The sequence below is a fragment of the Shewanella sp. SNU WT4 genome, from assembly GCF_006494715.1.
In the GTDB taxonomy this organism is placed as follows: domain Bacteria; phylum Pseudomonadota; class Gammaproteobacteria; order Enterobacterales; family Shewanellaceae; genus Shewanella.
Window position 1 is genome coordinate 3,575,634 of record NZ_CP041151.1, and the last position, 461,373, is coordinate 4,037,006.

The following is a 461,373-nucleotide window of genomic DNA, read 5'->3' on the forward strand; positions in this document are numbered from 1 at the left end:
CACTTCAGAACCTGTGGCAATCAAGATCAGCTCAGGTGTGCCAGCGCAATCTTTAAGGATGTAACCACCTTTGGCGATATTGGCTAACTGCTGCGCATCACGAGTTTGCTGCGCTAAATTCTGGCGCGAGAAAATCAGTGAAGTTGGGCCATCTTTACGCTCGATAGCAAACTTCCAAGCCACGGCTGATTCAACCTGATCACATGGGCGCCAAGTGCTCATGTTTGGCGTCAAACGCAGTGAAGCAATTTGCTCAACCGGCTGATGGGTAGGACCATCTTCACCCAGACCAATAGAGTCATGGGTATAGACCTGAATATTTTGAATCTTCATCAGGGCTGCCATACGCATAGCATTGCGGGCATATTCCATAAACATCAAGAAAGTCGCGCCATACGGTACAAAGCCGCCATGCAGAGCGATACCGTTGATGATGGCGGTCATACCAAATTCACGCACACCATAATGGATATAGTTGCCAGACGCATCATCATGAGTCAGCGCTTTTGAGCCAGACCACATAGTCAGGTTAGATGGCGCTAAGTCAGCGCTGCCGCCCATAAATTCTGGTAACAACTTACCATAATGCTCTAACGCATTTTGTGATGCTTTACGTGACGCTATGCTAGCTGGATTGGCTTGCAGCTCAGCAATATAAGCATCGGCTTTCTCAGCAAAGTCAGCGGGCAGTTCACCGTTTACGCGGCGTAAATACTCAGCAGCTAACTCAGGATGCGCTGCGCTATAGGCCGCAAACTTCTCATCCCACGCCGCTTCTTTGGCAGCGCCTGCTGATTTTGCATCCCAAGACGCATAAATTTCTGCAGGGATTTCAAATGGACCATGAGTCCAACCTAGGAATTCACGAGTCGCTGCAATTTCAGCAGCACCTAATGGTGCGCCGTGGCAGTCATGAGAACCTGACTTATTTGGTGAGCCGTAACCAATAATGGTTTTGCAGCAAATTAAGCTTGGGCGTGGGTCAGCTTTAGCGGCAACGATGGCAGCATTGATAGCAGCGCTATCGTGACCGTCAACACCAGCGACTACATGCCAGCCGTATGCTTCAAAGCGCTTAGGGGTATCATCACTAAACCAGCCTTCAACATGACCGTCGATAGAAATACCGTTGTCATCCCAAAACGCGACTAACTTGCCTAAGCCTAAGGTGCCAGCTAATGAACAGGCTTCGTGAGAAATACCTTCCATTAAACAACCGTCACCCAAGAAAGTATAAGTATGGTGATCTACAATCTCGTGGCCATCACGGTTGAACTGGGCAGCTAATGCACGCTCAGCCAGCGCCATACCTACAGCGTTAGTGATACCTTGACCTAATGGACCAGTAGTTGTTTCAATCCCTGGCGCATAACCATATTCAGGATGACCTGGAGTACGTGAATGCAATTGGCGGAATTGTTTTAAATCTTCGATGGTTAAGTCATAACCACTGAGGTGAAGCAGCGAGTAATGCAGCATAGAACCATGACCGTTTGACAATACAAAACGATCGCGATCAGCCCAGGTAGGATTGTGTGGGTTATGGTTTAAATGGTCGCGCCATAAAACTTCGGCGATATCTGCCATGCCCATAGGTGCACCAGGATGCCCTGAGTTTGCTTTTTGAACTGCGTCCATACTTAACGCACGGATAGCGTTGGCGAGTACTTTACGGGAAGACATGCTCTCTCCTGCTTATTATTGAGACTTGCGTGCAACAACCAATGATGGAGCCACATTTTCCCTTACATACGAGGTTGAAGCAAATGAAAATGTCGCATTTTCACGCATCAGTTTGGGGCTATTTTTAGGGTGAAAAAACTCAACTAGCTCACAAAGTACATGAATTTTTGCTCACTGAGGGTGATCATAGGGCAAATTTCATCTAGAATAGCCGTCTAGATGTAGATGCTTCTACATAATTAACTTATTTAACGAGATTTTGTGAATATGGCAAATCACCTGTTTACTTCTGAGTCAGTATCAGAAGGTCATCCCGATAAAATCGCCGATCAGATCTCTGATGCGGTATTAGATGCAATCCTAGAGCAAGATCCTAAGGCACGGGTTGCCTGTGAAACTTATGTCAAAACTGGCATGGTTCTGGTCGGTGGTGAAGTAACCACTTCTGCGTGGGTTGATATTGAAGAACTGACTCGTAAAACAGTTCGTGAAATTGGTTATACCAACTCAGACATGGGCTTTGATGCCGATTCATGTGCAATTCTGAATGCTATCGGTAAGCAATCACCTGATATTAACCAAGGTGTTGATAGAGCCGATCCTAAAGAGCAAGGCGCTGGTGACCAAGGCTTGATGTTTGGTTACGCCAACAATGAAACTGACGTGCTGATGCCAGCACCTATCACTTACGCTCACGCACTGGTTAAGCGCCAGTCTGAAGTGCGTAAGAGTGGTCTGTTACCTTGGTTGCGTCCAGATGCTAAGAGCCAAGTAACTTTCGCTTATGATGACAACAAGATTGTAGGCATTGATGCCATCGTGTTGTCGACTCAACATTGCGACAGCGTTAGCCAGAAAGATTTAATCGAAGGCGTGATGGAAACTATCATCAAGCCAGTACTGCCTGAGCAGTGGTTAAATGCCAATACTAAGTACTTCATTAACCCAACTGGTCGCTTTGTGATTGGTGGCCCTATGGGTGATTGTGGTTTGACTGGCCGTAAAATCATCGTAGATACCTACGGCGGTATGGCTCGTCACGGTGGTGGTGCTTTCTCTGGTAAAGATCCATCAAAAGTAGACCGTAGCGCGGCTTATGCAGCTCGTTATGTTGCTAAGAATATCGTGGCAGCAGGCTTAGCCGATCGCTGTGAAATTCAAGTGTCTTACGCGATTGGTGTGGCTGAGCCGACCTCTATCAGCGTGGAAACTTTCGGTACTGGCAAGCTGTCTGAAGACAAGCTGATCCAACTGGTACGTCAGCACTTCGACCTGCGCCCATACGGCTTAACTGAAATGTTAGATTTGGCTCGTCCTATCTATCAAGCGACTGCCGCTTACGGCCACTTTGGTCGTGAAGAGTTCCCATGGGAGCGTACTGACAAGGCTGATGATCTGCGCACTGACGCCGGTTTATAAGTTTGTTGTTAGTCAAAAAGCGAACCTAGGTTCGCTTTTTTTGTGCCTAAAAAACGCTGAGCTAACGTTAGATATGATCAAAATGATTGTATTGCATCATTAGCATAGGCAAGTGGCTTAAGGGTAAGGCGGCCATAGTCACAGCCGTTAATGTCGTAAGCTCTGGCATAGACTCATTTTCAAGCGCCGTTAAATTCGATTGCAAACTGCGCTCATCACCGCAATCAAAGCAGCCATCATCAGACTCAATTACAAGCCGAGTAGTTTGTCCTTGTACTTGGCGCCATACCTTAACGGTTAAACCTTCGCTGGACCACAGCGACAATAAACACTGAGCCAAATGCTGACTTGATAGCACTAACTTGGAGGCGATAAATTGCTCGGATGTCATCTATGCCTCATTAAATATCACGGTTGAGCAAATAATAATCTTGCCCTTGGCTTGAGAAGTAACTTGCGACTGTCATCATGCCCTCGCGGCTATGGGCCTGAAACGATGCCTCATTATCTTCTGCCACTATGGCCTGGATCGAGCGGTATTGTTGTTCTAAATGCGTTAAGGCGAAAGCAAACAACTGCCCGCATAAGCCATGGCCACGCTCAGAAGGACTGACCCATACAGGCCCCCAATGACACCAAGGCGCCGCTTTTTGTTGTTGCTTAACCAGATCAAAGCCTTTTTTATACAAAGGCATAGACACCATAGTTTGCCAATCAGCGGCTATGCCATAAGCAATCGTTTTGGATTCTTCAGTGGCGAATACCACCAGATGTTTTTCCAGCAGAAGACTCAGCAGTTGCCGAGGTAAGGCCTCACTTTGCCAATGGCCGCGACTTTCTTGCCGAGCGTGACAGGACTCAAGCTGACACAAGATATCGAGATCACTTAAGTTCGCAATTCGTAGCTGATACATAAGGCACTCCTCTTTAAAAAGGCATTATACGCCTGATAGCACTTGCTATTAATATCAAAATCTGGATTTTTAATTTACAAATTTCAGCATCTGCCCCACACTGATTAAATAACAGCCATGCAAGGACGCAACAGATGTTAACCAGCGAGTTCGACCCGTCACAAAGTATTTTAGAAAATGAACATAATACGATTAACCTCGTTCGTTGGTTTCAACAATGTGAATTGCTAAACGACTATTATAAATCATCTAAAATCATAATTTTACAGAGAACCAATGCAGGTTATGAGGTTATTACTTGCGCAGGCGATCATCTATTGCATCCAGGCCTAGTGATAGAATTAGCCAATCCTCTTATCGAGCAATTTCTAAAAGCGCCATGGCAAGGCTTACAAATCAAACTGTCAGAAACGCAGCTATCCCTGCCTGAGCAAGTTGGCCAACTGGAATATATTATTTCGCGGCCAATCCGCTGGCCTGACAGTAGTGACTTTGGTTGCTTAATTGTCTTATCTGAAAGTGACCCATTAACTGCTCATGCCTCATTGGCTATGCTGGAACCAGTTCAAGTCTTACTGCAACAAGACTTAGCCTTAATGTGTCAAAATCAGCGCATAAGCTCACTCTCTATGCGTGACCGCCTGACAGGCATGCTCAATCAATATGGCTTCTTAATGATGGCACCAAGGCAATTAGCCTTAGGTCGCCGTTTTGGATCTCATGCGGGTATTTTATTTTTTGAATTAATGAATAACTCCAGTTATGGCGAAATCACAGAGAAAGATCAGCAAGTGTTAGGCCGCGTGATCCAAGATACGATTCGCACCGCAGATACTGTCTCTTGATCAGATCTCATAGCGTTTCTCCGGCTTCAAATAGGGCTTTGGCTAAGCGATACCCCTTTACCTGAGCCTGAAGATCATCCCATCCCTCCCAAATCGTGGACCAGCTGGCCATTCCCGTGCGCTTGCTATCATTAAAGCCTCCTAGTTTGGCCAAGGATTGATAAGCCCACTTCATATTTGGGGCTTCTTTGCCTTTATGTCCCCTTGGCTTGTAGAGCTGCATCAGTACTCGCCATTCATCATTCTCTAAGACATTGCTGCAGCTTTGATTTTCCATGCTTTGCGCTGCTTCGATTTGCCCTCTTTTTCTCAGATAAATTGGCAGGCTCATCACTTCCCGAAGTTGCAGTAGCCGCACACCAATAAAGCAAAGTATCGAGGCCGCTCGCTCAAGGTTGTCTGGCGATGTCATGCGTAACCTTTCAACCCCCGCGCCGGTTTTCCACGCCTTATGAAAGTCCTCAATGCGCCATCTAGTGGTATAAATATCAATCACATGAAGTTGCTGCGCCAACGTGTCAATCGGCTCACTGGTCAGTAGCATCCAAGATAGTCCATCTTCACCTTGGGGAGGATTGAGCTCTTGTGCGTACACCACATTAATCGCATGCTGCTGACGATTATGTTTGATGTTAACCGCACTGGCTTTGAGGGTGAGTTTGGCTGTTCGCGAGGGACGATTCTTGCTTTTCCCACTGGCTTCCTTTATGCCTTTTTGTGGGATGGCGATGGTGTATCCGCCGGTAACGGGATGACTATCCATGTGCTCAAACAGCTTAGCCTCGTATTCTACTAGGTTTCTTGCATGTTTTGCCCGCACCACAAACCGTTCACTATGTGATTGTTTATCCGATAAATAATGCATGATATCCGCTTCTCTATCACACACTGAGATCACTCGCGACATGTGAGCCTGCAAGCGTTGCCGCGTAAAATAGGATGCATCGGCCCATTTACCGCTCTCTTTTTCATCGGCCTCGTTGGGATTATCAGGTCGACACCACCAATCTTGGTGGATCAAGCCCAAGGTCCGAGAAGTATGGCTATCCAGTAGCAAGACAGAATGAACCCACCAACCACGAGACTTATCGGTAGGTTTGCCTAATTTCCCTAATTCAGACGCCACACTGTGCTTATAACTCAGGGCTGTCGTGTCTTCGAGAGCAAGTATTTCATTTATATTTTCAATCGCTTGGGCGGTGCGAGCAAAACCGGCGGCTCTGATCATAGATGGGCTAACATTATCATTGCGGATCAATCGATAGGCTCCTTCGAGTTTGGCATCTTCACCATTACAAGATCTGGCAACCGATTTACCGCTGCCAACCGCCATGTGTTCAGCGACGACGGTTAACCTTGCCGCTCGTCGTTTATCACCTAGCTCAGCATGATGAAAGTGATCATATGCCCATTTGTTCGGGTTAAAAATTGACATTAAAAATGATGAAGTGAGTGAATTTGCATGATCTGATCATCGCCAGTCAAGAAAGTTCCATTTTTTGCTAATAATTTGTGTAGAAGAGACAGCCGCAGATATTGCCGCAAGATACACTGATAAGGACTTTGTGGTGTTAGTGTTCCTTGATTCAGATAGGGATTTACAGCACATTATTCGCCGCGCCGAAAAATCACTGCAGCAGCAGGCCGCTCATCTTGTCCTTGATGCTAACGCGTGCTTCTTTAGCCCAGATTCATCGTCTAAGCTTGCGCCTATGATCCAAATCACCCGAGCAGGCCTTAAATCTCAGCAAACTGAGCCAAGTGTTACTAGTGATTCTCAGATGCGAGTGTAATTAATCGACAATTGTCGCTTTCTTTTTTGCTATCAAGCGATACTTAGATACACTAAGGCCTTAGTACACTTTATTGGGGATGTATTCATGTTTAAACGCGTACTCGCAATCACCACTTTGGCTCTCACTTTAGGTGGTTGCCAAGCTACTACGCCAAGCAGTGACTTAGATCTGATTGGTCAATGGAAAATTGAAACCATCATGGGTCAACCTACGGTTGATTACAGCCCAGCAGAACTGATTTTCAGCGCCGATGGCACCTTAACCGGTAACAACAGCTGTAATCAATTCTTTGGCAAATATGAGTTTGCCAATAACCAATTAACCTTGATGCCAGCCGGCACGACCATGAAGGCTTGTGTTGATGCTTTGATGGCTCAAGAGCAATTAGTGAATCAAGCTATGCCTGTTGTAGCCAGCACTCAATATGCCAATGGCCAATTGAGCCTGCTAGATGGCGAAGGTCAAGTATTGCTGGTGTTAACTAAGCAGTAATTTGATAGCAAAAAACCGCCCGAGGGCGGTTTTTTAATGGCTACAACTCATAACCTTGCGGTTGTCTTTATTGACTCATGCTTGCTTCTGCTCAGCTTCATTCGCCATACGTACGCTGTCTTGAATATCGGCATTATAATGTTCTTCATCAAGCGCATTTTCAGACTTGGCAATCACAGTCGTCGCAACCAAATCGCCTGATACATTGACAACAGTTCGCGCCATATCAAGCAACCTATCAATTCCTGCAATCAAAGCTACACCTTCAAGGGGTAAACCGACGGTAGTTAATATCAAGGTCAACATGACTAAGCCTGCGCCCGGCACACCCGCGGTTCCAATCGATGCTAAGGTTGCGGTTAACACTATCGTCAGGTAATCCACCCAAGTCAAATCTATACCAAAGGCTTGTGCCACAAACAATGCAGTTACGCCTTGATATAAAGCAGTACCATCCATATTAATGGTAGTGCCAAGGGGCAACACAAAGCTTGAAATCTTCTTATTAACACCAAGATATTCACTGGCGCACTTCATGCTTGCAGGCAAAGTACCAGCAGTACTTGAGGTGGTAAAAGCGACAGCCATGGCGTTACTAATTCCTTTAAAAAATTGCAGCGGGCTTAATCCTGCCATCAGTTTTAATACTAGGGAATAAAAGCCAAGAATATGCAGCGCGCAGCCAAGATATACGGCAAAAATCACTTTAATTAGGGGCAGTAACATAGCGGCGCCATACTCACCGGCCACCCATGCCATTAAGCCGAATACGCCATAAGGAGCGAGCTTCATCACCATATCGGTAAGCTTATACATGGCTTCCGCCAAGCTTGTAAATAACGCGATAGCAGGCTTGCCTTGTTCGCCAATCAGCACTAGCGCAATACCTAGAGCCACTGCAAAAACAATTACTTGTAATATTTGACCATTAGCGAGTGCAGCGATGGGGTTAGTCGGAACAATATTGATTAAGGTATCCATGAGTGATGGCGCGGCAACAATAACATCAGAGGTCACAGTACTGGTTAATCCTAAGCCAGCACCAGGTTCAATCAATACGCCGATAGCCAGACCAATACTGATAGCTATGGTTGTGGTCACCAAATAAAAAGCAAAGGATTTAAAGCCGACACGGCGCATGCTCACTGTATCTTGCATTGAGGTGACCCCGACTATCAGGGAGCAAAACACCAAAGGCACAATCAACATTTTAATGGTATTAACGAACAAGGTTCCTATGGGTTTTAACGCCACCGCATCAGGACCTAAGATGATACCTGCAAGAATACCTAGGACCATACCAATCAAGATTTGGCTCCATAGAGGCAAAGATAACCAGCGCGCCCAAGTCGTCGGTCGCGGGTGTGAATTAGCAGTTTTTGTCATGGTAGGCAAACCTTGTTATGCAGTAAATTGACGTCCATCCATGGTGTTGAGCGTCAGCCCAAAAAAGGGGGTCAAAGTCTACCACAGTCACAAAATTGACACGGGTGATCTGCATCACATTTAACGGTGCGCCGCCCTGCGGTTATGCGCTAAATTCAGATTTAGCGGGATTTGCATCAAACTGCTGTGGATGCAGGGATGATGGCGGTTGCTCCCTTAAGATTAAGTGCTGCCAATAAGCCTCATCAAATGCCGAAAACAAATGAAATTGTCGCCCTTCGGCCTTGAGCACAAGTATCCACCATACCAGCCCCCACAAACCTAAGGTAATAATGGTTAACACAAAATGAACCACTAACATTCGAGTGGAAAATAACGGCGCGGGAACTGCTGGATACTGATAGGGTTTATCTTGCACTTTACTCATTGCCACACCTAATTAATGACCATGCATAAGAGTTAGTGTAGCAAGCTTACGACTTTAGTCTAATGCTAGACTTAGACAACTCAGCTCCGTAATTCCCCCGATAAGATATGAACTCGCAGCCTAATTAGCGACATAAATTTTAGGCAAAAAAAACCACAATCAACGATTGTGGTTCTTAAGCAAAGGCTTGCGATTAAGTCATTATAAGTTAATGACGTTAATGGCTAAACCGCCTTGGCTAGTTTCACGGTACTTAGGCAGCATGTCCTTACCGGTTTCATACATGGTAGCAATCACTTTATCTAAGCTCACGGTTGGCTCAGAGCTGCGACGCATCGCCATACGAGTTGAGTTAATCGCTTTCATTGAAGCAATCGCGTTACGCTCGATACATGGCACCTGTACTTGACCAGCAACTGGATCGCACGTTAAGCCCAAGTTATGCTCCATGCCGATTTCAGCAGCGATACATACTTGTACTGGGCTTGCACCCATCAATTCAGCCAGACCTGCAGCAGCCATAGAACAAGCTACACCGACTTCACCCTGACAGCCAACTTCAGCGCCAGAGATAGAAGCGTTACGCTTGTATAAAGAACCAATAGCGGCAGCAGCTAAGTAGAACTTAGTAGATTCTTTCTGACCCACGCTTTGAATGAACTTGTCATAGTAAGCGATTACCGCAGGAATGATACCAGCAGCGCCGTTGGTTGGGGCAGTTACTACTCGGCCACCGGCAGCGTTTTCTTCGCTCACGGCTAAGGCAAACATGTTAACCCAATCAATAATAACCATAGGATCGGCAGATATACGCTCACCTGTGACCAATTGACGATATAAAGCAGGGGCACGACGAGGAACGCGCAGTGGGCCGGCTAAAATGCCTTCAGTATGACAACCGCGCTCGATACCTTCACGCATCACATTCCATACGCGACCAAAGCCAGCATAGACTTCTTCTTCAGTGCGGAATGACATTTCATTAGCCATCATGATGGCGCTGATGCTCATACCGGTTTCTTTACAAATCGCCAGTAATTCTTCAGCGTTAGCAAAAGGATGAGCCACAGTAATATCAGTCGCTGCAGTTTTGCCGAAGTTTTCTTCGTCAACCACAAAACCACCACCGATAGAGTAGTAAGTCTTGCTGTACTCAAGCTTGTCACCCACCCATGCGTGGATCTTCATGCCGTTTTCATGCAAAGCCAAAGCTTCAGTATGGAAAACCATGGCATCACTTGGGAAATCAACAGTATGGCAATGCAGACCAACAGCTAAACGACCAGTTTGCTCAACACGCTGAATGAACTCAGGAATAGCTTCAATATCAACATTTTCAGGGCTGTTACCAGCTAAACCCATGATGATAGCGATATCGGTATGGTGACCTTTACCGGTTAATGACAGTGAACCGTACACATCCACAGTAATTTTGGTAATGTCACGTAAGCTTCCTTTCGAACGTAAATCATCAATAAATTCTTTAGCCGCTTTCATAGGGCCAACAGTATGTGAACTCGAAGGGCCCACACCAATTTTAAAAATATCAAATGCGCTAAACATAACTATATAACCTCAAAAACGCAGAAATCGGGCCAAATGGCCCGATCCTTGGGAACACTGTTTAGACTGACTTGGGATTAGCCAAGTAAACCGAACAGGATAGCGGTCATAGACAACAGACCAGCAATAATAACGAAGATATTGCTTACACGACCACGGTATTGCTTGAGAGCTGGAACCTTGTACACAGCGTACATAGGCATCAGGTACAAGATAGCCGCGATGATTGGACCACCCAGAGCTTCAATCATGCCCAAAATGCTTGGGTTAATGATGGCAACGCCCCAGATAGTGATGAACATGAAGCCAAGAATAAACTTGTTAACACCGGCTTCATTCACTTCTTTACCAGCACTTTCGTACTGCTTAACGATCAGACCACGCATACCTTCGCTGGCACCTAAATAGTGACCGAAGAAAGAAGATACGATGGCGATAAAGGCAATCAGCGGCGCAAAGTAAGTTACAAATGCACTGTCATGAGCGTTGGCCAAGTATGACAGGATAGGTAAGTTTTGTGCTTTAGCTTCAGCTAATTGCGCTGGAGTCAGAGACAATACACATGAGAATACGAACAACATCACGAAGCCAACCAACATCAGTGAAGTGTTACGTAAAATGACGTCCGCTTTACGAGAAGCATTCACACCATGGTCACGCTTTTGCGATACCGCAAACTGTGAAATCGCAGGTGAATGGTTGAAAGCGAAAATCAGTACTGGAATAGTTAACCAGATAGTACCTAAGAAATCACCGGCCGCTGGGATTTGCTCTAATGCAGAGGTATTCCAGTTAGGGATTAAGTACAGAGACATAAATGCCAGGATAGCCACTAATGGGTAAACCAGGAACTGAGTTACTTTCAACATCAGTTTCTCACCTGCGATCATCACAGACATCATGCCTAAGATCAGAACGCCAGATAATATCCAACGTGGCAGAGATTCCATGCCTAATTGGTTTACCATGAAGCTATCAACAACGTTGGTGATACCAACACCGTAAATTAATACGATAGGATAGATAGCGAAGAAATACAGTAAAGTGATGGCTTTACCAGCGCCTTTCCCAAAATGCTCTTCAACTACTTGAGTAATGTCGCTGCCTTCAATTTTTGAAGAACACACGAAACGAGATAAGCCACGGTGAGCCAGATAAGTCATAGGACCAATCAAGATAGCCATCACAACTAGCGGCCAAAAACCGCCCATACCAGCATTGATAGGTAAGAACAAAATACCAGCACCAACTGCAGTGCCGAACAAGCTCAGCATCCACGTGGTATCTTGACGGGTCCAAGGCAGTTTAACGGCCTTGGTCTCGGTTGGTGCTTGAGCACCGGTCGCATTTTTTTGCATATAATTACCTTTGCACTGTAAACAGCTAATATTTATTTTATTTGCGCAAAGGATAGCGTTTTATGCTGCAAAAAACATGTGGAATCGCTAATTTAAGTCATGAAATTTCAGATTAAACCGATATTGAGATCTAGATCGCCAATTTGACGTCATTTTATTTCAAAGGCGCAGCGTTAAATCCACAAAAACAACGATCAACAGCAACATCAGGATTACCTAAATGACTTGCGAGCAATCTTACTCAAAAAAATCGCCCCTAGCAAAAACCTTTGCGGATCACAAATACAGTCATTTTGTGACGAGCACCAAAGAGGTGTTTAACTAGTGAGATCTGCATCACTATCGAAACTGTTAATATTTAACAACTAACCTCACATTTTACAACCCTGCTAACTCCAAAAAAAATTAAATCATTAAATTACAATCACTTAATAAGATATAAATGTCAAATGCCGCAGTCTAGACTGCGGCATTTGCTCAACCACTCGCAACCTATTATTTGTTAGTTAACGTCATGCTAGAAATTAGGTTGGCTTCAATCTCCGCTGGGGTGAATAACAGCGGTCTTAAGCCTTCACCGCGACTATAACGCTCAGTCTGATCGGCAAATTCCGCGCGCTGAATGTTACTCGACTGCGAATAAGTCAAAATCCCACGAGCCTCAGGCCCCTCATCGGTAAAGTTAACCAAGAAAATCCAACTCGAACCATAACGAATGGGATAACCTTCAGCGGTTAGACCAGAGGCAAGAGGCTTTTTGGTTAACGCATCCACTGAACTTGGATAGGTATGCTGAGGTATTAAGGTGTCATCCCCACTTAAGCGGGTAGAGAACACGTTAAAGCCGCCTTCTACATGATGACTGCCAGGCCATGGTAAACGCTGCCCGCTAGGCAAACCATTAGGCAATGAGCGCTCAACAAATTGTACATCCCCAAGAGGCGCTGCCACAGTAAAGCCTGCCGCTTCCAAATTCAAACTTGCGCGCGCTAAGGTTACTAACGCGCTGCCATCCTTGCTTAAGGTGTTTGGCGTAGTCACAGGATTAGTGGCATCAAACACGCTGGTTAAGTGCTTTGTTTGATCAAACAAATGCGCAAACTCACGAATAAGTGCGCCGCCTATGCTGTCGGTATCTTGGCGACCATTCCACTGCGTAAGCGCCGCACATGCCGCGCTAATATCCACTTGTTGAGTGGCGGATACGGCAACGGGCGTACTGCCTTGCGCTTGGCAATGAGCAATCAAATCGCTACCAACTAAGTCCATCAAATAGATGTGATTACCTAGCATGGCTTGTTCAAGTTCATCTAAATTAAATTTGCCATCACTGCCGCCACCCGTTTGCAGCAAGCTCAGTCCCATGCGAGTACGCAGCGATAACGCCTTATTAAGATTGCCATACATAGGTGAGAAATAGACTAATGGCTCACTCGGGTTAGTCATCCAAAAAGAGTCGTTAGAGTTCTGCACAAAGTCACTGCGCAGCATTTTCGGCGCATATTGATAAGCTGTTGGCCCATCGAAGGCAAACATAGAAGTGTTACCCGGCAAAATGGTAAAGCCCGCCTTGGCTTTTGCTGCATTGATATCAGGTGAGGTTTTTAACAGCACAACGGCGGCCTCAGACAAACCAGGCACTGCAGAGTCATCAATATAGAAGGCATTACCTTCTTTATCGGCATACATAGTATTATTGAAAATTAAGCCATCATAGTCTTTCATGGCTTGGGTAAATTCATCCAAGTTAGTGGCCATATTCATGGCGAACCATTGATCTAACGGATCGCTATTGCCTGAGTTAACATCTTGAACCATAAAGGCTTGAGTATCAGTCCAACCAAATGGCGCGACTGATGCTGGCGCTTCTAGCATAGGTCCTTTGGCGGTGAGATAAATATCCTTCTCAGCCACTAAAATCCCCGCACGCCCAGCATTAACCTTAATGCTGACCGTTTCTTTGCTGATAGGTTTTAATGCGCCATCAAAGAGATAGCTCATGCGATCGCCAGATTTAAGCTCCAAGTTATACACCACAAAATGCTCAGACGTTGAGAAGGTATGAGTCCAGGCTAAATCTTTATTAAAACCAATGTTAATAAGCCCAGGCATACCGACTAATGAGCCGCCCATCATGTCTAAATGGCCAGGAATAGTGGTATGAGATTGCCAAAAACGTAAATTACCTGTGTGCGGAAAATGCGGATTACCAAGCACCATGCCGCGGCCACTTTCAGTTTTATCGCGGCCAAGGCCCCAACCGTTAGAGCCTAAATCTCTTGGATTTTTTTCAGGTAAGGTGATGTTATTGCCATGGGCTAGCAGTTTGCCCTCGAGCTCAGTGGTAAATTGCTGGCGCGCAGTAGCTAACTGTTCATTAGCCGGCGCAGGTCCAGCAATACGCGGTAAGTATTCATCACCATCGCCAGGGTTGGCGTAAAAAATTAAATCTAAGAAGTTAGCCGCGCCCGGTAATGCGGTGATCGAGAATATATAAGTGAGGAAATCGACTTCACTAATGGGCTTAACCCAAGGTTTGCCAGCGCAAAATGGTTCTGGCTGACTTTCTTTACCGGAAGTGATATCCGCCAAATATTGGTTATAGCCAGACACAAAGCCCATGATTAACGCTTTAGACTTATCAGTCATGGTTGGCCATTTAGCTTCGGCCATTGATCGGACTTTTAAAGCTTTATAACCAAAGTCAGAAATCAAGTTGCCGTTATCTTCACTCGTTGGCATACCTGTGGTGAAATCAAGTGAGGCGTGCGGACCAAAATAGAGTGAACGCTCAGAGTTAGCTTTAATAAAACCATCGGCCAAGATACACAAGTTATCTTGCGCCTGCACATAAGCACTGCCATAAGCCAAACTTTGCAAATTATCGGCTTGAATATGGGGCACACCGTAAGTTGTGCGCTTTATGCTGGCGCTGAGCTTACCGTCTGGCGCAAAAATTGGCACCTCGGCGACTTCAGGTCCGACAGCATCATTGCTATCGCTATTACAGCCAGCCAATAAGAGTGAGCTAGTCACTCCCATCATGGCGAGTATGAGTCTGTTGAATTTCATTATTATTATCCTTATTTGGTTACCCGTGCGACCTAATGGCGACAGGGCGCACTCCATTGACAGTGAGCTTTGTTAGCATAAATGCTGCCGTTTACTCAGCGTGCTGGCGCTTAGCAACTGAGCTGCACTCGCGACTCTTTGGGGCTAAGTCTAAGTTAGGCTTGGCCTTGATGAGCACTTGGGGATAGCTAAGCGCTATGGCACAATGTCATAAGCAAGATACCTAAAGCGCAACAATATTCAAACAAAGCATTAAACAATCGCATAAAAAATAATGTAAGGTAACTTTTTAGATGGCAAGTCAACTTATCTCCATCACAGTGGGCTCACTGAATCCGGTGAAAATTGCCGCAGCGCAGCAAGCTTTCAGTGAGCTATTTCCAGATGTTCACATTGAATGCCAGGGACTTTATGCCCCATCCGGGGTTAATGACCAACCTATGACGGCCAGTGAAACGCGCCTCGGAGCCCTTAATCGCGTCAAATTTTGTCAAGCTCATGCCAAGGCAGATTATTTTCTTGCCATGGAAGGCGGCGTCGATATGTTTGAAGATGGACCGGCCACCTTTGCTTATATAGTGATAGCCCACCAAGATACCTTCAGCGTCAATCGTAGCGCTAGCCTGCCCTTGCCAACACAAGTCTATGACGCCTTAGTTGCAGGTGAGGAGCTAGGTGATGTCATGGATGCCATGTTTAATACCGTCAATGTTAAGCAAGCAGGCGGCGCTATAGGGCTACTCACCAATGGGGTAGCGAGCCGTCAAAGCAATTACGTGCAAGCCATTATTTTAGCCATGGCGCCGTTATTACATCCTGCGAGATACTAATTTATGACAGCCACAGAACAAGGAATGTTAACCACTGTGATGCAACTGCAAGATAGCCTCGCTCAACTCACGCAAATAGAGCCCCATGCGCTTAACTGGTTACAGTTTCAATATCTCAAACAGCTTAACCAGCAAGCCCTTGGCGTCAGTGCTTTAGCCCAACTATTTAAGGTGGATAAATCTAATGCCAGTCGCCAACTCAAGCTGCTAGCGCAGCACGGCTGGCTTAACATGCTAGATTCTAGCCGTGATGGCCGCGCGCGCATGGCCGTGATAACTCCAGCAGGAAGGCTGCAATATTTAGATTATCAAAGCCAAGTGGATAAGCGCTTCGCCTTAATTCAAGCTCAGTTCACAGCGCAGCAATGGCAGCAGCAACAAGAACATATAACGCGCTTACATAAAGCTATTCGTCAAAGCCAATTACAACAAGGGTTTGAATTACGAGAGATTGAACCTAAAGATAATCAGGCCATTGCTAGTATCATTCGCCAAGTATCCGCTGAATATGGCTTAGGCGCCGACCAAGGCTTTGCCGTAGCGGATGTCACTTTGGATAGCTTGGCAGCTGTGTATCAAGCCAGTGGCAGTGGGTATTGGGTCATAAGTTATCAGGGCAAGTTACTCGGCGGTGGCGGCATAGCGCCGCTAGCAGGTAGCAATCCCACTGATAAAATATGTGAGCTGCAAAAAATGTACTTTTTACCCAGTCTGCGCGGGCGCGGCTTGGCGCGGCGTTTAGCCCAGCACGCCTTACAATTTGCAAAGGATGCGGGTTATCAGCAATGTTACCTTGAAACCACCGCCCGCTTAACGGAAGCCATAGCCCTGTATCAATCCCTTGGGTTTGAATCTTTATGCGCCGCGAAAGGCAATACTGGCCATAACTCCTGTGAATTGGCTATGTTAAAGCAACTCTAATGAATTCGCTTTGACTGGTCATAACGACAGCTGTTTAAGTTTTAGGCATATAAACAGGCAAGACTAGGCAGATGTGTCTTGTCCTGTTAGCCTGAAATTCACAGAGATCATTTAGTTAAAGGTGTGCCAATGGAATATTATCGCCTGCCCCATTCTTCTCTTAATGTCAGCAAACTTTGCCTTGGAACTATGACCTGGGGCGAACAAAACACTCAAGCCGAAGCCTACTCACAACTGGACTTTGCCATAGGTAAAGGCATCAATTTTATCGATACCGCAGAAATGTATCCGGTGCCGCCTAAGCACGAAACACAAGGTGAAACCGAGCGTATTTTAGGGCGTTATCTCAAGGAGCGAGGTAACCGCGATCAGTTGATTATTGCCACTAAAATTTCAGCCCCAGGTGGCAAGAGTGACTATATCCGGCCGAACATGGCGCTAGATTGGAATAATATCCAGCAAGCGGTTGATGGCTCATTACAGCGCTTAGGCATTGATTGCATTGATCTCTATCAGCTACATTGGCCCGATCGCAATACTAACTTCTTTGGCCAATTACATTATGAGGCGCAGGAAAACGAGCACTTTACTCCCATCCTTGAGACCCTTGAAGCCTTAGCAGAAATGATCCGCCTCGGTAAAATTCGCTATATCGGGGTGTCAAATGAGACACCTTGGGGCTTGATGAAATTTCTGCAATTGGCTGAAAAGCATAGCTTGCCGCGCATTGTTTCAGTGCAAAATCCTTATAACTTACTCAATCGCAGCTTTGAAATTGGTATGAGCGAAATTTGTCATCGTGAATCCTTGCCACTGCTAGCTTACTCGCCCATGGCATTTGGTGCCTTAAGCGGCAAATATTGCCATAACCAATGGCCTGAAGGCGCACGCATGACTGTGTTTAAGCGCTTTAATCGCTATTCAAACAATCAGCAAGCCCTCGATGCCACTCAAGCTTATGTTGATTTAGCCCATCAGCATCAACTGAGCCCAGCGCAACTTGCCCTTGCCTTTGTCAATCAGCAGTCCTTTGTGGGCAGTAATATTATTGGCGCCACCAATTTAGCCCAGCTCAGTGAAAACATAGATAGTCTATCGCTCGCCTTAAGCCCTGAAATCAAGCTCGCCCTCAATGAGCTTGCCAAGCAATATCCCGTGCCTTGCCCATAAATCCCTGCTTGCAATAGGCCTCGAGATCCTTGAAGATCCCGAGGCCCTTTTCATGCTCTTGGTTTCTAACAATTATGCCGACACGACTTGAGTCAGACTTTAGCTGGCAAAGCGATCTTCGCAGTCAATTTCCCCTGCTAAATAACCAACCTATTTGTTATTTAGATACTGCAGCTACCAGTCAAAAGCCGCGCAATGTCATTCGCTTAATGGATAATTACTACAGTCAGCATAATGCCAATGTGCATCGCGCTGCCCATCAATTATCCGCGAGCGCCACTCAAGATTTTGAAAGCGTAAGAGATAAAGCCAAAGTCTTTATTAATGCTAAGCGCCGTGAAGAAATTATCTTTACCTCAGGCACGACTATGGGCGCCAATATGCTGGCCTTTGGTTTAACTGATTTACTGACGGCCGCTGATACCATATTAATTGATAGCGCTAACCATCACGCCAACATTGTGCCTTGGCAACAATTGGCCAAACGCACTGGCGCAAAGTTAATCGCCATAGGCTTAGATGCTAACCTGCGTGTTGATAACGCCGCCTATGCGCAGCTATTAACTGAGCATCAAGTCAAAATCGTAGTGCTAAGCCATGTCTCTAACGTATTGGGTACAGTAAGTCCCATTCAAAACCTCTGCCAGCAAGCCAAAGCGCATGGCGCCTTAACGGTTGTCGATGGCGCGCAGGCCATTGCCCATATGCCTGTCGATGTTACAGCTATCGATTGTGATTTTTACTTATTCTCCGGCCATAAAATGTATGGCCCGACTGGCGTTGGCATTCTGTATGGCCGCTATCAAGCACTGGATACGCTCGCGCCCATGATGACTGGCGGCGAGATGATAGCCTCAGTGAGTTTTGAGCACAGTGAATTTGCCGCGCTCCCCCATAGGCTAGAAGCCGGCACACCGCCGATTGCCGAAGTCATTGGCCTTGGCGGCGCCATAGATTTTATCAAGGCTCTGCCAAATAACTGGCAAGCCTGTGAACAGGCACTATTGCACAGGCTACAGACAGGTCTTAGCGCCTTCCCCAACATCACCTTATATGGTGCTCATAGCGATAACCTAGCCGTCGTCGCATTTAATATCAATAATGAGCATCATCAAGATGTTGGTATGTTATTAGATCAAATGAATATTGCTATTCGCTGCGGCCATCACTGCGCCGAACCCTTAATTCGCAGCTTAGGCTTAAGTGGATGCTGCCGCGTATCTATTGGCATTTACACCACAGAAGCTGACATTCAGCAATTTTTAGACGCCATGGCGCAAGTATTGGAGATATTGGGATGATAATGCCAGCCCCTGGGCTATTTCAATGGAATACCGCCGCACTTGGGCAAGCCGTGAGCCAATTAGCTTTGCACCAACAGTGGCAAGATAAATACCGCTTATTGATGCAACTCGGTAAGCAATTACCTAGCCTTGATGGCCAATGGCGAGTTGACAGCGCCCAAGTTCAAGGCTGCGAAAGCCAAGTGTGGCTCTATCACCTTGCTATCGAACAACAGCATTACTTCTTAATCGACAGCGACGCTCGCATCATTAAAGGATTAATCGCACTAGTGCTAAACGGCGTACAAGGCAAAACAGCGGCGCAAATTGCGGCCTTTGATGCCAGCGCCTGTTTTGAACAATTGGGGTTAAGTCAGCAACTAAGTCCATCAAGAACCAATGGCTTAGTCGCAGTTGTTAATAAAATCAAAAGCTTGAGTGACCACTAATGGGCAACCTAAGCTATAGCCTCACAATAATGAACCGCAGATGGCTTAGGCTTAATTTATGCCTGCACCTAACTTGATCTAGATCACGCTTTGTAAACTAGTTAAGCGTAGCCTTAAGCCATAGGTTATTTAAGGATTGTTATTATGAGTAAGCATGACCACAAGCAAGGCACGCATCAGCAAACTAACCATGGCGTTCAACACACTGCTGAATTTGAGCATGAAAAGATGGAGCGCCGTTATGGTGATGGCCTGCAACATCAACATGATAAAGATCATCATGACTATCGTGAGCACGAGCAAAGCCATCCACACACTCAACATGGCGGCGACGCTGTAGGACACAAGCATCCCGAGCAAACTCATCCGCATCGTCATGAGCATGAGCATGAGCATGATGAACATAAGCATCACAAGACCAAGATGCATGATCACAAAGAGCCAAGCAGAGAGCACCATAAAACTGCTCACAGCCAAGATTAATGCGAGTGCGATTTTAGCCATAAAAAACGCGACGTTAAGTCGCGTTTTTTTATGATTTAGTTAGTCAAAACTCAAGCGCTTAAAGTACAAAATTAGCTATGGTGCGCTGAATTTCAACCACATCAGTGCCGCGCTTTAACTCTTTAATTAATGGCTCTTTTTGCCCAGAAATCCACAATTTTAGTTCAGAGTCCAAATCAAATCGGCCTGCGGTTTCCACCTCAAAAAAGGTAATCGACTTATAAGGGATAGATTGATAACTCACCTTTTTACCGGTAACGCCTTGTTTATCAATTAAGATTAAACGCTTGTTCGTAAAGATAAACAAGTCGCGCACCATCTTATAAGCCAGTGCTATTGTTTCACTATCGGCCAGAATTGGCCTAAGTTCAGTGTCTAATTCCACTAAATCTACGGCACTGGCATTGCCCATTAAGGCATTTAATAAACTCATACTCACTCCCTTTGGCCAAACATTAACACCTAAGTGCTATTAAGCTACAAAACCTAAGCTTGTGCCAATAAAAAACCCACCAATAAGGTGGGTAATGGCGAGCTTAGTTAATCATTAACTGGGTAGACTCAATCAGGAGCCTAGCCAATATTTAAATTAGAGACAGTTTTAGAGACATTATCAGCGCCGCGTTTAATTTCATCCATTACCGCCACAACTTCGCTAATTTGCTGCTTACCGCTTTCAGCCGTATGCGCCACTTTATTCATTAATTCATTCGCGCTTGCCGTTAATGCACGGTTTTCACTCACAACTGCAGCAATTTGATCGGTCGATTGACTGGTACGCGCGGCTAATTGCCGCACCTCATCAGCCACCACAGCAAAGCCGCGACCTTGATCGCCCGCCCGCGCCGCTTCAATCGCCGCATTTAATGCCAATAAATTGGTTTGCTCAGCAATGGCGCTAATGGTGGAGACTATCGCTTCAATGCTTTTTGATTGCTCATTGAGTTGATTGATAGACACTGTGGTTTTATTCACTTGAGCAACAATCACATTGGAGGTTTCAACCGTAGCTTTTAACAAGCTTGCGCCTTGCAACGCAATTCTGGCAGTTTCTTCCGAGGAGGTATAAGCAATGCCTGCGGCATCACGCACTGCGTTATCCTGATTGATCTTATTGGTGATATCTGAGGCAAATTTAATGACTTTACAGACTTTACCAAACTTATCAACAACCGGATTGTAAGTGGCTTCTAACCAGATACTTTGGCCAGATGCTAATTTGCGTTCAAATTGACCTGTCTTAAATTGACCATTTTTTAGTTCATTCCAAAAATTGGGATTATCCTGATAAAACTTATCAAAACAGAACATCTTATGATGTTGCCCAATAATTTGCTCGCGGCTATAACCCATAGCAGTTAAAAAATTATTGTTAGCCGCCAATGTCTTACCTTCAGGAGTAAATTCAATCACAGCTTGCGAGCGGTTTAACGCATCAAACACTGCTGCTTGCGATGCCGCCTGCTGATGTTTAACCGTCACATCGGAAGCGATTTTCATGATTTTGTGAACAATGCCGTTAACTCGGATAGGAAAATAGGTGGCCTCTAACCAAACATCATCGCCTTTTTTATTCAAACGCTGGAAGGTTCCCGATTGTGGACGACCAGAGGCTAAATCCGTCCAAAATTGGCGATACTGAGGGCTGTTGCGATATTGAAGAGTACAAAATATTTGATGATGCTTACCCCGAACTTCATCCAAGGTATAACCTGCGACGCCTAAAAAATGAGAGTTTGCATCTAAAATTGTGCCATCTTGGGTAAATTCGATACAAGCGACACTGTCTTTAATGGCCTGAATTAACGACTCCGTCTCTTGCAACCTGATTTCTGCGTCCGCGAGCTGCGCTTTTAATGCTTTATTAAACATTATGTTTCATCCCTGATTTGATATTCAAGATTATCAACGAGTGCGAATCTGAAGAACATCAATGGCTATTAGTAAATAGAGCATAGCAGTTGTGGCAATTCTTACTATGAATTGTGTGAATTCAACCTAAATCAATGACACCATCTTGTTATCAGGTCTAACGGCTAAACTCTAAGGTCAAAGACACTGAATCTGCAAACCTAAGAGCATGGGGTTTATCTATCGTTACGCGCGCAAATGTCACTTGCGCAGGCTCACAGCAAAGCTGCAAGACATCGGCAGTCAGTCTTTCTAGCAACTTAAACTTACCCATTTCAACGTGTTGAATAATCTTTTTAGTAATGACTTTATAGTTAAGCGCGTGGCTAACATCATCGCTAATAAAGGATTCACCGACGGGATAATGAATTTCAATATTAATAATCACATCTTGCTGCTTATCCATTTCATCGGGATTAAAGCCAATGTAAGTGCGAAGGCGCAGGTTAGTGATCTTAATAATTGCTTGATGAATTGGTAGTGATGTCTGTTGATTCATACACTTAATACTCCATAAATAATGTTCTTTTACCCTAAACGCAATGACGCTAACTTATTACTTAAACAATGTTTAGGCTTTTGCACACAAAAAAAAAGCGCCCGTAGGCGCTTTAGTAAAGCGAATCTATTACTTTACGAACTCAACACCTAATACGATATCAGCTTTTAAAGTATCTAACATGGCATCACGAGCCTGAGCTTCATAGCTACTGACTTCGCCATAAGGCAGTATTTTTTCAATGCCGTGTTTGCCAAGTAAAATTGGCTGAGCAAAAAACTGTGCATGCTCACTTCCGCCATCGACGTAAGCGCATTCAATCACATTCGCTTCGCCATTTAAGCCTTTGACTAAAGACTGGCAGAAACGGAATGCGGCTTGCCCCATAGACAAAGTCGCGCTGCCGCCACCGGCCTTAGCTTCAACCACTTCAGTACCAGCGTTTTGAATGCGTTGTGTCATGCTAGCAATTTCAGCATCGCTAAATTTCACACCTTCAATTTGCGACAATAACGGCAGAATAGTCACGCCGCTATGACCGCCAATCACATTAACTTTAACGTCAGCGACATTAAGACCTTTAGCTTCAGCCACGAAGGTTTCGGCGCGAATAACATCAAGGGTGGTAATACCAAACAGACGTTTCTTATCATACACGCCCGCTTTTTTCAGCACTTCAGCGGCAATGGCAACGGTAGTGTTAACTGGGTTAGTGATGATGCCAATCAAGGCTGTTGGTGCAGTAATCGCCACTTTTTCAATGAGATTACGCACTATGCCAGCATTGATATTAAATAAATCCGATCTATCCATGCCAGGCTTACGCGCCACACCAGCAGAGATTAATACGATATCAGCGCCCACTAAGGCTGGCGTTGGATCTTCACCAGCAAAACCTTTGACCGTGACTGCTGTTGGGATATGACTTAAATCCACGGCAACACCTGGGGTCACAGGAGCAATATCATATAAAGAGAGGGAAGAACCTGCGGGCAACTGAGTTTTTAACAGTAAAGCTAGGGCTTGACCAATACCACCGGCGGCACCAAGAACAGCTACTTTCATAATAATCTCCGTATCTTTAAGATATTTGTGACATACATCCAATTCCTTGTTGCGCCAACATTACTTCATCGTCAACAGAATAGCAATTATCCGTTAGTCGGAGGTTGTAAGTTGATAACAAATTGAATTTGTCGAATAAAACAAAAATATAAACAGGAATTTCACAGTGAATTTTTATTCACAAAAATCGCAATTATGTTGACTCATAGCCGCCTTATATTCAAAATGGAATAGTTTTCATGAATATAATAGAGCCTATATGTCGACCTCAAAGCATCAAGATGATTTAGTTCGTACTTTCAAAGCCGTCTTAAAAGAAGAAAGATTTGGTTCACAAAGCGAAATTGTACATGCCTTGCAAGCTGAAGGTTTTACCAACATAAACCAGTCTAAAGTATCGCGTATGCTCAGCAAGTTTGGCGCTGTTCGTACTCGCAATGCTAAGCAAGAAATGGTGTATTGCTTGCCTGCTGAGCTTGGCGTGCCAACCGCAGGTAGCCCACTTAAAAACTTAGTGCTAGATGTTGATCATAATCAAGCCATGATAGTGGTGAAAACTAGCCCTGGCGCGGCGCAATTAATTGCGCGACTGCTGGACTCCATGGGCAAGTCTGAAGGTATCCTCGGCACTATTGCAGGGGATGACACCATCTTTATTAGTCCATCCAATATCAAGCACATTGATGCTACGTTAGAAACTGTGCGTTCTTTGTTTAACTATTGCGAATAATAACTGCGAATAACACCTGCATCCTTAGATAAAAAACGCACCTAATGGTGCGTTTTTGTCTCTAAAACATCAGCCTAGGTTCAATCAAGATCTCTTAGCATGAAATCTAATGACGGCGCGAAGAACGCTGAACCTGTGACTGCACGGGTAAAGTGCAGTAAGTGATCGTGATGGCCATGACCGTCACCATGGATCATGCTACGCAGCATCAATTCAAAGTGACTTGGATTACAGCACACAGAAATAAACATCAAACCTTGGTTAGTCATTGAGCCATAAGGCATGCTTTGGCGTAAAATTTCTAAACTATTACCGTCAGCATCTTTCAGATTAACCCGTTTAATATGGCTAGTTAATGGCTTATCGGCACTGGCATATTCAATGTTGTCTTGCTTAGTGCGACCAATAATATCTTCTTGTTTTTTAATCGCTAAGCGCTGCCATTTAGGCAACATATGCGCATATTTTTGCACATGGATATAACTGCCACCTTTAAACTCACTATCAGCAGCGCCCACTAAAGCCACTTGCTGTCTGTGTTGACCTTTAGGGTTTTCGGTGCCATCGACAAAGCCGGTTAAGTCACGGCTATCTTGATATCTAAAGCCGCGCTCTTCATCACTAATGTCCACTAGCCCATCTAACATTTGGCAGCATTCGTTAGCAATTTGATGCAGTACATCGTAGCGATCGCAGCGTAAATGCACGAACAAATCATATTCAACCGCAGGCGCTTCAATATGAGTGGCGCTCATCGCTGGAAATGGTGCTAATTGGGCAGGACGAGCTAAGGGATACAAGCTATCCCAGTAATTGGCTCCTATTGCAACAAAGCCATTAAAGGCACAATCACTATGAGTATCTGAACTTTCAAACAGATGCTGAGCCACTGTAGCTAAGCTTGCTTTTAACGCGGGCTCAGCGCCCTCTTTGGCATTAAGCATCAAATAGATGCTATGCAGATTACCTTCGGCACAAATCCCAAGCTGCTCACGAGGCATAAGCTGGTTATCCATGGTCATTGCATTCCTATCAAAGTTACTTTTTTATTATTATCAATAACTTTGACTATGCACGCAGTATAAAGATCAAACTAGCCGAGAAAAGTGTGAACTCTGGCACACACCATCATTAACCCTTGATCATCCTTTAGGCGTTCACACTGAGATGAGCCTGACCCTTTCCGACTCAGCGCTGCCTATCAGTTCAAACTAACATCTGCGATGCAATAACTGCAAGTGCCTAAAAAATGACAAGTTGATCTGTTTTACACTAGCGCACTTTCAAAAATCACTAATGGATGAACTAATACGCTGATATCGACCTGCTCTCCACATTGAAATTCTTGCTGACTGCGCGCAATCAGTAACTCGCTATTCCAGTGCAAACGGTATTCACAGCCATAGCCTAAAAACTGGCGCGATACTATGTGCGCGGCGCCATTGGGGTTGGGCTGCAAACCTATATATTCAGGGCGCAATAATAAACGCCCCTCAAACCCAATAGCCTGAGTTAAGGCTTCTGGGCTTGAAACCTTACCTAAGGCTGTCATCACCTCATGAGTCGATATGACCTTAGCATCGAGATAATTGGCCGCGCCCAAATAATCCGCCACGTATTGACTAGCAGGCCGCGCATACAGGGTCTCAGCTTTGCCTTGCTGCAAAATTTTACCTGAGGTTAAAATCGCTAATTGGTCAGCAAAAACAAAGGCTTCTTCTTTACTGTGGGTCACGAAAATGGCACTGACTTGCCGCGCTTTTAAAATATCGCGCATTTCCATCATCAGTGAGTGGCGCACCTGCGCATCAATATTCGAAAACGGCTCATCAAGTAATAACAAGCTTGGCTCATACGCTAAGGCGCGAGCAATGGCGACTCTTTGCTGCTGCCCGCCCGATAATTGATGCGGAAATCTATGGCCTAAACCGTCAAGCCTGACTAAAGCAAGCATCTCTTCAGTCACTTGCCTTTGCTCGTGAGCGGATTTGCCCTTTAGCCCAAAGACTATATTTTGCGCCACAGTTAAGTGCGGGAATAAGGCATAATCTTGAAATATCATGCCCATGCCGCGTTTTTCAGCGGGCACAAAGACATCGCTACTACACAAGGTTTTGCCCGCTAACACTAAAGTGCCAGCGCTTATCGGTTGCAGTCCGGCAATGGCGCGCAGCAAGGTGGTTTTACCGCAGCCACTTGGGCCCAATAACGCGAGGATTTGCCCACGTTCTAAGCTGAGCCCTAATTGATTTAATACCTTATGGTCTTGATATGCGCAGCTTAAGTCACTGACTGTCAGCGCTAACTCTTCTTTAAGAGGAAAATGCAGTGGCGGCGGCAAGCTGGTCATTGTTGCTCCATGGAACGATTCAATAAAAATAACGGCAATAAACCTACTAACACAATCACGACGGCCCCTAAGGCTGCATGCTCTAACTGTTCATCAGAGACATATTGAAACACATACGTGGCTAAATTCTCATAACCTATGGGTCGCAGCAATAAGGCGGCAGGCAACTCTTTCATGCTTTCAATAAAGACTAATAACATAGCCACCACAGCGCCTTTTTTCAGCAAAGGCAAGTGTACTTGGGCAAATAAGCGCCAAGGTTGGCTACCCATAGTTAACGCCGCCATATCCAAGCTTGGACTAATGCGCTTATAACTGCCCTCTATACTCCCAATGGCGATGGCCGCAAAACGAATGCAAAACGCCAGTACTAAGGCGACTAACGAGCCAGTTAACAGTAAACCAGGTTCAGGCAACCCCAAAAAATGCATACCATCGTTGATAGCAAAATCAAGCCAAGTCAACGGGATTAACACAGCAATGGCCAGCACAGTGCCAGGTAAGGCGTAACCCAGTGTGCATAAACGCGCTGGCATAGCATCAAGCTTACGCGGGCTTACCCGTGAGACAAACTGTAAGCACAAGGCGAACAACAAACACAACACACTCACCACAGCCGCTAACCCTAAGCTGTTTAAGCTGTATTGCCAAAAATTGCTATGCCAACTAACAGCGAAATAGTGAATGCTGTAGGAAATGAGTACCGCCATGGGGATAGCAAATGCCAGCAGCAATAATAGCAAGCAGTAAGCTGTAACTAGCCAAGCTTGCCAGCGTGCTAAGGGCAACAATTCAATGGCAGCAACCTGCCCTGATTTTTGAAATAACTGCTGTTTTCGCCGAGCAAAGCGCTCACTGCCTACTAACAGCAGCACTAACATGAGGATCATCAAGGACAAACGCGCCGCGGTTGTCATGCTGCCATAGCCAAGCCAAGCATCATACACACCTGTGGTTAAGGTCGGGACGGCAAAGTAGCTCACAGTGGCAAAGTCAGCCGCGGTTTCCATGGCAACCAATGCCACGCCGACCGCTAAAGCGGGGCGAGCAAGCGGCAAGGAGATTCGCCAAAACACTTGCCATGAACTCGCGCCCATCACTTTGGCCGCCTGCGGCAAATGCACCGATTGCTCCATAAAGGCCGCGCGCCCGAGCAAGTAAATATACGGGAATAACACCAATGCCAGCATAACCGCGGCGCCGCTTAACGAGCGCACTTGCCAAAAGGAATAATCATGACTGGTTTGCCAACCAAATACGGATCGTAAAGTGCGCTGCACTGGGCCTGCGTAATCCAGCAAGTCAGTGTAAACATAAGCCACTATGTAGGCGGGCATAGATAAAGGCAGCAATAACGCCCACTGCAACCATGAACGCCCAGGGAAATCACAGCGAGCAACCCAAAAGGCAGCCGGCAAAGCCAATAGCAAGGCGCCAACCGCCACTAGGCCGACTAAGAGTAAGGTATTAACTATGTATTGAGATAAGACGGTATCGCGCAAATGAGTAAACACATCAGCGCTTGGCAGTAAGGCTTGGAACACCAAAGCTGCCAAGGGCGATGCAATAATAACAACTATCAATAAGGCGCTGAATGACCAGCGCCGTGACAAGGTAAGGATCATGAATCTTCCGAATACAACTGCAAAATCAGACGATTAAGCATTTTCAGCAATTTACAAATCAAACTTCACTTCATCAAGCAGCTTAACCGCGGCGCTATGGTTATCGGCCAGCGCTTGAATAGGTAAATGATCTTCTTTGAATTTACCCCACGAGGCGACCATAGCTGATGCTGGTACTTGTGGATTGACTGGGTACTCGAAATTGACCTCGGCATATTTAGTTTGAGCTTCATTAGAGGCTAAATATTCCATCAATTTAAGAGTCGATGCTTGATGAGGCGCATGCTTAGTCATGGCCATGCCAGAGACATTAATATGAGCGCCGCGAGAAGATTGGTTAGGGAAGTTAATCACCACAGATTCAGCCCAAGCTTGCTGCTCAGGGTCCATCATCATGCTGCCTAAGTAGTAACTGTTACCTATGGCAATATCACATAAACCTTCTTTCACCGCTTTTACTTGCGCTCTATCGTTACCTTGTGGGCGCTGCGCTAAGTTCGCTTTAAAGCCTTCTAACCATGCGCGAGTTTCAGCCTCACCATGATGGGACAACATAGAGGCAACTAAGGCAATGTTGTAAGGGTGCTTGCCACTGCGGGTACAGATTTTGCCTTTAAATTGCGGTGAGGCTAAGTCTTCATAAGAAACATCAATGGCGCCAAGGCGCTCTTTCGATGAATAAATGTTGCGTACGCGCTTAGTGAGGGAAAACCATAAGTCATCGCGAGAGCGAAATTGCTCAGGAATGGCAGCGCTCAGGCTATCACTCGCGACGGGTTGCACTAAATCTAATTCAACCAATTCCATTAAACGTGAGAAATCAGCCGTTAACACTAGATCGGCAGGAGATAATCGGCCTTCGCGCTTAATGCGTTCTGCGATACCATCTTTGGCAAATACCACATCAACCTTAATCCCTGTTTTAGCAGTAAAGTCTTTCAAAATAGGTTCAATTAAAAACGGCTGACGATAGGAATAGACTGTCACGCTATCAGGTGCTGCCATCAGGGGCGCAGAGATAGTCGCCATAGCCAACACGAGTCCAGATAGTAATCTCATTATGTACAACTCCTTGTGCAAGATGGTAAGTGTTAATGCGCACGCTAATGATAATGGTTATCAATATCGCAAATACTAAACCAAAGTATAACAAGTTGCAATCACATAGCATGGGGATTAATAAGGGATTTTTAACATCCACTAATCACTCGATTACCACCCTATAGATCGTCGTGATCAGGCATAACAGCTAACCACCCAAATAGGGATATTCCTTGTGTGAGCAGATATTAGCTTACACCAGAGTGATATCAGCGAGCGCTAAAGGGCAGACTAGCGCTCGCTACACAGTTAACTTGGGCGTGAGCTTAAAAATACTGCAGAATCCATCAGCCCTTGGTGCCACTTAGCTACCGCCGGCACTACCTTGTACCAAGCTAAGTTACTGTGGCGAAAATCCAGATAATCAAGCAAACACACCAAAGCAATCCGCTCCGCATTGAGGGAATTGCTAGCAATAATGCCTGAGCTTTCGATTTCCCGCAGGCCGCGCAATAAGCTTTGCTCATAGCGCCCACGCCAGAAATCAGACGACAGGCCTTCAGCCGCGCGCATTTGCTCTTGCCTTAACGCCACCGCCGCATCAAGTAATCCTTTCACTAACGAGAACTGACATTGACGCTGCCAATCGTGACCCGGCTCAGGGAATAAACTTGCGTGCGGGGAAAGGCTATCTAAATATCTGGCAATCACTTCGCTATCAAATAACGAGCTGCCGTCACTTAATAGTAAGCACGGGATCTTACCCAGTGGATTGGCTTCTAATAAACGTTGGCTATTATCAAACGGATTAACCATCTCGGTTTGGATAGCAGTAAGCTCTAAGACTTCGACCATGACTCTGACCATGCGAGCGTAGGGTGATGCTTGAGAATAAAGTAAAGTAATCATGATCCTACCAATATTTTTCTAAGGTGATATTGCCTGGCGCACGCCGTAAATTTTTGGTTAACCCCAAAGACTGCAAATAGATATCAGCCTCTTTTACCATCTCGGGATTACCGCATAACATGACTTGTGAATCTGCAGCATTCAATGTCAGCCCGGCTTGAGCTTCAATCTCGCCAGCGATTAACCCTTGGGGAATACGGCAAGATAGACCGCCAACAAAGGGTTCACGGGTCACGCTAATCACTAACCTAAACTGCTGCGGATACGCCTGCTCTAGTGCCCTAAGCTCAGCTAAATAAGCGAGATCGTCCACTTGGCGCACCCCATAAACTAGCACCACCTTGTCAAATCGCTGCCAAGGCTCAGCTGTTAACATCATAGAGATAAAAGGGCCGACCGCAGTACCTGTGGCAATTAACCATAAATGCTTAAAGCCGTTAGGCACTTCGTTTAAGGTCATAAAGCCGGCGGCACTGACCGTCATCTCTATCTCATCTCCCGCAACTAATGCTTGCAGATGCGTCGATAATTCGCCGCCATTAACGGCAACCGCGAGGATTTCACAGTAATCTCGCCCGGGCGGATTGACCAGCGAATAAGCCCGAGCAATACGTTTATCATCTCGCATTATGCTGAGCTTAATAAATTGCCCAGCGATAAAATCCGTTACTCCTGCGCTTAATTTCAGAGAAAATAGCCGGCGATTCCAGTCTCGCCGTTCAAGCACTTTCGCCTTGACCCACATATCAGCCCCTATAAGCCTATGATGATTCAGCATAAGGCAAGAATGACTCAGCTAACAAGCGCATAATTTAAGCAGAAGACTAAAACTTACTCATTTGCTATCTAGCGGCTTTTTAATAAACGCATCTCACAGGCTTAGCTCGCAACTGCCGCCAACTACCCATAAATAAATACATTGCCGCCGCACGCAAAAAACACGAACCCAACCAAGACGATCAACTATCGCAACTACAGCAAACACTAATTGCAACACAGTAAAAACATAAGCAAAACAATCAGGATTAATTATCACGTTAAGACGTTTTTGATTTGTATTTGTACGGAAATGTTTATATCATCCCAAAAAAGTGTGCACCTCATCACAACCAAAAGCACTTTTGCGAGCAAGATTAGATTAGCAAACCATTAATAAGCGCAGAGCCTCATGAACATAGAACCAATGATATCTGTCAATAAAATCGCCAGCGTAAGCTGTAGAAATTGCAGTCGCCTTACTGAGCTTGAAGGTCAAATGCTGTGTTTTAGACAAGGGAAGATTTTTCATCTCACCCCAGTCAAAACCAATGCCAATGCGCTTATCTGTGATGGTTGGCAACAAGGCACTATTAAGCACTCTTAGCGGTAAGCACTCTTAGCAATTAACCCTTAGCGCTTAAATTTCAGTCTTTAGCATTCATCGCTATAAAAAATAAGCGCCACAGGCAGCCATTAATCTTGATGCTGGTGCTGAATCGTCCACAGCCGCGCGTAATGCCCCTTAAGCGCTAACAATTGTTGATGATGTCCTTGCTCTACAATCCGCCCATCATGCATCACTAAAATTCTATCAGCATCGACTATGGTCGATAACCTATGCGCTACCACTAAGGATGTACGCTTACGCGCCACCGCATTAATTGCCTGCAAAATCGCTTGCTCAGCGCCACTGTCTAATGACGATGTTGCCTCATCAAACACTAAAATCGGCGCCCCCTTTAAAATCGCCCGCGCGATAGCAACCCGCTGCTTCTCGCCGCCCGATAATTTCATGCCGCGCTCACCGACCTTAGTCGCCATCCCTTGCGGAATACTATTGATAAAGTGAGTCAAGTACGCCATATCGGCCGCATCTTTGACCTCATCATCACTTGCGTCCGGTCTGCCATAGCGTATGTTTTCTAAAATAGTGTCATTAAATAGCACGGTATCTTGCGGCACTATCGCTAATTGCTGCCTTAAACTGAGCTGACTTAATTCCCGAATATCCACACCACCGAGTAAAATTGCGCCGGCAGAAACATCATAAAAACGAAACAAGAGTTTAATCAGGGTTGACTTGCCTGCGCCCGAATCGCCAACCACGGCGACTTTAGTGCCTAGCGCTAATTCAAAACTGACATCATCTAATAAGCGCTTATCACCATAGCTAAAACTTACACGGTCAAACTTGAGATGAGCCGCGCCAGAAGTGGCGGTAATAGCATTCTCTTTATCAACAATTTTTGGCGTTAAGGCTAATAAACCAAACATGCGCTCAATATTGGCTAAAGCGCCGCGAATTTCGCGATACACAAAGCCTAAAAAGTTTAATGGTAAAAACAGTTGCAACATGAAGGCGTTCACTAGCACAAAATCACCAATGTTCATCTTGCCAAGGGTGACGGCTTTGGCCGCCATAAACATCATAATCGTCATAGCCGCCGCAATGATCAGCGCCTGGCCACCGTTTAACACTAGCAGCGACAAGCGGTTATTTCTCTTAGCTATTTCCCACTGAGCTAGGGATTTATCGTATTGATTAGATTCATAGTGCTCATTGTTAAAATACTTAACCGTTTCATAGTTGAGTAAGCTGTCTATGGCGCGAGTATTGGTATTGGAATCAGCCACCGCGGCGTCGCGCACATAATCCGTGCGCCATTCTGTCACTACCACAGAAAAGACCCCGTAACCTGCCACAGCCAAGAGAATTACCAGCGCGAAATCAACGCCATATTTACTCCAGAAAATACCGATAACCACCACAATTTCAAACAAGGTTGGCACTATATTAAAAATCATAAAACGCAGTAAAAATGAGACGCCGCTGGTGCCCCGCTCAATATCGCGTGACAAACCGCCGGTTTGCCTATCGAGATGAAAACTTAAATCCAGCTGATGCAAATGATCAAATACTTTGCGGCCAAGGCGCCGAATAGCGCGCTCTGTCACTCGCCCAAACAAGGTGTCACGGATTTCACCTATGATGACTGACATAAACCGCAGCGCGCCATAACTCAACACTAAGGCCAGCGGCACCAGTAATAGGCCTTGTTCAGGAGTGAGACTTAAGGCATTCACTAAGTCTTTGAGCACAAAGGGCATGGCTATGGTGGCAAGTTTCGCCACCACTAAGCACGCCAACGCCAATAACACCCGACCTTTAAACTCTAATAAATATGGCCAAAGCAAACGTATTACTGACCAATGTAATTTATCTGGACGCGGATCTGTGGAAGTCACCGAGCGCATAAATATCCTTATCATAAAAGTTTAAAAATCGCGCAAACAAGGGAGCAACAGAGGTTATTAACTCGTTTTTGATTTCACAATCACAGTTAATTTGATACGATTTGCCTACCTAGCGTATACCAATTTAATACAAAAATAATGCTAGTGAGTACAAACAACAAAATAGAGTGAAGGAAAGTTATGTTAGACACAGCAAAAATTATGTATCCACCACTACCTCTGATTAAAACGTGGATTTGGATGATGCTAGAATCAGGTAATCCTGAAATTGAAGATAAAGGACGCAACAATTTAATCGCTTCATTCGGCAGCCTCGCAGAAGCTAACCGCTATTTAAGCGAGCAACAGCAGTAAACTCCCCAAGCATTTACCCTCAGGGAGTGAGGGTATGCTGATTACCCCCGCCCTGCGACTCGGCGAAATTGAATTCCATGAGCCAAAGATTTGATCACTTGTTCAGTTTCCTGCCAGCCGATACAAGCATCGGTAATACTCTGCCCATAGGTTAATTGATCAGGCGATTTAAGCTGCTGATTACCCGCGACTAAATTGCTTTCAATCATTACCCCTATGATGGCATCCTCACCTGCTGCCAACTGCGACACTATGTCATCAACCACCACTAATTGGCGCTTATAGTCTTTTTGACTATTAGCATGGCTGCAATCAATCATCACCTTAGGTGCTAATCCGGCGTCAATGAGTTCAGCTTTTACGCGGCTAACATCGGCGCGGCTGTAATTTGGCTCACGGCCACCACGCAAAATGATATGGCAATCAGGATTGCCCTTGGTGGAGACTATGGCGGAATGGCCAAACTTAGTCACAGACAAGAAGTGATGGGGCGCAGCAGCGGCGCCAATGGCATCTATGGCAATCTTAATCGTACCATCTGTGCCATTTTTAAAGCCCACGGGACAAGACAAGCCCGAGGCTAATTCGCGGTGAACTTGCGACTCAGTGGTGCGAGCGCCAATAGCGCCCCAACACATTAAATCAGCCACATATTGCGGAGTGATCATATCGAGATACTCACCCGCAGTGGGCATGCCACAGTCATTTAATTGCGCTAGTAATTGGCGCGCGGCGCGCAGGCCATCATTGAGCTGAAAACTATTGTCGAGATAAGGATCGTTAATTAGCCCCTTCCACCCCACAGTGGTGCGCGGTTTTTCAAAATATACCCGCATCACAATGTTCAAATCATCTTGATAACGCTGCCTTAATGCCAGTAATTTTTGGCCATATTCTAGGGCAGCCTTGGGGTCGTGAATTGAACAAGGGCCTATGACCACCAGCAGACGGTCATCATTACCGTTAAGAATTTCAGCAATGGCATGGCGCGTGGAATACACAGACGCAGATGCAGCTTCAGTGGCAGGAAATCGCTCAAGCACGGCAATCGGTGGCAGTAACTCTTTAACCTCATTGATGCGTACATCATCATTCTTAAAGTGCATGGCAAAACTCCGTTACGTGCAGCGACTAAACAACTATTGGCGCGCAGCAAATAACCACGCCAGTCTAGCAATCTAACCAGCAGACAATAACATTGCAACCCAGATATCTGACATCAATAGTTTTTTTCAAACCCCTTAGGCTTAATGCTTAGATTGCATATGACCAGAATTGGTCTACAAGTCAGTTGATTTAGTGCTCAATCAACATGAGTTAACGAGTCTAATTTAGCGCGATAGCGCTGCCGCTCTTTATCGTTAAGGCTCAATTGCAACGCCTTTTGAAGATAGTTTTGTGCTTGCTGTACTTGCCCTTGGCGAAAGTAACTTTTAGCAAGACCATGATAAAACTCAGGACGATAATCTGCCTTGCCTAACGCTCTTTGATACCAGTCTATCGCGCTATTGTAGTCGCCATCGCGATAGGCCTGCTCTGCCATATCAAAGTAATAAAAAGGGTTAGCAATTCTTGATAGCTCTATCTTTTGATGGATTTGCGCCCATTCATCGAGCCTGCCTTGAGATGACAATAATATCGCCAGATTATGCAGCAAGCTCATATCATCGGGTTCGAGTAAGCGACCATAGTGATAGGCAGTTTCCGCCTCTTTATCTAACCCTTGGTGGCGATAAATAAGCGCTAAGGTATTGATAGCAATAGCCAATGGATCGTGAGTCAAACTGAGTTTAATTAAGCGGTAAGCCTTAAGCGCATCATTATTAATTAAGGCTTCGGCGGCTAAATTATTATAAAACAAGGCCAATACCGTATTTTCCTGCACTTGATAATCCCGGTATTGGCGCATTGTGGCCTCAGGCAAAAAGTCTAACTGGATATCATCACTAAAATTAAGCCGATTAACGTCTTGCGGCGCGCTAAGGCGAATATTGATATGGCCATTGAGTAAATGAAATTGACCTTGTCTATCCCAATGGGGGCTGACTTCCACCACTTGATAAGTCACCGGAATATCGAGCACTTTTGCCATGCTCGATGCCAGAACCACCAGCGACATACAATTTCCTTGGCGACTTGCAAAGGTTTGCTCGGCGGTTTGAGTCACATAGCCATCGTAAGAAAAACGCCCCTTGCTAGTATCAAGCTCAGAGGCTAACCATTGATGCGCTTGAAAACGACTGCCCTTGCTAAGCTGCGCCTGACGCATGGCCTTAAGTAACGATTGTTGCGCGGCCTCGCTTAAGGCAAACACTTGTTCTGGAGTTGGTATTGGGGTTTCAATCGCTGTTGCCGCAGAACTTGCATGAGAAGCATCTGGCGCCGCAACAATTAAGGCATCATCAATCAGTAACGTGCGCCACGATGGCACAATTGGCTCACTCGCGCATCCCACCAAAACGCCAACCATAAGCCAGTGAATTAACCATAAGCGCGAGAAGTATTGCATGACTCATTCCTCCATAGCCCTCTTTTGACTATAGAAGAAAACCCGCTTAAGGGGCGGTAACCTCAGGCGCTGGAATACCGATATAAAGCTCTTTGCCTTGATATTGATAAGGGCGATAAAATTGCTGACCGCATTGGTAATCCCTGTTGGCACTATTGTGGCTGCTGGCTCTTGGCTCAGGTCGGCGCGGCGCGACTAACACGCAATTGATAGGTAAGTCCTGCAAAATTTTTAACTGCCGCTCAAAGGCAAGCGTCTGTTGCCACTGCTTTTCTTCTCGCAGGGCATTTCTTACGGCAAAGGCATCAAAAGGCTCAGTCGCATCATGCACTACCACTTTGCCTGCATAGGCAGTGCTACTTGCCAGCGCTGCCATGGCCACTAACACAATAACCGCTAATACCATGAAAGCCGCTTGCCGCATAAATGCAGCACCACCAACCACTAACGGCTTATGCTTGGGCGCACTAAATTTACACTTAAGCGTATGGTTAAACATACCTTTCCTTGGCATAAGTTAACTCCTAACTGTTTATGGGCTAATCACTTATGACTAATCAAAAACAAGGCAACCATTAGGGTTGCCTTAGTGATAAAAGCCTTACTATTAACAGTTTAGCTTAATGGCCATTTTTTATAGAAATGAACTCAGGGTAAGCATCTACGCCGCAATCCGAGGCATCCATGCCATGGTATTCCTCTTCTTCTGACACGCGAATGCCCATGGTTTGCTTTAACAGCCACCACACCAATAATGAGCTTGAAAACACCCAAGTAAAAATCACTAAGGCGCCCAGTAATTGCTTCACCACAGTGGCATCAGTATTAGATAAAGGCACTAACATTAAGCCTAAAAATCCTGCGACTCCATGCACTGAAATCGCGCCCACAGGGTCATCGATTTTAAATCTATCTAGCATCACGATAGAGAATACCACTACGCCGCCGGCGACTATGCCGATACATGCCGCCAATAATACTGAAGGCGATAGAGGATCGGCTGTAATCGCCACTAATCCTGCTAACGCGCCGTTTAAAATCATGGTGAGATCAGCTTTGCCCCAAATAAGCTTGCACACTATTAAGGCCGCAATCGAGCCAAAGGCTGCCGCTGAGTTAGTATTGACAAAAATCTTAGCCACAGCGCTGGCGTTACTGGCATCACTGATTGCCAGCTGCGAGCCACCATTAAAGCCAAACCAGCCCATCCATAGAATAAAGGTGCCTAACGTAGCTAAAGGCAAGTTAGAACCAGGAATAGGATTCACTTGACCATTGGCGCCGTATTTACCTTTACGAGCGCCCAGTAATAACACCCCAGCTAAGGCTGCTGATGCGCCAGCCATGTGCACTATGCCGCTGCCCGCAAAATCCACAAACCCCATGGCAGACACAAAGCCTTTACCCCAAGTCCAGTAACCTTCTACCGGGTAAATGACTGCTGTCATAAATACGCAAAAGATTAAAAAGGCCCATAACTTCATGCGCTCAGCCACAGCGCCAGACACGATTGAGGTCGCCGTTGCCACAAACACCACTTGAAAGAAAAAATCCGATTCAAGCGCATGACCAAGCTCACCACTCTCTTCACCAATCAAGCTGCCAAAACTCGGTAACCAACCGCCCGCTTGGTTATCGACATACATAATGTTGTAACCCACCAGCAAGAAGGTGATACAAGCAATTGAATATAAACACAGGTTTTTAGTTAAAATTTCAGTGGTGTTTTTAGAGCGCACTAAGCCTGCTTCGAGCATGGCAAAACCGGCCGCCATCCACATAACTAACGCGCCCGATATCAATAAGTAAAAGGTATCTAACGCATATTTTACTTGGGTCAGGCTTAAGCCCAATTCGGTTAATTGTTCCATGATCATTCCCCTTACAAAGCGTCGCAGTCGGTTTCACTGGTGCGGATACGGATCACTTGCTCAAGTGAGGTGACAAATATTTTGCCATCGCCAATCTTGCCGGTGTGCGCCGCCGCTATGATGGCCTCAATTAAATGATCAACATTTTCAGTGCGAGTGGCTATTTCAAGTTTCACCTTAGGCAGAAAATCCACTTGGTATTCGGCGCCGCGATAAAGCTCAGTATGTCCTTTCTGCCGACCAAATCCTTTAACTTCAGTGACCGTCATGCCTTCAATGCCAAGGCTAGCAATGGCTTCGCGTACATCATCTAATTTGAAAGGTTTAATAATTGCAGTAACTAGCTTCATCGTTATCTCCACTATCATGGATTGATTGCTGATAACTATGCACTTCAAACCTTAGGCCAAGTATGCAACGCCATGTTTTATAATGAGTTAGTCGTTTTTAGTCGGTAAATAATGCCAACTTACGCACTAAATGTGTGCGTTTATTAAACACTTGCACCCATTTCGAGCAAGGTGCACACTCAGGTAAATTCATTGTGGGAGTAACACTATGTTGCAGTTAGATAAATGCGTATTGGCCTTAATCGATGTGCAAGGCAAATTGGCGCAAAGCGTGCGGCACTCCAAAGAGTTGCATCACAAATTACAACAGGCTATCAGTGCTTGGTCTGTGTTCGACCGCCCCTTATTATGGGTCGAACAACTACCCGATAAGCTTGGCCATACCAGTGAGGTGCTGCAGCCATTATTGAGCCACTATGCGCCTGTGATAGCCAAGCAGCATTTCAGCGCTATGGCCAATGCGGAATTTGTTGAGCGCTTACAGGCAAGTGCTTGCAAGCAAGTCGTATTGGCTGGCATTGAAACCCATATTTGCGTCTATCAGACGTGTCGCGATTTAATTCATGCGGGGTTTGAAGTGTTTATTTTGGTTGATGCCATGTCATCGCGTAACAAACAAGATTATCTGGTCGGCATTCAAATGATGCAGGCCTTAGGCGCTAAGCTGCATACGGTTGAATCTATGGTGTTTGAGTTGCAGCATGAAGCCACAGGCGAGAGATTTAAGCAGCTACTTAAAATCATTAAGTAGTGGCTAAACGCTTTACATCAGGCATAAAAAACGCCCAGCACAGCTGGGCGTTTTACTTTATTAGTCAATATTATTTGTAAGTTGCTTCACGCGCTTTGGCTTCAGCATCCCACTTAGGCAGGATTTGTTGCTTGAACAGCTCTTTCTCTGCCTTCATCGCTTCCATATCCATCCCCAGAGCCGCTTGTGCATTGGCTTTGGTAGAGATGTCTGGCATAGCTACTGGTTGCTTCACGCCTTTAGTCGCTAACAGTTGCGCTAACTTAACGCGAGCATCAGCCGCTTTATCTACTGCTGAGCCTAATACGCTTAAGGCTTCTTCAGGAGCGTGCGCTGCAACGCCGTGTGAGGCGATAGCATAATCCCAGCGCCACTGAGCGTGACGGATATCTTTAAGGATTGGCGCCATTTCTGCATCAGTCGCACCCGCTTTCCAAGCCGCCGCCGCTTCAAAGTGAGCTTGAACTAATTGCTTCTCAGCTTTCAGTTGTAACTCTTTCACTTTGGTTTGACGCTCTTTAGTCAGGTTTTCCATGAAGGCCTTGTCTTGAGTATGACAAGTACCACAGGTTTCCTCGAAGCGATCAAATGGGTTACCCACTTTATGGTCGGTAAACTTACGGCCATTTTCAGCAGTCACTTTTGGCATATGACAAGCAGTACAGCTGACATTGTTTTTACCGTGAACACCAGCTTTCCAAGTTTCATACTCTGGGTGCTGCGCTTTTAACATTGGCGCCTTAGATAAGGCGTGAGTCCAATCGCTAAATTCGATGGCATCGTAATAAGCTTCCATGTCAGCAACGGTTGTGCCTTTATCCCATGGGAATTTAACAAAGCCTTTGTTATCGCCTTTCGCTTCGAAATAGTATTCAACGTGACACTGACCACACACCATAGATTGCTTGTCAGCACGAGAGGCTTCTGCAAATGGGGTATCTAGAGCTTCAAGGGCGCGCTCAGCAAATGGACGAGCGACACGTAATTTTGGTGAGCCTTTTTCATGGCAATCGCTACAACCGATAGTATTAGCGATTTCAGCGCCGCCACTACCTAATTTACCTTTGAAATAACCGTCTTCACCTTGCTCTTCAATCATGCGCGGCACGTCTGGACTCTTACAGCTCCAACAAGCCATCGGCATAGGGCCATCGGTATCTGTCATAGGTCCGCCGATACGCAAAGAATTACGAACATCGGTAATGGCATAGACGTGACCACGAGCCTTGTTATAGTCTTTGGCAAAACCATAACCTGCCCATAAGATCACTAAATTAGGGTCTTGCGCCAGTGCATCGACAATTTCAACGCTTTCACTGGTCTGGTGCCAAGTTTCATATTGATTCTTGAACTTGTCTTTATAAACTTCATTACGCGGTTCAGTCTTATCGCTGGCCATGGCCCCTGCCGCCATGAAACAGCCGGCAACTACAGCGCTTAACGCAAATAATTTACCTTTGCTCATCATCTTCTCTCCCATCTTATTGTATTCCACCTTAAAGGTGTCTTCTAAAGGCAAAAGTAGATGAATAACCAAACTAAAAATATACTCATAAGGGAGTATACTAAAAGAAGTATGCGCTAGATCAAAAAGCCAATGTGTCGCCGATCACAATTTTCACAAACAGTTAACTTCTTAAGTGATTGCTAATATTTAAAACACGCATTTTTTGTACGCTTTTCATTTTCGCCAGACTCGTGGTCACTCAACTTGATGTAGCTCTAAAGTATGCATATCCTAGAGCCCTGTTTTCGTCATCTGACTTTTCATGAAACAACATAGTCTCACGTCCACCATTTTAAACTTGATGATGGTCTGCATTTTACTGTCGAGCGCTCTGGCCTGTTTTGCCTTAGTAAACTTAAGCTATAGCCTAGGTGATGCTAAAGCCATTAACGCTTCAGGCTCGTTAAGAATGCAAAGCTACCGCTTACTTTTTTTTGCCAATGCCGGCAGTGATAAACTGCAAGCCAATATCGATGAATTTGAGAAAACCTTACATTCAGAGGAATTACGGCAATTAATTGATTGGTCTTCTACCCAAGCCTTGGCAGACCAATACAATCTGGTTATCTCTAAATGGCAGCAAATGCGCCACTTTGCTGCCAATGAGAATTCCAGAGCTTATAGCCAGTCGCTGCAAAACTTTGTGGCAAGCATAGATTTACTGGTGCGAGAAATGGAGCAGCACGCCGAATTTAAGCTCAAGCTCCTAGCCATTACCCAAGTGATTGGGCTCGGTATTATGTTGCTATTAACGTTACTCGCCGTACGCTATACCCGTAAAAAAGTGGTGGGGCCGTTACAAGCCATGATGGATGCCGCTAACGCTATTTCTAAAGGTCAATTTAAGGCACCTATGCCGCAATCTGACTTTATTGAACTGAGTTCACTAGGTGACGCACTATCGAGCACTGCTGACAAATTATACAAGCTATATCAAGGACTTGAACATCAAGTCACTGAAAAGACCATTGCCTTAAGTAAGGCCAATAATGAACTTAGTTTTCTATACGATACCTTGTGGATTTTGCATACCCATAAGTTTGATTTTAATGCGATTAAGCAAGCTATTACTCAGTTGAAGACGCAGGAAGACTTTATTGGCGTGCAGTTAGTCATTTATGATGGCAAGCAGAACATTACCTTAGGGGATAGTAATCTGAGCTTATACGCTCAACGTCATGATTTCCCATTAGATTTTGAAGGGGTGCAACTTGGCAGCTTACATGTTTATTGCGAGCATGAACCCAATCAAGCCTTATTGACTAACTTTGCGATGATGTTGGCTCGCACCTTAATCATTAAACAATTAGATGATAAACAGCAGCAACTGGCGTTATTAGAAGAGCGCGGCATTATCGCGCGCGAATTGCATGATTCTTTAGGCCAAGTCTTGGCCTTTTTGAAAATCCAAATTAGCCTCCTCAGTAAATCACTCAAAAAAGAAGTGCACAGCGATTTAATCGATAGCCAGCTGCAAGAAATCAATGATGGCATTAATACCGCTTATGGCCAATTACGCGAACTGCTATCAACCTTCAGGCTCACCATCAGCGACCCCAATTTAGGTAATGCAATTGATGCAGTCATTAAGCAATTGCAAAGCCAAACCACGGCAAAAATAACAGTGGATTATCAACTCACCACTCAGCAAATTAACAGTAATCAGCATATTCATATCATTCAAATTACTCGTGAAGCTGTGCTAAATGCGATTAAGCATGCCAAGGCTGACAACATAACAGTGAGGGCTAACATGACTGAGGATGAGATCTACATCCAAATTGATGATGATGGCATAGGAATTGATCACGTTCGCGAGCGGGATCACCATTTTGGCCTTAGTATTATGCAAGAGCGCGCCGCAAAGTTAAGTGGTGTGGTAGAATTTCGGACTAACAATTCTGGCGGAACCTGCGTCAGTTTGCGCTTTCCCTCTCAGGAGTTTGCTTCATGAGTAAGCCTTATTCAGTCTTGGTGGTCGATGACCACCCCCTTTTACGTCGCGGTATTTGTCAGCTGATCGCCTCAGATGATGATTTCACCTTATTTGGTGAAGCGAGCGGTGGCTTGGAAGCCCTGAATCTTTTGCAAACCCAAGAGCCGGAAATTATCTTGCTCGACTTAAACATGAAAGGCATGACCGGCCTAGATACCCTTAACGCCCTGCGTCAAGAAGGTATTACTGCGCGGATTGTCATCTTGACCGTCTCTGACGCTAAATCTGATGTGTTAAAACTGCTGCGCGCTGGCGCTGATGGCTATTTGCTGAAAGACACTGAGTCTGATTTACTCCTGGAACAACTCAAGCAAGCCATGCAAGGCCATAGGGTCATCAGTGAAGCGATTCGTGATTATCAATATGAACCACTGCTGCCAAGTGAAGAAGACTGGATTGCACAGCTTACGCCAAGAGAGTTGCAGATTTTGCAGGAACTTGCTGAAGGCCAGAGCAATCGCGATATTTCAGAAAGACTGCATATCAGCGAAGGCACGGTTAAAGTTCACGTTAAAAATTTACTGCGTAAAGCCAATGCTAAATCTCGCACTGAGATGGCAGTGCGCTACCTCAATAATTAGCCTGCGCGCTAATTATCAGTAATGGCTTAACTGCGTAACAGTAACCAAGGTTGTTGCCTTGGTTACTCTTATTGCAATGCCAGCCAAACAATTAATTGTTTTTATTCAGTAAATTTAAGCTACTCACTTCGTAATTGACGCCGCAATACTTTACCGACCGTACTTTTAGGTAATTGCTCAACAAAGTCGATGATTTTAGGCAATTTATAGGCGGTTAACTGCTGAGCGCAAAAGTCTTTAATCTCACGCTTTAACTCATCGCAAGCAGCCGTTTCTGGCGTTAAGACAATCACAGCGCGCACCGCTTCACCGCTTTTATTATCATGAACGCCAACCACAGCGCACTCAAGTACCTTGGGATGCGAAGATAAAATCCCTTCCACTTCATTAGGGTAAACATTAAAGCCCGATACGATAATAATGTCTTTAATGCGATCAACTATGGTGTGCATGCCATTAGCATCAGCAATGGCGATATCCCCAGTTCTAAAAAAACCATCTACCGTCATAACATCTGCGGTTTCTTTAGGGCGCTGCCAATAGCCTTGCATCACTTGTGGTCCTTTGACGGCAAGCTCCCCCGCTTCCCCTAAAGCGACTTCAATACCCTCGCCATTAAGAATACGAACTTCGGTTCCAAGTACTGGCCGACCAATAGTGCCAAGTACTTCTTTGCCTGGGCAATTGAGCGACACTACCGGGGATGTCTCAGATAAACCATAACCTTCACTAATCGAGCATCCCGTCGTGGCTTGCCACAGTTTGGCTGCAATTGGCGTTAATGCTGCGCCGCCAGAAATAGTGAGTTTAAGCTGGCTAAAATCTAAGCTTTTAAAGCTTGGGTGATGGCATAAACCGACGAACAAGGTATTGATGCCAGCAAAGCCAGTGAACCTGTATTTAGCCATAGTGGCAATTAACGCTGGAATATCGCGCGGATTAGGAATTAATACCGAGCAACCGCCTTGCTCAAAATACAGGACTAGATTCACCAAAAAGGCGTAGATATGATAAATCGGCAAAGGAGCAATAAAAATCTCTTCACCCGCAATAATGCGCCCGCCCAAGCGCGAATGACACTGCCAAGCATTAGCCAGCAAATTACCATGACTTAGTATGGCGCCTTTAGAGATACCCGTGGTTCCGCCGGTATATTGCAGCGCCGCGATATCACTGCTTTGACTATCCACAGCTTGATATTCCAGAGTGGCACCAATGGATAGCATCTTCAGCAATTCAATATTTTTAATCCCAGTTTTGGGCTGCACCTGTGGGCTAATCAAATCCAGTGCGTGCGTCGAAATGACATACTCAATTGCCGTGTTATTAACGACTTTAGCTAAGGTCGGCAGCAAGTCCGACAACACGACTAAGGCCTTAGCCCCTGAGTCATTAAATTGATGAGTCAATTCACGCTCTGTGTATAAAGGATTAGTGTTGACTAAGATTAAGCCAGCTCGCAACGCGCCAAAGGCTGCAATCACAAACTGAGTGATATTGGGTAATTGAATGGCAATTCTGTCACCCGGTTTGAGCTGAGTGTTATGTTGCAGATAAGCCGCAAAATGTCGAGAGTCACGCTCAATATCACTGAAGGTGAAGGTTTTACCTAAGCAGGCAAACGCTGTGTGCTCGGCATAGCGTTGACATGATATTTCTATCATATCGACCAAAGACTTATATCGTTCTTGCACTAACTGATGGCAAATATCAAATTCCATAAGGCTATCCGAACCAAGGTGATTTTGAGTACAGCATAGGGGGATAATTAAGCAGAGGTCAATGAATTTTCAAGGGTTTATCCCCGATTGACATACACGTCAGTCAATCGGGGAAATTAAGATTGACTGCGCCAGCAAGTCAACCAAGCTCCTTGCAGAGCAAGGGTGGTTTCTAAGCGCTGAAGTTTAAGGAGAAATCGCAACATCGTCAGGCAAATCAAATTAATTCGCAGCTTCCATCAGTTAACTTTATCTCACTGCAGTCATCCTTGACTGCCATCAGCGCATGTCAAAACCATCTACGGGAACTTCAAAGTCTACACACATAAAATAACATGTGCATAACCTTGTGGAAAAATATGTACAAAAGTTGTACCGACTGTAAATAACTATCGGCAAACCTGTGAATTTATGAAGTTAAAGCAAGATGATGACAAGAATATGACAGGCTAAAACTTACCCACAAGTAGTACTTATGTGCCACTTGTGGATAATTCATCAGTTAAATATCGAAATGCAAACCACACTCACGGCCGAGGCCATTGAAACGAGTATCTTCCTCAGCCATACCGGCGCTAAGGGGTTGGCTTGAATGCCAATCGCCAACTGACACATAGCCTTGCTCCCACAAAGGGTGATACGGCAAATCATGCAAAGTTAAATATTCATGCACTTGCTTATTGCTCCAATCAATCACAGGCAAACACTTAAAGCGCCCCGCTTGAATGGCTAACACGTCTAAATGACCACGGGTACTGGATTGAGTACGGCGTAAACCCGCGTACCAAGTTTGCACTTGATGTTCCTTTAAGGCGCGCTCCATAGGCTCCACCTTATTAAGGCGGTTATATTGAGTTAACCCCGCTTTGCCTTGCTGCCATAACTGACCAAAACGCGCTTCTTGCCACGCTGGTGATAACTCAGCGCGCACTACGTGCAAGTTAAGCTGAAGCCGAGCTTTTAAGGTATCGATAAAACGGTAAGTCTCAGCAAACAAATATCCGGTATCTGTCAGTAATACGGCAATATCAGGCTGAGTGCGGGTTAATAAATGCAGCATTAACGCCGATTGAATACCAAAGCTTGATGATAACGCCTGGGTTTGTGGCAAATACTGCTGCGCCCACGCAAGACGCGAACTCACGTCCATGCGCGCCAGCTCTTGATTGATAACCGCCAAATGCTGCGCTTGTACTTCAGTCTCTTGACTAAGAAGCCAAGAGACTTGCTCGGGGTCGTGCCAATGAATGTGATTAACCATGAAAATCCCTCGCAGCATCAACAACGGCGCTCACGACTTGAGTGCGCACACAAAAATCACCAAAGCCTTCGTTTGTTTCGGCATTGCTTCGATACGCAGCAAACAAATCATTTAAAGTCGCAAGTATTTGCGCTTCATCAATGTTCTCTTGATGAAGCTTATTAAGGCGCGTGCCAGTAAAATTGGCGCCCAGATATAAGTTGTAACGCCCAGGGGCCTTACCCACTAAGCCAATTTCAGCAGCAAATGGGCGCGCGCAGCCATTAGGGCAACCTGTCATACGCACTACAATCGGCAATTGCCCTAAGCCATTGGCCAGTTGCAACTCATCAATCCTATCCATAAATTCTGGGAAATAGCGTTCAGCTTCCGCCATCGCCAGCGGGCAAGTTGGCAGCGCCACGCACGAAATCGAACGCGCGCGGCTTAAACTCAATTCATCACGCCACAAGCCATGCACTCTAGCAAGCTGCTCAATCACAGCTTTATCTTTACGAGCCACCCCAGCAATGATGATGTTTTGATTCGCCGTCATTCTAAAGTCGCCTTGATGAATAGTGGCGATGGCGCGCATACCTGTCATTAAGCGAGCGCTCGGGGTATCGATGATCCGCCCGCCTTCAATAAATAAAGTTAAGTGCCATTTATCATCAAGCCCTTGCACCCAACCATATCTGTCACCGCGATCGCCAATAATCACTTGGCGCGAGGGCGCAAAGGCTTTGCCAGCACGGCGCTCAACTTCGGCCTTAAAGGCCTCAAAGCCATGTTTATCTATGGTGTATTTTAAGCGCGATAATTTTCTATCTTCCCGATTGCCCCAGTCGCGCTGCACTGTCATGACAGCTTTAGCAAAGTCGAGGGTATCTTCGGCGTTAATAAAACCAAAGTCAGACGCTAGCCTTGGATAAGTGCGGTTATCGCCATGAGTAGTACCCATGCCGCCGCCCGCCACCAAGTTAAAGCCAATCAGCTTGTCGTTATCGGCAACCGCAATAAAACCCAAATCATTGGTATACACATCCACATCATTATCGGGCGGCACGGCTACGGCCATTTTAAATTTACGCGGTAAATAAGTGCTGCCATACACGGGTTCCACTGTCGTGTCTTCGCTCGATACTAGCATGTCTTGATCTAGCCAAATCTCAGCGTAAGCCTTGGTATGGGGCAGTAATTCATCGGATAAACGCTTAGCCCAGTAATAGGCTTGCTGATGCAAACTCGATTGCTGCGGATTAGGGTTACACATAACGTTGCGGTTAACATCGCCGCAAGCGGCAATCGAATCTAGGGCTTGTCTATCTAAGTCTTTAATTAAGGTTTTTAAATTACGTTTAGGAATGCCATGGTACTGAAACGTCTGGCGAGTCGTTAAACGTATGCTGCCAGATTCAGTAAGATCTGAGGCAATCTTATCCACGGCCAACCACTGTTCTGGGCTACAAATGCCACCAGCCACTCGCGCGCGCAGCATAAAGCTATATAAAGGTTCTAATTTCTGCGCCTTACGTTCTTGGCGCAAATCGCGGTCATCTTGCTGATAAAAGCCGTGAAACTTAATCAACTGTTGGTCGGCATCACTAAAGGCGCCGGTCAGTTGACTGGCCAAGCCTTGCTTAATCGTGCCGCGCAGATAGTCACTGTCAGCCTTTAGATATTCATTAATTGCTAATTTTTTCTCGCTCATCACAGACTTCCTTAACCTTAATAAACATCTTTTTGATAACGTTTTTGACTACGCAAATTATCGACATACTGCAACGCTTGCTCGCTCGATAATCCGCCGTGTTCTGCCACTAAGCTAAGTAAGGCTTGATGCACATCTTTGGCCATACGTTTTTCATCACCGCACACGTAAAAGTGCGCGCCCTCTTGTAACCATTGCCACACCTGCGCCCCTTGAGCTAACAATCTGTGTTGGACATACACTTTCTCTGCCTGATCGCGCGAGAAGGCCACATTTAAGCGGGACAATACGCCAGATTTAAGGTATTGCTGCCATTCGATTTGATATAAAAAATCTTGCTCAAAATGCGGATTACCAAAGAATAACCAGGCGCTGCCTTGCACTCCGCTGACGGCGCGCTCTTGCAAGAAGGCTCTAAAAGGCGCTACTCCGGTTCCTGGCCCCACCATAATGATTTTAGTGTCAGGGTTTGGCGGCAAACGAAAGTTATGATTGGCTTCCACATAAATCTTAATGGCTTGCTCGCCGGCGCTTTGGGCTAGAAAGTGCGAGGCGCCGCCAAATCTTGCCTTACCGTTACGATCATCTTGCACCACAGCCACAGTTAAATGCACTTCACTCCCGACTTCCAACTGGCTCGACGCTATGGAGTAAAGCCTTGGCGTCAGCGCGCGCAGGTTATCCACTAACGCCTGCGCGCTGATGGCGGCGGGATACTCAGTCATAATGTCAGCAAGTTGATGAGTGGCTAAATAAGTGCGCAGCTGATTTTTATCATCACTTAATGCAGTTAAGGTTTTTGACTCACTTAACTGCGCCCACCAAGCAATAGTGGCAGGCGTAAGCTGGGTGAGTTCTTTCTGAGTCAACAAGGCTTGCTGCACACTCACAGTGCTATCGCCCACTTGCACCAAAGCGCTGCCATCTAACTTGCCAAGCGCAACAATTTCAGACACTAATTCCAGATCATTACTAAACCACACCCCAAGGGCATCACCTGGCTGATAACTAATCTCAGACTCTCCTAAATCAATTTCAATATGGCGAATATCTTTGCTGGAATGTCGCCCGGTGATTTTCTGATTTAACAGTAATTGCCCTTGATAAGGCTGCGCCTTAGAAAATGCAGTCGCGCTTAGCGCTGAGGTTACGGCCACGCTCACAGCACTCGGCTTAGCGCCAGCTAATTCAGTTAATAAAGACAGTAATTGCTGCTGCCACTGATTAACCTCGGCTTGATAATCGACGTCGCAATCAAGCCTAGGCAACATTGCGCTGGCGCCTAGCTTTTGTAAACGCTCATCAAAGTCTTTACCGGTTTGGCAAAAGAATTCATAACTCGAATCACCAAGGGCTATCACCCCATAACGTAAGCCATCGAGTTTGGGCGCGCGGTTAGAGCCTAAAAACTGATGCAACTCAATGGCATCATCCGGCGCTTCACCTTCACCATGAGTGCTCACGACAACAACTAACCACTGCTCATTTTTTAATTGGCGCACTGAATAGTCAGCCATAGATAATAAAGTGACCGCTATGCCTTGGGCTGTAATGACTTTGGCCATGTCTGTGGCTATAGCGCGGCTATTACCCGTTTGACTGCCATACAGCAAGGTCAATTTAGCGGATGCAGCACTTGCGCCCGCGGCATAAGTTAAGGTGTCTACGCTTGCTTGCTGGCAACTGGCCGCAAGATAACCGCTAAGCCAGGCTTGCTGTAATGGCGACAACTGAGTCGTCAACTGACTCACCAGTTGCTTTTGACTGTCGGATAATAAGGGCGAGTCTTGATGATTAAGTGTTAACAGCATAAGCAGGCTCGTAACATGAATGATTGGCCTAGCTTAGCGACTCATTAAAAAAGCAAAAAGAATAAAAGCTGCAATATTATTCTATTTGGCTATATGAATTGTTCATGATTTACGCTACAAAAGTGTGACTTAGAGCAAACCTTTTGTATGAGCGCAGGATAAAAACTCAAGTTCATTCAAATTATTCTTGCTCTAAAAGCTAGGCTTGCCACAATAAGTGAATTTTTGTGATGACACACACAAACCAAATAGAGGTGGTCCTTTGATTATTGGAATAGTGAGAGAAACTCTCGCCGGTGAGCGGCGAGTGGCGATGATCCCTGCGCAGGTAGCACAACTTGTTAAGAAACAGCATCAAGTTGTAGTTACTCAAGGTGCTGGTGAAGCCGCGGGTTTCAGTGATGCTGATTATCAAGCCGCCGGAGCCAGTGTACTGGCAAATAATTTAAGTGTTAGCCAACAGGCTGACATAGTTGCCGCCGTCAATGTGCAAGATGATGACTTAAGTCGCTTATGCGCTGAAGCTAAGCCATCACAAATCATCATAGGCATGATGGACCCGTTAATGAATGCCAAGGCGCTTAATGATGCCGCCGCTTCTGGAGTAACCACTATGGCGCTGGAATTAATTCCACGCATCACCCGCGCGCAAAGCATGGATGTTTTATCATCCATGGCAACCATTGCTGGTTACAAGGCCGTGATTTTAGCTGCCCATAAAGCGCCGCGCTTATTTCCTATGTTAATGACAGCCGCTGGTACCTTAAAGCCAAGTCGAGTGTTTGTGATGGGTGCAGGGGTTGCCGGTTTACAAGCATGCGCCACGGCCAAGCGTCTTGGCGGCGTCGTGGAAGCTTATGATATTCGCCCAGCGGCGCGTGAGCAGATTTTATCTGTGGGCGCGAAACCAGTAGAGCTTGACCTAGAAGCTGAAAACACTGAAACCGCCGGCGGTTACGCTAAAGAGCAAAGCGCTGAGTTTATAGCTAAGCAGCAACAAGCCATGAGCAAAGTATTATCAGTGCAAGATGTGGTAATCACTACCGCAGCGATTCCTGGTCGTAAGGCGCCTATCTTAGTGACTAAGGCTATGGTTGAAGCCATGAAACCTGGCACTGTGATTATCGACTTAGCGGCAGAAACCGGTGGCAACTGTGAGCTCACTCAATTAGGCCAAGAAGTGCAGCACAATGGCGTGCTGATTTTGGGCCCTAGCAATATCGCCTCATCTGCGGCTAACCATGCCAGCCAGATGTACGGCACTAACCTGTCAAATCTATTGAATTTATTGATAGATAAGCAAGGCGTGCTGCAGTTAAACCTTGAAGATGAAATCATTCGCGATACCTTAGTGACTCATCAAGGTGCGTTAGTTAACGAACGCCTGAAAGGCTTATTATCCTCAGTAGGAGCACAATAATATGGAACTGCTACTTCTTATCACCCTCTTTGTGGTGGCGGTATTTCTTGGTGTAGAACTTATCACTAAGGTGCCCCCGACTCTGCACACGCCATTAATGTCAGGCTCTAACGCTATTTCAGGGATTGCCATTGTCGGCGCACTGTTATCTGCCGGCAGCGAGCAAGGTATTTGGGTTAACATTTTTGGCTTTGTCGCCGTTACTTTAGCCACCATCAACGTGGTCGGTGGCTATATGGTCACCAACCGCATGCTGGCCATGTTCAAAAGGAAATAAGCCCAGATGAATATCACTATTATTTACCTCGCCTATTTGGTGGCGTCATGTTTATTCATTTTAGGTATCAAAGGATTAACTAAGCCAAGAACCGCAGTACGCGGCAATCAGTTATCAGCCTTAGGTATGTTAATCGCTGTAGTTGTGACCTTAGTTGATAAGAGCATCGTTGATTATCAATGGATTATTGCAGGCCTTGTGGTCGGTAGTGCTATTGGCCTCTTCATGGCTAAACGCATTCAGGTAACCTCAATGCCGCAAATGGTGGCCTTACTCAATGGTTTTGGTGGCGGCGCCTCGTTATTTGTCGCCTTAGCTAACTTTGTTGACCCGACGGCAGCCACCCACTTAGTGGCCTTAATTTCCATTGCGGCAACTGTAGTGATTGGCGGTGTGACCTTATCCGGCTCATTAATTGCCTTTGGTAAACTGCAAGAATTACTGTCTGGTAATCCTATTCGCATTCCAGGTAACAGCCTGATTAACGCCGCATTGTTAGTGGCAAGCTTAGTCTTGTCTGTGATGCTAGTGTTAGACCCAAGCAACCACGCATTGGTTTATAGCTTGATGGTTGTCGCTATTTTGCTCGGTATCTTCTTAGTACTGCCTATTGGCGGCGCGGACATGCCAGTAGTTATTGCCTTACTGAACTCATATTCAGGTATTGCAGCAGCCACTACTGGTTTCATCACAGGTAACACAGTACTGATAGTTTCTGGCGCGTTAGTGGGCGCATCTGGCATTATCCTGACGCAAATCATGTGTAAAGCCATGAACCGCAGCTTGTTTAACGTGTTGTTTGGCGTGATGGCTGAAGCGGGTGAAGTCGCCGATGCTGATGAAGTCTATGCCGGTAAAGTTAAATCTACCTCAGCGGAAGAAGTAGCCATGATGCTGGAAACAGCCACTAAGGTTATTATCGTGCCAGGTTACGGTTTAGCGCAGGCGCAGGCGCAGCACGCAGTGCGTGAATTAGCCTCAGTATTGCAAAAGCGCGGCACTGAAGTGACTTACGCCATTCACCCAGTGGCAGGTCGTATGCCAGGACACATGAACGTACTGTTAGCAGAAGCTGAAGTGCCATACGATCAACTGCTGGAAATGGATGAAGCGAACCCACAGTTTGAGCAAACCGATGTTGCCATTGTGATTGGTGCCAACGATGTGACCAACCCTATGGCGCGTGAAGACAAGGGCAGCCCAATTTATGGCATGCCAATTCTGAATGTCGATAAAGCGCGTAACGTCATTGTGGTTAAGCGCTCACTGAGCCCAGGCTTTGCTGGCTTACCTAACCCGCTGTTTGCCATGGATAACACCTTGATGTTATTCGGCGATGGTAAAAAGGCTATCGTGGAAGTGACCCAAAGCTTGAATGAAGCCGATTAATGGTGAATTCGCTTACGTTTGAGTTTAAAACCTAAGCAAACAAGCACAGACATGAATAATATCAAGCCGCTGTATTCAGCGGCTTTTTTTATGCCTGACACCTTCGCCAATAAAGACTAGTGAATAAATTCTTTAAACTCTTGCTGCCACTGTTGCAGTTCATCTGCCGACAAAAAATGCGCAAAGGTTGGCGCGAGTAAACGCCAAGCTTGCTCGCGCCGCCACCATAAATATTGGCTCAAGACTGGGCCCTTGTGCGGTGCAAAACTTTGAGATATTAAACTTTGCAGTTCACTTAATTCAGCCCTAGGTGGTAATCGCCAGTTAGAAGCTTCACTGTCAATAAAGCGCATAAAGCCGATAAAGGATGGATTTTGCCACGCTGACAGCGGCACCTCAGTTAATAAGCCATACAGCACAGGCACGCTCCAGTGCGATGCATTAGCCCTTGAATTTAATAAAGCTAAATTACGCCTATGGTATTGCTGCCAACCTAAACGTAAATCTCCAACATGCTGCACGCTGCGCCAAATGCTATAGATATCGGCCAAGGTCTCATGCTGAGTAGCCTCATGTTGAGCAATCTCATGCTGAACGGCTTCTTGCTGGCTTAGACTGGCGTGAGGCGCAAATGCCAAGGCTTCGGGCAACAGCCCCTCGTTTTGCATTTTTTCCACCAGCAAATGGCCAATTTCATGCCACTCACTCATTAGCGCTTGCTCGGTTAACGGCAATTGCCAATAGCGACCACGGCAATAAGTAGAGACTTCAGTGGGAATATTGTGTGGCGCTAATATGATCAAGCCAACATCTTGCTGAAACTTACTGCCGCCTTGTGTTGATGGCGGCAAACTCACACTGATACTCATGGCGCCATGCCATCCAAAACTTGCCAGCATCTCATCAACGCTCGGCAAGGCTTGCTGCCAAGGGCGTGGCAACTGCGCTAAACACAAGCTGAGCTCTTTAGCGGCGCATACTTTTACTTGCTGCGCGAGCCAAGTGTCGATATCCGCCTTATCTGAAGCAACAGACGCATTCGCTCCATCTCCAGCATGGGCGCATAAAAAAGGCGCCACAGCAACAGCGGGCGCCCATAGAAATAGTAATAGCGATATCAAGGCGCGTTGGCGCCTAGCTTGATAAGGGCTGCGAACAAACGCGCTTATCAAGCCAATACCATTATTGACGCGCCATAATGCGCTCAATGATCTTGGTGGTGGAAACCCCTTCTTCAAAGCACAAAACTTGCACTTGTCCACCTGCGGCTATCACTTCGGCGCCGCCAGCGATTTCATTCACTTTATAATCGCCGCCTTTGACTAATAAGTCTGGCAGTAAGCGCGCAATTAAACGCTGCGGCGTATCTTCAGTAAACGGCACGACCCAATCGACTGACGCTAAGCCTGCTAATACCGCCATGCGTCTATCGGTTGGATTAACAGGGCGTCCTTCGCCTTTTAAACGCTTAACCGAAGCATCATCATTTACTGCCACGATTAAGCGATCGCCAAGGGCGCGCGCTTGCTGCAAGTAGCTGACGTGGCCTGCATGCAAAATATCAAAGCAGCCGTTGGTTAATACTACTTTTTCACCGCGTAAACGCGCTTGCTCAAGGGCGTACATCAGCTGATCTTCACTGATAACTCCAAGACCAGATTCTTGCACTACAGCTAAGGCATTGATTAATTCAATGCGAGTAACGCTTGATGTTCCAAGCTTACCTACCACTATGCCAGCCGCAGTATTGGCTAAGGCGCAGGCTTTAGCTAAATCACTGCCCGCCGCTAACGCGCAGGCCAAGGTGGAAATTACTGTATCCCCTGCGCCTGTCACGTCATAGACTTCTTTAGCGACTGTGGGAATATGTAATTCCTGCGCGTCACGGGTAATTAAGGTCATGCCTTTTTCCGAGCGCGTCACTAATAATGCGGTAATATCAAAGGCAGCCAATAAGCCTTGCGCTTTGGCGACTAAGTCAGCTTCGTTAGTGACTTTACCAACCACAGCTTCAAATTCTGACATATTAGGAGTCAGTAAATACGCGCCGCGGTAACGCCCAAAATCACTGCCTTTAGGGTCGACTAACACTTTAACGCCCTTAGCATTGGCACTGGCAATCAGCTCAACCGGGTTATCAATAGCGCCCTTGGCGTAATCTGATAACAGCATCACCTGACAGGAATCAAGCTTAGCTTCGGCGCTCGCAGACAAGCATTGGCTATCGGCTTGACTGAACTTTTGCTCAAAGTCTAAACGGATAAGCTGCTGATTTCTTGATAAAATTCTAAGCTTGGTGATGGTGGGTTTGTCAGCAACCGTATGCCAATGGCTATCGACACCCACAGCATCTAAGGCGCGGGAGAGAATAGTGGCGTTATCATCATTACCGGTAAGGCCGCACAAAATGGCTTGGCCACCTAAGGTTGCAATATTGAGCGCCACGTTCGCCGCGCCGCCCGGTCTATCTTCAATTTGTTCAACCTGAACGACAGGGACGGGAGCCTCTGGAGAAATACGACCCGTCGGTCCCACCCAATATCTATCTAACATCACATCACCCACAACTAGCACGCGGGCTTGCTCAAAGGCTGGTAAGGAATGCTTCATAAGACTCTATATATAATTCAGAAATTAAACGTAATTGTACCTAATTTTCTAACAAAAATGCGTTAGTATAACGGCTAATTTTTGCCTAATTTGAGAGAATGCTGTGGTTGAACAAGCTAAATTCTCCGCCAAACTCCTGCATCCGCGCTTTTGGTTAGTGTGGTTTGGAGTGGGGATCGCGAGATTACTCCTACTATTACCCCTACGCTGGCAGATGAAAATCGGCGCCGCGATTGGGCGTCTTGCTATGAAATTCGTTAAAAGTCGCGTCAATATTGCCAAACGCAATATTGAGCTCTGTTTCCCCCAGTTAAGTCCATCAGAGCAAACAGCCCTGCTCACCCGTAATTTTGAAGAAACGGGCAAGGCCATCTTTGATACTGTGAGTGCTTGGTGGTGGCCAGACAGTAAAATTCATCGTCATATGCAGATTAACGGCCAAGAGTTTGTGGAAGAGGCGCGTGCCCAAGGCCATGGCGTTATTCTATTTGCTGTGCACTGCCTGCCGCTTGAGATGGGCGCACGTATTTTTGGGCAATTTCAACCTGGGGTTGGCGTCTATCGTCCCCATAACAACCCTGTGATTGAATACCTACAAGTCAAAGGGCGACTGCGTTCCAATAAGGCGCTAGTGCCTAAACGCGATATGCGCCAAATGGTGCGCAGCCTTAGAGCCACAGATGTTATCTGGTACACGGCAGATCAAGATTTTGGCCGTTCGAGCGCCATTTTTATTCCCTTTTTTGCGGTTAAAGACGCGGCGACCATCACAGGTGCTACGACCTTAGCCAAATTAGGTAAGGCCAAAGTATTACCTTTCTTTGTAGAGCGCAATCATGATGATAGTGGCTATAACATAGAAATAATGGCACCATTGACCGACTTTCCTGGTGAAAATGAAGTCGTGGATGCAACGCGCGGTAATCGTATCGTTGAGCAAATCATCAGTCGTAATCCGGCGCAATATATGTGGCTTCATCGCCGCTTTAAAACCCGCCCAGATATCGATACCCCTTCACTTTACCATTAACCCACTCGAGAGGATTAATTGCTACCTATGTTTAAACATCTAAGTGCCATCGGCTGTTGGTGGCTTGCTATGTTCAGCGCTCAGGCGCTAGCTGTCGACTATGCGTTGCCAAGTAATGGTAGCAGTCTTGTGGGTGAAAACATCTATTACACTGTTCCTGAGGGTAAGTTATCCCTTGAAAGTATTGCGGCCGAATTTCAACTGGGTTTAACCAATCTTATCGAGGCCAACCCTGGGGTTGACCCGTATTTGCCGCGCCCAGGTAGCACCTTAATCATTCCGCAGCAGCTGATTTTGCCTGCCACTAAACGTGAAGGTTTGGTGATTAATACCGCCGAAATGCGCATCTACTATTACCCTAAGGGTAAAAACATAGTGCAAGTGTTACCTATTGGCATAGGCCAAATTGGTCGTGACACTCCTGAAAACTGGGTCACTAAGGTGTACCGTAAGCGCGCCAATCCAACTTGGACGCCAACCACTAGAATGCGCAAAGAATATGCCGCCAGAGGCGAGATTTTACCGGACGTTTGGCCGGCAGGCCCTGATAACCCGATGGGATTATTCGCCTTATATGTGGGCGATCTCTATGCCATTCACGGCACTAACGCCGATTTCGGTATTGGTTTGCGCGTAAGCCAAGGCTGCGTGCGTCTGCGTAATGATGATATTGCTGAATTATTCGCACAAGTGCCCGTGGGCACCCGCGTAGAATTTATCAATGTGCCAATTAAGGCCAGTGTTGAGCCTAATGGTAATCGCTATGTTGAAGTGCATCAGCCATTATCGCGCTCAGAGCAAGAGTTTGAATCAGACGCTGTGGTGCCGTTAGATATTCCTAAAAATATCACCGCCATTATTGCCCATAAAGATACTGACTCATTTGCCTTAAAGCGCGCATTAGAAGATAGATCTGGCATACCTACCCGTATTAGCCAGTAACCTACCCGTACTAGCCTGTAATAGTCACGCTGTTCAATGCCGCAAACGCCTAAGCCCTGCTTAGGCGTTTTACTTTGTGAGGGAGTTTTTTAATAAATCATAAAGCAATCATATTGTTAGTTAGTCAAATTAATCACAGCCAAACGCGTTAAATTATTAGCATTAACAAACACAACAATTTAACATTGAGCGCAATTATGTGGCCGCATGATGAACTAAAGGTTCGATATCAAGCGCTTGGCCGCTAACAAGCTCAATAATGGAGTGCGATGATGCGAAAAAGTTTAGTTACCTGCGCCCTGCTGTCACTGCTAACCGCCTGCAGTCAAGTTCCCCGCAGTTCACAAAGTACGGCCAATCACTTAGCTGAAACTTTATCGCTTAATTATCAAGTGGTCACCACTAATGGCGAGCATCAAGACCCAAGCTGTCAGCGCCTTGGCGCCGAATGGGGCAATTGCCATATCATCAAGCTTAACTTGCATGCCTGCGACACTATCGACCCAACAACAGATTGGAGCCTGTATTTTCATAGCGTCCGGCGCGTATTAGCCGTTAATAATCCAGATTTTCGCGTCACTCGCATCACAGGCGATTTACATAAGCTCGAACCGACCAAGAGCTTTACAGGCTTTAGTCGCGGCGCCACTATCAGCATTCCGTTAGTGGCTGAATTTTGGTCGCTGTTTGAATCTGACTTTATGCCAAGGGCGTATATCATCACGGGTGATAGTGAGCCTAAGCTGCTAAGCGCCACAGATACTGAAGACTTAAGCGCCTTAGTGAGCCCCATTGCTGCTAATGCTCAGTTACGCACTCCAGATGACAACAATATAATCGCCACCGCCCACAGCCGTTTTGATAAAAATAGTGACATAAGCTTATTAAGCACAAGCCAACTGCGAGGCCAAATCTTACCAACCCCCTTAGCGCAAACATTGGGCAGCGAAGATGTCATGCTTACAGCTGGCATGCACTTTACTCATCAGGGGTTAAGCCCTGCTATGTTAGAGGCAATATCCCAGCAAGCTCGCACTTTAGGCATTGAGCAAGGTAAGTTAGCCGTTAATATTCGCCTTGATAGTGCAAGCTTTGAGGCCAAGTTACAGCAACCCGGCGCTTATCAACTCAAAGTTACGCCAGCAGGCGTAGAAGTCATTGGTTTTGATGCCATAGGCGCGTTTTATGGGGTGCAGTCTTTTTTCAATGCCATTGAATTTAATCCGATCACACTTAAGCCGATGCAAATTGCTTCGATGCAAGTGATGGATGCACCGCGCTATCAATACCGCGGCTTGATGGTGGATGTCGCTCGCAACTTTAGAAGCCAAGCAGCAATACTGCGCACTTTGGAACAAATGGCGGCAGTTAAACTCAATAAGCTTCATTTACATTTAAGTGATGATGAGGGCTGGCGTCTTGCCATTACTGATTTACCTGAATTAACCACTATCGGTGCTAAGCGCTGCCATGACCTCAGTGAGCGCACTTGCTTGTTGCCGCAATTAGGTTCTGGGCCTGCAACTAACAATCAAGGCAGCGGCTTTTATAGTCGCGACGAGTATATTGAAATAGTCCGCTTTGCCGCCGCTCGCGGTATTGAAGTCATTCCTGAATTTGATATGCCAGGGCATTCTCGCGCCGCCGTAGTTTCTATGGAAGCGAGATATCAGCGCTTAATAGCGCAAGGCAACACACAAGCGGCCAATGAATATCGCTTAATCGACCCCTTAGATACCTCCAATGTTATGACAGTGCAGTTTTATGATAAAACCAGCTTTATCAATCCTTGTCTGGCCTCATCGACTCGCTTTGCCAGTAAAATCATCAGCGAAGTTAACGCCATGCATCTTGAGGCTGGCGCGCCCTTAACCACTTGGCACTTTGGTGGTGATGAAGCTAAAAACATTCAACTTGGTCAAGGCTTTCAAGATCCTAATGCCGCTGCGCCCGAAGCGTGGCGCGGCACCATTGATTTGAGCGCACAAGATAAACCTTTTGCTAAATCGCCTGTGTGTCAGCAGCTGATTGCCAGTGGCGCCGTCACAGATGCCGCGCACTTGCCAAGCTATTTTGCTAAACAAGTGTCCGCCATCGCCAGCAATCAAGGCATAGGTCATTTCCAAGCTTGGCAAGATGGACTCAAATACGCGAAAGACGCGGCCGCCTTTGACAGCGATATCATTCGGGTCAATATCTGGGAAACCTTATATTCAGATGGCGCCAAAGCGGCCTACGAATGGGCTAATAAAGGGTATCAAGTAGTGATCTCAAACCCTGATTATGTCTATGTCGACATGCCCTATGAAGTTGACCCTAAAGAGCGCGGCTATTACTGGGCGACGCGCGCTACCGATGAGCGCAAAATGTTTGGTTTTGCCCCGGCCAACTTGCCACAAAATGCCGAGACCTCAGTAGATAGAGACGGTCACAGCTTTAACGCCCAAGGCGTAACAAATGCCCCGCCATTTCATGGACTATCAGTGCAGTTATGGAGTGAAACCGTTAGAACCGATGAACAATACGAATACATGGTGTTTCCGCGCCTGCTAGCGGCCGCCGAGCGTGCTTGGCATCAAGCCAGCTGGGAATTGCCTTATCAGGTGGGTATTGAATTTAATCAAGCAACGACACGGGTCGATGACGAGGCGCAGCTGAGCGACTGGAGCCGCTTTGCTAATATGTTAGGTCAGCGGCAATTGCTTACGTTAGATAAACATCAAGTGCAATATCGCGTGCCGGTGCCTGGTGCCAAGATTATTGAGGGTAAGCTTAATATCAACCTCAGCCTGCCGGGATTACCACTGCAATATTCTCTCAATAACAGTGACTGGCTAGACTATAGTGCCAAGGCGCCGCCAGAGATTAATGGCAAGGTATGGGTGCGAGCTTTAAGTGCCGATGGCAAACGCATTGGCCGCGCTATTAGTGTGCCTTCTATCAGCCAATAGACTGACAGCGAGCCAGCAGCAAGAAGTCATTAATATCGCTAATCTATCGGCTGGCTTGATACTGGCTAGAATATGTTAACGATTACTAGGCAGCGTTAACATATCAACTAGCCACGCCAGAAATGTCGTTTAGGGGGAGTTATTGGCGACAATAACCCCCTTAGGTGAAACCCATATCTTTTGTTGAAAATCACTGACTTAACCAACAGCACACATTGATCATCACTAAATTACCCACGCCTAAAATAGCTTTCCCCCAGCCACAACATGCCAACCACCACAGCGAAAACCAACGCAAGCTACTCAAAAAATGAGCGATTTATCGCAACTTAACTCCCGTGAATGTGACACAGATCCCAAATTAATAGCTAATTAATAATGACTTGTGTAAAATCCGCGGCATTCTCGGACATCATTTAAAAAAAAGAATACAATTGAGACAACTAACAACCTGTTTAACAAAGAAAATGTCAACTTTTATTAACACTTTTATTCATGCGTCAGTGAACATTGGATTATTTTATGATGTCAAATAAATATAAAACTGATGAAAGCGCTAAATCTTTTTATCGTGCCGCCGACTGGCTGTATTTGCCATTGTTGTTTGTGGTCACTATCACCAGCGCTATTTTGATGTATCGACAAATTAACGTGCCAATCTCGTCGGCAGACAGCCTATTGCAATGGGTGCTGCATGATGCATTCGCGTTATTCTTAGTAGGTTTCAGCTTAGTATTATTGATTTGGCAAGTGAGCTTTGCCGTGCGTTATAAGGCTTTTCCAAGCGTAGCGAACGAACAGTTACCGACTATGACTGTGGTCATTCCGGCCTATAACGAAGGTTCACAAATTCTAGATACTGTCCGCAGCGTTATGGCCAGTGACTACCCCAAAGATCGCTTACAAGTGATTTGTGTGGATGACGGTTCTAAAGATGACACTTGGAAGTGGATAAATGCTGCGCATCAAGAATTTAGTGGCATTACCATCATTAAACAGCCGTTTAACCAAGGCAAGCGCTGCGCCTTATTAGTAGGTTTCGCTAAGGCGACTGGCGATGTCATAGTCACTATTGATTCGGATTCTGAAGTATTAACAGATACCTTGGCTAATATTGCCAGTCCGTTTGTACTCGATAAACGGGTGGCATCGGTTGCCGGGCACGTGCGAGTATTGAATTTAGATCAAGGCTTTATTCCTAAAATTCTTGAAGTCTCTTTTACCAGTGCCTTTGATTTTATTCGCGCTGGCCAAAGCGTTTATGGCGGTGTGTTTTGCACCCCAGGCGCATTATCAGCCTATCGCGGTAGCGCTTTGATGCCACTGTTAGATGAGTGGTCAAAGCAAACCTTTATGGGCAAACATGCCACTATCGGTGAAGATCGCGCGCTAACCAATTTAGTCTTAGCCAATGGTCATCGCGTGGTATATCAGCGCAATTCTGTAGTACTCACCAAAGCGCCATCTAATTTTGGTTCACTGCGCCGCATGTTAACTCGCTGGTCTCGCAGCAGTGTGCGCGAAAGTTTAGTGATGTTTAGCTTTGTGTTTAAAAACTTCAGAAAGAGTGGCGAAGGAGCCAATTGGATTCGCTTTTTCAGCGTAACCCAAGTATTCCGCTTAACCGTATTTGAAGCGATGAAATGCGCCTTAGTGGTGGCTATTATCATGAATACTGCCAGCGCACTACAGGCCATTTTGTACGCCAGCCTATTTGCAACCATCATTCCTGGTACTGTGTACTATTTACGTCACCGCACCACCTTTGGTTACCGCTGGGCATTGCCTTATACCTTATATTGGTTGTTCTGTTTATCTTGGATCCCATTATGGGGCATGTTTACCGCCAGCAATTCTGGTTGGTTAACCCGCACCCTGCCAGATGCAAACTCACCACTTGAAAGCAAAGACGAAGAAATCGCTAAAAAGGCCTAATAGACATAACTAGACATAACTAGACATAACTAGACATAAAATAGAGAGGCGGCGTGAGCTAGGTTTCTAGTGACTGAGATACCTGAATGCGCCGCCTCAATATTGATCTAAGTTAAGACTCTAACAGCTGTCTCTTCTACACAAATTATTAGCAAAAAATGGAACTTTCTTGACTGGCGATGATCAGATCATGCAAATTCACTCACTTCATCATTTTTAATGTCAATTTTTAACCCGAACAAATGGGCATATGATCACTTTCATCATGCTGAGCTAGGTGATAAACGACGAGCGGCAAGGTTAACCGTCGTCGCTGAACACATGGCGGTTGGCAGCGGTAAATCGGTTGCCAGATCTTGTAATGGTGAAGATGCCAAACTCGAAGGAGCCTATCGATTGATCCGCAATGATAATGTTAGCCCATCTATGATCAGAGCCGCCGGTTTTGCTCGCACCGCCCAAGCGATTGAAAATATAAATGAAATACTTGCTCTCGAAGACACGACAGCCCTGAGTTATAAGCACAGTGTGGCGTCTGAATTAGGGAAATTAGGCAAACCTACCGATAAGTCTCGTGGTTGGTGGGTTCATTCCGTCTTGCTACTGGATAGCCATACTTCTCGGACCTTGGGCTTGATCCACCAAGATTGGTGGTGTCGACCTGATAATCCCAACGAGGCCGATGAAAAAGAGAGCGGTAAATGGGCCGATGCATCCTATTTTACGCGGCAACGCTTGCAGGCTCACATGTCGCGAGTGATCTCAGTGTGTGATAGAGAAGCGGATATCATGCATTATTTATCTGATAAACAATCACATAGTGAACGGTTTGTGGTGCGGGCAAAACATGCAAGAAACCTAGTAGAATACGAGGCTAAGCTCTGAAGGATCCCCTCATAAATCGGCCATAGCATAGCCATATTTGAGTAACTGATTGGCGAATAATACCCACGCCGCCAGCAATTCTTTCTCCGTGATTTGATAATCAGGCCGCCTGAGTACCTCCAATCCCAAGCGAATCGTTGAGAGTACCGTTCGATGCCCAATGGTATTGGCCTGAAAATGCTTATCCCAGCCCTGTTGCTGTGCATGTAAACCAACTAGCCACAACAGGCATTGAACCATTAACGCAATCAGTAGGATGATGTCGAATCGCTCTGGACTGTTGGTACGACTTTGGCGTAAGCCAAAGCCGTATGCCGGGCTTTTGAGGTCACGAAAGGTTTCCTCTATTTGCATACGTTTGGCGTACAGGTTTACCAGCTGTTTTGGGCTGCGAGATTCTGGTGGTAAGTTGCTGGCTAACACCCAAGGTCCTCTCGCCGCTGTTGAGTACGTTTTTGCTGATGGATGGTGGCAATTCGTCCTCGTTGAACGCTGATTTGTACGGCCCTTAGGTTTGCTACGATAAAGCGTGAGATGGCAATTGATAGGGTTAGTTTTGGTTAAGATCTTACACCCTAGGCTCTTCGCTCGACTGTTGGCCAAGTCATGTGTACTGCGCACTGCACGCCAATTTTCGGCACCAATATCTGCAAATTGAACTGTACCGCGAATACGGCTTAGCCAAAACCAACCATGCGCCACAACCTCTTTGTACCAAGGCACTTTGAACCCCGCGTCAGTCACGATGAGAGGGGTAACATGCAAAGGTAAAATCTTGGCTAAGTCCGCTAAAAAACCGTTGTGGGCGGCCTTAGAGCATTGTTCAGGGGATAGGATTTCTCATATAGGGTAATAGAGCGGCCATTGAAGGCTATTGAGGCGCGCAGAGCCATGATGCGTTTATGCTCTCGGATGTCTGACCAATCGACGAGCACAATCGGCATAGGGTTACCTGAACAGATGAGGCTGGCATGCCATTGGTAGACAGCTAACCGCTCTTGATGCAGATGCATGTTGCCGAGCAAACGATCAATGCGCTTGATGTTGTGCTTGGTTCGGGCCGTGGTTGGTAAATTTCGACCTAACTCGGTCAAGGTCAGTGTCTTACATTCAATCAGTGCCTTAGAGGCCAGCATCAAACTGTTTAATCGTTTTAGGTGAAGTTCTGGGCAGTATTGGTGTAAAGAATGTTGTAGGATATTGGCTTCGCGCATCTTGTTGTCCAAGTGTAGTTTTTGACGAAACCATTTGATCATGCAACAAGATGCGCTTCCACCCTAATTTGATGATTTATTTGTAAATTATCAGGGGATTCCTCAGTGCTCAGCGATAAGCTTTATCTCAATCAAGTGATGACAGATATTCAAGCGCAAGGCATTACCATTGCCATGGACGATTTTGGCTCGGGTTACGCCTCATTCCCGCACTTACTTAAATACCCGTTTGATAAAGTAAAAATCGATAGATCTTTACTACTTGATGCCAGCAGTCGCAAGGGCGAGGAAGTCTATCGATTAGTGGCGCAGCTAGGCCAAATAGCTCATTGCAAAATTGTGGCTGAAGGCATTGAAACTCAAGAGCAATTTGATTTTATTAAGACCTGTGGCGTCGATTTAGTGCAAGGCTATTATTTTGCCAAACCTATGCCGTTAGAGCGTTTAAGTCGCAGTTAACTTAAGTGACGACTGGCTAAAATAAGGCGCAATTCAATCGCCTGCCATTAAAGCGCAAAAATCAAGCGGACTCTCATGGTAGACTAATCCAAAACCTTACATTGGATGCTAACCATGAATAAACATTTTATCGTTGCCGGATTATCTTTGTTATTAGTGGCCTGCTCAGATAATGAAGTGGGTGATGTCTCTTTAGGCATGTTCACTTTAAAAGACATTAAACTCAATTCGCTCATTGACCCAGAAGTGCCAGGGGTGACTTGTCATATCGCCTCAATCGAAGCGGATTTTAGTTTGGCTGATCCAAGTGATAGCTCAATCTCATGTCGGCAAACCGGTGAAATTACCCAAGCTATGATTAATGCCATAGATAAGAGTAAATCGGGCGCTGTGGTGTTTTCTCAGTCCAAAAGTATCTTTTTTAAATCGATGAAAATCAGACGTATTTTTGATGCTGAGCATCAATCACTGCTGTATTTATCTTATTCCACCAAAGAAACTTCAGGCAGCTTTAAACACAGCTTATCTACTGTGCCATTATGGGGCACGGCAGCCTATATTCAGCCTCAAGTGCAACCGCGCTAATGCCTTGAAGCTTATTGTTTAATTAAACATAACGCCGCCACTGGGCGTTATGTTTATGAGCCTCACTTCCAACCAATAAGAGTTACTCCAGCGACTGTTTATCTAGCTCATGCAGCCTTGCCATAAAGCCTTCCATCGCAGTGACATCAGGATATTCCAGTTCATATTTATGATGGAAAAATAGCGTGAGTTTAGCCCGGCCATCGGTGAGCTTAATGGTGTAGCCGTCAATATCGGTTTCTAAGGTGATAGTTCCTAAGCGATATTCAAGGGTGGGATCATCTGAGTTACTAATAAGAGTGCCTTGATCGCGAATTTTACCAGCCACTGATAATGCCCAGCGTATATCTAGTTCATTGTGCATACGTCATCCTTGTGTCGACTATTTGTACTCATATTAACTATTTTTCACGCAAATAAATGCCAACCAAGATCACAGCGCTGATCTTTTGTTAATCGAGTTGCAACCTATTTAGTTATAGCTTGTTAATTTTTTTATTTTTATTCATGGCTTTGTTAGGCAAAATAGGCGCAATTTAGCAAGGAGCTGTCATGCCAGATATAGTTATCGCATTTTTCGCGTTAGGTTTGCTCGCTGGTTGGGTTAAGTCCGATCTCAAAGTGCCTCAGTCCATTTACGAGACCTTATCGATTCTATTGATGCTGACCTTAGGCGTGAAAGGTGGCATGGCGCTGCATGGCCATAGCGCTAGCATCAACCTAGGAGCACTGGCCTTGATTGCCAGCCTTGGGGTGCTAACACCGCTCGCCTTATACCCGCTGCTCACTCAAGTTATCAAGCTAAAACAGGCCGATGCCATCAGTATTGCCGCTCATTATGGCTCGGTTAGTGCGGGAACCTTTGCCGTCGTCATAGCTATGGCCGATCACCTAGGTTGGCAATTAGCGCCTGAAACTACGCTTTATCTCGTGCTATTAGAATTGCCTGCGATCATTATCATGCTGTGGCTGCACCGATGGCTATTGGCCAGAGCAGCCAATGATCGCAAACAAGGGGATAGCAAACAATATAAAGACACAGCACAGATCAGCAATGGCAGTATTTGGCATGAGGCGCTCACCAGTCGCGGCGTAGTGTTATTGCTTGGGGGCGTTATCATAGGCTGGGCTTATGGGCCGCAAGGGTTAGCGGATATTACCCCTGTTTTACTGGGCGGCTTTAAAACCTTATTAGCTTTGTTCTTATTGGAAATGGGGTTATCGACCGCCAAAGTATGCCGTCCTTTACCTTGGCAGCACTGGCGCCTCATGCTGTTTGCGGCGATCGCGCCCTTTGTACTCTCTTGGCTAGGTATTGGCGTAGGTCTGTTATTAGGCTTACCCGCAGGCAGTATTCTGGTATTGGCCACCCTTAGCGCTAGCGGCTCTTATATTGCGGCGCCAGCAGCCATCAAGGCTGCGATCCCAGAGGCCAATATTGGCTTAGCCATGTTAGCCGCCCTTGGGATCACTTTTCCAATCAATGTGCTGATTGGTTTACCCTTGTATCACAGTTGGATCCAAGCCTTGATCCATGGCTGAGTTAGCCACAATCAACTGATAAATAGTCGCAATATGCTCGGCGTGGTCAGCTATCTCTATGATAGGTAATTGAGTTGGTAAGCCCAGCAAAGTAAGCCTATGACTCTCATCGCGCAGCAAACAATAGGCCGAGGTTAATTGCTCGGCGGTGGCTTGCGGCAATAACGACAACTGAGCCAACAACTCAAATACTCTGACGTTATCAGGCCAAGTGGCTAATTCTGGATATTGATGGCCATGCAGCAGCACGAGATATTGCGCGATAAACTCGATATCGGTAATGCCGCCCACGCCTTGCTTTAAATCAAACTCACCGCTTACTGCATGCAATAAATGCTGACGCATCTTAAGGCGCATTTGGTGAACATCTTTTGCCAAGCCTAGCGGCTCACGCGGTTTAGCTATCACTTGCGCGCGAATGCTATCAAAGCGTTGCCGCAAACTGGCATCGCCAAAGATACAGCGAGTACGCACTAACGCTTGATGCTCCCAAGTCCAAGCTTCTTGGCATTGATACTCACCAAAGCGCTCAATCTCGCTCACCATAAGCCCTGAGGCGCCAGAAGGGCGAAGGCGCATATCGACCTCATACAGCTCACCAGAATTGGTGCGGGTCGAGAACAAATGCAAAATACGCTGCGCCAATTTTAAATAAAAATGACCGCATTCAATGGCCTTGTCACCTGTGGTCATGGCTTGCAAATCAGCGTTATGTAAAAATACTAGATCCAGATCTGATCCATAACCAAGCTCAAGCCCACCAAGTTTGCCATAAGCTATGACCGCAAAGCCCATATCGCCATCACTAAGCCCGGGCGGCTTACCATAACGTAACGTCATTTGCTGCCACGCTTGGCGCGCGACTTGGGCAACTATGGCTTCGGCCAAATAGGTAAGATGATCGCTCACCTTCATCACAGGCAAGACGCCAGTAACATCCGCCGCCGCAATCTTTAGTTGCTGCGCCAGCTTAAACTGACGCAAGTATTCCATTTGCTGCTCCATATCATCATCGGCCACTCGTAACAGGCTTTGATGCAGCAAGGCGCCATATTCAGTTAAGGGGCAAATATCATATAGATGACTGGGTTCAATTAATTCATCCAGCAACATAGGAAAGCGCGATAATTGCTTGGCAATCCAAGGACTCGCGCTGCACAAGGTCACAAGTTGTGAGCGTGCGCCTGGGTTTTCACACAACAGCTCTAAATAAGTCGTGCGAGTTAATATGCTATCAAGCACCTTACTCATGCTTTTAAATACAGTGGCTGGGCTTGATATTTGTAGCACTTCATCCAAAAGCTTAGGCATTAATTTATCTAAGGTTTCTTGGCCTCTTGGCCCCATAGATTTTTGCATGGCTTGCTGGCGCCAAGCCGTTAAGCCCACTAAAAACTCATCATCAATTTGGCCGTGTTGATGCAGCATTTCTTGCACTACGGCTATGTCTTGCTCAAGCCATAAGGCGCTAGTCCAATGCTCAGTATCATCAGAGCCTTCACCGCCCACAGTGTCACGAAAATGCTGATGAATTTTATTCATAGCGGCTTCTAAATGGGTGCGAAAATCCATCACGTTGACGCGATGTAATACCCAGCACAAACGCTGCCAGTCTAAGGTGTTAGTGGGCAGCGTTTGGGTTTGCTCATCATTAAAGGCTTGCAGGATGTTTTCTACCCGCCGCAGCATAATGTAGCTAGTTTTTAGCTCATCATAATTGGCAAAACTTAATTGATCGCATTGATATAACGCAGATAATGCGGCAAATATACTTTGCTGACGCAAACTTGGCTCGCGCCCGCCGCGGATTAATTGCAGGCTTTGCACCACAAATTCCACTTCACGAATGCCGCCCGCTCCAAGCTTAATATTATCGGTAAGCTGGCGCCGTCTTACTTCCCGCGCAATCATGGCTTTCATTTTACGCAGCGCATCTATGGCAGAAAAATCAATATAACGGCGATAAACAAAGGGGCGCAGCAACTGATGCAGCTCATCACTATGGCTACTCCAAGGCCCTAACGCGCGAGCTTTGACCATGGCATATCGCTCCCAATCGCGCCCCTGCTCCTGATAATAATCTTCAAGGGCGCTATAACTCACCACCAGCGGGCCGCTATCACCATAAGGGCGCAGGCGCATATCCACTCGATAGACAAAGCCATCCATAGTAGTGTCATGGAGCAAATCAACTAAGCGCTGCCCCATGCGAATAAAAAATTGCTGATTATCTAAGGGACGCCGGCCACCTTGGGTTTCACCGTGTTCAGGAAAGGTAAAAATCAAATCAATATCAGATGAGAAATTAAGCTCGCGCCCGCCAAGTTTACCCATGCCTAAAATCATTAACGGCTGCACCTTGCCATTACTATCCATAGGCGTGCCATATTGCTGGCATAACTGGGAAAACAACCAATCGCGGCCAGCAATGATTAAAGATTCAGCCAGCACACTTAAATCTAATAGCTGCTCATCAATAGTGAGCTCGCCGCAAAAATCTAACCAAGCAAGGCGCACCATTTGCCGATTGCGATATTGGCGCAAGACTCTTTTGGCACTGGCATCATCATGGGCATCGCCCATTAACAAGGCTATTTGCTCGGCATAGCATTGGCGCGCCATGGCGCCAAGCCCCCCCTGATGCAGCCACAACAGCCACTCAGGGTGGCGCTGAATTTGGGTATCAATAAAATCACTGAGCGCCAACATTACTCGGGTTTGCGCTTGGGCTTGAGTATCAAGCTGCGCCACTATATCTGGTTGCTGTCGCTGTAACTGTTGCCATCTATCGTCAGCGAGTTGAGATAAGGCTTGGGGCAGAGAATCGATGCTAAAATTTCGGTCAGCCATAATAATCCCTGTTATGGTGTAATAACTTAGCTGTAGACGCTGAATAAAAGTGGCGCTTGGCAGCAACAAATAAAGTTATGGTACTTATATTTTATGCACTTGTATTTATGCTGCTTAGATTTAATGCCGACTTTTGCGGCCATGGCCTAAATCCGGGGCGCAAATCCCGACTAAAGTTACTCTAGATGTGATAGGCAAACCATGAGGCGAACATTCTATGTTGACTAGGTTTTACCAGCACAATTTACCGCCTAAGCCATTGTTTTATGAATTGGTTGCTGGATGGTTTAATGCATTATTTGCTGACTTATTTAAGCTAAGGCAGAGCTTGTTAGCGCGCTTGCCATTACTCGCCGCGGCACTCTTGCTGCTACAAGCGTGCTCAGATAATCAAGCTGCACAAATCGCTAAATATGAGCAACTGGCAAGCGAGCAAGTCACTGAATTAGGCCGACTGCTTGATAGCAATCAAGTGCGCAATGCCGGCATTTTGAGCCAATACGCCCAGCTTTTAGCGCAAAAAGACCCGCAATATCAACCCTTACTGCAACAGCTAAGCTTAGATGCCACTCCCCAAGGCGCCTCATATCAAGCGTTAATGCGCCGCCTTAGCGCCGCAAAATCAGCCACTAATTTTGCGGCGCCAGAAGATCAATTACAGGAACTTAAAAACATCTACGAAGCGGCCAACCCAGCCATCTTTAACGACTTATTATCAGACCCTATCAATGTGATTGCCGATTTATCCCAAGGCCAATTGCCACGGGTGAATGCCATGAGTAAAGAAGCTGAAATGCTCGCCAATCAAGCCGATGACTTTGGCCCTGGTAGCCAACTTGTGGGTAATCCCAGTTATGGCGAATGGCAAACTGCCAGTAATGGCAGCTCTTTTTGGGCCTGGTATGGCATGTATGCCATGCTATCGAATGTTATTCGCCCTATCAGTTATGATTCTTGGTCTGGGCGGCGCGGGTATAGTTATTACAACGACGTTGGCCGCTATCGCTATTCATCCCCTGAACAAATTCGCCGCCAAGATAATTTTAGTGCCCAAAGACAAAAGCAATTTTCATCACAAGGAAAACCCTTTGTTAGCCCTTACGCCAAAAATCGCAGCGGCTCGGCATCTTTATCTACTGCCAGTCGCCAAGCCCCAAGCAGCCCTGCGCAATTTCGCTCTAACTACAGTAAAAGCAGCAGTATGCGCACTTCAAGCTCGCGCACCAAGCTCAGCCTGAGACGAGGAAAATAATGGAAAGCATAATGAATTTTTTAAATGAATACGGCCTAAGCCAAGACTTACTGATTTTCTTAGGCATAGATTTAGCCATAGCTATCTTGCTGCTGGTGTTCATGCGTTATTTGTCGGGCTGGAGCATAGATGTTAACAGTACCTCGGAGCTTGCGGTGCGCGATAACTTTGCCTTTGGTATTAGTACGGCAGGCTCAATCACAGCCATGGGAATAGTGCTCACAGGGGCTATTACTGGCGCGGCGGGCTCATCTTACTTAGTTGAAGTCATAGGCATGACAGCCTACGGCTTAACGGGATTATTACTCATACGCACAGGGCGCTATATCCATGACAAATTTGCGCTCACTGAAGTGGATAAAAACGCTGAAATTCGAGCAGGTAATGTGTCAGTCGCGTTAGTGGATGCCAGCGCCACTATTGCTACCGCGTTAATTATTCGCTCTGTGCTGTTGTGGGCCGAAGGACTCACCCTTGATACCTTAATCGCCGTTATCAGCGTATTTGTTATCGCGCAGTTTTTATTTGTGCTGTTAACACGCATCCGCGAATATCGCTATCGGCGCGGTAACCAAGGCGATTCAATGCAAGAAGCATTAGCGCAAGACAGCTTAGCCCTCGCCATTCGCCACAGCGGCTATTTAATCTCTCTGGGCTTAACCTTTAAAGCGGCCAGCTATTTTCTGCTTTATGATCCCAAAGCCTATGCCATGAATATTTTTGGCTGGCTGACGTTCTCCATCATAATGCTAGTCATACTTAACCTCTTACTCTGGCTCGTAAAACGCTTAGTACTTGCCAATATTAATACTGATACTGAGGTTGAGCAGCAGCATAACGTCGGCATAGCCACAGTTGAAATGGCCGTTAGCATAGTGGTTGCTTTACTGCTTACGTCGTTGATGAGTTAACCATTAATGAGCCGTCCTGCTAAGCTGGCCGTGATTGATGATGCCATTTTATTGCTGATCATGGCGGCATTAGCTGGCTGCGGCTTAATTTACGAGTATTTACTGTCTCATTACGCGGGCCGCATTCTAGGCGCCATGGAAGCGGCCATCTATACCATGATTGGCCTGATGATAGTGTTCATGGGCTTAGGCGCCTTAGCCGCGCGCACCATTCACGACCCTTTTAGCCGCTTTGCCCAATTAGAGCTCGGACTTGCCTTTATTGGCGCCTCAGCGGTCATTATGATTGCCGCCGTTATTGGCTTTACTCAGTATTTACCTATCTATTTAGCCAATATCTTATTGCTGCCAAGTGACATGCTGCCACTTGGCTCTCCCATTGCCCAATTGCAAGCCCTTAGCAGTTATCTGCCTTATGTGTTTGGCGCAGTGTTAGGTTTTATGATTGGTATGGAAATTCCACTCATAGCTAGGGTGCGCCAATCTTTGAGCGAGCAGCATTTGCTCCACAATGCTGGCACTATTTATGGCGCGGATTACATTGGCGCCGGTATAGGCGCCGCTATTTGGGTCAGCCTAATGCTGTCGATGGAAATTCAGCGCGCCGCCGCTTTAACCGCTTGCATCAATCTAGCGGCAGGTCTCTTATTCTTAATTCGCTATTGGCAGCAAATTAACCGCCCTAAGTTACTGCTGTTTGGCCATGGCATGATAGCCATACTAGTGGTCATGCTATTTAAGCTTGGCCCAGGATGGCAGCAAGATTTTAATAACCTGATTTATCGCGACCAAGTAGTGTTTAATCAAGCGAGCCGCTTTGCCCAGCACACCATTACTGAGCGCCTGCGCGGCGGCGGTTTAGCGCCGGTATATAGCTTGTATCTTAATGGCCGGCTGCAATTTTCTGGTGATGATGAGCATATTTATCACAGCTTTTTAGTGGAACCTGCCATGCATGCCAGCGCGCGCCAGCAGCAAGTATTAATTATTGGCGGCGGTGATGGCCTAGCACTTAGGGATGTTCTTAAATGGCACCCCACACAAGTCACCTTAATAGATTTAGACCAGCAGTTAGTGCAGCTGTTTAAGCAGCCTAAGCTGATTAACGATTTACCGCCGCGGGTAGCGAATGCCATCAGCGCCCTCAATCAAGATGCTTTTAACGACCCTAGGCTTGAGCTTATTTTTGATGATGCCTTTAATGGCGTTGATAATCTTCTGGCAGAGCAGCGCCACTTTGACGTGATTATTGTTGATTTACCCGATCCTAATCATCCCGACCTTAACAAGCTCTACAGCGATGTGTTTTATCGCAAATTGGCGCAACTTCTTAACGCCGATGGCGCCATGACAGTGCAATCCACGTCGCCATTTCATGCCCGTAAAGCCTTTATCGCCATAGGAAAAACCTTAGCCGCGGCGGGATTTAAGGTAGATCAATATCAATACAATGTGCCAAGTTTTGGTCAATGGGGCTGGAGCCTTGCCACTTTAAGTGGTGCGAGTGGCCGCGAGCGCCTTAAGGCATTAACCGCGCTCAATCATGCCCAAACTTGGTTTTCACTTGAATTGATGCAAGCAAGTTTTGCCGCGCCAAGCAATCTGTATTTAGATAGCGAGCAGATAAAAGTCAATACCTTAGATTCGATGATGCTCTATCAATATCACCAAGAAGCCTGGAGTGAAGAAACTCGAGGTTTAGGGTTATTTTAACGCAGCTGATTAAATAACGAGCATTACCTTGACATAATATGTCGAGGTGATATCTTTTTTAGAGACATATTATGTCAACGAGGACAGTAATGAATCTGCATGCCATAGCAAATAAACTGAACGCCTTGTCTGCCGAGCAAGCGCTCTCAATGCAATTTGATTGTTACCCCATAGCGGGTGACGTTGAAGTGTTACAGGTCAATATTTTAGGCCGCGAAGAACTGCCTATTTTCCTGTCGGTCACTGACAATCAAATCTTGTGTATCACCTACCTGTGGGGTAAAGACGAAGTCATTGCCGATAAGCAGTTTGAAATGATGTCGGCCATGTTAGAACTCAACATACCTATGCCATTGTCAGCGTTTGCCAGCATAGACAACAAATATGTGCTGTATGGCGCCTTGTCGACTCAGGCCGATATCCAGCAAATCGCACAAGAACTCACAGTACTCTCTGACAATTGTCTAGAAGTCATAGACGAGATGGCAGACTACCTCATTTAAGGAGACGCTCATGGGCATTCTCAACAAAATTCTGACCGCGTTTCGTGGCGGCGCCACTGAAGTCGGCCAATCCATAGTCGATGCCAATTCTACTCGGATTTTTGAGCAAGAAATTCGCGATGCCGAGCGTCATCTCAATAAGGCCAAGCGCGACTTAACTGAAGTTATGGCTAAAGAAATGCAGGCTGGCCGAGAAATTGACAGCTTAAAGCGCAGCATAGCTGAGCATGAAGGCTATGCCACCCAAGCGTTAGCCCAAAATAATGAGGGATTGGCCTTAGAAGTCGCCGCTAAAATTGCCGAGCTAGAACAAGCCCTTGGCGAGCAGCAAGGCGCGAACGACAGTTTTAGCGCGAACGCCACCCGCCTTAAAAATTTAGTAAAACAAACTGAAAGGCAGCTCGCTGATTATCAAAGACAATTGTCCATGGTGAAAACCACCGACAGTGTGCAAAAGGCAACCGCTTCTATCTCTAGCTCATTTGCCGATAGCAACTCTAAGCTGATGAATGCCAAAGAATCACTCGAGCGCATTAAGGCCCGCCAGCAAGCGTTTGATGACAAGCTTAAAGCCGCAGAAACCTTAGAAGCTGATAATAGCGATAACTCACTGCAAGCTAAGCTTCAAGCCGCTGGCATAGGCGAAACTAAGCAGTCAGCGCAATCAGTACTCGATAGGCTCAAAGCTAAGAATTAACTTAATTGAACGCCGGACTTTTATGAGTTCGGCGTCTGTTAAACTCTAGTGTTAACCGCTTTTGAGTCATCTTTGGAGTCACTATGGGATTTTTCAGCAAATGGTTTGGCGCAGATAAATCTAGCAATAGCTCTGATAGTGCTAATCATCCTGTAAACACCGCCGCCATTGAGCGCCTCAATCAACTAAACCGCCAAGATATGATCACCTTAGATAACGGCTTTGGCTTACCGCCCATGGTGCGCGGCCAAACGTTAATGCTAGAAGATGTCTATTGCGATGAATATCAATACCGCTTAGAGGCGGTATATTGGTTTAAAACCAAGCAAGATCAAACCCTAAGACTAGTAGAGCACAAGGATAAACTGCTATTGTGCTTACCATTAACGCGCGCCCAAGTTGAACAAATATTTGATCTGGATGAATTTAGTTATCTGTTTGATATAGATAGCCATGCAGCACTGACCCCGTTAACCACTGCATTTGCCAGCGATGTAAGTGCTTGGCTTGGACAGCAATACCATCGAGTACGCTTTGCCGAATTTGGTTATCGCCATCAGCAGGATTATCGGCAGCGAACGCCACCGCAATCGGATGATCGCCAAGGTGGCCAAGCCTTTGAAAGTTATTATCTTGAAACCAGTGACGAGCAGCACGCATTATTGATACAAGTAATGACATCGGGAGACACTGATGTATATCTAGCAATGGCGCGCCCCATGACAGATATCCATGAATTTTGGCCAAGAGGTAATCCATGAGCCGAGACAAAAATGCCCTGCCGCCAAGCTGGCAACAGAACCAACAAGCCGCGCGGGCATCGCAAATCGCTTTTGATTTAGATGAGCAATTTCAATACGCCATTCGTAAGGCCGCGTTAGAGGCCGGAGTGAGTCCATCGGATCAAATTCGCTCAATTTTAGGGCTCGCGGGCCCTAAACGCCCCAAGAGACCGAGACTGACAGTCTCCCTTAGCGCCAACGATTATCAAGCCTTAGCCTTAAAGTACGGCATTGACGATCAACTCGAAATTAAAAAAAGAGTGCTCGATGATTTAATTGACTATGTTCATCTAGCCGCAAAATAAATGCAGTGTTTGCTTAAATAAATGCACCTTTTGATCAAGAGTTACTACTCACTAAGCCAAAAGAATAAGAATAAAAATAAGAGTCATAGGAAAAGTCATGTCCAATACGCCAAATAGCGGCGGCGCTACAGAAAATCGTCCCAGTAAAATACGCGCCATAGTCACGCCAACCCCGTTTGAGTTAGCCATGATGGTAATGTCACTGGTATCAGTATTGCTAGTGCTGAGCCTCACCTTTGCCAATCTTGCGCCGCAGACCCATCAATTACTGTTAATGATAGATACCGGCATCTGCTTTATTTTCTTAGCTAACTTCTTTTACGGCTTATTTCGCGCCCGCGATAAAGTGTTTTATGTTAAGCATCATTGGATAGATTTCGTAGCGAGCATCCCCACCATAGAAGCCTTAAGGATGATGCGCTTATTTCAAGTGCTACGGGTTATCCGCCTCATTCGCACTACGCGCCATATTCTTATTCCACTGTTAAAACAAAGAAAACAAACTACGCTCGTCAGCCTAATGTTTGCCATGTTTACCATCTTGGCCTTGTCATCATTAATGATTTTATTAATGGAAAGTGGTGAGCCTGGCGCCAATATAACTACCGCGCAAGAAGCCTTATGGTGGTCATTAGTGACTGTCTCAACCGTAGGGTATGGCGATTTTTATCCCGTCACTACCGCAGGCCATGTTATCGGCGCCATAGTTATTATTTGCGGGGTCAGTTTTTTCGGGGTGATTTCAGGCTATATGGCATCTGTCTTTGTTAATTCTAATGACAGTGAAAACGATGAACACCAAGCGCAAATGCGCCAAGAGTTATACGCTACGATTGCAAGATTAGAGCAGAACCAACACCAATTAATGGCGCAAATGACAGCGCTTAACGAAAAGTTAGCGGCAAATGACAATAATCAAAATAACGCGGTAAATACACAAGATAAAAAAGATAATATGCCGCAGTAGTGTACCGCGATGATAAAAATTTGCTGATGAAACTTACTCCCCACAGCGTAAACATACCGCGCTGCGGGCAAATAACCACCAAGGGTTAAGTCGCTTTTCTTAAGTTGATTAAGCGTCATTAGGTTCATTAAGGCTTGAACTCTTAAACCTTGGCATTATTTTTTATGAGTTAACTTGCCCTTGCAGTTTAGCCTTCACTCTTTGCCGCTACCAGCCAATAGCAAACCTAATAAATTAAGCTGCAATTGCCCCATCACAAGATTGTGCTGTAACTGCTTAAGTTGCTCTAGCCAATTAAATTGCAGCAATTCTTGAGTCTGCTCTGGCCTTTGTTCTGAGGTAATTTGCGGCCAAGCGTTTGGCGCTTCTGAAGCGTTAGCAAGCGTATTAAGTAATTCAATCACTTGAGATAAACAATCTTTAACCTTAGTAAACTCCAAGTTAACTGCAGCAAGTTTTTCCGGCTCAATCTTGGATGAAATTGTGACCACAGCCCCTTGCAATAATTCCAGCACGCTAATTAACTGACTCCAAGCGTCAATAATGGCGCTTAAATTCGCGCCGTTCATTAACGGCGTTAACACAGCTAAATTTTCAAGTAATAATGGCCAAGCATCCAGCCCATATTCAAGTACTGCGAGGGCACCACTCCCTTGAGATAACTCACTAATATCCGCAATGGCTTTAAGTTTAGGCAGAGCGCCAAGACCTGCGATACGGTAACCGCGCTGCGCCTTACTCGCTCGCGCAATCGCCACCGGAACCTTGGCCGCTAAGTCTTGAGCTAACGTTAATAGCGCCGCAGGCTTACCGCTTAATAATTCAAACTCAAGTTCACAAATGGGCTCACTAACAGAACTCATTGCAGCCTCGCCCTTAGCGTTATCTGAGCTAATACTGCCTAAATCTAATGCTACTTCAACTAAGCTCTCACCCAGCTGAATATGCCAGCAGCGCCGCTCAAAATCCGTATTAAACAAGCAATATAATTGCGACTGTAAGCTTGCAGCAGACTCAGAGGATGGCCATATGTGGGGCGGAAATAACGCTAATTCAGGAAAGTTACCACTAATATCAACATTATATTCTGGGCGACTATGAATACCGCCCACTACCTTACCTGAGGTTTTAATGGTTTGTTCATTTACATTTATGCCGCTGCGAATTCTAAGCCCCATGTCGAGCGCGCGTAAATCCAACTGCGGCGTATCAAAATAAGCATTAGCTAAATGTATCGGCTCTTGGCTAATTGCAGCCTCTAAGCGACTAAAGTGAGTTATAATATCGCTTCGAACTTGTAGTGGGAAAAATAGCTTTAATTCAATTTCTGCAGGCATAGGTTCGTCTTATTGTAATAATATATTCATAAAATATTCACCTTATGAATATATTGTAATATTGTTGTCATAAAGCGACCTTAGGATGCGTCCCAAGAGTGCTTTAGAGCTCGAAAACGGTAAAACTGTGTTCAAGAGAGAAAAACACAGTTTCAATGCGCGGTCGCTTGGGTTAATATGCGCCCGCTTTTTCCAAAGATGGAATAACCAAAATAGGTAACGGCTATGCCAGTAAACTCTATTTTAGGCGTGTTTGCAAAATCGCCAATTAAACCTCTGCTAGATCACATTGACAAAGTACATGACTGCGCGTCATTACTAGTCCCATTTTTCGAAGCTTCGATGTCGGGTGACTGGGATCAAGCAGTTGAGTTGAGAAAACAAATTAGCCAATTAGAAAGAGAAGGCGATCTCCTTAAAAGAGAAATTCGTTTAACTCTGCCTAGCGGCTTATTTATGCCTGTAGAACGCACCGATTTGCTGGAGCTTTTAACTCAGCAAGACAAAATCGCCAATAAAGCCAAAGATATTTCTGGTCGTGTTATCGGCCGTCAATTACAAGTGCCTGCCAGTATGCAAGCGCCATTTTTAGCTTATTTAGCGCGCTGTATCGATGCGACTGCTTTGGCAAAAAGTGCCATCAATGAGTTAGATGATTTATTAGAAACAGGTTTTCGCGGACGCGAAGTAGACTTAGTGGCTAAAATGATTGCTGAACTCGATGTCATCGAAGAAGATACCGACGACTTACAGATCCAAGTGCGTCGTCAACTGTTTGCCATGGAAGCCGAGCTGAACCCTATCGATGTCATGTTCCTTTATAAAATTATTGAATGGGTTGGCGATCTGTCAGATTTGTCAGAACGTGTCGGTTCCCGTTTAGAGCTGTTGTTGGCTCGTGTCTAATAACTTGATTTTCAAGGTAATAACATGGTTGAAGTATTAGTAACCAATGGACCGATGCTGATTGGTCTCGCGGCACTGTTTGGTTTTTTAATGGCTTGGGGTATTGGTGCCAACGACGTGGCTAACGCCATGGGTACTTCAGTAGGTTCCAACGCCATCACGATTAAACAAGCGATTATCATTGCGATGATCTTCGAATTTGCCGGTGCCTATTTAGCCGGTGGTGAAGTAACTAGTACCATACGCAATGGTATTATTGATTCCTCCTATTTTACGGCTCAGCCTGAACTATTAGTTTACGGTATGATTTCAGCCTTACTGGCTGCGGGTATTTGGTTAGTTGTAGCCTCGGCATTAGGCTGGCCAGTATCTACTACTCACTCTATTGTTGGCGCCATCATAGGTTTCGCCTCAGTCGGCGTGGGTATGGATGCAGTATCTTGGGGCAAAGTAGGCGGTATTGTTGGCTCATGGGTGGTTACGCCGGCGATCTCCGGTTTCCTCGCATTCTTGATTTTCCAAAGCGTACAGAAGTTAATTTTCAACACTGATGATCCTCTGGCGAATGCCAAGCGTTATGTGCCATTTTACATGGCATTCGCAGGCTTCATCATGTCGTTAGTGACTATCACTAAAGGTTTGACCCATATTGGCTTGAACTTATCTAATACCGAAGCTTATTCACTGGCATTAGCAATTGCTATCGTCGTGGGTTTAATAGGTAAGATAATGATTTCACGCTTAAAAATGGATTCAAACAGCACTCGTGCAACCTTGTATGCCAACGTTGAAAAAGTATTCGCTATCCTAATGGTAGTTACTGCTTGTTCTATGGCATTTGCTCACGGTTCGAACGATGTTGCTAATGCTATTGGTCCTTTGGCTGCCGTTGTATCTGTGGTTGAAAGCGGCGGCGTTATTTCATCAACATCTACTCTGGTGTGGTGGATTTTACCACTGGGCGCCTTTGGTATTGTGTTGGGTCTGGCTATCTTTGGTCAGCGCGTAATGCAAACCATTGGTAAGAACATTACTCACTTAACCCCAAGCCGTGGTTTTGCTGCTGAAATGGCTGCTGCTACCACAGTAGTTATTGCATCTGGTACTGGTTTACCTATCTCTACCACTCAAACCTTAGTAGGTGCAGTGTTAGGTGTGGGCATGGCTCGTGGTATTGCTGCGATTAACTTAGGTGTAGTGCGTAATATCGTAGTGTCTTGGGTTGTTACCCTGCCTGCGGGTGCTGGCTTGGCCATCATCTTCTTCTACATCATTAAGGGTATTTTTGGCTCCTAACGTCTGTTAGGCCACAAAAACTCACTTACAAGAGGGAAGTCTAACGACTTCCCTCTTGCATTGGTGCCTGACAATCCCTAGCATGTATGCAACTTTATGACTGTGAGACAAAAAAGTGTTTAGAGTGCTTTCTTTGATATGTGTATTTTTGGCCAGCCCAATGGCATTGGCTAATCCGCAAACCAGCTACGTTTCAGAAGATATTTTCACTTACATCCATGGTGGTCCAGGCAAAGAGTTTCGTATTCTAGGCAGCGTTGAAGCCGGCCAACAAGTGAAAAAGCTCGGTGAAGTCAGCGGTGCTTACACTAAAATCATTGACCACAAAGGTCGTGAAGGTTGGATTAAGAGCGCAGAACTCAATAGTCAACCAAGCTTTAGAGTCCGTGTGCCTGAGCTTGAAAAGCAACTGGCAGCGAGCCAAGCACAAGTTAAGCAATTGATTGAAGATAAAGCGTCAACCTCTTCTGACAATAGTCAGATGTCGGCGCAACTGGCTGAGCTTAATCAAACACTCACGACTACCACGCAAGAGCGCGATAGTCTGGCGTCTGAGTTAAAGCAAATCAAAGACAGCCAAGAATATAAGCTGTGGCAAGAAGGCGCTTTGATTGCGTTTGTTGGCTTAGTCTTAGGGATATTCTTAGTCTACCTGCCAAAACCTCAGCGTCGTAAAAAAAATCGCTGGATGTAAGTTAGTCGCGTCAAATTGCCAAATTTAACACTTAAGCCGCAGTTCCTACTGCGGCTTTTTTATGCCTGATTGCCACTCATCACAAACAACAGCGTCAACAAAAACATCCGTCATACCAAGCGTAAAACAGCGCAAAATCACACGTAACACTCAAGTGTCCAAGCTCACATTCTCAGGTTATAATCGCCGCAAGCTTATACATTTTAGATACAAAACAAAACAACTAACCACACAAAATGTCCCTATCGACTTACAGGCCAAAGGATCATGACCATGTTCAATGCGAGTACTGTACTGGCAGGGCAATATGCCCAAGCCCCTCTCGATGAGCTATTTAACGCTATCAGTAATAACTATATCGTCGATGAAGAATCATACCTTAAACAACTCATCACACTGCTTCCTAGTGATGCCAACGACATAGAAGCTATCACTCGCAATGCGAGTCATTTAGTGACTAAAGTTCGGCAGTTTGAAAAGAAAGGCATGATGATAGGCGTCGATGCCTTTTTGCAGCAATATACCCTGGAAACCGATGAAGGCATTATCTTGATGTGCCTTGCCGAAGCTTTACTGCGTATCCCTGATGCCGCAACGGCTGATGCATTAATTGCAGATAAGTTATCTGGCGCCAAATGGGATAAACACATCAAGCAAAGTGACTCTGTGTTAGTCAATGCCTCAACCTGGGGCTTACTGCTGACGGGCAAAATAGTGGCTATGGACAAGCAAGTCGATGGCACTCCAAGTCACTTACTTAATCGCCTAATCAATCGTTTGGGTGAACCCGTTATTCGCAAAGCCATGTATGCCGCCATGAAAATCATGGGCAAACAGTTTGTACTTGGTCGCACTGTCACTGAGGCGATTAGCAACAGCCAAGATACTCGTAAACTGGGATATACCCATTCTTACGATATGCTTGGGGAAGCGGCCTTAACCGCCGCCGATGCGCGTAAATATTTTAACGATTATGCCGAAGCCATTCGCACCCTTGGCCGTCATGAATATAACGAGCAAGAGTCGCCGCGCCCCACCATTTCTATCAAGTTATCGGCGCTGCACCCAAGGTATGAAGTCGCCAATCAAGAACGAGTTCTCACTGAACTTTATGCCACCGTGATGCAACTTATCACCATAGCTCGCAGCGTGAATGTCGGTATTTCGATAGATGCCGAAGAAGTCGATAGATTAGAGTTGTCGTTACGCTTATTCCAAAAACTGTTTGAATCCAGCGCTGTGCGTGGCTGGGGCTTATTAGGCTTAGTGGTACAAGCCTATTCCAAACGTGCGCTGCCAGTATTGTGCTGGATTACCCGCTTAGCCAAAGAGCATGGCGACATCATCCCGGTGCGTTTAGTCAAAGGTGCCTATTGGGACAGTGAAATCAAGTGGGCACAAGTCGCAGGCGAAGGCGGCTACCCGCTATTTACCCGTAAAGCCTCAACCGATGTATCCTATTTAGCCTGCGCTCGCTACTTATTAAGCGAGCACACACTTGGCGCCATTTATCCGCAATTTGCCACTCACAACGCCCAATCTGTCGCCTCAATTTTGCACATGTATGATGGCGCGCGCCCGCTTGAATTCCAGCGCCTGCATGGCATGGGGCAAGAATTGTATGACACTATGCTCAGCCAAAAGTTAATCAAAACAGTACGCATTTATGCCCCAGTTGGTGCTCATAAAGATCTACTACCCTACTTGGTCAGACGCTTATTAGAAAATGGTGCTAATACCTCGTTCGTGCATAAACTGGTGGACCCAAAAACCCCGATAGAGACCTTAGTCGCCCACCCACTCATCACACTTAACGGATTTGCCAGTTTAGCTAATACTAAGATTGCCCTGCCAACCCATATTTTTGGCGAGGAGCGACGTAATTCAAAAGGACTTAACATGAACATTCAATCCCAAGCCACGCCATTTTTCAGCGCTATTGAAGAGTTTAAGCAACATCAATGGCAAGCAGGTCCCGTGGTCAATGGCGAAGTGTTATCAGGCGCGCGTCACCCGGTGTTAAGCCCCTTTGATACTCGCCAACAAGTAGGCACCATCGATTTTGCCGACAAACAAGCCGTAGAAATGGCTCTGGCGAGCGCTAATACCGCCTTTGCCAGCTGGCGCGATACTCCAGTTGAGCAGCGCGCCCAAGCCTTACAAAAATTGGCCGATGCACTGGAAGAAAATCGCGATGAGTTAATTGCGTTATGTGTGCGCGAAGCTGGCAAGAGCTTACAAGACAGTATTGATGAAGTGCGTGAAGCCGTGGATTTTTGCCGCTATTACGCCCTTAACGCCAAAAAGATGATGGCTAAACCTGAATTATTAGCAGGCCCAACGGGCGAGCTTAATCAATTATTTTTGCTTGGGCGCGGCACCTTTGTGTGTATTAGCCCATGGAACTTTCCACTCGCTATCTTCTTAGGCCAAGTATCTGCCGCCTTAGCCACAGGAAACTGCGTTATAGCTAAACCTGCTGAGCAAACCAGTATCATCGCCTATCGCGCGGTGCAACTGGCGCACGCCTCCGGTATTCCAAGCAATGTATTGCAATTTATACCCGGCACCGGTGCCGACGTTGGCGCGCAGTTAACCTCTGATGCCCGCATTGCTGGCGTGTGTTTTACCGGTTCCACCCAAACTGCTAAGCGCATCAATATGACGTTAGCGGAGCGCCCAGGCGCCATTTTACCTTTGATTGCAGAAACCGGTGGTCAAAATGCCATGATAGTGGACTCCACCGCCCTGCCTGAGCAAGTGGTGAACGATGTTGTATCATCATCATTTACCAGTGCGGGCCAGCGCTGCTCAGCCCTTAGAGTGCTCTATCTGCAGGAAGAAATTGCCGAGCGAGTACTTGAGTTACTGCAAGGCGCTATGGATGAATTGGTGATAGGTAATCCGAGTGACTATCAAACCGATGTTGGCCCTGTAATTGATGCTACCGCTAAAGCGAATTTGAATGCGCACATCAATCACATCCAACAAGTTGGTCGCACCATTAAACAGCTAGCGCTGCCAAGTGTCTGTGAGCATGGTCATTTTGTCAGCCCTTATGCCGTTGAAATTAGTTCGATTAAAATGCTAGAGAAAGAGCATTTTGGCCCAATTTTGCATGTCATTCGTTATCAAGCCGACAAGATGGATACCGTGATTAACGAAATCAACAGCACAGGTTATGGCCTAACCTTGGGCATACATAGCCGCAACGAAGGTCACGCCCTTAATTTAGCCAGCCGCCTTAATGTGGGTAACGTCTATATTAACCGTAACCAAATTGGCGCGGTGGTTGGCGTGCAACCCTTTGGTGGCCAAGGTTTATCGGGCACAGGCCCCAAAGCTGGCGGCCCACATTACTTAAGCCGCTTTGTGACTGAAAAGACCCGCACTAACAACATCACGGCCATTGGCGGTAACACTACCTTGCTGTCATTGGGGGATAGTTAATCGCTCTCCATCAAGCGTTAACGGCCATGCTGCTAATAATGTTTGATAGATAGTAGTGATTATACCTAAGCAGCCTACGGGCTGCTTTTTTGCTAACAACCAGCCTCATAATCCTCAGCAAAAGTGGCAAAATTTTACCAGCCATGTATGTTATCCTCTCGCAATTTGCCGTTAATAATGAGTAAGCATGATCATTCAAGCTGTGGCCGTAAATGTGATTACCGGATTTTTGGGAGCAGGTAAAACTAGCCTAATTCAGCAGCTCTTGGCTGAAAAACCTGACCATGAAACCTGGGCGGTACTGGTCAATGAATTTGGCCAAGTGGGCTTAGATGCAGCATTACTTTCATCCAAACACCAAGTGCATATTAAGCAAGTCTCTGGCGGCTGTATGTGCTGCGCCAGTGGCGTGCCGACCCATATCGCCATTAATCAGATTTTGCGCCAAGTGCGTCCCGACCGCTTGTTGATTGAACCCTCTGGTCTTGGTCATCCCCGACAAATCCTTAAATTATTGCAATCAGAGCATTTTGCCAACGTACTTAAACTGCAAACCAGCCTGTGTTTAGTCGATGCCACTAAGCTTAGCGATGAGCGCTACCTGCAATCTGCGCACTTTTTAGAACAGCTATCTATCAGTGACTTAATCATTGCCACCAAAGCCGATAGCTATCAAGCGGATGAATTGACGGCGCTGCAACAATTAACCACAGAGCTAGCACTTAAGGCGCCGATTTTAGCCCATGGTTATCAGCAGTCCGCCATTGCCAATATTCTGCAAACACTGGCGCAAGCAACCACGGTGAACCTCAAAAGTTCAAAAGCGGCCAGCGCGAATTTATTACGCCCAGCCATTGCTGAAAATAGCGCCACCGAGCTGCCAACATTTAACCCTCAAGGCATAGCCAGTTATCAGCAGCAGCTTGATGGCCATTTCAGCTCTGGCTGGATGTTTAATAGTCAGTGGCAATTTGATTTACGCGGCTTATTAGCCACTATCGATGGCATTACCAGCCTAAGACTCAAGGCGGTATTTATTACCCCAGATGGCATTGCGGCTTTTAATCGCTTAGAGAGTGATTTAACTATTACAGAATTAGACGATGCCATGGATTCGCGCATTGAAATCATTAGCGACCAAGCCATTAACAGCCAAGAGATACTGTCAGCCTTGATTGCGCTTAAGTGCTAACTCTTAAGTGCCAACTATTAAGCGCTAACAATTAAGCACTAGCTCTAAACCTTACATACCAAAAGTCACAATAAATAAACGCCAGCTAAGCTGGCGTTTATTATTAGGCATGTCGTTTTAAGTCTAACGTTTAGCTCTGTTTATCCATAGCGGCATCATCCAGCATAAACACGCCCGCTGACAGTGGATTTTTGCTACGCATTCGCTGATAAATAACAAATGGAATAATCAAGGTCACCACTAACATGGCCATAAACTTTGCTGGCGCGTGAATTACTACAAGGTCATAAAAAACACTACTAGGATGGGCACAGCCAAACTCAAAATAAAGCCGCTGACAATGGCAATAGGCACAAACTGATTACCGCCCGCTTGCTGAATAACTGGTAAGGTAAAATCCATAGCCGTGGCCCCCGCGTAACCCACAGTAGTGTAAGGGTAGCGCTGAATGAGTGCAGGGATTAGTAGCAAGGCCACCAGTTCGCGCATGAGTTCATTTAAAAACGCGCCAGTGCCAATCACAGGCCCTAAGTGATCGCTCACTAAAATCCCAGTTAACGAATACCAGCCAAAGCCAGACGCTAAGGCCAAGCCTTGATTCCAGCTAAAGCCTAATATCCAAGCGGCAATTAAACCGCCCGGCAAAGATGACAAGATAACGGCGCCAGCTAAAATCATCGCCTTGGGATTGACCAAAATTTGCTTAAGTGACATGCCTGAATTACGCAGCCCAATGCCAATAAGCAGCAGTAAAAACAATAAAATTAGCTCACTACCGCGCTCGACCCAAAACAAGCCATTAGCCACCACACTCACTACGACTAAACCAACCAGAAGCCCTACTATCACAGAGCCAATCAGTTTGCCGGAATCCTTAAGCATAGATTTAAACGGTAACGGCACTTTATGGGCATCGACTTTAGGGTGCCATAAGCGGTCAAGTAACGGTAATACCAGCAAGTTACCCACGCTGATACACACAAATAAGGTGCCCGCTATGGTGACAATTTGCGTCAGGTTTTGCCCCAATTGATCTAATTTGGCAAGGCTCATGCCCATCAAAAACAAAATCACTATCACCAAGTAACCGCAGACACTATTAATAAGCTCAAGCCATTTAGCGCGCTTTAACACCACTAAATAGCCAAGTAACAGAGGGACTAATACAAATAACAAACCTGACAACATAGCACCGCCTAACAAAAACCGATGCGCTACTTTACCGAGTGTTTTCAAACAAGTAAAACCTTAGCATGGCGAAATGGGCGCAAGCTAAGTGAGCTCAGCATTCTTTGACTATACTTGCCACAGGCCTAGTTTTTGGATAAATCGCAGGTCTTAGCCCCACAGGATCACAGAGGAAATGGAATCATGAGTGACAAGTTACTGACATTGGAAGAAGTGTGTAAAATTTTGGATAAATCCCCAGCGACCATCAAACGTTATGCTCGTGAAAATTTACTCAGTAGTGTTAGCGAAGGGAATGAAATACGTTTTCCTGAAGCTGAAGTGATGCGTTATCTAGATTTTGCCAAACGCCTAGGCTAGTTTAATATTTTGACGCTGACCTGCCCGCTAGCGCGGGCAAACCCACCAAAACACACAAACGTATCAAAATGATACCCTAATCTTACAATTTGATGAACTCAGCTTCATTCGCTAGATAATGGCATTATCAAAGAGTAAGATTATGCCAATTTCAATTAGCCAAGAGCATTTATCATGAAGCGCAGCCTTTATATTTTACCTTTAGTCGCGGGTTTATCAGCTTGTGGTGGTTCAGGTAGTGATGACACTATTGTAACGCCACCAACACCAACCCCATTAGCTAAGGTGATCTCTGGTGAATTGACAAATAAAACGGCGACCACGCTCTCCATCAATAACCAAAAGCCTATCGATATATCAGGTGCGAGCGTTAACCCTATTGTGAGTCGCACTCAGTCACAATTGGATTTAGATAAGTTAAAACTTGGCATGCAAATCACCATATCAACAAATGGTGAAGTCGGAAAATCAATCATTTTTGATAGCTTGATGACTGCGAAAGTAGAAGAAATCAATGCCAATGAAAGCCTGATGATTGCCGGCATGACAGTGCTGACCAAAAATGCAAGAATTGAAGATGGCTTGAAAGCAAAAGACTTAAACAAGAAATTTGTTGAAATCAGTGGTTACCCTATCGATGGTAATACTATTCAAGCAACCTATATTGAAATCGAAGAAGATGATAATGGCAATGTCACTGAACTTGAAGGCTTGGTAACTGATATTCAGAGCAATAGCTTCAAATTAGGCAAAGTGACTGTGGAAGCATTAGGTCAATTACCAAGCAACATCAAGCAAGGTGATTGGGTAGAAGTTGAAGGTATTCTGGCTGTAAATGAAATTGGTAAATCTTACACTCTTAGCGCTAAAGCAAGTGATATTGAAATCGATAATCCAAGCTATGATGGCTTGTTAGGTGATGACGATGATTTAGAAGTTGAAGGCATTATCAGCTGGGTTAGTCCTCAGATGGATCATTTAGTTATCAATCAAAATCAATCAGTTGCTATTTTAAACTCTACAAAATTCGAAAAAGGTAACAAAAATAACCTTAAAGTTGGTGCCAATATTGAGGTTGAAGGTACTTGGGATTTAGCTGCTGCGAATATCAAGGCAAGTGAAATTGAATTTGACAATAAAGGTGATGCGACAGATATCGAAAATGCCGAATTTGAAGTTCCTGGCACGCCCGTGTTTAATAGCGAACTAAACACGCTTACTATGAATGACATTAGCTTCACGCTGACCCGATACACAGAATTTGAAAATGTCGTAAAAAACGATTTAACCGGTAAGACTTGGGTTGAAATGTCAGGCTATGAGCAAAATGGCCAATATATAGTATTGGAAGTTGAGTCAGATAATGACAATGAACAATACGAAATCGAAGGTATCGTAACAACAATCAACGAAGTCAAATCTTTGTTTGGTTATATAGCTAATGACAATAGCTTAAATAATTATAATGTTGGCCAACGCGTTGAATGTAATTTAGTTAACCGCGAACTTTCAGAATGTAAATTAGAAAATGAAGATGACAACGATTAATTTCGTTTCTCACTAACCACATAGCAAAAGGCTGCCACGGCAGCCTTTTTTGTTATTCTGCAATTATTAGCGCCGCGCAGTAAAATCCACCTTGTAAATGCTCGATAAGCTTCATTTTCAGAGCCGTAAAATGAGAAGGTAGCCACAGACCTTAAGCCTTATCTTGGGCAAAATAACCGCTCTGTTATTGCTCCCTGCTGCCAATTGGCTATCACTGCCCAAGCTGCAACATTTACCGAGGTAACCATGCTAGCAATCCCCATCAGCCGCAATCATATGGCCACTCACTTTACTAAGGCTAAAACTATTGCTCTTTATGATGCCAATGGCGCCATTAGCGAATTTGATAACCCAGCGGTAGCCGCCGATGCTAAAAACGGCTGCGCGGCCAAAAAAGCTATGCTCAACCTGATTAAGCGCCAAGGCGCCAAAGCCATCATAGTGCAGAATATTGGTGAGCGTATGCTCGGCAAATTACACAGCGCAGGCATTAAGGTGTATCAAGGCGATTACCGCCAAGGCATAGATAATTTACGCTCGCAATATATGGCGGGTGAATTAGCCCTGATAGCTATGTCTGATGCGCGGCCATCACTTAATCATGCCAAAAAAGGTGGCGGCGGTTGTGGTTGCGGCGGTCATGAAACAGCGCCAAGCCTGATAACAGCGCCAACGTCACTGCCAGAGCCTATGAGGCAGTTATCCTTTAACAAGTTTACCCGCAGCCACTAATTCAAATTAGTCGCCGAATTTTAGCGATAAAAAAAGTGAGTGCGACTAATGCCACACTCACTTTCTCTTAATGCTTAAGACTTAATATTTAGTGCATAGGCTTAGGCTTAGTGCAGGCTAGCGACCATAGCTCAAGACGATTCCATCCCTAGTTCTAACCCGCTAAATCCAACAAACTAAAACCAACAAGCTAAAGCATTCGAACCGAATCCTACGCGCGAATCCCAGCGAGCTAAAACATGAGAATGAAGCGCCCCCATTAAACCAAGGCGCATAATTCACACTGCACAACTGGTTAAATACGTTGATATAAGCTCTGATAATATTCATTGCTTGCAAGTAAACTCGTATGATCGCCGCTTGCGCTTATCACGCCATCATCCAGCAAATGAATTTCATCCATATGCGCCATGGCCGTTAAACGATGACTAATCATCAGCAAGGTTTTATCTTTAGCAAATTCAAATAGTAGTGCCAGAATTTCACGCTCTGTGCGCTTATCTAAGCCCTCTGTTGGTTCATCCAGCAGTAATAACGGCGCATCACGCAATAGCAAACGCGCAATACCTATGCGCCGGCGCTCACCGCCCGATAATTGTCTGCCACCATCCCCTAGCCATTCAGCTAACGGATCATCGCCTTGGGTTAATACTTCAAGACCGACTCGCTCAAGCACGGCAATCAGTTCAGCGTCGGTGACTTGTTGCTGTGGCATAAGCGCAAGCTTAAGGTTATCGCGCACGGTTGCACTTAACAGCACCACACGCTGACTCATGACCGACATGCCAAGGCGCAGATTATGCTCGCTGTAATCTTGAAGCTCTGTGCCATCAATGCTGATAGTGCCAATGGACGCCAACCAATCACGGGTTAATAAGGCTAGCAGGCTTGATTTACCAGACCCTGTTTGCCCAAGTAGCGCGACTTTACTGCCAGCTTTTACGGTGAGATTAATGCCCTTAAGCACAGGAGTATTGGCAAGATAGCCAAAGCTGAGATTAGCAAGCTCAATCTCACCGCGACTAATAAGCTTATCGCTATCACCAAAAGTGACCGCAGGGGTTTGCGATGTCAGCTCATCTAAACGCTGCGCCGCCAAAACGCATGAAGATAAATGCTGAAACGCGCCCGCTAACGGCATCAACATCTCTAAGCAAGCCATGGCGGCAAACACCATTAAGGCAAACATTGGGCCAGGCGCGGCATTGTCACCCACGCCATCGGCTGCCAACACCAACATCAGTAAAATAGTGGTGCCACTGGCAATAACTAAGGCGGCTTGACTCCAAGCCGTGACAGTTGCCATTTTCACTTGGCTACTTAACAAGGCCTGCTCCGCCTTATCTAAGCGCTGGCGATAACGTTTATCGGCGCCAAACAAGGTTAGCTCTGCTTGACCTTGAATAAATTCAAGTAGTTGAATGCGATATTGGCGCTTAGTATCAACTAAGGCGCGGCCATGATCTTTGCCTAACCAATAAAATAATGCGGGTAATAGCCCCCATGCCAATAGCAACGATGACACCATCACTAAGGCTAAGCTCGCATCTATCCATGACATCAAACCATACAAGCAAGCAATCATCACTAATGCTGCCACTAATGGCGTCAGCAAGCGTAAATAGAGATGATCTAAGGTATCAATGTCCGCCACTAGGCGATTCAACATATCGCCTTGGCGCAAGCCTTTAAGGTTGGCCGCGCTTAATGGCAGAATTTTTTGCCAGACAAAAACCCTAAGCTCAGTCAGTAATCTAAAAGTGGCTTCGTGGGTGACTAAACGCTCGCCATAACGGCTTGCAGTGCGCGATATCGATAAAAAACGCACCCCAGCCGCTGGGGTAAAAAAGTTAAACGCCTGCGCTGTAGCAACCGTTAATCCCGCCACTGCCGTTGCTGATAAAAACCAGCCCGATAACGACAACAAGCCTAAGCCTGTGGCCAACGTCGTGAAGCTCAGTAAAATACCTAAACTCATCAATAATGATTGGCGCGAGAACAATTTAATTAGCGGCAATAATACGCGCATTAGTTATTCTCCTTGCTTGGAGCCACGCTCGTCATTAACTGCGAGCTTAGCGACAACTCACTTAACATATCGTTAAATACCCCAGGAGTTTGCGCGAGCTCAGCATAACTGCCCTGCTGCACTAACAAGCCTTTATCTAGCACTAAAATATCGCTTTGCTGTTTCAGCAAATCTAATCTGTGGCTGATCATTATGCAGGAGCGCGCCGCCGTCGCCTCATTTAGCGCCGCCACTACATGTTGCTCACTATGAAAATCTAAACTGGCGGTAGGTTCGTCGAGTAAATACAACTGCGGCGATTGCGCCAAGGCGCGCGCTAAGGCAATGCGCTGGGCTTGCCCCACAGAAATGCCGCCACTGTGCTCATCGATGATGCAATCGAGCTTGTCGCTAAATTCGCTAATATGCGCCGCCGTTAATAACTTGCGGCACTCATCAGCACTTAGTTCAGTTTGCCCCATGGCAATATTGTCGCGCACTGAGCCAAAAAATAGCTGCGGCTCTTGCCCGAGCCAAGCAAGCTTAGCGCGCCATGCCGCCATATCTAATTGATTAAGCTCACCCCCATTAATAACAAGTGACCCTTGATAAGGTAAAAAACCAAGCAATGCATTGATTAAGCTAGTTTTACCCGCGCCACTTGGCCCAACTAACGCCATAGATTGATTAGCTGCCAGCTCAAAACTAATCGGCCCCAGCAAAGTTTGACCTTCATGGCTATACACCACTAAGTCTTTGGCGCTAATAGCAATCGGCCCATCTACGCTTGCAGTGCCAGAATTAAGGCTTTCATCGTGGGATAACAATTCAAGTAAAGATTCAGCGGCGCCCACCGCTTGCGCTTTAGCATGATAATGCGTGCCCATATCACGCAGCGGCTGATAAAACTCAGGCGCTAAAATCAGCACAAATAGCCCGATAAACAAGGTAATGGGCTCGCCATAATGACCAAAATTCAAATGGCCTAAATAGCTAAAACCAAAATACACAGCCAATACCGCAATGGAAACCGCCGCAAAGAATTCAAGCACAGCCGAGCTTAAAAAGGCCAGCTTTAGCACTGACATAGTGCGGCTTCTAAATTCTTCACTGGCATTGGAAATGGCTTGTAACTCACTGTCACCGCGATAGAACAACTTAAGGCTAGCTAAGGCGGCAAGCCTATCCATGAAGTGGCCACTTAAGCGCGCTAAGGCTTGAAAGTTTTGACGATTCGCTTCCGCTGCGCCCCAGCCCACTAAGATCATAAACAGTGGTATAAGCGGCGCTGTCAGCAATAAAATCGCGCCAGCCACCCAATTTAACGGAAAAACCACCGCCAGAATTATCACAGGGATGAATGCCGCTAGGCTCATTTGCGGTAAATATCTGGCATAAAAATCTTGCAAGTCTTCTACTTGCTCAAGCACCACACTGGCCCAGCTGCCGGCGGGTCGCCCTTTAATGTAGGCAGGGCCTAAACGCGCCAGCTTATCGAGCACAGCCGCGCGCAATGTTTGCCGAAGGCGCATTCCTGCCATAAAGCTTAAACGCTCACGCCCGTAGGCTAAGGCGGCGCGCACTAATAATAAGGCGACAAAGGCGAGATAATACTCGCTAAAATCAGCGGCGCTACGGCCTGCCATCACCACACCATCTAAGACCTTTGCTAATAAATACGCCTGAGCCACTAAGGCCACACCGTTTACTAACCCCAGTAGTACCGTTAACTGCACAAAACGACCACAAGCCTTTTGTTGCTGCTTGAGCCATTGGATCAGCTGTTTTTCCCGCGACTTATCCATGAAACCTTACTTACTACTTTAACTACTTATGTATTGCCGCCAGTATCGCAGGCCACAGGCCAGAGATAAACCATCACGCTGACTTTTGTTAGCCGACTCACATAAATTGATGTAGATCAAAAAAACACAGTAAATGCAGCCATTAAGCTTGGAAGTACCGCTGTTTATGGCCACAGCTAAGGCCAAGACTGTTTAATTGATAGCCATTAAGCCCAAGATCGGGTAAGCTGCCCGACCTTCAGGCCGCATTGCTAATTTAATGCTGCCGCCGTATTTGGCGTAGGGGCTTATTAGCACTACGCAACAAGAGATTAATGCATGAGCTTTGCCTCCCTGGGTCTGTCGGCCCCGATTTTAAAAGCGGTAGCTGAACAAGGTTACCAAACTCCTTCCCCAATCCAAGCACAAGCCATCCCAGCCGTATTAACTGGCCGTGATATTATGGCGGCTGCGCAAACGGGGACAGGCAAGACTGCAGGTTTTACCCTGCCAATGTTACAGTTATTAAGCAGTGGCGAGCGAACTCGCGGCGTGAGTATCCGTGCCTTAGTGCTGACTCCAACTCGTGAGTTAGCAGCACAGATTAGCGAAAACGTTAAGCAATACAGCGCGTATTTACCGTTAAAAAGCACAGTCGTATTCGGCGGCGTGTCTATCAATCCACAAATCGCTGAATTGCGTCGTGGCGTTGATGTACTGGTTGCCACCCCAGGCCGTTTACTGGACTTGCAACAGCAAGGCGCTGTGAAATTCGATAAACTCGAAATTCTGGTATTAGATGAAGCCGACCGCATGCTGGACATGGGCTTTATTCACGATATTCGCCGCATCTTAAAAATGTTGCCGCCTAAGCGTCAGAACTTAATGTTCTCGGCCACCTTTAGCGATGACATTCGTGAACTGGCTAAAGGCTTAGTGAACGATCCGGTTGAAATTTCTGTGACCCCAAGAAACAGCACAGCAACGACTGTGACGCAGTGGATCACTACCGTTGATAAGAGCCGCAAAGCTGCCTTATTAACTGAACTGTTTGCTGTGTATGACTGGACCCAAGTATTAGTGTTCTCGCGCACTAAGCATGGCGCTAATCGTCTGGCACGTTATTTAGATGACCACGGTATTTCTGCCGCGGCCATTCATGGCAACAAGAGCCAGAATGCTCGTACTCAAGCCTTAGCTGACTTTAAAGCCGGTAAAGTAAAAGCCTTAGTGGCAACCGATATCGCCGCCCGCGGTTTAGATATCGAGCAATTACCGCAAGTAGTTAACTTTGACTTACCACAAGTGGCTGAAGACTATGTGCACCGTATTGGCCGTACTGGCCGCGCAGGCGCCACTGGTCATGCCGTATCTTTGGTGAGCAGCGAAGAAACTAAAATGCTGCGCGACATTGAGAAGCTAATTCGTCAAACCTTAACCCGTAAGGTGTTTGAAGGTTATGAGCCGACTCAAGAAGTACCAACTGGCCCAGGCGCCACTAGCACTTCAACCAAGCCTAAGCAAAGCCAAGGCCGCGGCCCAGCTAAACCAAGAGCTAATGCTGAAGGTCAGCGTCGCTCAAGCAATGCTAATGCCGGTAATGGCAATAGCCGCACCAGTGCGGCTAGCAAGAGCCAAGCGCCGCGCCCAGCACGAGCTAAAAGCGAAGGTGAAAACCCATACGCTAACAGCAAGCCGCAGCGTCAAGCTGAAGGCAGCCGCTCTGATGCTAAGCCTGCGCCTAAAGCCAACAAAGGTAACTTTCAAGGCCAGCGTCGCTCGCACTCTGCCTAAATAGCCTTAAGGCTGTCATGGGGGATTACTGCTTAAATCAGTAACCCCCCGATGAACGCCCATAAAAAAACGCCGATAACTCAGTTATCGGCGTTTTTTTATGAGCTGGATTAATTCAGGCGCTAGTGACTAATGTCTAGAAGCTTGCACTAGAAGCCAAGCGCTAGCGTTAATCAAGTTAACGCTAGCAAAGCCAATACTAGTCGCGATTTTGCATTAAGGTCGCGCGGAAGTTTTTACCCTTAAGCTTACCTTTGGCCAGAATCGCTAACGCAATACGGGCTGAAGGACGCTTGATAGCCACAAAGCTGCGGATATCAGTAATCATAATTTTACCAATATCATCACCGGTTAACTGCTTGTCGGCGGTTAATGCGCCAAGCACATCACCTGGGCGTAACTTATCTTTCTTACCGCCATCAATCAGCACAGTAATCATTTGTGGCTCAGCCGGCATACGGCTTAACACGCTATCACTTGGCAAATGATCATATTGAATGCTGATATCTAAAGCTTCTTCCAGCAAGGCAATCTTGTAGTCATCATTGCTGCGGCAAAAGCTAAAGGCTTTACCTTGGGCGCCAGCACGGCCAGTACGACCAATGCGGTGAATGTGCAATTCAGGCTCATGGGCTAACTCAAAGTTAAATACCGCATCAAGATTATCGATATCTAAACCACGGGCGGCTACGTCGGTAGCTACCAGCACGTTGATGCTCTTGTTAGCAAACTGCACTAAGGTGCGGTCACGATCGCGCTGATCTAAATCACCATTAAGTGATAAGGCGCTAAAACCCCAGTTTTGCAAGCTAGTGGCCACTTGCTCACACTCACTTTTGGTATTACAAAATACCACGGCAGATTCTGGTTGATCGGCCAGTAACAATAAGCGCAAGGCGTCTAAACGCTCGCTGCGATCTAACTGATAAAAATGCTGGGCAATGGCTAAATTGTCATGGCCACCGGCCACTTCGACCATTTCAGGCTTAGTCATGAAACGCGCTGACATGGCCTTAATCTTTTCAGGATAGGTCGCGCTAAACAGCATGGTTTGACGATAATGCGGCGTGCTATCCACAATCGCTTGCAGCGGCTTTTCAAAGCCCATTTCTAACATGCGATCGGCTTCATCTAATACCAGAGTGGTCAGATGGCTTAAATCTAAACGGCCGCGATCTAAATGATCTAATACGCGACCTGGGGTGCCAACAATAATGTGGGCGCCATGTTCTAATGAACCAATTTGTGGGCCAACAGCCATGCCACCACATAAGGTCAGCACTTTAATGTTGTGAATACCGCGCGCGAGGTTTCTGATTTCCTGCGCTACTTGATCGGCTAATTCGCGCGTTGGGCATAACACCAGAGTTTGAATGCGAAAACGCTGCACATCCAATTTATTGAGTAAGCACAAACCAAAGGCAGCCGTTTTACCACTACCAGTTTTGGCTTTAGCAATCAGATCTTTACCATTCAATGTCAAAGGTAAAGAGGCGGCTTGGATTGGCGTCATTTGGGTGTAACCCAAGGTCGTCAGGTTAGTCAGCAACTCAGTGCGCAGTGGCAAAGTAGCAAATAAACAGGTATCAGAAACTGGAGCGGTCAAGGGTAAACCTCTAGCCCGAAGGCGAGTTATAAACATAAAAACGGCGCCGACAAGGCGCCGCACACGGTCGCAATCATAGCAAATTGGCACCCTATCAGCCATGACTAACTGGCTTATCCCGATAAATTCCTCGAAGGCGCTACGAGCTTATTGCCGCAATTGCACTGTCACCATCACGACCCCATGATCTGTGCTGTGACTATCTAAGGCATAATCTGGGCGCAATAGGTGGCAGTCAAACACTTCATAGCCCTCAACACAAGCCAGTTGCCAGCAATAGCTAGGCGCAAAATCTTGGCTTAACAATATATAATCAAGCACTTGGCCATGGCCGCCATAATAGTGGGTTGGGATCGCCGCTAACGTTTGGCCGGTTTCTTGTTCAAACAGATGAAAGCTATCAAAGAGTTGTAAGGCCGCGCCCTGAGATTGCGCTTGCGGCTGTGATGACGTTTGCGCTGTTGATTGCGCTTGGGTTTGAGCGTGCGGCGCATTGGCTTTAGTTACCCTATTGGGGCTGACTAACCCCTGCAATAAGTCACTGGTGAGCGCATCATTAAAATCCCCCATCAATATCATAGGTAAGCCGCATTCACGATAACGGCTACGCAAGGCGCTGCGCACTAAGCTAGCTTCCGCTAAGCGCTGAATACTGGCAGCGGCATCACCAAAATCTGCATTGATATTGCCGTTTTCACACTCATTAAATTGCGATCGCTTTGATTTAAAATGCACCACGTAGCAATCGCACAAGCCAAGCCCTGGGATATTAACTTGTGCCCATAAGGGCTTGCGACTAAAGCTAAAATCAGCGCTCAGCCAAAGTTGCGCGCGTGCTTGCGGCGCTACCTTAAGGGCATCAGAATTTACTATGGGATAACGACTAGCAAGCGCTGTAACTGGTTGCTGATAGATATAGGCATCGATTAGCTCTGGATTATCGATTACAGCAAAATAGGGGTAACCCGCTTGCAGCAGTAATTGCTGCAACTCAACAACACTAAACACTTCTTGAAAGCCTATGATATCGGGCTGATGCTCAGCCAAATAACGGCTTATCCAGTGGCACTTTTGCTGCCACTGCGGCTCAGAATAGATATTAAATTGCTCGTAATAAGCCAAGGGCGGCGCAATAAAATTAAATAAATTAAGGGTCGCAATTCTAATGGGCGCAGAGAGCGCATCAACAGCAGTCATTAGCCAATATGTCCTTTGATTATTTCACTTAGCACTTGGCGGAGGCAATAAAGGCATCTATATCGCCACTGCAAACTAGCGGCATCTGCGCTTGCAACTTTGCTAATGGCCAATCCCACCATTTAAGCGCTAATAAGGCTGTTATTTGTGATTCACTAAAGCGATAGCGTAATAGTCGATTTTGCCCAACCACTATGGCATAAGGCGGCACATCTTTAGTAATAACAGCACGGGCACCGATGACAGCGCCATCGCCAATATGCACGCCCGGCATGATCATAGCTTCAGTGCCAATCCACACATCATTACCAATGACAGTATCACCTGAGCGCTCAAAGCCGCTTTTGACTTGCTCACCAAATTGCTTAGCATCAAAAGGAAAAGTCGATATCCAATCGAGACGATGGCCTTGGTTACCAGCCAGCATAAAGGTGGCGCCAGAGGCAATGGAGCAGAACTTACCTATAATAAGTTTATCAACTTCCCCATAAATTCCCGCTTCCCAAACATCTTGGGTGACGCTATCGCCAAGTAAATAGCGCACACAAATGTCTTCAAAAGATTTGCCATGATAATAGCCAGAATAATAACTGTATTCACCTACTTGAATATTAGGATGAGTGACATGCTCGGCTAAGGCTTGGCCGCTCAGCCAACTAGCAAAAACATTGGCAGATGTTTGCGTCATGGGACTTCCTTGATGGTAATAAATAGCGCAATGGTTAGCTCATGCTGAGTGTTATGGGGCATTAAATCCACATGCCCCAGATAAGTCGCGGCCAAAGCGTGTTGCTCAAAAGAAAAATCACGACTTAAGTGAGTTACGGCTTAAATGAATCACGACTTTAGCGAGCACAACCTAAAGCCCATCATTATAAAAAGGTCGCTAACTGCGCCAAGCTTTTTTTCTGGAGTGCATGCTCTGGCACAGTCGCATCTGGGGCTGGATAGCCTGCCACTATCAAGATAAAGGGCCGCTCATTGTCGGCATCGCGGCCGCAAATCTCAGTTAAAAAGCTCATAGGCTTAGGGGTATGAGTCAAGGTTGCCAATCCAGCATGATGCAGCGCCTGAATCAAAAAGCCTGTGGCTATGCCTACAGATTCATGCACATAGTAGTTTTGGCTGTGGCCATCTTGCTGCGCGCCGCCGCGCTTTTGACTAAATACCGCAATTAACCACGGCGCTTCGCTTAAATAAGGTTTACTGGCATTGGTGCCTAAAGGTTTTAGCGCCGTTAGCCATTCCTCGCCGCCGCGCCCCTCATAAAAGGCGCGCTCAATGGCTTCAGCTTCAGCGCGGATTTTGGCTTTCACATCAGCGCTTTGAATCGCCACAAAATGCCACGGCTGATGATTAGCGCCATTAGGCGCCGTGCCTGCTGCCAATAAGCATTGCTCGATAATGGCGGCAGCCACCGGGCGCGAGCTAAATTTACGAATGGAATGGCGCCGCTTAATGTCTTGATAGTTTTGCTCGGCGCGCATCAGCATCTCTGCTGCTGAGTACTCAATAAAATCGACTAACGCTTGGTGCTCACTCATTACGACTCCATGTGACAGGTTACTTTTATAGCGATAACACCACACTAAGCCAAGGCGCGGGCAACATCAATATGGAACTTATCTATGTCAGCATCGACCATGAACGCAAATCTCCAGCAAAACCTTGCAGCGCAAATACACAGAAATAGAACTTAAGTGATTCTGAATGTTATTTAAAATCAATTAAAAACAATGCGTTAAAAAGTTAATTGAACTTTACGAGCAACTTATTCATTTTTTACATTGACCTCAGCGTTTAAATCCATAAAATGCGCGAAATTTGCCTAAAAATTTGTGACAACAAAAAAATAAGAGGTGGGAAAATGAGCAGTGATAATAATTTCAGTTTGGGTCAGGTGCCGCAACACGCACGGCAAAGTACACTGTCCTTAACTATGGTGATGTTAGGACTGACGTTTTTCTCAGCAAGTATGTGGACCGGCGGCACTTTAGGCACAGGTCTTAATCTCAATGACTTTCTACTAGCCGTGATCATAGGCAACTTAATCTTAGGTATTTACACTTCTTGTTTAGGCTATATCGGCGCATCGACTGGCTTATCTACGCACTTACTGGCGCGCTACTCATTCGGCGAAAAAGGCTCGTGGTTACCCTCATTGCTGCTTGGCGGCACTCAAGTCGGTTGGTTTGGTGTTGGCGTCGCCATGTTTGCCATTCCCGTACACAAGGCCACAGGCATAGATACCCAAGTGCTGATCTTAGTCTCTGGCGCCTTAATGACAGCCACTGTTTACTTTGGCATTAAAGCCCTAATGATCTTATCGGCCATAGCTGTGCCTGCCATCGCTATGCTCGGCGGTTATAGTGTGATTGAAGCCATTGCCAGCATGGGCGGCATATCAGCGTTACAAGAACTCGCCCCAAGTGAGCCAATGAGCTTAACCTTAGCCATCGCCATGGTAGTGGGGTCATTTATTTCTGCTGGCACCTTAACGGCCGATTTTGTCCGTTTCGGACGTAATGCTAAAACAGCGGTTGTGGTCACTATGGTGGCCTTTTTTATGGGCAATACCTTGATGTTTATCTTTGGCGCCGCGGGCGCTGCCGCCACTGGGCATGCGGATATTTCAGAAGTGATGATAGCCCAAGGCCTACTTATCCCCGCCATTATCGTGTTAGGGCTAAATATCTGGACCACTAACGATAATGCTCTCTACGCTTCTGGCCTAGGTTTTGCCAACATCACTGGTCTTTCAAGCAAATACTTATCCATAGTCAATGGCGTAATCGGCACCTTTTGCGCTTTGTGGCTGTATAATAATTTCGTCGGTTGGTTAACCTTTTTATCCGCAGCTATTCCGCCTATCGGTGGTATTTTGATTGCTGATTTTATTAAGAACCGCAAGCGCTATAGCGACATTGCCAACACGTTACACCAACAAGTGATGGTTAATTGGTCCGCCATTATAGGGGTTGCCATAGGTGTCGCCGCTGGCCATTTATTACCTGGCATAGTGCCACTGAATGCCGTGCTGGCTGGTGCTGGCAGTTACTTATTACTCGATACCTTGAGCCGCCATTTTCGCCAACTGCCGATTCAAGCCAAACAAGCCTAAATTTCAGGAAACGTTATGAATAACTCCTTGCTCATTACCAATGTCACAGTGCGCGGTCAGACTGGGCTTAAGAAAATTGTCATTGACAATGGTCGCTTCAGCGCCATTTATCCAGCCGACGCCCCGCTTGAGATCAATGCCACTGTGATTGATGGTGAAGGCGGCATGGCCATGGCGCCTTTTTGTGAACCACATATTCACTTAGATACCACTCAAACCGCTGGTGAACCTAACTGGAATATTTCAGGCACTTTATTTGAAGGCATTGAGCGCTGGGCTGAGCGCAAGGCATTACTGTCCATTGAAGATGTTAAAGCGCGCGCTAAGCAAACCTTGTCATGGCAGATTGCTAACGGTATTCAACATGTGCGTACCCATGTGGATGTATCAGATCCAAGCTTGACGGCGCTGCGCGCTATGTTAGAAGTTAAAGCTGAGATGAAAGACGTAGTTGACTTGCAAATCGTCGCATTTCCGCAAGAAGGTATCTTGTCATACCCAAATGGCAAGGCCTTGATGGAAGAAGCCTTAGAGCTGGGCGCCGATGTAATTGGCGCGATTCCGCACTTTGAATTCACCCGTGAATACGGCATTGAATCTCTGCACTATATTTTTGAATTAGCGCAAAAATATGACCGTTTAATCGACGTGCACTGCGATGAAATTGATGATGAGCAATCGCGCTTTATCGAAACCTTAGCAGCCCTGGCCCACAAATATGACATAGGCCACAAGGTCACGGCTAGCCACACCACCGCCATGCATTCTTATAACGGTGCCTATGCTTCACGCTTGTTCCGTTTACTTAAGATGGCGGGCATTAGTTTTGTGGCTAACCCGCTAGTTAACATTCACTTGCAAGGCCGCTTTGATGATTATCCAAAACGCCGCGGTGTAACCCGAGTTAAAGAGATGCTGGCCAGCAATATCAATGTGTGTTTAGGCCATGATGATGTGTTTGACCCTTGGTATCCACTGGGCACTGCCAACATGCTGCAAGTACTGCACATGGGGCTGCATGTGTGTCAAATCATGGGCTATGAGCAATTAGATAAGTCTTTGGATTTAATCAGTACCCACAGTGCCAAAGCCTTAGCTTTAGGTGAGCAATACGGTATTGAAATTGGCCGTCCAGGCAACTTAATCATACTACCGGCTGATAGTGATTTTGATGCCCTGCGCCGCCAAGTGCCTGTGCGTTACTCCATTAGAGGCGGCAAACTAATTGCCAGCACACAACCTGCAGTGAGTCATATTTACCATGATGGTGAGCAGCGTATCGATTTTCGCCGTTAATGACTCATGTCTTTGGCCTCACAATCAAGGGCAAGATTAAATATTGTCAGGAAACTTAAGCCGACTTAGTTTTTAACCTATACTGGCAAAAAAACTATGATGCGACTGGCAATTGAAACACTTTAAGCATTTGATAAAAAAGGCCATAAACTTCTGGATCGCCATACGCCACAACTTAGTGGCGTTAGCGGTTCTGCTCAATGGTTTATTAATCTTTAAAACCGTCTACGGCACCTCAAGCAATATCATTGAACTGCTGCATATCGCTAACTTCTCCGAAGCCAGCATTACGGCATTAACTAATGCACCTTGGTTTATGCTGGGTGTGTTTTTAGTCTTAAATTCCATTGGCTTAGTCTTTAGGGCACGTATCGCTTGGGTCATGAGCTTAGTGCTACTAGTCACTACCTTACTGTTTACTTTCCATTTCATACCCGATCAGCAGCACAGTATTAATCTGTGTATTTTTACCTTAGGGTTATTGTTATTGCTGCGCAAAGATTTTACCCGCAGCAGCGCCACCGCAGGCGGCATATTCTCGTTAATTACCTTCGTTATTTTAGTGGCTTACGCTACTTATGGCAGCCTGTATTTCGGTGATGGTTTTGCGCCTAAAATCGATAATATTATGACGGCCTTTTACTTTTCCATGGTTACTATGACAACCGTTGGTTATGGCGATATCTTACCTGTAAGCGAGGCTGCGAGACTCTTTACTATTTCGGTCATCATTTCAGGTATTACTGTATTTGCCACCTCAGTGACGACTATTTTTGGGCCGCTTATTCGCGGTGGACTTGATAAGCTGGTTAAAGGAAACAAGACCCTAATGAAACGTGAAGACCATTTTATTGTCTGTGGCACCTCTATGATGGCCATGAATACCATTAACCAACTGCATCAGCGCGGCCTGGATGTCACCATAATCACTGTGCGCCCCGAAGATGAATTTGCCATGATAGAACAAAGTCTTGAAGGTAAATTCGATATTATTTCAGGGGATAGTAGCGACAGCGCGGTACTCAAAAAGGCTGGGCTTGAAAACTGCCGTGCCATTTTAGCCCTCGCTGAAAACGATGCCGACAACGCCTTTATCTTATTATCGGCAAGAGACTTATCTGCCGATGTAAAAACTGTCGTAATAGTGAACGATAGTAAAAATATCAATAAGATAAAGATGGTGCAGCCGGATATTATCTTATCGCCACAACTGTTTGGCAGCGAAGTGCTAGCAAGAATGCTCAATGGTGAAGAAATCGATAATAAGGTTTTGATTTCTATGCTATTAAATTCTGGTCATGGCATTTTTGATAAAAAAGTGACGCCAGAGCCCTCTAAGAGCTAAGCCCTCTATGCTTGAGGTGGCAGCTTGATCATGACTCAAACGCGCAGGCGCGCTAATATAGCCAGCATTATTGATTGACCACCTCACAAACACCCATGAATAAAGAAAAAATCGGTCTAATTATACTTGCCATAGTGGCTATTGGCTTTGGCATTTACGCTATCGATGGCAGTCGTCAGGTATTAGCGCAATTTGGCATTAATTCACCTTGGCCTGTCATTGGCGTATTTAGTGGCTTAATTGCCTTAACTTGGTGTGCTAATCGCTGGTTTTGGCCAACCTTAGTGGCCGCAGCACTCATCCCCCTTGGCATCATAGTCTTTGGCTAAAGCGCCCATTCCCCCTTTTAAGCGGTGTTGAACTCACCAAGATTTAATACCGAGTTCAACACTTAGCGCACCATCACTTCCTCATACACTGGCCTATACTCATTACCGCCAAATAATCATTGAGGAAACAATATGTCAGTATCAACAATCTTAGCCATGCTAGTCATAGGCGCCATTGCCGGTTGGTTAGCAGGAAAAATCATGCAAGGCCAAGGCTTTGGCCTGCTTGGTAATATTGCTGTCGGAATTGTGGGTTCTCTTCTTGGAGGCTTAGTATTTGGCATGCTGGGATTTGCGTCCATCGGCATTATTGGCTCGATTATTAGTGCTACTGTGGGCGCAGTATTACTGCTATATATCATCCAGAAAGTGAAAAGCTAACAGTGACACTCACTGCATTAGCCTAATAGCTCACGCACTTATATAACTATGCCCATGATAATCCTGCCCATAATAACCATGCCCATGATTCCTGCACAGGGATGTGCATAAGTCTTTGCCCCTTCTTGTCCCTCAATATGTTTTTATAACTTTTCACATACCAAAAAGTGACTAAAAATAGTCAGCCCGCCGCATTAAATCCCAAATATTCACGATAAACAGCAAGCTTATGCTTTTACAAATATTTTTTGCTAAAAGCTTGGAGAATTGCTGCCCGCATCCTTGCGAAGGAATTGTTGTCTGACCAATATGGTGGCATTCAATCAAGCCACATGAGAAATAACCATAATGAAAATTAGAATTATCAGTGCATTAGCCTTAACTGCTTTATTTACTGGCGCCGTCAACGCCGCCAACTATAATGCCGAACTTGCCGCTAGCTATTATGAGCATTTTGCGCCAATACAAGGCGCTGCTGCCGGTAAAAATCTCGGATTAATGAGCCCTGAAGCATTTGTAAACAGCATTAAGGCTGGTAATAAACTGGTTGCCGTAGATATAAGAACCCCAGCTGAAATGGATATCTTTGGTTTGGCTTTGCCTGGAAGCCTTGCAATGTCAGCTGAAACTGTATTCTTGCCAGAGAACTTAGCTAAGCTGCCAACCGACAAACCTGTAGTAATTATTTGTAAATCAGGCGCGCGAGCTACTGCTATTGGCACCGCGCTGCGCCACGCTGGTTTTGATAATGTGAAGATTCTAAAGGGTGGCTTTAAAGGCTTAAGTGCGTATTTAGGACCAGTTGAAGCGAATCAAGGCTAACAGCATGATTGCCACTATTTATGATCCTTGGCATACCCTGTTTAGCATATCAATAGTGGCTTATGAATAGTGGCTAGCGGCCGAGTTAACGACTATGTTAAGTGATAGAAATTACTGTTGATGAATCTGGCACATTGCTTAATCAGCCACACATTCAGAGAACTTAACAATGAAAACTCTACATCCACATCCCATTGGCGAAATTGATCACCTCATCCAACCCAACCATTTTGACGATATTAATCTAACTTCAGCGGCGCGCGAGATTTTAGTCGATTTCCACCACAGTCCGCCGAGCATCATTGATGCCGATACCCAAGTGGTGTCAGCGCTTGAAATGATGCTGCACGAACACTGCCAAATTAAAATGGTGATAGATATCAATCAAGAATTAATCGGTATTATTACTCAAGATGCCCTATCACCGCAGGCAATTACCATTCATCAAAACAAATTCACGCCCAAGCGGGAGATCACAGTTGAAGACTTGATGATACCTCGTGAGCAGTTACTCGCCTTAGACTATGAGCAAGTATTAGCGGCCAACGTGGGCGACATACTTAACACCCTTAAGCAGAGCGGCGTTCATCATTGCTTAGTGGTGGATGCTAGTAATCATCAAATTCGCGGCTTACTCAATTCAGCCGATATAGCGGCGCGCTTACATATTGCGCCGCCAACAGCCGAAGAAAAACCCTCATTCTTTAGCATCTTTAAGCACTTAAGTCAGCGCTTAGCGCAGCTAAAACAAACGCATCAGACTTTATAAGCAGCCAATACTTACTCCTGCTTAGAGATAATAATCTTTAAGCGGGGGAAAGCCATTAAAGCAAACGGCCGAATAAGTCGTGGTATAAGCGCCTGTCGTTAACCAATACATACGATCGCCTATGGCTAAATCTTGCGGCAAACCATAACGGTAATGCTCATACATAATATCAGCGCTATCGCAGGTAGGCCCGGCGATTACACAAGCGCCTAATGGCCCTTGTTTATCGGTAACAATCGGGAATTTAATCGCTTCATCTAAGGTTTCAATTAACCCTGAGAATTTACCTACATCGGCAAATACCCAACGCTCATTGGCAGCATTAGATTTATGAGAAATAAGCACAACTTCTGACACTAATACGCCAGCATTAGAAATCAGCGAACGCCCAGGCTCTAATATGATTTCAGGCAATTTATTGGGGAAGGCTTGATGTAAATAACTAATAATCTCATCAGCATAACGAGCAAGCGCTTGAGTCTTATCTAAGTAATTCGCAGGAAAACCGCCGCCCATATTAATCATGGCTAACTCAATGCCTGCATCTGCTTTTAAGCGCGCAAATAAGTTAGCCACTTGGTTAATCGCAATTTGCCAAGCGCCGATGTCGCGTTGCTGTGAGCCCACATGAAAAGAGATACCGTAAGGCGTTAACCCTAAAGATTGTGCCAATACCAATAGATCGTAAGCCATTTCTGCCTGACAACCGAATTTACGTGACAATGGCCAATCGGCCGTATCATTATCGGCCGTTAAAATTCGCACATAGACGCGACTACCCGGGGCAGCCTCTGCCAACATGCGGATATCGGCTTCTGAATCAGATGCAAATAGGCGCACGCCACGCTCATAAAAAGCTTCAACATCTTTACGCTTCTTGATGGTATTACCAAAACTAACGCGATCGCAACTAACCCCATGGGCCAAAACGGCGTCAAGCTCATAAATAGAGGCAATATCAAAGTTGGCTTGTTTTTGCTGCAGCAATTGCAGAATTGGCGCTCCCGGATTGGCTTTTACAGCATAATAAATATGAGCAAAAGGGAAATATTTAGTCATTTCGTCATATTGTTCAGCAACGATTGCTGTATCTATCACCACAAATGGGGTTGGCTTATTGGCGGCAAACTGCTTTATACGCTCAAACCTTGACTGTTCATAGTAATCAGCAACCTCAATTGTCTTAAAATGACTCATAAAAACGATATCTCCTAGGGTTAGTAATAGTGAATGTTCGCGCAGTAGACGATATTTCACTGAAACAATCAACGACTACTTATTCATTAAAATTAATTTATTATTGAATTTGGTATGACATTAGTTTCATTCGATTTAACTTTCTATCCGATGACCTATCCCGTTAAAATCATCACAGCCAATTATCAATGCACAGGATAAGCTATGTTAATTTCATGCCCCAATTGCGCAGGACTCAATCGTGTCGCAGACACAGCTATGTCGCAGCAACCTAAGTGTGGTCACTGCCAAGCACCACTGCTAAGCGGTCAAGTCGTCACCTTAACGGCGCAAAACTTTACCCGCCATGCTAATCAGTCACAACTGCCTTTAGTTATCGATTTTTGGGCGGATTGGTGTGGCCCTTGTAAGAGCTTTGCGCCAACATTTAGCGCCATAGCACAAACCATGGCAGGGCGTTTTCGCTTTGGTAAGCTTGATACCCAAACCCAAGTGGAAATTGCCAGTCAATTTGGGATCCGCTCAATTCCGACACTCATGATCATTAAGGAAGGTCAAATTGTGGTGCAGCAAGCTGGTGCCATGTCAGGCCAAGATTTTCAACATTGGTTAAATGCACACGCTTAAGCTCAAACTTGTGACCATAGCGGGTTAATTGACAGTAATGGGTGAGAATCCACTTGATCAAACATGATAGGCTTGCTAATTTCAGGGGATAAGGATAAAAATTCGCCAGCCAAAGTAACCTACAGGACGAGATTTATGAGTACACGCTCACCCGCTAACAATCACTTCGAGCCTAAAGCCTCTAAGCTTAATTACGAGCAAATGGCCGATGATTTTGTGACTATGTTTACCGCTATTGCCAAACAGCGTCATGGACAAGTGGTCGAACAACAACATGATGTTGAGATGAGTGTTACGCCTAAGCTTAAGTGACGATAACTCAAATTTCAGGTACAAAAAAGGTCGCTCGAGGCGACCTTTTTAACTTCTTATTGCCGGCTAATTACAGCGCAACAACGTTAGAAGCTTGAGGACCCTTAGGACCTTGTTCCAGAGCGAAAGACACTTTTTGGCCTTCAGCTAAGGTTTTGAAGCCTTCAGAAACGATTGAACGGAAATGTACGAATACATCTGGACCGCCGTTATCTTGAGCAATGAAACCGAAACCTTTCTCTTCGTTAAACCATTTTACTGAACCAGTGCTAGACATGTGATGTCCCTTTAATTATAAAACAACTAAAAAATTATTTGTCGAAGTAATTCTGTAATTACAGAGCAACAACGTTAGCAGCTTGAGGACCCTTAGGACCTTGCTCAAGCATGAAAGAAACCTTCTGACCTTCAGATAAAGTCTTGAAGCCTTCAGAAGCAATAGCGCGGAAATGTACGAATACATCTGGGCCGCCATTGTCTTGAGCGATAAAACCAAAACCTTTATCTTCGTTAAACCATTTTACTGAACCAGTGTTTGAATTAGACATTTGATGTCCCTTATAAATAAATAATTAAATTAATTTCCAAAAAATTTGGAATGCTAAAGCTCGAATTATTAATATTTACGAAGAAGCGAAAGAAACACTGAGGACAAAAACGAAACGAGAATGCGTCTTAGGGTTTTGCTTGAACTTATGCTTATTTTAATAACTCTACTCTCAAGTAGCGCCAGAATAATAGCAGTGTGGCCTTCGCAAAGTAAAGCAGTATTTTGTTTATTTTTTGATAGCCTTCTAGCTGTCTAATCTTCAGGTTTCATCAGGCTTTGCGCCAAGGCGCCCATCAGTGCAACTAAGCCGTTAATATCTAAAAGGTCGGCCTATGCCATCTTGATAGCCTATGATGCTTTCAGGCGTACCTGAGGAGATAAGACGAGCTTGAATAGCAAGCGGTACTTGCAAGTAAGTTGTCAGTACGCGCCAATACTTTAGCAAAAAATATCATGTTTTAGGCATTAAAAAACCCAGAAATTTCTTAATGCCGATCGTTTTAAGTAGTTGAACGATCTTTCAAGGGCTTCATAATCAGCCGCAACCTAAGTTGCAGCTGATTTTTTTATGTCTGAATTTTCTAAAGAGCTACTCGTTACCGCTGAATTTTTCCAAGCGCAAGATATTGATGTATTCGCCAAACATGTTCCCATGGATTGGGTGGCTGAGGCTGTGCAACAAACTGGCAGGGCCTCGCTTCGAACCCGCCGTTTCCCTGCAGAGCAAGCTGTTTGGTTGGTTCTAGGCATTGGTTTGATGCGTAACCGCTCGATTCAGCAAGTCTGTGATACGCTCTCACTGGCATTTCCCGACTCCAAGGGGGAGCTCCCGCCACTGGCGACCAGTAGTATCATCAAAGCCAAAGAAAAGTTGGGTTCAGAGCCCATGCGTTATCTGTTCAAAACAACCGCTGCACAGTGGGAAACACAGTGCGAATTTGATGAGATAGCGGGATTGAAATTGCTCAGTGTTGATGGGACGTATTTTAAGACGCATAACACTGAAGAAAACCATCACTTTGGCTTTGCACAAAGCACGGCTTCTTTTCCCTCTGTGCTGGCGGTCACCTTAATGTCTACTCGTAGCCACTTACTTTCTGATGCGGCTTTCGGGCCTGTTACCCACAGTGAAATTCACTATGCACAGCAATTGGTTGGCTCAGCTCCCGAGAATTCGCTCACGTTGTTTGACCGTGGGTTTATGTCTGCCGAATTGCTCATCAGCTGGCAAGAAAGCGGTGCAAACACCCATTGGTTAACCCCGATAAAGTCTAAGACCCGCTATCAAATTATCGAGTCATTCTCAGAGTATGACCATCTGGTTGAGATGCCGGTATCACCCCAAGCTAAACAGCAAGCGCCTTATCTGGGGGAGAGCTGGCAAGCCCGCCTTATTCTTATTCCGTCACCCAAAGGTGATATCAAAGGGTTTATCACGTCCTGCCTATGCCCCAACAGCTATCCAGTGAACGATTTACTCAAGGTGTATTGGCAGCGATGGGAGATAGAGAGGGGTTATAGTGAGCTAAAGCAATATCAACTGGAAAATAAACCAGTCCTGCGCAGTAAGAAGAAGGATGGGGTGTATCAAGAATTATGGGGGATCTTAACGACCTACAATATTGTTCGGCTAGAGATGGCCGCAATGGCAGTGCAGCATAAAGTTGAGCCACAGAGGATAAGTTTCATTAATGCCCTGTTTTTAATACAGGATGAGTTTGGTTGGAGTGACAGAGGGAGTCCGGGAGCGATCCCACAGCACTTAAAACGACTGAGGGAAAATGGCAAAAGGTTGATTTTACCCCCAAAGAGGAAGCGGCCCAGCTACCCGCGTGTGGTGCTAAAGAAAACAGTGAAATATCCAAGTAAAAATGCCACTCGCTCTTAAGCGAGTGGCATTAAGAAATTTCTGGGCTTTTTATGAGTCGCGCTTAGCTAATCAAAAATGAGAAATGATTAAGCTTGTGGACGCATAGCTGGGAATAAAATCACGTCACGTATGGTGTGAGTGTTAGTGAACAACATCACTAAACGATCGATACCAATACCTTGACCAGCCGTTGGTGGTAAACCGTGCTCTAACGCTGTGATATAGTCAGCGTCATAGAACATAGCTTCATCATCACCCGCGTCTTTAGCATCAACCTGAGCCTTAAAGCGTGCATCTTGGTCTTCAGCATCGTTTAACTCGCTGAAACCGTTAGCCACTTCACGGCCACCAATGAAGAACTCGAAACGGTCAGTAATGAAATCATTACCATCGCTACGACGAGCTAAAGGTGAAATATCAGCTGGGTAGCCAGTGATAAAGGTTGGCTGCATTAACTTAGGCTCAGCGGTCTCACCGAAGATTTCTTCTAACAGTTGACCACAGCTCCAGAAAGTCTCAACGCCAATGTGTAAGCTCTTGGCCAGAGTGCGCATGAAATCTAAATCTTTCACTTGCTCATAAGTCATGGCTTGAATAGTGGCATTGTCAGGATTGTAATGCTGAATCGCTTCCAGCATGCTCATTCTGGCGTAAGGGCCACCGAAATCTACTGTATGCTCGCCGTATGGCAGCTTAGTATCGCCACATAAATCTTTAGCGATTGAGCTCAGCATTTCTTCAGTTAAATCAATCAGATCATTATAATCAGCATACGCCATATAGAATTCCATCATAGTGAATTCTGGGTTATGGCGTGGCGACAAACCTTCGTTACGGAAGTTACGGTTAATTTCGAACACACGCTCAAAACCACCAACAACTAAACGCTTCAGGTATAACTCAGGCGCAATACGCAGATACATGGACATATCTAAAGCATTGTGATGAGTAATAAAAGGACGGGCAGAAGCACCACCTGGGATGACGTGCATCATAGGGGTTTCAACTTCCATGAACTCTTTTTTAACCATGAAGTTACGGATTGCCGCAACCACTTTAGAGCGCATCACGAAAGCTTGACGAGAATCTTCGTTCACAATCAGGTCAACATAACGTTGACGATAACGAGTTTCTTGGTCAGTCAGGCCGTGGAATTTTTCTGGCAGAGGACGCAGCGCTTTAGTCAGCAACTGATACTCTTCCATGTTGACGTATAAATCGCCTTTACCTGACAAATGCAGTTGACCGGTTACACCTATGATGTCACCAATATCTAAACCTTGGAAACGCTCTTTAATATCAGCCTGAACGCCTTTTTCGGCATAGGCTTGAATGCGACCAGACACATCTTGGATCACCAAGAATGGACCACGCTTAGCCATGATACGGCCAGCAATGCTGGTCTTAAAGCCTAATGCTTCCAGTTCTTCTTTAGTGTTGTGACCGTACTCAGCCTGCAGTTCAGCCGCTTTATGGGTGCGACGGAAAGTATTAGGGTGAGCGTTAGCAGGACACTGCTGACGGACATGTTCAAGCTTAGCGCGACGCTCGGCGATCAGCTTGTTCTCATCTTGGATTACTTGCACTTGTTCAGTCATATCTTTCTCTCTGTGCCAACATTGGCCGGCGAACCGACCACCTGGTCAATCTGAATAGCCCTTACAGGCCGGACTTCAGGCTGGCCTCAATAAATTTATCTAGGTCACCATCTAATACCGCTTGGGTATTACGGGTTTCAACCCCAGTACGCAAATCCTTAATACGTGAATCATCGAGCACGTATGAACGAATTTGACTGCCCCAACCGATATCTGACTTGGCATCTTCGGCTGCTTGCTTTTCAGCATTCTGCTTCTGGATTTCCAGTTCATACAGCTTAGCTTTCAATTGCTTCATGGCTGTATCACGGTTTTTATGCTGCGAGCGGTCGTTTTGACACTGCACCACAGTATTGGTTGGAACGTGGGTAATACGAATCGCCGATTCAGTACGGTTAACGTGCTGACCACCCGCACCTGAGGCGCGGTAAGTATCAACCCGTAAATCGGCAGGGTTGATATCAATCTCAATATCATCATCAATTTCTGGATAGACGAACACTGAGCAGAATGACGTATGGCGACGTCCACCTGAGTCAAAAGGTGACTTACGTACTAAGCGGTGCACACCCGTTTCAGTGCGCAGCCAACCAAAGGCGTACTCACCAGAAAATTTAATGGTGGCGCTCTTAATGCCGGCAACATCACCGTCTGATACTTCAATCAGTTCGGGGGCAAAGTCGTGGGCATCGCCCCAACGTAAGAACATCCGCAGCACCATATTGGCCCAATCTTGCGCTTCGGTACCGCCCGAGCCAGATTGAATATCCAAATAACAGTCATTGCTGTCATGAGGGCCAGAAAACATACGGCGGAATTCCAGTTCAGCTAATCGAGCTTCAAGATCATCTAATTCCGCTTGCGCATCATTAAAAGTCTCTTGATCTTGCTCTTCAATCGCTAATTCCAGCAGACCTTCCACATCTTCAAGACCAGTGTCTAATGCGTCTATGGTTTCCACCACAGCTTCCAGACTTGAACGCTCTTTGCCTAAGGCTTGAGCACGTTCAGGTTCATTCCAAACTTCAGAGCTTTCTAACTCGCGGCTAACTTCTTCTAGACGCTCTTTTTTGGCGTCATAGTCAAAGATACCCCCTAAGAAGCTGTGTGCGCTCGGCCAGCTCCTTAATCTTAAATTTCACAGGATTGACTTCAAACATGATGATTTACTTTTGAGTTGGAGTTAAAAGGCGATAAAGACGGCATTTTACCTCAATTAACTCGCAAATCCCAGTTGAATAGCCATCAAAAATACTCAACTTTATGGAGCTAACTCGCTAGCATCCCACGGGTTTATCTTGGCTTAAAAAAACACTGAAAAGTGTGACGTCTGCACCTGATTAATAATAAATCATCATTTATTCATAACCTTGTAAACTTAAGTCCAAAAAAATATTTAAAAAATTATGGTGCTGGACGAGTAGCTTGTTAAGCAGTGGCTATACTCAACTACATGGAAAATATAAAAACATGTTGTTACAAGGAAGATATAGGACATGAGTGCCACGCGCCTGCGCTGGCATCCGGCTTATGTTTTTGGCACGACGCCAAACAAGTCAAAGACGGTCCCGATATTGTCCACCAACTCGAAGAGCACGCTCGCAGCGGCGGCATGCTTAGAGGCATTCATTTACGTCACGCCCAGCTCAAGGGTATAGATCTCGTTCATCATCACAGCAAAACTGGCTATGACATGAGTCATGCTGATTTATATCGCGCTAACTTGCATGGGGCGCATTTATTTAACCTCAATCTTGAACATGCCAACGTCATGAAGGCTGACTTACGCGATGCCAATTTGCATCTCACTCGCTTGCATCAAGCCAATTTATTAGGTGCCAAGTGGACTGGCGCTAAAATTGAAAACGTTCATATCGGCCCGCATATTATTCAAGAACAACAAGCCTACCGCGCTGCAACTGTCGGTGAACAAGAAATCGCCCAAGACTATTTTGAGCAAGCCGAAGAGATTTATCGCGATCTGCGCCGCGCCGCTGAGCATGAAGGGCTATTTTCCATGGCGGGCGAATACATACAAAAAGAGCTAGTCATGCGCCGCATGCAAATGCCCAAATATAGCAAGAGACGGATGATATCTAAGCTTATTGATATTTTTTGTGGTTACGGTGAAGCGCCGCTGCGGGTAATTTTCTTTTCAATGGCATTAATCTTGGGCTGCGCCTGTGTGTATTTTTTCACTGGCCTAATGTTTGGCGGCCAATTACATGTGGCTACCGACACTATGCAATGGGGTGAGTATCTATCACTCTTTCTTAACTGCGTTTATTACTCAGTCGTCACCTTTACCACCTTAGGCTATGGCGATTTCACGCCCATAGGTTACTCCAAGGCTGTCGCCGCCTTTGAGGCATTTACAGGCAGCTTTACCATAGCCTTATTCGTGGTAGTGTTTGTGAATAAAATGACCCGTTAACCCAAAAAATCATGTCAAATGGCTATTTATAGCTATTAGTCTTCAATAACCACACTCATTTACAGCATCTGGCTTCGCCATCAAACAACTTATCTTATTTTAAAGTCAGTTTTTGCAGTCACATTTTGCAATAACTACCCACCCCGCAGATTACGCACCAGTTCACACAATCAATAGCTAACATAAAACCCTAAGCACACTATGACGCAAAGCGTGAAGCACACCACCTTTTCACCACAAAGATGCACTGGCATGACCAAAGTGCCGACCTCACCTAGGTATACTGAAACCAATTTATGCATCATCAGCCAGACATCAACGACTTATCGTCTTCTTATCGCGCTGTTTTATAAAAGATTAAGGCCCAAACAATGGTTACTCTCATTATTGATGGTCAGACTATTCAGGCACACGCCTCTGACACCATACTGCAAGCCAGCCTCAAGGCCGGTATAGATATTCCCCATTTATGCGCCAATCCAGGAGCCGACAAGTCCCCGCAAGAATGTCACTTATGTACTGTGGCCTTGCATTTTGATGATGGCATTCAATATCGCCAAGCCTGCTCGACCCAAGTGATGGCCGATTTAACTATCACTACTCAATCGCAAGCCTTAAGTGCTATGCGCCAAAAGGCATTGCAACTGATATTGAGCGATCACTTTGCTGACTGTGAAGCCCCGTGTCAGCAGGCCTGTCCCGCTGGGGTTGATGTGCAATCGTATCTGTATCACATGGCCCAAGGAAATCATCAGCAAGCGGTTAAGGTGATTAAGCAAACCTTACCTATGCCTTTATCCATTGGCCGCGTGTGCCCCGCCTTTTGTGAGACTGAATGTCGCCGCAACTTAGTCGATGACTCGTTAGCGATTCGCCAATTAAAGCGCCACGCCGCCGATATCGACCTTGAAAGTGAAGATCCTTGGATGCCAATGCGCGCCGCTGACACAGGTAAAAAAATCGCGATTATTGGCGCAGGACCTGCTGGCTTAAGCGCGGGTTATTTCTTATCTAACCAAGGTCATGACGTCACTATTTTTGATGCCATGCCCAAAGCTGGCGGCTGGTTACGCTATGGCATACCAGAATATCGCTTACCTAAGGCGATTTTAGATAAAGAAATCGAGCTTATGTGCCGTAACGGCCTAAAAATCGAGACCAATTGCCGCTTGGGTGAGCACATTCAATTACCGGATTTAGTGGCTAATTTCGACGCTGTTTGCTTAGCTATTGGCGCGCAAAAAGCGGTAGCCATGGATTACCCCGGCAGCGAACTAGCTGGCTGCTATTTAGGCGTGGATTACCTTAAAGATTTTTGCACTGAGCGCCATCTCATCACAGGTAACAAGGTCGCGGTTATTGGTGGCGGCAATACTGCCATTGATTGCGCGCGCACCGCAGTGCGCACTGGCGCCGATGTCACCTTGATTTATCGCCGTACCCGCGCCGATATGCCGGCCGAGCCTTATGAAATTCATGAAGCGGAAGTGGAAGGTGTTAAGTTTCACTTTCTAACGAACCCACTTGAAAATCATAGTGATGAACATGGCCGCGTCAGCGCCATCACGTTAAGCAAAATGGCCTTAACTGCGCCGGATGCCTCAGGGCGACGCTCCCCCAAAGCTACAGGTGAAAGCTTTACCGAAGCCTTTGATACCGTGATAGCCGCAGTATCGCAAATGCCAGACATGGACTTTTTACAGCAACCACAAAGCCAATTAGCCAATGGCCAGTTAGCATTAACGCGCTGGAATACCTTTGCGGGCTGCGAGCATACTATGTCGGCCGGTATTGAGAAGTTATTTGTGATTGGTGATTCGCGCCGCGGCCCTGCCACTGCAGTTGCCGCCATTGGTGATGGTCGGCGCGCCAGTGAAGCCATACATAAGCAGCTCACCACAGGCTTAGTGTGCGAGCTAGTACCGCACCCATTTAATGCCAGTAAAGGGCCGCTTAAGAGTCAGCAGCTTGATGCTGACTTGTACGCCAACGTCGTTAATCAACCGCGCAAAAAAATTACTGAATTATCAGGCTTAGAGCGCCAATTAAACTTTAGCGAAGTTGAGCGCGGCTTTAGTGAAGATGATGCCTTAACTGAGGCGACGCGCTGTTTAGAATGTGCCTGCCAAGCCAACACTCAATGTTCACTTCGCGACTATGCCACTGAATATAAAGTGGATAGCGCCAATTTAACCAGTGAAGCAAGTCAGCGCTTTACGGTAGATAAAAGTGCCCCTTTCATTCAATTTGATGCCAATCGCTGCATTAGCTGCGGCGCCTGCGTCGATATGTGTCAGCGCCAAAGTGGTCACAATGCCATTTGTTTTGAGCCTAATAATTTCTCAGCCGTGCCAGATGCAAATCCCCCCCTCATGCGCCGCGCGCCAAGGGCTGGCTTTAGCGCAACCATGGCAGATAGCGACTGCGTGCAATGCGGTAACTGCGTGCAAGTGTGCCCAACCGGCGCCTTAACCGATGCCCGCGATAAATCCCAAGCGCGCATCACTAAGCTTGAAACCGTATCAAGCGTCTGCACTTATTGCGGCGTCGGTTGCCGTTTAGTCATGCATGTCGATAAAGCCAACAATGTGATTAAACATGTCTCAGGTGATGTGGAATCTCAAGTCAATGAAGGCATGCTGTGCGTTAAAGGCCGCTTTGGCTTTGACTTTATCGGTAGCGACTTGCGCTTAACTACGCCGCTCATTCGGCGCAATGGCAAGTTAGAACCCGCCAGTTGGGATGACGCCATTAGCTTGATAGCTAAGCGCTTTAGCGACATAAAAGCTGTGCATGGCGCCAAAGCGATAGCGGCGTTATCGTCAGCTAAAGCCACTAACGAAGAAAACTATTTACTGCAGAAATTTGTGCGCGCCGTGCTTGGCAGCAACAACATAGATCACTGTGCTCGTCTTTGTCATTCATCAACCGTTAGCGCCCTCAATGCCAACTTAGGTAGCGGCGCCATGACCAATGATATCCAAGGTATTAAGCAGGCAGATTTAATCTTTATTTTGGGTTCTGACACTGAATCGGCGCACCCCATCATAGCGTCCAGAATTAAAGAAGCAGTGAATTATCACAAGGCGCGCTTAGTGGTCGCTGACCCTAAAAAAGTGTCGATTGCCGATAAAGCTGAGTTTTATATCAGCCATAAGCCGGGCACAGATGTCATGCTCCTTAATGCCCTGATGCAGCAAATCTTAATCAATCACTGGCATGACCTTGATTATATTAATGAGCGCACTGAAGGCTTTGAGGCGCTTCACACTGAATTGATGAAGCCAGATTACAATTTAGAGACGGCGGCTAAAATTACCGGCGTATCCCAAGCTAATCTCGCAAAATTAGCCCGTATGCTCGGCACTGCCAGCAAAACCGCCGTCTTCTATGCCATGGGCATTACCCAGCATACTTCTGGACATGACAATGTTACCGCCATTGCTAACCTGCAATTATTGCTAGGCAATATTGGCATAGAAGGCGCGGGGATTAATCCCCTGCGCGGTCAAAGCAATGTGCAAGGCGCTTGTGATATGGGCGCCCTGCCCGACTATTTACCTGGGTATCGCCGTTATCATGACAGTGACAATCTCGCGCGCTTATCTGAGTTATGGCAAGCGCCATTAAGCACAGATGAAGGCATTGCCGCGACATTCATGATGAAAGCCTTAAGTTCAGGCGAGCTTAAAGCCATGTACATCATGGGGGAAAACCCAGTATTGAGCGACCCAGATCAAGCCCACGTACTGCAAGGTTTAGCGAGCGCAGAATTTATTGTGGTGCAAGATATCTTCTTAACCGAAACCGCAGCTTACGCCGATGTGGTATTGCCAGCGGCAGCGTTTGCCGAAAAACGTGGGCATTTCACTAATACTGAGCGCCGCGTGCAGCAATTGCAGCAAGCGGTAAATCCGCCGGGGCAAGCCCTCGCGGATTGGCGCATTATTCAGGCAATTGCCAATGCCATGGGCGCTAACTGGCGCTATGACTCAGAAGAAACCATCTGGACTGAAGCCATTATTGCTACGCCGCAGTACCGCGGTATGTCTTGGGACAGATTACGCCCCATCACACTCACGGGTAAACAAGGCCTGCAGTGGCCATGCCCAGATACTAGCCATGCTGGCACTAAAGTGCTGCATCAAGGCAGTTTTATCCGCGGTAAAGCTAAGCTTGAGGCGGTAAGTTATCGCCTGCCCGCTGAAATGCCTTGTGATGATTATCCGCTAATTTTATCAACCGGCCGCTTACTTGAGCAGTTCCATACTGGCACGCTTACCCGTAAGACCCCGGGGCTTGATTTACTGGGTAGCCCTAAGGTGATGATGTCTGTGTATGACGCCGAGCACTATGGCATTAATAATGGCGATACTTTAGAGCTCAGCACTCGCCGCGGCACTATTACCATTGATGCCTTTGTGAGTAAACGCGCTCAGGTAGGAGTGCTGTTTTTACCGTTCCACTTTGCTGAAGCTGCGGCCAACAAGCTCACTAACAATGCGCTCGACCCTGTGGCTAAAATCCCAGAATATAAAATCTGCGCGGTTAAGCTTAGAAAAGTTACTGAGCCAGTAAGCGCTTAACATCGCTAACTATCAGTATCAGGTGTGCCTGATACTGATAGTTAAGCCTTAAACCGTCAAACCGTTAAATCTGTATACAGTTAAATCATGGCCAGCGCAGCGCCTGTCACCACAAAGCTTGCTATTAGCAGTAAAATCGATGGCCTAAACCAGCGCAATAAAGCCAAGCCCGTTAGCACTAAGGCCATATCCAAAGAATCCGTCACTGCGCTAGTAAATACTGGGTCATACAAGGTGCTAAGCAGTACCCCCACCACAGCGGCATTTAATCCAGCCACAGCAGCCATGACTTGGGGTTTGCGGCAAAGCGCTTGCCACGCACCAATCAATGCCAATAACAGTAAAAATCCCGGTAAAAAAATGGCCACCGTAGCCACCAAGGCTGCCATAAGTGGCGCTTGTGGCCACATTTGCGCGCCAAAGAAACTCGCCACACTAAACATGGGGCCAGGGACTGCTTGCGCTAAGGCATAACCACTTAAAAAAGTGTCAGAACTTAAGCTTCGGCCAACACTGTTTTCAAGTAATGGCAGTACCACATGGCCGCCACCAAACACTAAGCTACCGGCTTGATAAAACTGTGCAAATATCGACATTAAGCCATTACTAGCCAGCGTTAATTGCCACAGACTGAGCGTTAACAGCAAGGCAAACGCCAATAACCACCACCAGTTGATACCAGTCATGCCATGCCCACTAAGGCTCGATGAATCATGACCCTTAGGTGAATGTTTATCGCTGGATAACCAGCGCCAGCCCGCCAATGCCGCGAGCGCGAGCACTAGCATTTGCGCGGCTGTGCCAGGCACTAGCAGTAAAGCCACTGTGGCAGTTAACATGATCAGACGCGCTGCGAGCTTATGGCAAAACTGCGTAAATAACGCCATCACGGCATCAGCAACTATCACTACGGCGAGCAGCTTTAGCCCATGAATTGCGCCTTGCACGGCATCTAGATGCAAAAATTGACTGCTAGTGATGGCAAATAAATATAAGAGTAGAAATGATGGCAGGGTAAAACCGATAAAAGCGGCGATAGCGCCGCTAAGCCCAGCTTTATGATGACCTATGGCAAAGCCTAATTGCGACGAACCAGGGCCAGGTAAAAACTGGCTAACGGCCACTAAGTTGGCAAATTCACGCTCATCGAGCCAGCGCAATTGCTCAACAAAGGTATAGCGAAAATAACCAATGTGGGCGGCAGGCCCGCCAAAGCACACCCAGCCTAAGGTAAAAAATCGCACCAATACTTGCCACGTCATATTGCATCCCCGCCATTATAGAAGGGCTAGCATATGACACTTTGATGACAATTCAATGACCTAACTGATGTTTAAATTCGCTCCAGCAGCGCCATCACTTCAAAGTGATGGGTATGGGGAAACATGTCGAATAATTGCACCCGAGTCACCTTGTAACCACGGATATGCTGTAAATCTTGCGCCATGGTTTTAGCATTGCAGCTTGAATAAATAATATGAGCGGGCGCAAATTCACTTAACGACTCACATAAGGCGGCGCCTATGCCCCGTCTTGGCGGGTTCACTATGATGATATCAGGTACTTCGCTAGCCTCTTTGCCGGCTGCAACTTGGGTCGAATCTAACGCGCTAAAACTGACATTACTCAGACCCAACTCTTGGGCCGACATTGACGCACAGGCAATCGCTTCGGCTTCAATTTCAATACCGGTCACAGCCACAGTTTGACTCGCGCAGTGCAAGCCAAAGCCGCCAACACCGCAGAATAAATCCCACACAGATTTAGGTGCTGAATCAACGGCCATTAATTCTGCCACCCAATCGCGGGCGGTAGCGTATAGGCGCTCAGCCACTTGCGGGTTAGTTTGAAAAAAGCTTTTCGGGCGAATGTATAAAGGCACCTGATTAAACACTTCCGCTAAACGGGTTTGTTCAGTGAGAAATATCTCTTCATCGCCTTCTAAGCGCGCCATATGCACAGGCTGCAAATTAACTGACACCACTTTAATTTGCGGATATTCACTTAATAACTTAGGTAATTCGCGCTCAATTCTGGCTATGGCTTGCTCACTTCTCAGCACAAAGCGCAGCAGATATTCGCCATTGACTTGGCTGCGGGTTAACAGCACAAACTTAAGCTCGCCTTTGGCTTTATCTACTCGATAAGGCGGAATGCCCGCTTGTTGCACAAACACTTGTAGGCGCGCTAATAACTCTTGCATATCGGTAGGATATAACGGGCAATCACATAAGCTTATGCTCTGACCTTGCGGGCTCACTATGCCTAACAGCGGCTGATGAGCCGCGCCTAAGGCCACCATTTTGGCTTTATTGCGAAACGCCAATTCAGGACCTGTTACGGGCGCTAAAAATACGTTTGGGTCTACTTGCGGTAACAGGCTCTTGAGCTCTGTCATTTTGGTGTGTAATTGCAACACCATAGGCTGGTCGAGAAGGGGGCAAGATAGACATTCGGCGGCGGCAAAATGACGACAAACAGGCATAGCTTAGACTCATAATAAAAGTTGCGGCGTACTTTACCGTTTTTATATTTAAGGCTCAAGTCTTGGGTATCGAGTTTGATACTTAAGCTTTATCCCTTAAGTTTTAAGGTGTTAGCCTTGTGATCCGAGTTTTAAAAATGAGTTTTAAGGGGATAGTTAAGAATGAGTTTGACGATTGAATTAAATGATTAAGCGAGTCGGCTAAAAATGCTCTAGGCAATGTTTAGCCGACCACTATGGCTATAAACGCCCTTGATTAAACTCTTGCTTAAATTGCAGTACTTTTTGCAAATAGCGCCGCGCTTCATCCTTAGGGTGGCGCGTCGTTAACGCCCAGTACAACTGCTCAGGTTTTAAGCGATTAATATCATCAACCGCGCGCACTCTGTCGTTATTAAAGGTAGTAAGCACGCCGCCCGCGCCGCCGTTGTAAGCGGAAATCATGCTGTATTGCAAATTAGTCGGATGGGTCACCCCTTTTAAATACCTAAGCTTAAGTATTTGAAAGTAAGCCACGCCGGTATCTATGTTATTGGCTGGATTAAACAAATAAGCACGGCTTGGCACGCCGCTGCGATTTTTCACTAACCTAAACACATCCGCGCCCGCAGTATTGGGCATGACTTGCATCAAACCATAGGCGCCAGAGCGACTCACAGCATAAGGGTTAAAGCTACTTTCGGTTTTGATAATCGCATAAATCAAATCTTCAGCAATGCCGTAACGCTTAGCCGCTGCGGTAATTAAGGGCGCATATTGGCGTTCGCGCTGCAATAAGTGATCGTTCACCATATCAATCACTATGTAGTGCACCTTGATATCGCCTTGCTGTTGATGACTTAACTTATTGGCCAGCAAGTAATCGGCAAAACGCTCAGCCCGCCACTCCCACTCAATCAGCTGACCATCTTGATCTACCACTTGCCCCAGTAAAAACGGCTTTTGGCTCACAGCGACTTTAGAATCTGTGTATAAATCCACCTCGCTAGGATCGCCGCTCATCAGCAAGGTTTCAATTATCGCGTGGCGTAAACTCGCTTGAGTTTTTTTATTATCAACTGTGCCTATATAGATTTTGCCTTTATTAAAATCGATATGGGCACGGGTACGGTAGCCATCAATATATTTGACATAGTGATGACGACTGGCCTCAAGATAATTGTCATCGCCCCACTCTTTTTTAACGCCCTTGGCAAAGGATGCCATTAGCACATCAACCCCAGGGTCAAGCGGGCTTCCACCGCCTTTAATGGGCGGCTTAATCGCATCGGGCGTTTGGCTACAGGCGGTAAGCCAGAGCGCAGCAATCACAAATAATAATTTCTTCATCGTATTTAGCTATATCCACCGAGAGTCGAGATAATAACACCAAGCACTAATTTACGGGTATCCCACTAAGATAACGGCTTGAATTACCGTTATATTAACCAACAAACCATTAAAAACTCGTTAAAGATACTACGTTTTGGCAACAAGTAACATGCGCGTCTCCCTCGCGACCACTGAGCGCTAGGCTTGTCAGGATCTTTGGCCGCAGATTTGCTATCATGACCCAGTCAACATCGACATCCTCCAGCTAAAGAGCCATTCTCCATGTCCATTACTCAGGCACTGCAACAAGCTTTGCAGCAACGCCAGGCCTTTTTTTCACTATCCCAGCAACAAGATACCGATTGTTATCGAGTATTCCATGGCACAGTCGAAGGCTGTAATGGTCTTAATATTGACCGCTATGGTGATGCTTGGCTGGTGCAAAGTTTTCACGATCCGCTCGATGCAGCAGGTGTTGATGAGATAAGCGCATGTTTGACCGCTCATTTAGATTTGCCGGTGATCTATAACGATCGCTCACGGGGAAATTCGCGCATTAACAACGATCTCAGCCCGCAGCATGATGCTTTAGCTCATGATGAGCAGATCATGCGTGAAAATGGCATTAAGTTTACTAGCCGTTTACGCCACGAAGGCCAAGATCCGCTGCTGTTTTTAGATATGCGTATTGGCCGCGAATACATGCAGCGCCACGCCCAAGATAAAAGCGTATTAAACCTATTCTCTTATACTTGCGGCATAGGCACAGCCGCGGCCGTTGGCGGCGCCAAGCAAGTCATCAACGTTGATTTTTCATCGTTTGCACTGGCGGCAGGACAGCGTAATGCGGCGCTTAATCAAGTGTCTGATGTGTGTGAGTTTGTGCAAAGTGATGTGTTCCCTGCCATACGTCAGTTAGCAGGATTAGCAGTGGGCGGACGTCGCCAGCAGAAATTGCCAAGCTATCCCAAGCTTAAGCAGCAACAGTTTGATTTAGTGTTTCTTGACCCGCCAAGATATGCCAAAAGCCCGTTTGGCATAGTCGATTTAATCAATGACTATCAAAGCTTGTTTAAACCTGCGCTACTTGCCACTAAAAAAGGTGGCACTATCGTCTGTTGTAATAACGTCGCTAAAGTCGATAAAACCGCGTGGTTTGATAGCTTAGTGCGCTGCGTTAACAAGCAAGGCTTAAGTGTGAGCAAGGTAGAGTGGCTTGATTGTCATCCAGATTTCCCAGCCTTTGATGATAACCACCCACTTAAGATCGTCGCCCTGACGATTGTTGATAACCTGGAATAATCTGTCTAAGTCACATGAATTAACCTCCCAATGCGTTGCGAGGGAGGTTAACAAGCCAGCTTAACCCTAATGGTTAACTAAGGTGTTGGCATATTGACTCGGGGTGACGCCAAACTGCTGTTTAAAGCGCGCGCTGAAGCGACTATCCGACAGATAACCACAGGCTTTAGCGACATCATCTAAAGATTGCTGTTGCTGCAATAAACCTAAGGCGTGATTCATCCGAATTTGCGCTAATAAATCACTAAAATGCTCGCCTTCTTGCGCTAACTTGCGGGTTAGGGTGGCGCGGCTCATGCCTAACTGCTGCCCCGCGGACGCTAAAGTATGCTCGGCGCTCGGCTCATTCATCAGTAAGCGACAAAGCTTGTGTTTAACGCTTTGCTGCTGAAAGCTAAACAGCATAGATAAGGCGCCAACGCTAGCCAGTTCGCTATATAGCCCCAGCAAAAATGTCGCTTGGGTGTCTTCACTTAAGCTTTGTTTTTGCATCTGCCATAACACTTCAAAACACCAAGCTAAATTAGGGCTGACGCTTAGCGTAATCGACTCGGCTTGATTGCGCCAATAAATGACTGGGGGGCGGCATTAATAAACTTAAGGTGCGCGAGTAAAACTCGCCCTGATGCGGGTGATTTACGAAAGTCAAATACTGGCCAGCAGAGGTCAAGATCCACACGTCTTTAGTGAGCGGTAATTCTTGCTGTTGCCACCATAAGGCCTTACTGCCCTTTTGCACCCAAGTAATAGTGGGGGCGAACATTTGCACATTGTGCAAATGCTGCGGGTGCCGACTCTTAAAGGTTGAAAATTGACAGATTGACATCGATTGCCCCAGCTAAATTGATTTGCTCACCTATGATGCTGTTATAAGAGGCCTGTTGTACCACGGCCTCTTATACCAACAGCTTAAATACTAAGGCTATTCTTGCACATAAATGGCAGTCAAGGTGGCAGATGCGCTCGCGGTGGCGTTAAGCATAAAGCCAACTATAGCCGCCGATGGGTTTTCTGGTAAGTCTAAGCTAGCCACAGGCAATGCCCATAAGGTGAAATGGTATCTGTGCATGCCGTGGCCTGCTGGAGGGCAAGCGCCGCCATAACCTAAGCTACCGTAATCATTTCTTAACTCACGGGCGCCAGCAATGGTGCCTGAAGCGCCGCGGCCAATAGAGGTAACGCTGGCGGGAATATTCACCACTTGCCAATGCCACCAGCCTGAGCCTGTAGGAGCATCTGGGTCAAACACAGTAATGGCATAGCTTTTAGTATTAGCAGGGGCACCTTGCCAGCTTAACTGGGAGGATAAGTTTTGTTTGCCATCGCCAAAGGTAAAATCATCTCCCATGGGGCGGCCTTCAAAAATATCATCACTGCTTAACGTCATGCCAACGCTGTTTTCGCTCAATACATGTATTGCTCTCATCACGCTATCCTCTTTGATTTGATAGCCAAAGAATAGTCCTATTTTAATAGCAATGTATTACGCAAAGGCTCAATTTTAATTAAATATGAATAATTTTGAGCCTTATAGTTTTTAAAACTGACTCGCTATGATAAATCAGAGGTAAGTAAACGCTGACTGGATACATCAGCGTCTAAGGCAGGGAACTTTACACTAAAGAAGGTGCAGCGCTGCTGCTGATGGCTTGAGATTGGAGTGCTGGGCTTGGCGCAGCAGGTGTTGAATCATTGGTGTATAACCGATAGAGGGCGGCGCAAACTAAAATCACCACAGCTATTACGACTAATCGCCCAAAGCTAAACAGCCAAGTAGGCTGGCTTTCAGCGGCAACAACAGCTTGGGGTTCAATGGGCTTAGATTCAATGGGCTGAGGTTTGGTTTGCTGGCAAGCATCAATTGCGGAATTAATGGCTTTGACTTTACCGTCGGCCTGCCTATCTAACTGAAACAAAATAATATCACCAATTTCAGGTGGGCGACTTGGCTGTTTCAGCGACGAGATATGAATAAAGACTTCGCGGCCAGCATTAACGCTAACGTCAGGCTTAATGAAGCCATAACCTTGGTCATGATGCCAACGAACCAGTTTTCCTTTGAGTAAGCTGCCCAAACGTTCTCCAACAGTGGGAAGGCATTAAATGGTTAGCACCTTCTTAAATTAGAATGACAGTCTGTCAGGACACATGAAAGCTTACAAGGGGTTAGCTAGGCTTATTTTTGGCAGCAAGCAATTGCCGCCCACCCAGACTCCCCCCTTAATCCACTAAAGCATCACTTGAGTGACAGCTAAAGGCTCATCTCGCTTACTTAGCAACACCGCAAGCCATACGCGCGCCGCCACCACCTAATGGCGCTGGATGATCTGAGTGATTATCACCGCCTATGTGCACCATAATCGCCTTACCTTTAATATCGCTGGCGGTTAAGCGCGGCGCTAATACAGGTGTGGTCGCTGTGCCATCGGCATTAACGCTTAAGCTAGGTAAATCGCCTTTATGATTATCTTTAGTCCAAGGATAGCCATGCTTACCGGTATTATCTGGGTCGAAATGACCACCAGCGGCGCCGCCTAATACGGTTTTACCTTCTTTAGTGCTAGGGTCGCAGCTGCCATTGGCATGCACATGGAATCCATGCTGACCCGAGCTTAAGCCTTTAAGATTAGGCGTGAATACTAAGCCATAGTCAGTTTCGCTAATTACGATTTCACCGATTGCTTGATTGCCATCTGCGCTTAATAAAGCCATGTCGACCACGCTGACATCGGCGGCATGAGCGGCGCTAAAACCTAGGCTAGATACGAGTGTGCCAATTACCAACATCTTGTTCATTTAAAGCTCCTTTTTTTACATTAGGTATGTTTACATCAAGTGGGTTACATCAAATCGATACTTTCCAAACGGCTAGCCAGCACAGGGTTAGTTGTGCATGAGTGCCAAGCTTAAGCCCAGTTTGAGCCTAGCTTGAGCCTAGCCATCAGGGTAACTATTTTTTCCTAGCAGCATCTAACGCCTGACACAGAGAGCGAATGCCAAGTAAGGCGCGCGGCGTAGGCCTGTGCAGTAAGTCTGCATTTAACTGGGTGATATGCTTATTTTTTACCGCGGGGATCATGGGCCATTTACCCCAATCTATCCCTGACACATTACCATGATTTTCGCTTTGCAAAATCACTTGCGGCATAGCCATCACTACTTGCTCTACATTGACTTGTGGGTACTCAGACATGGAATCAGCAAAAATATTATCCCCATGACAAATGCTGATGATTTGCTGGATCCAACTGCCATTAGCGACTGTCATCAATGGCTTAGGCCATAACTGATAAAACACGCTCACAGGAGGGCTCATCTGGTATTGCTGTTCTATCATAGCCAATTGCGCTAAGTAATCAGCCGCCACCTTATCAGCCTCAGCTTGTAAGCCTGTTAACTGCCCAAGCTCGCTTAAGGTAGTAGCAACCGATGAGAGCGTCTTAGCGTCTGAATTATAAAGCGTAATGCCAAGGCTTTTTAGGCGCTCAATATCTTCTGGACGATTGCCTGTTTGCCAATACACCACGAGATCAGGCTTAAGTGACACCACTTTTTCAATGGAAATCCCATAATAACCGCCAATGCTTGGGATTTTTTTGGCGTCTACAGGAAAATCTGCATGATCTATGGTCGCCACAATGCGATCCCCCGCACCTATGGCATAAAGCAGCTCAACACTGTGGGGCGATAAGGCCACAATTGTCATGGCAGGCGAGCGCGCTGCCACAACTGGTGTATCAGCTTGGCTAGCTTCTGTGTCAACCACGGTTTCAGCAACTGCCTGCTGACTCATAAGTAACACTAATAAAAACACACAACGATTAACCAACCCTGTCATTATCTTTTCCATGATTATTCTTTTTTCAGCCACTTAACTGCGCAGCTCAACAACTGACACTTAGCAATCAATGCTTAGTCATCAATCCTTAGTAATCAATCCTTAGTAATCAAAGCCTGGCTGCGCCTTAATGCCATTATCAAAGGCATGCTTGACCGACTGCACTTCGCTCACAGTATCGGCAATCTCAATCACGGCGCGATGACAAGCACGACCAGTAATGATGACATGCTGCATCGGCGGGCGATGTTGTAGCGCCTTAATCACTCTATCAACATCAAGGTAGTGATAACTCAGCATATAAGTGAGCTCATCGAGCATTACGCAATCTATGCTTTCATCTTGCAGTAACTGCTCAGCCGCAAGCCAAGCCTCTTCTGCGGCCGCTGTATCTTTTTGCTTATCTTGAGTCTCCCAAGTAAAGCCTGTGGCCATCACATGAAAAGTCACCCCAGCGCCTTCCAGCAAATTACGCTCACCGCACTCCCACGCGCCTTTAATAAACTGCACTACCGCCGCGCGTTTACCATGGCCGACAGCGCGCGCCACAGTGCCAAAGCCCGAGCTAGATTTACCTTTGCCGTTACCTGTGAGCACCAATAAAATGCCCTTTTCATCTTGGGCGGCGGCAATCTTGGCATCAACGCCAGCTTTAAGTTTTTGCTGGCGCTGTTTATGACGTTCAGCTTTAGTGTCGGTCGTTGGCATTTCAGTCGGTTTATCCATAATGTTGTTGATTTCCAGTATCTAGGCAGAGTTGTAGCAGTGAAAAATCTAAGTGTTGCTCTAAGGTATCAGCCAAGCGATTAAGGTTATCTTCGCGCAGCTTGTCCATATCTATGGCTTGCTGGCTATTGCCAAGACCGGCCCATTGCAGCAATAAGTTAGCGGCCTCTGGGTTATCAAATAGGCCGTGCACATAAGTGCCGAGAATTTGTTTATCATCAGAAACCATACCATCAAGGCGCGCCTGGGTATCGCTTGTAGATTCAAGCGCTATGGCCTGCGCATTAGGGCGCAGTAATTGACTCACGCCGCAGTGAATTTCATAGCCGTTAACAGCGGCAGTTTGTCCATTTAATTGCAGCTCACCGCTAACATTGCGCAGTTGCTTGTGTGGCTTAAGCTCAGTCACCATAGGCAGTAAACCTAGACCATCACTGACCCCAGCCTTGCCTTCAATGCCTTGGCTATCATCAATTTCAAGCCCGAGCATTTGATAGCCGCCGCAAATACCTATGACCTTACCGCCATAACGTAAATGCCGCTTAATCGCTGTATCCCACCCTTGTTGATACAGATACGCTAAATCGTCCCGCACTTGCTTGCTACCAGGAATAATAATTAAATCCGCCGCCGGCAGCGTGCTTAGCTCACTACTGGCATGCACTAAGGTGAGGTTTACTCGCGGGTGCTGACGCAAGGCATCAATATCGGTGTGATTACTAATGCGCGGCGTTACTAACACCAGCACATTGATGCAGTCTTGCTGCTCTGTTGGCATAGGTAAATCGGCAAAACCATCTTCAGCATCAAGCTGCAGATTATCTAAATAAGGCAGCACCCCAATCACAGGTTTGCCGGTGCGCTCTTCTAGCATCTTAAGGCCTGGCTCTAACAGACTAATGTCGCCGCGAAAACGGTTAATCACAAAGCCTTTAATGCGCGCTTGCTCTGATGGTGACAACAGCATTAAGGTGCCAATCAACTGGGCAAATACGCCGCCTTTATCGATATCAGCCACTAAGATCACCGGGCAATCTACGGCTTCTGCAAAGCCCATATTGGCCATATCACCCGCACGCAAATTGATTTCCGCTGGGCTGCCTGCGCCCTCCACCAGCACCATTTCAAATTGCTGCTGCAAGTTACGGTACGAGCTTAAAATGGCTTCAAACACTTGCGCCTTGGCTTTAAGGCTATGGGGCCCAAAAAATTCTTTAGCGGCAACTGAGCTGAGCACTTGGCCTTGCACTACCACTTGCGCTTGAGTATCGCTTTGAGGCTTTAACAACAGCGGATTAAAATCGTTACGCGGCGCTTGATAACAAGCCGCCGCTTGCAAGGCTTGGGCGCGGCCAATTTCGCCGCCATCAATAGTGACAGCGCTATTAAGCGCCATATTTTGCGGTTTAAAAGGGGCAACCTTATGGCCTTGACGCGCAAAGACGCGGCATAAACCCGCAACTACTGTGGTTTTACCGGCATCGGACGTGGTGCCTTGCACCATTAAGCAGCGAGCTGCGCGCTTTTGAGAGCTTTGAGTCATAATGGGGGTCAATGCGTTCATACACAATCCTTTGTGTGTTTGGGATTTTGTTATCAGTGCCAAGGCCTTTTGGGCTCAGCGCTTACGTGTCGCTACTGTTAATATCGACACAGCTTTTATCGATAGGATGCTATCGATACGGTTTTATCACTGCTGTGCTATCACTACTGTCTTTGCGGACATAGCGTTAAGGCCTTGATTTAAGCGGCAAAGGCAGTCCTGCCACCACTAAAGTAACCTTATCAGCGCACGCGGCTATGGCCTGATTGAGCCAACCGGCTTCATCAGTAAAGCGGCGCGATAACTCGCCTAAAGGTACTATGCCAGAGCCCACTTCATTACTGACGATAACTAAGTGACCACTAAAATCTGTGATGGCCGCCAGCAGTTGCTGCTTAGCTTGGTTAAAATGCCCTATATCAGCCACTAGATGCTTAGCGTCATCACCAACATTAGCTTCATCACATAAATTAGCTTCATCACATAAATTAGCTTCATCACATAAATAGCCGCTTAACCACAAGGTTAAACAGTCCACCAGCACTAGTTGCTGGGGATGATTTAAGGCATGTAACGTCGCCGCTAATTCAGTGCCTACTTCATGGGTGTGCCACTTGATGGCGCCGCCTTGCCTGTCTTTTTGATGGCGCTCAATACGCGCGCGCATTTCATCATCCAGTGCCAAGGCAGTCGCCACATAATGGCAAGAATAGTCAGGATAAGTTTGCACTAAATCGGCGATACACTGCTCGGCAAAGCGGCTCTTACCACTGCGACAACCGCCTATGACTAAATGCTTCATATAAGTGGTATCCATGGCATTAATTGACTGCCAGTAATGGCAAGTAACAACAGATAAATCAACACTTCACTGAGCTGCTGCGCCGCGCCTAATGTATCGCCGGTATAACCGCCAATTTGGCGGCGAAACCATAAGACCAACAGTTGCCGACAACTGATAAGTCCTATGCCTAACACCATGATGGTGCTTAACGGCAGCGAGAATACCAGTACTAATGCCGTGAGTAATAATATACCTAAATCAATAGGTTGCTGCTGATTAGCCAGCGGCTTAGATTTACCTTCATCACGCACATAAGTTTCAGTGTAAATAAGACTCGCCGCTAATACGCGGCTTAAACCGTGAGCGAGCACGAGCGCCACGACCGCAGCTATTAACGAATGCTCAGCCAGTAAGGTTAAGGCTTGCCATTTCAGCAATAAAATAAGCAATATGGCGACAGCGCCATAAGTGCCAAGACGCGAATCCTTCATGATCGCAAGCTTATCGCTCACTTGCCAGCCGCCGCCAAAACCATCAGCAGTATCGGCTAAACCATCTTCATGAAAGGCGCCGGTGAGTAGCACGCTCAGCAGCATCACAATAATGACCACAACTGAAATTGGTAACCACTGGGCCAATATCACTAACGCTAGGCCGCACACGGAGCCCATTAAAATACCGACTAAGCCAAAGTAGCGACTGGCATGATTAAGCTTGTCACTATCAACCTGTATGCTGGCAGGCACAGGAATGCGGGTGAAAAAGCCGATGGCAACCAGCATTAATTGCCATTCTTTGATGAGACGCGCCATCACAGCGCGCTGTCATCGTTAGCATTGGCAGGAACCACAGCATCGACCTTAGCATCATCAAAGCTTGCCATCTGGTTATAAAAATTCACTGCGGCCTCAACCATAGGTAAACATAAGGCGGCGCCGCTACCTTCACCAAGGCGCATGCCTAAATCTAAAATCGGCTCAGCATTTAATAAGCTCAGCATCAGCTGATGACCACGCTCGGCGCTGTTATGGGCAAAAATTAAATAATCGCGGCACTCTGGGTGCATGTTCACGGCAAGGAGCGCGGCGGCGGTCACAATAAAACCATCAATAATCACCAGCATGCCTTGCTCTGCGGCCGCTAAAATGGCGCCCGTCAGCATGACAATTTCAAAGCCGCCCACGGCAGCTAAAATCGCCTTAGCATCTTTCATTTTTTTGCGGTGAGTATTTAAGGCTAATTGCACTAAACGCACTTTATGCTCAAGAGCATCATCGCTTATGCCAGTGCCGCGCCCCACACAATCTTTGGCTTCCAAATCGGTTAAGGCCGCTAAAATGGCGGCGGCCGATGAGGTATTACCTATGCCCATTTCGCCAAGCGCCAGTAAATTACAGCCTTGAGCTTGATAGTGATTCACTAAGGTGCGCGCCTGCGTTAAGCCTTGCTCCACTTGCTCTAAACTCATGGCATCACGCAAATGAAAGGCGCGAGTACCCGCCCCTAAACGGCAGCTAAAAAAATCCCCTTGATTGGTGACTTGCTCAGGTGCCGTTAACGGTTTAACTATGCCAGCATCCACTAAGCCCAGCTTAAAGCCCGTTTGCCGACAAAACACATTCACCGCGGCGCCGCCGGCTAAAAAGTTCTGCAACATCTGGCGCGTTACCGCTTGCGGCGCAATCGATACACCTTCATTGGCTATGCCATGATCGCCTGCAAACACCAACATGGTTGGTGATGAAATCGCTAACTTAGCTTGGTTTTGCACTAATGCCACTTGCAGCGCTAAGGATTCAAGCTTACCAAGCGCGCCTAACGGCTTAGTTTTTTGATTGATAACATGCTGAATGCTTGCTTGATTACTCTTATCTAATGACTTGATATTAAACATCGTGTTCCTGTTGCCGCCGCTTAAGTACAAAGAGAAAAAATACGCTACCTAGCGCGGCTGTAATAACGCCTACTGGTAACTCTTGATTAGGGATTAATAAACGCGCTAAAACATCCACCCACACCATAAAAATGCCGCCCGCAAGAGCTATCAGCAATAATGGCTGCCGCCCGGGGAGCAATAACCTAACTGTGTGTGGGATCATCAAGCCAACAAAGCCAATGCCGCCACAAGTGGCAACCAGCACAGCTGTAATTAATGAGCATAATAACAATACCTTAAGCCGTAAACTGGCGACGTTCAAGCCTAAGGTATGGGCAGTTTCATCGCCGCCTAACATGGCTAATAACTGGCGTTTCATGGCTAGCAATATGCCAAGGCTCACAAGCACCACCACGCTTGGCAGTAATAACCCTTGCCAAGTGGCAGCGCTAAAGCTGCCCAAGGTCCAAAACAGCACAGAGGCGGCAGCCATAGGATCAGAGAAATACAGCAATAAGCTCGCCAAGGCGGCAAACATAAAGGATGTGGCCACCCCAGCTAACAGCATGCGCTCCACCTGTCCATGCAAGCCCTTGCCGCTAACGCCTAACACTAAAAGCGCTGATAGACTCGCGCCAATAAAAGCGCCTATGGGCAAACTTAACCAAGACAATGCTGCGCTACCGAGCGCCGAGGTCATAACAACCACAGCCCCTAATGAGGCCCCCGATGAGATACCAAATAAATAAGGGTCGGCCAATGGATTACGAGTCACCATTTGTAATACGGCGCCCGCTATGGATAAGCCTGCGCCTGCGATAAAGGCGAGTAAAACCCGCGGCAAACGCAGTTGCCACCAAATTTGCCAGCTTAATGAATCCGGCGCGGCGCCCGAGATAAAACTCATTACATCCTTGATAATATGACTCATAGATAAAGGCACAGCCCCGAAACTACTGGCCAGCAATAAGCTCAATAATAAACTCAATAACAAGCCCAGTAACATCATCACTAAGGCAGCGCTATAACTGAGCCCACCCAGAGTGCTTGCTTTGATATGTGTCTTAAACAGCATGTTAGTTATTGACCTTGTGCTGATTAATCCCTTGGAGAGGTGATGGGCTAGATACTTGGTTAGGCGATCGATTCTGAAATTCATAACCGTAAAAATATTGAATACATGGGCGCGAATGCTGCGGATGCTTAACTAACTGACAGCACACCCCAAAGACATCGGCAATGCGCGCTTCAGTCAGCACTTCTGCGGGCGTGCCCATGGCCACTACTTGGCCGTGATTAAGCATTAATAACTGATCGCACAAGGCGCTGGCTAAATTGAGATCGTGAATCGAGGCTATGACTGTCATATCCAGCGAATGCACTAATTCCATAATTTGGATTTGATAGCGAATATCCAGATGATTGGTGGGTTCATCTAAGATGAGTAATTGCGGTTGCTGCAATAAGGCTCTGGCAATTAAGGCGCGCTGTTTCTCGCCGCCCGATAGGCCGTGATAAGGGCGCTTTGCTAATAGGGAAATACCCACGCGCTCAAGCACGGCTGCAATATTGGCTTTATCGCTGGCGGTAAGTGAAGCAAACCAACCTTTATGCGGCGTTAACCCCAGAGCCACTAGTTGCTCAACCGTCATATCCAGTTCAACAGGAGTATCTTGCTGCACCACAGCGACTTTACGGGCAAATTCCTTAGCAGAATACTGAGCAATCGGCTCGCCATTAAGCTCAATACTGGCCGCTGTTGGCGCTATATAGCGGTAAAGGCAGCGCAGCAGTGATGACTTACCCGCGCCATTGGGGCCAATAATGCCAAGCATTTGCCCTGTCTTTACAGAAAAAGCGATAGCATCGAGTAAGGCGCGATCGCCCACTTGCCAGTGTAAGCCGTTAACCTCAAGCGATGCCATGGCGCGCCCCGAGCAAATAAGCGGTGCGGCCAAACTGGGCGTCAAGAGGGGTGCGAGCCATTAAAATTGCGCTGTGATTCACTGTGTCTCTCCGGCTAGGTGACCCGCCTAGCATGATAAGTGGTTGTCAAAGGCAGGTATTCTGACTTGAGCCTAAGCTCTTACAGTTGCGGGTACAGTTCGGGCTTATGAGCTAACGCTCCCCGATTCCCTTTATCGCCAAGTTGCAGCATGCTGCCTTGGCACCTTTGACTCGATTGTGTGGCAAGCTTAGTTTGAGTTCGAGTTTGCGTTTGTATTTTTAGCGAAAGCCCAAGCCAAGCCGCGGGCAATTCTAACGTAATTTTTGCGCTCAAGTTACTGTTAAGTGTTGAGTGTTGAGTGTTAAGCGCTATCACCCTTAGGTGTTAAGCCCTGCACTGTTAGGTTGTAAACTCAGATACCACGCCCTTTTTAGCTTCAGCCAACCGCGCTTGGCCAAATCAAGCGTAAATGCCACTGGCCTTTATCTAAACAAGCCATGATTTCCACCTCAGCGCCATAGCCTAGCTGTAACTGACTATAAATACCGGCATGCTGCCCAAGCCCTAAGGCTTTAGCCATTAAGTAGCGCATTACGCCGCCATGAGTGACTAGCCACACACACGGCGTACTGTGATTATGACGATTATCAGGCGCATTCATGGCATGCGCACAAGCAGGCGCGCGCGTAAGAACACTGGTCAACACTTGCTGCCATAGACTATCAAGCCGCGCGGCAAAGGCTGCCATGGTTTCAGCATTAGGCGGCGTAAAGGCCCAAGGGTCGGCATAAAAATCTTCAACGGCGCTTGGCGTGTGCTGATAAATATCGCTAATTAACTGCCCGTCCCAATCGCCATAATTAAACTCACGTAATTGCTCAGTCACTTCAACCTTGGGCCCTGCGCCATTCGGCCAATGCTGCTGATAAAACGTCATTAGCCCTTGGCGGCAGCGCCCAAGATCTGAGCACACAATCAAATCAGGTGCGCCCAAGCGCTCATAGCTATGAGTCAGGGCTTGCTGCAATTGTTGCAGGCCAAGCGCGCTCGGCGCGACATCGCTATGACCACGAAAAATTGCGCCGCCATGACACTGCCCGTGTCGAAACAGCATAATGCGCACGTTGGTAAACTCAGTGCTATCCCCATCTGATTTTGTAGCATCAATGGTGGTGTTTGTAGCACTAGTAGTCGCTCTTGGCATTAGCCCCTCGCAGTTGCATAAAACAATCAATTAAAAACAGTGGTAGCCAAGTGCTATTGGCTAACAGCATTAGCGCCATCTCAGTGAGCTAATCTGACTAACTGATTTCGGTTAACTCATTCCGGAAAACTCACTTAAGCCAACTTAAGCTAGCCAGTCTCCACCAATTAAGCTGAGCTTGGCACTGTAATGCCCCTACTTGCATTAGCCATCAAAAAACATGATTATAGACGTCTATACGTTTAAACATCCAAAAAATTTTAGACCAGAGACACAAAACTAGGTCGGTAAGATTACCGATTAAGGCAATAACCACAACAAGATAACAACAAAAACTGGCATCTAAAGCGCGGCTCCCCCATAGTGGATTGGCCGATAACTATAAGATAAATAACAGTTAGCACGATAATAACTAGCAGGAAGATGATCATGGAACGCGAATCTCAAGCTCAACAAGGTAATTCTGTACGCGCGGCATTAACCCAAGCACTGACCGAGCGCATTTTGGTGCTCGATGGCGCCATGGGCACTATGATCCAAGGCCATCAATTACAAGAAGCCGATTACCGCGGTGAGCGCTTTAAGGATTGGCATACCGATGTTAAAGGTAACAACGACCTCTTGGTGTTATCTCAACCACAGATCATCAAACAAATTCATCGAGATTACCTGCTTGCTGGCGCCGATATTATTGAAACTAATACCTTTAACGCCACTACTATCGCTATGGCTGATTATGACATGCAGTCACTGTCGGCCGAGATTAACTTTGCAGGCGCGCGCTTAGCCCGTGAGGCCTGTGATGAAGTCACACTCGCAACCGGAGTTCGCCGCTATGTGGCGGGTGTGTTAGGCCCCACTAACCGTACTTGCTCCATCAGCCCTGATGTTAATGACCCTGGCTTTCGCAACGTCAGCTTTGATGAGTTAGTGACCGCTTACACTGAATCTACCAAAGCCCTCATCGAAGGCGGCAGCGATATTATCTTAGTTGAAACCATCTTTGATACCTTAAATGCGAAAGCCGCCTTATTTGCCATTGAAACTGTCTTTGATGAACTCTTTGGGGTGCATTCACCAAATCGCCCACCGGTAATGATATCTGGCACTATTACCGATGCCTCAGGTCGCACCTTAACCGGCCAAACCACAGAAGCCTTTTATAATTCGCTGCGCCATATCAAACCGCTATCTATTGGCCTTAACTGCGCCCTAGGTCCAAAAGAACTGCGCCCTTATGTGGAAGAGTTAGCGCGCATTAGCGAATGCTTTGTTTCGGCGCACCCGAATGCCGGCTTACCTAACGAATTTGGCGGCTATGATGAAACGCCCCACGACATGGCACGGGTAATTAAAGAATGGGCGGCCGAAGGCTTACTGAATATTATTGGCGGCTGCTGCGGCAGTACCCCAGAGCATATCCGCGTTATTCGTGACGCCGTGCTTAAACACCCGCCAAGACTGATACCAGATATTCCGGTTGCATGCCACCTAGCAGGTTTGGAACCACTGACTATCGATGCCCAAACCTTGTTTGTAAACGTCGGGGAGCGCACGAACGTCACAGGTTCAGCTAAGTTTTTACGCCTGATTAAAGAAGGAAAATTTGAAGAAGCGCTCGATGTTGCCCGCGAGCAAGTAGAAAGCGGCGCGCAAATTATTGATATCAACATGGATGAAGGCATGCTCGATGGTGCTGAAATCATGCATAAGTTTTTAAACTTAATTGCCTCTGAGCCAGATATTAGCCGCGTGCCGATTATGATCGACTCCTCTAAATGGGAGGTGATAGAAGCTGGGCTTAAATGCGTTCAAGGCAAGAGCATAGTTAACTCGATATCCTTAAAAGAAGGCGAAGCTAAGTTTATTGAGCAGGCCACCTTAGTGAAGCGCTACGGCGCCGCGGCCATCATCATGGCGTTTGATGAACAAGGCCAAGCCGATACCAAGGCGCGCAAAATTGAAATTTGTACCCGCGCTTATCGGGTGTTAGTTGATAAGGTTGGTTTTCCGCCCGAAGACATTATTTTTGACCCCAATATTTTTGCCATCGCCACAGGTATAGATGAGCACGACAACTATGCCGTCGATTTTATTGATGCCATTAAAGAAATTAAGGCCACCCTGCCCCACGCCATGATTTCTGGCGGCGTATCGAATGTGTCGTTTTCGTTTCGCGGTAATAATCCGGTGCGCGAAGCCATACATGCGGTGTTTTTATATCACGCCATTAATGTCGGCATGGACATGGGCATAGTCAACGCTGGGCAGTTAGCGATTTATGATGATATTGACCCCGAATTAAAAGCGCGGGTTGAAAATGTAGTGCTTAATTTGCCATGTAAAGTGGCGGACTCCAGCAATACCGAGCAACTGCTAGAAATCGCCGAGCAGTATCGCGGTGATGGCGCCACTGTGAGTAAAAAAGAAGATCTTGAATGGCGCACTTGGCCAGTTAAGCAACGCCTCGCCCACGCACTCGTTAAAGGCATTACCGAGTTTATCGACCAAGATACCGAAGAAGCGCGCCAACTTGCCACCCGTCCGCTCGATGTGATTGAAGGGCCATTAATGGATGGCATGAACATAGTCGGTGACCTCTTTGGCTCAGGCAAAATGTTCTTACCGCAAGTGGTTAAATCGGCGCGCGTCATGAAAAAGGCGGTGGCCTACTTAAACCCTTATATAGAACTAGAAAAAGCCGAAGGTCAGTCTAACGGCAGAATTTTAATGGTGACAGTAAAGGGCGACGTCCACGATATCGGCAAGAATATCGTCGGCGTAGTGCTCGCCTGTAACGGTTTTGAAGTGTTTGATTTAGGCGTTATGGTATCGGTTGATAAGATTCTAGAAGCGGTGAAAACCCACAAGATTGATATTATCGGCATGTCAGGCTTAATTACCCCAAGCCTTGATGAAATGGTGCATAACGTTAAAACCTTCCAGCGCGAAGGCTTAACTATACCGGCGATTATTGGCGGCGCCACTTGCTCGAAAATTCATACCGCAGTAAAAATCGCCCCCCATTATCCCCATGGCGCCATTTACATTGCCGATGCGTCCCGCGCTGTGCCTATGGTCAGTAAACTGATTAGCAATGAGACGCGCCAAGCCACCATAGATCAAACCTATGCCGAATATGCGGATATGCGCGAAAAGCGCTTAGCTCAGGCTAAACGCAAAAATATCGTCGCCATTGAAGAGGCTCGCGCTAACCGCTGCCAGCATGATTGGGCCAATTACACCCCAGTTACCCCTAAGGTACTCGGCCGCCAAGTGTTTGATGATTATCCGCTCGCCGATTTAGTGGAGCGCATCGATTGGACACCGTTTTTCCGCGCCTGGGAATTGCATGGCCATTACCCAGAAATCCTTACCGATAAAGTAGTCGGCGAAGAAGCCCAAAAACTGTTTGCCGATGGCAAGGCCATGCTTAATACCATAATCCAAGAAAAATGGCTGACCGCCAAAGGCGTTATCGGTTTATTCCCAGCCAATACAGTCAATTTTGATGATATTGAACTTTATACCGATGACAGCCGCACTGAGCTTGAGTTAACGACTCATCACCTGCGGATGCAAATCGAGCGCGTCGGCAATCATAACTTCTGCCTTGCCGATTTTGTGGCGCCAAAAGACAGCGGCATTGCTGATTACATGGGCGGTTTTGCAGTAACCACAGGCCACGGCATAGATGAGCATGTGGCGCGCTTTGAAGCCAATCACGATGACTACAATGCCATTATGCTTAAATGCTTAGCAGACCGTTTAGCCGAAGCCTTTGCTGAGCGGATGCACGAGCGCGTGCGTAAAGAATTTTGGGGTTATGCCAGTGATGAAACGCTTGATAACGAAGCCTTAATTCGCGAAAAATATAAAGGCATACGCCCGGCCCCAGGGTATCCCGCTTGCCCTGATCACACCGAAAAAGGCTTATTGTGGGACTTACTTAAGCCCGATGAAACTATCAATCTCAATATCACCGAAAGCTACGCCATGTACCCCACGGCCGCGGTTTCTGGCTGGTACTTTGCCCACCCGCAATCGCGCTACTTTGGCATCACCAATATTGGCCTCGATCAAGTGGCAGACTATGCCAAGCGCAAAGGCATGTCAGTGACAGAAACCGAGAAGTGGTTAGCACCTGTGCTTGATTATGATCCAGAGTAATAGCGAACTTTTCTAAGAGATCTAATGCTTGTGTATTTAGAGGATAATGAGACGAAGTAAGTGATTAAACCATGCGGTGATGATGGTGTGTTTTAGCCATCATCGCCTGCGGCGGGCTACCGTGTTGTCGATTTCTCGACTCACCGCGAGTACATCCTTGTAGGCTCAACTGCGGCATCCTTGCCGCAGATGGTCTCGAACTCGACAACACACTATCTATTCCAACCGTCCACTACCAAAGATTATTTTTGGCATTTCAAGACCCATTAATTTATGGACTTACAAGCTAAGCTCTAGGCATACCTTTTCACTTAGAGTGATAAATCAAAGGCAATAAACCTACACTAATAGCGAGTTTATGATTTTACTCAGTTCATCAGATAAATAGTTTTTATTGCATCCGTAAGAATATTAAGTCTTTTGCCTTCCATCGGGGGACAGTCAAGACCGCTAAAATGCCTATTTATTAAATCCTTCCAATATGTTCTTTGTTGCGGTTCTTTCAGTGAAAAAAGTGATGAGTTATGCTTGCATTCCATTCCCAGCATCACAGCTAAAACTTCATATGTGGTGGCTTGATGTACGGAAGCATCAATAACATCAGGAATATTATCGACGCCCATAAACGCACCAAGCTGCTTTGCATCTAATTCATTAGATAGTGCTGCATTGGCTAAGTTAGGCTTAATACTGACGAGTAATATACCGAGTAAGACTATTGGGTTGTAAATCGACATTTTTTTATTTGATAATCCATCGTTAGAAATGCTCTCATAGATTTCAAGGTATCTAATCAAGGTTTCGACTTCTCGCAGCGATAGTTTATTAATAGTTATAACCTGTGTTATCAGCTCAGAATATGAATAAGCGCTTAACTCTAACTCTTTAAGAATTGGACTATTCACCACACTATTTTTGTAATGTCGCGCTGAAGCTAAAATAGCTTCATGTTGATTTTGATTTGTTGTATTAGGCAGAGTGAAGGTAAATTTCAGGAATTTATCAAGATAGCGCTGCGCGTCAATACTTGTTCCATAACAATGGTTAATCGAAGCTTTTAGCTGGTCAGTATTGGTTATCAATACAAACTTAACGCCATTCACATCAAAAGTATGTTTAATAGTTTCCAGCATCAATACCGCGAAATCTGGGCGACAGCGATCCAACTCATCAATAAACAGCACGATAGGCTTTTTCTGCGCGATAGCGGCTAAAGCGTTTTTCAATGCCTTAAGGCTTTGATCAGCTTGCATATGATCCTTAAGTAGAGCTTCTACCGATGAATCTATGGCAGCATCAGCTACCTGTTTTACTTGCTCATCAAAGCCATCAATAAGGGAGTCAGTATCTTGGCGAAGAGCATGAGATACGCACGCTTTTGCAACTACTTTCAGCCCGTAACGCAGTGCTGGTATGGCCTTTTTAATAAGCCCGGCCTTATCCTCATCATTAGGTAGAACTTCTAGCACTTTTGCTAATACGGTAAGCAAAGGCTCATCAGCGTGATCGACTTTAAAGGCGTCAATGTAAATAAGATGATGAGTGTTATTTTCCTTCATTAAATTAATAAGTTTGTGGCAAAACTCGGTCTTGCCAAGTCCCCACGAACCATCAATCACTAATGGCGATACTTGGATATCAGAACTAAGTAGCTTAATAACTTTCTCAGCTATGTTTTTTCTATTGAATTCATCACGTTCTGTAAATGTGATGGGAGCTTCTTGAGGCATGATTAACCGCGGTGTTCTGATTGATTGTTCAGCCATAATATCACCAACATTCCGTAGAAATGATGATACTAATCATGCTGTAACACATTGGCATACAAGCTAAATATAACTAAACCACAAGCAATGAGGAGTAAACAAGTAACCACCAGTCTTGACGGTTGGAATAATAGTGTGTTGTCGAGTTCGAGACCATCTGAGGCAAGGATGCCTCAGTTGAGCCCACAAGGATGTGCTGGCGGCGTGTCGAGAAATCGACAACACAGTAGCCTGCTGCAGGCAATTAAGTAAACCGAGCTTACTGCAACATAAATGCTATTTAGCAGTGCAAAATCAAGGAATGCTTGGTGCTCATCGTCACCAACCACTCCTCTTAATGATTAAAGATAAAACGACCTTAATTCTGCTAATGCTTGCTGCAAATATTCTGGCTGCAATTTCTCGTTAGGAACAGGGCGATTATGATTGTCTAGCAGCTGCATTTGCCCACCGGCACCGACTTCTAAAATACGATCGGGCGTCATAATGGCATAACTGCTGTAACTGGAAGCCATCACAAATGGTCGCTCCACCACTGGGCCCAGTAAATCCGCGCCTTGGGCAAAATCTGAGACCGGATTTTGCACCCCTAAAAAGTGCTTAGCTAAGGTTGGTGCCACATCTAAATGAGTCGTTACAGTATCGGCAGGCCAAAACTTATCGGCACTGATATTAGGCGCGACCACAACAAAGGGAACATGCACTTGTACTGAGGTAAAGTTACTGTTGTGACCCCAAAAGTTTAAGCCATTGTCATTAATCTCTTGGCCATGATCGCCCGTGATAATCACTAAGGTATTCGCGAGATCGCCACTGCGCTCTAAGGTTGTTAGTACTTGCTGCACTAAGCTGTCGACATAATGAACACTATTCTTGTAGCGATTAATCAGCGGCTTAGGGTCAGAGCTGTTGTTTAACGCTAAGAAATTCACGCCACTGGCCTGCGGTTCATACACTAAGGGGTAGTCATCTGGCATATCAAAGCCATGGGGCGCATCATAAAATAAGAAGGAAAAGCTTGGACGCTTAACATCGCGCGCGCCATACCATGCTTGCCAATCTTGGGTGATGTCTTGATCTAATTCCGCAGGGCGACTGCCATCGGACTCAAGGCGTAAGTCGTTAATTTTGCTAAATACGGTTTCATTAAATTCAGGCGAGCGTAAATGGGCGGCAGCAAAAATACCGGTTTGATAACCCAATTGCTGCATTCTATCGACCAATAATGGTGACGTTTGGTTGGCTAAAAAGCTGTGCCAATAGGTGCCATGCACGCCATAAAACAAGCCAAAAATACCAGTGCGGGTAGAGTTACCGGTGGCGTAATGCTGGTTGAAATTCTGCCCTTGCTGGGCAAATTGCCACATATGCGGCGTGTTTTGCGCGTTAAAGGTATCAAAGCGCCATGAATCAACCACTATCATCATGATATTCATGGGCTGTTCTATGGGTTCAAGCAGTAATGGCGCTTTCGGGTAATTAAGATCGCCCTGACGCTTAATATTCAGCGCCTTTTGCGCAGCAATTTCATCTGCATTAACTAGTCCATACTTAGCCAGTAAGCCATTGGCAGTTAACGGATAAAACAAAGGAAAATACCGTTTTAACACAGTCACAGGTTGATAACCGTGGGCAGCGGCCCAAATGTGAATGCCATTACTAGCCAGCAAACACACAACACCTATTGCAGCTAAGATGCGAAAACGAATTTTTTGCGGTTTGGCTAATCCTTTAAGCAGCAAGACTTCAGCCACAAAAATAGCGGCTATGGTGGCGGCGGTCGCCAGATACATAACGATTGGAAAACTAACCACTTGCCCAGAGAGCACTAATTCTAAGACCACGGCATTAATATGAAAGCGATACTGAGCAAATACAAAGGTATCTATGATCAAGGCCGTCAGGAGTAAGGTCGCTAACAATGCCTGACTCAATAAGCGCGCTCGAGCGGGCAGTAATAATAACGGCAGGCCCACTAGGCTTAAGCCTGCAGTTAACACCATGAAATGGCTGATGTTGGAGCTCACCAAGAACACTTGCGCCAATAACTCTGCTGGCCACTGGGGTAAATAAGCCAAATAATGACACGCTATGACCATAGCTATTAGCGCATTCACCATCACAAAGCGCCCATAGTTACTTAATTTATCTTGCACCGCACATCCTCCAAGCCAAAATCAATATCTGCAATCTTATTAAAATCGCGCGATTATGGATTGAAATGACTGACAGGTACATTAATTTTAGGATAAGAATCAATAGTTAATTCAGGATGAGCTAGTGTTGCTATGGTGCCGTTAGCCGTAAAACTAACCGCCCAATCAAACGAAGAACAAGCGATAAACAAGCGTAACAGCAGCCTAAGCGCTGATATGCGCCTGTGCTTAAGCTGTGATAACATCTGGCGCAGTTAAGATTAACCCATTCACTATTGATAACGAGTCCGCGATGAATCCCATTATTGCCATGTTAAAAGAACACCAAGTCAGTGATAGCCAAATTCAGTCATTATTTCAAACCTTGACCGAAAACCCATTAATGGCCATGGGTGTGATCAGTCAGTTAGGCATAGCGCCTGAAAAACTGCAGCAATTAATGGCTATGGTCATGCAAAACCCAGGCTTGATTAAGCAAGCGGTGGAAGAGCTAGGATTAGATTTTGCCAAGGTTGAAGCCGCAAAAGCTCAACTGCAAAAGTAAGCTCAGCGGAAAAGCAGCGCTGCAGTAAATAGGCACGCCTAGCTAAGCCGCGCCCCATAAAACAAGCCACTCAATTGAGTGGCTTGTTGTTAATGACCAAGACCATATTTAGCGCGCTTTTGCCTGCTATTTTCCAAGCTCAGTAGGAAATGCTGGCGCTTGCTGGTGCACGACTGGCTTAGCGGTTTTTAGCTGCAAGGTTACTTCAGCTAAGGCGCTATCAAGCTGTGGATCGCGGCCTTGATTGACTGCGACAGGGTCTAACTCCACTTCGATATCCGGCGCTACCCCTTCGTTTTCAATACGCCATTCATGATCTGGGGTAAAGAAGCGGAAGTTAGGCACAGTGACTGTGCCACCATCGACAAATGGACGGTTAGCATAAATGCCAATCAAGCCGCCCCAAGTGGTTTTACCAATCAAGGTGCCAAGCTTTAAGCGTTTAAAGGCGTATGGCAAAAAGTCACCGCCAGAGCCCGCATCTTGGTCAATCAGCATCACTTTCGGGCCATACATGGCGCCCGATGGCGTAGAAAACATCATCTCATCAGAGCGATATTTCCAGCCAGATAAATACTGGCGACTCAAGACATCGGTAATATAGTTGGCCGCTTGGCCGCCGCCATTACTGCGCTCATCTAAAATCATGCCTTGCTTGTCGACTTGGGCAAAATACATGCGGTTAAAGCTACTGTAACCCGCGGTCGTGGTATTAGGTAAATACACATAACCTATCTGACCTTTAGAGGCTTCATCCACATACTGGCGGTTGGTTTCGACCCAATGCACATGGCGCAATTCGCTCTCGCTCGCTATGGGTTCAACCACTACCACTTTGCTGTTAGCAAAGCTGCCATCACGACTCACGGTAAGGCGCACTTGCTTATCGGCCTTATTGACAAAATAAGAGTAAAAACTCACGTCTGTATTTAGGTTTTTACCATCCACCGCCAAAATATAATCGCCGACGTTAACATCTAAGCCAGGCACGGCCAGCGGCGCTTTTAAATGCGGATTCCAGCGCTCACCGTTATAAATCTTAGTGAGTTGATAAAAGCCTTTGTTAATAGCGACATCCGCGCCTAATAGCCCAACCTTAACGTTCGGCTCTTGATGAATATCGCCGCCCACTATGTAGTTATGGCCTACCTGCATTTCAGAAATCATGTCGCGCATTAAGCTGTTTAAGTCTTCGCGGCGCGCCACATGCTTCACTAGCGGTTGATATTTATGGTAAACCGCTTGCCAATCTAGGCCGTGCATATTGGCATCGTAAAAATAATCCCGCTCGTTCCGCCAGGCTTCATCAAAGATTTGCTGCCATTCATGGTGTGGATCGATAAGCGCTTTAACATCGGTAGTGACTAACACTTCAGGTTTAATGGTTTCACCAACGGCAGCCGTCGACAGTGTCTTATCCTTACTGACTAACAATAACTGTTTGCCATCACCCGACACGCTTACGCTTCTAACATCCGGCGCTAAGCTTTCAACCTTGCGCTCGGTCAGATTAAAACGCTTAAGCTCTGAGCTCGCTAAACCTTGGCCATCAACTTCAATACTGGCGCCAGCCTGCACGCCTTCAATAAAGTAGAGATGATTATCATCGGCGCTGACTAAATCCCAATAATTACGCTGGGCGACAGGAAGCGCGACTATGCGCTGCGCTAAGTTGTCGGTATCGATAACCACAGGCGCTGCCGCTTCTGGAGTTTTAGGGCTAGCACTTGGCTCAGCAGTTTTGCCTGCAACCGCTGGGGTTGCAGGGGTTGCTGGTTTTTCAGTGGCATTAATGTCAGCTTCATCGCTAAGCTTAGGCAGTAATGGCGACTTGCCGTCTTGCTGCAACACTAAGGCGTATAAACCATAACGCCTTGGCTGCTCTTGGCTGGATAAATCTAAGTCAAAGGCTGACGGCCCTTGGTTAGTCGATGAGGCAAAATACAAGTACTGACCATCACGGCTAAACACAGGCTCGCTGTTATCACTCATGCCATCTGTGACTTTAAAATGCTTGGCCGACTTAATGTTATATAAATATAAGTCACTTAAATAATTAGGATTAAGCTTGGTATAGGCTAACCACTGGCTATCGGGCGAGCTAGCAACGCCAGAGGCTTTAATGCCAAAACTCTTAGCCACTAACTGGCTTTTACCTGAATTGATATTCAGTAGCCATAATCCCGCTTCGGCGTCGCCATAAACAATATGATCGCCATCATTAAGCCATTCAAACAAGAAGGCATCACCGAGATCGCCGCCAAGATTAACGGTTTTGAGCACCTTGCCAAATTGGTCACTCAATACCAGCTGATAACTGCGGCTCTTATCTGTGATGTAAGCGAGCTTATCGCCCTTAGGTGACCACAAGCCGTCGCGCTCATTGGCGGCGGCATTATTAGTTAAGTTATAAGTGCTGCCATCTTTGACTGGCACGCTATACACATCGCCGCGCGCGCTCACTAACACTCGCTTGCCAGTGGTAGACAATTGGCTGCTCGTTAACGATTTCATCGCATCTTTCCACTGCGGCCGGCGCTGGGGTAAATCTGCTTGAATATCTATGCTTATGGCTTTACTTAGGCCAGTGACAGTATCAAAGATGAACAGGGCGCCGCCCTTTTCAAACACAATTTCAGTGCCATAGGCATCAGCGTTGGCAATGTCCCAATCGGTAAATTCTGTGACTTGACTGACTTTACCCGCGCTATAGCGGTAGAGGTTTTTATGGTTATTACGATCTGAAATAAAATAAATATCATCGCCCACCCACATAGGATAGCTGTCACTAAAGTTGCCGTGAGGGATTTCGGTATAACTGTGTAGCGCTAGGTCATAAATCCAAATGGGCGGCGTAGTGCCGCCTCTGTGGTTACGCCAACCGTTTTTGCCGCCATGGGCTAAACGTTCTGGATTGTAAGCTAATTTTTTACCGTCGCTGGATAACTCACCATCAAATACCGCGGCTTGCATCACTTTGGCTGGCATGCCGCCATTAATGCTTACGGTAAATAGTTGGCCAGTGCGGTTATGGGCGATATCGCGGTGCGAGGTAAAGAGCACTTGCTTGCCATCGGGCGACCAGCCTTTCACTTCATCAATGCCGGGGTGCCATGTTAAGCGCTGCGGTTGCCCGCCAGCCGTTGGCACTATATAGACGTCTTGATTACCATCATAGCCACCGGTAAAGGCAATCCACTGACCATCGGGAGATAAATGCGGGTTAGTTTCGCTGGCAGCGTGCGACGTGACGCGTTTGACTTGCAATCCTTGCTTATCGGCCACATAAATATCACCACCATACACAAAGGCTAAGTTGCCTTTAGCCAAACTTGGCTCTTGCAATAAAAAGGTCTCAGCATGGGCGCTAGCCGCCAAACAGGCCGCCGCCACCGCACTGATAATAAAGCGCTTGTTCTTCATCATGATCCCCTAACTTCTTATCACTTAGGGCCAGTAGCCGCTAAGCTGGTATTGCAACTAATGAGTCGTTATTGATCTATGTTGGCTTTGGCTCATTAGTGGTGCTTATTCTTCAGCCCACACTTTGAATTGATAACGACAAATCGTCAAGCCAACAACTTGTTAGTAACAAGATAAATACAGTGAATTCATCATTTTCGTGATGACCGAGCTAATTAACAGACTTATGACGATTCATTGCTGCCATTAAGTGACTAGGGCTCGATAAATACACCTTAAAAAAAAGACCTCGCAAGCGAGGTCTTTTAGTTAACAATCACTGGTTAACAGTCACTAATTAACAGCGACTTACGCCGCAGCGGCAGCCGCAAGCTTGTATTTTCTATCCACTAACACTACGGCTATCAAGCAGACAATAGCGACAGCAATACCTATGGGTCGGCTTAACTCTTGGGCTAATCCAAGACCTATGCCTGCGGTCATAATGTAAGAGAAGGTAACGCTGGTACCAATCACAGCCGGTAAGCTCACTATCCAATGGAAGGCATTGCGGTCTAATAAATACTTAGTGGCCAACCACAAGACGCTGGTTGATAACAGCATGTTAGAGAACGCGAAGTAACGCCAAATTAAGGTGAAATCGATTTTAGTCATAAAGTAAGCAATGACTAAAATAGGCACTGACAACAATAAACGGTTGCGCAGATTTTGAGGAATATTAAAGGCGTCTACCATGGTTAAACGCAGCGATCTAAAGGCGGTATCACCCGAAGTAATAGGGAATACAGCCACGGCAATAATCGCCATTACGCCGCCCATTACGCCTAAATAACTCGTAGCAATCTGATTAACCACTAAACCTGGGCCACCTTGGTCAAGCACTTGCTTTAATTCAACATAACCACCAGGGAAAGCCGCAATACCAGCCAGTGCCCATACGCAAGCCACTACGCCTTCAGACATCATGGCGCCAAAATACACAGGGCGCACATATTTTTCGTTGGTTAAGCAGCGCGCCATAATTGGCGCTTGAGTTGAATGGAAACCACTGATGGCGCCACAGGTAATGGTCACAAATAACAAGGGCCATACAGGTAAGCCATTCGGGTTGGGTTGCAATAACTCTTCGTTGTAATGACTGTGATCGAAATAGGCAAGAAAATCAGCCGGCATAGGTAAGTGCGGTGCATTAAATAATAACGCCACAGCTAAAGACACTGTCATCACTATCATTAATAAACCAAAGGCTGGATATAACTTAGTAATGATTTTATCAATCGGCAGTAAGGTGGCTAAAAAGTAGTAAAGTAAAATCACTAATACCCAAAAAGTGTTGCCGCTTAAAAAGGTACCTTCAAAATAACTTAAGTTACTTAACAGACCCGCTGGGCTCATGATAAATACCACGCCCACAAAAAACAGCAGCATGGCGGTGAACACTAACATTAAGCCTTTAAAGAATACGTTAAAGTAATGCCCAGCAATTTCCGGCAAGCTTTTACCATCTTCCTTAATACTTAATACGCCAGAGAAGTAATCATGCACTGCGCCGCCAAGAATATTACCTATCACAATCCACACTAAGGCAATCGGGCCGTATAACGCGCCTAAAATAGGACCAAAGATTGGACCCACGCCAGCGACGTTCAAAAATTGAATGAGGAAGGCTTTTATCGGACTCACTTCCACATAATCGACCCCATCATTAAAGCGTTGCTGCGGGGTTTTGGCATGTTCATCCATCCCCGCTTGGCGCTCCACAAAGGGGCTATAAAACTTATACGCTACAACTAGCAAGGCAAGGCAACCAAAGAAAATCAGCATGATTATTATCCAGTGTTATTGGCTATGTATTATTTGTTCATTTTTTTTTGGATATTCACTATCGCCAGCCTTTAACTTGTCGGGGCAAGGTTGGCAAAGGTAGTCAGAAACTAGACATTAACTATTAAGGTAAGCACCACAGAGCCATTATAAAAAGTTGGCCTAGTGTTAACGACTTGCTGCATTTGGTCAATAGTTTGGCCATTAGACTAAAGTCTATATTAGCAATAACATCTAAGATATTGATGTAAAAGGCTTATGTAGCATGTGCTTATACACTATTCATCAACCAAGCTTGCATTAAATGACAGCATAGATAACCGCGATTAAATACTGCCAATTGCATTAATAACGCTTATTTATCTCGCCCAAATACTGATAAACACTGCCACTCAATTAGCCAGCGTTCATATCACAACACTAATTGCTATTAATTAACATCTTCCGCTAATGCTCGGCATTTTTCCGATAGTTTGCGGCAGAAATTCGCTAGTTTTGATGGGGGTAATCTATAAAGATGAATTCCAGCCAAAGGAATATAAGTACATGAATTCTAGTATTTAGATGGCGTTCTGCTGCATAAGAATAAATACAATGAGGACGAGCTAATGTTTACCAATTATTGGACGTTAGATGCATTTATTATTGCCAGTTTACTGCTTTGTATTTTTGTCATAGTGATTTTTGCTTACCATGAATATCACGGCAGCGGAGAATTGGCGCCCTATGTGGCCAAGGAACCAGCATGAATTTCTTACTCAATTGGCTGCTATTACTGATCACAGTCGCCATCATGTTAGGCTTATCGGTTTATAGCAATCGCGTCATGCACTCAGGCAAAGGTGAAAGTGGATTCTTATTAGCCTCAAACTGTTTAGGGCCATTTATCGGCGCCGCCACCATAGTCGCTACCGCCTTTTCTGGCTGGGGATTTATGGGCTCACCTGGGGTGGCCTATAAATACGGCATGATAGAACTCTTAGGTAATTTCTTTTTCGCGCCCGCCATAGTGCTGGCGGTATTATTATGTGCGCGCTTCTTACATCAAAAAGCGCAATCTATGGGCACCCTCACCATAGCTGAATATATTGCCAATAGTCACGATGGCCCAAGCCATATAAAACGTATTACCCAAGCGTTTGCCGCCATTATTATTATTTTATTACTACTGGTATTTCTGGTCGGGCAAATTAAAGCCTTAGGCTTATTAGGCAGCCAATGGTTAGGCATTAGTCCCACCACAGCCTCGATTATTATGGTCAGTATTATTATTTTATATACCGCCACCGGTGGATTAGCAGCGGTGGCATTTACTGATACCTTTATGGTCATAGGCATGTGTATTTCGGCGGTTATTATTGTCGCCACAGTATTTAGTGATATTGCCCCGCTAGACTTATTTAATCAGCTTAACGCCATCGACAGTGATTTACTCGCCCCCGATCATTCTGGCCCCTATGGTTCAAGCCGCTGGCACGTACTTATGGTGTTGCCCTATGCCTTTATTTATAGTGCGACCCTGCCTTATATGTCATCGCGCTTTATGGCTTTTGCCAATACCACTAAGGTGCATCACGTCGCGGCTTACATTACCCCGATGGCATTATTATTAAGTTTAGTGCCGATTGTCGGCTGCTATATCCGCCTTAAAGTACCGAATTTAGCCAATCCCGATGATGCCATGCCGGTATTTTTAACCCAGTTTTTATCACCCGGCCTAGCGGCAATCGTCACCTTATTTATTTTGTTCGCCATGAAATCTACCGCTAATTCAGTACTGCATGCCATAGCAAGCGCTGCCTCCCACGATTTGCGCCAAGCCATTTGGCCGCATAAAAAGCTTAATAGCACCCAACTGTTAGTGCTTAATCGCAGCGCTGTGGTCACCCTTGGCCTGTTAGGTTTTGTGTTAATGCTGTTTGCGCCGCCTGTCATGCTCTCTATGTTAGCGATTTTAGGTTCAGGCACCTTAATGGCCGCCTTAGTTGCCCCGACCTTATTGGCGCACTGGCTGCCAGGTAATATATACGCAGCGCTCACCTCCTTGCTTACCGGCTTTATTAGCGGCGCCATCCTATTTACTTGCTTTGATTTAGGCTGGGTTGAAGCGCCGTTATATTCATCGCTACTTGCTTGCCTAAGTTACGCCTTAGTGGTTAAAGGCTTTCAATACCAAGTCGCCACTCAATGTAAGTCGTAATTGAATTAGCCTTTACTTAAGCTGCCAATGTTCAAATCGCTATCTAATTGAGCTAAAGCTTGCATTAACTCAATTCTGCTAAAAATGAGCTAACGACAGAATTCTTATTTAGAAGGATTTGCTAGTTTTGATATACAAAAAATAATGGATGGTAAGAAGCAGAACAACCATTGAGTGTGCATTAGGAAGTATTAATACAAATAAATATATTTGATATGGTGCAAATTCACCTGATACGTATTAACATCCCAGCCATTAACGTAAATTTGATCAGATATGAACATCTCAAAGAAAATAAAGAATAGCAGTGCTATAGCATCATGGAGCGGCTTTATATACCAAGGGAAAATTGCCCTCTACCATTGTATACATTTACTCATAAGTGACAATTCTAAAGCAGATCATTTAAAAGTTGAGACTTTAGACGATTTCGTGATTTATGACTTGGCAGGGAAGGCTTTAAGTCTTCATCAAGTTAAAGCTAGGAACAATAAAAGTCGCTCTGCATATAAGGAGGCGCTTAATCAGGCCTCTGAAATATCTACAAGCAGCATAGATAAAAGTACCAAGCGTTGGTTTCATGTTTCTTGTGAGCTGGATGATTTCTCCCCCTATAGCCCGACTAATGCAACTCATAACCAAGTAGATTTCTATCGTTACAGAGATGATAATAAGTACCTTAGACTTGATCATGTTAATGTGCAATTAGAACAAATAGTCGCTGAATATTTACAAAAAGTTAAACTGAACTGCTCACCTTTACTAATCCAGTACAAGCTCGGTCTTCTATATATTCTACTTGATACAAAAGTTATTTATGCACATGCCAAAATTCATAACAATAGTGAATTAAAATTTGATGCGGCAAATAAGACACCTATATTCCTAACAGAAATTCAGCAATGCTTAAAATCGGAAGTGCTAGATGAAAGTGATGAAATTGTTGTTTTAAACCGTTTTAGGCGCAATATTTTAGATAGAACAGACGAATTGATGGAAAGCTATGAAGCGTCTGACGACATATCGCTTATAGACATATTTTCCTGTCGGAATACTATAGCTCAAATGAATTCAGAAACACTAAAAAGACTTTACTACTCCAAAAAACCAAATCTTAATTCAGTTTCCATTAATGGGTTTAACGATGATAGTGTCGACAGTTATATGAGCATTATTGCAATGTTAGAGCAACTAGTTGTTCTTAAGGATCTCCCTCATTATCACCAGCCACAATTTGGTACTTATTTACCAACAGCCATCCAATTAAAAAAAATTAATGAAAAGCTCTCTCTATCAGACATACAGAACAATGTTGAGGCGTTACGTGAAAACTCAATTGTTCAGGATGTGTTATATGAATATAACAACTTGATCGTTGATATGAAGCATTCACCTTTTCAACTTAGCGAAGCCTCAAAATTAACAGGTAAGTTTATTGATATTTCAGATGAAGACTTAAGCCAAGGCCGCCTAACCAAAATTCATAATGTGAGATTCATTTCTCCAGATGATGTTCAACGGGAACTAAATGATTAAAAAAATTATTCAGCAAGTGGTAGAAGGCTCACCTTGCCAATTCGTGCAACTTGATACTCCATTAGAAAAGCTAACATTTTATAAAGCAGCTCATTTAAACTATCAACGTTTTCTCGTTGTTTTAGAGTCAGATAAGCTAAGCACCCCTTCCGAGCTAAATGAGTATATACAAGGAAATACCCCTCAGAGTCTTCTAGAAATTCCAACCTTCGCAAAAAACACTGATTTAGTAATCCTGTTTAGGCTAGATACTCTGACTGAACTTAATAAATATGAGCACAAGATCTTTGATATAGAAGAAAACGCATACAGTCTCAAAAAACATGTTCTCTACTACACAGAGGCCGAATCAGAAAAGCTAAAGCAATACTTAGATTCAGAGGAAGGTATAGAAATATTACTTACAGAACCCGAGGCCTTTAATCACTATAAGCAAGCCCCTTTTAATGAGTCAGCCTTTAGTTTGGCTTGTCGCCTTTACGTTAAGTTTCCATTCCTAGCTGTTCCAGCAAAAGAAGAAACATTAACAAGTGCAAATGAACTTGCTGATCAATATCTAAGAGAGCAGCAGTTATTAGGTTTTTATAACTCAATAGAGACACAACTGACCGTTAGTAATGGATATAAAGAAGTCATGGAGGCATTAATTAATGAACAAATGGCGAATTAATCGACTGAAAATAAATGGCTTCAAAGCGTTTTCTTCATACGAAGAACAATATAACAGCGATCTCATTATCTATGATGGTCCAAATGGGTTTGGAAAAACATCGTTATTTGATGCTAAGCAATTATTGTTTCGTGGTCAGCTACCACGAATTGCTGCTAGGTTAAAACCTGTTACACCCAACAAGCATAGCTTTAAAAGCAATCTTTACCGTCACTATGGCTACGCTGGCGATATTCGTATCATCGCAGAACTGACAAATGGCAGTCAGACAATAAATATTATGCGCAAAGCTGATGCCAAAGATATGAAAGCGAAAATGAACAAACCAAGTGAATTTTCTATCTTTAAGTTATATCAATTAAAAGAATTTGACGATTGGTCATCAGCAACAGAAATTTTAGATGAAAATACGTTCTGGAAGCAATATTTCGGAGGTAATTTTCAAAAAAACTTTGATGTATTGAACTATCTACAACAAGATAGTAAAGCGCTGATAATTCCAGATGGTTCTTGTGAAGATACAACAAGAACTAAACAAATAGAACACCTCATCAACCTTGACGAGTTAAATACTCGGCTGGACAATATGCGAAACTTAAAAGTCGCACGAAAGCAGGCTTATGACAATGAAATAAAAGTACACGAATTTTTATATGTAGAAGTTGCACAACTTAAGCAGCAATTATCTACGCCAGGTCAATCTTTTGAATATTTTCGATTAACAACTAATGAATTAATTCCAGTTTGGGACTCTAAGACTCCATTAACAGTCGAACGTCTTAATGATTATCCCAATCAGTTAGCTTCAGTTAACTTGCTTAAAACACTTGTTGAGCACTCTGATGAGGTGACAAGACGAATACAGAACCAGAAAAAGAGTGAATTTTTAAAAACCGAAGAATTCGTGCTGACAGTTCGACTTGCTTCACATATTGACAAACTAAAATCATTAAGGGCTCTGCGCGAACAAAGAAAGCCATTAGAGAAAGTGATTATTGTTGCACAAAAGAACGCAATTGAGCTAACAGAGGTTGATTTACCTCTATTAAAGCAAGCGTTAGCGGATGGTTTTGATGATTTTTCAGAGTTAGTTAAACAAAAAGAACAACTTAAAACCTATCAAAATACGATCGGTGATACTAAAACCAAAACGTTGGTATTACGTAATCGATTAAAAACAACAATAATCGAAAATGAAAGCAGTTGCCCTCTTTGTGGTTTTGATTATACCGAGCAACAACTATTAATTGTTGCGATAGATGCGCGAACCAAGCAGATAGAGAGCGAACTGGATCTTAATGGAAATAAAATTGCTGAATGTCTAAAAAAAATAGACTTAACCTTACAATCATTATTACTCCACCTTCAAAATCAGCTTAAAAAAATCGATAAAGAATTCAATTTAAAGCTACTGCAAGATATAGAAGCTCATGAGCATCAAACCAAACGATTATTAGCTATTTCCCATCGAATACGACAGCTAAACATTTCACTTCCTGAAGAATATGCAGAAACAATAGAGCAACAAAATGAACAAGTAGAAAATATTCGTCATAAAATACTACTCACATTTGAACCTGAAAGTGATTCTCTACCAGAACAGGCTTTAGCTATATTCTATAGCGCTTTTAATGCCCCTGAAGAACTTAAAAGAATTACTCTCGAATCCATAGAAGAAAAACTTAACTATATACACAACGAATATAGAAAATTAGTTAGTGTAACTCATGGGCAGAAGCTAAATGCGCTTAATCTATCTAAAGCTAGGCTTAATGCCATTAATGGGGTAGAAGAGAAGCTAAAAAATACCGAGAAGCAACTCAACCAGGCTCGAAATACCTATATAAATCGAACGCTTGGTGAAATTGAACTGCTTTTTCATATCTACAGCGGCCGCTTATTGCAAAATATGCAAACTGGATTAGGGATATTTTTAGAGCGAGCGGATGGAACTCAAAAAGATACCCCGTTGCAGTTTAAAACCGCTAGAGGAAACGAGCATGATGCAGTACTTTCTATGAGTAGCGGGCAAATCAGTGCGCTTGCATTGTCCTTATTCTTAGCACTTAACAAAAAATATGCGGAAACTGCCTTTGTTTTTATTGATGATCCAACACAATGCATGGATGAAATTAATATTGCCTCACTAAGCGACTTGTTAAGAGTAGAACTGAGAGATCGGCAAGTTATTATGTCAACTCATGAGCAAGATATAGCCAATTATTTAATCTACCGATATAGTAAAGCTGGATTATCTCATCATAAAATCAATATGTTAAAAAAACATAGAGACATAGTGACATAGTGACATAGTGACATAGTGACATAGTGACATAGTGACATAGTGATAAACTAAATTTTGCCACTTTTTTATATTTTCCCAATACAAACGTTTAAGAGTGACTCGAAATTCGTTGCATCTAGTACTGTGAAGAAGTTTACATATTGCGTTGATCACTCTTTAATAAGGCCTTATCCATAGAAATTTTATTAGAAACTCACTCATTCGTGCTAAACGTCTCACTTGGAAATGTCCACAAATAAGCAGTGAGTGGCGATGGTATGATTAAGTCACACCATCTAAGCCAGCACTAGTGCTGGCTTAGATGGCATGACCTAGATAGCTTGGGCTAAATGATTTGCGTCGCAAGCAATAGCTTTGTCTTCTTTTTCTTTTGTTTTGTTTATTGTGCCATCAATACATCAATGGCTTAAGCCTGTTCAAAGGCCAGCACTCGTTTTTCGATGCGGCTCATGCTTAAGGTAATCACCAGATTTAGGCTTAAGTAGAGTAAACCTGCGGCGGAGAACACCACTAAAGTGTCATAGGTTTGCGAGTTAAGTCGCTGCGCCCAGCCCATGATATCCATGATGGTAATGGTGGAGGCTAACGATGAGCCTTTAAGCAATAATACCACTTCATTGGAATAGGCAGGCAGTGCGCGGCGCAGCGCATAAGGCATTAATACGCTTAAGGTTTGCTTATGGCTCATGCCTAAGCTGGCGCAACTATCCCACTGGCCTTGATTGATGCTGTTTAACGCGCCATAAAACAATAAGGTAGTGTACGCGGCGCAGTTTAATGACAAGGCGAGCGCGGCGCAGAAAAACGGTTCAGATAACCAGTACCAAAACACGCTATCGGTTAAGCCAGCAAACTGACCTGGGCCGTAATAAATCAAGAAAATCTGCACCAATAAGGGCGTACCGGTAAAGACTGTGATGTAGCCCTTAACGCTAAAGTAAATCAAGCGATTACTTGAGGTTAAGGCTAAGGTGCATAACAGGGCAAGTAAGCTGCCAATCAGCAAGGAAATCGCCGTCAGCCCTAAGGTCATGACTAGGCCATGACCTAAGACTTGCAAATATTCGAGTAAGTTAATCAGCATATTAATGATCTCCGCGCTCATAGCGAGTGACATAGCAGCTGGCGCGCTTAAGGCCGTATTGACTCACTAAGGTGATGATTAAATAAATTAGCGCGGCGCAGGCAAACCAAGTAAACGGCTGCCAAGTGGAGGACGCCACCATTTGCGCTTGCTTCATTAAGTCATTAACGCCAATCAGTGACACCAGCGCAGTATCTTTTAATAACACTAACCATTGATTACCTAAGGCGGGCAAGGCGTGGCGCCACACTTGCGGCAGTAAGATAGTAAAAAATATCGATAACCGCCCCATGCCTAAGGCAACGCCGGCTTCCCACTGCCCAGCGGGAATGGCAAGTAACGCGCCGCGCAAAATTTGCGACACGTACACAGAAAAAATGGTGCTAAGTGCTAACACGCCGCAAACAAAGGCGCTCACTTCAATAAAGACGCCAGTGGCTAAAAACAGCAAATGACTTGAGCCGAAATACACTAGCAGCACCACTAACAGCTCAGGCAAGCCCCTTAACACCATGATATACAGGCGAGTAAGTTTGCCAAGCCACACTATGGGGGTGGATTCTAGTAAGGCTAAAATAATCGCCATCACTAAGCCGAGCATGGCTGAAACCACCGCCAGCGCTATGGTAGTTAATGATGCCAAGAGTAATAACAAGAGTAAGTCATGCATAAGTAGCCACTCGCTTAAAGGTAATAACTACCCGCTTATTGAAACCAGCGCTGATAGATTTGCTGATAGGTACCATTGGCCATTATGGTGGTGAGCGCCTGATTTAATTCATCGCGCAGTGCATGATTTTGCAAGTTAACGGCTATGCCATAACCGCGGCCAAAGTATTGAGTATCATTGATAATCTCCCCTACCCCTTCATAGTTAGCGCTGCGGGTTAACCATTGTTCAACCACGGCAGTATCACCAAATACCGCATCGACGCGGCCGTTTTGCAAATCAATAAAGGCATGCTGAACACTGGTATAAGCGGAAGTCTTTTGCTTTGGGTAGTTATCGTGAATGTATCTTTGATGGGTCGAGCCGTTTTGCAGGCCAATTTTGTGCTTGGCTAAGTCCGCCATGCTGGTAAAGCGGTCTTTCGCGGCCACCACTATGGCGGCATTTTGATAATAAGGCTCAGTAAACAGCACTTGTTTTTCGCGATCGGCGGTGATATCCATGCCCGAAATTGCGGCATCGAAACGGCGAAACTTAAGGCTGGCAATTAAGCTGTCAAACGGCTGAATATGAAAGCTGCACTGCTTGTTGAGCTCAGAACACAAGGCTTTAGCTAAATCGACATCAAAGCCTATCACTTCATTTTTATCATTGGTAAATTCAAACGGCGGATAGGTGGCTTCCATGGCAAAGCGGATTTCTTGCGCCTGTAGCGGCGCCCATGACAACAGCATAGTGATTACTAGGGTTAATGAAATTTGTAGTCCTTTGTTCATGTCGTCACCTTTTTATATGTAAATCAATTAACTAATTGAGCTGCTAATAAAAAACCTAGTGGAATAAATAGCGCGTTAATGCGGGCGTCATCGGAGTGGTTAATACGCTCACCCCGCCTTGCTCGACGATGCGCCCAGCTTCCATAAACACTACCCGATTGGCCACTTTGGCCGCTAAAGCCACTTCATGGGTGACTATGATTTGGCAAATACCCACGGCACTGAGTTCAGCCACTATGTCGGCAAATTGGGCAGTCATTTGTGGGTCAAGGGCAGCGGTAGGTTCATCGTATAAAATCACTTGCGGCGACATCATCAAGGCGCGCGCTATCGCCACGCGTTGCTGTTGCCCGCCGGATAATTGCACTGGGTATCTGTGCTCTAAATCATGCAAACGTAAACGCAGCAATAACGCCATGGCCTGCTCGATGGCGGCGGCTTTATCTAACTTAAGGACCTTGCAGGGGGCTTCAATCAGATTTTCTAGCACAGTGAAATGCGGCCACAGATGATATTGCTGAAACACCATGCCGACATTGGTGCGCAGTTTACGCACCGCATCACGGCTGGGTTCGTCATTAAAATTAAAGCGGTGTTCGCCTGCTTGATAGGTGCCTGCGGTCGGTATTTCCATGAGGTTAAAGACCCGCAGCAATGAGCTTTTACCCGCGCCGCTAGCGCCTAGTAGCGCAATCACATCGCCAGATTTAGCGGTAAAATTGATATCGAACAGCGACTGGGTTTGGCCGTAAAAACAATTCACTTGTTGCAGCTGAATATTGGTCATAGTGACTCCTTAATGGCGGCGTAAAAAACATTAACCCGCAGATGCGGGTTAATGACTCACCATTAGATGGCTTTAGCAGCGGCAGCTTGCTTATTGAGATAACCCTTAATGCCATTGACCGCCATTTCACTGGTGCCGCCCAAAATAATTAAGAAGCCCCCCACAAACTGCATGGTCGATAACGGCTCGCTGAACACCACAATCCCAATCAGGGATGCCACCACACACTCCCAGTAAGAGATAGTGGCAAACTCCACCGCTAATAGATTTTTAGTGGCTATGGTGCATAAGGTTAAGGCGCCAAAACCGCACACTATGCCAATGGCAATCCACCACATCCAATCACTGGCGGTCATTTGCGCTATGGTCGGTTGACTGAAAATAAACAAGGCGCCAATGCCCACTAGCGCAAATAAGAAGTTCCAGAACGAGCGCACATCGCTTGGTACATCTTGACGATAGCGCCCTAAAAATAAGAACAAGCCGTAACCGACCCCAGAGGCCAAGGCCAGCATGTCGCCAGCAAAGGTTTTAGCATCAAAGGACAAGCCCACAGTAACCGCGCCATCGTTAAATTGCACTAAGCCCACAATCAGCATCATGCCTGCAAACACTATGCTAATGGCAAACATGGTGATCGGCTTAAAGGGCTCTTTGAGGAAGATAATCGCCAAGATAGTGGAAATGATGGGGCCGATATAAATAAAGAACACGGCATTAGCAATAGAGGTTAATTGAGTTGCGGCGATATAGGCTGATAAACAGGTGCCCATAAAAATGCCACTAAACACCATAGATGGCGAAATGCGGTAGCGAGTTAAGTCTTTAAGACGCCCCATTCCCAGTAAAATAAAGAAGAACAATACTGCGCCACACAGCATACGCGAGAAGGCAATGACATCACCCTGGGCATTAATATGACGGGCAAAAAATCCAACAAAACCCATCAGAGTCGCTGCGCCAAAGGCAGCCAATAAGCCATTTATTTTGGTTTTATTCATAATAGAATTCCTAGCATATCTAGGCCGAACTCTATGAGCGCAAAAGGCTTAGATACTCAATGAGGCAAACGCATATCGATGAGCTACACAGTCATAAAAAAGCCGCCACAAGCATGTGGCGGCGACTGCTGAGCTTACGAACCTAAAGTAGCAACCATCACAGCTTTGATGGTGTGCATGCGGTTTTCGGCTTCATCAAACACGATTGAGTGATGTGATTCAAACACGTCATCAGTCACTTCCAAGCCTTTCATGCCATAAGTTGCAGCAATTTCTTTGCCCATGGTGGTGTGCTCATCATGGAAAGCAGGTAAGCAATGCAGGAACTTAACTTCTGGGTTACCGGTTTGCTTAATCACTTTCATGTTGACTTGATAAGGAGTCATCACACGGATGCGCTCTGCCCACGCTTCTTTTGGCTCGCCCATAGACACCCATACGTCGGTGTAAATGAAGTCAACACCAGCAACGCCTTCGCTCACATCTTCGGTCAGAATGATTTTAGCGCCAGTGGTCGCGGCCACTTCCATGCACTGCTTGACTAACGCTGGCTCTGGCCAGTAAGCCTTAGGAGCCACTAAGCGAATTTCCATACCCATTTTCGCTGCGCCCACCATCAAGGAGTTACCCATGTTGAATCTGGCATCACCCATATAGGCAAACTTGATTTTATTGAGTGGCGTGCCTGGTAAGTGCTCCATCATAGTCATAAAGTCGGCCAAGATTTGGGTTGGGTGGAACTCATCGGTTAAACCATTCCATACGGGTACGCCGGCATATTTACCCAGCTCTTCCACGATTTCTTGTCCAAAACCACGGTACTCAATACCGTCATACATACGGCCTAATACGCGGGCAGTATCTTTCATGGATTCTTTATGGCCAATTTGCGAACCGCTTGGCCCTAAGTAAGTCACTAAAGCGCCTTGGTCAAAGGCCGCTACTTCAAAGGCGCAGCGAGTACGAGTTGAGGTTTTTTCAAAAATCAGCGCAATATTCTTGCCAAGTAATTTCTTTTGCTCAACGCCGGCATATTTAGCTTTCTTTAAATCAATCGACAGATTCAATAAGAACATGATTTCGGCTGGGGTATAGTCTAATAACTTTAAGAAATTACGATTTTTTAAATTAAAAGCCATGATAAATATCCTTAAATAAAATAATAAATATGAACTAATGAAATATCACTCAATGAATCGCTAGGTAGTCATCTACTACTCGCTTTAGGTTAAGCTTTTAGCAATAGGTTTAGCCGTGATCAGCGTCCCCTTAACCCCTTTTAAAATAGCGGCAGCATCTTTTAAGCAACCGATACCTACCATGCCCTTAGTGGCATTAACAAATTCACAGGCGGCGCTAATTTTTGGCCCCATGGAGCCGGCATCAAACTCCATAGTTTCTAATAATGCTGGCTGAGCATTGCGCAGCGCTTCTTGCTGATCTGTGCCCCAATTTAAATACACGGCATCGGCATCAGTTAAAATTAATAAGGCGTCAGCCTTAATTTGCTTCGCTAAATAAGCGGCTGATAAATCTTTATCGATAACAGCTTCAATACCAACCATCTTATTATTCTTACGTATGACTGGAATACCGCCGCCGCCTGCGCAAATCACTAAGCTTCCGGTCGCAATTAATTGCTTAATCGATTCTGATTCCACAATATTAAGTGGCTTAGGTGATGGCACGACTCGGCGAATATATTTACCGTCTTGCTTAAATTCCCAGCCCTTATCTAACGATAATTGATTGGCTTCGGCTTGGTCATACACAGGGCCGATATACTTAGTTGGCAATAAGAAGGCGGGATCTTTGCTATCCACTTCTACCTGAGTCAGTAAAGTGACGACATTGGTCTGTGGCAGTTCGTTTTTCAGTTCCTGCATTAACATGCAGCCAATCATGCCTTGGGTTTCGGCCACTAAAATATCTAATGGATAAGGCTTAACTGCCTTGTACGCCGCATTTTGTAAGGCCAGTAAACCGACCTGTGGGCCATTGCCGTGAACTAATACTACGTTCCAGTCTTGAGTCAAAGTAGTGATAGCCTTAGCCGCTACACCTACGTTTACCCGCTGTACATCAGCTTCTAAAGGCTCGCCTCGGCATAACAAGGCATTACCGCCTAAAGCAACTACCAGTGTTGGTTTAGTCATTTTTCAATTCCTCTAACAATACAATTTATGATTAAAAATTAAATGCCGTCGCGCTCAATTGGGCAGCTCATACAGCGAGCCCCGCCGCGTCCACGTCCTAATTGATCACCTTCAAAACTTAAAACTTCGATGCCAGCTTCCAGATATTTATCATTGGTTAAGGTGTTGCACTCGTAACCAATCACTACCCCTGGGCGAATCGTCAGTACGTTGTTAGCATCATTCCACTGCTCGCGTTCTTGACCGTAAATGTCGCCGCCTGTGGTAATCACTTTCAGATCGCTTAATTGCAGCGCGCTCATAATGGCTTGGCGATAACCTAACTCTTGCTTAATGCCTAAGCGGTTATTCACGCCTGGCGTTAACGTCCAGCAGCGGGTTGAATCATTAATCACTGCGGGGTAAGCAGAGAACACATTGATATCTAGCTGAGTCAGCACAGTATCTAAGTGCATGCAGGCTCTATCTTTGGGTAGCTCAATCACGACCACTTTCTTGGCTTGGCCGGTGTTAAATAACGACTGGGCTAAGGCTTCAATGCCTTCTGGCGAAGTGCGCTCTGACAAACCAATTAATACCGCGCCGCGACCGATAATTAAGACATCGCCGCCTTCAATGGTGGTGTTGTCGTAATTAACGCTTTCATTGCCCAAGTAGTAATTGAAATCTTGCTTAACAAATAATGGGTGCCAGCGATAAATGGCTTTTAAATTATTTGATTCACGGCGACGAACCGCTTTCGCCATGGGGTTAATAGAGACACCGTTATATATCCAGCATGAGGTATCACGGGTAAATAAATGATTGGGCAGCGGCTTTAATACAAAGTGTTCCCAATCATAGGAATCAAATAACGGCTTAAAGAATGGCTCTGGAATTTCGCTATAAGCTAAACCACCGGTTAAATAGCGCGCTATCTGCTCATGGGGTAATTCACCTAACCAGGTTTTGACACTGTGCGCTAAACTTTTGCCTAAGCGATAATCACTGAGCTGCGTATCCAATAACCACGCTTTGGCTTCTGGAATATCTAAAGTTTCACCCAATAATTTATTGAGGTATAAAACGTTAACGCCTTGCTCTTCTAAGATTGTCGCAAATTGATTATGTTCTTCAGCCGCTTTATTGACTGACAAGACATCATCAAATAATAACTCGTGGCAATTTGAGGGCGTTAAGCGCTCAAATGCCAAACTATCGTAGTGAAGTAATACACTTCGTAGTTGACCAACTTCGGAACCCACATAATGTTTAACCATGATCTATTCTCTTTTTATCGACTAAATTGAGTAATTACAAGATTAAATAGGTAGCATGAATATTTGCCCTTACCGACTCAACTCATAACCTTTTATTCATTTTGCCTGTTCTGGCGGGGGTTAATATCGAAATTACGCTGGCAATTAACGAATTTCTGCCGAGTGTAATGGTTAAATTGGAGCCATAAAAAAGGCCCCTAAAATAAGGGGCCAGATGACATGAACACTATTAACGCTTAGGCATTAACCACTATGGATTAATAGGTCCAGTGATCGATATTGTGAGCGCCTTTGAACTGGCTACCGAAGTAATCTTCACGAGTACCTTCACGATGTACGTCAGCAGTCGCACAATGTAAGCCGCCGCCGAAGGCATAAGCATCACGCAAGTTAACAGGTAACACTTCAAAGCCAAGCTTATCAAACTGTTCCATTTGCGCAGTTTCAGTGGCTTCAACACACACTGTCTTATGGTCAAGAATCAAGGTATTCATTGATAACCAAGTACTTGAGTAGCATAGTGGTGGCGGGGTATCCCACGCTGGAGCCACAGCTTCCACAATCTGCCAATCATTCTTTTCAAAGATTTCACGCTGGCCATCAAACAGTGGACGGTGTGGGTTCAACAGCATCAAACCTGGACGCAGTGGGCAGAAAGTCGCGTCGATATGGATTGGGTGGTTATCCTTAAAGCTTAAGGTATGAACGCGGTATCCTTGTGGCTCATACTTACGCTTAATCCAACGAATACCGGCTAAGTTAGTGGTTAAGCCGTGCTGAACGAAGATGTCTTTACCTAAACGCATAACGTCAGCGGCATCAAACAGAATATCAGTTTCTTTAGTTGAATATTCCTTACGGCATGAACGCGCCATAGTTTCTTCGTCTGACAGGAATTCGTAAGCTGCAACATAATCCATACGGAAGCTGTCATCAGATAGACGTGGACGTGGCGCTTGCTCAATTAAACACTCAGAGTCAGATTCAAAATATTCACGCAGTAAGTCAACATAGGCCAGATATTCAAAATAACGGCTACGGAAGCTCATTGGCGCCATTAAAATGCTCTTGCCCATAGTTAATAAGCAATCACGTGGTGGCATAACGCCAAAGCCTGAGCTGATGCTGAAATCTGGAGTAGTAATACGAGCATTCCAATCTACAGCGCCTGGACGGTCAACAATAATGCCGCGGCCTTCAAGCATTTTGGCAAAACCATTTAAACACTCATTGGCTTGGTCAATACTTTCTTGAGTACGACGACCGGCTTTACCACCACGCATTGGTGAATCAGCAGGGATTTTTTCATTACTAGCAGGGCAAGCTTCTGGAATATGCTGGTTATCCGCAATACCAACAATCACGTGCTTTAATGGATCAAAATCATTGTATGATTCAACTTTCAGCCCTTTACGGACCAATGGAACACCAGATTCTTTACGCTCTAGTGGGGCTGAAGCATTTGGGTATAGATCATTAGAAACGCTCATTGCAAACTCTCCAAAAGAAGGAAACATAGTAATAAAATAATTGATTGATATATATCATTGAATTATTCGCCATTCCTGTTTAGCAAGAAGTAATCATTTGCATATCAGCATCAAACAATGGCAACCAATAATTCGATAGCGCTATATCTCAATAAAGTAGATTGAAAGGGTAGATAATATTTTCCGTTTCAATGGCGACTATCATCATCCTAAAAAATCATGGTTAATATCGGAAAAGCGCTAACTATTACCGAAATCCTGCTAGCCATGAATTAGCGTTAATCACGATCACTTTTTTGAGCTAACCCGCGGGCTTGGTTGAGGCATTAATGACGATAAGATTAACCCAACAAACGTATAATTCGAGCGAGCAATCCAAGCTAACATCATGAATTACAAGGTAATATGATTTGCCAAATATATTTATTCCAGCAACCTAGTCGTATTTTATGGCCATGAATGTCAGCAAAAAATAATTAATTAATTTAGTTGAAATTGACTTATTCAACGCCGGTTTGTAGGGAGCGCTAATAATTAAGTAGATATTGATGTATCTCGCAAAAAATACACAATAAAGGTGCGATAACTCACACCCTGAAAGCGTAGAGCATTGCATTAGTGAAATAAGGATTTACACTCGCAAGAGTATCAAGGAGGGATATCATGACTACTAAAATCGTCGCTAACACACCTAAGTTTGTGGTATTTGATTTACAGAAGTTATCTGAAACGCAGCATCTTATTTTTGGAGCCGACTACGTTCTCATCAGGCCCATGACTAAGGGCTGTACGCTCCATTTAACCAATACCAAGTTGCGACTCAGCCAAGGCCAAGTTGTCCTTTTAGCGCCGTTTAATCCGTTTAGATTGTCTCTTGATAAGCGCACCTCGCGCGATGCCCAGGTCGATTGCGATGTATTGCATTTTAGACTCAATGGCATAGGCCTCACCTTTGTGGATAGCCCGCAATTTCGCGAAATCAAAACCATGCTCGATGATGCCAAGCTTGGTCTCTTGTATGAAGGCGATGCTATTGCTGAGATAGGTAACATCTTTGATTCAATCGAAAATTCCTTTGATTTCTGCCAGATACTTAACGTTTTAACCATACTTGAACGCCTATCTAAGCAAGCGCCTAAGCAATTGCTAGAGGCTGCGACTGATATTTGTCACGTTAAAAAGACCGAAGATAAACTCAATACCAGCTTGGAATATATACAGCAGCATTTAAATGAGCCTTTGACTGTGGCTATGGTCGCAGGGCAAATTTACATGGCCGAAAGCACTTTTTCGCGCTTCTTTAATGCCAATATGGGCATTACTTTTTGGCAATATGTGATTGAACAAAGGGTGCGCCAAGCCGCGCGCTTACTGATCAATACGGATAACAGCATTTCCTATATCAGCGCCGAAGTGGGCTTTACTTCAATTTCATCATTTAATACTAAATTCAAAGAGTTGCTTAACATTACCCCCAAGCAATATCGCAAAAACCACTTAAATATGCGCAGTGACAGCGTTAGCCCTGAAACCGTGAATCTCAAAGCCAATATGCTCAACAATCAAGGCATGCAGGCGCGAGCTGAATCTCACTAAGCCCCCGCCCTTACCATTAGTTAGATGTAGACTCAGGCCTAGCCTGAGTCTTGCTATCGTTTGCATTAAATTGATTAATTGAGCAAATTAGTTAATTGAGCGCATTTTTAGCCCAGCGATTTTTTAACGAGTAACAGGCTCAATACACTGGCCATAAATTTCAAATAAACATCTACTAAACTCGCCGCATACTAATAGCGCACCTTAAAAGCTTATTATCATCGCCAGCAGAATTTCGGCAAAACTTAGCATGATTTCGATATTCATCATGCCATTTTCCAGTAATTATAATCAACATTGAAAAGGCGAACCGTTCCAATTCAATGCTATCCATAGACATGACAAATAATGGCCAAGCTCGGCCATTATTTTATGTTTAGGTGGCCATGGCTATTTATGCCTAATGGCTTTTATTACTCATGGTTATTAACGTTTTTTAAATGATACCAATAACAGCCAGGGCAACTAATTAATATCAAATACTCGTTACTCTCGAAATGCATTAATCATTCTTGATGATAACTTATTAACGATTAATGGCTATTTCATACTGACCAATAGGAAATAATACTATGAGCGGCAATATCATTAAGTTTTCAAGAAATACCGAGCGTGCGCCACAAAGCCCGTTTTCAACCCAAACGGTCGCCTTCTCGCATTATAATAATATTTCAGCGCAATTACCCATTGACCCAGTCACAGGTAAAGTGGTGATGGGCGGAATTACCGCGCAGGCTAAACAGTGTCTCAATAATATTAAAGCCATAGTTGAGAGCATTAATCATGTGATGGACGATGTGGTTAAACTCAATATTTTTGTTAAGCATATCGAAGATGTTGAAGCAATTAATCAGGTTTATAGTTCATATTTCGAGGGGCCACTGCCAACCCGTACTACAGTTGCGGTTGCGGCATTGCCACTGCAAGAGGCCTTAGTACAAATTGATGCGCTGATTTCTAACGGCGAAGGCACGACCCCACAAGCGCCATGCCCACTGATTAAAATCTCCAGAAACACAGATAAGGCGCCGCTCGGCTTATATTCACAAACTGTGGCTTTCTCTCATTACAACAACCTTGCCTCACAGCTACCACTTAACTCTCTGACCGGCACCTTAGTGAGCGGCGGCGTAAAAGAGCAAACTCATCAGTGCTTAATCAATATCAAAGCCGTGCTGAGCAGCATAGATCACTCGATGGAAGACATAGTGAAGACCACTATTTTCGTGCGCAACATTGCCGATATTGACGTGGTTAATCAGGTTTGTAATGCCTTCTTCCCAGCTTATGTTCCAGCGCGCACCATCATTAATGTCGCCGCCTTACCTATGGATGCACTGGTGCAAATTGATACTGTGGTATCTCATGGTGATGGCACCCCGCCGCAGTTACCAGAAGATACTCGCTTCTTAGTGATTGAAGCCAATAACACGCCTAAAGTGCCAGCTCAGCCTTACTCCCACACTGTGGCTTTCTCGCATTACAACCATATTTCTGGCCAGTTACCGCTGGATGTTAAAACCGGACAATTAGTCAGTGGTGGCGTCAATGAGCAAGCAAGACAGTGCCTTAACAACATTAAGACCATTATTGAAAGTGTTGATCACGTCATGGACGATATAGTCAAAGTGAACATTCAAGTGAGAAATATCGCCGATATGGAAGCCATTAACGATGTATATACCACCTTCTTTAGTGGTGATTTACCCGCGCGCACTTGCTACGCCGTAGGTGCTATTCCTATGGGCGCCTTAGTGCAAATAGATGCGGTAGTATCTAACTGCGAAGGCACGCCGCCACAAGCGTAAATCGCATTTGGTTAAGTTACGCGCCATCAACTCCTGCACTGGTGACGCGACTTAACCATTTGCGACCTTTATCGTCCACCGTCTGTGTCATTCCACTTTCATGAACAACAAAGGAATGACACAGATTTTTTTTGCCCCGCCGCCTTAATTAGCGGCGCCATGGCGCAAAATATCGAAATGAGTGGTTTGCAGCACCAAATACTCACCCACCTGCGGATTCATATAAAAAGGCTGTTTCACCACTAAGCTTTCGCCTTTGCTGCCATCAGGCTTGCGGCTTGAAAAGCGATAACGCACTGTGTGATATTGAGGCGCAACATCAGTTAACTCAGCCGCCTTAAAGTCTGCTGCCATGGATTGATACCAAGCATACGGCATGCGAAACACTAGCGGCATGCTGCCATGAGCCGTAGTTAAATGATAACCCCCAAGATCTTGCACGCCCTCAGGACATAGACTGGCATCCCCTTTACATGGCGCGACCCAATCAGCGCCCTTGCTGCCAGGGCTAGTGCCACCAGTATCTTGAGTCGTACCAACAAGATCGCTCAGGGTAATAGTCTTAACTGGCTGCGATAATGCCGTTAAATCACCATCTTGTTCATGGATAAAATATTCCATAGTTACGCTGATAGTTTCTTGGGTTTCAGCCTTATCAGCTTTAGCAATTGGGCTGACAAAATCAGTATTGAACTTAACTGACACGCTCTGGTTATTCTGACTTAAGGCAAAAAATGGATAATAACCATGGGATGGGTGCATGGTGACACCCGTTGGCGTAGCGCCTACTGGGTAGCTATCAAAAATAGCTTTTTGCTCAGCGCCGCCTAAACCAGCGCCATCATTGGCCATAGGGTTACTTCCCCAAGACACCCAAGTATGAAAACCTGCCACTAAGCCAATCCCCACATCGCGCCCGGGAGCAAACATAAACGAATTACGATGACCTAGGCCTGCGATACCGTCCCACTCACCTTCATTCCAAATACGGGTCAAATCACCATTACGCGGTAATTGTTTCATGACCTCATAATCAGCGGTTTTATTGACCTTGCCGCCCATTAAGTTGCCACTTTCACGGCCAAAACGCGCCACCTTATAAAGCTCAGTGCTAAGACCTGCTGCTTGTCCCATTTCTGCTGAGGGATAATGCCCGCCCCCCAAATCAGACCAAGAAGACGCCTGCGCCGATATTTGCTTATAGCCCGACATATAAACGCGCTGAGCACCGAATAAGGCGCGCATAAAGTTATAATAATCGAGGGCATTTTCAGCATAAGGCTGACTAAAGACCCCAATTTTATGGCTAGTCTCCCAGCTTGGTACTTCACGAAACACGAAATCGGAACCATCAAAGTTACGGAAAATATCACTGTTATCGCTATGGCGAATGGCGAATGGCGTTATACCAAGTGATCAAATCTTCTTTTTTGGTACTGCCATTATCCTTGCCTTTGCTTGACTCCAGATTATAAGAATCTGAGGTTTCACGGGCAAAGCTTAGGCTGTCAGTCGCCACCTCTGGCAACTCAGTTAAGACAGTGTCTTTATTATAAAAAGCGCCGCCAGACGTATTGCTATCGTCATTACTAGCACTACTGCCACCACAGCCATAAAGTACTGAGCTGCACATAATGGCAGTCACTAAATTTGATAATTTCATTCTATTCCTAAGGAAGTCACAACTAAAACAGGGAGGTTCTTGCGACAAGCATGTCAAAGCTCACCCATAAATGGGCGCCATAATAACTAACTTGCTAGAAAAATCAGAGAGTAAAAGCTAATTAACCACAGATGAAAAAGCCTTAAGCGTGGTGCATAGCAGGCAGAATGAAGGGTTTAGGCACTATGGGTAAGTGATAAAATGCTCGGAAATAAAAAGTTAGCTGCCGCGGCGCTTTAGCATTAATACGCGCCGCCTTGATTTAATACTTACAGAACAATGTTCATCGAATGATATCCCTCTCACTCCAGCAAACTTTCAAGCGCTTGCAGCAATAGCTTACGGTCATGTAAACCATCCGTTGTCGATTGCACTAATGGTCGGTAGTAATAGCGGCTGTGCTCGTGTTGGCAGAGCTTTGGTTGCCAAGGCTTTGGCTGGCAGAACTCTGGCTGGCTGGCCATTGCTTGTGTGCCATGGCACAAGATTTTATCAATAGGGCGGCCATTAAGCAGATGCTCAATAAAGTCGACCTTTTGGGCGGTGCTGAGCTTATCTACCTGTGTGTGTTCAGGTTGCAAATTATCAATAAACACTAAAGTTGCGGGACTTAACGCTATGGTGTTAGCCACTTCGGTTAACAATAACGGCGGCACTAAGCTGGTAAAAAAACTGCCGGGCCCCAGCAAAATCAGCTCGGCTTGTTGCAAACGCGTCACCACTTCTGGCGTGGCGTTAGTTGGTGGGGTTAAGGCCAATTGCTTGGGTAACGATGTCATCTCATCCACGGCGACCTCACCAAAAGCGCGCCGCCCTTGGCTATCTATGGCGGTTAAATGGCAGGCTTGTTCGGCCATGGGGAGCAATTCCACGGTGACATCGAGCATTTTAGAAATAATCCGCACGGTTTCTAATGGCCGCACCGATAACTGATCTAAGGCGTACAGCATCAAGTTACCTAAGGAGTGGCCATGCAATTCGTTGGCTATGGTGAAGCGATATTCAAACAATATGGTGTTTATGGAGGGGTGCTCGCTGAGTTGCGATAGGCAGTTGCGTAAATCGCCCCACGCAATACAAGCATCGGCGGCGCGCAATTTACCGGTCGAGCCACCATTATCGGTAGTCGCCACTATGGCGCTTAAGCGTGATTGCAGCTCAGATAAAGCGCTGACTACGCGCCCGAGCCCATGGCCGCCGCCTATGGCCACTACCCGCGTCATAGCATCTAACTTACCCATCCTTGCCATAATTCCTCCTTTTCTTTCCAACTAAGCATAGATGCCAAGCCGCTTTAGTGCAGGTTACGACGCAGATCAATGCCTTGTACCCACCTTCATCATCCTTGCCATTACGCTCGATGATTTATCTAGGCTGCAATGCAAAATGCAATTGCCAGTCAGTTTGCGCTTCAACTTAGTCACTCAAAAAAGCCATGACATTGAAAAACAATGATTTTATTTGTTGGCACGATAATCGCTTATCTATAAGCAAGAAAGCAGAACCCAGCAAAACCGACAACGATGGCACTACTGATAGCGAGGCACGCATATGAACATTACACTCGACAACCAAGCAGACCAAGGTTTCAAGGTAGCAATCAGCGGCGATATGGATGCCATCGGCTGCAAAGAAATCAAAGAAGTGGTCGATCGCATAATTACTATGAATTTCAATGGTGAAATCACCATGGATCTGGAGCAAGTAAATTTCATGGATTCCTCCGGTATTGGCGCAATAGTCTATCTTTATAAAAGGTTAAAGGAAGTTGATCGGGTAATTAGTCTGCATAACGTCTCAGGCCAGCCTTTAGAGTTAATGCAATTACTTAGAATCGATAGCGCGATAGCCATACATAGCAAACATGCTAATGCTTACAGGGATTGTTTATGAAAATTTGGTTCTGTGGATGTCTATTGATATTCCTTTATGGATGCACCGCCTGGCCAGAGCACGGCCAAGGCGGAATGGCAGAGCTGTACAGCGCCGAACTTTATCCAGTCAATAACCAGCAAGATTTAGGCCCAGAGCAAGGATTACGCTTTGAATGGGAGTTAAGCGGTCGCAAGCTTGACGTGCTCGTGCTGCAAGGCGCTGAGTTATGCTTCCCTGCCACCATAGTTCAAGCTGAGCTCAATCAAAAACGCATAGTGCGGCAACTGCAAGGTGGCCTGTTATACGATGCTGCCACCGACATCATAGCCCAGCGTCAATTACTCGCGCGCCTTGAACAAAGATTAGACATTGCCACCACAGAAGGTAAATGTATTCTGCCCGACACGGGCGAATTGGCTGAGCTTGATGCCATTGATAACACTAACTTGGCAGCGAATAATGTTGCTAATGAACTCAGCAATTTACTTAATCACGACAATCAATTTGCGGTTAACTCCTATCAATTAAACCCCAAGTTTATTGGCAATTTAGCTAAAGCCGCGGCGCAGCTTACTGAACTGCCGCAGTATTCACTCCTCATTACCGGTCATGCCGATGACCAAGGCAGCTTGGAATATAACTTCCAATTAGCCAATGCGCGCGCTGAGCAAGTAAAACGCTACTTAATGATTTTTGGCCTGAATGGCGAGCAGATATCCCTAGATTCTGTGGGCGAAGATGAGCCCCTGCTAAAAGGCACCCAAGAAGAAGTGCGCCTCACCAATAGACGCGTCACTATCGCTGTGATTGATAGCGAGCTCACGCCAGCACAAGCAACCAGTGCCAAGAAGCCCGCAAAAAATACAAGAGCAAATTCCAAGTCTAATTCAACGTCAAATTCATCGTCTGGCTCAACCCAAAGCTATCCAGCGACCCCTTTACCACCTGCCGCTACGCTTAAGGAGGATAGACAATGAACCTTTGCCGCAATCTTTCTCTTAGCTTAGCTATCATGATGTTAACGCTCATTATGTTAGCCTCAAGCGCGCACGCCAATGAGTACCAAACCCAAGTCGGGGATGAGATTAAAATCTTACTGCCAGGGGAAGCTGAGCTTAATCAAAACTATCAAATAGATCGCCAAGGCCGAATTATTTTGCCGGAAGTAGGCGCAGTGCAAGTGGTCAATCAAACCGAGCAGCAGTTAGCCGAAACCGTAAGACTCGCGCTCAGCGCCATTTTTCGTGATTTAACCAACCTGCAAGTCTTCATCAATAAGCGGCAATTACTGATAAGCATTCAAGGCTATGTCAATCAGCCGGGGGAATTTACCCTGCCGGCCAATTCCACGGTGCAAACGGCGCTTCATGCCGCCAGTGGTTTAAGAGCGGGCGCGCAGCTAGATAAATTGCAATTACAGCGCAATGGCGAAACCAATATTTTCAATTACAAGGCGTTTCTTGATAGCGGCGATATGAGTTTATTGCCTGAGCTTAAACCCTTAGATGTGTTGTTTATCCCAGCATCGCCGATTATGGGCAATGTCGAGCAAACCTTTAATCCTCTCAATCTTGCCGATGGCGGCGATGCCGCCGATGATGTTGGCGCCGTCAAAGTCTTTGGCGAAGTGAACCGCCCCGGCAGTTTTTCCTATAAAGAAGGCGTGACCTTAGTGGATTTATTAATGCGCGCGGGCGGCGTAACCCGCTACGCAGGCGTTGAGCAAATCCGCGTTATCGCCGATAACGAACCCACTATTTTTAACCTTAAGGGCTATTTAGACAGTGGCAATGAAAAGCTGCTGCCCAACATACATGCCGGCACCACCATCTTTGTGCCGATTCAAGTGGAAGAAGTGAAATCGGGCGCCAATACCGTCTATATCATGGGGGAGGTCGATAAACCCGGCGCCTTTGAAAATAAAGCGGGCACCACTTTTATGGATATTTTGGCCAATGCCGGCGGTCCGACCCGTTTTGCTGAATCGCGCCAAATTCGGGTTATTAAGGCCGATGGCACCATTAAAAGCTTTGATTTAGCCGGTTACACTGAAGGCACAGTTGTGCAAGAAATGCCGACAATCGCCGCGGGAGACGCTATCTTTGTGCCCGAAAAAACCGATATGAATGAAAAGTCGTGGCTAAAAATTGCGCCCAATCGCGCCGTACGAGTGTTTGGTGAAGTGGTAGCGCCGGGGCGTATCGAATGGTCGGCGGAAATGAACTTGCTGGAATTGTTAGCTCATGTGGGCGGCCCCAATCCCAAGGCTGATACTGCCAATATTGAAATTTTAACGCCCGATGATAATGGCAATATCACTCGCACCCAATTCAACTTAGATACCTTTATGAAAGAAGGGCAGCCTGATTCCGCCCTGCCCTTTATTAAAGCGGGCTCCACCATTCGGGTATCAAACCTGCCTGATGACCCGAGCGACAATAAATCGCAGTGGGTGCGCCAAAGCAGTGATAGTTCGATTTACGTCTTTGGCCAAGTGGGCGCTCCTGGGCGCTATCGCTTTACCGAAGAACTGCATTTTCTTGATATTCTCGCCGCCGCCGATGGGCCAACGGGTAGCGCTGACTTACACAATATCCGCATCACCCACAGAAGCGATGGCCATGCCAGAGTCAGCCAATTAAACCTTAATCGCTATTTTGATACTGGCGATGAAAGCTTGCTGCCCATAGTCAAACCCGGCGACACTATATTTGTGCCAGAAAAAGACAAGCAATGGCTTGATGAACCGAGCGCCCGAACGGTTAAGGTCTTAGGCGCAGTGAATCGCCCCGGCCGTTATCGCTTTGACGATACTATGACGCTGCTGGATGTGCTTGCCGAAGCGGGCGGCACTAACTCCAACGCCTATATAGAAAAAATTACTGTGGTCAATATGAGCTGCTGCGCCGATCAAGCCACCAGCTTTAACTTACTTAAGTTTGCCAAAACCGGTAACTATCGCATGCTGCCAGTGCTGCGGGCGGGCGATACTGTGTTTGTCCCTGAAAAGAGTGAAACCTTCTTTGAGTACTTCCAAGACTCGTTGCAAGTGATCCTTGGCATTGCCGTATTAGGGGCGCTGTAATGTTATTGCCGCCGACCAACAATGAAGTCGAGCATATCTACAGCCATCTGCATCGCCTTGAAGCGCGCTCAGTGGCGGTAACTTCGGCCAACCCTGGCGAAGGTTGCACTTCTGTGGTCATAGCGCTAGCTCAGCGGCATTTGTTATCGGGTCACTCTACCTTAGTGGTGGATTTTAATTTGTTTCGCCCGACCTTAGTGGATTTAGAGCTGCAACCAAAACATGATTACCGTACCCCAGTGTTGGTCAGCCTTCGCAACGAAACATTAGCATTTCAAGGAATTACTGCGCCGCAATGCAAGGAGGCCGTCATGTCCCTGCGCCAAAGCGAATTTTTAGGTGAGTTAATCAAGCAGTGGCAGCAAGACTACAGTTTAATCATTTTTGATACCTCGCCCCTGCTGAGAAATAACGCCAATAATATCTCGGCCGATGTAGTGGCTGCGGCTTGCGATCAAACCTTGCTGGTGATGATGGCAGGTATCACTACTAAAGCTATGTTGACTGAGTCCTGCAATGCCCTTAAACAAGCCGAGGCCACCTTAGGTGGCTGCATCATCAATGACTGGCATAATCCAAGCTTAAGAACCGAAATGCTACGCGAAGCCGACCGCCTTAAAAACATATCCCCCACTTGGCAGCAACGCATAAAAAAGTGGTTGTTTAATAACAAATTTATTTCCATGGGAGTCTAACTCATGGATAAATGCCTGATTAATGATACTCGCCCCGCCAGCCTAGAAGCCGTGCGCGATATGCGCCAATTACTGCAACGGGTATTAACTCAGCAGTTGCAACATCCACAGCAATTGCAGCGCATGTTATTGTGCTTTTCGGAGCTCGCCACCAATATAGTGCGCCACAGCGCGCCCCCTGCCCGCGCCATCGGAGTGCAGTTATGGCTTAGCAATCATCAATGGCAAATTCATATCACAGATGATGGCGGCAGTTGGCAAGCCTGCGACATAGTGCCGCTTGATGAGCACGAGGTGAGCGCTACTGGCGGGCGCGGCCTGTCGTTAATTACTCATTATTGCGATAACTATCAATACATTGCTGGAAAACTAAATCTATCTAAATTGCAGTGGCCACGAGTCTTTAGCCAAAACAAACCCCATGTATTGATAGTCGAAGATGACAGCAGTCAGCAGCGATTGCTGCGCGCCTATTTAAAAGATGAATATCAGGTCGACTGCGTGTCTGATGGCGAGCAAGCTCTAGCCCTGCTAGATAGGCTGCCCATAGATTTGATTCTCTCTGATGTAAACATGCCAAAAATGAATGGCTTAACTTTACGGGAGCGGCTTAATCAAGCGGGCAATCGCCGCCTCATTCCATTTATTTTTATTACCCAAGACACTAAGCGCACTAGCATGAATTACAGCTTAGGTTTTGATGACTTACTGACTAAACCTGTGACTAAAAGTCAGCTTCTGCAAACTATCACCCGGGTATTAAGCCGATCGGCGCAAGTGTATACCAGCGTCAATGAGCATATTAATCAGCAAATTAGCCGTTCGTTACTGCCTAATCTGCCAAGTCACTTTCAAGACTGGTCGCTTGGGTATGCTAGTCGCTCGGCGGGCAGTGGCGGTGGTGATTTTGTGTTATGTCAGCGCCATGACTGCGTTAAAGATGAAGCCAAGGATGAAGCCCTAAGCGTGCTGCTGGTCGATATTATGGAGCATAACATCGAAGCTAAGTTTTTCTCCTACGCCTATGCCGGCTATATGCGCGGCTTATTGAGCCATAAGCAGCAAGCATCCCCTAGCGCCTTACTAGCGGCAATTTCTAACGCGGCTTATCAAGACAGCATGTTAAGCCAGACTTTAATGACCTGCTGCGCTTGCACTCTGTTTGCTAACCACACCTTACTTTTTAGTTGCGCCGGTCACCCGCCGCCATTATTGATTACTGAGTCTGAACTTATCCCTATCCCCAGCCAAGGCACGCTGCCTGGGCTAATTGCCGACATTCATTTTTCTGAGCATAAGTTGCAATTGCACCAAGGCCAGCGCGTGGCCTTATATACAGATGGCTTGTTTGAGTCTGGCGGCAGTATAGAGCGGCGCCAAAGCTTAGAAACCATTATCAAGAAACGCTTAGTTGATACCTTGTCTATGGATATTCAAGCGGCAGCCGAAAGTTGCATGCAAACCTTTGATCGCCATGGCGGCGTGCCAGCGCGCGACGATGCTCTATTGCTACTCATAGAGCCAAACAGCGGAGTGACCAAAAATGTCAATTAAGCTTAAAGCCTTATGCTACTTAATCGTCTTCGAAGCGCTATTTTTACTGCTGCTAACCACCTACCCCATCAGCCCTAGCGCCACCCCGCCCTTAGTGCCCAGCATAGCGGCGCAGTTTAGCCCGCAGTGGCTTAATTCTGATGGAGCATTATCAAAAACCTTACCCGAATCCTTAAGGGCGCAGTTACCCGCAAGCCCTATTACTCGCATTGAATTCACGCCGCGGGGCAGAGAGCCCATTAACCTCTATCAGGCGCCGCACTTGAATGCAAAAACCGGCTTAGGTGCCGGTGCTGTGCCTAGTTCTGGTTTTGATTCTGGTTCTGGCGCAATTTATAGCTCAAGTGCTATGTCTGGCGCAGACATAGCTGCCCCTTGGTTATATCAAGAAGACATAGCTGGCCTTGGGCGCTTAATCATTAGCTATCATCAAGCGGCATTCGCCCCATTGCCAGCGCGCCAAGCATTGGTGCTGTTTATCAGTCAATTGGCCTTTATTGTGTTAGCGACTGTACTCATCTATCTGGTAATACATAGGCGCAAACGTAAAATTATTCACGCCATCAATACCTTGTCGCGCTTTGGTGTTGGCCCGCAAATGAATATTGCCAATGCCGATGAGTTTTCCGATATCGAGCTTGCCATTAATCGCATGTCTAAGAGTTTGCAAATCGATCAAGAGATGCTGCAAGAAAACCTTGAAAAACAAAAAGACAGTTATCGCACCATTTCTGATGAAAAAATCAAACAAAGGGCCATTCTCGACGCCTCACTTGATGCCATCATATCCATCAATGAAAAGCAGCAAGTGGTTGAATATAACAAGGTTGCAGAGGAAATCTTTGGCTACACCAAAGAAGAAGTGCTCAATCAGCCCATGATGGATTTAATTCTGCCGCCCCACTATCGCGAGCCCCATAAAGCTGGGATTGAGCGCTTTATGAGTAGCGGTAAAAGCGTAGTCATAGGTCAGCGTTTGAGTCTGTGCGCCTTGCGTAAAAACGGTGAAACCTTTCCCATTGAAATCTGTATTTCATCCCTTAATACCGACAATGGTTATCTGTTTATCGCCAATATCCGCGACATTACTGAGCGCGATAAAGTTGATACTGAACTGAAATTAGCCGCTCACGCCTTTGCCAGTAGCGATGCCATGTTTATTTGCGATTTAAGTTATAAGGTCATCCGCTGTAATAACGCTTTTACTCGCATGACCGGCTTTAGCGAGGCGCAAGTGTTTAATCAGCATCTGCGCCACCTTGCCGCCAAAGGCACAGACAAAATAGTGTATCGCAGCATTTGGATTAAATTGTGGGAGAAATTGCGCTGGGAAGGCGAAGTGTTAGTTAAACGCCAAGATGGCAGCAATTTTCCGGCGTTAGTGACTATTTCGGCGGTGCAAGGCGCTAAATATAAAACCACCCATTACGTGGCACATTTCATTGATATTTCTAAGCAAAAACAATCAGAAGCGATTTTGCAGCAAGCTAAAATTGATGCCGAGCGTGCTAGCGTCAGTAAGAGCCGCTTCTTAGCCTCCATGAGCCATGAGATTCGCACTCCCATTAATGGCGTGTTGGGGCTGCTGACCATGCTTGAAGACTCGCAGCTAAATGCCGCGCAGCAAAACATAGTTAATACCGCTAAAGCCTCAGGCAAGATGCTGCTTTCTATCATTAATGACGTGCTCGATTTCTCAAAAATGGAGTCGGGTAATTTATCCTTAGTAGCGCAGCCCTTTGATATCCGCGACACCTTTAAGCAAACCTTAGAGCTACTGCTGCCCATAGCCAATCGCAAAGGCATAGCGCTGCGATTCAACTTAGATAATACCTTGCCGCCATGGGTTGAGGGCGATGCCGATAGATTGGCGCAGGTGCTGATGAATATCACCAATAACGCCATTAAATTTACTCATAAAGGTTATGTCAATGTTGAGCTCAGCTACCGCCCGCTGGGCGCCAATAGCATAGAGGCCATGTGCAAAATCACAGATACCGGCATAGGCATAGCTGAGGACTTACTGCCTAACTTATTTAATGAATTTACTATGGCAGACCAAAGCTTTGCTCGGAGCAAAGAAGGCACAGGCTTAGGGCTTGCCATTAGCGCCAGGCTTATCAATCTAATGCACGGCGAAATTCACGTGGAAAGTGAGCTCAATCATGGCAGCTGCTTTAGCTTTAGCCTGCCACTGCTATTAGGCTTTGCACCCAGTCATTATCAAGCAGTGACTCAAGCTAATGGCTCCGAAAACACATTGGAAGCCAGTAACCTCATTAACGACATTAATAGCGACCCATCATTAAAACCGCTGATCTTAGTGGTGGAAGATAACCTAGCTAACTGCATGGTAGTACAGCATCAATTAGCCAAAGCCAATTATGATTTTATGATAGCCAATAACGGCTTTAAGGCGATTGAGCTATTAAAGGATTTAATGACTCAAGGCGAGCGCAGCGAGTTATCGCGCTTACCCGCAGCCATCTTGATGGATATCTCTATGCCCGAGATGGACGGCATGGAAACCACCCGCATTATTCGCGCTATGCCAGCGCCGTTTGGGCAATTGCCAATCATCGCGCTCACTGCCCACGCCTTAAGTGGCGATAAAGAGCGCTTTATCGCCGCGGGTATGGATGATTACTTATCTAAGCCCACTAATCGCAAGCTACTTGAGCAGCATATTCAGGTATTTATTCAGCGTAGCGGCGCAAGTAGCGAGACTCCTGACATTAGCCATGATAGCCAGAGTGATGCTCTTATTGATGAAAAGGTAATAAATCAATTAATCAGCGATATTGATGCCCAAGATATGCCTGAAATTCTCACCCTCTATTTGCAAGATACCCGTCAACGCTTGCAGCAATTTACCGAAGCCTTGCAGCAAAACGATATAGCGCGCCTTGAATTTGAAGGCCACACCATAGGCAGCAGCGCCGCGGCCCACGGCAACGCTAGCTTATGTCGCATTATGCGCAGCGTCGAAGCCTTATGTCAGCAAGACGATATTGTGGGCGCCAAGTTGCAGGCCGAGCAAGCCATCTTAATTGCCACGCGCTCATTTATCGCCGTAGAAATTCGCATTAAGCGCGGATTTATCGCTGCCGCTGGCTAGCAAAATCTCTGGTATCTCTTAGACTTAACCCTAAGTACGCTAAGGTTAAGGATTACCATGAGTGCAGCTATTACTATTGTCATCATTGAAGATGCGGCGCCCATAGCGACCCAATATCGTTTCTTTTTGAAATATCTACATGCCAATATTGAGATAGCTGCCACGGGCGAAGACGCTAAACAATTGATTGAGCGCCTACGCCCTGAAATCATCCTGCTCGACCTTAAACTCCCCGACATGCAAGGCCAAGACATTTTAAAGTGGCTTAAGCAGCAACCCTTTGAATCCATAGTGATAGTCACCACAGGTCATGGCTCTGTCGATATTGCAGTGGATTTAATGCGCCTCGGCGCTGATGATTTTTTAGAAAAGCCAGTGTCAGCCGAGCGCCTGCGCACTACCATCAATACCCATTTAGACAAGGGCTTACTGAAAAAGCAGCTCAAGCAACTGACAGAGTCCGGCCATCGCGATCATTTTCATGGTTTTATCGGCAAGAGCCTTGCCATGCAAACCGTCTATCGCATCATAGAGTGCGCCGCCAATAGTCAGGCCACCATTTTTATTACCGGTGAAAGCGGCACCGGCAAGGAGGTGTGCGCCGAGGCTATACACCAACAAAGCCAACGCAAGCATCACGCCTTTGTCGCCTTAAACTGCGCCGCCATTCCTAAAGATTTAATGGAAAGTGAAATCTTTGGCCACATTAAAGGCTCGTTTACTGGCGCCATTAGCGATAGAAAAGGCGCAGCGTTACTGGCCGATGGTGGCACGCTATTTCTCGATGAAATCTGCGAAATGGACGTTGAACTACAAAAGAAATTATTACGTTTCTTGCAGACAGGGCGCTTTCAGCGCGTCGGCAGCAGCCAAGAGTTACAAGTGGACGTACGTATTTTATGCGCCACCAATCGCGACCCATTAGTAGAAGTGCAAGCTGGGCGTTTTCGTGAAGATCTCTATTATCGCCTGCATGTGGTGCCCATTCATTTGCCGCCTCTGCGCGAGCGCGGCCACGACATTATTGATATTGCTACTCATCTACTGCGCCAATATAGCCAAGAAGATGGTAAACATTTCACTCAGTTTGCCAGCGATGTTATGCAGATTTTTAAGCGCTATCAATGGCCTGGTAATGTGCGTCAATTACAAAATGTCATCCGCAACATAGTGGTACTGAATCAAGGCGACACGGTTCTTAACGATCATTTACCTGCGCCCTTAAATGCGCTGTTAGCGCAACCTTTGCCGGTTAATAGCAGCGCTATCAATCAAGAACCGTTAAGCGCTAATACTAGTGTTAGCGCTGCAAGGGAGCGCCCCAAAGCGCACCAAATTCTTGAGTTGCACCAAATCCGCCCCTTGGCTGAAATCGAGAAAGATGTGATTGAGCAAGCCATTAGCCTCTGTGATGGCAATATTCAAAAGGCGGCCAACTTGCTTGAAGTCAGTCCATCAACCATATATCGCAAAAAACAAAGCTGGGATGACATGGCCAATTCATGTGGCAATGAATCAGCCAATTAATGAGGCAGCGAATAACGCTATGGTGCGCGCCTTAAACGCCCACCAAACCTAACCCATAAATCACAGCTATCAACAGAGTCAAGCCATGACAACTCAGCAGCCCCACACAGTAGTGCTAATGCTTGATAGCCGCAGTCAAGGCGGCATAGAAACCCATGTGGTCGAACTCGCTAAAGGGCTAGTGCGCGCCAACCTTATGGTGCGGGTGTGCTTTATGCGCCGCTATGACGCTGAGCATCCCATAGCCGCAGCGCTAAAACATGCGGGAGTCACAGTGGATTACCTGCCGTCAGGCGTAAGGGCGCTTTATGCCTATCTTGCCACTATTAAGCCTTGGATACTGCATACCCATGGCTATAAGGCCGGCATTCTTGGGCGCATTATCGCCAAATGGCAAGGCATAGCGACCATCAGCACTTATCATGCCGGCGAAATCTCTCACGGCAAGCTTGGTCTCTACGATGTTATTGATAGATATAGCCATTTTTTAGCAAATGAAGTGCTGTCCGTCAGTCAAGAAATCGCCATGCGCTTACCCTTGGCTCGCGCCCACGTATTTCGCAATTTTATTGATACCGAGCATTTGCCATTAAGTTGTGGCCAGCAAGTGGCGTTCGTTGGCCGCCTTAGCCATGAAAAAGGCGGCGATAGGATAATTGAATTTGCCCGCGCCTTACCTAAGGTTGATTTTCATATTTATGGCGACGGCCCTGATGCCAATGGCCTACAAGCAGTGGCCAGCAGCAATGTCCACTTTCATGGCTTTTGCCAGATGAGTCAGCATTGGCAAAACATAGGGTTAATGGTGATGCCATCACGGCATGAAGGACTGCCCATGGCCGCCCTTGAAGCTATGGCTCGCGGCATCCCCGTGGCTGCAACTAAGGTCGGTGATTTAAGTCAGCTTATCGATAATGGCATGAGTGGCTATGTCGTGGCAGAGCCAGATTATCTGCAATTAATTCAGGCCATTGAGCACTGGCAGCAATTAACGCCAAGCCAGCGCTTATTACTTGGGCAGACAGCCAAAACCAAGATAGAGCAGGAATATTCACTCAGCGCCTTAATGCCCAGCATGCTAGCCCTGTATCACCAAGCCCATGAGCCCGTTAGCTCGAGCTAACACTACCGCTAAAGACAGATGTTTTATTTTGCAAAGCGATTTGCAGTTTAGAGCTTAATGCGAGCGAGATGAAATTAAAAGGCACATATAAACAATTAGTTAACTCTTGGCCTAAAGCTTGAATAGCATAATGAATGCAGCACTCGTTTGGACATAGGCATGAAGCATTACCATAAACATAAAATCGTTATTCTCTATATTCACTACAGTGAATCTTGGAGTTATGGCAGCGAGCAAAGCCTAGTCACTCTGATTAATCAGCTTGATAAAGACATCTATGAGCCGATTGTGTGGACTAATCAGCCAAAGTTGGTGACTCAACTGCAACTACTTGGCATATGCACCCAATTTGATGAGCACTGCCTATTTAACCCTTGGTACACCCCCAGATTAGGCCTGCGTCTTAGGTATCGGCAATATCAAGCTTGCTGTCAGTTGATTAATCAATATTTGGTCGACCTTATTCATTGCAATAGCGCAGGCCCGCTGCAATGGGCAATTTTGGCGGCGCATACCATGAATATTCCGATTATTTATCATTTACATTCGCGCTTTCCCACCCGCGGCAAATTAGCGCTCGGCGTGTATTTATGCCCAGTCATAGTTGGGGTGAATCAAGTGGTAAATGACGCGCTAATTCATGATGGCTACCCGCAATCTTGCACTGAACTTATTTATAACGGTATAGATACCAAGCAGTTACTCGCCCAGCCCGGCAAAGATATGCGCGCCGAATTTAACTTAAAGCCACAAGATATTTTACTGGCCAGTATTGCCAGCCAAAACCCACATCAAAGCATAGACAAGCTCATTACCATTACCATTACGGCGAGCTTGCGCCGCCAAGGTTATCCAGTGCAACTGCTGATCTTAGGCGCCGCCAAAATGAGCGCATTACAAGCCCACGCCCAAAGCCTTAACGTCAGTGAGCAAGTGCACTTTATTGCCGAGCCCACCCAAGTCGTAAGTTACCTTAAAGGCGGGGTCGATATTTATCTGGCTGGCCCTGATGAAGAAGTATTTGGCTTATCATTAATTGAAGCACAATTAATGGGATTAAGCGTCGTTGCCCCCAATATTGGCGGCATAGCTGAGGTCATCATTTCTGGACAAACTGGGCTAATTACCACCACAGAGTTAGAAGATGTTAGCGCCGCGATTGAGCGTTTAATTAGCCAGCCGAGCTTTAGGCGCCATTTAGGCAAGTGCGGCGCCGAGCGCGTGCTCTATCATTTTAATTCCCACTATTTTTATCAGCAGTTCAGCGATTTATACCAAAAACTTATTTTTGAACACGGTCAATTTGATAACCCTTACCTACTCCAAAAAATGCGGGCCTTGGCGAAAGCCAGCCTCAAATTTGCTGGCAGGTTGATAGTGAATAAATTGACCCGTAAAACCACTCAGCGCAGGGTATTTAAATGAGCCAAAACTATCCCAACATACTGCTAATTGATGCCATTCCGTTTCAGGGCGGCTCAAAAGTAGCCACCCGCACCTTATTGCATGAACTAACCACTGAGCATCAGTTATGTATTTTTACTCAGACCCCGCAAAGCTGGCAGGGATTAAACGCCCGTTTTTATCCCTTGTATATGCCCCGCTGGCTTATCAATAAAGACCAAGGGATTATCTACTTTATCAAGTACCTGTTAATTGCCTTGCAAGTGCTGCTACGCAAACCAAGCCTTGGCAAGATAACCCTCGCAGTAGGTGCATCAGGCCCAAGTGTCGACTTAGCCTTATACATGTTAAAGCCGCTACTGGGATTTACGCTGATGCAACTGGTGCATGGCGGCGTGGCTTGCTCTAAAACCAATGCTCGCTGTTTGCTGCGCGCCGATAGCATCCATTATTTGCCCAGTAGCCGCGCCTCTATGGTGGCCGCGCTAGCAAGATATGGCATCACTGACATGATGTTTAATGAGCCAAGATTCACGCCCATGCTTAACGGCTTAGATAAAAGTGAGTGGCCAAGTGAGGCCTTAATGCACAGCAGTGAACCTGCGCGACCTGTGATTTTTTGGGCGGCATCGCTACTTAAATGGAAAGGCTTATCCATTCTTAACCAGGCGCTGCAAGAGTTAAATGCTTCTGATGCAAACTTTTCTGAACAAGGCTTTAGCGCCAATATATGTTATATCCAGCCTAAAAATATCGCCCTTGAATATGATGAGCCTGAGGATGATAGCGCCAACATTCATTGGTTTAATCAGCCAAGCAATCTTGATGAAATGCGCCGCCAAAGCAGCATCTATGTGTCCACCAGCCAGCAAGAGCCCTTTGGTTTATCAACCTTAGAAGCCATGGCGGCCGGTTTATGCGTGGTTATTCCAAGTGATGCGAGTTATTGGGATTTAGCCTTAATTGATGGCGCTAACTGCATTAAATATCGCCCAGGGGATAGCCAAGATTTACGCCAAAAACTTGAGCATTTAATTAAGCATCCGCAATTGATGATAAGCCTTGGCCGCCACGCTATGTTTATCAGTCGCAATTATCATGCTGAGCAAGTGTACCTGCCGCAATTGCAAGTCATTGATAGCTATTTAGGCGCGGGCTCAAGCAAGGCTCAAGCATCAATAACTGGCGTTTTCTAGATGTTTGGCAGGCGATTAACATCAACCAATCCCGCCTTAAAGGCCATGGTGCTCTATGGCTTAGGGCTTGGCATTATGAAAGGCGTGTCATTATTGATGCTGCCTTGGCTCACTAAGGTATTGCCGCAAGCGGACTTTGGCCGCTTAGAATTGATTATGAGTATCGCCATGTTTAGCAGCATAGTGGCTGGCATGGGGCTACAAGAAGCCATGTGCCGCTTTATTGGCGATGCCACCGATGCCGCGCACAAGCGCACTATCGCCGCAGAATTTTATGGATTAGCCCTACTCATAGCCCTATTATCATTGCCGCTATTGCTTGGGCTGGCTTGGTTTATCAGTCAGCAGTTTCCCGCATTATTTAGCCTGTATCAATTGGGGTTAGTGCTGAGCTTACTGGCGTTTGAGTCTTGTATCAGCTTGCCGCTTACTTGGATGCGTATGGCTGATAAACCTTGGCTATTTTTCTTAGCCACCACCAGCCGCGCCTTATTAAACGTAGTGCTGATTTTAGCGTTCACTGAGGCCGGCCGCGGCCTTGATGGCATAGTGGAAGCGGGCTCAGTAGCTGCCCTTTGCCAGCTTATTATCTTAACTGGCTATCAATGTCAGGCCACAGGCGTCCGGCTAAGCCGCCGCTTTTTGCGACCATTAGCGGTTTATGGCTTGCCGATTATCGCTACCGGCTTAATGGCTTTTACTTTGAATGGTTTAGATCGCTGGATTTTGCAGGCCTTTACCTCGGCCGAAAGCGTAGCGATTTTTGCGGTAGCTGCAAAATTTGCCATTGGCTTAGTGCTATTGCAGCAACCTTTTACCTTTTGGTGGTTTCCGCGCCGCTTTGATGTGCTGTTTAATCAAGGTCAGCAAGCCGCCGTAAAAATGACCAGCCTTGGCGTGGGGATTTTATGTGTACTTGCCATTACCCTTGGCACCCTCACCCCAGCACTGATTGTAAGCGTTATGCCAAGTGCCTACGCTCCTGCCATTAATATCGCCATGATACTTATCATGGCGGCCTTGTTTAAAGAAAGTGCAGAGCTGATGAACCTGGCAAGCCTAAGCCAAGGGTCGAGTGAAAAGCAGCTTTATATTAATATCTTAGCATCCATGATTGGCGTCGCGCTTATGCTGCTACTGACCCAAAATCATGGGGTATTAGGGCTTAGCATGAGCTTAGTATTCGCCCAAGGGTTACGACTGGTGCTGCTGACTTGGCTTGGCCATAAAATGCTGCCATTGCCTTACCCAGCGCTTACGTTAATCAGCATGATTTTACTGACCTTTGGCCTATTACTGCTTGGTATGCTGGATTTAGCCTTGTGGCAACGCCTCTGCCTAGGCGTGATTGGAGTAACTACCTTAGGATTTTTGCTAGTGAGTTCCGGCCTAGTCTTTAACCAGCGTGGGCGCTGGAAACTGGCGTCAAGGTCAGTATGATTAGCCGCGACTCAATTTTAGGTAAGTGGCTAGATCCACAGGCGCCATGGCCTGTACCCTTAGGCATAGTCGTACTGTTTATACTTATCGCCGCGGCCTGGTTTTTCCTGCCTCACCCCTTATTAATGTTAGTGCTAGGCCTTATTCCTTTTGCCTTACTGCTGGTCATCAAAGAAGCATTTTTGATGGTGCTGTTATTTGTGATTTTTTCATTTTTTCGCATCCATGAAGTCATTCCGCAGCTGTATAACTTTAAAATTCCCTTGATGCTGTCAGCGGCCTCACTCATCACCTTATTTTGGCACTTAGTGATTAGTCAAAATATCAAACTCTACTGGACCAAGAGCTTAGGCTTGTTGTCGTTATTTACCTTGCTAGTCATAGTGGGATTAGTGCTCGCTGCCAATCGCCCTGTGGCCATTACCTATTTTATGGAGATTTACTGGAAGATTATCTTAATGACTTTTGCGGTGGCGTATCTTACCCGCACAGCCAATGATTTTAACCGCGCCAATCATTTAATCGCAGGAGCCGGCATCTTAGTCGCCTGCGTAGCTATTTATAATAAAATCAATGAAATCGGTCTAGTGGAAGGCACAAGGGTGACTATTGGGCGCGATATAGGCTCCATGCTTGGCGATCCTAACGATTTAGCCTTAGTGCTGATGTTCCCCGCCTCATTTTCATTAAGCTTAATCATGACTTCTAAGCTATCCATAGCGTCAAGACTCTTAGGTTTAGTGACTTTCCCGCTTATTTTCTACGCCATTATTGCCACTCAAAGCCGCGGCGGCTTGCTGGGGATTTTGACCATTATGGGGGCAATCATCTATCGGCACGTCGCCTCGAAAACCCTATTCTTTGGCGCCGCTGGCGTTGCCGCGATACTGCTCTACGCTGTGGCCGGTATTAGCGAGCGCGCATCTGGCGGCGCCCATGAAGAAGGCGTAGATGCCTCAGCCATGGGGCGCATCTATGCATGGCAAGCCGCCTTTGGCATGGCGCTGGATAACCCCCTAACTGGCGTTGGCCTTGATAATTTTTACGTGAATTACTATTTTTACTCGCCTCACTGGGATGGCTTAAATCATGCGGTGCATAGCACTTGGTTTGGGGTTTTAGCCGAAACTGGCTTTTTGGGCTTAATCATTTTTATCGCCTTTGTGACTACGGCTATGCTGAGCGCTAAATCGACCCTTGAAAAAGTGGAAGCCCATGTGAATCAACTGCCCATCAGCTTTTATTGCTCGGCGCAGGCGCTCCTTGGCGGACTTGCCGCGACTATCGTCTCTGGCACCTTTTTAACTCAAGGCTTTAACTGGCCGATTTATCTGCTATCAGGCTTAGTGATAGCCCTCACTCGCGCCACCGATGAATTTTTGGCAAAACCTAAATAGCCACGACTCGTCATTGCAAATTGCAACGCCAGCACTAGTCTTTTACCCGCAGCCTAAGCTACCACCAAGCTAACGTAATGATTTAATTAACAATCAACTAATCACCAACTAATGGCATAACACTTGCTGCATGAGCTTAAGTTCACTTTTCCGCTCAAGAAGGCAGCTATGGCCAATATCATCCCCATTGATAGCCGCAAAAAGGAAAAGGTTGCAGAAGATACTGCAGTAACTCAGCGAGTTGCGCACCCCACTTCTATAATAAAACTGACGGCAGCGGATGATTGCAGTCCATTTTCAGCGCGCACTGACATTAATTTATTTGCAAAGGATAGCGCCAACCCCATGACAGATAATGTCGAGACTCAAGCTGCAAGCTTAACTCAGCCCCCCAATAAGCTTACAAATCAGCCTTTAAGCCTGCCTTATAGCCAAGCTTTAGGCCAAGCGGGAACTCGCGCTGATTTAGTCGTCTTTGGTGAAGATTGGGGCGGCTTACCGTCGAGTACTCAGCATTTAATTGCCCGCTTAAGTCAGCATTACCGCGTATTTTGGGTTAACTCCATAGGGTTACGTCAGCCACAATGGCATAGACGCGATGGCTATCGCATCGTCCAAAAACTGCTGGCGGCCGTAAGCAAAGTGCACCCCCGCGATGATGGCAGCGGCTCAAATAAAGCAAACGCTACCAATGAAACACACGGCACAAGCAATCAGGCTTCAACACTCAATGCTGCCAATGTCGATGGCAAACATTCAGACTATTGCCCTATCATCATCAAGCCGCTGACTATTCCGGCGCCCCAAGGGCGATTGGCTCGCCTACTAGCAAACTGGCTATTGCTGCAGCAAATCAAGCCGGTATTAACGCGCTTTAAGGTTGTGAATCCTCTGGTGTGGACATCCCTGCCAACTGCCGTGGATATTTGTCAGGCGTTAAATCCAGAGCGAATTGTTTACTATTGCGGTGATGATTTTTCGGCATTAGCAGGGGTTGATCATCACACTGTCAGTGGTGATGAAGAGCGTTTAGTCGCAAAAGCTCAGCTGATTTTGGCGGCAAGCCCAGCGCTTGCTAACAAATTTCCGCACGCTAAAACCGAGCTTATGCCCCATGGGGTTGATGTTAGTTTGTTTCGCACCGCTAGCCTGCGCGCCCCTGATTTACCTAAAGATGGCAAACCCATAGCAGGCTTTTATGGCAGCCTATCTAGCTGGCTGGATTATCAATTGCTGTTTCAAGTAGCAAGTCACTTACCCGATTGGCATTTTGTATTTATCGGCAACATTGAAACCGAGGTTGGCGCCTTAATGGCGCTGCCCAATGTGCGCTTTCTTGGGGCAAGACGCCATGAAGAGCTACCCAGTTATAGCCAGCACTGGCAAGTGTCCCTACTGCCATTTCGCAATACTCCGCAAATTCAGGCCTGTAATCCGTTAAAGCTCCTTGAATATATTGCCTGCGGTCGCCCGATTGTTAGCACTGAGTTTCCGGCAGCGCAGCAATGGCCAGAGCAAGTACACCTAGTGTATAACGCCGGCGATATGATCCGCACCTTGCAGCAACTGCGCCAGTCACTAAGGGTTGCCAGCCAAGTGGACTTGAGTCAACACAGCTGGGAGGCGCGTGCCACCTCGCTCCACCACTTATTGGAGCAAATATGAAAGGCCTAAGTTATCGACTCATGGTGTTGCTATGCGGGGCGTGGCGCCAACGCTATATCATAGTGGTGCCGGCCTTATTCTTTCCGCTCGTGGGTCTTGCCATTGGTACCTTAAGCCCAAGAATTTACACTTCGCACACCAGTATGTTGCTGCAAGAAACCGCCAACATGAACCCCTTCTTAAAAGATTTGGGCATGTCGGCCATGATCAAAGAAAGGATGGATAGCTTAACCACCTTGCTCCATAGCCGCCATATTCTGGCATTAGTGGCTAAAGATATGGGCCAAATTACGGAAGAAACTTCAGATAAGGATGCCAATGAAATTATTGCGGCGCTATCGGCAGGCCTTAGCGTCCAAATGGCGGGCAAAGAGCTCATTAGCATTCAGCTAGTCTCGGGTAATCCGCAGCGCATGCGTGAAACCTTAGAGAGCGTGAGTAAACACTTCATCGAGCAAATGTTAGCGCCCGAGCGCTCATCCATGAAAGATTCCAGCAGCTTCTTATCGGAAAACTTAGATACCCGCCGTAAGGAGTTAGAACAAGCCGAACAAAAATTGGCGGAATACCGCAGCGCCAATGCCGCCGATATGCCAGAGATGCAAATGGATAAGCTCACCCGCTTAGCAAAACTCAAACAAACCTTATCAGAGCGCAAAGCTGAACTGGCTGGCGCCGAAAAAAGCTTAGGCAGCTTAGATCAGCAGTTATCGCGCACCAACCCTGTGATAGGAAAGTTAGAAGAACAAATCATAATGCTGCGCAGTGAATTAACCTTGCTGCAAGCCAAATACACGGCTAATCACAGTAAGGTTCAAGGGCTTAAACGTAACTTATCAGAATTAGAAAATGAGCGCGCCGCACTGTTAACTCAGCATCAAGTCACTTTAGATACCACCCAGCTATTTGATTTAGCGAGTGTGGCAAGCTCAGGCAAACTTGATGGTCAGCAGCCGTTACTGATATCGCAATTAGAGCACTTGCAGTTAGGGCGCTCAAAAGTGAGTAGCTTAATCGAAGAAGTGAGCAGCCTAACGGCCATGATTACAGAATTAGAGCAAGACACTAAAAGTTTAGGCTCGCGCCAACAGCAACTGGCGAAACTTGAGCGCGACTTAGTGATTAAGCGCCAAATGTATGATGACTTAATGGAGCGCTACGAGATGGCGCGCCTGACCAGCTCCTTTGGGGTGTTTGAGCAAGATAAACGTATTCGCGTCATCGACAGTCCTTACATCCCGACCAACCCATCTAATCCACATATTTTGTTATTCGTGATTGGTGGCCTTTTTGGCGGCTTCTTTATCGGTGCTGGTATTGGCACAGTCAGAGAGCTGACCGACACTAGCATTCGCCTGCGCCAAGACGTGGAAGAGTTAACTGGCGCCACTGTGCTGTGCCGCATTCCTCTTATCGTACCAAGAACCAGCGAGCTTACGTTTGGGCCTGCGCCAGTCACACGTTGCAGTCGCAATAGTGCTAACACTTAAAGTCGGTATGTATAATCACATTCACAGCATCATTAAGCTTATTGCCACGACTCAGCTTGCGATCATAAGTAGCTTGATGCTCATGGCTTTCTTGGGGGCAAGCATAAGCACTGCTAATGCCAGCAGCGCGACTCGCCTTGAACTTACGCAAGATGCTGACATTTCTGCCCATAAAATTACCTTAAGCCTGAGCCGTAGCGATAGTCAGCAAATAACTAAAGCCACAGACATAGTCATCAGCGGCATAAATCACAGCGCTAAGCCTGCCATCTTAGTGTTACGAGTCGATGATAAAGACAATCCGCCCTATAACGATCGCATTAACCTCGAGCGCGTCATTGCCCCAGGGCCATTTACTATCAGTCAGTTACTTGGCGGCCTTACCACAGCAAGTCAGCGCCAGTTAAGCCTTAACCAAATTCAGCAAATCATTATTTTTAGTGACGATAACGCCATTAGTCTTGAGCGCGCTGAGCTTATTACCCATCCGCCCTTGCCTGCTGGCAGCATAGGCTGGGACTTTGGCCCCGCAGGCAGTGCCCTGTGGCCAGGGTTTCAAGCGGTAACAATTACTGACTCTATGATAACTGGCGGGCAAATGTTGGCTATCGATAGAGGCAGTAAAATGCAGGCGAACGAAGGGCTGACGACCGATGGCATTAATGGCATCACCCAAGTGCATTTACCTTTAGCCGCAGGGCTTTGGGGTATAAGCTTATGGTTAAGAGACCCAGGTGAATGGGAATATTTACCAGCAGTGACAACGCGCAGCATTAGCGTTAATGGCACTACAGTGGATGAGCTCAAGCTAAGCAGTGAAGAGTGGTTTGACAAGGTTTATCTTGGCCGCCAATGGCCAGAAGCTTCGGGCAATGACAATAGTTATCAGCGCTTTGCCTTAAGTCCCTTCGATAGTTTGCAAGTAATAGCGGCAAGCCAAGGCCAAGGCGTCACTATCAATCTCAGTGGCAATCAACCTCAGGCCGGTTTTATTGCCGCCATTTTGGCTGAACCTATCACTCAATCATCAAGCAACCCAAGCTACTTACTGCCACAAAAAATCAGTGCCGATAAACTTAAAGTGTTAACTGGTATAGAGCAGGCGCGCGCACTGTGGTGGCAAAGCAATTGGCCGCTAGCGCCTTGGCCAGAGCCCCAGCCTAAGCTAGAACATAAGCCAGAACATAAGCTAACAAATAAAGCCGACAATAATGCGAAAGCCTTAGCCAAAGCAGATGGTGCTAACAGTATTCACAATTACAATAACGACGTAATTATGCTGAGCAAAGCGCCCAGCCTAGTGGCGCCCGGCTCTTGGTTTAATGTCAGTTATCGCCTCGATGAACACCTAGGTGACAGCGATATAATGGTGCAGGCGCCACGCCTTAATAGCACGTCACTACCCACTCAAATTCGTTATGGCCATTGGCAGTGGCAGCGCAGCGGACTTAAATCCACCTTGTTAATTGCTGATGATCAGTTGCTTAAGTCGGGCTTACCGCCAAAAGCCTCTCAATACGCGCCGCAAAATACGTATTTGGGTCAGCAGCGCGCGCAGCAAATCGCCCCGCACACGCCATCACGAATGCTGCATTTACGCATTAAAGTGCCATCAAGCGCAGCGCCCGGCCGCTACCTTGGTCAAGTGGATATAAATAAGGGCACTGCCACTATTAGCCTGCCGATTGCAGTGGAAGTCATGCCTGATGCGCTGCCCCATGTTAAGCAATCCATAGGCGTGTATCTTGAGCCACAAGTGCAATTTGGCTGGCTTAACGATACCCAAGCTATGTTAGAGCAAGGCATAAGCTGCGATCTCGCCTTTTTAAAGCAACAAGGGTTACCTTCAGTCGCGCCGCCACTAACTACCCCCACAGATAAAGCAAAAATTCAAAAATTAATCAGTGAATTGCAAGAGTTAACACAGCAAGGTTTTGCCGCCCCAGTGCTGGCCTACACCCCACTAAAACGCTTAATTGCCAGCCAAGGGGTCGAACAAGCCACTGCAACCTTGGCCGATGTGAGCCAACAGCTAAGCGCTTTGGGGTTAAGTGAACCTATTTGGGTCAGCGCCGATGAACCTTCAAATCCTGACGGCCTCAACCATCTTGAAGCTAGCTTTCGCTATATGCGGGCGTTTTCGCCAAAATCGCGCTTAGCCGGTCATTTAAATCATCAAGGCGATAGTAAATGGCTGAATTTTTTTGATTTAGTCTTACTCAATGATGGCTTTGGGATTAATCAAGCTGAGTTAAATAAGCTACCCGCCGCCCTTGAGGTATGGCTGTATAACTTAACGCCGGCGCGCCATGCCGCGGGTTTTTATCTGTGGCAATCCCAAGCCGAAGGCTTAATGCTGTGGCACGGGCGAATGCCCACTGCCGACCCCTTTAACCCAACCGATGGCCGCGAGTCTGATATTCAATTTTTATACCCAAGTGCCATGCCTTGCCCGTTAGAGCCAGATGTAAACTTGGCACTTTTTGAGCTCACCGATGGCATCACAGATTTGCAATGGTTGTTATGGCTTGAGCAGCAAGCGAGTGTCAGTAATAACCATCTTACAGGCCAAGCGGCCGCCCGCGCCTTATTAGTTAGATTACAACATCAAGTGCCCAAAGAATGGCAAGCCATGGCGGCCATACCGTCTTCGCGCTTAGATGACTGGCGCCAACAAATCATGACGCTTTATGCACAGTCTACAGGCCAAACCAAGCATGCAAACTAAGAATCGCCATTTGCAAACTGCAAGCTCAGTTGGCGAACACCTAAAGCCACACAAAAATAAACCACTAAATTACAACACCTTAAGTGTTGGCACGGCAAATGCTTTACCTAAGTATCTTAGGTTTTTTTCACTTATGTATCGTGCAATCTTGAGGTGGCGCCATGTTAAAAGTATTCCAAGTGGTACAACATCTTCGTCCCGGCGGACTTGAAAATATGGTGTTAGATATCCAGCAGTTTTCTGATTTCAATCAAAATACTTGGATAGTGAGCCTAGAAGGCGAGCTTGAAACTGCCATCGCCGCTTGGCCTAAACTTAAGCACTGCGCCGATAGGCTGATTTTTATGAATAAACAGCCTGGACTCACCGCCAGTACTTATCACAAATTGTGTCAGTTATTTACTGAGCACCAGCCTGATGTGGTTCATACCCACCATATCGGCCCCTTGTTTTATGCCAGCACGGCCGCTAAACATAGCGGCGTCAAAGTGCGCATTCATACCGAGCATGATGCTTGGCATTTAGATGATATGAAGCAAAGACTCATTCAAAAATGTGCCTTAAAAATCGCTAACCCGATACTGATTGCCGATGGCCATGCCGTGGCCGCGAGCTTAGATCGCTACCTCGGCCTTGATAAGGTAAAAACCATTCACAATGGCATAGATACCAATAAGTTTTTCCCAGGATCACAGCATAAGGCGCGCCGCAGTTTAGGCCTGCCGCTTGATGTCAAATTCATTGGTTGCAGCGGCCGCATGGAGCTAGTTAAGAATCAAGAACTGCTGATTTATGCCATGCGCTATTTACCCGAAGATGTGCACTTAGCGCTTGCAGGCCATGGCAGTTGCTTTGAGGCACTTAAATATCGCACCTTAGTTGAAGGCTTAAGCCACAGGGTTCACTTTGTCGGCTTTACCGATAACATGCCAGATTTCTACCGCGCCTTAGATTTATTTTGCCTGCCATCCCTTAACGAAGGCTTTCCATTAGCGCCGCTTGAAGCGCAGGCCTGTAATATTCGCGCCTTAGTAACAGATGTGGGCGGCGCCAAAGAAACCTTATGCCCAGAAAGTGGCAAGTTGTTACCTAGCCATCACGCTAAAGAAGCAGCCGAATTAATTAACACTATGCTCAATGGCAAAATGTCGATTTCGCCCCGCAATTTTATCACCCGCCACTTTGATGTGCGCGAGATGGCGAAAGCCTATGATGATGTTTGTCATCAAGGTTATCGCGACACCTCTACGCCGCTGGAGCACTAATCATGAACCAGGTTATTGCCGTTATCACCTTAGTGAGTATCGCGCTCATTATTTATCACCACGCCTTATTCCCAGTGTTACTTAAGTGGTTAGCGCGGCGCCGATTAGTGGCGGCTAAGGGTGATATGAGCGCAACCCCTAAGGCGCATGATGATGCCAGCACGCTTGCGAGCATTAGCCTGATAGTGCCTGCCTATAACGAAAGCGCATGGATTGCCGATAAGATTCGTAATCTTGCCAGCCTTAATTATCCCAGCGACAAACTTACCGTGCATATTGGCTTTGATGGCTGCACCGATGACAGCGCCGCCATAGCGCGTCAAACCTTACAAGAACCCTTGTGCGCGCTCCTTAATTGCCAGTTACATGAGTTCAGTGACAATCGCGGCAAAGTCGCCATGCTTAATCAACTCATAGCCCAGTGCGATAGCCAGTTGGTGGGCTTAAGTGATACCTCAGCGCTGTTATCTATCGATGCATTATTGCTCGGTGGCAGCCATTTTACTGACCCACAGGTTGGCATAGTCAACAGCCATTATTTACTGCTAACCCCCACGGATGCGGGGGAAACTAAATATTGGCAATATCAAAATACTATTAAAAATCTTGAAGCTAGCATGGGCAGCCCCATGGGCACTCATGGCGCCTTTTACTTATTTCGCCGCGAATTATTCAGCGCTTTGGCCAGTGACACTATCAATGATGACTTTATCTTGCCCATGTCGATTGTGGCGCAAGGCTATCTTGGGGTGCAGGATAATCGCATTCACGCCCTCGAGCAGGAAGGCAGCACTCAAGAGCAAAACTTTGCCAGACGCAGACGCATTGGCGCTGGCAATATGCAGCAAATCATTCGTTTAAGTCATTTGCTATGGCCTGCTAAACATGGCCGCATCAGCTTTATCTTTTGGTCAGGAAAAACCTTACGGGTCGCCTGCAGTTATTTAATGCTACTGGCACTCCTTGGCTCACTCTACTTAGCGCCATCATCCATGCTATTTGCCGGATTAGCGGCGCTGCAACTCAGTTGCTATGGCGTAGCCATACTAGGTTTGTGCGCGCCTAAATTACAAAAATACGCAGCAATCCAAGCCATGAGTTATTTGGTCTCTGGCCACTTTGCTATATTTATTGGAAGTCTCAGATACTTGTGTGGTCTTGAGCAAGGACGTTGGCAAAAGGTCAGCGCATCGACAAGGGAAAAGTCACAATGAATATTATCCATCCAGTTACAGCCAAGATAAAACGCTGCAGCGATATTTTGCTTGCCAGCATAGGTTTGCTGCTCACTTTGCCGCTACTCCCAGTCATAGCTCTGGCCATAAAACTTGATAGCAAGGGGCCGGTGTTTTATAAGCAACTGCGGATTGGCCAATCCCTTAAAGATCGCACCTTATTATTTAATATGATTAAATTTCGCACCATGCGCACAGATGCCGAAAGCATGAGCGGCGCCGTGTGGGCCAGTAAGTGCGACCCCCGCATTACTCGGGTTGGGTTATTTTTACGTAAAACTCGCCTTGATGAAATTCCGCAGTTTTTTAATGTGTTAAAAGGCGACATGTCCATGATAGGCCCGCGCCCTGAGCGCCCAGGTTTTTATCAAACCTTAGAAGATGCTATTCCCTTTTTTGCCGATCGCACCTATGGCTTGCTGCCCGGGATCACTGGACTTGCGCAAGTAAAACAAGGCTATGACACTTGCATTGATGATGTAAAAAGCAAGGTAGGTTATGACCATAGTTACTGCCTCGCCTTAACCAGCTTAAGCGGTTGGATAAAAATGGATACCTACATAGTATTTGCCACTTTAAATGTAATGTTTCGCGGCCGCGGCCAGTAGGATGCCTGCAGGATTAGAAGTAAGTTAAAGAGTCGGTTGCATCAGAAGACAAGGGCTACACTTAACGGGCGACCACGACTTAGCGGTTAAGCTTAAGCGCGTTAACATCCGCGCCCAAACAAGAGCTTAAAGCAAGCCCTTAAAGCAAGCCTTTAAACCAAGCCTTTAAAACAGTGTCGCAGTTGCTGTATTTAGTTTTAATATCAAGACCTAATACCAGCAGTCACCAACAGCTAGGCACAATAAACACTTGGAGATACATCCATGAAAAACATCGTATTGGCAGTATTAGTCATTCTGCTTATCAGTTGCAGTTCTCGGCCACTACTTAGTAATCAGCAGTGGCAAGCAGAGGTCGCAGCCAAAGTTTCGCAGTGGCAACTAGAAACCGTTGATAGCATTACCGCGTTTAGTCTCAGCAGCTGGTCATCCCTTGGCGAAAAATACTTAATCCTAAGAACTAACCCTTTCACCCCTTACTTGATTGAACTAAATGCTCGCTGCCCAGGGCTGAGCTTTGCCAACGCCATTTTAACCAATCAGTTTTCAAGCACTTCCCTTAGCGCTAAATTTGATTCCATCGCTATTCCAGGAGACGCTGGGCTTAGCTGCCAAATCAGTAAGATTTATCCGTTAACGCGCGAGCAAGATAAAGAACTTGTGGGTTTAGATAGCCCAATAGATACCGACGCTAGCCCAGATGTGGATGCTAACAGCGTGAGTAATCCCTAAGCCATGCTAACTCAGCAATAGCGCTCTACATCCTCATTCGCTATCACTTATCTTTGGGAGTGGCTACACATGCCACTCCTATGACTGCCAAGCCTTACGCCAAAAGCTAAACCAAGCATTAGACTAAACGCTAAGCTCACAAACACTTATGTGATAACCCTCAGCAAAAAAGGCGCGCCTTAAGTAAGTTGCTTGTACCCCACGCCTATTTCCCCAATACTGTGGCAGTCACGCTCACTCTTGGTTTAAGCCCATGATTAAAAAAAATAAAAATAATCGCATCACACTACAAGATGTCGCCAATCAAGTGGGCATCACTAAAATGACGGCTTCGCGTTACTTAAGAAATCCTAAGGCAGTAGCCGCCAAAACCGGCGAGAAAATAGCGCAAGCGATTGAAGAATTAGGCTATATCGAAAATAAAGCGCCAGCCATGCTGTCTAAAGCCTCAAGCCGCGCCATTGGCGTGCTCATTCCATCGTTATCTAACCAGATTTTTTCAGCGCTAGTACACGGCATAGAAGCTGTCACTAAGGCTCATGGTTACGAAACCTTATTGGCACACTTTAGTTATGATGAACATGAAGAAGAGCAAAGAATTGCCGCGCTGTTAGCCTATCAAGTAGATGGCTTGATTTTAACCGCCAGTCAGCACACGCCGCGCACCTTACAAATGATCCGTAATGCAGGTATTCCTGTGGTGGAGGCCATGGAATTACCGCCAAACCCCATTGATATGGTGGTCGGCCTTGATCATATCCAAGCCTCATTTGAAGTAGTAAATATGATGATTGCCAGCGGCAAGCGCTCCATCGCCTATTTTGGCGCGCGCCTTGATAGCCGCACTAAGCTGCGCATGACTGGCTTTGATAACGCCATGACAGCGGCGGGCTTACCTCTGATACATGTTTTAACTGGTGAACATTCAAGCTATTCCTTGGCGGCTAAATTACTCGACCAAGCATTAGCCCAGCATCCAACACTTGATGGCGTGTTTTGCACTAATGATGATATCGCCATAGGCACCTTACTGCGGGCGCAGCAACTAGGCTTAAAGGTGCCAGATGATTTGGCGGTGGTTGGCTATAATGCCCTCGATATTGGTCAAAGCGTGCTGCCAAAACTCACCAGTGTCGATACCCCACGTTTTGCCATTGGCCAAAAAAGCGCTGAGTTACTACTAGCAAAGCTTCGCGGTGAAGCGATAGAGTCCACCATTGTGGATATGGGTTATCGCATCACAGATGGCGCCAGCCATTAATGGCTCGCTAATGTGGCAAAAACAAAAAAAGGCAATGAGTTAAAGAGTTAACTCATTGCCTTTTTGATTGCCGATTCTATGCCAACAATTGTCGAATTTATGCAAACAACACGGCCAGCGCACTAACCCTGATGCTAAAAACTAGTTAGCAGACTGCGCCAAAATAGCGGCTACCGCGCGCTCTACCACAGTCTCAATATCGCAATCTATGCCTACGACTATGGTCTTAGGCTCGTCGTCTGGACGCTCTAAGGTTGCAAACTGGCTGTTGACCATCACTTCTTTCATAAAGTGACCATTGCGTGCACGTACCCGCGCCATGATCAAATCATAATCGCCATCAAGGAATAAAAAACTGACATTGCTATTGCCGGCGCGGATTTGATCGCGGTAAGACTTTTTCAAGGCCGAACACACTATCACCCCATGCTCGTTTTTACTTTCAAGGCTGTAAGCCGCATCGCCAATACGCTCCAGCCACGGCTTACGGTCGTCATCATTGAGCGGTTCGCCAGAGCTCATTTTTTGAATGTTGGCACGCGGATGCAAATCATCCCCATCAATGAATTTGCGCTTAAGACGCTCGGCCACTAATTCACCAATTGTGGTCTTGCCACTGGCACATACACCCATAACTATGACACTACTTCCCGCCATGATAACCCTGTTCCCGAATCTGCGCGTGATCTCAATTTTGACATTCACGTTGAAATATTTGTTTATCTTACGAATGTTATCGGTAACATGTTACCCGTAACCTTAAAAAATGTGAACTTGCACACAAACAGCAACCCAAGCCATGTGAACTCATGCGCAAACAATAACTATGCTAAAAGGTGTAACTATGGAGCAGTTAGTTCAACCCGCAGATCCGCTAATGCTATTAACAATCGCCGCGCTAGCGATTATCGCATTGCTGATATTAATCATTAAATTAAAAGTCCATGCCTTTGTGTCGCTCACCATAGTGAGTTTAGGCACCGCCATAGCAACAGGCGTAGCCTCAGACAAAGTAGTTCCGACTATGATGTCAGGCTTTGGCGGCACCTTAGCCTCAGTCGCGCTACTGGTTGGGCTCGGCGCCATGATAGGCAAAATTCTCGAAATCAGTGGCGGCGCCCAAGTATTAGCTGACACCCTTATCGGCCGCTTTGGTGAACAAAAAGCGCCCATGGCACTCGGTGTGGCCTCACTGATGTTTGGCTTCCCTATTTTCTTCGATGCTGGTTTAGTGGTGATGATGCCCATTATTCTTAGTGTCGCCAGCCGCTTTGGTGGCTCACCGCTTAAATACGCCCTGCCATCCGCTGGCGCCTTTGCGGTAATGCACGCTTTTGTGCCGCCGCACCCAGGCCCAGTAGCAGCCTCTGAATTTTTAGGCGCTAACCTTGGACTGCTGTTGGTGGTAGGTTTATTAGTCGCGATTCCGACTTGGTATATTGGTGCCTATCTCTTTGGTCAGTACGCCGGCAAGAAATTCAACATTCCACTCTCGAAAGCATTCTTTAATGCCGACACCATTGTTGATGCCTCAAAGCTGCCTAAATTTACGACAGTAATGAGCATCTTAGTGCTGCCCGTTATTCTTATCTGTCTTGATACTGGCCTGCATACCTTAGCGGTTGCTGGCGTGATTGATGGCAATACGCCGCTGGTCGAGTTTTTACGCATGCTAGGTAAAACGCCGGTGGCATTACTTATCACCTTATTGGTGTGCTTAGTGATTTTTGCCAAAGATTACGGCATGGCGAAACTTGAAAAACTGTGCGGTGACTCATTAGCCCCCATTTGCGGCGTAGTGCTAGTCACAGGTGCTGGCGGCATGTTTGGCGGCGTACTGCGCTCAAGCGGTATTGGTGATGCGCTCGCGGGCGTATTAACTGATACCGGCATGCCAGTCATTGTTGCAGCCTTCGTTATTGCTACCTGTTTACGTGTAGCTCAAGGTTCAGCGACCGTAGCCTTAACCACTACGGCGGCGTTAATTGCCCCAGTGGTAGCAGTTACTACTGGCCTTAGCGATTTGGATTTATGTTTTATCGTGATTGCGATTGCCAGTGGCGCCACAGTACTGTCGCACTTTAACGATTCAGGCTTCTGGCTGGTATCTCGTCTGTTAGAGATGGATGAGAAAACTACCTTAAAAACTTGGACCGTGATGGAAACTCTGCTTGGCACTATCGCCTTTATCATAGTTGCCACCTTAAGCTTTGTGCTTTAAGCCCAATTGCTAAGCTTCCCAATAAAACAGAGTGTGGCGCTGCGCCACACTCTGTTTTTCCCTCAAAGCTCAGCAAACACTTTATACCCCCCGTTAAAGCTTCCAGCTTAACCCTGCGAATAACCAAACTCGTTAGCTGTACCCCATCAGCGCAAGCACTTAATAGCATCTGTGGTCTAGAGAATAGCCAGTTAAATGATTAAAAGGCCGAAATGAGCGCAACTGCTTAGGCAGGCATGCTGGCAAGGCGAAGGCAAAACTAATGGCTTATGGCAGCTATGATTGGGACAAATACGCGAAATAAACAGCAGGGGTGTTGGTCGGCAGGCACCGACCAAATATCATGATCGCAACAGCAATAGCGGCTTACTTTTGGCTGGCGCGGTAATGATCAAAATGCTCGATATAGTCATCCATATTGGACTCCAGCATTTCTTTGTAGCGCTCGATATAGTATTCCATCATTTCTTGCTTTTTCGACTGCATTTGCTCTTTAGAATCAAAGCTAGTTGAGCCAAACCAAGCGTTGTAGCGCGCTAAGCCATACATAAATGAAGCGCTAATTTCGCCCGTTTTAAGCTTGGGATCTTGATTCTGCTGATTGGCAACTTGGATTAATTCACTGGCACGCTGGTAAAACGCTTTATCTAACTCAGACATCCTAAATTCCTGTAGCAACCGCGAGATCGCCATGATCTCACCTATGGCTAATACCCTACTCATTTTTGGGTAAAAGAGACAGTAACCAGCTTCACACTATTGATGACTATGACTTAAAAACGATGCGCTAAATCTCAATTTAAGAGAAAGGTGAATTGCGAAGTTAAGCGGAGTTAAAAAAACGCGTGTTTCACAGCCTCAAACGAGCTTGAAGCTGTGAACCTCTAGCTAGCCTATTTGCTTTTAGGAATAGCTAAAGCATCCCAAATAGCAGCAAGATTTAAGCTAAGTAGCTGCAGCAGTAATCAGTCACAGTATGAATTTTTAATTTAAAACTAGAATTAGCCGCGACTTCAAAAGATTGACCCGCCACTATGGTTTGCCACGCTTCACCGGCTAATTGAATTTCAAGCTCACCGGCTAAAATTTCCATTAACTCTTTGGCGGCAGTACTGAACTCATAATCCCCAGGCAACATAATCCCTAAGGTCTTATGGCTGCCATCGCTGAACTTAACCGTGCGACTGGTAACTTTACCGTCAAAGTAAATATTGGCGGCCTTAACGACGGTGACTTGATCAAATTGTGACATGGTAACAAGCTCCTTTAATGGTAATGGGGATTCAGTGTTGACTGCGCGCTATCAAATAACCACATGGTTATAAGCGCCTGTTTAGCAAGCCTAAGCCGCGCCATAATAGCAGGCTTAGTCACTAACTAGCAGCACTTAGCGAGCGCCATACCTTAAGTTAAGCCAACGCATTAAGCTTAAACATCTGCACCAAGATACACGTCAGACTAGCGCCTCGCGGCTTTTACGATAGAATGAATAACTAGCTATAACAATAAATTAACTCGTTACCGCTTGGAGATGCTATGGATAAGCAGGTCAGCTCACGCAGCACTAAGGATAAAGCCCTTCGCCTCAACCTCGATGAAAAAAAATACGGCACTATCGTTGAAATTGGCGCAGGCCAAGAAGTGGCGCGTAATTTTTTTGTCGCTGGCGCCGCCGCGGGCACCATAGCTAAAACCATGTCAGCCTATGACATGAACTTCTCTGATGCGATTTACGGGGTGCAGCAAGATGGCCGCTATGTCAGCAAGGCCAGAGTTATCGCCATGATGGAGCAAGAGTTTGCCCTAGTGGTTGAACGTGTAGCGAATGTGCGCTCAAAATCATCTCGCTACTTTACTTACGCGGCCACTGTGGCCGCCAAAAGCTTTAATCGCAATAATGAATGCCACGCTTGGTGCGGCGTACGCATTCAAATGTACCCAGGGGCTGAGCCCTCTAACTTAGTGGTGCATGTGCGCATGTTTGATGATAACGCCGAGGCGCAGCAGCAAGCCTTAGGCATACTTGGGGTTAACCTGATTTACGCCGCTTATTACTACTTTGAAGACCCCAAACGCATCATAGACTCCTTAAGCGACAACTTGAAATCAAACCGCATTGAGATTGATTGTATTGATTTTAAAGGGCCTTATTTTGATGACATCAATAATCAGGCGCAAAATATTCACCTCATTCGTAGCCATAAAACTCGCGCTGTGATGTTTAAGCCCGATGGCAGTGTCGCTGTGCCCGCCGAGATGCTGTATAAAAAAAATGTGCTCACTATTCGCGGCGCCTTTAAGCCGGTCACTCGCCTCAATGTCGATATGATAGAGCAAGGCCAAAAGGCCTTTGAATGCTTAGAGGATGTCAATGCCAGCAATACGGTCGTGATCACTGAGATTTCCTTAAACGATCGCCACGGCAAAGATGCCAATATTGCTGCCACCGATATTATCGAGCGCGTGCGTTTACTGAATCTGCTCGGCTACCATGTGATGATTTCTGACTATACCCGCTACTTTTCGCTGCGCGCCTATTTTCGCCAATACACTAAGCTGCAAATCGGCATAGTGATAGGCATGGTCAATATTCAACAGATTTTTGATGAGAAGTTTTACGATGGTTTAGAAGGCGGTATTTTAGAAGGCTTTGGTAAGTTGTTTCCCGACCATACCCGCTTATTTGTCTACCCTGAGCTTAATGCTCATGGGCAACTAAATGATTTATCTCAAGTCACTGTGCCCAATAACTTACGCTTTTTATACCAGCACTTGCTGGCCAATGGCTTTTTTACTGGCATAGAATCCAGTAATCCAGAGCTGCTTAATATCTATTCCCGCGAAATCTTGCAGCAACTCGCCAAAGGCTTAGGCGACTGGCAACATGCGCTACCGCCGATTGTGAGCGAAACCATAATGAGCGCTAAGTTGTTTGGCTTTCGCCGCTAAACACTAAGGCATAGCAATAACAACGGCTATTAACATTGCCTTAGCGTTTAATCATGCCAATTACAATGGCAGCTTAGTACAGTGACGCCTCGCCTTCAGGGCGAGTCTTAAAACGGCGATGCAGCCACATGTACTGGCTCGGCGCTGCCATAATGGCATCTTCTACCATGCCATTGACAAACACGGCCGCAGCTTCCACATCACCTTTAGGAAACTTATCAATTAACGGCTCGCCAAAGGTCAGCACATAACGGCCACTGTCGTGCTTACGCACCATGGAAAACGGCACCACAGCGCAATCGGTTTCATCCACTAAAATGCTGGTACCTGTGGTAGTACAGGCTTGCTTAACCGCAAATAACGGCGCAAACGTCGAGCGGCGACGGCCATAGTCATGATCAGGGGCATACCATACCCGCGCGCCTTGGCGCAGCGAATCAAGCATGAATTTAAGGTTTTTGCGATCGATTAAGGTGCGGTTGGAGCGCGAGCGACCACGATACTGAAAGTAATCAAAACATGGATTATTGTTAGGGCGATAAACCCCCATGCCCGACATATGAATACCAAAGGCGCGGGCTCCCAATTCTAAATTAAGGGAGTGAATAGCCAGCAGCATAGCGCCCTTGCCTTGAGCTTCAAGCGCTTGCAGGTGCTCAAGACCAACCACTTCCACATGGCTAGATACGCGCTTATCTGACCAATACCATGCCATGCAAGTTTCAAATAAGGCCAGCCCAGTATTGTCGATATTGAGTTTGACTAGCGCCGCGCGCTCGTGCTCGCTCATGTGCGGAAAACATAAGCTCAAATTGCGCTCAATAGTGCGTTTGCGCTTAGGCATCATGCGCATTGCCACACGGCCACACACCTTACCTAAACGAAATAATACGGCGTAAGGCAATAAGCTCATCAGATACATGACAGCCATTAAGCACAAGGTGCCCCAATAGCGTGGATGCAACAATTTGAGGGTGAATGTTGGTGCGGTATATTTACTCATAATGCCTCAGGCCCAGTGATGAGCTCACTAGTTCAATAGCAAGCGGGGCAAATCACAACAAAGGAGCGGCATTTTATGCGTCTTAGCTAAAATAACAAGGCGCTTAGCCCTTAAAGCGCGGCTCGCGCCCATTTTTTGGTCAAAGTCGCGCCTTATGGCGCAAGTTACACTAAATTAGCTAAACGTTTTAGCCCAGTTGACGGCGCCGCGGATGCAAGCCTAAGTGCTACAATGCGCGCAATCACTAGCCAGTGTTTATGCCCGTTAAGTGACCCTATTACAGCCAAGGACCAAAGCGAGTAAGGGAGCGCGATACACTAAAATCTAAGCGGCTCGATAACTCATCTATACCGACCTTTAAGCCATGGTCTCGCAATATGCCAGGCTGCTTAGCGGCAAAGACCACCCAGTTACTGCCAGAGGTGAGACACGCGTAAACGTCAGCAAAACTTGCTTGCAGTCGGGCGAGTAATTCCACATCGCGGCTATGCTCTTTCCAGCAATTAAGCACTAACAGACCATCGGCTTTTAGCAAGTTAAAGGCATTATCGATAAAAACTTGCGATAACTGCTGCTCATCTATGCCAGCATCGGTATAGATATCGGCATATATCACGTCACAGCGCTTATGATCGCCAGCAGCTAAAAACTTCATGGCATCAGCTTCAATCAATTGCAATTTTTTGCTGGGCTGCACCCGAAAATAACGCTTCGCTAACTCAATCACTTGCGGGCGCAATTCCACGGCTGTGAGCTTAATCGCGGGATCATAATGTTTAAGTGAATGCAGTAAGGCGCCGCCACCTAGCCCTAACACTATGGCTGATTTAGGTTTAATAAATAACAGACTGAGTAGCATCGCCTGCACATAAGTATGCTGCGGGATATGGGGCGCACTTTTTAATTGCTTACTTTGCTCATCGTTATCGCCAAAGGCCAACAATCGATAATCATTGTCTTCAACCACACTGATAGGACCAAACTGATCCTCTCCCTGCCACAAGCAGTGATAGTCACTCATGCGTCTTGCTCGAAAAGAAAAAAGCTATTTTGCCACAGCTTGGCTTAATCCTCGCATATTTAACGTAAGACTATTTAAGCGCAAGACATTGAAAGATTACTTTTCACACAAGTGTTAACCAAAGGCCATGGATTGATTGAATAGCGCCCACAATAGATCGCAGTCAACACTAAAACCACCAAACTAGCAAAACAAACTCAAACAAAACAACAAGGCCAACAGTTCATTTACTCGCCACTTTGATCTTGATCACAGGAAAATTTTACCAACTGATTAAAATTCGCGCTCAATTCATTAACCATTGAGACAACCAATGACTTCTACAAAAAAACTGGCCATCGGCGCCTCACTACTTATCTGTACTCAACTGGCAGGTTGCATGGGTACCATGGGTCTTAGTGGTTTAGTCACTAAGGGTAACCTGAGTGTGGTTGACAACCGTTTTGGCCGTGCTGGTGTGTATATCTTATTAGCGCCTGTGTATGCCTTTGCAGCTACCGGTGACTTGTTCATTTTCAACACTATCGAATTCTGGACTGGTACTAACCCTATTACTGGTAAATCACCAGCCTTAGTAGATATGCCTGTTGAAGCGGTATTCAAAGTAAACCAACACTTAGATAAAGACTTAACTAAAGCTCCTTTAACTGGCGTTAAGTTAACTAAAGCGACCGTGACTCCAGTGAATGCTAACAAACTGGATATGCTGCTGACTTATGAAGATGGTAGCGAGCAAATCATGTCTGGCGAGAAGACTGGCGATAACGTTAACTTCTATCTTGACGGTCAAATCGTAGCCACAGCGTCAACAGCTGAGCTGCAAGCTTATTACGCTAGCCGTCAAAGCTAAAATCTTGCTAACAGTAAGCCATGGCTAAATGCTCAAGCTTACTGCACGCAACAACAATAAGGCTGCCAATGGCAGCCTTATTGCTATCTAGTGGTTTATTCTTATGACTTGTGAGATTCCTACGACTTGTGAGTTAGTTGCTTAGCCACTTATCGCACCGAGTCATCCACTGATTAGCACAACAGATAAGGACACACTTCCCCAGCCAAGGTCTGCTGCACATTGGTTAAGGTGGTTTCAGCAATAGAGTCGAGCGCTTCGGCAGTTAAGAACGCCTGATGACCGGTAAAGACCACATTATGGCAAGCCGATAAACGCCTAAAAACATCATCTTGAATGATTTCATTAGACTTATCTTGGAAGAACAAGTCTTTTTCATTCTCGTACACATCAAGCCCTAACGAGCCAATTTTCCCAAGTTTCAAGGCTTCCATGGCATCAACGGCGTTCAATAGGCCGCCGCGACTGGTGTTAATCACCATCATCCCAGGTTTCATCTTATCAAAACTCGCTTGGCACAATAGGTGATGATTTTCAGCAGTTAATGGGCAATGCAAACTGATGATGTCGCACACTGGGAACATCTCATCTAGGCTCACATACTCAACCCCTAAGGCGATGACCGCAGGGTTTGGATAAGGATCAAAAGCTAACACCTTGCAGCCAAAGCCTTGAATAATCTTGATGGTGGCTAAACCAATTTTACCTGTGCCAATAATGCCAACGGTTTTACCAAATAAGTTAAAACCGACTAAACCATCGAGGGAGAAGTTAGCGTCGCGGGTCCGTTGATAGGCTTTATGGATTTTGCGGTTTAAGGTCAAAATCAAGGCTATGGTATGTTCAGCGACCGATTCCGGTGAGTAAGCTGGCACGTTAACTACATGTATGCCTAAGCGCTTAGCCGCCACTAAATCGACATTGTTAAACCCAGCGCAGCGCATGGCAATAATCTTAGTGCCATGCTCGGCTAATTCGGTCAGTATTTCAGCACTGAGTTCATCATTAACGAAGGCACAAATCACTTCAAAGCCATGGGCCAAAGGCACGGTTTTCGAGCTTAAGCGTAAATCAAAATATTCTATTTCAGCGCTAAATTGAGCCGCGCTCTGATTAAAGTGATGGATGTCGTAATGTTTAGCGCTAAAGAAACCAATTCTCATGTCCTACTCCTTGATGACGACTGGGCTGGCTGTTGCTACTTAGTCTAAACGAAATTGGCAGGCGATAACGCTAATGTGCTCAACTAACGGTCACGTTAACTGAAGATAATTTATGACTCATGTCCCAAATGCGGTGAAGATAAGATAAGTGACCACTAAGGCGTTATCGCCGTAAGTCAATGACAAGCAGCATTCACTAACGCCCCGCTTAGCAAAACGGGCCCCTAAGGACCCGTTGATTAACTCATACTAAGCAATTAATTTTTCTCAGCGTAAGCCGCGGCATCTGTACCAGCAATACGGCCAAAGGTGACGATATCAGAAATGGCGTTACCTCCTAAACGGTTAGCGCCATGCACGCCGCCAGTGATTTCACCAGCAGCATACAAGCCCTTGATGATTTGACCATTTTGACCTTGTACTTCACCCTTAGTATCAATTTTCACGCCGCCCATGGTGTGATGCACAGCAGGCTTCACTTCCATGGCATAGTAAGGGCCTTTATTAAGCTCTCTAGGTAAATCTGGGCGACCAAAGGCATCATCTTTACCTGCTAATACTGCCTGGTTATAGCTAGCAATACTGGCCTCTAAGTTAACTGGCGGTACGCCCATCTTCTTAGCTAAATCCGCTACAGTTTGGCCTTCTTCAACGATATGCAAATGCACATAGCCTTCAATCTTACTTAATGATTTACGCACGGCATCATCAAATACCAAGTAAGCACTGGCACCTTTTTGTGCCAAAATAGCGGCAGAGGCTTTATCGCGAGTGGTGATTTCGTTAACGAATCGCTGACCTTCACGGTTAATCAGAATAGCGCCATTACCACGCACAGCTTCTGTTACCATTACGCCGCCGACTGGCGAGTAAGTTGGATGCGCTTGAATGTATTCAAGATCGCGCGTTGCCGCGCCCGCTTGTATAGCAACATCTAAGCCATCACCAGTAGCACCTGGGTGATTGGTGGCAGCAAAGCCAGCCAGTTTCGGATCGTACTGAGCCACGCGCTCATTGTTACGGGCAAAACCGCCAGTTGCTAGCACTACGGCATCGGCCTTAATGACGTAATAACCTGTGTGCTCACCTTTAACCAGCACGCCAGTCACTTTGCCACCCGTTTCTAAAATACGCACCACGCGGCTATTTAAGCGAATGTCAGTACCGCGCTCAGTGGCGGCGTCCCATAATACTTGCGCTACTTCAGCACCCACACCAGCGCCACCCGTTGGGCGGTGAGAGCGATTAACACTGGCGCCACCCATACGGCCGACATCATTCATGTCCGCGCCCATGGCCATTAACCAATCTATAGAGTCTGATGACTCATTGGCTAACACTTTGACTAATTCAGGATCATTAAGATTGCGACCACCTTTCATGGTGTCTTCAATCATGATGGCTTTCTTATCTTCAATGCCAAGCTTAGCTTGCGGCTTAGTTTCAGCAGCATTCATACCACCGGCAGCCAGCTTAGTGTTACCGCCCGCAATAGGCTCTTTTTCCAGCACTATGACAGAGGCGCCATGGTTACGCGCAGCGACCGCAGCCGCTAAGCCTGCGCCACCTGAACCAATAACCACTACATCGGTTGATTCGCTTGGGCCTGAAGCAATGGCTTGATCTTGCGCTTTCTTATCGGCATCAACCGGAACGAACTTACGCTCCCACTTGCCTTCATAAGGCATGTTATAGTCAAAGCTATGGCAAGCATCACAGTAAGCGACTGATTTTTCATGGCCCTTATGACATGCGGTACAAGCAATATCACCAATGAGGTGTGAACTATGGGGGGAGACTATGGTTTTAGGATCGTTTAGCGCCACTTCTTTCAGCGTGCCATGACAGCTAACGCACTGACTGTTCTCATGCTTGAGATTATCATCAGTAGGGCCTTTTTCAGTGACGTGACAAGATTCACAGCCACCCATTTCAGTATGAAAATCTGCCAAGTAATCAGCGGCAGCCCACACATTGCCCGCCATAACTCCAGAAACCATCACGGCTAATACCGTTTTACGCATGATACGAATCATCTATTCCACCCATTTAGTAGTAAATACACCAACTGCAATATATTAAGGCCGCCTAATAAAAGCCTTTATTTACAGGAGTATTGCTTATTGGCGCAAATGTACCACTACCAAAAGAGGTATATATTTATGCGTATCACAGATTATCTATTGTTAATTTTAACCCGTTAAAAATCCAAGCAAGCTCACATTGTTAGCATGAATAGTCTGCCTCTAACTCAGCGCTAGTCATTTCATCCTTTTCATGGTCATCTCACAATTTTTGCTTTGGCTCACGGCAATTCTTGCGTTTTAAGCCGCTTTAACTCCATGATATCCGCCATATTGGCTTTATTTTTACCTTAGGTGTACCTGTGACTGAGACTCAATTCTGGCTGCAACGCTTGGCAAAAACTGGTCTGCGAGCCCTGCATATCGTCGGTGTGTGCGGCGCCGCGGGCGGCATTTTATTAGCTGTGCCAATGGATGCTTGGCTCACCTACTGGATTATCGCCATGGTGACGGGTTTAATCTTGATGCTGTGGGAAGTTATTCGCGATTGGCGCTGGCTTATCCAGCTAAAGGGCGTACTCACCTTAGTGAAGATTGGCTTATTACTGCTGTTCATTCCATTGGCGAGCGCGAAACCTGCGCTCATCATTGCCATCATTTTATTGTCCGTAATTGTGTCACACGGCCCATCTGGGCTTAGGCATTACTCCATCATTCATCGCCGCCGCTTAGATAGCAAAAAAGAGATTAAAGGCTAGTAGGCCTAGGCTGAACAGCTGCCAATAAAAAGCCCCCGAACATTACTGCTCGAGGGCTTTTTTCAAAATCACTAACGACTCACACTGACTTAATGCTTAGAAGCGATACGACACTTCTGCGCGATAAGCGGCGCCAATCGCAGCACCTGGGTAAGAGAAGCTGTTGTAATATGGCCAGCTGTTATGAGTTACGTCGACTTCTGGGCGTTCGTTAAGAATATTCTCACCAATTAACTGCACTGTCAGGTTGTCAGTAAATTGATAACCCACAGACATGTTAACCGTGAAATATTGCTGTAAACGGTCAACTTTAACAACATTACCCGTCACAGGGTCATAGTTGCCGGCAGGTTGCTCCCATACAGGGATACTACCCATACGATCGCCGCGAATCGCAGCTTGCCACTCTTGATAATCCCAGCTCACAGTTAAGTTCACTTTTGAGCGCGGCTCGCTGTTATCTTTATCATCACGTAATTCTTGCAGTTCGGCTTCGCTATTGGCTTGATAACGGGTATTTAAAATATGAGTCCAACCCAAGTTGAAGCCCCAATCACCGTATTGAGTATCTAAGCCATAGCTAATTTGTGTATCTATACCACGCTGCTGATATAACGCTTTGTTTTCAGGAGTAACGTTAATGGTTTCAATTTCACCCGCGCCAGGGCTACCAACAGGTACACGTTTAATTTTAGCCGTATTAGCAAGACATTCAGGGCTATTAGGTGACTTACCATTTAAGCTGTAATTACAGTCATACTCTAAATCCAGCAAGGTTTGCGCACTTTCGTCACGAATTAAGTCTTCAAGCTTAATATCGTAGAAATCGATAGTCATGCTCAAATCTTCAATCGGCTCTATGATAACGCCAAGCCCCCAGTTGGTACCCTTCTCTTCTTCTAAAGTTAAGCTGCCTGAACGACTACCTTTAAAGTTAGACGGATCGCAGGCGCTTTCTGATGGCACAAAGCTTGGGTCATCGTTAAAATCATCACGGCGACAACTGGTCCAGTCATAAGCATTGGAGAAGAAGCCTGAATTACCAGCAAACACATAATGCATATCTGGCGCGCGGAAACTTTGTCCCCAGTTACCACGGAACTTCACTTCTTCAATCGGTTGATACGTTAAACTCACTGATGGCGATAAGCGGCCACCAACATCGGTAGTATCATCATCATATTGGTCATAACGACCCGCTAAACCTAAATCTAAACCTTCAATCACAGGCACTAAGAACTCGGCGCCCACAGCATAACGACTACGATCACCGCCACCTTCAGTGCCAGTTAAGCCCTGCCACCCCATACCCGTTTGGTTTAAGGTGCGCTCATCAACCTCTAAGCTGTAACCTTGTTTGTTGTATTCAATAATGGCAGCAAAGCCCACCATACCTGCAGGTAATTCAAATAGGTCGCCATTGATATCGGCGGAGAAAGTGCGAGCATACGAATCACCTTCAATGATTTGCGTGCCAATTAACTCATTGCGAATATCTGGCGTAATTTTGTCATAAAGACCCACTTTACCGGCGCCGTTATACAGACCAAAAGAGTTATCTATGGCACCTAAGAACATTTCAGTGACTTTCTCTTCCTTCATCCAGTCACGGGCACTTTGATAGTCATAACGACTTTCAGAGTAATAAGCCTGCCAGTTGTAATCGCTAAAGACACTGCCTTTTAAACCCGCGGTAAAGTTATATACATCTTCATCAAATTCGGTATTACGCTGCCCCATTTCATCAAAGCTAAACATACGCTGATGCAAGACATAATCGCGAGTACCACCAAAAATGTTGCCAGTGCCGTTTGGAGTATTCACTAATAAGTTTTCGCTATAGAAATGGCGCGAACCATAAACCGCTGAATCAATAGTGGTATACATACCATCTGCAAAGAATTGCAGGCTGTCGCTGATATCATACGTACCAAAGACATAACCAGTGGTGTTTTTACGCTCGTTACGAATAGTGTTATCGCCTGTGGTATCAACACCGCAATAGTTACCAAATTTTTCACGAGAGGCATACTCATAACCCGAACCAGAATCGGCGCACGCCTGCGCGCCGGGGTCGCGATACTTACCCGTTCTATTGTCTAACAATAAGATACCGCGGCTTAATGGGCCCGCGCCTGCTGGGTTATCATCAACAGAATCTAAAAAGTCACGTTCACGTGAATAAATGGGCTCTTGCTTATAAAACTCTAAGGTACCGCCAATCGAGTAATTTGAACCTGTGGTGCCAGATGTCAGCGAGAAGCGCTGTTGATCGCCGCCGCCTTCATAGGTAGTACCATACATGGCATTGACAGTCGTAGCGTCGATATCTTTCTTCAAAATGATGTTAACAACACCAGCTACCGCATCAGAGCCGTAAATGGCAGATGCGCCAGCGGTGACAATTTCAATGCGATCAATGGCAGCAAACGGAATACCGGCTAAGTTAACAAAGTTACTTTGGCCATTATACGGGGTTGGGTTTTCAGCAATGCGGCGACCATTGAGCAGCACTAAGGTATAGCCAGGGCCAAAGCCACGCAAGTCAATCACGTCAGCGTTAGGGGTAAAGCCGCCTTGGGCGCCAAACTCGTTACCTTGAACGGTACCAGTATTTTGTGACAAACCTTGCAGCGCATCAAATGCCGTACTAAAGCCTTCGTTTTTCATGTCTTCAGCGGTAAGAACGACTATCGGCTGCGCCGTTTCTAAATCGGAGCGGCTAATACGGCTGCCCGTCACTTCAATGCGTTCAACTTTTTCATCTTCTTTTTTTACGTCATCAGCCGCTATGGTAACGCCCGCAAACATTAAGCTTGATGAGACAATACCTAAGTGAATTGCTTTGGCCATTTTGGAAATCTTCAACATACATCCTCCACAATCTTGCTGACTCTCTAAGAAGTCTCACAAGCAAGTAACTTGTTATTTATGATTTTTTTGTTGTTGCCACGACAGCAGCAGGTAAGACGCCACCCTATTGTTTGCATCATGTAAATAATGTTACGCTTGTGTTGCCAAGGTTTTTTTAGGGGATGAGGTTTACAATGTTGAAAAAATTGCCTAGCTGGCTTCTGCCACTCACCTTACTTGGCGCTCCCATCAGTGTTTATGCGGCATCTGACTCTGGAGTGTCTATCGATGACTTTGCTAAACACAGCATGTTTAGCAATGTTAAAATTTCCCCTTCCGGCGAATTTTTAGCAGCCACTTACCCTTATAAAGAGCATAAGCGTTTGGCCATTATTAATAATGCCAATCAAAAAATTATCTGTAATTTTGTGTTCAAATCCGATGAATCTGTGATGGAATTTTGGTGGGCTAACCCTGAGCGGATATTAATGACGATTTCCAAACAATCGGACCAATATGCCTCGCCGTTCTGGACGGGTGAGTTGTTTGCTGGCAATGCCGATTGCAGTGAGCGCATTCAATTATTTGGCGCGCGCAACAACGATGGCGCAGCCGCAAATATCGAAAGCCTACTGTCTGATGACCCTAAACATATTCTAATTTCATCCAATCTTGATAAAAAACAATATAGCAATCTCTATAAGCTCAATATCTATAACGGCAAGCGCAGTTTAGTCGAAAAGGCTGAGCACGAAAATGCAGCCATTACCTTAGATAACAAAGATGTATGGCGCGCATCGCAATCAAGTAAGACTGAACGCAAAGGACTGCAAAGCGCAGAAGCCTCAGGCGAAATGATTACCTATTTACGCGCCGATACCGCCTCCCCCTGGCAAGCGGTATCCATAGTCGATATGACACGTCAAAGTGCCAAAGGCGCCACCAGCATCATAGGTTTTAGCGCTGATAATCAATACATGTTTACCAGCGATAATACCGAGGCCAGCACTGACGGAATTTATCGAATTAAACTCGCCGATGGCAAGCGTGAACTCATGTATCGCCATGATACAGTTGATGCCTTCCCTTTTATCAATACCTATTACAGTGACGAGGGTAAGCGTATTCGTGAACCCATAGGCGCTGTTGTGTACGACGGCATTCCTAAGGTCATTTTCTTTGATGAAAATAGCGAGTTCGCTAAAGATTACCGCGCGTTAGAACAAGCCTTTGCAGGTAATTTTATCAAGATCACCTCAACGACTAGCGACAACCAAAAATGGTTGATTTCTGCCAGTTCAGATGTCAACCCGGGTAAGTTTTACTTGTTTGATAAAGCCAATAATAAGGTTTCATTCTTATCGGCATCACGCCCATGGATAGATGAAGCTAAGATGGCAAACATGCAGCCTATCAGCTTTAAAACCCGTGATGGCATAGAGCTACATGGCTACTTAACTACCCCCAAAGGCAGTGACGGTAAAAATATGCCTTTGATCGTCCATCCTCACGGCGGTCCTCACGGTCCACGCGACTATTGGGGCTTTAATGATGAAGTTCAGTTTTATGCCAGCCAAGGCTATAGCGTATTGCAAATCAACTTCCGCGGTTCTGGTGGCTATGGCCGCGAATTTGAAGATAGTGGTTATGGCCAATGGGGCGGAGCTATGCAAGATGACCTAACCGATGGCACCTTGTGGGCGATAACACAAGGCTATGCCAATAAAGATAAAATCTGTATTTCTGGCGCCAGTTATGGCGGCTATGCCTCATTAATGGGAGTCGTTAAAGAGCCAGATCTGTATAAGTGCGCTATCGGTTATGTTGGTGTGTACGATTTACCTTTGATGTTTGAAAAGGGCAATGTGGCTGAACGCTTAGGTTGGGGAAAACGCTATATGGAACAAGCCTTTGGTGGTTCAGAGTCAGAGATGAAACGCCACTCACCCGCCCATAATGCTGACAAGATAAAAGCGGGAGTCATGATAGTGCATGGCGGCCGTGACGAGCAGGCTCATTATGAAAATGCCTATGTGATGCGCGACGCCTTAAAGAAGGTCGGTAAAGATCCTGTCTGGGTGTGGAAAGAAACCGAAGGCCATGGTTTTTATGATGAAGACAACCGCAAAGATTTGTACATTCAAATGCAAAGCTTTTTGGGAAAATATCTGAATTAATTGAGCTAAGATCAAACACCGCGATGTTTATCGCGGTGTTTTTTTAAAGGCATTTAGGTAGGTTTTACCGCACGGCTGATAGGGTTTTGCAGACTGATTAAGGTTTCTGTCGATTGTATTTCATCAATGGACTGAATGCGGTTAATCAATACATGTTGCAAGCCATCAATCGACTGACACATGACTTTGACGAAAATACTGTAATGACCTGTGGTGTAATACGCTTCAACCACTTCTTCTAAGGCATTAAGCTTGGCAATCGCAGCGGGATAATCCCCGGCACTCTTTAAATTAATACCAATAAAACAGCAAACATCGTATCCCAGTGCTTTAGGATTCACTGAGATTTGCGCGCCGGTAATGATACCTGCTTGGCGCATTTTCTCGACCCGTACATGAATAGTGCCAGCGCTAACGCCAAAGCGCTTAGCTAATTCAGCAAAAGGGCTGCGCGCATCTTGCATCAAGGCTTCTAGAATTTGATTATCTAGCTGGTCGCGTTGAAATGAGTGATCAATAGTATTCATAGGGATTATTGATTTTCTTCTAATGTTTTTGTAGGGATATTACGAATTTAACAACCCTATTATTGATCAGCTTCAGCTTCCATAAAAGGGGCCGCTGCCGTAAAAGTTAGGACCTCACCTGAATAAGGGTGAGTTATCTGCAGTTCTGCCGCGTGCAATAACAACCTTGGCGCCAAGCGTTTTGCTAGCGGATCGGCATAAAAATTATCCCCAAGGATAGGGTGACCTATGGCCATCATATGCACCCGCAGTTGATGTGAGCGGCCTGTTATCGGCGTAAGCTTAACTAAGGTTGAGCGCTTGCCATAACTAATCACTTCATAATGGGTCAGGCTTGGTTTGCCTATCTTGTGATCAACCATTTGTTTAGGCCGATTTGGCCAATCACAAATCAGTGGATAATCAACGCTGCCTTGCGCTTGCTTCACGTGACCTGCCACCCGCGCATAATAGATTTTATGGGTTTCACGGTCGTGAAACTGCCGCTTTAATTCAATTTCTGCGCTCCGGCGTAGCGCTAATACTATGATGCCAGAGGTTGCCATATCGAGACGATGCACCACTTGCGCATTGGGATGTTCAGCTAACACGCGGCTATAAACACTGTCTTTATGGGCAAGCGCACGCCCAGGCACAGACAATAATCCTGACGGCTTATCGATAACTATGATGTCTTTGTCGCAGTGAACTTGAGATAACCACGGGTCGGTCGGTGGGCAATAGATAAAATCCGGCATAACTATACTCTGGCAAATAAGGCGGCGTCACGATACCCGCAGGACAAGCGAGTCGCAAGCAAAAGCTCGAAATTATCCGCTTAAGCTACACACAAGTCCCCGAGTCTAACCAATTACCAACCGCGTCCCGACATTTGCATGATGGCAAAAATCCAAATCACAAACGCCAAGGGTAAGTGCACTAAGGCATAAAAGGCCTGATCTAAGCGCTTAATTCCGGGCGAAAGCAAAATTAAGTAACCATGGCCCAGCACACTCACGGCAAAGGTGGCAAATAACGGGTACAGATACCAAGCAAAGGCCCCAGCCTCAGCCACAGATAACCATTGCCATACTGGGGTCAGTAACGCCCAAACCACCATGAATAGGCTGCACAAGGGCGGAACAGCTAGGCGGTAACTTTCAGGATAAGGATTCATAATGATGCCCATGGTTAGCAATGATGATAAATACCCCAGAGTGGAACGAAACCATTAAAAACACAACATAATTAACCATTCATTCACTTTTGTTGTTGCCCGATAATCCTCGCAAGTGTCCAGTTCTCTCCTAGAATTAAATCAAAGGAATGCAGTTGATATTAACAGGGTGAAATAACGACTATGGCGAGATTAATAAGCAAGGCGACACTAAGTAAGCGCAGCCGATTCGCCTTAGGATTATCGGCCATAATCATGACCCATAACGCCTTAACGCCTAATGCATTGGCTAATGATGCATTAGCCAATAGTGATAATGCCGCGCCCACTTATCTTGAAAGCGCCCCTGAAATATATCGCTTTTATGCCAAGCCACTCGCCAACAAAACCGCTGTGCAGACAAGTATTGCTGCCGATGTATCTACGCCGATTAAACCCTCCTATATTGTTGAGCTCACTGCCAAGCCAATGGCGATGCACGATAGCTTTAGGCAATCAAAAAGAGGTTACATCCAATCTGGCGGTATATCTTCACGCACTACCCTTCAAGTTCAGGCTCAAGCTCAAATTCAAGCAAATGCATTAGCACTGCAGCAAATTAACCAGCAACAGCAAAGTGTTATCAAGCAAATCCTTGGTAGCAAGGCGATGATTGAGCAGCAATATCACACGCTATTTAATGGCTTTAGCGCCCAATTATCAGTAAAAGAAGTCAATGCGTTACGCCAACATAGCGCTGTTAAAGCGGTTTATCCGGTGCGTTACTATCGCCAGTCCATGGATGCCGCTAATACCTTGATGAGTAGTCAATCCTTGTGGCAATTAGTCGGTGGCCAAAGCCGCGCGGCTGAAGGCATTAAGATTGCGATTATCGATAGCGGTATTACCCCTGAGCACCCGATGTTTTCTGGCACAGGGTTTAGCCCAAGTAGCCCTGCCAGCAATGATTACTGCAAAGCTAATCCTAACTTTTGTAATAACAAGATTACTGTCGCGCGCTGGTATCAACCTGACTTTAGTCTTTGCGCCGATGAACACTTAAGCCCAAGGGATTACAACGGCCATGGCACTCATGTGGCAGGCATAGCCGCCGGCAATCTAGTCAGCACCACGATTAGCGCTGACACCATTAGTTTATCTGGGGTCGCGCCTGGCGCTAGCCTCATGATTTACAAAGCCTTATTTAGCGGTGATGACTGCCAAGGTGCCATAGGTTCAGACACTATGCTGCTCGCGGCATTAGAGGATGCTGTCAATGATGGCAGTGATGTGATTAATAATTCTTGGGGCGGCGCGCCGGGAGAAGATCCTAATTCCAGCCCATATCAAAGCGTATTTCGCGCCGCGGAAGCGGCCGGTATTTTAATGGTAAGCGCTGCCGGTAACGATGGCACTATGGGCGCGAGTTCTATTAGTTGCCCAGCCTGCGTTGATGCGGGCTTAGCTGTGGCTAATACCAGCACAGGTAAAATCACCGCCCATTTACTGACGACTAACGGCAGAGAGCTTGCGGCCGTTGCTGGCGATGGCCCCATATTAAGCGCTAACCTTAATGCGCCGCTAATTCATGCCAGCGCCATCAGTGCCAATAATCGCGATGCTTGCAAGCCATTTGCGGCAGCAAGTTTTAATCAAGCCATAGTACTGGTTGAGCGCGGCACTTGTACCTTTGAGCAAAAAGCGGCCAATGTCAGTGCCGCTGGCGCGCGCATGCTATTAACTTATAACAATGTTAACAGTGCGCCCTTTACCATGTTTATGCCCCAAGCCAGTATCCCTGGTTTTATGGTATCGGCGCTTGATGGCCAATGGTTAGAGAGCAATCACACCTCAGGCAGCGCGGTCAGCATTCGCGCTAATTCGCAGCAACTTATCCAAGCAGAATTTGCTGATCAAGTGAATATTGATAGCGGTCAGGGCCCAGTCATAGGTCTTAACGCATTAAAACCAGAGCTTAGCGCGCCCGGTACGGATATTTTATCGGCCAATGAAGCGAGTGACTTTATTGAATTTACCGGTACTAGCATGGCGAGCCCACAAGTGGCTGGCGCTGGCGCCTTATTGATGGCGCGCTACCCGCAATTAAGCGTTAGCGCGATAAAAAGTATATTGGTTTCTAGCAGTAAATTTAGCGGATTAACCAGCGCCGATGGCAGCGATGTCACGCCCTTTGTTACTGGTGCAGGTCGCCTAGCTCTAGATAATGCCGCAAGCGCCCCTTTAAGTTTTGCAAGCTTAGCCATCATCAATGATGAGTGCACTTTTGACTGCGCCGCTAGCCTCACAATCTATAACCATAGCGCAACCGCGAGTAGCGTTAGTATCAGTAGCATCAGCAATCAACTGACTATCACACCTACCGCGACTAACATCACAGTTTCCCCCAATAGTAGTTATGAATTAGCGTTTAATGTCAGTACCTTAGAGGTCAGCAATAGTAACTGGCAATTTGGCCGGCTATTATTTACGCCAAATACGGGAGCAACGCAGCAATTACCACTCTTGCTTAAGTTTGGTAAAAATTCGCGCCCAGAAATACTCAGCTTTAGCAGCAATACAGCCACTCTTACCCCAGATGGCAGCGCCCGATTACGCTGGCAAGTCACTAATTTATTAGCTGCCAGCAATGTGACGTTAACGGCAGAGGCGCCCGCGAATCTTGTCTTTGATAGCCAAAGCGCGGCCATAAACTTACAAGATGGCCAAACTGACAATTTTAACGTCAGTGAGCGCTCCTTAAGTTGGCAGGGGCAATTAAGTAGTGGTGCGCTCGCTATTAGTCCTGCTGCCATGAGTTTGCCAAGTATCAGCGGCACAGTCGCGCCGCTGTCTTGCACTGGCAGTTGCGATGATGTGAGTTTCACCCTAACGACACCAAGCTTTAACTATCAAGGTGTTAACTATCAAGCCATCTCAGTATCTGATAACGGATTTGTGGTACCTGGCGATCACAACCTAAGCCATGACACCACCAACCAAGCCATACCTCAAGTGCAAACGCCCAATAATGTTATTGCCCCCTTCTGGACGGATTTTGATTTACAGGGATCTGCGGAAACCAGTGGCGGTAACATTTATAGCCGCACTATGACGTTTGCTGGCAATGATTATTTCGTGATTGAATGGGCAAATGCGGCGCTTTTTGACAATACCACTAACCAAACTTTTAGCTTTGCCCTCTGGCTTGGCTTAGGCGATCATCAACAAATTTATTTTAACTATATTAATGTCTCCAATGCGCCAAGTACGTTAACCATAGGCGCAGGAAATAGCCTCGGCACTCACGCAAGTCAGCAATATTATAATGGCGATGGCGTGTTACCCAATAATGGCGATGTGTGGGGACTCGCTTCTACCTCCCCAGGCGAACTGCAATTAAGTGTTGATGTCAGCCCCATCAATGTGGTGTTTCCAACGCCAGATACCGTCACGCTTAACGAAGATAGCTCGCTTGAATTTAATGTACTGACGAATGACAATCGCCTTGAGCAGCTACTGACAACCAAGCTTACTATTGGCAGTGATAACGCCACCGCCGTGCTGCCACTCGTTATAGTGCCAATGAGCACGTTTGAGCAAATTAGCATTAATAGTGCGCCAAGCCATGGCCAATTAAGTGTGATTAATGCAGGCACTGTGAGATACCAAGCGCAGGCCAATTACTTTGGCACCGACTCTTTTAGCTATATAGCAACCAACGCCAATAATGAGCCGAGCCAAGCCGTGACTGTGAATTTAGTGATTAACTCAGTCAATGATGCGCCAAGTGTTAACCCTGCGCCGTTAACGCAAACCGTCAATGCTGGCGCCAGTGTCACTATCAGTGCCAACGGCAGCGATATTGATGGCGATACACTCAGCTATCAATGGCAACAAGTATCAGGCTCGCAAGTGACTATTAATGTGGATGGCGCTGGCAAGCTAAGCTTTATCGCCCCAAGTTCTGGCCCGCTAAGCTTTGCGCTTAGCGCCAGTGACGGTAAGCAAAATTCGCCGCCAGTGACAGTTAGCATTAGTATCACGCCAGCGACTTCCCCACCGACTGATAATGGCGGAGGCGGAGGCGGTAGTATGGGGAGCGCCTTACTGCTGTTAGCCTGTTTATGGTTATTGAGGCAGATAAGATCGCCAGCCCTGCGCTAGTTTGATGGGTGTTAATTTGATTGATAATGGTTGGCTTCTGGAAAGCTGGGGGTAAGCTTAAAAGTATGAACTTACGGTTTTAAAAGAAGCGCTTGGCTCAGTAATAACTGAGCCAAGCGAATTAACTAAAACGATATTCGCTAAATACTAAATACATTAAGTTTATATCTTAAGCCGCATCAAATAAGCGTTGATGCAAGGTCGCGACTAATTGCGGCACATCGGCCTCTGCCACTAACACACATAAGTTATGTGGACTCGCGCCTTGGCAAACCATGCGCACATTAATGTTTTCCAGCACCTCAAAAACCAATTTGCACACCCCAGGAGTTGTCGCAATACGATTACCGACAATCGCGACTAACGCTAACCCCTGCTCAACTTGCACCCGGCAATGCTGAGCTAATTCAGTGAGTAAATGATCGCTTAGCAAGCCTTCACCACTCGAATCTGAACCGGTTTTATCTAAGGTAAGTGCCACGTTCACTTCTGAAGTAGTAATTAAATCAACGCTTATCTTATGACGCGCTAAGGTCGCAAAGGTTTCAGCTAAGAAGCCTCGAGCATGCAACATTTGTAAACTATGCAAATTTAATAAGGTTTGATCGCGCCTTACCGCAATGGCGCGATACAAAGGCGGATTATCAATGCGATTGCGTATCCAAGTGCCACCGCGCTCTGGTTCACGACTTGAACCCACAAACACTTCAATACCGCGGCGCACCGCAGGTAAAATGGTGGCAGGATGGAGTACTTTGGCGCCAAACGTCGCCATTTCCGCCGCTTCATTAAAGCTGATTTCAGCCAGCGGCTTGGCATTAGCCGCAAGCCTTGGGTCAGTGGTATAAATACCCGCAACATCGGTCCAAATTTCAACCGCGTTGGCACCTAAGGCTTCAGCTAATAACGCCGCTGAGTAATCACTGCCACCGCGACCTAAGGTAGTAGTCATGCCGTGATCATCACTGCCAATAAAGCCTTGAGTGACGACCACTTGCTTATCGAAAAGAGGCGCTAAATGTAATTGCGCCAACTGAGCTATCATATCAATTTGTGGCTCAGCGCGGCCAAAGTGACTGTCTGTGCGCAGAATTTGCCGCACATCGAAACTAATCGCATTTACGCCTAATTCTCTTAAGGTGGCGGCAAACAATTGTGATGAACACAATTCGCCGCACGCGAGCAACTCATCTTTAAGCGCTTTAGTGCTATCTATTAATAAGCGCTCGCTCAATACGGCAATGCGACTTAATAGACCATCGATAGCGGCGGCAACATCGTTGGGACGATGCAGCGCATCTAAGATTTTATATTGAATGGCGGCGATATCTTTTAATAGCTTAAAGCGCTGCTCATCATCTGTCACAGTCGTTAATTCGACTAACAGATTAGTGACTCCCGCGGCCGCGCTCACCACCACTACACGGCGACTCGCATCATTTAAAATTATCTTGGCACTGAATGTTAAGGCATCGCTATTGGCAAGGGATGTGCCGCCAAACTTAGCGACTACTAGTTTATCGATAGACATAAATCACCCTCCAACCTATGAGCGAGGATAGACAATATATTGAGATTGTTAGACATAACACACTCCGAACCCAAAAATGTTCGAAGAGCCTGGGGCGAAATGAGATCAACAGCCTGCCAAAGCAACAGAAGGAGATAATTGCCACCAGAAGCTCTCCACCTAAACTCAGGTGACAATCAGTGGGATTCAGCCCACTTGACCGCAATCAGCACTCACATTCGTGCGTCTCACTCGGCGTTGCTCCCCCTTCGCAATAATAATCAGGGAATGTGCCCTTATTATTGCGTACCTGGTCAACGCGCCTCTTCTGAATGTTCATTACAATGAACACCTGAACGTTAACAATTGTTTATACTCGAGGTCAACAAAAAACAAAGAAGGTCAAAAAATAACTTGTGTTGATGATCAATAGAAAATTAACAATGCCCAGATTAAGTGTCAGCTATAGCTAGGTAACTCATTGACTAAGGTTACGCGCTCACTAAAAGCGCCTAAATCAAGCCGAGAATTAGCATCGCTACAGCTAAATAACCCCAGACGATTACCACTCACATAATAAATGGCTAATTGTTGCCAACGCCGCCCCAAATCTAAGGCTTCAGCTAAAGGTAAAATTACCGCCCAACTCGCCTCAACATGAGATAAATCTGGGCTAGCCCCAAGAATGCGCCGATATGGCACTCTTAGCTCATCAATATCTTGTTGCAATTGCCTATCATAGAGGCGGTTTTGACCGGGTAAATGAGGTACACCTAAAGGGTTGGCCGCGGTAATAATGGCAAAATCAATACTGGGGGTTAGCGCTTGTGTTAATAAGAACACACTACTCTGATAAGCCCGCCACAGCTCAATTGTGATCTGTGTCATAGACAAAAACCTTTTAATGAACAAAAATGCATCCACAGTTTAGTCTGCTTTAGCAGCAAATTCAGAAAAACTGGCTCAAGCTCACTATGGCAACCCCTTGGTCATGGTGCTTTTGCAAACAATTTTTGCAAAAATTGATTAAGATTACGTCACTTCATGATTTTTTTAACAATTAATTTGTTAACAAATGCCTAAAACGAGTACACTATTAGGGTTGATTAGCTAACCACCATCCTAGGGCGTCAACACCGACACTCACATTTCACGAATCGGTTTAAAAGGATGGCAACTCAGTTGCAATGAAACTCACTTTTGAATTGATGATTTAATAACCTTCACAAACCTACAACTGTGAGGGAACTTATTTCGTTAATTGTTACTCGAAGTGTAAGCAACTATCGTATTTTCCCTGGGAGTTTCAAAAAACTCCATGGATATTGCAGATTTTACTAACCTTATACAGTGCTGTTTAGCCCCTTCAATTATTGATAGGGACTGGCTAGTTGTTATTGCAATTTAGCTGAGTGAAATATTGACTCGTGACTGTTTATCGTTAGCGATAATTTGATTAAATTTTTTTAGGTAAATGACATGCAAAACCCGCACATTCTGATCGTTGAAGATGAAGCAGTTACCCGCAATACGCTGAGAAGTATTTTTGAAGCAGAAGGATATGTGGTAACTGAGGCCAATGATGGCGCAGAAATGCATAAAGCCCTGCAGGAAAATAAAATCAACCTGGTGGTGATGGATATTAACTTGCCTGGTAAAAATGGTTTGCTGTTAGCGCGCGAATTGCGTGAAATCAACAACATTGGCCTGATTTTCTTAACTGGCCGTGACAATGAAGTTGATAAAATCTTAGGTTTGGAAATTGGCGCTGATGATTATATCACTAAGCCATTCAACCCAAGAGAATTGACCATTCGTGCTCGCAACCTGCTGACTCGCGTAAGCAGCACTGGCCAAGACGTTGAAGAAAAGAGTTCAGTTGAATTCTACCGCTTCAATGGCTGGTCTTTGGAAATCAACAGCCGCTCATTAGTGAGCCCGCAGGGCGAATCATACAAGCTGCCACGCAGTGAGTTCCGCGCTATGCTGCACTTTGTTGAGAACCCAGGTAAGATTCTGAGCCGCGCTGACTTACTGATGAAGATGACTGGTCGTGAGCTTAAGCCACACGATCGTACTGTTGACGTGACGATTCGTCGTATCCGTAAGCATTTCGAAAGCCAGCCTGATACTCCAGAAATCATCGCCACCATTCATGGTGAAGGCTACCGTTTTTGCGGTAACTTAGAAGATTAATCACTTAGGTGATACAAAAAGCCGCTATGATTAGCGGCTTTTTATTGGCTTACATTTAGGTTTTTGTTTAAAGCTTTTATTAATGAAGCCTTTAAGCCCTTATTAAGTCAGTCATTAAGCAAAGAATTAAGCCAGAAAACTAACTCTGAAAATAATCGCTAAAAATAATCGCCAACGATAAACGTTATTAAAGCGGCGATTAGCCGCCTTAATACTTTAAGCTAAACGCCTTAGGGCAGTTTATAACTCACGGTCAAGAAAATCCGCAATCGATAGATATAAATGACTGCGCACCGCATTGCCCTGCATTGAATGCTTTGAGCCAGGATAATCAATCATTTGGAATAACTTGCCTTGATCTTGTAAGGCCTTATAAACCCGCGTGCTATTTTCAAACAACACATTATCATCCGCCATACCGTGATACATCAATAAACCTCTGTCATATTGGCCCACATAAGGCAATACCGAGGCGCGCTGATATCCAGCTGCATTAGTCTGCGGATGCCCCATATAACGCTCAGTATAATGCGTATCATATAGACTCCAATCTGTGACTGGCGCCCCTGAAATCGCAACTTTAAAATCCTGCGGCGCTTTAAACTTACTCATTAACGCCATATAACCGCCATAGCTATGACCAAAAATAGCAATCCGATCATCGGCCACATAAGGTAAATTACGCAGATATTTAACCCCAAGCTGCTGATCGATAACTTCAAGTTCGCCTAAGTTTTGATAAATCACCTGCTCAAATCGAGTACCGCGATTAGCACTGCCGCGATTATCTAATTGAAAGACTAAATAGCCGCGCTGCAATAAATGCTGCGTAAAATAATCATGATTACTCCAGCTGTTAGTCACTAATTGTGCATGGGGGCCGCCATAAACCCGCACAACTACAGGATATTGCTTAGTTGCATCAAAATCTGCGGGCTTAAATAAGCGGTACACTAAGGCTTGACCATCAGCAGCCGCTAAGGTACCAAACTCTGGCAATTGCCATAAACCAAAATAGGGATACAAAGGATGCTGTTTATCAACCGTATTTTGCTCAACCCAAGTTAATAACTTGCCAGCGCCATCATGTAAACTCACCTGAGGCGGCTGCGCAAGGGAACTAAAGTAATCAAGATAAATAGCGCGGTTTTTAGCAAATACTGGGGCGTGCGTGCCAGCACGCACGCCAACATCTTCAATGGCACCCGAGGCTATGGCAACCCGATAAATTCGGCTTTCAATGACAGTATCTTTACGGCCAGTAAAATACACCCAACCATTGGCTTCATCGACATATTCAATCTTATCCACCGCCCACTCGCCAGAGGTTAATGGCTTTTGCAATTGACCTTTAGCGTCATACAGATATAAATGCTTATAGCCACTGCGCTCTGACGCCCAAATAAACCCTGATGGGGTTAAAAAAGTTAAATCGTCATTGAGGTTAATCCAAGCATCACTCTTTTCCGTGAGTAAGGTTACGGCGCTCAATGTCGTCAATGCTTGCGACTCTGTTGCTGCCGGTTTCAAACTGGCTAAGCGTAAATCTAACTGCTGCTGACTGCGATTTTGCCACTGAAAACTTAAACCAGAAGCATCAGGCAACCAGTCGACTCGCGCCAAATAACCATTGGTATCAGCACCTAAATCCAGCCAAGTCGTTTTTCCAGAGCCCAGAGATAACACGCCAAGCTCAATCAACACATTGGCCTTGCCCGCATAAGGGTAGCGCTGCTCAGTGAGCTTAATGCCGTCAGCATAAATCTCATTACGCGTAACTAATTCCACAGGCGATTCATCAATGCGGGTATAGGCAAGCGCGCTATCATCGGGCGCCCACCAGTAACCTGTCATGCGCCCCATTTCTTCTTGGGCCACAAATTCAGCCATGCCATTTTTAATGTGCTCGCCACCATCAAAGGTCAGTTGGCGTTCGCTGTTTGTGGCTAACTCATAAATAAACAAATTTTGATCTTTAATGTAAGACACAAATTTGCCTTGGGGCGACACTTTGGCATCGGTGGCAAACCCTGTAATTGCTAAGGGTTGTAATTGCTCTGTATTAACTTGATATAAATACAGATTGCCGGCGGAAGGTATAAGCACACTCTTGCCATCGCTCGACCAGTCATATTCCATAATGCCGGCGCCATAAATACGTTGGCGCTCACGCCGAGCTTTTTCTTCGTCAGATAACTCGTTAGCTTTAAGTAAACTGGCATCGAGTAAACGTGAATGTTTACCTGAGCTTATCTCCATCTGCCACAAATCAAAAAAATGCTGATTATCACTGCGCGGTGCTAAATAAGTTACTCGCTGACCATCAGGGGATAATTTTAGCCCGCGCGGACTATTGCCTTCTAAAGCTGGCGAGTCATGCATTCTGGCAATGGCTAAGGGGGTCGAATCTCCCATAGGCGCGGTTAATGCGGGGGTAAGCGCCTCGGCAGAGAGCGCAAAGGGCATGGCAAGCGCTGCCAGCGGGATCCATTTTTTAGTCATTATTATTCCCTGATGATTTTATCTTCGCCTGATTCTGCCTGAATTTGGGTAAAAACCAAACTCTGTCGCTGAATTTTACTTTTGTCTGCGTTATTATCCGCACCATCTCGCGTGAATGACCCTATTTTAATAATGAAAATGAGGATTTCAGATGCAAACCTTGACTCAAGTGCTAGCTTCACAGCCACTTAACGCTTCACTGACGCAAGTCATACACACTCTGGCTAACAGTGCTAAAGACATTAGCAGCGCCGTTAGACAAGGCGCACTTGCCGGCGTACTTGGTGCGACAGAGCAAGAAAACGTGCAAGGTGAAACTCAGAAAAAACTGGATATCATCACTAACGACATGCTCAAAGATGCCTTAGCCCAAGACAGCCATGTCAAAGCCTTAGCCTCTGAAGAAGAAGATGATATCGTTGCCTTAAATAGCCAAGGCAGTTATTTAGTGTGTTTCGACCCACTGGATGGCTCATCAAACATTGATATTAACTCCTTAGTTGGCACTATTTTTTCTGTACTGCCAGCGCCAGCAGGGGATGTGAGCGCTAAGAGTTTCTTGCAATCTGGCCGCGCCCAAGTGGCTGCCGGTTATGTCCTTTATGGGCCGTCAACTATGTTGGCCTTAACCACAGGTCATGGCGTGCAACTGTTCACCTTAGATCCAAGCACCAATGAATTTCTACTGACTGACGCCGCCATGAGCATCAGCCCAGACACCAGCGAATTTGCCATTAACATGTCAAACCAGCGTTTCTGGGAAGCGCCAATGCAAAGTTATATCAGTGACTTATTGCTGGGTAAAATTGGCCCGCGTGAGCGCAACTTCAATATGCGCTGGATTGCGGCTATGGTGGGCGACGTGCACCGCGTATTATGTCGCGGCGGGATTTTTACTTACCCGGCTGACAACAAAGACTCTAAAAAACCTTTTAAGCTGCGCCTTATGTATGAAGCCAACCCTATGGCATTCTTGGTAGAGCAAGCGGGCGGCGTAGCCTCAACCGGTTATGAAACCATTTTAGATATTGAGCCACAGCATATTCATGAGCGCGTAGCCGTTATTTTAGGCTCAGCCAACGAAGTGAATGCCTGCCTTGAATATCATGGCCAGCATTACGATGACCAAGAGCCCGAGTGCTAATAAATAGTGCTAATAAATAGTATGTGAACTCAATGGAAATCCGGCCAGTGCCGGATTTTTTATTGCAGCCTAAAGTGAGTTAAACCATAAATGGAACCGTGAATTGAGGCGAATTAAGCCGCTAATTTAAGCGCCCATTAAAGTGCTAATAGATAACTGCTTACCCCAATCAAACTCCCTGCGCGCTATTATGCTGTTTTTCGGTTTGCTCGACGATGGTCAACACCGCCGTATCCCCCACCACATTGCATGAGGTTAAAATCATATCAATCAAACGGTCGAGCGCAGCCACCAAGGCAAAGGCTTCAATGGGTAAGCCCATTTGATAGATAAGCACACCTATCATCACCATACCGCCGCCAGGCACGCCGCCTGCACCTACTGATAGCAAGAACACGCTAAACAACACGGTTGGTACTTGCTCCAAGGTAATTGGCATACCAAAAGCATTGGCAATAAAGAAAATGGCAACGGTAATGTAAATCGACACCCCGCCCATGTTCATAGTCGCGCCAAGCGGCACCCCAAAACCTGCCACGGCGTGGCTCACGCCAAGTTTGTCGGTTAAGGTGCGCATGGTGACTGGTATGGTGGCGTTTGAGCTGGCAGTTGATAATGAAAACAGTATCTGCTCACGGGTTTGGCGCCTAAATTCAGCGGCGCTAATGGGAGTAAATATACCAACGGCGGCGGGATACACCACAAACACCCACAACACTAACAAGCCAATATTAAGCAGCAAATATTGCAGCAAACTAGTAAATACTGCGGCATCTAACGTAGCGCCTAACTTAAACATCAAACAAAACACCCCAATAGGCGCTAGCGACATCACCACGCCAATCAGTTTCATCATTATGCTATTTAGGATTTGAAAACCGTTAACCGCACCAACTACGCTCTCGCCCATGGATTTCATCACGCCGCCAAAGAGCAGTGCCATAAAAATGATTTGCAGCATGTTGCCCGAGGTAAAGGCAGCGATAGGATTGCTCGGCACTATATTGACTATCAAGGTCATTAAACTTGGCAGCTCAGTCGAGCTTAATGTCACCTCGGCGCCACTGCGCATATCAACCCCAGAGCCTGGGTTAATCAGCATGACCACAGCAAAAGCGGCGCCTATGGAAAGCACAGTATTAATCACATAAAAACTAAAGGTTTTGGTACCTAAGCGGCCAAAACTTTGCAAATCTTGCAGCTCACACACGCCGCACACTATGGAGACAAAGACTAAGGGCACCACCAGCAGCATGATCATGTTGACGAACATAGTGCCTATGCCACCGGCCAACACCACCAAGTCATCGCCAAAGAAGCCAATATCACTTAAGAAATATTGCACTACTAAGCCTAAGCACAGACCCAAAAGTAACCCCAAAAAGATACGAACTGATAATGAACGACTAGTCATATAACCCCTTCAAACAGCAGAAGTGCCCGTTTTTATTATTATTTTTTATGTTTGTAGGTCTTGGATAGTGAAACATGCGGCCATAAATTTCAACCCAAAAAACCAACAAGCAAGCAACCAAAGCTTAAACGCAGCAATCACAAAAGAAGTAATGCTTTGATTTTAAATAAAATTATATAAGTCTAACTTTGTACTAAAAACAATCATGAGTGTCAGTGTGGGCTAAGCGCTTGCTTTAACAGTAATAACTTAACGATCAACCAGTGAAAACAACTAAAGCGAGCATCATTAAAGGTGAAATAAGCTAGCGATAGTAAATTCGCTAGTCTTGGGATGAGATTTAACGCGATTAATGAGTGCAATACACTGCTAAATTTTGTTCAATAAAAAAGCAGTCATTGACTGCTTTTTCTTAAATCGCTTAGTGCTAAAGGCCTAGATGATGGCCAAATGTAAATGGTTTACGCCATCCACAACTCCACATCGTGAATGATAAAATTACCTGTATATACAGGATGATTATCACCTATTGGCTCAAGCTCGAAAAATTGGCGATACTCATCGGCCAAGCCGTCATAGCCACAAATCACTTGATATAACCACGCTTCACTGCCCCAAGTAAGCTGCTGCGCTTGCAGATATTCAAGCGCCGATTGGCGCACACCTGAATCAATCACGGCCATGAAATATTGCTCAACCGCGAGTTTCAGCGGGTCGTCAGCCACAGTAAAATCATCATTTTCGCCAAGGGACATTAATTGCGGCTCAGCGTTCGCCTTATCAGCCAAGTTTAAATGACTAATACTTTTGATTTTAGAGACGATTTCAAGCAAATCGGTTTCATGCAGGCTGTTATGCACATCCACATGGGCTGGGGCTAAAATGGCATCGGCGCGATTAAACAAATTGGCTATCTGTTGGTGAGCCACATGATTTTCAACCCGATAATCTGGATGTAAATCCGTGTGTAACAAAAAGCCCTTGAGTAATCGCGTACGTCCCTGAATTTGACGAAAACGCCCAAGTAGCTCAAGCAAGCGCCCTTGCACGACCGACAGTTCCTGCGCGCAGTAACTCATTTGATCTTGCAGGCTAGTGACCAATAAACGCCTAAGCTCGCGAATATCACCCGCTATCGTCGCCAGCTCATCAAAATGCAGCATAGCTAAGCCATTAAGTAATTCAGTCACTTGGCTTTGGGCTAATTCATTTTCACGAATTTTGGCACTAATAGTACCGACATAACCAAACTCGTTGTTAATCCGGCTCCACAATACCCGAATGGCATAACGTAAGCCTTCGGTAAAGCTATACACATGCTCATTTAAATCATTGAGATAGGCTTCTGCGGCGCTAAAATCCAGCTGATGGCGAGCTTCTTTATAGTGCTCTGCCAAGGTCTTAATGGTAGCTAGTGCTGAGCCCGCATTGGCATCGATTTGACGATTGCGCTCATCACTTAAGCCCTCTTCCAGCAAGGCACGCAAAGTGCGCTTTAGGCGCAGTGGTTCTTGCGGCTCTGGGCGCCACAAAATCCCCGCCTTTTGCAGCTTATCTATTACAGCAGGATCATGCTGATTGTCGCTAAGGGAGCCTGCTAAATACACGTCCATGATCACATCACTGTGGCGGCCAAGCTGCTTTAGCAGTTTGACCCCAGCCTGATGCAAGTTAGTACTCATAACAAATCCCTCTGGGTAGCAGTTTCTGCTTGAGCTTCTAACTGCAAACCTTCGGTTTCATCAATAAAGCGGATCACTTCATAAAGATAATCAACCTTGCCGGTGGCCAGATAAATTTGCTTTTCTGGGTTAGGTTTAAGCAAATAGCCAAGCTCGACTAAGCGCTTAAATACTAACTTGATTTGCGCGTCCACATTGGTCGAGGTTGAGCCAAATAAGCGGTACTGACTTAACGTTGTAAGCTGCTCGCGCAGCGCAGGCGTATCTTCAATGCGAGTTTGCAATTCAGTCAAGCGTAACGCTGAGCCTTCGACTAATGAGGCATCTTGGCCTGAAGCTTCTTGCATCAGCACTAACCATTCCACCATAGGAATGAGTGCCTGACAGATTTCCTTAAACTGGGCGGAAATAACTTTGCGCTCGTGTTCACCCAGTTGCAGATAACCGCAAAAGAATACTTCGCCTTCGGCGGCGCTACATAAAGTGCGATTGATTTGATTAAGATAGTGCTCAATCTGCTCGCGGTTAGCTGGGTTTTTAAGGGCGCGCCATTGATCTTCACCGCTAGTGCGGCAAATAAACTCGCCTTTTAATAAACGCTCAACCAGCTCGCCTTGGCTCGCCATCAAAGTGACTTGTTCCATTTACACCACCTCTTGTGCGGCTAAGGCTTTTAACTTATCCGCCAGCGGATTCACCTTAGGTTTAACGACTTGTAACTTGCGGGTCTGCTTATTGATAATGTAGCGATTCGCAAACAAATTAAGCACTTCCGATTCAGGATTCGGGAAGGCGCCAAGCACACTAATGTTGTTGTTTTCACAGGCATCAAAGATTTTTTTGACGTTGTTGTGATGCAAGGTGCCGAGCTCATCTATCGGCCAATGCACAGTCACTTCGGCATCGCCGCGCAATAAGCGGGTAAAGGCCAGCAAAAACTTACATAAAATCAAATAGGCCATGCCGTGACTTGAGGATTCATTAAGCTGACGGTCAGTGCGGATAATCAAATCTGAATTACCTTCTTTAAGGCGCAGTTCAATTTCCAGCAACTTAGCTACGCCGCCCGTCAGCGCGCTGCGGCCAATAATATCTAACGCGCGGCGCATGCTGTTGACATAATCTTCAGCCGGCAGACCGCTAAAGCCATCGGCTTGCCATTGACGGAACGCCTTCACAAACTGCTCAAGCTCGGGCCAGAACTCTAATTCACTGATGCGCGAGCGAATGCGCACCGCCGATTCTGACACGCCATCTAGGAATAACTCTTCACCCACTTCGCGGGTAATGCGGGCGCTTTGACTGGCAATGCGGCGGTCAATATCGGCCAACACATCGTAATAAGCCGTTAAATCCACACCGAAAATTCGGCCTTGTTCCCGCAGCGCCGTAATAGATTGCGGCACCATAACATTAAGCAACTGCGCCAAGGCTGGCACCAATTTACGGTAATCCAGTAAGCGAATGCCCTTGTCGTTGATGAGGGTGGCCTCAGTGCGCGCGCGCTCCCAAGTTTCAGCTAAGCTTGAGCCAGATTTACTAACAATCACGCTATCAAAGTGATCAACGTACTGTTTTACCGAGCTTAATAGGCTTTCACGCTTAAGCAGTAACTCATCACCTTGGCGCAGGCGCTCGGCAATGCTACCGGCCGCTTCTTCAAGGTTTTTAGGTAACTTAATATCCGCCAGTTTTCTTAATAACGAACGCAGCTTAGTTAAGTTTTCTGACGCTTCGACTTGGCTATTATCCGATAGGCGTTTGGCAGCTTCTAATTCGCCGCGCTTATGCTTAACTTCGGCGGTTTTAGCTTTTAGCTGTTGATCTAACTGCGTATAACTGGTTTTAACTTCGGCCAATTGGGTTTGCAGTTTAGGCTTACGCTGGCGCCAACTGTGTTGATACCAATCATCAAAGCGCAATACTTGGCTGCGACCTTGCTCAGCCCCCGCCATCTTAGCTTCAATGGCTTTGATGTCGCGTTTGAGCTGCAGAATTTGGTCTTCATCGACACCGCGGGATTTAAGCTCGCTCTTATACCAGCTGTCACACGCCTTTTGCTCGCTTTTGGCGTGCTCGCGTCTATGGCTAATTTGTTGTTGTTGCTGAGTTAAGGTTAATTCCAGCGCGCCGATAATTTCTTGCCAGAACGCGGTTTTCTCCATTTTCAGCTCCATAGCATCATCATGATGCTGAGCCAACCAAGCTTGCTTGTCGCTAATCAGCTGCTTTATTTCAGCTTGCAGCAAGGTAAGCTGCTTACCGGCTTGCTGTTTACGCTCACTTAAGGCAGCGTTCACTTGCGCTTGCAGCGTGCGTTTTTCATCTAATAAGCGGCGCAGCTCTTCACGGCTATGCTGATTATTCGCCCGCGCTTGGGTGAGCTCACGACCAATAGCCTCAAGGGCTTGATTGCTTGATACCAGCATGTCTTCAGCTTGCTGCTGGGCTAATTGTGCGGCGGCGAGTGCATCTTGCGCTTGCTGCAATTGCAGGCGTAAATCTTGTTCAGAGGCGGCGTAAGCTGGTACATCTAAACTTTTTAAATCAAAGGTTAAACCAAAGATTTCTTGATTAGCTTCACTGCTACGCACAGGGCGCAAATCAGTGCGATGCAATAATTCAGGGGCGATGATTTTACCTAGGCCTAACTCCCAGCCTGGCGCTTCACGGCGCAAATACTCAAGTAAGGTATGAGATTCAGGGAATAACACATGCTTAATGTCATCAAGCTGAGACAAGCGTTCATTAACGCGCTTACTGACTAAACGCAGGCCATCATCGGCTCTATCGCGCTCACTTCTGAGCTTACGCTCCTGCGCGCTGAGACGCTCAAGCTTAGCGGCGCACACTTCTTGCTCTTCATCGGCAAGACTAATGCGCTCATCGAGCACGGCCAAGGCCATCTTTTCTTCTTCGGTATAGCTCACGCTATCAATTTTTAACTGATGAGCAGCCATGGCTAATTTGAGCTGATATTCTTGCTCGTTAAAGCGCGCGACGCCTTGCTGCTCAGCGTCGCGGTTAGCTTGGGCGAGCTTTTCCAGTTCAGCGCGCGCCAATTCTTTTTGGCTATCGCGCTGCTCACGGCTTTTATCGACTTGGCTGTGCAGCTTTTCTAATTCGCTATTTAACTGCTCACCTAATTCACTGCGACGGGCGTTGTAAGCGGCTTCTATGTCTTGATGCTGTTCGGTTTGCAGCTTATGTCTATCATTAAGGGTTTGTAAGTCTTGGCGCCACTGCGGCAACGTCGCTAACGCCGCTTTAGCCGCATCAATATCTGCATCCATAAAGCTTTGATATTGATTTTCAATGGCATCTAACTCATCTTCAAACTTGTTGATATCGCCTTTGGCCGCCGAGAGCTCAAGGTTTAATTCATCGCGGCTGTCTTTCCATTCTTCATCAAGCTGTTTCAGCGCGATATTAGTGGCTTTAGAATCGAGCTGCGCTTGATCTTGTCGCTGCACTTCCAAGCTTTCGTCGTGACGATAGCCTTTATGTAAGCTGGCTAGACGCACTTCAGTGCCTTGCAACTGCTCAAATTCATCGGCCAACTTGTCAAATTCAGGGCGAATTTGCTCAAAGCCCGCAATAAGCTGACTTTCACGGATCCAGGCTTCTACGCGCTGCGGATTTAAGCGCGAGCTTGGCGGATTAACGCCGTCTTCTTCTAAAATCGCGGCTACCATCGACTTGACGGTTTCCATCTTGCCTTCTTTGGAATGCACGGCTTTAGCGAGTTTTTCAATATGGCGCAGGGAAAATTCAGGATCGCACAAGGCAAACTGGCGAGCATAAGCACGCAGCTCTTGACGATTAGTGCCAGTACTTAACAACGCGCGATCGTTTTGAATAATGGCGCGATATTCACGGGTATTGAGTAAATTGGTGGTGGCTACCTGCAAGCGCTTGTATTGCCGCCCAAGCTCAGAGGCAGGGTAGCAAATAACTTCATTGCCTTGGCGCTGCTTAATATAATCTTCAAGCTCAAAACCTGTGGCCACAAAGCGATAGTTAACCCCTTTGCCGTCACCGGCTGAGGATAAAATCGCTTGATAGAGCTGATTATCGCTCTTGCGATATTCATAAATGATGTAGCTCGCTTCATTAGGTAAATACCAACGCTCAAAGCTGTCACGAGTTGATGGCACAACGCGGCTTGGGTATTCACCATAAAATACCGGCACTAGGCGCTGCAATGTGGTTTTACCCGAAGCATTGGTACCACAAATGTTGGTATGGCCATCAAGGGCCAGCTCTACGACACCTGGCAAATGAGTGTCTATTAAAATAATACGATTTAGGCTCGACATGGTATTCCTTGCATGGCCATCAAACTCTGGCACAAAACCTTAAATGGCGACTGAAACACCACTTTATTCCGTTGTGAACTATGACGTTAAGCGTCACTGATATTCAAAGGTGAATAAGGTAATCCAAAGCCAGTGTGCAAGCAAATTACCTCAAGGTAATTGCCGTTTTTGCGGACAAAACTGAGAGTTAAGTAGCTTATCGCGCGATCTAATAGCCAAGCGCTATAACAAACTCTAGTTGCTGAGTAAAAATGACTATGGCATAACTAAGTTTTGGCAAATAGAGAAAGGCGCATTAAATAAGGGAATGAAGACTTGCGCTTTGGCTTAAGCGCTAGCACTGTGATGGGCAAGCTCACCCATCACAGCGGCATGATGGAAAATTACTTCACCATAAAATTGGCGGTACGCAGGGCGTATTCATCACACATGGCCGCTACGCTTTCTTCTTCAAAAGGCCTTAAGCCGCTTAAGACTAAACGCTTATAGCCCTTACCTATCAAGGCGCCATTGGCATGAATGGCAAAATCAATATCCACTTGGCCGCGCTTACCTTCATGACTAAGGCGCGCATCGACTAATGTCAGTTCAATATCGTCAAAATCAAGCGTCGATAAGCTAAAACCCATGCGCTCATAAATGACTAAGGGTCGGTCGGCATTAATCATCACGCCCTGCTCACGCATTAATGGCACCATGATATGGACAAAGTTAAGCCCAGAAAATGCCACATAACGGCGAATAAACTGCTCAATTTGGCGAGTTTCTTGGGTGATATCGCCAGTTGCATCGGCTTGTAAAATCAGCTTGTCGTTAGTATCTAGTAACTGCATGCAGTCTTGCGCCGCCGGTAAGCGTAAGGTTTTATTGGCCGGCACCATATCGGCAAACCGAAAATCCATGTGCGAGCGTAAACCGTTATGCATTAATAAGATGGCGAACAGTAGATCGCCAGGCACACAAAAGCGTTTAGCATCAATATCATGAATGGGATTAAAGTCACCTGCGACCGACTTAGCAAACAAGCTCGCTTGCTCTGCATCAATATCGATAAAGCCTTGGCGCTCATTAAAAAACTTATTTAAAAACATCATGATTCTCTTATCCATCCCAGATTGGCCCACAGTGTAACCGTGAATCACGCAAACACTGAGCCGATGACTTAACCCTTAGCCACAATCAGCCCTTGATGGCTTGGCCATGAATGACGGCTAATCCTTAGCCTTAGTGAGTTGCTAACGGCTGCAATAATTTTGCATCCTTGGGGATCACTCAGTCCCGCAGCACTAGGCTAATGTAAATTGCTCAAACAACCAACAAAACAATTAACCGCGCCAGCAATTAAATCGCCAAAGCCAACCTCAACAAAAGCAACAAACAAAACAAACTGTTTACACAAGTGTAATTACACCCATAATGCGAATCATTATCGTTATCACCAACCTTAGAGTTAGCTATTAGGAGTTTTCATGTTTGCGGCAAAACCACTTCAATTGTCTGTATTAACCTCGGCATTACTGCTGAGCTTCTCATCACCCTTGCTGGCTGATGACGATATTAATGTGTCTGAACACATCACTATTTTTGGGCAACAGAACCCACTCAATAAGTCACCATCAAGTAGTCACGAGATAACCCAAGCTGAGTTAGATAAATTTAAATACACAGATATCATGCGTACCCTAGCGACTATTCCTGGCATTTATATTCAGGAAGAAGATGGTTATGGCCTGCGCCCCAATATTGGTATGCGCGGCACTGGGCAGAATCGCTCAGAAAAAATTACTGTCATGGAAGATGGCGTCTTAGCCACGCCCGCGCCTTACGCCTCACCTGAAGCTTATTATTTTCCAACGCCTGGGCGAATGGAGCGGATTGAAGCCATGAAAGGCGGCTCAACCATTAAGTACGGCCCGCGCACCACAGGCGGCGTGATTAACTTGATATCGCGCAGCATTCCCAATGAAGATATGGCCGGAAAAATTGATGTCGCCCTTGGCCAAGATGGCTTTGCCAAAGGCCATGTATATGGCGGCGGCCAAGGCGAGCAAGTGGGTGCTGTGGCTGAAGTGTTTCGCTATCAAGCCGATGGCTTTCGGGACATTAACCATGTCGGCGGTAACACCGGCTTTGAGCGTAATGATGCCTTAGCTAAAGTCAGTTTTAATAGCGACAAAAGCGCAACTTACGCCCAAGCCTTACAAATTAAACTTAAATATTCAGATGAAACCTCAAACGAAACTTATATGGGATTAACTGAGGCCGACTACAACAGCGCGCCATTTAGCCGCTATAGCGCCTCGCAAAAAGATAAGATGACCACAGATCATCAACAAATTCAGGTCAATCATGTGATTGAGTGGAGCGATACCCTTAATCTCGCCTCGGTTGCTTACTACAATAAGTTCCACCGCAACTGGTACAAAACCAACAAGGTCAATGGCAAAGGCTTAAGTAGCGGCGGCATAGACGCGGCGGCTTTGTTCGATTCAGGTCTGTCGCCATTAAGTAGCATGAAGGTTGAAGTTAAAGCCAATAATCGTGATTACTTGTCTCAAGGTCTGCAAACTCAGCTCAACTGGGACTTAGAGCAACATCAATCCGCCTTTGGCGTGCGCTACCATGAAGATCAAATGGAGCGCTTCCAGTGGGTCGATAATTATCAGTTAACCCAAGAATATCAAATGACCTTAGCGCCTAGTGATGCCGGCGTGCCGGGCACAGATTCTAACTTGCTCGATAGCGCTAAGGCTTGGGCGTTTTTCGCTGAAGATAAGATGAGCTTTGACAAGTTTGCTGTGACCGCAGGTTTACGTTATGAAGACATCACCACTCAGCGCCAAGATTGGGGTAAAGCCAACCCAGGGCGTATCGGCGCGCCAATTAAAGATATTAGTAATAGCTTTGATGCCTTACTGCCAGCCTTGGCTGTGAGTTACACCATCACAGATGAATGGCTAGTATTTACTGGGGTGCAAAAAGGCTTTGCGCCCGCAGCACCTGGCAATGAAGCTGGGGAAGTAGAAAAGAGCTGGAACTATGAGTTAGGCACGCGTTTCAGCCAAGAGGCAGTTACTGCCGAAGCCGTGGCCTTTTACAGTGATTACAGCAATATGCATGGTAACTGCACGGCCGCGCAGGGCTGCGCTGATGACAACATAGGTAATCAGTACAATGCTGGCGAAGTGGATGTTAAAGGCTTAGAAGTGAGCGCAGGCTATGAGCTTAATGCCGACGGACAAGTAAGCTTCCCAGTGAAGATTGCTTACACTTACACCCACACCGAATTTAGCAATAGCTTTACCTCTGACTTCTGGGGACAAGTGAATGCGGGTGATGAATTACCGTATTTACCTACCAATCAGTTGTATTTAGGCCTAGGCGCGCAAACCGATCACTGGCAAGTTACCCTTGCTGGGCGTTATACCAGTGATATGCGCACGGAAGCGGGGCAAGGTAGCATCGCCAGCAATGAGTTGATTGCCGCTAAAACTGTGGTCGATTTATCCGCGCGCTACTTTATTACCAAGCAGCAAGAAGTGTATCTGCAAGCTGAGAACTTATTGGATGAGACTTATATGACAACTCGCATTCATGGCTCGATTTTCTCAGGAAAACCTAGAACTGTGACTTTAGGTTATAGCTATCAGTTCTAACCGAGCTAATACCAGCACTTAATAGCAGAGCTTAATAGCAGAGCTTAATACCAAAGCTTAAAACCAAAGCTTAAAACCAAAGCTTAAAACTCTGAGCACTCATAAACATAAGGCGACCCTGTGGTCGCCTTATTTATTTGTGCTCATTTGCAGTTTACAGTGTTAGCCGCCTATCAGGTTCTGCCACCAATTAAGTGGCTCGCCGCAATTGGCCGCAGGCTGGTAACTATCAAGTAAAGCTGGCACAGCTGACACATTAGCGCAGCCCGCTTGCATAGCCACGCCGCTGTTGCGATTAAAGTAAGCGTTAATCACCCCTTGCGGCGGTTGCATCCGTAAACTTATGGGCGCATGGGCTTGTAAATACGCCTGATAAACCGCCATGGCGCCACTGCTACCATAAAGATTGGTCTTGCCGTTATCATCAAGCCCCACCCAAATAGCGGCGACATTGCGCTCATCAAAGCCTGCAAACCACGCATCGCGGCCATCATTACTGGTCCCCGTTTTACCGGCTATGGTGGCTTTTGGAAATTGCTGACCTAAACGTTTAGCCGTGCCGTTAGCGACAACTTGCGTCATAGCATATTTCACTAAGTAATCGGCGCCTTGAGGAATTGCACTTGCTGACGCTAAGCTGCTGCCTTCAATGGCCTCATTTTGCTTATTGATAACATGAGTCACTGCATGCAATTGTCGATAACGCCCGCCATCGGCTAAGGTCTGATACACCTGCGCTACCATTAACGGCGAGCCATCAACGGCGCCAAGGAAAATCGATGGATAGTTGCTGACGGGGCCATTCCAGCCAGAGCGCATTAACGTGTCTTTAACCGCATCCACCCCAAGTGCCATGCCCAAATTCACAGTCGGTACGTTCATAGATTGCACCAATGCCTGCATTAGGCTCACTTCACCACTAAAGGTTTTAGTGACGTTTTGCGGCGACCAACTTTTGCCTTGTCCATTGTTTAAGGTAATCGGCTGATCTTTAAGGGGTGACATTAAGTTATAACGCTGCCCTTGCTCAAGCGCCGTGGCGTACACAAAAGGTTTAACTAAAGATCCTATCGGGCGGCGAATATCCGCGGCGCGATCAAACCCTGCAAATTCAGGTTGTCTATCACCCACCATAGCCGCGATACCAGCGCTGTATTTATCTGTCACTACCATGCCAGCTTGGATATCTTTAGCGCGCTTATCTAACTGTTTTAAGGTGTGCGATACCGCCTTTTCTGCCGCTTGCTGGGCAATAGGATCTAAAGTGGTATACACCTTAATACCTGATTGCTTAAGTAAGGCGTCACCATAACGGCTGCTAAGTTCACGTTTTACTTGGGCGAAAAACGCCGGTAAACGCGCGCGCACAGGTTTAGATTCTTTGCGTACCCCTAATGGCGATTCAACGGCCACAGTGTATTCATTAACAGAAATCTTATTATTTTCCATCAATAACTTAAGCACCAGATCGCGCCGCTCTAACGCGCGCGCTGGCGATCGCCACGGATTGTAATAAGACGGCCCTTTAATGCTGGCGATCAAAAATGCTTGCTGAGCTAAGGTCAGTTCTGCCACCGGCCTGCCAAAATAAAACTGCGATGCTAAGCCGATACCATGCACAGATCGCGACTTATCTTGGCCCATATACACTTCGTTTAAGTAAGCTTCTAAGATCTCTTGCTTGCTGTAACGAAAATCTATGATCACTGCCATCAAGGCTTCACGAATTTTACGCTCAAGGGAGCGCTCACTGCTTAAAAAGAAGTTTTTAGCTAACTGCTGAGTAATAGTCGAGCCGCCTTGCACAGTACGACCGGCGCTAACGTTAACTAACGCCGCGCGTAAAATAGCTATGGGGTTAATGCCGTGATGATCGTAAAAACTTCTATCTTCCACCAGCAATAATGACTCAACTATGTACTTAGGCATCTCGGCCGTTGGTACAAAAATTCGGTCTTCCGCATCCGATGCAATAATTCTATCAAGCAGCACAGGCTCTAAATAAAACACCGCCAGCTCGCGTTTATCAGACATGCGCGCCACGCTAGTCACCCCTTGGCTATCAAAGGTTAACATGACTTGCTGCTCGGGCTGCTTACCGTCTGGATGCAAAAACGGGCGACGCCATAACTGTATACGGGTCGCAGAGGCAGAATACTCACCCACTTCTCTGGGATTGGCCACCTTGCGATACCCAAGCACAGCTAATTCTTGCAGCACTTGTTGATGACTAATGGCGGCGCCAGGATATAGGCTCATTGGCCGACTAAAGATTTGCGCCGGTAAATACCACTTCTGCCCTTCAAACTTGCTGGCGATGATTTGATCTAAATAAATGCAATAGCTAGCTACGACTGTGGTCACCACTAAAGCCAATTTCCAACTAATAGACCATAAGCGCTTCATCATAGTAGGTGACTGACGGGCTGACTTGGCCCTAGGCTTACGCGCTTTAGGGCTTGGTTTTTCTGAGGTATTTTTTTTAACTGTCATAAATCCTGTCTTTTACACTGATATGGCAATGGCTTAAATCGCAAGGCCACTGAACCATGGCGTTAGAGGCGATTATCCCAGAACATCCAGTAACTTGATAGTTAAGCTCTCTTGGCCTTGAAATAGGCGCCGCCAGTCACAAGGCTGTAGCTAAATTGTCATTAACTCTTTTTGGCCGCTAGCTCTTGGGTGCGCTTTTTGGTGTGTTTAGTGGGCTCACTGTCTTGGGGGTTATCTGGCCATAAATGCTTGGGGTAGCGCCCCTTCATTTCTTTTTTCACTTCCACATAAGGCCCTGCCCAAAAACTAGCAAGATCTTGAGTTAAGGCTAAAGGCCGTCTTGCTGGAGAGAGTAATTCCATAGTCACAGTAAGCTCACCATTAGCCACTTTTGGGCTAGCGGCTAACCCTAAGGCTTCTTGTAGACGCACGCTTAATAAGGCGCGGCCCGCATCATCATAACGTATGGGCGCGCGGCTGCCGGTCGCCATCTTCCATGACACAGGTAAATAGTTATCTAGGTTAGTAAGCAGCGGCCAAGGCAGAGCGCCATGCAACATAGCTAACACATCAAGCTTAGCGAGCTGCGCCACACTATTGATATTAATCAGATAAGGAGCAAGCCAAGTATCAAGACTTGCCATTAAGGCGCTATCACTAAAATCTGGCCAAGAATGATTAGTATCCTTGTGGCGCGCAATCGCAAGGCGCAGTTGTAACTGCTTCACATCATCGGTGATGGTTAAAAGATTCACCCCCTTACGGGCAATTTGCTGCAACAAGGCTTGCTGCACCATAGCGGGATCAAAGGTGGTTAAGGCTTGCTCGCGCCATAACACTTGGCCGATGCGCCACTCGTTTTTACCGCTAACCCTTTGGGTATTATCATCAAAACCTAGCAATGAATGGCGCGTCACTAAATGCGCGAGCGCATCGTTAAAATGGGCGGGATCTAAAGGGCTCGCTAAATATACCCGCCCCGCCGCTTGCCCTTGATGCAACTGAAAATCAGCCACCACTAACCAAGCTTGCTGCGACAGCGCGGCGCAGTCCACTGTTACCCCAGTGCCATTGGCCAGTAAAAAACCATCACTAGAGCGGCGTTTAGCAATGCGATCGGGAAAGGCTAAAGCCAGTAATAAACCGATATCAGAAGGATGCGCGGCCAAGGCCGCCTTGGCAAAATCACCACCAACGCCAAGCTTAGTGAGCCACTTACCCGCTTGCTGCAATAATGGCCCTGATTGCGCTACGCCTAAATAATCAAAAATATCTGCGCCTTTATTAGGTAAGCCGCGCGCCTCAATAATGCTTGCCAGCAAGCAAGCTAAGGCCAGCAAATGCGGCTGCGATTGCGCAAGCGTTACTGATGCCAGCAGCATGTGCGCAAGCCTTGGATCGCAGCCTAAACTGTGGGCTTGTCGCCCTAAGGGAGTGAGTTTGCGCTGGCTATCCACTAAGGTTAAGTCTTGCAGTAACTGCCACGCCTGCGCTTCATGCACGCTTGGCGGCGGCGTTAATAAAGGCAAATCAGTTAATTGACGCACGCCCCAGAGGCTGGCGTCCAGCGCCATAGCGGTGAGATCGGCATGCAAAATACTGGGATCTTCAGCAAGCGCTTGACGATCAAAAGTTTCAGCGGGCCATAAACGCACGCACCAACCCGCGGCGGTTCGACCGGCGCGGCCACTGCGCTGCACGGCAGACGTCTGACTAATGCGGTTAAGTCGCAATAAATTAACCCCAGATCGCGGCTGATAGCTGGCTTGCCTATGCCAGCCGCTATCAACCACCATAGTGACGCCTGGGATAGTCAAACTCGATTCGGCGACATTAGTCGCTAGCACCACTTTTACCCGCCCTTGGCTATCTTCAGCCAGCGCTAAATCTTGGGCAGCCGGAGACATGGCGCCATATAAAGGCGTAACTAAAAATTGGCGGCTATCTAAGCGATCGTTAAGGTACTGCTGTAACTTATTGATTTCACCTTTACCCGGCAAAAATGCCAACAAATTACCTGCCAGAGGCGGCGCGCTAAGTAGCTCAGTGATAGTGCTCCCCATATGGGTCAGCCAATCGGCAGCGGTTTTAGGCGCTTGATAACTAATAGAAACGGGATAACTGCGCCCTTGGGATTGTATATGGGGCGCATCTGGCATCAGCTCATTTAAAGGTAAACCTGTTAAGGTGGCTGACATCGCCAAAATTCGTAGATCTTCGCGCACACTGGCCTGCACTTCTAAGGCTAATGCGAGGGAGAGATCGGTCGTAAGATGACGTTCATGGATTTCATCGAAAATCACCACATCAACCCCAGTTAACTCGGGATCGGCTTGGATCATGCGGGTTAGCACGCCTTCAGTCACAATTTCGAGGCGAGTGTTGCGACCCACTTTAGTTTCACCACGCACCCTAAAACCGACCTCATCGCCAACGCTTTGCTTACGTTGCTTGGCAATAAAATGGGCTATCGATCGCGCCGCTACTCGCCTTGGTTCCAACATTATGATCCGGCCAGTAATTTCAGGCCAATCCAACATAGCCAAAGGCAAAGCCGTGGACTTACCCGCGCCAGTCGAGGCTTCTAGAATAACTTGAGTGGATTCGTTAAGCGCCTTGCGCAGGGCAGGCAAAAGATCATGAATAGGAAGATGTGACAAAATCGCGACTTTTTTAACTGAGATTGGCCTCAGTGTACTCATTCTCAGGCGCAGATGCTACGCGGCGAATGCTACGCGCTATTGGCGATTAGCCATAGGCTTGCTTAGGGTTGATGAGTGAGCTTAGCGGCATAGGTTTAGCAAAATGATAACCTTGGCCATAATCCACGCCAATTTCAGTCAACAGGTTACTGATATTTTGATCTTCCACAAATTCACCTATGGTTAAAAAATGCATGTCTTGGCCAAGTTGACGTATGGCGCGCACAATCGCTTGATCATCTTTACTGCTGCAAAGATGTTTTACAAACTGCCCATCGATTTTGACTACATCTAAATCCCAGCGTTTAAGATAAGCAAAGCTTGAAAAGCCAGCGCCAAAATCATCGAGGGCTAACTTACAGCCATACTGGCGCACCATAATAATAAAGTCGCTGGCAAGCTCTAACTGGCTCACGGCCGCAGTTTCTGTGATTTCAAAACAGAGCTTAGAGGCGTACTGTGGGCAAGATTGCAGCTTTAACTCCAGCCATTGTAAAAAGCCTCTATCCCCTAAGGAGGTGGCGGATAAGTTCACCGACACCATATTTAACCCATCCCAAATCTGGCTATTGTTTTCAGCCCATTGCAACAAGTGATCAACCACCCAAGTATCAACCTTGGCCGCTAAGTTATAGCGCTCGGCTGCAGGTAAAAACGTATCAGGGGATAGCATCTTGCCATCGGCCGCCGATAAACGCAGTAATATTTCTAAATGCAGGCCGGCTTCTAAGCCTTGCAACGGGATAATTGGCTGAAAAAACAACTCGAAATTATCCCGATTTAATGCTGATAGAATATCGGTACTCGCCAGCATTTCATTGTGAAGCTTGTTCATTCTGGGGTCATGATTATCATAAAAATGCCAACCATTACGGCCTAATTCTTTAGCTAGGCTACAAGCGGCATCTGCATGACTCATCACTTGGTAAATATCGGGATCAGTGCGATCAATTTTCGCCAACCCCATACTAATGCTGACGCTATGCTGCCGCCCTTGCCAGCTAAACTCATGACTTGAAACCTGCTGACAAATGCGTGACGCAATTAAACTTGCTGACTCGCTATTGGCTTGGTGCATTAAAATAGCAAACTCATCACCACCAATACGGGCAAGTATGTCGCCGCGGCGAATCAACTGCTTAAGACGCATAGCTACCTGACACAAGAGCTTATCCCCTGCCATATGGCCACTGATATTATTCACAACTTGGAACTGATCTAAATCCAAAAAAGCCACGCAAGCGGGAGCCGATCCCTCTTCACGCATCACTTGCCCTAAGGAAGTTTCAAAGTAACAGCGATTAGGTAAACCAGTTAAGGCATCATAATTGGCCTGAAACGATAATTCAGCCGCCAATCTATGTTGCTCACTAATATCTTCGGCTAACAGCACGATAGAATCTGGCCAGCTTTGCATGCGGCTGAAATTCAAGCGTTGCCAACTTTGGCGCAGTGAGGTGTGATTGGTCTTATTGATTTTGAACGCCACCTCACACCAAGACTGATGCAAGATACCATCGCGCACCATGTTAATGGCTTCAGTTAATACCGCTTTATCATCATCATGCAGCAAGCTGGTTAAGTCTTGCCCCTCAAAGACGCCTAGGCTGTGGCGCGCCACTTGATTGAGTAAAGACAAGCGATTTTGGTTATCAACCACAGCGCACGCCAGCGGTAGCTGATTAAATAGCATCTGGTATTTATGTTCGCTGGCTAGCAAGGCATTGGCAATGCGTGTCAACTCTAAGGCAGACGATATCAAGGTTTGGGTATGATTAAGTTCTTGAATGAAACTGTCAGACCATGGCCGCGCCTTGCGACTCACAGCGCCCAATGCCAGCTTAGTGCTACCAAAACTGATGGGAGATAAGACTAATAAGGATTGTACTTGCCACTTTTTAAGCAGCATCTTTTCTTGGCGGGCCAGTGCCGGCAAGAAATTAACATCAGGGATTAATACTTGTTCGCCAGCGCGAATAAGTTCTCTAAAATAATTTAATCGAGCCAATGGCCAATCACGGCCCAGCATACCTTCTGAGTGCTTAGTGTATAAATGATGAGGGCGTAATCTATGCAGGCCATTTTGATTAGGCAAACCAAGCACAAACACCCCATCGCAATCTAATTGCTCGGTAATGGCTTGCAATGCCTTGTCGACATTTTGCTGGAGTGTCGCGCTGGGGCTGTGACTAAAAATGTCTTTCAGCACCTGCTGTAATAGTTGTCCTTGCATACTTTCCATGAACAATATCTATAAAAGTCCTTTTGGATAAGCATAGTCTTTAAAAATGTATTTGCACTTTTAACCTTGGATTAAATAGGGAAAATAATCATGTAGCTATGGCATGTTTAAGCTGCAAATGTGGCTTGCAAGCCACATTGTCTCGCTCAATATTACCCAAGGCGAATGCTTCGCCTTGGGTGTATAACTGCGCCTATTGCTTAAGTAGCTCAGCCACTGTCAACACGCCATGAGCGGTAGCGCCCGCAGAATTAAGTGTCGTCGCTGAATCTTCAAAGGCCGCAGCCAAATCCATATGTAACCACTGGCAATCTGGAGAGACAAAACGCCACAAGAAACCCGCGGCATTAGAAGCGCCGCCCGCACCGCCACCTTTTATTGGCCGGCTATTAGCGGTATCAGCGTAGGCTGATGGACACATGTCCTTATGCCAAGGGGCTAATGGCAAGGGCCACACTTGCTCATCCACTTGCGCGGCTTTTTGTTGTGTCAGACTAAGTAATTCAGTGTGCGGTGAAAAGATAGCGTTATAGCTGCGACCAAGTGCCATCACGGCTGCGCCGGTTAACGTAGCGGCATCTATCACTAATTTAGCGCCAGATTCACAGGCCGCTTGTAAACCATCGGCCAGCACTAAACGGCCTTCAGCGTCAGTATTAACCACTTCTACACTCACGCCATTTTTATAGGTAAGAATATCGCCAAGCTTATAGGCGCCGCCGCTGATTAAGTTCTCGGCGCAGCATAAGTACAACTTAACTCTTTGCTTCAAACCGCGGCTAATGGCAAGGCCTAAGGCCGCAGTCACAGTCGCCGCGCCGCCCATGTCGCACTTCATGGTCAGCATGCCTTCTGATGGCTTAATGCTGTAACCGCCAGAATCAAAGGTAATGCCTTTACCCACAAGCGCCACAGCAACTGGGGCATCTTCAGCCAGCGGATTATAATCTAGCTCAAGCAAAGCGGGCGCTCTAACGCTGCCACGGCCAACGGCGTGAATCCCAATCCAGCCATGCTCTAATAAAGCCTCGCCTTCAATAATGCGATAAGTCACTTGCTTGGGAGCTAACTCAGTAAGCCAGTTAGCCGCGCTTTGCGCTAATACTAACGGCGAGAGATTCTCAGGGGTTTCATTAACCAGCTGCCGCGCAAAACCAGTGCAAGCCGCGCGCAGTTTAAGTTCACTAATGTCGCTTTCTGAACCCGTCCATGTCAGTTCATAATCATTTTTAGCGCAATAATAGCCTTGGCCAAAACGCCATTGCTGCTCGAGTGACCAAGCGCCCGCTAAGGCCACTTGATTTATCCCTAAAGTGCGCAGTTTTCGCGCCGCTTTTTGAATTTGGCGCAGTTCATCACCGCTCGCTAGATGTATGGTGGCTGTGGGCGTTTTAGCATCGGCGCCAAAGGTTACATCGGCCTTCCCCCAAGAAGACGGCACGGGATCGCGACTTAAACTGACCTGCATGGTAACTACTTGCATAACATATCCTTCGTTGTTGCTTGTGATTGTCTGGTACTCTAACTTGCTCGCGGCGCTAATGCCACCTACCCTAGCTGACATCTTTTATTGATAATTATCCCCTATGCATTTTTCTCCGCCATTGCAATCAGGCCGCCTGATTAAACGCTACAAACGCTTTTTAACTGACGTCAAACTCGATGACGGCAGTGAAATCACAATTCATTGCCCCAATACTGGCTCAATGAAAAACTGCCTATTTGAAAATGAAGTGCTGTGGTATTCGTTATCAGATAATCCCAAGCGTAAATACCCTGGCACCTTTGAAGTCATGACCACGCCTCAAGGCCACTTAATTGGCTTAAATACTACCCGCGCCAATGCGTTAGCAGAAGAAGCGATACAGCAAGGCGTGATTAGTGAACTAAGTGGCTACAGCCGCTGCCAGCGCGAAGTGAAATATGGGGATGAAAATAGCCGCATTGATTTACTGCTCACTGGCCCAGATAAAGCCGATTGCTACATTGAAGTTAAAAGCTGCACTTTATTAGAACAAGAATGGGGATACTTTCCCGATGCTGTCACCACGCGCGGCCAAAAGCATCTGCGCGAATTAATGGCCATGACACAAATAGGTCATAGAGCCGTGTTACTGTTTGTTATTCAGCACACAGGTATTAGCCAAATGCGCGCCGCAGAACATATTGACCCGCTTTACTGTCAACTGCTGCGCCAAGCCATTGCCATGGGGGTTGAGGTCATTGCTTATGGTGTCAATATTTCCGCCACGGAAATCACTCTTAGCCATAAGTGTCGATTTGAAAATTAATCAGTCACCTTTTTAGTGATAAAATTTGAAATTCCTTGAATTAAAGGACATAGTCAAATAATTGATACAAGGGAATGTAAAAAAATTGCCTCCGTGTAAAGATTCTGATATAGATAGCGGCCGTTAAAATACCGACGCCCCACGACGCAAAAGATTACAGGAGATGCGTTATGCCTGAAGGCACTAAAAAACTCGGCGTTCTCGCTATCGCAGGTGTAGAACCCTACCAGGAAAAACCTGGTGAAGAGTACATGAACTCTGCTCAACTGGGCCATTTCAGGAAGATCCTCGAAGCTTGGCGTAATCAGCTGCGCGAAGAAGTGGACCGTACTCTGAACCATATGCAGGATGAAGCCGCAAACTTCCCCGATCCCGTTGACCGAGCAGCTCAAGAAGAAGAGTTTAGCTTAGAGTTACGTGCCCGCGATCGTGAGCGTAAGCTGATCAAAAAGATTGAAAAGACACTTCAGAAAATTGAAGAAGATGATTTTGGTTTCTGTGATACCTGCGGTATCGAAATCGGAATTCGTCGTCTAGAAGCTCGTCCAACTGCCGATCAATGTATCGACTGTAAGACGCTGGCTGAAATCAAAGAAAAGCAAATGGCCGGTTAATTCTGTCCTCATTTACGGGAGCTTAAGCTCCCGTAAAATATTGAACTGTGAAAAATATTCATTATCGTGGCCGTTTCGCGCCCTCTCCTTCTGGTGCCTTACATTTTGGTTCTTTAGTCGCTGCCCTAGGCAGTTATTTGCGTGCCCGTCATTTAGGTGGCCAATGGTTAGTGCGCATTGAAGATATTGACCCCCCGCGTGAAGTACCAGGCGCCGCTGATGACATACTGCGAACCTTAGAAGCCTTTGGCTTACATTGGGATGGCGCAGTGGTTTACCAAAGCCAATGTTTAGCTAACTATCAAGCCCAAATCGATACTTGGTTAGCACAAGGCCATGCCTATTACTGCCAATGCAGTCGCCAGCAAATTCGCACCATGGGCGGCATCTATGATGGCCGCTGCCAGAGTCAACATAAGCAGCATGGCGCTATTCGATGGCACAATGACCAAGGTTGTCAGCAGTTTAATGACCAACTACAAGGCCATGTGGCTACCGACCATGCTTTTGCTCAAGAAGATTTTATTATTCGTCGCAGTGACGGCTTGTACGCCTATCAGTTAGCCGTAGTGATGGATGATATTACTGCAGGAATTACAGAAGTAGTGCGCGGCGCTGATTTACTTGAAGCCACAGTGCGGCAAATCAGTTTATACCAAGCATTAGATGCCAAAGTGCCTGACTGGCTACATTTGCCCTTAGCTTGCCAGCAGCCTGGCAGTAAGCTTTCCAAGCAAAATCATGCTACGCCAGTGGATAAACAGCATCCCCATGCCGCATTCAGTGCAGCATTAGCGTTTTTAGGTCAAACTCCAGTGACAATGACTGGTAATATAGGCGATATGCTAGCAGAAGCTGTGGCTCAATTTGATCTTGAGGCGATTCCTAAGCAAAAGGAAATTCTCCTGTGTTAGTCAGAGTGCGTGAATATACTCAAATCTTGTCAGATGTTATATCATAGCGCCTGATCTTACCCTTTACCCAGACAGTGACGAGGTGTCCCATTTTTCGCCGTATTAGTCAATTCTGTAAACAGCTATTTGCGCCTTCCAAGGTGACAATGACAGAACCAGCCCAGCCGACTTCAGTGTTGGCATCAGCGCCTGCAGGCCTAAGCAAGCAAATCGTGTCTCGCGATGGCCATACTATTTCTCGCAAACAAATCAGTGAGAATGCTCTTAAGGTGTTGTATCGCTTAAATAGATCTGGCTATCAGGCCTATCTAGTTGGCGGCGGCGTGCGTGACATTCTGCTGGGATTAGCCCCTAAAGATTTTGACGTTGTGACCAATGCGACGCCTGAGGAAATCAAAAAACTCTTTCGTAATTGTCGTTTAGTTGGCCGCCGTTTTCGTCTGGCGCACATAGTCTTCGGTCGTGATGTGATTGAAGTGGCGACCTTTCGTGGTCACCATGAAGATGGCGATGACAAAACCTCGAAAGCCAATGCTACTGGCCGACTGCTAAGAGATAACGTCTATGGCAATATCGATGAAGATGCTGAGCGCCGCGACTTTACTGTGAATGCCCTGTATTACAATATCGCCGATTACTCTATCCATAGCTATGGTGGCGGTATTGACGATCTTGAACGCGGTCAGCTGAAACTGATTGGCGATCCGCAAAAGCGCTACCGTGAAGATCCAGTGCGTATGCTAAGAGCCGTGCGTTTTGCCACTAAATTGTCTATGACTATCGACAAGCCTGCGGCCGACCCAATTCCTGAATTAGCGCATTTACTCGGCGATATTCCTGCCGCGCGCATGTATGAAGAAGTATTAAAACTCTTCTTCTCTGGCCAAGCGAAAGCCACTTATTTAATGATGCAAGAATACGGCTTATTCACGCCGTTATTCCCAGCCTTAGATAAGCTGCTGAAAGAATATCCGAAAGGCCCAGCCTGCAAGATGGTTGAGTTAGTGATGGCTAATACCGATACTCGCATACAAGAAGAAAAGAGTGTGACTCCAGCCTTCTTCTATGCAGCCTTGCTTTGGTATCCATTAGCCCAGCGCGGTGATGATATTGCCTTAGAAAGTGGCTTGCCTAAGTACGATGCTTACTTTGCCGCCATGGGCGACATTATTGAAGATCAGTGCCGCACTATTAGCATTCCGCGTCGCTTTACTGCGCCAGCCAGAGACATTTGGCAAATGCAGTTACGCTTTGAGCGCAGCCTGAATACTCGCGCCTTTAAGCTGATGGAAAATCCAAAGTTCCGCGCAGCTTATGACTTATTGTTACTGCGCGGCGCCGCCGAAGGCGGTCAAGTGGCTAAGACAGCCACTTGGTGGCAAGAATTTGTCGATAGCGATGAAGAGCAAAGATTACAACTGGCTAAAGGCGGTAATCGCGAAGGTGGCAATACTCGTAGTCGCAATACTAAGCGTCGCAAAAAGCCAAGAAAACCTAAGGCCGATAGCGAGTGAATCGAGTCTATATCGCCCTAGGCGCTAATCTTGATGAGCCACAGCAACAATTAGCCGACGCGTGCTTAGCTTTACAGCAAATAGCCGCGCCGGACAGTTTTACGGTGGCAAGTCTGTATCGCTCTAAGCCGATGGGCGATGTAGTGCAGCCTGACTATATCAATACAGTCGCAAGCTTTGATACGAGTCTTGCGCCACTGGCCTTGCTTGATGCGCTGCAACACATTGAATTACAGCAAGGTCGTCAACGCTTAGAGCGTTGGGGGCCGCGCACCTTAGATTTAGATATCTTGCTCTATGGTCAACTCACTATGGCCAGTGAGCGTCTTACCATACCCCATTACGGCATGCATCAGCGCAGCTTTGTGCTAGTCCCATTATTTGAATTAGCCCCTGAACTCATCTTGCCAAACGGCGTGAGCTTAGCCTCATTGCTCACCCCTCAATATCAATCAGAACTCGAAAAACTCGACTGACTAAGATTGCCCTAGCGTTGGCAATCGCTTATAACAACCAAACTGAGTGTGCCAACATAGGGAAATCGACAACAATGTCAAAAGTCACCACCTCCAGTCTGCAAAAATTTAAGCAAGAAGGCCGCAAATTTACGGCCCTGACCGCCTATGATGCGAGCTTTGCCGCCGCCTTTGATGCCGAAGGCGTCGATGTATTATTGGTCGGTGATTCATTAGGTATGGTGCTGCAAGGACACAGCGACACTTTACCTGTGACAGTGGCTGATATTGCCTATCACACCCGCTGCGCCGCCCGCGGTGCCAAGCGTGCATTGCTAATAGCCGACATGCCTTTCATGAGTTATGCCACAACCGAGCAAACCATGCACAATGCTGCCTTGCTGATGCAAGCGGGTGCCAACATGGTTAAGGTTGAAGGCGGCGAATGGTTATTGCCATCGGTAACCAGCCTCACTGAGCGCGGCATTCCTGTGTGTGGACATCTTGGCTTAACGCCGCAATCTGTGCATGTGTTTGGCGGCTTTAAAGTCCAAGGACGTGATGAGAATAATAGTCAGCGCATATTGCGTGAAGCCAAAGCGCTGCAAGCTGCTGGCGCGCAATTGTTAGTGCTCGAATGTATTCCCGCCAAACTTGCCAAGCAAATCACTGAAGCCCTTAGCATTCCAGTTATCGGCATAGGCGCAGGCAAAGACACTGACGGCCAAATCCTAGTGATGCATGATGTGTTAGGCATTTCTAGCGGTTATATTCCGCGTTTCTCTAAAAACTACTTACAACAAAGTGGCGATATTCGCGCTGCGGTTCGAAGCTATATTGACGAAGTAACCGCTGGCACCTTTCCTAGTGAAGAGCATACCTTTAATTAAGGCAGTACTATGATTTGCTTAGACAATATCCAGCAGTTACGTCAACAAATCCGCACTTGGCGCCAGCAAGGTTTAACCATAGCTATGGTGCCGACTATGGGCAACTTACATCAAGGTCATTTACATTTAGTGACCTCAGCGCTTGCCCGCGCCGATAAAGTGGTAGTGTCGATTTTTGTTAATCCCATGCAATTTGGCGTTAACGAAGATTTAGATGCCTACCCACGAACCTTAAGCGCAGATACTCAAGCCTTAACGGCTGTTGGCGCCGATTTACTATTTACCCCACAAGTGTCAACCATGTACCCAAGGGGGTTAGCAGCGCAAACTGTGGTTGATGTGCCAGGCATTAGTGAAGCTTGGTGCGGCGCCAGTCGCCCAGGGCATTTTCGCGGCGTTGCGACTGTGGTTGCTAAGCTATTTAACTTAGTGCAGCCCGATATAGCCTTATTTGGCAATAAGGACTATCAGCAATTACAAGTCATTAAGACCATGGTGGCCGACCTATGCTTACCCATTGAAATTGTTGGCATTAACACTCAAAGAGCAGAGTCTGGCTTAGCATTAAGCTCGCGTAATGGCTATTTGACCGCCGAGCAAATGCAACTAGCTCCACAATTAAAGCAAGGGCTAGATAAGCTAGAACAGGCGGTTATTCAAGGGCTGGATATAGATAACGCCATTGCCAACACTTTGCAGCAATGGCAAGCATTGGGCTTTAAGCCCGATTATTTGGCCGTGTGTAATGCTAGCAATTTACGCCCAGCAGAGCCTACTGATAAACACTTAGTGATTTTAGCCGCCGCTTACTTAGGTAAGACTCGGCTTATTGATAATCTCGAGTTTACTCGCGACTAAATCGAAACTAATTCAAGCCCAGCTCAAGCCTTTGGCTATGTATTCAAACACATATTTAGCCATGAGGCTTAGCCCTTACTAGGTTAAAAAGCTGGTATTACTCAATATCATCACGCATAATGTTAATCGACAGTTAAATGTTGTGATAAGCGCTCTAGTTTGACGCCTGTAATATCAGTAGCTAAAAAAGGATTTTAAGCAAAATGATCGCTCCCAGACTGAGCTTATTGACTATTGTTGCTATTGGACTAATAAGTTCATCTAGTCACGGAGCGATTTATAAATGCATTAAAGAAGGCAAAGTCATCTTTTCGCAAACCACCTGCCCGAATGATTTCCGTCAGCACGAAATTGAATTCCAACTCGGTTTTACCAAAGTCACAGACAGCGACAAACTTAAGCAACCTAAAGATCCTCTGCTGGTGCTGCTTAATCAACAAACCTTATCGAAAGATAAATTACTGCAATTAGTCGATGATGAAGTATTTAGGCTTAAACAAGAAATTGCCTATTACAAAATTCTTAAACGCAGTGAACTCCAAAAACTCGAACGGCACCGCTTTTGGCAGAAACAAGAAAAGACCCACCCGGAATACGTGAAGGCTCAAGCTCAGTTAGAAAATCATTTCAATGAATTAACGACTGAAAACCAAACTGCCATAGAACAATTGTTAGAGCATAAAAACTCTATTGTTGAAAATCCTAACTAAGGATAATCCTCTCTTTTTCATACACCTTAAATTGATATTTAATTTTCATGACTATACTGAACTTAGGAACAATAGTGTTACAGGGATAGTTATGACAATCGCAAATCGAATCATTTTGGCTTGTATGTTGATGTGTAGCTTAGGTATTTTTGCTGCTGGCGGCATTATTAGTTGGCGCACTTATGTTCAGTCAGAAGATGCCATCACCAACCGCGCCAGTGAGCAACTGCTCTCCATCCGTGAAATCAAAAAAGAAGAAATCGAAGCTTACTTCGCAACTATTGCGAGCCAAGTGACGACTATGGCGTCATCACCCATGATCCAAGAAGCCATGAAGGGCTTTACCCAAAGTTTCGCCGACTTTGGTCAACAGGCCTATGGCAACTACGATAATCAAGTCTCAAGCCTAACTGCTTATTACAATAACGACTTTAGCCAGCAATATCGCAAGCTCAATCAGGATCATGACAGCAATGCCAGCGCTAAGCTCACGCAATTGTCAGACAATGCCAAGCTAGTTCAAACCGCTTATATCGCTAGTAACACTAACCCCTTAGGCGAAAAAAATAAGCTTAATGCGACCAATGACGATACTGACTACACTAAGTTCCACACTAAATATCATCCCAATATCAATGAGTTTTTACAGGCCTTTGGTTACTACGACGTCTTCTTAGTCGATCGTGAAGGTAATGTGGTCTACTCAGTGTTTAAAGAATTAGATTTTGCCACTAACTTAGTCTCAGGCCCCTATGCCGACTCCGGTTTAGGCAAGGTTTTTAAGCGAGCCTTAGCCGAGCCAGGCAAAGTGGTATTAGAAGATTTTGCTAAATACTACCCTTCCTATGAAAATGCTGCCTCATTTATCGCTACCGAAATCCACGATGCTTCCGGCGCCATTGGCGTGCTTATCTTCCAAATGCCAGTGGATTACATCAATGGCATCATGACCTTCCGCCAACACTGGAAAAATTCCGGCTTAGGTGACAGCGGTCAGGTCTACTTAGTCGGGGCTGATGGTTTATTGCGCAGCCAAAACCGCTTCTTACTGGAAAATAAAGACAGTTATTTACAGGCCATGCGTCAAAGTAATGCATCCGCAGATACTATCGCTAACCTGTCAGCTAAAAATACGGCTATCGGTATTCAAGCGGTAGATACGCCAAGCGCGCGCCGCGCCCTTAACGGTGAAAATGGCGTAGAAATCATCAAAGATTTTCGCAATAACAATGTTATTTCTGCGTTTGGCACTATGCATGTGCTCGGCCTTGAGTGGGCCATATTAAGTGAAATCGATGAAGCTGAAGCCGTTCAAGACTTACAACAATTAAAAACCTCTACCTACCAGACACTCGCCTTAGTGTGCTTGGTATTACTGCTAGTCGCCTTAGTCGTCGGCACCATCATTGGCCGTAGCATTGCGGGGCCGATAGTGGCAACTATCGATAAAATTAGTCTTATCAGCGCCAATAAAGATCTTTCCACTCGCTTAGATACCAATACTGGTGGTGAGCTAGGTAAATTAAGTCATGGCTTGAATCAGTTTTTCTCGGAAATTCAATCGTTACTTGGACAATCAGACAACACATCAAAAAACATCTTTAAGCACAGCTCGCTTATCGTTCAAGACATGAAAACTGCGCGTTCCACCACAGAGCAGCAATCAGCCATAGCGAGCACTGTTGTTCACTCCATAGATAAGCTGACTACATCGGTAGAAAGCGTGGCCATGTCTGCCGAGCAAGCGGCGACAGACGTAAATATTGCTAATAACAAGTGCAAGCAAACGGCTGTGGTGGCGCAAGACCTAGGCGATGAGATGGATAGCTTAACGAGTCGCATGAGTCAGGTGACGCTATCGATTAACAATCTCGAGCAAGAGAGTTTATCTATCGCCTCAGTGCTTGATGTCATTCAAAGCATTGCTGAGCAAACTAATTTACTCGCCTTAAACGCCGCCATTGAAGCCGCAAGAGCCGGTGAGCAAGGACGCGGCTTTGCTGTGGTTGCTGATGAAGTGCGTACCTTAGCTAGCCGCACTCAAAGCTCGACCGAAGAAATCCGCAAGAAAATTGAGCGCCTACAAAATGAAACGCAAAATGTAGTACAGCAAGTGGGTACAGTTAGCACTATGGCGGCTAAGGGTAAAACGGCTTGTGTCACCAATGGTGAAATGCTTAGTGATATTGTCAGCATGATAGAAAAGCTTAACGCCATGAATTTACAAATTGCTGGCTCGGCCAAGCAACAAGCACTGCAGACCAAGGAGATAGGCTTAAGTTGCCACAACATTTCGCTGTCGGCCAATGATATTGCTAATAAAACTAAGACCTCAGAGGGCTTGTCATCAGCCCTAGAAGTTGAAGCTAACTTATTGATGAAGCAGTTATCTAACTTTAGGTTTTAACTAGTTAATTTATCACGCCAAGTCACGCCGCAAGGTCACAACCTTTAAGCAGATAAACACAAGGGGAGCCAATGCTCCCCTTGTTTATTACTCTGTTTAGCCGATGTTAACCGCTAAATCTTTGGCGCTAGCACTTAGCTTCTAAGGCCAATGCCGCGAGACACTAGATAATAAGCCAGCCACCAAAACACCACGCAAAAGCTCACCATAATCGCCACAGATAAAGGCACGCTAATATCGGCAATGCCTAAAAAGCCATAACGAAATACGTTAATCATATAAACCACAGGGTTTAGCGTCGATACGCCGCGCCAAAACTCAGGCAGCAGTGATAAGGAATAAAATACGCCGCCAAGGTAAGTTAATGGCGTTAACACGAAGGTAGGTATGATACTGATGTCATCAAAACTCTTAGCAAAGACCGCATTAATGAGGCCGGCTAACGAAAACATAATCGAGGTGAGTAACACGGTCAGCACTACTAAACCCCAATGTTCTACGTGCAAGTCCACAAATAAACTCGCCACTAAGGTGACTATCAAGCCCACACATAGGCCGCGGGCAACACCGCCGCCAACATAACCCGCAATCATCACATAATGCGGCACAGGCGCCACCATAAGTTCTTCAAGGTTACGTTGAAATTTTGCGCTATAAAATGACGAGGCCACGTTGGAGTAAGAGTTAGTGATCACCGACATCATGATAAGACCCGGCGCAATAAACGACATATAAGATACGCCGCCCATTTCACCGATGCGACTGCCCACTAAATTACCAAAAATCAGGAAGTATAAGGTCATAGTAATCGCTGGCGGCACTAAGGTTTGCACCCAAATACGGGTAAAGCGATTAATCTCTTTTACCAAAATACTTTTAAATGCCACTAAATATAAGTGGTTCATGAGGCACTCTCCTGTTCGCCTTGCTGCACTAAACGGACAAATAACTCTTCGAGACGATTGGACTTATTACGCATGGAGGCAATGGATATGCTCTGCTCTGTTAAGGCGTGAAATAATTGATTAAGACTGTGATGCTTTTCAATATCCACTTCGACAGTATGCTTATCAACTAAGCGGCACTCCATACCATCAAGCACAGGCGCGCTTTCAAGCCCTTGTGGACAATCTAAAATAAAGGTTTCTTTGGTGAGCTGGCTTAATAGCTTCTTCATGCTAGTGCATTCAACTAAGCGACCTTTGTCGATAATGCCTATGTGGCGACACAGCATTTCAGCTTCTTCAAGATAATGAGTCGTCAAGATAATAGTGACGCCTTGCTGATTAAGGTTGCGTAGAAAGTCCCACATAGAGCGGCGCAGCTCAATATCAACCCCAGCCGTAGGCTCATCGAGGATTAATAACTTAGGCTCATGCATTAAGGCGCGGGCAATCATTAAACGGCGTTTCATACCGCCCGATAATTCCCGTGACTGACTATCGCGTTTTTCCCATAAATCGAGCTGACTTAAATAAGTCTTAGCGCGCTCCATGGCGATAGAACGCGGCACACCATAATAACCGGCTTGATTGACAACCACTTGCAGTACAGTTTCAAACTGGTTGAAATTGAACTCTTGCGGAACTAAACCGATGCATAACTTGGCTTGCTCTAACTCAGTATCTAAGTCATGGCCAAAAACTTTAACCGCGCCAGCACTCTTTTGAACCAATGAGCTAATAATGCCTATGGTGGTCGACTTGCCAGCACCATTAGGACCTAATAATGCAAAAAAGTCGCCTTGTGGCACGCTTAAGCTAATGCCTTTGACGGCATGCACACCCGTTTTATAGGTTTTTTGTAATCCGGTTATTTCAAGCGCGGCCTGAGTCATGAAGTTATCCTAACAAAAGTCAAAATGAAGCCTAGATAAAAAAACTCCCGCAGCAGCGGGAGTCTTTAGGTTTATTCCAGTGGAATAACCTTAGCGATATAAGGTAGATTTCGGTATTGCTCAGCGTAATCGATACCATAACCAACAATAAACTCATCAGGAATGGTAAAGCCAACGAAATCAACAGGCACATTGACTTCGCGGCGCTCAGGCTTATCTAACAAGGTGCATAAGGCTAGGCTCTTAGGCTCGCGCAGTAACAGTATTTCGCGGATCTTGTTAAGGGTGTTACCTGAGTCGATTAAGTCTTCAACGATTAATACATCACGACCTTGAATGTCTGACTGTATGTCTTTGAGGATTTTTACATCACGAGAGCTGGTCATGGCTGAACCATAACTAGAAACCGCCATAAAATCGAGTTCAACGTGTCCCTGAATACGACGGCATAAATCTGCCATAAACACAGCTGAGCCTTTCAGTAAGCCCACCATTAATAAACGCTCACTGTTGACGTAATGGGCGTTGATTTTCTCGGCCAACTCGTCCAGCTTAATATTAATCTCTGCGGTTGAGATCATCTCTTCAATGGTGTGTTTCATATCATTCTCAATTGTCGGTGTCAGCCTTAACGCCTGAGTCATAGCCCCAGCGTTGGCTTAATACATGGTCAACGCCTAAATGATCTAAAATTCGGGCGACCACGAAGTTTACCAGATCTTGAATTGATTTGGGATCATGATAAAAGCCTGGCGACGCTGGCATGATCACAGCGCCCATTTGGGTAAGCTTAAGCATGTGCTCTAAGTGGATGCTATTAAACGGCATTTCCCGCGGCACTAAGATTAATTGACCGCGCTCTTTAAGCATGACATCGGCGGCTCTTTCTAATAAATTGTTACTCATACCAGTGGCAATCGCGGCTAATGAGCCAGTAGAGCACGGACACACCACCATTTGCTTAGGGGCGGCGCTGCCGGATGCGGGCGGCGAGAACCATTGATCTTTGCCAAGCACCACCAGATCGCCGCTTTGACAACCTAAGCGCGCTAAGATTTGCGCCTTAGCTTGCTCAGGATTAGCGCTCAGTTTAAGCCCTTCTTCGGTCGCAAGAACTACGCGCGCAGCCGATGAAATCATCAAAAACACCCGATAATCCGCATCCAGCAAACACTTTAATAAAGTTAAGCCATAAGGGGCGCCCGAGGCGCCAGTCCAGCCAAGGCTAATGCTTTTTACATGGCGTTCCATTAAGCCTTCCCTGCCAATTTAGCTAAGATTTTGCCATGTATGCCTTCAAAGCCGCCGTTACTCATGACTAAAATATGCTTAGATGGGGCGCTGCAGGCGCGTTCCACAATTTCATCCACCTGAGTTAATACTTCAGCATCGATATTGGCAGCCTTCATCGCGGCGAGAATATCCCATTGCACGGCATCTGATTGATAGCAATAAACTTTGTCAGCTAACACCAGTGAGCCAGCTAAGGTATCTTTATGAACACCGCTTTTCATAGTGTTAGAGCGCGCTTCTAAAATCACGCTAATAGACTCAGAACCCACTTTGGCGCGCAGCGCCGCTAAGGTGGTTGCGATAGCGGTAGGATGATGAGCAAAGTCATCATACACAGTCACACCATTAACCTCGCCTAACTGCTCAAGGCGACGCTTTGGTGGGACAAATTGCGCTAAGGATTCAATGGCAATAGCAGGAGCAACCCCAACGTGGCGCGCAGCCGCAATCGCCATCAGGCCGTTTTCCATATTATGGCGACCAATTAAGCTCCAATTAACAACCCCTTGAAGCTCGCCATCAAGATACACGGCAAACTCATGGCCATCATCACACAAGGCTTCTAAATACCAGCCAGCATTGGCCTTATCTAGATTTAAGGTTTCTTGCTCGCTCCAGCAGCCCTGTGCAATCACGTCACGCACGGCATTATTCGCGCTTGGCCAAATGACCTTGCCTTGGGAAGGAATGGTGCGAATAACATGATTAAATTGGCGCTGAATGGCCGCTAAATCGGCAAAGATATCGGCGTGATCAAACTCTAAGTTATTAATAACAAAGGTTCTTGGGTGATAATGCACAAACTTAGAGCGTTTATCGAAAAAGGCGCTGTCATATTCATCGGCTTCCACCACAAAAAAGTCGGTAGCGCCTAATCGGGCTGAAACCCCGAAATTTTGCGGCACGCCGCCAATTAAAAAACCAGGTTGATAACCCGCAGCTTCCAGCACCCACGCCAGCATACTAGCTGTTGAGGTTTTACCATGGGTGCCAGCCACGGCTAATACCCACTTGTTTGGCAAAATATAATCGGCAAAGAATTGGGGGCCAGAAGTATAGGTTAAGCCTTTATTGAGCACGGCTTCCACGCAAGGATTGCCTCGGCTCATGGCATTGCCTATCACCACTAAATCTGGCGCCGTATCGAGCTGCGCTGGATCAAAGCCCTGAATAAGAGTGATCCCTTGTTCTTCCAGCTGAGTGCTCATAGGAGGATAAACATTGGCATCACTACCAGTCACTTGATGACCCATAGCCCTTGCTAGCAAGGCAATACCGCCCATGAAAGTGCCACAAATACCGAGAATATGAATATGCATATCGTGCTCATTAGATTGACTTAACAACTATTGTACGCAGCATCTATGCCGACACAAACAGCAAATTTACCCAAGACCATATAAATGCCAACTGGCGCGGTGTTTTTTAAAGGACATGTTCGTGGATTTGGCTAGCTTAATAGCAAGGGGGCCACCATAAAAATCAGCATTAACAATTTATAAGCTCAAAAAGCCTTACGGATTTATCCGATTTAGCTCACAAAAGCATCGCGGCAGTAAAAACATCTAGACGGCTAAATTGACAGAGGCCGTTCATTCACTTATTCTTGCCTTAATTAAGGTCAGAATGTGTTTTGATCTTCCGAATTTGCCATCACTGCTGTCCAAGGATGTTCGTGTGTTAGGCCTACAACAATAAGAGAGAAGACCATTGAGCAATCCTGTTATCGCTAAACCTAAATCGGGCTCGATTATTGCCCTGTTACCATTAACCGTATTTTTAGCGCTATTTATCGGCGCTGGTTTATATTTCCAAGCCCAAGGCGTGGATTTTGCCTTTTACCAACTGCCAAGCGTAGTCGCGATTTTACCGGCCATTATCATTGCCGTGTTGTTATCTAAGCAGCGCTTAAATCAAACCATTGAGACCTTTATTGCCGGCATAGGCCACAGCAACATTATTGCTATGTGTTTGATTTACTTATTAGCAGGTGCATTTGCATCCGTTGCCAAAGCCACCGGCGGCGTAGATGCTACCGTGGCTTTGGGATTATCATTAATTCCATCACAACTGCTGTTACCTGGCTTTTTTGTGATTGCGGCCTTCATTGCTACCGCCATGGGCACCTCAATGGGCACCATCGCAGCCGTAGCGCCGATTGCTTTAGGCGTAGCGACACAAGCTGGCATCAGCTTGCCATTAATGGCGGGCGCGGTCATGTCAGGCGCTTTATTTGGTGACAACTTATCGATTATTTCTGATACCACAATTGCAGCCACTCGTACTCAAGGCTGTGAAATGAAAGATAAATTCCGTGAGAATTTAATCTTCGCCTTGCCAGCATCACTCATCACCTTAGTGGTATTTACTCTCTTAGGTCAGGGCCATGTTGAACTAGCAAGCCAACCTATCGATTTTGTTAAAGTTATTCCGTATTTAACTATTCTGATTTTGGCTGTGGCAGGGCTTAACGTATTTGTGGTGCTGACTATTGGTATTTTACTGGCAGGCGGCACTGGGCTGATTAGCGGTCAATATGACGTGATTACCTTCGGTAAAGATATCTATGCTGGCTTTACCAACATGCAGGAAATTTTCATCCTATCTATGCTGGTTGGCGGTTTAGCGGCATTAATGCAGCAGCAAGGCGGCCTGACATTTGTGAGTGCTCAAATTGAAAAGCTGATTGCTCGCTTTTCTAAAGCCCAAGGCGAAGCTTCATGCCGCGCCGCTGAGCTTGGTATGGCCGCGATAGTTGCAGCCACTAACGCTTGTGTGGCTAACAACACAGTTTCTATCGTAGTCACAGGTGATATAGCTAAAGACTTGGCCGAAAAACACGGGGTATCACCAAAGCGCGCTGCCAGTGTATTAGATATTTTCGCCTGTATTATTCAAGGTTTACTGCCTTATGGCGCTCAAGCCTTGTTATTGGCGTCTATCTTTGCCATCAGTCCGCTGGCCGTAGTCACTTACTCTTGGTACGGCATGATCTTAGCGGTAGTAGCGATTGCGATTGTTATCCTCCGTAAGCGCCACTAATCACGCAAGAGAAAAGACAGTAAGCCGCGGCTTGCTATACTCAGTGAATACTTGATGAAGGAATAACTCAGTGCAGCCGCCGCCTTTTGAACTCGATAGCTTTGACCCATACCGACTAGTGTTCCATATGACACTGGTTAGCGTGTTCATCTCAAGCATAGGTATGTCGATCACTACCTTATTGATGTTCCAAAAATTAAGTTTCAGCTTGTTTACTGTCAATATCGATATCTTGGGTGATTACTTGCAATCACCCTTAGCTATTATCTACAACATCAGCCTGTTACTCACAGGCTGTTGTTTTATTTTAGCTATGATAAGCCTGATTTTTTTAAGACTGCACGCCTTATGCCAAGCTATCGCTTATGTGGGTATTCTCGCGGGCGTTAGCATCATGCTATTAGGGCTATTTCCGGTCAATGACACTTTCCCCCACCAAATGGCCATGCTGATTTTTCATATTGCCACAGGGATATTTTTTGGCTTGCTATTAATTTCCCGCAGGTTAGATCCTAACTGGTGTCATCCCTTTTTATCCATCACCAGCCTTATCGGTTTACTGTGCGTGTTAGCTCTGTCTTTTCATTTTGATCTAAATAAGCTCAGCTTCATTCAAATGGACCAACCTTACTTGTGGGTATCTATGGGTAGCCTAACCTGGATCCACGCTATGATGACCATATTCACTGGCCTTGGTTTAGCCTTAGCTGTCCACAGATTGATGCTGGAAAGGTATAATGTGAATATTAAATTGTGACACACTTCGACTGATATTGTTAATGTCCCGCCGCCTCCTTAGCCTGTAGTAATCATTTTGCCTGACCACCATCAAGACTATCAATTTTGCGACCTGCACCATTTAATTATTTTGCTAATCTTTGCCAGCGCCATAGTGGCTTGTATTGGCATAGGTGTCGTGCTGCTAGAGCAGTATTTCACGATAGGGTTCAATGCCTTCCACTTTAGACCCGAGCAACTGGGTAACTATGGCACTTTTAAGTTAGCCTTCATTTTTAACGGCTCGTTAATTATTGCCAGCACCAGCATGTTTATTGCCATGATAGGACTAATGTCATTGCCTATCGGCGGCCTCACTAAACTAGTCGCTTGGATTGGTATTTATTCATCGATTTGTTTATTTATGCTGGGCGTGCTGCCCCTGAATGTCGGCCATTGGCACTTTGTAGCTCACTACAATGCCGTAATTGCCACCACGCTACTGGGTTGCACTAGCTTATTGGCGGGGATAATGTATCGCGCCTATTTCAGTAAGTTTTTAATGCTATGTAGCTTTTTATTATTATTTTTTAGCATCAGCCATATTAGCCACTTAGATATCAGTGACCCTCAATTATTATCACCCCATGTGCGCCATGATGAGTTCTGCCTCGACCCAGTGTTCGCTTGGTGCTTAGTCATCACCCATCTATTGTGGGATATCGCCTTAGCGCTTAAAGTGCGCAAACTAGTGCAGCAACACTTTAGCCAGTAACCCCTTTTATGAGAAAGCCATCATGCGATTAAGCCAATATATAGCCCTGTGCGGCGAGCATTCGCGCCGCCAAGCCTGCCGCTTAATCGAGGCTGGACGGGTGAGCCTTAATGGCAAGAGTGCCTGCCATACTGATATCGTTGAATATTGCCATGGCGATGATGTGTTTTTGCAGGTCGAGATTGATGGTAGCCCGATTTGCCCCATAGCCAATTACAGCTATTGGATTTATCACAAGCCTGTGGGCATTGATTGCCGCTTACTGCCCCATGACCCCAGCAGCATCATTCATCAACTGGATTTACCGACGCGCGTTTATCCCGCAGGGCGCTTAGATAAGGATTCTCGCGGCTTATTGCTACTGACTAATGATGGCCACTTAACTCAGCACTTACTTCACCCTGACTTTGGTCATTACAAAGATTATCTAGTGACTGTGACGCCTGCTATCAATCAGGCGTTTATTGATGCTATGGCGCGCGGAGTTAGCTATCAAGAAGTCACCACCTTGCCGTGCGAGTGCGCGAAACTTAGTGCTAACCAATTTAGCATTCGCCTCACTCAAGGGCTCAATCGCCAGATCCGGCGTATGTGTCAGGCCCTTGGTTTTAAAGTGATAGATTTACAGCGAATAGGCATGATGACCCTAAGTTTGGATAGGTTAGATGAAAATAATAAGCGGCCCCTAGAGGCCGCTGAAATCAAGGCGCTTTATCACGCCTGTGGGCTCAAGCTTACTTAGCTGTCCCCCTTACTTAACTATCGGCCTTACTTAACTATTGGCCTTACTTAACTATCACCATTTCATTGAGTAAGTTGTCAGCATTATCTACATATTGCATCACCCATAACATGTAACGGCTATCGACCTGAATCGAGCGGTTAATGTCATTATTGTAACCCCAGTCGCCTATGATGCTTTCATAAACGCCATCAAACAGCAGCCCCACTAATTCAGCGCGGCCATTTAAGGTCGGCGAGCCCGAATTACCACCCGTGGTATCTAAGGTCGATAAGAAGTTAACCGGCACAGAATCAATGGCAGCCATATAGTAATCACCATATTGCTTGTCATTAATCAGCTGTAACTGCTTAGCGGGTGCATCAAATGGCTCAGCGCCAGTATCTTTTTGCGTAATACCTTCTAAGCGGGTAAAAGGCAGTGCCTGCAAACCATCTTTTGGCAGATAGCCTTTAACGTGGCCGACAGTGACTCTAAGGCTTGAGTTAGCATCAGCATACACAGGCTTACCTTGCTCACGGTTATAGGCAATGATGGCGTCCATGTATTGCGGCCGCACCTTCATTAAATTGCCGGCTAATTCTTTCGCCTTAGCTTCTTCTGCCATGTCAGATGCATACAAGGCCACAGCTAAGCGGATAAAACTGTCATTGGACGCTGTAAAGTCATTAACCGATTTATCTAACCACGCCAACCGCGTTGCTTGATCATTAAGCTCAGTACGGGCATAGAGCTTATCGACGATTTTTGCGAGCTGCTTAGGAGTCGTGCTTTGATTGATTTTGAAGGCTTTATCAAAGGCAGGGAGTCGCTGATCGGCTGATAACAACTGATAACGGCTCAGCACTTCGAGCATCAAGGCTTTATCCACACTCGCGGCATAGCGGCGATCAATTCGCTCCATGCCAGACTTAATGCTAACCATATCGCGCTGCTGATACCCAGGCTCACGCTCCGTATCGGTCAGCAGCTTTTCATTCGCGAGACGATATAACTTGCGCGCGGTAGGCAGCATAGTGCTTGAGTTCAAATAACTCATGAGCAAGTCGCGGTCTTGATTGTCTTGGCTTTGCTCAACTAAACGCTCAAGCTCATTTAAGGTATCGCCATATTGCAAGCTGCGTTCTGGTGATTGCTTAATCCATTGTGCCAATGCCGCTTCTTGAGCTTGGCGCTCGGCGAGCATGTTAGATTTGCCGTAAAACTCTATCATAGAGCCAAAGTTTTTCGCGTAATTGGCAAGACCTGCCAAAGTACTTTCGTACTTGATTCGCTCATCACTGCCCTCAGGCGCGGTGGACTTGATGATATCGATAAAGGTTTCGCGCAGCTCTTTACCACGGGGATAAGCCCAAATAAATTGGTTTTCTACTTCTTGCGCGGTGCGATAACGGTTAGTGCGGCCAGGATAACCTGCAACCATCACAAAATCGCCGTCACTCACGCCTTTGGCCGAGACTTTAAGGAAGCTTTTAGGCTCATAAGGCACGTTATCTTGGCTAAAGTCAGCAGGCTTACCGTCTTTGCCCACATAAGCGCGATAAAACGAGAAATCGCCAGTGTGGCGCGGCCACATCCAGTTATCGATATCGCCGCCATATTTACCGACACTGCCGGCTGGATTATAAGTTAAGCGCACATCACGAATTTCTAACTGCTTAACTAGGTAATACTCTAAGCCATTGTGAAAGCTATAAACCTGACAACGATAACCGCCGCCTTGCTCGCAATTAGCGACTAACTGCTTTTCTTTCGTTTCAACACCCTTGTAATACTCATTGCCTTGCTTAGCGGCAACATCAGCCAAAACCTCTTGAGTCACATTGCTAATGTCTTCAGTGACATAAATACGTGAGCCAGGAGTTGCTGGTAATTCCTCAGCATAGGTTTTGGCCAGAAAACCGTCTTTCAGCAAGTTTTTTTCTGGGGTCGAATTATATTGAATGGCGCCATGGGCACAGTGATGATTAGTGACCACTAAGCCTTTAGGGGACACAAAGGATGCGGTGCACCCCCCTAAACTAATCACAGCATTCATAGGATATTCGGTGAGTTTGGCTATGTTGTTAACATCAATTTCTAAACCTTTCGCCTTAAGCTCATCAGCCATTGCCGGCAATTGATGTGGCTGCCACATACCCTCATCAGCTAAGGCCGGTAAACTAGTTGCGACCACAGCTGTTAGTAACCATTTTTTCATTAGTAATTTCCATCTAGACCTATTATTAGCTTTCCCTAACGCTGCCAAATTAAAGACAAAAAAAAGCCGGGTTTCTACCCGACTTTATCATATCAAAACCTAGTGGTTACACTGTTTTGCAAATCTCGTTACAAAGCAACCCACAATTGCGCAGCGATAATAACGACACCGGCAATCCCAGCTAAGCCTAAGGCTAACTTGCCACCGGCCACTTGATAGCCAGAAGTCTGCTGCTGACGCTGCTTAAGCGCCATCATAATTGGCAAGAAAATAATCATAAATACCAATGGAATAGCCGCAAAACCTAGCACAGCCACAAAGCCTTCTGGAATATAGAGCGCGCAGGCTAACGGCGGCACAAAGGTCAGTAACCAAGTTAAGCTGCGACCTTTAATGCTGTTATCAGCTCGAATTAGCTCAGCCACAAAATCATACAGGCTTAAGGTCACACCAAGGAAAGAAGTAATCAAGGCGAGATCGGCAAAGAATGATATGGCTTTGCTCACCATAGGGCTTGCCACAATTTGCTGCAAAGCCGTAACTAACTGCGCTAATGAACCTGAAAATGAATCTATGTGAGTGGCGCCAACTGTGCCTAAGGTCACCAGTAACCATAAGATATAACACAGCAATGGTATGGTTGAGCCGATTAATAAGACTCGCTTTAGGCTCTTGGCATCCCCGTCTAAATAGCGCACTAAAGTAGCGATACACACATGAAAACCAAAGGAGGTGAAAATCACAGGAATGGCTATCATCCAGCTATTAGTGAATGAACCCGCTACCGTTTGCGATAAAGATACTGAGTTCACTTCAGGCAGCAAGGCCAGCACCACTAAGATGAGCAAGGCTATCATGAGTGAAAATAACACCCGTGAGACTTTATCAACCCAAGACACACCTAAGGCAGCAAAACCACCCAAAGCCAAGGTAAAAATAATCACAGCTAATTGGTTATCAAGCTGCATATCAAATATATTTTGCGCTTTTAATACCAATAACGATGAGCCGCCAGTTAAATAGGCCGCGGTTAATGCAAATAATAAACTTAAGAAAGAAGCCCCTTGAATAAGTTGGCCTTTTTTACCGAGGATTTTACCAGTAATGGCATGAACGTTATCACCTACGCCTGAGCGTAAGTTAATTTCTAACATAAGTAAGGCGGTATAAGCCGATACGCCCCATACCAGCAGTAATAACACCATGGCAGGTAGGATACCCAGAGCGGCGGTCGCTAAGGGTAATGCCAACATGCCAGCACCAATGGCAGTGCCTGCCACTATGGCGATTGAGCCTAATATCTTTGAATTCAAAGTTTACGTCCTGTTTTATCTATTATTTATTTTGAGAAAGGACATCAGAACTGCACAAAAGCGTATTGATATTAATATCGCTGTGGAAGCACTTATCCCCAATCGTATACCACTAAATACAATATTTAGTGAGACAATTGGCCCCTATAGCTAAGTGGATCCTAGAGAGATCTATCTCAGCCACAGGGGCTGACTAAATCGCTTAACGCATTCTTTCAACATTGACATATCACATATATTTTTTTGAAGACTATCGCGACCATAGCAAAGCTATTTCATCGGCACAAGTCCAATGACTTACCCTATTGTTAGGTTTTAACCCATCTCAAGCGTTTTTCGCCCGCAAATGCTCAAAAATTACAGTCAGGCATTGGCAAGGTGAATAATTACAATCTTTGATTGGCAAAGCGCCATGGCTTGATTACAATGCTCGCCGCTTCGGGGGAGTAGCTAACCTAGACAGACAATTCCAATGGATAACGTCAGTGTAGGGATGGATATCAACACAATTGGCCACATGCCATGGTATTCATAGCAAGCATACATAGCCTTATGTATCCGCGCCCAGCAAGACCTGAGCACAAGATCCGCACTATTGGGGTGGCGGGATCATTGTGCTTTTGTTTTCTTGCCTCATTGTGAGCGCCCCCCCGAGAAAGATGATTTATGGACGCCCTACTTACCTCAACATTCGCTGTTGCTATCGCCGAAATTGGCGATAAAACTCAATTACTAGCCTTATTGCTAGCTGCGCGCTTTCGCAATAAAACTGCCATTATTGCCGGTATTTTATTTGCCACCATACTCAACCATGCCGCCGCTGCCAGTCTTGGCCATTGGGCCATGGGCTTCATATCCGAGCAGATGGCGCACTACCTATTAGCCGCCTCTTTCTTTGCCATTGCCTTATGGGTATTAGTGCCAGATAAAATGGATGATGAGCAAACCGGCTTTTACCGCTATGGCGCCTTTATTGCCACCTTCGTGTTATTTTTCCTGGCAGAAATGGGCGATAAAACTCAAGTGGCGACTGTCGTACTGGCTGGCCGTTTTGATGATTTAGCTATGGTGATCTTAGGGACGACCATCGGCATGCTGCTTGCCAATGTACCTGTGGTGATGATGGGCGATTATAGCGCGGAAAAACTGCCATTAACCTTGATTAGACGCACCTGCGCCATCCTCTTTACCTTAATTGGCATAGTGACCTTATTGTGGCGCTAAGGCCAATTAAGCGAGCTTTAACTGCAACCTAAAAAACAATGCCAGCATAAGCTGGCATTGGATTTAGCTATTAAGTTAGCGCTTTAGTTCGCTAGTTTTCCTTGGCTAATTTTACTTAGCTAGATTTACTTAGCTAAGCCTTGCTTAACGCGCAGGCCATAATCGCTATCCGCGTGAGTAAAATGCTCAACCATACGCTGCTGCACCGCTAAGCTAGTCTGGCTTAAGGTAGAGCAAATGTTACTCACCAAGCGCTGCTTTTCATCTTCACTAAAGATGCGGTACAAGTTACCGGCTTGGCTATAGTCATCTTGCTCGTAACGGCTGTAACGCGCCGCTTCTCCTTCTAAGCGTAATGATGGCTCGCTCAAGCTTGGCGCTTCCATTAACGTATCTTGAGTGTTCGGGCCATAGTTAGCGCTGCTATCACCGCCAGTTTGATGGCTATGATATGGGCACTGACTGCCTGCCATAGCACCAGCGCGCTGGTAATGATTGCTGCTTGTTGCATGTGGGCAGTTAACCGCTAATTGATTGTAGTTAGCCCCGATGCGATAACGCTGAGCATCTGCATAAGCAAACAAACGCGCTTGCAGCATTTTATCTGGTGAGGCACCCACACCTGGCACTAAGTTACTTGGCGCCATTGCCGCTTGCTCAACTTCAGCAAAATAGTTTTGGGGCAGACGGTTAAGTTCCAATACACCAATTTCCATCAGCGGATAATCTTGATGTGGCCACACTTTGGTCAAATCAAACGGATTGATACGGTAATGGTTAGCATCCGCTTCTGGCATGATTTGCACGTTCACCGACCAGCGTGGGAACTGCTTATCCATGATAGCAACCACCATATCGCGCTGGCTTGAGTCTGGATCTATGCCTTTTAAAATATCCGCTTGCTCAGCCGTTAAGTTAGCTATGCCTTGCTGACTCTTGAAATGGAACTTCACCCAAAAACGCTCGCCCTTGGCATTCCATAACGAGAAAGTATGGGAGCCATAGCCGTGCATTTGCCGATAGTTAGCTGGAATGCCGCGATCTGACATTAAGATGGTGACTTGATGCATAGCTTCTGGATTCAGCGCCCAGAAATCCCACATCGCCTGTGGATCTTTTAAATTAGTGTGCGGATTACGCTTTTGGGTATGAATAAAGTCTGGAAACTTAATGCCATCGCGTAAAAAGAAGGTCGGGGTATTATTACCCACAATGTCGTGATTTCCGCGCTCAGTGTAAAAGCGCACCGCAAAGCCGCGCGGATCGCGCTCAGCATCGGCAGAACCCATTTCGCCGCCAACGGTAGAAAAGCGCACGAAAGTTTCGGTTTGCTTACCGACACCATTGAAATGGTCGGCAATCGTATAGTCACTTAAGTCTTTGGTTAAGGTAAACACCCCATACACACCGGTTCCTTTGGCATGCACTATTCGTTCAGGAATACGTTCACGGTTGAAATGCGCGAGCTTCTCAATTAAGTGCCAATCTTGCAGTAATAACGGGCCACGTTCACCGGCAGACAGCGAGTTTTGATCGTCGCTAATCGGTGCACCATTTTGAGAAGTAAGATATTGAGGTTGCTTGTCCATTTAACACTCCAATGCATCATTTATGATGCTAAAAATTTGAATTCCCTAAGCCAAATTATTGGCTTCAATCTGATTGCAATTAGAATAGCGAGTTATCGATTTTATATAAAACGATTAAAACAAATGAAAGCAATCGCAATTACAGATTGAAAGACCAATCTAGAGAATAAGTTCAAATTTTTGTTAATACTTTGATATGTATCAAGTTAGAGTGGTAAATGACAATTATTTACAAGAACGCTTAGTTATTGCGCACGTTTAACCACGGCAGCTGTCATGCGCGTAATACAAGTTAATTCACCGGCCGCATTAGTAATGCGCACTTCCCAGACTGAGGTGCGTTTGCCCAAATGAATCGGCTTAGCCGTTGCAGTTAACAGGCCTTTGCGCGCCGCTTTAATGTGATTGGCATTAATTTCCTGACCCACACAAAAATAGCGAGTGAAATCCACCGCAAAATTAGCAGCATAACTGGCCACAGTTTCGGCCAATACCACATTGGCGCCGCCGTGAACTATCCCCAAAGGATTATGCACAGCTGGGGTCGCTTCCATAGTGGCTGTCATGTAATCATCACCAATCTCAGTGATACGAATGCCCATGGTTTGCATCAAGGTTCCTTTACCATTGATACCCATATCTAATTGTTCACATTGTTCTATGGTGACAGGTTGAAACCAGATACTCATATTTGCATCCTAGAGCATGAAAAAGAAAACAGTGTAATGGGTTTAGCTAAGAGGATGCTAGCGCTTTTACACGAATTGAGACCTTGCAGCGCACTGATTACTCGAAAAAATAGTAAATATTAGTGTCAATACTGCAGCGATTAGGCCTGCAATCGCCAGCAACTGACGCTATCGAAAGAGGGTTTTAGGGGGACATAGTTAAGGCAGTGGCGGCAATGTTGAATCAAATTATGAATGTGAGATCAATTAATCAAACACAATTAGCCAAAACAGCAGCAAAAAATAGCAGGGGTGGTGTCAACGCCCCTTTTTTATTGGGATGGGTACGCTGACACCTGTAGGGTAAACCTTCACTTTTTTATAAGGTATGAATCGCCGCTAAGGTCAGCTTAATCATTCCATTGAGAGTATGCTGACGCTCTTCTGCCGTTAAGTGCTGGCCTAAACGAATATGGTCAGTGACAGTCATCATGGCCAACGCTTTAGCACCGTATTCAGCAGCAACGGCATATAAACCTGCTGCTTCCATTTCGACGCCCAGAATGCCGTATTTTTCCATTAAATCATAACGATTATCATCGCTTGAATAGAATAAATCCGATGAATACAAGTTACCTACACGGTAATTCACGCCTTGCTGCTCAGCGGCATCGACTGCGCGGCGCAGCAAACCAAAGTCAGCAATCATAGCAAAGTCAGTGTTAGCAAAACGGCTGCGGTTCACCTGCGAATCAGTGCTCGCGCCCATAGCCATCACTACGTCCATCAGCTTGATATCTTCGCTAATGGCGCCACAAGAACCGATACGGATAATATTTTCAACACCGTATTCAGTGATTAACTCTTTGGCATAAATCGAGATAGAAGGAATGCCCATACCAGAACCCATCACAGACACTGGCTTACCTTGATACTCACCGGTATAACCTAACATGTTGCGCACATCAGTCACTAAACGGGCATTGTCTAAGAAGTTCTCAGCAATGTATTTAGCGCGCAGTGGGTCGCCTGGCATCAACAGTGTCTTAGCAAAATCACCCTTCTGGGCATTAATATGTGGTGTCATGTTACGCTCCTAAACTAAACAATAAGCCAGCAATGGTGCCGCTCATTAAGTTGGCCATTGCGGCTGCAATTAAAGCCTTGATACCCATAGCGCTGAGATCTTTACGACGCTCAGGGGCCAGCGCCGCTAACCCTCCAATCACCATGGCAAGCGAGCCTAAGTTGGCAAAGCCACACAAGGCAAAGCTGATAATAATTTGGGTTTTTTCAGAAAGTTGCTCTTTGATGGCTAAGAAGTCCATGTAGGCCACAAACTCGTTAATAATCATCTTTTGACCAATGAAAGAGGCAGCTAAAGAAGCTTCACTCCAAGGCACACCCATCACCCAAGCGAGCGGTGCTAACACGAGTCCGAGCAGGTATTGCATGGTTAAGTTTTCAATGCCAAACCAAGCGCCAGCGCCACCAATCAGGCCATTGACTAACGAGATTAAGCCCACGAATGCGAGCAATAACGCGGCAACTGACAGCACTTGTTGCAGACCCATGGCGGCGCCATTGGCAGCAGCGTCTAATACGTTGGCAGGCTTGTCTTCTTGATCGTCGATGATTTTGTTGATGTCGTTCTCAACGGTGCCAGTTTCAGGCCACATTAATTTGGCAAACAACAAACCGGCTGGCGCCGTCATAAAGGCGGCGGTGAGTATGTATTTAACATCAACGCCCATCTGGATATAACCTATCATAGTGCCGCCAGACACTGAGGCTAGACCGCCGGTCATTACTGCAAATAATTCAGAACGCGTCATGCGCTTGATGAAAGGGCGCACCATAGATGGCGCTTCAATAGGACCCACGAGGATATTGGCAGTGGCTGATAAGGATTCAGCGCGGCTGGTGCCAAGAATGCGCGATAAGGCGCCGCCCACAACACCAATCACCAATTGCATTATGCCAAGATAATACAAGGTCGCGATTAATGAGCTGATGAATACCACCACACACAGCACGTTAATCACAAAGATAAAGCCCAAGCTATAATTTGCTAAATCACCAAATAAGAAGCTTAAGCCTTGATTGCCGTAGCCAATAACCTGCATCACCCCCGATGACACGTTATCAAGCATAACTTGCCCCGCTGGCACATAAAGCACGAAGGCGCCGAAGGTCACTTGAAATATCAAGGCTCCAATCACAGTGCGTAATTTAATGGCGCGGCGGTTTTCCGACAACATCACCGCTAAGCCAATTAAGCACATCATGCCAACCAAACTGATGAAAACTTCCATACAAATTACACCTCATGTCTTCGCAATGGCAGCAGTGTAACCAGTGAAATAATAAGGACAAGAGGCAAAGATCACTTAGTTTAAATGAATATTTGAATATCCAACATTAACCACTGGTTTATCAATTTTTTGTTGTTAACTGCTAGGCACAGAACAACAAGCCAACAACAAATGCAAAGTTTCACCCAAATAAACACAACATATCCGCGCAAAAATACAGCGCAGCAAATATTGCGAATCATTGGGCCTTGCGCCAGATTTTGCCCCACTTTCTGAAATTTAATTACGAAAAAGAAATAAAAAACCCAAGAAGTATCGCCATCATTAGTCGCAAAACCACGGGACAGTTTCGCTATGTTTAGTTGCTACTGCTTGTAAACGTGCGCCAGCCACTAGCACTTAGCCTGTGATAGCCAGTGTGGCTAGATTGCTGCCGCCAATTGTTCGCCATAAAAAACTATCACTTCAGCCATCTAGACCTCTACAACTCAAGATAAAGGTGATAAGTTAATTTTTGATTGTCATCACCACCAATGGCGCAACAAGGTGATACAGGTAACAGTGCCATTGATTTACACGCGTTAAGCTGATATTTCTCCCATTATTGGCTCTTGGCAAAGACATAAAACACTCAATTGAAGGTGCCCTATGGCGAAACACTCGCTTAATAAAGATAAAATAAAAATTCTGTTACTTGAGGGCCTGCACCCTTCATCCATGGAAGTGTTAAAGAGAGCGGGCTACAGCAATATTGTTAGCCACAAAGGCTCATTAACTGGCGATGAGCTCATTGCCGCCATTAGTGATGCTCACTTTATCGGCATACGTTCTCGCACCCATTTGAGCGCTGAAGTCTTGCAGCATGCCAGCAAATTAATTGCCATTGGCTGCTTTTGTATTGGTACTAACCAAGTGGATATCAAGGCCGCAGAAAAGCTTGGCATTCCAGTGTTTAACGCGCCCTTTTCTAATACACGCAGCGTAGCGGAACTTGTGCTAGGTGAAATCATTATGCTGCTTCGCGGCATTCCTGAACGCAATGCTTTGGCGCATCAAGGCGGTTGGCTTAAGAGCGCCGCTGGCAGCTTTGAGGCGCGTGGCAAAACCTTAGGCGTCATAGGTTATGGCCATATTGGCACTCAGCTTGGCATATTGGCTGAAACCTTAGGTATGCGGGTTACTTTTTATGATATTGAAGATAAATTGCCGCTCGGTAATGCCCAGCAAATCCATAGCCTGACGCAATTATTAGCCAACGCTGACGTGGTTAGTTTGCACGTGCCTGAAACCGATGCAACGCGCAACATGATAGGCGCAGAGCAATTAGCGTCAATGCGCCAAGGCAGTATTTTGATCAATGCCTCGCGCGGCACAGTGGTAGATATTGATGCCTTAACCGTGGCGCTAAAGGAGCGCAAGCTTAGCGGCGCCGCCATTGACGTATTCCCCGTCGAGCCAACCTCCAATGACGAGGCCTTTGTATCGCCGCTGCAAGGTTTACACAATGTCATTTTAACCCCGCATGTGGGCGGCAGCACCGCCGAAGCGCAGGAAAACATTGGCATTGAAGTCGCGGGCAAACTCGCTAAATACTCAGACAATGGCTCAACCGTATCTGCGGTTAACTTCCCAGAAGTGTCATTGCCGCAGCACACAGGTACTTCGCGTTTACTGCATATTCACAGCAATCGCCCAGGGGTATTAATTCAAATCAACCAAGCCTTTGCGGTAAAAGGCATCAACATTGCTGCCCAGTACCTGCAAACCACCGCCGACATAGGTTATGTAGTGATGGAAGTTGATACTAGCGATGCTGAAGAAGCTTTAGCGCAACTGCAAGTGATTGACGGCACCATTCGCACCCGACTGTTACACTAAACCTGAGTTGATAGCCTGAGTTGATAGTCTAATCTTGATGGCCTGCTGTAGCGCATGAATTAATGGCTCCCAGATACAAAAAACCCCAGAGTCAGTGATGCTGGATCTGGGGTTTTTTATTGCAAGACAGAAGGTTAAACCAGCTAGTCTGGCGATTACTTAGCGACTAGTGCTCGGGCGATTAATACGCGTACGCGGGCGATTAACACACGCGCGCGACTAAGCCCTTAAGATAAAAGCCTTCAGGGAAGCCGCCAGCAATCGGGTGATCCGATGCCTGACTTAAACGCTCGATAAACTGAATATCACGCTTAGCATCAAGCGCCGCGTCTGCGACTACTTTTTGGAATAAGTCAGCCGGCATTAATCCTGAGCACGAGAAGGTCAGTAATATGCCGTTAGGGTTCAGTAACTGCATAGCAATCATGTTGATATCTTTGTAACCGCGACAAGCACCGTTAAGCTGCGCCTTGTTATCCGCAAACTTAGGTGGGTCGAGCACTATCACATCAAAGGTTTTACCTTGGTCGCGATATTCACGCAGCAACTTAAACACGTCGGCTTCGTTGTAATTGACATGAGCGTCATCAATGGCGTTAATCGCCATGTTTTCGCGGGCAGTGGCTAATGCTAACGCTGATACATCAACGTTCTCAATGCTACTGGCGCCAGCTTTAGCGGCATATAAACCAAAGGTGCCGGTATAGCAAAAACAGTTAAGTACTGACTTACCTTTGACAAAACGGCCAGCGATGGCGCGGTTATCACGTTGATCTAAATAAAAACCTGTCTTATGGCCTTTAATCACATCCACAGCTATCTTGATGCCGTTTTCTTCAATAATCACAGGCATAGCTGGCAATTCACCGTGCAATAAGCCAGTGACCAATGGCAAGCCTTCTTTCTTGCGCGACTCTACGTCTGAGCGCTCGTAAATGGCGCAATCAGGATAAAGCTCAGCCAAGACAGACACTAAGGTATCACGCCAAAAATCAGCGCCAGCGCTTAATAACTGACACACCAGCACATTGGCGTACTTATCTATGGTAATGCCAGGTAAGCCATCAGATTCTGCTGCCACTAAGCGATAACCCGTTAAGCCTTGCTCAGCAATCACATGCTCGCGGCCCGCTTGGGCGCGAATGATGCGGCGCATAAAGAAGTCTCTATCTATTTGCTCTTCTTTATCAAAAGTCCAAACCCGCACTTGAATTTGTGAGGCTTCTGACCACGCCCCTCTGGCCAACCATTTGCCATCATGGGCAACCACATCAACGGTATCGCCATTGACTGGCTTACCTTTGATATTGTGAATACCACTGGCAAACACCCAAGGATGATGACGTTCTAGGGATTTCTCCCTTTTTGGGTGAAGCTTAATACGAATGGCCATAGTTAATCCTAATCATTACCCTGCGCAGAAATTAGCTTCCGCGCTCAAATTGGCCAATATTCTACTAGGTTAGAGGGATAAAATCAGATTAATCCTAAACAGTGAGCAATTCGCCTTAATCATCAGCAGCTTGTTATGTCGCTTGAGCTGTAAACCCCTTAAGCATACAATCGCTGTCATTCATATATTTGTAGGAACTTGCCATGAAAACCGTCGCTGATTGTTGGCCATTAGCCATATCCCAACCCAACCTAGCCATTTGTCAGCTGACTCACTTTGGTGTGTTACAGCTTAAGGGCGAGCAGGCACGGATTTTTTTAAATGGCCAAGTCACTGCAGATATTACCCGTTTAGACGCTGATACTTGGCGCTTTGGCGCGCACTGCGATCCTAAAGGCAAGATGATCGCAAGCTTTCGGGTGTTTGGCCGCGATGATTACCTGCAGCTATTAATGCCAAAAGATACCTTAGCCATTGATTTACCGCAGATGCAAAAGTACGCAGTATTTAGCAAGGTTGAGCTCAGTGATGTATCTGAGCAGTGGCAGATTTTAGGTGTCACTGGCCGCGATAGTGACGCCTTTATTACCAAGCATTTTGGTGAATTGCCGCACTCAGTCAATTATTTAGCCGATGGCAGCACTCTGCTTAAATGCGATTACGGTTACTTGTTAATGCTCACTAAAGAGCAAAGCGAGCGTATTACTCATGAGCAAAGCATTCAAGACTCAAGCCTATGGCAAGCCTTAGAAATTAGCGCAGGCATAGCTAACATTGGCGCTAATCATAGCGCGCAATTTGTGCCGCAAATGGCCAACATCCAAGCCATTGACGGTATTAGCTTTACTAAAGGCTGTTACATGGGGCAAGAAACCATAGCGCGCATGAAATATCGCGGTGGTAATAAGCGCGCCCTCTATGTAGTGACTGGTCAGTTAGCGCAAGCGCCAACAAGCGATGCCGAACTGGAAATGGACATGGGTGAAAGCTGGCGCAAAGTGGGTAGCATCATAGAATCAAGCTTCATTGATGGTCATTTCTGGTGCAGTGCGGTTCTGCCGAATGATACTTCAATGGATAGCTTGCTGCGCCTATCGACCCAAACCGATGTGCGTTTATCCTTGCAAGCTCTGCCTTACTCATTAGAAGAAAGCGTATAAGTAAGCGCGCATGATTTGAAATATAAAAGTTTAAAATGAAAAAAGTTAGGGGCGCTAAAATAGCGCCCCTAATTAATTAACATGTGTCAATCAAGGCTGCCTTGTGGCGATTCTAAGCATAGAGTCACCTACTTATCATCTACTTAGGCTTACTCATAAGCGGTTGTAATTCTTGCAGCGCCTTATCAAACTCAAAATTACTGATTAATCCAAACACTGACTGATAATCTGCCAAATGCTCATGTCGGCAAGCTTGCAACTGCGCCACTAAAGTGACTGCGGCGGCGTCTGATTGCTGCAAAAACACTTGCAGCTTTAGCAGGCACTGGTGCAACTGCAAATCACTAATCGACTCCCCAAGCTCATTGAGATGCTGCAATTCTCGCCACGAATTAATGGCCGCGATGATGTCCATTAATAAGCTCAGCATGGACTCACTTGACCACTCTTTGCCTTGATTAATAATATCGCCCGCTTCAGTGGCTAAATGCGACAAGCGATCGCTGCCTAAGCTTGCGGCTACACCTTTGAGCGTGTGCAGCAAACGCGCTAAGGTTTGCCAATCACCAGCGCCATAAGCTTCTGGAATTTGAGTTAATAATTGTGGCTGGCCGGTTGCAAAGCGCACCAATAAATCGGCGTAGAGTTCACCATCAAAATTGAGCCGCGCCAAGGCCTTATGACAATCCAGCGCGGCGTGCGCTGGCCACACGCCTTTATCAATGTCAGCAACACTTTGCGCTTCCTCGCAGTCTATTCCAAATTGATGCAGCACTTGCTTTAGGTAGCAAAAATCAAATGGCTTAGGCAGTACGGCATTAAAACCTATGTTTAAGTAACCTTGCACATGGCTGTCGGTATGATTAGCAGAAAGCGCAATCACAGCTAAGTGTTGCCATTTAGGTTGAGCGCGCAGCCGCTTTAAGGCTGTTACTCCATCCATGACTGGCATTTGAATATCCATTAACACCAGTTTGACGCGATGTTCTGCCAAATATTGTAGTGCTTCCAAGCCATTTTCAGCAATCGCCGGTAACGGCAGTTGTAAGCGCTCAAACATAGCCATGACGAGTTGTCGATTAAGACCGTGATCATCAACCAGCAATATAGGTAAATCCTGATCGGCTTGAGGGATAATGCCGGTGCCACCACCGTCGCGTGGACGCTCGCAATTAAGTTCAAATTGAAAGCCAAATTCGCCCTCAAAAGATAATAATCGCAGTTGACCACCGAGCACGCCAGCAAGCTTCTTCGCCAGCGATAGGCCCGATGACATATCGAAGATTTTTTCTAACTGACTTAAATTACCATTGCCACCCCAATGGCTTGGAATGATTTCCACCTGCAAATTGACTTGATTAATATCCGCCATCGACCTGGCTCTACACACGGGTGTGCCGCCTTGCTTAGCCACAAAATGCAGTAAACAGCTCAGCAAACGCTGCAACTTAGTGCCATCCGTCACTATCTTGCCGCATTGCGGCCAATCAAAAATCAACTGTTGTAGATCTCGACCCCACAACCGCCACTGTTCTTCTAGCCCTTGTTTTAAGCCCAGAATATACAAGGCTTGGCTGTCGAGAGTGAATTTTTGACTATCAAGTTCCGCCAGCATAAGTAAGTTATTAATTTGCCACTCAAGTTGGTGATTGGCTAAATTGATGGCTTCTAATTCGGTGCGATTTTGCGGTTCAAGCGAGCTTTGCAGGCACAACTGCGTCATGCCATTGATAGTATGCATGGGCGATTTTAAATCGTCATTGAGTGATGCCAGCCATAACCGCATTTGGCCCAGTAAGGGCGCACTATTGTCGGCCGGTGCAGGCACCGGCGCTGAGGGGGGAAGTGGGCGCAATTATGTCCTCCATTACAATATTGTCGCCACAGGAAGCTTAACTTGTCGCTAATCCAGTAGCTGATTTTAATTGTTTAAAGTAGTCATAGGTTTCAGCCAAAATAACTTGTCTTAAACCGATAATGGCAATCAAGTTAGGTATCGCCATCAAGCCATTGACTGTATCTGCCAGTAACCAAATTAAATCCAATTTGATAAAGGCGCCACCAGCAATCAAGGTCAGAAATATCAGCTGATAGACTCGGCTTCCACGACCTTTAGTTAAATAATGCCAGCAGCGCTCACCATAATAATTCCAGCCCAAAATAGTGGTAAAAGCAAAACACACTAGGGCTATGGTAACTAAGTATTGACCAATAATTGCATTTCCGCCTGTGGCAAATGCCGCGCTAGTCATAGCCGCGCCCGAAGCGTCGCCATTCCACACCCCAGTGATAATCAATACTAAGCCCGTCATAGTGCAGATAATGATGGTATCGAAAAAGGTACCCGTCATGCTGACTAGGCCTTGCTCGGCAGGTGAGTTGGTTTTGGCCGCTGCCGCTGCAATCGGCGCACTACCTAGCCCTGACTCGTTAGAAAACACGCCGCGGGCAATACCAATTTGAATGGCCTGCGCTACGCCTGCACCTAAAAAGCCGCCAGCGGCTGACATAGGGGTAAATGCCGCGTGCAGCACTAACTCTAATGCTGGAATAATTTGATCGTAAAAGCTCACCAAAATCCAGCCACAAGCAAGTAAATAGCCTGTTGCCATGGCTGGCACTAAGCGCTGCGCCACCGCGGAAATGCGGCTCACACCGCCAAGCACCACTAAGGCCACCACACTGGTCAACACCACGGAGGTCATTTCATGAGGGATTTTAAAGGCGATATCTAAGGCATCACTAATGGCATTTACTTGGGCAAAGGTACCTATACCAAAAAAGGCGACCCCAACCCCAAATACCGCAAAGGTTTTAGCCAGCCAAGGCAGGCCGAGTCCTTTTTCTATGTAGTACATAGGGCCACCAGCAATGCGGCCATTGCTATCAACTGTGCGGTATTTTACGGCGAGCAGACATTCGGCGTACTTGGTTGCCATGCCAAAAAAGGCAGCTAACCACATCCAAAATAAGGCCCCTGGTCCACCAATTTTAATGGCGGTGGCCACACCTACAATATTACCTGTACCTATGGTGGCAGATAACGCAGTGCATAACGCGGCAAATGGGCTGATATCTCCCTTACCTTGAGATGGTTTAAACAATAAACCTAAGGCCATAGGCAAACGAAATACCTGCAGAAAACCTAAACGTAACGTCAGGTAAACACCGGTACCAACCAGTAAAATTAGGGTAGCAGGCCCCCAGACAAGGGCGTTAATGTGGGCAATAACATCGTGCAAATTCATACAAATCCTCAGTTTACAAAACAACCTAAGTAATAAACGAGGAGGAAAAGAAATGGCTGGCAAATCCGCCCAATAAATAGGCAGATGCAGTTTAGACCGAGAGCAAAAGACCAAAGTCCCGCCACTAGGCAAACAGGCAAAGCAGTCACCCTCTCCTCTGTCCTTTTGCCTGAGCGTTTCACTGAAACAAGCTCACATCATCTCGATAGTCATCAAGATAAGTTAACCTTATTCCAGCTTGCGCCTTCGGCGCTGGCGTTAAGCTATGCCAGTCTCTCCAGAGGCTCGTCCAGTAACAGTCCACGCCTTGCGGCACCTGAAAGAGTGCTTCTTTACCTGCTGCGTTGTCGCAGTGGCAAGAAGTTGCCTCGTCGGTGTGGGGTCAATTCCCCACTCTCCTGCTACCTTCATCCGAACGGATAGTCGCCTAAGCGACAAGGTGAGAATAGTGCCGCGTTTGCCCCCTAATGACAAGCAAGAATGCAGCCGCGCAAAACCTGTCGATCAAAAATCGAACAGCTCTCACAAAATAATTAGTTGGCGCATAAAAATCATTCAGTTATCTTATCAGAGAATGCTCTCAACACAGGAAGTGGTCGTGGCTGAACTTGTGATAGTCGATAGTGTCAGTAAGGGCTTTAATGATGGTGCGGATTATCATGGCGTCTTAAATAATGTCAGCTTGAGCTTAGCTCAAGGGGAAACTGTGGCGCTCACGGGCCCCAGTGGTAGCGGAAAAAGTACCTTACTTAATTTAATGGCTGGCTTTGAATTTGCTGATAGCGGTCAGCTGTTTTTAGACGGTGAATCCACCTTGCATTGGAAAGATGCACGCTGGAGCGATTTTCGCCGCCGCCACCTTGGCGTGGTGTTTCAGCAATTTAACTTACTCACCCCCCTTAACGTCAAAGATAACATTGCCTTTCCCCTGCACTTACTTGGTCAAGAATGGACCCCTTGGTGCGATCATCTCCTCAATAAACTTGAACTCACCAATCTTAGTCATCGCAGCGTAGAGCAACTGTCTGGCGGCCAGCAACAGCGTGTTGCCGTCGCGCGCGCCCTAGCCCATCAACCTAAGTTGTTACTGGCCGATGAGCCCACCGGTAATCTTGATAGACAAGTAGGTTTGCAAGTCATTGAGCTACTGCGAGAACTTGCCGCTGAAGCTGGCAGCTCCATTTTAATGGTGACGCATTCCATGGAGTGCGCCAGCTTTATGCAGCGCCATTGGCAATTAAGAGAAGGCAAACTCTTGGAATTACCCCAAGTTGAATTACCTCAAGTTGCATTGCCTCAAGTTGAAATACTGCAGCACTTAAGCTCAGAGCCTAACGCCTACCCGACTCAAGTGCTCAAGGCCTAAATCATGAACGTCATGCTTATCACGAAAGAGTCGCTCACCCTAAGCTTGATGAGCCTTAAGGTGTTTCTGGCCCATTATCGCCATAAACCGCTGCAAGCGGGCTCGATTTTGCTCGGCATTATTTTAGCGGTCACTTTACTCATAGGCGTTAAAGCCACCAATGAAAATGCGGTGCGCAGCTACAGCGAAGCCACAGAACTCTTAAGTCGCCAAGCCACAGCGTATATCTTGCCACCAAGCTCGACGGGCACTTTAGATGAGTCGCAATATTTTGTGTTGCGACAAGCAGGTTTACCCGTGCTTGCGGTATTAGACGGCCAAGTTTTAGATGACCAAGGGCAGCGCTGGCAGATTAATGGCAGCGACATCATAGCTGCCACCGCACTATTAAGAAGCGCAAAATTAAGAAGCGCAAAAGCCAGCCCCCAAGAGAGTTCAGCATCAGCCAACAGCCATATTGATAAACAGCAAGATGCCATGCCGGACTTGCCTTTAGGGCGCTTATTGCAAGGGCAAATGCTCGCCATGGTTAGCCAAAGTCTGGCTGACAGGTTAACGGCCAAGGGAGTCAATCAACCAAGAGACAGTGCTACTGGCAATAAAACCACTAACAAAACTAGCAATAACTCAGCCTCATTGGTGCTGGCAGGCCAAACCATCAGCTTACAACCTTTGCCTGATAGCGCGGGGCTTGGCCACAATATCTTGCTAGATATTGGCGTGGCGCAGCAGCTATTAAATTTACCGGGGCGGCTTAGCTATATAGCAGTGATGACTGACGACCCACTGATGCTCGCGCAGGTCGAGCGCTTACTGCGTGCAGGTAACAGCTTAAAAATGGGCGACCAAGGCGAGGCATTAACTGAGCTTACCGCCAGTTTTCACCTTAATTTACAAGCCATGGCCATGCTGGCATTTGTGGTCGGTTTATTTATTGCCTATAACGGCATTCGCTATAGCCTAATGAAGCGCCAACGCTTATTGCTTAAATTGCTACAAGCTGGGGTCACGCGCCAAACCTTAATGCTGGCATTGCTGCTAGAACTGTTACTACTTGTGCTCGTTGGCGCGAGCCTTGGATTTGTTTTAGGGCTGCAACTGAGCCAATGGTTGCAACCTATGGTGGCCATGACATTGGAGCAACTCTATGGCGCTCGTTTGCTGCCAGGTTATTGGCAACTTGCTTGGTTAGGTGAAGCCATAGCGCTAACTTTAGCTGCGGCAATACTTGCCTGCATTCCTTTATACCGCGCGCTCACAACGCAATCATTAGCCCGCGCTGGCACTCAATATACTCAAAGCCTTATTCAGTATCGCAGCCACAAACTGCAATTTATAACGGCTTGCATCTTAATGTCTGGCGCAGCGGCGCTCATCCCTTTCAGCACAGATTATCGCTACAGCTTAGCGCTCCTTGGCGTGCTGACGTTAGCTATGCCCTTGCTATTACCTCAGCTGATGTTATGGCTAGTTAATTTACTGGAGAAATTTGCGCCAAAAGGGCTAGTTCAGTATTTATTGGCCGAAACCCGTGAGCTAACAGCGCCGCTCGCCCTTGCCATGATGGCGCTGCTACTGGCGCTAAGCGCTAATGTCTCGATGAATACTTTGGTTGGCAGCTTTGAACAAACCTTAAAATCTTGGATGGATAATCGCCTCCATGCAGATTTATATATACGCCCGAACCCTGATGACACAGATAAGATTGAGCAGTGGCTGCGCCAAACCAAAGGCATTAATAGTGTATCTATTCAATGGGAAGGCTTTAGCCATATAAGCCTCTCTCATCAAAGCGATATTCAAGGCGATATTCAAAGTGAAGGCTCATTAACTCAAAATGGCGCCGCGCTTGCATTGCCGCGCCATAGAGTCATGCTGTTAGCCCGCGATGATGAGGCTATGCAGGCAACGGTATCTATCAAAGCGGCGAGCGCAACACACTGGGAAGAACTGCTCCAAGGTCAAAGCCTAATGCTAAGCGAGCCCTTGGCATTAAGGCATAACATCAAGGTTGGCGATCGCCTGCAATTAGGTGCTACTGAACACTTGTTCCCCGAGGGTCTAACCGTCAGCGCTATTTATTATGACTATGGCAAACCCTTAGGCGAAGTGATGATAAGTGAAGGCCTATGGCAAAAGGCAGGGCTATCCAATAAGCAGCGCAACTTTGCCGTGAACTGGCAAGGCGATATCGAGCAATTGCAATTACAGTTGCAACAGCAAGGCATAGCTAGCGCCATGATGTACAGCCAAGGCAAGATAAAAACCGAAGCGATTAAACTGTTTAAACGCACTTTTTCTATTACCGTCGTACTTAACAGCTTGACCTTAATCGTTGCCGCCATTGGTCTCTTTAGTGCCAGCATGATGCTCATGCAAAACCGCCAAGCGCCACTGGCGCGCCTCTACGCCTTAGGTGTGCCTCGCCCGCAACTGTTTGCCATGGTGAGCATACAAATGCTGCTAATGGTATTAATGACTTGCCTCTTGGCATTGCCGGCAGGCGCCATCCTTGGCTGGTTACTCATACATAAAGTCACCCTGCAAGCGTTTGGCTGGAGCATAGTCATGGTGTGGGATTGGTGGGCCTATGTGCAGGTGAGCCTACTGGCGTTATTGGCCTGCGCCACTGCCGTCGCGATTCCGTTAATCCGCCAAACCCGCCGACCATTAATCAGTAGCTTGCAGCAGGAGGTGCTCTAATGCTTAAGAGACTGATCTTTAGCGCGCTACTGTTAACCACAGCCTGCGAACCAATAGATAATCTAAGTGACATAAGTAATCCAGAAAGTAACAGCATGGGTAAGTTTATGGGTTCAGGTGCTCACGACCCAAATGAAGCAAGCTATGCCAAGGTATTGCCGCAAACTCCTATTGTTTTTCCAGAAGATCATCAAGCGCATAATGATTATCGTATTGAGTGGTGGTATCTCACTGCTAACCTGACTACCGAGCAAGGCGAAAGCTTAGGGCTACAATGGACGCAGTTTCGAGTCGCGACAGCCACAAGCCCAGCGCCAGAGCGCGAAAGTGTTAATGCTCCCAGCCCCAATGCTTGGGCGACTGAGCAGCTATACCTAGCCCATAGCGCTGTCACTACCCAAAAGCAGCATCTTGCCAGTGAACGTTGGTCCCGCGGCCACCCCCAATTAGCAGGGGTGGCTAGCTCGCCGCTACGCGTATTTATTGATGATTGGCAGTGGCGTAGCGCTAGCAATGACTTGTTCCCCGCCACACTTAATGGTCGCGATGAAGCCTTTAGCTATCAACTGCAACTAAACAGCCAAGCGCCCTATCAACTGCAAGGCACTAATGGCTATAGCATTAAAAGCGCCGATGGCACTGTTGCCTCGCACTATTACAGCCAGCCGTTTATTGATGTTAGTGGTGAAGTGACTATTGAAGGCAAAGTGGTGCCAGTGACAGGTCAAGCTTGGCTTGATAGAGAGTGGAGCTCGCAGTTTTTAACCCAAGGCCAGCAAGGCTGGGACTGGTTTGCACTGCGCTTAAATCAAGATACAGCGCTAATGCTATTTCAGCTACGAGGTGATGGCAGTGAGCAAGCTCACTTTTATGCCGGCCGCTTAATGCACCGCGACGGTCAAGGCGAAAGTTTGACATCAAGTGACATAAAAGTCACAGCGCTAGAAACCCATGACATAGATGGCAAAACCATACCCGTAGCATGGCAAGTCGAAGTCGCGAAACATCAGATTGATGTCACTGTCAGTGCGCTCAACACTAACGCCTTAATGCCATTATCGATTCGCTATTGGGAAGGACCGGTCACTCTTACCGGCACTCACCAAGGCGTTGGCTATATGGAGCTCACAGGTTATTAAAAGGCGCTAGAACTTAGACTTGGACTTAGGAGTTCTGAGTGATTTAGTCGGCTTAGGCGCATTTTTTGCGCCTTAATCGCAGGCGCCGCCGTCGGCACCAGTAAAATCCGCCCATGCTTTAAGCCACGAATGGTGCCAAGCGTGGCAATCAACCAAGCACACAATAAGCCAATAAATAAGGCCACTGCGCCCCAAGTGAACATATCAAGGCCAGTGTAGTGCGCCAATTGCGTCGTTCCCGTCACGCAAGTGCCCACAGGAAAGGTAAATGCCCACCAAGTTAAGGCAAACGGCATGTTGCGATAGATTGATCGCAGCGTCAGCAGCGCCGCTATCATGGACCAAAACACAGCAAACCCCCACACAGGCACGCCATAGAGTAACGCCATGGTATGAAAACTAACGCTTAATGGCGCCGGCAAGACCTGCATAGCAACCACACCTAAACTGCCTATGGCCGTGATGGACTGACCAAGTGGCCCCAAGACTATCCATAAGGTTGGCACGCGGGCGCTACCAGAAGAACCTGAGTGAGCTAAGCGGCTCCAAATTAAGGTGATAATAATAAGAGATGCCAGCAAACTTAAGCCAAACAAGGCGTAGCAGCCATAGAGCAAGCTTTGCTGCAGCGCTAAACTACTCGCATGGGGAATTAACAAGGCGCCTATCGTGGCCGACACCATAGGCGGCACCACAGGCATTAACCAGCCGCCAGAGGCCGCATCCTGTTGCATTTCATAACGGGTAAAGTGCAAATAAGGAATGACAATCGCGGTCAACACGCCTGCGATAGTGCCAAGTGACCATAGCACCCAGGCAATATTAATAGCGATATTTGGCGGCAACACGTGATGCCCAACCAGCACAGCGCCGCCAGCCACAGTTAACATAGCCATGGGCGGCGCGCCAAAAAACTGCGCCATCACGCCATCATTAAATTGGCGACGCAATACATGGGGGCGAGCTATGGCTTGAGTCACTTTAAGCACAAGTAATAGCACTAGCATTAGCGCGGCGATGACCCATACCACGATGGCAAAACCTTGGAGTCTTTCACCAAATAACGGTAATCCCACCGCTGCATTGGCAATAATGCCAGTGCCCATGACAGAGGCAAACCAGTTGGGCCCGATTTCTTTGCTGTACTGAGCAACGTGAGGAGTTGGCATAAATATCTCAGCGAATTAGCACTAAGTTTTTGGTTAGTTAAACTGTCGATGGCCAAGACTTAAATGCCAGCGCATAACGGCGAGTCCAAGATTGATGGTTTTGATTAACAGCCGTCGGCTCATTGCTTAAAATACCAATGTTGACCTTGAGGTTAATGAGTCACTCACGGAAGTTGATTGCATTAAATATAAAAAACTCATAAATAAAACTTATCCGAATGAATAAAATGCAGTCTGCGCCAGGTAAATTATCACTTTCAACAATTAGCGTTGGCTAACTCAATTAATTTTTTATTAATACCTTTTTCAAATTAACTTTATGCCATTGCGGCATAAACCATAATTTAACCATTAATATAGTGCCAAACATAAGTCACAGCTAATTTACGCATTGGCAATTTATTTTAATTAGCCATTTTTTGCTGTCACTTATTGTCATAAATAATTTTTAAAGCAGATCACCTTAGCAGTTAATTATGCTAACTAATAATGTTTAAGGCACGCAAATCAGAGGATAACGCTAAATTAACGAATAAGAAGTACTGAAGGTGACTTAAATTTAATGAAAAAATAACTAAAACCGCAAGTAATCGCCTAGATATTCGGTGAAATTAGCCTTAACACGCGGATTAAACCATTTTTCAGGCAATAGATAGCACTATCACTTAAGGATTAGTCATTATTAAGTAACGGCTCACATTAGCCGCGAAGTTGCGAGCTTTATCTAACAAATACAACAAACAACCAATTAAGCCTAGTTAAGTGATCATGCTCGACATTCTGTTATTCCAATCAAGGTAAGCTTGTTTTGCGTTGCTAAGGAGACACTCTCCTTCATAAATTCGATGAGTAATTTAAGTGTTGTTCTGAATTAAGTAACACTTCCCGACACTCAATATTCGGATAAGCATTTTACTATTAACCTGATTTAATAGGATTGAAATGAAAGATACTAATAGCGTACGGTTAGAAGAAGACTTATTGGGCACCAAAGAAGTATCCAATCAGTGTTATTACGGCATTCACACCCTGCGTGCCATCGAGAACTTTAAGCTCAGTCATCAAAAAATTTCGGATGTTCCTGAATTAGTCCGCGGTATGGTTATCACTAAAAAAGCGGCCGCCATGGCCAATAGTGAATTAGGCGCAATAAGCCAAGAAGTTGCCGATAAGATTATTGCGGCATGCGATTTAATTTTAACGACTGGCAAATTTATTGATCAATTCCCTGTCGATGTTTATCAAGGCGGCGCTGGTACTTCAGTCAATATGAACACCAATGAAGTGGTTGCCAACGTAGCGCTTGAGCTCATGGGTCTTGAAAAAGGCCGTTACGATGTGATTAACCCTAACGATCATGTCAATAAGAGCCAGTCTACCAACGACGCTTACCCAACGGGTTTCCGTATTGCCGTCATCAATAGTACCGATCTGTTGCTTGAAACTTTGTCTGATCTCATCGATGCCTTCGATGCTAAAGCCAAAGAATTCAAAATTGTATTAAAGATGGGCCGCACCCAGCTGCAAGATGCTGTGCCTATGACCTTAGGCCAAGAGTTCCATGCCTTTGCCGTGACTCTGCGCGAAGAAATTAAGTCTATCAAGCTGTGCCAAGGCTTGTTATTGGAAGTGAACTTAGGCGCAACCGCTATTGGTACCGGTCTTAACACGCCATTAGGCTACTCAAGCTTAGCCATTCAGCGTCTGGCTGAAATCACTGGCCGCGCTTATGTGCCTGCCGATGACTTAATTGAAGCGACCTCAGATTGCGGCGCTTACGTCATGCTGCACAGTGCCATTAAGCGCATGGCAGTTAAAATGTCGAAGATTTGTAACGATTTACGCTTACTGTCATCTGGTCCACGCACCGGCCTTAAAGAGATTAATCTGCCAGAACTGCAAGCCGGTTCATCCATCATGCCAGCCAAGGTTAATCCTGTGATCCCAGAGGTTGTCAATCAAGTGGCCTTTAAGATTGTTGGCAATGACATCACTATCACTATGGCGGCAGAAGCCGGTCAATTACAGCTTAACGTGATGGAGCCTGTGATTGGTCAGGCCATGTTTGAGTCGTTAAGTTTACTGGGCAATGCGTGTGTATCGCTGCGCGAGAAATGCGTCTCTGGCATTACCGCCAACCCAGAAATCTGCATGAGCCATGTGATGAACTCTATCGGCATTGTGACTTATCTGAACCCAATTTTAGGTCATCATGAAGGCGATATTATTGGCAAGATTTGCGCTCAAACCGGCAAGAATGTGCGTGAAGTCGTGCTAGAGCGCGGCCTATTAACCGCCGAAGAACTTGATGAGATTTTGTCAGTTGAAAACCTCATGAATCCTAAATATCAGGCCAAGCGCAAGTTAAGCAAAGCGTAACTCTTGATGACTCGGGCTGAGATAACTCTCAGCCCACCACTTAAAGCAACGGATGAACAAACCAGAGAGACCTTAGCAGGCATTCGAAACTGCTCAAGGATAAAAACAACAAAAAAGAGCTAAAATCATGATAATACTAGAATTAGTCGTGCTATTCGGCGCGATTTTCCTCGGAGCTCGCATGGGCAGCATGGGCATAGGCTTTGCTGGCGGTGTAGGCGTTCTTATTTTAACTATGGGCTTAGGCTTAACCCCAGGCTCAATTCCTATCGATGTAATCCTTATCATCATGGCGGTAATTACTGCCATTGCTGCTATGCAAGTCTCTGGCGGTATGGACTATTTAGTAGCACAAGCTGAAAAATTATTGCGTCGTCACCCAAAGCAAATCACCTTTTTAGCGCCTGTGGTCACCTATTTTATGACCCTGTTCGCAGGTACTGGTCACACAGCATTTTCGACCTTACCCGTGATTGCTGAAGTGGCTAAAGAGCAAGGCATTCGTCCATCACGCCCATTATCAATTGCTGTGGTTGCATCGCAAATTGCGATTACTGCCTCACCGATTTCAGCGGCAGTAGTATTTTTCTCTGGCATCTTAGATCCACTTGGCGTTGATTATTTAGTGCTGCTGGCTATCTGTATTCCATCAACCTTTATCGCTTGTATGGTCGGCGCTGTCGTTGCCAATTTAATGGGTAAGGAACTGGCTGACGATCCTATCTATCAAGATCGTTTAGCTAAAGGCTTAGTGAAAATCCGCGGCAAAACTAAAGTGGAAATCCAGCCTTGCGCCAAGCGTTCAGTGCTCATTTTCTTAGTGGCGATTGCCACCGTTATGGCTTACGCCACTGCGATTTCTGACATGGTTGGCTTAATCTCTAACCCTGTGCTGCCACGTGACTCAGCCATTATGGTGATCATGCTGACGGCCGCTGCCGCCATCACCATTTTCTGCCGCGTAGATGCTGGTGAAATCTCTAACGCCGCCACCTTTAAATCAGGCATGTCTGCTTGTGTGTGCGTATTAGGTGTAGCTTGGTTAGGCGATACCTTCGTATCTAATCATATCAACGAAATTAAAGAGTTATCAGGCAGCTTACTGGAAACCCAACCTTGGATGTTATCCGTTGCCTTATTCTTTGCTTCTATGCTGCTCTACTCACAAGGCGCCACCACCAAAGCCTTAATGCCTGCGGCATTAGCTATCGGTGTTAGCCCATTAACGGCCATTGCTTCATTTGCTGCCGTTAGCGCCCTGTTCGTATTACCAACTTACCCAACCTTGTTAGCAGCGGTTGAGATGGACGATACCGGTTCAACCCGTATTGGTAAGGCAGTATTTAACCATCCGTTCCTCATCCCAGGTGTTATCACTATTGCAACCAGCGTGGCCTTAGGCTTCGTATTTGGCGGCATGATGTTATAGCGCCATATTGTGACCTGCTATCAAGGGGTCAAGCGAGCCGTCAACCCATGCAAGCATGATGACGGCTTAACTCAACCAGGAAAAACTTGGGTCTAGGGGCGGCGATTAACTCCTAGTCCAAGCCAGTAAAAGGTGAATTGATGTCAACCAAAAACCGAGTCCCTACCGCGATTAATGGCGGGCCATTTGGCCAAGCATGGTCGGCGAAAGCCGATGGTTTACAGAGTCTAACCGGTATTATTCTGGGCGCTTTCTTGTTAGTGCACATGCATTTTGAGGCGAGCATTTTATTAGGTAAAGATGCCTTCTATCACGTAGTGCAACTACTTGAAGGCGGCATGTTTACTGAAAGTGGTCATGGTATCCCTGTAGTGACTCAAATATTTTCTGTGGTGATTTTAGCCATAGTGTTAATTCACGCGGCCTTTGCTTTACGCCGCTTTCCCGTCCAAATTGGTCAATGGCGCGCGCTGCGTGGCTTTATGGTCAACATTAAACATGGTGACACCCGCATTTGGTTTTGGCAGATGGTGACCGGCTTCTTGCTGTTTTTCTTAGTGTCAGTGCATCTTGGAACCATGATTTTAAACCCAGAAATTGGCCCACATCTGTCGGCTGAGCGCGTCTATCACGACAACGCTTGGTTACTGTATGTGCTGCTATTACCCATAGTACTTATCCACGGTTTATTTGGTTTATACCGAGTGATAGTGAAATGGGGTCTCAGTAGTAACCGTACGTTAGTGCGTAATATCGCTAAGGTGCTGCTGGTCTATTTATTGTGCTTAGGTTCACTCAGTCTTATCACTTATATCTCCATTGGCAGTGAGTTAACTCAGCCAGTGGCACCTTATTCCCCTAAGTGAAGTAGTAGCTACAGCCATTAGTCGCTACCAAGCGATGATAGATTAATAAAAAGCTATCTAAATTATTAGATAAGGATTTGATTTGAAAATCATTTATACAGACTCATTAGTAGTTGGTGCCGGTTTAGCTGGCCTACGAGTTGCTATCGCCACCAAGGAGCGCGGCCTTGACACCTTAGTGTTATCGTTAATTCCCGCTAAGCGCTCACATTCAGCCGCCGCGCAAGGCGGCATGCAGGCCAGCCTTGGCAATACTGTCAAGGGCATGGGCGATAACGAAGACGTGCATTTTCACGATACCGTAAAGGGTTCTGACTGGGGCTGCGATCAAGACGTAGCTCGAATGTTTGCCCACTGCGCGCCTAAAGCCATTCGCGAATTAACTCACTGGGGCGTGCCTTGGTCACGGATTTCCGCCGGCCCACGCGAAGTGATCATGAACGCCCAAAAGGTCACACTGAATGAAGCGGAAGAAGCCCATGGCTTAATCAATGCCCGCGACTTTGGTGGCACCAAAAAATGGCGTACTTGTTATACCGCCGATGGCACAGGTCACTCATTACTGTACGCGGTAGATAACCAAGCAATTTCCATGGGCGTCCCAGTGCATGAGCGCATTGAAGCCTTATCGCTTATTCATGACGGCAAGCGCTGCCATGGCGTAATTGCCCGCTGCTTAATCACAGGTGAGCTGCGTGCCTATGTGGCCAAATCTACCACTATCGCCACTGGCGGTTATGGCAAGATTTATGAAATCTCCACCAACGCCACTATTTGTGAAGGCATAGGCCAAGCCTTAGCGCTCGATACCGGTGTTGCCACCTTAGGCAACATGGAGGCGGTGCAATTCCACCCTACTGCCATTGTGCCAGCAGGCATTTTAACCACTGAAGGTTGCCGCGGTGATGGCGGTATTTTGCGGGATAAAGACGGTTATCGCTTTATGCCTGAGTACGAGCCTGAAAAGAAAGAGCTTGCCTCACGGGACGTAGTATCACGGCGCATGACAGAACATATGCGTAAAGGCAAAGGCGTTGATAGCCCGTATGGCCCGCATTTATGGCTAGATATCACCTTGCTTGGCCGCGATCATATTGAAAATAACCTGCGTGAAGTAAAAGAGATTTGCGAGTACTTCTTAGGTATCGACCCTTGTAAAGACTGGATCCCAGTGCGCCCAACCCAGCATTATTCTATGGGCGGTGTGCGCACTAACGCCACCGGTGAAAGTCCGCAGCTAAAAGGCTTGTTTAGCGTTGGCGAAGCGGCTTGTTGGGACATGCACGGCTTTAACCGTTTAGGCGGTAATTCGGTGGCAGAAACTGTGGTGGGCGGCATGATTATCGGCAAATACGTGGCTGATTTTTGTGAGCAAAACCATTTAGAAATCGATACTAAGCTGATTGAACAGTTTGGCACTCAGCTGAAAAGCGAAATCGACCAACTGGTCGATGGCAATGGCGAAGAAAACCCATTCAAGATTAAGCATGAAATGCAGCGTATCATGATGAATTATGTGGGTATTTTCCGTAATGGCCCAGAGCTTGAAAAAGCTGTAACTGAGCTTAAAGCCTTATTAGTACGCGCTAAGAATCTTGGTCTCACCTGTAAAAAACGCCACGCCAACCCTGAACTGGTAGAAGCGCTGCGCGTCACTCGTATGCTACGCGTAGCCCTAACCGTTGCTTGCGGCGCAGCTGCCCGCACTGAAAGCCGCGGCGCCCATTCACGGGAAGATTATCCGCAGCGTAACGATAGAGATTGGCTCAACCGCACTTTGGCCACTTGGCCAGATGCCAACGCCTTAGAGCCAGTACTGCATTATGAAGCCTTAGATGTAATGAAAATGGAATTGCCACCTGGATATCGCGGTTATGGCAACGACAATACTATCCCTCATCCTGACACTGAAAAGCGCCAGCAAGCTATCAAAGAAGTGCTTGCAGACTTAGGTGACGATGCCGATAGATATGCCGTGCAACGGGCATTAATGCCTTTTGACTTGCCAAGCCATTTGCAAGCGCCGAACGAGCGCTTAACCGATACCTTAACCACAATTCCATCTCAACCGGCAGGAAATAACCCATTATGAGCCGTCAAATTAATATCAACATCTTCCGTTACGATCCGTTAGATAGCCAAGATAAGCCGAAGATGCAGCGTTATCAGATCACTGAAACGCCAGGCATGACAGTGTTCATCGCCTTAAATCAACTGCGCGAGCATCAAGACCCATCGCTGCAATTTGATTTTGTTTGCCGCGCCGGTATTTGTGGCAGCTGCGCTATGGTGATTAACGGTTTGCCGACACTGGCGTGTCGCACCTTAACCGCCAATTATCCTGATGGCGAAATCATCTTAATGCCACTGCCAGGCTTTGAATTGATTGGTGATTTATCGGTAAATACCGGTAAGTTTATGCGCGAAATCGCCGAGCGTTTGCAGCTGTGGCTGCATCCTAAGCCTGAAGATCAAGATATCCATAGATTGGAAGATCCTATGGCTCCAGAAGAAGCGGCGCGGATTTATGAGCTTGAGCGCTGCGTTGAATGTGGCGTGTGCGTATCTGCCTGCGCCACTAAGCAAATGCGCGATACCTTTGTCGGCGCCGTTGGCCTGATGAAAATCGCTCGCTTTGAAATGGATAGCCGCGATAGCCGCACCGCTGATGATTTCTACCATGTGATTGGTAATCAAGATGGCGTATTTGGTTGCATGACCTTGCTGGGCTGCCAAGATAACTGCCCGAAAGATTTACCGCACATGCAGCAAATTGCTTATCTGCGCCGCAAAATGGCCTCAACTATTCTTTAATGGCAGAGCTTAAGAGTCTTCACTCTTAATGCCGCTATTAACATTAATAAACACACTAAAGGTCACCCCTGACTTTTAGTGTGTTTTTATTTAAGCTGGTACTCGAAAGCTCCATTCCAGAGCCAAGTGTTACACTTAGGCGCCCTAGCATATCCCTAGCATAGCCCTCGCCAACAAGGCATAAAACCCCGCCAGCATAACTATCAAATGAGCTTATAAATTGGCCGCTAAATAAGTGTTCAAGCACTTAGCTAAATGCTATAAATCAAGCCGCAAAAATTAGCTAATTCAGCGTTAAGATTGATATTTTTGATGGCGATCACACCCAAAAACATGATCACAATCAAGAAACATTTCTATTACCTCTGATTAGGTATATCGCTGCGCTTTAGCAGGCATACACTTAACTCATTCTTTCTCGCAGCTTAATTATTAAGCGCTGAGATTGCCTATTTTCGAGGATTGCCAATGTCAGGCGAATACCATATTACCAGCTTAGTCGTGCACGCCAGTGTCAATGAACTGGCCGAATTACAACGACAAATCAGTGCGCTTGAAGGCGCTGAGTTGCATGCCACTTCCCCTGAGGGCAAGTTAATTGTGACGCTAGAGGCCAATCGGCAAGGGCTGATTTTAGATAATGTGGAAATCATCAACTCCCTGCCCGGCGTCCTGTCTAGCAGTTTGATATATCACCAGGTCGATAACCTGGAACAACCAAGTGAGATCACACCATGAGCATCAGTCGTCGCGAGTTTATAAAAGCCAATGCCGCCGTTGCCGCAGCTACCGCTGTCGGAGTGAGCCTGCCAATCCGTATGGTTGAGGCCGCCGAGCAAAACAATGACATCAGCTGGGATAAAGCCCCGTGCCGCTTTTGCGGTGTCGGTTGTAGCGTATTAGTGGGTACCCGTGAGGGTAAAGTTGTGGCCACCAAAGGTGACCCAGAAAGCCCAGTAAACCGCGGGCTGAACTGTATCAAAGGCTATTTCTTATCAAAAATCATGTATGGCAAGGACCGTTTAACGACGCCGTTACTGCGCATGAAAGATGGCCAATACCATAAAGAAGGTGAGTTTACGCCAGTGAGCTGGGATACCGCCTTTGATGTTATGGCACAAAACTGGAAGCACACCTTAGCCACTAAAGGCCCGACTGCCATTGGTATGTTTGGTTCAGGCCAATGGACGGTTTGGGAAGGCTATGCCGCCGCTAAACTGCACAAAGCAGGCTTTCGTACCAACAACATAGACCCCAATGCTCGTCACTGCATGGCATCGGCGGTAGTGGGCTTTATGCGTACCTTTGGTATGGATGAGCCTATGGGTTGTTATGACGACTTAGAAGCCGCTGACCACTTTGTATTGTGGGGCGCTAACATGGCCGAAATGCACCCAGTATTGTGGGCGCGTTTATCGGATCGCCGCCTGAGCAATCCTAATGGCAAGGTACATGTACTTTCAACCTTCACTAACCGCAGCTTTGACTTGGCCGATAACGCCATGGTGTTTAAGCCGCAATCTGACTTAGTGATCCTCAACTATATTGCCAACTACATCATAGTAAACGGCGCAGTTAACAAAGACTTCGTTAACAAGCACACTAAGTTTGCCTTAGGCGTCGATGATATTGGTTATGGCCTGCGCCCTGAGCATCCATTAGAGCAAAAAGCCAAAAATCCAGGCGATGGTGGCTCAAGTGCCATCAGCTTTGCTGAATACGCTGAATTCTTAAAGCCATACACGGCCGATTACGCCTCACAAATGAGTGGCGTACCGATTGAACAGTTAGAGCAAATGGCTCAAGCCTATGCTGACCCAAGCATTAAGATCATGAGTCTGTGGACCATGGGGATTAACCAGCATACTCGCGGCGTATGGGCTAACAACATGTTGTATAACATACACTTGTTGACCGGCAAGATTGCCACCCCAGGTAACAGCCCATTCTCACTGACAGGTCAACCATCCGCTTGCGGTACTGCCCGTGAAGTAGGTACCTTTGCTCACCGCCTGCCAGCTGACATGGTTGTGACCAACGACAAGCACAGAGAAATTTGTGAGAAAGCCTGGCAAGTGCCAAGCGGCACTATTCCTGCTAAACCTGGATATCATGCCGTACTGCAAAGCCGTATGCTCAAAGACGGTAAGCTTAATTGTTACTGGACCATGTGTACCAATAACATGCAGGCTGGCCCGAACATTAACGATGAAATTTACCCAGGTTTCCGTAACCCAGAAAACTTTATCGTAGTGTCAGATCCATACCCAACCATTACCGCTATGAGTGCTGACTTGATTCTGCCAACCGCTATGTGGGTTGAGAAAGAAGGCGCCTACGGTAACGCTGAGCGTCGCACTCATATGTGGCACCAGCAAGTTAATGCCCCAACTGGCGCTAAGTCAGACTTGTGGCAATTAATGGAATTTTCCAAGCGCTTTACTGTGGCTGAAGTGTGGCCAGCTGAACTGATTGCTAAGCAGCCAGAACTTGCCACTAAGACTCTGTATGACATCATCTTCAAAAACGGCGTGATTGATAAATTCCCACAAAGTGATTGCAAGTCAAAGCTTAACGATGAAAGTGACTACTTTGGCTACTACGTTCAAAAAGGCTTATTCGAAGAATATGCTGCCTTTGGCCGTGGCCATGGCCATGATTTAGCGAACTTTGACGCTTACCACGAAAGCCGCGGGATGCGCTGGCCAGTGGTTAACGGTAAAGAGACTCTGCGCCGTTATGTCGAAGGTTCAGATCCCTATGTTAAACCAGGTGAAGGCTTTAACTTCTACGGTAAGCCAGATGGTAAAGCAGTGATTTTCGCCCTGCCATATGAGCCTGCTGCTGAAGAGCCAAACAGTGAATACAACTTGTGGATGAGTACTGGCCGCGTACTTGAACATTGGCACACAGGTTCAATGACGGCCCGCGTCCCTGAACTGCACCGCGCTTACCCTGACGCCCAAATCTTTATGCACCCACAAGATGCTAAAGATCGCGGTCTGCAGCGCGGCGATGAAGTAATGGTGGCCTCGCCTCGCGGTGAAGTGCGTACCCGCGTTGAGACCAAAGGCCGTAACAAGCCACCACAAGGCGTAGTCTTCATGCCGTTCTTTGATGCGCGTCAGTTAGTCAACAAGTTAATCCTTGATGCCACCGACCCGTTATCAAAAGAAACCGACTATAAAAAGTGCCCGGTAAAAGTCACTAAAATCACTGCGTAATCTCAGTGTAAAATCAGCGCAATCACAAGATAAGAGGCCTTGATTGGCCTCTTAAACGCAAACCCGACGAGAATCTTGATGTCTAAAGCCAAACTCACCCCGACCCAAGTTAACCGCCGCCAATTTTTGGCGTCTGCGGCTAAAACGGGTTGCGTGGTCGCTTTAGCCGGTAGCGGAATCACTAGCCTTGCGCTATCAAGCCCGTTAGCGGCGCAAGCACTGCGCCCACCAGGGGCTGGCACGGAAGCCGATTTTTTATCGGCCTGCGTGCGCTGCGGCTTATGTGTAGAGGCTTGCCCTTACGATACCTTGCATCTTGCTCGCTGGTTTGATGGCGCTGCCACTGGCACGCCTTGGTTTGCGGCGCGCAGCGTGCCATGCGAAATGTGTGAAGATATTCCTTGCGTTAAAGCTTGCCCATCGAAGGCGCTTGACCCAACTCTGACCGATATCACTGCGGCAAAAATGGGGACAGCGGTATTAATCGATGAAGTTAATTGCCTTAACTTTAGGGGATTAAGATGCGATGTCTGTTATCGCGTCTGCCCACTCATAGATGAAGCGATAGTGCTCATCAAGCAGCATAATGCGCGCAGTGGTCACCATGCTGAGTTTATTCCCACAGTGAACCCTGAATTGTGTACAGGTTGCGGTAAGTGCGAGCATGCGTGCGTCCTCAGCACGCCTGCCATCAAGGTATTACCTACGGCGTTAGCCACAGGTAAGGCTGATGATCACGACACTTACCAAGACACTGAAAGCACAACCTTAGACATGCTAAATCAGGGGTTTAAACCATGAGTCAGCCACAAGTAAGCGCTAAGCCACGTTGGCCAAAATGGCTAATACTGCGCAGGCTCAGTCAGCTCATAGTGTTTAGCACTTTCGCCATTGGCCCTTGGTGCGGTTGGTGGCTGATTAAAGGTAACTTATCGGCCAGTATGATTTTAGATACTGTGCCATTGAGCGATCCTTTAGTGAGCCTGCAAACCTTAATGGCAGGTCACTGGGCCCCAAGCTTATTGCTAGGCGCTGGCATTATTGCAGGCTTTTATGGGGTGTTAGGCGGACGCAGCTTTTGCAGTTGGGTGTGCCCAGTGAATCTAGTCACTGATTTAGCAGCCTATTTACGATTGCGCTGGCGCTTACCTAAAACCACTAAGCTTGATCGCCGCCTTAAGTATTACCTCTTAGCTTTGGTATTAGGCTTACCTTTGCTGACTGGGGTGCTGGCGTGGGAGTGGCTCAATCCAGTGCCTTTGCTATATCGCGCGTTATTGTTCGGCGGTGTTAGCAGCTTATGGTTATTGGCACTGATATTTATGGTTGATTTATTTATCAGTGAGCGCGCTTGGTGTGGCCATTTATGTCCAACTGGCGCCCTTTATAGTCTGCTTGGCAAACTCAGTGTAGTGCGTATGGCAAGCAAGCCCAAAGCGTGCGACATGTGCATGGATTGCTTTGATGTGTGCCCTGAGCCGCAGGTATTAAAACCGGCCCTAAAAGGCGAAACCATTAAGATCACTAGCAGTGATTGCAGCTTATGTGGACGCTGCATCGATGTGTGTCACCAGCAAGTATTTCATTATCGACTTCAGTGCAACACGCCCAACAATGGCAAAGCGCTGACGTCAAACCAAGTTAACACAACAGCCGAAAAGGCGGAGATTACACCATGAAAAAACTCATTACCTTGGCACTTTTCGCCTTAAGCTTAACCGCCTGTTCAGGACAAGAAAAACTCGCTACTGGTGAGCCGGTGAAAGTCACATCCCTTGGTGGCGATAGTCGCATTGAAGATGTGCGCCCAGCCGATGCCATGCCTGAGTATCCAAGCCGCGGCAAATCATTAGCGCGCGATTATCAAGAGCAGCCGCCATTAATTCCGCATAAAGCCGATTACAGCATTACCATAGATAAAAATAGCTGCATGAATTGTCATAGCTGGGATAAAGCGACTCGCATGAAGGCAACGCCAGTTGCTAAGTCACATGTGATTGATGATAAAGGTACTTTAAATGGTCAGAACTACTTCTGTACCCAGTGCCACGTGCCGCAAGCCGATAATAAGCAAGCCATAGTGGAAAACAGCTTTAACCACTAAGCTATATTCATCACTAAGCCACATTAAGCGCCGAGCTTAGGTGGCTATAGCGTTAATCAACAACCACCCTTGGGTGGTTGTTTTTTATGGCAAAAAAAACTTAAAAAAAAGCCTCAGAACAAGTCTGAGGCGAAAAAAGGTTTTTATACCAAATATGCAATGTAACCAAATAAACGACGATCAAGAATGAGCTATTCACTCTCTGTAGCAAGTTTGTCAGCGTCCTCAACAGGATCCTCTGACACTTGAACCGAGGGTAAGGAAACCGCGCTGATATCCACCACTGACGACCATAGAGCGCTAACCCATAAACCTTCAAATGTTGGCATTGCCATTTCCTTGTTCAATCAAGATGGGGCTAGAATACGCAACCGCGCGCAATAGGTAAAATGAATTAATACCATAGATATGATAACCATTTGGAATGCACGGTACCTATCACTTAGCCGCTGATACTGGTCAATAGCCAGTGTTCAGCGTATGGTGTCAATAAAACCTAAGGCGGTACGCAATGAAGAAAAATAAACATGATGCGCAGCTATTTAAAACGGCAATTAAGATAGGTTTAGCCTATGCCTTAAAACGCGGTTACTCCCTTCCCGAAATCCCGCTGAGTGACCCACAGAAAGCCGAAATCATCTATCGCCTATTAGTGCAAGATAAGCTCATTATCGCCCTCCCCCAAGACAAAGAAGACGGTCCACAAATTAAGCACAGATTGGTAGTGTGGATAAGTAAACAGTTGCCGCCTGAACACCCATTATTGAATTGAGCCAAATCACACTTTGCGGCAATAGTGCAGAAATTCAGCAAGCGCCAGCGTAAACTGCATGCTCTGATTATTTTGGATTCCATTTTGGCATGAATGTTCCTCTTAAGAGTTTGCGCTGTTTTTTAACCTTAGCTGAGATGGGCAACTATACCCGCGCCGCAGAGAAGCTTTTCCTTACCCAACCTACCTTAACTAAGCTTATTCAACGCTTAGAAGAGAGTCTAGGGGAGCCGCTGCTGGTTCGTAACAACCAAAGGGTAGCCCTGACCCCTGCGGGCGTATTATTGGTCGATAGCGCCACTCAGATGCTTGGTCAATGGCATCGTCTACAAGAAGAGTTAACTAACCGCCGCGGACTCAAGTCAGGACAATTACGTTTAGGCATATGCCCTATGATGAGTTCGCTCACCATTGACTTGCTGACGGAATTTAGACGCCGCTATCCGGCCATTCAGTTAGAAATGTCTGAATACGGCGGTTACGGCTGCGAGCAAGCTTTGCTCAAAGACGCGCTCGATATTGCCTTTACCGCACTGCCGACCAGCCATGATGAGTTTTTAAGTCAACCGCTTAAAGAATATCCTTTACTCGCCTGTATTCCGACAGACCATCCGCTCAACAGCAAGAGCAGCTTATGTTGGCAAGATTTTGCCGATCATCCATTTATTATGTACAACGAAGATTTCTCGCTGGCTAAGCTGTTAACGCGCTTAAGCCTGCAAGCTGGCGTAAACCTTAATGTGGCGTTTCGCAGTGGCCAATGGGACTTTATCGCCTCTATGGTAGAGTCCAATATGGGGCTGGCAATCTTACCTGAGCCAATTTGCGCGCAATTACCTGGGCGTAAATTAGCCTTTAAACCTATTTGCGGCGAAACCACTTGGAACTTAGCGCTGATTTGGCGTGAGCAGCTGGCGTTAACTCCCGCCGCTAAGGCCTTATTGGCATTAGCGCAAGAAATGTATAGCCAACCACAAGCTCTGAATTAATAGCGATGGCATCAAGTCCTGAGCCGCTCTAATAGCGGTTCACAGCTAACCTAAGGCGCTCTTACTAATTGTTAGCTAAGTGGCTGTGAGTGCTATTCATAGTCATAGCCACTTTGCTTATTTAAGCAATTTATCCCAAAGCCACAGTAACGCGTCTCACTCAAACCCCTTAGCAATGACTCTGTTACCAAATACTAGCCATAAAAAAACCCGCCAGTGGCGGGTTTTTTGACTCAACTATTAAGAGTAAAAATTACTTCTTAGCAGCAGCGTCTTTAGCTTTAGTTTCAGCAATAACAACTTCAGCTACGTTGTTTGGACATGGTGCGTAGTGTGAGAACTCCATAGAGAACTGACCGCGACCAGAAGTCATAGTACGTAATTGACCGATATAACCGAACATTTCTGCTAATGGCACGTCAGACTTAACGCGAACGCCAGTCAGACCAGCTTCCTGATCTTTGATCATACCGCGACGACGGTTCAAGTCACCGATAACGTCACCAACGTGGTCATCTGGAGTGAACACGTCAACCTTCATGATAGGCTCAAGCAACTGTGGCTTAGCCTTAGGCATAGATTGACGGAAAGCGCCTTTAGCAGCGATTTCGAACGCGATAGCTGATGAGTCAACTGCGTGGTATGCACCATCTAACAGTTCAACTTCAACGTCAAGTACTGGAAAGCCAGCCAGAGGGCCGATATCCATCATGAAATTGAAGCCTTTTTCAACAGCAGGCCAGAATTCTTTAGGTACGTTACCACCAACAACTTTAGAGGTAAACTTGAAGCCAGAACCTTGCTCGCCAGGAATGATCTTATAATCAATCTTACCGAATTGGCCTGAACCACCAGACTGCTTCTTGTGAGTGTAGCTGTCTTCGATAGCTTGAGTGATAGTCTCACGGTAAGCTACCTGTGGAGCACCTACAGTCAGTTCAACACCGTGAGTACGCTTCAGGATGTCTACTTTGATGTCTAAGTGCAGTTCGCCCATACCTTTCAGGATGGTGTCACCAGTTTCTTGGTCGGTTTCAACCAGGAATGATGGATCTTCTGCAACCATTTTACCCAGAGCAACACCTAATTTCTCAGAAGCGCCTTTATCCTTAGGAGTTACAGCGATAGAGATAACTGGTACTGGGAATACCATTGGCTCAAGAGTACAAGGGTGCTTAGGATCACACAGAGTGTGACCAGTTTGTACGTTCTTCATACCAACGATAGCGATAATGTCACCCGCTTGGGCTTTATCGATTTCGTTACGGTCATCAGCGTGCATTTCAACCATACGGCCGATACGCTCAGTCTTACCAGTGAAAGAGTTCATGATAGTCATGCCCTTTTCCAGCTTACCTGAGTAGATGCGGATAAAGGTCAGGGCGCCGAAACGGTCATCCATGATCTTGAACGCTAATGCGCGGAAAGGCTCAGTAACAGATACAGTAGCAACTTCGCCAGTGGCGGTGCCTTCTTCATCAGTCAGTGGCTGTGGCTCAACTTCAGTTGGACATGGCAGGTAATCAACCACACCGTCCAGAACCAGTTGCATACCTTTGTTCTTAAACGCACTACCACAGAAGGTAGGGAAGAATGACAGGTTGATGGTACCCTTACGGATACAACGCTTCAGCTCTTCAATAGAAGGTTCAGTACCTTCCATGTAAGATTCCATCAGATCGTCGTCCTGCTCAACAGCAGTTTCAACCATCATTTCACGGTATTCTTCTACCAAGTCAACCATGTCTTCTGGAATTTCTTTGATTTCGAAGTTTTCTGGCAGACCAGAGTCATCCCATACGAAGGCTTGACGAGTCAGAACGTCAACAACACCAACGAATTCATCTTCACGGCCGATAGGCAGAGTCATAACTAATGGGTTTGCACCCAATACTTTCTTGATCTGGCCAACAACGCGTAAGAAGTCAGCACCCATACGGTCTAACTTGTTTACGAAGATGATACGAGCAACTTCAGATTCGTTAGCATAACGCCAGTTAGTTTCTGATTGTGGTTCTACACCACCGCTACCACAGAATACACCAACGCCGCCATCCAGTACTTTCAGAGAACGATAAACTTCAACGGTGAAGTCAACGTGACCAGGGGTGTCGATAACGTTAAAACGGTGATCTTTCCAGAAACAGGTAGTCGCCGCTGACTGAATGGTAATACCACGTTCAGCTTCTTGATCCATGAAGTCCATGGTTGAAGCGCCATCATGCACTTCACCTACACGGTGGATTTTACCTGTGAGCTTGAGGATACGCTCGGTGGTCGTGGTTTTACCCGCGTCAACGTGAGCGAAAATACCAATATTTCTGTATTTTGATAAGTCGGTCATGATTCAACTTTATATGCTTAGTTTAGAAAGTAGACGGAGTATGCCACAGATCGTAGCAAACCACACATCAGATTTAGTGGCATATTGTAAAGGGGAACCTGAGCTTGCGCAAATAACCCTTGCACTTTTTCGCAACCAAGGTCCAAAAAACCTACCTTAAGCGCAATAGTGACAAATACTGGCGCTAAAACATGCGGGATTCAATTTAAGCTAATGAGAAGATTTAAGATAATAACAATCATACGCTAGAGCTAAGCTTCGAGTTTGCGCACAAACGCATAGCTCTGTTTGCCAGACTCTTTGACTTGATACATAGCAATATCAGCGGCGTCCAGAAGCCTAGCTAAATCTAAGCCGTTAAAGGGATACAAGGCCATACCAATACTCGCGCCGACCTTACATTGCTCACCCGAATCCAAATAGATAGGTAAAGCAATAATGGCTAATAACTCTTGAGCTAAAGCCGCGGTTAATACATGCGGATTAATGTCATCGAGTAAATATGCTAATACAAATTCATCGCCGCCCCAGCGAATGCACACGGCATCGGTTCCAGCAATGAGTACCATGCGCTCACTGACTTCTTTTAAGACTATATCACCCGCATCATGGCCAAATTTATCGTTAATGGGCTTAAAAGCATCCAAATCAATCAGCATGACCACCATCACCCGCCTTTGCTCCTGCGCGCGATTAAGCATGTCTTGCAATAAACGCTCACCACTACGGCGATTTTTGAGTCGAGTTAACGGGTCATGGTCGGCTTCAAAGCGTGTCATCGACTCTTCCATGGTGCGTTCAGTAACATCGTACATTAACACTTCTATCATCATTTGCTCTTGGCCCATACTCGTCGTGAGCTTGGAGAATAAGCAATGCACCCAGCGTGAATGGCCAGACTCATGGCGCTTGAGCTTAAGATCCATGGCCACAGTTTCAAGGTCATTACCGCGTAATTGTTCGAGAAATAAAGCTATCTCGTGCTGATCTTCAAACGCTGCGGTTAAATCATCTTCTTCTCTGCACACGTTATCGGCAGAGACTAATTTGGCAAACGCGGGGTTAAATACCAGCAGGAGATTTTTCTCATCGATTAAGCAGATACCTGCGCTGGCGGATTCAAAAATAAGTCTAAATTTTTGCTCCAGCACTTCTGTTTTCTGGCGTAAGCGCCGCTCTTCAACAATCGAGGTATTAAGTGAATCAAGCAACTGATTAATGCCTGTGACAAGCGCGCCAATCTCATCATGCTGATGATGTTTAAGCATGGCGATATGATGATCTTGCCCCGGGGTAATCTGGGCAAATTCTTTAGTTAATAAGGCCAAGGGCGCAGTTAACATACGGTGCACTAAGTAAGATACTGCCAATACCACTAATGCAGTGTACAACAGCAGTAACACGGCTTGACGTTTCGCCAGCGTTTCAGCCTTTTGCGCAATAAAGTTTTGATCTGGCACTATCTCTAAACTGCCAAGCAGTTCATCGTCAAAGAAGGGATGATATAAAGGGAAACTAACTGAAGACGCTATTTTATCGGTTTTAGAAACAGTTACCACTCCCGCTAAATACTTGCCGTTGTTGTTACGAATAGCGGCATTGGCCACTAAATCATTAGCCACTAGACCATCGACTATCTCTTGCGCCAATTCAACGTTATTAACAAAGCTTGCCACTTCGGCGGTTTTTTTTACGGTTAACGCCAGTTGGCTAATCAAATTATCAGCGCTTTGGCGCTCACGTTGCGCCACATCAAAATAAAAATAACTGGATGCCATGATAGCGAAAATACTCGCCACCACGGCAATGGCTATAGCAACGACCACATAAAGTTTACTGGCGGGGCGCGGAGAATTCATATACCACCTTTAAATCATCCACTAATTTGTCCCGCGAAATATAGGCAATGCCTCCCGGAGTTTGCACCACCTTTTGCACTAACTCATCCATGCCCTTGATCATGGTTGGCGGCGTGGTGCGGCCAGAGAAGAGTAATCGTGCCCAATAGGCATCAATTTGGGTCTCACTGCGATTAACTAGTTGCCGATAAAAAGACTCACGGATGCCAGTCACAGTATTTTGATCAAATACCCGATATTTTTGGTCACTATTGAGCATGTTATTGCGGCCCATAAAAATATCGACCACTTGATGCCGGTCGAGCTTTTCGACAGGGGCATTTTTCTGCATGACTACCAGAAGGTCTGCTGCAGCATAAGCAGAGGTCAGCAGCGTAAAATTAAGTATCACCATGGCTAGTATTCGCATCATCAAAACACCATGTTCCAATTCAGTGATACCAGGTTTACATTTTGCTCACCCTTAATATCGGTTTTTCGCTGCCACAAGGCTGAGCCGCTGTCATCTATCAGAAAATAATCCCACTGTAGCTTTAACGCCATTTTGGGATAAAAATCCCAGCGTACCCCTAGGCTATATCCAGTTTGCGATACTCTGGCAGAATTAACGGCCATACTAGTACCATCATAAATGGCATCAATTTGCGCTTGAAAATTTGGCGGCAGATATTGCACTAACGATGATGGCGGCGGAACTGTGGCGGCGTCTTCGGTATTTTCTATGTGAGAGATAGCGCCAAATCCAGTGAAATCGCGATAACGATACGCCAATGCGCCATAGCCATTGATGTTGGACTGGAAGTAAATCCAGCTTGAGTCGGTGTAACCAAGTTCAGTTTGAAATAACCAAGGACCAGAGTCGTATTGAAATCCTAAGGCAAAGTAATTGACTTGCCTATCATCCAGCACTAAGCCTGCAGCAATATCACTGGCTGCCGGCCAGAATGGATGAGGGATTTGATTGAGTGCATCTATGAGGATGTTATTTTCCACTGACTCCCCTGTAAGGGACGTTTTGGCTATCGCAAAACGCCATAGCATGGTTTCATTTCGAAGCGAAGCAGTAAAGGCCAGATTGCCATCAAGGGACAACATAATTGGGTTATCAGCCCCTTGCAGCTTAAATTCGTTGCTGCCATAGGCCAGTTTAAGTTCGAGATCATATTCGCCTAAGGCAGTGAAATAACTGATATCGGCGCCATCAATTCGTGAGATAGAAGAAGTTAAGCCATAGAATTCTGTAAAAGGACGCGACCAAATGTAGGCATAATCCACATTGCGATATTCGCTCATCATGTACAAGTCTAAGCCAATACGCCCCACGCGAATGACCCAATTGTGATTAGGGCGATAACGCACAAAGGCCCATTGCAACGCGTTGGCTAAATCATTATCAAAACTATCTTGCCACACCACTTGCCCCATGGCGTCCCACTCATCGCTCAGCTGCACATTGGTTTGCAAGCCGAGCAAGCTGTCGGACTTAACACTAAAGTGTTCATCATCGGCATTTAAGCTGTAATCACGATGGAAAAATAGGTCATGGTGATCGCGATAAGTCACCCCTAAGGTGGCAAATCCGCTCCAATCGATTTCAGGCGATGACTCGGCGATAGCCCCCTTAGAGACCAAGCTAAAAGCGCAGGCAAAAAAAACGACACCCCATAAGTGACGGTTCTTCCTTGAGCATTTCAATATCGCATCCCTCTTTTATACTTTTTATAAAGATAGATGGCTCGTTGGATTAAATGAAAAATAAGCAAAAAAAAACCGCCTAACGGCGGTTTTTATATCAAAATGTAACCTTTACGCTTCGATCGGTGATACCACAAACAGCAAGTCACCTTGTGAAATCTGCTGACCGTTAGTATTAAGAATACGCTCAATACGATAACGCTGATCTTCAGGATACAACACGGCGCCTTTACGGTTAAAGCTAGCTAAGTTCAGCTGCGAGAACATCTTCATCGCTTCAGTTAATGCTAACACTTGATCGACAGTGACTATGTCGCCTTCGTTAACAAAATCAGGTTCACCTGGCGCTGGTGAGCTATAGAAAATACCTGCGCCTTGCGCCAGCACTTTAAGCTCATTGGTTTCACCAACCCGCAGTGACTCAGTGTTAATACCACCGGTTTCTGCGGCAGCTTCCATCTCAGCAATCAGCTCAGGCACATCTAACTCAGCCAATAAGCGCGGCAGATAGTTAGTGTCGTAAACGCCTTCACGGAAGGTTCCATCTTTAAGAATACGCTTAAGCAGCGGAATATTAGTCGCAATGCCTTTAATCGACACAGTATCTAAATACTCACACATTTTCTCTATGGTATCTTCACGCTTATCGCCATGGATAATGATTTGCGCGATTAAGCTGTCGTAATAAGGTGACACTTCTTTATTTGGCGCCACCATAGCAATAATTTCAACATCATCACGCTCAGGCAAAATACATTCAGTCAACTTACCTGGGTTAGGCACAAGTTGCAGTATGCCTTGGCTATCGAGTGCAGCTTTTTCAGCGGTAACACGCACCTCGATGGCATAACCCAATTCTTGTGGCACTAAGTCCGCAATTGAGCGACCAGCCGCAATATCAAATTGCGCGCTAACAATATCAATGCCCGACGTCACCTCAGTCACCGGATGCTCTACCTGCAGACGAGTGTTCATTTCCATGAAGTAAACTTCGTTGGCATCTAAGTTATAAATAAACTCAACGGTACCGGCACCCATGTAATCAGTGGCATCCCCCAGAGCACTAGTGTATTTCAACACCAACTGCTTGAGATCGTCAGGTAACATAGTTGAACCCGACTCTTCAATCACTTTTTGGTTATTGCGCTGTACCGAACAATCGCGAATACCTAATACCTTAGTATTGCCAAACTTATCGCGCAGTAACTGCACTTCGATATGACGCAGTGAAGTCACATACTTTTCTAAATACAAGTCGCCATTACCAAAGGCCGCCGCCGCTTCTGTGGCCGTCTTTTGGAATAGACCTATCATGTCTTCAGAGCGCTTAACGACCTGAATACCTTTACCACCGCCACCTTGTACGGCTTTAAGCAGAACTGGATAACCAATTTCGTTAGCCACGTTTACCGCTTGCTCGGCATTGTTCAAAATACCGTGTGAGCCAGGAACCACTGGCACTTGCTGCGCTTGTGAAGTTTTAATGGCGTTGGATTTATTACCCATAGTGGTCATAGAGTTAACGCTAGGACCAATAAAGTTAACGCCATTATTCACGCACAAGGCGGCAAATTGTGGGCTTTCAGACAAGAAGCCAATACCAGGATGCAGCGCGTCAACTTGCTCATATTCAGCCACTTTTAGTACTGAGTAAGCGTTCAGATAAGATTCATCCGAGGTGTTACCACCAATACAGACTAACTTATCATCTTCTTTGAGCATGTCGGCAGGTACTGATGTCATGTCAGGATCAGATGCCACTAACACCACATTAATGCCATTATCGTGCGCCTTACGGATAAGCTTAACCGCAGTACAACCACGCGCATGGATCAACACTTTCTTAATCGGCTTCATCAAGATACGTGGATCGTCTTGCACTATCTCATCTTCTTCAGCTTCCGTTTCAGGCACTAAGCTTGATAAGGCTTTAGCTATAACTTCTTCAATAGTCTGCTGCGGCATAGGCATTAAAGCGTCTATGCTCGCTAACTGGGTATTTAAGCTGTCATTAAATGGGTTGTTTACTAAGCCATTCATTGAACCTGGGATCTTAGACAAGTAGTTGGATAAGGTCGAGGTTGAAGGCAAGTAAGCTGGAACTACCATTTGGCCAGCAAATGGCATGTTAGTGCCAGATAAATAATAAGTTTGCACCAATGGATGAGTCACAAACGATGCTTGTGCGCCACCAGTACAATCACCAAAACCAAACATCAGCACAGGTAATTCGTTATCACGAATAAAGCGAGTGATACGATCGTTCACCACGGCCATAGAGAACAGCGCCGCAGCACCTTCTTTGGTTTGCATGCCGCCCGATGAAATAAAGCAAATCACCGGCAGTTTACGCTTAGCACACTCAATCAGTAATGATGAGAACTTCTCAGCGCTCGCCATATCAAAGGCGCCGGCTTGGAAGGCCGTATTTGATACCGCAATACCCGCGCGGATTTTTTTGCCTTGCTGATTAAGCTCGCCAATACCAGTAATCAAACCGCAAGGACGAATACCTTTATCCAGCGCATCTTCAATGGACAGACGGAAACCTGGGAAGTTTAATTGGTTTGCAGACATCTTATCGGCATTAATTTCGTCGAAGTTCTTAAAGAACTTCGCGACAATATTTTGCCATGTTAAATGACCCGCGCGCTTATCTTCACGCAGCACTTTTTGGATTAATAAATCCTGATAACCCATAGTTAAGCGGTTCCAGAAGTCTTTACGACGACCGATACGCACAGGGTTAATAGTGCCGGTGTACTTGCCACTTTCCTCTTCGCTATCAAAATACTCTGGTAGCAAACGCTCGAAGAAATACGTCAAAATCACAAACAATGAGTTGTTTAATTGTGGGAAACCAACACTCTTCCACTGCTCAACCCGCACCAATAAATCGGCACGATTTGACTGTGACATGAAGTATTTCAGCCACTTATAAAACTTACTCTTATCGTTGGCTACGTTTTCATTAGATAACGCTTTATCGATAGAAGTATGTAATAAGCTATCTACTGAATCGCGTGACAGACTCTTGGTCGACATGGCTTCTTTAGCAATCGATGCCAAATTAATCACGACATTGTCATAAAGCGCGTTGAATATCATGATGTTATGGCAATGCCAAATGAAGTCAGTACGCAGTTCTTCATTGACAACCACATCCAGCACTGTCAGCTGGTTAAGATCCGGCCAAGGACGCTTAGTCACTTCCGGTTTGATATTTTCCAGGTACTCAATCAGACCCACAAAGTTGTTGGCGGAGTTATTTTTCCAACGATGATACAAAGACCAACCCAGATTAAATAACAAAGCCTTACGGGCTTTCTTATAGTTTTCTTTAGGCTCGCCTAAGATAAAGCGCGTCAGCACGTTACGCTCAGTACTCACCTCTGAACGCTTAGTCATAAACTGAGTCCACAACTTGTTTAGCTCTTCGTCGTAGACAATTTTATCAGGGTTAGTTAACCAGCTTTGGAAGACTTTTTCTTGCTCTTGCGTGATTCGAGCACGTAAATCACCTTCAGGGACACTCACCTTAGATAAACGTCCGTACTGATCTTGAGAAATCGAATGAATACGGCTGCGTAAGGTTAGATAGCGCAAATAACGATAGGCACTACCAAACAAGTTAAGGTGCATGGTCGGGTTTTGAGCCACGGCCATTTTGGCATTGTTTTCAAGCGCAGCCAGATTGGTTGATGGCGTCAAAAAGCGCTGCAGTGAGCGGTCGTGATGCTCACGTAAATCCCGCGATTCTTTAACAAACGATATAGCCGCACGTTCAACGGCGGTGATCGATGAAATAATGGCGCGGCGTAAGTTATGTTGACGCTCATCGCGATCGCTTGGCGTGAAATCAATAATGCCGTCAATACAGCCTAAGGTGTAAAGCTCTTCTGGCGCTACACCCACTGATTTAGCACATTCTTGCCATGACAAGTTGTATTTACGGGCAATGCTTTGCAAGCCTTGCGGCTGAATAGTATTGAAAATACCATCACGCAGCGACAGCAAGATATTGGCAGACGCTAAAGGAATCGCGCCACCTGAGTAACCAGCACCGATAACAATACCCACAGTCGGTACATCGACGTTGGCACTTTCGGCAATAGCTTTAGAAATAGAATGCGCTTGGTTATGACTATTAGCTAACTCACCAGCATCAGCGCCAGGAGTATCAATCATATAAATAATTGGCATAGACAATTCGGCGAAATGACGAATCGCATCACAACAAGCAAGGTGATGCTCAGGCATCCAAGCACCATTGGCCGTGGTTCGCTCTTGAGCAATAAAACCAATACGACGAGTGCGACCACCAAAATTTAATGCAATTTCAGCACTGTAAAAAGGCCCCATATGGGTATCAGTGATCAGCTTGCCTTTTAAATCAGCAATGATGCGCTTAGCACCAGGGCGATTTTTGTCTAAGGTAGGTTGAATAACCTTAGCCACATAACCATCGACATCTAACTGTGACAGTTTTTTTAAGTTAGCCTGAATAGCATCGTCATCTAATAGGCCTTCTACTTCCGCTGACAGACTACGTTTACTGTGCTCTGGAAATAGTGAAAAGTCTTTTGCTAAATGTTCCGCCTGAAGAAATAGCGGATCAGCAGTTTTATAAACTTGAGTCATTTGCATGGGCTGATTTTTGCTCGTCATCTAAAGATCCTCGGCGATAGCCTCTTTATGTTTTACATTTTTAGCCCGTAATTAAACTTTAATCACAACGCAATTGCCATTAAACTGCCGTAGACGCTTTGTTCCAAAAATGAGACAGTGGAGAAAAGATGCCTGACGTAAACGGTATGATGCTGTTTGCAGCCGTAGTGCGTGCTAAAGGTTTTTCACAAGCAGCCAGAGAAACTGGATTGCCGAAATCTACCATTAGTCGCAAGGTTGCACAACTTGAAGAGCACTTAGGCGTGCGATTATTACAACGAGATACCCGTAATTTAAGTCTGACTCAAGTTGGCGCGCTGTTTTATCAGCACTGTGAAACCATTAATAGTGAAGTTGAGGCCGCCAAGGCAACCATAGAAAATACTCACTCTAATATTTCAGGATCGCTGCGAGTCGCTATTCCCGTCTCTTTTAGTCAAGAATTAATCAGTCATCTTTGCAGTGGCTTTATGCGCCTGCATCCTGGGATAGAGCTCGATGTGCAATTTACCGATAATGATGTGGGATTAGTAGGTGAAGGTTTCGATATCGCCATTAAATATGGACCGTTACAATCATCGGACTTAGTGGCTAGATTACTGTTTGAACGCCAAGCCATACTGGTCGCAAGCCCTAGTTACTTAAAGCATAATGGCACCCCAGCCACACCAAAAGAGCTCAGCCATCATAATGGAATATTAATGGGCACTTCACGTTCTGCGCCTATTTGGCCGCTCGGAAAAGGCAACCGTAAAACCATGGCGAGCTTTAAACGTAAAGTCCGCGCTAATAGCGCAGTCATGGTGCGCCAACTTGCTTTGGATGATTTTGGTATAGCGCTACTGTCTTACTCAAGCTGCAAAAACGAGCTTGCTAGCGGCGCCTTAGTTCCGATATTACAAGAATGGCCCATTGAGCCATTTAAAGTGTACGGGGTTTATTCAAGTCGGCGCCAACTTGCAAACAATATCAGCGCCTTCCTTGATTTTTTAAGCAAACGTTTTAATGCCCAAGAATCACTGCAGTCATTGATGTGCTAAGCGTTAAAAGCGATACGGGAAACGTAAGCTGATTTGATAATCGGGGGTGTCTTCGGTAAGTCCTGCGCCAACACTCGTCACCATAGAAAGGTTTTCAGTTAATGCTAACGTTGCCCCCAATCCTAAAGTGGCAGTATTTGTATCTGATCTAGGTATTTTTTCCCAGGCTTGATCATCAAGGCGCTGCTGAGTACGGCCATAAAAGCGTTGGTTAAAACTCATCCCCAAACTCATGCGCTCAGACACAGCAAAGGCTAAGCCTAAGCTGTAATCAATATAATCACCTAAATCCACTTCGCCAGGAACATCGACCACACCTAGTCCAGAGATATCATCAAAATGCTGCGGGATATTCCAGCCATAGTTGAGATTAAAAAATACAATGGCAGGATCATAAGTTTTAGCCAAACTAAAACCAGTGGATACCCCCCATGCCCCAGCTCCCGATGGTGTTTCTATCGGGTAAGTCAAATTACCCGATTCTGAACTCACGAGTTCAATATCATAAGGATGCTTACCTGTTGGCGCTCTCATCCTGACATTCCACACCCAATCAGGCCAACTTTCCTCCTCGGCCATAATGCGGTAATACACCCCGGCACTAACATCCCCCAGCAAACCATCGTTCACTTGAGCACTTTCATAACGCTGACTTGAGTTCCCCTCACCCACAGAGTCATATTGATTCATACGGTAAAGATAAGGCACTGCCAATTCAAATTGCCAATTAGGAGTTAAGGTATAACGACCAACCACATCTAATTGCAAATTATTAGTACGAATTCTATCGAGATTTAAGTTACCAAGAAAAATGGCGTCTAAAGCCAAAAAACCTCGCAAAATAAGGTCTTTACGGCTGAAATAACTGTAACTTATTGATGACTCTAAGGTAAATTTACGAGTAAATACATTATGAGTTTCAGCTAATACATCTTCAGTGCTACGCCCCATATCAGGCGCTTTTTTTAGTGGCAACCTCTTGCGGGGGCTGAGGAGTCGGCGGAGGTACTACTTATTGTGCGCTAGCGTCATTATTGGTTTGAGGGTTGATCGCTTGTTCACGCGCTTGCACCTGTTGCGCCATCTTTTGCAATGCTTGTTGCTGCTGCACTTGCTGATTCATCAAGACTAGTTGGCGCTTTAATAATTGCAGCTGTTGCTGCTCTTGAGCTAAAGCTTCCGTAGGCCTGGCTGCCGGGGCTGGCTCAGCCAATACTGTGGGTGTAAGTAGCATGACACTGGCTATCCAACCAATATGATTTTTCTGCTCCATCGAGAGATCCTTATTTTTCATAGTGACATTTAAACTAAATACCCCACACAACACCATTTACTAGGGTGATTATTGACCGTGAAAATTATTACCTAACAATTGCTGCGCTAACATACTGCTGTTAAGGCGACCAAAACTAATACCTGACACATGCAACTGAGTGGTATTAAACATTTGAAAATGAGATCCCAATATTTGAGCCATTGCAGGGTAGTGTTCATAATTCTGTGTCATTTCAGTAAAATATTCAAAAACAGGAATGACACATGACCCAACCTTTTAACTTCGAACAAGCCCTTAAAGATCTGCAGTCAGGTAAAAGCCTCACAGGTAAAGACAGCATTCTTGGTCCACTGATCAAGCAACTCACTGAAGCGGCTCTCCAGGCTGAGCTTGAGCAGCATTTAGCGCATGATCCTCTGCCTAATCGTAAAAATGGCAAAACCCCTAAGACCATTAAGCATCCGTCCGGTAACTTTGAGTTAGACACCCCTAGAGACCGCAATGGCACTTTTGAACCTCAGTTTATTACGAAAAATCAAACTACGCTAACCGATGAAATCGAACGTAAAGTGTTATCGATGTTCAGTATAGGTATGAGCTATCGCGATATTAATCAACATGTTGAAGATATGTATGGGATCAATGTATCTAACGCAACCGTCAGTGCTATCACTGATAAACTCATCCCCGAACTTAAAGCGTGGCAACAGCGCCCATTAGATAGCCATTATCCTATCGTTTGGCTTGATGCGATACATTATAAAGTCAAAGAGGATGGGCGTTACGTCAGTAAAGCCGTTTACACATTGTTAGCGCTTAATATGAAAGGAAAAAAGGAAATTTTAGGGCTTCATTTATCCGAAAATGAAGGCGCTAATTACTGGCTATCCGTACTGACCGATCTTAATAATCGTGGTGTAAAAGATATTCTTATCGCCTGTGTTGACGGCTTGACCGGTTTCCCTGAGGCGATAGCCAGTATCTTCCCTAATACGGAAACACAGCTATGTGTTATCCACCAGATCCGCAACTCAATGAAGTATGTCGCCTCAAAACATCAGAAAGCGTTTATGGCTGATTTAAAGCCTGTGTATCGAGCCGTGAGTAAAGAAGCCGCAGAGATGGCATTGGACGAACTGGAGGCCAAATGGGGTGATGCTTATCCGCTGGTAATCAACTCTTGGCGTCGCAAATGGCATAATTTGTCCCATTATTTTAGGTACCCAGAACATATCAGGAAAGTGATTTACACGACCAATGCCGTTGAGGCGGTACATCGCCAATTTAGAAAGCTCACCAAAACCAAAGGTGCTTTTCCTAATGAAAATAGCTTGTTGAAGCTACTTTATGCAGGCATATTAAACGCCTCAGATAAATGGACCATGCCAATCCACAATTGGAGCCTTTGTTTATCTCAGTTAGCGATTTATTTTGAAGGGCGTTTAGATAGCGTGCTAGAAATTTAAAAATTAGCCTGACACAGAATTTTGAACGCCCTCATGAGGTGAGTATTTACCGTTATGGCGCAGATATAATCCATTACCTGCACCATAGCCAATGGCAAGGGCCGCTGTTTAAAACAGGCCAATGAATATCAAGTAAGTAAGTCGTGTTTTTCCAATAATCGATATAAGGTGGCACGTGACACCTTAAGATTTTTAGCTGCTAGGTTAACTTGTCCTCCCGTTTGTTCCAGTGCCTGACTTAGCGCTAAACGTTCAGCTTGCTCTTTGTGATGGCGCAAAGAGCAAGAAAGTGGATGAGAACTCACTGAGATCTCAAGCGGTAGATCAAGATCTTTAGGCCCGATCTCCATACCTTCAGACATCACCAACGCACGCCTTAGGCGATTAATTAATTCCCTGACATTACCAGGCCAAGCATATTTTAAGATAGCTGTCATAGCTTCATCGGATAACGGTTTCACCGGCCCGCCAACACTCGTCGCTGCTTCGAGTAGCAAGTTGTGCGCAAGTTCAGGTAAATCCTCAATGCGATCGCTAAGGGATGGCACTTCTAAATTAACGCCATTTAGTCGATAGAACAAATCTAATCTAAAATGCCCCTCGTCAATCGCTTTTAATAGGTCAACATGAGTCGCGGATACAACGCGAACATCAGCGCGGCAGCTTTTACCGCCGACAACATCGAAGCAACCCTCTTGCAGAAATCTTAATAAGTGCGTTTGCTGATCCATTGGCAAATCACCTATTTCATCAAGAAATAAAGTGCCGCCATCGGCTTGAGCTAACTTACCTACATGGCGATGGATCGCGCCAGTAAAGGCACCTTTTTCATGACCAAACAATTCTGAGGATGATAAGCCAGTTGCAATAGCGCCACAGTTAACAACCACCCAAGCGCCTTTAGCGCGCTCTGAGTGTTGATGGATTTTACGAGCCACTAACTCTTTACCCGCGCCACTAGGGCCAGTAACTAATACTGGAATATTGGTCGGAGCGACTTTTAAAATCTGACATTGCAGTTTTTGCATAGCAACCGAGCAAATAACAGGTTGATGGCTACTGCTAATCTGCCTTAAGCGGCGATTTAGCCAAGGCTTACGCATATGTAAAATACCGCGCATCCGCCCCATAGTAACGAGCAGTCTATCTATGACGACAGGCGTAGTGTGGTAATCCCAAGCGTACAATGAAATAACATCGTTAATATTAATCAGTGATAAATGTCTAGGCTCAGCTATCACCAACAATAATGTATTGGCATGCACAGCACGAACCCAAGATTCTAACCAATCAAGTTCATTAAGATGCTGCAAATCTATTATCGTGATATCTGCTGAGCCCGCTTGACCTAATTCTTTATGGGTCAATACAGTGACGTAGTAATCAGCAGACAATAACGATTCGATATATGGCATATTCTTGTTATTGCTCACAATAAGTACTGAGCACATACCACCATTCCTTAGCCCCTAACTAGAAGCTCTTATTCCAATTGGCATAACCCTTCTTAGGTATAAAAATGTCAAAAACCACTTAACTCCAAATAAAGGTGTGATTTTATACGCCGAATAAGCATAGTTAACTATTATTCCTTGCGCTGCCGATAATGACGTTATCTTTGCGTTAGCCCCTCATAAATGTTGTTCAATCGGTAATAGCTATTGCAATGGTTTTGTTCCATCACAGGCTCAGGCATACTAAAACCGTTGTTGTCTGAAGAAAAGGAAACTTCCATGCCAAATCCCTTGTGTAACTCACTGTTTTCCATGTCTGCTGTCGTTATGGCAACATTATGCGTGGCAACGCCAAGTATGGCAGGTCCCAATTTACCGACCGCCAATACAGTAGAAGAAGCGCGTCTAGCCCAAGCCATAGCAGCCATGCCAGAGGTGACTCAGCGCTATCAGGCATTTCCTTATCAATTACAACAAAGATTAACCGCCGCCAATAACGAGTTAACTCTCACTCAAGATACCGCAGCATTAGCTCGGCGTTTATGGCAGCAAGCCGTACGTGATGTTCAAGCCGGTAATCCTGACGATAGAGCCTTATATTGGTCCAGATTAGCCATGCGCGAGATTATTCTTAGTGGCAAGGTAGGATTTAACATAGCGCCGTGGCAGCGCCAAATACTATTGACTAGCATAGAGCAGGCCTCACGAGGCATGAGTGATGTCAGCTTCGATCCCAAGTCTTCCCGCCGCATACTAGTGACAGGTTTCGATCCGTTTTTTCTCGATAAACATATAGATCAAAGTAATCCTTCTGGATTAGGCGCGCTTCACTTAGATGGCCACAAATTTAGCGTTAATGGCAAGCAGGCCGAAATTCAAAGTGTGATGATCCCAGTGCGTTTTGATGATTTTGATCAAGGCATGATAGAAGCGCTGATGACGCCCTATTTTCGCGACAATAATGTTGATTTAGTGATCACTATGAGTATGGGACGCGATCACTTTGATCTTGAGCGTTTTGTGGGGCGCAATCGCAGCGCATCTGCGCCAGATAATCGCAACCTAATGACAGGAGCGAGTCTGCAACAACCTAAAGCGCCACTGTTTGAGCAAGCCGCCATCAAGGGCCAGTCGTTCTATGAATTTTCACTGCCAGTGACAGCCATGGCAAGTATCAGCGGCAAATGGCAAGTTAATGATAATCGTGAGGTCAACACCTTAGAGCAAGGCCCGATGGAAGCCATAAGTTTAGACTCCATATTGAATATGACCTCAGTTGAAGGCAGTGGCGGCGGCTACTTGTCCAATGAAATTACATATCGCACCTTAAGAGTTAAAGACCTACTTAATAGCAAGGTGCGCTCTGGCCATATTCACACCCCTAAGGTTCAAGGCCATGATGGCGATTATGAAGCCGCCATCGTCAGGCAACTGACACTATTAATAGAAACTGCGGCGGCACACTAATGTGGTGCAAAGAAGCGCAAACGGCTAGTATGAGGCGTTTGTGTTTCTAACCTTAAAGCCAATGCCTAGCCCAGTATCCATTGCTAATGACTTAATTATCCAGCTTAAACAAGCGTGTGAAGACAGCTACCTTCGTGCGGAAGAGCAGTTACAGCGAAAAATCCCCAGAGCCAGTATCAGCTTGGCATTGCGGGGGCGCAGCGCAGGCACAGCGCACTTGCAGCAAAATAAGCTCAGGTTTAATCCGGTGTTATTACAAGAAAATTCATCTGAATTTTTTACCACAGTAGTGCCCCATGAAATTTGTCACTTACTGTGCTTTCAACTCTTTGGCAGGGTAAAACCCCATGGCAAAGAATGGCAGCACTTAATGCGCTCAATTTACGGCCTAACGCCGCGGGTTACCCATAGCTTTAATGTGCAATCGGTCAGTGGCTCGCAATTTACTTATTACTGCCAATGCGGCCCTATCATGCTAACGATACGCCGCCACAACAAGGTGGTTAAGCAGCAGATGAAATATCGCTGTCGCCGCTGCCAACAAATATTAGCCCCAGAGGTGGCAACACTTGCCAAGCTGAGCTAGCAGCCATAGACTTTGGCCATAACTATAAGCATTTATTGATTTTTTAGGGATAAACCTTGCTCAAACACTTATTGTGGGGACTCGCCTTGGGTCTCCTATGGCTCGCGCCTGCGCACGCTTCTGGGCAGCATCCCAAGAATTTCAGCCAAGCGAAAAAAATAGCCCAGCAGCTTTATAAAGAACTGGGGCCAGTGCAAAGCTTTTATTGTGACTGCGATATAGATACTGCCACCAAAAAATGGCAACCCTCATTCAGCGCTTGTGGTTATCAAGTACGCAAACAAGAAGTGAGAGCGAATCGGATTGAATGGGAACATATAGTGCCAGCCTGGGATTTTGGCCACCAGCGTCAATGCTGGCAAAAAGGCGGACGTAGCCAATGCCATAGCGACTCTGAATTTGTCAAAATGGAAGCCGATCTTCACAACTTAGTGCCAGCCATAGGTGAAGTGAATGGCGATCGCAGTAATTATCGTTTTAGTGATTGGAATGCTAAGCCTAAGCAATATGGCCAATGCCAGATGGTAGTAGATTTTAGTGCCAAAAAAGCGCAGCCGCCAAAAGCCAGTCGCGGCGCAATCGCCCGAACTTATTTATACATGCAGCAAACTTATCATCTGAAAATCGCTAAGAGTCAGTTACAATTATTCCACGCTTGGGATAAGACCTTTCCCGTGACTGAAGCCGAGTGTCGTCGCGATCAAGCCATAGCGCGCCATCAAGGCAATCATAATCCTTTTGTTCAAACTCGTTGTAATGCCGCCAATCTAGCTCAAATTGCAACGGAATAAAGTAAGAGTATCCCATGAGAATACCAAGAATTTATCAAGCCACAGAGTTAACCCTTAATAGCAGCGTGAGCTTAGATGAAGACGGTGCGGCCCATATTGGCCGAGTATTACGCATGACAGCAGGCGAGCACATTAGCTTATTTAATGGCGATGGCCGTGATTATTTAGCCTGCATCACTGAGTCGGGCAAAAAACATGTACTGGTTGATATCATAGAAGTCACTGATAACTTAAGTGAGTCGCCGTTAAACCTGCATCTTGGACAAGTGATTTCCCGTGGCGATCGCATGGACTTTACCATTCAAAAATCCGTAGAGTTAGGGGTTAATACTATTACGCCACTATTTTCTGAACGCTGCGGCGTTAAGTTAACCGGTGAGCGCTTAGAGAAGAAAATTCAGCAATGGCAAAAAATCGCCATTAGCGCTTGTGAGCAAAGTGGCCGCAGCCGCGTACCTGTTATTCGCCCCGCCATGGACTTACAAGCTTGGTGCAGTGAAGACACCCAAGCCTTAAAGCTTAACCTGCACCCACGCGCAGCCACAGGAATTAGCGGTTTGGCGCCAGATAATCGCCGTATCCGTTTATTGATTGGCCCTGAAGGCGGTTTATCCCGCGAGGAAATCATAATGACTGAGCAGCATACATTTACTGATGTGCTCCTTGGGCCACGCGTGCTGCGCACTGAAACCGCGTCACTCACGGCCATCAGCTTACTGCAACTCCATTTAGGCGATTTAGGCTAACCACCTAAAACGACCACAGCTTTGGCTTAGCCAACATAATGACAAGGACAACCTCATGATCAAGCTCGGCATAGTGATGGATCCCATCAGCTCTATCAATATTAAAAAAGACTCTAGTTTTGCCATGTTATTGGCGGCACAAGCCCGTGGTTATCAGCTCTATTATATGGAAATGGGCGACCTTGCCATTGAAGATGGCCAAACTATGGCGCGCATGCACCCGCTGACTGTGGCCATGGATAGCGATAAGTGGTATCAAATGGGAGAGGCAGTTATCGCCCCGCTGGCAAGTTTAGATGTGGTGTTAATGCGTAAAGACCCACCATTTGATACTGAATATATCTACGCCACTTACATGCTAGAGCGCGCAGAGGAGCAAGGCTGCTTAATCATTAATAAGCCGCAAAGCCTGCGTGATGCCAATGAAAAACTCTTTACCTCATGGTTTAGTCAGTTCACTCCTAAAACCTTAGTGACGAGCGATGCTGCGCGCCTGCGCGCCTTTCATCAAACCTATGGCGATATCATTCTTAAGCCATTAGATGGCATGGGTGGCAGCTCAATTTTCCGGATTAAACAAGACGATCCAAACTTAGCTGTGATCATCGAAACCTTGACCGAACATGGCCGCTGTTATGCCATGGCGCAGCAATTTATTCCTGACATCAGTGCCGGTGATAAACGCATTCTAGTGGTTGATGGTGAGCCAGTGCCTTACTGCTTAGCCCGCATTCCGGCAAAAGGCGAAACCCGTGGCAACTTAGCTGCTGGCGGCACTGGGGTAGCGCAAGCATTATCTGAATCTGACTGGCACATTGCCCGCACTATTGGCCCTGAGCTTAAACGTCGCGGCTTAGTGTTTGTTGGTCTGGATGTCATTGGTGATAAGCTGACTGAAATTAACGTCACCAGCCCAACTTGTATCCGCGAAATTGAAGCAGCATTCAAGGTGGATATTACTGGCATGTTGATGGATGCTATTGAGCGCCGCTTGGCCGCTAAGTAAATAATAAAAAAGGATTTGCTAGTATGTCTATGATGACAAGGCTTTTAGGAACTTTACTTGTTCTTACCTCTGTTTCCCCTATGGCAAGTGCCGAAGGGTTAGCGCAACTACCTGCGCGTCCCCAAAATATCATCATAATGATAGGTGATGGCATGGGGCCGGCTTACACCAGTGCTTATCGATTATATCGCGACGAACCTGCCAGCGAAGAAGTCGAAGAAACAGTATTTAATCGCCTGTTAGTCGGCAATGCTAGCACCTTTCCTGCCCATCAAAGTGGCTATGTCACAGATTCTGCCGCCGCCGCCACAGCGCTTGCCACTGGTGTCAAAACCTATAATGGCGCCGTGAGTGTCGATACCGAGCAAAAGCCAGTACAGACCTTATTTGAAGAAGCAAAAAAGCGTGGCATGGCGACCGGTGTAGCCGTGACCTCGCAGATTAACCATGCCACCCCTGCTGCCTTTTTAAGCCATAACGTCAGTCGTAAAAACTATGATGAGTTAGCTCAAAGCTATCTCACCACTGGGGCTGATGTATTACTTGGCGGCGGGCAGCGCTATTTTCCACCAGAATTACGCGACCAATTTGCCAGCCAAGGCTATCAAGTACTGCTTGATATCAAGGAGCTTGAAAGCGTCAAATCTGGCAAGGTGCTAGGCCTGTTTGCCGATGTGCAACTCCCTTGGGCGCTGGATGAGCCAGAGAGCAATAGCTTAAGCCTGCTCACCACTAAGGCGCTTGAATTGTTATCGCAGCAACCTAATGGTTTTGTGCTGTTAGTCGAAGGCAGCTTAATTGATTGGGCTGGCCATAATAATGATATTGCGACCTTATTAGGTGAGATGCATCAATTTGCCAATGCCATTGAAGTGGCCGAGCAGTTTGTCCGCCAGCACCCAAATACCTTACTTGTTGTCACTGCCGATCATGATACCGGCGGTTTAACTTTAGGGCGCGATGATCAATACCTGTGGGATCCAAGCTTAGTGCGCGCCATGACTATGACCCCAGATAGCTTAGCCAAGCACTTGTTGGCCTTTGAAGATACAGATGCAACGACTTGGCAAGATGAGTTACAGCGCTTATGGCCTGCGCCTCTTAGCCCTGAGCAAATCTCACAAATAAGCACAGCCAAAAGCCAAGACCAAGATGCCCATAAAGCGTTAGTTAAGACATTCACCCAAATTATCGATATCAGCACTCATACCGGCTGGACCACAGGTGGTCATACAGGTATTGATGTGCAAGTATTTGCGGCCGGCGCCGGCGCGAATCTCTTTAATGGTCATCAAGATAATACCGATATTGCCACTAAACTCTTTAGCTTATTGCCAGTACAAAATGCTAAAAAAGTTGCCGTCCCAGCCGCGTCTAAAGCTAGTGCGCCACAGGCTAAAGCTACAGAAGTTAAAGCACCAGTAGTTAACGCGCCAACATCCACTCCAGCAAAAGCACCGGCAGAAATACAAGCTCCAGTACCAAAGCCTGCACCAAAACCTGTGCCAGTGCCAGTGCCACAAGCCTAAATTCAATAAGGCGTTAGCTGCCTAATTGCCCAAAACGCGCTGCGTCTTGGGCAATGGGCCAGACTAAGCTTGAATTAATCTGCGCCAACATGCTCATGGTTTGCTCTTCACTTAATGGCCGCGCAAACAAATAGCCTTGGCCAAATTCGCAGCCAGCCGTTTGTAAGAAAGATAGTTGAGCCATAGTTTCAATTCCTTCTGCTACCACTTTGCGCCCCATGTTATGGGCTAAGCTAATGACAGTGTTCACTATATGGGTATCCACTTCCTCAACATTAATGCCTGACACAAAGCATCGATCAATTTTTAATACATCAAAGGGTAACTGCTTTAAGTAGCTTAATGACGAGTAGCCAGTACCAAAATCATCGATGGCAATTCTCACCCCAGATAATTTAAGTTCTTCCATGACAATCCGCGCGCGATCCACTTGCGCCATCACACTCTCTTCAGTGACTTCCAGTAATAAGCGCCCTGGGGAAAGTTGATGTTCAGATAACAGATCTGCGATATTTTGACTAAGACAAGGTGATAAATAATGGTTGGCCGATAAATTGACGGCGAGATATAACTCATCTCCCGCTATCGCTTGTAAGCGTTTTAAAATTCGCGCCCCTTCTTGCAACACATAATTACCGACATCAATAATTGCCTGGCTATTCTCAATATCAGGAATAAAGTCCCCTGGCAAAATAAGACCACGCAGCGGATGAAACCAACGAATAAGCCCTTCAAAACCACTGACCTTACCAGTATCAAGCGCGATAATCGGCTGCAAATACAGCTTAAGCTGACACTCGCGAATCGCTGCCCCAATGTCTTGCTCTATCATCAAACGATTATTGGCTTGATGCAGTAAATCATAAGTAAACACCCGATAGTTACTGCGTCCAGCAGCCTTAGCTTGATACATGGCAAGATCGGCATGTTGGATAAGCTCAGCGGCGGCCATATGACTCGACTGACACATAGCCACCCCAATACTGGTGGTTACTATCAGTTTGTGGGATTTAAGCACCACAGGTTGCTGCAAGGAGGAGAAAATTTTATGAATGACCTTACGCACTTCTTGTTCATGATCTATGCCCCTTAATAAGATCAAAAACTCATCGCCGCCTTGGCGAAAGACGGTATCCATGGCACGCACGCAGCGGCTTAAGCGCTCAGACACTATGATAAGCATCTCATCGCCTTCGTTATGGCCTAAGGTGTCATTGATCCGCTTAAATTCATCCAGATCGAGAAAGAGTAAGGCGACTTGATTGTGAATTCGGCCCACGCAAGCGATCGCTTTTTCTAACTCATGCTCCAGCATGGCCTTATTAGGCAAGTTAGTTAACGGATCGAGCATGGCCAAGCGCTCCAGTTTTTTGGTATAAGCGGCCAATTCGAATTCCAAGTGTTCTAACTGCGAGGTGACATCCAAAATCGATCCATCTAAACAATCTATCTCATCAAGGATCTGGTGCTTATTTTTAGGAATAGCTTCGCGAATTTGACTAAATTGCCGCTCGACTAATAACGGCAATAAGTGTGCATGATTAGCTATGCGTTGCAGCGGCGCCCAAGCAATCACAAAAATAAACACACAGGTCAATAATACTCCCACTAAAAGTATACCTAAAATGTTGCGCTGAAACTGCTGCAAGGCTTGATCCCAAGCGCTGATATTAGCGAGCACCAGCAACATGGGGCCATTTTCACTGGCAAATAAGGGGTAATTCCACACCAACCAAGACTGCTGCTTGATTGAGTAAACATCTCGATAATGATCAAATACTTGCTGCCATGAGCTCTGACGCTCAATTTGTTGCAATATCGGCTGGATCCGCGCGCGATCGCTCAAACTAAATAGCTGCCGCCCCCAATAGTTATCGCTGCCATTAAGGTTATCATTTGGCCCTAAAATGGCTAATTCAATGCCGCCTTCATGCCGAATGCGATTAAGGATTTCGCTAATGCTGATCTCAAAAAATACTATGGCGGCTTTGTCTGCGATCACAGTTGGGATCAACATTTGTAAGCGACATTCATCGCTACACACAAAGCGCCACTTAGGCTCAATTAAGCCCGCGAGCTTAACGCCCCAGTCACCGACACTATTAAGTCCCAACTGAGTAATCACGTCCCCTTTTGGGGTGAGTATCGCCAAACTGGCTAATTCCCAGAACATTTGGATATCACTCCAAAATTTCTCTAATACTGCAGCAGGAGGCTCTGGATAAGTGCCAAGCACAAAGTTAAGTTGTTCAACTTCAATCACAGCGCGTTCAACCGATTGATTAATGGCTAACTGCAACTGATTCGCTACTCTTTGATGCTGAGTTTCAAGCTGCTGATTGCGCTCATCAGTCAGCTGGATATAAGCGACTCTGGCAATAATGCCGCCAATGCAAGTCATCATGATAATAACCGCCAGCAACAGTTTCCATTTCAAACTAAAAAACCAGGTTCTTCGCCCTTGAATTGTCATGAATCACCATTGGAATCGGTAAGAGAGTTGAGCTGCCACAATCGACCACTCTTTGGCTTGAGTAAGAGGATCGCGATTAACAAATGACGGCACCCATGCTGCCCCATCTAACTGATGATATTCAAGCGCTAGCATCCAGCTCGGTTCAAACAACCACTGCCCGCCCAAGGTCCAATCTTTACTGTAACTAAAATATTTAGGCTCGCCCTGCACAGCGCTAACAGCCTCAGCATTACGGTTATTGCTATCTAAATCATAATTGTCAAAACGCAAATAAAGCTGCCAATCTTTGGGCAGAAACACACGCCCCTCCACATAAAATCCTAGGGAATTTCTTTGATAACCTTGGGTATTATTTGGATTTATGCCTTCAGTAAGATTTGCGAACAGATTAATTTCTGAGGTTAATTGCCACCAGTCTTGGCGATATTGCAAGGATGCTACCCATGAATCTATGTCTAAATTGCCATCTAACATGTAACTAGTGCTGTTAAAAACAATATCAGCCTGATAATAAGAAATGCCTACATACCAAGCTGAACTCTGGTAATTAACCGTGGCGGAATAATAAGGTTCTGGTTCAAACTCACCGCTAGAATGATTGCCAAAAATATTATCGGCTAAGTCATCGCCAAAGGCCGGAAACCCCGCGATGACATGCCAATTAATCACCCCACTTGCTAACAGATATTCACCAAACCAGTCGCCGCCATCAATCCTAAGCTGCGCGTCCCGATACAAGTCTGGGTAAATAGATTGCGGCAATATGATGCTTGGCCGAGTAAAAGGCACATCACGGGTACTGTTATACAGGCCATATTCACCCTTCACGCGCCCAAGCCGTATGCCTTGCTGCCCTTGCCACAAGTGCCAATTGTATTCCACGAACAGATAATCAAAATTAACGCGACTGTCGGTCAATTCGCCCCATTGTCGATAATTAAGGGCGCCAGCTAAGCGTAATGGCGAGTCTGAACGCCAAGAGGTGGCAAGCATAGCTTCGGTCAGTGCAAAACTGTCGTTATCATCACCCACAATAAAGCGGCTATTTTCGGTATGCATATAAGCTTGGCTAATAAAGCCATTGGCCTGCCAAGATGTTGCCAGTAAATGGGGGCTAATAAGCGCGGCGCACAAACAAACGAATATCCGGTGATTAATGACTGCCATTGCGATTTCCTTGCGCTTGATACTCAGACGATAAATAGCCAATGGCCCCTGGCGTAGCTTTCACTTTTTGCCACATGTCTTGCTCATTATTGACCACTTCAGGCCGGTCGCCCGTGCCAGAAAACACTCTTTGGTCCCATTTTTTTTGCAAAAAATAGGGCATTAGTTTCAATTCTTGTCGGCAAAAATCTTGATGTAAGCTTGATAGCGGCGGCAGAATAAACACCCGGATAGGCTGGCCATCTTGCCAAAATGTCCGCTGCTTAGAAAAAATCAGCCGTAGGTCACTTTCAGACAGAGTCTCAGCGTTAGAGTCATGAGTAATCACAAAAAATTGCGCATTAAGATTACTGCTAACACATAAACACAGCAGCAATAACGCTAGCTTGTACATAGCAGAACTTCCATGTCTAAGGGGGATATAAAGCAACACATCCTTGTTGCCATTAACATTCTATCTTAGCCACTTAAGCATAGATAAAAATAATGACATCCGTGAGGCGCTGTCAAAAAAAGGCTTAGTTAGGATATAATTGCCATCATTCTCATTGAACCGATGACCCCAAAGTGCTCACTAATCCATCTCAACTTATTATGCGCAACCACTCGCTAATTTCTGACCAAAGCGTGTTACTTCTCAATCATGAAGGTGACTCATTAGCCGTGGAACTCAGCCATAGCTCGCCCCAAGTCGGCGCGCTCGCGTTGGATTATCATCACCATTTAGGTCTTAACAATCAGGCGAATAAGCAGCTCACCTGTCATTTTGGTCACAGATGGCCACAGCCAGATAAGTTTGATTCAGTGATCATCTATTTTCCTAAAGCTAAGAATTTATTCCCGTATTTACTGCAACTGGCCGCCCATCACCTCAATATTGGTGGTCAAGTGCTGGTGACCGGCGAAAATAAAGGCGGTATTAAATCCATCGCTAAGATGATGCCAGCGTGGTTTAGCCCAGCACATAAAATCGATAATGCCCGTCATAGTCTGCTGTATGTTAGTGAGTTAATGGCAGCGTCTGCGCCACTCAATCTCAATGATTTTGCTAGCCAATATCAATTACAAACACCGCAAGGCGAGCTCACCATTTGTAATTTGGTGGGGGTATTTAGTGAGTCTAAGCTTGATTTGGGCACGCAGTTATTACTGCAGCATTTACCGCAGCTTAAGGGTCGAGTGTTAGATTTTGGCTGTGGCGCCGGGGTGATTGCCGCAGCGTTACTTAAAGCTCAGCCAGAATTACAGCTGGAATGTGTCGACATTAACGCCATGGCATTGGCCGCGTGTGAATTAACCCTCAAAGCGAATAACATGCAGGCTAAGGTTTATCCATCAGATGGTTTGGCTCAGACTCAAGGTCAATTTGATGCGGTAATTTCTAACCCACCGTTTCATGATGGCTTACAAAGCACCACCCAAATTGCCACCGACTTTGTTAGCGCTAGCGCTAAGCAACTGGCGAAAGGTGGTCAATGGCAAATTGTGGCTAATGGACACTTACCTTATGGCGATGCAATCGCCAGCGCCTTTAAACAAAGCGTTAACGTGATAGCGAGCACTAACAAATATAAGCTCTATCGCCAACGAGGCTAAATTAGCTTATCTACTCAAGACATAGGGTTAGCAAGCTGGTTTAAATTCTTGCTAACCCTAGCACCCCCTCAACTGCTGAGAAAATTAGTTACAACTAGCGCACGCCTGCAGGCTAAAACTTTGGCATAATGGCGTTTTTTCTCACTGGATGTACAAGTGCAACTGCTGAATATTGATTGTTTAGGAAAACCGCTACGCCTCGAAGCGTCGTTAGCTGGCTGGCAGGCCGTGTATTGGGACAATGCCTTAGTGGCACAATGCCCAGCAAGCGCCGATAACCAAGGACAGCGCAGTCATCAATTCCAGCTCCAATCCGGTGAGCAAACGCTCACTATTACCTTAAAGATAGATCTTAATTGGCAGCCATTTTCCCTGTCTTATCAGCTATACGCGCAAGATAAATTAGTCACCGAAGGCCAGCGCAACCAGCACGATATTGAGCAGCAAACGCCTGTGGTGGCACCGGTTAAAGTCTCGCAATTAAGCTTAGTGGGCTTAGCGTCTTTAGGTTTTAAGCTACTAAAAAGCGCTAAGGTGATTAAAGTTGTGCTCGCTGGCGCCAGTATCGCCGCTTACTCTTGGCTATTTTCATTTCAATTTGCTTTAGCACTGATAGCTTGTTTAGTGTTTCACGAGTATGGCCATATTCGCGCCATGAAATACTTTGGCATGAAAACCAAAGGCATCTATCTCATCCCCTTTATGGGCGGCTTAGCCCTCAGTGATGAAAAGATAAATACCCGCTGGCAAGATGTAGTGATATCTATCATGGGCCCGACCTTTGGCCTACTTATGTCGCTGTTATCTTTAGTGGCTTACTGGATCACTGGCAATATCTTTTTTGCGGGCCTTGCAAGCTTTAACGCCCTGTTAAACCTCTTTAATTTACTGCCAATTTTGCCGTTAGACGGTGGCCATATCCTAAAAAGCATCAGCTTTTCTATGAATAGCATAGTGGGGTTAGCAGCTTGCGTTATCGGCGCCGCCATCGGCGTTTATATCAGTTACAGCTTGGGATTAGCCTTATTGGGCTTTTTGTTATTGATAGGCAGTGTTGAAATTGTGTTTGAATGGCGCAGTCGTCATCACAGCCATTTATTGCCCTTAGATAGATATGGCCAAGTGTTTTCAGCCATCTGGTATTTACTGACAGTTGGCGCCTTAATCGCAATCATTTGGTATTTCGCCAGCAGCGGCGATGACATCTTAGCCCTGCCATTAAAAATCTTAAGCAGCTAAGTTTGCCATTCATTCACAATTAAGCCTGGATGGCTAAGCTTCGCCCTTATATTGACTTGGCCATCCACTTCATCTGAGCATCATGCCTCGTTATTTCCAATGGTTGTTAGTACTGCTAATTATCCTCATCATCAAAACCTCGTTACTTGGCATGGCCATGCTGAGTATGGGCTTAGCCTTGCTTGGACTCATGTTAACGAGTGTGTATCAGCGCTGGAGTCAACACTTAGATAAGCAGAGGCTTGAATTGAAGTTTCGCCAAGTGTTTTTGGCCACGCTGTTACTACACACCAGCCTGTATCTTGGCTTGCTAGTAAAGTTAGTGCTCATAGATAGTTGGCAAGATATCGCCACTTTCATCTTAAGCCATTTACTACTGCACCACAGTTTAAGCGCTGCCATAGCAGGCATTATCACCTTATTAGCCGTGAGCATTTATGTCCAAGCGCAGCCGATAACAGGGCTTACCGTTAATGCAGATAAGCCATTATCAGCGAAAGATAATAAGCAGCCACTTGGTATAGACTAATTAATGGCTTATTTTGACCAATAATGACTGTTCCAATATTTTTATACCACATGGTGCTCATACTAAACCCAGTAACCTTGCTGACGCAATAAAGCATCTAAATATCTATTCTGCCAACAGTTAGCATAAGGCTGACGTCACCTGATGAATGCCTCAATTAGCGCAACTGAGGCGCAGATAAATTGCTTTAGCAAAAAAGCAATGGTGTAATGAGCCACACCTTTTTGACGATCAACTCCTGCCTAAGGCTAGTATTTAATGAAGTATATTATTGGCGCCTACGCCAGCGCACCCTCTGGCGTGAGCTGGAATAAAGAGTTAGAAACCGAGTATTACCAACAGCTTAAATCACAAGATAACATAGGTGGCATCGAACACCCGTTCACAGGAACTTTGCATCCCTTTGATGATGAGTGGTTTCTTAATAATATCGATAAAGATTGGCAATTTGTCTTTACCTCAATTCCGGGTGTGATGGCGCAATTAGCCAAAAATCCACACTTTGGTATTGCCTCCACCAATGAAGCCGGCAGACAAGCGGCGATTGCGTTTTATCAACAAGCGCAAGTAGCTATCAAAAAACTGAATGATCATTTAGGCCGCCAAGCCGTCAGCGCCATCATGATACATACTGCACCTAAGATCACCGAAGCTAGCCAATCATCCATAGCGGCGCTTGAAGCCTCGTTAACTAGCTTGCAGTCTAGCAACTGGCATGGCGCAAAGTTGGTGATTGAGCATTGTGATGCCTATGTGGCGGGTCAAGCGCCAGCGAAAGGCTTTATGCGCCTAGAAGATGAAATCACAGCTATTACCAATGTAAATAAAGCGCTTAATGGCGATATTGGTATCTGCATTAACTGGGGACGCTCTGCCATTGAAACTCGTAGTACTACCGGCCCATTGCAGCATATCGAGTTAGCTAAAAAAGCTAACTTATTAACTGGATTAATGTTTTCTGGTGCGAGCGATTACGCAGGCCCTTATGGTCAATGGCAAGACACTCATATGCCACCAGCTCAAGCCTTAGGCATTAAAGATTACGCTGAGCATTCATTATTGACCTTAGAGCAAATTCGTCAGTGTATTGCCTTAAGCACCCCGTCAACATTGGGCTTCTTAGGTGCCAAGATATCACTGCGTCCAAATCAAGCCTGCGTTGAGCAAAGAGTGTCATACGTTAATGGCTTAACACACTTGATGCAAAGCGCGAGCGAAACTGTTTAAACCTGTAAAGAGCTCAAGCCCTAAAATCAATATCCTAAAACGCTAGTCGGCTCTCATAGACAGGATCTTAAGAGTTAACGCTTTTATTTAGATAGAAAAATGGCCTTATTTGTGATCTGATAATTGTCGCCAAACAAACCATCAAACACAAAAAGGCCAGTGATGATTATCTCTCTTAAAAAGCAGTTTATGCAATTCTTTAGCGCTCACTTTCTTCAAAAAACGGCAAAAAATATTGGCCTCATGAAACGATGTCGAGCGATTTTGCCCGAACAACTTGTACTCAGTCTGATTTCGGCGCTCAGTAAGGGGAATTGTACTTCAATTGCCGATCTGCTCAGGCAGTTCAACGGGATGTGTCTGACCGAAATGGATAATGTGGCTTACAAACCTTTTCACAATCAGCTCAGAAAAGAAGCTTTTCCTCTATTCATGCGTCAGTTAGTACAGTTTGCTATCGCACAATTTGCCCGGCAGCAATGTGCTCAATTACCCGATAAGATGTCTTGTTTTAATGATGTGTTGCTCCAAGATGGTAGTTCTTTTCACGTTCATAGGCAGTTGGCATCTGTTTATCCAAGCCGCTTTAAGCGTAACCCTGCAGCGATAGAGTGCCATATGACCATGTCTCTCAAAACCTTTAGTCTTACTGCAATGACGATTAGTGCCGACACGGCTTCGGAGAGAGATTATCTTCCTAAACCAGCAACGATGGACAACAAATTGCTGCTAGCAGATGCAGGTTACCCAGACTTTGATTACTTTGCCGAGCTTGAGCGGCATGGAGGGTTCTACATTTTTCGGGGAGCCAAATCCCTCAACCCGACGGTCATCGAAGCGAGGAACTGTAAAGGTCGAACACTGACTAAGTTGGCAGGCAAAAAACTCAAAGAGATTACGCGCCGCACCAATCGGACAGAGGTGCTTGATTTGGCGGTTTGTAGAGGCAATCAGACATTTCGGGTAATAAGACGCTGGTTTGCCGAAGAACAACGATTTTGCATTTGGCTTACTAATCTGCCACGAGAAACCTACTCTGCAGATGATATTATGGCAATTTATCGCTGTCGCTGGCAGATAGAGCTGATGTTTAAAGAGTTGAAATCTCATACTAACTGGCAGCGATTTGCTACAGCACAAAAAGCCATCGTTGATGGCTTAGTCTGGGCCAGTTTATTGGCATTGTGCATTAGACGCAGTACGGCACTGCAGATAATGCCTTCAGTTTCGTTATTCAAGGCTGCAAAGAATGTTGATGTGTGGCTGCTGCCCATATTTGAGTGCATTAGCCACAAATCATGGTCAGAAATAATAGATAAGATTGATTGGGCGATCCGTTATATAACGAAGAACGCTCCAAAAGCACAACAGAGAAAATCTAAGAAAGACATAACGTTAGATGGAATTTATGAACAGCTTAATGCTTAAGGTTCAGTCTATGAGGCAGGCTTAGTCTTGCTGGGAGCATTCATCCGTAATTGGATTTGGATAATGTGATTAGCTGTTAACTCACTATATTTCAGATGCGCGATAGTGCCGCAGTGGTCGTTAAAACGCTGCTTATCCTTGTTCCAGCTAGACTTGCGCTTCTTAGCTAAGGGTAAGTAAGTATCGTAAAAGAACTGACTAATGGTTGGTACGGCATGTAATTGGTCACGCTCTTGCCTTGGGTCTTGTCCTTGAGCAATCTGAGTCTTATGCGTCCGGGCTATCTTCCTGGCTGACATTAAATCCACATCAGGAAAACGTCCTATGGCAATCGACTTCTTTTGCTCATTAATGGAATACCTCAGCATAAAGCGTTTGCTATCCGTCTTGCCTGATAAACATTTAAGGCCGATAACTTCGGTGTCTGAAAATTCAAGTTCAGTAGATGATGAATGGGATGGATTACGAGGTAGGGCTTTAAGATTGGCGGTGGTGAATTTGAACTTTTTGGTTTGAAGATGGTTGAGCATATGAGTACCTCAATTGAGCTGATATCAAGGTAGTAATATGTATTTGAAACTTTGGTGGTTACGGTGGCAACTTCATTTTTAGAATTTTTACCCTAAACCTTGTCGTCGTCGACGCATTACATTTCCGACGACGGCGTCAACAAAATACGGCTAATTTTTACAACTCATCAGACTGAAATTGGTAGACACAGGGGATTCAATGAGACCGCCCAAGCCTAAATAAACTCATCTTGAGTCGAGTATTACTGCTAAGAAAATTCACATAACGACCAGAGCAGTACCGGAACGTAATCTTGCTAGATAATGAGTATGTTGAAGCTGGATTGCTCACTGACCAGAAAGCCATGCTGGAGTTGGTGCTGCGGGAAAGGAGTTTTTGCTAACAAAGCACAGGATATCGACCGGAAACCAAATTTCAGGTACAAAAAAACCGACTCAAGGTCGGTTTATGTCTTCCGAAGAAGAATGGTACCAGTGGCCAGACTCGAACTGGCACGCTTTAAGGGCGGGGGATTTTGAATCCCCTGTGTCTACCGATTTCACCACACTGGCATCTACATGTTTCGCAATCACTGTGTCACTGCGAATGTCAGGCATTATACATAGCCTATGGCCAATGACAAGCCTCTGTTTTCACTCAATGATGCAAGTGCACACTTTTACAGCAAAGCGGCTATTAGCACACCCTCACTTGCGTGAATGCTCGCATTAATCACTCTCAATGCCAGCTAAAAACACCACAGCGCAACAATTGAGAAACATTTGATCAAGATCATTATGCTTGCGCCATAAGTAATTTAGGATTGCCACCATTAGGGATGATGGAGATGACTTTATGGCTTTTTGGATGGATTTGATGTTTGGCAACGCGATTGGTTTACTGTCTATGCTAGTGATTTTTAGCACACTCGCCATCATCAGTTATCTTGGCTGGATGATAGTTAAAAAATCAGCCGATCCTACGGCTTAATCAGCATAGCCTTTAGCGCCTATTATCGAATCGATAGGCGCTAACGCTTTGAGTGCTAATGGCTTCAGTATTAACTTTAAGTTTTAGTCCGTTAATTATTAGCGCCTTAAGCCACATGCTTACGGTTTTGCACCAGTTGATTCATAAAAGCTGGGCGAGTGCGCAATAATAACTGCATCTCTTCAGGATTCGGCTCCCCCGCTGGTAGGCGCAATATTTTACGATTTAAGTAACTGCGTGCTTTAAGGGCGATGCGATAATCAGCGGTCGGCCCATGAATGGCGTAATGATGTTCATTGCCCACACATTGCAATATACCGCTATTAGCAAGACCCTTTACCGCCATATCATTGATGGGCAAAGTTAACACGCTCTTTGCTTGTAAAAAAAATTCGCGTAGCACTGCGCGTTCAGCCAAATCGAGCACGGACACTTTTTGCTCTATGGTTTCGCCTAAGCGCTTATCTTTTAATAAGCTTATGGCTTCATCCATCAAAAAACTCATGATACGGCTAACAAAATAGGCTGCGGCAATCAGCATAATTAAACCAATAAAATGATCGTAAGCCGCCACCACATCGGCCACTCGTAGCCATTCCAGCAAGGACACAGGCATGATAAGTAAGGCGGTTGAGGCTAACAGTAACCATAACATGACAGTCACCAGATGCTCTTGCGATCCTTTATGTTTGAATGAGTTAACTATATTTTTATACATTGCTAGTATCCGCCGCCAGAGAATTGACTTACCGCTACTTACTGCCAAATCTAGCAATATAAATGCCAAGATATGGCTAAATTGATACCGACTCACTCAGCAGAGCTCACTATCGACGACTATGATTAGTCTATTGTCTGAGGTTAAGGAAAACCTTTCGCGGCTATGTGGATATTTTTAAAGCAATTTAATGGCTCAAAAAAAGATAAGCGCATCTGGCTTGGCATCATGCTCGCTTGCTTACTTTCAGTGTTAATTATTTCAGGCTTACAGCTGGCCTTCTTTTATCATGAACATAAACAGCATCAACAGCAGCAACTCACCCAACTCAGTCAGCAACTCGCCAAGCAACTATCTCAATCCAATCAGTTACAGACTAGCGCACAAATCGAGCACACATTAGCCATCATCACAGCTATGCCACAAGTGGGCGCCGCCAGTATTAAGCTTGGTGAGCACGACTATCAGGCGGGTGCTATCAATGCGCGCTTGTTTCAAGTGAACCAAGCCATTAATGCCGGTAAGGCCGAGCTAATGCTGCAATCGTCTAGTCATGTTAACCAACAACCCTTTATCCATTTAGCCTTATCCACCTTAATTCTCAGTAGCTTACAAACCTTGTTAGTGGGGATGATGGCGTTGTTTTTACTGTGGCATTTTGTCAGCCGCCATTTGCGCCAGTTAAGCCAGTATTGCGACCAACTGATGAACGATGACAAGGTGCCAGCCTTAGTGTTCGCCGATGTCAGCCGGCATTCTGATTTCAATAAAGTGGCAGCGGCTATCAATAAAATTCAGCAATATTTGCGCCATTCTTATGGGCAATTATTGCAATCCAAGCAGACCTTAGAAGAAGTGTTTAATGAACGTAATCAGTTATTACAAAACGAATTGGCTTATAAAGAGGAACTGCGAAAGCAGATAAAAGAGCAAACCAAGGAAGTGGAACAGTCGTTATTACTGTTAAGTCATACCCAGCGCATCATGGTTGAGCAGGAAAAAATGGCGGCCTTAAGCGGTTTAGTCACAGGGGTGGCGCATGAGATTAACACCCCAATTGGCGTGTGTTTAACGGCGGCCAGTAGTCAGCAAGAATCTTTACAACAAATAGAAACCTTACTGCCCTTGCCCAGCACCAGCATGGATGACATTACCGATAGATTGCAAGAATGCGATTTAGCCAGCAGGCTCATCATTAACAATGTCACTAAGGCGGGGGAATTAATTCAGCGTTTTAAAACTGTGGCGGCGCAGCAATGCATTGAATCGCGCTACAGTAAAAATCTATGGCAAGTGGTGGAAGAAATTGAGCAGGCGGTAAACAGCAAGTTTGCCGACTTTGATGTCAAAGTAACACTGCGCATCGATGCGTCACTGCATGTTACTACCGATCAGAATTTATTAAGCCAAATCATCAGCAATCTTATGACTAATAGCTATTGCCACGCCTTTAGTGCTGGGCGCGACAATCAGCTGATTGTCAGCGCGCAAACTGAAGCGTCGCAAGTAATTGTGACGGTTGAAGATAATGGCGCCGGCGTATCCGCTATCGAGCAGAGTAAAATATTTGAGCCCTTCTACACCACGCGCCGCAGCGCCGGCAATACTGGCTTAGGTTTGTCGGCAGCCTTTAACGCTGCCACTCAGCTTCAAGGACAATTGAGTTATAGCGCTGGCTCAATTGGCGCTTGTTTCATTTTAAATATACCGGCGGAATACTATTACTCAGGGGATATTGAGTTTTTTGATTAGTAGCCCAGCACTTACGCATTAGCCGCCGCGGCTAATTTAGTTAGCACTCGACTCACTGCCACAAAAGCAAAGGTGCCAGTAACCACAGTAACGGCACCAAAACCTGAGCTGCAATCCATGCGCATACTGCCACCTTGTTCAGGTTTAGAGTGACAGACTTGGCCATCTTGCCCAGGGTAAGTTAAATGCTCAGTGGAGAACACAGCGTCGACGCCAAACTTACGGTCAACATTTTTACTGAAGTTATATTCGCGCCGTAAAATATTACGCACCTTGGCTAACAGCGGATCTTGAATCGTTCGCGCTAAATCAACAATCTGAATTTGAGTCGGATCTTTTTGTCCACCAGCGCCGCCAATGGTAATGAGCTTAATTTTATTACGCTTACACCAAGCAATTAACGCCGCTTTGGGCTTAACCGCATCGATACAATCCACCACATAAGCAGGCTTAGTGGCATCGGTTGGTAAATATTCGGCCAAATTATCGCTACTTAAAAAGTCTTCAATCTGAGTGACTTGGCATTCTGGATTAATCTCAAGAATACGCTGCGCCATGACTTCCACTTTTGATTGACCAACCGTTGAGGCTAACGCATGAATTTGACGGTTAGTGTTGGTCACGCAGATATCATCAAGATCCATCAAGCTAATATGACCGATACCGCTGCGCGCTAAGGCTTCTGCCACCCAAGTCCCCACGCCACCAATGCCTATGACTAATACCTGACTCGCGGCAAAGCGCTCTAGTGCATTCGCACCATATAAACGGCCGATACCGCCAAAGCGATTAAGATAGCCTGCTGACAATGTCATGTATTTCACCTATGGATTGCAATGAATGAGCGGCTTAACCACTCAGCTCAACGAAAATATGGACGCGCGTGAGGGCGCAAAAATTAAGGCGATATTTTAGCAGAGCTCACCACTAGCGCAAACCATCCGATTTTTTTAAGGGGGAATACTTAAATAATAGCTTTAATGTCAGCCATATCAGCCGTATATGCTGATAGGAAAAGTAATTAATGAATAAGTTATGAATGAATTAGGTAAATAAATGGCACTCAATTGTTTTTCATAAGTAAAACCCTGTTCAATATAGCGCCACCTCAACATCGACAGAGAGTTAGATCACATATTTCAGCCATAAATGTAGGCAGACTCCCGCGCACTACAAGTCAATCAGATACGATCTGTGAGTCAACATCTAATTGAAAACAAATACAATCCTATGGATTTTTGGGAGCAACAGATGCAACGCAAATTAATTTCTTCATCTATCATCGCGGCTTTAGCCTTAGCCTCTACTTCAGCCTTTGCTGCTGAGCCAAGCTTTTATGGTCGTTTAGACTTAGCATTGACCAATGCTGATGATGGCTACACTACCCAAAACAAAAAAAGCGGTACTGTATTAGAAAACAACTTCTCTCATATCGGTCTGAAAGGCAGCGAAACTATCGCTACCGGCTTTGATATCATCTATCAAATGGAATTTCAGGTAGAGAACACTGGCCTTGAAGGCAGCAAAACCCCATTCAAAGCTCGTAACACTTTCTTAGGTTTAAAAACCTCACACGGCACAGTATTAATTGGCCGTAGCGATCCAGTATTCAAGCAGTCGGAAGGCAATGTTGATATGTTCGGCAACACCAATGCTGACATCGACCGCTTAGTGGCTGGCCAAGGCCGTGTTGCCGATGGTATCTGGTATTACTCACCTAAGTTTGCTGACTTAGTCACCTTTGATGCCACTTACTTAATGGCTGATAATCACGAAACCAGCAAGGCCCAATACGCCTTAGGTGCCACTGTAGGTGATAAAGGCCTGAAGGCTCATAACTACTATGTCGCTGCTGCCTATATGGACGGTATCGAGAACATCGAAGCTTACCGTGTAGTAGGCCAAGTTAAGTGTAATGACTTCAAGTTTGGCGCTTTATTCCAAAATACTCGCAGCCAAACTTATAGCAACCTTGAAGGTAACACTTACTTTGTTAACGCGGCTTACAACCTAAATGGCGTGAACCTGAAAGTGCAATTTGGTCAAGATGACAGTGGTTTAGGTGGCTTAGTGAAGAACCTAGCGGCAGATCAAACTGATAGCAAAGGATTCCTTTCAACAGTTTCTGACGTTAGCCTGACCAACATCAGCGTGGGTGCGGATTACCGTTTAGCTAAGTCAACCTTAGTGTACGGTCAATTTGCTCACTACAGTGGTGATCTTAAGGCGACTGGCCGTGCCACTACCGATTTAGATGACAGCGTGTTATCTGTGGGCGTGCGTTACGACTTCTAAGACGGCTTAATCGCCCGTCTAAACCTGTAAAAAAGCGGCCTTGAGCCGCTTTTTTTATGGACATAGATAAATATTCAACCTCTGCCCTAGGGGGCTAGTGCCATCAAAGCATCGTACTCGCTGCGCAAAAATCATCCGCCCAAAAAGACGCCTAAATGATTAAGATTAATTCAACTTTAGTGGTAAATAGCTAAAAGTTTGAACTAACACACAATTTTACCAAAACAAAACTGTGAGAATAGTAGGTAATTTGTTACCGATTAGGATATCGGCAGCAATTGAGGATTCAAATAACTAACAAATCTACGGATGTTTTAGGGAGCAACACATGAAGCACACAGTTATTTCCGCTACTATCGCCTCGTTACTGGCACTGTCATCAGCTGCCGCCATGGCCGATGGTCCTAATTTCTATGGTCGCTTAGATTTATCTGTGACTAACTCAGATACAGGTGCTACGACCCAAAATGGTAAAGAAGGCACTGTCTTAGAGAATAACTTCTCATTATTAGGCGTGAATGGTAGCGAGAAGCTGTTTGACGGCGTTGATGTTATCTACCAGATGGAATTCCAAGTAGAAAACACCACCATTGAAGGCGGCAACAACCCATTTAAAGCCCGTAATACTTTCTTAGGTTTAAAAACTGACTACGGTACTGCGTTAGTGGGTCGTAACGATACAGTATTTAAGCAAGCTGAAGGCGGCGTCGATTTATTTGGTAATACTAACGCCGATATCGACCGTTTAGTGGCAGGCCAAACCCGTAGCGCTGACGGTATTTGGTACTACTCACCTAAAATTGCTGATTTAATTACCTTAAATGCGACTTATCTGGTGGCAGATAACCAAGCTGACACTCGTGACACTCAGTACGCATTAAGCGCTACTTTAGGTGATAGTGCTCTTAAGGCTCAAAACTATTATGTCGCGGCTGCCTATAACGATGGCATTAGTGGCATTGAAGCGTGGCGTGGTGTGGCTCAAGTAAAATTGGCCGACTTTAAGATTGGTGGTTTGTTCCAAAAATCAGAAAGCCAAGTATCAGGCCAATCCAACATGGAAGGTAACAGCTATTTAGTCAACGTAGCTTACAACCTCAATGGAGTTAACCTGAAAGCTGAATACGCCAAAGATGAATCAGGCTTAGGTAGCTACTTTAAGAATGCCGGTGTTGTTGGTGCGAACACCACAGACGTTAACGTTAACAGCTACACAGTCGGTGCTGATTACCGTCTGAGTAAATCAACCTTAGTCTTTGGTCACTACGCTTACTACGAAGGTGACTACAAGCTGCTCAACAAGAACACTGAACTGAAAGACGACAACGTAGTGACTGTTGGTTTACGTTACGATTTCTAAAAAGAGACTGGTGCTCTTATCCAAAGCGGCCTCGGCCGCTTTTTTTTGTTTTTTGCAAAATGAAAAATAAGGATTATTGACTACACTTTGCCAGTGCCAAGCCCAGTGTAACGGCCATAAGAAGCTTTGGGCTCAGCATATTAGCGCTACACGCGCGCATAATGAATGCACTGGAGGGAGTGAATATGAAGCAAGTCAAACAAGTGTTATCTCTGTCGGCGTTGGCTCTGGCCATCTTAAGTGTGGAAGCAAGCGCCAGCGGTCCCACCATCTATGGCAGCTTAGAGTTAGCGCTGGCCCACACCGACCAAGGCCGAGCAATCAACCCTAATCCCAATGGCAATGGCCGCGATGTCGTGGTTAACCCCGAGAGCGGCACCTTCTTAGAAAACAACTGGTCTTATGTTGGCTTTAAAGGGGTAGAGAAATTAACGGATGATTTTAGTGTTATCTATCAGATTGAAGTCTCAGTGCAAGATGGCAATGTCGCAGGGGTTGAAGATCCCATATCAAGCCGCAATACTTTTTTAGGCTTTGATACCTCTTGGGGCACTTTTACCTTCGGCCGCACCGATACCGCGTTTTATAATGCCGAAGGTAATGTTGATGTGTTTGATAATACTAACGCTTGGATGGCGCAGTTAATGCCAGGGGAAGATAGACAGAGCAATAGCGTTAACTATGTATCCCCAAGTTTTGGCTCGCAGCAATTTGCGGTAAGCGGCACAGTATTAATGAATGATGATAATTCCACTTCAGATTATCCCTTTTCAGTAGCCACCACCTTAGGCGATCCCGATCTGCAAAGTACCTTGTACTATGTGTCAGCGGCTTATAGTAAAGATGTTGAAGATTTTAAGGGCTATCGCGGCGCCGCGCAGGTGCGCTTTAATGACTTAAAACTTGGGGCAATTTTTCAAAATTCTGAGCACATAACCTTGCGCAATATCGACGGCAACATGTATTACGTCACCGCCCAATATAATCTTAATAAACTCAATCTCGATGGCGTGAACTTAAAGGCCATGTATGGCCAAGATCAAACTGGGCTTGGGGATTATTTTCAAGGCATAGTGGCATTAAATAGCAATATTAGTGATGTGCAAGTCGAGCAATTGACCTTAGGCGCCAATTATCATGCCTCGCAAGCCGCTATCTTTTATGCTTTCTGGGCCAATTACAAAACTGACTATGATCTTAACGACGTCGCCCAAGATGTCGGCACTGAGAACGTTTATACCTTAGGGCTGAGATATTACTTCTAACGCGTTATGTTAAGCAGCAATAAGCCGCTCAATGAGCGGCTTATTTATTAGTGGTTCTTTATTAATAACGCTAATTGTCTCGCCATCAAGCTTTACGGGTGAGCAGATAAGCATTCTCTGTCAGCCAAGGCACTTGGTTTTTAATAAACTTAGGGTTATCGGCAAGCGCGTCACTTGATTCAAGTAATTCAATGTCAAAGTAAGGGCTTAGATGAGTGTTAAGCCAAGTGTCACTGACCGCAAAAGGAGGGCCAGACAGCATAGCTTGGGGATAATCTAAGGTAATTAATAAGCCTTGGGTGTTAGCCGCCACACTCATTGCCAAACGCTCGGCATAGGCAGCGCGCATGGTTTCCGGCATAGCTATCATGGCAGCCCTATCGTAAAAGGCGCTGCAGTCATGACTTACAGCAGTAGGCAGCGTAAAGAAATCGCCTTGCCATAACTGAATTTGATCGCAGCTAAAGAGTTGGTGCTGTGCCTGAGTGTGCTGAGTGTGCTGAGTGTGCTGAGTGTAATCGAGTTGATTTTCAGTAAAGAACTCAGTTACTGCAACCTCACTGAGCTCACAGCCCATGACATTATGGCCAAGCTCAGCTAAATACAGCATATCTATGCTTTTACCGCACAAAGGCACTAATACCTTACCGCTACCCGCTAAGGCTAATCGAGGCCAGTAGCCTTGTAGCAAGGGATTGATTTCAGCCTGATGAAACCCTATTTGACGATTGTGCCAACGCTCATGCCAAAAAGCCGCGTCCATAAACTTATCTCCTCAAATTGCAGACCACAATGTTGAAGATAAGCTCATCTAAAGTAAAGTGCTTATTCGGTTTCAGCTAATACTGCTTGAACCTTCTTTAACCACAGGCAATTTTCACACTGACATTGACGACGTGATAAATGGTAAGGCGTTAAATTAGAGTCAATATAATCCACGGCTATCAGTAATTGCTGGCGTAATTCGCTCACGCTCTTTTGTTCTAATGACACCAATTTATCATTGTGATTCATCCACACGCACTCCATGCCCTGATGGCAAAAAGTACAGGCATCATCCACAGGATTATAAAATCCAGCATGGGGGCACTGACGCAGTTCCATGGATTGAATAATACGTTGACGCGCAAATTCAAACAAAGGAATTAATTGTGCTTTGTGATCGGCGGCCATTAGCCTCTCCTTTAGCGATGAGTCATTAAGCTTGCTCATCACCCAGTAACATTTGCCATTTTGACAAACTTTAAGCAAACTGCTCATAAACTAAGCATAACGATAGCTGGAGCCTAGCTATTTGATTTATATCAATAGAGCCACCAGTTTTTGGTTTATCCAAGTACCCTGCCATTAAGGCCAGCGTTCTTGATTCACTCCATACTAATATTGACAGCCAGCAACACAAGCATGCCTTAGTATTTGCAGGCGATGGATCACATTATTTATGCGGCGCAACGATCGCGGCAATCGAGTCACTGAAGGAACAGGAGAGCTTGCTTGAGCACAGCGCAGATCCAGCAATTTTACATTTCAGAAGAGCAGTCGATTTATTTGCTCAAGGCCAACGATGCCCGCAAACATAAGGCATGGATCCGCCTGTGTAAGCAGCAGCTCACTCGCCTCGGTTATCAAGATATCAGCTTATTAGGTAAAGGCGCCTATGGCTTTGTATTTGCGGGAATTAGCCCCAATGGCCAGTCGCAAGTGTTTAAGTTTTCAAGAATTACCTTGCCGCAGCATATTCAAGATCGTTTAGAAGAAGAAGCCTATATGCTCGGGCGGCTTAACCATCCGAATATTCCGCCGCTCATTAGTTTCGATCGCCCTAGCCGCCAAGGGATCTTAGTGATGGCACGAGCAAATGGCGAAGATCTGCAGCTCTATTGTCGCCGCACTGGGCCATTAGCTGTGACTGACATAGTGAATATTGCCAGGCAATTGGCGCAAATTTTAGATTACTTACAGCAATGCGGCATAGTCCATGGTGACATTAAACCGTCGAACTTAGTCTATAACCCTGAGACTGGCCAAGTGGCCTTAATTGATTGGGGATCGGCGGTTTTTGCTCAGCAAGATCGCAGTGGCAATAGTTTAAGTCGCGATCCCATGGGGCTACTCAGCCAAGACTTACAGCACACCAATGCCCGCATGGGAGATGTGTATTTTATCGGTGACGATCAACTTAACGGCGCCTTATCTAACCCAAGGTTTGATGAGCAAGGCATAGCTGGCAGCTTGTACGCCCTCGCCTCTGGCCAAGTCAGTCGCTTTGGTAGCCGCGTTATTACCGCCTTAAGTCTTGGATTACCTAAAGAGCTCGCCCTCACACTGGATGCTATGCTCAGTAGCGATAGCGCCACGCGCGCACGCGGCGGCGACCATTTTATTAAAAGCATGCAGCGCGCCCATTTATGGTACTTACCGCCATTAACGCCAAGCATCCCGAGCGCCCAAATTCCTATCTGGCTGCAAGCCAAATATAAGCCAGTAGAAACGGTGAGTTACAGCTCTAGGCAATCCTTTTTAAAAGAGCACAATCCGCAGTTACCTAATACTCCTGAGGCCATGCTGCCTGAGTATTACCGTAATTTTATGCTGGGGATGGGCGACACCGAAAAGGCGTTTATCGCCAGTGTCGGTCAATTAGGTCATTACCCTTTAGTGGGTGGCATTGCCATTCATTGGCAAGAGCAAGGTGTGTACATAGATTCAAGCCTTGGCCTGTTCGACCCCAATTTACGGCCAGCCTTAGCTGTGGTGGTCAATAACTTAGTGAGTCTCGCGCAAGGCATAAATCGTATTGGTACTTTTAAGGCTTGTTTCTTTAATGCCAAAGACACCTTACATATTGAAGGCAATGCTAAGGGACAGTTTGTGGCGAGTTCCGATCAGCAGTTACCGTTTGAAGTGAGTGATGCGCCAAGCCTTGAAGATAAATCGCGCCTGCATTCCTATTTCGAAGATGGGCGCGATCCTGATGAAAACTTAGAGTTGCCCACTGAAATCATGGCAGAGCTGAGTTATCTCAATCACATACATCATACTGGCTGCATCATTTTTGAAGTACTGGATAATCACATGAAGATCCACAGCTACTTTAGGCTGCTAAATCCGAGAAAACAGGCCAGCTTTCGCGCCTGCCTTGATCGGATCTTACGCCATGTTGACAAAATCCGCGGCAATGGCGTTTCAGGTTTTATGAAATTACCTTATAAAAATACTCGCCGCGTTGAGCATCAAGCGCGCCGCAGCGATCACTTTTATCCGCGTAATCCCAAAGATCATTTATCGCTAGATGGCGAGCGCGGTTCTTGATCTAACACTAAGCGCGGACGGCTATCATCTTTGCGCTCAAACTCCCCTTCAAAAATATCGCCATTGGCGGACGGTTGATCAAAGCCTTGATGAAACTGACCCGAGCCAAACTGACTTGAACCAAATTGGCTTGAGCTAAACTGCTGGCTAAATTGAGTTTGCATCCGCGTCGATGCTAAACGCGCAAACGCGTGACGAGTCCAAGGTAGCAGTAACAGCACCCCAAAGGCGTCAGTCACAAAGCCTGGGATCAGTAATAAAATGCCGGCCATCACTAACATCATGCCGCCCACAATTTCTTCTGTCGGCGCTTCGCCTCTGGCCATTTTTTCTTGGGCTTGCATCAAAGTTGCGAGCCCCTGACGCTTAACTAACGACACGCCGATAATGGCAGTTAAGATGACTAAGGCCACGGTATTTAGACTACCGACCTCTTCACCCACTTGAATTAACACCGCCAATTCTGCCATCGGCAGAGCAATCAATAACAGCAACCAAGGTAAACGCATGCACACCTCTTTCTTTGGTCAATAAGCGCTAACCAAAGATAAAATAAAAATAAATTAATGCTTCTTGAAAACTAAATGGGGTTTTACCAGTCTGTTTTCAAGAGCCAATCAGGTTAACATCCCAAGACTCAAGTTATCTGGCTCACTGTTTTTTGGTAACAAAGATGCAGATCTAGCCTAAAACACGTAAAGTACGCAACCTTAACGCCAAGAATCGCCATCAGTGTATGGCATTTGGCTTAAACCAGATTTAATCACTCCCTAGGTTGGAATAAGTCACATGGAAAAGCCCCAACTTGACAGCTATTTACTGGTATTAACCACCTGTCCAGATAAAGCCACAGCCCAAACTATCGCCAAGGCCGTGATTAGTGCACAATTAGCCGCCTGCGCGCAAATAGGCCAAGCCATTGAATCGATTTACCAGTGGCAAGGAGAAATGCAGGTAGAGAGCGAAATTCCGCTGCAATTTAAATGCAGCCAGAGCCAATATGTGCCGTTACAACAAACCTTGTTACAACTTCATCCCTATGAAGTACCACAGATAGTCGCCGTTCCCCTGTCTTATGGATTACCCGCTTATTTCAATTGGATAAAAGAAAACAGCCCATCATGAAGAAACTGATAACCCTACTTTTTAGCGTAGCGCTTTTAGCCTCGCCCTTTACGCAAGCAGACAGTATTTTTGGCTCTAAAGGTTTTAGCTTTCTAAAACAAGAACCACAATTAATGCCTGTTGAGCAAGCCTTTGTTTTTGATTTTAAACAACAAGGTAATCAAGTGGCCGTTAGCTGGGTCATAGCCGATGGTTACTATCTGTATCAAGATAAGCTTAAGTTTTCAGCCGATAATGCCACCTTAGGTGAAATCCAATTGCCTAAAGGCGTGATGCATCACGATGATTATTTTGGTGAGCAAGAAGTCTATACCCAGTATGTCGACATCCCAATTGCCATCAAAGAAGCGGCTAAAGATGCCAAGCTCACCGTCACCTTTATGGGCTGCGCCGAGGGTAAACTGTGTTTTCCCCCGACCAAGCAATATGCGCCACTGGCAGAAGTTGCCAGCAATGATGGCTTGCTGCCAGTAACAGCCGCCACCAGCCAAGCGGCTACCGCGACTGATACTAATGCCAGCGAAGGTTTTTTCAGTAACACCAGTAATAGCGAGCATGTCAGTGAGCAAGATGGCCTGAGCAAGTTATTGAGTGATGGCAATCTCGGCTGGACCTTATTAATTTTCTTCGGTTTAGGCATAGGCTTAGCGTTAACCCCCTGCGTATTTCCTATGTATCCGATTTTGTCTGGCATTATTGTCGGCCAAAAACAGCAGTTATCCACCGCCAAAGCCTTCTCCTTGTCCATGGCTTATGTGCAAGGCATGGCGATTACTTACTCGCTCCTTGGCTTAGTCGTCGCCTCTGCCGGCCTTAAGTATCAAGCGGCGCTGCAACACCCTGCGGTACTGATTTTCTTAGCCATCATGTTTGCCGTGCTCAGTTTATCTATGTTTGGCGTGTATGAGCTTAAGCTGCCTAGTCGCTGGCAAGAAAAAATGAATAGCGCAGCTAACAACCAGCAAGGCGGTAAGCTTGCGGGCGTATTCATGATGGGCGTGATTTCAGGCTTAGTCGCTTCCCCTTGCACTACTGCGCCGCTATCTGGCGCCTTAATCTATGTGGCGCAAACCGGTGATTTACTGCAAGGCTTCTTGGCCTTGTATGTCCTCAGCATGGGTATGGGCTTACCGCTACTCATCATAGGCACCTCGGGCGGTAAACTGCTGCCACGCGCTGGTCAGTGGATGGACGTGATTAAAACTGTGTTCGGCTTCTTGCTGATTGCTGTGTCTGTGGTGATGATTAGTCGCATTTGGCCAGGACTTGTGACTGACATCCTTTGGTCTGTGTGGGGCGTAAGCTTAATTGCATACTTAATGCATCAGAACAAGTTAACCGCCTTTGACTGGAAACAAACCGTGCGCTCAGTGCTATTAACCTTAGCCCTGCTTGGCAGCTTCTCTTACGGCTTCCAAGCTGTGATGGCAGCCCTTGGTCATGCTAGCCCTGTGATTAGTGGCGAAAAAGCGCCGAATAAGGGCTTCACTAAATTTAAAACCTTAGCTGAACTTGATACTGAGCTTGCCGCCGCTAAGGCTGCTGGTGAGCCTGTGCTTATCGACTTTTATGCTGACTGGTGCGTTGCCTGTAAAGAATTTGAAAACATCACTTTCAAATCTGAGCAAGTGCAGCAAAGATTCCAGAAAATCCGTTTGCTTAAGGCCGATGTCACTAAGATGGACAGCGATGATGAAGCCTTATTGGATCATTACGGCATCAAAGGCTTACCTACCTTATTGCTATTTAATGCCAATGGCCTATTAGATAGCGGCTTAACCGTAACTGGATTTATGGGACCTGTGGCTTTTGCTGAGCAACTCGATAAGCTTAACGCGCAATAATGTTACATAAGCGCACAAAAACCCTTCATTTTTGAGGGGTTTTTGTTTTCTAGGTTGTGACAAGGTCTGCCATTAGCATTTACAATAGTCACAAGAAATTTAGCTATAAGTGGAATTCATGGAACCAGCAATACTCGTTATCACTCTTTCTTGCGGGCTATTAGTCAATCGCCTCGGCTTACCGCCGCTTATCGGTTACTTAGTGGCAGGTTTTGCCCTGTATTTATTTGGGATCAATGACGCAAGCTTACCCTTGCTAGAAACGCTCGCTAACCTAGGCGTGACCTTACTGCTGTTTGTTATTGGTCTGAAACTCGACATTAAAAGTCTATTTAAGGCCGAAGTGTGGGCAGGAGCCAGTATTCATCTGATTGGATCCATGCTGTTTTTTATCCCGCTGCTGAAATTACTCGGGTTAATTGGCCTAAGTCAGCTCACCGATTTCACGATTGAGCAATTAAGCTTGTTAGCCTTTGCCTTGAGCTTTTCTAGTACCGTTTTTGCGGTCAAAGTGCTCGAAGACAAAGGCGATATGCAGTCGCTCTATGGCCGCGTAGCCATTGGTATCTTGATTATGCAAGATATCTTCGCGGTAGCATTTTTAACTATTTCTAAAGGCGAAATTCCAAGTGTTTGGGCTTTTGCTCTACTGCTGTTACCTCTAGCCAAACCATTGATTTACCGCGCTCTGGATAAAGCTGGCCATGGTGAATTATTAGTACTGTTTGGCTTAGTGATGGCGCTCGTAGTCGGTGCTTGGCTATTTGAAAGTGTGGGTTTAAAGCCTGATTTAGGTGCCTTGATTGTCGGTATTTTATTAGCCGGCCACCCAAAATCATCTGAGCTTGCTAAGTCATTATTCTATTTTAAAGAATTATTTCTGGTCGCATTCTTCCTCACCATAGGCCTTAATGGTTTACCAAGTGTGGAAGATGTTGGTTTGGCGATGATTTTAGTGGCTTGTATTCCGCTTAAGATTGCCTTGTTCTTGTATTTATTAACCTTCTTCAAGCTGCGCTCACGCACCGCGGTTCTAACCTCATTTAACTTAGGTAACTACAGTGAGTTCGGTTTGATTGTGGCTGCCGTTGCGACTACCAAGGGCTGGTTACCCCAGCAATGGCTGGTGATTATCGCTGTGGCCTTAAGCTTAAGTTTCTTACTGGCAGCGCCACTTAATAGCTTAGTGGGTCTGTTTTATCAAAAATACCAAGGTAAATTACGCCGCCTTGAGCACTATCCACTGCATCCAGAAGATAGACCTATCAGTATCGGCAAAGCTAAGTTCTTAGTCTTTGGTATGGGCCGCATTGGTAGCGGCGCTTATGATGAGCTTAAAGCTAAATATGGCGATGGCGTGGTGGGGATTGAGCATAAGCATGAGCTGGTTGAATACCACTTAAGCGTTGGCCGCAATGTAGTGCATGGCGATGCCGGTGATACTGACTTTTGGGATAAACTGGAGCGCAATACTGGCGTGGAATTAGTGCTACTGGCTATGCCCCATCACCGCGGTAACTTGTTTGCCATTGAGCAATTAAAGCAGCGTGAATACAAAGGCCGCATTAGCGCGATTGTGCAATATCACGATGATGCCGAGTCATTAAAAGAGGCCGGCGTAGATAGCATTTACAACCTCTACGAGGCCGCGGGTGCTGGTTTTGTTGATCACGTGATTAAGGAGCTTGAATTCTTGCAAGCGCTTGAAGACCAGCCGGAATCACGCGCAGCCAACTAAATTACAGAGATAAAAAAAGCTGGCTTAGCCAGCTTTTTTTATGGGTGGATTAGTCGTCGAAATCGTCGGCCCAATCTTCAAAATCATCCCCTAAACCTTCCACTTCGGGCTCAGGTTCAGGCTCAGGTTTTGCTTTACGTGCAGGCGCGGCATAAGCGTTTTCTTCGAGCTCTTCAAGGCTGCGATGCTTTACCATAAAAGCGGCGCGAGCCTCTTTCCATGCGGCGCCATATTGTGTTTGGGCGGCACTTAATGCGTCACCTTCCAATTCATATAAATTGACCTTCACAATATCTTCTACATATTCAATGATCGTGTTGCGCTGAGCATTGAAAAGGTAGATGCGTCCTGGAGATGCATCGGGTAACTGATTATCGTGAACAACCACTGAATTACCTCGAGAGGTACGAAGTTCACCAAACCAAACCTGTTTTTTTGCGGTGTTGTACATATATGCTAATACCCTTAAATCAACACATACTTTTGAATTTGTCCATTAGATAGCGCTGTCGCTATTGGCTGTCAAGTAACTTATGCAGCCGGACCTCTTTTAAGGCGATATTCTTACAGAATATGAAACAGAATCAATCCTGCAGATGCCAAATTTTCATATTTAACTAAGCGAATTTTCGCCTTACAGCACATTTTCAATGTCTAGTTGCAATTTAGCTGAAAAATACATCTGGGCAAGTCTTTTATTAAAAAAACCTCGCTAAATCATCAAGTCGCCTCACAATTGCGACCAAGCATTCGTTCGCATTACCACTAATGAGTTAGCTATGAGTCAATCTTAACCACTCGATGTTAGTCATGCGAGCGAGTTATTGGCTGGTGCCATGACTAACACTAGCTTGCCGCTAAATTGGCGCGACGCAAAGACTTGGTGGGCTAACCTCACATCCCTTAACGCAAACGTCTGAAAAATGGGTAAGCTCAGGGGCTGAGTGGCAAATAAGGGCCAAACTTGGCGCAGTAACTGCTGGGCGATTTCGCCCTTGGCTTCATCAGATTGCGCCCGCAAGGTTGAAGCCACCCAAGTTAAGCGCCAACTCATTAATTTGAAGATATCCACTGTCACTTGCCTGCCCGTTTGGCAGGCAATAGAGACTAAGCGGCCTTCATAGGCCAGACTATCTATGGCGGCGTTAAGCCACTGCCCACCTAACTGATCGAGTACTACATCCACCCCGCGCCCATGAGTTAAGGCGAGTACTTGGTCACTGATATTAGCGGCGTCGCCCCACAGCACGTCATCGGCGCCTAAATCTAGGCAATACTCACGCTTACTCTCAGAGCTCACTAAGGCAATGACCTTGACATCAAAGGCCTTAGCTAAGCGAATGGCTGCGCTACCTATGCCGCCAGAGGCGCCTAATACCAGTAAAGTCTCCCCCGCCTTAAGGCGGCCGCGCATAAACACATTGCCCCACACGGTAAAAAAGGTTTCTGGCAAGGCGGCAGCTTGGATGAGGGTTAATTCGTTAGGCACAGGTAAGCAGTGATTAGCATGAACCGTGACATACTCGCTATAACCGCCGCCCGCCACCAAAGCGCACACCTTATCACCAAGCTGCCAAGTGGTATGTGAACTGACATTCGCGCCCAAACCAACGATTTCGCCAGCGACTTCTAGCCCGAGTACTGCTGATGCTCCAGCGGGCTGCGGGTAATGACCTTGACGCTGCGCCATATCCGGCCCATTAATGCCGGCCGCTGCTACCTTGATTAACACTTGCATGGCGCTTGGCCTAGGGATGGGCATTTCACTCAATGCCATCACCTCAACCCCACCTACTCCCTGACATGCCACATAATTCATCATTATGACTCCCCTTGTGCGAGACTTGCCTTGCTTAGCTTTTATCTATTAGTAGCATGCTTCTCTATTTAGAAGCATGGTTAATAGCATGAGAGTGGCTAAATTCCAGCAAAAAAAACCGCCGAATAACGGCGGTTTTAGTGAGTCATAAATCTAGCGCATAAGCTTATTTACGCAGTAAGAAGCGCACTAATGGCCCTTGCTGACTCAGAGATAACACTTCATAACCATGATTTTTAGCATCTGTCGGTATGTTATTAATCGACTGCAAACAGTCAGTCACAACTTCTAACACTTGGCCACTGGCGAGCTGAGTCATAGCTTCTAAAGTCGCTACCGCAGGATACGGGCAAGGCTCACCCATGATTTCTAATTGAAAATCGGCATTTGGCAAAGATGGTTGCTGCATAATATTTATCTCACTCTAGGACTGGTGCCAGTCACTATTTAATGGGGTGTCATGGATAAAGCCCGCATGATGAGCGCTTTATCCACTGAGATATTTGATCTCATACTTTAGACTGAGTTCAGTTTAAGTCATCGACCTAAACTTAATGAGTCGCTGTGCTATTGGCTGCAGTAGCCGTTGCCACATTGACGCTTGCGGCATTGTCATTGGCTAGATTTCGATTCGCCATGGCGCGCTTAAAGAAATAACGCTCCCACAGTAAAATGGCGCCAAAAGATAAAGCTAATAATCCGTAGGTTAAGAGCACTCCGCCCCATGGACCTAACTCAGTCAATAAATTCAACTTAGGCCAGCTGGTCGCTAATGGCGTGGCTAAATCATCCCACCACCAAGCCAGTAAGATTGAGCCCAGAATATTACCAATACCGACATACCAAAAATGCACTTGTCCTTCCATAGCGCGATACATCCAGCCGGTTTCGCAGCCGCCAGCGAGCACTATGCCAAAGCCAAATAATAAACCGCCAATCACGGCATTAGGGCCTGCCCACATGATTTTTTGGGCAACGCCTTGATCAATAAAAGCAAACACACCAATGGCAGATACCGCCATCCCTAAAATAATGGCTTTGGCCATTTGGGTGCGACCGGTGATCCACATATCGCGAAATGCTGAGGTAAAGCAGATTTGAGCGCGCTCGATTAATAAACCAAAACCAACACCAAACAGTAAGGCGAGCCCCAATTTGGGAGCATCAAATAAACTAATAATGCCCCACGCAACCAGCGCCACAAACAACATAATGCCTAAGCGGAACTGACGCTGACCTGAACTCATAGTCGTCGCTTTAATACTCTTATTGCCCGCGGTCAGTTTTAACGGCACACGTAACATGGGCAGCAAACAAAAGCGCGCTCCAGCATAAGAGCCAGCGGCGGTCGCTAGCGCAAACAACCAAGCATGAACGCTGAACTGCGGAATACCGGTAAAGAAGGCTGCTAAATTGCAGCCCATGGCTAAGCGCGCACCAAAGCCTGCGATCATGCCGCCAATTAAGGCTTGGGCAATGCGGCGTTTATGCTGCGGAAAACGCAGCTTAACATTGTTAGCCCACAAGGCTGCGGCCAAAGCGCCGCCAAACATGCCAATAAGCAACATGCCACCCACTCTATCAAGAGGCGTGCCCTTAAGCCCAATAATCTGAAAATACTGCCACTGAGTCGGATCAATGCCAACGCCTTGTAATAAATGACCGCCCCAGCGCGTAAACTCCCCGGTGACAGCCCACAAGCTACCCGTTAGCCCAAAAAAATAGGTCGCCATAACCCCAGCGGCTATCACAGCTGGAATGGGTGACCAAAACTTAATTAAATAGGCTTGCTTGAATGCTTGCCAGCTCATGAAATCTCTCCGCACTAAATTGAGGGCGCATCATACGCGAAAATGGCCCGATCAATTGGCTTGAGATCGCGTTTATAAAACAAAATTCATCCAATTTAGCTGATGACTTGGCTAAGTGATTGATTTGATCTGGGCTTTGATCAGGTGATGGGATAAATAGAGGCGTTGCGAGTGGATCGCTATGTCGATCTAACAAGTTATCATTGCAGCTCGGTACCTGCGACCTCACCTTCACTGGCCGTAAAATCCCCCCATAAAATCAGACTAGATCGAATGCGGATCTCAGTGGTCGCTCAGGCCTTAGCTTGAGTCTTAAGTCTTGAGTTTTAAGTAACGACCGCGATCAGTTATTTGGCACGCAAATACAAACCTAAGCAAAAACTAAACTAAGGCATTACCTGATTGATACTTGAGCCCCCAAGCGGCTAGCCCTTGTGTTAGCATGCACGCCGATAAATGACATCAACCCATGAGTAATAACGAGGACGGTATGAAAGCAACCCTAACCCGCGGCCTGATGAATGTACTGCCGATGGCCTTAAGCCTATGGTTGTTTTGGTCACTATTTGAATCGCTAGATGCTTTAGGCGGCTTATTAATCAGCCTAGTGGGAGTGAAACCCTTTATTGGCACCGGCTTTATACTGGTTATCTTATTAGTGTTTATTGCTGGCTTATTATTTTCTGTCAGTCCCTTTGCTTGGGGCTGGCATAAAATCGAAACCGCTTTGATGCGCTTTCCGCTATTTAAATCTGTCTATGGCAGCATTCGCGACATAGCCTCATTAATGAATCGCGACGACAAACCCACCAATCAGCAAGTGGTATTAGTCAAACAAGCTAATGGCGGTTATGTGGTGGGTTTTATCATGACAGATACTGTGCCGGCGCCGCTTAGCGCCGCCTTAGGTGATGATGATTGGGTGCCTGTGCTGTTTCAGTTGTCCTATCAAATGGCTGGCGTGACTAGCCTAGTGCGCCGCGCAGATCTAATCCCTGTGGATTGGCCATTTGAAGATGCCATGCGCTTTAACTTAACCGCAGGCTTGTCTAAGTTGTAACGGCAGGACCGTTTAGCTTAACTGCCAAGTCGCAAGCATTAGTATCATGCCCTCTGTGAGTGACTTTTAGCGACTTGCTAGCGTTAAGACATAATCGCTGAATCCACTATGATCAAAGCTATGGCTACACTCATAGAGCTAAGGGACTCGATATGACTAACACTCATTTACTCACTGCAAGCTGGGATCATTATCCAAGTGCGGCCAAAGCTTATCTTTTGGCACTTACGCAGCTTATCTATGAGGTTGCAAGCGAGCAACAATTCGGGGAAGTGGCCGCCAGCCTAAAATGGGGGCAAGTCAGCTTTACTGTCAAAGGCGGTAGTTCGGTGCGCTTGGACTGGACTATTAACGCGCCCGAGCAAGTCGCCCTGTATTTTATCTGCCACACCCGCTTAGTTGACACTTTTAAACAACTCTACGGCGAGCAATTAATCTTGCAAGGCAATCGCGCCATTATCCTGCCTTTAACGCAGCCCATACCTATCAACATATTACGCCACAGCATCAAGCTGACTTTTAGCTATCAGCGCATCAAACACTTGCCTTTGCTTGGGTGTTAATCTTGCGGGGGACTAGACAAAATAATGGATGATATTTAGAGTCACAATTCACTCAAATAAAAACAATTGAGCATTCATGGAGCCTGATGTCATAACGGCACACTTGCATAATTTTGTCTGAGCTTATGAACATAGTCCGCACATTTTTGCTGTTATTAATAGCGATAAGCCCTGCACTACATGCAGATACTTGCTCTGTTACTGAAGATGATATTGTCGGCGCTTGGAGTCAGCAAGGTGAACAAGGATTTTTCGAGGAATTTGCACTTACATCAGACTCAAGTTCAGGCGTAAAAGATTTCAACTCATGGCTTCATCATAGACCAGAGCTAGTCAACGCCGCCTGGGAGTTCAAAGATTGCCAACTCATTATCACGCCGCGCAGCAATGAATTCCCGTCCTTTCAACTCAATATTCTTAGCCTTAAAGAAAATGCACTGCAACTACAAGATGAGTCCGAAGATTTACCATCAGTGTATAAGCGGATTTTGAATTAGCCTAAATAACTGTGGATATTGCCATCAAATATTAAAGCTGCGAAATCATAGAACTTAAGCGAAAATTTTTACCCTCAAAAAACAAAACCCAGCGCTAGGGCTGGGCTTTATATTCATAATCGTTCAGCAAAACTGATCTAGAACGGGATATCGTCATCCCAACCCTCATCTAAATCTGGGGTATAGTTTTGCTGTGGTGCAGCAGCTGGCGCGGCTTGTGGCTTAGGCGCTGGACGCTGTTGCATTGGCGCAGATTGCTGCGGTGCACTTTGCTGTGGCGCTTGGTAAGCTGGCGCGGCAGGAGCAGATTGATAGTTCTGCTGTGGCTGCTGGTAAGCTTGCTGCGGAGCACTTTGCTGTGGCGCTTGATAATTCTGCTGTGGCTGCTGATAACCTTGGTTAGCCGGCTGGCCAGCAAACTGGTTATTCTGACCACCAAAATTGCCAGCCGCTTGACCTGGTTGACCTTGTGGACGGCCACCCAGCATTTGCATGCTACCGCTTTGATCTACCACGATTTCAGTAGAATATCTGTCTTGACCACTTTGGTCTTTCCACTTGCGAGTCTGCAGCTTGCCTTCCACGTAGACTTGCGAACCTTTGCGCAGGTATTCACCGGCAATTTCAGCTAACTTGCCGAAAAACACCACACGGTGCCATTCAGTTCTTTCTTGCTGCTGTCCTTGCTGATCTTTCCACGATTCACTAGTGGCCACTGTGATGTTGGCCACTGCATTGCCATTTGGCATGTAGCGCACTTCAGGATCTTGTCCTAAATTACCTACCAGAATCACTTTATTCACACCGCGACTGGCCATTTAACTCTCCGCTCAATTCAAAAAAATCAGTCTAATTGACAAAGCCTAACACAGCTCGGGCTTGTCTCAAATCGAAATGCTCTTCAACTTTTAGGTAGGCAACTTTTTCTTCCAATACAACAATGGCTTCGGCAACACCGTCCAGTTCAGATAATTGCATGGCCAGTTTTTTAGCCTCAGCTGTGCTCGAGACTTCTGCCGCTAAAGTATAACTTTTTAGCATCACAGGATTAGCCATACCTAAGGTAATGATGAGCCACAGCACTACTAACGCCGCAGCCAGTAAAAACACTCCGGTCGCCCCCAGCAATTGATAAGCGCCGCCGCCGAGTAAACCACCACAAAACGCCCCTAAAAACTGACTGGTAGAATAAACGCCCATGGCAGTGCCTTTTTCACCCACAGGGCAAAACTTGGCAATTAAGCTAGGTAGTGAGGCTTCAAGGTAGTTAAAACCAGTAAAAAATAGCAATAAGGCTAATGCCAATGCCCATAAGGTGGTGGGCAGCGCAGCTAACAACAATAAAGCAGTTAACAGTAATCCCAGCGCAATTTGAAACATGCCGCGAGCCGTTTTCTTTTTAGCGCTGATAATAATCAGCGGCACCATCAAGATAAACGCGCCAACAAAGGTCGGGAAGTACAATAACCAGTGCTGCTCTTTAACAAGGCCTGCATCGACTAAACCGAGCGGTAAGGCCACAAACACGGCCGTTAAAATCAAATGCAGTAAAAAGATACCCGCATCTAGGCGTACCAATTGGCTGTTTTGCAGCATCTGTTTGATTTTGGCGGGCGCCGCTAAGGTATCGCCTTTAGGCGCCTGACTAATAGGGTTTGGCACAAACAAATACACTATGGCAATGCCGACTAACGCCAGCACAGCGGTTAGTGCAAACAGACCGCTAAGCCCCATATGTTCAGCCACTATCGGCCCCATCAATAACGACAGCGCGAACGATAAGCCGATACACATGCCAATAATCGCCATGACTTTAGTGCGTTGCTCATCACGACTCAAATCAGCGGCTAGCGCTAATACCGCGGCGGCAATGGCGCCCATGCCTTGCACGGCGCGGCCAAACACTACCCCATAAATTGAGTCGGCCATGGCCGCTATAACAGAGCCAATGGCAAATATGATAAGGCCACCAATAATCACCGGCTTGCGGCCGATTTTATCAGACAATATGCCCATGGGAATTTGTAACACGGCTTGGGTGAGGCCATAAGCGCCAATGGCGATTCCGACCCACAAGGGGCTAAATCCGGTGAGGTGTTGGCCATATAAGGCGAACACCGGCATGATCATAAACAAACCCATCATGCGTAAGCCAAAGATACTAGCGAGGGAAAACGCCACCTTCTTTTCCGTTGCCGAAAGACCGTTTGCGGCCATGAGACTGCCCTGTACTGAGATAAATTTTTAGTTGGCGGATAGTAGCATAGCCACAAATGATCCCCAAGCAGCCCAAATAGGCTTAACTCACAAGATATCAAGTTGATGTACCACGCCCGAGAGTAAACGCTTATCTAGAGGGGCGATTGAGGCGATGCAAATTTACTCGCGTTTTTGCTAGCAACTCCTCGGCTAAACTGTGCAATACTAATACACTTTTTTTGACTCTACAGGAGCTGCAGCGAACGATGGACACGATTGAAATACGTGGTGCCCGCACCCATAACCTGAAGAACATAAATCTAACCATTCCTCGAGATAAGCTGATTGTGATCACAGGCTTATCTGGTTCCGGCAAATCATCTCTGGCCTTTGATACCTTGTATGCTGAAGGGCAGCGCCGTTATGTTGAGTCATTATCGGCCTATGCGCGCCAGTTCTTGAGCTTGATGGAAAAACCGGACGTTGATCATATTGAAGGCTTAAGCCCTGCGATTTCTATCGAGCAGAAATCAACCTCGCATAATCCGCGCTCAACGGTTGGCACTATTACTGAGATTTACGATTACCTGCGCCTGCTGTTTGCCCGCGTCGGTGAACCGCGCTGCCCAACCCACGGCGAGCCATTAGCCGCGCAAACTGTCAGCCAAATGGTCGATAAAGTGCTGGAGATGCCAGAAGGCAGCAAATTAATGCTGCTCGCGCCTGTCGTTAAAGCCCGCAAAGGCGAGCACGTTAAACTACTCGAAAGCTTGGCGGCTCAAGGCTATATTCGCGCCCGTATTGATGGCGAAGTGTGTGATTTATCTGACCCACCAACCTTAGATTTACACATTAAACACACCATTGAAGTGGTGGTTGACCGCTTTAAAGTGCGCGATGATATGCAGCAGCGCTTAGCAGAATCCTTTGAAACTACCTTAGCTTTATCGGGCGGCATAGCCACTATCGCGCCGATGGAAGGTGATGGTGAAGAACTCGTGTTTTCCGCCAACTTTGCCTGTAGCCAATGCGGTTACTCGATTGCTGAATTAGAGCCGCGCATTTTCTCGTTTAACAATCCGGCCGGCGCGTGCCAGACCTGTGATGGCCTCGGCGTTCAAACCTTCTTTGATCCGCAGCGGGTTATCACTAATACCGACTTATCTTTAGCGGGCGGAGCCATTCGTGGCTGGGATCGTCGTAACTTCTATTATTTCCAAATGCTGACCTCGTTAGCCGAGCATTACGGTTTTAATGTTGAAGTGCCATTTTCTGAGCTCAGCGACAACGTTAAAAAGATCGTGTTATTTGGCTCGGGCAAAGACAGTATTTCGTTTAAATACATTAATGATAAAGGCGATGTGGTGGTTCGTAATCACCCGTTTGAAGGCATCATTAATAATATGCAGCGCCGCTATAAAGAAACTGAATCTAACTCAGTGCGCGATGAGTTATCTAAATACATAGCCACTCAGCCGTGCCCAAGTTGCGGCGGCTCGCGCCTCAAAGAAGAAGCGCGCCATGTATTTATCAACGATATTAATTTGCCAACCTTAACCTTCTGGTCGATTGGCGAAACCATGAGTTATTTTGAGCAGCTGCAATTTAGTGGTCAAAAGGCGCAAATCGCTGAAAAGATTTTAAAAGAAGTACGCGATCGCTTGGGCTTCTTAGTCAATGTCGGCCTGAATTATTTAAGCTTATCGCGCTCGGCCGAAACCTTATCAGGCGGTGAAGCGCAGCGTATTCGCTTAGCCAGCCAAATTGGTGCTGGACTTGTGGGCGTAATGTATGTTCTTGATGAGCCTTCCATTGGTTTACATCAACGCGATAACGAGCGCTTATTAGGCACACTCAAGCACTTACGCGATCTTGGCAATACCGTGATAGTGGTTGAGCATGATGAAGATGCTATCCGCATGGCCGATCATATTATCGATATCGGCCCTGGCGCTGGCGTGCATGGCGGTGAAGTCATTTGTGATGGCTCGCTTGAGGACATAATAAACTGCGAACAATCTGTGACAGGCCAGTACATTAGTGGTCGCAAGCAAATTGAAGTCAGTGTCGCGCGCACGCCCATGGATCCTAAGCAAGTGATTGAGCTTTATGGTGCCACTGGCAATAACCTCAAGAGTGTTGATTTAACTATTCCGATTGGTTTACTAACCTGCGTGACCGGTGTCTCTGGCTCAGGTAAATCGACCCTGATTAACGATACCTTCTTTAAGATTGCCCATCGCATGCTCAATGGCGCTACCGTCGATGAGCCCGCGCCCTATGACAAAATTGTTGGCATGGAACTGTGCGATAAAGTAGTCGATATCGATCAAAGCCCCATTGGCCGCACGCCGCGCTCCAACCCCGCCACTTATACCGGCATTTTTACTCCTATTCGTGAGCTGTTTTCTGGCACCCAAGAATCCCGCAGCCGCGGTTATCAACCAGGGCGTTTCTCGTTTAACGTTAAGGGCGGGCGCTGCGAAGCGTGCCAAGGCGATGGTTTGATTAAGGTTGAAATGCACTTTTTACCCGACGTATACGTGCCTTGCGATACCTGTAAGGGTAAGCGTTATAACCGCGAAACCTTAGAAGTGCGTTACAAGAACAAGAATATTCACGAAGTGCTGCAAATGACCGTCGAAGAAGCCCGCGTCTTCTTTGATGCTGTGCCTGCCATAGCCCGTAAGTTGCAAACCTTAATGGATGTGGGCTTGTCGTATATTCGCTTAGGTCAAAGCGCCACGACGTTATCGGGCGGTGAAGCGCAGCGGGTCAAACTGGCTAAAGAGCTATCTAAGCGCGATACCGGTAAAACCTTATACATTTTAGATGAGCCGACCACAGGGTTACACTTTGCTGATATTCAGTTGTTGCTCGATGTATTGCATCGTCTAAAATCACAAGGTAATACCATAGTTGTGATTGAGCATAACCTCGATGTGATTAAAACCGCTGACTGGATTATCGATATGGGACCTGAAGGTGGCGCCGGTGGTGGTACCATTTTAGTGGCTGGCACCCCAGAACAAGTCGCCGCCCATCCTGAGTCACATACAGCTCGATTCTTGCGACCTATGCTGCAGAAATAAGGACTTCAACCCAAAAGTGCCTAACTATTACCCACTTAAACGGGAAGGTTGGCACTTTTGGCAGTTATATTGCATAAGGCATAGTCAAATCGCAAAACCGCTGCTATACTATTTCGTTTTCGGCGCGGGAAATCGACACGGGGTTGATTTTCTGTCTGTGAAGTTATCTAAGCGCAATCGCGCATCCACAAGGCTACAACCCATGTCATCCAGTGAAAAAACATTTCGTGAACTCGGTCTTTCCGAGCCAGTTCTGCGCGCGCTTGACGAGTTAGGTTATGAAAAACCGACTCCAATTCAAGACGCAAGTATTGTTCCTTTGATGCAAGGCCAAGACATTATTGGTCAAGCACAAACAGGTACAGGTAAGACAGGCGCTTTCGCCCTGCCATTACTGAGCGCCATCGACGCTAATCTGAGCGCTCCACAAATTTTAGTGTTAGCGCCTACTCGTGAATTAGCGGTGCAGGTTGCTGAAGCATTCAGCAGCTATGCCAAATATATGAAAAACTTCCATGTACTGCCTATTTATGGCGGTCAGAGCATGCAACAGCAGCTTAACGCTCTGAAGCGTGGCCCACAAGTTATCGTTGGTACTCCAGGTCGTGTGATGGATCACATGCGCCGTGGCACTCTGAAATTAGATTCACTGCACGCCTTAGTGTTAGATGAAGCTGATGAAATGCTGAAAATGGGCTTCATCGATGATATCGAATGGATCCTTGAGCACACGCCAAAGACCAGACAGTTAGCTCTGTTCTCTGCCACTATGCCTGAGCAAATCAAGCGTGTTGCTGGTAAGCACTTAAACAATCCTGCTCATATCAGTATTGCTGCGAGCCACACCACTGTTGAGTCAATCGAACAGCGTTTTGTTCAAGTGTCACAACACAACAAACTGGAAGCTCTGGTACGCGTACTGGAAGTGGAAAACACTGAAGGTATCATCATCTTCGTTCGTACCCGTAACTCATGTATGGAACTGGCTGAAAAGTTAGAAGCCCGTGGTTATGCAGCGTCTCCGCTGCACGGTGATATGAACCAGCAAGCTCGTGAACGCGCTGTTGAACAGCTGAAGAATGGCAAGTTAGACATTCTGATCGCGACCGACGTTGCTGCCCGTGGTCTGGACGTTGAGCGTATTGGTCACGTAGTTAACTACGATATTCCTTACGATACAGAAGCTTATGTACACCGTATTGGCCGTACTGGCCGTGCTGGTCGTACTGGTATGGCAATCTTGTTTGTGACTAGCCGTGAAATGCGCATGCTGCGCACTATCGAGCGCGCCACTAACAGCCGTATTTCACCAATGAAAGTTCCTAGCCCAGAAACTGTGGCTGAGCGTCGTCTGTCTCGTTTAGGTGAGCAACTGTCTAACGTGATCAACAATGAGTCATTAGACTTTATGCGTGATGCTGTGGCTCAGTTGTGTCAACAACTGGAAGTCGATAGCGATGCACTGGCTACTGCTCTGTTGTTCCAAGTACAGCAAGAGCGTCCACTGCAGTTGCCTGTGATGCAAGAACGTCAGCGTGACACTCGTGATGAGCGTCGTGATGGTCAAGGCGGCCGTGATGGTAGTCGCGAAAGCCGTGATGGTGGTCGTGAGCGTCGTCCACGTCCAAGCCCAGAGCGTTTAGGTGCTGCTGATCCGTTGAAAGACAATCCAGATCTGAAGATGTGTCGTTACATCATAGATGTGGGTCGTGACCATGGTGTTGGTGTAGGTAACATCGTTGGCGCTATCGCTAACGAAGCTAACATCGAAAGCCGCTTCATTGGCCACATCCAGTTACTGGATCAAATGACCACTGTTGACTTGCCACAAGGCATGCCAAAAGATGTCATGCTGCACCTGAAAAAAGTGCGCGTATGTGGTAAGCCATTAAACATTCGTGAAGTAGGTGATGAAGTAATCCCTGCTGACAGCCGCCCAGCTCGTCGTCGTCGCCCAGAAGGCGCGCGTCCTGAGGGTGCTCGTCCAGAAGGCGCTCGTAGCGCTGAAGGTCAACGTGAGCGTCGTCCACGCCGTCCACGTGACTAATTAAGCTAGCCTTTGGCTAACTAATAAAAAAGCCCCTTCTGGGGCTTTTTTGTTGGCTGCGATTTACTGCGCCTAAATGTTTACGTGACTAATGTTTACGTGACTCAAGCTATGTATCACTTGAGCTGCTTGAGTTAGCTGAGTCATCACTTATGTTAGGTTTACTAAGAGCGCGCCTTAAGCTCAGAGAGTAGCTCGTGATAACAACGAAAGACCCAATCGGCTTGATGGGCATAATCAGGCGCACCTTCTGGGCAATACAAGGCCGCCACGCAACCTGCGTTACGCGCCGTTTGAATATCAAAGAGATAATCACCAATAAACAGGACTTGTTCAGCTGGCAGTTGCCACTGCTCACAAAAAACCTGCACCCCTTCAGGATCAGGCTTAGCTTTAACATCATCGCGAGTTAATAGTGGTAAATTCAGGCCTAAACGGCTTAAGGTCAGCTCAGCCGCTGGCGCGATATTACGGGTTAAAATCGCGAGAGGTATACCTTGCTGCTGCCAATAGGCAATCAGCTCTGCCGCGCCATCAATCCAAGTAGCCGTCATTGAGCTTTGTAACTCGTATCTGTGTACTACGGCCGTTGCCGCCGCTAACTCTGTAGCCCTTAAGCTTGATAGATGCGCCAAGATATCCGTGCCGCTAGCAATTCCCAACTCACGCCGTAAGCCGCTAAAATCCGGATTTGAATGAGCCAAGGTGCCATCAAGATCGAAAATAACGGCGCTAAATGCGCTAATGTCACTGAGTCCTGTATTCACTGCGCCTTCTGCATTCGCCGCGCTTGCTGCATTTACTGCCACCATGACTTAAATCACTGTCCTTAAATTGATACTTATTTATACCGCATATTCCGTAAGTTTATACGCTAAATCTGTACATTAAGTTCGCTGTGATCTCAGTTTATAACTTAAATAATACCCAAGCGGCGAAACACGCAAGTAACGCCAAAATTAATACAATCATACGATTACCACCAACAAACCACACTTGTCTTTGCTGACGCTTAGCTATGCTAAAGAATATTAACCCAGGGAAATACAACAGAGTTGCCAGCAATAAGTGATGTAGCCCTGAGGCATACAGCAGCCAAAAACCATAGAGCATAGCCACAGCGCCAAAGATGGCCATGCTATAAATTTTATCTTGTCGCCCTTGCTTAACCGCATAAGCTGCCACCAATAAATAAGGCACCAAGATCATCTCAGATGAGATGTTTAACAAGGTATTGTAGCCACCGCCCAGTAAGTTAACCGCCAGCAAAATACCTTGAATGACTAAGCTTGAAATCAATAAGGTAAATATCGGAGTGCCGACCTTATTGGTCTTACTAAAAATAGCGGGAAACATCTTATCTTTGGACGCTGTATAAGGCGTTTCAATGGCTAACATGGTCCAGCTTAAATAGGCGCCGCACACAGATATAATCAATCCGATACCCACTATGTATAAGCCTGCAGGCCCCATAATAGATTCAAGTACTTTAGCCGCCGAAGGATTAGGCATTTGCGCCAGTTCCTTAGTGGAAATAACCCCCATAGACATTAAGCTCACCAGCACATAAATCACTAAGGTCAGCAATAACCCCATCACAGTGGCGCGGCCAACGTCTTTGCGCACCCGCGCCCGCGTAGATAAAATCACTGCACCTTCAATACCGATAAAGACCCACACGGTAATCAGCATGGTTTCTTTCACTTGCGATATTAACGACTCACTGGGATTACCGGCCACATGGGAAAAATTAAGGGTAAAAGTCTCCCACTTAAATGCCGTGACCACAGCCACAATAAAGATAAAAATGGGGATAAGCTTAGCCACTGTGGTTAAGAGGTTAATCAAGGCTGCGGTTTGCACTCCCCGCAGCAATAAGAAATACATACCCCAGACAAAAACCGACGCGCAGGCAATCGATACCGCCGTGGTGCCATTACCAAAAATGACGTGTTGCGGCGTATCAAAAAACAGGCCTAAGGTACTGAAAATAATTACTAAAAATGACACATTGGCAACGACTGCGCTAATCCAATATCCCCACGAAGAAAAGAAACCGATTAGCTCACCAAACCCAGATTTAGCGTAACCAAAAACCCCAGTAGAAATTTCGGGTTTATGGATACATAACTGCTGAAAAGTTAAGGCCAGAAAAATCATGCCGCCACCGGAAATGATCCAACCTATCATCACAGCCAGAGGGCTCGCGACTGCGGCCATATTTTGCGGTAAGGCAAACACCCCAGCACCAATAATGGATCCCACGACCAAGGCAGTTAACGAAAATATGCCGAGTTTATTATCAGGATGAGACAAAGCAGTGCTCCTTAGCACAAATAGTTGGTTAACTATGACGATTCAACAGGGATTAAACACACCAAGTGTAGACGACTCGGTACAATGTTTTAGGGTAACGGGGAAACGGCCAGCGGCGCTGGCCTACAGACTTCGAAGGCTTAATAATTTAGAGGTATGACGGAAAGTCACCCTAAACAGCGGGCGCTGCTTAGGGTGTTGAAAAGTGATGATAAGCGCAAGTCTTAGGCTTATGCCCATGGCCGCCATCATAGTAAAAGTCGTGACTAGGATCATGACTAGCAGTTAACGATCAATATCAGGATTAATGGTTTTTTCAGCAGCTTGCGCTTGGCGCGTGGCTAAACGCTCGGCACTGCGGCTCACTGAAATCAACACTAGCCCTAAAATAATCAGCTTAACCCCAATCAAGATACCAATCACAAATTCAGAGGATACTGGCCATTGCCACATGATAATGCCGGCCATGATTAATGAAGATACGCCGCCCATGGCTATATATCCCCAGCCATGACGTGGGCGCATTTGCAGGGCGCTGGTTAGGCTTGCCATGCCATCTAGCACAAAATAAATGCCTAAGAATAAGGTTAAGGTGGCAAGCCCTAGGCTTGGCATAAACAGCACCACTAAACCGGCAATACCTGTAATGATGGCAAACACTAAGCGGGCGCTAAAACCGCGGCCTTCACCAGGCCAAGCGGCCAAACTTTGCACGAAGCCAACGATAAGCAGCACCACACCAAATAATAAAGTGACCGCTAAGCCCATCACCATAGGTAATGCCAAGGCAATAAGACCAAAAATAAGGGTAATTATGCCCCACTTTTTACTGGCTTTGGACGCCCCAGCAATTAACTGATTCATATCATTCATGGTGCTGCCTGATGTAAATTGTATGTGAAGACAGAGTTTAGCTAAGGCGAGATTCCAACACCAGAATAAACTCAGGCCTGACAAGAGCAATATGGGCACGCGTCCAAAAATATAAACTATCTAATTGTAAATATTGAGTTTTTTATAATTAACTAGTGATGAATTATGATTTACCTAACTAACCCTTAGCAACTATGACCATAGCTAGCCCTCACTAGACTTGTCTCAATTAGGCCAAGGCATGAGCCTGCGGCCTAACACCTAAGGTGTGGCAAATGGCATAACTAAGCTCAGCGCGATTAAGGGTATAAAAATGAAAATCTTTAACCCCCTCTTGGCACAAGACTTTTACCATATCAATCGCCACATTGGCGCCCACTAATTGCCGAGTGTGAGCATCATCCTCTAAGCCATCAAACTGCTTATGCAGCCAAGTTGGCAAGGCTACGTTAGTCATGCCAGCAAAGCGCTTCAGCTGAGTAAAGTTAGTGACAGGTAAGATCCCAGGAATAATTTCCACATCTATGCCAGCTGCCGTGCAGCGATCGCGAAAGCGCAAATACGATTCCACATTGAAGAAAAACTGGGTGATAGCGCGATTGGCGCCCGCATCAATCTTGCGTTTAAGGTGAATTAAATCCGCCTGCGCGCTACTAGCATCGGGATGAACTTCTGGATAAGCCGCCACTGAAATATCAAAATCAGCCACAGACTTTAATAAGCTCACTAAATCATTGGCAAAGCGTGTGGGCTTGGGGCTACCTGCGGGTAAATCACCACGTAGCGCCACTATATGCTTAATGCCCTGCTGCCAGTAGTTTTGCGCTAATTGGCGCAATTCATCATCACTGGCATCCACTAAGGTGAGATGCGGCGCTGCGATTAAATCTGTTTCGCGCTGAATGCGTTCAATCACAGAGTGAGTGCGATCCCGCACCCCAGAATTTGCGCCATAAGTCACAGACACAAACTTAGGCTTAAGTGGCGCCAGGCGTCCAATCGATTGCCACAGCAATTGCTCCATCTCTTGGGTCGCAGGCGGGAAAAATTCAAATGAAACATTAATATCGTCTTTAAGCTCAGCCAGATTCTGATTCAAAGATTGAGCGTAGTGCGCATGATGAAAAGCCATAATATATTCCCTTAAGTTGATGGACGTTTGGACGTCTATACATCCATATACTAGAGCGCAATTGAGCTAAGTCAAGCGTAAATTTTTCATTCACCCACAATAAAGCCATTAAATGGCAACATACAGTTAAGTTTTGTAACCTTACCCCATGAGTAAGGCTACGCTGTGACGTGCTTTGCTGTGCCAAGTTGTGATTGGCAATTTGCCTTATTCAAGCTGATGTTGCTGCCACCATAAGGCGGCGCCGATAAGGGCGGTATCGCTATTAAGCGCTAACTGAATGGGAACAGGCTGCAAATAATGGCGCACATCATCTTTTGCCATAACCCCGTTTATAAACTCACCTTGCTTAATCAAGGGCACGATTTTTGGCAAAATGCCGCCGCAAAGTACCACGCCACCTAAGGCGCCATGAGCCAGCACTAAATCACTCACCACTTGCCCGAGCCAATAACAAAAACATCTAAGAGTGCGAATTGCGAGTACTGAGTTCCCCGCCAAAGCAGCTTCGGTAATGGCCGCAGGGGAATCGAGCAAGCTTGCAGGAATTGCGTTTATTGGTGTCTCTCCAGATTGAGCCTCTCTAAGCATAAGCTCTGCCATTGCTTGATATAAGCGCACTAAACCCGGGCCTGATAAAAAATATTCCACATTAACCACACTGACTTGGCGGCGGGCATGTAGCAGTAAGGCATCTTGCTCAGCATTGGTGGCAGCAAGGCAAATATGCCCCGCTTCACAGCCAACGGGGACAAAGTGCTGCTTCATAGGATGCAAAACCGCAGCGCCAAAACCAGTGCCTGGGCCGAGCACTAAAATCGGGGCGCTAGTGACAGCTTCCCCTGCTCTAACAGTTAATAACTGTTTGGGATCTAAGGCGGGGACACTGTTGGCGTAAGCCACAAAGTCATTAAGCAGCAGCACAGGCATATTAAGCGCCGCGCTTAATTGAGAGGCACAAGCGCTCCAACCTAAGTTAATAAGATGCACTTGCTGATTAATCACAGGGCCTGCTAAGGCAAGGCTCGCGCCAATTATCTTAAAATCAGTAGGTATCAATGCCAAATACTGCTGCACTAATGCCAATACGCTCGGCGCACCTTTACTGGCTAAAGTCAGGGCTTGTTGGCACATGGGCTTATTCTCTAAATGCCCTTCACTAGCCACCAGCATAGGTTCATATAAATTGCCATTAACCTCAGCCGGTACTAATGCAAACCGGCCATTAGTGCCGCCTATATCTGCCACTAAGATCCATGCCTTATTCATCGCCGCGATCCTTTCGTCATTAACTGGCATTTAGTAATTATTGATGATTTTTAAGCACTCTTTGGTATTTTCAACGAATGCCTTCAATTACTTATAGCTTAGGTATGATCTAAAGCCGCAGCCAAATACTCAACTCACTGTCGCTATCTAGAAACAACAAAGCCAATACCTAACGGGCATTGGCTTTTATTAATGGCGAAGTCGTAAGTTAACTTAGTTGCTAAAGATCAAAGGCCGCTCAAAACTTATTGTTGGCTTATTCGTGTAATAGATCGTGGCAAATTTGCGCCAGATCCGATTGCACCGCCGAGGCTGTTACTTCACGGCCAGCGCCAGGGCCGCGAATGATCAAAGGATTACTGTGATAGCAAGCCGATCGGATCACAAACACATTATCCCCTGGGGTTAAGTTGGCATAAGGGTGCGTTCTTGCAACTGACTCTAATCCCACCTTAGCGCGACACTTACCGTCCTGTAGATCAAGACTTGCCACATAGCGGATCACTTGCCCTTGCGCCGCCACATCAGCAAGGGCTGTGGCCATGGGGCCATTAAGATCGCTTAACTGATCAATAAATTCAGTTAATGACACATGCTGCAAATGATCTGGCACTAATGAGGTTAACTCAATATCGTCAAGCTCAAGGGGCAAGCCTATCTCGCGGGCTAAGATCAATAATTTGCGCTGCATATCGCGCCCAGAAAGATCATCGCGGGGATCGGGCTCAGTGATCCCTAACTCTTTAGCCTCAAGCACTAACTGTGAAAAATCTTGGCTGCCATCAAATTTCTCAAACAACCAACATAAGGTGCCAGAAAAAATGCCACCTATGGCTTCGACTTTATCGCCTGAATTATGTAAATCATTTAACGCATGTTGCACAGGTAAACCGGCGCCGCAGCTGGCGTTATAGCGCCAAAATAAGCGCCTGACATTAAGCTGCTGCTTTAACTGGCGATAAAAGGGTAATGGACTGGAGCCTGCGAGTTTATTGGCACTCACCATATGAATGCCATGGGCCAAAAACGCCGGATAGTGCAAAGTTAAACTGGCGCTGGCGCTAATATCTAAGGCAATCAGCTCATCACAAGGCAAAGCGGTTAATTGCTCAAACAAATCAGTAAATTGCCACTCTTGCCCTTGCTCGACTAAACGCTCAATGCCAACGCTAGCATCTATGCCTTTCGCATCTATATAAGCCTTGGTAGAACTCACTACCCCTAATAGCTCAAGACTGATTTGTAATTCATTGCTTAAATTTGCCCGCGCCTTAGCAAATAACTGCAACCAAGCCGAACCTATATTGCCAGTGCCAAGTAAAATCACACCAATACGCTTACGTGGGCCAGCGCAGCGTCTATGCACCTTTTGGGTTAGAGTTGTCACCTGCGCGGCTGGCACTAAGGTTACTAAGCTCAATTCATCTTGGTATAAAGCAAAGGCGCGGCGATTAAGTAAGCGCGCGAAACCGCGGCGATAGACATTGGCATCCGCGCTAACTAAAGCAACTAAGCCATAGTCATCACAGCGATTAATGGCGCTAAGGCCAAAGGCATCGCTCAGCTGCTGCAATAAGGCCAAGGTTTGCTGGCCATTATCTAAGGTGCAGGCCAAGCTAAGCTCACAAGCCTCTTGCTCATTGGTATGCAGCCAATGGGCTAACAAGGGCACGCCTTGCTGATTAAGCGCCGCTAATAACTCCTTGCCATCGCCTGCTACTTGGCAGCGTAGTAAGCTTACGCGTTGCAGGCTAGTAACCACTGGCGCGCTGGCGCTATGAGTCACAGGAGAAATCAACGTAAATTTAGTGTGGGATGCATAGCTTGAGCGCACAGCTAAACTCACCTCGGTATCAAACAAAGGCTGCAAAGTACGTTCATGCAATACGGGCGATCCTAGTCGCGCCAAGCGATCGGCTTCAGCTAAGGTCATGGAATCAAGCAGCTGCGCATCGCTGATCTTATTAGGATCGGCATTAAACACGCCTTCGACGTCAGTCCAAATAGTCACCCGATTGATGCCCGCTAACGCGGCGATCAAAGTAGCGCTAAAATCCGATCCGTTGCGACCCAATAACAAGGTTTCGCCTTGAGGGTTACTGCATATAAAACCTGTGATCACTAAACGTTGATCGCCAGATTCATCCAGTAAACGCTGCACCAGTTGCCGTGATTGATCCATACGGATCTTAGGCATTATGCCTTCATCAGCGACTAAGATACTCGGCGCATACACGTGACAAGCTTCAACCCCTGAGCCGCGCAGTAACGCCGCCATGAGCCGCGCCGACCAGCGCTCACCAAAGCTCACTAGATAACTGGTTTGATAATGAGTCATGGCATCGAGCTGCAATAAAGTCACTATCTCAGCTTTATCGGCGCCAAGGCGCTCACGCAAATCACGGGCGCTGTCATTGGTGAGTAACTGCTCCACCATATGCTGTTGATACTGAATTAATTCCGCTAAGGCTTCTTGCCAAATAGCGCCTTGCTGACGCAAAGCTAATAAATGATATAGCTTGTTGGTGGTCTTGCCCGCAGCTGACACCACCACCAGATCGTTACTCTGACCATGGGTTAGCAGTATATGAGCCACCCGGCGATAACAATCGGCATCCGCCAAGCTTGAACCACCAAATTTATGCAAATGACGACGCACCATAGCTTACTCCTCTAAACCACTGGCCACGGCTAATGCGTGGGACAGATCAGCCACCAGATCCCGTGGATCTTCAATGCCTATTGATAAACGGATCAAATTATCACTAATACCCGCTAAACGCCGCGCCTCTGGATCCATAGCTCTGTGGGTCATAGTGGCAGGAATGGCCACTAAACTTTCCACCCCACCTAAACTTTCGGCCAGCGAGAAAAACTTAAGCTCACTGAGAAAACGGGTCAATTGCGCTTGGCCGCCCTTAAGCTCAAAACTCACCATAGCGCCAAAGCCTTGTTGCTGGCGCACGGCAATGCTGTGGCCGGGATGAGAGCTAAGCCCTGGAAAATGAATCTGGCTCACCGCCGTACTTTGCTGCAATAAGGCCACCACAGCTTGGCAGTTTTCTTGATGTTGGCGCATACGCACACTTAAGGTACGCAGCCCTCTTAAGGTTAAATAGCTATCAAACGCGCCGCCGGTTAAGCCTAATGTATTGGACCACCAGTTAAGCTTATCAGCGATGGCGGCATCTTTTGCAATCACGGCGCCGCCGACGACATCGCTATGACCATTAATGTATTTAGTGGTGGAATGCACAACTATGTCAGCGCCAAGTAACAAGGGTTGCTGCAAGACTGGCGACAGAAAAGTGTTATCTACCACTAATAAGCTGTCGGTCTCTTTAAGCTTGTGGGCAATAGCAGCAATATCGACAATGCGCAGCAAAGGATTGGATGGGGTTTCAAGCCAAAACATAGCAGGCTGTAATGTTAAGGCGGCATCAATTGCTGCGGCATCGGTTTGATCTATGACTTTAAGTTGAAAATGCCCTTTGGCAGCCAAATGAGTAAACAAGCGATAACTGCCGCCATAACAATCATGGGGAATAATCAGCAGCTGCTCAGGAGTCAGTAAACTTGTGACTAAAGTAATGGCAGCCATGCCTGTGGCAGTCACTACTGCGCCGGCGCCATGCTCAAGTTCAGTGAGTGCTTCGGCCAACAAACAGCGGGTAGGATTACCAGAGCGGCTGTAATCAAAGGCACGTGGACTTAAATGATCACTAAAGCTGTAATTGGTCGACAGGTATAATGGTGGCACTACCGCCCCATGCTGAGTATCACTTTCAATGCCTTGGCGCACGGCTGCAGTTGCTGTATATCTGTTGGCCATAATCAACTCCGTTTAATGCCATAATAGATGTCTAGACGTCTAAGCTAGCTTATTAAATAATCAAGGTCAATAGCCGTTTAGCGGGATAGACATCCAAACATCAAGAAATCTATTTGCATTGATCCCGAAAACACCGCAATAATTTGACTAGAGATTGTAAGGGGTTAAAATCTGCCCCGAATTCTTGATATCACAGGTGAATCAATGACCGAATGGAATGGCGACTACATCAGCCCTTATGCTGAACATGGCAAAAAGAATGAACAAGTGAAAAAGATCACTGTGTCTATTCCTTTAAAGGTGCTGAAAGTCTTGACTGATGAGCGTACTCGCAGACAAGTTAGCAACCTGCGCCACGCAACTAACAGTGAGTTACTGTGTGAAGCATTTCTGCATGCCTACACTGGCCAGCCATTACCGGATGATGAAGACCTGTCAAAAGACAAGCCTGACAGCATTCCGGCTGATGCCAAGCGTATTATGGATGAGATGGGAATCGCATGGGAAGACATGGAGTAATCCAGGTCTCATGGCAATAACAAGGGGCCTAGGCCCCTTGTTAATGTTTCAAACAGTTAATCAATTAAAACTGGTAACGGGTTTGCAGCGCAGCGCCCAGACTATCGCCAGAGCCAATCATACCGGCTAAATCTATCGAAAAAACATCACCTATGCTGACCCCTGAACCTATGGTGTAAATATCATCATGGCTAGTTTCTATGTCATAGCGATAACCTAAGCGCAAGGATAACCAGTCAGTCGCTTTCAGCTCGCCGCCCATGCGCCAATATTGGCTCGCAGGCATAGCCTCAAATGGCTTATCTTTATTTAAATCAATGTCTGAGCTCAGCATCAATCGCTGCCAATCCCAAGCCACACCTAAGGTATATTTAGGCTCAACATTAAAACTAAAACTCTGACCATCAATAGCTAAACTGTCTAAGCTGTGGCTAATAAGATCCCGTGCGCTCAAACCAAAAGTCAGATTGTGCAGCGGCATTATGGTCATGCCCACATCCAGATTAAAATGAGTGGCATTACTGCGGTATTTATCATCGCTAATATCATCATTTTCAAAATTATTAGCGCTCGCCACATAGTTAAAACTATCTAAACGCTGAATTTTGGGGCTAACCCCCACAGTCACAGGCATGTTAACGATAGATAAGGGATAACTGAGCGCCACCCCAAGCTCAGACACAGCCCCAGCCACTGCTGTGCCACTTGAAGTTAATGAGCGCGTATCGGGCGGATTACTGGGATCAAGCGCGGCTAACACATCAAGATCCCTTTGAGTGACATCGGCAATCCCCATGCCCTCCACATAGGTCTGGTAAAACACAGCGGCAGGAATGCGCCATGACGGCATAGCCACTGCGGCGCCAATAGCCGCATTAACATAGCCACTGTCACCGGCTAATTGCTCAAGATTGGTAATTAATTGCTGCCGATAAACATCAATCTGCGCTTCATCGGCATTATTTATGGCTTGATTAAGGCCATCATAACTTTGTTGCACTTGATCAAAGCCGCTTTGCAGATCGTCGCGATCAGAAAAAGTTGCCATGACTGACGGCAGTAAGAGATCGATATCATCTTTACGACTGCTAGGTTTGGCGAGTAAGGCAGGATTATAAAACACAGATGCCGCCTGCTGACTACTGGCAACGGCAACGCCGCCCATAGCTAGTGCTCTTGCATCTATATTGGCTTGCCCAGCAAAAGCGCTAGCGCTTATGCCACTAAGACATGCCGTGGTAAATAGCAGCCATCCTTGGTTAGTTTTCATCATTATCTCCCTGATTTATTAGCTTGTAGCACATCAAGAATCACGCTGAAAATTTCAAGATCTGCCTTGTATTTACTCTAGTTCAGTAAATCTTAGGCAGAGTGATATCCAGCTATTTTTAGCGGCAGTTTTAGCTAAAAAACCGCTAAGCTATTAATCAAATAATTGAACAGCAAGGCGAATTTATTGGAAATTTTTTTAATGAGTTAATCTTTATAATCAGTGTTAGCGCTTTGCAAACGCTGCGCCGTTGTTTACCCTAAGCCTATCTTCAGATAATAAGCTGGATAAGCCTTTGTCCTCTTCGCCGCTGCCATTAGTGCTCGCAGGTCCCATGCTTAGGCATAGCGATCGCAGCCATATAAGTTTATGGCTAGTCACTTCCAAGCCCTTAGCGCAATTAACTTTAAGCCTTGATAATGCACCCTATTTGCTAGATAGCAGCCACATTGAGGCCACGCGCTTAGGCAGGCACGCTTGGCAATATTTGATCCATTGGCGCAGCGATCAGCTGCTAGCTTTGGATCGCGCTATTGAATATCACTTGCGTGATAGCTTGCATGGCGATCTTTTTGCTGGCATAGACAATCTGACTTACGACCACTGCCGCTCACCGTCCCTGTATTTACGGCCACGCTTAGAGCAAGTGATCCATGGATCTTGCCGTCAGCCTCATCATCACAGTAACGATGCCTTAGTGGCCGCCGATGAAACCTTGGCGCAAGGCGCGCAAGCTTTGCCATCACAGCGCCCTGATATTTTGATCATGAGCGGCGATCAAGTGTATGTCGATGATATTGCGGGGCCCATGTTAGTTGCGATCGCCAAAGTCATTAAGATGCTGGGCTTACCGCAAGAAAGCTTTACTGGCGCTGCGATCGCAAACAGCCAAGCGCTTAGTTATGATGCTAGCGCGCTTTATGGTCGCCATAAAAATCTCTTACCCACCACCAATTATGCTGGGATCACAAGTGTTAGCCGCTGGTATCGCAATCATCCCATTTTCACCTCGTCCATGGCCGAAAACCATCTGGTAAGCCTTGCGGAAGTCACCGCCTTATATCTGCTGATATGGTCGCCAGAGCTTTGGAAACTCCTTGATATCCCGCATCAATTACCCGATTTATCACCAGCCAATCAAAGCCGCTGGCAACAGCAATGGCAGCAACTGTTAGTATTTAAGGCAGGCCTAAGTCAGGTGAGGCGCTTATTAGCTCATGTCCCCGTGTATATGATTTTTGATGATCATGACATTACCGATGATTGGAATCTCACGGCCAAATGGGAGCAAGCGGCCTATGATCATGATTTTTCAAGGCGAATTATTGGCAATGCCTTGATTGGCTACAGCCTATTTCAATGCTTAGGTAATTGCCCAGAGCGCTTTAGTCGCGAGCTTAAATTCGTGAGCACTTGGCTGAATAATGTCGATTATGAGGCGCTGCCGCCCATGCTTGGGGCTGAGCAAGATAACATCATCCATCAGTTATTAGCTTATAACGCTTGGGGCTATGAGCTCAACACTCAGCCAAAAGTCGTGGTACTTGATACCCGCACCCAGCGCTGGCATAGAGAGTCTAACTTAGCTAAGCCCTCAGGTTTAATGGACTGGGAAGCCTTAAGTCAGTTACAGATGAGTATTTTAGATCAAAGGCAAGTGATCTTAGTGTCACCCGCCCCCATGTTTGGGGTAAAACTAATTGAGGTTATCCAAAAAACAGTCACAGCCATTGGCGGCTCCTTATTAGTGGACGCTGAAAACTGGATGGCGCATCCCGGCACTGCCAATACGCTACTGAGTATTTTTCGCCATAGACGCACGCCTGAAGAGTTTGTGATTTTATCTGGCGATGTTCACTACTCCTTTGCCTACGATATCCATATTCGCTTTCGCCAACACGGCCCGCACATACATCAAATCACCGCCAGTGGTTTTAAAAATCAATTCCCAGAAAAATTGCTACCTTGGTTTGATAAGTGTAATCGCTGGCTATTTGGTTACGCCTCGCCGCTTAATTGGCTCACGCGGCGTAAACGCATGGTGATTCGCAGCCTAAGGCCAAACCACAGTAAGCAGCGACGTTTAGTCAATAAAAGTGGCTTTGGCCGAGTTTATTTTGATGACAAGGGCGCGCCAATCTCGATTCAAGTGGTGCATAGCGATCTCAGTGTTAGCGAGTTTTACTCGCCTATGGCGCGTTCAAATAAGCCTGCTAATGCTGCCAAGTAAGAGTTGCCCCAGGGCAGCTAGATGGATCCCTTAGAGTGCTGGAGCGCCCACTAGCTAAGCCAGCGCTCAAGTTCAAGCCCTGGCACTTGCCAGTGATGATCTATATGAGTAATAGGATCGCAAAAGCTTAACTCGCGGGCCAATAACTGTAATGGCCGCTCAAAATCATCTGGGCCTTTAGGTTGCAACTCAGGATAAAAACGATCGTTTAATAGCGGCATACCAAGGCTTAGCATATGCACTCGTAACTGATGAGTTTTACCGGTAATAGGGCTTAATTCAAACAGGCCAAGGTTACCTTTAACGGCCACTAAGCGGATCTCAGAATGGGTATTGGCATCCCCCGCGACCACTTGCATTAAAAAGCTGGGATCGGCAGGTTTAAGCCGATTTTCAATGGTCCACGCCACAGGCAGGCGTAATTGCCCGACCTGATATTGCTCAATCAATTCCGCGGTTAACTTAGCTATGGCATGATACTGTTTATTAATGGTTTTTGACTTAAACAAGTCATGATATTGATGGCGCGTGTCAGGGTTGGCGCTCAGTAACACTATGCCGGCGGTTTCGCGATCGAGGCGATGGGCTGGCACTAAGGTATCAATGCCTGTGGCTATTCGTAAGCGATGCACTAGGCATTCGTTGACATAATTTCCACTTGGAGTCACAGGTAAAAAGTGCGGCTTATAGGCAATCACTATCTCAGCATCTTGATACAAGATCTCAACCTTAAAAGGGATCTTAGTTTCAGCCACGACTTCACGGAAATAATACACTCGCGCGCACGATCTATATTGGCTTGTGGGATCGATTAAGCTGCCATCTTGCCAAGTGACTAAGCCTTGGCTCATGCGATCGCGCCAAATAGCGCCCTCTATATGGGGGAAACGCTCACACAAGTAAGCCAGCACAGTCACGCTTGGATCAGGGTGTTGCGGTAATACCAGATAAGAGGCTTGGGCAGCTCGGGCAGAGGTCATAATCATTCACGGCAAAAAATCAGTGGCGCGATCATACCGCTAAACCCCAAAAATCCAAAAATCCAAAATTCATTCAAGCGATCTTAAACCTGCGCTCGCTTAAGTCATTCCAATCAAAACTCATGCTGAATCAAAGATAAGACAAAATTCATCGTCTTATGGCAATCGGGTTGGCTCAGTAACTGATGTTTATCACTGTTATACATGGGCAATAATTCCAGCCAACGCTCACTCACCCAACTGGCATCTTGCAAATGGGTATCACCATAAAGATCGAACAGATCGGGATGCACCTTAAAAAATTCCTGTAAGGCCAAGCTTACAATATGATATTCCCCCACTAACGGCTCAGACTGCCAGTGTTGGCTAGGTAAAGTGTGTAGCATGAAGCGGCCATCTTTTTGCTTCATGCTCGAAATCACGCGCACCCGCTGAATGCCTTCTACCACTATCGATAAGCTATTATCAGCTAACTGATTGAAATCAATAATATGGCACTGAGTGGCTATGGGGTAACAAGGTGGGTTGGACTCACTTTCCATGGCAATGGCCAGTTGCTGCTGCAGTTTAAGGCATTCAACTATGGTCACTAGATGTTGCGGTTGCACCACTCGAATTTCACGCCGCCCCCTAGGCAAAATCAGCATATCAGATGAAAACAATGACATAGCTTCAATTTTCATAGCGCGCCTCCGCATAATAGCGGTCGAGATGACTAGGGCTAACGTAAACGCATGGGTTAAATGCTTATAAACACATAACGAATAGCGTAAAGATTAGACAGCTAAGCCGCGAAATTTATTCCATCTCAGATAAATAAGTGCACAGTTAAGTCGCGCTTAATGAGTTAAGAAGCCAGCGGGCGATTCTTAGCGCGCCATAACAGTCCAAGTAATGCCAAGACGATAAGGGATGCAATCATCCAGCTTAACTGCTGATGTTGATGATAAAAATTAAGTATTGGGGTTAATTCGCGCTCAATGAGCGCAGGCCCTAAACCAAATACTAGCGCCCACACGCTAGTTGCTAATAGGTTACCGAGTAAAAATTGGCGCACTGGCATCTTAGCTATGCCGCAGCCTAAACATAAATACTGCTTTAAGCCTTCAACAAAGCGGCTAATCAGTAAGCCAAGGCCGCCATATTGACCAATAAAACTATGAAGCTTGTGCTCTGTGGAGGGCTTTATCCAGCCTTTATCTAGCAGCACCTTGCCAAATCTAACCCCTAAATAATAGCCAATACAGTTACCGCCAAAGGCGCTCACTGCCGCCACTAAGATAACTAATGGCAATGACATTTGACCGCCCGCCGCCAAAATAGCCGCCACGATTAACAAAGACTGACCCGGCGCTGGAATACCAAAGCCTTCAACCGCCACCGCCAGCGCCAACACCAGATAACCATACTGATGCAGCCACGGGCTAAGCTCAGTCACTATATGATTAATTGATTCCAACATTAGGTTATCTCCAAGGCATTTGAGCCATTATTCTAGCTAATAATCATCATGAAGCGCGCGCATAATCCCATGATAATTGCTTCATCTAGCTCATGTTGACTATCAGTTGCATTAAGCCCAATGACCTTTGATTCATCACTTAGCACAGTTAACTTATCACAGCCGCATTATCGCCAGCGCCACACAATTCCTATAATCTCTTGCACTTAGTGACCAAGTAAAGGCGGCCCTTGTTGATATTTAATCACAGCCGCGCGATTTCATTTAACTCATACAGGAAAGTCTAGTGGCAGGATTACAGTTACTCGCAGGCCCAAGCGCCTTAACTCAGTTGCGTGAGCAAGGATTGCAGCCGCAGTTATTTAGCCAAATGCTGGCAGCCTCTGGTGGCCCCAAATTTTTAGGTTTGGCCAAGTTAGATGATTATCTTTTTAGTGACTTTTTTAATGACAGAACAACGCCGCTGCATACCTTAGGCTCATCATCGGGCGCGTGGCGCTTAGCCTGTTTAGCGCAAAACGATAGCCGCAGCGCCTATAATCGCCTAGTGGATGCTTATATCGACCAAAGCTATAGCGCGCGCCCAAGTAGGCAGGAAGTCACTTGCAAGGTTAACTCGTTAGTCAGTCATTTCCTTGGTGATAATGGCGCATCTGAAATCATTAATAACCCGTTTATTCACCATCATATTGTGGTGTGCCGCGCTAAGCATCTTAATGCTAGTCGCCATAAAAGCTTGCAGGCATTAGGCTTAAGCTTTGCGGCCATGACTAACCTTGTGCATCGCCGCCTCCTTAATCACAGTTTTGAGCGAGTGCTAGTTAGCCCGCCGCAGCACGAGTATCAAGCTTTTAGCCAAGTGGATGATCTCAATAGTATTCAAGCCCATTACCACGGCGATAACCTCAATCAAGTACTACTGGCAAGCGGCAGTATTCCGTTATTGCTTGATGGTGTGCGCGGCATTAAGCATCTGCCTGCTGGTCAGTATTTTGATGGCGGCATCAGTGATTATCACTTTAAGCTCAAGCTAGCACTTGCCGAGGGCTTAACCTTGTACCCGCATTTTTATCCGCATATGAGCCCAGGCTGGTTTGATAAATCCCTGCCGTGGCGGCGCCATGCTAAGGCGTTTGATAGGGCCTTAGTGCTAGCGCCAAGCCGTAAATTTATTGAGCGTTTACCATTGCATAAGCTGCCAGATCGCACGGATTTTAGTCAGCTAGATACGGCCACGCGTCTGCGTTACTGGCGTCAAAGTGTGACTCAAAGCCAGCAGTTGGCCGATGAGTTTCATGAGGCTGTCACTCAGCAAAAATTCAGCATTAAGCCGCTGTTTTAGCGCTGCTTTAACGCTGTTCTAAAATAAGAAACATAAAAAAATGCAGCCACTTGGCTGCATTTTTCATAACGCTTAAGTTTTCATTTCGCGCAGTTATTCAGGGCGAGCTAGCCCTTGATGCGCAGCGCGATACAAGGCTGGCAACACCAGCAAGGTTAACGCGGTCGAGCTAAATAAGCCGCCAATCACTACCACAGCTAAAGGCTGCTGAATCTCACTACCTATGCCTGATGACATTAAGATAGGGATTAATCCTAATGCTGAGGTTAAGGCCGTCATTAATACTGGCCGCAAACGCCCTACTGTGCCTTCAAGCACAGCGCTATCTAAAGACTCACCGGTGGCAAGACGCTGATTAATGGCATCCACCAACACCACACCATTAAGTACAGCTACGCCAAATAAGGTAATAAAGCCTATGGAGCTTGGCACAGATAAATAGGTGCCACTTAAATACAAGGCTAATACCCCGCCGATGAGCGCCAATGGCACGTTGGCCATGATTAACGCCGCTTGCTTACCGCTACCAAACGAGAAGAACAGCAGCAAGGCAATCAAGGCCACGGAAATCGGCACCACCAGCATCAGCTTTTGCTGCGCTCTTTGCTGGTTTTCATACTGACCACCCACCATGACGGTATAGCCTGGCGGTAAATCTGCTTGTGGCACTATGGCGTAAATATCATTGACCACTGAGCCCATATCACGGCCAGAGACGTTAGCTTGCACTACCACGCGGCGCTGCACGTCATCACGGCGAATATTCGGGGGCGCCATTTCAACGGCAACGCTGGCAACTTCGCCTAAGCGCACTTTAGCGCCGCTGGTGCCTGTTAGCAGTAAGTCTTCCAGCACATCTGGGGAGTTTCGATATTGCTCAGCTAAGCGCACTTGAATATCGTATCTCGCGTTACCTTCAATCACTTGACCAGCACTGACGCCGCCAATGCCTTCACTCACTAAGGTCATGACTTGATCGACACTTATGCCATAGCGAGCTAAACGATCGCGATACGGACGCACAACGAGCTGAGCTTCACCGCTCACTTGCTCCAATGACACATCCACAGCGCCTTCAATGCCAGCGACTAGCTCAGATAACTGCTGACCTTTGGCTGATAACACATCCAAATCTGGGCCAAACAGCTTAATAGCAAGCTGCGCTTTTACCCCTGAGAGTAATTCATCCACTCGGGTAGCAATGGGCTGCGAGAACGTCAGTAACAAGCCTGGATACACGGCTAAACGCTCTTGCATCAAGTGTTGTAACTCAAAGCGATCGCTGGCCGATGTCCACTCAGACACTGGCTTTAAACCAATGTAGACTTCTATGTTGCTCACAGGCTCTGGATCGCCGCCAAGCTCAGGGGCGCCAATGCGGCTTAAGGCATATTCCACTTCTGGGAACTCAAGCAAAATGGCCTCAAGCTTAGGGGCTACGTCGATGGCCGCGCCTAAACTTGCGGTCGGGGCTAAGGTCACTCGCAAGTTAATGGTGCCTTCTTCTAACTCAGGCACAAACTCAGTGCCAAGGCGCGGCAATAACAGCATGGTCAGAATAAATAGACTTAATGCCGTAATTAACACTCGCTTAGGCGCAGCTAACGTGGCCACTAACAAGCGGCGATATGTCGCTTCAAGCCCGGCTAACATAGGGTTATGACGAACCTTTACTCCTGAATTAAATAAGTACACAGCTAAGGCTGGCACCATAAGCAGTGACACTATTAAGGCAGAAGCCATGGCAAGAATAATACTGACCGCCATTGGCTGGAACAATTTGCCTTCCACCCCTTCTAGTGAAAACAAAGGCGCAAACACTAGCATAATGATTAAGCTGGCAAAGAAGATAGGTCGGCATACTTCTTTGGCGGCCGCAGCCACTTTAGTCATTACGGTAGCGTTGGAGTCACGGCTTAAATGCTTAAAGATGTTTTCAACCATCACCACTGAGCCGTCCACCAGCATACCAATGGCGATAGCTAAGCCGCCAAGTGACATTAAGTTGGCCGACATATCAAAATACGACATCAGCATTAATGCCAAACCAATAGACACTGGAATCGACAGTAATACCAAGGCGGTAGCGCGGATATTGGTTAAGAAAAACAGCAAGACAATCACGATGAACACAAAGGCCATCAACAAGGCTTCAATCACAGTCGACACAGCTTGAGTCACTAAGTCGGATTGATCGTAAAACACCTCAAAATGCACGCCTTTAGGTAACGACTGCTGAATTAACGGTAAGCGCGCGTTGATTTCATCAATAGTCACCTTGGTATTATCGCCCATGCGCTTAAGCACGACGCCAGCGACCACTTCCCCTAAGTTTTCAACGCCATCATCAGTGCGGCGCGACATAGTCACGGCGCCGACACGGATTTCACTGCCGTAATCTATCTTGGCAATATCACCTATGCTAACCGGCGTGCCCTGAAACTGAGTTAACGGAATGGAAGCAATGGCGCTAAGACCTTCATCGCCGCTTGGCAACATGCCATAGCCACGTACGACTAATTGCTCCTGGCCTTGGTCCATAAACCAGCCACCAGCATTGCGGTTATTGCTCTCTAACGCCGCCGTGACTTGGCTTAAATCTAAGCCAAAACCCAGTAGTTTATTCGGGTCAACTTGCACTTGATATTGACGGACATGACCACCAAAGGATAAAACATCGGTAACGCCGCCAACAGGCATTAATAGCAGCTTTACTAAGTAGTCATTGAGACTTCTTAACTCATCACTGCTCACGCCAGCATCTTTATCAGCCCTTAGCATGTACTGATAAATCTGACCTAAGCCTGAGGTATTAGGGCCGATTTCAGGCACGCCGACGCCAGATGGGATCATCTCTTTTGCTTGCTGAAGTATTTCAAACACTTGCTGGCGCGCAAAATAAATATCTGTGCCCTCGCTAAACACCACAGTCACTATCGATAAGCCGGTGCGCGATAACGAGCGCACTTCTGTTACCGATGGTAAAGCGTACATGGCCGCTTCAACTGGATAAGTAATGAGTTTTTCGACTTCTTCGGCGGCTAAGCCTTCGGCCGCGGTATTCACTGTCACCTGCACGTTAGTCACGTCAGGAAACGCGTCTAAATCCAGTTGTGGCAAGATAAAAGCACTAGCAACAATTGCTGCCAGCAGCGCCATGATCACCAGCAAGCGCTGGCGAATGGTCGCTTCAATAATATTAGCTAACATAGGTCAGGTCTCAGTGGTTATGAATATCAAAGCCAGACTTGGCTTGTTCAGAGGCTAAGAAAAATGCGCCTGCAATCACCACATCGCCTTCACTCGGCATGCCAGTAACCAGATTCATACCGCGCTGTCTGTGAGTCACTGTCACTTCAACCGCTTCAAAGGCATCGCCTTTGGCCACAAACACTTGCCAGTGACCATCGCTAGAGCGAGTTAATGCCGTATCTGGCAGCACTAAGCCCATTTGCTCTGAGGTGGTTAAATAGAGCTCGGCAAATTGCCCGGCATGAAGCACATGGCCGGGGTTATCCATACGCGCTAACACTTGCTCAGTGCGCGTTACGTTATCGAGTAAATGGGAGCGGCCAATAATGGTTGCTGGCAGTAACTTATCATTCACTCGCACTAAGGCTTCACTGCCCACGCTTAAACCCGCTGATTGCGCTGGGGTCACTTGAGCTTCCACCCATAGGCTCGACTCATTGGTCAGTTGCATCAAGGCTTCGCCGCCAGTAAATACTTGACCGCGCTGGGCCACATCTTGCTGCACCCGGCCATCAATGGGCGCTAATAATTGGAACTCACCGATATTTTTAGGCTGCGTCGCTAACGCGTTAATCTGCTCTGGCGTCATCTTAAGCGACAACAAGATAGCGCGCTTAAGCTCAGCATCCACTTCGGCCAATAAACGCCGACTCGCGCTCACGGCTGAGTTATCCATAGCTTTCACTCGGCGCCATTCAGCGCTGGCATTAACAAACTCAGCTTGAGCTTGCGCTACTGCGGCGCCGCCCAAGGTTAATAATGGCTGACCATGAGTCACTTGCTGACCAGGCGCTACATGGCGTTCTTGCACCCGCACCGCAAGTTCAGGCGCTAACACTATGGTTTGATCGCGATCGACAATTAAGCTCGCTGTCGCTACCGCTTCTAAGTTAAAGCGACTGTCTTTGAGTGGCATCAACTCAATACCTGCTAACGCCATTTGCGCTGGCGATAAATGCAGGCCTTCTTCGTGATCATCTTCAGCGGCGTCTTTTGATGCGCTATCCACAGGCGTTAACGTCGCGACCGCAGCGTTATTGGGCGCGTCCACAACACTTAACCCTTGGCTTGCGGGTTCATCGTTATCATGATCAGGGCCGGCTTGCAGCGGCGCGGCCCACACTAAGGTTAATGCCAAAGTAATGGCTGAAATGCGCGGAAAATTATTAAGAGAAGTAGTAATCATGAGCGTGTCACCGAAGATGTGGAAGCAGTTACTTGAAACTGGCCGTAAGCCTGTTCAAACCATTGAGATAATTGACCACTTTGGGCCATCCAATTAATCCATTGGCTATAAATGGCTTGCTCTAATTGCAAACCTACTTGATAGCTACTGGCTAATTGCCTCTGACTTTGCAGGTATTCACCTGTGGCTAAATCACCACTGCGCCACTGCTGACCTAAAGAACTGGCCACTTCGGAGCCCGAGCGATACACCAGCTCGCGCCAATCATGGTAGCGCGCTAACAACTTAGGCACGCTTGTGCTAAAGAGCTGATAGCCTTGCTGCATTTGTCGCTCAATCACTAAATACTCTTGCTCTGCTAATACCACAGCTTCAACTGAAGCTGCGGTTTCAGCGCGGTAGCTGTTGCGAATTTGCAGTGGAATAGAAATGCCCACCCCAAATTTATTCTCGCTGCCTTCGCGCTCCGCATTAACGCTAACGGTTGGGTCAACGCTTGTGGTGCTGCGTACTACATCTTGCAATAGGCGACTTTGACGCACTTGCAAATAGGCCACTTGCAGCGCAGGTAAACGGGCATCCACGGTTTGTGAGCTCGCCACACTGACTTCTTTCATAAAATCAGTGAGCGTCAGCTCTTGCCCCAGCAACCCCAGCACTTCACTCATCGCCGTTAACTGCGCCTGCTCTGCCAAGGCAAATTCAGCACTAATATTGGCCAGTTCAAGGGATAACTGCTGCAGTGCCACTTGGGGTAAATCCCCCACATCCACACGCTTGCGGCCAATCTCTAATTGCTTTTGGGCATGCTCTAATTGCTGCTTGGCAAAGGTATATTCTTTAGTGGCAATATCTTGGGCCACTATCGCCGTTAAGGCTGATGCCAATAATTGATCTTGAGTTAATTGCTGTTGTAATTGTGCTTGCTGCAGGCTTAATTGCGCCAAGGCTGTCGCACTGCCGCGCTTATCACCCCAATCTATGGTCTGGCTCAGGCCTATGCCATAGGTATCTTCAGTGGCATTTTGATAGCTCACATCAAGCTCGGGATTATAAATGGCTTGATTGGCTGCTTCTGCGGCGTAACGCTGCTGATTTAACAGCGAAGTTTGCGCCTGCATTTGTGGCAGCGCGGCAATAATAGTTTGTAGCTGCGGCCACCAATGAGCTTGAGCTTGGCGCTCAAAGCTAGCCTCGGTCTCCAATTGAGTAGCACTGAGCGTGGGCGCAATTAGCCCTAAGCCCAGCACCATGGAGGCAATAATGGATTTTTTCATGGTTATTTCCAAAAAGTAACTTCAAAGGCTGTAAACGGCATGCGCGAAAACCATAAGAAAAACTCTTATTTATTTTCAATCGCTAATGCGAATGCAGCGAACAAGTAACACTCAGGAATTAAACGATGGGGGGACGATATAAGGTGGTGCTAGCCACTAATACTGCGCCTAAGTTAGCGGCAGGTAATAAGGCTTCAATGGGGGATGGTGCCAATTGCGGCAAGAAAGATAATAAACTCACGGCGCCGCCATGACATTGACAATCAAGACATAAATCAAAGGATTGCCATTCAACGCTTTGGTGCTCGTGGCTCAAGAAAGTTAATTCAGAAGCAACACGCGGCGCGCCATCCTCAGGATTACATTGGCATTGAACGCACAACTCAGTGACTAAAACAGGGGCGACAAATTGCAAGTGGGGGTGCGAGTTTTCATCATCGGCGACACCAACATCAAGATGCAACTGATGAGCACCACTATTGGTTGCGACAAATTGCAGCAACACTATGGCGATCAAAGCGCATGTTAATTGGTGTAACATCCTAATGGATATCAAGCTACCAGCCCTGTTGTTTCAGTGAGTTAAGTTTATTAGCTGCGCAATCATAAGCCATTGTTTAATGATGGCAAGCGATTTTACCTAACTTGACATTAACCGTAACCAAATTGTGATCAGTCACGGTTAACCATGCAAACCCTAGCGGTTTAACATTAAGCGCTAAGGCTCATTATGCTTTATCAATCAATGGTATTGCCAAAGACGCAGTGCTTAGCATAGCTACCGGCTTCATCTGCCGTCCATTCACCTTTAGGCTTTTTATCCATGTGTTCGCACCAAGCTTTACTGCCCACTTCTGGCGTACAGGCCGCTAACCACACTATGGCCATAACGACTGCGATTATTCTGGTCATCATCATTCACTCCAAAGGTTTAAGGATTTTATCTACCAACAAGTATCATAAATTTAACGGCTTAACTCTTGTCTATGGGCGAGGAAATCGAGGGCATCGGCTTTAAGATGCAGTGGAAACCAAGCCACTTGGCCTTGAATAAGCGGCCCAAATAATTGCAATGCATTACCCACCCAATCTGGGCCACCTAGCATAACTAAGGTATCAAACGGGGCAAATTGCACTTGGCCGGCGCCAAATAAGGTCGATTTATCCCAGCCTTCAAGTAAGACGTCAGCCTCAATATACAAGTCAATGCGGCCATGCTGCGCCTGATAACTCACCATTAATGGCTGCAAGCGTTCTCGATAATCTGCAGCGGAAATACGGCCACTCACAAATAAACTCAACACGCCCGGGGATACATCGGGGATTTGACACAACATGAACACACTCCAAGTCGAATTTTATCTGCGGCATAAGGCAAATCAGTACCTCTTGCCGGCGAATTTGCCCATAATAGCCAATTACCTATGAAGGCGGCTAACTTATTTAGTGAGCATCTTCACTAGTTACCGAATTAAGTTAGGTTAGATCATGATCAAAATTTCAAACCGCGTCATCCTCTCGGATAACGAAATCGAATGGCAATTTATACGAGCCAGTGGCGCCGGTGGACAACATATCAATAAGGTATCAACGGCGGCGCAATTGATATTTTCAATTGCCGACTCATCCTTACCGGAAGAATACCAACAAAAGCTATTAGTGCTTAGGGATCATCGCATTACCCAAAGCGGTAAAATCATCATTAAATGCCAGCAGAGCCGCAGCCAAGACACCAATCGGCAAACGGCCCTAGAGCAATTTATTGCCTTAGTGCAAAGCGTGATGATTACCCAAAAGAAGCGTATAGCCACCAAAGCCAGCCGTAATAGCCAACGCAAACGTATGGATAGCAAGACCCAGCGCGGCCAAGTGAAACAACTGAGACAGAAAAAATTTGATTGACCCCATAGCCAGTCCATGACAATTTTTGCAAGCAAGCTCATCACAAGGAACTCAAATGTATAAAATTTTGCTACTTAATGGCCCGAATCTTAATTTACTGGGGCGACGTGAGCCTGAAAAATATGGTCATCAGAGCTTAGATAGCATAGTGACGACCTTGATGCAGCAGGCTTGCCAGCTAGGGGTTAGCCTTAGCCATTTTCAGTCCAATGCCGAGCATGAGTTACTGGATGCCATACACACTACCGATGCGGACTTTATTTTGATTAATCCCGCCGCCTTTACTCATACCAGTGTGGCGCTGCGTGATGCCCTGCTTGGGGTAGCCATTCCTTTTATTGAAATTCATTTAAGCAATGTGCATGCGCGCGAGCCGTTTCGCCATCATTCCTATTTATCGGATGTGGCCGTAGGCGTGATTTGCGGCTTAGGTAGCCAAGGCTATGAACTCGGCCTGCAAGCCGCGGTTAAGCAATTGCAAAGTCGCTAACACTAATACAGGCGCTAAATAATGACGCTAACACTCAAGCCAATGCTAGCTGCCATGCCGCGCCCTGTCAGGATTGAGGTATAATCACCGCCATAGGCACTCATTCAATCGCTAACTCCCATGAATCGTAAAAAGAAAATCAACCAAACCTTAATCGCTAAAGACAAGCGTAAAAAGGCCAAGCTTAATGGCCGCCCTAAGTCTGACTATGTGAGTAAAGCCGAACGTGAGCGTTTAGCCCTAATAGCTGAAACGGCGGATAACTCAGACACGCCATCTGAGATTGCGCCAGAGACAAAAACCGAATCGGTTTAATCTATGGCGGGATGTTTGCTCGAACTTATATAAAAAAAGCGCCCTAAGCTCATGGCTTAGGGCGCTTTTTTTGAGTGCTAACTCATAGAGCTATGGCATTCTTTATCTTTAGGCCGGCTTATTTAATAAACGCAAACGCATCGCCAAACAAGTGCGCTTCTTCAACGCCCATTTGTCTAAACTGCTCACGAGCCGCGCCCACCATAGCAAAACGGCCAGCGATATAAATATCGTATCCCATTAAGCTAATAAAATCTGACTTGATTTGCTCCAGCAAATTGCCTTGCTTGCCATCCCAATCTTCGCGGGCATCTTCAATCACAGGCACAAAGTGCAGCCAAGCATGATCTTGATGCCACTGTCTGGCGATAGATTCAAAATACATGGCATCTTGAGTGCGGCAACCCCAATAGAGCTGAGTTTCTACGGTCTGGCCAAGAGCAATCATGTGCTCCACTAAGCTCTTGATATAAGAGAAACCTGTGCCGCCAGCAATCAATAATCTTGGGCGCTGGCTATGCTCACGTAAAAAGGCGTCACCACCTGGCATTTCAATGTCTATATGGCTGCTAGTCTTTAAACGCTCAACCACTTGCATTGGGTAAGCTTCTGATTCAGCAGCGCCAATATGCAATTCAATATGATCTTGCCCAGGCGCACTGCCAATAGAGAAGGCACGCTTGTCATTCTCATCCATTTTCACCAGCAAGTACTGCCCCGCTTTAAAATCACAGGCAACATCTGGCTTCAGTTTCACTTGATAAACTGAGTCATTAAAAGGCGTAACAGCCAATACTTGGCAGCGAATCGTTTGCATGAGCTTTCCTTGTTACCTTTCTGCGAAGGTTTGTGTCATTGATTAATGAGAGGTATTTGCACCCTAATAGGGTGATTATAAAGTAGGCTGAGGATCTATGCCCAGCTCATCCCAAATGTCATCGACTTTTTGCTTTACAGCGTCATCCATGACAATAGGCGTGCCCCATTCGCGATCGGTTTCACCCGCCCATTTATTAGTAGCATCTAAGCCCATTTTCGAGCCAAGGCCCGCAACCGGTGATGCAAAATCCAAATAATCAATCGGCGTGTTATCTATCATCACAGTATCGCGAATAGGATCCATACGGGTAGTAATGGCCCAAATGACATCTTGCCAATTACGGCAATCGACATCGTCATCCACTATGACAATAAACTTGGTATACATAAACTGACGTAAGAAAGACCAAGCCCCCATCATGATGCGCTTGGCATGCCCAGGATACTGCTTACGAATGGAGATAACCGCCATGCGATAAGAGCAGCCTTCTGGCGGCAAATAAAAATCTACGATTTCAGGATATTGCTTACGTAAAATCGGCACAAATACTTCATTTAATGCCACGCCTAGCATAGCTGGCTCATCTGGTGGACGGCCGGTATAAGTGCTGTGATAAATAGGATCGCGTCTGTGAGTCACATGGGTAATAGTAAACACAGGGAATTTATCGGTTTCGTTGTAATAGCCAGTGTGATCGCCATAAGGGCCTTCAACCGCTAATTCATCTGGGTCGATATAACCTTCGAGAATGATTTCACTGGTAGCTGGCACTTCTAAGTCGCAGCTTAATGCCTTAACCACTTCGGTACGCTCACCACGCAGTAAGCCTGCAAAGGCATATTCGCTCATGGTATCTGGCACAGGAGTGACTGCGCCAAGAATAGTCACAGGATCGCTGCCTAAGGCAACTACCACAGGGTATTTTTCACCGGGGAATTGCTGCTTAAAATCGGCAAAATCTAAGGCGCCGCCGCGATGGGATAACCAGCGCATAATCAGCTTATTTTTACCCAGTAACTGCTGGCGATAAATTCCTAAATTCTGGCGTTTTTGTCTTGGCCCTTTAGTGATGGTCAGTCCCCAAGTCACTAAGGGGGCTGCATCTCCCGGCCAGCAATGCTGAATAGGTAACTGAGTTAAATCAACGTCATCGCCAGTAATTACGACTTGCTGACAAGGCGCGTTACGCACAGTTTTTGGCGGCATGTTTAAGGCTTGCTTAAACATAGGGATTTTAGCTATGGCATCTTTAAAGCCGCGTGGCGGCTCAGGTTCTTTTAAAAATGCCAGCAATTCACCCACTTCACGCAGGGCAATTGGGTCATCTTTACCTAAGGCCATAGCCACGCGCTTAGGCGTGCCAAATAAGTTGGCCAGCACTGGCATCTTGCTGTTTTTCGGATGCTCAAACAAAATGGCTGGGCCACCTGCGCGCAATACTCGATCGCAGATCTCGGTCATTTCCAAATGAGGATCAACCGGATAACTAATACGTTTAAGTTCGCCATTGGCTTCTAAATGGTCAATGAAACTACGTAAGTCCTTAAAACTCATGTGGATATAACCCTGCTATCGTTCGCCTTGATAGCGCGACTATAGCATTAATGTTGGGCATAATTAATAGTTAAGCGTTAAACAACAAGCTGCTATGCTTGCTAAAAGTCGCTACTTATTAACAGCTCAGTGGGAGACTCATCATGGCTACTTGGTTCGCTTTAATCCCCTGCTATCCCCTAAATAAGGCTAAGCCCCCTGTTAGCATGAGCCCGCTATTGGCCTTGACTGGCATTAAGATAAGTAGCGCGATAGGAAGCGCGATTGCCGTCGCAAGTGTTGCGACCTTAGTGAGCTTAAGTGTTATGAGCCCAGCGCTGGCCGAAACCTCATCCTTAAGCCAGCAGCCAAGTCATACTGTGCAGCAAGGCGCTTATGCTGCACAGCAAGGCGCTGGCATCGAGCAGCAAGGCCCGCATTACCGGCCCCAAAGCTATGATGACAACAACAATTACAGTAACAACTACAATCGGCAGCGCTACCATAATCGCTATGATAATCGCTGGCGTGAGCCCGTAAGGCATAACCCCTATTGGCGCAGTGGATTTAACTCGTTCAACCATGACCCTTATTACAATCACTCTTTTAGTCGCTTTGGTAGTTCGTGGATTATTGGCAGTGGCTTAGGTCTGTGGAATAACAATAACCACTGGGATAATAACGGCTGGGGCAATGGCAACTGGAATAATAACGCTTGGCATAATGGTAATTGGAACGCCTATGACAAGTATGATAGCTACCCTTATCGCGCCTCCAATGCTTGGGGAAATAGCTATCGCAATCCCTATGATAATTATCAGCGCCCGCGCCCAGAAGTGAGAGTCATTACAGTGGCAGCGCCCACTGTAATGACAGAGCCTGCCCGCGAATTTACCCCGCAAACCAGTGGCCTAGAGCGCTTAGGCACTGATGCCCAAGTCGTGGTGGTTGATGGCCGTTATCGCTACCGCTGGCAAGATAACGTCTGGTGCCTTGATTGGAAAACTGAGCGCTATTTCCCTGCCACCAGTCAGCAATGCCAAAAACCTTAACCGATATGAATAAGCGCATTGGCCTTAGCTTACCTTACTTTAGAAAGTAAAAGTGCAAGCCTAAGGCCAATGCCGAACTAACGCTTATCTAACGCTTATCTAACCCTTAGCCCCCATCAAATCCACTAGCTTAGCGGCGGCTTGTTGTGGGTTGCTGGCATGACAAATGGCTGAGACTAACGCTATGCCATCTACCCCTGTCGCGGCTATTTCTTGGATATTAGCTTCATTAATGCCGCCAATGGCCACCAGCGGCAACTGACTGGTATTGACCGCCTGAGTAAGACCAGCAATGCCCCATTGGTTAATGATGTTGGTCTTAGTGGGGGTTGCAAATATCGCGCTAATGCCAAGGTAATCCACAGGGAGTGTCTGCGCCTCCCTAAGCTGAGTGTCATTTTCAACCGACAAGCCCAATATCATCTTGGGGCCGATTAAGGCGCGCGCCAGCGTGGCTGGCATATCCGATTGACCTAAATGCACGCCATCGGCTTTTACGGCTAAAGCAACGTCCACGCGATCGTTAATGATAAGCGGCACGCCGCTGCCCTTAAGCACTTGCTTAATGGCGGCGGCGCGCTCAATAAAGGCGCGCACATCGCCGTGTTTTTCACGCACTTGCACCATAGTCACGCCGCCCTTGATGGCTGCGCTAACTAGCTCACATAAGGTGGTAATGTCTTGCTGTTCGTCTGTCACTAAATACAAACGGTAAGGGTTGTTCGTCATCATAAGTACCTAAAATGAGTGGCTAAAATAAGTGCCCCGAAAAGTGGCTGATTTACCCGCTAATCGATACGCGTGAGTTGTAAGTGCTGCGCCAGCGTTTGCGCATCTAACTGATAAAGCAGGTCTAATAGATTCATCTGCAAGCTGCCAGGGCCTGCCGCCATAGTTGCGGCTATCTCTCCTGCCACCCCTAAAATGGCGGTAGCAGCCACGCCGGAGCATTCACCTATGGCAGCAAAGGCGCCAGTTAGGGCGCTATGAGTGCACCCCATGCCGGTAACTTTCGGCATCATGGCGTGGCCATTTTTAAGCTGATAAGTCGCATTGGCGGTTACCACATAATCTGTGGCGCCAGATATCACTACGCTGCATTGATAATGCTCACTAATATAGCGCGCCGCGCCTAAGGCGGAATCACTGCTATCTAGGGCATCAACCCCTTTGCTGCGGGCGTTATCGCCAGCCAGCGCAATAATTTCAGAGGCATTAGCGCGCACAATTAAGCGCTTGGCGGCGGAGGCAATTAGCCGCGCCGTGTCGGTGCGCAGTACACTTGCGCCGCAGCCCACAGGGTCAAGCACCACTACCTTGTTATATTGATTGGCTTGCTCAACTGCGAACTGCATTCTTGGGATCCACTGGCTATCTAAGGTGCCGATATTAATCACTAAGGCGCCAGCGATATTCATCATCTCAGCCATTTCGTGGCGGCTGTGGGCCATAATCGGCGAAGCGCCAATGGCCAATAAGGCATTGGCGCTATTGTTCATCACCACGTAATTGGTGATGTTCACTACCAGAGGTTTTTGCGCTCGCAAGGCGGCCAAGGCTTCAATAATCGTTTGAGTGTTCATTATCATTATGCTTATTCCTTTTTGCTTTAATCATGATGAATAGGCTAAGCGTTATCTAAGCCTTGCTGCCAAAATGCCACTTCCATCCGGGTCGCGGTTTTAAATATCTGACATAAGCGCTGACCGCGCTGACTCGTTAGTTCAATATCCGCCAGCAAGTGATTTAGCTGAGCCATGCTTCTTTCGACCCCAGCTTGAAACTCTTCGCCGCCATACATCTTTATCCAATTGGCATAAGGATTAGCGTCAAATTTAGTGGTATCACAGGCGAGTAACTGCGCGCCAATCACGCCATAGCCCAGAGCACACGGCGCCAATGCCGCGTATAAATCAATGATATCCCCAGACATTCCTGTATCTAACACAAAGCGGGTATAAGCGACTGTGCCAAAGGCTTCAGGCTCAGCTTCCATCTGCGCTTCTGTTATGCCCCACTTAGCGCAATACGCCACATGATGGGCAATTTCAGCGCTTAACAAGGCTTGCACGCTCGGTAAGGCAAGGCGCATTTCATCTAAAGTGCGCGCCTTATAAATGGCTAACGCATAGGCGCGGGTGTATTGCTTTAAAAACAAAAAATCTTGTTTGAGGTAATGCAAAAATGAACCATGGGCCAACTCGCCCTGCGCCAATTGCTGCACAAAACTGTGCTCTGTGTATTCGCGCCAATCACTTAAACAGGCCGCAACTAAATCTTGATACTTCATACTGACTCTCTACAAATTAATAAACATGGGCTGTCATTACAGCGCAGGTACAAAATCTTGCGCTTGAGGACGGCTGGCAATAATCTGGTGCTGATACATGAACTTGGCAAAATTATCGTAACGGGCTAAATCAATGGCCGCGGGGCGCAGCGCAAAGCGGGTTAATGTGTCATTCCAAGCGCGTTTATTTAACTCATTGTTAAGCGTATCTGGCGCGTAAGACACAAAGGTTTGCCACGACTCTTCGGGGTGATTCACAATAAATTGCGTTGCCTTTTCAAGGGCGCGGGTAAATTTTTTGATGGCTTTGGCATCATAGGTGTTAGCGTTGGCCACAAACACTAGCTCATCATATGGCGGCACGCCGTGCTCTTCAGGGAAGAAGGATTTAACTTTATAGCCTTCTAAGGCCAATTGATTGGTTTCAAAATTGCGTAAGCCGCCCCAAATGGCATCGACCTTGCCCGAGGCCAGTGCCGATGATAATGCCCAGCCGACATTGATAATTTTCACTTGGTTATAGTCAACGCCCGCACGGCTTAACATAGTGCCGATTGTCGCCTCTTCATTGCCCGCAATGGCAATGCCGATAGTTTTACCTTTTAAATCTGCCAGTGAATTTATCTTGCCGTTATCTAGCACCATTAAGGCATTTAATGGCGTGGCGATAAGGGTTGCGGCGCGAATTAACGGCAAGCCCGCTGCAACATCTATGGTTAAATTGGGCTGGTAAGAAATGGCTAAGTCGATGTTATTGGCCGCCACTAATTTAGCGGGCATGCTGGGGTCTGCGGGTTCTTGAATCTTGACGCTTAAGCCTTCATCGTTGAAATAGCCTTTTTGCTGGGCGATAACCACTGGGCCATGATTGGGATTCACAAACCAATCCAGTATTAAGGTTAAGGAATTATCAGCAGCATTGGCCGCGGCGCCATAGCCTGCCATTAGCGCCACGAGAGCGAATTTTACTAGGGTGTTTTTCATTGCGTTTTTCTCATTAATATCTTGCTCATTAGCTGACACATTCATATCTTGCTCATTAGCTGGCACATTCGCGTGAGTTTATTGCTGCCAATGCGCTTGGCTAAAGTTGCTTATAACGTGGCTTAAAAAGTTGCTTATACAGTCATTTATCATCATTTATCTTGTTGCCAGGGGATGAGTTTTTGAATCAAAACATCGGCAGCAAAATACAAGCTCACCGACAGCGCCGCGAGAATAAATAAGGCCGCGAACATCTCATCTATCATCATGCGAGCATTGGCTTGCAGCATTAAATAACCTAGCCCTTCACTGGAACCGACCCACTCACCAACCACGGCACCTATGGGCGCAACCACCACGGCCACTCGTATTCCCGATGCCAATGCTGGCAAGGCGGCCGGTAAGCGCACATGCCTTAATATTTGCCACTTTGTGGCGCCCATGGTTTTAGCTAAATCAAGATACCCAGTGGGGGTATTGCGCAGGCCGTCGTAACAACACGTCGTCACCGGGAAAAAGATGATTAAGGCCGCCATCACTACTTTGGAGGCTATGCCATAGCCTAACCACAGCATTAAAATTGGCGCTATGGCAAACACAGGTATGGCTTGGCTTGCAATCAAGATTGGCAGTAACCAGCGCCGCAGTGGCTCAAACAGCAGCATTTGCAGGGCAAATAACAAACCCATAGATAAGCCTAAGACTAAGCCCAGTAAAATCTCTTGCGCCGTCACCCAAGAATGGCTGAGCAGCACTTCATGCCGATGAATTAACTTAGTAAATACCGCCAGCGGGCTTGGCAAAATAAAGCTCGGCAAGGCAAAGGCTATTACCAAGCATTGCCATAAGGCGATGATCACGGCGGCGCTGATAGTGACTCTAACTAGCGACTTTAATCCTTGGGGCATGCGTGCGGTTATGGAGGTTGGCACCCCATTAGCTTTGGCATTTAACTTAACTTTTGTATTTGGCTTGAGACTGGCACCTGCATGAGTGCTAGCTGCAGCCACAGCGTCGGGAGCCGTCAGCGGTGAGTTAGACATAATCCACCTCTAAGCTGTCTATTATCTGTTGCTGTAATGCCGCAAGTTCAGCATCCATTTTTCGCGGGATGGGGCTGGACGGTACAGCTAAGGCGAGCGCCGCGGCAGGTTGCCCTTGCATGATATAAATCGCATCACTTAGCCTTAAGGCTTCTTGGGGATCATGGGTAATTAGCAATACGGTTTTATCGGCCAGCACTTGCGCGGCCAAGGCTTGCAAGCGATAACGCGTCACGGCATCAAGCGCCGAAAACGGCTCATCCATCAGTACCATGGGCTGGTCTTGCATTAAGGTGCGCGCTAATGCCACGCGCTGGCGCATCCCTCCTGACAATTGTGCTGGCATCGAGAGTTCATGGCCTGTAAGCCCCACTAGAGTGAGCAGCTCATAAGCTCTGTCTTGGCTGGCATTCGATTTAGGCGCGTTAACCGTCGCTGCAAACTTATTGGCAAAACACACGTTATCTATCACGTTGAGCCAAGGCATTAATAAGTCTTGCTGCGCCATATAGGCAATATTGCCTTGCAAGCTTTTAGCGCCATCTATGGTCAGTTGCCCAGACCAAGTGACTTTATCCGTTAATAACCCAGCTAAAAATCGCAGCAGTGATGTTTTACCGCAACCACTACGCCCCAATAATGCCGTCCATTTGCCTGGCGCTAGGGTCATATTAAGCCCAGATACAATCGCAGCATCGCTGCCGTGATACTGCAAAGCCCCAGCCGTTATCTCTAAGCGAATACTGTTACTCATGACTATTTTTCATGGCTGTTACTCATGCTATTACTTTCTGCTTTACTCATGACTTGCTTCATTGCCATTACAGCTAGCGACCGCTCATGGCTATCACGCCATCAGTCACTGGCAAACAAGCCGTTAGGCTTTCAAACCAAAGAAGTGATTCACAGGCCCGTGGCCTTGGCCAATATTGAGCTCATCGGCATGAATAAGCGCCGCGGTAATATAATCTTTGCCAAGGGCGACAGCTGCGGGTAAATCATGGCCTTGGGCTAAGTAAGAGGCGATGGCTGCCGATAAGGTGCAACCTGTGCCGTGGGTGTTGCAGGTGTTGATGCGCGCGGCCGATAAGCGAATAATCTCGTCAGCTAAAATCAATAAATCTGTGCTGTTTTGATCTTGCTCTAAATGCCCGCCCTTAAGTAACACTGACTTAGCGCCTAATGCACGCAGCTCACTTATCATGGCTGTCATAGCGGTTTCGCTAGCTGGCACGTCCTTATTAATGAGAGCAGCGGCTTCTGGCAAGTTAGGGGTGATCACATCCGCTAACGGCAGTAATTCAGCCTTAAGGCAATCGATGGCCGAGCTTTGCAGCAGCAGATCGCCACTGGTCGCTACCATCACAGGGTCAACCACTAAAAAGCGCGGCGCGTATTGAATGAGTTTTTTGGCCACAGAGCGAATAATGTTGGCATCACTGAGCATACCCACTTTAACCGCAGCCACATTAAGATCGGTGAATACTGCATCTAATTGCTGCTCGACAAAATCGCTGCTGATGGGGTAAATGCCAGACACGCCTTGGGTATTTTGCGCCGTTAATGCCGTAATCACAGAGCAGGCATAACTGCCGGTGGCCGAAATCGCTTTAATATCCGCTTGAATACCCGCGCCGCCACCACTGTCGGAACCGGCAATGGTTAAAACAATCGGGGTGTTAGCTATGGATGTGGCAGGAGCTTTAGGGGTTAACGCAGGCATAAGTATTTCCTCGTTAACGCAGAGGAAAAATAGCCAAGTGAGATAAGTGGTAACAAGCCCTGCTAACTATACGCATCGCCATGTGCATCACCATGAAAGCCATGAATCAGCATGAACCCGCGCCAAGCAGTTGCTACCTATCCCTAGTTGATACAACTCGTAATGAGTGTGTCACAGGACCATTAGTTCCCTACGTCAGTATTAACTGAATCAGGTTCAACGGGTTCATGTGACTTAAGAGGATTGCATCCTCTTAGCAGTAGATCTCAGCCTAATGGCTCCCCGACTAATGGGGGCATACTATCATCTATGCTTTCAAAAATCGTATGATTTTTATCAATATTTTAATGGTTGTTCATGGTTAATTGGGCAAATTAAGGTTGCAGCTAATGGCTAGCACTTTCATTTATGGCTTAATTGGTATTGGCTCTTTACCATCAAATTGAGCTAGCGTGTCTTTTTCCAAAGTGGGGTTAAGGTTCAAACTTCGTTTGAAATATAATCGCGGAATTACTGACCTGATCTGTGTTGGCTCAACATGAGCGCTTAAGGTTCAAACTTCGTTTGAAATATAATCGCGGGATTACTGACCTACTGGGTATTGGCTCTATACCATCAAATTAAGCTAGCGCGTCTTTTTCCAAAATGGGGTTAAGGTTCAAACTTCGTTTGAAATAAAGTCGTGGGATTCCATCCCACACCCGGGCAAGGAGGACTGCTCGTCCTACCCTCCTTGCAACCACCCTGACGCCCCAATTCAGCGGAAAGCCCCTCAGTCTTATTGGATAAATCGCTAGCGCATCAGATGCACGTCCCTGTTTGACTGATGCTAGCTCGGTATCCATACCTCGCTCACGCAATTTATGCCAAACGCCCTCGGCCGCTTCAATGGGGATCAGGCGGTGTCTGTGTGTTCAAAGGTAATCTGAAGATGGTGTTGCATCTGTCTCTTCTACACAAATTATTAGCAAAAAATGGAACTTTCTTGACTGGCGATGATCAGATCATGCAAATTCACTCACTTCATCATTTTTAATGTCAATTTTTAACCCGAACAAATGGGCATATGATCACTTTCATCATGCTGAGCTAGGTGATAAACGACGAGCGGCAAGGTTAACCGTCGTCGCTGAACACATGGCGGTTGGCAGCGGTAAATCGGTTGCCAGATCTTGTAATGGTGAAGATGCCAAACTCGAAGGAGCCTATCGATTGATCCGCAATGATAATGTTAGCCCATCTATGATCAGAGCCGCCGGTTTTGCTCGCACCGCCCAAGCGATTGAAAATATAAATGAAATACTTGCTCTCGAAGACACGACAGCCCTGAGTTATAAGCACAGTGTGGCGTCTGAATTAGGGAAATTAGGCAAACCTACCGATAAGTCTCGTGGTTGGTGGGTTCATTCTGTCTTGCTACTGGATAGCCATACTTCTCGGACCTTGGGCTTGATCCACCAAGATTGGTGGTGTCGACCTGATAATCCCAACGAGGCCGATGAAAAAGAGAGCGGTAAATGGGCCGATGCATCCTATTTTACGCGGCAACGCTTGCAGGCTCACATGTCGCGAGTGATCTCAGTGTGTGATAGAGAAGCGGATATCATGCATTATTTATCGGATAAACAATCACATAGTGAACGGTTTGTGGTGCGGGCAAAACATGCAAGAAACCTAGTAGAATACGAGGCTAAGCTGTTTGAGCACATGGATAGTCATCCCGTTACCGGCGGATACACCATCGCCATCCCACAAAAAGGCATAAAGGAAGCCAGTGGGAAAAGCAAGAATCGTCCCTCGCGAACAGCCAAACTCACCCTCAAAGCCAGTGCGGTTAACATCAAACATAATCGTCAGCAGCATGCGATTAATGTGGTGTACGCACAAGAGCTCAATCCTCCCCAAGGTGAAGATGGACTATCTTGGATGCTACTGACCAGTGAGCCGATTGACACGTTGGCGCAGCAACTTCATGTGATTGATATTTATACCACTAGATGGCGCATTGAGGACTTTCATAAGGCGTGGAAAACCGGCGCGGGGGTTGAAAGGTTACGCATGACATCGCCAGACAACCTTGAGCGAGCGGCCTCGATACTTTGCTTTATTGGTGTGCGGCTACTGCAACTTCGGGAAGTGATGAGCCTGCCAATTTATCTGAGAAAAAGAGGGCAAATCGAAGCAGCGCAAAGCATGGAAAATCAAAGCTGCAGCAATGTCTTAGAGAATGATGAATGGCGAGTACTGATGCAGCTCTACAAGCCAAGGGGACATAAAGGCAAAGAAGCCCCAAATATGAAGTGGGCTTATCAATCCTTGGCCAAACTAGGAGGCTTTAATGATAGCAAGCGCACGGGAATGGCCAGCTGGTCCACGATTTGGGAGGGATGGGATGATCTTCAGGCTCAGGTAAAGGGGTATCGCTTAGCCAAAGCCCTATTTGAAGCCGGAGAAACGCTATGAGATCTGATCAAGAGACAGCTATAGAAGGAGTTGGTGCTGGCTTCGTTAAATCTATTTCAAAAGAAGCTAAATTATCACTAACTTTACTAACTGGCATACCGGTCATAAATTATATCCTTAATTTTTACATAGTATATTGAAAGTCTATAAACCTGTATACGAACAAAAATATCATTTAAAAAGGTACAAACCACAAGGTTCACTATTTATATTCATACAACCAGCAAAAATGTAACCAAGTGTGGACGGTTGGATAGATAGTGTGTTGTCGAGTTCGAGACCATCGACAACAAGGATGTTGTCGTTGAGCCCACATGGATGTGCTTGCGGCGTGTCGAGAAATCGACAACACAGTAGCCCGCCGCAGGCGATTAGGTGATGAATAGCAAGTACCCCGCAGCAGGTAATAAGCCGATAAATAGCCCAGCTAAGCATCCAAGCGATATATGCCATTAAGCATCAATGCAATAAATGCAGATTAACCAATCTTCACCAAAGCTTAGTGAGCTAAGCGTTATAATCGTGCTTACAAGGGGAGTAACTCTGGTATCAAGGCCGATACCGCCGGTCAGTCGTCATCTCGTTGCCAACTTTGGCATCCGGTTACCGGGCTTGCATCATGTTAATGATGCCAGTGAGTGAGACCTTGCCATTTGGCAAGGTGACTTCTTCTGAAACAGCCTTGTCTGTTATTTTTTCAGGAGAATGTCGTGGAACCAATCTTGTATTCCCCTGCCACTTTGTGGCTCACCTTTGCTGCCATCATCACAGCCCTGCTATGGATAGATCTTAAATTTGTCGGTGGTGGAAAATCCCATGTGGTCTCAATCAAAGAAGCTGGCATTTGGTCAATTATCTGGGTCAGCATCTCTATGCTATTTGCGGTGGTGATTTGGTTTTACTACCAACACCAAGCGGGCGATGTTATCGCGCATCAAAAATCCATGGAATTCATTACAGGGTATGTGCTGGAAAAAGCCTTAGCCGTTGATAACGTATTCGTATGGTTAATGATTTTTAGCTACTTTGCCGTACCCGCTGAACTGCAACGCCGCGTGCTGCTGTACGGGGTATTGGGCGCCATAGTGCTGCGCACCATTATGGTGTTTGCGGGCAGTTACCTCATCAATCAATTCCACTGGATTTTGTATGTCTTTGGCGCGTTTTTACTGGTAAGCGGCATCAAAATGTTATTCAGCCATGATGATGACGAAGGCAAGCCCAAGCGCTTATTAGAGTGGATAAAAAGCCGCATGCGCGTGACAGACACGCTTGAGGGCGAGCAATTTTGGGTAGTAAAACAAGGCATACGTTATGCCACGCCTTTGCTGTTAGTGCTTATTTTGGTGGAGATCAGCGATATCATCTTTGCAGTTGATAGTATCCCAGCCATCTTTGCTGTGACGACTGACCCTTTTATCGTTTTAACCTCTAACATTTTTGCCATCATGGGGCTGCGCGCCATGTTCTTTTTACTCGCAGGGGTGGCTGACAGGTTTGCCTTATTAAAATATGGACTGGCGGCAATATTAGTCTTTATTGGCGTTAAGATGCTGATTATTGAGTATTACCATATCTCTATTGGGGTGTCGTTAGCCGTGATTGCCACCATCTTAAGTGCCTCTATGGCCGCAAGCTGGCTATTCAGTCGCAACGCCGCCCATAAGCCTTTAAGTGACCAGCCATTAAGAGAGAAGCCTTAAGTGCAAAGCCTTAAGAGACAAGCGATAAACTGATTAAGGCCGCGCTAATAAGCGCTGCTGCCCAAACAATAGAGCCAGACTGAGGGCTTCAGTCTGGCTCTGTGATTACTAGGCGACTTATGCGTTAGACGCTGCGTTAGCTAAGCGCGGCGTGATTAAATGGCGTCAGTATCAACATTAGCATCAGCGTTGGTCTTAACATTAGCATCAATGCTAACTGCATTGGCCTCCATAACCGCGCTAGCACTGGCATTGTGCTTGAGGCGATAACTCACCCCAAGCCAAGCTAATACGCCAAAGCCTAACACCATCAGCCATAGCTGGCAGTAAGGCCAGAGAATGGCGCCAAAACCGCTGCCCATCTGATTCATTGCTAGCATAGCCATGATGGCAGGTACGGCGGGTATCAGTTGCGCTATGGCAACTAACGGTTCAGGAATTAACGCCAGTGGCCACACGAACCCTGAGACAAACAAGATAGGCATAGAGGAAATTAAATAGGCTTGTGTGGGTAATTCGCGCCGCACAAACAAGCTACTTAAGGCAATGCCCGCTAAGCAGCTCGATAATAAAAATGGCAGCATGAGTAAACCAACTTCCGCGAGGGTGGCATTAAGCTCAGCGTCATACACCAAGTAACACCAACCCACGTAATAACTGGCAAAAAAAGTGTAAATCAGCATAAAGGCCAGCACTCGCCCCAGCAGTAATTGCCCAGTACTCAGCTCACTCCAATAACCGCGTTTTTGCCATTGGCCAGCGCCTAAAATACCTGTGCCCACCAATAAGGTTTGCTGCAAAATCAGTAAGAATAAGCCCGGCACTACATAAGGGGTGTAACCCAAAGATAAGTTAAAGGCAGGTACGGCATCTATGCTAACTGGGCTAATTTGAATGCTCGCGCTTTGTGGCGATACGCCGTGGGCAAGTAAGCTTTGGTATTTAAGGCTAGCGGCCAAGTCTTGGCTCACGCCAATCAAGCCTTCGGCTATGGTGGAGTACACCAAGAAATAACTGGCATCCCCCGCCGCGGCCACAGTAACGCCTTTGCCGCTGACTAAATCGCGCTCAAACCCCGCAGGTATGGCCAATAAGCCATGGGCTTTACCGTTAATAATGGCGTTTTTAGCCTCAGCTAAACTTGCCACAATGCCTATGACTTTAAGCTTAGGGCTAGCTTCCGCTTGGCGAATAAACTCGCGGCTGAGTGACGATAAGTCGTTATCTACCACCACGATTAATTGCTTAGTCGGCACTTCATTCAAATAGGGCAAAGGGTAAAGCACTGAGTAAAACAGCACGCCACCAAACAAGGTGATGGCGATGGCTTTATCACTAATAATAGCTTTAAGCTCCAAGCCAATCAGCTTAAGTAAATCCATGTTATTGCTCCCCTTTGCGTCTTAAACGCAGCAAACCGAATAACAGCGGCAATAACACTAGCAATAAGCCGTAACTGAGCTGCTGCGGCAATAAGGTATCAAGCCCTTGGCCATAACTCACCACCGCCACTTGGGAGTCAATGTAATGGCTACTAGGAATGAGTAAGCGCCACCACTGCGCCAGCATCGGCATTTCGTGCACCGGGAAAGTAATACCCATAAACGCAAAGGCTGGGGCAAATAAGGCAGTGCAAAAGCTAACCACGCGGGCAGGCTCGGCCAGCAGCAAGAAAATCACTAGCACCCATAAGCCAATAAATAGCAGCATGACTGTCATGGCAAGCGCTAGGTCAAGCAAGCTACCCGCCATAGGTAAGCCTATGATGTGATACAAAAAGACTTGCATCGCCATGCCTTGCAGTAGCGCAATGGGAAGATATAAGGCAAATTTTGCGGTCACGCTCGGCCAAAAATCTTGGCGCACCCAAGTAGTAAATCTTGGGGTGAGCTCTTCATTTAGGGCATTAGCAAACATCAACATTGCCGAAATTTGCAATAAGGCCAACAAGATAGGCGGCATTAAAAAAGCTAAGTAATTACTGCTTTGATTAAATAACGGCGTTAACTGCACGGCGATGGGGCTAATAGTCACAGCCGTGGCCGCAGGCAACACGCCTTTGGCCAATAACTGCTGACGCGCCACGCCTTGCAGCGCATCAGCCAAGCCTTGTTGCAAGGCGCTAGAGAGCAATTTGCCCACCAGCAAAAACTGGCCGTTATAGTGCAGCACTAGCTGAGGTTGTTGCTGCGTCATTAATTGCCGCGAAAACTGCGGCGGAATTAAAATCAAGGCAAACACTTGGCCTTCGCGCATGGCTTGCTCGGCGGCGGGCAACTGGCTAAATTGCTGCAAACTCACCGCTGGGCTTGCCTGCATTTGCCGCGCTAATTGCCGACTTAAGCTAGTGGCATCTTGATCAACTAAGGCCACCGGCAGACTGCGCGGCACTGCGGCACTAAAAATGCCATACAGAAACAACAAGGCCAGCACAGGCACCCAAGTTACCAAGGCTAGTTGCCACGGGCTGCGCCATAAATGGCGCGCCTCATGCCAAAATCTATCACTCCAACTTACCGCCACCGACATCTTAAGCTCCGCTTATAAAGGCAATAATACCGACATACCTACCCGCAGTAGCGGCTCAGCTGTCACTGGCTTAAGTTCAATGCTAAAGGTGCGCATATCAAAATCATGACCTGATTCTGTGGCGCGCCACGTGGCGTATTGCCCCATGGGGCTTACATAAGTCACTTTAAAATCAAGGCTCTTATTAAGCGCAGGCACGGTAAGGCTAATGGTTTTGCCCATAGGGAAATGACTTAATAAGTCCTCTCTTACCTGTAAAATCGCCCAAGCATCGCTCATATCAAGCAGGCTCACCACAGGAAAACCTGACGGGGCTAACTCGCCATCAAACAGTAAAACTTCGCTAATTTCACCTTTATGGCTCGCGCGCATTTGGCTGTCATTGAGCACGGCATTAACTTCATCCACCGCGCCTTTAGCCATCATGGCTTTACCCGCTGCGGCCACTTTAGTTTCAGGGCGCGCGCCTTCTTCAGTCATTTGATACATAGCGAAAGCCGCTTGCTCGGTATATTTAGCCGCTTGCCACTGGGTATAAGCTTCGTCGCGTTTTTGGCGGGCTAAGACGCCGTCATTAAACAGGTTTTCCACGCGTAAATAGGTAGTAGAGGCCAGTTCTGACGCCACTTTAGCTTTTTGCCATTGTTCTTTGGCCGCTAAGATTTGTTGGCTACGAGCGCCATTATCGGCTTCTTGTTGCAAGGCTTTGGCGGCGGTATAACCTCCTTGCGCCTGCGTTAACTTGGCATCAAGCTCTGGGCTACTCACGCTAAACAGCAAGTCACCGACCGCGACTTTATCGCCTTTGCGCACTAAGACTTGCTCAATTCGTCCCGGCACTTTGGAAGACACATGGTATTCCCGCGCTTCAATTTGACCTTGCAGCACAGTGGCCTTAGGTTGATAGGCTTTTACTAGCCCCCAGCCAAACAGCACGGCTAAGGCTAAGATGGCCGCTATGGCCAGAATTTTATTAGTTCGCATTGGTTTCCTCCAACACCCGAGCGCGGGCAATAAACTCGTCTAACTGGCCAGAAATTGACATTAAATGGGCGTAGGCTTGGATATAACGATATCGAGCAGCTAAGCGCTTAGTCATGACCGAGGTCAGCCCAAGCTGGGCATCGACGCGCTCCAGCGAGGTCGATAAACCTTGATTAAAGGCAAGCTCCCGCAGGCGCAGGTTTTCTTTGGCTAAGGATTCAGTCGTGGCTAACGACTGGTATTCTTCTCGCGCTTGCTCCATCTGCCGATAGGTTTGATCGAGCAATAAGCTTAAATCTTCACGGGTTTGCGCTTGGGTGTAACGCGCCTGCAAGATGGCACTTTTGGCCGCCGCCACCTTGCCACTGCGACCATCACGGCTCACCAGTGGAATTTTAACGCCCACGCCCACCATCCAATCGGGCTCAACTTGCGACATCAAGCTGTCATCTTCATAAAGGCTGTAATTACCATACAAGAAGACATTGGGGTAATACTTACCCTTTTCCATATCTTCCAAGCCCTTGGCTTGCTGCTCTTTGGCGGCCAAGAGTTTTAACGCTGGATGCTGAGTCATAGTGAGCTCCATCAAGCGCGGTAAACTTGGGTCTTGCGGCAAAATAAATAATGGCGAGCTGGGTGTGACTGACAGCTTTAGCATGCGATCAAGAGCAATCGAAGCCATTTGTACCTGACGCCGAGCGCTGGCGGTGGCCACTTTGGCATTATCTAACGCCACTTCGGCATTGAGGCGCTCAACGGCGGCGATTTGCCCTTGCTGCTCTAGCGCCTTAGCGTGAGAGACATGCTCAGTTAATGCCACCACTAGCTGCTCTTGGGTGTTAAGCACAGCTTTAGTGACTATGGCGCCATAATATCTGTCCACCAACTGAGTAAACAACTCGCGCGACGCTAATAGCTGCGCTTGCTGCTCTTCAGCGACTTGCGCCGCTAAAATACCTTGCGCCGCAGACACTTGCCCACCGGTGTAAATCGGCCACAAGGCTTGCAAGCTAGCGCGAAAGACATCTTGCTGAGTAAAAGGCGTGACGAATAAGCTGCTAGGAATGCTGGCTATCGCGCCGCCTATGGCGGGCGGTAAACTGCCAGGATTAAGCGAGGCTAATGGATTAAGATCGCGTAAATCCAGTTCAATCGGCTTTTCAAGATAAGTGTAACTGCCAGCAATATTAATCGACGGTAAGGATAAATCATTACCACTCTCTTGCTGGGCATTGGCACGTTCGAGTTGTTGTTGTTGCGCCTTAAGCTTATCGCTCACTTGTTGTAATTGTGTCCAAGCAGCATCAAAGCTGAGCTCGGTGGCGATTACAGGCAAGGGCAGCAACACGCATAATGCTAGGGCTAACAGTCGCATAAGTTCCTCTAGAGTTCTTGCTCTAACTGGCAGTATTGTACACAAACCACACTTGGCTAAGATGAATAATTATTTAACTCATGCAGGCGGCCAAATCTTGGATTTTAGTCGTTAAAACATGGCTTAAAATCATACGTTAAAAACATGCGTTCAGAACATTGCTTAAAAACAGCGGCAATAAAAAAGGCCAGACTTAAGTCCAGCCTTTACTACTTGTATAGTCAAGTCGCACTAGCTACTAACAAGTATAAGCGGCTTACAACTTACGCTGTGCCGCCAACCGTTAATAAATCTAACTTCAAGCTTGGCTGGCCCACGCCCACTGGCACGCTTTGGCCATCTTTACCACATACGCCAACGCCTTGATCTAGCGCCATATCATCACCGACCATAGAGATAAGCTTCATGGCTTCTGGGCCGTTACCAATCAAGGTCGCGCCTTTCACTGGCGTGGTGATTTTACCATCTTCAATCAAATAAGCTTCAGAGGCTGAGAACACAAACTTACCCGAAGTAATATCTACTTGGCCACCACCAAAGTTAGGCGCGTACAGACCCTTTTTAACTGAGGCGATAATGTCCGCAGGCTTTGACTGGCCGCCCAGCATATAAGTGTTAGTCATACGCGGCATAGGCAGATGGGCGTAAGATTCGCGGCGACCGTTACCGGTTGGCGCAACGCCCATGAGTCTGGCGTTAAGCTTATCTTGCATATAGCCTTTTAAAATACCATCTTCAATCAACACATTGCGCTGACTAGGGGTACCTTCATCATCAATAGATAATGAGCCGCGGCGATTAGCCAGCGTGCCATCATCCACCACTGTCACTAATGATGACGCCACTTGTTGACCGACCTTACCACTGAACGCGCTGCTACCTTTACGGTTAAAGTCACCTTCTAAGCCATGACCAACAGCTTCGTGCAGTAACACGCCTGGCCAACCTGCCCCTAATACCACAGGCATTTCACCGGCTGGCGCATCGATGGCGACCAATGCCACTTGGGCTTGGCGCACGGCTTCGCGGGCAAAGGCAAAACACATAGGTAAGTGAGTATCATCATTAGCAAAGAAGATTTCATAGCCATGACGACCACCGCCGCCGGCTGAGCCGCGCTCGCGCTGATCATTATCTTCCATAATCACAGAGCAGTTAAAGCGCACTAATGGGCGCACATCGGCGGCTAGCGTGCCGTCACTGGCGGCCACGAGAATTTCTTCATGGACGCCTGAGAGGCTCACGACTACTTGAATAATGCGATCATCTAAGCTTCGGATATAAGCATCGGCTTCACGCAGCAATTGAATCTTTTTAACTTCTTCCATGGCCGCAATCGGGTCGGCGCTAACGTACAAGCTGTGGGCATGGGTTTGCTTAAAGGCTTGCACTGAACCTTGCTGACCTGCCATGGCAATACCGCGAGCGGCAGCGCAGGCGCTCGCTAAGGCGTCGCTAGTAATATCATCAGCATAAGCAAAACCAGTTTTCTCTCCACTAATGGCGCGCACACCAACGCCGCGCTCAATGTGGAAGCTGCCTTCTTTAATGATGCCATCTTCTAGCACCCAAGATTCATGGCGACAGCCTTGAAAATACAAGTCGGCAAAATCGATTTTATGGGCAAACAAGCTCTCAAGATGTTTATTCAAGCCATCAAGACTCAAATTATCGCGTAATAAACTGGCACTGACTTGGGTTAATAATGGCATTCGCTCTCACTTAAGATCGGTTTGATCTCTTGGTAATTAATCCTGAACTGACATCGATTTAAGCGACGGCAATTGAAATCTATTGTGGGCCGCTAACGGTAAGGCGGCACGCACTTTGGCTAACTCATCTTTATTTATATGGCAGTGCAGCCAACCAACGCCCGTAAGCTTTTGCGCAATAATGTCGCCCCAAGGGCCAACCACCATGCTCTGCCCCCAGGTTTGCCTCACCCCTTGTGGGTGCCATTGGCCTGTGGCTAAGATAAAGCACTGACTGTCGAGCGCGCGCGCTTGCACTAAGGTTTGCCAATGGGCGGCGCCTGTTACCGCAGTAAAGGCTGCCGGCACGACTATCACATCGCAGCCAGCCTGTGCTAACGCACGAAATAATTCTGGAAAGCGCAAATCATAACAAATGGCGAGACCTAACTTGCCAAATTCAGTGTCGATAACACTGATATGATCGCCTGGATAAAAAGTATGGCTCTCGCAATAGCGACCTGTGGCATCGCCAATGGTGGCATCAAACAAATGCAGCTTGTCATAATCTCCCAGTAATTGACCTTGTGGGCCAAAAACATGGCAGCGACTGCAACAGCGGCCATCACTGGCGCGCACAGGTAAGGTACCTGCCACTAAGGTGATAGCAAATTCAGCGGCTAGGCTGGCAAGCTTGGCCAACATAGTTAAGTCATCGGCCAATTGCTGCTGCTCAGATTCAATGCCGCCAAACAATAAGGCGCATTCAGGCAAGACCACTAATCTTGGCTCACCGCAGTTATCTAAGGCGCGCAATTGCGCATAGATAAACTCAAGATTTTCTTGGGGGCTGCGACTGCTCTGACACTGTAACAGACTGACTTTCATTTGCTTTACGCCCATCCGTGTTGGGTTGGTTACTTGCTGCGTTTGCAGCGCGGCTATCCTTTGGCGCCATACCATCGTGAGCTATCGCCAGCGGCTGAGTCGATAAGATAGCATCTGGAATCACGATTTCTTTACTCTTACGCTCAAGCTCATCAATCTTAGGATCTGACATAGTCCCAGATACTCGAAAACGAATTTCGGCTATCACTTCTATCACAGGCTCAAGCACCTTAGTGAGAGCAAATGCGCCGACACCCATGGTCCAAGCGCTCGTGCTCAGTAGCACCACAGTAGGTACGCTTGAGGCCAATTGCGGCACAAAGCGAATATCGTAATTTAAGCTTTCGGTGGCAAGATCTGTGTAACCACGCACCTTCATGTTGCCGGCGATGGCATCCATTTCACTGTCGGTGGTTTTGACTACGCCATTATCAATTTTTAGATTACCACTAAAGGCATTGAAATACAGACCCTGACCAAAAACATCTGAAAAATCGAAAGATAATTTTCTCAGTAACGAATCTAAGCTAAAGAGTGAGAATATGCGCGCGCCTTTATCACTCACCTGCGATAAGTGGCCTTTACCCATATCAAAACTAACGGCGCCATTGAGATTATCTAAGTGCAGATCAAAGGGCGAGCCGTGCCAATTAAGCTTAGCAGCAAGCGATAGCGGCGCGTCTTGCACACCTGGGTCTATCTGCAAGCGATCTGATATTAAATCAAAGGCTTTGGCCTTAAGAGTCACATCTAGCTCGGTAGTGTTTTGCTCAAGGGTATTATGCCAAACCCCATTGCCACGCAAATTTATGCCGGGCGCAGTTAATGATACGGTTTGGATTTGATAGCCAAGCTCGCTCGGCGCGCCTTGTAAGACTAAATGGCCTAACTGCTTATCTTGATAGCGAAAATCATTCACATCTAAGGCAATGGGCGGTAATTGCGATCTCAAGGCTTGCAGCGGCGCAGTTTGACGACTGGTGTTAGCCGCTTGGCTATTAGTTGCCGCTATTTGCGCACTAAGGGGCGGTACTGGCGTTAAATATAAATGCTGCGCCGACAGTTTAACCCCTTGGGCTAACCAATCTGGATACACATGGATGGTGCCCGCGAGTGCGTCACTATCCACATCCATTTGCCAAGAATCTGGCACTGGCTTGGCATTAACCGTGATATTTTCAAATAATTGGCCAAAGGCGGTGAGTTGCTTAACCTTGCCTTGCACTTGCTCAAGCGGCGGAAAAACATTGCTATTGCGCCCTTGGCTAAGGGCATCTATTACTTCGAGCCAAGGGGCCAAGTCTACGTTATCTAAGTCGAGCCAAATGGCGCCTTGCTGTTTCGCTAAGTTTTGCCCGAGCTTGAAATTGCGCCCCAGCATTAAGTCGTAATAAGCCAAGTTCTTACCCGACTTAGCGTTAAAGCCGCCCCAAAACTCAGCTAATTTGCCTAGCTTAATACCAAGGTGAGACTCTTGATTATCGCCAATAAATTCAGCGGTTAAGATGAGCTTTTCACCCTTAGCTTTAACTAAAGGCGCAGGCAAAGTTAATTGGGTATTGCGCAAATCACTCTTAATATTGGCTTGAATGCGATAACCACTATCATCAAACACCATGCCGAGCTTGCCGTTCCAATTAACATTCCCTTGATAATACGGGGCTAACTGGGTGTGCAACTCAGGCGGTAACTTAGCTAGCTGCCATTGACCGGCAAGCTTTACATCTAAGGCGTAGTCTTGCTTAACGGGTTTAGTGGCAATATCAAACTGTAATGGCTGGCCAAATAATTTGGCGGTTAGCTTATTGCCTGTCACTACATCGTTTTCAAAGGCAAGTGTGGCGCTCACATCATCAAGCTGTAGGCCGGGCTCTTTTAGATACACAGGCACCTTATTAAGGGTGATTATGCCTTTAAGCACTGGCTCTTCATCATAAATGGGGATAGCTAAATCAAGCTTAGCGCTGACATCACCCTGAACTTGCACCACTTTTAAAGTCTCACCGACACTGTCATGCAGTGGCGATTGCAGCATGACAGCCGTAGCATCTTGCGCTTTGGCTTTAACATCAGCGGTTATCTCAACTAAGCTGCGCTCGCCAAGCTCTGGAATGGCAATATGAGCGCCGCTAACATCCACTTGCAATATCTTGCCGCGGCGCAGCCATAAATCCATGCGATCGTTATCAAATAAGGCATCGAGGCGAATATCAGTCACCGCCGGCCAATCGGGCTGGAAGGCAAATTCGGCCTTATCTAAAGTAAAAGCGGTTTGAAATTTACCTTGATTATCGCTAAACGGGTAATCGCTAAACGCGCCCTGCCATACCACTTGCGCCTCATGACTTTCACCTGCGCGCAGCGCGTCGGCCAAGTAATCGGCTAACTCTTGCCCCATGGCATCGGCTGGGAGCAACGGCTTTATCTTAGCGGCGTCATTAAGACTCACTGTGGCGGCCAAGGCTAAGTTAGGGGTATCTAACAAATCTAGCTGCAAGGCGGCATTAAGTGATACTTCAGCGTTTTGCAGCGCGATATCAGCGATAGTCACACTCTGGCTAGCAAAACCATAGTGGATGTTAGTGGCGCCGACATTGAGGTTAAGCTTGTCACTAAAGAGCGCAGGATAATCTAAGGTTAACGGCTGCGGCGCTAAGGCTAACGCTAGCGTGTCTTGGGTGGCGCTGACATCAAAGCTAACGCTATTAATTCCAGGGATATTGCCACTGGGGTTCCATCCTAACTGCTTGGCTTTAAGGGATAACTGCCACGGCTGGCTTTGGCTTTGTGTTTGGCCTGGTGCTGCGCTCTGGTATTGACTCTGCCACACAATATCCGACACTTGGCCTTGCGGCGCTAAGCGTTGATATTGCAGCAAGCTTGCCAAATCCATGTTTGGCACCAGCGGCAATAACGGCAATAGTAATGCAGGCTCAAGCGTAGCAAGCTGAGCATGTAAGCCTTGATGATTACTACTCACTAACACATCTAACTGCGGCCACGGCTGCTTATTGGTAAAAAGATCAAGGTTATGGCTGAAAAATTGCCAACCGTCAGCATTGGGTATCCATTGCAGTTGCCCTTGCTTGATGGCCAAATCTTGCGGTTTACCCGCTAAATTCCAACGTAAATTGCTGTGGCCAAAATCCACCAGACCATTGCCAAAAGCGCGCCCCTTGATGGCAAGCCAAGCTTCAAAGTTAACCACACCAGAGAGTGGCAAGCTTTCATCGGGCTGATAAGGATTGGCCTGAGTGGCAGCCCATTCGGCTAGATTAAGATCGCTGGCAACCGCATAAATCTCACCTACTAGGCTATCGGGTTTGCGGCTATCGCCATTAATATCCACCCGCAGCGACAGTAATTCCTGTTCTTTAGCGCCACTGTCTAAATACACCACCCCTTGACCGAGATGATGATCGCCGCGATTGCGCCAATTTAAGGTGTCGATATGAATGGGATTAAAGTGTCGATGGCGACTGATGATATCAAGCTGTAAATTGGTGATGGAATAGCGCTCCAATTGCCCTAATAGCAAGGAGTACAGCCAGTCCGCATTATGCTTTTGTTGCGGCTGCGATAAGGCCAGCGCATCGGTATCTAGGGCTAACTTAACCCCATTAAAGCTCACATCTTGTACTCTAGGCTCAAGATTGATTAAGCTTTGCCAGAAGTTAAGTTTGACCTGAACATTATCAATCTCAAGGCTAAGCGGCACGCCATCTTGCTTAGGGATAGCAAGCTTAACTAACCTAAGCTCTGGCCCATGACTTTGCCAATCGGCTTGGATGCTGGCAAGCTCGACTTTAAGTTGAAACTCACGCTCTAACAGTTGCACTAACTGCTGATGCACTTGCTCAACCTGTGGCAATAACGAGCGCACAAGACTGACCATTAAGGCAAATAGCACCAGCAAGACAGCTAAGGTCTTCCAGCACACACTGACTATGGATAACCCTCGGCTAAGCCAAGGTCGAGCAGCCTGAGTCACTAAATCATTACCACATCGTATTTGCTTTGGGCGTACATAGGTTCTGAATGCAAACGAATTCGCTTAGCCACATAAACTTCAAGCTCGGCCAATAAGTGACTCTCATCACCACTTAAACTGGCGTGCACTAAGGGTGAGCAATACAGCAAAAACTCATCCGTCTTATAAGTACGATCAAGGCGTATGATTTCTCTGAAGATTTCATAACTTACCGTTTCAACTGTTTTCATGCTACCCGTGCCTTTACAGCTTGGGCATTCACCGCACAACACATGCTCTAAGCTTTCGCGGGTGCGCTTGCGCGTCATTTCCACTAAACCTAAGCCAGAAAAACCACTGACATTGGTCTTGACCCTATCTGGGCTTAATGCGGCTTGTAAGCTTTCTAGCACGCGCTGTTGATGGTCTTTATCGAGCATATCGATAAAGTCGATAATGATAATGCCGCCAAGGTTACGCAGGCGCAGTTGCCGCGCTATGGCGTGGGTCGCTTCAAGGTTAGTGTTAAAGATGGTTTCTTCAAGATTGCGATGGCCGACAAAGGCGCCGGTATTGATATCCACAGTCGTCATGGCTTCGGTTTGATCTATGATCAAATAGCCACCAGATTTAAGCTCCACCTTACGCCCTAAAGCGCGCTGAATTTCGTTTTCAACATCGTAGAGATCAAATAACGGCGCAGGACCTGTGTAGTAACTGAGGTTGGCCGCAATTTCTGGCATAAACTCAGTGGCAAACTCTAGCAGCTCGTCATAAGTGCGGCGAGAATCTACTTGAATACTATCAAGTTCAGTGCCCACAAAATCACGCACGACTCGCACTTGCAGTGGTAAATCTTGATACAGCAAAGCCACACCGCGGCGCTTGCGACGCTCACTGACTTTGGCCCACACCCGTCTTAAAAAAGCAGCATCTTGCGCCAGCGCTTCATCACCCACGCCTTCGGCGGCGGTGCGAATAATAAAGCCGCCATCAGCATCCACATAAGGTTGGGTAATATTGCGTAAACGTTGACGCTCAGTTTCAGATTCAATCCGCTGCGATACGCCCACATGGCTAGAGCCTGGCATAAATACCAAGTAGCGCGAAGGTAAGGTTAAATCTGTCGTTAAGCGCGCGCCTTTAGTGCCCAAGGGGTCTTTGACCACTTGCACCATAATGTCTTGGCCTTGACGCACTAACTCGGCAATGTCGCGCACCACAAAGTTATGCTTGTCGTTATCATCGACACATTCGGTATGGGGCATAATATCTGAGGCATGCAAAAACGCGGCTTTTTCCAGACCAATATCAACAAAGGCGGCTTGCATGCCAGGCAATACCCGGCTCACTTTACCTTTGTAGATATTACCCACTAGCCCACGCTTTAAGCGGCGCTCAATATGTACTTCTTGTAAGACTCCGTGCTCCACTAAAGCCACACGGGCCTCATTTGGGGTCACATTGATCAATAATTCTGAGCCTAACTTGGCGCTATTTCTTACGGTATTTAATCGATTTGGCACAACACACCCCGTCTGGGATTAAAAACGAATGCAATATAAATGAGCTTAACCGCAACTCACGTAAGGCGAAGCATGCTAGCCGTTATCTTGACATCCATTGTCGTGCAACCGGAATTAGGCCAACTGGGCTAATAATTCTCGAGTTTCCACTAAAGGCAAGCCAACCACAGCGGAATAACTACCTTCAATAGCAGCAACAAAACAACCACCGAGTCCTTGAATGCCGTAAGCGCCCGCTTTATCCATAGGCTCACCTGTGGCCACATAGGCAGCAATATCAGCTTCACTGAGCGGACAAAACTGCACATAGGTTGTGACTAAGCGGCTATCAACTGAGTTCTCTGTCACTAAGGCCACGGCTGTCATGACTTGATGGCGGCGCCCGGATAAGGCTCTCAGTATGGCTTTAGCATCGCTAACATCTTGCGGCTTACCTAATAACTGATTATCTAGCACTACTATTGTATCTGAACCTAGCACGGCAGGATGGGCGATGTGCTCACATAACTTAACACCGGCTTGCGCCTTTTCAATGGCTAAGCGCACCACGTAAGCACTGGCCGCCTCATCCTGATGAGGCGTCTCATCAATATCAGGCACAACGATGGAAAATTCAGTCTGCTCGGCAGAAAATAACGCCTGCGCGAGTAACTCTTTACGGCGCGGCGAGCTTGAGGCCAAAACCAAGGTCATGAGTTATCTCACTTTATAATGACGGCGTAGACGCCTTAAGGCCCAAAATGCCCAAGGCCAAATAATTAAACTGGATAGGGCTGGCAGTAATAGCGACCATTGGAACGTGCTGCGTTCAATCACAAACTCAGCCCAAAATATCAGCAAGTGATACAGGCCCACTAACAGCGCCACCAGCATGGCTTGTTGCCACATAGGGAAGTTGCGCAATTTTTGAAAATGCAGCACCACCACATAAATCACTAACGAAAACGCCAGCGAGCGAACGCCTAAGTTGGCGCCCAATAAAATATCGAGCAATACCCCTAAGGTAAAGGCAGTGAGAATATTGTATCTGTGGGGCAAAGCCACGGCCCAGTAAATCATAACCAGCAACAGCCAGTCTGGACGCCACTGTTCCACTAATGCAGGTAATGGCATGATTTGAAACAGCATGCCGACGAGTAAACTCACCCACACTACCAGTCGGCCATTGGCCGCTTGTAAACTCATGGCTGAGCCTCCACTGGTACTAAAGACTCGGCCGCTTCATTTTCTTCTGGCCAAATCAATAACACATAACGAATTCTATCTAATGCTGCTAACGGCTGCGCAATCACATTGGCGTAGCTTTGGCCGTCATCTTTTTGCACCGATGTGACTCGCGCAACCGGATAGCCTTCAGGGAATCTATGGCCAAGGGCTGAGGTCACGAGTAAGTCACCCACACGAATATCTGTGCTCTTAGCAACATGTCTAAGCTCAATTTCATCCAGTACGCCGGTGCCATTGGCCACCAAGCGCACATCATTGCGAGTATTACGCACCGGCAAGCCGTGGCTAACATCGGACAATAACAACACTCGGCTGGTGAGCTTACTTATCTCCACCACTTGGCCGATGACGCCATAAGCATCCACCACAGGTTGACCGACAAACACGCCGCTGTTGCTGCCATGGTTAAGCACCACATAATGATGATAAGGATCGCTTGCCACCGACATCACTTCGGCCACCATCTTCTTCGCATCCATATGCACAGGTGAACCCAGCAAAGAGCGTAAGCGTTGGTTTTCTTGGCGAAGATGTTCAAAGCGCTGCAGACGTTCACTCATTAGCAATTGCTGGCGCAAGAGCTCTTTATTTTGAGTTTCTAACATGCTGCGGGTAGCTAGTGTTTCAGCCGACCAATCCAAGGCAAGGCCGGGGACGTTAGCTAAGTACTGAATTGGGCTTAAAAAGGAGGATAAGGTTTGTCTAACTGGCTCTAATCTATCATTGGCCAGCAATAAACCCACCGACAATATCACTGCCAGTGTTAAGCGAAATTGATTTGAGATACCGCGGGAAAAAATTGGCTTCATAGATCAATAAGGGCGGCTTAAGCCGCCCTCGGACTTGTTAGTTTTCCTCAGAGAAAAGATCGCCGCCATGCATGTCGATCATTTCTAATGCACGACCGCCGCCACGAGCCACACAGGTCAGAGGGTCATCGGCTACCATCACAGGAATACCGGTTTCTTGCATTAACAGTCGGTCTAAGTCTCTTAACAGCGCACCGCCACCCGTAAGTACCATGCCGCGCTCAGAAATATCTGAGGCTAATTCTGGTGGTGATTGCTCTAAGGCCACCATCACTGCACTAACAATGCCAGATAATGGCTCTTGCAGCGCTTCCAGAATTTCATTGCTGTTAAGGGTGAAGCTTCTTGGTACGCCTTCAGCCAAGTTACGACCACGGACTTCAATTTCAAGCACGTCATCACCTGGGTAAGCAGTACCAATAGTGTGCTTGATGCGCTCAGCCGTGGCTTCACCAATTAAGCTACCGTAGTTACGGCGCACATAATTGATAATGGCTTCATCAAACTTATCACCACCAATACGTACTGATGATGAATACACTACGCCGTTCAATGAAATAATGGCTACTTCAGTGGTACCACCACCGATATCCACCACCATAGAACCGGTCGCTTCTGATACTGGTAAACCAGCACCAATAGCCGCAGCCATTGGCTCTTCAATCAAATACACTTCACGTGCACCAGCGCCCATGGCTGATTCACGAATCGCGCGGCGCTCAACTTGAGTTGCACCTACTGGCACACATACCAGTACGCGTGGGCTTGGACGGAAAAAGCTGTTGTTGTGCACTTGTTTGATAAAGTGCTGCAGCATTTTTTCAGTCACATAGAAATCGGCAATCACACCGTCTTTCATCGGTCTAATTGCTTGAATATTGCCAGGGGTACGACCGAGCATTAGCTTAGCTTCGGTGCCCACGGCGGCCACAGTCTTTTGGCCTGGACTATTGCGTTCACCTCTAATTGCGACCACAGAAGGCTCGTTTAGGACTATGCCTTCGCCACGCACATAAATCAGAGTATTAGCCGTGCCTAGGTCGATCGACAGATCGTTGGAAAAAACGCCTCTCAGCTTCTTGAACATGTAACTAGCCTGTATCTGTGGAGTCAGAAGAAATGAAAAAATCAGCTAACTTTATCAATGCCACCCTCTTTCCACAACCCCTCATCCAGAATGAAGCGTTTTTTTTTGTGGTTGAACTTGAAAAACCCCCATTTAAGCTAATTTCACATCTTTTACGCCTTAACAAATCTGTGACGCTCACCACTCAAGGCGATGCGCCGCCTGTGGCCAGGCTATAAATTTGCTTAATTTCATTAAATACCGCGCAAACTCCTAAAGAAAGCGCGCTATTTTAAGCAAGTGAGCATTATTCACTACGCTCGCGCCAATAAATCACTTTATCGTTGCCGCGATAGCTGCCAAAAAATGCGCTGGCACGGGGATTTGCTAATACAGTCGGCGAGATACCATCCCAACTCCAATACCACTGTAACCAAGTAGGCACAATAAGCGGCGCAGTTATTTGGCCACGATACCCACCAAGCTGCTGCCACATCAAACTAAACTGCCCTTGGTTAATCGCACTGTTTCGCGTGCGTGTTACCGATTGCGCCGCCGTTAAATCAGGATAAAACACATAGCCTAAGCTCGGATTATCAACGCTTGAGGTTAAGCTCGCATTGAGGTTAGTGCACACATCTAAGTTATTGGTTTGCCACAGGGCACCATCCCAATATTCAGCGCGGCTTGGCATAGTTAATTCTGCGGTTTCAGGGCCATAGGTATTATCCATCACCACGCGCCCAGCCCGCACTTTAGTGGTTAGCAGCTGCAGCGCATCGCAGCCACCTGAGGCGACGCTACAATCACCCATTGAGTTCACGCCCATATCGGGATCCGCCACTATGCCATAACCGCCATCGTTATCATTCACCATTATCCCTATCGCAAGATTATCAAAGGGACCATCAATGGCAGGGGCGAGCGGCCGCGCAAAGCTAAGTTCAGTGGTGACAGGCAGCGCACTTTGGCCTTCTGCCCACACTAATGCCGGCAATGCAGATAGGCGTGGCGATAAGCTTATGCCGTCATTGTTATTTTCAGCGACAGCAGCGGCGCTTGCCTTAGCAAACGAGCCTAAATAATTGTAAGTTCGTTGGTTTTGCACGTTTTCAGCCGTTAGCGTTAGCCCTAAGGTCATGGGCTGAGCCATATAACTAAAGTCGCCAGCGCTGCAGCCTGGCAATAAGCTTTGACCGCTAATCCTAAACTTGGCGGGTACAAAGCGGCCGACATCGGCACTGATACCATCAGCAATAGGTAAGTTTGAACCTAAATATTTATGGGTCTCTAATGGGACGCCACTGCTGGCTTTCGGTTGCGATGCAATTAACTTATAAATACCCACTTCATTGAGAGACTGATTTAGCCGCATCTCGCCACCTTGCGTTTGGGTATAAACACTTGGGGTAATTACAGCATCAACACCTGCAGCAGGAGTAACACGCTGACTTTTAAGGGCAAGGTTTGTCATAGTAAAGCTTGGCGTGATGGGGTTGTCGCAAAAATTGCTATCGCCATTTTGCAGCCACGCCCGCGCAGACAAAGTCACAGAGTAACTATCCCCCGCCCGCTTAAAGACGCCATTGCTACCAGCGTTGTAGCTAGCTTCTGGAACTATACATAAACCCGCAGGCACATTGATCATATTGCCATTAGTGCTCGCCATGATAAGACCCGAATCACTACTAGCCGATTGCCCGACATACCTAGCGTTCAGCGCCACTTTACCCGCATCGGCGTACAACACACTTACCCTTGCCTTACCTTCTGCATCAAAACTTAGCGACTTAGGCGTCGCACCAGCCTGATTTTTACCTATGGCAGTGCCGTCAACCTTTAAGGATTCGCCAGTTAATGCGGGATTAGGGTCAAGATAACTGCTCCACAAACTTAAGGACTTAGTTTGATTAGCAAAAGTGGGCTGACATTCAAGTGCGCCAGAGCTACGTCTTACCGCCATGATAGCTGCGCTCACGGGCTTATTAGCATAGGTTTCAACATCATCAATGATAAAACCTGCTTCAGCGAAACTGACGGTGCAGTTAGCGGCGCTGAGTGAGCTGCCATTACTGCATAGGGTAGTCGCGAAGGCAGCGCTTGAAGGTGACGATGACGACACACCAAGGATTATAGGTGTTTGATTAAATTGCCTTAAAAACAGCGTGCGCGCGCCATTAACTATGGTCACCTGATTGCCAATCGTATTCTTGTTTTCATCAAGCCAGTTAAGCCCAGTGCCATTGACTGGAGTTAAGTTCGCTATGACATTGCCACTAAACAGTTGCGAGCAATTCGCGTTTTTACAAGCCTTAACTGTAACTTGCAGCGGCGCGCAGGCCAGCGGACTACCTGAATACTCAAATTGCAGATGGAAATCGGCCTGCGAACTATTAGTGCACAAGCCACCAAAATCAGCGTCTTCAAAGATATCATCGTCAAAATCAACGTCTCCGTTTCCACTGATATTAAGACTGCCACCGGCGGCTAACGCGCCATCTATCGTCGCCTTACCAGTAATAGAGACATCTCCCTTAACATACACTATGCCATTGATAGTGTTTTGACCGGCAATACTTAAGTCACCATCAACATAAATGATAAGGTCGCTTTCATCGCCATTAATGTTAAGGCTGCTATTGGTTAACGATAAGCTCTTAAAATATAAACGCGTGGTGGCACCATTAGTGGTGATCCGACTGCCGTTATTAAAGTCACCTTGATCAAAGCCATAATCCCCAGGTAAAAAAGCGCTACTAACCGGACTACAACCTCTGTTTCCGCAATTTAAATCCTTAACATTGTTAAAAATGCCCGCCGGTAAATTTAAGGCATTATTACCATGGCCACCGCTCGGAGGGTCAGTAAAAATCTCTTCACAAGATTTGGCACACGCCCCATGAGTGACGACTAACGTCGCGACCAAGATTAAGCTTCTAATTAACACGGGCTTGCACCTCAACCTGACGATTAACCCGAATGCATTGACTCGCATCCCCTGATACTCCGCCGTCACACTGACCACTTTGACACACGGCATTACTACTAATAGCAAACTGGGTCATGCCCGCGACAGTGGTTTTAGTGCAAGCTAATTCCACTTGGCAATCACTAAAACCTATTTCATTGGGCGGCGTCCACGCACTGCCTACCGCGGCGCAATCGGTGACGCCGCCCGTCAGTGGAAATAAGCGCGCAAGACCAACCTCCACCCCAGAGTTAGCCGTAAATAACGCGCGCGCGCCCCACACTTCCAGCACTAAGCTATCATCGCCATCATTAAGTACGCGGATTAAGGCGCCAGTGAGTAGAAACATCACAGTAATGATGAAAATGGCGATAACTAATACGCTACCTTGGTGACGCAAGGCTTTATGGCTAAAAGGTTTAGGGCGCATTGATAACTTGAACTTGCTGTTCATACCTGAACGATTCTCCTGCCACGCTAAATTCGGGGGTCAACAACACTAAGGCGTTGTCGATTAAATTGGCTGGGGTAACGGTAATGGCAGGACTTGTTATTAAATCATTAACTATGTCCTCAGCCATCAAGACCCCAGTATTAAGGCCATTACTTGGCTCTGGCTGGCTGGTTTTTATACCGTAATCAGTATATCGCCTTAGTTCAAGCGTAGTTGAGCCAGGCGCACGAATAAAACAATAACTAATGGGCTCTGCGGCAATATAAAAGCGTTGGCGCGGTGATTGCGCCGCAAATTGCACATTACGCTTAAAGGTTATCGTTTGAATCGAACCCGCAATGGTTGTGCTTGCCAGCGCAAAAATCTTGCCAGTGCTGGCATCAGGACTCGCATATACATCAGCGGGAGTCAGTGGATACACCAGCATATTGTCATTACTGCTAATAGGTTGGCTGGCGGCTATCACCGTAGCGCTATTGCTTGCTGGGCTTGGGTAAGCAGGGATAGCAATATAACTTGAGCTCGCCTTTATCGGCATAAATTCAACACACTGCCACTGATTGCTGCTTTTCGCAAAACGCACGCTATTAGGCACAGCAGCGCGAATATCGCGGCTCATGCGCTCTATGGCAAATCGGCTTTGCCCCAACATTTTTTCAACGGAATTAGCTTGCACAAAAATCTGGGTACCAAAAATAATAAAGCTACTAACACCTACGGCTAAAATACCCAAAATAATAATGACAGTGACTAGCTCAACTAAGGTAAAACCTGCTTGTGAGCTTGGCCGAGAACAGCGCTTAGGTTGAAGGCGCACCATTAAAAGTTACTCCGCACAGCGTTGTATATTATTTGCTCACCAAAAGGGGTGGTCACTGTAATGTTGATGAGTTTACTGACGCTACTATCAGTGCTGCTCACTGTGACTTGCAATTGATAGTCAGTGTAAACATCGCTATAGGTTAACGAAGAATTGAGCATGGTCGCCTTTTGAGTCATGCCATTATAATCATCGACATCATTAAATTGCTGACGGGTTTCACTGTTGTCGCTGCCCATAACCGTTGAACACGGGTTTGGATTGAGGCCACAAGGATTGCCACTGGCGGGATTAGTGTTCTGATCGTAGCGCTTACCCCAGATTTCATTCATCACGGCTTGGGCAAGCTCAGCGCTGCGCACTCGATGCAAGGTTTCACTGGCTCGATTAGCTTGTGGAAATAACATGCTCGCTATCATGACTAACGCTATCGCCAGCACTAACATGCCAACAATTAACTCAATTAAGGTAAAGCCTTGAGTGCGCTTTGACTTAAGCCGCAACTGGCGATTACCGCGAGTACCTGAACTTAAGCGGTTTTGCTCTTGCATGCCGCGCGCCACGCTCTTAATTACTGTCATGTATGTAGCCTTGCGATTCAATGCTAATGCCAAGCACATCTCCCCCACTCACGGTTAAACAAGGGCCGGCGCAGGCCGGAGATACTTGACCTAAGTTATTAAAATCAAGATTGACACTGGCGCTACCTGTGGCCGTGAAAACGACCGAGGAGCCCGCATCAAAGGCTTGCAAACTTTCAGTGCGTACTGCCTGTCCAGTGCAAGTATCGTTAAAGTGCTGTAATTGATAACCAGTAGCGGTAATAGCCACCCGATAACAACGATCGGCATTATTCAAGGCCATGATCTGCGCTTTACGCAGCTCACTAATCAGTTCATCTCTTAAGGTGTAAGCACTCACAGATTGGCTAGATAACAAACGTGGCAGTGCGGTCACAGCCAAAATACTGATGAGCATTATGGTGACTACTAGCTCAACCAAGGTAAAGCCTGGCATTTTGACTAACTGAGGGGCATCCCTTGTCATACAGCCCTATCTCCTAGCTCGCTAGATTGAATTGAATCAATATTTTAGCGAATATTGTACCTATTGATTATGGCCAATGTCTTGAGTAAAAACAAAAAAGGCCTGCAAGGCAGGCCTTAAATTAATATTCAACCTCTAGCAAGCGCTAGCAGCTGGGATAGCAGTAAATGTCGGTAGAGCGCCAACGCCGGTTGACTGGGTATAAGTCACAAAACAACCTTCTGGCGCGCCGCGTTGCCAAATTTTAGCGCTACCAGCGGTAGTACCATCAATAATCCAATCACCTGTACCTGCCGCAGTTGGCGAAGTGCCAGCCGAGGCATTGATATCGGCGCCAGCCGTGATGGCTGCCAAGCTCCCAGCCATATAACCATAGACAACAGCCACATCGTCAGAAGTCGTAGTAGGTGAATCGCCATTAACATCCACAGAACCAGTGGCAGAACCCTGAATGCCCTGCAATGAAGCTTTAGAATAAATGAGGCTATTGGCCCCCTGAATCGCACTTTTTACACCTTCTAACGCCGAAATTCTGGCATCCGATTGCAAGTTAATAAACTTAGGCGCGGCGGTAACAGCTAAAATCCCCAAGATAATAATCACCACGACTAACTCAATTAAGGTAAAACCTGTTTGTTGCTTCATATATCACCAGTCTACACAGAGATTAAAACGTGAGGTCACGATAGCAGAAAAGATTAGGCACGAATCCATTCCTTTACAGTATTAGCCTACCCCTGTTGAGTTAAGCCAATGCCTTTCCTTAATTAACGCCATTAATTAACGCATTAAACTAAAGAGTTGCATTAATTAAAAATAACCTTTGAGGCGCAAAATAACAACATGCCGCAATAAATATCAATCAAGCCGCTTAGTACTTTGCTGATATTCCGGCAACAAGGCATATCAGCAAAAGACTTACAGTAATGGCAAAATAATTGCTTATCTAATTGCTTAACTAATAAAAAAACCGACCTGAGGTCGGTTTTTACACTAGCAATAAGTATTAGCAACCGCCACTAAGCACTGTGACTACAGGAAGTGTAGCTGGTGTAGGTGTAGCATTATCATCAGTGGCAACTTTAGCAGCTACATAAGTAAGGCGGCATTCTTTGCCAGTTGCATCTGGTGAACCAACTTGCTTGATCACTAATGTGCCAGATGCGGCGCCAGTATCAGGATCAAATGTCCAATCAGCGGCGTTAATATCAGTACCAGCTAAGATAGCTGCTTTAGTGGCTTGCATGTATCCCAAGAAAATAGGCACATTACCAGAACCGATATTAACCGTTGTGTTAGGTTCTGTTTTAGCTTGGTCACCAGCTATCACAGCTTTTGAGTAGATCATGCCATTAGCGCCTTGAATGGCGCCTTTTAAGCCTTGCAGTGCCGAAGCGCGAGCATCGGTTTGCAGGTTGATAAACTTAGGCGCGGCGGTCACGGCCAAAATACCCAGAATAATAATAACCACGACCAATTCAATCAGGGTGAAACCTTTTTGTTGTTGCATAATAATCCCCTTAGGACAGCAATACGACTATGGCAAACGCCACAATACCTAAATAAATTATTGTAATATCACAAGTTATTGTTATATGACAATTAGTTGGTAAAACTTAACACTTGCCCCGTGCCAGGGTTGTACACCACGCCATTACCTATCTCTAAGGTCAGGCTCTCAGTCGGTATGCCCGTCTGAGGGTCTAATTTTACGGCCGCGCTTTGATGGTACACGCACAAATCCAGCCCAGGGACGAGAGTGCCATCAATGGCGGTGCCGCTGCCACCTGCGCCGCCTATCATGGAAACAATAAAGCGGACTTTGCGGGCATCTTGCCCTTGAGTCACGTTACGCGGCGCCGATTGCAGCACGGCATTAAATACGCGCTGGCAACTGTCTTGGCTCATAGCCGTGGCATCAGTATTGGCGCCACTCACTGCATCGGTTGCAAAACCAAATCTTGGGTCAATCGCGATATTGGTGCCATCTAACACCACATTAGCATTACGGCGACCATCGACTTCCCACTGGGAGCGAGTAAAACCTACGGCAGTCGCAAGCCCACCCGCGACACCATCAACGCTAGCGTTTTCAGCATCATCCGTGACATTAAGGAAGCGAGGAATAGCGGTAGCCGCCAAAATTCCTAAAATCACTATCACTATAACCAGTTCAATAAGAGAAAAGCCGTGATTATTATTCACCCGACCGACTCTGAATAATTGATGTGTCATACACTAACCCTATGTCGAATATGGATATATTCTACTCGTTTTTGTCAACAAACTAAAGCATTTTGGCAGCCTAAACTATAAACCCGCCAAAAAACTGACTGTACCGCTATCAAGATCATAAAGGATTAACGAGCCATTTACAGATTCATATTTACACGCGTTAGCATCATCAACATATATCGCCATTAGCTCATCCGTTGCTAGGTCACTCCCCAATAACTGCCACCATAATCGCTGGCAGCCAGCATTGTCATGACTATCAGGTAATGGCCAGCCGCCGGTGGACATAGTGATAACGATTTTACTGGTTGGCTTTGCCTCATTATTGATGGCGAACCAATCAAGGTGTAGCACTTGCGGGCGGTTAACGCCGAGCCACTGCGCGCGCACCATAGCTAACACGTTAAGCAAGCGCGGATGCTCTATTTCAAGCCCTTTCGCGGCCATGCTAGGTAACACATCAAAATACTTACTTCCTAAAATACCAAGCAGCAATAAGATGACAGTCACACTCACCATGCGCCGATAAGCAGTGAGTGGATTGATTTTTTCCGAAGGCATCCCACCCATATCAACTAGCCGCCTTTAACTACGTTGAGCATGTCCCACATAGGTAAGTAAATCCCTAAGGCGAGTACAAGCACAATCGCGGCCACAATCCCAATCAAAATGGGTTCCAGTTTGGCGGTTAAGTTTTTTAAATCGTAATCAACTTCGCCTTCATAAAAATCAGCAGCATCATTAAGTAATTGATCTATCTGCCCGGTTTCTTCGCCTACGGCGACCATTTGCAATACCAAGGGAGTGAACAACTTACATTGATTAGACACCCGCAGCAGTGAATCGCCCGATTCAATCCCTTTGCGCATGCCGACTATGCGGTCATGCATATAAGCATTATCTACGGCGTCTGCCACTAAGCTCAGTGCCTGCGTCATAGGCACGCCAGCACTTAACATCATAGAAAAACTGCGGCAATAACGGCTCAAGGTTGAACGTTCAATAATGCTGCCAACGGCTGGCATATGTAATTTCCATTGATCCCATTTTTTCTCGCCAGCATCTGTCTTAAGCCAAGACTTAATGCCAAAAATAGTGCCACCGACTACGGCAAGCATCAGCGGCCAGTAGTTAACAAACATATTGGAAGTGCCAATGAGTACTTTAGTGGCCCAAGGTAAATCGGCGCCAAAGCGGCTAAACATGGAAGCAAACTTAGGGATCACCATGATATTTAAAATCACCATAGCAAGGCTAATGGCCACCAGCACAAATACTGGGTAGCGCATCGCCGATTTAATCCGCTTACGAGTCTCCATTTCGCGCTCGATATAGCCAGAAAGCTGCAAAAACGCTTGCTCTAACTTACCTGTGTTTTCGCCCACATGAACCATAGAGACAAATAAGGATTCAAATACCTTAGGGTGTTGATTCATGGCGGATGATAATGGCCGACCCGCCGTTAGCTGACTGGAAATATCATGCAAGGTCTCTTTAAGCACCTTGGATGAAGTGGTATCAGCTAAACCTGCTATGGCTCTAAGCATAGGAATGCCGGAGCGCGTTAACGAATACATTTGCCGAGTAAAAATTTGCAGCTCATCTAACCCCACTTTGGGAGCCATTAACGCCTTAAAATCTATGCCTGTCGCTGGCTTTTTTTCGGATAATTCCAGAGGAATAATGCCGCGTGACAGCAACACATCGGCGGCCGCATTGACGCTAAGCGCCTCCAGTTCGCCTTTAACTAAGGCGCCTTGCTTATCGCGGCCCTTATAACTAAAGCTCGGCATCAGAGGTGTCCTTATTCAGCATTTGACGTAGGCTTGCTAGCAATTTGCGAATCTTCAACATCTTCCACCAGCTTGGCCACTTCTTCTAAGGTGGTCATGCCATTAAATAAATATTCAATGGCGGACTCTGCCAACGGGGTAAAGCTTGGGCTGCGATAGGCCGCCTCAGCAAAATCTTGTGGATTACCGCTGCGCATAGCGTTAACCATGCTTTCATCGAGTTCCAGAATTTCAAAAATACCGATACGACCACGATAACCACTGCCATTGCAGCTTTGACAACCTAAACCCACCTGAAACTTATGCTCAGGAATCGGCCGCGAAGTCACGTTCATAATCCAACTTCTGTCTTGCGGCGTAACTTGATAAGGCGCAGCGCAGTTATGGCACACCCGCCTAACGAGGCGCTGAGCAATAATCACTCGTAAGGCGCTGGCGACCAGATAGCTGGCAGCGCCCATATCCAGTAAACGCAAGGCGCTGGTGATGGCATCATTGGTGTGCAAGGTGGATAACACAAAGTGACCCGTTAACGCGCCGCGCAAACCGATTTCTACGGTTTCCCGATCGCGCATCTCACCCACCATGATAATGTCAGGGTCTTGGCGTAACGTGGTGCGCAGTACGCTAGAAAAATCTAACCCTATCTTGTGGTTAACTTGCACTTGGTTGATCCGCGGCAATTGATATTCCACTGGGTCTTCTACGGTAATTATCTTGCTTTCTGGCTGATTCAACTCAGATAAAATCCCATACAAGGTCGTGGTTTTACCGCTACCTGTGGGGCCTGTTACCAGCAGCATGCCGTGGGGGCGCTTAATCTGTTTACGCACCCGCGCTAAAATCGCGGGCGGCATGCCGGTTTCATTGAGCGTTAATAAACCTGCCGACTGGTCAAGTAAACGCATTACCACAGATTCGCCATGATAAATGGGCATAGTCGACATACGCACATCTATCTTATGGCCCTTGATTTCCAGGCGAAAACGACCATCTTGTGGCAAACGTTTTTCGGAAATATCCAACCCTGCCATCAGCTTTAAGCGCAGCACTAACGCGGCGGCAATATTGACTTCATTGAGGGTGTTTTCATGCAACAGACCATCGACCCGTTGGCGAATACGCAGCACTTTTTCGCCAGGCTCAATATGAATATCCGACGCGCGCATTTGCACTGCATCTTCAAAAATGGAATGCAGTAACCGCACTACCGTCGTATCACTGTCGCTATCGGCGGCGGTTAAGGCGCCAAGATCGAAAATATCATCGGCGGCGTATTCTTCTTCCAGCTTACCGGCAATGGCAGCGATTTCATCGGTACGTCGATAAAGAGTATCAAAGGCACTAAGCAACTGCCCCTCTGGCGATACGGCGATATCTAAGCTTTTAGGCGCAAACAACATCTCTAAATGATCGAGCGCTTGCAGATCGGCAGGATCGCTCATGGCGATTAAAATGGAGTTACCGCGATCTTCTAATACCAGAGCGCGAAAACGGCGCGCCTGTACTTCGGATAATAAATTGACTACCTGAGATGGAATGGCGCGGCGGCTAACATCGACAAATGGCAAATTAAGCTGTTGTGATAAAAATCGAAGTAATTGATCTTCTTCAATCAGCTTTAAATCTATCAAGGTACGGCCAAGCTTTTTGCCCGATACCTTTTGCTCTGACAATGCCTGCTGCAGATTTTCTTCAGAAATAATATGTTCTTGAACTAAGAGGTCACCTAGACGCATCTTTAACTTAGGCTTCATAAGCTCCCTCCTAACTGGGATAAACGATTTTCAATATAATTTCTCGCTGAGGCCGACAACCCTGGCGCTTGCAGCGCATTACGATAGGCTTGAGCGGCATCTTGATAACGCGCTTGCGCGTCCATGGCATACGCTAACCCCAGCCACCAGCGGCCAACATCAGGCTCAATCCCCACGAGCTGGCGATAGGCTTGTTCTGCTTGCTCAAATTGCTTGGCATTTTGCGCCCAATCTCCGAGTTGGATCCATTTTTGTAGCGCCATAGCGCTGACATCAGGGATTTTTGCAACCGTGCTAAGCGCTTGGATAACCTGACCATTGGCGTGCTCTATCCGCGCTAACAGCATAAGTAAGTCACTGTTAGTGGGCGTTAATCGTAAACCTTCATTGAGCACTTGCTGCGCTGGCACCAAGCGCCCTTGGCCAAATTCAAGCACGGCCAGCTGAATTCGAGCGGGTACTAAGCTTGGGTCTAGCACTAAGGCTTGCCGATAAGCATTAATCGCCGCAGGTACATCATTCATTTGATTGGCGGCATAAGCCTTATCCATATAAGTTCCCGCCATGCGCGCTGGCGCTTTAGTCACGGTAGTGATAGTTACTGGCTCATAGCGAGCAGGTTTAGCTGGCACCGTGGCAATACTGGTTTCGTGAGCGACTGCGCTTTCACTAGCTTCAGTGTTTACACTAGCTTCAGCGCTGTCACTCGCTTCAGAGCCACTAAACTCATCATTGTGAGCCATGCTCTCATCTTCACTCAGCGTGACTATATTATTGCCGTTATCGGCATAGCTATCATCAGATCCAATCGATTCTTGAGCAGAGTGCTCTGGCTCAGTGCGTGTCACAACTGCTTGAGTTGATACGGCTTGAATAGGTACAGCAGCCATGGCTGTCGCTGCTACCGGGTTAACACTACCAGTCTGCAATTGAGTCAGCGGCTGAATATTTGCCCCATCACTATTTGGCGCGCTTGGCCGCGCAAGCGTATTGGCAGCAGCAACTGTTGCCGTGGCTTCTGCTGGCGCGAGCTCTTTTGGTGCTGCGGTTGGCGCAGTAATTGGCGCCATTTGCGCCGCATAAGTAGGCTGCGAGCTAGCTTGCTGTATGTCCGCAGCAGGCAAAGATTCAGATGATGCTAATGACTCAGGCGCAGCCGATTGCGGCGTACCTTGCATTAAACCAGGTAAGCGCATGCCCATCCAAGCCGCGCCTAACATAAGCACCAACGCAACAGTGCCTAAGACAATCAGTGACCAAGGTTTTTTAGCTTGGGCGCTGGCCAGTTGGGCGCCATAGGCTTTGGCTAAGGCTTGATGATTAACGTTAACGGCCGACACTAAAGCGGCATCGGCCTGATTGCCATGATTGTGACCATGTGTATCGTCAGCAATCGGCGGCTTTAGCTGACCTCGTTCATCGAGATCTTTTAGCATTTTATTGATAACGCTCATAATAAACGACCAGTCATAACACTTGCCGCAGCCGCTGCCACGGCGGCGCAGCCAAATATTCCTAACCAACGCCACAAGGGGGACGCCGTCGGATTGGCATCTTCAGTATCTGAAGCCGCCGAGCGCACTTGTTGCAGGCTCACTTGCTGACTACCTTCACCAAAACACACCAATAAAGACTTATGGCAAATCACATTGATAAGCCGTGGAATGCCTCTAGCCGCTTGAAACACTAAGCGGCAGGCTTTAGGATTAAATAAGGCTTGAGTGCGATTACCCGCCACCGACAATCTGTGGTGAATATAATCTCGCGTTTCATTTTCAGTCAGTGGCCGCAGGCCATAACTAAAGGTAATTCGTTGGCGTAATTGCCGAAATTTATCTGTAGCTAAACGCTCATCTAATTCTGGTTGGCCAAACAATACCACTTGGAGCAGCTTAGTTTTTTCAGTCTCAAGATTGGTAAACAACCGCAGTGCTTCGAGGGATTGGTCAGGTAACGCCTGCGCTTCATCCAGCACTAACACTATGCGTAAACCTTGCGCCGCCATCTCTAATAATTTTTGCTGAATTAAGCTGCCTAATTGCTGACGGTCGGTGGCTGTGGTTGCTGCAACCCCAAGCTCCATCGCCAGCGCCCAGCGCAATTCATCCGGCTCAAGAAAAGGATTGGGCAAATAGGCGCAATAATAATTAGTGGGTAAGTCATTCATTAATTTGCGGCAAATTAATGTTTTACCTGTACCCACTTCACCTGTGACTTTGATAAATCCTTCGCCGGTCAGCAAGGCAGTAGTAAGCACCTGCAGCGCCTCATGATGAGGCGGCAGGCCAAAATAAAACTCTGTGTTGGGCGTTAAGGTAAAAGGCGCCTGCGTAAAGCCAAAGTGCTGCAGATACATAGGCGGCCTTATTCCTGCGGCTTAGTAGCTTGCTCTTGAGGATACCAGCGATTTAATAAGGCTTCGGTTTTGAGCAATTCTTGGCGCCAAGTATCAGCCCCCACCACAATCGGCTTTAATAAAATCACTAATTCAGTCTTTTGCTTGCTCTTTTTACGGTTAGTGAAAATCTCACCCAACCAAGGAATATCCCCAAGAAACGGTACCTTAGAGGTGATTTCTTTATTGGCAGCCTTCATCAAACCACCGATCACCACCACATCGCCCGAAGCCGCTTTAATGATGGTGTCAGACTCACGAATTTCACTTTGCGCCAATGGCAACTCTAAGATGCTATCGCTAATTTTGATGATTTTAGTCTGCTGAGTCACATCGATAACCGATGGGTGAATGTGCAGTAACACATTGCCTAACTTATCGATTTGCGGCGTGACATCGAGCGCGATACCCGAGAAAAATGGCGTAAGCTCAACATCCGGAGTAGTGACTGGCGTGGCAGAAGCTACGGTTGTCGATGACACGTTAGTGACAAAGTACTCATCGGTGCCAACTTTAATCACGGCCTTTTGATTGTTAGAGGCTGTCACTCGCGGACTTGATAACACGTCCACATCGCCTTGGGTGTCGAGCAAGGTAATCATGGCGCTAAAGTCTTTATTAGAGACTTTAATTGAGGTCAGATTACCTAAGATAGCAGTCACAGTATCGCTAGCGCTGCCTGTGGCACTGGTACCAAATTCAACATCGGTACTGCCAATATGGCCTAACACGTTATCCCATTGAATACCTTGCTGATAACCATCTCCCAAAGTCACTTCTAGTACTTTGGCTTCGATGATGACTTGGCGCTGCAGATGATTTTCAGCCGTTTCTAAAAAGTTACGCACTTGGCGCAACTCATTGGGCAGAGCGCGCACTGTCACTAAGCCTGCCTGCGGTGTCAGCACTACCTGCCGTCCACCACCGGTTTCACCTATGATATTGACTAAGTTCTCTTTTAACTCACCCCAGAAGTTGGTCTCTGTTACCGAGCGAATAAAGGTGCCATTGGTTTCTTGGCTATTACTATTGCCATTGCTGTTACTGCCATTGGATGAGTTCGAGCTGTTGTTACTTGAACTTCCGTTAGAGCCATTATTGCCGCTGCTCGAATTGCTGTTGCCATTATCAGACAAGCGCCCTGCAGACACTGACGTCATAGATAAGCCTTGGCGCTGCATATACAAGTAATTGAGCGGGAAGGTTTCGGTGCGCATACCCGATGGGAATACCCGCATGATATTGCCACTGACATTCACGTCAAAGCCATACATGTCTTCCACTACCTGCAACACTTCATTTAAGGTGACATTTTTAAGTGACAGCGTAATAGCGCCGCTCACATTGGGATGCACCACGACGCTAATTGGCGAACCTGCCACTAAGCTTGGGAAAAAGGCGCTGGCCGGCACATCATTAGCAGCCACGTCAAAGCGACGTTCGGTTGGCTGAAATTGGCTTAAACCAGCCAATAGCTGTGATGACGCCAGTTCTTTTTGCACTTCATCTGGCATCACCGCGGGAGGAATTTCTTTTGGCGGCTGCGGCGTATCTGGATGCAGTATGCCGGCAATCGCTTCTTTTGCAGCAACAGGCTCAGGTCTATCTGTGGTTTGGCACCCCAAAACTAACAAAGAGAGTAGCGCGGAAATCGCAGTTTTTTTTATCATTTTTGGGTTCCTAACTGACTAGTGACACCTTGGAAAACAACCAATTTCCGACCATCGGCCAGTATCACGCTATTATCGGTAATCCGTTGAATTTGGGTATCAGCTATCTTGCTACCCACCTGATATAACTGATTATTTATTAAGGCGTAGCGCCGCGACGCTGAAGTCACAATCGAATGCAGCTTTAAACCGCGATTGGCCGTTGCATGTGCGCCCGACATAGCGCCAGAAGACACTAACGGCCGCGTTGGGTCGCGCAGCATCTCAGCCCACGCGCTGTGCGAGCAGCATACTAGCAGCAACAAACTCAACGACAGATTAATTCGCCACACTGATGAAGTCCTTATTGATGCTTAAGGTGTAAAATTCGAGTATCACCTCGGCCTTAGGATAATTAGTGGCGTCATAATCTAAACGCTGCCAATAAAGCTTGTCGGGCAAGGCTTCAACTGCTTTCACAAAATTGAGTACAGCGAAGTAGTCACCCTTAAACTTGATTTCCACCCCATGGTTATACAAGTTCAAATTGGTGCCGTGATCATCTTCTAAGACCAAGAGCGGCTTAGGCGTTAACGAATTAAAGCTTGTGACTTCAAGCCCCTTGGTTTTTGACAACAAACCACTCAAGAGTTTGGGCATATGATTGGCAGGCACAATATTATGGCTAGCAAAATCATTATCAATTGCCAGCAATTGCTGCTCAAGCAATTGTTTGCGCTGATTAAAATCTGTGTTGGGGTCTATGGCTAAGCGATCTTGATAAAGCGCAACCTGCTGCTTTGCAATCTTAATCTGCTTAAGGTGCTGCTCTAGCTGCGCCTTTTCTTTAGTGTATTGCTGAAAATAGCTATCAAGCGGCAAGTAACACAGCATGAATAGGACAACAACCACAGCCAAAGTAATCATGCCGCGCTCACGCTGGCTCAGTAAATCAAACTTATCGCCAAGCTCATGCCACTTTTTCAAATTTTTATTCATTTACCCACACCTCCCGCAGCCACAACGGGAGCTTCTGGTTGGGAAGTTAAGCTAAAGGCTAAAGGCTTAGCATCATCCCTTAACATGGTCATGGCCGAAAAAGCATAGCCCTGTAAGCTTCTGGTTTGCTTTAACTCATCAATCCAAGTCGGTACATTTTCGGCTTTAAGGGCGAAGCCATATAAGCTCACGGCTTGACCTTGAACTTCGATTTTACTGAGCCACACGCCTTGCTGCGGCACGCTAGCAAGCTCAGTCATCAGCGGTGAAAATCCCTCGCTAGTGATAGTGCTGCGTCTATCGAGCTCAGTCAGTAATAGCTGCTTTACTCGCAAGCGCTGAGTTAATAAATCCACTTCAGCGACTAAGGCAGGATCGGGTTTACGCTCAGCTAATTGCCGCTCCATAGTCTGCACTTGAGTTTGCAATTCGCTGGCTATAGCTTGCTGAGTTTGTAGCTGCTGCTGCTGATGATTAATCCAATAACTGGCGAAGGTCACCATTAATACACCAATAGTCAATAGGGCAGCCGAGGCCATCACTAGGTGTTGAAATGACAGCAGCAATTTTGGTGGTAATAAATCTTCATTAAATAAGTTTATTTTTGTTTTCAATGATCGACCTCATTTAATAAATTAGCGCAGGCTAATTGCGCAAATTTACTACCGACCGATGATTTGGGCAGTGACACTACCGGCTGATTAAAATTCACACCGACTAACTCAGCTAATTTATCACTGGCACCATCGGTCAAAATGCTAATTGAAGAAACTGGGGCTTGACGTAATTGGCTCTCAAAATAATCCATAGAACGTTGCAATTCGAGACTCAAGTTATCCGCAGCGCCGAAATTTAATTCATCTGCACTCACGGTTTCTAACTCTTGAAAGCCCCTAACGCGGCGCTGTAAATACAGCTGACCATTTTTAATTACCGTTAATAACAAGTCTTGGCCGCGATAATGACTCAATATCATCTGCGCCTGCGGCTCTTCACTCGCCAATAAACTCATGGCAATTTCTTCTGTGCTAATGGCCGCTATTTCCGAGCCTTTATCAAAGAAACAGTGAACCAAACGCTTGATATAATCTTTATCCACCACCACCACATTGAGCTTGGCTGACGCTGGCGCTGGCGATTCGTAATAATCTATATGCAACTGAGTGATAGGCAAAGAAACCATGTCTTTAACGGACCACAATAGAGCTTGATTAAGCTCGGGGCCATCGACTGCAGGCTTATCTACTTGCAATAATTGGTAACGCTGGGCTGATAAAATGATATAGCAGCGGGATGGACCATAATCGTGCAAAATTTGGCTAATAACAGCTTCGAGGTTGTCGTTGACTAATGGGTATTCAATATCGTCTTGATCAGAGTCAATTTGGTGCACCCACAGGCCATCGCTAGCCAAATAAATGCCCAGTGAAGTTTGAATAGTCTTTTTATGCCAGAAGAAAATTCTCTGCCACCATGATTTTTCCATATTATTTTATCTACGCTAGCTTAACTAACGTGCCTTTTCCCAAGGTTCATATCGGCCGCTATCTGTGTTCAAATATTAATCACTACAGGACGCACACCTATATCCAATTATAAATTTTAGTGAAGATTTAGCCAAACTACTAATAAATAAACTTTAATTTGTTACAAGTTAACATGTTTAGTCGAGTAAATCACCGTAAGCGCCAAAATTCAGACGCTGCTATTAGGTCAATAACAGCGGTTCACCAATAAAGCCACCTTGACCGCCATCCACCCCAAGAATGCTTAATGTTTGCCACTCTTCAAAAGTTTCGACGCCTTCGGCCAGTAACTTAATATCGGTGCGAAACACCCCGCCCATTAAGCTGCGAATGAATAATTGATTCTCAGGGCGCTGATTGACTTGGCGAATCACTGAGCGATGCAATTTAATAATATTAACGCCCAAATCATGCAGGTATTCACTGTCTTGCACTTGTAAACCCACGTGATCGACACAGAGCTTGCAGCCCATGGCTTTGATCATAGCTAGTGGTTCGCGCAGCTCATCTTTATGCTTCACCACAATATCTTCAGACACTTCAAAGATTATTTGCGGCGTTAGCGGCCTATGCTCCATACAAAAATTTGTTAACCATTTAATAAAGGATTTGTTTAAGAGCGAATCGACACTGAGATTCAAACTATAGACAGGCTTACCTCGGCGTTCGCGGCCAAGTTTGGCGACAACAATTTGAATGGCCTGCTTTTCAATCATGGGCATCAAGCCACATTTTTGTGCCATCGGCATAAATAAGGTGGCGCGAATTAAACTGCCATGTTGATCCATTATTCGGGTAAAGGCTTCTGAATGCAGCTCTTGTTTATCTGTGGCCTCCACCCGCTGACAAAACACTTTAATCTGCTGCCTCTCTAACGCATTTTCTAAGATTGAACGCCAGCGCACTGAGCCTTTAGCAAATTCTTCATCTATGGCGCCCTTGTCATACATAAACCAGCTGCTATTACCTTGCAACTGTGCAGCTCGCAGCGCCATGGCGACCTCTTCTAACAGTTGCTGCTGATTATCACCTTCGCGGAAATAAGCTAAACCTAAGTGGAAGAAATTATCTGGCTCTTCTACCTGAGGTAAATTTTGGGCTAAACATATTTTGATAAGCTTTTTAGCTAAGTTTTCGGCCTCGGCTAACGAGATTTGCGGCACTATCATAGCAATTTGGTTATCACTGCGGCGCGCCACTATGCTGTTAGGTAAGCCACTGAGCAAATGGTTGATAGCTTCACATAACTGGCTTAATAATGGCACCAACACGCCCTCACCATGATTTTGTTGCAGCCAATCAAGCTCTTCCAGCTCAAGCACAAATAACACCCCAGGCAAGATCATCTTTTGATTGAGGCTTAAGGCTTCTAAACGACTAGTGAAAAACATCGGGTTACCCACGCCGGTTTGTGGGTCAAGGAAAGTGTTAGAGCGAATAAAGGTATCAAAGCGGGCGCGCTCACGACTGGCATCTTGCAATTTAGCGAGCAACTGAGTGATGGCCCGATTGGCCACCCGCGGCCGTGCTTTATCGTGGAAGTTTTCGGCTTGTATTAAATCATTCTTTAAAATCAACATGCTGCGAGCAGCTAATGCTTCAATCCCTTGTAATTGGCGGCGAAACCAATAATAGCCGCCCATGACTAAGGCGCACACCAGTAATAAGCATATCGCCAGCACTGTGTATTCGGTCGCATCAAGTAATGACCAGACGCTGGGGTCATCCATGCCGATCACAATAGTAATATTGCCTCGCTGCTTTCTGTGTTGCTTGTACGTTGGCGTCTCTTGGGCAATTTCTGGCAGGTAATAAAAGATGCGCTGTTTACCATCAAACACTTGTAATTCTTTAACTTGTAACGCCGCCAACATATCTGACAGCCAAGGCGCATCATGAAGATCGCCTTTACCATAATATTGGTTAAAGATGCTTTGCTGCAGATTGATTAAACGCTGCTGCTGAAATGATTGAGTGAAATGGTTAAAAGCCAATAAGGATGACAACATCATCCCCCCCGCGACCGCGCTTAAGGTGATAAACCAAAAGCCAGTTAATTGTTTAGTTAACAGTCGCGTCAACTGCATCTATGCCATCCCTGAAAAGTAATACTAAAGTGTGATTATTTCTGACTCTGCAACAAAAGGCAAACAACTAAAAACAGGAGCTTAATGCTCCTGTTTTTAAGTGCGTTAATTTGCTGCCGTATAATCAGACAGCATAATCCGGCACTGTGGTAATAGCAGCAACTCCAGATTCAATGGCAGCGAGTGCTACCGCTTTAGCAATTCGCGGTAACAATCTAGGATCCATAGGCTTTGGCAGCACATATTCAGGGCCAAAGCTTAATGAGCTAATGCCTTCATAAGCAGCTAAGACGCTCGCAGGAACTTCTTCTTTGGCAATGGCAGCAATGGCGTGCACTGCCGCTATCTTCATTTCATCATTGATTTTACTGGCGCGTACATCCAATGCGCCGCGAAAAATAAACGGGAAACATAAGACGTTATTAACTTGGTTCGGATAATCACTGCGACCTGTTCCCATGATGATGTCACTTCGCACCCCATGAGCTAGCTCAGGTTTAATTTCAGAATCTGGATTAGAACAAGCAAAAATCACTGGCTTAGGTGCCATTAAGGCAACTTGCGCAGGGCTTAATAAATTCGCGCCCGATAAGCCTAAAAAGACATCCGCGCCATTAATCGCATCATCTAAGCTGCGCTTATCTGTGTTGTTGGCAAATTGCGCTTTATATTGGTTGATATCATCGCGACCAGTATGGATAACGCCTTTTCTATCAAGCATATAAATATTTTCGTGCTTAGCACCACACTTAACTAGCATGGTCATACAAGCAATGGCGGCCGCGCCTGCACCTAAGCACACAAAAATGGCGTTTTCGATTTTTTTACCTTGAATTTCAAGTGCGTTAATCATGCCTGCCGCCGTAACTATGGCAGTACCATGTTGATCGTCATGAAATACCGGAATTTGGCACAGCTCAATCAGGGCTTTTTCGATTTCAAAGCACTCGGGCGCTTTAATATCTTCTAAATTGATGCCGCCAAAGGTGTCGGCAATAGCTTCAACCGTATCGATAAAGCCTTGGGTGGTGCGATGTTTAACTTCAATATCTGTGGCATCGATATTAGCAAAGTGCTTAAACAATAATGCTTTGCCTTCCATTACTGGCTTAGATGCTAACGGCCCTAAGTTACCTAAACCTAAAATTGCTGTGCCATTTGAAATCACAGCGACTGTATTGCCTTTATTGGTATAGCGATAAGCATCGGTTGGGTTAGCCGCGATTTCACGCACAGGCTCGGCAACGCCAGGGCTATAAGCGAGCGCTAGATCTTTACTGTCATTGGCAGGCTTAGTAACAGCGACCGCCATTTTGCCGGGGATTGGAAATTCATGATAATCGAGCGCTTGTTGACGAAAGTCAGTCATCTTGAGGTCCTAGAATACACACTAAAAGTCTTTATGAGGTCGAGAGACTGGCCGTTGTCACCTTATTAGGAACTGCTTAGTGACTTTGCCGCCCAGTCATCGGGCTAACAATACGCGATAGCGCTGGTTATTTAAACCATTCAAAGAGAAATTTTAGCTTTAACATCAGATTGTTGCTCAAGCTTTTATTTATTAATGTTTGCCATAGCTACAAGAGCAAAAACCGCCCACATAAATGTTGATAGATAACATCAAAACTCGGCTAATTGGCTCAATTACGCGATAAATTGATGATAATTTTGGATGAATTACTACCTTGAGGCTTGCGCACGCAATAACGCCATGAAAAAGTTATTTGGCCCTAAACGCAAAAAGACGCCCGAAGGCGTCTTTTCAAAATAATTACCTAAGTAATTACTTCTTACCAAGCATACCGAAACGCTTGTTGAACTTGTCGATACGACCACCGGTATCAGTAACTTTCTGGGTACCAGTATAGAATGGGTGACATGCACCACATACGTCCAAGTGCAGGCTCTTACCAGCAGTTGAATTTACTTTGATAACGTTACCACAAGTACAAGTTGCAGTGATTTCAGCGTATTCAGGATGGATACCTGGTTTCATAGGGATTACCTCAAATAAGGCCATGTCGCTCTCCCAACCCTAAGTTGGGTACCACATGATATTAAAAATCGAATAGGTTTAAGCGGCGGGATTCTACAGCAAGCCTCAGCAACTGACAAGTAGACATCTTAAGCGACTATTGCCGCTTGTTCGTCCGCTTTTAATGTTCATACATGGCTAAGTTCATGGTATTAGTTCATCCGTTCAAATTGCGCGCGCGCAGCGCTCACATCTTGATATTTCGCCAGCAATTCAGCCTTAGGGCAGCTCAAGTCAGCATCAGCGCGCAGCTGGCTGAGTTGGCCACGCACAAAGGCGCTGGGGTTAGCCTCATAAATCGCTAACACAGCGGCATAGACATGAGTTTGCTGACTGACCGCATAACGTGTGGCTATGCTCCACAACGTACCATCACTCACCAGCAAACAAGCAGGCTGAGCTCCGTTAGATGAATTTGTTAAATTAGATGAACTAAATGAGAGGGGGGAGATAGTTGATTTAGCGCCACTTGCCATCGAAGCCATAGAAAGAGTCGCCGCCCCCTGCGAGTTCAGACCATCAGCGGCACCCTTCACATTAACTTTATGCCCAGGGTTTTTATTAGCCAACCTGTTACTCGTCTTAACGACTTGCTGTACTTCAGCGTCAGCAAATAAGGCGATGCTGGCAACTTCTGACCAATGCTCGATTTGATATTCTCGCACCAATAATAGGGCGTTTGGGTCAGTCACATCTTCAACCCCCACTAAAGAGACTTTAAAGTCATTGGCCTCATGTACCATCAACTTCTCTTCACCTTGGGCTTGCACTACAAAAAAAGCGAGCCGATTCATCGCCTTGTTATCTGAGACAATATTGACATGGATTTGTGGGTGCTGCCCTAAGCTAAATTGCTTGGAATGAATACTGATATGCTCAACGCTGGCTAAAGCGCAGCTTGCTGTCATCCATAACAAAATACCTAGGCCGTTAGCCATAATGGTTTTCATGATTCTTCCTTTCACTCACTTACACAACTCGATACACTGATGCCAATCGCTTATGGCCTAGCCTACTTGCCTGAGTACCGACCTAACCGCTTGCCAATCTAGCGTATTTTATTCTAAGAGATTATTTGTATCATGATAGAAAAGTTTGCCGAAGTCGCCCTTCCTGTTCCCATGCGACAAAACTTTAGTTATCGCCTCACTAGCCAACAAGCCATAGATGCCAAGCCAGGCTGCCGGGTACGAGTTCCCTTTGGTCGTCAGCAACTTATTGGCATTATTGCCGCTATAACCGATCACTGTAACTTACCAACCACACAAATCAAGTCAGTGACTAGCTTGCTTGACCTTGAACCTTTACTAGCACCACCTTTATTACAGTTAATTGAGCGCGGCGCCCGTTATTATTTAGCGAGTCTTGGGCAAATGCTTACGCAGGCGCTACCTACTGCCCTGCGAAAAGGTGCTAGCAGTGATGCCAACACTGAAATTTATTATCAATTAACCGCCGCTGGCCAAGCCCTTAAAGATACTGATTTTAAACGCGCCACCAGCCAGCTTAAAATTTGGCAAACGTTAAGCACTGATAAACTCGCCAAAGAACAATGCCAAGCATTAGGTTTAAGCGCACCATCGCTTAAGACTATGGAGCAAAAAGGTTGGCTTGAGACTATTGAAGTGGCGCCTATTGAGGATCTTAGTTGGCGCGACAACCTTATCCTGCTTGAAACCCCGTTACACTTAAATACCGAGCAAGCGGTGGCGGTCGCCGCCATCAATAGTCGCACTGGTTTTTATCCAAGCTTAATCGAGGGCATTACTGGTTCGGGTAAAACCGAAGTGTATTTATCCCTGCTCGAAAAGGTATTGGCTGCAGGCAAGCAGGCCTTAATCTTAGTGCCAGAAATTGGCTTAACGCCGCAAACTATTGATCGTTTCCGCAGCCGTTTTAAGGTGCATGTCGCCGTTATTCATTCTGGATTAACTGATAATCAGCGCCTACATGCGTGGCAAAAATCCCGCAGTGGTGAGGCCGCCATTATTATCGGTACACGCTCGGCGTTATTTACCCCCATGCGCTATCCCGGCATTATTATTCTGGATGAAGAACACGATAGCAGTTTTAAACAGCAAGAAGGTGTGGGTTATCACGCCCGTGATTTAGCGGTTATGCGCGCGCAATTAGAGCAAATTCCTGTGGTACTGGGCTCAGCAACGCCATCTCTAGAGACACTCAACAATGCCTTATCTGGGCGTTATGGCCATTTAAGCTTAAATGAGCGCGCTGGCAAGGCTAAAAAAGTGCGTCAGGGCATTATTGATATTCGCAATCAACCGCTTAATTGCGGCATGTCGAGTGCCCTTATCAATGAAATGCGCCTTCATCTTGATGCAGGCAATCAAGTCTTACTGTTTCTTAACCGCCGCGGCTTTGCGCCAGCGCTTATCTGCCATGAATGTGGCCATTTACACGAATGCGATCGCTGTGACGCCTTTTTTACTGTGCATCAAGCCTTAAATGAAATCTGCTGTCATCACTGTGGCAACCAACACCCCATTCCCAAGCAGTGCCATCAATGCGGCAGCACTATGCTCGCAGGCCAAGGCATAGGCACAGAGCAATTAGAGCAAACCTTAGCAGGATTATTCCCGCAATATCCTGTCGTACGAATAGACAGAGACAGCACGCGCCTCAAAGGTTCATTAGAGCGGCACTTAGGCGCCATTCATCGCGGTGAATTTAAGATCTTGGTGGGCACGCAAATGTTGGCCAAGGGTCATCATTTCCCCGATGTCACGTTAGTTGGGTTATTAGATGTTGATGGCGCGCTGTTTAGCGCCGATTTTAGGGCGCCAGAGCGGTTTGGGCAGTTGTATACACAAGTTGCGGGTCGCGCTGGCCGCGCGGCAAAACCTGGCACTGTGCTACTGCAAACCCATCAGCATGATAATCCCCTTCTTAAAGAGTTATTGCATAAAGGCTATGGTGATTTTGCCAGACAGCAACTGCAAGAAAGAGCTATGGCCTTGTTGCCACCGGTATGGCACATGGTGTTAGTGAGAGCGGAAGCGCATCGCGCAGAAGATGCCGATGCCCTGCTAAATGCCATCGCTAACTTACTCCCCCATGACAGGGAATTTGAAATTATTGGCCCGCTGCCAGCACCGTTAGATCGCAAAGCCGGCAAATTTAGACGACAACTGATGTTTCAAGCCAAAGATAGACAAAGACTACAACGAGAGTGCGAGCGCATTTTGCCTTTGGTGACTCACTTGCCAGAGACCAAGCGCTGCCGCTGGAGTTTTGATAGAGATCCACAAGACTTGTTGTAATGGGAAGCGGTAATAATAAATAGCGGGGGAGCAATGGGCAGTTGGTCTGCACCAACTGCCTCGAAACAAGCTTAGCCTTTACGCCACTTATGGCGAAACTTAATAATCAGCCAGCTGCTAATAGCCAAAATAAGCGTGATCACAGGGGCTGCCATTAAAATCATGGTAGCCACTTTACTTACTGGCTCAGGTAAAGACGGCAATAAATAGCCAAGCCCCACCAGCAGCGCCGTCCACAGCAAAGCACTCAACCAAGCAAAACCATAAAATTTAACGCTATTGTGCATACGCATGCCCATCATTAATGGCAACAATGAGCGCACCACAGGAATAAAACGGGCGCAAAACAAGGCAATTAAGCCATGACGACTAAGTAGCTTATCAACGGTTTGCAGCCTGTTACTCGGCACAGCATTGACCCAACCTTGAACTCGCGGTAAACGATTCAGTAATCGCCCTTGCACAAAAGCCAAATAACTACCAAAGCCCGCGGCGATAAATATCAGCAACAAAATGACCAAGGGATTGAGCACACCAACTGCCGCTAAGGTGCCAGAAAGGATCACGACACTATCGCAAGGCAAAGGCGCTGCGGGCAAAAAAGCACTTTCTAGAAAAATCAACGTGGCGACACATGCATAAATCACTAACGCGCTGCCAGGGGATTGCAGCGCGACAAAATCATGATGCCATAAGGCTTGTAACACACTGCCGACTGAGTCCAGCATGATCATACTCCAAACTTAGAAGCTGCCGATTGGCAAAAAAACAACATCAGAGCCGCTCTTTAAGGAGCATTACTGCATGGCGAAAACAATGAGAACACAGAATAAAAACTCTGACACAGTATGAGCCAACAAAGCCAAACAACAAGTACTTCTAAGGCAAAATTCATCTCAAGTCTTTTACCGTCAAACCTTATAAAAATCAAGCACAACAATGACTAACGCAGTATTGCCCTATGATTAAGTGAACGCAATTTAATCCGCGAGTAAGACCCAAGCCCAGCAGTGTTTAGCTTGAAATTAGTCACTGAAATCGACTAGGTTGACAAAAATTCATCCTGAAGATGGCTTTTAACCATCACAAGAGGCTAGAATGCTTGATCATTCTGTTCCTATTTTTGCCATCTGTGTCGGTTAAGCCAATGAAATCACATATCCACTCTTTACTCGAACAAACTGTCGATCAATTGAAACAACAAGGCATTTTGCCGTCTGACTTTGAAGCTCGTATTCTGGTCGATAGAACCAAAGACAAGAGCCACGGAGATTTGGCGACCAATTTAGCAATGATGCTGACCAAAGCCGCAGGTAAAAATCCACGCGAATTAGCCCAGTTGCTTATCGATAACCTGCCAGCCTCAAGCTATGTTTCTAAAGTAGAAATTGCCGGCCCAGGCTTTATCAATTTTTTCATCGATGACAGCGCCTTAGCTAAGCAATTGCAAGCCGCATTGGCGGACGATCATTTAGGGATTACCCTGCCTGAACGTCAAACTATCGTAGTGGATTACTCATCCCCTAACCTTGCTAAAGAAATGCACGTAGGCCACTTACGCTCCACTATTATTGGTGATGCATGTGCGCGCGCGTTAGAGTTTTTAGGCCACAAGGTCATTCGTCAAAACCACGTAGGCGACTGGGGTACCCAATTTGGTATGCTGCTGGCCTATATGGAAGAGCTGCGCGCCCAACACGGTGAGCATGCTGAATTAGAATTATCTGATTTGGAAGGTTTTTATCGCGCTGCCAAGTTACGTTTTGATGAGTCTGAAGATTTCGCCACTCGCGCTCGTAATTTAGTAGTTGAGCTGCAATCAGGCGATGAGTATTGCCATAAACTATGGCTGCAATTTAACGATATCTCACTCAACCATTGTTTTGATATCTATCAGCGTTTAGGCGTCAGCATGACCCGCGCCGATGTTAAAGGTGAAAGCACCTATAACGATGACTTACCAGTGATTGTTAGCGATTTAGCTGCCGAAGGTTTGTTGTCTGAAAGCAATGGTGCCAAAGTGGTGTTCCAAGAAGAATTCCGCACTAAAGAAGGCGAGCCACTGCCAGTTATCATCCAGAAAGCTGATGGCGGTTATCTGTATGCGACTAGCGATTTAGCCTCTATCCGCTATCGCGCTAATGTACTTAAGGCCGATCGCGTACTGTACTTTGTTGACTTACGCCAAGCCCTGCACTTCCAGCAAGTGTTTTCACTGGCGAAGAAAGCTGGCTTCGCTCCAGAATCTGTGAGCTTAGAGCACTTAGGTTTTGGCACCATGAACGGTGAAGATGGTCGTCCGTTTAAGACTCGCTCTGGCGGCGTAGTTAAACTGGTTGATTTGCTGATTGAAGCTAACACCCGCGCGCTGGAATTAGTTCGCAGCAAGAATCCAGACATGGATGCAGAAACGCTTGAAAATATCGCCCGCGTTGTTGGCATTAGCTCAGTGAAGTATGCGGATTTATCCAAGAACCGCGCCAGCGATTATATCTTCAGCTTTGAGCAAATGCTTAGCTTTGAAGGCAATACCGCGCCTTACTTACTGTATGCCTTTACTCGTGTTGCCGGTATCTTTAAGCGCGCCGAAAACATTGATTTAAGCAATGCCAGCATTGAATTAACTCACGACAAAGAGAAAGAGCTTGGCAACAAGTTAGCTCAGTTTGGTGAAGTATTAAATCGCATGGTCGCTAAAGGTCAACCTCATGCCTTATGTGCCTATTTATACGAACTGGCGGGTAACTTCTCGAGCTTCTATGAGGCGTGCCCAGTTTTGGCTGCAGAAAGTGAAGCACAAATGAAGAGCCGTTTGTTGTTAGCTAAATTAACTGCCAAGACCTTAAAGCAAGGTTTAGATTTACTTGGCATTGAAACGCTTGAAAGGATGTAAGCCGACTAATGACAAACCGTGACTACGCCAATAGAAAACCGCGCAGCACAGGCACCCCCCGCAAAGCGACTGGTGGTCGGACTGCAAAACGCAGTTCGGCTGCAGCTAATGGACAAAAGCCTAGCTTTTTGTTGATTGCTATCGCAGTTATCTTGATTGGGGGCTTTGGCTATTTCTTATATTTCCTCAAGTCTGGCAGTGATACTCCAGCAGCCCCGGTAACGGTTGAAGCGCCAGTCAAGGCCACTAAGCCTGCGGCAAAACCCGATCCGAATGCACTACCGCCTAAACCTACGGAAGAGTGGAGCTATCAAAAGGAGCTGGAAAATAAGCAAGTGATTATCGACTTGCCGGTTGAGACTAAACCCACCAGACCTTATCAGATGCAATGCGGTTCATTTCGCTCTGAATCTCAAGCCAATGAAATGAAAGCGGTTATCGCTTTTCAAGGGTTAGAAGCGCAAGTGCGCAGAACCGATGGTGCTAAAGGTACTTGGTTTAAGGTGGTATTAGGTCCTTACGAGCGCAAACGTGAGGCTGAACGCCAGCGCCACAAGCTGCAAAAAGTTGGCATCAATGGTTGTCAAGTGTGGCTGTGGGAAGGCTAGGCGAGTGTTAGTCAGCAATTGTTACCCTTATACTCCTAACGCCGAGCCTTATGTGCTCGGCGTTTGTTTATTATCAACCCCTCACAACTCCCCCCTTGATATTCGTTAAGATACCCCCATATTTATAATTATCGCACCGCCAATGATTATATTGGCTGGCACTTAAAGAGGAATTATCGTGACCACTATCGTATCTGTACGCCGCAACAATCAAGTCGTTATTGCTGGTGATGGCCAAGTGTCACTCGGCAACACGGTAATGAAAGGCAATGCCAAAAAAGTACGCCGCCTTTACCACGGTAAAGTTTTAGCCGGTTTTGCCGGGGGTACCGCTGATGCCTTTACTCTATTTGAGCGTTTTGAAGCCAAACTCGAAATGCACCAAGGTCACTTATTAAAATCGGCGGTTGAACTCGCTAAAGATTGGCGCACCGACCGCATGCTCAGAAAACTCGAAGCCATGCTAGTGGTGGCTGACACTGAATGCTCATTAATCATCACAGGTAATGGTGATGTCGTGCAGCCAGAGCATGACTTAATCGCCATTGGCTCAGGTGGCAACTATGCCCAAGCCGCCGCGTTAGCCTTATTACAAAACACTGAACTTGACGCTCGCAACATCTGCGAAAAAGCGCTCACCATAGCCGGTGATATTTGCGTGTTTACCAATCAGTTCAAAACGATTGAAGAAATTAACTATTAATCTTAGAGCGTTAGAGGTATTACCATGTCTGAAATGACTCCACGTGAGATAGTACACGAGTTAGATGCTCACATTATTGGTCAGCACAAGGCCAAACGCTCTGTTGCCATTGCCCTGCGTAATCGCTGGCGCCGCATGCAGTTAGACGCCAATCTGCGTCAAGAAGTCACCCCTAAAAATATTCTAATGATTGGCCCAACCGGTGTTGGTAAAACAGAAATTGCCCGCCGCTTAGCCAAACTTGCCAAAGCGCCATTTATTAAGGTTGAAGCCACTAAATTCACCGAAGTGGGTTATGTGGGTAAAGAAGTGGAACAAATTATCCGCGATCTTACCGATTCCGCAGTTAAGATGACCCGCGAACAACAAATGGTTAAGTGCCGCACGCGCGCTGAAGAAGCCGCCGAAGAGCGTATTCTTGATGCCTTATTGCCTAGACCAAAAGATGACTGGGACAATGACAGCAAGAGCGATACTCAGTCTCATACTCGCCAGATTTTCCGTAAGAAATTACGTGAAGGTGAGCTTAACGATAAAGAAATTGAACTGGATTTAGCTCAGCCACAAGCCGGTGTAAACATCATGTCGCCACCTGGCATGGAAGAAATGACTAACCAGTTACAAAGCCTGTTTCAGAACATGGGTAATGCGCCGACTAAACGCCGTAAGCTAAAAATCAAAGATGCCTTCAAGCAATTGATTGAAGAAGAAGCGGCTAAGTTGGTGAACCAAGAAGACTTAAAAGAGCAAGCGATTGAATTAGTTGAGCAGCACGGCATAGTCTTCTTAGATGAAATCGATAAGATTTGTAAGCGCGGTGAAAGCTCAGGCCCTGATGTGTCTCGTGAAGGCGTGCAGCGCGATTTACTGCCATTAGTGGAAGGCTGTACAGTAACCACTAAGCACGGCATGGTAAAGACTGACCATATTCTGTTTATTGCTTCTGGCGCATTCCAAATGGCTAAGCCATCGGATTTAATTCCAGAACTGCAAGGTCGTCTGCCAATTCGCGTTGAGCTTGATGCGTTAAGTGCTGAAGATTTTGAGCGTATTTTGACTGAGCCACATGCCTCACTCACCACTCAGTATATTGCGCTGATGGCCACCGAAGGCGTGCACATTGAATTTGCAGAGTCTGCCATTAAACGCATTGCGCGCGCAGCATGGCAAGTGAACGAGCGCACCGAGAATATTGGTGCTCGACGTCTGCATACTGTGATGGAAAAGCTGATTGAAGATATCTCTTATGATGCTTCTGAACAATCTGGCAGCCGCATAGTTATTGATGCTGAATATGTTGATGCTCATTTAGATGCGCTAGTAGAAGATGAAGATTTAAGCCGCTTCATCCTCTAATACTGCTCTGATGCGCCGCGCCCTTAAGTATTTGACACTTGAGAGCGCGGCGTTTTGTTAATGCCGACCTAAGCCGTTACCCACCACATCCAAATTCAATCGTTAATCTATCTTAAATAAAGCCACTATAGACCTAGAAATGCCAGCAACTTGCACTGTCACACAGCGAGTTATACTATGGCGCTCCTATTTTCAACCAATGCAAAGTTCTCAAGATAAGAGCAATGAGCACGCCTCATTCGTAGCCACTTGAGTTCAGGCTGATGGATATTGTTTATGACAACCCCACTTGTGACCTCGTTAAAATTAAAAAGAAAGTCTCGCATTCTTGAAGTAGGTTTTAGCGATGGCAGCTTGCATCAAATGACCTGTGAATTCTTGCGAGTACACTCACCGTCTGCCGAAGTGCACGGCCATGGCACCCCTGTGTTAGTCACGCACAAGAAAAACGTCAATATCAGTGCCATTGAACCCGTTGGCAATTATGCCGTTAAGTTAGTGTTTGATGATGGCCACGATACAGGGTTGTTTTCATGGCAAGTGCTGTTTGACTTAGCCACTCATCAAACTGAGTTATGGCCGCAATATTTAGCCCGTTTACGCGCAGCCAAAGGCTCGCGCGAACCGCTAATTGCTATGAATATTAAGTATTCTGATTAATGAGAGTTAGCCGCTATGGTTGCTCTACACTGCATCTGCAATTTTTGCAGCGTTAAAGCTTGGTGTGTTAAAGCTTGGGGGTTAAACCTTGCGGCGTTACAGGCTAGCGCATTGACCTTAGATAGACTCAAAGCGGGTTGTTTCGTTCACTTGACGCCTGCTTTTGGCGGTTGATTTTAATTAAATGATAAATATTTATTCCAGCCACAAAAGCATTCATCACAGCCACAGGCCAAGCTAAAATCAGCACGCCATAAACGGTAAAAGCCACACAGCCGACAAAGTTTAGCCAGCGCAGCCAGATGATGTCTTTCATCATTAATGAAATGGCCACCATCACCGAGGCAAAATAGCCAAGAATTTCAACCCACAGGTTATGTTCCATCGCGCCCTCAGTCACTCAATGTTGGCAATCTTAATTATCATTAAAGATTGGCATCATTTAGCTCGACTCGCCAAACTATCACCCGAGCTAATTTCACCCTTATCTAATCCAAGCCATTGCGTGATTGATAACGCTTTTCTTTTCAATAAAGCCTTATATACTGGCTCAAGACTCTTGATTATTCTGCCTAACCGGCAAGGGGAATTTATATGGAATACAACACTTCAGAACTGTGTGACATGTTCATTGATGTGGTTGATGTGGTCGAACCTATGTTCAGCAATTATGGTGGCTGCAGCTCCTTTGGCGGGGCCATTAGCACCATAAAATGCTATGAAGATAATGGCTTGATTACTGAGGTTCTCTCTGAAGATGGTCAAGGTAAGGTGTTATTAGTCGATGGCGGTGGTTCACTGCGCCGCGCACTCGTGGATGCCAGCATAGCCCAGTTAGCCGTTAATAATAATTGGGAAGGCATACTTGTGTATGGTTCAGTGCGCGATGTCGATGCTTTAGAAGAATTAGACATTGGTATTCAAGCGGTTGCCTCGATTCCTGTCGGCGCCGATGCCAATGGCGTGGGTGAAGTCGATGTACCGGTCAATTTCGGTGGTGTGACCTTCTTGCCTGGCGATCACCTTTATGCTGACAATACCGGCGTAATTTTATCGCCAGAACCGCTCGATCTTGAATAAACCAATGAGCGATATCCACTAGCGCTATCTACTTGCTTCAGCTACAAGCGTTAGCTTCAAGCAATAGATATGAGCAATCGATATTAGCGCTAGAGTCTATACGCCTACTCGCACAGTTAACTCGGTGACATCATCAGGGAGCATTTGCTCCCTGTTATTTTTTTTATCCGCGCTAAGGGCTATGATGAGCCATCTCATCATGACACGGATAGCCCATGATTCATTTAGCTCACATAAGCCCAAACCACATCAGCGAGATAGTCAGTCAGCGCCCGCTAGAAACCCATATTGGCGAGCAATGTCAGTGGTTAACCGAGTTAAATCCAGCTGCGTTAAGCCAAGCTAAGCAGCAAGGCGCTCGCTTTGCACTGTTAGGTATTAACGAAGACATAGGCCCGCGGGCAAATCTTGGCCGCGGCGGCAGTGGCCCTGGGTTTTTAGCCTGTCTAAAACAACTACTCAATTGGCAAGCTAATGATTTTTTTCAAGCAGAGCAATTGCTGATAGTGGGTGAAATCAACTTGTCTATACCAGTTGGCAGCGCTGAGGGTTTACGCCGGCAACTACCACTACTTGATGAGACTGTGAGTCACGTGACTCAGCAATTACTGCGCGCGGGGCTTGAGCCTATTATCATCGGCGGCGGCCATAACAATGCTTTTGGATTGATAGATGCACTCTATCAAGTCACATCCCTTCCCGTCACCGCCGTTAATCTTGACCCTCACAGTGATTTCAGACCAACTGAAGGGCGCCACAGTGGTAACGGCTTTAGTTATGCTGCGCAAAGCGGCGCCTTAGGCCAATATCAAATACTTGGACTACATGAACACAAAAACAGCCACGCGAGCTTGCAGCAATTAGCCCAGTTTAATGGCCGCTTTCATAGCTATCAGGCTATTTGGCAGCGCCGCCAACTGAGCCTAACGGATGCTATTGCCGACATCATCGAGCATTTACACCAAGGCGCGCCATTAGCTTTAGAGCTGGATGTTGATGCGATTAATGACATGCCATCAAGCGCCATGACCTGCGCTGGCGTGCCTTTGGCGGATGCTTGTTATTATCTATACCGTTTTGGCCGCGAATGTCAGCCGCGCTATTGCCACTTAGCTGAGGCCGCGCCAAGTTGTCACCCCGCAGGATTTGAGGCTGGTATGCGCCATAGCGGCCAAGCGCTGGCAGAACTGGTGATGAGTTATATTCAGGGGCGGTTAAGTCACTTATTACCGCGCTAATTTAATGACTAATTTAGCGACTACAAGCATTTAGCCTAGGGGATAGGTTCACCCCGCCGCCGCTTTATGGTCTAATGCCCAATCTAAAGGTCAAGTACCGGAATCAAGGACTGGATCACAGAGTGTTGGTTTAAGGATTTTGCCCGTGCTGGCTTTATCTTACACTCCCCCCATTACTTCTGAAGCGAATAGGATACATTGCCATGTCTGAGGACAAGCCAAATAGCACTCATTTTGGTTATAAAACCGTTGATGCCGATAAGAAAGCCGAGTTAGTTGCTGGGGTTTTCCACTCGGTTGCAGCTAAATACGACATCATGAACGATGTTATGTCCTTTGGGATCCATCGCTTGTGGAAGCGTTTCACCATTCAAACTGCGGGCGCTCGCCCTGGCATGAAGGTGTTAGATTTGGCCGGTGGTACTGGTGATTTAACCGCTAAGTTTTCTAAGTTAGTCGGTGACAAAGGCCAAGTGGTGTTAGCTGACATCAATGATTCCATGCTAAAAGTGGGCCGCAGTAAACTGCGCGACCGCGGTATTATCGGCAATGTTAGCTATGTGCAAGCCAATGCTGAAGCGCTGCCATTTCCTGATAATCATTTTGATATCATCACCATCGCCTTTGGTCTGCGTAACGTCACTGATAAAGATGCGGCGCTGCGCTCTATGCAGCGTGTCTTAAAGCCAGGCGGTAAATTACTGGTGTTAGAATTTTCAACGCCGCAGCATGAAATCATGCGCAAAGTGTATGATGTTTATAGCTTTAAAGTGCTGCCTAAGATGGGTGACTTCATCACTAAAGATGCTGGCAGCTATGAGTATCTGGCTGAATCGATTCGCATGCACCCAGATCAAGAAACCTTAAAAGCTATGATGCAAAATGCAGGTTTTGAGCAAGTGGAATACACCAACATGACCGACGGTGTTGTGGCATTACATAAAGGATTCAAATTCTAACATGTTGATTGAATGGCCTATGTTAGTGAGCGGCTTGGTAGAAACCGGCCTAGAGCGCTTACAAAAGCAAGCCCCCCATGAATATCGCAGCAGTCAGCTTATTGGCAAGGTGATCGTCATTGAGCTTGCCCAGTTGCCATTCCCATTATGTTTGATTTGTCACGATAGCATAGCAGTGCTGAGCGACTATAAAGCTCAGCACGATGTGCGTTTACGCACAGATATCGCCACTTTAATCGCCCTCACTCGCGGCGAGAGCGTCACAGACTTAATCAAGCAAGATAAGTTAGTGCTTGAAGGCGATATTCAGGTATTGCAGGCATTAAGCCGCTATCTACAAATGAACCCACCTGATTTAGCCGAGCCATTATCGCAGTTAATTGGCGATGTCCCCGTGCATCATCTTGAGCAAGCGGGTCGCTCGGCTATCGAGTTTTCTCAATACTTATGGCAAGCCAGCTGGCAACACATGGGTGAATTAGCGACCGAAGAATATCGAATCGCTCCGCATCGCATTGAATTTATTCACAGATGCGATGAAATTGAACAACTCGAACGCGACACTCAAGCGTTACAACAAAGAATAAGCCAGTTGATTGCTAAGGTAAGCTCATGACTCTCGCTAGTATTCGCCGTGGCTACCATGTGCTGCGCACCTTATTACGTTTTGGGCTAGATAAAGCCATTCCTGCCAAGCAGCGCCCTAAATCATTAACCTTAATTAAATGCGCCTTATTTTGGGTTCGCGATCAGCATCCTAATATGCACCATGCTGAACGGCTGAAATTGGCCATGCAAGAACTTGGGCCCGTGTATATTAAATTGGGGCAAATGTTATCTACACGCCGCGATTTACTCGATGATGAATGGGCTGAGCAACTGGCCATGCTGCAAGATAGAGTGCCGCCATTTGCCGCAGAACTTGCTCGCGCTGCCATTGAAGCTGAGCTGCAAGCGCCGCTTGCTAGCTTGTTTGATGATTTTGACGATACCCCGCTAGCATCAGCTTCCATTAGCCAAGTGCATACCGCGACGTTAAAATCCACCGGCGAAGCCGTGGTGCTTAAAGTCCTGCGTCCTAATGTTGAGCAGCAAATTTTAGCCGACCTAGAGCTCATGGAGCAAAGCGCTAAAGTGCTTAATTGGTTGCTCGGTGATGATAACCGTTTACGCCCGATTGAAGTGGTGGCCGATTATCGCACTACCATTTTAGGTGAGCTCAATTTAAAGCTTGAAGCCCACAATGCTGTGCGCCTGCGCAATAACTTCATTGACTCTAACGCCTTATACATTCCTTATGTCTATGAAGATTTATGCTTCCCACGCCTTATGGTGATGGAGCGTATTTATGGCATTCCAGTGTCTGACATTGCCGCCTTAAAAGCCCAAGGCACTAACTTAAAATTACTGGCTGAGCGCGGCGTTGAGCTGTTTTTCACACAAGTATTTCGTGATAATTTTTTCCATGCTGATATGCATCCTGGCAATATTTTTATCTCGCGGGAGCACCCAAACGACCCATTTTACATTGGCCTAGACTGTGGCATCATGGGCAGTTTGAACGATGAAGATAAGCGCTATTTAGCCGAAGTGTTACTGGCCTTTTTCAATCGTAATTATCACCGCATTGCCGAAGTCTATTTAGATTCAGGCTGGGTGACGAGTGACACTGACACTCAAGCGTTTGAGCAAGCAATTAAAGCGGTGTGCGAGCCGATGTTTAACAAGCCGCTGAATGAAATATCTTTCGGTCATGTCTTGTTAGAACTGTTTCGCACTGCGCGCCAATTTAAAATTGTGGTGCAACCGCAACTGGTGCTGATAGAAAAAACCTTGTTATATATTGAAGGCTTAGGGCGACAACTCTACCCACAGCTGGATTTATGGCAAACGGCAAAACCGTTTCTTGAGCAATGGATGACAGAGCAAGTTGGCCCTAAAGCCATGTTTAACAAGGTAAAGGCTAATCTGCCTTCTTGGTCAGACAAGATGCCTGAGTTACCAGAGCTGATTTATGACAACTTAACCATGGGTAAAAAGTTGTTAGGTAGCCAGCAGAAACTGCTCGACCGCTACATAAAACACCAAAGACAGTTACATAAAAGCAATTATCTGCTGATATCGAGCGCCAGTTTATTGATCTGTGGCACAATATTTTTCAATCAGCAGGTTACACTATGGCCGGCAATCGTCTGCCTCAGCACAGCCGCAATATTATGGTTGTGGGGATGGCGATCTAGACCAAATAATCGCAAACTTTAGCTAGCACTAAATAACGACAGGTTCATAATAGAACCAAGTATATTCTTGAGAGGAAACCTACACATGGGTGGCATTAGCATTTGGCAACTTTTGATTATCGCACTGATCGTAGTGCTGTTATTCGGTACTAAGAAACTGCGCTCATTGGGCGGTGACTTAGGCGGCGCAGTAAAAGGCTTTAAAAACGCCATGTCTAGCGAAGAAGACAAGAAAGCTATCGAAGAGCAAACTGCTGCCACACAGGCGTCAGCTCAACCTACTCAAACCGCTCAATCAAGTGCGCCGGCCGCTGACAAGAAGCCAGACACTGAAAAGCAGGCGTAAAATCCTATGTTTGACGGTATCGGCTTTATGGAGCTGCTACTCATAGGCATCATAGGCCTAGTTGTACTAGGCCCTGAGCGCTTACCGGTAGCCGTTCGCACCATTTCAGGTTGGATCCGTGCGATGAAACGCATGGCCAACTCAGTCAAAGATGAGCTGGAGCATGAACTCAAAATTGAGCAATTGCATTCAGACCTAAAGAAAGCTGAAGATAAGGGATTATCCAATTTGTCGCCTGAGTTGCAAGAATCTATTGAGCAACTTAAGCAAGCGGCGCAGTCAGTTAACCGTCCTTATCAGGTGGAAGACGTTAAGACTCCAACCCCTGCTGACAGCGTTCAACCTAAGGTTGAACCTAGCGTGGCAGACACGGTTGCGCCGAGCACAAATAATAATGACTCATCTCCAAAAGCTAACGGATAATTGATGTCGCAACAACAACCTTTAATTAGCCACTTGTTAGAGCTAAGAACCAAGCTGTTGCACGCCGTCGGCAGTGTATTGCTGGTATTTGTGTGCCTAGTGTATTGGGCGCAAGATATTTACCACTATATGGCAACCCCTCTGCTACAAGTCTTGCCAGAAACCGGCAGTATGATTGCAACCGATGTGGCAGCGCCTTTCTTTGCACCTTTCAAGCTGACTTTAGTCCTGTCATTTTTTGTTGCCGTGCCATACGTGCTGTACCAAATTTGGTCTTTTGTGGCGCCTGGGCTCTATAAGCATGAAAAGCGTTTAGTCATCCCCTTATTAGTCAGCAGTACCTTGCTGTTCTATTTAGGGATAGCGTTTGCTTACTATGTAGTTTTCCCTGTAGTGTTTGGTTTCTTCACCAGCGTGGCACCAGAAGGCGTTAATATCGCCACCGATATTAATAGCTACCTCAGTTTTGTATTGAAGC

Annotated in this window: 383 protein-coding genes, 1 tRNA gene, 1 pseudogene and 4 riboswitches (2 of these 389 running past the window's edge); of the genes and pseudogenes, 177 read left to right on the forward strand and 208 right to left on the reverse strand. The window is 46.4% G+C overall.

The genetic code is table 11. The features are described from left to right. On the reverse strand, positions 1–1,683 hold the 5' portion of the coding sequence (gene tkt, locus FJQ87_RS16235; protein WP_140933497.1) for a transketolase. The gene continues 312 nt to the left of window position 1, outside the view; 1,683 of the gene's 1,995 nt are visible here — the first part of the coding sequence; it begins with the start codon at positions 1,681–1,683; its stop codon lies off the left edge, out of view. Positions 1,684–1,950: 267 nt separating this feature from the next. On the opposite strand from tkt, the gene metK reads away from it, so the two are divergent. Further along, positions 1,951–3,102, forward strand: coding sequence for a methionine adenosyltransferase (gene metK / locus FJQ87_RS16240; protein WP_140933498.1), 1,152 nt, complete (start codon positions 1,951–1,953; stop codon positions 3,100–3,102). Between the two features lie 67 nt (positions 3,103–3,169). Here the strand turns inward: metK and FJQ87_RS16245 are convergent, their stop codons facing one another. Together FJQ87_RS16245 and FJQ87_RS16250 are read right to left on the reverse strand one after the other, a co-directional pair. Further along, positions 3,170–3,493: a hypothetical protein gene (locus FJQ87_RS16245; protein WP_140933499.1), complete on the reverse strand. Its 324-nt coding sequence runs from the start codon at positions 3,491–3,493 to the stop codon at positions 3,170–3,172. 10 nt (positions 3,494–3,503) lie between these two features. Next, positions 3,504–4,016, reverse strand: a complete 513-nt coding sequence (locus FJQ87_RS16250; RefSeq protein WP_140933500.1) for a GNAT family N-acetyltransferase — start codon at positions 4,014–4,016, stop codon at positions 3,504–3,506. Between the two features lie 134 nt (positions 4,017–4,150). On the opposite strand from FJQ87_RS16250, the gene FJQ87_RS16255 reads away from it, so the two are divergent. Further along, the gene (locus FJQ87_RS16255; protein WP_140933501.1) at positions 4,151–4,861 is read left to right on the forward strand and encodes a GGDEF domain-containing protein; all 711 of its coding nucleotides are present in this window, start codon (positions 4,151–4,153) and stop codon (positions 4,859–4,861) included. Between the two features lie 7 nt (positions 4,862–4,868). Here FJQ87_RS16255 and FJQ87_RS16260 read toward each other — a convergent pair whose 3' ends face one another. Continuing rightward, a complete protein-coding gene (locus FJQ87_RS16260) occupies positions 4,869–6,296 on the reverse strand; it encodes an IS4 family transposase (protein ID WP_140930426.1) in 1,428 nt (475 codons plus the stop codon). Between the two features lie 64 nt (positions 6,297–6,360). Between FJQ87_RS16260 and FJQ87_RS16265 the strand changes: the two genes are divergently transcribed. Together FJQ87_RS16265 and FJQ87_RS16270 are read left to right on the forward strand one after the other, a co-directional pair. Further along, positions 6,361–6,654, forward strand: a complete 294-nt coding sequence (locus FJQ87_RS16265; protein ID WP_140933502.1) for a hypothetical protein — start codon at positions 6,361–6,363, stop codon at positions 6,652–6,654. An 87-nt stretch (positions 6,655–6,741) separates the two neighbouring features. Next, a complete protein-coding gene (locus FJQ87_RS16270) occupies positions 6,742–7,149 on the forward strand; it encodes an META domain-containing protein (protein WP_140933503.1) in 408 nt (135 codons plus the stop codon). Between the two features lie 75 nt (positions 7,150–7,224). Here FJQ87_RS16270 and FJQ87_RS16275 read toward each other — a convergent pair whose 3' ends face one another. From FJQ87_RS16275 to FJQ87_RS16295, 5 genes are all read right to left on the reverse strand, one after another. Continuing rightward, positions 7,225–8,535 (reverse strand): dicarboxylate/amino acid:cation symporter, encoded by a 1,311-nt coding sequence (locus FJQ87_RS16275; protein WP_140933504.1) that lies wholly within the window; start codon positions 8,533–8,535, stop codon positions 7,225–7,227. A gap of 142 nt (positions 8,536–8,677) precedes the next feature. After that, positions 8,678–8,962: a DUF4234 domain-containing protein gene (locus FJQ87_RS16280; protein ID WP_140933505.1), complete on the reverse strand. Its 285-nt coding sequence runs from the start codon at positions 8,960–8,962 to the stop codon at positions 8,678–8,680. Positions 8,963–9,163: 201 nt separating this feature from the next. Further along, positions 9,164–10,525 (reverse strand): L-serine ammonia-lyase, encoded by a 1,362-nt coding sequence (locus FJQ87_RS16285; protein ID WP_140933506.1) that lies wholly within the window; start codon positions 10,523–10,525, stop codon positions 9,164–9,166. Between the two features lie 77 nt (positions 10,526–10,602). Then, positions 10,603–11,883 (reverse strand): serine/threonine transporter, encoded by a 1,281-nt coding sequence (locus tag FJQ87_RS16290; RefSeq protein ID WP_140933507.1) that lies wholly within the window; start codon positions 11,881–11,883, stop codon positions 10,603–10,605. A gap of 495 nt (positions 11,884–12,378) precedes the next feature. Further along, positions 12,379–14,955: an acylase gene (locus tag FJQ87_RS16295; RefSeq protein WP_140933508.1), complete on the reverse strand. Its 2,577-nt coding sequence runs from the start codon at positions 14,953–14,955 to the stop codon at positions 12,379–12,381. A gap of 293 nt (positions 14,956–15,248) precedes the next feature. Here FJQ87_RS16295 and yjjX point away from each other — a divergent pair, with 293 nt between their 5' ends. The 6 genes from yjjX (at position 15,249) to FJQ87_RS16325 (ending at position 20,091) form a co-directional block, all read left to right on the forward strand. Beyond that, on the forward strand, positions 15,249–15,785 hold the full coding sequence (yjjX, locus tag FJQ87_RS16300) for an inosine/xanthosine triphosphatase (protein ID WP_140933509.1): 537 nt from the start codon (positions 15,249–15,251) through the stop codon (positions 15,783–15,785). A gap of 3 nt (positions 15,786–15,788) precedes the next feature. Next, on the forward strand, positions 15,789–16,706 hold the full coding sequence (locus FJQ87_RS16305) for a bifunctional helix-turn-helix transcriptional regulator/GNAT family N-acetyltransferase (protein WP_140933510.1): 918 nt from the start codon (positions 15,789–15,791) through the stop codon (positions 16,704–16,706). Positions 16,707–16,835: 129 nt separating this feature from the next. Continuing rightward, positions 16,836–17,876 carry an NADP(H)-dependent aldo-keto reductase gene (locus FJQ87_RS16310; protein WP_140933511.1) on the forward strand — a complete coding sequence of 347 codons (1,041 nt, stop codon included), beginning with the start codon at positions 16,836–16,838 and terminating at the stop codon, positions 17,874–17,876. 74 nt (positions 17,877–17,950) lie between these two features. Continuing rightward, positions 17,951–19,177, forward strand: coding sequence for a cysteine desulfurase (locus FJQ87_RS16315; protein ID WP_140933512.1), 1,227 nt, complete (start codon positions 17,951–17,953; stop codon positions 19,175–19,177). Then, positions 19,174–19,608, forward strand: coding sequence for a SufE family protein (locus FJQ87_RS16320; protein ID WP_140933513.1), 435 nt, complete (start codon positions 19,174–19,176; stop codon positions 19,606–19,608). Before FJQ87_RS16315 ends, FJQ87_RS16320 begins: the two co-directional genes overlap by 4 nt. Before the next feature lie 144 nt (positions 19,609–19,752). Continuing rightward, complete coding sequence (locus FJQ87_RS16325) at positions 19,753–20,091, forward strand: cation diffusion facilitator family transporter (protein WP_140933514.1); 339 nt, start codon at positions 19,753–19,755, stop codon at positions 20,089–20,091. A gap of 79 nt (positions 20,092–20,170) precedes the next feature. Here the strand turns inward: FJQ87_RS16325 and FJQ87_RS16330 are convergent, their stop codons facing one another. The 4 genes from FJQ87_RS16330 to mdh all read right to left on the reverse strand — a co-directional run bounded on the left by FJQ87_RS16330 (position 20,171) and on the right by mdh (position 23,587). Beyond that, entirely contained in the window at positions 20,171–20,545 is a 375-nt protein-coding gene (locus tag FJQ87_RS16330) for a PH domain-containing protein (RefSeq protein WP_140933515.1), read from the reverse strand. Positions 20,546–20,685: 140 nt separating this feature from the next. Continuing rightward, positions 20,686–21,984: a PAS domain-containing methyl-accepting chemotaxis protein gene (locus FJQ87_RS18990; protein ID WP_140933516.1), complete on the reverse strand. Its 1,299-nt coding sequence runs from the start codon at positions 21,982–21,984 to the stop codon at positions 20,686–20,688. Positions 21,985–22,141: 157 nt separating this feature from the next. Next, complete coding sequence (folX, locus tag FJQ87_RS16340) at positions 22,142–22,498, reverse strand: dihydroneopterin triphosphate 2'-epimerase (protein WP_206194406.1); 357 nt, start codon at positions 22,496–22,498, stop codon at positions 22,142–22,144. 153 nt (positions 22,499–22,651) lie between these two features. Then, positions 22,652–23,587, reverse strand: coding sequence for a malate dehydrogenase (gene mdh, locus FJQ87_RS16345; protein WP_140933518.1), 936 nt, complete (start codon positions 23,585–23,587; stop codon positions 22,652–22,654). A gap of 259 nt (positions 23,588–23,846) precedes the next feature. Between mdh and argR the strand changes: the two genes are divergently transcribed. Next, positions 23,847–24,317 (forward strand): transcriptional regulator ArgR, encoded by a 471-nt coding sequence (argR, locus tag FJQ87_RS16350; protein ID WP_140933519.1) that lies wholly within the window; start codon positions 23,847–23,849, stop codon positions 24,315–24,317. Positions 24,318–24,397: 80 nt separating this feature from the next. On the opposite strand, the gene FJQ87_RS16355 is transcribed toward argR, so the two are convergent. The 6 genes from FJQ87_RS16355 to FJQ87_RS16380 all read right to left on the reverse strand — a co-directional run bounded on the left by FJQ87_RS16355 (position 24,398) and on the right by FJQ87_RS16380 (position 30,987). Further along, entirely contained in the window at positions 24,398–25,333 is a 936-nt protein-coding gene (locus FJQ87_RS16355) for a Dyp-type peroxidase (protein WP_140934168.1), read from the reverse strand. 251 nt (positions 25,334–25,584) lie between these two features. After that, positions 25,585–26,667, reverse strand: a complete 1,083-nt coding sequence (locus FJQ87_RS16360) for an ABC transporter ATP-binding protein (protein ID WP_140933520.1) — start codon at positions 26,665–26,667, stop codon at positions 25,585–25,587. After that, positions 26,664–28,292 carry an iron ABC transporter permease gene (locus FJQ87_RS16365; RefSeq protein ID WP_140933521.1) on the reverse strand — a complete coding sequence of 543 codons (1,629 nt, stop codon included), beginning with the start codon at positions 28,290–28,292 and terminating at the stop codon, positions 26,664–26,666. The genes FJQ87_RS16360 and FJQ87_RS16365 overlap by 4 nt, the downstream gene beginning before the upstream one ends. Before the next feature lie 51 nt (positions 28,293–28,343). Next, the gene (locus FJQ87_RS16370; RefSeq protein WP_240778937.1) at positions 28,344–29,321 is read right to left on the reverse strand and encodes a Fe(3+) ABC transporter substrate-binding protein; all 978 of its coding nucleotides are present in this window, start codon (positions 29,319–29,321) and stop codon (positions 28,344–28,346) included. A 321-nt stretch (positions 29,322–29,642) separates the two neighbouring features. Continuing rightward, complete coding sequence (locus FJQ87_RS16375; protein ID WP_140934169.1) at positions 29,643–30,239, reverse strand: glutathione S-transferase N-terminal domain-containing protein; 597 nt, start codon at positions 30,237–30,239, stop codon at positions 29,643–29,645. A 7-nt stretch (positions 30,240–30,246) separates the two neighbouring features. Further along, positions 30,247–30,987, reverse strand: a complete 741-nt coding sequence (locus FJQ87_RS16380; RefSeq protein WP_140933523.1) for a ferredoxin--NADP reductase — start codon at positions 30,985–30,987, stop codon at positions 30,247–30,249. 423 nt (positions 30,988–31,410) lie between these two features. On the opposite strand from FJQ87_RS16380, the gene FJQ87_RS16385 reads away from it, so the two are divergent. Continuing rightward, positions 31,411–31,605 (forward strand): hypothetical protein, encoded by a 195-nt coding sequence (locus FJQ87_RS16385; RefSeq protein WP_140933524.1) that lies wholly within the window; start codon positions 31,411–31,413, stop codon positions 31,603–31,605. Between the two features lie 89 nt (positions 31,606–31,694). Here FJQ87_RS16385 and FJQ87_RS16390 read toward each other — a convergent pair whose 3' ends face one another. Continuing rightward, on the reverse strand, positions 31,695–33,476 hold the full coding sequence (locus FJQ87_RS16390) for an ABC transporter ATP-binding protein/permease (RefSeq protein ID WP_140933525.1): 1,782 nt from the start codon (positions 33,474–33,476) through the stop codon (positions 31,695–31,697). Between the two features lie 180 nt (positions 33,477–33,656). On the opposite strand from FJQ87_RS16390, the gene FJQ87_RS16395 reads away from it, so the two are divergent. After that, positions 33,657–33,830, forward strand: a complete 174-nt coding sequence (locus FJQ87_RS16395; RefSeq protein WP_140933526.1) for a hypothetical protein — start codon at positions 33,657–33,659, stop codon at positions 33,828–33,830. Between the two features lie 41 nt (positions 33,831–33,871). Here the strand turns inward: FJQ87_RS16395 and aroG are convergent, their stop codons facing one another. From aroG to FJQ87_RS16420, 5 genes are all read right to left on the reverse strand, one after another. Further along, positions 33,872–34,936 (reverse strand): 3-deoxy-7-phosphoheptulonate synthase AroG, encoded by a 1,065-nt coding sequence (aroG, locus tag FJQ87_RS16400; RefSeq protein ID WP_140933527.1) that lies wholly within the window; start codon positions 34,934–34,936, stop codon positions 33,872–33,874. Between the two features lie 197 nt (positions 34,937–35,133). Continuing rightward, positions 35,134–36,339, reverse strand: a complete 1,206-nt coding sequence (locus FJQ87_RS16405; protein WP_140933528.1) for a tetratricopeptide repeat protein — start codon at positions 36,337–36,339, stop codon at positions 35,134–35,136. 46 nt (positions 36,340–36,385) lie between these two features. Next, entirely contained in the window at positions 36,386–36,853 is a 468-nt protein-coding gene (locus tag FJQ87_RS16410; protein WP_240778754.1) for a hypothetical protein, read from the reverse strand. 106 nt (positions 36,854–36,959) lie between these two features. Then, complete coding sequence (locus tag FJQ87_RS16415; protein ID WP_140933529.1) at positions 36,960–38,210, reverse strand: ammonium transporter; 1,251 nt, start codon at positions 38,208–38,210, stop codon at positions 36,960–36,962. Positions 38,211–38,221: 11 nt separating this feature from the next. Further along, a complete protein-coding gene (locus tag FJQ87_RS16420; RefSeq protein ID WP_140933530.1) occupies positions 38,222–38,560 on the reverse strand; it encodes a P-II family nitrogen regulator in 339 nt (112 codons plus the stop codon). Between the two features lie 208 nt (positions 38,561–38,768). Here FJQ87_RS16420 and FJQ87_RS16425 point away from each other — a divergent pair, with 208 nt between their 5' ends. Continuing rightward, a complete protein-coding gene (locus FJQ87_RS16425; protein WP_140933531.1) occupies positions 38,769–39,311 on the forward strand; it encodes an isochorismatase family protein in 543 nt (180 codons plus the stop codon). A gap of 70 nt (positions 39,312–39,381) precedes the next feature. Here the strand turns inward: FJQ87_RS16425 and nrfA are convergent, their stop codons facing one another. Further along, entirely contained in the window at positions 39,382–40,779 is a 1,398-nt protein-coding gene (nrfA, locus tag FJQ87_RS16430) for an ammonia-forming nitrite reductase cytochrome c552 subunit (protein ID WP_140933532.1), read from the reverse strand. Positions 40,780–41,080: 301 nt separating this feature from the next. Here nrfA and narQ point away from each other — a divergent pair, with 301 nt between their 5' ends. Next, positions 41,081–42,772, forward strand: coding sequence for a nitrate/nitrite two-component system sensor histidine kinase NarQ (gene narQ, locus FJQ87_RS16435; protein ID WP_140933533.1), 1,692 nt, complete (start codon positions 41,081–41,083; stop codon positions 42,770–42,772). Next, on the forward strand, positions 42,769–43,395 hold the full coding sequence (locus FJQ87_RS16440) for a response regulator (RefSeq protein ID WP_140933534.1): 627 nt from the start codon (positions 42,769–42,771) through the stop codon (positions 43,393–43,395). The genes narQ and FJQ87_RS16440 overlap by 4 nt, the downstream gene beginning before the upstream one ends. Positions 43,396–43,514: 119 nt before the next feature. Here FJQ87_RS16440 and FJQ87_RS16445 read toward each other — a convergent pair whose 3' ends face one another. The 4 genes from FJQ87_RS16445 to FJQ87_RS16460 form a co-directional block, all read right to left on the reverse strand. Beyond that, the gene (locus FJQ87_RS16445) at positions 43,515–45,116 is read right to left on the reverse strand and encodes an AMP-binding protein (protein WP_140933535.1); all 1,602 of its coding nucleotides are present in this window, start codon (positions 45,114–45,116) and stop codon (positions 43,515–43,517) included. 502 nt (positions 45,117–45,618) lie between these two features. Beyond that, positions 45,619–46,377 carry a phosphoadenylyl-sulfate reductase gene (locus FJQ87_RS16450; protein ID WP_140933536.1) on the reverse strand — a complete coding sequence of 253 codons (759 nt, stop codon included), beginning with the start codon at positions 46,375–46,377 and terminating at the stop codon, positions 45,619–45,621. Continuing rightward, positions 46,370–48,067 carry an assimilatory sulfite reductase (NADPH) hemoprotein subunit gene (gene cysI, locus FJQ87_RS16455; RefSeq protein WP_140933537.1) on the reverse strand — a complete coding sequence of 566 codons (1,698 nt, stop codon included), beginning with the start codon at positions 48,065–48,067 and terminating at the stop codon, positions 46,370–46,372. The genes FJQ87_RS16450 and cysI overlap by 8 nt, the downstream gene beginning before the upstream one ends. Positions 48,068–48,084: 17 nt before the next feature. Next, a complete protein-coding gene (locus FJQ87_RS16460) occupies positions 48,085–49,878 on the reverse strand; it encodes an assimilatory sulfite reductase (NADPH) flavoprotein subunit (RefSeq protein ID WP_140933538.1) in 1,794 nt (597 codons plus the stop codon). Positions 49,879–50,140: 262 nt separating this feature from the next. Between FJQ87_RS16460 and FJQ87_RS16465 the strand changes: the two genes are divergently transcribed. Genes FJQ87_RS16465 through FJQ87_RS16475 form a run of 3 tightly spaced genes read left to right on the forward strand, consistent with a single transcriptional unit; the run spans position 50,141 to position 52,964 of the window. Next, positions 50,141–51,298, forward strand: coding sequence for a Re/Si-specific NAD(P)(+) transhydrogenase subunit alpha (locus tag FJQ87_RS16465; RefSeq protein ID WP_140933539.1), 1,158 nt, complete (start codon positions 50,141–50,143; stop codon positions 51,296–51,298). Between the two features lies 1 nt (position 51,299). Next, positions 51,300–51,575 (forward strand): NAD(P) transhydrogenase subunit alpha, encoded by a 276-nt coding sequence (locus tag FJQ87_RS16470; RefSeq protein WP_140933540.1) that lies wholly within the window; start codon positions 51,300–51,302, stop codon positions 51,573–51,575. 6 nt (positions 51,576–51,581) lie between these two features. After that, entirely contained in the window at positions 51,582–52,964 is a 1,383-nt protein-coding gene (locus FJQ87_RS16475; protein ID WP_140933541.1) for an NAD(P)(+) transhydrogenase (Re/Si-specific) subunit beta, read from the forward strand. Positions 52,965–53,080: 116 nt separating this feature from the next. Here FJQ87_RS16475 and FJQ87_RS16480 read toward each other — a convergent pair whose 3' ends face one another. Both FJQ87_RS16480 and hldE read right to left on the reverse strand, forming a co-directional pair. Beyond that, positions 53,081–54,172 (reverse strand): hypothetical protein, encoded by a 1,092-nt coding sequence (locus FJQ87_RS16480; protein ID WP_140933542.1) that lies wholly within the window; start codon positions 54,170–54,172, stop codon positions 53,081–53,083. Beyond that, entirely contained in the window at positions 54,147–55,574 is a 1,428-nt protein-coding gene (gene hldE, locus FJQ87_RS16485) for a bifunctional D-glycero-beta-D-manno-heptose-7-phosphate kinase/D-glycero-beta-D-manno-heptose 1-phosphate adenylyltransferase HldE (RefSeq protein ID WP_140933543.1), read from the reverse strand. The genes FJQ87_RS16480 and hldE overlap by 26 nt, the downstream gene beginning before the upstream one ends. A gap of 103 nt (positions 55,575–55,677) precedes the next feature. Between hldE and lpxL (FJQ87_RS16490) the strand changes: the two genes are divergently transcribed. The 5 genes from lpxL (FJQ87_RS16490) (at position 55,678) to FJQ87_RS16510 (ending at position 63,317) form a co-directional block, all read left to right on the forward strand. Continuing rightward, complete coding sequence (gene lpxL, locus FJQ87_RS16490) at positions 55,678–56,604, forward strand: LpxL/LpxP family Kdo(2)-lipid IV(A) lauroyl/palmitoleoyl acyltransferase (RefSeq protein WP_140933544.1); 927 nt, start codon at positions 55,678–55,680, stop codon at positions 56,602–56,604. A gap of 27 nt (positions 56,605–56,631) precedes the next feature. Continuing rightward, complete coding sequence (locus FJQ87_RS16495; protein WP_140933545.1) at positions 56,632–57,546, forward strand: L,D-transpeptidase family protein; 915 nt, start codon at positions 56,632–56,634, stop codon at positions 57,544–57,546. 269 nt (positions 57,547–57,815) lie between these two features. Beyond that, positions 57,816–60,497 (forward strand): family 20 glycosylhydrolase, encoded by a 2,682-nt coding sequence (locus tag FJQ87_RS16500; RefSeq protein ID WP_140933546.1) that lies wholly within the window; start codon positions 57,816–57,818, stop codon positions 60,495–60,497. Between the two features lie 522 nt (positions 60,498–61,019). Further along, complete coding sequence (locus FJQ87_RS16505) at positions 61,020–62,432, forward strand: glycosyltransferase (protein ID WP_140933547.1); 1,413 nt, start codon at positions 61,020–61,022, stop codon at positions 62,430–62,432. Between the two features lie 219 nt (positions 62,433–62,651). Beyond that, a complete protein-coding gene (locus tag FJQ87_RS16510; protein WP_140933548.1) occupies positions 62,652–63,317 on the forward strand; it encodes an IS4 family transposase in 666 nt (221 codons plus the stop codon). Positions 63,318–63,326: 9 nt separating this feature from the next. Here FJQ87_RS16510 and FJQ87_RS16515 read toward each other — a convergent pair. Beyond that, a pseudogene (locus tag FJQ87_RS16515) lies at positions 63,327–64,531 on the reverse strand (IS4 family transposase). Between the two features lie 105 nt (positions 64,532–64,636). Here FJQ87_RS16515 and FJQ87_RS16520 point away from each other — a divergent pair. After that, positions 64,637–64,990 carry an EAL domain-containing protein gene (locus FJQ87_RS16520; protein WP_240778756.1) on the forward strand — a complete coding sequence of 118 codons (354 nt, stop codon included), beginning with the start codon at positions 64,637–64,639 and terminating at the stop codon, positions 64,988–64,990. A gap of 114 nt (positions 64,991–65,104) precedes the next feature. Further along, positions 65,105–65,575 (forward strand): CreA family protein, encoded by a 471-nt coding sequence (locus tag FJQ87_RS16525; protein WP_140933549.1) that lies wholly within the window; start codon positions 65,105–65,107, stop codon positions 65,573–65,575. A gap of 82 nt (positions 65,576–65,657) precedes the next feature. On the opposite strand, the gene FJQ87_RS16530 is transcribed toward FJQ87_RS16525, so the two are convergent. After that, a complete protein-coding gene (locus tag FJQ87_RS16530; protein WP_140933550.1) occupies positions 65,658–65,939 on the reverse strand; it encodes a DUF3081 family protein in 282 nt (93 codons plus the stop codon). Between the two features lie 188 nt (positions 65,940–66,127). Here FJQ87_RS16530 and FJQ87_RS16535 point away from each other — a divergent pair, with 188 nt between their 5' ends. Continuing rightward, positions 66,128–67,117: a sodium-dependent bicarbonate transport family permease gene (locus FJQ87_RS16535; protein ID WP_140933551.1), complete on the forward strand. Its 990-nt coding sequence runs from the start codon at positions 66,128–66,130 to the stop codon at positions 67,115–67,117. Here the strand turns inward: FJQ87_RS16535 and glnE are convergent. Then, complete coding sequence (gene glnE, locus FJQ87_RS16540; protein ID WP_140933552.1) at positions 67,073–69,967, reverse strand: bifunctional [glutamate--ammonia ligase]-adenylyl-L-tyrosine phosphorylase/[glutamate--ammonia-ligase] adenylyltransferase; 2,895 nt, start codon at positions 69,965–69,967, stop codon at positions 67,073–67,075. The two genes, FJQ87_RS16535 and glnE, sit on opposite strands and share 45 nt — an antisense overlap. A 217-nt stretch (positions 69,968–70,184) precedes the next feature. Between glnE and FJQ87_RS16545 the strand changes: the two genes are divergently transcribed. The 8 genes from FJQ87_RS16545 (at position 70,185) to FJQ87_RS16580 (ending at position 77,097) form a co-directional block, all read left to right on the forward strand. Continuing rightward, entirely contained in the window at positions 70,185–71,219 is a 1,035-nt protein-coding gene (locus FJQ87_RS16545; protein WP_240778758.1) for a hypothetical protein, read from the forward strand. 11 nt (positions 71,220–71,230) lie between these two features. After that, positions 71,231–72,130, forward strand: coding sequence for a DUF350 domain-containing protein (locus FJQ87_RS16550; protein WP_140933553.1), 900 nt, complete (start codon positions 71,231–71,233; stop codon positions 72,128–72,130). 6 nt (positions 72,131–72,136) lie between these two features. Further along, positions 72,137–73,843 (forward strand): polyamine aminopropyltransferase, encoded by a 1,707-nt coding sequence (locus tag FJQ87_RS16555; RefSeq protein ID WP_140933554.1) that lies wholly within the window; start codon positions 72,137–72,139, stop codon positions 73,841–73,843. Between the two features lie 89 nt (positions 73,844–73,932). Further along, a complete protein-coding gene (locus FJQ87_RS16560; RefSeq protein ID WP_140934173.1) occupies positions 73,933–74,346 on the forward strand; it encodes a DUF2170 family protein in 414 nt (137 codons plus the stop codon). Positions 74,347–74,356: 10 nt separating this feature from the next. Further along, positions 74,357–75,043: a PspA/IM30 family protein gene (locus FJQ87_RS16565; protein WP_140933555.1), complete on the forward strand. Its 687-nt coding sequence runs from the start codon at positions 74,357–74,359 to the stop codon at positions 75,041–75,043. A gap of 83 nt (positions 75,044–75,126) precedes the next feature. Continuing rightward, on the forward strand, positions 75,127–75,804 hold the full coding sequence (locus tag FJQ87_RS16570; protein WP_140933556.1) for a hypothetical protein: 678 nt from the start codon (positions 75,127–75,129) through the stop codon (positions 75,802–75,804). After that, the gene (locus FJQ87_RS16575; protein ID WP_140933557.1) at positions 75,801–76,130 is read left to right on the forward strand and encodes a hypothetical protein; all 330 of its coding nucleotides are present in this window, start codon (positions 75,801–75,803) and stop codon (positions 76,128–76,130) included. Before FJQ87_RS16570 ends, FJQ87_RS16575 begins: the two co-directional genes overlap by 4 nt. A gap of 97 nt (positions 76,131–76,227) precedes the next feature. Beyond that, positions 76,228–77,097, forward strand: coding sequence for an ion transporter (locus FJQ87_RS16580; protein WP_140933558.1), 870 nt, complete (start codon positions 76,228–76,230; stop codon positions 77,095–77,097). A 194-nt stretch (positions 77,098–77,291) separates the two neighbouring features. On the opposite strand, the gene FJQ87_RS16585 is transcribed toward FJQ87_RS16580, so the two are convergent. Next, positions 77,292–78,434, reverse strand: coding sequence for a CYTH domain-containing protein (locus tag FJQ87_RS16585; RefSeq protein WP_140933559.1), 1,143 nt, complete (start codon positions 78,432–78,434; stop codon positions 77,292–77,294). A 225-nt stretch (positions 78,435–78,659) separates the two neighbouring features. On the opposite strand from FJQ87_RS16585, the gene FJQ87_RS16590 reads away from it, so the two are divergent. The 5 genes from FJQ87_RS16590 (at position 78,660) to FJQ87_RS16610 (ending at position 85,972) form a co-directional block, all read left to right on the forward strand. Further along, a complete protein-coding gene (locus FJQ87_RS16590) occupies positions 78,660–79,340 on the forward strand; it encodes a TIGR00153 family protein (protein ID WP_140933560.1) in 681 nt (226 codons plus the stop codon). 24 nt (positions 79,341–79,364) lie between these two features. Continuing rightward, on the forward strand, positions 79,365–80,636 hold the full coding sequence (locus FJQ87_RS16595) for an inorganic phosphate transporter (RefSeq protein ID WP_140933561.1): 1,272 nt from the start codon (positions 79,365–79,367) through the stop codon (positions 80,634–80,636). A gap of 160 nt (positions 80,637–80,796) precedes the next feature. Continuing rightward, a complete protein-coding gene (locus tag FJQ87_RS16600; protein ID WP_140933562.1) occupies positions 80,797–81,330 on the forward strand; it encodes a TIGR04211 family SH3 domain-containing protein in 534 nt (177 codons plus the stop codon). A gap of 273 nt (positions 81,331–81,603) precedes the next feature. After that, a complete protein-coding gene (gene putA / locus FJQ87_RS16605) occupies positions 81,604–84,780 on the forward strand; it encodes a bifunctional proline dehydrogenase/L-glutamate gamma-semialdehyde dehydrogenase PutA (protein ID WP_140934174.1) in 3,177 nt (1,058 codons plus the stop codon). A 187-nt stretch (positions 84,781–84,967) separates the two neighbouring features. Continuing rightward, positions 84,968–85,972, forward strand: coding sequence for a GTP-binding protein (locus FJQ87_RS16610; protein WP_140933563.1), 1,005 nt, complete (start codon positions 84,968–84,970; stop codon positions 85,970–85,972). A gap of 130 nt (positions 85,973–86,102) precedes the next feature. On the opposite strand, the gene FJQ87_RS18995 is transcribed toward FJQ87_RS16610, so the two are convergent. Further along, the gene (locus tag FJQ87_RS18995) at positions 86,103–86,225 is read right to left on the reverse strand and encodes a hypothetical protein (RefSeq protein ID WP_276613147.1); all 123 of its coding nucleotides are present in this window, start codon (positions 86,223–86,225) and stop codon (positions 86,103–86,105) included. A 23-nt stretch (positions 86,226–86,248) separates the two neighbouring features. Then, positions 86,249–87,160 carry a lysine exporter LysO family protein gene (locus tag FJQ87_RS16615; RefSeq protein ID WP_140933564.1) on the reverse strand — a complete coding sequence of 304 codons (912 nt, stop codon included), beginning with the start codon at positions 87,158–87,160 and terminating at the stop codon, positions 86,249–86,251. Between the two features lie 183 nt (positions 87,161–87,343). Here FJQ87_RS16615 and FJQ87_RS16620 point away from each other — a divergent pair, with 183 nt between their 5' ends. The 3 genes from FJQ87_RS16620 (at position 87,344) to FJQ87_RS16630 (ending at position 89,800) form a co-directional block, all read left to right on the forward strand. After that, positions 87,344–87,520, forward strand: coding sequence for a helix-turn-helix domain-containing protein (locus FJQ87_RS16620; protein ID WP_140933565.1), 177 nt, complete (start codon positions 87,344–87,346; stop codon positions 87,518–87,520). Positions 87,521–87,694: 174 nt separating this feature from the next. Continuing rightward, complete coding sequence (locus FJQ87_RS16625) at positions 87,695–89,068, forward strand: DUF5666 domain-containing protein (protein WP_140933566.1); 1,374 nt, start codon at positions 87,695–87,697, stop codon at positions 89,066–89,068. Between the two features lie 246 nt (positions 89,069–89,314). Beyond that, the gene (locus FJQ87_RS16630; protein ID WP_140933567.1) at positions 89,315–89,800 is read left to right on the forward strand and encodes a NifB/NifX family molybdenum-iron cluster-binding protein; all 486 of its coding nucleotides are present in this window, start codon (positions 89,315–89,317) and stop codon (positions 89,798–89,800) included. Between the two features lie 295 nt (positions 89,801–90,095). Here FJQ87_RS16630 and cydC read toward each other — a convergent pair whose 3' ends face one another. Next, positions 90,096–91,829 carry a cysteine/glutathione ABC transporter ATP-binding protein/permease CydC gene (cydC, locus tag FJQ87_RS16635; RefSeq protein ID WP_140933568.1) on the reverse strand — a complete coding sequence of 578 codons (1,734 nt, stop codon included), beginning with the start codon at positions 91,827–91,829 and terminating at the stop codon, positions 90,096–90,098. Next, positions 91,829–93,613 carry a cysteine/glutathione ABC transporter permease/ATP-binding protein CydD gene (gene cydD / locus FJQ87_RS16640; protein WP_140933569.1) on the reverse strand — a complete coding sequence of 595 codons (1,785 nt, stop codon included), beginning with the start codon at positions 93,611–93,613 and terminating at the stop codon, positions 91,829–91,831. Before cydD ends, cydC begins: the two co-directional genes overlap by 1 nt. A gap of 318 nt (positions 93,614–93,931) precedes the next feature. On the opposite strand from cydD, the gene FJQ87_RS16645 reads away from it, so the two are divergent. Next, a complete protein-coding gene (locus tag FJQ87_RS16645; RefSeq protein ID WP_140933570.1) occupies positions 93,932–95,386 on the forward strand; it encodes a DEAD/DEAH box helicase in 1,455 nt (484 codons plus the stop codon). A gap of 199 nt (positions 95,387–95,585) precedes the next feature. Here the strand turns inward: FJQ87_RS16645 and dbpA are convergent, their stop codons facing one another. The 4 genes from dbpA to FJQ87_RS16665 form a co-directional block, all read right to left on the reverse strand. Then, positions 95,586–96,992, reverse strand: coding sequence for an ATP-dependent RNA helicase DbpA (dbpA, locus tag FJQ87_RS16650; RefSeq protein ID WP_240778760.1), 1,407 nt, complete (start codon positions 96,990–96,992; stop codon positions 95,586–95,588). Between the two features lie 147 nt (positions 96,993–97,139). Then, positions 97,140–98,189, reverse strand: coding sequence for an endonuclease/exonuclease/phosphatase family protein (locus FJQ87_RS16655; RefSeq protein WP_140933572.1), 1,050 nt, complete (start codon positions 98,187–98,189; stop codon positions 97,140–97,142). A gap of 28 nt (positions 98,190–98,217) precedes the next feature. Further along, positions 98,218–98,877 carry a CatB-related O-acetyltransferase gene (locus FJQ87_RS16660; RefSeq protein WP_140933573.1) on the reverse strand — a complete coding sequence of 220 codons (660 nt, stop codon included), beginning with the start codon at positions 98,875–98,877 and terminating at the stop codon, positions 98,218–98,220. Positions 98,878–99,061: 184 nt separating this feature from the next. Next, positions 99,062–99,733, reverse strand: coding sequence for a nitroreductase family protein (locus FJQ87_RS16665; protein WP_140933574.1), 672 nt, complete (start codon positions 99,731–99,733; stop codon positions 99,062–99,064). A gap of 323 nt (positions 99,734–100,056) precedes the next feature. Here FJQ87_RS16665 and codB point away from each other — a divergent pair, with 323 nt between their 5' ends. The 7 genes from codB (at position 100,057) to FJQ87_RS16700 (ending at position 106,252) form a co-directional block, all read left to right on the forward strand. Continuing rightward, on the forward strand, positions 100,057–101,310 hold the full coding sequence (gene codB / locus FJQ87_RS16670) for a cytosine permease (RefSeq protein WP_140933575.1): 1,254 nt from the start codon (positions 100,057–100,059) through the stop codon (positions 101,308–101,310). Between the two features lie 15 nt (positions 101,311–101,325). Beyond that, positions 101,326–102,606 carry a cytosine deaminase gene (locus FJQ87_RS16675; RefSeq protein ID WP_140933576.1) on the forward strand — a complete coding sequence of 427 codons (1,281 nt, stop codon included), beginning with the start codon at positions 101,326–101,328 and terminating at the stop codon, positions 102,604–102,606. Between the two features lie 112 nt (positions 102,607–102,718). After that, positions 102,719–103,951: a voltage-gated potassium channel protein gene (gene kch, locus FJQ87_RS16680; RefSeq protein WP_140933577.1), complete on the forward strand. Its 1,233-nt coding sequence runs from the start codon at positions 102,719–102,721 to the stop codon at positions 103,949–103,951. 95 nt (positions 103,952–104,046) lie between these two features. After that, on the forward strand, positions 104,047–104,280 hold the full coding sequence (locus FJQ87_RS16685; RefSeq protein ID WP_140933578.1) for a hypothetical protein: 234 nt from the start codon (positions 104,047–104,049) through the stop codon (positions 104,278–104,280). Between the two features lie 132 nt (positions 104,281–104,412). Then, on the forward strand, positions 104,413–104,661 hold the full coding sequence (locus FJQ87_RS16690; RefSeq protein ID WP_140933579.1) for a GlsB/YeaQ/YmgE family stress response membrane protein: 249 nt from the start codon (positions 104,413–104,415) through the stop codon (positions 104,659–104,661). A gap of 348 nt (positions 104,662–105,009) precedes the next feature. Continuing rightward, a complete protein-coding gene (locus FJQ87_RS16695) occupies positions 105,010–105,483 on the forward strand; it encodes a rhodanese-like domain-containing protein (protein WP_140933580.1) in 474 nt (157 codons plus the stop codon). A gap of 169 nt (positions 105,484–105,652) precedes the next feature. Beyond that, positions 105,653–106,252, forward strand: a complete 600-nt coding sequence (locus FJQ87_RS16700) for a CBS domain-containing protein (RefSeq protein ID WP_140933581.1) — start codon at positions 105,653–105,655, stop codon at positions 106,250–106,252. 21 nt (positions 106,253–106,273) lie between these two features. On the opposite strand, the gene FJQ87_RS16705 is transcribed toward FJQ87_RS16700, so the two are convergent. Further along, positions 106,274–107,449, reverse strand: a complete 1,176-nt coding sequence (locus FJQ87_RS16705) for a type III PLP-dependent enzyme (RefSeq protein ID WP_140933582.1) — start codon at positions 107,447–107,449, stop codon at positions 106,274–106,276. A 204-nt stretch (positions 107,450–107,653) separates the two neighbouring features. On the opposite strand from FJQ87_RS16705, the gene trxC reads away from it, so the two are divergent. Together trxC and FJQ87_RS18720 are read left to right on the forward strand one after the other, a co-directional pair. Beyond that, entirely contained in the window at positions 107,654–108,076 is a 423-nt protein-coding gene (gene trxC, locus FJQ87_RS16710) for a thioredoxin TrxC (RefSeq protein ID WP_140933583.1), read from the forward strand. Between the two features lie 135 nt (positions 108,077–108,211). Beyond that, on the forward strand, positions 108,212–108,388 hold the full coding sequence (locus tag FJQ87_RS18720; RefSeq protein ID WP_168195216.1) for a hypothetical protein: 177 nt from the start codon (positions 108,212–108,214) through the stop codon (positions 108,386–108,388). A gap of 70 nt (positions 108,389–108,458) precedes the next feature. Here the strand turns inward: FJQ87_RS18720 and FJQ87_RS16715 are convergent, their stop codons facing one another. The 3 genes from FJQ87_RS16715 to FJQ87_RS19000 form a co-directional block, all read right to left on the reverse strand. Then, positions 108,459–108,665 carry a cold-shock protein gene (locus FJQ87_RS16715; protein ID WP_140933584.1) on the reverse strand — a complete coding sequence of 69 codons (207 nt, stop codon included), beginning with the start codon at positions 108,663–108,665 and terminating at the stop codon, positions 108,459–108,461. 58 nt (positions 108,666–108,723) lie between these two features. Then, positions 108,724–108,936 carry a cold-shock protein gene (locus tag FJQ87_RS16720; protein ID WP_140933585.1) on the reverse strand — a complete coding sequence of 71 codons (213 nt, stop codon included), beginning with the start codon at positions 108,934–108,936 and terminating at the stop codon, positions 108,724–108,726. 312 nt (positions 108,937–109,248) lie between these two features. After that, positions 109,249–109,383 carry a hypothetical protein gene (locus tag FJQ87_RS19000; RefSeq protein WP_276613148.1) on the reverse strand — a complete coding sequence of 45 codons (135 nt, stop codon included), beginning with the start codon at positions 109,381–109,383 and terminating at the stop codon, positions 109,249–109,251. A 123-nt stretch (positions 109,384–109,506) separates the two neighbouring features. Here FJQ87_RS19000 and FJQ87_RS16725 point away from each other — a divergent pair, with 123 nt between their 5' ends. Beyond that, positions 109,507–110,826, forward strand: coding sequence for an IS4 family transposase (locus FJQ87_RS16725; RefSeq protein WP_140930149.1), 1,320 nt, complete (start codon positions 109,507–109,509; stop codon positions 110,824–110,826). Positions 110,827–110,894: 68 nt separating this feature from the next. Here FJQ87_RS16725 and lysS read toward each other — a convergent pair whose 3' ends face one another. After that, positions 110,895–112,406 (reverse strand): lysine--tRNA ligase, encoded by a 1,512-nt coding sequence (gene lysS, locus FJQ87_RS16730; RefSeq protein WP_140933586.1) that lies wholly within the window; start codon positions 112,404–112,406, stop codon positions 110,895–110,897. 61 nt (positions 112,407–112,467) lie between these two features. Continuing rightward, positions 112,468–113,566 (reverse strand): peptide chain release factor 2 gene (gene prfB / locus FJQ87_RS16735; RefSeq protein ID WP_168195217.1). Its coding sequence is split into 2 segments (ribosomal slippage): positions 112,468–113,490 and positions 113,492–113,566, totalling 1,098 coding nucleotides; the frame shifts between segments, so codons are not numbered across the junction. A 293-nt stretch (positions 113,567–113,859) separates the two neighbouring features. Here prfB and FJQ87_RS16740 point away from each other — a divergent pair. Continuing rightward, positions 113,860–114,840 carry a pentapeptide repeat-containing protein gene (locus FJQ87_RS16740; RefSeq protein WP_140933588.1) on the forward strand — a complete coding sequence of 327 codons (981 nt, stop codon included), beginning with the start codon at positions 113,860–113,862 and terminating at the stop codon, positions 114,838–114,840. Positions 114,841–115,211: 371 nt separating this feature from the next. Continuing rightward, positions 115,212–119,426, forward strand: a complete 4,215-nt coding sequence (fdhF, locus tag FJQ87_RS16745; protein WP_140933589.1) for a formate dehydrogenase subunit alpha — start codon at positions 115,212–115,214, stop codon at positions 119,424–119,426. A gap of 80 nt (positions 119,427–119,506) precedes the next feature. Here fdhF and chrA read toward each other — a convergent pair whose 3' ends face one another. The 3 genes from chrA to mltC form a co-directional block, all read right to left on the reverse strand. Then, on the reverse strand, positions 119,507–120,688 hold the full coding sequence (gene chrA / locus FJQ87_RS16750; protein ID WP_140933590.1) for a chromate efflux transporter: 1,182 nt from the start codon (positions 120,686–120,688) through the stop codon (positions 119,507–119,509). A gap of 71 nt (positions 120,689–120,759) precedes the next feature. Further along, on the reverse strand, positions 120,760–121,911 hold the full coding sequence (gene rlmC, locus FJQ87_RS16755) for a 23S rRNA (uracil(747)-C(5))-methyltransferase RlmC (protein WP_140933591.1): 1,152 nt from the start codon (positions 121,909–121,911) through the stop codon (positions 120,760–120,762). 240 nt (positions 121,912–122,151) lie between these two features. Continuing rightward, the gene (gene mltC, locus FJQ87_RS16760; protein ID WP_140933592.1) at positions 122,152–123,240 is read right to left on the reverse strand and encodes a membrane-bound lytic murein transglycosylase MltC; all 1,089 of its coding nucleotides are present in this window, start codon (positions 123,238–123,240) and stop codon (positions 122,152–122,154) included. Positions 123,241–123,504: 264 nt separating this feature from the next. Between mltC and FJQ87_RS16765 the strand changes: the two genes are divergently transcribed. After that, positions 123,505–124,524: a class I SAM-dependent methyltransferase gene (locus tag FJQ87_RS16765; protein WP_140933593.1), complete on the forward strand. Its 1,020-nt coding sequence runs from the start codon at positions 123,505–123,507 to the stop codon at positions 124,522–124,524. A 66-nt stretch (positions 124,525–124,590) separates the two neighbouring features. Here the strand turns inward: FJQ87_RS16765 and FJQ87_RS16770 are convergent, their stop codons facing one another. From FJQ87_RS16770 to FJQ87_RS16835, 14 genes are all read right to left on the reverse strand, one after another. After that, positions 124,591–125,016: an AraC family transcriptional regulator gene (locus FJQ87_RS16770; protein WP_140933594.1), complete on the reverse strand. Its 426-nt coding sequence runs from the start codon at positions 125,014–125,016 to the stop codon at positions 124,591–124,593. Between the two features lie 31 nt (positions 125,017–125,047). Beyond that, entirely contained in the window at positions 125,048–125,350 is a 303-nt protein-coding gene (locus FJQ87_RS16775; protein WP_140933595.1) for a hypothetical protein, read from the reverse strand. Positions 125,351–125,446: 96 nt separating this feature from the next. Further along, positions 125,447–125,950, reverse strand: coding sequence for a YbhB/YbcL family Raf kinase inhibitor-like protein (locus FJQ87_RS16780; protein WP_140933596.1), 504 nt, complete (start codon positions 125,948–125,950; stop codon positions 125,447–125,449). A 187-nt stretch (positions 125,951–126,137) separates the two neighbouring features. Further along, positions 126,138–126,599, reverse strand: a complete 462-nt coding sequence (locus FJQ87_RS16785) for a cold shock domain-containing protein (protein ID WP_140933597.1) — start codon at positions 126,597–126,599, stop codon at positions 126,138–126,140. Positions 126,600–126,792: 193 nt separating this feature from the next. Then, positions 126,793–127,320, reverse strand: coding sequence for a superoxide dismutase family protein (gene sodC, locus FJQ87_RS16790; RefSeq protein ID WP_140933598.1), 528 nt, complete (start codon positions 127,318–127,320; stop codon positions 126,793–126,795). A gap of 154 nt (positions 127,321–127,474) precedes the next feature. Next, positions 127,475–128,230, reverse strand: coding sequence for a cobalamin-binding protein (locus FJQ87_RS16795; RefSeq protein WP_240778938.1), 756 nt, complete (start codon positions 128,228–128,230; stop codon positions 127,475–127,477). 234 nt (positions 128,231–128,464) lie between these two features. Then, positions 128,465–129,088: a cob(I)yrinic acid a,c-diamide adenosyltransferase gene (gene cobO / locus FJQ87_RS16800; protein WP_140933599.1), complete on the reverse strand. Its 624-nt coding sequence runs from the start codon at positions 129,086–129,088 to the stop codon at positions 128,465–128,467. Continuing rightward, positions 129,081–130,652, reverse strand: coding sequence for a cobyric acid synthase (locus tag FJQ87_RS16805; protein WP_240778762.1), 1,572 nt, complete (start codon positions 130,650–130,652; stop codon positions 129,081–129,083). Before FJQ87_RS16805 ends, cobO begins: the two co-directional genes overlap by 8 nt. 166 nt (positions 130,653–130,818) lie before the next feature. Beyond that, positions 130,819–131,433, reverse strand: coding sequence for a bifunctional adenosylcobinamide kinase/adenosylcobinamide-phosphate guanylyltransferase (cobU, locus tag FJQ87_RS16810; RefSeq protein WP_140934177.1), 615 nt, complete (start codon positions 131,431–131,433; stop codon positions 130,819–130,821). Beyond that, a complete protein-coding gene (locus FJQ87_RS16815) occupies positions 131,430–132,227 on the reverse strand; it encodes an adenosylcobinamide-GDP ribazoletransferase (RefSeq protein WP_140933600.1) in 798 nt (265 codons plus the stop codon). The genes cobU and FJQ87_RS16815 overlap by 4 nt, the downstream gene beginning before the upstream one ends. After that, a complete protein-coding gene (cobT, locus tag FJQ87_RS16820) occupies positions 132,227–133,309 on the reverse strand; it encodes a nicotinate-nucleotide--dimethylbenzimidazole phosphoribosyltransferase (RefSeq protein ID WP_140933601.1) in 1,083 nt (360 codons plus the stop codon). Before cobT ends, FJQ87_RS16815 begins: the two co-directional genes overlap by 1 nt. Next, positions 133,302–134,300, reverse strand: coding sequence for an iron ABC transporter permease (locus tag FJQ87_RS16825; RefSeq protein ID WP_240778939.1), 999 nt, complete (start codon positions 134,298–134,300; stop codon positions 133,302–133,304). Before FJQ87_RS16825 ends, cobT begins: the two co-directional genes overlap by 8 nt. A 67-nt stretch (positions 134,301–134,367) precedes the next feature. Further along, positions 134,368–135,216 (reverse strand): ABC transporter ATP-binding protein, encoded by an 849-nt coding sequence (locus FJQ87_RS16830; protein WP_140933602.1) that lies wholly within the window; start codon positions 135,214–135,216, stop codon positions 134,368–134,370. Positions 135,217–135,330: 114 nt separating this feature from the next. Continuing rightward, positions 135,331–135,481: riboswitch (cobalamin riboswitch) on the reverse strand. A 194-nt stretch (positions 135,482–135,675) separates the two neighbouring features. Beyond that, positions 135,676–136,443 (reverse strand): histidine phosphatase family protein, encoded by a 768-nt coding sequence (locus tag FJQ87_RS16835; protein WP_140933603.1) that lies wholly within the window; start codon positions 136,441–136,443, stop codon positions 135,676–135,678. A 429-nt stretch (positions 136,444–136,872) separates the two neighbouring features. On the opposite strand from FJQ87_RS16835, the gene metH reads away from it, so the two are divergent. Next, positions 136,873–140,613, forward strand: a complete 3,741-nt coding sequence (gene metH, locus FJQ87_RS16840) for a methionine synthase (protein WP_140933604.1) — start codon at positions 136,873–136,875, stop codon at positions 140,611–140,613. 368 nt (positions 140,614–140,981) lie between these two features. On the opposite strand, the gene FJQ87_RS16845 is transcribed toward metH, so the two are convergent. Both FJQ87_RS16845 and FJQ87_RS16850 read right to left on the reverse strand, forming a co-directional pair. After that, positions 140,982–142,379, reverse strand: coding sequence for a KAP family NTPase (locus FJQ87_RS16845; RefSeq protein ID WP_206194349.1), 1,398 nt, complete (start codon positions 142,377–142,379; stop codon positions 140,982–140,984). A 341-nt stretch (positions 142,380–142,720) separates the two neighbouring features. Next, a complete protein-coding gene (locus FJQ87_RS16850; protein ID WP_240778764.1) occupies positions 142,721–144,535 on the reverse strand; it encodes a DUF3413 domain-containing protein in 1,815 nt (604 codons plus the stop codon). A gap of 292 nt (positions 144,536–144,827) precedes the next feature. Here FJQ87_RS16850 and FJQ87_RS16855 point away from each other — a divergent pair, with 292 nt between their 5' ends. Next, a complete protein-coding gene (locus FJQ87_RS16855; RefSeq protein WP_140933605.1) occupies positions 144,828–145,079 on the forward strand; it encodes a DUF2999 family protein in 252 nt (83 codons plus the stop codon). Positions 145,080–145,205: 126 nt separating this feature from the next. Here the strand turns inward: FJQ87_RS16855 and FJQ87_RS16860 are convergent, their stop codons facing one another. Continuing rightward, on the reverse strand, positions 145,206–148,505 hold the full coding sequence (locus FJQ87_RS16860) for a S41 family peptidase (RefSeq protein ID WP_240778766.1): 3,300 nt from the start codon (positions 148,503–148,505) through the stop codon (positions 145,206–145,208). 345 nt (positions 148,506–148,850) lie between these two features. After that, entirely contained in the window at positions 148,851–150,326 is a 1,476-nt protein-coding gene (locus tag FJQ87_RS16865) for a carbon starvation CstA family protein (protein ID WP_140933606.1), read from the reverse strand. 608 nt (positions 150,327–150,934) lie between these two features. Between FJQ87_RS16865 and FJQ87_RS18725 the strand changes: the two genes are divergently transcribed. The 5 genes from FJQ87_RS18725 to FJQ87_RS16885 all read left to right on the forward strand — a co-directional run bounded on the left by FJQ87_RS18725 (position 150,935) and on the right by FJQ87_RS16885 (position 157,037). Then, the gene (locus tag FJQ87_RS18725; RefSeq protein WP_168195218.1) at positions 150,935–151,075 is read left to right on the forward strand and encodes a hypothetical protein; all 141 of its coding nucleotides are present in this window, start codon (positions 150,935–150,937) and stop codon (positions 151,073–151,075) included. Further along, the gene (locus tag FJQ87_RS16870) at positions 151,072–152,526 is read left to right on the forward strand and encodes a sodium:solute symporter family protein (RefSeq protein WP_206194350.1); all 1,455 of its coding nucleotides are present in this window, start codon (positions 151,072–151,074) and stop codon (positions 152,524–152,526) included. Before FJQ87_RS18725 ends, FJQ87_RS16870 begins: the two co-directional genes overlap by 4 nt. Positions 152,527–152,802: 276 nt before the next feature. Further along, positions 152,803–154,062 carry an ABC-three component system protein gene (locus FJQ87_RS16875; protein ID WP_140933607.1) on the forward strand — a complete coding sequence of 420 codons (1,260 nt, stop codon included), beginning with the start codon at positions 152,803–152,805 and terminating at the stop codon, positions 154,060–154,062. Further along, positions 154,055–154,732, forward strand: coding sequence for an ABC-three component system middle component 1 (locus FJQ87_RS16880; RefSeq protein WP_140933608.1), 678 nt, complete (start codon positions 154,055–154,057; stop codon positions 154,730–154,732). The genes FJQ87_RS16875 and FJQ87_RS16880 overlap by 8 nt, the downstream gene beginning before the upstream one ends. Beyond that, on the forward strand, positions 154,713–157,037 hold the full coding sequence (locus FJQ87_RS16885) for an ATP-binding protein (protein WP_140933609.1): 2,325 nt from the start codon (positions 154,713–154,715) through the stop codon (positions 157,035–157,037). The genes FJQ87_RS16880 and FJQ87_RS16885 overlap by 20 nt, the downstream gene beginning before the upstream one ends. 406 nt (positions 157,038–157,443) lie before the next feature. On the opposite strand, the gene artM is transcribed toward FJQ87_RS16885, so the two are convergent. The 9 genes from artM to FJQ87_RS16930 all read right to left on the reverse strand — a co-directional run bounded on the left by artM (position 157,444) and on the right by FJQ87_RS16930 (position 166,260). Next, positions 157,444–158,142, reverse strand: coding sequence for an arginine ABC transporter permease ArtM (gene artM, locus FJQ87_RS16890; protein ID WP_240778768.1), 699 nt, complete (start codon positions 158,140–158,142; stop codon positions 157,444–157,446). Further along, on the reverse strand, positions 158,123–158,791 hold the full coding sequence (locus FJQ87_RS16895; protein WP_140933610.1) for an ABC transporter permease subunit: 669 nt from the start codon (positions 158,789–158,791) through the stop codon (positions 158,123–158,125). Before FJQ87_RS16895 ends, artM begins: the two co-directional genes overlap by 20 nt. A gap of 35 nt (positions 158,792–158,826) precedes the next feature. Beyond that, the gene (locus tag FJQ87_RS16900; RefSeq protein WP_140933611.1) at positions 158,827–159,567 is read right to left on the reverse strand and encodes an arginine ABC transporter substrate-binding protein; all 741 of its coding nucleotides are present in this window, start codon (positions 159,565–159,567) and stop codon (positions 158,827–158,829) included. 55 nt (positions 159,568–159,622) lie between these two features. Next, a complete protein-coding gene (locus tag FJQ87_RS16905; RefSeq protein WP_140933612.1) occupies positions 159,623–160,354 on the reverse strand; it encodes an ATP-binding cassette domain-containing protein in 732 nt (243 codons plus the stop codon). A gap of 62 nt (positions 160,355–160,416) precedes the next feature. Continuing rightward, positions 160,417–161,355, reverse strand: coding sequence for a DMT family transporter (locus FJQ87_RS16910; RefSeq protein WP_140933613.1), 939 nt, complete (start codon positions 161,353–161,355; stop codon positions 160,417–160,419). A gap of 134 nt (positions 161,356–161,489) precedes the next feature. Next, positions 161,490–162,494, reverse strand: coding sequence for an ornithine carbamoyltransferase (gene argF / locus FJQ87_RS16915; RefSeq protein ID WP_140933614.1), 1,005 nt, complete (start codon positions 162,492–162,494; stop codon positions 161,490–161,492). 84 nt (positions 162,495–162,578) lie between these two features. After that, positions 162,579–163,511, reverse strand: a complete 933-nt coding sequence (arcC, locus tag FJQ87_RS16920; protein ID WP_140933615.1) for a carbamate kinase — start codon at positions 163,509–163,511, stop codon at positions 162,579–162,581. Positions 163,512–163,549: 38 nt separating this feature from the next. Further along, positions 163,550–164,770, reverse strand: a complete 1,221-nt coding sequence (locus FJQ87_RS16925; protein WP_140933616.1) for an arginine deiminase — start codon at positions 164,768–164,770, stop codon at positions 163,550–163,552. A 257-nt stretch (positions 164,771–165,027) separates the two neighbouring features. Beyond that, positions 165,028–166,260: a serine/threonine protein kinase gene (locus FJQ87_RS16930; RefSeq protein WP_140933617.1), complete on the reverse strand. Its 1,233-nt coding sequence runs from the start codon at positions 166,258–166,260 to the stop codon at positions 165,028–165,030. A 663-nt stretch (positions 166,261–166,923) separates the two neighbouring features. Between FJQ87_RS16930 and FJQ87_RS16935 the strand changes: the two genes are divergently transcribed. Together FJQ87_RS16935 and FJQ87_RS16940 are read left to right on the forward strand one after the other, a co-directional pair. Further along, positions 166,924–167,856 (forward strand): AraC family transcriptional regulator, encoded by a 933-nt coding sequence (locus FJQ87_RS16935; RefSeq protein WP_140933618.1) that lies wholly within the window; start codon positions 166,924–166,926, stop codon positions 167,854–167,856. Between the two features lie 572 nt (positions 167,857–168,428). Further along, entirely contained in the window at positions 168,429–169,664 is a 1,236-nt protein-coding gene (locus tag FJQ87_RS16940) for a Rid family hydrolase (RefSeq protein ID WP_140933619.1), read from the forward strand. Between the two features lie 144 nt (positions 169,665–169,808). On the opposite strand, the gene FJQ87_RS16945 is transcribed toward FJQ87_RS16940, so the two are convergent. The 3 genes from FJQ87_RS16945 to yvcK form a co-directional block, all read right to left on the reverse strand. Continuing rightward, positions 169,809–171,002, reverse strand: a complete 1,194-nt coding sequence (locus FJQ87_RS16945) for a hypothetical protein (protein ID WP_140933620.1) — start codon at positions 171,000–171,002, stop codon at positions 169,809–169,811. 43 nt (positions 171,003–171,045) lie between these two features. After that, the gene (locus tag FJQ87_RS16950; protein ID WP_140933621.1) at positions 171,046–171,327 is read right to left on the reverse strand and encodes a hypothetical protein; all 282 of its coding nucleotides are present in this window, start codon (positions 171,325–171,327) and stop codon (positions 171,046–171,048) included. Between the two features lie 302 nt (positions 171,328–171,629). After that, complete coding sequence (gene yvcK, locus FJQ87_RS16955) at positions 171,630–172,577, reverse strand: uridine diphosphate-N-acetylglucosamine-binding protein YvcK (RefSeq protein WP_240778770.1); 948 nt, start codon at positions 172,575–172,577, stop codon at positions 171,630–171,632. 301 nt (positions 172,578–172,878) lie between these two features. Between yvcK and FJQ87_RS16960 the strand changes: the two genes are divergently transcribed. The 20 genes from FJQ87_RS16960 to FJQ87_RS17055 all read left to right on the forward strand — a co-directional run bounded on the left by FJQ87_RS16960 (position 172,879) and on the right by FJQ87_RS17055 (position 200,725). Continuing rightward, complete coding sequence (locus FJQ87_RS16960; protein WP_140933622.1) at positions 172,879–173,220, forward strand: STAS domain-containing protein; 342 nt, start codon at positions 172,879–172,881, stop codon at positions 173,218–173,220. Further along, positions 173,217–174,179: an OmpA family protein gene (locus FJQ87_RS16965; RefSeq protein WP_140933623.1), complete on the forward strand. Its 963-nt coding sequence runs from the start codon at positions 173,217–173,219 to the stop codon at positions 174,177–174,179. Before FJQ87_RS16960 ends, FJQ87_RS16965 begins: the two co-directional genes overlap by 4 nt. Beyond that, positions 174,176–176,287 (forward strand): SLBB domain-containing protein, encoded by a 2,112-nt coding sequence (locus tag FJQ87_RS16970; RefSeq protein ID WP_140933624.1) that lies wholly within the window; start codon positions 174,176–174,178, stop codon positions 176,285–176,287. Before FJQ87_RS16965 ends, FJQ87_RS16970 begins: the two co-directional genes overlap by 4 nt. Beyond that, positions 176,287–176,982, forward strand: a complete 696-nt coding sequence (locus tag FJQ87_RS16975; protein WP_140933625.1) for a CpsD/CapB family tyrosine-protein kinase — start codon at positions 176,287–176,289, stop codon at positions 176,980–176,982. Before FJQ87_RS16970 ends, FJQ87_RS16975 begins: the two co-directional genes overlap by 1 nt. Positions 176,983–176,985: 3 nt before the next feature. Then, a complete protein-coding gene (locus FJQ87_RS16980) occupies positions 176,986–178,536 on the forward strand; it encodes a SpoIIE family protein phosphatase (protein ID WP_140933626.1) in 1,551 nt (516 codons plus the stop codon). Then, entirely contained in the window at positions 178,526–181,654 is a 3,129-nt protein-coding gene (locus FJQ87_RS16985; protein ID WP_140933627.1) for a PAS domain S-box protein, read from the forward strand. Before FJQ87_RS16980 ends, FJQ87_RS16985 begins: the two co-directional genes overlap by 11 nt. Before the next feature lie 57 nt (positions 181,655–181,711). Then, positions 181,712–183,181: a sigma-54 dependent transcriptional regulator gene (locus FJQ87_RS16990; RefSeq protein WP_140933628.1), complete on the forward strand. Its 1,470-nt coding sequence runs from the start codon at positions 181,712–181,714 to the stop codon at positions 183,179–183,181. Positions 183,182–183,266: 85 nt separating this feature from the next. Beyond that, positions 183,267–184,304 (forward strand): glycosyltransferase family 4 protein, encoded by a 1,038-nt coding sequence (locus tag FJQ87_RS16995; protein ID WP_140933629.1) that lies wholly within the window; start codon positions 183,267–183,269, stop codon positions 184,302–184,304. A gap of 159 nt (positions 184,305–184,463) precedes the next feature. After that, positions 184,464–185,729 (forward strand): glycosyltransferase family 4 protein, encoded by a 1,266-nt coding sequence (locus FJQ87_RS17000; protein ID WP_140933630.1) that lies wholly within the window; start codon positions 184,464–184,466, stop codon positions 185,727–185,729. Continuing rightward, complete coding sequence (locus tag FJQ87_RS17005) at positions 185,726–186,904, forward strand: glycosyltransferase family 4 protein (RefSeq protein WP_140933631.1); 1,179 nt, start codon at positions 185,726–185,728, stop codon at positions 186,902–186,904. The genes FJQ87_RS17000 and FJQ87_RS17005 overlap by 4 nt, the downstream gene beginning before the upstream one ends. Beyond that, positions 186,905–188,344, forward strand: a complete 1,440-nt coding sequence (locus tag FJQ87_RS17010) for an oligosaccharide flippase family protein (protein WP_140933632.1) — start codon at positions 186,905–186,907, stop codon at positions 188,342–188,344. Then, a complete protein-coding gene (locus tag FJQ87_RS17015) occupies positions 188,341–189,741 on the forward strand; it encodes an O-antigen ligase family protein (RefSeq protein WP_140933633.1) in 1,401 nt (466 codons plus the stop codon). The genes FJQ87_RS17010 and FJQ87_RS17015 overlap by 4 nt, the downstream gene beginning before the upstream one ends. A 168-nt stretch (positions 189,742–189,909) precedes the next feature. Beyond that, positions 189,910–191,406 carry a glycosyltransferase gene (locus FJQ87_RS17020; protein ID WP_206194351.1) on the forward strand — a complete coding sequence of 499 codons (1,497 nt, stop codon included), beginning with the start codon at positions 189,910–189,912 and terminating at the stop codon, positions 191,404–191,406. Continuing rightward, positions 191,403–192,896: a GNVR domain-containing protein gene (locus FJQ87_RS17025; protein WP_140933634.1), complete on the forward strand. Its 1,494-nt coding sequence runs from the start codon at positions 191,403–191,405 to the stop codon at positions 192,894–192,896. The genes FJQ87_RS17020 and FJQ87_RS17025 overlap by 4 nt, the downstream gene beginning before the upstream one ends. Before the next feature lie 7 nt (positions 192,897–192,903). Continuing rightward, on the forward strand, positions 192,904–195,624 hold the full coding sequence (locus FJQ87_RS17030; protein WP_140933635.1) for a hypothetical protein: 2,721 nt from the start codon (positions 192,904–192,906) through the stop codon (positions 195,622–195,624). Positions 195,625–195,785: 161 nt separating this feature from the next. Next, a complete protein-coding gene (locus FJQ87_RS17035) occupies positions 195,786–196,889 on the forward strand; it encodes a glycosyltransferase (protein ID WP_140933636.1) in 1,104 nt (367 codons plus the stop codon). 2 nt (positions 196,890–196,891) lie between these two features. Beyond that, positions 196,892–198,103, forward strand: coding sequence for a glycosyltransferase family 2 protein (locus FJQ87_RS17040; RefSeq protein WP_140933637.1), 1,212 nt, complete (start codon positions 196,892–196,894; stop codon positions 198,101–198,103). Further along, positions 198,100–198,732 (forward strand): sugar transferase, encoded by a 633-nt coding sequence (locus FJQ87_RS17045; protein WP_140933638.1) that lies wholly within the window; start codon positions 198,100–198,102, stop codon positions 198,730–198,732. Before FJQ87_RS17040 ends, FJQ87_RS17045 begins: the two co-directional genes overlap by 4 nt. Before the next feature lie 264 nt (positions 198,733–198,996). After that, complete coding sequence (locus FJQ87_RS17050) at positions 198,997–199,464, forward strand: DUF6491 family protein (RefSeq protein ID WP_140933639.1); 468 nt, start codon at positions 198,997–198,999, stop codon at positions 199,462–199,464. Between the two features lie 253 nt (positions 199,465–199,717). Further along, positions 199,718–200,725 carry a substrate-binding domain-containing protein gene (locus tag FJQ87_RS17055; protein WP_140933640.1) on the forward strand — a complete coding sequence of 336 codons (1,008 nt, stop codon included), beginning with the start codon at positions 199,718–199,720 and terminating at the stop codon, positions 200,723–200,725. Positions 200,726–200,866: 141 nt separating this feature from the next. Here the strand turns inward: FJQ87_RS17055 and FJQ87_RS17060 are convergent, their stop codons facing one another. Beyond that, positions 200,867–201,382: a gluconokinase gene (locus tag FJQ87_RS17060; RefSeq protein ID WP_140933641.1), complete on the reverse strand. Its 516-nt coding sequence runs from the start codon at positions 201,380–201,382 to the stop codon at positions 200,867–200,869. A 187-nt stretch (positions 201,383–201,569) separates the two neighbouring features. Here FJQ87_RS17060 and FJQ87_RS17065 point away from each other — a divergent pair, with 187 nt between their 5' ends. Then, positions 201,570–202,946 carry a GntP family permease gene (locus FJQ87_RS17065; RefSeq protein ID WP_140933642.1) on the forward strand — a complete coding sequence of 459 codons (1,377 nt, stop codon included), beginning with the start codon at positions 201,570–201,572 and terminating at the stop codon, positions 202,944–202,946. 366 nt (positions 202,947–203,312) lie between these two features. Here the strand turns inward: FJQ87_RS17065 and FJQ87_RS17070 are convergent, their stop codons facing one another. Next, positions 203,313–203,606, reverse strand: coding sequence for a DUF3144 domain-containing protein (locus FJQ87_RS17070; protein ID WP_140933643.1), 294 nt, complete (start codon positions 203,604–203,606; stop codon positions 203,313–203,315). 280 nt (positions 203,607–203,886) lie between these two features. After that, on the reverse strand, positions 203,887–204,198 hold the full coding sequence (locus tag FJQ87_RS17075; RefSeq protein ID WP_140933644.1) for a pyrimidine/purine nucleoside phosphorylase: 312 nt from the start codon (positions 204,196–204,198) through the stop codon (positions 203,887–203,889). A 284-nt stretch (positions 204,199–204,482) separates the two neighbouring features. Between FJQ87_RS17075 and FJQ87_RS17080 the strand changes: the two genes are divergently transcribed. Then, positions 204,483–205,895 (forward strand): TonB-dependent receptor, encoded by a 1,413-nt coding sequence (locus FJQ87_RS17080; RefSeq protein WP_140933645.1) that lies wholly within the window; start codon positions 204,483–204,485, stop codon positions 205,893–205,895. Positions 205,896–205,968: 73 nt separating this feature from the next. Here the strand turns inward: FJQ87_RS17080 and lpxL (FJQ87_RS17085) are convergent, their stop codons facing one another. Both lpxL (FJQ87_RS17085) and FJQ87_RS17090 read right to left on the reverse strand, forming a co-directional pair. Then, complete coding sequence (lpxL, locus tag FJQ87_RS17085) at positions 205,969–206,898, reverse strand: LpxL/LpxP family Kdo(2)-lipid IV(A) lauroyl/palmitoleoyl acyltransferase (RefSeq protein ID WP_140933646.1); 930 nt, start codon at positions 206,896–206,898, stop codon at positions 205,969–205,971. Between the two features lie 277 nt (positions 206,899–207,175). Next, positions 207,176–207,919, reverse strand: coding sequence for a fused MFS/spermidine synthase (locus FJQ87_RS17090; protein ID WP_140933647.1), 744 nt, complete (start codon positions 207,917–207,919; stop codon positions 207,176–207,178). 313 nt (positions 207,920–208,232) lie between these two features. Here FJQ87_RS17090 and FJQ87_RS17095 point away from each other — a divergent pair, with 313 nt between their 5' ends. Continuing rightward, the gene (locus tag FJQ87_RS17095; RefSeq protein WP_140933648.1) at positions 208,233–208,769 is read left to right on the forward strand and encodes a DUF3332 domain-containing protein; all 537 of its coding nucleotides are present in this window, start codon (positions 208,233–208,235) and stop codon (positions 208,767–208,769) included. Between the two features lie 173 nt (positions 208,770–208,942). Here FJQ87_RS17095 and FJQ87_RS17100 read toward each other — a convergent pair whose 3' ends face one another. Together FJQ87_RS17100 and FJQ87_RS17105 are read right to left on the reverse strand one after the other, a co-directional pair. Then, positions 208,943–209,932: a 2-hydroxyacid dehydrogenase gene (locus FJQ87_RS17100; RefSeq protein WP_140933649.1), complete on the reverse strand. Its 990-nt coding sequence runs from the start codon at positions 209,930–209,932 to the stop codon at positions 208,943–208,945. A gap of 257 nt (positions 209,933–210,189) precedes the next feature. Continuing rightward, positions 210,190–211,968: a flavocytochrome c gene (locus FJQ87_RS17105; protein WP_240778771.1), complete on the reverse strand. Its 1,779-nt coding sequence runs from the start codon at positions 211,966–211,968 to the stop codon at positions 210,190–210,192. A 350-nt stretch (positions 211,969–212,318) separates the two neighbouring features. On the opposite strand from FJQ87_RS17105, the gene FJQ87_RS17110 reads away from it, so the two are divergent. Continuing rightward, on the forward strand, positions 212,319–212,714 hold the full coding sequence (locus FJQ87_RS17110; RefSeq protein WP_168195219.1) for a hypothetical protein: 396 nt from the start codon (positions 212,319–212,321) through the stop codon (positions 212,712–212,714). Between the two features lie 96 nt (positions 212,715–212,810). Here FJQ87_RS17110 and FJQ87_RS17115 read toward each other — a convergent pair whose 3' ends face one another. Then, complete coding sequence (locus FJQ87_RS17115; RefSeq protein ID WP_140933651.1) at positions 212,811–215,585, reverse strand: TonB-dependent receptor; 2,775 nt, start codon at positions 215,583–215,585, stop codon at positions 212,811–212,813. Between the two features lie 176 nt (positions 215,586–215,761). On the opposite strand from FJQ87_RS17115, the gene FJQ87_RS17120 reads away from it, so the two are divergent. After that, positions 215,762–217,744, forward strand: coding sequence for a S9 family peptidase (locus tag FJQ87_RS17120; protein ID WP_168195220.1), 1,983 nt, complete (start codon positions 215,762–215,764; stop codon positions 217,742–217,744). 53 nt (positions 217,745–217,797) lie between these two features. Here FJQ87_RS17120 and asnC read toward each other — a convergent pair whose 3' ends face one another. From asnC to FJQ87_RS17135, 3 genes are all read right to left on the reverse strand, one after another. Then, the gene (gene asnC / locus FJQ87_RS17125; protein ID WP_140934187.1) at positions 217,798–218,262 is read right to left on the reverse strand and encodes a transcriptional regulator AsnC; all 465 of its coding nucleotides are present in this window, start codon (positions 218,260–218,262) and stop codon (positions 217,798–217,800) included. 68 nt (positions 218,263–218,330) lie between these two features. Further along, positions 218,331–219,008 carry a bifunctional tRNA pseudouridine(32) synthase/23S rRNA pseudouridine(746) synthase RluA gene (rluA, locus tag FJQ87_RS17130; RefSeq protein WP_140933653.1) on the reverse strand — a complete coding sequence of 226 codons (678 nt, stop codon included), beginning with the start codon at positions 219,006–219,008 and terminating at the stop codon, positions 218,331–218,333. A gap of 113 nt (positions 219,009–219,121) precedes the next feature. Beyond that, the gene (locus FJQ87_RS17135) at positions 219,122–219,427 is read right to left on the reverse strand and encodes a hypothetical protein (protein WP_140933654.1); all 306 of its coding nucleotides are present in this window, start codon (positions 219,425–219,427) and stop codon (positions 219,122–219,124) included. A gap of 255 nt (positions 219,428–219,682) precedes the next feature. On the opposite strand from FJQ87_RS17135, the gene FJQ87_RS17140 reads away from it, so the two are divergent. Next, positions 219,683–223,570 carry a S8 family serine peptidase gene (locus FJQ87_RS17140; protein ID WP_168195221.1) on the forward strand — a complete coding sequence of 1,296 codons (3,888 nt, stop codon included), beginning with the start codon at positions 219,683–219,685 and terminating at the stop codon, positions 223,568–223,570. 169 nt (positions 223,571–223,739) lie between these two features. Here FJQ87_RS17140 and lysC read toward each other — a convergent pair whose 3' ends face one another. Both lysC and FJQ87_RS17150 read right to left on the reverse strand, forming a co-directional pair. Next, positions 223,740–225,101 (reverse strand): lysine-sensitive aspartokinase 3, encoded by a 1,362-nt coding sequence (gene lysC, locus FJQ87_RS17145; RefSeq protein WP_140933657.1) that lies wholly within the window; start codon positions 225,099–225,101, stop codon positions 223,740–223,742. Between the two features lie 140 nt (positions 225,102–225,241). After that, positions 225,242–225,416: riboswitch (Lysine riboswitch) on the reverse strand. Positions 225,417–225,539: 123 nt separating this feature from the next. Further along, entirely contained in the window at positions 225,540–225,968 is a 429-nt protein-coding gene (locus tag FJQ87_RS17150) for a DUF3293 domain-containing protein (protein WP_140933658.1), read from the reverse strand. A 591-nt stretch (positions 225,969–226,559) separates the two neighbouring features. On the opposite strand from FJQ87_RS17150, the gene arcA reads away from it, so the two are divergent. Further along, positions 226,560–227,276, forward strand: a complete 717-nt coding sequence (gene arcA, locus FJQ87_RS17155) for a two-component system response regulator ArcA (RefSeq protein ID WP_140933659.1) — start codon at positions 226,560–226,562, stop codon at positions 227,274–227,276. A gap of 240 nt (positions 227,277–227,516) precedes the next feature. Here the strand turns inward: arcA and FJQ87_RS17160 are convergent, their stop codons facing one another. After that, positions 227,517–229,778: a S9 family peptidase gene (locus FJQ87_RS17160; RefSeq protein ID WP_140933660.1), complete on the reverse strand. Its 2,262-nt coding sequence runs from the start codon at positions 229,776–229,778 to the stop codon at positions 227,517–227,519. 151 nt (positions 229,779–229,929) lie between these two features. Here FJQ87_RS17160 and FJQ87_RS17165 point away from each other — a divergent pair, with 151 nt between their 5' ends. Continuing rightward, on the forward strand, positions 229,930–230,922 hold the full coding sequence (locus FJQ87_RS17165; RefSeq protein WP_140933661.1) for a class 1 fructose-bisphosphatase: 993 nt from the start codon (positions 229,930–229,932) through the stop codon (positions 230,920–230,922). A gap of 169 nt (positions 230,923–231,091) precedes the next feature. Here the strand turns inward: FJQ87_RS17165 and FJQ87_RS17170 are convergent, their stop codons facing one another. The 5 genes from FJQ87_RS17170 to FJQ87_RS17190 form a co-directional block, all read right to left on the reverse strand. Then, the gene (locus FJQ87_RS17170) at positions 231,092–232,336 is read right to left on the reverse strand and encodes a dicarboxylate/amino acid:cation symporter (RefSeq protein ID WP_140933662.1); all 1,245 of its coding nucleotides are present in this window, start codon (positions 232,334–232,336) and stop codon (positions 231,092–231,094) included. A gap of 461 nt (positions 232,337–232,797) precedes the next feature. Continuing rightward, positions 232,798–234,018 (reverse strand): phosphoenolpyruvate carboxylase, encoded by a 1,221-nt coding sequence (locus FJQ87_RS17175; RefSeq protein ID WP_140933664.1) that lies wholly within the window; start codon positions 234,016–234,018, stop codon positions 232,798–232,800. After that, positions 234,015–234,662, reverse strand: a complete 648-nt coding sequence (locus FJQ87_RS17180; RefSeq protein ID WP_140933665.1) for a hypothetical protein — start codon at positions 234,660–234,662, stop codon at positions 234,015–234,017. The genes FJQ87_RS17175 and FJQ87_RS17180 overlap by 4 nt, the downstream gene beginning before the upstream one ends. Further along, positions 234,663–238,337 carry an ATP-binding protein gene (locus FJQ87_RS17185; RefSeq protein ID WP_140933666.1) on the reverse strand — a complete coding sequence of 1,225 codons (3,675 nt, stop codon included), beginning with the start codon at positions 238,335–238,337 and terminating at the stop codon, positions 234,663–234,665. A 383-nt stretch (positions 238,338–238,720) separates the two neighbouring features. Further along, on the reverse strand, positions 238,721–239,428 hold the full coding sequence (locus FJQ87_RS17190) for a DUF3581 family protein (RefSeq protein WP_140934188.1): 708 nt from the start codon (positions 239,426–239,428) through the stop codon (positions 238,721–238,723). A 378-nt stretch (positions 239,429–239,806) separates the two neighbouring features. Between FJQ87_RS17190 and FJQ87_RS17195 the strand changes: the two genes are divergently transcribed. Beyond that, on the forward strand, positions 239,807–241,993 hold the full coding sequence (locus tag FJQ87_RS17195) for a TonB-dependent receptor (protein ID WP_140933667.1): 2,187 nt from the start codon (positions 239,807–239,809) through the stop codon (positions 241,991–241,993). Between the two features lie 162 nt (positions 241,994–242,155). Here FJQ87_RS17195 and mrcB read toward each other — a convergent pair whose 3' ends face one another. From mrcB to pepB, 4 genes are all read right to left on the reverse strand, one after another. Next, a complete protein-coding gene (mrcB, locus tag FJQ87_RS17200; protein WP_140933668.1) occupies positions 242,156–244,486 on the reverse strand; it encodes a penicillin-binding protein 1B in 2,331 nt (776 codons plus the stop codon). A 161-nt stretch (positions 244,487–244,647) separates the two neighbouring features. Further along, positions 244,648–247,146: an ATP-dependent helicase HrpB gene (gene hrpB, locus FJQ87_RS17205; protein WP_240778772.1), complete on the reverse strand. Its 2,499-nt coding sequence runs from the start codon at positions 247,144–247,146 to the stop codon at positions 244,648–244,650. Positions 247,147–247,234: 88 nt separating this feature from the next. Continuing rightward, positions 247,235–249,430 (reverse strand): EAL domain-containing protein, encoded by a 2,196-nt coding sequence (locus FJQ87_RS17210; protein ID WP_140933670.1) that lies wholly within the window; start codon positions 249,428–249,430, stop codon positions 247,235–247,237. A 193-nt stretch (positions 249,431–249,623) separates the two neighbouring features. Next, positions 249,624–250,913 carry an aminopeptidase PepB gene (gene pepB / locus FJQ87_RS17215; protein ID WP_140933672.1) on the reverse strand — a complete coding sequence of 430 codons (1,290 nt, stop codon included), beginning with the start codon at positions 250,911–250,913 and terminating at the stop codon, positions 249,624–249,626. A 103-nt stretch (positions 250,914–251,016) separates the two neighbouring features. Here pepB and sfsA point away from each other — a divergent pair, with 103 nt between their 5' ends. From sfsA to FJQ87_RS17260, 9 genes are all read left to right on the forward strand, one after another. Continuing rightward, positions 251,017–251,721 (forward strand): DNA/RNA nuclease SfsA, encoded by a 705-nt coding sequence (gene sfsA, locus FJQ87_RS17220; RefSeq protein WP_140933674.1) that lies wholly within the window; start codon positions 251,017–251,019, stop codon positions 251,719–251,721. A 170-nt stretch (positions 251,722–251,891) separates the two neighbouring features. Further along, a complete protein-coding gene (gene dksA / locus FJQ87_RS17225; protein WP_140933675.1) occupies positions 251,892–252,335 on the forward strand; it encodes an RNA polymerase-binding protein DksA in 444 nt (147 codons plus the stop codon). A gap of 47 nt (positions 252,336–252,382) precedes the next feature. Beyond that, positions 252,383–253,249, forward strand: a complete 867-nt coding sequence (gene gluQRS / locus FJQ87_RS17230; protein WP_140933676.1) for a tRNA glutamyl-Q(34) synthetase GluQRS — start codon at positions 252,383–252,385, stop codon at positions 253,247–253,249. Positions 253,250–253,461: 212 nt separating this feature from the next. Continuing rightward, positions 253,462–254,763 carry a polynucleotide adenylyltransferase PcnB gene (gene pcnB / locus FJQ87_RS17235; protein ID WP_140934189.1) on the forward strand — a complete coding sequence of 434 codons (1,302 nt, stop codon included), beginning with the start codon at positions 253,462–253,464 and terminating at the stop codon, positions 254,761–254,763. Continuing rightward, entirely contained in the window at positions 254,760–255,239 is a 480-nt protein-coding gene (gene folK, locus FJQ87_RS17240) for a 2-amino-4-hydroxy-6-hydroxymethyldihydropteridine diphosphokinase (protein WP_140933677.1), read from the forward strand. Before pcnB ends, folK begins: the two co-directional genes overlap by 4 nt. Positions 255,240–255,313: 74 nt before the next feature. Continuing rightward, a complete protein-coding gene (gene panB / locus FJQ87_RS17245) occupies positions 255,314–256,108 on the forward strand; it encodes a 3-methyl-2-oxobutanoate hydroxymethyltransferase (protein ID WP_140933678.1) in 795 nt (264 codons plus the stop codon). Between the two features lie 9 nt (positions 256,109–256,117). Then, positions 256,118–256,966, forward strand: a complete 849-nt coding sequence (panC, locus tag FJQ87_RS17250; protein ID WP_140933679.1) for a pantoate--beta-alanine ligase — start codon at positions 256,118–256,120, stop codon at positions 256,964–256,966. Positions 256,967–257,169: 203 nt separating this feature from the next. Then, a complete protein-coding gene (locus FJQ87_RS17255) occupies positions 257,170–257,676 on the forward strand; it encodes a DUF4124 domain-containing protein (protein ID WP_140933681.1) in 507 nt (168 codons plus the stop codon). Positions 257,677–257,767: 91 nt separating this feature from the next. Then, entirely contained in the window at positions 257,768–260,083 is a 2,316-nt protein-coding gene (locus FJQ87_RS17260) for a methyl-accepting chemotaxis protein (RefSeq protein WP_140933682.1), read from the forward strand. Positions 260,084–260,217: 134 nt separating this feature from the next. On the opposite strand, the gene FJQ87_RS17265 is transcribed toward FJQ87_RS17260, so the two are convergent. The 5 genes from FJQ87_RS17265 to mpl all read right to left on the reverse strand — a co-directional run bounded on the left by FJQ87_RS17265 (position 260,218) and on the right by mpl (position 264,532). Then, a complete protein-coding gene (locus tag FJQ87_RS17265) occupies positions 260,218–260,988 on the reverse strand; it encodes an ABC transporter permease (protein WP_140933683.1) in 771 nt (256 codons plus the stop codon). Beyond that, the gene (locus tag FJQ87_RS17270) at positions 260,985–261,920 is read right to left on the reverse strand and encodes an ABC transporter ATP-binding protein (protein WP_140933685.1); all 936 of its coding nucleotides are present in this window, start codon (positions 261,918–261,920) and stop codon (positions 260,985–260,987) included. The genes FJQ87_RS17265 and FJQ87_RS17270 overlap by 4 nt, the downstream gene beginning before the upstream one ends. A 71-nt stretch (positions 261,921–261,991) precedes the next feature. Then, positions 261,992–262,522, reverse strand: coding sequence for a hypoxanthine phosphoribosyltransferase (gene hpt, locus FJQ87_RS17275; protein ID WP_140933686.1), 531 nt, complete (start codon positions 262,520–262,522; stop codon positions 261,992–261,994). Between the two features lie 7 nt (positions 262,523–262,529). Further along, positions 262,530–263,171, reverse strand: coding sequence for a flavin prenyltransferase UbiX (locus FJQ87_RS17280; protein ID WP_140933687.1), 642 nt, complete (start codon positions 263,169–263,171; stop codon positions 262,530–262,532). Then, entirely contained in the window at positions 263,171–264,532 is a 1,362-nt protein-coding gene (mpl, locus tag FJQ87_RS17285) for a UDP-N-acetylmuramate:L-alanyl-gamma-D-glutamyl-meso-diaminopimelate ligase (protein WP_140933688.1), read from the reverse strand. The genes FJQ87_RS17280 and mpl overlap by 1 nt, the downstream gene beginning before the upstream one ends. 391 nt (positions 264,533–264,923) lie before the next feature. Between mpl and FJQ87_RS17290 the strand changes: the two genes are divergently transcribed. The 4 genes from FJQ87_RS17290 to FJQ87_RS17305 all read left to right on the forward strand — a co-directional run bounded on the left by FJQ87_RS17290 (position 264,924) and on the right by FJQ87_RS17305 (position 268,489). After that, positions 264,924–266,255 carry a Na+/H+ antiporter NhaC family protein gene (locus tag FJQ87_RS17290; protein WP_140933690.1) on the forward strand — a complete coding sequence of 444 codons (1,332 nt, stop codon included), beginning with the start codon at positions 264,924–264,926 and terminating at the stop codon, positions 266,253–266,255. Positions 266,256–266,325: 70 nt separating this feature from the next. Beyond that, positions 266,326–267,012, forward strand: a complete 687-nt coding sequence (locus FJQ87_RS17295) for a hypothetical protein (RefSeq protein ID WP_140933691.1) — start codon at positions 266,326–266,328, stop codon at positions 267,010–267,012. A 57-nt stretch (positions 267,013–267,069) separates the two neighbouring features. Next, the gene (locus FJQ87_RS17300) at positions 267,070–267,747 is read left to right on the forward strand and encodes a hypothetical protein (protein ID WP_140933693.1); all 678 of its coding nucleotides are present in this window, start codon (positions 267,070–267,072) and stop codon (positions 267,745–267,747) included. A gap of 22 nt (positions 267,748–267,769) precedes the next feature. After that, entirely contained in the window at positions 267,770–268,489 is a 720-nt protein-coding gene (locus FJQ87_RS17305) for a pseudouridine synthase (protein WP_140933694.1), read from the forward strand. Between the two features lie 43 nt (positions 268,490–268,532). Here FJQ87_RS17305 and FJQ87_RS17310 read toward each other — a convergent pair whose 3' ends face one another. Together FJQ87_RS17310 and FJQ87_RS17315 are read right to left on the reverse strand one after the other, a co-directional pair. Continuing rightward, positions 268,533–270,689, reverse strand: a complete 2,157-nt coding sequence (locus tag FJQ87_RS17310) for a S46 family peptidase (protein WP_140933695.1) — start codon at positions 270,687–270,689, stop codon at positions 268,533–268,535. A gap of 128 nt (positions 270,690–270,817) precedes the next feature. Further along, positions 270,818–272,002 (reverse strand): aromatic amino acid transport family protein, encoded by a 1,185-nt coding sequence (locus FJQ87_RS17315; protein ID WP_140933696.1) that lies wholly within the window; start codon positions 272,000–272,002, stop codon positions 270,818–270,820. Between the two features lie 666 nt (positions 272,003–272,668). Between FJQ87_RS17315 and FJQ87_RS17320 the strand changes: the two genes are divergently transcribed. Further along, positions 272,669–273,226, forward strand: coding sequence for a TMEM165/GDT1 family protein (locus tag FJQ87_RS17320; protein WP_140933697.1), 558 nt, complete (start codon positions 272,669–272,671; stop codon positions 273,224–273,226). Positions 273,227–273,351: 125 nt separating this feature from the next. On the opposite strand, the gene katB is transcribed toward FJQ87_RS17320, so the two are convergent. The 4 genes from katB to FJQ87_RS17340 all read right to left on the reverse strand — a co-directional run bounded on the left by katB (position 273,352) and on the right by FJQ87_RS17340 (position 277,798). Then, positions 273,352–274,815, reverse strand: coding sequence for a catalase KatB (gene katB / locus FJQ87_RS17325; RefSeq protein WP_140933698.1), 1,464 nt, complete (start codon positions 274,813–274,815; stop codon positions 273,352–273,354). A gap of 245 nt (positions 274,816–275,060) precedes the next feature. Beyond that, complete coding sequence (locus FJQ87_RS17330) at positions 275,061–275,504, reverse strand: PaaI family thioesterase (protein WP_140933699.1); 444 nt, start codon at positions 275,502–275,504, stop codon at positions 275,061–275,063. 358 nt (positions 275,505–275,862) lie between these two features. Continuing rightward, entirely contained in the window at positions 275,863–276,570 is a 708-nt protein-coding gene (deoD, locus tag FJQ87_RS17335) for a purine-nucleoside phosphorylase (protein WP_140933700.1), read from the reverse strand. A 1-nt stretch (position 276,571) separates the two neighbouring features. Beyond that, positions 276,572–277,798 carry a NupC/NupG family nucleoside CNT transporter gene (locus tag FJQ87_RS17340; protein WP_140933701.1) on the reverse strand — a complete coding sequence of 409 codons (1,227 nt, stop codon included), beginning with the start codon at positions 277,796–277,798 and terminating at the stop codon, positions 276,572–276,574. A 648-nt stretch (positions 277,799–278,446) separates the two neighbouring features. On the opposite strand from FJQ87_RS17340, the gene serA reads away from it, so the two are divergent. Beyond that, complete coding sequence (serA, locus tag FJQ87_RS17345; RefSeq protein WP_140933702.1) at positions 278,447–279,676, forward strand: phosphoglycerate dehydrogenase; 1,230 nt, start codon at positions 278,447–278,449, stop codon at positions 279,674–279,676. 202 nt (positions 279,677–279,878) lie between these two features. Here serA and FJQ87_RS17350 read toward each other — a convergent pair whose 3' ends face one another. Continuing rightward, positions 279,879–281,069: a class I SAM-dependent methyltransferase gene (locus FJQ87_RS17350; RefSeq protein ID WP_140933703.1), complete on the reverse strand. Its 1,191-nt coding sequence runs from the start codon at positions 281,067–281,069 to the stop codon at positions 279,879–279,881. A 203-nt stretch (positions 281,070–281,272) separates the two neighbouring features. On the opposite strand from FJQ87_RS17350, the gene ygfZ reads away from it, so the two are divergent. Continuing rightward, a complete protein-coding gene (gene ygfZ / locus FJQ87_RS17355; RefSeq protein WP_140933704.1) occupies positions 281,273–282,229 on the forward strand; it encodes a tRNA-modifying protein YgfZ in 957 nt (318 codons plus the stop codon). Between the two features lie 139 nt (positions 282,230–282,368). Here ygfZ and FJQ87_RS17360 read toward each other — a convergent pair whose 3' ends face one another. Together FJQ87_RS17360 and FJQ87_RS17365 are read right to left on the reverse strand one after the other, a co-directional pair. Beyond that, positions 282,369–284,084 (reverse strand): response regulator, encoded by a 1,716-nt coding sequence (locus tag FJQ87_RS17360; RefSeq protein WP_168195223.1) that lies wholly within the window; start codon positions 284,082–284,084, stop codon positions 282,369–282,371. A gap of 37 nt (positions 284,085–284,121) precedes the next feature. Then, complete coding sequence (locus FJQ87_RS17365; RefSeq protein ID WP_140933706.1) at positions 284,122–285,477, reverse strand: sodium:alanine symporter family protein; 1,356 nt, start codon at positions 285,475–285,477, stop codon at positions 284,122–284,124. A 147-nt stretch (positions 285,478–285,624) separates the two neighbouring features. Further along, positions 285,625–285,768, reverse strand: a riboswitch (glycine riboswitch). Positions 285,769–286,075: 307 nt separating this feature from the next. Between FJQ87_RS17365 and FJQ87_RS17370 the strand changes: the two genes are divergently transcribed. From FJQ87_RS17370 to FJQ87_RS17380, 3 genes are read left to right on the forward strand one after another with little or no spacing between them, the layout of a single operon-like run. Further along, a complete protein-coding gene (locus FJQ87_RS17370) occupies positions 286,076–286,843 on the forward strand; it encodes an ABC transporter ATP-binding protein (RefSeq protein ID WP_240778773.1) in 768 nt (255 codons plus the stop codon). Between the two features lie 3 nt (positions 286,844–286,846). Next, positions 286,847–289,546, forward strand: a complete 2,700-nt coding sequence (locus FJQ87_RS17375; RefSeq protein ID WP_140933708.1) for an ABC transporter permease — start codon at positions 286,847–286,849, stop codon at positions 289,544–289,546. Further along, positions 289,546–290,685 carry a lipocalin-like domain-containing protein gene (locus FJQ87_RS17380; protein ID WP_140933709.1) on the forward strand — a complete coding sequence of 380 codons (1,140 nt, stop codon included), beginning with the start codon at positions 289,546–289,548 and terminating at the stop codon, positions 290,683–290,685. The genes FJQ87_RS17375 and FJQ87_RS17380 overlap by 1 nt, the downstream gene beginning before the upstream one ends. Here the strand turns inward: FJQ87_RS17380 and FJQ87_RS17385 are convergent. After that, a complete protein-coding gene (locus FJQ87_RS17385) occupies positions 290,682–291,854 on the reverse strand; it encodes a TDT family transporter (RefSeq protein ID WP_140933710.1) in 1,173 nt (390 codons plus the stop codon). The two genes, FJQ87_RS17380 and FJQ87_RS17385, sit on opposite strands and share 4 nt — an antisense overlap. 942 nt (positions 291,855–292,796) lie before the next feature. On the opposite strand from FJQ87_RS17385, the gene aspA reads away from it, so the two are divergent. The 12 genes from aspA (at position 292,797) to FJQ87_RS17445 (ending at position 306,431) form a co-directional block, all read left to right on the forward strand. Continuing rightward, positions 292,797–294,233 carry an aspartate ammonia-lyase gene (gene aspA / locus FJQ87_RS17390; RefSeq protein ID WP_140933711.1) on the forward strand — a complete coding sequence of 479 codons (1,437 nt, stop codon included), beginning with the start codon at positions 292,797–292,799 and terminating at the stop codon, positions 294,231–294,233. Between the two features lie 127 nt (positions 294,234–294,360). After that, positions 294,361–295,662, forward strand: a complete 1,302-nt coding sequence (locus FJQ87_RS17395) for an anaerobic C4-dicarboxylate transporter (protein ID WP_140933712.1) — start codon at positions 294,361–294,363, stop codon at positions 295,660–295,662. A gap of 140 nt (positions 295,663–295,802) precedes the next feature. Further along, positions 295,803–296,528, forward strand: a complete 726-nt coding sequence (locus FJQ87_RS17400) for a fumarate reductase cytochrome b subunit (protein WP_140933713.1) — start codon at positions 295,803–295,805, stop codon at positions 296,526–296,528. A gap of 82 nt (positions 296,529–296,610) precedes the next feature. Further along, a complete protein-coding gene (locus FJQ87_RS17405) occupies positions 296,611–298,620 on the forward strand; it encodes a fumarate reductase flavoprotein subunit (protein WP_140933714.1) in 2,010 nt (669 codons plus the stop codon). Then, positions 298,617–299,342 (forward strand): fumarate reductase iron-sulfur subunit, encoded by a 726-nt coding sequence (locus FJQ87_RS17410; RefSeq protein ID WP_140933715.1) that lies wholly within the window; start codon positions 298,617–298,619, stop codon positions 299,340–299,342. The genes FJQ87_RS17405 and FJQ87_RS17410 overlap by 4 nt, the downstream gene beginning before the upstream one ends. Positions 299,343–299,810: 468 nt before the next feature. Next, a complete protein-coding gene (locus FJQ87_RS17415; RefSeq protein WP_140933716.1) occupies positions 299,811–300,080 on the forward strand; it encodes a chaperone NapD in 270 nt (89 codons plus the stop codon). Then, positions 300,077–302,566, forward strand: a complete 2,490-nt coding sequence (gene napA / locus FJQ87_RS17420; protein WP_140933717.1) for a nitrate reductase catalytic subunit NapA — start codon at positions 300,077–300,079, stop codon at positions 302,564–302,566. Before FJQ87_RS17415 ends, napA begins: the two co-directional genes overlap by 4 nt. Before the next feature lie 78 nt (positions 302,567–302,644). Next, positions 302,645–303,367 (forward strand): ferredoxin-type protein NapG, encoded by a 723-nt coding sequence (gene napG / locus FJQ87_RS17425; protein ID WP_140933718.1) that lies wholly within the window; start codon positions 302,645–302,647, stop codon positions 303,365–303,367. Continuing rightward, complete coding sequence (gene napH / locus FJQ87_RS17430; RefSeq protein ID WP_140933719.1) at positions 303,364–304,245, forward strand: quinol dehydrogenase ferredoxin subunit NapH; 882 nt, start codon at positions 303,364–303,366, stop codon at positions 304,243–304,245. Before napG ends, napH begins: the two co-directional genes overlap by 4 nt. Next, positions 304,242–304,670, forward strand: a complete 429-nt coding sequence (locus FJQ87_RS17435) for a nitrate reductase cytochrome c-type subunit (protein ID WP_140933720.1) — start codon at positions 304,242–304,244, stop codon at positions 304,668–304,670. Before napH ends, FJQ87_RS17435 begins: the two co-directional genes overlap by 4 nt. Before the next feature lie 511 nt (positions 304,671–305,181). Beyond that, on the forward strand, positions 305,182–305,442 hold the full coding sequence (locus tag FJQ87_RS17440; protein ID WP_140933721.1) for a DUF5062 family protein: 261 nt from the start codon (positions 305,182–305,184) through the stop codon (positions 305,440–305,442). Positions 305,443–305,531: 89 nt separating this feature from the next. Continuing rightward, on the forward strand, positions 305,532–306,431 hold the full coding sequence (locus tag FJQ87_RS17445; protein WP_140933722.1) for a LysR family transcriptional regulator: 900 nt from the start codon (positions 305,532–305,534) through the stop codon (positions 306,429–306,431). Positions 306,432–306,684: 253 nt separating this feature from the next. On the opposite strand, the gene fusA is transcribed toward FJQ87_RS17445, so the two are convergent. The 5 genes from fusA to FJQ87_RS17470 all read right to left on the reverse strand — a co-directional run bounded on the left by fusA (position 306,685) and on the right by FJQ87_RS17470 (position 316,997). Next, complete coding sequence (gene fusA / locus FJQ87_RS17450) at positions 306,685–308,775, reverse strand: elongation factor G (RefSeq protein WP_140933723.1); 2,091 nt, start codon at positions 308,773–308,775, stop codon at positions 306,685–306,687. A 251-nt stretch (positions 308,776–309,026) separates the two neighbouring features. Next, positions 309,027–310,634: a diguanylate cyclase gene (locus tag FJQ87_RS17455; protein WP_140933724.1), complete on the reverse strand. Its 1,608-nt coding sequence runs from the start codon at positions 310,632–310,634 to the stop codon at positions 309,027–309,029. Beyond that, positions 310,609–311,046 (reverse strand): hypothetical protein, encoded by a 438-nt coding sequence (locus FJQ87_RS17460; protein ID WP_140933725.1) that lies wholly within the window; start codon positions 311,044–311,046, stop codon positions 310,609–310,611. The genes FJQ87_RS17455 and FJQ87_RS17460 overlap by 26 nt, the downstream gene beginning before the upstream one ends. Continuing rightward, on the reverse strand, positions 311,046–312,329 hold the full coding sequence (locus FJQ87_RS17465) for a porin (RefSeq protein ID WP_168195224.1): 1,284 nt from the start codon (positions 312,327–312,329) through the stop codon (positions 311,046–311,048). The genes FJQ87_RS17460 and FJQ87_RS17465 overlap by 1 nt, the downstream gene beginning before the upstream one ends. A gap of 111 nt (positions 312,330–312,440) precedes the next feature. Next, on the reverse strand, positions 312,441–316,997 hold the full coding sequence (locus FJQ87_RS17470; RefSeq protein WP_140933727.1) for a biotin carboxylase N-terminal domain-containing protein: 4,557 nt from the start codon (positions 316,995–316,997) through the stop codon (positions 312,441–312,443). Between the two features lie 128 nt (positions 316,998–317,125). Here FJQ87_RS17470 and FJQ87_RS17475 point away from each other — a divergent pair, with 128 nt between their 5' ends. After that, complete coding sequence (locus tag FJQ87_RS17475) at positions 317,126–318,037, forward strand: LysR family transcriptional regulator (protein ID WP_140933728.1); 912 nt, start codon at positions 317,126–317,128, stop codon at positions 318,035–318,037. Between the two features lie 3 nt (positions 318,038–318,040). On the opposite strand, the gene FJQ87_RS17480 is transcribed toward FJQ87_RS17475, so the two are convergent. From FJQ87_RS17480 to FJQ87_RS19005, 3 genes are all read right to left on the reverse strand, one after another. Continuing rightward, the gene (locus tag FJQ87_RS17480; RefSeq protein WP_206194353.1) at positions 318,041–318,988 is read right to left on the reverse strand and encodes a transporter; all 948 of its coding nucleotides are present in this window, start codon (positions 318,986–318,988) and stop codon (positions 318,041–318,043) included. Positions 318,989–319,049: 61 nt separating this feature from the next. Next, the gene (locus tag FJQ87_RS17485) at positions 319,050–319,310 is read right to left on the reverse strand and encodes a hypothetical protein (protein ID WP_140933729.1); all 261 of its coding nucleotides are present in this window, start codon (positions 319,308–319,310) and stop codon (positions 319,050–319,052) included. A gap of 69 nt (positions 319,311–319,379) precedes the next feature. After that, positions 319,380–319,514 carry a hypothetical protein gene (locus FJQ87_RS19005; RefSeq protein WP_276613149.1) on the reverse strand — a complete coding sequence of 45 codons (135 nt, stop codon included), beginning with the start codon at positions 319,512–319,514 and terminating at the stop codon, positions 319,380–319,382. Between the two features lie 62 nt (positions 319,515–319,576). On the opposite strand from FJQ87_RS19005, the gene FJQ87_RS17490 reads away from it, so the two are divergent. Next, positions 319,577–320,779, forward strand: a complete 1,203-nt coding sequence (locus FJQ87_RS17490) for an IS256-like element ISSod4 family transposase (protein WP_140933730.1) — start codon at positions 319,577–319,579, stop codon at positions 320,777–320,779. Positions 320,780–320,907: 128 nt separating this feature from the next. On the opposite strand, the gene FJQ87_RS17495 is transcribed toward FJQ87_RS17490, so the two are convergent. Continuing rightward, positions 320,908–322,230, reverse strand: a complete 1,323-nt coding sequence (locus FJQ87_RS17495; protein WP_140933731.1) for a sigma-54 dependent transcriptional regulator — start codon at positions 322,228–322,230, stop codon at positions 320,908–320,910. A 282-nt stretch (positions 322,231–322,512) separates the two neighbouring features. Between FJQ87_RS17495 and FJQ87_RS17500 the strand changes: the two genes are divergently transcribed. The 6 genes from FJQ87_RS17500 (at position 322,513) to FJQ87_RS17525 (ending at position 328,358) form a co-directional block, all read left to right on the forward strand. Further along, positions 322,513–323,700 carry a hypothetical protein gene (locus tag FJQ87_RS17500; RefSeq protein ID WP_240778774.1) on the forward strand — a complete coding sequence of 396 codons (1,188 nt, stop codon included), beginning with the start codon at positions 322,513–322,515 and terminating at the stop codon, positions 323,698–323,700. A gap of 40 nt (positions 323,701–323,740) precedes the next feature. Next, positions 323,741–324,286: a SprT family zinc-dependent metalloprotease gene (locus FJQ87_RS17505; protein ID WP_240778775.1), complete on the forward strand. Its 546-nt coding sequence runs from the start codon at positions 323,741–323,743 to the stop codon at positions 324,284–324,286. A 56-nt stretch (positions 324,287–324,342) separates the two neighbouring features. After that, complete coding sequence (locus FJQ87_RS17510; protein WP_140933733.1) at positions 324,343–325,077, forward strand: endonuclease; 735 nt, start codon at positions 324,343–324,345, stop codon at positions 325,075–325,077. Between the two features lie 14 nt (positions 325,078–325,091). Then, complete coding sequence (rsmE, locus tag FJQ87_RS17515; RefSeq protein ID WP_140933734.1) at positions 325,092–325,823, forward strand: 16S rRNA (uracil(1498)-N(3))-methyltransferase; 732 nt, start codon at positions 325,092–325,094, stop codon at positions 325,821–325,823. 55 nt (positions 325,824–325,878) lie between these two features. Next, positions 325,879–326,829: a glutathione synthase gene (gshB, locus tag FJQ87_RS17520; protein WP_140933735.1), complete on the forward strand. Its 951-nt coding sequence runs from the start codon at positions 325,879–325,881 to the stop codon at positions 326,827–326,829. 80 nt (positions 326,830–326,909) lie between these two features. Beyond that, on the forward strand, positions 326,910–328,358 hold the full coding sequence (locus FJQ87_RS17525; RefSeq protein ID WP_240778940.1) for an alkaline phosphatase: 1,449 nt from the start codon (positions 326,910–326,912) through the stop codon (positions 328,356–328,358). Positions 328,359–328,371: 13 nt separating this feature from the next. On the opposite strand, the gene FJQ87_RS17530 is transcribed toward FJQ87_RS17525, so the two are convergent. Genes FJQ87_RS17530 through FJQ87_RS17540 form a run of 3 tightly spaced genes read right to left on the reverse strand, consistent with a single transcriptional unit; the run spans position 328,372 to position 332,395 of the window. Further along, positions 328,372–330,795: a GGDEF domain-containing phosphodiesterase gene (locus tag FJQ87_RS17530; RefSeq protein ID WP_240778776.1), complete on the reverse strand. Its 2,424-nt coding sequence runs from the start codon at positions 330,793–330,795 to the stop codon at positions 328,372–328,374. A gap of 39 nt (positions 330,796–330,834) precedes the next feature. Beyond that, the gene (locus tag FJQ87_RS17535) at positions 330,835–332,001 is read right to left on the reverse strand and encodes a TonB-dependent receptor (RefSeq protein ID WP_140933738.1); all 1,167 of its coding nucleotides are present in this window, start codon (positions 331,999–332,001) and stop codon (positions 330,835–330,837) included. After that, complete coding sequence (locus tag FJQ87_RS17540) at positions 331,988–332,395, reverse strand: substrate-binding domain-containing protein (RefSeq protein WP_140933739.1); 408 nt, start codon at positions 332,393–332,395, stop codon at positions 331,988–331,990. The genes FJQ87_RS17535 and FJQ87_RS17540 overlap by 14 nt, the downstream gene beginning before the upstream one ends. A 173-nt stretch (positions 332,396–332,568) precedes the next feature. Between FJQ87_RS17540 and FJQ87_RS17545 the strand changes: the two genes are divergently transcribed. The 5 genes from FJQ87_RS17545 (at position 332,569) to FJQ87_RS17565 (ending at position 338,020) form a co-directional block, all read left to right on the forward strand. Further along, positions 332,569–333,597 (forward strand): methyltransferase, encoded by a 1,029-nt coding sequence (locus FJQ87_RS17545; protein ID WP_140933740.1) that lies wholly within the window; start codon positions 332,569–332,571, stop codon positions 333,595–333,597. A gap of 144 nt (positions 333,598–333,741) precedes the next feature. Beyond that, complete coding sequence (locus tag FJQ87_RS17550) at positions 333,742–334,836, forward strand: site-2 protease family protein (protein ID WP_206194411.1); 1,095 nt, start codon at positions 333,742–333,744, stop codon at positions 334,834–334,836. Between the two features lie 82 nt (positions 334,837–334,918). Next, positions 334,919–335,365, forward strand: a complete 447-nt coding sequence (locus FJQ87_RS17555) for a hypothetical protein (RefSeq protein WP_140933742.1) — start codon at positions 334,919–334,921, stop codon at positions 335,363–335,365. A gap of 258 nt (positions 335,366–335,623) precedes the next feature. Further along, complete coding sequence (locus tag FJQ87_RS17560) at positions 335,624–336,592, forward strand: DUF4862 family protein (protein ID WP_140933743.1); 969 nt, start codon at positions 335,624–335,626, stop codon at positions 336,590–336,592. 159 nt (positions 336,593–336,751) lie between these two features. After that, positions 336,752–338,020: an IS4 family transposase gene (locus tag FJQ87_RS17565; protein ID WP_140934191.1), complete on the forward strand. Its 1,269-nt coding sequence runs from the start codon at positions 336,752–336,754 to the stop codon at positions 338,018–338,020. 8 nt (positions 338,021–338,028) lie between these two features. Here FJQ87_RS17565 and FJQ87_RS17570 read toward each other — a convergent pair whose 3' ends face one another. Together FJQ87_RS17570 and FJQ87_RS17575 are read right to left on the reverse strand one after the other, a co-directional pair. Beyond that, the gene (locus tag FJQ87_RS17570) at positions 338,029–338,550 is read right to left on the reverse strand and encodes an Arm DNA-binding domain-containing protein (protein ID WP_140933744.1); all 522 of its coding nucleotides are present in this window, start codon (positions 338,548–338,550) and stop codon (positions 338,029–338,031) included. Positions 338,551–339,016: 466 nt separating this feature from the next. Further along, positions 339,017–339,102 (reverse strand) — tRNA-Leu (locus FJQ87_RS17575). A gap of 283 nt (positions 339,103–339,385) precedes the next feature. On the opposite strand from FJQ87_RS17575, the gene FJQ87_RS17580 reads away from it, so the two are divergent. Further along, positions 339,386–339,520: a DUF3149 domain-containing protein gene (locus FJQ87_RS17580; RefSeq protein WP_140933745.1), complete on the forward strand. Its 135-nt coding sequence runs from the start codon at positions 339,386–339,388 to the stop codon at positions 339,518–339,520. A gap of 106 nt (positions 339,521–339,626) precedes the next feature. Here FJQ87_RS17580 and FJQ87_RS17585 read toward each other — a convergent pair whose 3' ends face one another. Beyond that, positions 339,627–340,238 (reverse strand): superinfection exclusion B family protein, encoded by a 612-nt coding sequence (locus FJQ87_RS17585; RefSeq protein WP_140933746.1) that lies wholly within the window; start codon positions 340,236–340,238, stop codon positions 339,627–339,629. Positions 340,239–340,403: 165 nt separating this feature from the next. Here FJQ87_RS17585 and FJQ87_RS17590 point away from each other — a divergent pair, with 165 nt between their 5' ends. Then, positions 340,404–341,990: a HAMP domain-containing sensor histidine kinase gene (locus FJQ87_RS17590; protein WP_140933747.1), complete on the forward strand. Its 1,587-nt coding sequence runs from the start codon at positions 340,404–340,406 to the stop codon at positions 341,988–341,990. Positions 341,991–342,001: 11 nt separating this feature from the next. Here the strand turns inward: FJQ87_RS17590 and tcdA are convergent, their stop codons facing one another. After that, entirely contained in the window at positions 342,002–342,799 is a 798-nt protein-coding gene (tcdA, locus tag FJQ87_RS17595; protein ID WP_140934192.1) for a tRNA cyclic N6-threonylcarbamoyladenosine(37) synthase TcdA, read from the reverse strand. 442 nt (positions 342,800–343,241) lie between these two features. On the opposite strand from tcdA, the gene FJQ87_RS17600 reads away from it, so the two are divergent. From FJQ87_RS17600 to FJQ87_RS17610, 3 genes are all read left to right on the forward strand, one after another. Further along, on the forward strand, positions 343,242–344,285 hold the full coding sequence (locus FJQ87_RS17600) for a porin (protein WP_140934193.1): 1,044 nt from the start codon (positions 343,242–343,244) through the stop codon (positions 344,283–344,285). 328 nt (positions 344,286–344,613) lie between these two features. Beyond that, positions 344,614–345,645: a porin gene (locus tag FJQ87_RS17605; RefSeq protein ID WP_140933748.1), complete on the forward strand. Its 1,032-nt coding sequence runs from the start codon at positions 344,614–344,616 to the stop codon at positions 345,643–345,645. Positions 345,646–345,830: 185 nt separating this feature from the next. Beyond that, positions 345,831–346,910 (forward strand): porin, encoded by a 1,080-nt coding sequence (locus tag FJQ87_RS17610; RefSeq protein WP_168195225.1) that lies wholly within the window; start codon positions 345,831–345,833, stop codon positions 346,908–346,910. 85 nt (positions 346,911–346,995) lie between these two features. Here FJQ87_RS17610 and FJQ87_RS17615 read toward each other — a convergent pair whose 3' ends face one another. Both FJQ87_RS17615 and FJQ87_RS17620 read right to left on the reverse strand, forming a co-directional pair. Beyond that, positions 346,996–347,673, reverse strand: a complete 678-nt coding sequence (locus tag FJQ87_RS17615; RefSeq protein WP_140933750.1) for a thiopurine S-methyltransferase — start codon at positions 347,671–347,673, stop codon at positions 346,996–346,998. 62 nt (positions 347,674–347,735) lie between these two features. Beyond that, on the reverse strand, positions 347,736–348,083 hold the full coding sequence (locus FJQ87_RS17620; RefSeq protein WP_140933751.1) for a hypothetical protein: 348 nt from the start codon (positions 348,081–348,083) through the stop codon (positions 347,736–347,738). A gap of 321 nt (positions 348,084–348,404) precedes the next feature. On the opposite strand from FJQ87_RS17620, the gene FJQ87_RS17625 reads away from it, so the two are divergent. Then, positions 348,405–350,222 (forward strand): protein kinase, encoded by a 1,818-nt coding sequence (locus FJQ87_RS17625; RefSeq protein ID WP_140933752.1) that lies wholly within the window; start codon positions 348,405–348,407, stop codon positions 350,220–350,222. Here the strand turns inward: FJQ87_RS17625 and FJQ87_RS17630 are convergent. Next, positions 350,189–350,731, reverse strand: a complete 543-nt coding sequence (locus tag FJQ87_RS17630) for an FxsA family protein (protein ID WP_140933753.1) — start codon at positions 350,729–350,731, stop codon at positions 350,189–350,191. The two genes, FJQ87_RS17625 and FJQ87_RS17630, sit on opposite strands and share 34 nt — an antisense overlap. A gap of 280 nt (positions 350,732–351,011) precedes the next feature. Between FJQ87_RS17630 and cutA the strand changes: the two genes are divergently transcribed. The 3 genes from cutA to FJQ87_RS17645 all read left to right on the forward strand — a co-directional run bounded on the left by cutA (position 351,012) and on the right by FJQ87_RS17645 (position 354,929). Further along, positions 351,012–351,347: a divalent-cation tolerance protein CutA gene (cutA, locus tag FJQ87_RS17635; RefSeq protein ID WP_140933754.1), complete on the forward strand. Its 336-nt coding sequence runs from the start codon at positions 351,012–351,014 to the stop codon at positions 351,345–351,347. Continuing rightward, complete coding sequence (locus FJQ87_RS17640) at positions 351,344–353,191, forward strand: protein-disulfide reductase DsbD (RefSeq protein WP_140933755.1); 1,848 nt, start codon at positions 351,344–351,346, stop codon at positions 353,189–353,191. Before cutA ends, FJQ87_RS17640 begins: the two co-directional genes overlap by 4 nt. 118 nt (positions 353,192–353,309) lie before the next feature. Then, positions 353,310–354,929 carry a cation:proton antiporter family protein gene (locus FJQ87_RS17645; RefSeq protein ID WP_140933756.1) on the forward strand — a complete coding sequence of 540 codons (1,620 nt, stop codon included), beginning with the start codon at positions 353,310–353,312 and terminating at the stop codon, positions 354,927–354,929. Between the two features lie 49 nt (positions 354,930–354,978). Here the strand turns inward: FJQ87_RS17645 and FJQ87_RS17650 are convergent, their stop codons facing one another. The 4 genes from FJQ87_RS17650 to yedE form a co-directional block, all read right to left on the reverse strand. Then, positions 354,979–355,380 carry a hypothetical protein gene (locus tag FJQ87_RS17650; RefSeq protein WP_140933757.1) on the reverse strand — a complete coding sequence of 134 codons (402 nt, stop codon included), beginning with the start codon at positions 355,378–355,380 and terminating at the stop codon, positions 354,979–354,981. 357 nt (positions 355,381–355,737) lie between these two features. Beyond that, the gene (locus FJQ87_RS17655) at positions 355,738–356,751 is read right to left on the reverse strand and encodes an NAD(P)H-quinone oxidoreductase (RefSeq protein ID WP_140933758.1); all 1,014 of its coding nucleotides are present in this window, start codon (positions 356,749–356,751) and stop codon (positions 355,738–355,740) included. Positions 356,752–356,914: 163 nt separating this feature from the next. Next, positions 356,915–357,157 (reverse strand): sulfurtransferase-like selenium metabolism protein YedF, encoded by a 243-nt coding sequence (gene yedF / locus FJQ87_RS17660; RefSeq protein WP_140933759.1) that lies wholly within the window; start codon positions 357,155–357,157, stop codon positions 356,915–356,917. Between the two features lie 142 nt (positions 357,158–357,299). Beyond that, a complete protein-coding gene (gene yedE / locus FJQ87_RS17665; RefSeq protein WP_140933760.1) occupies positions 357,300–358,559 on the reverse strand; it encodes a selenium metabolism membrane protein YedE/FdhT in 1,260 nt (419 codons plus the stop codon). Positions 358,560–359,049: 490 nt separating this feature from the next. On the opposite strand from yedE, the gene FJQ87_RS17670 reads away from it, so the two are divergent. The 3 genes from FJQ87_RS17670 to FJQ87_RS17680 all read left to right on the forward strand — a co-directional run bounded on the left by FJQ87_RS17670 (position 359,050) and on the right by FJQ87_RS17680 (position 360,679). Next, entirely contained in the window at positions 359,050–359,619 is a 570-nt protein-coding gene (locus tag FJQ87_RS17670; protein WP_140934194.1) for a DUF502 domain-containing protein, read from the forward strand. Between the two features lie 152 nt (positions 359,620–359,771). Next, positions 359,772–360,182, forward strand: a complete 411-nt coding sequence (locus tag FJQ87_RS17675; RefSeq protein ID WP_140933761.1) for a DUF1801 domain-containing protein — start codon at positions 359,772–359,774, stop codon at positions 360,180–360,182. A gap of 125 nt (positions 360,183–360,307) precedes the next feature. Beyond that, entirely contained in the window at positions 360,308–360,679 is a 372-nt protein-coding gene (locus FJQ87_RS17680) for a hypothetical protein (protein WP_140933762.1), read from the forward strand. Between the two features lie 137 nt (positions 360,680–360,816). Here FJQ87_RS17680 and ssb read toward each other — a convergent pair whose 3' ends face one another. Both ssb and FJQ87_RS17690 read right to left on the reverse strand, forming a co-directional pair. Further along, positions 360,817–361,497 (reverse strand): single-stranded DNA-binding protein, encoded by a 681-nt coding sequence (ssb, locus tag FJQ87_RS17685; RefSeq protein ID WP_140933763.1) that lies wholly within the window; start codon positions 361,495–361,497, stop codon positions 360,817–360,819. A 31-nt stretch (positions 361,498–361,528) separates the two neighbouring features. Next, on the reverse strand, positions 361,529–362,896 hold the full coding sequence (locus FJQ87_RS17690) for an MFS transporter (RefSeq protein WP_140933764.1): 1,368 nt from the start codon (positions 362,894–362,896) through the stop codon (positions 361,529–361,531). 248 nt (positions 362,897–363,144) lie between these two features. Between FJQ87_RS17690 and uvrA the strand changes: the two genes are divergently transcribed. Together uvrA and FJQ87_RS17700 are read left to right on the forward strand one after the other, a co-directional pair. Further along, positions 363,145–365,970 (forward strand): excinuclease ABC subunit UvrA, encoded by a 2,826-nt coding sequence (uvrA, locus tag FJQ87_RS17695; RefSeq protein ID WP_140933765.1) that lies wholly within the window; start codon positions 363,145–363,147, stop codon positions 365,968–365,970. Positions 365,971–366,172: 202 nt separating this feature from the next. Then, positions 366,173–368,017: a DEAD/DEAH box helicase gene (locus FJQ87_RS17700; protein ID WP_140933766.1), complete on the forward strand. Its 1,845-nt coding sequence runs from the start codon at positions 366,173–366,175 to the stop codon at positions 368,015–368,017. Positions 368,018–368,181: 164 nt separating this feature from the next. Here FJQ87_RS17700 and FJQ87_RS17705 read toward each other — a convergent pair whose 3' ends face one another. The 7 genes from FJQ87_RS17705 to metB form a co-directional block, all read right to left on the reverse strand. Then, positions 368,182–368,829: an HAD family hydrolase gene (locus tag FJQ87_RS17705; protein ID WP_140933767.1), complete on the reverse strand. Its 648-nt coding sequence runs from the start codon at positions 368,827–368,829 to the stop codon at positions 368,182–368,184. A gap of 97 nt (positions 368,830–368,926) precedes the next feature. Next, positions 368,927–370,333 carry a basic amino acid/polyamine antiporter gene (locus tag FJQ87_RS17710; RefSeq protein WP_140933768.1) on the reverse strand — a complete coding sequence of 469 codons (1,407 nt, stop codon included), beginning with the start codon at positions 370,331–370,333 and terminating at the stop codon, positions 368,927–368,929. Positions 370,334–370,618: 285 nt separating this feature from the next. Next, the gene (locus tag FJQ87_RS17715; protein WP_140933769.1) at positions 370,619–371,206 is read right to left on the reverse strand and encodes a DUF308 domain-containing protein; all 588 of its coding nucleotides are present in this window, start codon (positions 371,204–371,206) and stop codon (positions 370,619–370,621) included. Positions 371,207–371,435: 229 nt separating this feature from the next. After that, positions 371,436–372,338 (reverse strand): methylenetetrahydrofolate reductase, encoded by a 903-nt coding sequence (gene metF, locus FJQ87_RS17720; protein WP_140933770.1) that lies wholly within the window; start codon positions 372,336–372,338, stop codon positions 371,436–371,438. A 207-nt stretch (positions 372,339–372,545) separates the two neighbouring features. Further along, a complete protein-coding gene (locus FJQ87_RS17725; protein WP_168195226.1) occupies positions 372,546–373,607 on the reverse strand; it encodes a glucokinase in 1,062 nt (353 codons plus the stop codon). A gap of 256 nt (positions 373,608–373,863) precedes the next feature. Then, positions 373,864–376,269 carry a bifunctional aspartate kinase/homoserine dehydrogenase II gene (locus FJQ87_RS17730; protein WP_140933772.1) on the reverse strand — a complete coding sequence of 802 codons (2,406 nt, stop codon included), beginning with the start codon at positions 376,267–376,269 and terminating at the stop codon, positions 373,864–373,866. 3 nt (positions 376,270–376,272) lie between these two features. Continuing rightward, a complete protein-coding gene (metB, locus tag FJQ87_RS17735; RefSeq protein WP_140933773.1) occupies positions 376,273–377,439 on the reverse strand; it encodes a cystathionine gamma-synthase in 1,167 nt (388 codons plus the stop codon). A gap of 204 nt (positions 377,440–377,643) precedes the next feature. On the opposite strand from metB, the gene metJ reads away from it, so the two are divergent. Then, a complete protein-coding gene (gene metJ / locus FJQ87_RS17740; protein WP_140933774.1) occupies positions 377,644–377,958 on the forward strand; it encodes a met regulon transcriptional regulator MetJ in 315 nt (104 codons plus the stop codon). 64 nt (positions 377,959–378,022) lie between these two features. On the opposite strand, the gene traF is transcribed toward metJ, so the two are convergent. Then, entirely contained in the window at positions 378,023–379,231 is a 1,209-nt protein-coding gene (gene traF, locus FJQ87_RS17745; protein ID WP_140933775.1) for a conjugal transfer protein TraF, read from the reverse strand. A 331-nt stretch (positions 379,232–379,562) separates the two neighbouring features. Here traF and FJQ87_RS17750 point away from each other — a divergent pair, with 331 nt between their 5' ends. Beyond that, the gene (locus FJQ87_RS17750) at positions 379,563–381,458 is read left to right on the forward strand and encodes an alkaline phosphatase D family protein (RefSeq protein WP_140934195.1); all 1,896 of its coding nucleotides are present in this window, start codon (positions 379,563–379,565) and stop codon (positions 381,456–381,458) included. A 50-nt stretch (positions 381,459–381,508) separates the two neighbouring features. Here FJQ87_RS17750 and FJQ87_RS17755 read toward each other — a convergent pair whose 3' ends face one another. From FJQ87_RS17755 to FJQ87_RS17765, 3 genes are all read right to left on the reverse strand, one after another. Further along, on the reverse strand, positions 381,509–382,441 hold the full coding sequence (locus FJQ87_RS17755) for a pseudouridine synthase (protein WP_140934196.1): 933 nt from the start codon (positions 382,439–382,441) through the stop codon (positions 381,509–381,511). A 110-nt stretch (positions 382,442–382,551) separates the two neighbouring features. After that, positions 382,552–383,121: an LON peptidase substrate-binding domain-containing protein gene (locus FJQ87_RS17760; protein ID WP_140933776.1), complete on the reverse strand. Its 570-nt coding sequence runs from the start codon at positions 383,119–383,121 to the stop codon at positions 382,552–382,554. A 164-nt stretch (positions 383,122–383,285) separates the two neighbouring features. Further along, complete coding sequence (locus tag FJQ87_RS17765; protein ID WP_140933777.1) at positions 383,286–383,900, reverse strand: DedA family protein; 615 nt, start codon at positions 383,898–383,900, stop codon at positions 383,286–383,288. Between the two features lie 286 nt (positions 383,901–384,186). Here FJQ87_RS17765 and FJQ87_RS17770 point away from each other — a divergent pair, with 286 nt between their 5' ends. Beyond that, a complete protein-coding gene (locus FJQ87_RS17770; protein WP_140933778.1) occupies positions 384,187–385,242 on the forward strand; it encodes an alpha/beta hydrolase in 1,056 nt (351 codons plus the stop codon). A gap of 93 nt (positions 385,243–385,335) precedes the next feature. Here FJQ87_RS17770 and FJQ87_RS17775 read toward each other — a convergent pair whose 3' ends face one another. The 6 genes from FJQ87_RS17775 to FJQ87_RS17800 all read right to left on the reverse strand — a co-directional run bounded on the left by FJQ87_RS17775 (position 385,336) and on the right by FJQ87_RS17800 (position 392,294). After that, a complete protein-coding gene (locus FJQ87_RS17775; protein ID WP_140933779.1) occupies positions 385,336–388,452 on the reverse strand; it encodes a CusA/CzcA family heavy metal efflux RND transporter in 3,117 nt (1,038 codons plus the stop codon). Positions 388,453–388,462: 10 nt separating this feature from the next. Beyond that, positions 388,463–389,680 carry an efflux RND transporter periplasmic adaptor subunit gene (locus FJQ87_RS17780; protein ID WP_140933780.1) on the reverse strand — a complete coding sequence of 406 codons (1,218 nt, stop codon included), beginning with the start codon at positions 389,678–389,680 and terminating at the stop codon, positions 388,463–388,465. Then, the gene (locus FJQ87_RS17785; protein WP_140933781.1) at positions 389,677–390,957 is read right to left on the reverse strand and encodes a TolC family protein; all 1,281 of its coding nucleotides are present in this window, start codon (positions 390,955–390,957) and stop codon (positions 389,677–389,679) included. Before FJQ87_RS17785 ends, FJQ87_RS17780 begins: the two co-directional genes overlap by 4 nt. Before the next feature lie 118 nt (positions 390,958–391,075). Next, positions 391,076–391,474, reverse strand: a complete 399-nt coding sequence (locus FJQ87_RS17790) for a hypothetical protein (protein ID WP_168195227.1) — start codon at positions 391,472–391,474, stop codon at positions 391,076–391,078. Between the two features lie 221 nt (positions 391,475–391,695). Continuing rightward, the gene (locus FJQ87_RS17795) at positions 391,696–391,875 is read right to left on the reverse strand and encodes a DUF3012 domain-containing protein (RefSeq protein WP_206194354.1); all 180 of its coding nucleotides are present in this window, start codon (positions 391,873–391,875) and stop codon (positions 391,696–391,698) included. 47 nt (positions 391,876–391,922) lie between these two features. Continuing rightward, positions 391,923–392,294: an STAS/SEC14 domain-containing protein gene (locus tag FJQ87_RS17800; RefSeq protein ID WP_140933783.1), complete on the reverse strand. Its 372-nt coding sequence runs from the start codon at positions 392,292–392,294 to the stop codon at positions 391,923–391,925. Between the two features lie 151 nt (positions 392,295–392,445). Here FJQ87_RS17800 and arfB point away from each other — a divergent pair, with 151 nt between their 5' ends. From arfB to FJQ87_RS17815, 3 genes are all read left to right on the forward strand, one after another. Further along, positions 392,446–392,859: an alternative ribosome rescue aminoacyl-tRNA hydrolase ArfB gene (arfB, locus tag FJQ87_RS17805; protein WP_140933784.1), complete on the forward strand. Its 414-nt coding sequence runs from the start codon at positions 392,446–392,448 to the stop codon at positions 392,857–392,859. 55 nt (positions 392,860–392,914) lie between these two features. Further along, positions 392,915–393,349: a type II 3-dehydroquinate dehydratase gene (gene aroQ, locus FJQ87_RS17810; RefSeq protein WP_140933785.1), complete on the forward strand. Its 435-nt coding sequence runs from the start codon at positions 392,915–392,917 to the stop codon at positions 393,347–393,349. A 120-nt stretch (positions 393,350–393,469) separates the two neighbouring features. Then, positions 393,470–393,664 (forward strand): DUF2986 domain-containing protein, encoded by a 195-nt coding sequence (locus tag FJQ87_RS17815; protein WP_140933786.1) that lies wholly within the window; start codon positions 393,470–393,472, stop codon positions 393,662–393,664. 118 nt (positions 393,665–393,782) lie between these two features. On the opposite strand, the gene fre is transcribed toward FJQ87_RS17815, so the two are convergent. Next, positions 393,783–394,481, reverse strand: a complete 699-nt coding sequence (gene fre / locus FJQ87_RS17820) for an NAD(P)H-flavin reductase (RefSeq protein WP_140933787.1) — start codon at positions 394,479–394,481, stop codon at positions 393,783–393,785. A 75-nt stretch (positions 394,482–394,556) separates the two neighbouring features. Further along, positions 394,557–396,038: a 4-hydroxy-3-polyprenylbenzoate decarboxylase gene (gene ubiD / locus FJQ87_RS17825; RefSeq protein WP_140933788.1), complete on the reverse strand. Its 1,482-nt coding sequence runs from the start codon at positions 396,036–396,038 to the stop codon at positions 394,557–394,559. A gap of 143 nt (positions 396,039–396,181) precedes the next feature. Here ubiD and FJQ87_RS17830 point away from each other — a divergent pair, with 143 nt between their 5' ends. Further along, entirely contained in the window at positions 396,182–397,069 is an 888-nt protein-coding gene (locus FJQ87_RS17830; RefSeq protein ID WP_168195228.1) for a hypothetical protein, read from the forward strand. 99 nt (positions 397,070–397,168) lie between these two features. Here the strand turns inward: FJQ87_RS17830 and thiE are convergent, their stop codons facing one another. The 7 genes from thiE to thiD form a co-directional block, all read right to left on the reverse strand. Further along, on the reverse strand, positions 397,169–397,801 hold the full coding sequence (gene thiE, locus FJQ87_RS17835) for a thiamine phosphate synthase (protein WP_240778777.1): 633 nt from the start codon (positions 397,799–397,801) through the stop codon (positions 397,169–397,171). A gap of 56 nt (positions 397,802–397,857) precedes the next feature. Beyond that, positions 397,858–398,652, reverse strand: a complete 795-nt coding sequence (gene thiM / locus FJQ87_RS17840; RefSeq protein WP_168195229.1) for a hydroxyethylthiazole kinase — start codon at positions 398,650–398,652, stop codon at positions 397,858–397,860. A gap of 44 nt (positions 398,653–398,696) precedes the next feature. After that, entirely contained in the window at positions 398,697–399,359 is a 663-nt protein-coding gene (gene tenA, locus FJQ87_RS17845; protein WP_140933791.1) for a thiaminase II, read from the reverse strand. 36 nt (positions 399,360–399,395) lie between these two features. Continuing rightward, a complete protein-coding gene (locus tag FJQ87_RS17850) occupies positions 399,396–400,343 on the reverse strand; it encodes an ABC transporter substrate-binding protein (RefSeq protein ID WP_140934199.1) in 948 nt (315 codons plus the stop codon). Between the two features lie 152 nt (positions 400,344–400,495). Further along, on the reverse strand, positions 400,496–401,251 hold the full coding sequence (locus tag FJQ87_RS17855; protein WP_140934200.1) for an ABC transporter permease: 756 nt from the start codon (positions 401,249–401,251) through the stop codon (positions 400,496–400,498). Positions 401,252–401,378: 127 nt separating this feature from the next. Beyond that, the gene (locus FJQ87_RS17860; protein WP_168195230.1) at positions 401,379–402,140 is read right to left on the reverse strand and encodes an ABC transporter ATP-binding protein; all 762 of its coding nucleotides are present in this window, start codon (positions 402,138–402,140) and stop codon (positions 401,379–401,381) included. A 123-nt stretch (positions 402,141–402,263) separates the two neighbouring features. After that, positions 402,264–403,109, reverse strand: coding sequence for a bifunctional hydroxymethylpyrimidine kinase/phosphomethylpyrimidine kinase (thiD, locus tag FJQ87_RS17865; protein ID WP_140933793.1), 846 nt, complete (start codon positions 403,107–403,109; stop codon positions 402,264–402,266). Between the two features lie 170 nt (positions 403,110–403,279). Next, positions 403,280–403,404, reverse strand: a riboswitch (TPP riboswitch). A gap of 740 nt (positions 403,405–404,144) precedes the next feature. On the opposite strand from thiD, the gene FJQ87_RS17870 reads away from it, so the two are divergent. Further along, positions 404,145–405,572: an IS4 family transposase gene (locus FJQ87_RS17870; protein WP_140930426.1), complete on the forward strand. Its 1,428-nt coding sequence runs from the start codon at positions 404,145–404,147 to the stop codon at positions 405,570–405,572. Positions 405,573–406,282: 710 nt separating this feature from the next. Beyond that, positions 406,283–407,275: a TerC family protein gene (locus FJQ87_RS17875; RefSeq protein WP_276613150.1), complete on the forward strand. Its 993-nt coding sequence runs from the start codon at positions 406,283–406,285 to the stop codon at positions 407,273–407,275. A 155-nt stretch (positions 407,276–407,430) separates the two neighbouring features. Here FJQ87_RS17875 and FJQ87_RS17880 read toward each other — a convergent pair whose 3' ends face one another. From FJQ87_RS17880 to FJQ87_RS17935, 12 genes are all read right to left on the reverse strand, one after another. Then, positions 407,431–408,657 (reverse strand): ABC transporter permease, encoded by a 1,227-nt coding sequence (locus FJQ87_RS17880; protein WP_140933794.1) that lies wholly within the window; start codon positions 408,655–408,657, stop codon positions 407,431–407,433. A gap of 1 nt (position 408,658) precedes the next feature. Beyond that, entirely contained in the window at positions 408,659–409,804 is a 1,146-nt protein-coding gene (locus FJQ87_RS17885) for an ABC transporter permease (protein WP_140933795.1), read from the reverse strand. A gap of 12 nt (positions 409,805–409,816) precedes the next feature. Next, complete coding sequence (locus tag FJQ87_RS17890) at positions 409,817–410,788, reverse strand: efflux RND transporter periplasmic adaptor subunit (RefSeq protein WP_140933796.1); 972 nt, start codon at positions 410,786–410,788, stop codon at positions 409,817–409,819. Next, positions 410,778–412,166 (reverse strand): TolC family protein, encoded by a 1,389-nt coding sequence (locus tag FJQ87_RS17895; protein ID WP_140933797.1) that lies wholly within the window; start codon positions 412,164–412,166, stop codon positions 410,778–410,780. The genes FJQ87_RS17890 and FJQ87_RS17895 overlap by 11 nt, the downstream gene beginning before the upstream one ends. A 263-nt stretch (positions 412,167–412,429) precedes the next feature. Continuing rightward, complete coding sequence (tldD, locus tag FJQ87_RS17900) at positions 412,430–413,878, reverse strand: metalloprotease TldD (protein ID WP_140933798.1); 1,449 nt, start codon at positions 413,876–413,878, stop codon at positions 412,430–412,432. A gap of 36 nt (positions 413,879–413,914) precedes the next feature. Then, complete coding sequence (locus FJQ87_RS17905; RefSeq protein ID WP_140933799.1) at positions 413,915–414,745, reverse strand: carbon-nitrogen hydrolase family protein; 831 nt, start codon at positions 414,743–414,745, stop codon at positions 413,915–413,917. Further along, positions 414,690–418,736, reverse strand: a complete 4,047-nt coding sequence (locus tag FJQ87_RS17910) for a YhdP family protein (RefSeq protein ID WP_140933800.1) — start codon at positions 418,734–418,736, stop codon at positions 414,690–414,692. Before FJQ87_RS17910 ends, FJQ87_RS17905 begins: the two co-directional genes overlap by 56 nt. Beyond that, complete coding sequence (gene rng, locus FJQ87_RS17915; protein WP_140933801.1) at positions 418,736–420,241, reverse strand: ribonuclease G; 1,506 nt, start codon at positions 420,239–420,241, stop codon at positions 418,736–418,738. The genes FJQ87_RS17910 and rng overlap by 1 nt, the downstream gene beginning before the upstream one ends. Positions 420,242–420,355: 114 nt before the next feature. Next, positions 420,356–420,934: a Maf family protein gene (locus FJQ87_RS17920; RefSeq protein WP_140933802.1), complete on the reverse strand. Its 579-nt coding sequence runs from the start codon at positions 420,932–420,934 to the stop codon at positions 420,356–420,358. A 3-nt stretch (positions 420,935–420,937) separates the two neighbouring features. Continuing rightward, positions 420,938–421,426 carry a rod shape-determining protein MreD gene (mreD, locus tag FJQ87_RS17925; RefSeq protein WP_140933803.1) on the reverse strand — a complete coding sequence of 163 codons (489 nt, stop codon included), beginning with the start codon at positions 421,424–421,426 and terminating at the stop codon, positions 420,938–420,940. Beyond that, positions 421,423–422,277 (reverse strand): rod shape-determining protein MreC, encoded by an 855-nt coding sequence (gene mreC / locus FJQ87_RS17930; RefSeq protein ID WP_140933804.1) that lies wholly within the window; start codon positions 422,275–422,277, stop codon positions 421,423–421,425. Before mreC ends, mreD begins: the two co-directional genes overlap by 4 nt. A 37-nt stretch (positions 422,278–422,314) precedes the next feature. Further along, a complete protein-coding gene (locus FJQ87_RS17935; protein WP_140933805.1) occupies positions 422,315–423,364 on the reverse strand; it encodes a rod shape-determining protein in 1,050 nt (349 codons plus the stop codon). A gap of 32 nt (positions 423,365–423,396) precedes the next feature. On the opposite strand from FJQ87_RS17935, the gene FJQ87_RS17940 reads away from it, so the two are divergent. Continuing rightward, positions 423,397–423,582 carry a hypothetical protein gene (locus FJQ87_RS17940; RefSeq protein WP_140933806.1) on the forward strand — a complete coding sequence of 62 codons (186 nt, stop codon included), beginning with the start codon at positions 423,397–423,399 and terminating at the stop codon, positions 423,580–423,582. A 68-nt stretch (positions 423,583–423,650) separates the two neighbouring features. On the opposite strand, the gene FJQ87_RS17945 is transcribed toward FJQ87_RS17940, so the two are convergent. The 22 genes from FJQ87_RS17945 to FJQ87_RS18050 form a co-directional block, all read right to left on the reverse strand. Next, entirely contained in the window at positions 423,651–426,290 is a 2,640-nt protein-coding gene (locus FJQ87_RS17945; RefSeq protein WP_140933807.1) for a DUF6701 domain-containing protein, read from the reverse strand. After that, the gene (locus FJQ87_RS17950; RefSeq protein WP_140933808.1) at positions 426,280–426,765 is read right to left on the reverse strand and encodes an MSHA biogenesis protein MshP; all 486 of its coding nucleotides are present in this window, start codon (positions 426,763–426,765) and stop codon (positions 426,280–426,282) included. The genes FJQ87_RS17945 and FJQ87_RS17950 overlap by 11 nt, the downstream gene beginning before the upstream one ends. Next, entirely contained in the window at positions 426,731–427,585 is an 855-nt protein-coding gene (locus FJQ87_RS17955) for a type II secretion system protein (protein ID WP_140933809.1), read from the reverse strand. Before FJQ87_RS17955 ends, FJQ87_RS17950 begins: the two co-directional genes overlap by 35 nt. Next, positions 427,585–428,136: a type II secretion system protein gene (locus FJQ87_RS17960; protein WP_140934202.1), complete on the reverse strand. Its 552-nt coding sequence runs from the start codon at positions 428,134–428,136 to the stop codon at positions 427,585–427,587. The genes FJQ87_RS17955 and FJQ87_RS17960 overlap by 1 nt, the downstream gene beginning before the upstream one ends. Positions 428,137–428,152: 16 nt before the next feature. After that, positions 428,153–428,632: a type II secretion system protein gene (locus FJQ87_RS17965; RefSeq protein WP_140933810.1), complete on the reverse strand. Its 480-nt coding sequence runs from the start codon at positions 428,630–428,632 to the stop codon at positions 428,153–428,155. A 135-nt stretch (positions 428,633–428,767) separates the two neighbouring features. After that, a complete protein-coding gene (locus FJQ87_RS17970) occupies positions 428,768–429,277 on the reverse strand; it encodes a type II secretion system protein (protein WP_140933811.1) in 510 nt (169 codons plus the stop codon). Between the two features lie 361 nt (positions 429,278–429,638). Beyond that, positions 429,639–430,142 carry a type II secretion system protein gene (locus tag FJQ87_RS17975; RefSeq protein ID WP_140933812.1) on the reverse strand — a complete coding sequence of 168 codons (504 nt, stop codon included), beginning with the start codon at positions 430,140–430,142 and terminating at the stop codon, positions 429,639–429,641. Between the two features lie 92 nt (positions 430,143–430,234). Then, positions 430,235–430,867 (reverse strand): type II secretion system protein, encoded by a 633-nt coding sequence (locus FJQ87_RS17980; protein WP_140933813.1) that lies wholly within the window; start codon positions 430,865–430,867, stop codon positions 430,235–430,237. Between the two features lie 75 nt (positions 430,868–430,942). After that, entirely contained in the window at positions 430,943–431,437 is a 495-nt protein-coding gene (locus FJQ87_RS17985; protein WP_168195231.1) for an MSHA biogenesis protein MshF, read from the reverse strand. A gap of 5 nt (positions 431,438–431,442) precedes the next feature. Next, positions 431,443–432,660 carry a type II secretion system F family protein gene (locus tag FJQ87_RS17990; protein WP_140933815.1) on the reverse strand — a complete coding sequence of 406 codons (1,218 nt, stop codon included), beginning with the start codon at positions 432,658–432,660 and terminating at the stop codon, positions 431,443–431,445. Positions 432,661–432,671: 11 nt separating this feature from the next. Then, positions 432,672–434,417: a GspE/PulE family protein gene (locus FJQ87_RS17995; protein WP_140933816.1), complete on the reverse strand. Its 1,746-nt coding sequence runs from the start codon at positions 434,415–434,417 to the stop codon at positions 432,672–432,674. Further along, positions 434,414–435,871 carry a tetratricopeptide repeat protein gene (locus FJQ87_RS18000; RefSeq protein ID WP_140933817.1) on the reverse strand — a complete coding sequence of 486 codons (1,458 nt, stop codon included), beginning with the start codon at positions 435,869–435,871 and terminating at the stop codon, positions 434,414–434,416. Before FJQ87_RS18000 ends, FJQ87_RS17995 begins: the two co-directional genes overlap by 4 nt. After that, positions 435,868–436,773 carry an AAA family ATPase gene (locus tag FJQ87_RS18005; RefSeq protein ID WP_140933818.1) on the reverse strand — a complete coding sequence of 302 codons (906 nt, stop codon included), beginning with the start codon at positions 436,771–436,773 and terminating at the stop codon, positions 435,868–435,870. The genes FJQ87_RS18000 and FJQ87_RS18005 overlap by 4 nt, the downstream gene beginning before the upstream one ends. Before the next feature lie 8 nt (positions 436,774–436,781). Continuing rightward, positions 436,782–438,482 (reverse strand): pilus (MSHA type) biogenesis protein MshL, encoded by a 1,701-nt coding sequence (gene mshL, locus FJQ87_RS18010; RefSeq protein ID WP_140933819.1) that lies wholly within the window; start codon positions 438,480–438,482, stop codon positions 436,782–436,784. Continuing rightward, positions 438,479–438,814, reverse strand: coding sequence for an MSHA biogenesis protein MshK (locus FJQ87_RS18015; protein ID WP_140933820.1), 336 nt, complete (start codon positions 438,812–438,814; stop codon positions 438,479–438,481). The genes mshL and FJQ87_RS18015 overlap by 4 nt, the downstream gene beginning before the upstream one ends. Further along, complete coding sequence (locus FJQ87_RS18020) at positions 438,801–439,460, reverse strand: MSHA biogenesis protein MshJ (protein ID WP_168195232.1); 660 nt, start codon at positions 439,458–439,460, stop codon at positions 438,801–438,803. The genes FJQ87_RS18015 and FJQ87_RS18020 overlap by 14 nt, the downstream gene beginning before the upstream one ends. Then, positions 439,457–440,074, reverse strand: a complete 618-nt coding sequence (locus FJQ87_RS18025; protein WP_140933821.1) for a PilN domain-containing protein — start codon at positions 440,072–440,074, stop codon at positions 439,457–439,459. Before FJQ87_RS18025 ends, FJQ87_RS18020 begins: the two co-directional genes overlap by 4 nt. Then, complete coding sequence (locus tag FJQ87_RS18030; protein WP_140933822.1) at positions 440,071–440,946, reverse strand: MSHA biogenesis protein MshI; 876 nt, start codon at positions 440,944–440,946, stop codon at positions 440,071–440,073. Before FJQ87_RS18030 ends, FJQ87_RS18025 begins: the two co-directional genes overlap by 4 nt. A 222-nt stretch (positions 440,947–441,168) precedes the next feature. After that, positions 441,169–443,073 carry an RNase E specificity factor CsrD gene (gene csrD / locus FJQ87_RS18035; RefSeq protein ID WP_140933823.1) on the reverse strand — a complete coding sequence of 635 codons (1,905 nt, stop codon included), beginning with the start codon at positions 443,071–443,073 and terminating at the stop codon, positions 441,169–441,171. Positions 443,074–443,197: 124 nt separating this feature from the next. Beyond that, on the reverse strand, positions 443,198–444,442 hold the full coding sequence (locus FJQ87_RS18040; protein ID WP_140933824.1) for a malic enzyme-like NAD(P)-binding protein: 1,245 nt from the start codon (positions 444,440–444,442) through the stop codon (positions 443,198–443,200). A 414-nt stretch (positions 444,443–444,856) separates the two neighbouring features. Next, entirely contained in the window at positions 444,857–445,069 is a 213-nt protein-coding gene (gene rpmE / locus FJQ87_RS18045; RefSeq protein WP_140933825.1) for a 50S ribosomal protein L31, read from the reverse strand. 191 nt (positions 445,070–445,260) lie between these two features. Further along, positions 445,261–446,058: a FimV/HubP family polar landmark protein gene (locus tag FJQ87_RS18050; protein WP_140933826.1), complete on the reverse strand. Its 798-nt coding sequence runs from the start codon at positions 446,056–446,058 to the stop codon at positions 445,261–445,263. Positions 446,059–446,193: 135 nt separating this feature from the next. Between FJQ87_RS18050 and priA the strand changes: the two genes are divergently transcribed. Continuing rightward, positions 446,194–448,389, forward strand: a complete 2,196-nt coding sequence (priA, locus tag FJQ87_RS18055; protein WP_140934204.1) for a primosomal protein N' — start codon at positions 446,194–446,196, stop codon at positions 448,387–448,389. 71 nt (positions 448,390–448,460) lie between these two features. On the opposite strand, the gene FJQ87_RS18060 is transcribed toward priA, so the two are convergent. Continuing rightward, on the reverse strand, positions 448,461–449,117 hold the full coding sequence (locus tag FJQ87_RS18060) for a DedA family protein (RefSeq protein WP_140933827.1): 657 nt from the start codon (positions 449,115–449,117) through the stop codon (positions 448,461–448,463). A 419-nt stretch (positions 449,118–449,536) separates the two neighbouring features. Here FJQ87_RS18060 and argS point away from each other — a divergent pair, with 419 nt between their 5' ends. From argS to FJQ87_RS18085, 5 genes are all read left to right on the forward strand, one after another. Continuing rightward, positions 449,537–451,282, forward strand: a complete 1,746-nt coding sequence (gene argS / locus FJQ87_RS18065; RefSeq protein WP_140933828.1) for an arginine--tRNA ligase — start codon at positions 449,537–449,539, stop codon at positions 451,280–451,282. 8 nt (positions 451,283–451,290) lie between these two features. After that, the gene (locus FJQ87_RS18070) at positions 451,291–451,890 is read left to right on the forward strand and encodes an SPOR domain-containing protein (RefSeq protein ID WP_140933830.1); all 600 of its coding nucleotides are present in this window, start codon (positions 451,291–451,293) and stop codon (positions 451,888–451,890) included. Positions 451,891–452,068: 178 nt separating this feature from the next. Then, a complete protein-coding gene (gene hslV, locus FJQ87_RS18075; RefSeq protein ID WP_140933832.1) occupies positions 452,069–452,593 on the forward strand; it encodes an ATP-dependent protease subunit HslV in 525 nt (174 codons plus the stop codon). 24 nt (positions 452,594–452,617) lie between these two features. Next, the gene (gene hslU / locus FJQ87_RS18080; protein ID WP_140933834.1) at positions 452,618–453,949 is read left to right on the forward strand and encodes an HslU--HslV peptidase ATPase subunit; all 1,332 of its coding nucleotides are present in this window, start codon (positions 452,618–452,620) and stop codon (positions 453,947–453,949) included. Positions 453,950–454,219: 270 nt separating this feature from the next. After that, a complete protein-coding gene (locus FJQ87_RS18085; RefSeq protein ID WP_140933835.1) occupies positions 454,220–454,609 on the forward strand; it encodes a DUF971 domain-containing protein in 390 nt (129 codons plus the stop codon). A gap of 127 nt (positions 454,610–454,736) precedes the next feature. Here the strand turns inward: FJQ87_RS18085 and FJQ87_RS18090 are convergent, their stop codons facing one another. After that, a complete protein-coding gene (locus tag FJQ87_RS18090) occupies positions 454,737–454,994 on the reverse strand; it encodes a YgjV family protein (protein ID WP_140933837.1) in 258 nt (85 codons plus the stop codon). 209 nt (positions 454,995–455,203) lie between these two features. Here FJQ87_RS18090 and rraA point away from each other — a divergent pair, with 209 nt between their 5' ends. The 8 genes from rraA to tatC all read left to right on the forward strand — a co-directional run. Then, positions 455,204–455,689 (forward strand): ribonuclease E activity regulator RraA, encoded by a 486-nt coding sequence (rraA, locus tag FJQ87_RS18095; protein ID WP_140933839.1) that lies wholly within the window; start codon positions 455,204–455,206, stop codon positions 455,687–455,689. Positions 455,690–455,904: 215 nt separating this feature from the next. Beyond that, entirely contained in the window at positions 455,905–456,927 is a 1,023-nt protein-coding gene (locus FJQ87_RS18100) for a formimidoylglutamase (RefSeq protein WP_140933840.1), read from the forward strand. A 203-nt stretch (positions 456,928–457,130) separates the two neighbouring features. Continuing rightward, positions 457,131–457,886: a bifunctional demethylmenaquinone methyltransferase/2-methoxy-6-polyprenyl-1,4-benzoquinol methylase UbiE gene (ubiE, locus tag FJQ87_RS18105; protein ID WP_140933841.1), complete on the forward strand. Its 756-nt coding sequence runs from the start codon at positions 457,131–457,133 to the stop codon at positions 457,884–457,886. Between the two features lies 1 nt (position 457,887). Further along, positions 457,888–458,502: an SCP2 sterol-binding domain-containing protein gene (locus FJQ87_RS18110; protein WP_140933842.1), complete on the forward strand. Its 615-nt coding sequence runs from the start codon at positions 457,888–457,890 to the stop codon at positions 458,500–458,502. Continuing rightward, positions 458,499–460,148, forward strand: coding sequence for a ubiquinone biosynthesis regulatory protein kinase UbiB (ubiB, locus tag FJQ87_RS18115; RefSeq protein WP_140933844.1), 1,650 nt, complete (start codon positions 458,499–458,501; stop codon positions 460,146–460,148). Before FJQ87_RS18110 ends, ubiB begins: the two co-directional genes overlap by 4 nt. Positions 460,149–460,211: 63 nt before the next feature. Then, positions 460,212–460,472 (forward strand): Sec-independent protein translocase subunit TatA, encoded by a 261-nt coding sequence (tatA, locus tag FJQ87_RS18120; RefSeq protein WP_140933846.1) that lies wholly within the window; start codon positions 460,212–460,214, stop codon positions 460,470–460,472. Between the two features lie 6 nt (positions 460,473–460,478). Beyond that, entirely contained in the window at positions 460,479–460,895 is a 417-nt protein-coding gene (gene tatB / locus FJQ87_RS18125; protein ID WP_140933848.1) for a Sec-independent protein translocase protein TatB, read from the forward strand. A 3-nt stretch (positions 460,896–460,898) separates the two neighbouring features. Continuing rightward, a protein-coding gene (gene tatC / locus FJQ87_RS18130; RefSeq protein WP_140933849.1) for a twin-arginine translocase subunit TatC crosses the window boundary here: on the forward strand, positions 460,899–461,373 show its 5' portion. The gene runs 281 nt beyond the window's last position; 475 of the gene's 756 nt are visible here — the first part of the coding sequence; the start codon lies at positions 460,899–460,901; its stop codon lies off the right edge, out of view.

Excerpts from the sequence above, each read along its gene's own strand:
- metK (WP_140933498.1), top strand. The coding sequence starts at position 1,951 with ATGGCAAATCACCTGTTTACTTCTGAGTCAGTATCAGAAGGTCATCCC.
- FJQ87_RS16245 (WP_140933499.1), bottom strand. The coding sequence starts at position 3,493 with ATGACATCCGAGCAATTTATCGCCTCCAAGTTAGTGCTATCAAGTCAG.
- FJQ87_RS16250 (WP_140933500.1), bottom strand. The coding sequence starts at position 4,016 with ATGTATCAGCTACGAATTGCGAACTTAAGTGATCTCGATATCTTGTGT.
- FJQ87_RS16255 (WP_140933501.1), top strand. The coding sequence starts at position 4,151 with ATGTTAACCAGCGAGTTCGACCCGTCACAAAGTATTTTAGAAAATGAA.
- FJQ87_RS16260 (WP_140930426.1), bottom strand. The coding sequence starts at position 6,296 with ATGTCAATTTTTAACCCGAACAAATGGGCATATGATCACTTTCATCAT.
- FJQ87_RS16270 (WP_140933503.1), top strand. The coding sequence starts at position 6,742 with ATGTTTAAACGCGTACTCGCAATCACCACTTTGGCTCTCACTTTAGGT.
- FJQ87_RS16275 (WP_140933504.1), bottom strand. The coding sequence starts at position 8,535 with ATGACAAAAACTGCTAATTCACACCCGCGACCGACGACTTGGGCGCGC.
- FJQ87_RS16280 (WP_140933505.1), bottom strand. The coding sequence starts at position 8,962 with ATGAGTAAAGTGCAAGATAAACCCTATCAGTATCCAGCAGTTCCCGCG.
- FJQ87_RS16285 (WP_140933506.1), bottom strand. The coding sequence starts at position 10,525 with ATGTTTAGCGCATTTGATATTTTTAAAATTGGTGTGGGCCCTTCGAGT.
- FJQ87_RS16290 (WP_140933507.1), bottom strand. The coding sequence starts at position 11,883 with ATGCAAAAAAATGCGACCGGTGCTCAAGCACCAACCGAGACCAAGGCC.
- FJQ87_RS16295 (WP_140933508.1), bottom strand. The coding sequence starts at position 14,955 with ATGAAATTCAACAGACTCATACTCGCCATGATGGGAGTGACTAGCTCA.
- yjjX (WP_140933509.1), top strand. The coding sequence starts at position 15,249 with ATGGCAAGTCAACTTATCTCCATCACAGTGGGCTCACTGAATCCGGTG.
- FJQ87_RS16305 (WP_140933510.1), top strand. The coding sequence starts at position 15,789 with ATGACAGCCACAGAACAAGGAATGTTAACCACTGTGATGCAACTGCAA.
- FJQ87_RS16310 (WP_140933511.1), top strand. The coding sequence starts at position 16,836 with ATGGAATATTATCGCCTGCCCCATTCTTCTCTTAATGTCAGCAAACTT.
- FJQ87_RS16315 (WP_140933512.1), top strand. The coding sequence starts at position 17,951 with ATGCCGACACGACTTGAGTCAGACTTTAGCTGGCAAAGCGATCTTCGC.
- FJQ87_RS16320 (WP_140933513.1), top strand. The coding sequence starts at position 19,174 with ATGATAATGCCAGCCCCTGGGCTATTTCAATGGAATACCGCCGCACTT.
- FJQ87_RS16325 (WP_140933514.1), top strand. The coding sequence starts at position 19,753 with ATGAGTAAGCATGACCACAAGCAAGGCACGCATCAGCAAACTAACCAT.
- FJQ87_RS16330 (WP_140933515.1), bottom strand. The coding sequence starts at position 20,545 with ATGAGTTTATTAAATGCCTTAATGGGCAATGCCAGTGCCGTAGATTTA.
- FJQ87_RS18990 (WP_140933516.1), bottom strand. The coding sequence starts at position 21,984 with ATGTTTAATAAAGCATTAAAAGCGCAGCTCGCGGACGCAGAAATCAGG.
- mdh (WP_140933518.1), bottom strand. The coding sequence starts at position 23,587 with ATGAAAGTAGCTGTTCTTGGTGCCGCCGGTGGTATTGGTCAAGCCCTA.
- argR (WP_140933519.1), top strand. The coding sequence starts at position 23,847 with ATGTCGACCTCAAAGCATCAAGATGATTTAGTTCGTACTTTCAAAGCC.
- FJQ87_RS16355 (WP_140934168.1), bottom strand. The coding sequence starts at position 25,333 with ATGGATAACCAGCTTATGCCTCGTGAGCAGCTTGGGATTTGTGCCGAA.
- FJQ87_RS16360 (WP_140933520.1), bottom strand. The coding sequence starts at position 26,667 with ATGACCAGCTTGCCGCCGCCACTGCATTTTCCTCTTAAAGAAGAGTTA.
- FJQ87_RS16365 (WP_140933521.1), bottom strand. The coding sequence starts at position 28,292 with ATGATCCTTACCTTGTCACGGCGCTGGTCATTCAGCGCCTTATTGATA.
- FJQ87_RS16370 (WP_240778937.1), bottom strand. The coding sequence starts at position 29,321 with ATGGCGACTATCTCTGCGCCCCTGATGGCAGCACCTGATAGCGTGACA.
- FJQ87_RS16380 (WP_140933523.1), bottom strand. The coding sequence starts at position 30,987 with ATGTGGGTCAAGGCGAAAGTGCTTGAACGGCGAGACTGGAATCGCCGG.
- FJQ87_RS16385 (WP_140933524.1), top strand. The coding sequence starts at position 31,411 with ATGAACATAGAACCAATGATATCTGTCAATAAAATCGCCAGCGTAAGC.
- FJQ87_RS16390 (WP_140933525.1), bottom strand. The coding sequence starts at position 33,476 with ATGCGCTCGGTGACTTCCACAGATCCGCGTCCAGATAAATTACATTGG.
- FJQ87_RS16395 (WP_140933526.1), top strand. The coding sequence starts at position 33,657 with ATGTTAGACACAGCAAAAATTATGTATCCACCACTACCTCTGATTAAA.
- aroG (WP_140933527.1), bottom strand. The coding sequence starts at position 34,936 with ATGCACTTTAAGAATGATGATGTACGCATCAATGAGGTTAAAGAGTTA.
- FJQ87_RS16405 (WP_140933528.1), bottom strand. The coding sequence starts at position 36,339 with ATGCAATACTTCTCGCGCTTATGGTTAATTCACTGGCTTATGGTTGGC.
- FJQ87_RS16410 (WP_240778754.1), bottom strand. The coding sequence starts at position 36,853 with ATGCCAAGGAAAGGTATGTTTAACCATACGCTTAAGTGTAAATTTAGT.
- FJQ87_RS16415 (WP_140933529.1), bottom strand. The coding sequence starts at position 38,210 with ATGGAACAATTAACCGAATTGGGCTTAAGCCTGACCCAAGTAAAATAT.
- FJQ87_RS16420 (WP_140933530.1), bottom strand. The coding sequence starts at position 38,560 with ATGAAGCTAGTTACTGCAATTATTAAACCTTTCAAATTAGATGATGTA.
- FJQ87_RS16425 (WP_140933531.1), top strand. The coding sequence starts at position 38,769 with ATGTTGCAGTTAGATAAATGCGTATTGGCCTTAATCGATGTGCAAGGC.
- nrfA (WP_140933532.1), bottom strand. The coding sequence starts at position 40,779 with ATGATGAGCAAAGGTAAATTATTTGCGTTAAGCGCTGTAGTTGCCGGC.
- narQ (WP_140933533.1), top strand. The coding sequence starts at position 41,081 with ATGAAACAACATAGTCTCACGTCCACCATTTTAAACTTGATGATGGTC.
- FJQ87_RS16440 (WP_140933534.1), top strand. The coding sequence starts at position 42,769 with ATGAGTAAGCCTTATTCAGTCTTGGTGGTCGATGACCACCCCCTTTTA.
- FJQ87_RS16445 (WP_140933535.1), bottom strand. The coding sequence starts at position 45,116 with ATGGAATTTGATATTTGCCATCAGTTAGTGCAAGAACGATATAAGTCT.
- FJQ87_RS16450 (WP_140933536.1), bottom strand. The coding sequence starts at position 46,377 with ATGGTTAATCACATTCATTGGCACGACCCCGAGCAAGTCTCTTGGCTT.
- cysI (WP_140933537.1), bottom strand. The coding sequence starts at position 48,067 with ATGAGCGAGAAAAAATTAGCAATTAATGAATATCTAAAGGCTGACAGT.
- FJQ87_RS16460 (WP_140933538.1), bottom strand. The coding sequence starts at position 49,878 with ATGCTGTTAACACTTAATCATCAAGACTCGCCCTTATTATCCGACAGT.
- FJQ87_RS16470 (WP_140933540.1), top strand. The coding sequence starts at position 51,300 with ATGGAACTGCTACTTCTTATCACCCTCTTTGTGGTGGCGGTATTTCTT.
- FJQ87_RS16475 (WP_140933541.1), top strand. The coding sequence starts at position 51,582 with ATGAATATCACTATTATTTACCTCGCCTATTTGGTGGCGTCATGTTTA.
- hldE (WP_140933543.1), bottom strand. The coding sequence starts at position 55,574 with ATGAAGCATTCCTTACCAGCCTTTGAGCAAGCCCGCGTGCTAGTTGTG.
- FJQ87_RS16495 (WP_140933545.1), top strand. The coding sequence starts at position 56,632 with ATGTTTAAACATCTAAGTGCCATCGGCTGTTGGTGGCTTGCTATGTTC.
- FJQ87_RS16500 (WP_140933546.1), top strand. The coding sequence starts at position 57,816 with ATGATGCGAAAAAGTTTAGTTACCTGCGCCCTGCTGTCACTGCTAACC.
- FJQ87_RS16505 (WP_140933547.1), top strand. The coding sequence starts at position 61,020 with ATGATGTCAAATAAATATAAAACTGATGAAAGCGCTAAATCTTTTTAT.
- FJQ87_RS16510 (WP_140933548.1), top strand. The coding sequence starts at position 62,652 with ATGTCAATTTTTAACCCGAACAAATGGGCATATGATCACTTTCATCAT.
- FJQ87_RS16525 (WP_140933549.1), top strand. The coding sequence starts at position 65,105 with ATGAATAAACATTTTATCGTTGCCGGATTATCTTTGTTATTAGTGGCC.
- FJQ87_RS16530 (WP_140933550.1), bottom strand. The coding sequence starts at position 65,939 with ATGCACAATGAACTAGATATACGCTGGGCATTATCAGTGGCTGGTAAA.
- FJQ87_RS16535 (WP_140933551.1), top strand. The coding sequence starts at position 66,128 with ATGCCAGATATAGTTATCGCATTTTTCGCGTTAGGTTTGCTCGCTGGT.
- glnE (WP_140933552.1), bottom strand. The coding sequence starts at position 69,967 with ATGGCTGACCGAAATTTTAGCATCGATTCTCTGCCCCAAGCCTTATCT.
- FJQ87_RS16545 (WP_240778758.1), top strand. The coding sequence starts at position 70,185 with ATGTTGACTAGGTTTTACCAGCACAATTTACCGCCTAAGCCATTGTTT.
- FJQ87_RS16550 (WP_140933553.1), top strand. The coding sequence starts at position 71,231 with ATGAATTTTTTAAATGAATACGGCCTAAGCCAAGACTTACTGATTTTC.
- FJQ87_RS16555 (WP_140933554.1), top strand. The coding sequence starts at position 72,137 with ATGAGCCGTCCTGCTAAGCTGGCCGTGATTGATGATGCCATTTTATTG.
- FJQ87_RS16560 (WP_140934173.1), top strand. The coding sequence starts at position 73,933 with ATGAATCTGCATGCCATAGCAAATAAACTGAACGCCTTGTCTGCCGAG.
- FJQ87_RS16565 (WP_140933555.1), top strand. The coding sequence starts at position 74,357 with ATGGGCATTCTCAACAAAATTCTGACCGCGTTTCGTGGCGGCGCCACT.
- FJQ87_RS16570 (WP_140933556.1), top strand. The coding sequence starts at position 75,127 with ATGGGATTTTTCAGCAAATGGTTTGGCGCAGATAAATCTAGCAATAGC.
- FJQ87_RS16575 (WP_140933557.1), top strand. The coding sequence starts at position 75,801 with ATGAGCCGAGACAAAAATGCCCTGCCGCCAAGCTGGCAACAGAACCAA.
- FJQ87_RS16580 (WP_140933558.1), top strand. The coding sequence starts at position 76,228 with ATGTCCAATACGCCAAATAGCGGCGGCGCTACAGAAAATCGTCCCAGT.
- FJQ87_RS16585 (WP_140933559.1), bottom strand. The coding sequence starts at position 78,434 with ATGCCTGCAGAAATTGAATTAAAGCTATTTTTCCCACTACAAGTTCGA.
- FJQ87_RS16590 (WP_140933560.1), top strand. The coding sequence starts at position 78,660 with ATGCCAGTAAACTCTATTTTAGGCGTGTTTGCAAAATCGCCAATTAAA.
- FJQ87_RS16595 (WP_140933561.1), top strand. The coding sequence starts at position 79,365 with ATGGTTGAAGTATTAGTAACCAATGGACCGATGCTGATTGGTCTCGCG.
- FJQ87_RS16600 (WP_140933562.1), top strand. The coding sequence starts at position 80,797 with ATGGCATTGGCTAATCCGCAAACCAGCTACGTTTCAGAAGATATTTTC.
- putA (WP_140934174.1), top strand. The coding sequence starts at position 81,604 with ATGTTCAATGCGAGTACTGTACTGGCAGGGCAATATGCCCAAGCCCCT.
- FJQ87_RS16610 (WP_140933563.1), top strand. The coding sequence starts at position 84,968 with ATGATCATTCAAGCTGTGGCCGTAAATGTGATTACCGGATTTTTGGGA.
- FJQ87_RS18995 (WP_276613147.1), bottom strand. The coding sequence starts at position 86,225 with ATGGCCATGTTAGTGGTGACCTTGATTATTCCATTTGTTATTTATCAG.
- FJQ87_RS16615 (WP_140933564.1), bottom strand. The coding sequence starts at position 87,160 with ATGTTGTCAGGTTTGTTATTTGTATTAGTCCCTCTGTTACTTGGCTAT.
- FJQ87_RS16620 (WP_140933565.1), top strand. The coding sequence starts at position 87,344 with ATGAGTGACAAGTTACTGACATTGGAAGAAGTGTGTAAAATTTTGGAT.
- FJQ87_RS16625 (WP_140933566.1), top strand. The coding sequence starts at position 87,695 with ATGAAGCGCAGCCTTTATATTTTACCTTTAGTCGCGGGTTTATCAGCT.
- FJQ87_RS16630 (WP_140933567.1), top strand. The coding sequence starts at position 89,315 with ATGCTAGCAATCCCCATCAGCCGCAATCATATGGCCACTCACTTTACT.
- cydC (WP_140933568.1), bottom strand. The coding sequence starts at position 91,829 with ATGCGCGTATTATTGCCGCTAATTAAATTGTTCTCGCGCCAATCATTA.
- cydD (WP_140933569.1), bottom strand. The coding sequence starts at position 93,613 with ATGGATAAGTCGCGGGAAAAACAGCTGATCCAATGGCTCAAGCAGCAA.
- FJQ87_RS16645 (WP_140933570.1), top strand. The coding sequence starts at position 93,932 with ATGAGCTTTGCCTCCCTGGGTCTGTCGGCCCCGATTTTAAAAGCGGTA.
- FJQ87_RS16655 (WP_140933572.1), bottom strand. The coding sequence starts at position 98,189 with ATGACTGCTGTTGATGCGCTCTCTGCGCCCATTAGAATTGCGACCCTT.
- FJQ87_RS16660 (WP_140933573.1), bottom strand. The coding sequence starts at position 98,877 with ATGACGCAAACATCTGCCAATGTTTTTGCTAGTTGGCTGAGCGGCCAA.
- FJQ87_RS16665 (WP_140933574.1), bottom strand. The coding sequence starts at position 99,733 with ATGAGTGAGCACCAAGCGTTAGTCGATTTTATTGAGTACTCAGCAGCA.
- codB (WP_140933575.1), top strand. The coding sequence starts at position 100,057 with ATGAGCAGTGATAATAATTTCAGTTTGGGTCAGGTGCCGCAACACGCA.
- FJQ87_RS16675 (WP_140933576.1), top strand. The coding sequence starts at position 101,326 with ATGAATAACTCCTTGCTCATTACCAATGTCACAGTGCGCGGTCAGACT.
- FJQ87_RS16685 (WP_140933578.1), top strand. The coding sequence starts at position 104,047 with ATGAATAAAGAAAAAATCGGTCTAATTATACTTGCCATAGTGGCTATT.
- FJQ87_RS16690 (WP_140933579.1), top strand. The coding sequence starts at position 104,413 with ATGTCAGTATCAACAATCTTAGCCATGCTAGTCATAGGCGCCATTGCC.
- FJQ87_RS16695 (WP_140933580.1), top strand. The coding sequence starts at position 105,010 with ATGAAAATTAGAATTATCAGTGCATTAGCCTTAACTGCTTTATTTACT.
- FJQ87_RS16700 (WP_140933581.1), top strand. The coding sequence starts at position 105,653 with ATGAAAACTCTACATCCACATCCCATTGGCGAAATTGATCACCTCATC.
- FJQ87_RS16705 (WP_140933582.1), bottom strand. The coding sequence starts at position 107,449 with ATGAGTCATTTTAAGACAATTGAGGTTGCTGATTACTATGAACAGTCA.
- trxC (WP_140933583.1), top strand. The coding sequence starts at position 107,654 with ATGTTAATTTCATGCCCCAATTGCGCAGGACTCAATCGTGTCGCAGAC.
- FJQ87_RS18720 (WP_168195216.1), top strand. The coding sequence starts at position 108,212 with ATGAGTACACGCTCACCCGCTAACAATCACTTCGAGCCTAAAGCCTCT.
- FJQ87_RS16715 (WP_140933584.1), bottom strand. The coding sequence starts at position 108,665 with ATGTCTAGCACTGGTTCAGTAAAATGGTTTAACGAAGAGAAAGGTTTC.
- FJQ87_RS16720 (WP_140933585.1), bottom strand. The coding sequence starts at position 108,936 with ATGTCTAATTCAAACACTGGTTCAGTAAAATGGTTTAACGAAGATAAA.
- FJQ87_RS16725 (WP_140930149.1), top strand. The coding sequence starts at position 109,507 with ATGTCTGAATTTTCTAAAGAGCTACTCGTTACCGCTGAATTTTTCCAA.
- lysS (WP_140933586.1), bottom strand. The coding sequence starts at position 112,406 with ATGACTGAACAAGTGCAAGTAATCCAAGATGAGAACAAGCTGATCGCC.
- FJQ87_RS16740 (WP_140933588.1), top strand. The coding sequence starts at position 113,860 with ATGGAAAATATAAAAACATGTTGTTACAAGGAAGATATAGGACATGAG.
- fdhF (WP_140933589.1), top strand. The coding sequence starts at position 115,212 with ATGGTTACTCTCATTATTGATGGTCAGACTATTCAGGCACACGCCTCT.
- chrA (WP_140933590.1), bottom strand. The coding sequence starts at position 120,688 with ATGACGTGGCAAGTATTGGTGCGATTTTTTACCTTAGGCTGGGTGTGC.
- rlmC (WP_140933591.1), bottom strand. The coding sequence starts at position 121,911 with ATGCCTGTTTGTCGTCATTTTGCCGCCGCCGAATGTCTATCTTGCCCC.
- mltC (WP_140933592.1), bottom strand. The coding sequence starts at position 123,240 with ATGAAGAAATTATTATTTGTGATTGCTGCGCTCTGGCTTACCGCCTGT.
- FJQ87_RS16765 (WP_140933593.1), top strand. The coding sequence starts at position 123,505 with ATGTCCATTACTCAGGCACTGCAACAAGCTTTGCAGCAACGCCAGGCC.
- FJQ87_RS16770 (WP_140933594.1), bottom strand. The coding sequence starts at position 125,016 with ATGCAAAAACAAAGCTTAAGTGAAGACACCCAAGCGACATTTTTGCTG.
- FJQ87_RS16775 (WP_140933595.1), bottom strand. The coding sequence starts at position 125,350 with ATGTCAATCTGTCAATTTTCAACCTTTAAGAGTCGGCACCCGCAGCAT.
- FJQ87_RS16780 (WP_140933596.1), bottom strand. The coding sequence starts at position 125,950 with ATGAGAGCAATACATGTATTGAGCGAAAACAGCGTTGGCATGACGTTA.
- sodC (WP_140933598.1), bottom strand. The coding sequence starts at position 127,320 with ATGAACAAGATGTTGGTAATTGGCACACTCGTATCTAGCCTAGGTTTT.
- FJQ87_RS16795 (WP_240778938.1), bottom strand. The coding sequence starts at position 128,230 with ATGACAATTGTGGCCTTATCGCCCCACAGTGTTGAGCTGCTTTATGCC.
- cobO (WP_140933599.1), bottom strand. The coding sequence starts at position 129,088 with ATGGATAAACCGACTGAAATGCCAACGACCGACACTAAAGCTGAACGT.
- FJQ87_RS16805 (WP_240778762.1), bottom strand. The coding sequence starts at position 130,652 with ATGAACGCATTGACCCCCATTATGACTCAAAGCTCTCAAAAGCGCGCA.
- cobU (WP_140934177.1), bottom strand. The coding sequence starts at position 131,433 with ATGAAGCATTTAGTCATAGGCGGTTGTCGCAGTGGTAAGAGCCGCTTT.
- FJQ87_RS16815 (WP_140933600.1), bottom strand. The coding sequence starts at position 132,227 with ATGGCGCGTCTCATCAAAGAATGGCAATTAATGCTGGTTGCCATCGGC.
- cobT (WP_140933601.1), bottom strand. The coding sequence starts at position 133,309 with ATGTTTAATATCAAGTCATTAGATAAGAGTAATCAAGCAAGCATTCAG.
- FJQ87_RS16825 (WP_240778939.1), bottom strand. The coding sequence starts at position 134,300 with ATGATGTTACTGGGCTTGTTATTGAGTTTATTATTGAGCTTATTGCTG.
- FJQ87_RS16830 (WP_140933602.1), bottom strand. The coding sequence starts at position 135,216 with ATGGCATCGCTTGAGGTTAACGGCTTACACTGGCAAGTGGGCGATCGC.
- FJQ87_RS16835 (WP_140933603.1), bottom strand. The coding sequence starts at position 136,443 with ATGCCAAGAGCGACTACTAGTGCTACAAACACCACCATTGATGCTACA.
- metH (WP_140933604.1), top strand. The coding sequence starts at position 136,873 with ATGGAACGCGAATCTCAAGCTCAACAAGGTAATTCTGTACGCGCGGCA.
- FJQ87_RS16845 (WP_206194349.1), bottom strand. The coding sequence starts at position 142,379 with ATGGCTGAACAATCAATCAGAACACCGCGGTTAATCATGCCTCAAGAA.
- FJQ87_RS16855 (WP_140933605.1), top strand. The coding sequence starts at position 144,828 with ATGAATCCCATTATTGCCATGTTAAAAGAACACCAAGTCAGTGATAGC.
- FJQ87_RS16860 (WP_240778766.1), bottom strand. The coding sequence starts at position 148,505 with ATGATGAAGAACAAGCGCTTTATTATCAGTGCGGTGGCGGCGGCCTGT.
- FJQ87_RS16865 (WP_140933606.1), bottom strand. The coding sequence starts at position 150,326 with ATGCTGATTTTCTTTGGTTGCCTTGCCTTGCTAGTTGTAGCGTATAAG.
- FJQ87_RS18725 (WP_168195218.1), top strand. The coding sequence starts at position 150,935 with ATGTTTACCAATTATTGGACGTTAGATGCATTTATTATTGCCAGTTTA.
- FJQ87_RS16870 (WP_206194350.1), top strand. The coding sequence starts at position 151,072 with ATGAATTTCTTACTCAATTGGCTGCTATTACTGATCACAGTCGCCATC.
- FJQ87_RS16875 (WP_140933607.1), top strand. The coding sequence starts at position 152,803 with ATGAACATCTCAAAGAAAATAAAGAATAGCAGTGCTATAGCATCATGG.
- FJQ87_RS16880 (WP_140933608.1), top strand. The coding sequence starts at position 154,055 with ATGATTAAAAAAATTATTCAGCAAGTGGTAGAAGGCTCACCTTGCCAA.
- FJQ87_RS16885 (WP_140933609.1), top strand. The coding sequence starts at position 154,713 with ATGAACAAATGGCGAATTAATCGACTGAAAATAAATGGCTTCAAAGCG.
- artM (WP_240778768.1), bottom strand. The coding sequence starts at position 158,142 with ATGAGCGCGGAGATCATTAATATGCTGATTAACTTACTCGAATATTTG.
- FJQ87_RS16895 (WP_140933610.1), bottom strand. The coding sequence starts at position 158,791 with ATGCATGACTTACTCTTGTTATTACTCTTGGCATCATTAACTACCATA.
- FJQ87_RS16900 (WP_140933611.1), bottom strand. The coding sequence starts at position 159,567 with ATGAACAAAGGACTACAAATTTCATTAACCCTAGTAATCACTATGCTG.
- FJQ87_RS16905 (WP_140933612.1), bottom strand. The coding sequence starts at position 160,354 with ATGACCAATATTCAGCTGCAACAAGTGAATTGTTTTTACGGCCAAACC.
- FJQ87_RS16910 (WP_140933613.1), bottom strand. The coding sequence starts at position 161,355 with ATGAATAAAACCAAAATAAATGGCTTATTGGCTGCCTTTGGCGCAGCG.
- argF (WP_140933614.1), bottom strand. The coding sequence starts at position 162,494 with ATGGCTTTTAATTTAAAAAATCGTAATTTCTTAAAGTTATTAGACTAT.
- arcC (WP_140933615.1), bottom strand. The coding sequence starts at position 163,511 with ATGACTAAACCAACACTGGTAGTTGCTTTAGGCGGTAATGCCTTGTTA.
- FJQ87_RS16925 (WP_140933616.1), bottom strand. The coding sequence starts at position 164,770 with ATGGTTAAACATTATGTGGGTTCCGAAGTTGGTCAACTACGAAGTGTA.
- FJQ87_RS16930 (WP_140933617.1), bottom strand. The coding sequence starts at position 166,260 with ATGAGCGTTTCTAATGATCTATACCCAAATGCTTCAGCCCCACTAGAG.
- FJQ87_RS16935 (WP_140933618.1), top strand. The coding sequence starts at position 166,924 with ATGACTACTAAAATCGTCGCTAACACACCTAAGTTTGTGGTATTTGAT.
- FJQ87_RS16940 (WP_140933619.1), top strand. The coding sequence starts at position 168,429 with ATGAGCGGCAATATCATTAAGTTTTCAAGAAATACCGAGCGTGCGCCA.
- FJQ87_RS16950 (WP_140933621.1), bottom strand. The coding sequence starts at position 171,327 with ATGAAATTATCAAATTTAGTGACTGCCATTATGTGCAGCTCAGTACTT.
- yvcK (WP_240778770.1), bottom strand. The coding sequence starts at position 172,577 with ATGGCAAGGATGGGTAAGTTAGATGCTATGACGCGGGTAGTGGCCATA.
- FJQ87_RS16960 (WP_140933622.1), top strand. The coding sequence starts at position 172,879 with ATGAACATTACACTCGACAACCAAGCAGACCAAGGTTTCAAGGTAGCA.
- FJQ87_RS16965 (WP_140933623.1), top strand. The coding sequence starts at position 173,217 with ATGAAAATTTGGTTCTGTGGATGTCTATTGATATTCCTTTATGGATGC.
- FJQ87_RS16970 (WP_140933624.1), top strand. The coding sequence starts at position 174,176 with ATGAACCTTTGCCGCAATCTTTCTCTTAGCTTAGCTATCATGATGTTA.
- FJQ87_RS16975 (WP_140933625.1), top strand. The coding sequence starts at position 176,287 with ATGTTATTGCCGCCGACCAACAATGAAGTCGAGCATATCTACAGCCAT.
- FJQ87_RS16980 (WP_140933626.1), top strand. The coding sequence starts at position 176,986 with ATGGATAAATGCCTGATTAATGATACTCGCCCCGCCAGCCTAGAAGCC.
- FJQ87_RS16985 (WP_140933627.1), top strand. The coding sequence starts at position 178,526 with ATGTCAATTAAGCTTAAAGCCTTATGCTACTTAATCGTCTTCGAAGCG.
- FJQ87_RS16990 (WP_140933628.1), top strand. The coding sequence starts at position 181,712 with ATGAGTGCAGCTATTACTATTGTCATCATTGAAGATGCGGCGCCCATA.
- FJQ87_RS16995 (WP_140933629.1), top strand. The coding sequence starts at position 183,267 with ATGACAACTCAGCAGCCCCACACAGTAGTGCTAATGCTTGATAGCCGC.
- FJQ87_RS17000 (WP_140933630.1), top strand. The coding sequence starts at position 184,464 with ATGAAGCATTACCATAAACATAAAATCGTTATTCTCTATATTCACTAC.
- FJQ87_RS17005 (WP_140933631.1), top strand. The coding sequence starts at position 185,726 with ATGAGCCAAAACTATCCCAACATACTGCTAATTGATGCCATTCCGTTT.
- FJQ87_RS17010 (WP_140933632.1), top strand. The coding sequence starts at position 186,905 with ATGTTTGGCAGGCGATTAACATCAACCAATCCCGCCTTAAAGGCCATG.
- FJQ87_RS17015 (WP_140933633.1), top strand. The coding sequence starts at position 188,341 with ATGATTAGCCGCGACTCAATTTTAGGTAAGTGGCTAGATCCACAGGCG.
- FJQ87_RS17020 (WP_206194351.1), top strand. The coding sequence starts at position 189,910 with ATGGCCAATATCATCCCCATTGATAGCCGCAAAAAGGAAAAGGTTGCA.
- FJQ87_RS17025 (WP_140933634.1), top strand. The coding sequence starts at position 191,403 with ATGAAAGGCCTAAGTTATCGACTCATGGTGTTGCTATGCGGGGCGTGG.
- FJQ87_RS17030 (WP_140933635.1), top strand. The coding sequence starts at position 192,904 with ATGTATAATCACATTCACAGCATCATTAAGCTTATTGCCACGACTCAG.
- FJQ87_RS17035 (WP_140933636.1), top strand. The coding sequence starts at position 195,786 with ATGTTAAAAGTATTCCAAGTGGTACAACATCTTCGTCCCGGCGGACTT.
- FJQ87_RS17040 (WP_140933637.1), top strand. The coding sequence starts at position 196,892 with ATGAACCAGGTTATTGCCGTTATCACCTTAGTGAGTATCGCGCTCATT.
- FJQ87_RS17045 (WP_140933638.1), top strand. The coding sequence starts at position 198,100 with ATGAATATTATCCATCCAGTTACAGCCAAGATAAAACGCTGCAGCGAT.
- FJQ87_RS17050 (WP_140933639.1), top strand. The coding sequence starts at position 198,997 with ATGAAAAACATCGTATTGGCAGTATTAGTCATTCTGCTTATCAGTTGC.
- FJQ87_RS17055 (WP_140933640.1), top strand. The coding sequence starts at position 199,718 with ATGATTAAAAAAAATAAAAATAATCGCATCACACTACAAGATGTCGCC.
- FJQ87_RS17060 (WP_140933641.1), bottom strand. The coding sequence starts at position 201,382 with ATGGCGGGAAGTAGTGTCATAGTTATGGGTGTATGTGCCAGTGGCAAG.
- FJQ87_RS17065 (WP_140933642.1), top strand. The coding sequence starts at position 201,570 with ATGGAGCAGTTAGTTCAACCCGCAGATCCGCTAATGCTATTAACAATC.
- FJQ87_RS17070 (WP_140933643.1), bottom strand. The coding sequence starts at position 203,606 with ATGTCTGAGTTAGATAAAGCGTTTTACCAGCGTGCCAGTGAATTAATC.
- FJQ87_RS17075 (WP_140933644.1), bottom strand. The coding sequence starts at position 204,198 with ATGTCACAATTTGATCAAGTCACCGTCGTTAAGGCCGCCAATATTTAC.
- FJQ87_RS17080 (WP_140933645.1), top strand. The coding sequence starts at position 204,483 with ATGGATAAGCAGGTCAGCTCACGCAGCACTAAGGATAAAGCCCTTCGC.
- lpxL (WP_140933646.1), bottom strand. The coding sequence starts at position 206,898 with ATGAGTAAATATACCGCACCAACATTCACCCTCAAATTGTTGCATCCA.
- FJQ87_RS17090 (WP_140933647.1), bottom strand. The coding sequence starts at position 207,919 with ATGAGTGACTATCACTGCTTGTGGCAGGGAGAGGATCAGTTTGGTCCT.
- FJQ87_RS17095 (WP_140933648.1), top strand. The coding sequence starts at position 208,233 with ATGACTTCTACAAAAAAACTGGCCATCGGCGCCTCACTACTTATCTGT.
- FJQ87_RS17100 (WP_140933649.1), bottom strand. The coding sequence starts at position 209,932 with ATGAGAATTGGTTTCTTTAGCGCTAAACATTACGACATCCATCACTTT.
- FJQ87_RS17105 (WP_240778771.1), bottom strand. The coding sequence starts at position 211,968 with ATGATTCGTATCATGCGTAAAACGGTATTAGCCGTGATGGTTTCTGGA.
- FJQ87_RS17115 (WP_140933651.1), bottom strand. The coding sequence starts at position 215,585 with ATGTTGAAGATTTCCAAAATGGCCAAAGCAATTCACTTAGGTATTGTC.
- FJQ87_RS17120 (WP_168195220.1), top strand. The coding sequence starts at position 215,762 with ATGTTGAAAAAATTGCCTAGCTGGCTTCTGCCACTCACCTTACTTGGC.
- rluA (WP_140933653.1), bottom strand. The coding sequence starts at position 219,008 with ATGCCGGATTTTATCTATTGCCCACCGACCGACCCGTGGTTATCTCAA.
- FJQ87_RS17135 (WP_140933654.1), bottom strand. The coding sequence starts at position 219,427 with ATGAATCCTTATCCTGAAAGTTACCGCCTAGCTGTTCCGCCCTTGTGC.
- FJQ87_RS17140 (WP_168195221.1), top strand. The coding sequence starts at position 219,683 with ATGACCCATAACGCCTTAACGCCTAATGCATTGGCTAATGATGCATTA.
- lysC (WP_140933657.1), bottom strand. The coding sequence starts at position 225,101 with ATGTCTATCGATAAACTAGTAGTCGCTAAGTTTGGCGGCACATCCCTT.
- FJQ87_RS17150 (WP_140933658.1), bottom strand. The coding sequence starts at position 225,968 with ATGACACAGATCACAATTGAGCTGTGGCGGGCTTATCAGAGTAGTGTG.
- arcA (WP_140933659.1), top strand. The coding sequence starts at position 226,560 with ATGCAAAACCCGCACATTCTGATCGTTGAAGATGAAGCAGTTACCCGC.
- FJQ87_RS17160 (WP_140933660.1), bottom strand. The coding sequence starts at position 229,778 with ATGACTAAAAAATGGATCCCGCTGGCAGCGCTTGCCATGCCCTTTGCG.
- FJQ87_RS17165 (WP_140933661.1), top strand. The coding sequence starts at position 229,930 with ATGCAAACCTTGACTCAAGTGCTAGCTTCACAGCCACTTAACGCTTCA.
- FJQ87_RS17170 (WP_140933662.1), bottom strand. The coding sequence starts at position 232,336 with ATGACTAGTCGTTCATTATCAGTTCGTATCTTTTTGGGGTTACTTTTG.
- FJQ87_RS17175 (WP_140933664.1), bottom strand. The coding sequence starts at position 234,018 with ATGAGTACTAACTTGCATCAGGCTGGGGTCAAACTGCTAAAGCAGCTT.
- FJQ87_RS17180 (WP_140933665.1), bottom strand. The coding sequence starts at position 234,662 with ATGGAACAAGTCACTTTGATGGCGAGCCAAGGCGAGCTGGTTGAGCGT.
- FJQ87_RS17185 (WP_140933666.1), bottom strand. The coding sequence starts at position 238,337 with ATGTCGAGCCTAAATCGTATTATTTTAATAGACACTCATTTGCCAGGT.
- FJQ87_RS17190 (WP_140934188.1), bottom strand. The coding sequence starts at position 239,428 with ATGTTTTTAAATAAGTTTTTTAATGAGCGCCAAGGCTTTATCGATATT.
- FJQ87_RS17195 (WP_140933667.1), top strand. The coding sequence starts at position 239,807 with ATGTTTGCGGCAAAACCACTTCAATTGTCTGTATTAACCTCGGCATTA.
- mrcB (WP_140933668.1), bottom strand. The coding sequence starts at position 244,486 with ATGACAGTTAAAAAAAATACCTCAGAAAAACCAAGCCCTAAAGCGCGT.
- FJQ87_RS17210 (WP_140933670.1), bottom strand. The coding sequence starts at position 249,430 with ATGGAAAGTATGCAAGGACAACTATTACAGCAGGTGCTGAAAGACATT.
- pepB (WP_140933672.1), bottom strand. The coding sequence starts at position 250,913 with ATGCAAGTAGTTACCATGCAGGTCAGTTTAAGTCGCGATCCCGTGCCG.
- sfsA (WP_140933674.1), top strand. The coding sequence starts at position 251,017 with ATGCATTTTTCTCCGCCATTGCAATCAGGCCGCCTGATTAAACGCTAC.
- dksA (WP_140933675.1), top strand. The coding sequence starts at position 251,892 with ATGCCTGAAGGCACTAAAAAACTCGGCGTTCTCGCTATCGCAGGTGTA.
- panB (WP_140933678.1), top strand. The coding sequence starts at position 255,314 with ATGTCAAAAGTCACCACCTCCAGTCTGCAAAAATTTAAGCAAGAAGGC.
- panC (WP_140933679.1), top strand. The coding sequence starts at position 256,118 with ATGATTTGCTTAGACAATATCCAGCAGTTACGTCAACAAATCCGCACT.
- FJQ87_RS17255 (WP_140933681.1), top strand. The coding sequence starts at position 257,170 with ATGATCGCTCCCAGACTGAGCTTATTGACTATTGTTGCTATTGGACTA.
- FJQ87_RS17260 (WP_140933682.1), top strand. The coding sequence starts at position 257,768 with ATGACAATCGCAAATCGAATCATTTTGGCTTGTATGTTGATGTGTAGC.
- FJQ87_RS17265 (WP_140933683.1), bottom strand. The coding sequence starts at position 260,988 with ATGAACCACTTATATTTAGTGGCATTTAAAAGTATTTTGGTAAAAGAG.
- FJQ87_RS17270 (WP_140933685.1), bottom strand. The coding sequence starts at position 261,920 with ATGACTCAGGCCGCGCTTGAAATAACCGGATTACAAAAAACCTATAAA.
- hpt (WP_140933686.1), bottom strand. The coding sequence starts at position 262,522 with ATGAAACACACCATTGAAGAGATGATCTCAACCGCAGAGATTAATATT.
- FJQ87_RS17280 (WP_140933687.1), bottom strand. The coding sequence starts at position 263,171 with ATGGAACGCCATGTAAAAAGCATTAGCCTTGGCTGGACTGGCGCCTCG.
- mpl (WP_140933688.1), bottom strand. The coding sequence starts at position 264,532 with ATGCATATTCATATTCTCGGTATTTGTGGCACTTTCATGGGCGGTATT.
- FJQ87_RS17305 (WP_140933694.1), top strand. The coding sequence starts at position 267,770 with ATGCGATTAAGCCAATATATAGCCCTGTGCGGCGAGCATTCGCGCCGC.
- FJQ87_RS17310 (WP_140933695.1), bottom strand. The coding sequence starts at position 270,689 with ATGAAAAAATGGTTACTAACAGCTGTGGTCGCAACTAGTTTACCGGCC.
- FJQ87_RS17320 (WP_140933697.1), top strand. The coding sequence starts at position 272,669 with ATGGACGCCCTACTTACCTCAACATTCGCTGTTGCTATCGCCGAAATT.
- katB (WP_140933698.1), bottom strand. The coding sequence starts at position 274,815 with ATGGACAAGCAACCTCAATATCTTACTTCTCAAAATGGTGCACCGATT.
- FJQ87_RS17330 (WP_140933699.1), bottom strand. The coding sequence starts at position 275,504 with ATGAGTATCTGGTTTCAACCTGTCACCATAGAACAATGTGAACAATTA.
- deoD (WP_140933700.1), bottom strand. The coding sequence starts at position 276,570 with ATGACACCACATATTAATGCCCAGAAGGGTGATTTTGCTAAGACACTG.
- FJQ87_RS17340 (WP_140933701.1), bottom strand. The coding sequence starts at position 277,798 with ATGGAAGTTTTCATCAGTTTGGTTGGCATGATGTGCTTAATTGGCTTA.
- serA (WP_140933702.1), top strand. The coding sequence starts at position 278,447 with ATGGCGAAACACTCGCTTAATAAAGATAAAATAAAAATTCTGTTACTT.
- FJQ87_RS17350 (WP_140933703.1), bottom strand. The coding sequence starts at position 281,069 with ATGGCCATTCGTATTAAGCTTCACCCAAAAAGGGAGAAATCCCTAGAA.
- ygfZ (WP_140933704.1), top strand. The coding sequence starts at position 281,273 with ATGAAAACCGTCGCTGATTGTTGGCCATTAGCCATATCCCAACCCAAC.
- FJQ87_RS17365 (WP_140933706.1), bottom strand. The coding sequence starts at position 285,477 with ATGAATTTGCACGATGTTATTGCCCACATTAACGCCCTTGTCTGGGGG.
- FJQ87_RS17375 (WP_140933708.1), top strand. The coding sequence starts at position 286,847 with ATGAACGTCATGCTTATCACGAAAGAGTCGCTCACCCTAAGCTTGATG.
- FJQ87_RS17380 (WP_140933709.1), top strand. The coding sequence starts at position 289,546 with ATGCTTAAGAGACTGATCTTTAGCGCGCTACTGTTAACCACAGCCTGC.
- FJQ87_RS17385 (WP_140933710.1), bottom strand. The coding sequence starts at position 291,854 with ATGCCAACTCCTCACGTTGCTCAGTACAGCAAAGAAATCGGGCCCAAC.
- aspA (WP_140933711.1), top strand. The coding sequence starts at position 292,797 with ATGAAAGATACTAATAGCGTACGGTTAGAAGAAGACTTATTGGGCACC.
- FJQ87_RS17395 (WP_140933712.1), top strand. The coding sequence starts at position 294,361 with ATGATAATACTAGAATTAGTCGTGCTATTCGGCGCGATTTTCCTCGGA.
- FJQ87_RS17400 (WP_140933713.1), top strand. The coding sequence starts at position 295,803 with ATGTCAACCAAAAACCGAGTCCCTACCGCGATTAATGGCGGGCCATTT.
- FJQ87_RS17410 (WP_140933715.1), top strand. The coding sequence starts at position 298,617 with ATGAGCCGTCAAATTAATATCAACATCTTCCGTTACGATCCGTTAGAT.
- FJQ87_RS17415 (WP_140933716.1), top strand. The coding sequence starts at position 299,811 with ATGTCAGGCGAATACCATATTACCAGCTTAGTCGTGCACGCCAGTGTC.
- napA (WP_140933717.1), top strand. The coding sequence starts at position 300,077 with ATGAGCATCAGTCGTCGCGAGTTTATAAAAGCCAATGCCGCCGTTGCC.
- napG (WP_140933718.1), top strand. The coding sequence starts at position 302,645 with ATGTCTAAAGCCAAACTCACCCCGACCCAAGTTAACCGCCGCCAATTT.
- napH (WP_140933719.1), top strand. The coding sequence starts at position 303,364 with ATGAGTCAGCCACAAGTAAGCGCTAAGCCACGTTGGCCAAAATGGCTA.
- FJQ87_RS17435 (WP_140933720.1), top strand. The coding sequence starts at position 304,242 with ATGAAAAAACTCATTACCTTGGCACTTTTCGCCTTAAGCTTAACCGCC.
- FJQ87_RS17440 (WP_140933721.1), top strand. The coding sequence starts at position 305,182 with ATGAAGAAAAATAAACATGATGCGCAGCTATTTAAAACGGCAATTAAG.
- FJQ87_RS17445 (WP_140933722.1), top strand. The coding sequence starts at position 305,532 with ATGAATGTTCCTCTTAAGAGTTTGCGCTGTTTTTTAACCTTAGCTGAG.
- fusA (WP_140933723.1), bottom strand. The coding sequence starts at position 308,775 with ATGACCGACTTATCAAAATACAGAAATATTGGTATTTTCGCTCACGTT.
- FJQ87_RS17455 (WP_140933724.1), bottom strand. The coding sequence starts at position 310,634 with ATGAATTCTCCGCGCCCCGCCAGTAAACTTTATGTGGTCGTTGCTATA.
- FJQ87_RS17460 (WP_140933725.1), bottom strand. The coding sequence starts at position 311,046 with ATGATGCGAATACTAGCCATGGTGATACTTAATTTTACGCTGCTGACC.
- FJQ87_RS17470 (WP_140933727.1), bottom strand. The coding sequence starts at position 316,997 with ATGACGAGCAAAAATCAGCCCATGCAAATGACTCAAGTTTATAAAACT.
- FJQ87_RS17475 (WP_140933728.1), top strand. The coding sequence starts at position 317,126 with ATGCCTGACGTAAACGGTATGATGCTGTTTGCAGCCGTAGTGCGTGCT.
- FJQ87_RS17480 (WP_206194353.1), bottom strand. The coding sequence starts at position 318,988 with ATGGGGCGTAGCACTGAAGATGTATTAGCTGAAACTCATAATGTATTT.
- FJQ87_RS17485 (WP_140933729.1), bottom strand. The coding sequence starts at position 319,310 with ATGGAGCAGAAAAATCATATTGGTTGGATAGCCAGTGTCATGCTACTT.
- FJQ87_RS19005 (WP_276613149.1), bottom strand. The coding sequence starts at position 319,514 with ATGGCTCAAATATTGGGATCTCATTTTCAAATGTTTAATACCACTCAG.
- FJQ87_RS17490 (WP_140933730.1), top strand. The coding sequence starts at position 319,577 with ATGACCCAACCTTTTAACTTCGAACAAGCCCTTAAAGATCTGCAGTCA.
- FJQ87_RS17495 (WP_140933731.1), bottom strand. The coding sequence starts at position 322,230 with ATGTGCTCAGTACTTATTGTGAGCAATAACAAGAATATGCCATATATC.
- FJQ87_RS17500 (WP_240778774.1), top strand. The coding sequence starts at position 322,513 with ATGCCAAATCCCTTGTGTAACTCACTGTTTTCCATGTCTGCTGTCGTT.
- rsmE (WP_140933734.1), top strand. The coding sequence starts at position 325,092 with ATGAGAATACCAAGAATTTATCAAGCCACAGAGTTAACCCTTAATAGC.
- gshB (WP_140933735.1), top strand. The coding sequence starts at position 325,879 with ATGATCAAGCTCGGCATAGTGATGGATCCCATCAGCTCTATCAATATT.
- FJQ87_RS17525 (WP_240778940.1), top strand. The coding sequence starts at position 326,910 with ATGGCAAGTGCCGAAGGGTTAGCGCAACTACCTGCGCGTCCCCAAAAT.
- FJQ87_RS17535 (WP_140933738.1), bottom strand. The coding sequence starts at position 332,001 with ATGGCAGTCATTAATCACCGGATATTCGTTTGTTTGTGCGCCGCGCTT.
- FJQ87_RS17540 (WP_140933739.1), bottom strand. The coding sequence starts at position 332,395 with ATGTACAAGCTAGCGTTATTGCTGCTGTGTTTATGTGTTAGCAGTAAT.
- FJQ87_RS17555 (WP_140933742.1), top strand. The coding sequence starts at position 334,919 with ATGCCTCGTTATTTCCAATGGTTGTTAGTACTGCTAATTATCCTCATC.
- FJQ87_RS17560 (WP_140933743.1), top strand. The coding sequence starts at position 335,624 with ATGAAGTATATTATTGGCGCCTACGCCAGCGCACCCTCTGGCGTGAGC.
- FJQ87_RS17570 (WP_140933744.1), bottom strand. The coding sequence starts at position 338,550 with ATGCTCAACCATCTTCAAACCAAAAAGTTCAAATTCACCACCGCCAAT.
- FJQ87_RS17580 (WP_140933745.1), top strand. The coding sequence starts at position 339,386 with ATGGCTTTTTGGATGGATTTGATGTTTGGCAACGCGATTGGTTTACTG.
- FJQ87_RS17585 (WP_140933746.1), bottom strand. The coding sequence starts at position 340,238 with ATGTATAAAAATATAGTTAACTCATTCAAACATAAAGGATCGCAAGAG.
- FJQ87_RS17590 (WP_140933747.1), top strand. The coding sequence starts at position 340,404 with ATGTGGATATTTTTAAAGCAATTTAATGGCTCAAAAAAAGATAAGCGC.
- FJQ87_RS17600 (WP_140934193.1), top strand. The coding sequence starts at position 343,242 with ATGCAACGCAAATTAATTTCTTCATCTATCATCGCGGCTTTAGCCTTA.
- FJQ87_RS17605 (WP_140933748.1), top strand. The coding sequence starts at position 344,614 with ATGAAGCACACAGTTATTTCCGCTACTATCGCCTCGTTACTGGCACTG.
- FJQ87_RS17610 (WP_168195225.1), top strand. The coding sequence starts at position 345,831 with ATGAAGCAAGTCAAACAAGTGTTATCTCTGTCGGCGTTGGCTCTGGCC.
- FJQ87_RS17615 (WP_140933750.1), bottom strand. The coding sequence starts at position 347,673 with ATGGACGCGGCTTTTTGGCATGAGCGTTGGCACAATCGTCAAATAGGG.
- FJQ87_RS17620 (WP_140933751.1), bottom strand. The coding sequence starts at position 348,083 with ATGGCCGCCGATCACAAAGCACAATTAATTCCTTTGTTTGAATTTGCG.
- FJQ87_RS17630 (WP_140933753.1), bottom strand. The coding sequence starts at position 350,731 with ATGCGTTTACCTTGGTTGCTGTTATTGATTGCTCTGCCGATGGCAGAA.
- cutA (WP_140933754.1), top strand. The coding sequence starts at position 351,012 with ATGGAAAAGCCCCAACTTGACAGCTATTTACTGGTATTAACCACCTGT.
- FJQ87_RS17640 (WP_140933755.1), top strand. The coding sequence starts at position 351,344 with ATGAAGAAACTGATAACCCTACTTTTTAGCGTAGCGCTTTTAGCCTCG.
- FJQ87_RS17645 (WP_140933756.1), top strand. The coding sequence starts at position 353,310 with ATGGAACCAGCAATACTCGTTATCACTCTTTCTTGCGGGCTATTAGTC.
- FJQ87_RS17650 (WP_140933757.1), bottom strand. The coding sequence starts at position 355,380 with ATGTACAACACCGCAAAAAAACAGGTTTGGTTTGGTGAACTTCGTACC.
- FJQ87_RS17655 (WP_140933758.1), bottom strand. The coding sequence starts at position 356,751 with ATGATGAATTATGTGGCATGTCAGGGAGTAGGTGGGGTTGAGGTGATG.
- yedF (WP_140933759.1), bottom strand. The coding sequence starts at position 357,157 with ATGCAGCAACCATCTTTGCCAAATGCCGATTTTCAATTAGAAATCATG.
- yedE (WP_140933760.1), bottom strand. The coding sequence starts at position 358,559 with ATGAGCTGGCAAGCATTCAAGCAAGCCTATTTAATTAAGTTTTGGTCA.
- FJQ87_RS17670 (WP_140934194.1), top strand. The coding sequence starts at position 359,050 with ATGAAAGCAACCCTAACCCGCGGCCTGATGAATGTACTGCCGATGGCC.
- FJQ87_RS17675 (WP_140933761.1), top strand. The coding sequence starts at position 359,772 with ATGACTAACACTCATTTACTCACTGCAAGCTGGGATCATTATCCAAGT.
- FJQ87_RS17680 (WP_140933762.1), top strand. The coding sequence starts at position 360,308 with ATGAACATAGTCCGCACATTTTTGCTGTTATTAATAGCGATAAGCCCT.
- ssb (WP_140933763.1), bottom strand. The coding sequence starts at position 361,497 with ATGGCCAGTCGCGGTGTGAATAAAGTGATTCTGGTAGGTAATTTAGGA.
- FJQ87_RS17690 (WP_140933764.1), bottom strand. The coding sequence starts at position 362,896 with ATGGCCGCAAACGGTCTTTCGGCAACGGAAAAGAAGGTGGCGTTTTCC.
- uvrA (WP_140933765.1), top strand. The coding sequence starts at position 363,145 with ATGGACACGATTGAAATACGTGGTGCCCGCACCCATAACCTGAAGAAC.
- FJQ87_RS17700 (WP_140933766.1), top strand. The coding sequence starts at position 366,173 with ATGTCATCCAGTGAAAAAACATTTCGTGAACTCGGTCTTTCCGAGCCA.
- FJQ87_RS17705 (WP_140933767.1), bottom strand. The coding sequence starts at position 368,829 with ATGGTGGCAGTAAATGCAGCAAGCGCGGCGAATGCAGAAGGCGCAGTG.
- FJQ87_RS17715 (WP_140933769.1), bottom strand. The coding sequence starts at position 371,206 with ATGAATGATATGAATCAGTTAATTGCTGGGGCGTCCAAAGCCAGTAAA.
- metF (WP_140933770.1), bottom strand. The coding sequence starts at position 372,338 with ATGGCTTTTCATCATGCGCACTACGCTCAATCTTTGAATCAGAATCTG.
- FJQ87_RS17725 (WP_168195226.1), bottom strand. The coding sequence starts at position 373,607 with ATGAATAAGGCATGGATCTTAGTGGCAGATATAGGCGGCACTAATGGC.
- FJQ87_RS17730 (WP_140933772.1), bottom strand. The coding sequence starts at position 376,269 with ATGGTGCGTCGTCATTTGCATAAATTTGGTGGTTCAAGCTTGGCGGAT.
- metB (WP_140933773.1), bottom strand. The coding sequence starts at position 377,439 with ATGGCCAACAGATATACAGCAACTGCAGCCGTGCGCCAAGGCATTGAA.
- metJ (WP_140933774.1), top strand. The coding sequence starts at position 377,644 with ATGACCGAATGGAATGGCGACTACATCAGCCCTTATGCTGAACATGGC.
- traF (WP_140933775.1), bottom strand. The coding sequence starts at position 379,231 with ATGATGAAAACTAACCAAGGATGGCTGCTATTTACCACGGCATGTCTT.
- FJQ87_RS17750 (WP_140934195.1), top strand. The coding sequence starts at position 379,563 with ATGCTTAGGCATAGCGATCGCAGCCATATAAGTTTATGGCTAGTCACT.
- FJQ87_RS17760 (WP_140933776.1), bottom strand. The coding sequence starts at position 383,121 with ATGAAAATTGAAGCTATGTCATTGTTTTCATCTGATATGCTGATTTTG.
- FJQ87_RS17765 (WP_140933777.1), bottom strand. The coding sequence starts at position 383,900 with ATGTTGGAATCAATTAATCATATAGTGACTGAGCTTAGCCCGTGGCTG.
- FJQ87_RS17775 (WP_140933779.1), bottom strand. The coding sequence starts at position 388,452 with ATGTTAGCTAATATTATTGAAGCGACCATTCGCCAGCGCTTGCTGGTG.
- FJQ87_RS17780 (WP_140933780.1), bottom strand. The coding sequence starts at position 389,680 with ATGATTACTACTTCTCTTAATAATTTTCCGCGCATTTCAGCCATTACT.
- FJQ87_RS17785 (WP_140933781.1), bottom strand. The coding sequence starts at position 390,957 with ATGAAAAAATCCATTATTGCCTCCATGGTGCTGGGCTTAGGGCTAATT.
- FJQ87_RS17795 (WP_206194354.1), bottom strand. The coding sequence starts at position 391,875 with ATGATGATGACCAGAATAATCGCAGTCGTTATGGCCATAGTGTGGTTA.
- FJQ87_RS17800 (WP_140933783.1), bottom strand. The coding sequence starts at position 392,294 with ATGTTGTGTCAAATCCCCGATGTATCCCCGGGCGTGTTGAGTTTATTT.
- arfB (WP_140933784.1), top strand. The coding sequence starts at position 392,446 with ATGATCAAAATTTCAAACCGCGTCATCCTCTCGGATAACGAAATCGAA.
- aroQ (WP_140933785.1), top strand. The coding sequence starts at position 392,915 with ATGTATAAAATTTTGCTACTTAATGGCCCGAATCTTAATTTACTGGGG.
- FJQ87_RS17815 (WP_140933786.1), top strand. The coding sequence starts at position 393,470 with ATGAATCGTAAAAAGAAAATCAACCAAACCTTAATCGCTAAAGACAAG.
- fre (WP_140933787.1), bottom strand. The coding sequence starts at position 394,481 with ATGCAAACGATTCGCTGCCAAGTATTGGCTGTTACGCCTTTTAATGAC.
- ubiD (WP_140933788.1), bottom strand. The coding sequence starts at position 396,038 with ATGAGTTTTAAGGACTTACGTAGTTTCATTGACCATTTAGAAGCCAAT.
- FJQ87_RS17830 (WP_168195228.1), top strand. The coding sequence starts at position 396,182 with ATGGCTACTTGGTTCGCTTTAATCCCCTGCTATCCCCTAAATAAGGCT.
- thiE (WP_240778777.1), bottom strand. The coding sequence starts at position 397,801 with ATGATGACGAACAACCCTTACCGTTTGTATTTAGTGACAGACGAACAG.
- thiM (WP_168195229.1), bottom strand. The coding sequence starts at position 398,652 with ATGAACACTCAAACGATTATTGAAGCCTTGGCCGCCTTGCGAGCGCAA.
- tenA (WP_140933791.1), bottom strand. The coding sequence starts at position 399,359 with ATGAAGTATCAAGATTTAGTTGCGGCCTGTTTAAGTGATTGGCGCGAA.
- FJQ87_RS17850 (WP_140934199.1), bottom strand. The coding sequence starts at position 400,343 with ATGAAAAACACCCTAGTAAAATTCGCTCTCGTGGCGCTAATGGCAGGC.
- FJQ87_RS17855 (WP_140934200.1), bottom strand. The coding sequence starts at position 401,251 with ATGCCCCAAGGATTAAAGTCGCTAGTTAGAGTCACTATCAGCGCCGCC.
- FJQ87_RS17860 (WP_168195230.1), bottom strand. The coding sequence starts at position 402,140 with ATGAGTAACAGTATTCGCTTAGAGATAACGGCTGGGGCTTTGCAGTAT.
- thiD (WP_140933793.1), bottom strand. The coding sequence starts at position 403,109 with ATGCCTGCGTTAACCCCTAAAGCTCCTGCCACATCCATAGCTAACACC.
- FJQ87_RS17870 (WP_140930426.1), top strand. The coding sequence starts at position 404,145 with ATGTCAATTTTTAACCCGAACAAATGGGCATATGATCACTTTCATCAT.
- FJQ87_RS17880 (WP_140933794.1), bottom strand. The coding sequence starts at position 408,657 with ATGGATTTACTTAAGCTGATTGGCTTGGAGCTTAAAGCTATTATTAGT.
- FJQ87_RS17885 (WP_140933795.1), bottom strand. The coding sequence starts at position 409,804 with ATGTCGGTGGCGGTAAGTTGGAGTGATAGATTTTGGCATGAGGCGCGC.
- FJQ87_RS17890 (WP_140933796.1), bottom strand. The coding sequence starts at position 410,788 with ATGCGAACTAATAAAATTCTGGCCATAGCGGCCATCTTAGCCTTAGCC.
- FJQ87_RS17895 (WP_140933797.1), bottom strand. The coding sequence starts at position 412,166 with ATGCGACTGTTAGCCCTAGCATTATGCGTGTTGCTGCCCTTGCCTGTA.
- tldD (WP_140933798.1), bottom strand. The coding sequence starts at position 413,878 with ATGCCATTATTAACCCAAGTCAGTGCCAGTTTATTACGCGATAATTTG.
- FJQ87_RS17905 (WP_140933799.1), bottom strand. The coding sequence starts at position 414,745 with ATGAAAGTCAGTCTGTTACAGTGTCAGAGCAGTCGCAGCCCCCAAGAA.
- FJQ87_RS17920 (WP_140933802.1), bottom strand. The coding sequence starts at position 420,934 with ATGACCTTGGTTTTGGCCTCAAGCTCGCCGCGCCGTAAAGAGTTACTC.
- mreD (WP_140933803.1), bottom strand. The coding sequence starts at position 421,426 with ATGAGTTTACAAGCGGCCAATGGCCGACTGGTAGTGTGGGTGAGTTTA.
- mreC (WP_140933804.1), bottom strand. The coding sequence starts at position 422,277 with ATGAAGCCAATTTTTTCCCGCGGTATCTCAAATCAATTTCGCTTAACA.
- FJQ87_RS17935 (WP_140933805.1), bottom strand. The coding sequence starts at position 423,364 with ATGTTCAAGAAGCTGAGAGGCGTTTTTTCCAACGATCTGTCGATCGAC.
- FJQ87_RS17940 (WP_140933806.1), top strand. The coding sequence starts at position 423,397 with ATGAAAAAATCAGCTAACTTTATCAATGCCACCCTCTTTCCACAACCC.
- FJQ87_RS17950 (WP_140933808.1), bottom strand. The coding sequence starts at position 426,765 with ATGAACAGCAAGTTCAAGTTATCAATGCGCCCTAAACCTTTTAGCCAT.
- FJQ87_RS17955 (WP_140933809.1), bottom strand. The coding sequence starts at position 427,585 with ATGGTGCGCCTTCAACCTAAGCGCTGTTCTCGGCCAAGCTCACAAGCA.
- FJQ87_RS17960 (WP_140934202.1), bottom strand. The coding sequence starts at position 428,136 with ATGCAAGAGCAAAACCGCTTAAGTTCAGGTACTCGCGGTAATCGCCAG.
- FJQ87_RS17965 (WP_140933810.1), bottom strand. The coding sequence starts at position 428,632 with ATGACAAGGGATGCCCCTCAGTTAGTCAAAATGCCAGGCTTTACCTTG.
- FJQ87_RS17970 (WP_140933811.1), bottom strand. The coding sequence starts at position 429,277 with ATGAAGCAACAAACAGGTTTTACCTTAATTGAGTTAGTCGTGGTGATT.
- FJQ87_RS17975 (WP_140933812.1), bottom strand. The coding sequence starts at position 430,142 with ATGCAACAACAAAAAGGTTTCACCCTGATTGAATTGGTCGTGGTTATT.
- FJQ87_RS17980 (WP_140933813.1), bottom strand. The coding sequence starts at position 430,867 with ATGACACATCAATTATTCAGAGTCGGTCGGGTGAATAATAATCACGGC.
- FJQ87_RS17985 (WP_168195231.1), bottom strand. The coding sequence starts at position 431,437 with ATGGGTGGGATGCCTTCGGAAAAAATCAATCCACTCACTGCTTATCGG.
- FJQ87_RS17990 (WP_140933815.1), bottom strand. The coding sequence starts at position 432,660 with ATGCCGAGCTTTAGTTATAAGGGCCGCGATAAGCAAGGCGCCTTAGTT.
- FJQ87_RS17995 (WP_140933816.1), bottom strand. The coding sequence starts at position 434,417 with ATGAAGCCTAAGTTAAAGATGCGTCTAGGTGACCTCTTAGTTCAAGAA.
- FJQ87_RS18000 (WP_140933817.1), bottom strand. The coding sequence starts at position 435,871 with ATGAGCGTTATCAATAAAATGCTAAAAGATCTCGATGAACGAGGTCAG.
- FJQ87_RS18005 (WP_140933818.1), bottom strand. The coding sequence starts at position 436,773 with ATGTATCTGCAGCACTTTGGCTTTACGCAGGCGCCTTTTACCTTAACG.
- mshL (WP_140933819.1), bottom strand. The coding sequence starts at position 438,482 with ATGATAAAAAAAACTGCGATTTCCGCGCTACTCTCTTTGTTAGTTTTG.
- FJQ87_RS18020 (WP_168195232.1), bottom strand. The coding sequence starts at position 439,460 with ATGAATAAAAATTTGAAAAAGTGGCATGAGCTTGGCGATAAGTTTGAT.
- FJQ87_RS18030 (WP_140933822.1), bottom strand. The coding sequence starts at position 440,946 with ATGGAAAAATCATGGTGGCAGAGAATTTTCTTCTGGCATAAAAAGACT.
- csrD (WP_140933823.1), bottom strand. The coding sequence starts at position 443,073 with ATGCAGTTGACGCGACTGTTAACTAAACAATTAACTGGCTTTTGGTTT.
- FJQ87_RS18040 (WP_140933824.1), bottom strand. The coding sequence starts at position 444,442 with ATGACTGACTTTCGTCAACAAGCGCTCGATTATCATGAATTTCCAATC.
- rpmE (WP_140933825.1), bottom strand. The coding sequence starts at position 445,069 with ATGAAACCAGGTATCCATCCTGAATACGCTGAAATCACTGCAACTTGT.
- FJQ87_RS18050 (WP_140933826.1), bottom strand. The coding sequence starts at position 446,058 with ATGAAAACCATTATGGCTAACGGCCTAGGTATTTTGTTATGGATGACA.
- FJQ87_RS18060 (WP_140933827.1), bottom strand. The coding sequence starts at position 449,117 with ATGCTGGACTCAGTCGGCAGTGTGTTACAAGCCTTATGGCATCATGAT.
- argS (WP_140933828.1), top strand. The coding sequence starts at position 449,537 with ATGAAATCACATATCCACTCTTTACTCGAACAAACTGTCGATCAATTG.
- FJQ87_RS18070 (WP_140933830.1), top strand. The coding sequence starts at position 451,291 with ATGACAAACCGTGACTACGCCAATAGAAAACCGCGCAGCACAGGCACC.
- hslU (WP_140933834.1), top strand. The coding sequence starts at position 452,618 with ATGTCTGAAATGACTCCACGTGAGATAGTACACGAGTTAGATGCTCAC.
- FJQ87_RS18090 (WP_140933837.1), bottom strand. The coding sequence starts at position 454,994 with ATGGAACATAACCTGTGGGTTGAAATTCTTGGCTATTTTGCCTCGGTG.
- rraA (WP_140933839.1), top strand. The coding sequence starts at position 455,204 with ATGGAATACAACACTTCAGAACTGTGTGACATGTTCATTGATGTGGTT.
- FJQ87_RS18100 (WP_140933840.1), top strand. The coding sequence starts at position 455,905 with ATGATTCATTTAGCTCACATAAGCCCAAACCACATCAGCGAGATAGTC.
- ubiE (WP_140933841.1), top strand. The coding sequence starts at position 457,131 with ATGTCTGAGGACAAGCCAAATAGCACTCATTTTGGTTATAAAACCGTT.
- FJQ87_RS18110 (WP_140933842.1), top strand. The coding sequence starts at position 457,888 with ATGTTGATTGAATGGCCTATGTTAGTGAGCGGCTTGGTAGAAACCGGC.
- ubiB (WP_140933844.1), top strand. The coding sequence starts at position 458,499 with ATGACTCTCGCTAGTATTCGCCGTGGCTACCATGTGCTGCGCACCTTA.
- tatA (WP_140933846.1), top strand. The coding sequence starts at position 460,212 with ATGGGTGGCATTAGCATTTGGCAACTTTTGATTATCGCACTGATCGTA.
- tatB (WP_140933848.1), top strand. The coding sequence starts at position 460,479 with ATGTTTGACGGTATCGGCTTTATGGAGCTGCTACTCATAGGCATCATA.